Annotated in this window: 311 protein-coding genes, 2 tRNA genes and 1 pseudogene; 116 read left to right on the plus strand and 198 right to left on the minus strand. The window is 46.0% G+C overall.

Features of this window, described 5'->3' with window-relative positions:
- Positions 1–288 precede the first annotated feature (288 nt).
- The 6 genes from Q3W13_RS04350 to tsaD form a co-directional block, all read right to left on the minus strand.
- Positions 289–1,101 (minus strand): AraC family transcriptional regulator, encoded by an 813-nt coding sequence (locus tag Q3W13_RS04350; RefSeq protein WP_302861657.1) that lies wholly within the window; start codon positions 1,099–1,101, stop codon positions 289–291.
- Between the two features lie 40 nt (positions 1,102–1,141).
- A complete protein-coding gene (locus Q3W13_RS04355) occupies positions 1,142–2,113 on the minus strand; it encodes an aldo/keto reductase (protein WP_302861659.1) in 972 nt (323 codons plus the stop codon).
- Between the two features lie 153 nt (positions 2,114–2,266).
- A complete protein-coding gene (locus Q3W13_RS04360; RefSeq protein WP_302861661.1) occupies positions 2,267–3,457 on the minus strand; it encodes a threonine synthase in 1,191 nt (396 codons plus the stop codon).
- 109 nt (positions 3,458–3,566) lie between these two features.
- The gene (locus tag Q3W13_RS04365) at positions 3,567–5,195 is read right to left on the minus strand and encodes a M28 family peptidase (RefSeq protein ID WP_302861662.1); all 1,629 of its coding nucleotides are present in this window, start codon (positions 5,193–5,195) and stop codon (positions 3,567–3,569) included.
- A gap of 200 nt (positions 5,196–5,395) precedes the next feature.
- Positions 5,396–5,566 carry a hypothetical protein gene (locus Q3W13_RS04370; protein WP_302861663.1) on the minus strand — a complete coding sequence of 57 codons (171 nt, stop codon included), beginning with the start codon at positions 5,564–5,566 and terminating at the stop codon, positions 5,396–5,398.
- Between the two features lie 92 nt (positions 5,567–5,658).
- On the minus strand, positions 5,659–6,660 hold the full coding sequence (gene tsaD, locus Q3W13_RS04375; RefSeq protein ID WP_302861664.1) for a tRNA (adenosine(37)-N6)-threonylcarbamoyltransferase complex transferase subunit TsaD: 1,002 nt from the start codon (positions 6,658–6,660) through the stop codon (positions 5,659–5,661).
- 262 nt (positions 6,661–6,922) lie between these two features.
- Between tsaD and Q3W13_RS04380 the strand changes: the two genes are divergently transcribed.
- Positions 6,923–11,344: a translocation/assembly module TamB domain-containing protein gene (locus tag Q3W13_RS04380; protein WP_302861665.1), complete on the plus strand. Its 4,422-nt coding sequence runs from the start codon at positions 6,923–6,925 to the stop codon at positions 11,342–11,344.
- Here Q3W13_RS04380 and Q3W13_RS04385 read toward each other — a convergent pair.
- The 3 genes from Q3W13_RS04385 to Q3W13_RS04395 all read right to left on the minus strand — a co-directional run bounded on the left by Q3W13_RS04385 (position 11,341) and on the right by Q3W13_RS04395 (position 14,713).
- Positions 11,341–12,543 carry a bifunctional 3,4-dihydroxy-2-butanone-4-phosphate synthase/GTP cyclohydrolase II gene (locus Q3W13_RS04385; RefSeq protein WP_302861667.1) on the minus strand — a complete coding sequence of 401 codons (1,203 nt, stop codon included), beginning with the start codon at positions 12,541–12,543 and terminating at the stop codon, positions 11,341–11,343. The two genes, Q3W13_RS04380 and Q3W13_RS04385, sit on opposite strands and share 4 nt — an antisense overlap.
- Before the next feature lie 233 nt (positions 12,544–12,776).
- Positions 12,777–14,216 (minus strand): LptF/LptG family permease, encoded by a 1,440-nt coding sequence (locus tag Q3W13_RS04390; RefSeq protein WP_302861668.1) that lies wholly within the window; start codon positions 14,214–14,216, stop codon positions 12,777–12,779.
- Between the two features lie 116 nt (positions 14,217–14,332).
- Positions 14,333–14,713, minus strand: a complete 381-nt coding sequence (locus Q3W13_RS04395; protein WP_302861670.1) for an START-like domain-containing protein — start codon at positions 14,711–14,713, stop codon at positions 14,333–14,335.
- Between the two features lie 163 nt (positions 14,714–14,876).
- On the opposite strand from Q3W13_RS04395, the gene Q3W13_RS04400 reads away from it, so the two are divergent.
- Positions 14,877–14,950: transfer RNA gene (locus Q3W13_RS04400), tRNA-Met, on the plus strand.
- Here Q3W13_RS04400 and Q3W13_RS25195 read toward each other — a convergent pair.
- The 18 genes from Q3W13_RS25195 to Q3W13_RS04490 form a co-directional block, all read right to left on the minus strand.
- Positions 14,910–16,532 carry a recombinase family protein gene (locus Q3W13_RS25195; protein ID WP_368077621.1) on the minus strand — a complete coding sequence of 541 codons (1,623 nt, stop codon included), beginning with the start codon at positions 16,530–16,532 and terminating at the stop codon, positions 14,910–14,912. The genes Q3W13_RS04400 and Q3W13_RS25195 overlap by 41 nt on opposite strands.
- 56 nt (positions 16,533–16,588) lie before the next feature.
- On the minus strand, positions 16,589–16,771 hold the full coding sequence (locus Q3W13_RS04410; protein WP_302861673.1) for a hypothetical protein: 183 nt from the start codon (positions 16,769–16,771) through the stop codon (positions 16,589–16,591).
- Between the two features lie 15 nt (positions 16,772–16,786).
- A complete protein-coding gene (locus Q3W13_RS04415; RefSeq protein WP_302861674.1) occupies positions 16,787–17,077 on the minus strand; it encodes a hypothetical protein in 291 nt (96 codons plus the stop codon).
- A gap of 7 nt (positions 17,078–17,084) precedes the next feature.
- A complete protein-coding gene (locus tag Q3W13_RS04420; RefSeq protein ID WP_302861675.1) occupies positions 17,085–18,815 on the minus strand; it encodes a hypothetical protein in 1,731 nt (576 codons plus the stop codon).
- Positions 18,816–18,818: 3 nt separating this feature from the next.
- Positions 18,819–19,949 carry a conjugative transposon protein TraM gene (locus Q3W13_RS04425; RefSeq protein ID WP_302861676.1) on the minus strand — a complete coding sequence of 377 codons (1,131 nt, stop codon included), beginning with the start codon at positions 19,947–19,949 and terminating at the stop codon, positions 18,819–18,821.
- Between the two features lie 11 nt (positions 19,950–19,960).
- Complete coding sequence (gene traK, locus Q3W13_RS04430; RefSeq protein WP_302862085.1) at positions 19,961–20,578, minus strand: conjugative transposon protein TraK; 618 nt, start codon at positions 20,576–20,578, stop codon at positions 19,961–19,963.
- A 51-nt stretch (positions 20,579–20,629) separates the two neighbouring features.
- Positions 20,630–21,772 carry a conjugative transposon protein TraJ gene (gene traJ, locus Q3W13_RS04435; RefSeq protein WP_302861677.1) on the minus strand — a complete coding sequence of 381 codons (1,143 nt, stop codon included), beginning with the start codon at positions 21,770–21,772 and terminating at the stop codon, positions 20,630–20,632.
- A 10-nt stretch (positions 21,773–21,782) separates the two neighbouring features.
- The gene (locus tag Q3W13_RS04440) at positions 21,783–22,427 is read right to left on the minus strand and encodes a TerB family tellurite resistance protein (RefSeq protein ID WP_302861678.1); all 645 of its coding nucleotides are present in this window, start codon (positions 22,425–22,427) and stop codon (positions 21,783–21,785) included.
- Positions 22,427–23,071: a hypothetical protein gene (locus tag Q3W13_RS04445; protein ID WP_302861679.1), complete on the minus strand. Its 645-nt coding sequence runs from the start codon at positions 23,069–23,071 to the stop codon at positions 22,427–22,429. The genes Q3W13_RS04440 and Q3W13_RS04445 overlap by 1 nt, the downstream gene beginning before the upstream one ends.
- Before the next feature lie 165 nt (positions 23,072–23,236).
- The gene (locus Q3W13_RS04450) at positions 23,237–23,920 is read right to left on the minus strand and encodes a conjugal transfer protein TraI (protein WP_302861680.1); all 684 of its coding nucleotides are present in this window, start codon (positions 23,918–23,920) and stop codon (positions 23,237–23,239) included.
- An 8-nt stretch (positions 23,921–23,928) separates the two neighbouring features.
- Positions 23,929–26,376 carry a TraG family conjugative transposon ATPase gene (locus Q3W13_RS04455; protein WP_302861682.1) on the minus strand — a complete coding sequence of 816 codons (2,448 nt, stop codon included), beginning with the start codon at positions 26,374–26,376 and terminating at the stop codon, positions 23,929–23,931.
- 74 nt (positions 26,377–26,450) lie between these two features.
- A complete protein-coding gene (locus Q3W13_RS04460; RefSeq protein WP_302861684.1) occupies positions 26,451–27,254 on the minus strand; it encodes a hypothetical protein in 804 nt (267 codons plus the stop codon).
- Positions 27,251–27,583 (minus strand): DUF4133 domain-containing protein, encoded by a 333-nt coding sequence (locus Q3W13_RS04465; RefSeq protein WP_302861686.1) that lies wholly within the window; start codon positions 27,581–27,583, stop codon positions 27,251–27,253. Before Q3W13_RS04465 ends, Q3W13_RS04460 begins: the two co-directional genes overlap by 4 nt.
- A complete protein-coding gene (locus Q3W13_RS04470) occupies positions 27,580–33,186 on the minus strand; it encodes a helicase-related protein (protein ID WP_302861689.1) in 5,607 nt (1,868 codons plus the stop codon). The genes Q3W13_RS04465 and Q3W13_RS04470 overlap by 4 nt, the downstream gene beginning before the upstream one ends.
- A gap of 29 nt (positions 33,187–33,215) precedes the next feature.
- Positions 33,216–33,647: a DUF1896 family protein gene (locus Q3W13_RS04475; RefSeq protein ID WP_302861691.1), complete on the minus strand. Its 432-nt coding sequence runs from the start codon at positions 33,645–33,647 to the stop codon at positions 33,216–33,218.
- Between the two features lie 132 nt (positions 33,648–33,779).
- Positions 33,780–34,109, minus strand: a complete 330-nt coding sequence (locus Q3W13_RS04480) for a DUF4134 domain-containing protein (RefSeq protein ID WP_302861692.1) — start codon at positions 34,107–34,109, stop codon at positions 33,780–33,782.
- 211 nt (positions 34,110–34,320) lie between these two features.
- Entirely contained in the window at positions 34,321–34,761 is a 441-nt protein-coding gene (locus tag Q3W13_RS04485; RefSeq protein ID WP_302861694.1) for a hypothetical protein, read from the minus strand.
- Between the two features lie 557 nt (positions 34,762–35,318).
- Entirely contained in the window at positions 35,319–35,471 is a 153-nt protein-coding gene (locus tag Q3W13_RS04490) for a hypothetical protein (protein WP_302861695.1), read from the minus strand.
- Positions 35,472–35,546: 75 nt separating this feature from the next.
- Between Q3W13_RS04490 and Q3W13_RS04495 the strand changes: the two genes are divergently transcribed.
- Complete coding sequence (locus tag Q3W13_RS04495) at positions 35,547–36,206, plus strand: hypothetical protein (protein ID WP_302861696.1); 660 nt, start codon at positions 35,547–35,549, stop codon at positions 36,204–36,206.
- 7 nt (positions 36,207–36,213) lie between these two features.
- Here Q3W13_RS04495 and Q3W13_RS04500 read toward each other — a convergent pair whose 3' ends face one another.
- Together Q3W13_RS04500 and Q3W13_RS04505 are read right to left on the minus strand one after the other, a co-directional pair.
- The gene (locus tag Q3W13_RS04500) at positions 36,214–36,465 is read right to left on the minus strand and encodes a helix-turn-helix domain-containing protein (RefSeq protein WP_302861697.1); all 252 of its coding nucleotides are present in this window, start codon (positions 36,463–36,465) and stop codon (positions 36,214–36,216) included.
- A gap of 266 nt (positions 36,466–36,731) precedes the next feature.
- Positions 36,732–37,838, minus strand: coding sequence for a hypothetical protein (locus tag Q3W13_RS04505; RefSeq protein ID WP_302861698.1), 1,107 nt, complete (start codon positions 37,836–37,838; stop codon positions 36,732–36,734).
- Positions 37,839–38,063: 225 nt separating this feature from the next.
- On the opposite strand from Q3W13_RS04505, the gene Q3W13_RS04510 reads away from it, so the two are divergent.
- Together Q3W13_RS04510 and Q3W13_RS04515 are read left to right on the plus strand one after the other, a co-directional pair.
- Positions 38,064–39,113, plus strand: coding sequence for a sensor histidine kinase (locus tag Q3W13_RS04510; RefSeq protein ID WP_302861700.1), 1,050 nt, complete (start codon positions 38,064–38,066; stop codon positions 39,111–39,113).
- Complete coding sequence (locus Q3W13_RS04515; protein WP_302861701.1) at positions 39,104–39,829, plus strand: LytTR family DNA-binding domain-containing protein; 726 nt, start codon at positions 39,104–39,106, stop codon at positions 39,827–39,829. The genes Q3W13_RS04510 and Q3W13_RS04515 overlap by 10 nt, the downstream gene beginning before the upstream one ends.
- On the opposite strand, the gene Q3W13_RS04520 is transcribed toward Q3W13_RS04515, so the two are convergent.
- On the minus strand, positions 39,788–42,733 hold the full coding sequence (locus tag Q3W13_RS04520) for a lantibiotic dehydratase (protein ID WP_302861702.1): 2,946 nt from the start codon (positions 42,731–42,733) through the stop codon (positions 39,788–39,790). The two genes, Q3W13_RS04515 and Q3W13_RS04520, sit on opposite strands and share 42 nt — an antisense overlap.
- Before the next feature lie 81 nt (positions 42,734–42,814).
- On the opposite strand from Q3W13_RS04520, the gene Q3W13_RS04525 reads away from it, so the two are divergent.
- Together Q3W13_RS04525 and Q3W13_RS04530 are read left to right on the plus strand one after the other, a co-directional pair.
- A complete protein-coding gene (locus tag Q3W13_RS04525; RefSeq protein WP_302861704.1) occupies positions 42,815–43,252 on the plus strand; it encodes a MauE/DoxX family redox-associated membrane protein in 438 nt (145 codons plus the stop codon).
- Positions 43,253–43,277: 25 nt separating this feature from the next.
- Complete coding sequence (locus Q3W13_RS04530) at positions 43,278–43,571, plus strand: hypothetical protein (RefSeq protein ID WP_302861706.1); 294 nt, start codon at positions 43,278–43,280, stop codon at positions 43,569–43,571.
- A 42-nt stretch (positions 43,572–43,613) separates the two neighbouring features.
- Here the strand turns inward: Q3W13_RS04530 and Q3W13_RS04535 are convergent, their stop codons facing one another.
- The 5 genes from Q3W13_RS04535 to Q3W13_RS04555 all read right to left on the minus strand — a co-directional run bounded on the left by Q3W13_RS04535 (position 43,614) and on the right by Q3W13_RS04555 (position 50,022).
- Positions 43,614–44,969, minus strand: a complete 1,356-nt coding sequence (locus Q3W13_RS04535) for a RagB/SusD family nutrient uptake outer membrane protein (protein WP_302861708.1) — start codon at positions 44,967–44,969, stop codon at positions 43,614–43,616.
- Positions 44,970–44,978: 9 nt separating this feature from the next.
- Positions 44,979–48,113 (minus strand): SusC/RagA family TonB-linked outer membrane protein, encoded by a 3,135-nt coding sequence (locus Q3W13_RS04540; protein ID WP_302861709.1) that lies wholly within the window; start codon positions 48,111–48,113, stop codon positions 44,979–44,981.
- Positions 48,114–48,132: 19 nt separating this feature from the next.
- Complete coding sequence (locus Q3W13_RS04545) at positions 48,133–49,434, minus strand: TlpA disulfide reductase family protein (protein WP_302861710.1); 1,302 nt, start codon at positions 49,432–49,434, stop codon at positions 48,133–48,135.
- Positions 49,435–49,480: 46 nt separating this feature from the next.
- Positions 49,481–49,765 carry a hypothetical protein gene (locus Q3W13_RS04550; protein WP_302861712.1) on the minus strand — a complete coding sequence of 95 codons (285 nt, stop codon included), beginning with the start codon at positions 49,763–49,765 and terminating at the stop codon, positions 49,481–49,483.
- A 119-nt stretch (positions 49,766–49,884) separates the two neighbouring features.
- A complete protein-coding gene (locus Q3W13_RS04555; RefSeq protein WP_302861714.1) occupies positions 49,885–50,022 on the minus strand; it encodes a hypothetical protein in 138 nt (45 codons plus the stop codon).
- Between the two features lie 389 nt (positions 50,023–50,411).
- Here Q3W13_RS04555 and Q3W13_RS04560 point away from each other — a divergent pair, with 389 nt between their 5' ends.
- Positions 50,412–50,810, plus strand: a complete 399-nt coding sequence (locus Q3W13_RS04560; RefSeq protein WP_302861716.1) for a helix-turn-helix domain-containing protein — start codon at positions 50,412–50,414, stop codon at positions 50,808–50,810.
- A 1,746-nt stretch (positions 50,811–52,556) separates the two neighbouring features.
- Here the strand turns inward: Q3W13_RS04560 and Q3W13_RS04565 are convergent.
- Positions 52,557–54,104: an ABC transporter permease gene (locus Q3W13_RS04565; protein WP_302861717.1), complete on the minus strand. Its 1,548-nt coding sequence runs from the start codon at positions 54,102–54,104 to the stop codon at positions 52,557–52,559.
- A gap of 405 nt (positions 54,105–54,509) precedes the next feature.
- Here Q3W13_RS04565 and Q3W13_RS04570 point away from each other — a divergent pair, with 405 nt between their 5' ends.
- From Q3W13_RS04570 to Q3W13_RS04580, 4 genes are all read left to right on the plus strand, one after another.
- A complete protein-coding gene (locus tag Q3W13_RS04570; RefSeq protein WP_302862087.1) occupies positions 54,510–54,794 on the plus strand; it encodes an RteC domain-containing protein in 285 nt (94 codons plus the stop codon).
- A 43-nt stretch (positions 54,795–54,837) separates the two neighbouring features.
- The gene (locus Q3W13_RS25200) at positions 54,838–55,107 is read left to right on the plus strand and encodes an RteC domain-containing protein (protein ID WP_368077622.1); all 270 of its coding nucleotides are present in this window, start codon (positions 54,838–54,840) and stop codon (positions 55,105–55,107) included.
- A gap of 202 nt (positions 55,108–55,309) precedes the next feature.
- Entirely contained in the window at positions 55,310–59,758 is a 4,449-nt protein-coding gene (locus tag Q3W13_RS04575) for a glycosyl hydrolase family 18 protein (protein ID WP_302861719.1), read from the plus strand.
- Positions 59,755–60,444: a hypothetical protein gene (locus Q3W13_RS04580; protein ID WP_302861720.1), complete on the plus strand. Its 690-nt coding sequence runs from the start codon at positions 59,755–59,757 to the stop codon at positions 60,442–60,444. The genes Q3W13_RS04575 and Q3W13_RS04580 overlap by 4 nt, the downstream gene beginning before the upstream one ends.
- 684 nt (positions 60,445–61,128) lie before the next feature.
- Here the strand turns inward: Q3W13_RS04580 and Q3W13_RS04585 are convergent.
- From Q3W13_RS04585 to Q3W13_RS04595, 3 genes are all read right to left on the minus strand, one after another.
- Positions 61,129–63,639, minus strand: a complete 2,511-nt coding sequence (locus Q3W13_RS04585; protein ID WP_302861722.1) for a DEAD/DEAH box helicase — start codon at positions 63,637–63,639, stop codon at positions 61,129–61,131.
- Positions 63,639–64,508 (minus strand): DUF1837 domain-containing protein, encoded by an 870-nt coding sequence (locus Q3W13_RS04590; protein WP_302861725.1) that lies wholly within the window; start codon positions 64,506–64,508, stop codon positions 63,639–63,641. Before Q3W13_RS04590 ends, Q3W13_RS04585 begins: the two co-directional genes overlap by 1 nt.
- 663 nt (positions 64,509–65,171) lie before the next feature.
- Complete coding sequence (locus Q3W13_RS04595) at positions 65,172–65,633, minus strand: hypothetical protein (RefSeq protein WP_302861727.1); 462 nt, start codon at positions 65,631–65,633, stop codon at positions 65,172–65,174.
- A gap of 797 nt (positions 65,634–66,430) precedes the next feature.
- On the opposite strand from Q3W13_RS04595, the gene Q3W13_RS04600 reads away from it, so the two are divergent.
- Entirely contained in the window at positions 66,431–66,616 is a 186-nt protein-coding gene (locus Q3W13_RS04600; RefSeq protein ID WP_302861728.1) for a hypothetical protein, read from the plus strand.
- Positions 66,617–66,902: 286 nt separating this feature from the next.
- On the opposite strand, the gene Q3W13_RS04605 is transcribed toward Q3W13_RS04600, so the two are convergent.
- The 9 genes from Q3W13_RS04605 to Q3W13_RS04645 form a co-directional block, all read right to left on the minus strand.
- Positions 66,903–67,217, minus strand: a complete 315-nt coding sequence (locus Q3W13_RS04605; RefSeq protein WP_302861730.1) for a hypothetical protein — start codon at positions 67,215–67,217, stop codon at positions 66,903–66,905.
- Between the two features lie 54 nt (positions 67,218–67,271).
- Positions 67,272–67,487, minus strand: a complete 216-nt coding sequence (locus tag Q3W13_RS04610; RefSeq protein ID WP_302861731.1) for a hypothetical protein — start codon at positions 67,485–67,487, stop codon at positions 67,272–67,274.
- A gap of 76 nt (positions 67,488–67,563) precedes the next feature.
- Positions 67,564–68,535, minus strand: a complete 972-nt coding sequence (locus tag Q3W13_RS04615) for a hypothetical protein (RefSeq protein WP_302861732.1) — start codon at positions 68,533–68,535, stop codon at positions 67,564–67,566.
- The gene (locus tag Q3W13_RS04620; RefSeq protein ID WP_302861734.1) at positions 68,499–69,008 is read right to left on the minus strand and encodes a hypothetical protein; all 510 of its coding nucleotides are present in this window, start codon (positions 69,006–69,008) and stop codon (positions 68,499–68,501) included. The genes Q3W13_RS04615 and Q3W13_RS04620 overlap by 37 nt, the downstream gene beginning before the upstream one ends.
- The gene (locus Q3W13_RS04625) at positions 69,005–70,603 is read right to left on the minus strand and encodes a hypothetical protein (protein WP_302861736.1); all 1,599 of its coding nucleotides are present in this window, start codon (positions 70,601–70,603) and stop codon (positions 69,005–69,007) included. The genes Q3W13_RS04620 and Q3W13_RS04625 overlap by 4 nt, the downstream gene beginning before the upstream one ends.
- Entirely contained in the window at positions 70,600–71,556 is a 957-nt protein-coding gene (locus Q3W13_RS04630; RefSeq protein ID WP_302861739.1) for a DUF4407 domain-containing protein, read from the minus strand. The genes Q3W13_RS04625 and Q3W13_RS04630 overlap by 4 nt, the downstream gene beginning before the upstream one ends.
- 1 nt (position 71,557) lies before the next feature.
- Positions 71,558–72,844, minus strand: a complete 1,287-nt coding sequence (locus Q3W13_RS04635; protein WP_302861741.1) for a DUF4407 domain-containing protein — start codon at positions 72,842–72,844, stop codon at positions 71,558–71,560.
- Between the two features lie 9 nt (positions 72,845–72,853).
- Positions 72,854–73,387, minus strand: a complete 534-nt coding sequence (locus tag Q3W13_RS04640; RefSeq protein ID WP_302861743.1) for a hypothetical protein — start codon at positions 73,385–73,387, stop codon at positions 72,854–72,856.
- A gap of 1 nt (position 73,388) precedes the next feature.
- Positions 73,389–73,700 carry a DUF6232 family protein gene (locus tag Q3W13_RS04645; protein WP_302861745.1) on the minus strand — a complete coding sequence of 104 codons (312 nt, stop codon included), beginning with the start codon at positions 73,698–73,700 and terminating at the stop codon, positions 73,389–73,391.
- A gap of 152 nt (positions 73,701–73,852) precedes the next feature.
- Between Q3W13_RS04645 and Q3W13_RS04650 the strand changes: the two genes are divergently transcribed.
- The gene (locus Q3W13_RS04650; protein ID WP_302861747.1) at positions 73,853–74,659 is read left to right on the plus strand and encodes a hypothetical protein; all 807 of its coding nucleotides are present in this window, start codon (positions 73,853–73,855) and stop codon (positions 74,657–74,659) included.
- A 4-nt stretch (positions 74,660–74,663) separates the two neighbouring features.
- Here Q3W13_RS04650 and Q3W13_RS04655 read toward each other — a convergent pair whose 3' ends face one another.
- The 6 genes from Q3W13_RS04655 to Q3W13_RS04680 all read right to left on the minus strand — a co-directional run bounded on the left by Q3W13_RS04655 (position 74,664) and on the right by Q3W13_RS04680 (position 79,217).
- A complete protein-coding gene (locus tag Q3W13_RS04655; RefSeq protein WP_302861748.1) occupies positions 74,664–75,689 on the minus strand; it encodes a ComEC/Rec2 family competence protein in 1,026 nt (341 codons plus the stop codon).
- A 224-nt stretch (positions 75,690–75,913) separates the two neighbouring features.
- The gene (locus Q3W13_RS04660) at positions 75,914–76,153 is read right to left on the minus strand and encodes a hypothetical protein (RefSeq protein ID WP_302861750.1); all 240 of its coding nucleotides are present in this window, start codon (positions 76,151–76,153) and stop codon (positions 75,914–75,916) included.
- Positions 76,154–76,395: 242 nt separating this feature from the next.
- Entirely contained in the window at positions 76,396–76,605 is a 210-nt protein-coding gene (locus tag Q3W13_RS04665) for a hypothetical protein (protein ID WP_302861751.1), read from the minus strand.
- A gap of 74 nt (positions 76,606–76,679) precedes the next feature.
- Positions 76,680–77,348 carry a response regulator gene (locus Q3W13_RS04670; protein WP_302861752.1) on the minus strand — a complete coding sequence of 223 codons (669 nt, stop codon included), beginning with the start codon at positions 77,346–77,348 and terminating at the stop codon, positions 76,680–76,682.
- Entirely contained in the window at positions 77,338–78,993 is a 1,656-nt protein-coding gene (locus Q3W13_RS04675; RefSeq protein WP_302861753.1) for a tetratricopeptide repeat-containing sensor histidine kinase, read from the minus strand. Before Q3W13_RS04675 ends, Q3W13_RS04670 begins: the two co-directional genes overlap by 11 nt.
- 65 nt (positions 78,994–79,058) lie before the next feature.
- On the minus strand, positions 79,059–79,217 hold the full coding sequence (locus Q3W13_RS04680) for a hypothetical protein (RefSeq protein WP_302861754.1): 159 nt from the start codon (positions 79,215–79,217) through the stop codon (positions 79,059–79,061).
- A 333-nt stretch (positions 79,218–79,550) separates the two neighbouring features.
- On the opposite strand from Q3W13_RS04680, the gene Q3W13_RS04685 reads away from it, so the two are divergent.
- The 4 genes from Q3W13_RS04685 to Q3W13_RS04700 all read left to right on the plus strand — a co-directional run bounded on the left by Q3W13_RS04685 (position 79,551) and on the right by Q3W13_RS04700 (position 82,566).
- On the plus strand, positions 79,551–80,408 hold the full coding sequence (locus Q3W13_RS04685; RefSeq protein ID WP_302861755.1) for a hypothetical protein: 858 nt from the start codon (positions 79,551–79,553) through the stop codon (positions 80,406–80,408).
- 190 nt (positions 80,409–80,598) lie between these two features.
- Entirely contained in the window at positions 80,599–80,979 is a 381-nt protein-coding gene (locus Q3W13_RS04690; RefSeq protein WP_302861757.1) for an HNH endonuclease, read from the plus strand.
- A gap of 4 nt (positions 80,980–80,983) precedes the next feature.
- On the plus strand, positions 80,984–81,556 hold the full coding sequence (locus Q3W13_RS04695) for a hypothetical protein (protein ID WP_302861759.1): 573 nt from the start codon (positions 80,984–80,986) through the stop codon (positions 81,554–81,556).
- Positions 81,557–81,558: 2 nt separating this feature from the next.
- Complete coding sequence (locus Q3W13_RS04700) at positions 81,559–82,566, plus strand: DUF4407 domain-containing protein (RefSeq protein WP_302861760.1); 1,008 nt, start codon at positions 81,559–81,561, stop codon at positions 82,564–82,566.
- A 111-nt stretch (positions 82,567–82,677) separates the two neighbouring features.
- On the opposite strand, the gene Q3W13_RS04705 is transcribed toward Q3W13_RS04700, so the two are convergent.
- Positions 82,678–82,965, minus strand: a complete 288-nt coding sequence (locus Q3W13_RS04705; RefSeq protein ID WP_302861762.1) for a hypothetical protein — start codon at positions 82,963–82,965, stop codon at positions 82,678–82,680.
- Positions 82,966–83,047: 82 nt separating this feature from the next.
- On the opposite strand from Q3W13_RS04705, the gene Q3W13_RS04710 reads away from it, so the two are divergent.
- The 3 genes from Q3W13_RS04710 (at position 83,048) to Q3W13_RS04720 (ending at position 85,557) form a co-directional block, all read left to right on the plus strand.
- Positions 83,048–84,436 (plus strand): Fic family protein, encoded by a 1,389-nt coding sequence (locus Q3W13_RS04710; protein WP_302861764.1) that lies wholly within the window; start codon positions 83,048–83,050, stop codon positions 84,434–84,436.
- Positions 84,437–84,817: a hypothetical protein gene (locus Q3W13_RS04715; protein WP_302861765.1), complete on the plus strand. Its 381-nt coding sequence runs from the start codon at positions 84,437–84,439 to the stop codon at positions 84,815–84,817. It begins immediately after the preceding gene.
- 101 nt (positions 84,818–84,918) lie between these two features.
- Positions 84,919–85,557, plus strand: coding sequence for a hypothetical protein (locus Q3W13_RS04720; protein WP_302861767.1), 639 nt, complete (start codon positions 84,919–84,921; stop codon positions 85,555–85,557).
- A gap of 77 nt (positions 85,558–85,634) precedes the next feature.
- On the opposite strand, the gene Q3W13_RS04725 is transcribed toward Q3W13_RS04720, so the two are convergent.
- Together Q3W13_RS04725 and Q3W13_RS04730 are read right to left on the minus strand one after the other, a co-directional pair.
- Positions 85,635–86,360, minus strand: coding sequence for a LytTR family DNA-binding domain-containing protein (locus Q3W13_RS04725; RefSeq protein WP_302861770.1), 726 nt, complete (start codon positions 86,358–86,360; stop codon positions 85,635–85,637).
- Positions 86,342–87,400 carry a sensor histidine kinase gene (locus Q3W13_RS04730; protein WP_302861771.1) on the minus strand — a complete coding sequence of 353 codons (1,059 nt, stop codon included), beginning with the start codon at positions 87,398–87,400 and terminating at the stop codon, positions 86,342–86,344. The genes Q3W13_RS04725 and Q3W13_RS04730 overlap by 19 nt, the downstream gene beginning before the upstream one ends.
- Positions 87,401–87,569: 169 nt before the next feature.
- On the opposite strand from Q3W13_RS04730, the gene Q3W13_RS04735 reads away from it, so the two are divergent.
- Positions 87,570–89,225 carry a hypothetical protein gene (locus tag Q3W13_RS04735; protein WP_302861772.1) on the plus strand — a complete coding sequence of 552 codons (1,656 nt, stop codon included), beginning with the start codon at positions 87,570–87,572 and terminating at the stop codon, positions 89,223–89,225.
- 199 nt (positions 89,226–89,424) lie between these two features.
- On the opposite strand, the gene Q3W13_RS04740 is transcribed toward Q3W13_RS04735, so the two are convergent.
- The 8 genes from Q3W13_RS04740 to Q3W13_RS04775 all read right to left on the minus strand — a co-directional run bounded on the left by Q3W13_RS04740 (position 89,425) and on the right by Q3W13_RS04775 (position 94,651).
- Positions 89,425–89,958 (minus strand): TlpA disulfide reductase family protein, encoded by a 534-nt coding sequence (locus tag Q3W13_RS04740; protein ID WP_302861773.1) that lies wholly within the window; start codon positions 89,956–89,958, stop codon positions 89,425–89,427.
- Between the two features lie 31 nt (positions 89,959–89,989).
- Positions 89,990–90,448: a hypothetical protein gene (locus tag Q3W13_RS04745; protein WP_302861775.1), complete on the minus strand. Its 459-nt coding sequence runs from the start codon at positions 90,446–90,448 to the stop codon at positions 89,990–89,992.
- A gap of 10 nt (positions 90,449–90,458) precedes the next feature.
- Positions 90,459–91,592, minus strand: coding sequence for a DUF4221 family protein (locus Q3W13_RS04750; RefSeq protein ID WP_302861776.1), 1,134 nt, complete (start codon positions 91,590–91,592; stop codon positions 90,459–90,461).
- 277 nt (positions 91,593–91,869) lie between these two features.
- Positions 91,870–92,067 carry a hypothetical protein gene (locus Q3W13_RS04755; RefSeq protein WP_302861777.1) on the minus strand — a complete coding sequence of 66 codons (198 nt, stop codon included), beginning with the start codon at positions 92,065–92,067 and terminating at the stop codon, positions 91,870–91,872.
- A 180-nt stretch (positions 92,068–92,247) separates the two neighbouring features.
- Entirely contained in the window at positions 92,248–92,631 is a 384-nt protein-coding gene (locus Q3W13_RS04760) for a LytTR family DNA-binding domain-containing protein (protein WP_302861778.1), read from the minus strand.
- A 39-nt stretch (positions 92,632–92,670) separates the two neighbouring features.
- Positions 92,671–93,141, minus strand: a complete 471-nt coding sequence (locus Q3W13_RS04765) for a DUF1573 domain-containing protein (protein WP_302861779.1) — start codon at positions 93,139–93,141, stop codon at positions 92,671–92,673.
- A gap of 50 nt (positions 93,142–93,191) precedes the next feature.
- The gene (locus tag Q3W13_RS04770) at positions 93,192–93,974 is read right to left on the minus strand and encodes a GLPGLI family protein (protein ID WP_302861780.1); all 783 of its coding nucleotides are present in this window, start codon (positions 93,972–93,974) and stop codon (positions 93,192–93,194) included.
- Positions 93,975–93,982: 8 nt separating this feature from the next.
- A complete protein-coding gene (locus Q3W13_RS04775; protein WP_302861781.1) occupies positions 93,983–94,651 on the minus strand; it encodes an outer membrane beta-barrel protein in 669 nt (222 codons plus the stop codon).
- 215 nt (positions 94,652–94,866) lie between these two features.
- On the opposite strand from Q3W13_RS04775, the gene Q3W13_RS04780 reads away from it, so the two are divergent.
- On the plus strand, positions 94,867–95,778 hold the full coding sequence (locus Q3W13_RS04780) for an IS982 family transposase (protein ID WP_302861782.1): 912 nt from the start codon (positions 94,867–94,869) through the stop codon (positions 95,776–95,778).
- Here Q3W13_RS04780 and Q3W13_RS04785 read toward each other — a convergent pair.
- The 3 genes from Q3W13_RS04785 to Q3W13_RS04795 all read right to left on the minus strand — a co-directional run bounded on the left by Q3W13_RS04785 (position 95,775) and on the right by Q3W13_RS04795 (position 97,302).
- Positions 95,775–95,990 (minus strand): hypothetical protein, encoded by a 216-nt coding sequence (locus Q3W13_RS04785; RefSeq protein WP_302861783.1) that lies wholly within the window; start codon positions 95,988–95,990, stop codon positions 95,775–95,777. The two genes, Q3W13_RS04780 and Q3W13_RS04785, sit on opposite strands and share 4 nt — an antisense overlap.
- A gap of 482 nt (positions 95,991–96,472) precedes the next feature.
- A complete protein-coding gene (locus Q3W13_RS04790; protein WP_302861784.1) occupies positions 96,473–96,850 on the minus strand; it encodes an ACT domain-containing protein in 378 nt (125 codons plus the stop codon).
- Between the two features lie 71 nt (positions 96,851–96,921).
- Positions 96,922–97,302 (minus strand): RidA family protein, encoded by a 381-nt coding sequence (locus Q3W13_RS04795; protein ID WP_302861785.1) that lies wholly within the window; start codon positions 97,300–97,302, stop codon positions 96,922–96,924.
- 359 nt (positions 97,303–97,661) lie between these two features.
- Here Q3W13_RS04795 and Q3W13_RS04800 point away from each other — a divergent pair, with 359 nt between their 5' ends.
- Complete coding sequence (locus Q3W13_RS04800; RefSeq protein ID WP_302861786.1) at positions 97,662–97,856, plus strand: hypothetical protein; 195 nt, start codon at positions 97,662–97,664, stop codon at positions 97,854–97,856.
- Between the two features lie 156 nt (positions 97,857–98,012).
- On the opposite strand, the gene Q3W13_RS04805 is transcribed toward Q3W13_RS04800, so the two are convergent.
- Positions 98,013–98,522: a hypothetical protein gene (locus Q3W13_RS04805; RefSeq protein WP_302861787.1), complete on the minus strand. Its 510-nt coding sequence runs from the start codon at positions 98,520–98,522 to the stop codon at positions 98,013–98,015.
- Between the two features lie 38 nt (positions 98,523–98,560).
- Between Q3W13_RS04805 and Q3W13_RS04810 the strand changes: the two genes are divergently transcribed.
- From Q3W13_RS04810 to Q3W13_RS04820, 3 genes are all read left to right on the plus strand, one after another.
- On the plus strand, positions 98,561–98,743 hold the full coding sequence (locus tag Q3W13_RS04810; RefSeq protein ID WP_302861788.1) for a hypothetical protein: 183 nt from the start codon (positions 98,561–98,563) through the stop codon (positions 98,741–98,743).
- Between the two features lie 157 nt (positions 98,744–98,900).
- Positions 98,901–99,047: a hypothetical protein gene (locus Q3W13_RS04815; protein ID WP_302861789.1), complete on the plus strand. Its 147-nt coding sequence runs from the start codon at positions 98,901–98,903 to the stop codon at positions 99,045–99,047.
- A gap of 287 nt (positions 99,048–99,334) precedes the next feature.
- Positions 99,335–100,915: an IS630 family transposase gene (locus tag Q3W13_RS04820; RefSeq protein WP_302861790.1), complete on the plus strand. Its 1,581-nt coding sequence runs from the start codon at positions 99,335–99,337 to the stop codon at positions 100,913–100,915.
- A gap of 623 nt (positions 100,916–101,538) precedes the next feature.
- Here the strand turns inward: Q3W13_RS04820 and Q3W13_RS04825 are convergent.
- Both Q3W13_RS04825 and Q3W13_RS04830 read right to left on the minus strand, forming a co-directional pair.
- Positions 101,539–102,171 carry a M949_RS01915 family surface polysaccharide biosynthesis protein gene (locus Q3W13_RS04825; protein ID WP_302861791.1) on the minus strand — a complete coding sequence of 211 codons (633 nt, stop codon included), beginning with the start codon at positions 102,169–102,171 and terminating at the stop codon, positions 101,539–101,541.
- Positions 102,172–102,851: 680 nt separating this feature from the next.
- Positions 102,852–103,259 (minus strand): hypothetical protein, encoded by a 408-nt coding sequence (locus tag Q3W13_RS04830; protein ID WP_302861792.1) that lies wholly within the window; start codon positions 103,257–103,259, stop codon positions 102,852–102,854.
- A 64-nt stretch (positions 103,260–103,323) separates the two neighbouring features.
- On the opposite strand from Q3W13_RS04830, the gene Q3W13_RS04835 reads away from it, so the two are divergent.
- On the plus strand, positions 103,324–103,539 hold the full coding sequence (locus Q3W13_RS04835) for a hypothetical protein (protein WP_302861793.1): 216 nt from the start codon (positions 103,324–103,326) through the stop codon (positions 103,537–103,539).
- 170 nt (positions 103,540–103,709) lie between these two features.
- Here the strand turns inward: Q3W13_RS04835 and Q3W13_RS04840 are convergent, their stop codons facing one another.
- Together Q3W13_RS04840 and Q3W13_RS04845 are read right to left on the minus strand one after the other, a co-directional pair.
- Complete coding sequence (locus Q3W13_RS04840) at positions 103,710–103,898, minus strand: hypothetical protein (RefSeq protein WP_302861794.1); 189 nt, start codon at positions 103,896–103,898, stop codon at positions 103,710–103,712.
- Positions 103,899–104,020: 122 nt separating this feature from the next.
- Positions 104,021–104,377: a two-component system response regulator gene (locus tag Q3W13_RS04845; RefSeq protein WP_302861795.1), complete on the minus strand. Its 357-nt coding sequence runs from the start codon at positions 104,375–104,377 to the stop codon at positions 104,021–104,023.
- Between the two features lie 278 nt (positions 104,378–104,655).
- Between Q3W13_RS04845 and Q3W13_RS04850 the strand changes: the two genes are divergently transcribed.
- Both Q3W13_RS04850 and Q3W13_RS04855 read left to right on the plus strand, forming a co-directional pair.
- Positions 104,656–104,940 carry a hypothetical protein gene (locus Q3W13_RS04850; RefSeq protein ID WP_302861796.1) on the plus strand — a complete coding sequence of 95 codons (285 nt, stop codon included), beginning with the start codon at positions 104,656–104,658 and terminating at the stop codon, positions 104,938–104,940.
- 52 nt (positions 104,941–104,992) lie between these two features.
- Positions 104,993–105,253 carry a hypothetical protein gene (locus tag Q3W13_RS04855; protein ID WP_302861797.1) on the plus strand — a complete coding sequence of 87 codons (261 nt, stop codon included), beginning with the start codon at positions 104,993–104,995 and terminating at the stop codon, positions 105,251–105,253.
- 38 nt (positions 105,254–105,291) lie between these two features.
- On the opposite strand, the gene Q3W13_RS04860 is transcribed toward Q3W13_RS04855, so the two are convergent.
- Positions 105,292–105,489: a hypothetical protein gene (locus Q3W13_RS04860; protein WP_302861798.1), complete on the minus strand. Its 198-nt coding sequence runs from the start codon at positions 105,487–105,489 to the stop codon at positions 105,292–105,294.
- A gap of 38 nt (positions 105,490–105,527) precedes the next feature.
- On the opposite strand from Q3W13_RS04860, the gene Q3W13_RS04865 reads away from it, so the two are divergent.
- Positions 105,528–105,689, plus strand: a complete 162-nt coding sequence (locus tag Q3W13_RS04865; protein ID WP_302861799.1) for a hypothetical protein — start codon at positions 105,528–105,530, stop codon at positions 105,687–105,689.
- Between the two features lie 58 nt (positions 105,690–105,747).
- On the opposite strand, the gene Q3W13_RS04870 is transcribed toward Q3W13_RS04865, so the two are convergent.
- Positions 105,748–106,404: an FAD-binding oxidoreductase gene (locus Q3W13_RS04870; protein ID WP_302861800.1), complete on the minus strand. Its 657-nt coding sequence runs from the start codon at positions 106,402–106,404 to the stop codon at positions 105,748–105,750.
- Positions 106,405–106,653: 249 nt separating this feature from the next.
- Here Q3W13_RS04870 and Q3W13_RS04875 point away from each other — a divergent pair, with 249 nt between their 5' ends.
- Positions 106,654–107,241, plus strand: a complete 588-nt coding sequence (locus Q3W13_RS04875; RefSeq protein WP_302861801.1) for a DUF4142 domain-containing protein — start codon at positions 106,654–106,656, stop codon at positions 107,239–107,241.
- Positions 107,242–107,291: 50 nt separating this feature from the next.
- On the plus strand, positions 107,292–107,663 hold the full coding sequence (locus Q3W13_RS04880) for a hypothetical protein (protein ID WP_302861802.1): 372 nt from the start codon (positions 107,292–107,294) through the stop codon (positions 107,661–107,663).
- Here the strand turns inward: Q3W13_RS04880 and Q3W13_RS04885 are convergent.
- On the minus strand, positions 107,637–109,580 hold the full coding sequence (locus Q3W13_RS04885; protein WP_302861803.1) for a sigma 54-interacting transcriptional regulator: 1,944 nt from the start codon (positions 109,578–109,580) through the stop codon (positions 107,637–107,639). The two genes, Q3W13_RS04880 and Q3W13_RS04885, sit on opposite strands and share 27 nt — an antisense overlap.
- A gap of 5 nt (positions 109,581–109,585) precedes the next feature.
- Positions 109,586–111,850, minus strand: coding sequence for a sensor histidine kinase (locus tag Q3W13_RS04890; protein WP_302861804.1), 2,265 nt, complete (start codon positions 111,848–111,850; stop codon positions 109,586–109,588).
- A gap of 497 nt (positions 111,851–112,347) precedes the next feature.
- On the opposite strand from Q3W13_RS04890, the pseudogene Q3W13_RS04895 reads away from it, so the two are divergent.
- Positions 112,348–112,782, plus strand: a pseudogene (locus Q3W13_RS04895) (DUF1810 family protein); the annotation flags it as partial.
- Here Q3W13_RS04895 and Q3W13_RS04900 read toward each other — a convergent pair.
- Positions 112,722–113,162: a PepSY-like domain-containing protein gene (locus Q3W13_RS04900; RefSeq protein WP_302861805.1), complete on the minus strand. Its 441-nt coding sequence runs from the start codon at positions 113,160–113,162 to the stop codon at positions 112,722–112,724. The pseudogene Q3W13_RS04895 and the gene Q3W13_RS04900 sit on opposite strands and share 61 nt — an antisense overlap.
- 120 nt (positions 113,163–113,282) lie before the next feature.
- On the opposite strand from Q3W13_RS04900, the gene Q3W13_RS04905 reads away from it, so the two are divergent.
- Both Q3W13_RS04905 and Q3W13_RS04910 read left to right on the plus strand, forming a co-directional pair.
- Complete coding sequence (locus Q3W13_RS04905) at positions 113,283–113,960, plus strand: response regulator transcription factor (RefSeq protein ID WP_302861806.1); 678 nt, start codon at positions 113,283–113,285, stop codon at positions 113,958–113,960.
- Between the two features lie 5 nt (positions 113,961–113,965).
- Positions 113,966–115,204, plus strand: a complete 1,239-nt coding sequence (locus Q3W13_RS04910) for a HAMP domain-containing sensor histidine kinase (protein WP_302861807.1) — start codon at positions 113,966–113,968, stop codon at positions 115,202–115,204.
- A 71-nt stretch (positions 115,205–115,275) separates the two neighbouring features.
- Here Q3W13_RS04910 and Q3W13_RS04915 read toward each other — a convergent pair whose 3' ends face one another.
- From Q3W13_RS04915 to Q3W13_RS04960, 10 genes are all read right to left on the minus strand, one after another.
- A complete protein-coding gene (locus Q3W13_RS04915; RefSeq protein WP_302861808.1) occupies positions 115,276–121,263 on the minus strand; it encodes a hypothetical protein in 5,988 nt (1,995 codons plus the stop codon).
- A gap of 137 nt (positions 121,264–121,400) precedes the next feature.
- Positions 121,401–121,895 carry a hypothetical protein gene (locus tag Q3W13_RS04920; protein WP_302861809.1) on the minus strand — a complete coding sequence of 165 codons (495 nt, stop codon included), beginning with the start codon at positions 121,893–121,895 and terminating at the stop codon, positions 121,401–121,403.
- Between the two features lie 11 nt (positions 121,896–121,906).
- Entirely contained in the window at positions 121,907–124,264 is a 2,358-nt protein-coding gene (locus Q3W13_RS04925) for a hypothetical protein (RefSeq protein WP_302861810.1), read from the minus strand.
- Positions 124,204–124,764, minus strand: coding sequence for a hypothetical protein (locus Q3W13_RS04930; protein ID WP_302861812.1), 561 nt, complete (start codon positions 124,762–124,764; stop codon positions 124,204–124,206). Before Q3W13_RS04930 ends, Q3W13_RS04925 begins: the two co-directional genes overlap by 61 nt.
- A 2-nt stretch (positions 124,765–124,766) precedes the next feature.
- Positions 124,767–126,932 (minus strand): hypothetical protein, encoded by a 2,166-nt coding sequence (locus Q3W13_RS04935; protein ID WP_302861813.1) that lies wholly within the window; start codon positions 126,930–126,932, stop codon positions 124,767–124,769.
- A 5-nt stretch (positions 126,933–126,937) separates the two neighbouring features.
- Positions 126,938–127,654, minus strand: a complete 717-nt coding sequence (locus Q3W13_RS04940; protein WP_302861814.1) for a hypothetical protein — start codon at positions 127,652–127,654, stop codon at positions 126,938–126,940.
- Positions 127,655–127,678: 24 nt separating this feature from the next.
- On the minus strand, positions 127,679–128,644 hold the full coding sequence (locus Q3W13_RS04945; protein ID WP_302861816.1) for a hypothetical protein: 966 nt from the start codon (positions 128,642–128,644) through the stop codon (positions 127,679–127,681).
- A gap of 27 nt (positions 128,645–128,671) precedes the next feature.
- Positions 128,672–131,404 carry a hypothetical protein gene (locus tag Q3W13_RS04950; RefSeq protein WP_302861818.1) on the minus strand — a complete coding sequence of 911 codons (2,733 nt, stop codon included), beginning with the start codon at positions 131,402–131,404 and terminating at the stop codon, positions 128,672–128,674.
- Positions 131,350–132,258 (minus strand): hypothetical protein, encoded by a 909-nt coding sequence (locus tag Q3W13_RS04955; RefSeq protein ID WP_302861819.1) that lies wholly within the window; start codon positions 132,256–132,258, stop codon positions 131,350–131,352. Before Q3W13_RS04955 ends, Q3W13_RS04950 begins: the two co-directional genes overlap by 55 nt.
- Before the next feature lie 15 nt (positions 132,259–132,273).
- Complete coding sequence (locus Q3W13_RS04960; protein ID WP_302861820.1) at positions 132,274–132,879, minus strand: Crp/Fnr family transcriptional regulator; 606 nt, start codon at positions 132,877–132,879, stop codon at positions 132,274–132,276.
- Positions 132,880–133,475: 596 nt separating this feature from the next.
- Here Q3W13_RS04960 and Q3W13_RS04965 point away from each other — a divergent pair.
- Positions 133,476–133,655 carry a hypothetical protein gene (locus tag Q3W13_RS04965; RefSeq protein WP_302861821.1) on the plus strand — a complete coding sequence of 60 codons (180 nt, stop codon included), beginning with the start codon at positions 133,476–133,478 and terminating at the stop codon, positions 133,653–133,655.
- Positions 133,656–133,840: 185 nt separating this feature from the next.
- On the opposite strand, the gene Q3W13_RS04970 is transcribed toward Q3W13_RS04965, so the two are convergent.
- Positions 133,841–134,263: a hypothetical protein gene (locus Q3W13_RS04970; protein ID WP_302861822.1), complete on the minus strand. Its 423-nt coding sequence runs from the start codon at positions 134,261–134,263 to the stop codon at positions 133,841–133,843.
- A 122-nt stretch (positions 134,264–134,385) separates the two neighbouring features.
- Between Q3W13_RS04970 and Q3W13_RS04975 the strand changes: the two genes are divergently transcribed.
- Both Q3W13_RS04975 and Q3W13_RS04980 read left to right on the plus strand, forming a co-directional pair.
- Positions 134,386–134,964: a UPF0758 domain-containing protein gene (locus Q3W13_RS04975; RefSeq protein ID WP_302861823.1), complete on the plus strand. Its 579-nt coding sequence runs from the start codon at positions 134,386–134,388 to the stop codon at positions 134,962–134,964.
- A 168-nt stretch (positions 134,965–135,132) separates the two neighbouring features.
- Entirely contained in the window at positions 135,133–135,711 is a 579-nt protein-coding gene (locus tag Q3W13_RS04980; protein ID WP_302861824.1) for a hypothetical protein, read from the plus strand.
- A gap of 88 nt (positions 135,712–135,799) precedes the next feature.
- On the opposite strand, the gene Q3W13_RS04985 is transcribed toward Q3W13_RS04980, so the two are convergent.
- From Q3W13_RS04985 to Q3W13_RS05000, 4 genes are all read right to left on the minus strand, one after another.
- A complete protein-coding gene (locus tag Q3W13_RS04985) occupies positions 135,800–136,441 on the minus strand; it encodes a hypothetical protein (protein ID WP_302861826.1) in 642 nt (213 codons plus the stop codon).
- Positions 136,442–136,542: 101 nt separating this feature from the next.
- Positions 136,543–136,872, minus strand: a complete 330-nt coding sequence (locus Q3W13_RS04990) for a hypothetical protein (protein ID WP_302861827.1) — start codon at positions 136,870–136,872, stop codon at positions 136,543–136,545.
- A gap of 169 nt (positions 136,873–137,041) precedes the next feature.
- A complete protein-coding gene (locus Q3W13_RS04995; RefSeq protein WP_302861829.1) occupies positions 137,042–138,793 on the minus strand; it encodes a DUF4209 domain-containing protein in 1,752 nt (583 codons plus the stop codon).
- A gap of 104 nt (positions 138,794–138,897) precedes the next feature.
- The gene (locus tag Q3W13_RS05000) at positions 138,898–139,179 is read right to left on the minus strand and encodes a hypothetical protein (protein WP_302861831.1); all 282 of its coding nucleotides are present in this window, start codon (positions 139,177–139,179) and stop codon (positions 138,898–138,900) included.
- Between the two features lie 139 nt (positions 139,180–139,318).
- Between Q3W13_RS05000 and Q3W13_RS05005 the strand changes: the two genes are divergently transcribed.
- The 5 genes from Q3W13_RS05005 to Q3W13_RS05025 all read left to right on the plus strand — a co-directional run bounded on the left by Q3W13_RS05005 (position 139,319) and on the right by Q3W13_RS05025 (position 144,528).
- The gene (locus Q3W13_RS05005; RefSeq protein WP_302861832.1) at positions 139,319–140,254 is read left to right on the plus strand and encodes a toprim domain-containing protein; all 936 of its coding nucleotides are present in this window, start codon (positions 139,319–139,321) and stop codon (positions 140,252–140,254) included.
- Positions 140,255–140,442: 188 nt separating this feature from the next.
- Positions 140,443–140,832 carry a plasmid mobilization relaxosome protein MobC gene (locus Q3W13_RS05010; protein WP_302861834.1) on the plus strand — a complete coding sequence of 130 codons (390 nt, stop codon included), beginning with the start codon at positions 140,443–140,445 and terminating at the stop codon, positions 140,830–140,832.
- The gene (locus Q3W13_RS05015) at positions 140,820–142,109 is read left to right on the plus strand and encodes a relaxase/mobilization nuclease domain-containing protein (protein ID WP_302861835.1); all 1,290 of its coding nucleotides are present in this window, start codon (positions 140,820–140,822) and stop codon (positions 142,107–142,109) included. Before Q3W13_RS05010 ends, Q3W13_RS05015 begins: the two co-directional genes overlap by 13 nt.
- Positions 142,110–142,181: 72 nt before the next feature.
- Positions 142,182–144,161 (plus strand): conjugal transfer protein MobC, encoded by a 1,980-nt coding sequence (gene mobC, locus Q3W13_RS05020; protein WP_302861837.1) that lies wholly within the window; start codon positions 142,182–142,184, stop codon positions 144,159–144,161.
- A gap of 214 nt (positions 144,162–144,375) precedes the next feature.
- Complete coding sequence (locus Q3W13_RS05025) at positions 144,376–144,528, plus strand: hypothetical protein (protein WP_302861839.1); 153 nt, start codon at positions 144,376–144,378, stop codon at positions 144,526–144,528.
- 70 nt (positions 144,529–144,598) lie between these two features.
- Here the strand turns inward: Q3W13_RS05025 and Q3W13_RS05030 are convergent, their stop codons facing one another.
- From Q3W13_RS05030 to Q3W13_RS05055, 6 genes are all read right to left on the minus strand, one after another.
- On the minus strand, positions 144,599–145,390 hold the full coding sequence (locus Q3W13_RS05030) for a HEPN domain-containing protein (protein ID WP_302861841.1): 792 nt from the start codon (positions 145,388–145,390) through the stop codon (positions 144,599–144,601).
- A gap of 404 nt (positions 145,391–145,794) precedes the next feature.
- Positions 145,795–146,079, minus strand: coding sequence for a hypothetical protein (locus Q3W13_RS05035; RefSeq protein ID WP_302861843.1), 285 nt, complete (start codon positions 146,077–146,079; stop codon positions 145,795–145,797).
- Between the two features lie 76 nt (positions 146,080–146,155).
- Positions 146,156–147,109 (minus strand): L-threonylcarbamoyladenylate synthase, encoded by a 954-nt coding sequence (locus tag Q3W13_RS05040; protein WP_302861845.1) that lies wholly within the window; start codon positions 147,107–147,109, stop codon positions 146,156–146,158.
- 20 nt (positions 147,110–147,129) lie between these two features.
- Positions 147,130–147,984: a DUF6671 family protein gene (locus Q3W13_RS05045; protein WP_302861846.1), complete on the minus strand. Its 855-nt coding sequence runs from the start codon at positions 147,982–147,984 to the stop codon at positions 147,130–147,132.
- A gap of 54 nt (positions 147,985–148,038) precedes the next feature.
- Positions 148,039–150,282 (minus strand): DUF2309 domain-containing protein, encoded by a 2,244-nt coding sequence (locus Q3W13_RS05050; RefSeq protein WP_302861847.1) that lies wholly within the window; start codon positions 150,280–150,282, stop codon positions 148,039–148,041.
- A 19-nt stretch (positions 150,283–150,301) separates the two neighbouring features.
- Positions 150,302–151,645 carry a proton-conducting transporter membrane subunit gene (locus tag Q3W13_RS05055; RefSeq protein WP_302861848.1) on the minus strand — a complete coding sequence of 448 codons (1,344 nt, stop codon included), beginning with the start codon at positions 151,643–151,645 and terminating at the stop codon, positions 150,302–150,304.
- Between the two features lie 92 nt (positions 151,646–151,737).
- Between Q3W13_RS05055 and Q3W13_RS05060 the strand changes: the two genes are divergently transcribed.
- Positions 151,738–152,589, plus strand: coding sequence for a LysR family transcriptional regulator (locus Q3W13_RS05060; RefSeq protein ID WP_302861849.1), 852 nt, complete (start codon positions 151,738–151,740; stop codon positions 152,587–152,589).
- 196 nt (positions 152,590–152,785) lie between these two features.
- Here Q3W13_RS05060 and Q3W13_RS05065 read toward each other — a convergent pair whose 3' ends face one another.
- Both Q3W13_RS05065 and Q3W13_RS05070 read right to left on the minus strand, forming a co-directional pair.
- The gene (locus Q3W13_RS05065; RefSeq protein ID WP_302861850.1) at positions 152,786–153,844 is read right to left on the minus strand and encodes an AI-2E family transporter; all 1,059 of its coding nucleotides are present in this window, start codon (positions 153,842–153,844) and stop codon (positions 152,786–152,788) included.
- Complete coding sequence (locus Q3W13_RS05070) at positions 153,825–156,605, minus strand: cation-translocating P-type ATPase (protein ID WP_302861851.1); 2,781 nt, start codon at positions 156,603–156,605, stop codon at positions 153,825–153,827. Before Q3W13_RS05070 ends, Q3W13_RS05065 begins: the two co-directional genes overlap by 20 nt.
- 192 nt (positions 156,606–156,797) lie before the next feature.
- Between Q3W13_RS05070 and glgP the strand changes: the two genes are divergently transcribed.
- A complete protein-coding gene (glgP, locus tag Q3W13_RS05075) occupies positions 156,798–158,465 on the plus strand; it encodes an alpha-glucan family phosphorylase (protein WP_302861852.1) in 1,668 nt (555 codons plus the stop codon).
- Positions 158,466–158,469: 4 nt separating this feature from the next.
- Here the strand turns inward: glgP and Q3W13_RS05080 are convergent, their stop codons facing one another.
- Positions 158,470–158,841 (minus strand): nuclear transport factor 2 family protein, encoded by a 372-nt coding sequence (locus Q3W13_RS05080; RefSeq protein ID WP_302861853.1) that lies wholly within the window; start codon positions 158,839–158,841, stop codon positions 158,470–158,472.
- A 64-nt stretch (positions 158,842–158,905) separates the two neighbouring features.
- Here Q3W13_RS05080 and Q3W13_RS05085 point away from each other — a divergent pair, with 64 nt between their 5' ends.
- The 8 genes from Q3W13_RS05085 (at position 158,906) to Q3W13_RS05120 (ending at position 167,569) form a co-directional block, all read left to right on the plus strand.
- A complete protein-coding gene (locus Q3W13_RS05085; protein WP_302861854.1) occupies positions 158,906–159,799 on the plus strand; it encodes a glycoside hydrolase family 25 protein in 894 nt (297 codons plus the stop codon).
- Positions 159,800–159,927: 128 nt separating this feature from the next.
- Entirely contained in the window at positions 159,928–162,735 is a 2,808-nt protein-coding gene (locus Q3W13_RS05090; protein ID WP_302861855.1) for an outer membrane beta-barrel family protein, read from the plus strand.
- A 7-nt stretch (positions 162,736–162,742) separates the two neighbouring features.
- Positions 162,743–163,519: a GLPGLI family protein gene (locus Q3W13_RS05095; protein ID WP_302861856.1), complete on the plus strand. Its 777-nt coding sequence runs from the start codon at positions 162,743–162,745 to the stop codon at positions 163,517–163,519.
- A gap of 187 nt (positions 163,520–163,706) precedes the next feature.
- Complete coding sequence (locus Q3W13_RS05100) at positions 163,707–164,369, plus strand: Crp/Fnr family transcriptional regulator (protein WP_302861858.1); 663 nt, start codon at positions 163,707–163,709, stop codon at positions 164,367–164,369.
- Positions 164,370–164,496: 127 nt separating this feature from the next.
- A complete protein-coding gene (locus Q3W13_RS05105; protein WP_302861859.1) occupies positions 164,497–165,213 on the plus strand; it encodes a pirin family protein in 717 nt (238 codons plus the stop codon).
- A gap of 127 nt (positions 165,214–165,340) precedes the next feature.
- Positions 165,341–165,640, plus strand: a complete 300-nt coding sequence (locus Q3W13_RS05110; RefSeq protein ID WP_302861860.1) for a hypothetical protein — start codon at positions 165,341–165,343, stop codon at positions 165,638–165,640.
- A gap of 80 nt (positions 165,641–165,720) precedes the next feature.
- Positions 165,721–166,542 (plus strand): alpha/beta fold hydrolase, encoded by an 822-nt coding sequence (locus Q3W13_RS05115; RefSeq protein WP_302861861.1) that lies wholly within the window; start codon positions 165,721–165,723, stop codon positions 166,540–166,542.
- A 139-nt stretch (positions 166,543–166,681) separates the two neighbouring features.
- Entirely contained in the window at positions 166,682–167,569 is an 888-nt protein-coding gene (locus Q3W13_RS05120) for a dienelactone hydrolase family protein (RefSeq protein WP_302861862.1), read from the plus strand.
- A 27-nt stretch (positions 167,570–167,596) separates the two neighbouring features.
- Here the strand turns inward: Q3W13_RS05120 and Q3W13_RS05125 are convergent, their stop codons facing one another.
- Together Q3W13_RS05125 and cobA are read right to left on the minus strand one after the other, a co-directional pair.
- Entirely contained in the window at positions 167,597–167,944 is a 348-nt protein-coding gene (locus Q3W13_RS05125; RefSeq protein ID WP_302861863.1) for a hypothetical protein, read from the minus strand.
- Entirely contained in the window at positions 167,928–168,689 is a 762-nt protein-coding gene (gene cobA / locus Q3W13_RS05130) for a uroporphyrinogen-III C-methyltransferase (protein ID WP_302861865.1), read from the minus strand. The genes Q3W13_RS05125 and cobA overlap by 17 nt, the downstream gene beginning before the upstream one ends.
- 282 nt (positions 168,690–168,971) lie before the next feature.
- Between cobA and nirB the strand changes: the two genes are divergently transcribed.
- Both nirB and nirD read left to right on the plus strand, forming a co-directional pair.
- Positions 168,972–171,461, plus strand: coding sequence for a nitrite reductase large subunit NirB (gene nirB / locus Q3W13_RS05135; protein WP_302861866.1), 2,490 nt, complete (start codon positions 168,972–168,974; stop codon positions 171,459–171,461).
- A gap of 141 nt (positions 171,462–171,602) precedes the next feature.
- Positions 171,603–171,956 (plus strand): nitrite reductase small subunit NirD, encoded by a 354-nt coding sequence (gene nirD / locus Q3W13_RS05140; RefSeq protein ID WP_302861868.1) that lies wholly within the window; start codon positions 171,603–171,605, stop codon positions 171,954–171,956.
- 10 nt (positions 171,957–171,966) lie between these two features.
- On the opposite strand, the gene Q3W13_RS05145 is transcribed toward nirD, so the two are convergent.
- Positions 171,967–172,653 (minus strand): Crp/Fnr family transcriptional regulator, encoded by a 687-nt coding sequence (locus tag Q3W13_RS05145; RefSeq protein ID WP_302861869.1) that lies wholly within the window; start codon positions 172,651–172,653, stop codon positions 171,967–171,969.
- Between the two features lie 506 nt (positions 172,654–173,159).
- Here Q3W13_RS05145 and Q3W13_RS05150 point away from each other — a divergent pair.
- From Q3W13_RS05150 to Q3W13_RS05210, 13 genes are all read left to right on the plus strand, one after another.
- Positions 173,160–174,482, plus strand: a complete 1,323-nt coding sequence (locus Q3W13_RS05150) for a hypothetical protein (RefSeq protein WP_302861871.1) — start codon at positions 173,160–173,162, stop codon at positions 174,480–174,482.
- Positions 174,483–174,488: 6 nt separating this feature from the next.
- Positions 174,489–175,784 carry an MFS transporter gene (locus Q3W13_RS05155; protein ID WP_302861873.1) on the plus strand — a complete coding sequence of 432 codons (1,296 nt, stop codon included), beginning with the start codon at positions 174,489–174,491 and terminating at the stop codon, positions 175,782–175,784.
- Positions 175,785–175,791: 7 nt separating this feature from the next.
- Positions 175,792–179,310 (plus strand): nitrate reductase, encoded by a 3,519-nt coding sequence (locus Q3W13_RS05160; protein WP_302861875.1) that lies wholly within the window; start codon positions 175,792–175,794, stop codon positions 179,308–179,310.
- A gap of 4 nt (positions 179,311–179,314) precedes the next feature.
- Complete coding sequence (locus tag Q3W13_RS05165; RefSeq protein WP_302861876.1) at positions 179,315–180,748, plus strand: rubredoxin; 1,434 nt, start codon at positions 179,315–179,317, stop codon at positions 180,746–180,748.
- 93 nt (positions 180,749–180,841) lie between these two features.
- Positions 180,842–181,279 (plus strand): Rrf2 family transcriptional regulator, encoded by a 438-nt coding sequence (locus tag Q3W13_RS05170; RefSeq protein WP_302861878.1) that lies wholly within the window; start codon positions 180,842–180,844, stop codon positions 181,277–181,279.
- Between the two features lie 48 nt (positions 181,280–181,327).
- On the plus strand, positions 181,328–181,708 hold the full coding sequence (locus Q3W13_RS05175) for a group III truncated hemoglobin (protein WP_302861879.1): 381 nt from the start codon (positions 181,328–181,330) through the stop codon (positions 181,706–181,708).
- Between the two features lies 1 nt (position 181,709).
- Positions 181,710–182,171: a hypothetical protein gene (locus Q3W13_RS05180; protein ID WP_302861880.1), complete on the plus strand. Its 462-nt coding sequence runs from the start codon at positions 181,710–181,712 to the stop codon at positions 182,169–182,171.
- 29 nt (positions 182,172–182,200) lie between these two features.
- Positions 182,201–182,509, plus strand: coding sequence for a hypothetical protein (locus Q3W13_RS05185; RefSeq protein ID WP_302861882.1), 309 nt, complete (start codon positions 182,201–182,203; stop codon positions 182,507–182,509).
- 31 nt (positions 182,510–182,540) lie between these two features.
- Positions 182,541–182,891, plus strand: a complete 351-nt coding sequence (locus Q3W13_RS05190; protein WP_302861883.1) for a hypothetical protein — start codon at positions 182,541–182,543, stop codon at positions 182,889–182,891.
- Between the two features lie 189 nt (positions 182,892–183,080).
- Positions 183,081–185,057, plus strand: coding sequence for a PAS domain S-box protein (locus Q3W13_RS05195; RefSeq protein WP_302861884.1), 1,977 nt, complete (start codon positions 183,081–183,083; stop codon positions 185,055–185,057).
- A gap of 740 nt (positions 185,058–185,797) precedes the next feature.
- Positions 185,798–185,929, plus strand: coding sequence for a hypothetical protein (locus Q3W13_RS05200; protein ID WP_302861885.1), 132 nt, complete (start codon positions 185,798–185,800; stop codon positions 185,927–185,929).
- 6 nt (positions 185,930–185,935) lie between these two features.
- Entirely contained in the window at positions 185,936–186,454 is a 519-nt protein-coding gene (locus Q3W13_RS05205) for a response regulator transcription factor (protein WP_302861887.1), read from the plus strand.
- Positions 186,455–186,506: 52 nt separating this feature from the next.
- Positions 186,507–186,716, plus strand: coding sequence for a hypothetical protein (locus tag Q3W13_RS05210; RefSeq protein WP_302861888.1), 210 nt, complete (start codon positions 186,507–186,509; stop codon positions 186,714–186,716).
- Between the two features lie 84 nt (positions 186,717–186,800).
- Here the strand turns inward: Q3W13_RS05210 and Q3W13_RS05215 are convergent, their stop codons facing one another.
- The gene (locus Q3W13_RS05215) at positions 186,801–187,523 is read right to left on the minus strand and encodes an SDR family NAD(P)-dependent oxidoreductase (RefSeq protein ID WP_302861889.1); all 723 of its coding nucleotides are present in this window, start codon (positions 187,521–187,523) and stop codon (positions 186,801–186,803) included.
- A gap of 427 nt (positions 187,524–187,950) precedes the next feature.
- On the opposite strand from Q3W13_RS05215, the gene Q3W13_RS05220 reads away from it, so the two are divergent.
- Entirely contained in the window at positions 187,951–189,306 is a 1,356-nt protein-coding gene (locus tag Q3W13_RS05220; protein ID WP_302861890.1) for a sensor histidine kinase KdpD, read from the plus strand.
- Positions 189,307–189,408: 102 nt separating this feature from the next.
- Here Q3W13_RS05220 and Q3W13_RS05225 read toward each other — a convergent pair whose 3' ends face one another.
- Complete coding sequence (locus tag Q3W13_RS05225) at positions 189,409–189,750, minus strand: hypothetical protein (RefSeq protein WP_302861891.1); 342 nt, start codon at positions 189,748–189,750, stop codon at positions 189,409–189,411.
- 175 nt (positions 189,751–189,925) lie between these two features.
- Here Q3W13_RS05225 and Q3W13_RS05230 point away from each other — a divergent pair, with 175 nt between their 5' ends.
- The 3 genes from Q3W13_RS05230 to Q3W13_RS05240 all read left to right on the plus strand — a co-directional run bounded on the left by Q3W13_RS05230 (position 189,926) and on the right by Q3W13_RS05240 (position 193,514).
- Positions 189,926–190,837, plus strand: a complete 912-nt coding sequence (locus Q3W13_RS05230) for a DMT family transporter (RefSeq protein ID WP_302861892.1) — start codon at positions 189,926–189,928, stop codon at positions 190,835–190,837.
- A gap of 66 nt (positions 190,838–190,903) precedes the next feature.
- On the plus strand, positions 190,904–192,220 hold the full coding sequence (locus tag Q3W13_RS05235; protein ID WP_302861894.1) for a paraquat-inducible protein A: 1,317 nt from the start codon (positions 190,904–190,906) through the stop codon (positions 192,218–192,220).
- Entirely contained in the window at positions 192,207–193,514 is a 1,308-nt protein-coding gene (locus tag Q3W13_RS05240; RefSeq protein WP_302861895.1) for a paraquat-inducible protein A, read from the plus strand. The genes Q3W13_RS05235 and Q3W13_RS05240 overlap by 14 nt, the downstream gene beginning before the upstream one ends.
- A 34-nt stretch (positions 193,515–193,548) precedes the next feature.
- On the opposite strand, the gene Q3W13_RS05245 is transcribed toward Q3W13_RS05240, so the two are convergent.
- The 7 genes from Q3W13_RS05245 to Q3W13_RS05275 form a co-directional block, all read right to left on the minus strand.
- The gene (locus Q3W13_RS05245) at positions 193,549–194,121 is read right to left on the minus strand and encodes a PAS domain-containing protein (protein WP_302861897.1); all 573 of its coding nucleotides are present in this window, start codon (positions 194,119–194,121) and stop codon (positions 193,549–193,551) included.
- Positions 194,122–194,412: 291 nt separating this feature from the next.
- Positions 194,413–197,514, minus strand: coding sequence for a glycoside hydrolase family 2 TIM barrel-domain containing protein (locus Q3W13_RS05250; RefSeq protein ID WP_302861898.1), 3,102 nt, complete (start codon positions 197,512–197,514; stop codon positions 194,413–194,415).
- A 136-nt stretch (positions 197,515–197,650) separates the two neighbouring features.
- Positions 197,651–198,985, minus strand: coding sequence for a vanadium-dependent haloperoxidase (locus Q3W13_RS05255; protein ID WP_302861900.1), 1,335 nt, complete (start codon positions 198,983–198,985; stop codon positions 197,651–197,653).
- A gap of 4 nt (positions 198,986–198,989) precedes the next feature.
- Positions 198,990–202,322 carry a VCBS repeat-containing protein gene (locus Q3W13_RS05260; RefSeq protein ID WP_302861902.1) on the minus strand — a complete coding sequence of 1,111 codons (3,333 nt, stop codon included), beginning with the start codon at positions 202,320–202,322 and terminating at the stop codon, positions 198,990–198,992.
- A gap of 98 nt (positions 202,323–202,420) precedes the next feature.
- Positions 202,421–204,265 carry a RagB/SusD family nutrient uptake outer membrane protein gene (locus Q3W13_RS05265; protein ID WP_302861905.1) on the minus strand — a complete coding sequence of 615 codons (1,845 nt, stop codon included), beginning with the start codon at positions 204,263–204,265 and terminating at the stop codon, positions 202,421–202,423.
- Between the two features lie 10 nt (positions 204,266–204,275).
- On the minus strand, positions 204,276–207,560 hold the full coding sequence (locus Q3W13_RS05270) for a TonB-dependent receptor (RefSeq protein ID WP_302861907.1): 3,285 nt from the start codon (positions 207,558–207,560) through the stop codon (positions 204,276–204,278).
- Between the two features lie 412 nt (positions 207,561–207,972).
- Complete coding sequence (locus tag Q3W13_RS05275) at positions 207,973–212,127, minus strand: hybrid sensor histidine kinase/response regulator transcription factor (RefSeq protein WP_302861909.1); 4,155 nt, start codon at positions 212,125–212,127, stop codon at positions 207,973–207,975.
- Between the two features lie 632 nt (positions 212,128–212,759).
- On the opposite strand from Q3W13_RS05275, the gene Q3W13_RS05280 reads away from it, so the two are divergent.
- Complete coding sequence (locus Q3W13_RS05280) at positions 212,760–213,521, plus strand: DUF4382 domain-containing protein (protein WP_302861910.1); 762 nt, start codon at positions 212,760–212,762, stop codon at positions 213,519–213,521.
- Positions 213,522–213,653: 132 nt separating this feature from the next.
- On the opposite strand, the gene Q3W13_RS05285 is transcribed toward Q3W13_RS05280, so the two are convergent.
- From Q3W13_RS05285 to Q3W13_RS05305, 5 genes are all read right to left on the minus strand, one after another.
- A complete protein-coding gene (locus tag Q3W13_RS05285; RefSeq protein WP_302861911.1) occupies positions 213,654–214,523 on the minus strand; it encodes a pirin family protein in 870 nt (289 codons plus the stop codon).
- 166 nt (positions 214,524–214,689) lie between these two features.
- Positions 214,690–215,661, minus strand: coding sequence for a YeiH family protein (locus Q3W13_RS05290; protein ID WP_302861913.1), 972 nt, complete (start codon positions 215,659–215,661; stop codon positions 214,690–214,692).
- Positions 215,662–215,751: 90 nt separating this feature from the next.
- The gene (locus Q3W13_RS05295) at positions 215,752–216,735 is read right to left on the minus strand and encodes a hypothetical protein (RefSeq protein WP_302861914.1); all 984 of its coding nucleotides are present in this window, start codon (positions 216,733–216,735) and stop codon (positions 215,752–215,754) included.
- A gap of 184 nt (positions 216,736–216,919) precedes the next feature.
- Entirely contained in the window at positions 216,920–218,083 is a 1,164-nt protein-coding gene (locus Q3W13_RS05300) for a PLP-dependent aspartate aminotransferase family protein (RefSeq protein ID WP_302861915.1), read from the minus strand.
- A 119-nt stretch (positions 218,084–218,202) separates the two neighbouring features.
- A complete protein-coding gene (locus Q3W13_RS05305; RefSeq protein ID WP_302861916.1) occupies positions 218,203–219,546 on the minus strand; it encodes an APC family permease in 1,344 nt (447 codons plus the stop codon).
- 102 nt (positions 219,547–219,648) lie between these two features.
- Between Q3W13_RS05305 and Q3W13_RS05310 the strand changes: the two genes are divergently transcribed.
- Positions 219,649–220,326 carry a hypothetical protein gene (locus Q3W13_RS05310; protein WP_302861918.1) on the plus strand — a complete coding sequence of 226 codons (678 nt, stop codon included), beginning with the start codon at positions 219,649–219,651 and terminating at the stop codon, positions 220,324–220,326.
- A 191-nt stretch (positions 220,327–220,517) separates the two neighbouring features.
- Positions 220,518–222,410 (plus strand): DNA topoisomerase IV subunit B, encoded by a 1,893-nt coding sequence (locus Q3W13_RS05315; protein ID WP_302861920.1) that lies wholly within the window; start codon positions 220,518–220,520, stop codon positions 222,408–222,410.
- 51 nt (positions 222,411–222,461) lie between these two features.
- On the opposite strand, the gene Q3W13_RS05320 is transcribed toward Q3W13_RS05315, so the two are convergent.
- From Q3W13_RS05320 to Q3W13_RS05330, 3 genes are all read right to left on the minus strand, one after another.
- Positions 222,462–222,629 (minus strand): hypothetical protein, encoded by a 168-nt coding sequence (locus Q3W13_RS05320; RefSeq protein ID WP_302861922.1) that lies wholly within the window; start codon positions 222,627–222,629, stop codon positions 222,462–222,464.
- A 93-nt stretch (positions 222,630–222,722) separates the two neighbouring features.
- On the minus strand, positions 222,723–223,022 hold the full coding sequence (locus Q3W13_RS05325) for a HigA family addiction module antitoxin (RefSeq protein ID WP_302861923.1): 300 nt from the start codon (positions 223,020–223,022) through the stop codon (positions 222,723–222,725).
- Positions 223,023–223,026: 4 nt separating this feature from the next.
- Positions 223,027–223,311, minus strand: a complete 285-nt coding sequence (locus Q3W13_RS05330) for a type II toxin-antitoxin system RelE/ParE family toxin (RefSeq protein ID WP_302861924.1) — start codon at positions 223,309–223,311, stop codon at positions 223,027–223,029.
- Between the two features lie 124 nt (positions 223,312–223,435).
- Between Q3W13_RS05330 and Q3W13_RS05335 the strand changes: the two genes are divergently transcribed.
- Both Q3W13_RS05335 and Q3W13_RS05340 read left to right on the plus strand, forming a co-directional pair.
- Entirely contained in the window at positions 223,436–223,933 is a 498-nt protein-coding gene (locus tag Q3W13_RS05335; RefSeq protein ID WP_302861926.1) for a cytidine deaminase, read from the plus strand.
- Between the two features lie 64 nt (positions 223,934–223,997).
- Positions 223,998–224,657 (plus strand): GDSL-type esterase/lipase family protein, encoded by a 660-nt coding sequence (locus Q3W13_RS05340; protein WP_302861928.1) that lies wholly within the window; start codon positions 223,998–224,000, stop codon positions 224,655–224,657.
- A gap of 135 nt (positions 224,658–224,792) precedes the next feature.
- Here Q3W13_RS05340 and Q3W13_RS05345 read toward each other — a convergent pair whose 3' ends face one another.
- The 3 genes from Q3W13_RS05345 to Q3W13_RS05355 form a co-directional block, all read right to left on the minus strand.
- The gene (locus tag Q3W13_RS05345; RefSeq protein WP_302861929.1) at positions 224,793–227,231 is read right to left on the minus strand and encodes a bifunctional YncE family protein/alkaline phosphatase family protein; all 2,439 of its coding nucleotides are present in this window, start codon (positions 227,229–227,231) and stop codon (positions 224,793–224,795) included.
- Positions 227,232–227,394: 163 nt separating this feature from the next.
- Positions 227,395–228,411, minus strand: a complete 1,017-nt coding sequence (locus tag Q3W13_RS05350; RefSeq protein WP_302861931.1) for a YafY family protein — start codon at positions 228,409–228,411, stop codon at positions 227,395–227,397.
- A gap of 56 nt (positions 228,412–228,467) precedes the next feature.
- Positions 228,468–228,965 carry a hypothetical protein gene (locus Q3W13_RS05355; RefSeq protein WP_302861933.1) on the minus strand — a complete coding sequence of 166 codons (498 nt, stop codon included), beginning with the start codon at positions 228,963–228,965 and terminating at the stop codon, positions 228,468–228,470.
- 371 nt (positions 228,966–229,336) lie between these two features.
- Between Q3W13_RS05355 and Q3W13_RS05360 the strand changes: the two genes are divergently transcribed.
- A complete protein-coding gene (locus tag Q3W13_RS05360) occupies positions 229,337–230,791 on the plus strand; it encodes an RtcB family protein (RefSeq protein WP_302861935.1) in 1,455 nt (484 codons plus the stop codon).
- Between the two features lie 105 nt (positions 230,792–230,896).
- Complete coding sequence (locus tag Q3W13_RS05365; RefSeq protein WP_302861936.1) at positions 230,897–233,359, plus strand: hypothetical protein; 2,463 nt, start codon at positions 230,897–230,899, stop codon at positions 233,357–233,359.
- 104 nt (positions 233,360–233,463) lie between these two features.
- Here the strand turns inward: Q3W13_RS05365 and Q3W13_RS05370 are convergent, their stop codons facing one another.
- Positions 233,464–233,922, minus strand: a complete 459-nt coding sequence (locus tag Q3W13_RS05370; protein ID WP_302861938.1) for a hypothetical protein — start codon at positions 233,920–233,922, stop codon at positions 233,464–233,466.
- Position 233,923: 1 nt separating this feature from the next.
- Here Q3W13_RS05370 and Q3W13_RS05375 point away from each other — a divergent pair, with 1 nt between their 5' ends.
- On the plus strand, positions 233,924–234,166 hold the full coding sequence (locus Q3W13_RS05375; RefSeq protein ID WP_302861939.1) for a hypothetical protein: 243 nt from the start codon (positions 233,924–233,926) through the stop codon (positions 234,164–234,166).
- Between the two features lie 327 nt (positions 234,167–234,493).
- Positions 234,494–235,324 carry a hypothetical protein gene (locus Q3W13_RS05380; protein WP_302861940.1) on the plus strand — a complete coding sequence of 277 codons (831 nt, stop codon included), beginning with the start codon at positions 234,494–234,496 and terminating at the stop codon, positions 235,322–235,324.
- Between the two features lie 257 nt (positions 235,325–235,581).
- Here Q3W13_RS05380 and Q3W13_RS05385 read toward each other — a convergent pair whose 3' ends face one another.
- From Q3W13_RS05385 to Q3W13_RS05395, 3 genes are all read right to left on the minus strand, one after another.
- Positions 235,582–235,956 carry a VOC family protein gene (locus Q3W13_RS05385; protein WP_302861942.1) on the minus strand — a complete coding sequence of 125 codons (375 nt, stop codon included), beginning with the start codon at positions 235,954–235,956 and terminating at the stop codon, positions 235,582–235,584.
- A 41-nt stretch (positions 235,957–235,997) separates the two neighbouring features.
- Positions 235,998–236,696, minus strand: a complete 699-nt coding sequence (locus tag Q3W13_RS05390; protein WP_302861943.1) for a head GIN domain-containing protein — start codon at positions 236,694–236,696, stop codon at positions 235,998–236,000.
- Positions 236,697–237,063: 367 nt separating this feature from the next.
- Complete coding sequence (locus tag Q3W13_RS05395) at positions 237,064–238,761, minus strand: patatin-like phospholipase family protein (protein ID WP_302861944.1); 1,698 nt, start codon at positions 238,759–238,761, stop codon at positions 237,064–237,066.
- A 277-nt stretch (positions 238,762–239,038) separates the two neighbouring features.
- Here Q3W13_RS05395 and Q3W13_RS05400 point away from each other — a divergent pair, with 277 nt between their 5' ends.
- Entirely contained in the window at positions 239,039–239,863 is an 825-nt protein-coding gene (locus Q3W13_RS05400; RefSeq protein WP_302861945.1) for a LuxR C-terminal-related transcriptional regulator, read from the plus strand.
- Positions 239,864–239,936: 73 nt separating this feature from the next.
- Positions 239,937–240,437 carry a cupin domain-containing protein gene (locus tag Q3W13_RS05405; protein WP_302861946.1) on the plus strand — a complete coding sequence of 167 codons (501 nt, stop codon included), beginning with the start codon at positions 239,937–239,939 and terminating at the stop codon, positions 240,435–240,437.
- A 47-nt stretch (positions 240,438–240,484) separates the two neighbouring features.
- Here Q3W13_RS05405 and Q3W13_RS05410 read toward each other — a convergent pair whose 3' ends face one another.
- Positions 240,485–242,059: a phage tail sheath C-terminal domain-containing protein gene (locus Q3W13_RS05410; RefSeq protein ID WP_302861947.1), complete on the minus strand. Its 1,575-nt coding sequence runs from the start codon at positions 242,057–242,059 to the stop codon at positions 240,485–240,487.
- Between the two features lie 551 nt (positions 242,060–242,610).
- Here Q3W13_RS05410 and Q3W13_RS05415 point away from each other — a divergent pair.
- A tRNA-Cys gene (locus tag Q3W13_RS05415) sits at positions 242,611–242,682 on the plus strand.
- A 134-nt stretch (positions 242,683–242,816) separates the two neighbouring features.
- Here the strand turns inward: Q3W13_RS05415 and Q3W13_RS05420 are convergent.
- From Q3W13_RS05420 to Q3W13_RS05435, 4 genes are all read right to left on the minus strand, one after another.
- The gene (locus tag Q3W13_RS05420) at positions 242,817–243,494 is read right to left on the minus strand and encodes a peptidoglycan-binding protein (RefSeq protein WP_302861948.1); all 678 of its coding nucleotides are present in this window, start codon (positions 243,492–243,494) and stop codon (positions 242,817–242,819) included.
- Between the two features lie 41 nt (positions 243,495–243,535).
- Positions 243,536–244,288, minus strand: coding sequence for a hypothetical protein (locus tag Q3W13_RS05425; RefSeq protein ID WP_302861950.1), 753 nt, complete (start codon positions 244,286–244,288; stop codon positions 243,536–243,538).
- A 223-nt stretch (positions 244,289–244,511) separates the two neighbouring features.
- Positions 244,512–244,937 carry an SRPBCC domain-containing protein gene (locus Q3W13_RS05430; protein WP_302861951.1) on the minus strand — a complete coding sequence of 142 codons (426 nt, stop codon included), beginning with the start codon at positions 244,935–244,937 and terminating at the stop codon, positions 244,512–244,514.
- A gap of 213 nt (positions 244,938–245,150) precedes the next feature.
- The gene (locus tag Q3W13_RS05435) at positions 245,151–245,753 is read right to left on the minus strand and encodes a DUF1684 domain-containing protein (protein WP_302861952.1); all 603 of its coding nucleotides are present in this window, start codon (positions 245,751–245,753) and stop codon (positions 245,151–245,153) included.
- Positions 245,754–245,852: 99 nt separating this feature from the next.
- Between Q3W13_RS05435 and Q3W13_RS05440 the strand changes: the two genes are divergently transcribed.
- Genes Q3W13_RS05440 through Q3W13_RS05455 form a run of 4 tightly spaced genes read left to right on the plus strand, consistent with a single transcriptional unit; the run spans position 245,853 to position 248,552 of the window.
- Positions 245,853–246,314, plus strand: a complete 462-nt coding sequence (locus Q3W13_RS05440) for a GNAT family N-acetyltransferase (protein WP_302861953.1) — start codon at positions 245,853–245,855, stop codon at positions 246,312–246,314.
- 43 nt (positions 246,315–246,357) lie between these two features.
- Complete coding sequence (locus Q3W13_RS05445; protein ID WP_302861954.1) at positions 246,358–246,822, plus strand: hypothetical protein; 465 nt, start codon at positions 246,358–246,360, stop codon at positions 246,820–246,822.
- A gap of 25 nt (positions 246,823–246,847) precedes the next feature.
- Positions 246,848–247,645 carry an NIPSNAP family protein gene (locus Q3W13_RS05450; RefSeq protein WP_302861955.1) on the plus strand — a complete coding sequence of 266 codons (798 nt, stop codon included), beginning with the start codon at positions 246,848–246,850 and terminating at the stop codon, positions 247,643–247,645.
- A 16-nt stretch (positions 247,646–247,661) separates the two neighbouring features.
- Positions 247,662–248,552, plus strand: coding sequence for a DNA-3-methyladenine glycosylase (locus Q3W13_RS05455; RefSeq protein ID WP_302861956.1), 891 nt, complete (start codon positions 247,662–247,664; stop codon positions 248,550–248,552).
- A gap of 3 nt (positions 248,553–248,555) precedes the next feature.
- Here Q3W13_RS05455 and Q3W13_RS05460 read toward each other — a convergent pair whose 3' ends face one another.
- From Q3W13_RS05460 to Q3W13_RS05480, 5 genes are all read right to left on the minus strand, one after another.
- Complete coding sequence (locus Q3W13_RS05460) at positions 248,556–249,221, minus strand: Type 1 glutamine amidotransferase-like domain-containing protein (RefSeq protein ID WP_302861958.1); 666 nt, start codon at positions 249,219–249,221, stop codon at positions 248,556–248,558.
- Between the two features lie 134 nt (positions 249,222–249,355).
- Entirely contained in the window at positions 249,356–249,820 is a 465-nt protein-coding gene (locus tag Q3W13_RS05465; protein ID WP_302861959.1) for a GNAT family N-acetyltransferase, read from the minus strand.
- Between the two features lie 526 nt (positions 249,821–250,346).
- Positions 250,347–252,839: a M1 family metallopeptidase gene (locus Q3W13_RS05470; protein WP_302861961.1), complete on the minus strand. Its 2,493-nt coding sequence runs from the start codon at positions 252,837–252,839 to the stop codon at positions 250,347–250,349.
- Between the two features lie 350 nt (positions 252,840–253,189).
- Entirely contained in the window at positions 253,190–253,885 is a 696-nt protein-coding gene (locus Q3W13_RS05475; RefSeq protein ID WP_302861963.1) for a response regulator transcription factor, read from the minus strand.
- Positions 253,882–255,336, minus strand: coding sequence for a sensor histidine kinase KdpD (locus tag Q3W13_RS05480; protein ID WP_302861965.1), 1,455 nt, complete (start codon positions 255,334–255,336; stop codon positions 253,882–253,884). The genes Q3W13_RS05475 and Q3W13_RS05480 overlap by 4 nt, the downstream gene beginning before the upstream one ends.
- 121 nt (positions 255,337–255,457) lie before the next feature.
- Here Q3W13_RS05480 and Q3W13_RS05485 point away from each other — a divergent pair, with 121 nt between their 5' ends.
- From Q3W13_RS05485 to Q3W13_RS05510, 6 genes are all read left to right on the plus strand, one after another.
- Positions 255,458–257,023, plus strand: coding sequence for a M20/M25/M40 family metallo-hydrolase (locus Q3W13_RS05485; protein WP_302861966.1), 1,566 nt, complete (start codon positions 255,458–255,460; stop codon positions 257,021–257,023).
- A gap of 220 nt (positions 257,024–257,243) precedes the next feature.
- Complete coding sequence (locus tag Q3W13_RS05490; RefSeq protein ID WP_302861968.1) at positions 257,244–258,101, plus strand: FAD:protein FMN transferase; 858 nt, start codon at positions 257,244–257,246, stop codon at positions 258,099–258,101.
- A 93-nt stretch (positions 258,102–258,194) separates the two neighbouring features.
- Positions 258,195–258,416: a DUF4266 domain-containing protein gene (locus tag Q3W13_RS05495; RefSeq protein WP_302861969.1), complete on the plus strand. Its 222-nt coding sequence runs from the start codon at positions 258,195–258,197 to the stop codon at positions 258,414–258,416.
- A gap of 17 nt (positions 258,417–258,433) precedes the next feature.
- The gene (locus tag Q3W13_RS05500) at positions 258,434–259,708 is read left to right on the plus strand and encodes a DUF3570 domain-containing protein (RefSeq protein WP_302861970.1); all 1,275 of its coding nucleotides are present in this window, start codon (positions 258,434–258,436) and stop codon (positions 259,706–259,708) included.
- Between the two features lie 7 nt (positions 259,709–259,715).
- Positions 259,716–260,147, plus strand: a complete 432-nt coding sequence (locus tag Q3W13_RS05505; RefSeq protein ID WP_302861971.1) for a thioredoxin family protein — start codon at positions 259,716–259,718, stop codon at positions 260,145–260,147.
- 176 nt (positions 260,148–260,323) lie between these two features.
- Positions 260,324–260,839: a RebB family R body protein gene (locus tag Q3W13_RS05510; protein WP_302861972.1), complete on the plus strand. Its 516-nt coding sequence runs from the start codon at positions 260,324–260,326 to the stop codon at positions 260,837–260,839.
- A 59-nt stretch (positions 260,840–260,898) separates the two neighbouring features.
- Here Q3W13_RS05510 and Q3W13_RS05515 read toward each other — a convergent pair whose 3' ends face one another.
- The gene (locus Q3W13_RS05515; RefSeq protein WP_302861973.1) at positions 260,899–261,381 is read right to left on the minus strand and encodes a DinB family protein; all 483 of its coding nucleotides are present in this window, start codon (positions 261,379–261,381) and stop codon (positions 260,899–260,901) included.
- Positions 261,382–261,595: 214 nt separating this feature from the next.
- On the opposite strand from Q3W13_RS05515, the gene Q3W13_RS05520 reads away from it, so the two are divergent.
- Both Q3W13_RS05520 and Q3W13_RS05525 read left to right on the plus strand, forming a co-directional pair.
- Positions 261,596–263,059, plus strand: a complete 1,464-nt coding sequence (locus Q3W13_RS05520; RefSeq protein ID WP_302861974.1) for an alpha/beta hydrolase-fold protein — start codon at positions 261,596–261,598, stop codon at positions 263,057–263,059.
- A 140-nt stretch (positions 263,060–263,199) separates the two neighbouring features.
- The gene (locus tag Q3W13_RS05525; protein ID WP_302861975.1) at positions 263,200–263,346 is read left to right on the plus strand and encodes a lmo0937 family membrane protein; all 147 of its coding nucleotides are present in this window, start codon (positions 263,200–263,202) and stop codon (positions 263,344–263,346) included.
- A 153-nt stretch (positions 263,347–263,499) separates the two neighbouring features.
- Here the strand turns inward: Q3W13_RS05525 and Q3W13_RS05530 are convergent, their stop codons facing one another.
- The gene (locus tag Q3W13_RS05530) at positions 263,500–264,213 is read right to left on the minus strand and encodes a DUF4184 family protein (protein ID WP_302861976.1); all 714 of its coding nucleotides are present in this window, start codon (positions 264,211–264,213) and stop codon (positions 263,500–263,502) included.
- A gap of 136 nt (positions 264,214–264,349) precedes the next feature.
- Here Q3W13_RS05530 and Q3W13_RS05535 point away from each other — a divergent pair, with 136 nt between their 5' ends.
- From Q3W13_RS05535 to Q3W13_RS05545, 3 genes are all read left to right on the plus strand, one after another.
- Entirely contained in the window at positions 264,350–265,075 is a 726-nt protein-coding gene (locus tag Q3W13_RS05535) for an HpcH/HpaI aldolase/citrate lyase family protein (protein ID WP_302861977.1), read from the plus strand.
- Between the two features lie 272 nt (positions 265,076–265,347).
- Positions 265,348–266,178, plus strand: a complete 831-nt coding sequence (locus Q3W13_RS05540; RefSeq protein ID WP_302861978.1) for a S9 family peptidase — start codon at positions 265,348–265,350, stop codon at positions 266,176–266,178.
- Positions 266,179–266,297: 119 nt separating this feature from the next.
- Entirely contained in the window at positions 266,298–267,290 is a 993-nt protein-coding gene (locus Q3W13_RS05545; protein ID WP_302861979.1) for an MBL fold metallo-hydrolase, read from the plus strand.
- Between the two features lie 118 nt (positions 267,291–267,408).
- Here the strand turns inward: Q3W13_RS05545 and ilvA are convergent, their stop codons facing one another.
- From ilvA to ilvD, 12 genes are all read right to left on the minus strand, one after another.
- Entirely contained in the window at positions 267,409–268,650 is a 1,242-nt protein-coding gene (gene ilvA / locus Q3W13_RS05550; protein ID WP_302861980.1) for a threonine ammonia-lyase IlvA, read from the minus strand.
- A gap of 96 nt (positions 268,651–268,746) precedes the next feature.
- The gene (locus Q3W13_RS05555) at positions 268,747–270,264 is read right to left on the minus strand and encodes an alpha-isopropylmalate synthase regulatory domain-containing protein (protein ID WP_302861981.1); all 1,518 of its coding nucleotides are present in this window, start codon (positions 270,262–270,264) and stop codon (positions 268,747–268,749) included.
- Positions 270,265–270,342: 78 nt separating this feature from the next.
- Positions 270,343–270,939: a 3-isopropylmalate dehydratase small subunit gene (leuD, locus tag Q3W13_RS05560; protein ID WP_302861982.1), complete on the minus strand. Its 597-nt coding sequence runs from the start codon at positions 270,937–270,939 to the stop codon at positions 270,343–270,345.
- 110 nt (positions 270,940–271,049) lie between these two features.
- Positions 271,050–272,456: a 3-isopropylmalate dehydratase large subunit gene (leuC, locus tag Q3W13_RS05565; RefSeq protein WP_302861983.1), complete on the minus strand. Its 1,407-nt coding sequence runs from the start codon at positions 272,454–272,456 to the stop codon at positions 271,050–271,052.
- A gap of 133 nt (positions 272,457–272,589) precedes the next feature.
- Positions 272,590–273,759, minus strand: a complete 1,170-nt coding sequence (locus Q3W13_RS05570) for a 2-isopropylmalate synthase (RefSeq protein WP_302861984.1) — start codon at positions 273,757–273,759, stop codon at positions 272,590–272,592.
- Between the two features lie 77 nt (positions 273,760–273,836).
- Positions 273,837–274,901 (minus strand): 3-isopropylmalate dehydrogenase, encoded by a 1,065-nt coding sequence (gene leuB, locus Q3W13_RS05575; RefSeq protein ID WP_302861985.1) that lies wholly within the window; start codon positions 274,899–274,901, stop codon positions 273,837–273,839.
- A gap of 76 nt (positions 274,902–274,977) precedes the next feature.
- Positions 274,978–275,388, minus strand: a complete 411-nt coding sequence (locus tag Q3W13_RS05580) for a GxxExxY protein (protein ID WP_302861986.1) — start codon at positions 275,386–275,388, stop codon at positions 274,978–274,980.
- Positions 275,389–275,438: 50 nt separating this feature from the next.
- Complete coding sequence (gene ilvC, locus Q3W13_RS05585) at positions 275,439–276,497, minus strand: ketol-acid reductoisomerase (RefSeq protein ID WP_302861989.1); 1,059 nt, start codon at positions 276,495–276,497, stop codon at positions 275,439–275,441.
- 185 nt (positions 276,498–276,682) lie between these two features.
- Entirely contained in the window at positions 276,683–277,261 is a 579-nt protein-coding gene (locus Q3W13_RS05590; RefSeq protein ID WP_302861991.1) for an O-methyltransferase, read from the minus strand.
- A 156-nt stretch (positions 277,262–277,417) separates the two neighbouring features.
- The gene (ilvN, locus tag Q3W13_RS05595; protein WP_302861993.1) at positions 277,418–278,020 is read right to left on the minus strand and encodes an acetolactate synthase small subunit; all 603 of its coding nucleotides are present in this window, start codon (positions 278,018–278,020) and stop codon (positions 277,418–277,420) included.
- A 38-nt stretch (positions 278,021–278,058) separates the two neighbouring features.
- Positions 278,059–279,795 (minus strand): biosynthetic-type acetolactate synthase large subunit, encoded by a 1,737-nt coding sequence (gene ilvB / locus Q3W13_RS05600; protein WP_302861995.1) that lies wholly within the window; start codon positions 279,793–279,795, stop codon positions 278,059–278,061.
- A gap of 226 nt (positions 279,796–280,021) precedes the next feature.
- The gene (gene ilvD, locus Q3W13_RS05605) at positions 280,022–281,725 is read right to left on the minus strand and encodes a dihydroxy-acid dehydratase (RefSeq protein ID WP_302861997.1); all 1,704 of its coding nucleotides are present in this window, start codon (positions 281,723–281,725) and stop codon (positions 280,022–280,024) included.
- Positions 281,726–282,430: 705 nt separating this feature from the next.
- Here ilvD and Q3W13_RS05610 point away from each other — a divergent pair.
- The 3 genes from Q3W13_RS05610 (at position 282,431) to Q3W13_RS05620 (ending at position 284,220) form a co-directional block, all read left to right on the plus strand.
- The gene (locus Q3W13_RS05610; RefSeq protein WP_302861999.1) at positions 282,431–282,832 is read left to right on the plus strand and encodes a DUF6010 family protein; all 402 of its coding nucleotides are present in this window, start codon (positions 282,431–282,433) and stop codon (positions 282,830–282,832) included.
- Between the two features lie 9 nt (positions 282,833–282,841).
- Entirely contained in the window at positions 282,842–283,399 is a 558-nt protein-coding gene (locus Q3W13_RS05615; RefSeq protein WP_302862000.1) for an AraC family transcriptional regulator, read from the plus strand.
- 83 nt (positions 283,400–283,482) lie between these two features.
- Complete coding sequence (locus Q3W13_RS05620; RefSeq protein ID WP_302862001.1) at positions 283,483–284,220, plus strand: heavy-metal-associated domain-containing protein; 738 nt, start codon at positions 283,483–283,485, stop codon at positions 284,218–284,220.
- A 613-nt stretch (positions 284,221–284,833) separates the two neighbouring features.
- Here the strand turns inward: Q3W13_RS05620 and Q3W13_RS05625 are convergent.
- From Q3W13_RS05625 to Q3W13_RS05690, 14 genes are all read right to left on the minus strand, one after another.
- A complete protein-coding gene (locus Q3W13_RS05625) occupies positions 284,834–286,051 on the minus strand; it encodes an efflux RND transporter periplasmic adaptor subunit (protein WP_302862002.1) in 1,218 nt (405 codons plus the stop codon).
- Positions 286,041–287,306, minus strand: coding sequence for an HlyD family efflux transporter periplasmic adaptor subunit (locus tag Q3W13_RS05630; protein ID WP_302862003.1), 1,266 nt, complete (start codon positions 287,304–287,306; stop codon positions 286,041–286,043). The genes Q3W13_RS05625 and Q3W13_RS05630 overlap by 11 nt, the downstream gene beginning before the upstream one ends.
- A complete protein-coding gene (locus tag Q3W13_RS05635) occupies positions 287,281–288,507 on the minus strand; it encodes a TolC family protein (RefSeq protein WP_302862004.1) in 1,227 nt (408 codons plus the stop codon). The genes Q3W13_RS05630 and Q3W13_RS05635 overlap by 26 nt, the downstream gene beginning before the upstream one ends.
- Positions 288,507–290,399 carry an efflux RND transporter permease subunit gene (locus Q3W13_RS05640; RefSeq protein ID WP_302862005.1) on the minus strand — a complete coding sequence of 631 codons (1,893 nt, stop codon included), beginning with the start codon at positions 290,397–290,399 and terminating at the stop codon, positions 288,507–288,509. The genes Q3W13_RS05635 and Q3W13_RS05640 overlap by 1 nt, the downstream gene beginning before the upstream one ends.
- Positions 290,396–291,670 carry an efflux RND transporter permease subunit gene (locus Q3W13_RS05645; RefSeq protein ID WP_302862006.1) on the minus strand — a complete coding sequence of 425 codons (1,275 nt, stop codon included), beginning with the start codon at positions 291,668–291,670 and terminating at the stop codon, positions 290,396–290,398. Before Q3W13_RS05645 ends, Q3W13_RS05640 begins: the two co-directional genes overlap by 4 nt.
- A gap of 55 nt (positions 291,671–291,725) precedes the next feature.
- Entirely contained in the window at positions 291,726–291,956 is a 231-nt protein-coding gene (locus tag Q3W13_RS05650; protein WP_302862008.1) for a heavy metal-binding domain-containing protein, read from the minus strand.
- A gap of 127 nt (positions 291,957–292,083) precedes the next feature.
- Complete coding sequence (locus Q3W13_RS05655; RefSeq protein WP_302862010.1) at positions 292,084–292,470, minus strand: hypothetical protein; 387 nt, start codon at positions 292,468–292,470, stop codon at positions 292,084–292,086.
- 337 nt (positions 292,471–292,807) lie between these two features.
- A complete protein-coding gene (locus Q3W13_RS05660; protein ID WP_302862011.1) occupies positions 292,808–293,143 on the minus strand; it encodes a hypothetical protein in 336 nt (111 codons plus the stop codon).
- 135 nt (positions 293,144–293,278) lie between these two features.
- Complete coding sequence (locus Q3W13_RS05665) at positions 293,279–295,333, minus strand: heavy metal translocating P-type ATPase (RefSeq protein WP_302862013.1); 2,055 nt, start codon at positions 295,331–295,333, stop codon at positions 293,279–293,281.
- A gap of 11 nt (positions 295,334–295,344) precedes the next feature.
- A complete protein-coding gene (locus Q3W13_RS05670) occupies positions 295,345–295,905 on the minus strand; it encodes an AraC family transcriptional regulator (RefSeq protein ID WP_302862014.1) in 561 nt (186 codons plus the stop codon).
- 23 nt (positions 295,906–295,928) lie between these two features.
- Complete coding sequence (locus tag Q3W13_RS05675) at positions 295,929–296,144, minus strand: heavy-metal-associated domain-containing protein (RefSeq protein ID WP_302862015.1); 216 nt, start codon at positions 296,142–296,144, stop codon at positions 295,929–295,931.
- 22 nt (positions 296,145–296,166) lie between these two features.
- On the minus strand, positions 296,167–298,401 hold the full coding sequence (locus Q3W13_RS05680; protein ID WP_302862016.1) for a cation-translocating P-type ATPase: 2,235 nt from the start codon (positions 298,399–298,401) through the stop codon (positions 296,167–296,169).
- A 195-nt stretch (positions 298,402–298,596) separates the two neighbouring features.
- Complete coding sequence (locus Q3W13_RS05685; protein WP_302862018.1) at positions 298,597–298,803, minus strand: hypothetical protein; 207 nt, start codon at positions 298,801–298,803, stop codon at positions 298,597–298,599.
- Positions 298,804–299,184: 381 nt separating this feature from the next.
- Positions 299,185–300,282: an acyltransferase gene (locus Q3W13_RS05690; protein WP_302862020.1), complete on the minus strand. Its 1,098-nt coding sequence runs from the start codon at positions 300,280–300,282 to the stop codon at positions 299,185–299,187.
- An 827-nt stretch (positions 300,283–301,109) separates the two neighbouring features.
- Here Q3W13_RS05690 and Q3W13_RS05695 point away from each other — a divergent pair.
- Genes Q3W13_RS05695 through Q3W13_RS05705 form a run of 3 tightly spaced genes read left to right on the plus strand, consistent with a single transcriptional unit; the run spans position 301,110 to position 302,294 of the window.
- Entirely contained in the window at positions 301,110–301,472 is a 363-nt protein-coding gene (locus Q3W13_RS05695) for a metalloregulator ArsR/SmtB family transcription factor (RefSeq protein WP_302862021.1), read from the plus strand.
- Positions 301,469–302,077 carry a mercuric transport protein MerTP gene (gene merTP / locus Q3W13_RS05700; RefSeq protein WP_302862023.1) on the plus strand — a complete coding sequence of 203 codons (609 nt, stop codon included), beginning with the start codon at positions 301,469–301,471 and terminating at the stop codon, positions 302,075–302,077. The genes Q3W13_RS05695 and merTP overlap by 4 nt, the downstream gene beginning before the upstream one ends.
- 1 nt (position 302,078) lies before the next feature.
- Positions 302,079–302,294 (plus strand): GDCCVxC domain-containing (seleno)protein, encoded by a 216-nt coding sequence (locus tag Q3W13_RS05705; protein ID WP_302862025.1) that lies wholly within the window; start codon positions 302,079–302,081, stop codon positions 302,292–302,294.
- 67 nt (positions 302,295–302,361) lie between these two features.
- On the opposite strand, the gene Q3W13_RS05710 is transcribed toward Q3W13_RS05705, so the two are convergent.
- The 7 genes from Q3W13_RS05710 to Q3W13_RS05740 all read right to left on the minus strand — a co-directional run bounded on the left by Q3W13_RS05710 (position 302,362) and on the right by Q3W13_RS05740 (position 311,214).
- Positions 302,362–302,529 carry a hypothetical protein gene (locus tag Q3W13_RS05710; RefSeq protein ID WP_302862027.1) on the minus strand — a complete coding sequence of 56 codons (168 nt, stop codon included), beginning with the start codon at positions 302,527–302,529 and terminating at the stop codon, positions 302,362–302,364.
- Position 302,530: 1 nt separating this feature from the next.
- A complete protein-coding gene (locus Q3W13_RS05715; protein ID WP_302862028.1) occupies positions 302,531–303,055 on the minus strand; it encodes an RNA polymerase sigma factor in 525 nt (174 codons plus the stop codon).
- A 37-nt stretch (positions 303,056–303,092) separates the two neighbouring features.
- Positions 303,093–305,063, minus strand: a complete 1,971-nt coding sequence (locus tag Q3W13_RS05720) for a heavy metal translocating P-type ATPase (RefSeq protein ID WP_302862029.1) — start codon at positions 305,061–305,063, stop codon at positions 303,093–303,095.
- Between the two features lie 14 nt (positions 305,064–305,077).
- Positions 305,078–305,254 carry a hypothetical protein gene (locus tag Q3W13_RS05725; protein WP_302862030.1) on the minus strand — a complete coding sequence of 59 codons (177 nt, stop codon included), beginning with the start codon at positions 305,252–305,254 and terminating at the stop codon, positions 305,078–305,080.
- A 3-nt stretch (positions 305,255–305,257) separates the two neighbouring features.
- Positions 305,258–306,448, minus strand: a complete 1,191-nt coding sequence (locus tag Q3W13_RS05730) for an efflux RND transporter periplasmic adaptor subunit (protein WP_302862031.1) — start codon at positions 306,446–306,448, stop codon at positions 305,258–305,260.
- Position 306,449: 1 nt separating this feature from the next.
- Positions 306,450–310,826 carry a CusA/CzcA family heavy metal efflux RND transporter gene (locus Q3W13_RS05735; RefSeq protein WP_302862033.1) on the minus strand — a complete coding sequence of 1,459 codons (4,377 nt, stop codon included), beginning with the start codon at positions 310,824–310,826 and terminating at the stop codon, positions 306,450–306,452.
- A gap of 73 nt (positions 310,827–310,899) precedes the next feature.
- Positions 310,900–311,214, minus strand: coding sequence for a DUF6660 family protein (locus Q3W13_RS05740; protein WP_302862035.1), 315 nt, complete (start codon positions 311,212–311,214; stop codon positions 310,900–310,902).
- A 356-nt stretch (positions 311,215–311,570) separates the two neighbouring features.
- Here Q3W13_RS05740 and Q3W13_RS05745 point away from each other — a divergent pair, with 356 nt between their 5' ends.
- Positions 311,571–312,383, plus strand: a complete 813-nt coding sequence (locus tag Q3W13_RS05745) for a competence protein CoiA (protein ID WP_302862037.1) — start codon at positions 311,571–311,573, stop codon at positions 312,381–312,383.
- Positions 312,384–312,508: 125 nt separating this feature from the next.
- Here the strand turns inward: Q3W13_RS05745 and Q3W13_RS05750 are convergent, their stop codons facing one another.
- Both Q3W13_RS05750 and Q3W13_RS05755 read right to left on the minus strand, forming a co-directional pair.
- Positions 312,509–312,961, minus strand: coding sequence for a hypothetical protein (locus Q3W13_RS05750; protein WP_302862038.1), 453 nt, complete (start codon positions 312,959–312,961; stop codon positions 312,509–312,511).
- 163 nt (positions 312,962–313,124) lie between these two features.
- Positions 313,125–315,338, minus strand: coding sequence for an AAA family ATPase (locus Q3W13_RS05755; protein ID WP_302862039.1), 2,214 nt, complete (start codon positions 315,336–315,338; stop codon positions 313,125–313,127).
- Positions 315,339–315,457: 119 nt separating this feature from the next.
- Between Q3W13_RS05755 and Q3W13_RS05760 the strand changes: the two genes are divergently transcribed.
- From Q3W13_RS05760 to Q3W13_RS05795, 8 genes are read left to right on the plus strand one after another with little or no spacing between them, the layout of a single operon-like run.
- Positions 315,458–316,054: an RNA polymerase sigma factor gene (locus tag Q3W13_RS05760; protein WP_302862041.1), complete on the plus strand. Its 597-nt coding sequence runs from the start codon at positions 315,458–315,460 to the stop codon at positions 316,052–316,054.
- Between the two features lie 4 nt (positions 316,055–316,058).
- On the plus strand, positions 316,059–316,652 hold the full coding sequence (locus tag Q3W13_RS05765) for a hypothetical protein (RefSeq protein WP_302862042.1): 594 nt from the start codon (positions 316,059–316,061) through the stop codon (positions 316,650–316,652).
- Between the two features lies 1 nt (position 316,653).
- Positions 316,654–317,667, plus strand: a complete 1,014-nt coding sequence (locus tag Q3W13_RS05770; RefSeq protein WP_302862043.1) for a PD-(D/E)XK nuclease family protein — start codon at positions 316,654–316,656, stop codon at positions 317,665–317,667.
- Positions 317,615–320,005 (plus strand): hypothetical protein, encoded by a 2,391-nt coding sequence (locus tag Q3W13_RS05775; protein ID WP_302862046.1) that lies wholly within the window; start codon positions 317,615–317,617, stop codon positions 320,003–320,005. Before Q3W13_RS05770 ends, Q3W13_RS05775 begins: the two co-directional genes overlap by 53 nt.
- A gap of 11 nt (positions 320,006–320,016) precedes the next feature.
- Positions 320,017–320,448, plus strand: coding sequence for a hypothetical protein (locus tag Q3W13_RS05780; protein WP_302862047.1), 432 nt, complete (start codon positions 320,017–320,019; stop codon positions 320,446–320,448).
- Positions 320,445–321,578 (plus strand): hypothetical protein, encoded by a 1,134-nt coding sequence (locus Q3W13_RS05785; RefSeq protein ID WP_302862048.1) that lies wholly within the window; start codon positions 320,445–320,447, stop codon positions 321,576–321,578. Before Q3W13_RS05780 ends, Q3W13_RS05785 begins: the two co-directional genes overlap by 4 nt.
- Positions 321,579–321,601: 23 nt before the next feature.
- Positions 321,602–321,853, plus strand: a complete 252-nt coding sequence (locus Q3W13_RS05790; protein WP_302862049.1) for a hypothetical protein — start codon at positions 321,602–321,604, stop codon at positions 321,851–321,853.
- Position 321,854: 1 nt separating this feature from the next.
- The gene (locus Q3W13_RS05795; protein WP_302862050.1) at positions 321,855–322,145 is read left to right on the plus strand and encodes a hypothetical protein; all 291 of its coding nucleotides are present in this window, start codon (positions 321,855–321,857) and stop codon (positions 322,143–322,145) included.
- 197 nt (positions 322,146–322,342) lie between these two features.
- On the opposite strand, the gene Q3W13_RS05800 is transcribed toward Q3W13_RS05795, so the two are convergent.
- From Q3W13_RS05800 to Q3W13_RS05815, 4 genes are all read right to left on the minus strand, one after another.
- The gene (locus tag Q3W13_RS05800) at positions 322,343–322,492 is read right to left on the minus strand and encodes a hypothetical protein (RefSeq protein WP_302862051.1); all 150 of its coding nucleotides are present in this window, start codon (positions 322,490–322,492) and stop codon (positions 322,343–322,345) included.
- 10 nt (positions 322,493–322,502) lie between these two features.
- Positions 322,503–322,880 (minus strand): hypothetical protein, encoded by a 378-nt coding sequence (locus Q3W13_RS05805; RefSeq protein WP_302862052.1) that lies wholly within the window; start codon positions 322,878–322,880, stop codon positions 322,503–322,505.
- A 46-nt stretch (positions 322,881–322,926) separates the two neighbouring features.
- The gene (locus Q3W13_RS05810; RefSeq protein ID WP_302862053.1) at positions 322,927–323,934 is read right to left on the minus strand and encodes a DUF932 domain-containing protein; all 1,008 of its coding nucleotides are present in this window, start codon (positions 323,932–323,934) and stop codon (positions 322,927–322,929) included.
- 78 nt (positions 323,935–324,012) lie between these two features.
- Positions 324,013–324,621, minus strand: a complete 609-nt coding sequence (locus Q3W13_RS05815; protein ID WP_302862054.1) for a hypothetical protein — start codon at positions 324,619–324,621, stop codon at positions 324,013–324,015.
- Between the two features lie 551 nt (positions 324,622–325,172).
- Between Q3W13_RS05815 and Q3W13_RS05820 the strand changes: the two genes are divergently transcribed.
- On the plus strand, positions 325,173–326,018 hold the full coding sequence (locus Q3W13_RS05820; protein ID WP_302862055.1) for a hypothetical protein: 846 nt from the start codon (positions 325,173–325,175) through the stop codon (positions 326,016–326,018).
- A gap of 78 nt (positions 326,019–326,096) precedes the next feature.
- On the opposite strand, the gene Q3W13_RS05825 is transcribed toward Q3W13_RS05820, so the two are convergent.
- The 18 genes from Q3W13_RS05825 to Q3W13_RS05910 form a co-directional block, all read right to left on the minus strand.
- Positions 326,097–326,276, minus strand: a complete 180-nt coding sequence (locus tag Q3W13_RS05825) for a histone H1 (protein WP_302862057.1) — start codon at positions 326,274–326,276, stop codon at positions 326,097–326,099.
- Between the two features lie 63 nt (positions 326,277–326,339).
- Complete coding sequence (locus tag Q3W13_RS05830; protein ID WP_302862058.1) at positions 326,340–327,626, minus strand: hypothetical protein; 1,287 nt, start codon at positions 327,624–327,626, stop codon at positions 326,340–326,342.
- Between the two features lies 1 nt (position 327,627).
- On the minus strand, positions 327,628–328,707 hold the full coding sequence (gene traM, locus Q3W13_RS05835; protein ID WP_302862060.1) for a conjugative transposon protein TraM: 1,080 nt from the start codon (positions 328,705–328,707) through the stop codon (positions 327,628–327,630).
- A 43-nt stretch (positions 328,708–328,750) separates the two neighbouring features.
- Positions 328,751–328,984 (minus strand): hypothetical protein, encoded by a 234-nt coding sequence (locus Q3W13_RS05840; protein WP_302862061.1) that lies wholly within the window; start codon positions 328,982–328,984, stop codon positions 328,751–328,753.
- Complete coding sequence (gene traK, locus Q3W13_RS05845) at positions 328,981–329,598, minus strand: conjugative transposon protein TraK (RefSeq protein ID WP_302862063.1); 618 nt, start codon at positions 329,596–329,598, stop codon at positions 328,981–328,983. The genes Q3W13_RS05840 and traK (Q3W13_RS05845) overlap by 4 nt, the downstream gene beginning before the upstream one ends.
- Before the next feature lie 11 nt (positions 329,599–329,609).
- Positions 329,610–330,848, minus strand: a complete 1,239-nt coding sequence (gene traJ / locus Q3W13_RS05850) for a conjugative transposon protein TraJ (RefSeq protein ID WP_302862064.1) — start codon at positions 330,846–330,848, stop codon at positions 329,610–329,612.
- Positions 330,838–331,491 (minus strand): TerB family tellurite resistance protein, encoded by a 654-nt coding sequence (locus Q3W13_RS05855; RefSeq protein WP_302862066.1) that lies wholly within the window; start codon positions 331,489–331,491, stop codon positions 330,838–330,840. The genes traJ (Q3W13_RS05850) and Q3W13_RS05855 overlap by 11 nt, the downstream gene beginning before the upstream one ends.
- The gene (locus Q3W13_RS05860) at positions 331,478–332,122 is read right to left on the minus strand and encodes a hypothetical protein (RefSeq protein WP_302862069.1); all 645 of its coding nucleotides are present in this window, start codon (positions 332,120–332,122) and stop codon (positions 331,478–331,480) included. Before Q3W13_RS05860 ends, Q3W13_RS05855 begins: the two co-directional genes overlap by 14 nt.
- Positions 332,109–332,753 carry a conjugal transfer protein TraI gene (locus Q3W13_RS05865; RefSeq protein ID WP_302862071.1) on the minus strand — a complete coding sequence of 215 codons (645 nt, stop codon included), beginning with the start codon at positions 332,751–332,753 and terminating at the stop codon, positions 332,109–332,111. Before Q3W13_RS05865 ends, Q3W13_RS05860 begins: the two co-directional genes overlap by 14 nt.
- Before the next feature lie 107 nt (positions 332,754–332,860).
- Positions 332,861–333,238 (minus strand): hypothetical protein, encoded by a 378-nt coding sequence (locus Q3W13_RS05870; protein ID WP_302862073.1) that lies wholly within the window; start codon positions 333,236–333,238, stop codon positions 332,861–332,863.
- A 3-nt stretch (positions 333,239–333,241) separates the two neighbouring features.
- Positions 333,242–335,713 (minus strand): TraG family conjugative transposon ATPase, encoded by a 2,472-nt coding sequence (locus tag Q3W13_RS05875; RefSeq protein WP_302862074.1) that lies wholly within the window; start codon positions 335,711–335,713, stop codon positions 333,242–333,244.
- A complete protein-coding gene (locus Q3W13_RS05880; protein ID WP_302862075.1) occupies positions 335,700–336,035 on the minus strand; it encodes a DUF4133 domain-containing protein in 336 nt (111 codons plus the stop codon). The genes Q3W13_RS05875 and Q3W13_RS05880 overlap by 14 nt, the downstream gene beginning before the upstream one ends.
- An 11-nt stretch (positions 336,036–336,046) precedes the next feature.
- Positions 336,047–336,379, minus strand: coding sequence for a DUF4134 domain-containing protein (locus tag Q3W13_RS05885; RefSeq protein WP_302862076.1), 333 nt, complete (start codon positions 336,377–336,379; stop codon positions 336,047–336,049).
- A gap of 59 nt (positions 336,380–336,438) precedes the next feature.
- Complete coding sequence (locus tag Q3W13_RS05890) at positions 336,439–336,966, minus strand: hypothetical protein (protein ID WP_302862078.1); 528 nt, start codon at positions 336,964–336,966, stop codon at positions 336,439–336,441.
- Positions 336,967–337,077: 111 nt separating this feature from the next.
- Positions 337,078–337,980 (minus strand): RteC domain-containing protein, encoded by a 903-nt coding sequence (locus tag Q3W13_RS05895; protein WP_302862080.1) that lies wholly within the window; start codon positions 337,978–337,980, stop codon positions 337,078–337,080.
- Positions 337,981–338,204: 224 nt separating this feature from the next.
- A complete protein-coding gene (locus Q3W13_RS05900) occupies positions 338,205–339,128 on the minus strand; it encodes a response regulator transcription factor (RefSeq protein WP_302862081.1) in 924 nt (307 codons plus the stop codon).
- Between the two features lie 8 nt (positions 339,129–339,136).
- Positions 339,137–339,715: a GNAT family N-acetyltransferase gene (locus Q3W13_RS05905; RefSeq protein ID WP_302862082.1), complete on the minus strand. Its 579-nt coding sequence runs from the start codon at positions 339,713–339,715 to the stop codon at positions 339,137–339,139.
- Positions 339,716–339,757: 42 nt separating this feature from the next.
- Positions 339,758–340,930 (minus strand): hypothetical protein, encoded by a 1,173-nt coding sequence (locus Q3W13_RS05910; RefSeq protein ID WP_302862083.1) that lies wholly within the window; start codon positions 340,928–340,930, stop codon positions 339,758–339,760.
- Positions 340,931–341,625: the final 695 nt, after the last annotated feature.

Raw genomic sequence — 341,625 nt, forward strand, 5'->3', positions numbered from 1 at the left:
CTTATTATTTTGTTTGCCCCATTTAATAACATCCGTGCTCTTGCAGGTTAAACACGCCTTTTTTTGACGATTTCATATAACAAAAAAAGCAAATTGAAAACGTTTTCAATTTGCTTGATGTATCTTTCTGTAATACAGATTCTTACAAAGGTTTTACCAACTATTTTTGGCAATTATATCTTTTTCCGGTCCATTGAGTTAGACCGACGCCTTTAGAGTGAGCGCTATCGTAATAGGTGTTTCTTCAAAAGATCCAGCATAGACATTAGAAGCAGATAATAGTATTCTTCAGGCCGCCCTCTCTGTTGGTGTCCTGCCATATCTTTTCTTAAAAGCATGCGAGAAATGAGAAAGGCTCTCAAACCCCAGGTCAAGATAGATAGCAGAAGGTTTTTTGTTTTTGTTTTCTATCAGGTGACGAGCTTCAGCAAGCCTTCTTTCCTGTAGCCAATGCCGTGGCGGAACGCCAAATATTTTCTGGAAATCGCGTTTAAACCCCGCAAGGCTTCTCCCGGTAAGCTGTGCAAACTTTTCGACAGTAACATTGAAATGAAAATTACTGAGCATAAATTTTTCGAGGTCGATTTTATAGGGTTCCGAAAAATCGAACAGAAAACTACTGAGCCCGGGCATAGCATGCAATAGCAATTTCACACCTTCCTTCACTTTTAAAACCGCCATGTCTGTTGTTATCGTTTCCGCCGGATTACGGACATAAGGAATCACCGACTGAAAATAACCCAGCAGGAAATCGTTTGCAGGTATCAAAATATTAGGCGGACCAGCATACTTCTGCTGTATGTGTATTTGTTCCTCAAGCGCAATTTTCCTGAGTAAGTCTTCCTGTAGCGTAATCACAAGCGTTTCATAATTTTCATTAGCCAACGGAGCTTTAGTTATTTGCCCGAGCTGGTTTTTGCGGATCAATAACATTTCACCTTTTCTCATCGAAATCTTTTGTTCTGATGTCTCTAGGGTAAATTGTCCGGAAACCAGTAAAACCAGCATGTTGTGCTGTAAAAAGCTCACCTTTTCCTTTCGTGCTGCAGATAGATAAGCGTAAAACAGTACTCCCGGGATGATATCGTTTGGATTAGTCACTTTGCAAAGATAAAAAGGAGGGGCTCTATATAATATCCCCCTACCGTTGTAAATAAGTGCTGCCCAATATCGCGCTGGGTGCAAAACTGGTATTAAGTGTGTTCATTTCTTCAATGGTAAATTCAATGTTCATAGCAGCTATATTTTCCGGCAAACGGGAACGGCGGCTCATGCTTACCAATGGCATGACATGTTTGCCCTGTGCATTAACCCAGGCGATTGCCAGCTGTGTTGGACTATAGCCTTTATCTTTTGCCATTTGCTTTAATACCTCCACCTTTTCCAGGTTTTTCACCAAGTTGTCTCCCTGGAAGCGTGTGAAATGACTGTGATAGCTATCAGAAGCAAGCGGGGCTTTCATATCACCGGTCAACAATCCTTCTGCTGTATTGGCAAAAGCCACTATGCCTATGCCCAATTCTTTTGCCACAGGAAGCAGTTCACCTTCTATTTGCCGGTCCGCAAGTGAATAACCAATCTCTAATGCTGACACCGGGTATATGCTATGGGCTTTGCGGAGTTGCTCCGCGGTAATTTCAGAAACTCCGAGATAACGCACCTTACCTTCCTGTATCAGGTCGGCAACGGTTCCGATAATGTCTTCAATAGGAACGCTGTTGTCCATCCTGCAAGGTTGGTATAGGTCGATAGTGTCGATACCTAAACGAACCAAAGAATAATTGATGAAGTTTTTGATGGCTATCGGCCGAAGATCCAGTCCAAGCCACTGCCCGTTGTGGAAAATTGCGCCGAACTTTACGCTGATAAAGGCGTCGTCGCGGCGGTCTTTCACGGCTTTGCCTACAAGCAACTCGTTATGGCCAGCCCCATAAAAATCGCCCGTATTTAAAAAGTTGATGTCGTTATCCAGCGCTGCCTGTATAGTTGCTATACTTTCTTTCTCGTCATTTATGGGACCTCCCCAAACTGAAGACATGCGCATGCAGCCCAGCCCAAGTTTAGATACGAGCGGTCCATTTGTGCCAAGGGATATTTTTTTTATCGTTGTCATAGTTTTTTATGATGATTAACGATACAAAGTTCGGGATGTTTGCTCGTAGCCGCTTGTCCGTACAGCTCAAATTACTTGCCTGAGTGGCTCGTTTTTTCAATTGAACGTCATCAGATAAAAATCCCGTTCAAAATCTCCCGGCATTAAAATTGGTCAGCCGACCTCTATATTTTCCAGGTACTTATACCCGCTGCCAGTGTTTATCATCAGCACATTTTCGCCGTCCTTTATCCACTGAGCATCTTTTAACTTTTTAAAGGCCTGCCAAAGGGCCGCGCCTTCAGGGGCTATCAGCATACCCTCGTGCCGCGCAATTTCTTTTAGGGCAGCGCTCATTTCTAAATCGCTTATAGCTAAAGCTGTGCCGTTGCTTTCGCGCAGCACTCTAAGTATTTGTTTGTCGGCATAGGGTTTAGGCACGCGCAGGCCGTTGGCTATTGTAAAGCCCCCATCGGTAAATTCAGAAATCTGCAAACCGGCGTTAAAAGCACTTACTATTCCGTTACAACTTTCTGACTGAACGGCGACCATCCGCGGACGCTTGCTGCCAATCCATCCCAGTTGTTGCATTTCGTCAAAGGCTTTCCAAATGCCGATTAGGCCGGTCCCGCCGCCTGTTGGATAGAGTATTACGTCCGGCAATTCCCAGTTAAATTGTTCAGCAATCTCATAGCCCATAGTTTTCTTGCCTTCCAGACGATATGGCTCTTTTAAAGTGGATATCTGGAACCAACCGTTCAGCGCAGACAGTTCGTTTACCAGTTTGCCGCAATCGTTTATGTTGCCTGCAACCTCCACCAGCTCAGCGCCGTAAAGCCTGCATTCGTCTTTAAAAACACCTGGCGTTTGCTGCGGCATGTATACCACGGCTTTTATACCAGCGCGGGCAGCATAGGCTGCCAACGCACCGCCGGCGTTACCCGCCGTAGGCGTTGCGATGGTATCAATACCTAACTCCTTCGCTTTGGACACCGCGGCGCTTATGCCCCTGGCTTTGAACGAGCCGGTAGGGTTGCCCGACTCATCCTTCCAGAAAACATTATTAGCAACCGTAAATTGTTTGAGGTTTGCTATAGGGATAACAGGGGTCATGCCTTCACCCAGCGTAACAATATTTTTTTCATTAACAACCGGCAGGAACTCCTTATACCGCCACATATTGGCCTGGCGATTTGCCAGCAATGGCTTACTAAAGCCGTCTGTAAAATCATAAACCGCAAATAGCGTGGATGCGCACTTTTTACAAACTGTATTTAGAGCAGCAGCATCGTGGATGTTGCCGCATTCGGGGCAGGTTAAATTTTTTAGTAACGAGCCGGTTTCCGTTTGAATATAGTTAACCATTTTCTATAGAAAGCCAAGAGTCAAGACTTAGAGACCTACGACACAAAAAGCCGCAAGGTTGCGCGGCTGTTTTATTTGTTTAGTCTCCTGATTCCTGTTCCCAATGATATTATTTAGTAGCGAATATATCGCCAGAATTCCAGGTTGGCCGTGCAGTATCGTTGGCTACCAGGTATCCTATCAAAAAATTAAGCTCGGCGTATATTTTACCCGCTGTGAAATTAAAGATACCATTAATATCGTCCTGTGGTTTGTGATAATACTTAGCACGCCATTTGGCAACGTAATCATTCAGATTATTTTTCCCATCGGCAGTTTTTGCACCATATTTAATGTGAAGGGCCGGTATTCCATTAACCACAAAGCTATACTGGTCGCTGCGTACAAAGCGCACCTGCCTGGGTTCAGGGTCTGGCTCAACACCAAGCCCCAGGTATCCCGCCGCCTGGTCAACCTGTTTGGCCAGCGATGAGTGTTCGGCACCTAAGGCAGTTACCGAAAGAAGCGGGGCAATAATGGTCGGCATATCAGTATTTACATCGGCCACTATGTCTTTAACAGGAACGGTGGGATGTGCCGCAAAGTAGCCTGAGCCGAGGTCGCCCAGTTCCTCGCCAGTAAGCAACACAGTTAAAATCGAACGTTTCGGTCTTTCTTTAATGTTGTGATAGACGCCGGCGATAGCCAGTACGCTTGCTACACCCGATGCATTGTCGTGTGCACCGTTATAAATCGAATCACCTTCAACCGGACGGCCGATACCTAAATGGTCCAGATGGGCGCTATGCACGACATATTCGTTTTTTAGCTTAGGGTCGCTTCCTTCAATTTTGCCGGCAACATTGTAGCTGATAATGTCTTTGTAGACGGAGGTAAAATTAATTTTAATAGTGCCGTTCAGCGGGAATGAGGACGGCTGCCCGCCTTTCATTTGCGCTACCGCGCCAGAAATTGTATTACCGGCGCCGTTAACCAGGCCATTAAACACGGCATAGCTTAATAGCCCTAATACTTTAACCTGATCTGAGTAAAATGTACGGGAGATAACAACTGAACCATCCTTGCCGATTACGCTGTACTGGCCACCGCGCGTATTGCCCAGGCGTGAAGTAGAATCCGAAGGACAAATCATTACGCCAATAGCGCCGTGGTCAGCCGCCGCCTTTAGTATAGTAGTCGGGTTCATGGTATGCGCCATTACCGATGACGAGAACTTATCTGGGGCACCCCGTACTACCAGCACAACTTTTCCCTTAACATCTAGTCCGGCGTAATCATCGTAGCCAAGCGACGGTTCGCTTGCGCCATACCCGGCAAAGGCTATTGGCGCCTCAAGAGAAACCTCAGGCTTTGAAGGGTTTGGCAGAAGGTTAAAATCCGTGCCCTGTTTCAGCTCAACAGTACTGTTAGTAGTTAGTGCAGCAGTCGCAGTACCGGTTGTGGCTTTCCTCAGTTTCACTTCCTGCAGCCAGGCGCCGTTTTCGCCGGCAGGTTTTACACCCAGGCTTTTCAGGCGACCGGTCACATAGTCAATGGCCATTTGGAAGCCTTCGGTGCCCGGACCACGTCCTTTCAACTTATCGTCGGCCAGATAGGCGATATCAGCTTTAATTTGTGCGGTATCGATTTTATTAAAGGCACGTTGAATTTCGGAACTCACTTTTATTTGCTGGGCAATACTTGTATTTACCAGGCAAATCAGCAAAGCCGCCGGCAGCATTTTACAAACTCTTATCATGGTTATAATTTAGATTTACGGTGAAAATACAATAAGGACCTGGATTTAGCAGATTTGAGACCGACACATCCTGTTTCGAATCCCGAAAAAATATCCTCTATGATCTATCAACCTTAATGCCTGTGAAGGTATCAACTAAGTATGTCAGCTGCAAATAGGTATTTGAATTGTTACCGGGAATAAAGTTTGGCCTTTTCCTTTTATTGCCCCTGCGTTTTCCAGTACATGTAAACAATAGCCACCACCACCAGTATTGCTAAAACCCACAGGCCCACAGCACCCCGGCGCTTATCCTGCCGCATCAGCCATATTAAAAACGCAACAAACGGCGCTACAAAAATTACCCAGAATATGATTGATAATATGTTCATGTGTTTGGTCGATAGTCGATGGTCCATAGTCCATTGACAGTTTGTCGTAATTGTTGCAAATCCATGGACTATGGTCCATGTTCTACGGCTTTCTAAAATGGCATACGCGCCAGTGGCGCTACGTCCTGGCCGGTGAATTCGCCTTTTAAATATTTATGATAGCCGGCAATTGCAATCATCGCGGCGTTATCTGTACAATATTGCATGGCCGGTATAAAGCACCGCCAGCCTTTCTTTTCGCCTAAAGCCAACAACCCTTGCCGCAAGCCGGTATTTGCAGATACGCCGCCTGCCAGGGCAATATCTTTAATGCCATATGCATCTGCAGCCTTCTCCAATTTATGCAACAGGATAGTTGCGATACGCTTTTCTACAGAAGCACAGATATCATTGATGTTTTGCTGAATGAAATCCGGATTGATGGCTACATTATCTCTTATAAAATAAAGAATAGACGTTTTAAGACCGCTGAAGCTAAAGTCGAATCCGGGTATCTGCGGTTCGGGAAACTTGTAGGCATCTGCATTGCCCTGGCGTGCATACTTGTCGATCAACGGGCCGCCGGGATAAGGCAGACCAAGTATCTTGCTGGTTTTGTCCATGGCTTCGCCGGCTGCATCATCAAGTGTCTGGCCGATCACCTCCATATCAAAATAATCTTTCACCAATACAATTTGTGTATGGCCTCCCGACACCGTTAAGCATAAAAACGGGAATGCGGGCTTATTATCGCCGATAAAATGTGCAAGCACATGGGCTTGCATGTGGTTTACTTCGATAAGCGGAATATTTTTGGCCAGCGCAAAAGACTTTGCAAATGATACGCCAACCAGCAGCGAGCCTAAAAGACCAGGTCCGCGTGTAAAAGCTACAGCATCCACATCATTTTTGCTTACTTTTGCGTTAAATAACGCTTGTTGCACGGCAGGAACAATATTCTGCTGGTGAACCCTCGAGGCGAGTTCGGGTACAACGCCGCCGTAAGCTTCATGAATGGTTTGATTGGCAATTATGTTGCTCAATATCGCTCCATCAACGCAAACGGATGCAGAGGTTTCATCACAGGAGGATTCGATTGCAAGTATTACAGGCACAATTTTTTAATTAAAGGATCTGGCGGATCAGTGATTTATTAAATACATGATATTTAATACAATTAACGTTAAACTAATTTGCATTGATACTGTTAAACCAAACGGTTGTACATTTTATCAATCACTAATTCGCTAACTCACTAAATCACTAATTTTTTAAAGCTGCAAAGTTATTAAAAAAGCACTCAAAATAGCGTTAAGTGTCGTACTGATTATCCTGCTGATTTTCAGCATTCTTTTGCTGGTGCTTCAATATAAACCTGTGCAAACCTGGGCCGCAAAAAAGGCTGCTGCTTATTTTTCTAAAAAATTAAAGACGGAGGTTGGCATTAAAAGCCTTTATATTCAACCCTTCTCGTCAGTAGTGCTTGAGGGGTTATATGTGCTGGATAAACAAAAAGACACATTGCTAAGCACGCCCAAGCTCGAGGTGGACCTTAATAATTTCTCGCTTTTTAGCAGCATAAAAAATAAGATTATCGATTTCAAGGTAATCCAGATTGATAATGGCTCTGCGTATCTTAAAAAGCAGAAGGACAGCGTATCAAACCTCCAATTCATTATCGACGCTTTTAGCGGACCAAAAGATACCGTTAAAAGCAAGCCATGGCATGTAGAGTTTGAAAAGGTAGCGTTGAATAATTTCCATTTCAGGTTTAAGAACATGCTGGTGGATACGGTCATAAAAGGCATTAATTTCGACGACCTCGACGTAAAGAACCTGAGCCTGGTGGTTAAGGATATGGACCTTACAAATCATTTGTTTAAAGGAAATGTAACCAATCTTACCCTAAAAGAAAAAAGCGGGTTTTATCTGAAAAAATTTAATGCCGATGCCACAATTGATACCAACCAGATTCTGGCTCAAAACCTTTTGGTAATTACCAACCGGTCATTGCTCAAAAACTATTTCAGGATGAAATTTAAATCCTTTGATGACTTAAGCGAACATATTAATGACCAGGTTTATATGGATGGAGACTTTAAACAGTCGCGTATAAATTCCGCCGATATAGCTTATTTTACCGATGGACTGGAATATGTTAATTTTAACCTTGGTCTCGATGGCCGCGTCAGGGGGTATATAAATAACCTTAAAGCCAAAAACCTGACGATAACGGGGGCTAAAGCTACCTACATTAGGGGAGACTTCAGTTTGAAGGGACTTCCTGACTGGGATAACACCTTTCTTGAGTTAAATTTTGACCAGATAGCCACCAACAAAGCTGACCTGGATTATCTGTACAGTAATTTTGTGGGGAAACGTTACGCTAAAGTTCCCGATATCATCAACAAATTTGGTAACGTTAATTTTTCGGGCCGTTTTACAGGTTTGCAGAACGACTTTGTGGCTTATGGCACTTTTAAAACCAGGCTCGGCCGGTTTGATACGGATGTTAACCTGAAGATAAATAAGGCTGGGGTGCCCTCGTATAGTGGCAAGCTGGACACTTATGCTTTTGACTTAGGCGATTTACTTGACGAGAACGACCTTGGCCGCATCACCATGAATGCCAATGTAAACGGCAGCGGCGATGAGCTGAAGAACTTAAATGAAAATGTAAATGCCAGGGTAAGCGAACTGGCTTTTAAAGGTTATAACTATCATAATCTCACCTTCAATGGCGATTTTGCAAAAAAAATAGCCAGTGGTAAAATAACTGTAAGTGATAAAAAAATTCATCTTGAAGGTAATGGTAGCGTTAATCTGAACCCGGCCCTGCCGGTTTACAGCTTTAATGGTTCCATAGCGAATGCAAACCTGCACGATTTGAAGCTGCTTAAAGATACCATCACTTTTACTACTCAAATTAACGCTAACTTTTCAGGCAATAATTTGAGTAACCTCACGGGAGAAGCAGCGCTGCAGAAAATAAGGATTGTTGACCCGCGGAATAACTATGTGCTTGATTCGCTTAGCGTGTCCGCGACAGGGACGGGTAATCAAAGAGCTATTAACCTGAAATCGGACTTTGCCGACGGCTATATAAAGGGCAGTTATGATTTGGCCACTCTGCCATCATATTTTAAAACTATCCTAAAAAAATACATCCCTTCATTAAAAACGGAGATTGTGCCGCCTAAACCACAGGATTTTTCATTTAACCTGTCGATAAAAAATATCGACCCGCTGATTGCCATATTTGTTCCTGACTTAAAAATTCCTGACCAGGGCACCTTCATTGGCGAGTTTAATTCTGAAAAGAAAACGGCCACGCTTGAATCGTACATAAAAACCATTCAATATGGAAAGACTGTTTTTCATGATTTTATTATTGACGAAAGTACAACGGATAATTTTTTAGGCCTGAACGTTTCTTTAAGCAAGATCAATATTACCGACAGTTTGTTTATAAAAAATATTACTGTTACTAATTTCTTAAAGAACGACAGTTTAAACTTTAACTTAAAGCTTTCGGATAAAGATGCCGTAAACCAGCTGGATTTGTACGGCCTGGTGAATTTTGGCCGCGATACCACGGCAAAGCTGCACATACTACCCTCGGACGTGATACTGGAACACCAGAACTGGAAAATACTGGAAAAAGTAAGGGTGAAATTTTTGGATGGAAAAACCGCGGTGGAAGGTTTTGAGCTTTCAAACGGTCAGCAAAAGGTACGCATTGACGGTTTTATATCTGACAACCCGGCAGACAAGCTGAAAGTAACGTTTGACAAATTCAGCATGGCTACTCTAAACCAGCTTACCAAGCCGGCAGGCATTCAGATGAAGGGGGCGCTCAATGGCAATGTTAATCTATCCTCAATTTTGAAGACACCGGGTATAGATGCCAAGCTGGCTATCGACTCCATGGTCATGAATAAAACATTGGTGGGCGATGTAAAGATTTCGTCGACATTGGGTAATGACCGTAAGCAGGCCGATGTAAATATCAACATTAAAAACCGCGGGCTGGAAACTATGAATCTTGCCGGTACTTACCAAATCGGTCATGACACAGAAGACCAGTTGGATTTTGATGTAAATATGAATAAAACAGAGGCCATTATTTTCGAGCCATTTATAAAAAACCTGGTGTCTGACGTAAAGGGAACGATATCAAGTAATATGAAACTTACGGGGCCGGTCTCAAAACCTAAGTTAAATGGTACTATGGCGCTGAATAACCTCGGTGTAACAGTAAACTATTTAAAAACGCCTTACACGGTTTCGGATACGGTTGATGTAGTTAACAGCGTAGTGAAAATCAACAGCATGACCCTCAGGGACAGCAAAAAGGGAATAGGTAAGGTTACTGGCACCGTTGACATAAATGACCTATCAAACCCCGATATTGAGGTTGATGTGGAAGCGAGAAACCTGATGGCCCTGAACACAAATTTTAAAGATAATCACCTTTATTATGGTACCGCTTACGGAACGGGCGACTTTAGCTTTAAAGGGCCGGTTGATAACATGAAAATCGACATTAAAGCAAAAACGGAGGCCGGCACAGTATTTAACATCCCGCTGAATACATCAATCACTGTGAGCGACTACGACTTTATAAGATTTGTTAGCCATAGTGACACGGCAAAGGCAAAACCCAAACAGTTGGCATTTAATGGTGTTACCCTGAATTTTGACTTAACCGTAGATGAAAAAACTACTGTAAAGATAACAACTGATTATGGCGTACTGGAGGGGAGTGGACAGGCGAGAAACCTCAAGCTAAATATAAACAGCCTTGGAGACTTTGAAATGTTCGGCGACTTTTTGATTACCTCCGGAAAATTTGAATTTACAGCGAAAAACTTCATCAGCAAAAACTTTACTGTGAATCAGGGCGGAACTATCCGTTGGACAGGCAACCCATCTAATGCCAATATTAACCTGAATGCCATATACGAGGTGCGCACCGATATACAGCCGCTTTACCAGGCGGCGGGTTCACAATCGCCCAAGGGCCGCTCGTACGAACTTGTGCAAGCTGAGCTGATTTTAACAAAAACGCTGTTACAGCCGGCTATTGATTTTGATTTTAATTTTCCGCTCGACCCATCGATCAAAGAGGATTTGAGCACTTATCTTTCTGATAACAATAACCGCAGCCAGCAGGCTTTGAGTATTATTGTGCGCCGAAACTTTAGCAATGGAACCAACAATAACTTAACCGACCAGGTATTAGGGACCGCAGGTGAAGCGGTAAGCGAATTTGCATTTAATAAACTGAATAGTTTTATTTCGCAATCGAATATCAAGAACCTGGACTTAAACATTCGTTCATTCAACGACCTTGGCGTGTCATACCGGTTTAAAAACAGGCTGATCCTTACCGGCAGTTTATTTAACTCTACTTCGGGCAGCAGCGATTTATTTAATAATAATACCAGCCTGTTCAATTCCAGCTTCAGCCAGCTTACCAAAGATTTTGAGGCCCAATATCTGATACGAAAAGACGGTAACCTATACGGTAAATACTCATACAGGGTGCTTAACAGTACTACGCTGAATACACTTGGCGGTAATTTAACTGAACAATATGTAAACGGTATCGGTTTAGTTTACCAGCGGGATTTTGATACTTTTGGCGAGTTTATCAGGAATATTTTCAGATCAGGCAGACGCACGCAGGCCCCGGTTAGCCCTGCACCAATACCTTCATCAACTCCGGTACCGGCGAAGCCCGCCAATCCCACTCCTATAGTCGCACCGCCGCCAAAATCAGACGACGAAGATTAATGATCAAGCATGATGGTATGTTCCATCTTGTCGCGCTTGGTTTTAAGGTAATTTTCGTTATGCGGATTAGGCGCTATTTCTATCGGTACATTTTCCACCACTTCCAGCCCGTATCCTATCAAGCCAGCGCGCTTCTTGGGATTGTTGGTCATCAGGCGCATTTTTGATATGCCGAGACTGCGCAATATCTGTGCGCCCACGCCGTAATCGCGCTGATCCATTTTAAAGCCGAGCTCAATGTTTGCTTCAACAGTATCCATGCCATTCTCCTGCAAGTGATAGGCCTTAAGTTTATTGATAAGCCCGATACCGCGTCCTTCCTGGTTCATATAAATTATAACGCCTTTACCCTCCTTATTGATCATTTCCATGGCTTTATGGAGTTGCGGTCCGCAATCACAGCGACAGGACCCGAAGATATCACCGGTAACACATGAGCTGTGTACACGAACCAAAACAGGCTCTCCTGGTTCCCAGCTACCTTTTACCAGGGCCAGGTGGTGCTCGCCGGTATCAACCTGCGTATAGGCGATCATATCGAAATCTCCCCACTCGGTCGGCATTTTTACTGATACATCCTTATGCACCAGGGTTTCTGTTGCCAGCCGGTAAGCAATCAAGTCTTTGATAGAGACGATTTTAAGACCGAACTCCTTTGCGATAGCCAGAAGTTCAGGAAGCCGGGCCATTTCGCCATCTTCCCTCATTATCTCGCAAATGACCCCGGCAGGTTCAAAGCCTGCTAAAACTGCCAGATCGATAGCCGCTTCGGTATGCCCGGTGCGGCGTAGAACGCCGCCATCCTTCGCGATCAAAGGAAAAATATGCCCGGGCCGCCCTAAATCTTCAGGCCTGGTGGCTGGATCGATAAGGGCAAGCACAGTTTTCGAACGGTCAGACGCAGAAATACCTGTAGTACATCCTGCCAGCAAATCAACCGAAACAGTAAAATTGGTCTCATGCGAAGTGGTGTTGTGGCTCACCATCGGCTCAAGCTCCAGTTCCTTTGCGCGCTTTTTGGTAATAGGAGCGCACACCAGGCCACGGCCGTGGCGTATCATAAAATTCACTGTCTCGGGGCTTGCATTGCGTGCAGCAGTTAAAAAGTCCCCTTCATTTTCGCGGTCTTCATCGTCAACCACAATAATTGTCTTACCGTCTTTTATAGCTTCTATCGCTTCGTCTATTGTGTTTAGCATTTATCCAGATATTAGGGCAGCCCTGTTGGTTAATGGCCGCATCGTCGGTTTGTAAAAACTATCAGCAAATTTAAGTCATTAGTAAATCACTCAAGTCGCCGGTTTGTAAATTAGTTGTGGTTGTAAATATCTAAAAAGTAAAGTGTTGATTATATTTTACTACTACAAATGCGGCCGCGGATTGGTTGCCTGTCAGATCCGGCAATTAAGCTGTTTGCAATCATTACAATTTTTTAGGCGGCCGCTTTTCTCCTCTTAAATAGCTTATTGAAAAAGCGTTTATACAATTCCATATCAAATAATACCGAATCGGTAGCAGCCTTGTAAGATAAGAATAGTCCAACGGGTGTTATCACAGCAATGGCTATCCAGGAGCCAATAATTGGTGACAGGTCGCCATCTTTAACAGCTTTTTCGCCTATGGTTGAGATGATATAATAGATAAGGAAGAATATAACGGATACTACCACCGGCAAGCCCAATCCGCCTTTGCGGATGATGGCCCCAAGCGGAGCGCCTATTAGAAACAAGGCGAGGCAACCTGCCGAAAGCACGAATTTTTTATGGAACTCCAACCGCGCACGACGCACATTCTTGCTAAGCTCGCTGGTGCGGTCTGCGCGGTTTTTCAGCAGGTCTTGTATGGAACGGGCTTCGCTGCTGGCATTTGCAGTAGCGGCCAGCTGTTCATATAGCTTCAGATCAGCAAAAGCCTTGTCTTTCTTGACTGCGTCTCTGTATTTTCTTGCTGTATCGGGGTTTATATTTATCGAGTAATATTTGATATAGGCCGTTATCAGCTTGTAATTTACCCGCAGGGTACTGTCTACCTGCCGGCGGTTTTGCTTTTCATTATCCTTAAGCTGGCTTAGGTTCATCATCTGCAGCGCACCCCTGAATTCGTTCTCATCCGTACGGTGTTTGTTAAACGCAAAGCTTGATATGTCAAACTTTTGTTCCGTTTCCTTAAAACGATAGCGTATAAGCCTTTGGCGGTAATCAAAGTTGTTACGCCCCTTGTCTTCTGAATACCGCACCCCGTCCTTTAGCTTTAAAACCAGGAACATGCCGTTGGGCGTGCGATACATTTTACCCTCTTTTGCAATAAGTACATCCGTGTTGTTTTGTGCGGCGTTTTTTGAGTAAATCATTACGCCATGAAGTGTTTGACCGTCCGGATCTTTCTTGTTCACCCTAACTACATAGCCGGGGAAGCTATTACTGAATACCCCTTCAGGTAAAAAATTCGCAGACTTTTGCTGACGTGCATCATACAGCAGCGAGTAATACTTAAGGTTGGCTATCGGCAGCATGTAATCCGAAAAAATAAAAGCAGATATACTTAAAATACCTATCACTACAAACATGGGGTATAAGGCCCTGCGCAACGATATACCTGCTGATTTTATCGCTACCAATTCGTAATTTTCGCCAAGGCTGCCGTAGGTCATAATAGATGAAAGCAACACTGATAACGGCAGCGCCATTTGTACATTGGTGGCCGAAGCATACATCATCAGTTCAAGGATAATATACCACTCAAAGCCTTTACCTATCAAGTCATCTACATACTTAAACAGGAACAGCATCAGCAGTACAAACATCACGATGAGGAACGTGACGAGGAATGGCCGTATAAAGGATTTAAGTATTAAAAGATGTATTTTCTTCATTAATTGCCCTGTGGACTAAACAGCCGCCGCCGGTAATACAAAGTCATGCGTGCTTAAACTGATGTTAAAAACGGCGCATTATACTTTAAGGTACAAAGGTAGGGATATTTATTTTTTCAGGCCCCTAAAGTGCTGATAAGATACTTTATCTGGTTGTCCCAAATAAGCTTACGTTCATTTACGGCATCATCAGTGGCAAAATCGGTAATGCCCAGGGCGACATCGCTGGTAAGCTCGTCCTGCATAATTTCCATTTCGAAATAATACTGGGGATCGTCATCCATCCAGCGGAACCTTACGAGTTTATTTTCTTTTGCGAGCAGCAATTTGGCCTTTTGCTCTTCATCGTCCCAGGTAAACGTATAAACCTGGTCTTTTACATTCACGTCATCAGCAAACCATTGCGACAGTCCGTTAGGTTCATTTAGGAAGCTGTATAGTATCCGCGGAGATGATTTTATTTCATACTCTATATTAAATTTCTTCTTTTCAGGCATGCTCGGGTTGTAATTGAATACCAATAAGCTGTAAATGTTAACATTTTTTCTAAAGAAAACGAATTTCTGCTATATTTGCAAACCTTTTTCGGATGGGAGACGGGTTTGGTTTAATTTAGAAAGATTAAAGCGAAAATCAAAGCATCCGAAAAGATGTAAACCCGGCGGGGTAGCTCAGATGGTTAGAGCGTAGGATTCATAACCCTAAGGTCGGCAGTTCGATCCTGCTCCCCGCTACTAAACCGGCGAAAGCGGCAAAATCCAGATTCAATTCTGGTATGCCGCTTTTTTTATTGCTTATAATTTGCTGTAAATAAGCAAGATACAAAAACAAAAAATTTATTCGGCTGGTTCGACATCCATCAGTTTTCTTGCAATAACTTATGCCGCTTGGGAATAGCAAAAACTGAATCCGCTGTTTAGTATAATAATTGCCATTACGCCATTTAAACGCCATTTTTGACACCAAACCAAGGGCAATACTGATAGCTTGAGACAGGTTCGACACCCTCCCCGCAGACTGTAATAGAACCGCCTCGATTTCCCTTTTTTCTGCATAGTATTTAGCTGCATATTTGTTGTATAAATCAGCGTTCATTTCTTCTTCCACATAACGTTCCTCCAGCCGTTCAATTTTTTTATTCAGATCGAACAGTTGACTTTCCAAAACGCCCAGGTCGTCCTGATGGCTGTCATTCATCTCGTTAAATTTAGCTGTCATCTGAGCCCTGATCAGGTCTGTCGATTCTTTCGGCGCATCTTCCGGCAAACCAAAATATTCAAGAATGCCATAAAATCTTTGATTAAGGGCGATAGCATTTTTATTTACACAGCAACCCACTGTACTACATTTATAATAATGGATATCTTTCTTTTTCACGATATACCCTCTCAGCAATTTGCCGCATTGCTCACAGCGAATAAAACATTTTAAGGGAATGGCCGGATTTTCTTCAACTAGCTTATAGCCATGCGCATTTTGGTCAAGCAGACCGTTTACTTGAAGGAAAATATCTTTGGATACCAACTTTTCGTGATTCCCTTCCACAACTCTACCTTCCAACATATTATGAGCCATCAGGCCACAGTAGAATGGATTTCTGAAAAGTTCCGATATCCGCTGGTGATTCAGCTTAAGGCCTTTTTCGGCCAGGCGCTGGCGAATTGCCTCGTTATTCAGCAATTCTTCTGCTTTCCACGTAAAGGCCTGGCGCAACAATTTGCCTTTCTGGTTGATCACCAATTTACGCTTACCATTCATGTTCACACTATCGTAACCCAGCGGCGGACTGGTCGGCCAGTCGCCGCGCAATAACATTTCCTTGATACCAGCCATACATTTTTCCTTGCGTAACTGATTGTCAAATTCGCCGAAAAGAAATAACATTTTCTGCTGCATCTGCCCAGAAGAACTCGAGGTATCAATCGGCTGAGTAACCGAAACGATCTCTATACCGAGTTTACGCAGTTGGCCGCTTAACCATATAGAATTGTCATTACGTGAAAAACGTTCAAGGCTATAAACGATGATATAAGAAACCCTGGCTTTAGATTTTTTCACAAAGGCCAGCATAGAGGCGAATTCCCTCCGTTCATCAGTTTGTGCACTTTCAAACGTACCACCGAAATTAGCCAGTACTGTATAACCGTGCCGTTCGGTATAGATGGTGCACGCTTTTCTTTGCGTATCTAAGCTGAGGTTTTTGTCCGCCTGTTCTTTGGTGCTTACCCGGGTGTAAATCACGCAGTTGGTGCCCTTTTTTGCTTGAGCCAACCGTGAGCCCTTGGCGAATGTGTTGAAGATTGAGTTTTCGACCATAACACAATATTTATGCGATTTTCTGAGTATACAAAATACGCATTTTTGGGGTCAAATCAAAGCTTTTTTTGCTTTTCCTGCCGGTAAATATAATAAGCGATCTGGCTTATTTCTTTTAATGTGTTGATCACTTCGATGGCTTGTTCGTCGGTGAAATGGGCAAACCAGGGGCAAGACCGCACCTCTTCTATGGTAAGATCATGCTTTCTTTTTGGGTTTAAATCTATAACCTGGCTCATGAAGTTCTGGAGAAGCTATTCAGCTAAATAGAGTAACTGTACTTTACTGCGTTGATTTCGTTTAAAGGAAGGCTCATAATTGATGTAGCCGAAGTCGTGCAGATCGCGGATACATTTATGGTAAGTATTGGCAGAAATCTTCGCCATCCCCGTAACCTCGTAGCTAAAGGCCTGAAAGGGGTTAACAAAATGATGTTCCTGCCAATACTGTACCAGGGTAGCATATAAGCCAATATGGGAAATACAAATCCGGCCATCACTTTTAATGGCTTCAAAGAATCCCGATAATGGCCTAAACTGCTCCACGGTATGTTTAGGCTACTTTCAAACCGCGTTTTTTACCCTGTTTTGCCTCGCTGTTCTGTTCGGCAGCCGTGCTCTGATGCTGTTCTTCTTTCTTATCCTGCTTCAGCTCTTTATTTTCTTCCTGCTTGACATCTTCAGTTTTATTCAGCGTTTGCTTTTCGACCTGTTTCACGATCAGGCTTTGACCATTGTTATCATAAAAATCAAAACGCTGCATACGAGGATTCGCCGCGACGCTGCCTTTAATTTCCTGGCCATCTTTTAGGATGGTCGCGTTAACCTTGTTGCCCTTTTCCAGGGACGCCAACATCCGTTTATGGTCATAGGGTTCTGCCAGTTCTTTGATGGGGTATTTCACCAGTTCCTTTTCGTGGTTCCAGAACATGGTCTTCGGCAGGAAATTACCGTATTTATCGCTTTCTTTAAAGTTCAGCCCTTTCCAACCCAGATAGGTCTCGCCAGTGGGTACCATCCTGGTCTCACCGTTCACTTCCCTGGGTTCAACCTTCGGCTGTTCCCGGTAAGCAAAACGGCCATCCATCATATTATAGCGTTCCTGTAAGGTATAATTGTATTGCTGTCCGACAAAGAAAGTTTGGGTCAGGTCTTCCTTACCCGGTTGTTTCAGCGTAACATCAAAGCGGTTAAAAAAGGTCATATCCTTTTGATCGCCTTTGGAAAAATGCAATACGGAACTGGTTTCATCCTGCCCGAATTTCCGGGTATGCGGCAACGTGAATTCCGCCAGGTTTTGTTCCATTTTCTCGCGTAAAGGTTTGCCGATCTCTTCGCCAAAGCCTAAGTAAAGCAACTGGTTCTTTACATAATCAAAACTACTTTCATTCATGGTGTTTGAATTTTTAAAGGTTAAATAATCATGGTTAAAATGCACCGGGTAAAAAGCGTGCTGGCTATCTGCCAGCGTCGTTTGCTCCAGCTTATCATTGTAGAGCTGCAGTTTGCCATCGCTCATCCCGGCAAAGAAATACCGGCGGATGGTCGCCGGCTCGAAAAGGGAGTGCAGCTCATAGTAATCATGGCCATGGTTGTAATCATGATGTGCCGTCACCAGGGTTAAGCCGGAATGCGGCAAGGCATATCCTTCAATATCCAGTTCCAGCCGTTGATCGTGATACCGGCCGATGATCAGGTAATCTATGCCCTTGTCTGACAGTTCATTGAAAAGCACCGCGCTATCCATAAAAATGCGGGCATCTCTTAAGCTGCCGAAGGTTTCCAGCGCCCGGAGGCTATGCCCTGTTTCATAGATCTGACCGCCGCTGTGCTGGTGGCCAATGACGTGATAATCAGCGATCTCTTTCAGCGGATCAATGCTGCGCTGCCAGAGCACCGGGTAAACCAAATTACTGGCAAGCGTTTTTTCGAGGTCATCAAAAGAATGGCCTGCAGGCAGATAGAGGTTCTGTTCAGCCATTTGCCTGGCGATATTCGCTGCATCATCCCAAATGGTCTTCAGTTCCGTTAAGCCCAGCCTGGCCGTTAAAGTCCTGGCCTGCATAAAGACATAATGATCCCAATTGAAGAGCTGATCGGCGAAGATGTCCGGCCCGTTGGCCTCATCGCAGAATTTTTCGGCTTCAGTTGCGGAGGCAAAAAAATGCAGGTCAAAAGCATGCAGCTCTTTACCGTCCTGGTCATCAAAAGCCACCCAGGGTTTCCGTTCTTTTTCCGCCGCTTTAAACGCTGCGGTCAATTGCTCCTGTTCGTTCGCTGTCATCTGTCAGATATTAGCGGTTGTTCTTCCTTCCTGGTTATCCCGCAGCAGCAGCAGATGCCCGTCTTTGAGTTTTGCTTTGACCCGCTTGATCTTTTTACCGAAAAGCCCTTTCGCGGTATTAATGCCAGCGGTGGTGAGTTGCGCCGTCATCGATGGATCGAAGCTCATAACATCCATATTCTGTACACCGCTGTTGGCGCCATCCCGGAGGGCGTCGCCGGTAATTGCTTCGGGCACGCTGATACCCTCCAGCCCGTCGGTCTGATCAAAGACCGTCAGGTCAACCGGGTAAAAGTTATAGCCGACGTGGATGCTTTTGATGTTCAGGGTATAGCGCTGGCTGGCCAAGTTTCCGCTGCCGTAGATCAGTTGCCCCTTGCTGAACAGTGTCCCGCCTATGGTTACCGTGTCCAGCAGCTTCATCCGGATCACCGTTCCCTGGACGATCTTTTGCGTGCCTTCAATCACTGCCGGGATGGCCCGGAATTTTTTGACTGGGATCGGATTCGCCGTTTGCTCCCCTGCCGCCTTAACCCGTTCCGGGTGCTGGATATCCAGGATCTTTTCTAAAAGCCCGTTCATCTGGCTGAGCTGGGGATCTTCCGGGGGTACGACATTCTTTAAAGGACTTTCCGTACTGGCGGCCGGCGATGTTACAGCTGGTTTAGGTTCAGCTGGCGATTTATTGATCGCCGATTGTAATTGTGCCAGTTTCTGGTACACTTTATCGACGTTCTCTGCTGAAGCGCCGTTCGTCTGGGCGGGCTGATAAAAATGGCTGCTACCTGCATTATTACCTTTGGCGGTCAGGGGAAAATGCAAAGCGGCGGTATCAGCACCGGCGTGGCTCTGGTAATAAGGATCACTTTTCATCTGCTGGCGCAGCTTATCGGAATCGAGCGCGGCCTGGTCATAATAACTCATCTTGTTCAGTGACCGGTTATCCTTCAGTTTGGCATCGGGTAAACGGGTATTTAAACCTTGCTGACCTGTAGTTCGCGCAAGCGCCGGGTTTCCTTTACCGCCGCCCAATGCCCAGAAAAATAGCGTCAGGAATGGCAGGATGATGGCCGGGAGCGCCAGGAGCATTTTGCGCTGGCGCTGCATTTTTGGTGTTAGTGTTTGCTGTTTCATAATTTGTTTGATTAATGATTGATGACTTTGATATCCCTGTTCTCCAGGGTTTCCCAACGTTGGATCAGGAAGCCGTGCGGGTTATTATCACTCCGGGAAACATTCCTGAGTTCCCCCTGGGTGACCAGGCTGCGGGTAACGGTACTGGTCGTCCGGATGATGCTTTGGGTGGCATAACACCTGAAGGCATAGGGATAATTACGGAGGTCGACCGATACGCTGTCAACTTTGATCTGCTGGCTGATGTTGCCCGCGATCACATTGGCATAATAACCGTTCTCGCTCAGGTTATCGTATTCCCTTTTGGCGGATTCGTCGGCCAGGTAAAGTGCTTTGGTGAGGTTGGCCCGGATGACCTTGTCATCGGGGTCAAGCGTGAAGAACAGTTCATGGAAAGTTTTCACATGGTCACGGGCTTCTACGGCGACATTGTCCTTCCGGTCGGCTTCCAGAGCCTCCAGCACTTTACCGTTATAGAGGATATAGATCCTGCTTTGAACGGCAGCGATCAGCGTTTTGCACTGGTACACCGTATAGCAACTGATGACTGCGGCAGCGATGACTACCGCGATGGTGAAACTGCGCACATGCTGGAAGGCGGTCTCGATATTTTTCATTTTTTTAAACATGGTTTTTCTACTTTTCACTCATCATTTTCACGAACCATTTATCCCAAGTGATCAGGTTTTGCCGGAGCCGGAGAGCTTGTCGCGGGCGGCTAGCTGGCCGTTATTGGCGTTGCCGGGGTTATTCTGCGGGGGTTGCGGCGGAGGCGGCGACTGGCTAAAAAAGCCCTGCATGATACTGCCGCTGACATAAGACACGGCCATCGAGGCCAGCGCACTGGTGCGGCTGAACAGCGCATGGCCGCCGACATTCATGATGTAATTGGCGATGCCGGGCACGGTAAAATAGCCAACGATACCGATGACCAGGAAGATCAGATAGGCCGTATTTTCATTCCCGAACCCGTTACCGCCAAGTGTACCATTTTGCTGCGCCAGGAGCATGTTCTCCTGTATCCTGGCGATAATCGCCCCGAAGATATTCGCCACCGGCAGCCACATGAACACGTTGACATAGCGGGCGATCCATTGCTTGATCGTGTGCTGGAAGCCGTCAAAAACACCCAGCCCGAAACACAGCGGCCCGAGGATCGCCAGGACAATGAGCTTAAAAGTCCGGATGGTGTCGATACAAAGTGCGGCCGCTTCGAACAAGACATTGAGCATTTCGGCAATGGCTTTTTTGACCATATTCTTCCAGCCCCAGCCGGAGAACTGATCAGACAGGTTAGTGGCCGGGGCGGCACCAGCTGTGTTGCCGGTGTCGTCCGGGTGACTGTACTGGTACCATTTATCCGGGTCATTATTGAGGCCGGAACTACCCGGCTGTGTGTTGATTTGCGCCTGCTGGTTGGCCAGCATCGTTTCAATAGCCTGGTTAGTATTGGTGACCATGCCGTGCGTCGCATCTACGACCGGCTGCAATACGCCGTTCATCAGCGTCAGCACCGACGGGAAAACAAGAATGCAAAAGCCGATCGCAAAGGGCCGCAACAGGGGGTATATATCCACCGGCTCTGCAGCCGCCAGGTGTTTCCATACCCTGGCGCCGATATACCACAAGGTGGCGAAACCGGCCACGGCGCGGGCAACACCGATGAGACCCGCACACAAGGGCATCATCTGGCTATAGAGGTCATTGAGCATCCCCTGCAAGCTGTGCAGGTCGCTGGCGACCCCCTGCGCATAGGTCAGCGCAGGCGCAAAAAGGAAGCATAACGCTGCGATAACCCTCAAGGTTATTTTTTTTCTTTTCATCGTTTTACGGTTAGTTGATGCCATATAAAGATTTCAGGGTTTGCTGGTCACCCGCCTCCCTTGCCCGCTGTACGGCCAGGCGGTAGGTGTGGTCGTTAAAGCCGCGCAGGAAACTGAGCTGCCCGTGGCCACCGGTATAGATACGGTCAATCGCGGCCAGCCGCTCGGCATCGCTCATCCGGAGCCGGCCGTCGGTGAGGATTATGGTGAGGTCGTTGATGTTTTTCAGGCTGGCCGAAATGAGGTTATTGTAAACATCCATTATATAGACGATCTCGTCCGGGCTGAAACGCCCGTTAACCCGGAACATCGCCCAGGCGGAGCGGTATTCACTGAGTATGGTCGCCTGGTCATTGATGATATCCGCCACGCGCGGATATTGCCGAACGGCCGGACTCACGATCATTAAACCATCAAGGAAAGCTTCGTGCAGCGAAAAGTTGCCTTTCGATACGTCCTGAACCGCACGGTAGCCTTTGCTCACAATCTCGTAACCCTGGTACATTTGCGATAAAATCCTTTTCAGGCCGCTCAGCTTCCGGTAATCCAGTGTCAACTGCTCAATGCAGTCGGCGATAGACTGCGCTTTACCTGCTTTCGGGACCGCAAGGCCCAGGGCCAGCGCGATCAGGAGGATAGAAATGGTCTTTTTCATTACTGAATACCGTAAAGTTTTTTGAGCTGATCGTTCTGCTGGCGGGCGTGCTGGCGGTCGGTCGCCAGCTTGCGGCATTTGGCGGTAAATGAGGCGGCAAAGGCTTGCTTGTCCTGCATGGCTGCGTAAAGGTGGTCCAGCCGTTCCAGCCGTTGGTGGTCGGTCAATTGCAGCTTCCCGGGTGTCAGTACCTGTAAGAGTTCATCCATATCCGCCTGGCATTTTTTATCGAGGCTTTGGTAGACATTTTGGATATAGCCGATCTCGTCACCGGATAGCACTTTTTGTTGCTGCTGCCGGCTTAATTCAGCCGCGAACAACCTGTTGATCTGCCAGCACAGGTCGCTAATCGCTTTTCCTTTGGGGTTATTCGCAATTACCGGGTTAACCTGCTGTAAGGAGTTGAAATAAGCGGTATGCAAACCAAAGGTGCCGCCCTTCATCGCATTAGCGGTATTGAGGCCGTTATTCACAATACCATAACCGCTTTTGATGGCATGCAGGTAGGTTTCATAACCCGCGATCTGAGTCAGCATGATCTTCACTTTGGAAGCTTGCTGGTTAAAAAAACCGCCCGTGCCCTGCGCCCGGCTTTGACCGGGCAGGAGGCTGGTGAGAGAGAATATTAAAAGGTACTTTTTCATATTGTGTTGATTCTATTGTTGTTCATTTTTTAAGTCTTAGCCGCTGAGGGGAAAACAAAGCGTTAAATCCAGTCTGCGGTTCTCCCCGCTGTGTCTTGTCCCGTGCTTTTGCTTTTTTCTATCACCAGTCGCTTGTTCCGGCGGGAAAAAAAATCAGCCCCCGGTTCAGGGCAGCCCGTACAACTGTCTGATCTGCTGCCGGTCATTGTCATCCCTGGCGCGTTCAAGGCTAAGCGTTTCGTTCTGGCTGTTGTATTGCCGGAGGTGGTCGAGATTGGTCTGCATCCCGGCGGAAGCGTGGTGCACAAGCAGCATTCTTTCGGCATCATCCATCTGCGTGCTGAACGAACTGACGGCCAGCAGCGCCTCGTTAAGGTTGCGCAGGCTTTCCTGTAAGATGCCGCTGTAGATATTTTCCATGGATTGGAGCTCGGATGCCGAAAAATGCCGGTCCTGGTGGAAGAGGCGGCTGGCCGACTGGTATTCCGCCAACAATTGTTTTTGCCGGCTGATGATGGTCTTGATCTCATCATAACCGGAGATAATGGTTTTGACCGTCGCCAGTTCCTCGTAATAATCGGCGTAAAGTTTGCGTTCCTTACCGAGCCAGCTGTTGATATCGTTGAGGCTGGACAGGTGCAGGCTGTTTTCGAGGCTTTGCTCGGCATTTTGCAGGGCAATGGTCTGGTTCTGTAATTGCTGTACTTTCAGGTCAATGGCGATGATCACTTTTTTAATGATCCCGGAGACGATGCTGACTACGGGGATCTGGGCCCGGACGGTGTTTCCGGTGAGGAAAAAAAACAGGCAGGCGAGCACGCAGACCGGGGGTTTGATTTTTCTTTTCATGAGCGTTTCTATTTTAGTGTACTTTGTTTTTCTTTGACCAGCATTTCGATGCCCTTTTCGAGGCTGCCGTATTGTTCGGCCAGCTGCCGGACTTTGACCCGTTCCTTGCCTTCGGTGGTATAGGCATAATATTCTTCGGGGCAGAGTTCATTTTTAAAAACCTTCAGGAGCTGCCCGCCGATATCGATGAAGATCTCGCGGTTGTCCTTGTTGACCGACAACAGGATGGTTTTGCCTTTTTCATTCATACCGAGCACGTCCTGCAATTTTTCGATCTTGCCCTGGAACTTGCGCATATCCATCAGGATCTTGATGTCCGCGTTATTGATAATCGCATCTTTGATAATGGGTGAAGAGATCAGGTCCTCCAGTTCCTGGGTGATCACGATGGGTATCCCATTAAATTTCCGGATGGTCTTGAAGGCATATTTCAGGAATTCGGCCATGCCGGATTTGGCGATAGCCTTCCAGGCTTCGTCGATGGTCAGCACTTTACGCACCCCCTGCAGCTTGCGCATCTTGGAGATAAACAGCTCCATAATAATGAGTGTTACCACCGGGAACAGGATCGGGTGATCTTTGATATTATCCAGCTCGATGACAATGAAGGGCTGGTCGAGCAAATTGAGGTTTTCGGTGGCGTTAAGCAGGTAATCAAACTCCCCGCCCCGGTAAAACGGCCCCAGCACATACAGGAAATTATCCAGGTTGAAGTCCCGGTCTTTCACGCGCTGGTCTTTCAGGATCTCCCCGTAATGATTTTGCAGGTACTCGTAAAAGGTATTGAAACAGGGGAATATCGCCGTGTCTTTCGCCAACTGCCGGTAATAGCCTTGCAAGGCATTGGACAGTGCCACGTATTCGCTGCGGTAATAGGCTTCATCCTCTTGTTTCCAGAGGGCGACGAGTAAGGCCTTGAGGCTTTCTTTTTTCTCCGTGTCCAGGCTTTCCCCGGCTTTGATATAAAAGGGGTTAAAACGGATGGGATTCTCCTCCGTATAAGTAAAGTAATAGCCTTTAACCAGTTCGCACAAACCGAGGTAACTGCCGCCGATATCCACGGTCACACAATGCGCACCCTGGTCATACAGCGAGCGCAGGATATGGTTGACCGTCATCGATTTACCACCGCCTGAAGTACCACAGACCAGCACGCCCATATTGGAAGAGATACCCTGGGTACGCGGCCCGTCAAACAGGTCGATAAACACCGGGGTCCCGGAACGGTCACAAAAACGGATGCCTTCCTCCGGTTTGGCGCTTTTGTAATTGCTTTCCAGGTTCAAAAAGCAGCAGGCCTGTTCGGCGAAGGTGTCAAAGGTATCATTGACGGGAAAGTCCGCCGCATTACCTGGGATGCCCGCCCACCAGATCTGCGCGGCACCGGCTGTTTCGGGTTTGGCGGCTGCATCCATACCGGCCAGCGCCGAAGCGACCTGGTTTTTGATGTCCTTGAGTTCTTCGGTATCGTCCGACCAGGCCATGACATTGAAATGCGCCTTGACCGGCAGGCGGCCCTGGCTGATCGCCTCGTTCAGGAAATCATTGGTTGCCGCCAGCGAGATCGCATTTTCGCGGGAATAAGCTGACAAAGATTGCAGGCGCAGCCTTTTCTTTTCGAGCTGTTTGAGCGTGGCCTGCGCGTCGCCGACCAGGATATACTGGTTATAGATATGGTTGCAGGGTAAGAGCAGGCCCAGGTTAGCCGCAAAGCTGACCGGGAACTTGGTCTTATCCGTCGAATAGGCATCATAGGTCATGCGCGAACCGCAGAGGCCGGGCAGGTTTTCGGCGTCGCCAAGCGTATAGATAACCGCTTTACGTTCGCCGATCTGGACGCCCTCCTCGAAACGGATATCCCGGTAAAGCAGTTGCTCTTCCCTTTCCGACAAGTAGCAGTAACGTTCGATCAACCCGCTTTTGCTGACCTGGCTTTGCAGGCCGCCGGCATTTACCCTTTGCAATTTGATCAGGCGGCTGTCTTCCAGCAGGCGTTGGAACTGCCCGGCCAGGTCCAGGAAATTCCGCAAGGACTGGGGCTTCAGCGTATCCTGCGGCGCGAGGTTCGGCCGCAGCAGGTTGGAGAGCAGCGAGCTGGAAGGTTTTCGCCCGGCAGGCTTCTTGGTCAGCAGGATATAACAGTCATGCTGGCGGTAAGGCCTGCCGCTGAAATAACGGTCGGCGGCCTGCTTTAAAAAACCTGGCGCGGTCTTCCCGTTTTCCGGCCGGTACTGTTTTTCCATAAACCAGTCCTGTTTATGCAGCACGGTATCTTTGGGCAATACCCGGATGGCTTTCACCCAGGCCTGGTGCAGGGTTTCGTAATCCTCATCTGACAAGGTGAATATCTCCGGCAGGCTCGCTTTAAAGACCACCGTTACATCGCCCTGCTTGGACAGGATACAATCGTCTTCGATGCCCATGATGGGCAGTATATTTTTCAGTTCTTTTTCCATCTCACAAATCCTTCTCCTATCGTTGCGCGGTGAGGAAAAAATCAAAAGCTGCTTTTCCCCTCATCAGTAAAAAATTAAAATTTCGGTCGTATACGCGGCTTGATGCGCCGGGCGATTTCCTGGTGTTCCTGCAGCAATTGTTCCCGGTTGCGCCGGATCAGGGCAGGGATATGGGTCTCGCTCAATGGAATGACCTCCGCTTTCAAATCTTTTTGGATCGGGAACCTTCTTAGCAGTTCCCGCTCGTCCATGCCATATTGCCTCGCAGTTTCCACCGGGTCGAGGCCGATCTCGTTCGGGATGCGGATTTTGATCACGCCCTCGGGGAACTCGGTCAGTTTGGCGTCGATCGCTACGACCTGTTTCATGACCGGGTGGTAAAATGCTTCGTAATTCCAGCCGTCATTGGTCAGCTCAAAGCTTTTCAGGCTGAGCACAGGAAAGAAATATTGCTGGTGCCTCAGTTCGTGTAAGCGCAGGTCGACGATAAACGCTTCACCGGCGATATCGATGTGGGGTAAAATTCCCTGGCGGCGCAGGTATAAAGCGTCCTGGTCAACAATGACATCGAAGTCGGTCTTGCCTTTGAACTCGCTTTGCGGAACGCCATATTTTTCGGCCATGCCGGCAGGGTCAAGTTCTATTAATGGTGGGATATGAAAGGACAGCCAGGTTAAGGGATCCAATACCGCCGGCGTACAGGTTTTTTCCACGATATCGTAATTCAACAGGTAATGGCTGCCCATATCTTTCATGTCGTTCACAAAAGATATTTCATGGTCCGGCCTTTGGGCATCGCGGAGCACTTGCTTGTCGATATCGACAATAAAATCGGTATCATGTATCGTATAAATTGGCGGTTGACTTAGCTTATTCATGGTTTACTCCTTTCACTGAGTTGCTGGAAATTCCTGCGGGTATAAGATTTAAGGACCTTGGGCGACCGCTTTTTCGCCATGGCCTTCATCAGCCCATGTTCCCCGTACTCATGGCTGAGCGCGAATATTTTGATGGTGCCGCCTGCAGCCGCGCTGCCGGTCAGCGCCAGGCAGATCCAGGTGCTTACGCCGAGGATATACAGCGCAGCGAACAGGATCAGCAGCCCGATGACCAGGCCGCCGAAATACCAGATATACTGTGCGCGTAATCCCCGGAACTCGATGCTTTTGTTAATGCCTTTGTTGAGGTTATAAATGCTGTTGTTCATACGCTTAATCCTTTCGCTCTTTTAAATGTTGGCTTGATCTCCTGCTGAGGAGAAAAAGCAGTTTCACCGGAATTAGCCACCAGGCGCCCATGCGGTTGATGACCGGGTTCCTGCAGGCTGACCACGCTCGCATCAATCCCCACAGTTGTGTTTTTTTCCTCACCAGCTACCTGGCTAATCGCCGGCTGCTCACCATCCGGCTGTTGCTGCGCCTGCTGTTTTTCCTGTATTTTCTGTGCAATCTCCCGTTCAAGCCGGCCGAGTTCGGACTTCATCTGCTGGAGCTCCGCCTCTTTTTCAAAAGGCTTGTCCAGTATTCCCCGGAGCTGGGGTATCTGCCCGTCCATTTCCCGGCTTTCCTTCCGATATTTTTCTGCCAGGCCGTCCACCTTGTCAATCGCATTCAGGAAATAGCGGGCAGCGAGCTTCGGGTTATCAGTATTCGGCGCGCCGGAGCTGAAGGTATAGCGGATGCTGCCGTCCGGCCTTTCCGCATACAGGCTGTTGTATTCGTTATTGAACAGCCTGCCGTCAAGGCTGCCCAGTTCCTTCTCATGGCGGATATAGAGTTTGAAGCCATAGAGTTCGCCCAGCTCTTTGGGGTTCTCCGCATCGCTTTTGGGTTTCCAGGCGCGGTAGAGCCTGATCAGGTAATTGCCGACCGCCTTTGCGTCAGCACTGGGCATCTCCTTCAACCGGATGGGGTTGGATTTGCTGCCGTCCTTCTCCATTTTGAGCTGGCTATGGTATAACTGTTGGTCAGCGGCCAAGGCCCGCAGCGTTCCCGCATTATCCGCCTTTTCCTTTTCAATGTTCTCCAGTTGGTAGCGCACCCGCACGATCTCCCTGAAATGGGCCGTTTTCAGGCTTTCGGTGACTGCGATCTTTTTCTCCAGCTTGGTTTTTTCCAGCAGTGTGGTATCCCCCGAAAGGATGGCGATGTATTCCGAAAAGTTCATGCCGCTCTTTTCATCGATGGAACCCTCGTCGATGGTGCGCACGTTCAGCTCGCAATTCTTCATCTGCGCAATAAAGGTTTGCTTGTTTTTGAGCAGGTTGAACTTGTAGTTGTCCAGCGATTGCTCTACGGCATAGATGAAATTCTGCACCTTGTTGCCGTAACCGGATTTGGCCAGCTTATTGCCCTGGCGTGCACCACGCCCGTTGCGCTGTTCCAGCTCGCTGGGTTTCCAGGGAATATCGAGGTGGTGCATGGCGATCACCCTTTCCTGCACATTAAGGCCGGTACCTGCTTTTTCGGTACTGCCGATCAGGATGCGGATCTCGCCCCGGTTCATCTTTTTAAACAGTTCCGGCTTTTGCTTATCCGTCCAGTCATGGATATAGGTGACCTGGTTAGCCGGGATGTCCATATCCCGCACCAGCTTTTCTTTCAGCGCATCATAGATATTAAAACTGTCAGGTTTGGGCGTACCTATATCGCAAAAGACGATCTGGGTACCGCGTTGCGCCTGGCTCTCCCGGTAGAGTCCGGCCAGTTTGCGTGCGCAGACATTGACTTTAAAGTCCGGGTGGTCATCATATTTGTAAGGGTCAATCAACCGCATATCCGCCGCCATCTTTTTGGCATAATTGGTCGCGATCAGCATCCGGCCTTTATCTTCGTCCCCGGTCAGGGGTGCCCGTCCGATCAGCGTGGCGTCGCCGGTTTTGGCGAATTGCATCAGGCGTTTGATAAATTCCGACTGTTCGGGGGTAGGCGGAATATTGACCAGCTGTTCATCCAGCGCGGGCTTGTCCAGCGCGATATGCCGGGCGGTCTTGTAATCGGTGATCTCGTTGTAGAACAAGGCCAGCTCGGGCACCTTGATAAAGTGGCGGAAGCGTTCCTTGGCAATGATCTCGTTGGTGACCGAAAACTCAAAGTCGGTGGTTTTCTTGGCGAATACCGCCGCCCAGCCGTCGAAGTTTTCAATGCATTGCCGCGCCATCTCCTTTGGCCGGAGGTACTTAAAGATGAGGTACATCTCCGTCAGGCTGTTGGAAATGGGCGTACCGCTCAGAAAGGTAACACAGAGATCGCTGTCGAATTTCTCCTGGAGCGTGCGCACCGCGAACAGCATATTCAATGCCTTCTGGCTGCCTTGGGTATTGCCCAGCCCGGCGACCCTATCATGCCGGGTGGTAAAAGTCAGGTTCTTAAACTTATGGGATTCGTCTACGAACAGGTGGTCCACCTCCATTTCCCTGAAGTCAATGCCCTTGTCCTTTTTGCCGGCGATCTCCTGCTGCAGGGTTTTGAGCTTAACGGTCAGGTTCTTTTTGCGGAGTTCCAGCCCCTTGAGCATCCGGCGGGAAATATCCCCGCCCTCCGTTTGCAGGGTATCCAGGTCGCGCTCGGTGTTGTTGAGTTCGGTTTGAAATATCCGCTGCTGGATTTCGGCCGATTGCGGGATCTTGCCGAACTGGTCATGCGTCAGAATGATACAGTCCCAATTGTTGTTTTTAATCTCGTGAAAAAGCCGGAGCCGTTTGTCGGGGGTAAAATCGTTTTCACCGGGTGACAGTATCCGCGCTGCTGGGTAAGCTTTGCGATAAGTTTCCGCAATCTGGTTGACATTGGCTTTGAGCGCCAGGATCATGGGTTTATGAACGATGCCGAGTCGCTTCATCTCCTGCGCAGCTACGATCATGGTCAGCGTTTTGCCCAGGCCGACCTCATGGTCAATCAGCGCGCCCCGGTTCTGCATGATGCGCCAGGCCGCATTTTTCTGCGAGCTGTACAGGTCTCCGATGCCCAATGCCTGCCTGTCCAGACCGGGAAATTGCAGGTGGCTGCCGTCGTATTCGCGCAGGCGGTAACAATTGAACGTATCGTTGTACAGTTTTTCAATAGCCTTCTTTTCTGCTACCGGCAGATCGGATAACCATGCGGTAAAGCCGTTGCGGATCTGCTCAATCTTCTGGTGCGCCAGCTGGATGGCCTCGTTGTCCGGGTAGCGTTTGGTCTGCCCGCCGCCCAGGCTGACTTCGTAGCTGAAATACGGGCTGGTATTTTCCAGCGCATGCTCCAGCAAGGTATAACCATAAGTCCGGCGGCTGCTTTCTTTGGGCGTGATCGCAAATTCCCGGCTGATCTTTAAATTGCTGCCTTTGGTCGCCACCTTAAAACTGTCGCTGCCATGCAGGTAGGCAATAGTCACCGGCAGTTCAAAAAAGTCCGTCGCAAAGCGTTCATAATAAGCCAGGGGGAACCAGCGTTCACCGAGGTTAAAATCCAGCAACTCAAAGGGGATGGGTTCCGGCTGCACCCGGCTGATCTCCTGCAGGCTATGTTGCAGTTGCGCATCGTCCGGGCTTTGAGCTGCTATACGCTGCGCGGTTTCCAGTTTTTGCACTACGTTGCCCGACAGGTATTGATCGACGGTTTCCCATTGCCGGTTCTGCGGGTTCAGGCAGATATGGCTGTGCAGACTGATCATGGTTTCCTCAGCAGACAACCCCGTAGCCGCACCGATAAAGCCCAGGTCGACTGCACCTTTTTCATTCAGGCATCGGGCAAGGGCAGACACGGGGTCGTCCGTTTTAAATTTCTCCCGGTTACTGAAGACAGGGCCGCTCAGGATATCCGCCCGCTTGAAGTCGTTACCGTTTTTGACCTCAATGGAGGCCAATAATTTAAAACCTTCCTTTTCATCGGCCAGGATTAACCGGCGGTTGGCCGGGCGGTTGAGTTCGCCGTATTGGCTGGTGAATTTGTCATAGGCCTCATTCAGTTCACGACGGAACGAAGGATATTCGCTTTGCGCCGTCGCTTCGGTTTCAGATAGCGCCAGGTAGGTATCCCGCACGCGGGTATAACGCTCATAAAACAGCGCATCCCTCTGGTCTGCCAGCGGCTGGAAAACGGCCTGCGTCCGGGTTTCATTGATCCGGTGGATCGTACCTATTTGACCGTTCAGGCTGACCAGGCTGCCTTCCTGGTGGAAGGCGTTGAGCGCCCGGTAATAAATTTCGGCGTTTTGCCCGAAGTTAAAATGCGCCTTCAGGCTCTGGTCGCCCTCAAAATAGAAATCATGGTTAAATGCCTGCAGTTCGGGCACCAGCCGGGGCAGTTCCTGGCTGAGCAGGTTGCCATTGATCCAGCCATTGGGGACAGACACGTCTTCAACATTGACATACAGCTGGTACAGGTAATATTTCTGGATGGCATGCCTGGCGGTGACCAGCACCACGATTTCATGGTCCGGACGGTCCTTCGTGCGGATGGTGCCGATCAGCCTGGCGGTGTTTTTTAAGACCGTTTGTTCGTCACCGGCACTGATATAATCCATGGCCCGGTTACCGTTTTCAGCGGGGGCAGTATCGAACAAGCCTAATTGGACACTGACCTGGTTAGCGGATTTTTCCGGCATGGGCAGGTAGTTCAGGTTAGGTTTTTGCCCGACTTTTTCTTCCTCACCGGGAAATTGCTGCGCTTTATAAAAGGCCTGCTTGTCGAATAAAGATTGCAGGCCATCACTGATATGCTCCCGTATTTTATCCCCGATGGCATTGATATCGCCCTGCTGCCAGTAGACTTCATGGGCCAGGCCGTATTGGTTCTTACCTGCTTTAACGGTATCGGCGGCAATCAAGCGCTCCCGTTCGGTCACAATAAACTCATTGACATGATATCGGCCACATTCATTGACCTGCTGCATCGTTTCCAGCAGCATCGCTTCATCCGGGCTCAGGCCGGTTTTACCGCTGTTTTTTTGCACGAGGAGCAAATGGCTCGGCGCTTCCGTATTCCCGGTATCCTTCATCAGGTTATCGGGCATCACAGTGACGCTGATAAAATCGGCATGCAGGAACAGGTACTCGCGGGCAGCGCGGTTGGAGGGGCTGTTCAGGAAAGCATCCGAGGTAATATAGGCCATCAGACCGCCCTCGGCCAGTTTGTCCAGCCCTTTGGCGAAAAAATAATTATGGATCTTGCCGCTGATGTCCTTATCCGGGAAAGCCGGGTCGAATACCTGGAAATTACCAAAGGGAATATTGCTGACGATCAGGTCGTGGCGGCCGTTTTCGGTGGTTGCGGTTTCCTCCAGCCCTTTGATCTGCACGTCGACCGGCACGGGTAAGGTAGCGGCCAGCGCCTGCAAAACCATCCCGGTCACCAGGTCTTTTTCCACAGCGGTAACTCGTTCGGTCTCCGGAAAAGTTTTGACCAGTTCGGTGATAAAGACCCCTGCGCCGCTGCTGGGTTCGTAAGGGCGTTTGGGGCTGATGCCCTGTTCCTTTAAAACTGCGTATAGGGTTTGGGGTACGACCTGAGGTGTATAATAGGCCGTAAGGATACTGTCGCGGATGGACTGGACGGCGGTTTTATACTCCGCTTCGTTCAGCCCGTTTTTCAAAACCTCATGCAGCTCCATCATGGAGGGGTACAATTTCAGGTCGCTTTGCGATGCGTTCCGGTCGATCCAGCTTTGCTTATCCCCAGCCGGGAATAAGACCGCTTTCAGCCCGCCGAAACCGGCATAGGCCTGCAAAGCCGCCTGGTCTTCCGGGGGTGCGGTTTGCCCGTTCCGGTGAGCCAGCGCAATTTTGATCGCTGCGATATTGTCCCTTAAATGTTGGATCTGGTTATAAGCCATGGTTCCGCACTTATCGTTTTCGCTTTTGGTTATCGTTCCAGGTATTCCTCCACCATGCCCATGATGGCGTATTTCAGTTGGCGGCTGTCTTCGCTTTCCTCGCCGAATCCGAAGATTTCGAAAATGGGCTCGCAGGCGCCGATCAGGTTGATGACCTCGTAGGCGAGGATGCCGCTTTTATGCCAGCGGCGGTAAGCCGTGTCGAATTCCGTTTCCAGCAGGTCGCGCATAAAATTGAAGCGCGAGGGCCGCAGGTCGCGGGTCAGTTCTTCCAGGCACAGGGCCTCGATGACATAGGCCGGGCGATTTTCTGATTCCAGTCCTTCCCAGAGTTCTTTGACAGAGCCTGCCTTGGTTTCCAGGTAGGGTGTCAGGCGGTGGTCTTCCTGCAGCGCAATGAGCAGGTCGAGGTGGTGGTCCAGCAGGTAGCTGTACAGTTTGCTGATGAGTAGTTCTTTCATGATATTTTTGTCCATGAGGTTTTCAATTGGGGCTGGTGAGGGAAAAAAGCATGGCTGCAGTCATTGTTTATGCGGCCGGAAGCGTTGTTGTGTTTCCTCACCGGCGTTCTGATTTTACCTTCAGGGGCGGGGCTACAGGCCGAAAAAGGATTTGATAATGGTGGCGACCACGACCAGAAAGATGCAGGAGCCGAACCAGGCGGCGGCGACTTTGGAGGTATCCTGGTCGCCGGAGTTCCATTTCTGGTAGACCTTGACGGCCCCGATCAGGCCGACGAGGGCGCCAATGGCATACATCAGGTTGGTACCGCTTTCAAAATAGCCGCGTACCTGGGTGTTGGCCTGCTGGATACCGGCGTTGCCGTCCTGGGCAAGGGCATAAAAGCCGGTGATGGCTAATAAGGCGCAGAGCGCACTTGCTTTGAGGGGTATTCCCTTGAATCTTCTCTTCCACGTTTTCATCTTCACTTATCTTTTTAAATTTATGGGTATGGTTTTTCCATCTCCGCTCCGCCCGCACAGGCGGAGGGAAAGGAAAATTGCTGCCGCCGTTTCCCCTTTTTCGGTTAACCGGATGGCGCTGCGCGCCGGGACGTTCGGTCAGTAAATTTTTTGTTTTCCGTTGCCGGCCCCCGGTATTGACCGGGGAGCCGGGACGGAAGGGGCACGCCTGCTACACGCTCCACCACTGGTCCACCTCCTCTTCGGTAAGCAGGGCGGTGCCGGTTTTTTCACATTCGTTCACAATCAGTTCGTTGATGGCCGGCCGCTCTGCTGAGGCGGCCAGTGCAGGATGTTCCTGTAATATTTTCTTCAGCTGGGGGATGAGTACTGCCGGTGCAAAGGGTTTTTCGGAGGCGATGGCGATGCAGGCTTTCAGCCGCCCGGTGAGGTGATCGGTATCGCTTGGGATTTCCTGCTGTTGCCGGTTTTCGCTATTCACCGCGGCGGCGCTGGCCGGGCAGTCGGCTTCTGATTCCTGGTATCGCAGTGCGGCGGGCAGTTCGTTGGCTGCGTTTTCCCGGCCGTTCAGCCGGTTGAGCAGGCTGCGCAGTTCATCGCTGTAAAAGCTGGCGCCAATCCATAGGTAATAAGCTATGTTGAGAACGGTCACGCCGGTGAAGTAAGCGGCCCAGCTCATGTGTTGCAGTAAGTGGTTCATGTCTTTTTGCTTTGTTTGTTTCAATAATCGGCAGTGTTATGCTGCCTTTTTGTTGATACAAAGCAAGCGTAAAAGGCTGTGCGCATAAACTTCAACTTTGGATTGCACCCTGGCTGCAGCCACTGAAGCCTGTTGAAAACCAGCTTTTTAAAGTAAAATAAAACAGCCGGGTGTAAGCTTTAAAAGCCCATACCTGCCTCGGGAATTTAAAAAAGGGCACAACAGTAGAACAGCGGGCAGAACCAGGCCGGAACCATCTGGCCACAAGTCAGAGAACCGGGAGGCTTAGCTTGCGAATCGCTACCTGGGGCGGACAAGGGATGGCTCTGACGGTTAACGGCCTATCCCGCAACCGCGATTGATCCGGACAAAATAATAGGGATATCAGGTCATAGACTACTTTCGCGAAGGCAAAACTGGCTTAGTTTTATAGAGAGGAAAGTGATGACCGATTAGCTGCAGTACCACATTTTTGATTTGAATCAATTTTTTATAACCGAAAAATATTATTAAACTTTCAACCGGCCTGTTTTCAAAAGCAAAGAAAGGGATGTTCCAGGTGCTTCATTTGAACTTTCCGGCAAGGGATCACCATCGTAAACGCCGGTTGAATAGCCGCACAGTTGCTCACATCCTGTAAAATTGATTTCGGCTTGATGCATGGTATACAATTTTTGACTGAAATCATGCCCGTTTCCTAACCCGGGCTCTTATTTCGCATTATTAATTTACCGCGTATGGAAAACCGATATCCTTTCAAAAGGCTTGATGAACTGGTGGAATTCAAACTGGACCCGCTCTCAAAAACATTTAACGCTCCGGCGGAGGAAGAGCAGGAGGCCATGCGGGCGTCGATTTCGGCTTCCCTGGAGGAAATTTTTACAGCCCTGAATGCACAGGTTTTTTTGCTGTTTTCAAGTAACGCAGCTGTACCGGTCATACAGGCCTTTAAGAATGCAGTTGCGTGGCTGCATTTACGGGTGGAACAAAACCTGGTAATGACCACGGACCTTGCCTCGCAGGAGATGAATAGGTTTTTACTGGAAGGGCTGGAAGAACTGCAGGTTCGCATAGATAAACGGCATGACGCGCTGGCCGGGCAGCCGGATAATTTGAAACGGATGGCTGCTGACAGTGCCGTGAATTACAAAGTCCTGCTAAAGATGAGTGTTGACCAGTTTGCGATCATATTGAAGGCGGCGGATGATGCGCGGATACTGGCTTCGCGCTCCCTGAGCATGGTCTTTCGCAGCGTGATTCCGCATATCTCAACAACGAAAACGGAACACGTTTCCTGGAAGAGCGCGCGGAGCAGCACGTATAAAATGGAGGAAAATGACAAGTCTGCTGCTATAGCGGTGTTAAAGCAACTGATTGACCGGATACAGTCTTACTAGCTGGTTTTCAGGAGTGAACACCTGTTTTGAACTCGGTTAGCAGTTCAGAAACATCAATTTCCAACGCCTCGCATGCCCTGAGCAGCGAGGTGAACCGCAGGTCCTGCCCGTTCTCGTACCTTCCCCATTGCGCGCGGGGAATATTCTTTTCATTCGCAAATGTTTCGGAGTTCGAAAAGCCCAGTTCAATCCGGCGCTGCCGGATGAGGCTGCCCAGCTTGGAGAGATTATCCTGTTTGTTTAATTTCCCGGCCGACATGCCGTAAAATAACTCAAAAGATAAGATTATTTAAACTACTCATAAGTTCCTACTTATAAGTAGATTTTTATCTATATTTGAGTAATTTTATGTGATGTCCGGATTACCATTACTCACGAAACCAATTGAAGAGACAGGGTTGAGCCTGGCTTTTTGCGAAAAAACCAGGAGCATGGGTTTCCATAATTTGGCGGAGATTTTGGAATTAAGGCCAAAGCAGCTGACAGAAATACCGGGATTCAGCTATAACTGGCTTGGAGACCTTGTCACCTTCCTGGAGGAAAAAGGATGCCTGCACTTATTACAGCAATAAGCGAAAAAAAATTTTTGTCGATGAAGGCGATCATTTGCTGCAAATGACCGCGGACGTGGGCGGCGGTCACCTGGTCGGCGGTATAGCAGTTTTTACTCAGGCTGCGGGGGGACATACAGGCTTGATTTTTACTGGAAAAGGTCCGGGATATCTGATCGACCAAACCGGTCAGCGTTATTTTACTGAATATACCGCCTTCGAAAAGCAGACGCGCAAAAAGGGCAATTTGCGGGACCGGAAGTTCAAGTCCTATTTTTTCCAGTAATGAATGGTTGGGTTTTACAACTGCGTTCCCGGTACAGGCAGTCAGCTCTTCGTCTATCCAGGACCTGAACATTTGACCTGTGGACGGCCATTCAGGGTCGTAAACCAGTAATATATTTGCGTCAAAAGAAAACCGCGATCTTTCCGCGCGGAGCAGGCTGCTTTTATCGGTATTGTTTAGGCCGCATAGTTTTTGGCGAACGGTCTCCTGATATGCTTTAAGCAGCCGGATATTATTAAAGTTCAGCGATACCAATTCGGTTATCAGCCATTCTTCAGTATATTCAGGAAGTCCGGCCGGCCATTGTGTTGCAGTCAGCTCTTCGAGGAAGCGCGCATAGTACTGAAGCGCGGCTAAAGTCGAGAAACGCGGCAATAGTTTTTGATCGAATAAACTTAAATAATTTTCGATGCTTTTTCTCAGCGAATTATTCTTTATACGACTATTCAGGCGTTGAATTAAGGTTTCTTTTCGGCAGGCCAGGCTTTTTACGGTATTGGTAAGATAGGCATGAGGCAGTATAACGTTGGTGTCAAGGTAAGGAAGTGTAAACTGTACTAAATATCCGGTCAGCTGTAAGATATCAGCTTGACTAAACAGCGTCGAATTAAGCGGCGTATCGGGCAGTTGCGCGATACGCCGCAATTGGAATGTAAAGTACCGTTTTAGCTTTACGTCTGGCGAGCCGGAAAGCAACATGCGCTCCCATTCGGCTAAAAGCCATCCGGTGTCGAAAGTCCCGCAGGAATCCGTCTCAACGGTAAAGGTAATCCCGGTCAATGCATTCTTCCGCATAGCAAACTCTCTACCGCTTCATTACGTGTGTAGTACTGATGGTAAATGACGATAGTGGTTCAGTCGGGCAAGTCTCAGTCGGAAACATGGCTGCGTTAGGGAGTTGCTGGCTTGCAAAGCGATAACGATCACTGTAAGCTGATTTCAAAATTCTCATGTTTTTTTTCATAATGGTTAATTTTTGTTTAATTTAAAGTTCCTGGAAAAGTCCGCCAATTTTATTACATGAACGCCCTGATTACCTATGTCACCGACAAAGCAATGAAATTAACAACGTCTTTATCAGCAGGGAAAGGAGTCACTATCATTACCCATGCCTGCTGCTGGGCGTTATATATTACCTACGAGATGATTAGCCTGATAGGTATGCACCAGGTATTGGCTCCGGCTTATGTATATGTTGCTTACTATATGGTTAACATTGGGTTTTTCTACGGTACGGCAGCTACTCTTTACGCGATTTTCACGGTTAAGCGCTGGAGTATTGCCGGCGGCTTTATTCGTTATGCGGGTCTGTCCGTCATTTATTTGTTGATAAAATTGATCATTTCCGCCTTTATCGAAAATCACCTGAGCGTGCTGCTGCGATTCACCGATAATTTGCAGTTCGTCTTCCCCTGGCTGTTCCGGAGCTGGTACTTCGCCTTGCTTGGCGGCTTCTATTGGGCCACAAATCACTTTGCAGTTTATCGGTTAAAGCTGGCAAGCCTGGAAGCCGCCTACCTGCGGCAGCGAATCAGCCCTCATCTTTTATTCAATTCATTGAATTTCATTTACAGCGGTGTGCAGGAATGCTCCGAAGATGCAGCAAACGCGGTGCTGCTGCTGTCAGACCTGATGCGTTCCAGCTTAGCCGGACCTGGAAGTGACGGCAAAATTGCGCTTGGGCAGGAGCTTACCCAGGTAAACCGGCTCATTCAGCTCAACCGGCTCCGTTTTGCGGGGAGAACGCTGGTGGATAGCAGCGTTGGGGAAGGCAAAGATAAATTTCGAATTGCCCCATTGATATTGGTTACGCTTACTGAAAATATGTTTAAACATGGTGACCTCTCCGGGAAGGGCCAGCCAGCGCACCTCGCGATTTCGGTTTCGGACGACGGCCAACTGCTGTGGCGAAGCAGCAACCGGAAAATACGCGAAAAGGAATCGCCGGGAACAGGCCTTGGCCTCGGGTACGTACGCGACCGGCTGGAACAATTTTACCGCGGAAAATATACGCTCGAAATTGAAGCTACTGAAATTGATTACCAAGTGAAAATGACTATATGGCTCTAAATATCACCTGTTATATCGCTGACGACGAATCGCATGCAATAAAAACACTGGAGCGCTATGCTGAGAAAACAGCCGACCTGGAATTGGCAGGCACCGCGACGGACGCAGCAGTTGCCCTGGAAGCAATTATGCGGCTTCGTCCGGCGGTTGCTTTCCTGGACATCGGCATGCCGGGAATCGACGGGCTCCAGCTTGCGGGTCTTCTCGGCGGCCCCACGAAGATAGTATTTGTGACCGGCCGCCGCGAGTTCGGTCCGGAGGCTTTTGCCCTGTCGGCCCTCGATTATTTGCTGAAACCAGTTAGCTATGAGCGTTTCCTGCAATGTGTAGCACGATTGAGAACACCGGCGGAACAGCCGGGAACAGCATCCTCATTTTTCTTTGTAAAGACCGGCGCGAAGGGAAGGCTTGAGAAGATCTGCATTCCGGAAATTATCTATATCAGCGCCGCGCTGAATTATGTGGAAATACATTTCAAAGAACGAACCGTGCTCACCTATCTCAGCTTCAGTGACCTCCTGGAAAAACTTCCTGCGGATCAGTTTCTCCGGATCCACAAGTCCTATATCGTCAACCTGGAATCGGTCAGCGTATTGGAGTATGGGCAGTTGGTCTTGTATAGCGGGATAACATTACCCATCGGGCGGGTTTTTCGCGATACATTACAGAAAACGCTAAGCGCCTCCTTCCTTTTCAGCAAACGCGAGTCGCCATGAACTGCCTATGCCCCTTGCATGCAGGGAAGATAAGTACAGGTAAAGACAATGCCAGACGATCATTTCCTGCTTCCGCGGCTCAAACCTGAATGTCCGGTTAAGGTTCATATGCACCAGGTCTGCCGTTAACTGCCCGCTGGTTGTCTCCCCGGCAAAGGTCACCGAAACAAGTGCAGCTTTTAGGTCCTTAAGCGGGCCGGAAAGGTAAACCGGAACTTTAACTTTCGGTTCCAACAGGTCCGCTATTGCCTTCCTGGCCCCCCTGAAGTTTTGGTCAAGTGCGATTTTAAGCTTTTTCTCCCCGCCGGCTTCCCGGAAAAGATTTTCAGACACGGAAAGGGCCAGAGCCAGAACCTGCTGGTCACCGGGGAGGAGCTTGTCGAGGATCAGGGCAGTGACATAGATGCCAAACTGGAATTCGGTCCATTCCTTTTTTCCCCGGCGATCCGAAGAGATGAGCGCAAGCACCAGCAGGCTGCTGCGGTAAAATACTGCTTCCGCTGCAACAATGAACCCGCCATAGCGCTCCAGCTCGCGCTCATAGGTTGCAACCACATACTTTTGTACAAAGGCACCTGCAGTGACTTCTGTCATTTCCCGGAAGCTGGTCAGCAGCCGCCCGTTGTCGCCGGGGTTAATCAAAAGCCGCAGCCGGAGATGGTGCCCTTCCTCGTTGTACCGGATAAAAAACCATTGGGTAATGATTTTTTGGTTTTCGCGGATGAATGGTCCTATCAAAACCGCCAGAACTTCATTGGCGGTTTCCTCCGTGCAGTAGATCTTCAGGAAGAGCCATTCGCTGCCCGGCGGGAAAGTACGTCGCGTCCGCTTACGGTGCACAGTACCATTGCCTTCCGGTTTACGGTAAATTGTCCCTTCTTTATACAGGAACGCGATGCTTTGACCGGCGAGCGGCCGGTTACCGGTTTTGATGGTTTTAGCGGGCTGAATATATTCCTCGAGGATTAATTCTTTTTTACCCTGGACGAAGCGAAGAAAGAAATCTGCCTCAGCCGGGTTATCCAGGTCAAAAACCAGCTGCTGATCGTGGCTGCCGCAGATAACAACCTGGGGCAGTTGTTGCCGCACACGGATGATGGACAGGGCTTCCGCAAATGCAGGGGCGCCAGGCGCGGGTAAGCCGGCCGCATCTATCACCCATCGGGCAGGCGACACAACAGTTTCACCGATTTGTATGCGCGGGTAGTAATCCAGCCCCGGGAAGAAACGGCCCGGGTCCAGCGACAAATCACTGCAGAGCCCCTGGTGCTGCAGGTCGCAAAGGAACCGAAAAACAGCAAGCTGGTTACGCTGGTAGTTGAATGCCGAAGCAAGGCGGGGTACAATCCTTTTTCCGAGACGAGGGCATTCGAGGATAACTTCACCTTGCCGGCAGGAGATCAGCAGTTCGGCCGGGGTAATCACGTTTTGATCCGCGCCGCTATTAAAGGTATTGACCGCCAGCTCATACGGATAAACCGGCCTTCGCCGGCTGATGTTATCGGTATGCGGGTCGGAAAGCTGGCTGATGTCAGCGAAAATAATTTCCGGGTTTTGTTCCGCCTCCAGCCGGGCAATGTCCCGGGAGAGCTGAGCGGCTTCGCCGTTAAAAACCGAAAACCGGGCAATGAGGGCGGCAGGGGTAGCGCCGCCTGCGTATTCAATGTGCAGGCGGCCCGATGTCTTCCTGAAAATTACCGGGAGCACTGGCGGCAGCGGTTTTGCCGGCAATGGTAAATCAGCCAGCATATCCGCACTGATCACCACGGGTATACCCCGTCCTTTGGCCGTAGCCTCACCTGTCAGGCGGAAGAGCAGTTGATGGGTGGCCGTCCATTCCTGGCGCGCTTCCGCCTGGTTTACGGCCAAACCCATCCGGTCGATGATTTCCGGCAAACCTGCCCCGCGCGCGAGGTTATCATAATTAACGCCGCAGTCCGGGTCGAGCGCCAGAAGGAGCGGTACCTGCTGTTCCCCGAAGCGCGCCGAGAAAGCGCGGGCAAACCGGTCCAATACGGTTTCGGTCCGGGCTGAGGTCAGCCGGGCCAGCCCTTCGATAGCCGCCAGGAGTGCGGCACCTTCAAGCAGGGGCAATGTACCACTGGCCCAAGGCCGCCCGGTAACGGCGTACCAGGTCACCGAAGGGCCGGCTGCTTTATCCAAATCAGCCGGAAGATCCGGTGACATAGGACAGGCAATAAGCGGCGTTTCGTCCGAAATCAAACGTGACCGTGACCCTGAAAAGAGGACCTGTGCACTGATAAGCTCCCGGGTAAAGGCCTCCGCCTCCTTAAGTTCAGCACCCGTCAGCCCGGAGACAAAAGCTGACACCTCAGTTATTCCGGCGTTTTTCCCGGATAGCCAGCTGATCACACGGTTGAGCAGCCTGGACCCGGGCATGGCCCCGATGCTGAACAGCAGGCGCCCCCCGGAATCTACCGAGCGGATGTACCGCCATTCCCTGCCTGCTTTGTACAGTGTAGGGTTGGTGCAGATCGCAGAGGCGCCGCTGCTTAAAGCTGGCGCTTCAGGGTCGCCAAAAGGCTGAAGCTGCGGCAATAAGCCCAGCCGCAGTTCGTTGTCCCCCGCCAAACGCAGGTCGTCCCGATGGCCCCAGCACACAACGGAAAAAGCGGCGAACAAGCCGAAAGGCGTTGGTCGGAAACACATGCGGTTATAATATTTCAGCAGGGTAAACTGCTGTTTTTGCGTTAAATCCTTGTATGAAAACCCGCGCTTTTCCAGTTCGGCATAAAAAGACCTGCTTGCCAGCCAGATGGCGTTCCGGAACAGGGGGGTACCCAGCAATTCCGGCAGCCGCTCCGGGTCATAGCGCAGGAAGCTATAGACCGGCGTACGTAAAAACGCCTGTTCGTACAATCGATAGCCCGTGTTATTTTTCATGGTTCATAGGGGGTATATACCCTTTTACTACTGTTTTGCCTTTATCCAGGCCTGTTACTTTGTCTCATCAATTGCCACACGATGAGAACATTTTTAAAATCTTTACCGTCCGCAGCATTGGTGCTGCTGTATGCATATGCCGCCGGCAGTAAGCTGGCGGATGTTGCCGCTTTTCGGCGGGAACTGCACCGGCAGCCTTTTCCGCCGGGAGTGGCCGACGTGTTGTTGTACCTGTTGCCGGCGGCTGAGCTTGCCGTTGCAGCGTTGCTGCTTTTTGGCCGCACACTGCGGACCGGGCTGCAGGCTTCCCTGGTGCTGCTGGTGCTGTTCACCGGCTACATCCTGCTGGCGATGCTGGGCTACTGGGAACAGGTTCCCTGTTCCTGCGGCGGGATCATCAGCCACCTGACCTGGGGGCAGCATTTGGCGTTCAACTGCTTTTGCATGGCTGTCAACCTGATGGCCCTTCACATTTATGCTAAAGGGGAAGCCGGTAACCCTCGACCCGATCCGGCATAATGTTTTATCTTTTATTTTTTTCATTATGAAACGTGTTCAAAAAAGCGTGTCCATGGTTGCTTTGGCGCTTGGATTAACCGCAGCACTGGGTTTTAATGCCCATGCGAAAAAATCGTTCACCACTTACTGGTTCGACACCACCGCTGCGGGCGTACCGACCAGCTATGATCCCGACGGCGCCCAGTGCGCGCAGGCCTCCGGCGACTACTGCTCGAAGGAGTACAACGCCAGCCAGCTGAACTTCAGCGGCGGCATCCCGGTCAGCGTAAAGGCCGGGCAGGAGAACCTGCAGATCCTTGCCGAGCGCAAAGGCAACTAATTGTCAATCCAAGGCCCGCCGCTCCCCGGCGGGCCTTTTTTATTACCTCGGGTTTTGCGGGATCCCGCTCAGCTGGATCACGATGTCCGGTATGGGCAAGACATACCGCGGGTCGTTCGGCGGCAGCGTGTACAGCTGTCCGTTCAGCTGTCTTTGGAGCGTCACTTCCCTCCCCGGCTCCTCGTTGAACCGCCGTAGATCCGACCAGCGGAGCCCGCGCAGCAGCAATTCTTTTCTTCTTTCCGCCAGCACCAGTTCCAGCACCTCCGCCGCTGTGGCTGCGGCCGGCGGACTGTACGTGCCGGTACGGTACCGCTTGTCCAGCAGGGTCTGCAGGTCGGCCATGGCCGCATCCTTTTGGCCCATGCGGGCCGAGGCTTCCGCGCGGATGAGGTAGAGTTCATCTGTCGCGACCCCGTTGAAGAGGTCGTCGGTGCCGGTATAGCTCCCTTTAAAAGTCTGGCCCGGCGCGGCGGGCGTAAAGAACAGGACCTTGCGCAGGTCATCCGGCTGGTATAGGGCATACAGGCTGGTGTCGATGCGCAGGCGGGAGGTGTTATTGGTCAAAGACGTGTAATAGATCCGGCTGTGGAAGATCACTTCGTCATTGTATTTCCGGAAAGGATGGAGTTTGGCGGTGCTGGCGGTATTGTAGTCCAGCAGGGTGCTGTATAGTTTCAAAGCCTGGTCAGCATACTGGAAGGCATGCGGGTAGTCGGCCATGGACAGGTACACCCGGGCGAGCAGGCCGTTACCCGCTGCCAGGCTGGGCCGGGTTTTGATGCTGACGGTCTGCGGCAGGTAGCCCAGGCTTTCCTGCAGGTCGGCGGTGACCTGGCCGTAGGTGGCTTTCACAGATGCCCGGGTGCTCTTTTGGGTGATATCGGAGGAGGTGCGGACCGGCATGCCCAGATCGGTTGCGGCCGTTGAAGCATGATAGGGCTTGCAGAACAGCTGCGCGGCGGCATACAGGCCATAGGCCCGGAAAAACAGGGCGCTGCCTTTTTCGGCGGCATACCGCGGATCGGCCCGCTGTGTGGCGCTCATTTTGGCAAGGCCTTCGAGGACGACGTTGCTGTAGAAGACCTGCTGGTAGCAATAGTTCCAGTCGATCACGTCGGGGCTGCCTTCATAGAGGTCCTTGTTCCAGGTATAGGCATTGCGGAACATGGGGGTGGTGACCGAGGCAAAGGCTGCATCGGTCACGTAATAATCGTCTGAGGACACCTCGCCCAGCGCCGGGAGGTTGAGGTTCATGGTGTTGGCATTGTCGAGCAGGGCCTGCAGGTCCTGGAAGGTTTGCGGGACCACGAGGGTCTGGTCAGGCTTTTTGTCCAGGAAAGTTTTGGTGCAACTTGTTAGCAGGCCTAGTAATAAGATATAAAGTAACTTTTTCATAATCGTGAATTAAAAGTGAGCCCTTACGCCAAGGGAATAAGTGTGAACGGGCCGGATAGTGGAAGTCCCGTAAACGTAATCGGGGTCCAGGCTGTCTTTGTTCGCGCGCCAGAGCAGGCCCAGGTTGCTGGCATACGCATAAAACGTGATCTTGCCCAAGGTCCAGGAGAAGCGTACATCCTGCAGGCGGATGTTATCGCCTTTGTCCACCAGTATACTAGACCCCAGGTAGGCCGCGTCGCGGCTACCGACGCCGGTGAGAGACAGGGAGGGTACGCTGGTCTGCTGTTCGTCGCCGGGTTTTTGCCAGCGCTTATCAAAGTCGCGGTGCCCGCTCCAATTATTGATCAGGTCGCTATAGGAAATGGAGCTGCGGTGGAAATAGTAGCCGAACTTATAGGTGATATTGGCGCTCAGGCTGAACTGCTTCCAGGTGACGGTATTCATCACCGAGCCGAACACCGGCGGCAGCGCAGGGCCGTTATAAACCAGATCCTTCACCGTCGCATTGGCGGCGATGGCGGCGTAGTCTTTGCTGGGCGCGCCGTTCAAATAGACCACCGGGTCGCCGGTGGCCGGGTCCAGGCCGGCCCATTTATAGCTGTAGATGCCCAGCACCGGTTTCCCCGCCAGCGGCGGGGAATTGGGTGAGAGGTAAGCGCTGACCGGGCTGGTATACTGGTATTTGGTGACCTTATCGGTTACATAGCTGAATAGGAAGCGGGTTTGCCAGCCGATGGCTCCTTTTATGTTGACGGTATTTAATTCAATGTCCAGGCCATGGCCCGCAATGGATGAGCTGTTGAGGCTGTAGCTGTACCGGTCGCTGACAAAAAACCCGGTGGTCGGGTCGAGCGCGACGCTGCCGATCTGGTCGGTGCCTTTTTTGGTGAAATAATCGAGGCTGCCGCTCAGCCGGTTGTTCTTTGTTTCAAAATCCAGACCGATGTTGAGCGTTTTCACTTTTTCCCAGTGCAGGTCGGGGTTGGGCGGGGTCAGGATGATCGCAGCCGGCTGGTTGGTGTACGGGTCGGTGGCATAAACGGCGGTGGTGAACGCGGTGACGGTCTTGTTGACATTGCCGGTCACGCCGTAGCTCGCCCGCAGCTTCAGGTAGGGCAGCCAGTCCATGTGGTAGAAGCTTTCTTTGCTGGCTTCCCAGGCACCGCCAAAGGAATATAACGGCACGCCCTTCTGGTTGGCGTTCACGCCGAACAGGTTCGATTCGTCCTTCCGGGCGCTGGCCGATAAAAAATACCGCCCCGCATAATTATAGTTCGCGTTCAGGTAGGCTGACACGTACCGGTCGGTCTGGTCGCTGAGATTGGCGACATAGGGGATGGTCAGCGAATTGCCGCTCGGGTTAATGGTATAATAGTTCGTATAGTCGACGGGCTGGCTGACCAGGATATCCGGGTCATAACCGTAAAGCCGGGACGTCATACTGCGCGTATGCGTATCGCGCACCTCCGCCCCGGCCAGCACGTTCAGCTGGTGCCGCTCCCCGAAGACATGGCCGTAGTTCAGCTGGAAGCGGCCCGAGCGCGCATCCAGCGCCCCGTGCTGGCTGTCGAGGATGCCCGCATCCGGCACGATATACTGGTTGCCCGGCTGGGTAAATTCGTTGATGAGGTTGCGGGTGTAATACGTATCCCTGCTGTACAAAAAGCTGCCGTTCCGGTCCGCATGCTGGTACTGGTACAAGGCCTCGGCGCTTAGGTCCCGGAAGACATCATACTTCAGGTTGAACTTCAGCCGCACATCATTGCTGCCGGACACATTGTCCGCCAGTCCCAGTTCCGCCACAGGCCGGTACTGCCAGTCCAGGAAACCGTTGCCCTGCGCGGCCCCTGAAAACGACAAAGGGTAATCTTTGGCCACCGCGCCCGCCAGCTGCGCATAGGGGTACAGCGTCTTCCCGCCGCCGCTGTTAATGCCGCTATAGCCGGGATTATCATTCACCCCATGCGTGGAACTGTACGACAGGTCTGCCCCGGCCATTAAATTCTTCAGCAGCCTGAAATTGCTGACCGCATGCAGCGTATAGCGGTTATCCGAATTGCCAACAAGATTTGACCGGTTGTCATCAAAACCGCCGGAAACCAAATAGTTGTAGCGCTCCCCGCCACCATCCAGGCTCAAACTGTATTGCTGGCTCAGACTTTTCCGGTAAAAGTATTTGCCAAAATCGTTGCGGACATCGATTTTGCTTAACGCAGCTAATTTCGTTTGCAGGTCCGCATCGCTGAGCTGCCCGTCCCGGTTTTGGATCATCAGCTCCACCGCCGGGCTCAGCACCGGCTTCGCCGGGTCGTTCTCCGCCGCCGAATAAAAGCCCGCTTGGAACAATTGCTGCTCTACCCCGATAAAATCCGCCGAAGGCAAAAACGCCGGGTTGTAGAACAGGTCCGGCTTCCCGCCCGCCGTCCAGCTGGCATTGAACGAAAGATGCGCCGGACGGTTGTATTTCCCGTGTTTGGTCGTCACCACAATGACCCCATTGCCGGCCCTTGCCCCCCAGATGGCCGAAGCCGCGGCATCCTTCAAAACGGTGATGTTCTCTACATCGTTCGGGTTCAGGTCATGCAGGTCCCCTTCAAAAGGAAAATTATCGACCACCACCAAAGGGGAATTGTCCGACAAGATCGTGCTCCGGCCCCGGACGCTCAGCTGCTGATGCCCCGGAGCGCGGTTATCGAATGCGAGCGACGGGGTGATGCCGTCCAGCCGGGCGGTGAGGTCGGTTGCAGGGTTCCTTTCGATCAATTCTTTGCTGACGGCGCCGTAAGCGCCGGTAGCCTGCTTCCGGCTGACCTGCTGGTAGCCGGAGGAAACCGTAACTTCCTTCAGCTGGCTTTCATCAGGGCTTAAAATAATGGCGGTCAGGGTCACGGTATCGGTGATATCGACGAGGCGGGGCACATAACCGGTAAAGGTGATTTCCAGCATGCCCTGTTTGCGGGGAACGTCGAGGTTAAACAGGCCGCGGGTATCGGTATGCGTACCTGCATTGGTGCCGGCGAGTTTAACGGTGGCGCCGGGCAGCGGCCGGTGGTCTTCGGTAAGCACGCGGCCGCGAACGGTGATTTGCGCAGTGGCGCAAAAGCCGCAGGTAATTAATAAAAACAGCAGTAAAATTCTCATATCAAATGGTTGCTTAGGTTTATTGGATGGTTTGGGCTGGACGGATAACGAGGATATCAACAGGTCTTTTTTTGACGTTCAGGTCAAGCCCGGATCTGCGCAGTTCTTTTTGCAGGGCGGCGAGATCGCTGAGATCGCACCTGAGCTGCAGGTCAATGGGTTTTTCGTATCCCGTTTCGTTTATATAGGGTGTGAGTAATTTCCGGAAGCGCTGTGCGATGTCCATATCGAGGCTGCTGATGCCGAGATTGCGGAGGGTCAGTCCTTTGGCGGTTTCGGAAAAAAGGGGTTCGCCGCCTTTGCTTTCGATAGCCGCTGTGCCGGGTATGCGGGAAAGGACGAGGCAGTCCTGTTCGCGTTTTTCCAGGGCTGCGCGGATATGGTAGCGGGCGCCGAAATAGCGGTTGAGGTCGGTGGCCATGACCTCGCTGATGTCGCCGGTGAAGCCGGGGGGCAGGGTGAGCTGGTAGCTGTAGCCGTATTGTTTGATCCACTCGTGGAAGCCGGGGCCGCCGCCCTGGTCGATGATGCGCTTCAGGGAATCGGGCAGTTCGACGGAACAGCGGTTGGCGAGGTCGAACATGGGGTCTTTCCTGATGAAGGCCTGCTGGTACAGGGCGAGCGGGGAATGGTTGAGGGCGACGGCAATGATCTTTTCGGGGGTCCTTTGGAATCCTTCGGGGGAGCTGACGCCGGGCAGGTACGGGGTAATGACGGACTGGAAGACGACCTCGCCTTTGCCGTTGCCGTTGGCGAGCAGGGGCTGGAGGGGGTCGAGGCTGAGATCGTCTTTGCGCTGGGCGATGCTGTCGGTGTGGCCGTCAAGGGCTTTTTGGATGGCCGCTGCGCTGACGTCTTCGCCGTAGGTCATGGCGATGACGGCGCCGTTCCTGATCCATACTTCAAAGGGTATGGAATTATGGGGAAAAAGTGCGCTGAGCAGGTAATCGTCGGTGATGGAAGGCAGGCGGAGGGCGTTCTTTTTAAAGAAGGCCTGGACGGTTTTGCTTTTTTCGCGGGTGACGAGCAGGAACTGGATTTTGCCCGCAAACTGGTTTTGCAGGGTGTCGTATTTGGGGAGGAGGTGCAGGCAGGGGGTGCAGTAGGTGCCCCAAAAATCGAGGATGAGGAGCTGGTCGTTAAACTGCGACATCCGGATCTGGTCAGCAGGCTTTCCTCCTGCTTCATAATTAAGGAGGCCGGATATTTGCATATCGGGCATTTTATCGCCGGTTTTAAGGGCTTTATAGGTGTTTCCTGGTTGTGCGTATGCCTGGAAGAAAAGGCATAGGAAGGCCAGGAGGCTTGTTTTGAGCTTCATTTGGTGGTGGTTCGGTAAAATATTCAGTTAGCTTGTCCGGGCCTGTTTAGCCGCTGTCATTCGTCTGGCTCTTTCCGCAGGCGGGGCATCTGCAATTGTCCTCGCGCAGCTCGTGGATGGCGCGGGTGAATGCGATGACCTGGTCGAAGAGGCTGGCGATGTCGGTTAGGAGGGGTCTTGTCCCGGGGTTTTCCTTTTCTTTGGTTTGGGCACAAAGGATAAATATGTCCATGAGTGCTGTCTCGATGGCTTCGGGGGTGTATTCTGCAAAGAATACGCGGATCACCTGGTCTGGTGTCCGGGTGCCGAAGTCTTTTATATCGATGATCATAGCGTCCATGGTTGTATTTAGGGTTAGGTTTGTGCCTTGGTGGAAAAGGAAACAAACGGCAACCCCGGTGATGGTTTTAACTATTTAACTGATCGGAGGGGTTGCCGTTTAGGTAGTATTTATACGGGTGATTTGATGATGTTCTTGAAGAGGTTTTTAAGGGCGGGGATGAAGGTTCTCAGGTAGAGCAGGCATAATGATGCGGTTCCGGTAAGAGGAAATAATGCCGTGTTGCTGTGGTTATGGTTTGTGCTCATTATTGTTGCATTTAATAACGAGCCTTTTAGAAATGGACCAGCTTTTGTAAAATACAATAGGGCCGGTAACCCGCTCAGTCAATGCCTCTTGGCTCTGGTAAGCCGCCATTCCTTACGGAATGACTCCAACATTGAACATAAGCGAGCACCGACCCTATATGCATAGGGACCGATACTCTACTTACACTCGCTGGAAAATTTACCAGATTTAGAGGCGAGGCTCGTAAGCGGTCCATTAAATTAAGAACCGCAAATATAACTTTTAAATTTGGAGCAATTTATACTAAACTTAGCCCCATCATATTATGCTAAAATCGTTTAAAAATTATGATTCGCCATATTAAATGGGTAGTTTTACATATATAATTCTTTTAACAAATTCAACTAAAATGCAAGCAAACAGGGATATAGAATTTAATGTATTGGAAAATAATGCAATTGGTAGAAATTTGGCTCGATTTAGAAAATTTAAGGAAAAAAAAGCTTTAGAAGTAGCAGATTACATCGGAATTGGGGAAGCTGCCTATACCAAATATGAAAGAGGTGAAAGTAAAATCACTGTTGAGCTAATCCAAAAAGTATCGGAATATTTAAATATTGACCCATTGCAATTATTAACGACAAATGAAGGTCATGTGGTCGAAAATGTGAGCAATTCACCCTTTGCAATTAATGGAACTGTACAAACGACAAACGACGCCCAAAATCAAGCTATACTGACATTGATTGATAGTGTCGTAGAGATGAATAAAAGAATATTGGAACTTTTAGAAAGAAGTAGGAAATAACAAGATGGTTGCCTGCTTGGTGCATTAAGAATAAGAAAGCCCTGGCTTATTGCCGGGGCTTCATTCTATTATTTTATACAAATATCCTAATTTAATAGGAAAAGTTTGGTCTGAGTGATATAAGTTCGCCAATTGATTAATGAATACCTCAAAGAGCTGAGGCTTCATTACCCGATAATGTTCAGTTATCCTTTGTTAACGGTAGAGAATGTTTAGTTTGACAATTCAAGATATTCAGTCATCTTTTTAATAATTAAATCAGTTGGCCTGTTTAACACTTTGATTCGAGTCGAGTTTGGGAAACTGCAAATTCGTCCCCAGAATGGACATAATTCTAACTATTGGATGGATAAACTTAAAAACATTTTCGCAATCAAAATTGAGAGCTTGAAGGTTCGAGTCTTGTTGGGCTAGCCCGAAAGGACTAATCTCGAACCGCCTGATAGATTCAATGCGCGTTTTATCAGGCATTTAGCAAAATTAAATTGGTTTGAGAATTGGATAAGTCCGGCTCGGTTTGTTCGGGTACTAAATACTTGCGCCGAAATAAATCAGATTATAATATAAGTTTATACTTATCGATTAGAAATTCGTTAACTTCTTGTGGAGATTCCGCTCAAACTGACCACCTGATTCCGATTTAAAGTGACCAGGGTATTCCGGACCAAAGTGACCACCTGATTCCGGAGCAAAGTGACCACCCCCTTTTTTTGTTTTATGCTTTAGATTCCGGCTGTCCTGTTTAAATGCCAAGTACCGTTTCCGGAGGAACGAGTTGACCGGAAGCCTCATTAGGTATGCGAAGTCGCTCTGGAATGCCTCTATTAAAGCGATAACGGCCATCACCAGCAGGACATACCAGGTAGCTTACCCAAAGTGTTAAGCTTCAAAAAAAATAAAGATGTTATAGCTGGAGGAGCACCAGGCTAAATGGAAATCGGTAAATAATTATCTTTGTTTATGCTGCTAAAGCATGAGTTGCGTTTCTTTGCCAGCAAACAGATGGTCAGTTTTGCCACGGAATAGGGTGTAACATATCTCCGAAACGCCCACGAATCATTAAGTAAGGCAAAAATCAAGATTGAAATTTTAATTTTTGCCTTTATTTTAAATATTTGCTCTAATGCAAATCCCATATTTGTGTTGTCGGACTCTAAGAACTCATAAACACTCAGTTTAAATTAAAACAACTGGAATAATTTAACTAGGCTGCCTTGTATTTAACTTGTGGTATCGGACGATTATTAAAATTTGTACCTGCAATAGTATTCGTTATTTTTTTAATAATTTTCAGGAAGCAAGCCATGTTTTGGTCAGACCAAAACGCTGGTCGGAACACACTCTCGAACTTTGAATAACCACTTCGTTAACAGATAATCTAATTGCATTGCTAAAGTGTAACAATCAAAAATAGATAACTATTTATTATCGGTATTAATAACGTCGTTTCTGTTTTGGATAACAAAACAGACCGGTGAATTTATGCCCTGAGCCAAAAATGTGTTAAGAACTAAGATCCACCTGGCTGCCCATGGAAATAAAGCGTCCCGGATCTCACCCGGAACGCCTGGATCAACTAAATTTCGCTATCGTGCCGGAAAGCAAAGCCTGCGCACGCCGCATCCAGGCCTGGCCGGCGCCTTTATAATGATTGACCAGGGTGCTGCCGTCAACTTTGCAAAAGTTGCGGCAGCCTGCCAGTCCGGGGTATCCCGTCCGGCCGGCAGCAATCAGAATTTAATACGATTATTGATCAAAATAGTACGCGTCATTCCTAGCGTAGGCTTTTAACCGGATCGTCAATGCCGCTTTGAGGCTATGATAACTTGCAGTCAGCAAAGTGATTATGACCGTGCCTGCTCCCGTCAGCGCAAATACCCACCAGGACAGACCGGTACGGTAAGTATATGGCTGCAGCCATTGGTGCATGAGATACCAGGAAACCGGTACGGCGATCAGCAGGGCGATACTCACCAGCAGGACAAACTCTTTAGATAACAGGCCCCAGATCCCCGCTACCGAGGCGCCCAGTACCTTCCGGACACCGATCTCTTTGATACGCTGTTCGGCCACAAAGGATGCGACGCCGAATAAGCCGAAGCAGGAGATGAAGATCGCGAGCCCTGCGAATAGGAAAGCCAGTTTCCCGGTGCGTTCTTCTGCCAGGAATTTTTGCGCGTACTCGCTGTCCGCAAATTTGTAATTAAAAGGTGCTTCCGGCGCGAATTTCTTGAACACCGTTTCGATGCCTGCGAGCGACCGGGAAACTGGCATGCCGGCTTTCAGTTTAAAAATGATCACATTGAAGGATCGTTCCCGGTCATCCATCAAAAAGACGACGGGGGTAACCGGCTCGAAAGGCGAATTCATCACTATGTCTTTCACTACCCCCAGTACCTTCCAGTCTTTACCATGCCATTTGATGGTTTCGCCTACCGGCTGCTTCAGCCCCATTTGCCTGATGGCGGCCTCGTTAAACAGGAAACCTGCCGAATCAGTCAGCAATTCTTTTGAGAAATTCCGGCCCTCCTTCATCTTCCAGCCGACCACACTGCCGAAATCCGGATCGATCAGCACGGTGCCGAACACCTCCAGGCGGTTGGGATCTTTGCCTCGCCAGCTCAGGTTGTCTGCGGACGACCATGTTCCGGTGGTTGGGTTGACCGAGGCGGTGACGCCGGATACCTCGCCTGTGTTCAGCAGTTCCTGGCTAAAAGCGCAGTACGCCCTGATCCCGTTATAAGGGATCATGACCAGGTTGTCCCGGTCATAGCCGACCGGCCTGTCCCTGGCGAATTCGATTTGTTTAAAAACCACGATGGTTCCGGTAATGATGGTGACGGAAACGGCAAATTGGATGACCACCAGCACCTTGCGTGGCAGAGACGCCGACGGCCACGCCTTAAAAGTGCCTTTCAGTACCCTGACCGCGTTAAAGGATGACAGGTAGATGGCCGGGTAACTGCCTGCCACCAGTCCGGTGAGGAAGCAAAAGCAAATGCAGGCCAGCCAGAACAGCGGGTCATTCCAGATCAGGTGCAGCTGCTTGCCGGAAATATCATTAAACAGGGGCAGGCTAAGCCAGGCCAAAAGCACGGCGAGCACAAAGGATAACGCAACGATTAAAAAAGATTCGCTCAGGAACTGCAAGACGAGCTGTGCGCGCAGGGAGCCGATAGCCTTACGGATGCCGACCTCTTTGGCGCGCTTTTCGCTCCGGGCGGTGCTGAGATTCATAATATTGATACAGGCCAGCAACAGCACGAACAGGCCGCGCAGGTTCTTATTGGGCAAAACCCGCTGAAAACCGAATCGCTTTCCGCCGGAGAAGTTTGCCCCAATTTGGCAATCCGGCCGGCCAGCGCATCTTTGACAGATGTTACAGCATTATGTACATCTGCTAAATGCGCGAGACTGGTTTCTTTCATTTGGTTTTAAATTAAAAAGGTTAGCTCATTTTTTTAACCATCGTCGTCCTTTCTCAGGAAAAAGCTACCGTGCTCTTGCTGCAAATTATTAAAAAAGTGGAAACAGCTTCGTTAAACTGAGTTGCTGGTCTTCAAAAAACAGGCAATCGATATAAAAGCCTGATCGACCTGTCCGATGCGGTAAAGTCGGGCTGCCGTCAAAATTATTGCTATCATCGGCATAATACGTTTCCAGCAAACCCCAGGGATTGGGATCCGGGAATACCTGGAACTGGGCTCCGCCAAATTTAAACTACTTCCCAAATTCAGCTTCCTTTATCAATACTTTCAGTTGGATTCAACCGACATGGATGCTGTCTTCTTTGTACGCGGCGCACATCCGAAAGACGTATTAGTGCCGGATGTGCCTGATCTTGACCCGGAGTTTTCGACGGCGTGTGACCACGCCTGGGCCAGGTTTATGGCTAATGACCGATTGCAGGAGTGGATACTGGCGGAAATGCGTGGATTGGAAGGCGGTGGTTTGCTGAAGTATTGCTGCCGGGTTAGAAGGTGAGGCCGGAAACCTTGTTTCGGCTGGCAATGGATTTGACAATGTTCTGCGCTGGACAGGCGATACGATTAACCTGGCTGAATTGGCTTATGGTATCTGGCTGACCGGGCAAATCAATAATGGACAGATTTCGGTTACAGAGATTTTAGAATGCCTGGAGCGGGTGTTTCGCGTTCGGCTCGGTAAACCGCACCGGCGATGGCAGAGTATAGCGGCAAGGAAGCCATTGGGGTATGCGAAGTATATGGATGAGAGAAGGTGGCGATTGAGAGGAGGGTGGAGGATGAGTTGGGGAGGTAATATACAATTTCACTAGCGATATTACCCATGGTAAAAACGCTGTAAAACCAATAGGAATGTGAATTTTTATACTATGTTAAAAATATTATGGCGCAAACTTGCATGATTTAAATATTATTTTTAACATTGCATAACTCCCTAAAAACCAAAGCCTTGTCGATAATCTAATAACTTAATATTTAGCTATAGATCGCCGAAAGGTCTTTAATCGATTTGATATGAAGACATTTATCGCTATTCTATTTGTTCTATTCACTGCGACCGTTTCAAACGCTCAAATTGTCGGTGGCTATTTCCCTTCTTACAGGGCTGATAGTGTTGATAGAATTCAATATAACAAGCTAACCGACATTTGGTATGCCATATTTTTTAGTCAAAAACCAGGTCAAATTTGGGTTGATCATTCAGGCAATATAAAAACTGTTAGTGATGTCGCCTTTAAAAAGCTGCTTGGTCATTGCAAAGCCAACAATGTACGGTTACACCTTACTATTGTCGATAATCCACCTAAGGATTCAATTAATCGCTTTCCGGCAGTTGCCCATGATGACACCAAACGGAGTAGTTTTGTCCGACAATGTGTGAATTTTTGTATCGATAATGGTTTAGCTGGTGTAGATATCGATTGGGAAACGCCTACACCTGGGCAGAAAGATGATTTTGAGAAACTATTGAGCGATCTACGCAACCAATTGGATAATCGAGGAGCAAGTATAGGACGAAGTTTTAAGTTAAGTATCGCTGCAAATGATTACCATTCGAATACCGGTATCAAGCCGACTGCTCTCCCGTATCTTGATTATTTACACGTAATGGCTTATGACGGGGGTGGGGGAAGTGCACATTCGCCATTTCAATTAGCTCAAACCGAAATGACAGATTGGGCGAATGCAGGATGTCCTTACAGCAAAATGATTTTAGGTTTACCGTTTTACGGAAAGAATGATGCTGGTTTAACTCAAAGATACGGGGACCTCAATCCGGGTGTTGGCACGCCAAGCACCTTCGAGGGATATTACGTCGCAGGGTATTTTTATAATGGGAAAACGCTAATTGGAGAAAAAGTCGATTATGAGGTCGGAAAAGGCGCTGCGGGAGTTTTTTCATGGGAATTAAGTCAAGATCGCCTGGGTAACGATCCATATTCGTTGTTAGGCGCTATGTACAACGCGATGAACTCAAAAAGCACCTGCGTTGACGGCAATGAACCTAATAATGATACGCGCAGCGCCACAAATTTTTTATCTAACCCCCTAAATCAAAATAATGTCACTGAAAGCGTAGACGGGATTATCCCCGACCCGAACGATCAGGACTGGTATAAGATACCGGTTGACGGAAAGGGTACCCTAACGTTGTCGCTGACCAACTTTCCGGCCGACTATGACTTGGAACTATATCCTTACAGCGGCTTATCCGGAGGAACGATAGGAAAATCTTATAATACTGGCACTGCCAGCGAATTATTGACATATTCCTACGATTCCCCTCAATCAACGATGCTTTATGCAAAAGTATATCCGAAAAATCCCTCTCAATACAACGCCTGCGGAAAGTATCATTTAACATTAAATTGGACCTCGAGTACAGGTACGACCTGTGCTACTCCACAGCCGCCTACGGCCGCCTTCGGATCCGATATTTGCGGCGCGCCGACATTAGCTTCGTCAAATTTATTCCTTTCATTCTCGTCGGGTGGCGGAAGCAGTTTTAGAGCCCAGATTAGTAAATATCCTTATGGGGCATCAAATATTGTTTACACTTCTCCTTGTCAGCCCACTACATCACCGTTTACGCCAACGGGTTTAACCGCTGGCATGTTGTACCGTTGGAATATGTATGCTTACGGCGCCACGGATTGTACCTCTTGCCAAAGTAATGTTTCCAACACAAAATACTTCGGTATCGCGCCGTTAATCAGTTCAGCTACTACACAATTACAAGCTGGCAGCAGCATAACACTGACCACCCAAGCCCAATCGCCTGGGTCTGGAGCAAGCATCAATTATCGTTGGCTTAAAGATGGCGCACCGTTTCAGCAAGGTGCAAACCTGACATCGGTCACGGTAAACACGCCGGGCAATTATACATTGATCATTGATTATTCCGGCTTCGCAGATTGCAGCGGAACCACCTCCACCGGAAGCAGTAACAGCATTAACATCACCGCTGGAAGTTCTTGCAGTCAATCGGTGGCACCCACCTCGGTATCTCAAACGACGTCGAATGGCACCACCACATTAACAGCTGTAGGAGGCTCATTAGGCAATAATGCCGCCTGGAAATGGTACTCCGGTAATTGCGGCGGCACCTACCTCGGCGCAGGCACGGTATTGACTGTTAATCCTGCGGTTACAACTGACTATTTCGTGCGCGCTGAAAATGACTGCAATATTACTGATTGCGCCAAAACTACGGTCACTGTCGGAGCATGCACACCTTCAACAGCGCCCACGGACATTACACAATCTACTACGAACACGGTGGACGGCCCGGCTATTCTGTTAACGGTTAACGGCAGCACACTCGGTACAAATGCGACCTGGAGATGGTATGTTGATGGCTGCGGCAAAAATCTGATAGCCTCCGGTCACGTCAACAATATCTATGTTACCCCTACAGCGCGCACGACCTATTATGTTCGCGCAGAAGGCGATTGCAATATTACAGATTGCGCAAGCATAACAGTCGATCCAGTGGGTGGCTGTGTACCATCTGTTGGAGCAACTTCCATATCACAACAAACGACAGATACGCCAAATGGGCCGCAAACCTTACTGACCTTGAATGATGGCTCACTCGGCACCAATGCAACATGGCGTTGGTATACAGAAAGCTGCGGCGGAACGATCTTCGCTTCCGGCCACGCCAATAGCATCATCGTAACGCCAAATTCAACGACTACTTACTATGTCCGGGCTGAGGGCGATTGCAATACCACAGGATGTGCTTCGATAACCGTGAATAATTGCACGATGTCTACTTTGCCAACCTCGTTGGTGCTATCTTCGAATAACATCTTGCCTGGCGCCCAGGTACAAATTACCGAAGTCGGAGGCTTTTTAGGTTCAGGAGCTTCCTGGTTATTAACTCGTGATGCCTGTGACGGACCGACCGCATCGTCGGGAAGGGGAAGCGTGTTTACGTTAAACCCCACAAAAACTACAACCTACTATTTACGAGGAGTCGGAATATGTGGCCTTACCGATTGTATGAGTGTCACTGTAAACGTTGTAGAACCTCCTACAATTACTTCTGTAACCCCACTCACTGGCGGCAAAGGCGCTACAATCACAATTTATGGAAGCCAATTTATAGATGTCAGCGATGTGACCATTGGAGGGACACAGGTACAAAGCTTCACTGTTGTTGACCCTAACACCATCATGGCGGTCGTTGGTGCCGGCGCAAGCGGCGATGTCGCCGTGACCACTCCAGGCGGGACTGTAAACTACGCAGGTTTTACTTTTCTCCCTGCACCGGCCATTACAGCTGTCTCTCCGTTAAGTGGAAAAGATGGCACAGTCGTTAAAATTACCGGTACAAATTTTCAGAATATGCAAAGCGTCACATTTGGCGGTAAAGCGGCTGGTAGTTACACACTTGTAAGTTCTGAAGAAATCGATGCTACGGTCTCGGGAGGTTCGTCAGGCGATATTCTCGTCAAAACTGACGGGGGCCAGGCAAGCTTTTCAGGTTTTGTTTACTATCCTAAACCACAAATCACAGCGGCCGATCCCCTGGTCGTTATGAAAGATGGGATTGTTACTATAACTGGAAAGAATTTAAGCGGAACCTCAGCTGTTTCTTTTGGAGGAACACCGGCTGCTAGTTTCACAGTGAATTCGGCTACATCCGTAAGCGCGACCGTTGGCGATGGGACGAGTGGAAACATTTTTTTAACGACGAAAGGAGGGACGGCCACCTTCTCCGGTTTTAGCTTTGTATTTAGTTTACCGGCAGATAATTTCAACCTTTCGGTCCAATCCGTCAGCTGCAGCGGAAACAGCGATGGTGCGATCAATGTCGAGGCTAAAACAGCGATGAAATATTCAGCTGCACTCTCCGGACCTAACGGCTCCAATAATATCCCATTCGTTCAAACCTTGTCCATCAATAACCTGCCTGCAGGTGATTACCACCTATGTATAACCATTAGTGGTCAAAGCAATTACCAGCAATGCTACGATCTGACTGTCGGTCAGCCGCAACCGCTTTCCGTGTTGGCTTCGGCCAATCCGAATACAAGGGTTGTAAACCTTGATCTTTCCGGTGGAGGAACTTATTATATACAGTTGAATGGAAACATGACGGCGACAACCAATTCCCGCGTTTCACTTCGATTAGCAAGCGGTAATAATGAAGTTGTAGTCACGACCGACAAACCATGCCAGGGCGCATTCAAGAAAACATTTCAGATCAACCCAGACATTACCCCGTACCCAGTACCGTTTCAAGATGTTTTGCACCTGAATCTCGGCGGACGGCAGCCCAAGAAAGTTTCGATAAAGATTACCGAATTGATGGGAAAGGATGTTTTAAAACAAGATTTTCGGCAACCGTCTAATGTGATCCAATTGGATGTCAAAACGCTCGCCAATGGATTTTATATTCTTCAGGCCGACCTTGACGGTAAAGAATTCACCTACAAAATCGAGAAAAGATGAAAAATATAATCTTTGGAATTATGCTAATTCTTTGTTTAGCCGCGTGCTCAAAACACAATAATCCTACGCCACCAGCCGCGCCGGGAAAGGCCACCCTGCTTTTTCCGGCAACTGATGCAGTATGCACTATTGGCACAGTCAAATCAGCCACAGTAAGTGAAATCCAATTACAGTGGAGCGGGGACGCAAATACCAACAGTTACGAAGTGCACATAAAAAATCTATACACCCACGCAGATTCAGTAGCGCAAGCTAACAATTCACCGCTTAATGTACTGTTAAAAAGATCGACTCCCTATTCATGGTATGTTATTTCCAAATCATCGAAATCGTCATCTACGGCACAAAGCGATACCTGGAAATTCTACACTTCCGGCCCAGGCGCAATAGTGTACGCACCCTTTCCGGCTGAGTTGATTGCGCCGAAGTTTGGCGCGACCGTATCTGCAACATCGGTTATGTTACAATGGAAAGGGAGTGATGTACAGGCAGATGCCTCATTAATGTACGATGTTTATTTCGGCACTGACAAAACTCCCACTCAAATTATCATGGCAAACACTTCAGCTACCAGTTCCTTTAGTGTAACCGTCACTGCCGGACAGACTTATTACTGGAAAGTAGTTACGAAGGATTCTTTTAAAAATAGTTCGGAAAGTGGGGTTTATCAGTTTAGTGTGAAATAGGTAATTACTCCTAAAAATTTTATTAATAATTCTTTACTGTAAATATTTGAAAGTCAACTTTAGGTCTCCCAATGCTCCAATCTTGATAACACTCAATTAAGCGCATTGTCGCCCTATTTTATGGCATAGTCTTATTCAACTGAAAAATCAGATAATGAATTTTGGTCAGCCCCTTATCTTACCTGCTTTTACAAGGGTTATAAAACAATTCCAACCAGTTCGTCATAACTCAACACAAATTTCTGATTCAAGCAATCCTCTGAAGCGGTAACGTATATCCGCCACCAAACGAACTAAAGAAGCTCAATTACATCAGACTACATCCTTCAGCCGCCAAGTAAGTTCCAATGCTTCCTGCCATCCTGAGTTGATGAATAAATCGGGGATCACCCATTATGAAAATAGTATGCCTATACATCCGAGTCAGCACGGACGAACAAATAAGAAAAGGTTACTCTTCGCTAGAACAAGAAGACAGATTCTTACAATACGTCATTACGACGGCATAGAAGTAAAGACATATCTAGAAAAGATCATTCAGCGGAGATATTCAACAAGAACCGCCCTTCATAAACCTGCTGCAAATACAAATTCGCCTGTGCTATCTTTTCTAACCCTTCAACCGGCGTCGCCTGGCGATCGCGTACAGCTAACTGACTTTCTTTTGAAGATCCATAACTGATTTCAAAGTAACTGTAATTGTACCTGGTCGAAATAAGAAAGCTGCCCCTTAATGTTCTCCAGCTTGCGCTTTAGCGCTGGAATATCGTCCGGATCACCCAGGTTATATTTCTCATCGATCGTAATAGCCGTCTCGCGCGGAATGTTCAAGTCGATCAGCCGCCGGATCATCGGCTGATACGCTCCTTGCTCAATAAATCGGAGGAACATCTGGCCTGGCGCGCGCATATCATATAGCGGCTTCAGCAGCATAGGCAAACCGAACGAAATCGTATTTTGAAGCAGAATGATCGTCCGCTCGATCTTATCATTCGTATCGTAATATTCGGCACCCAGGATTCGTTTCAGGGATTGTCCTTTGAGCCAGCTTTCCGCATTGATGCAGGCACTCAGCAACGGATCACCGCTCTCGGTTTCCTGTATGCCGAACAAGCGATTATAATAGACCGGGAAATGTTGCTTGAGTTCCAACAAAATGTTTTTCAGCTTGAAGGCGATCTGCAGTTCGGCTGCGCTGGTTGGAATCAGCCAGTTCTTCGACAATTGCCAAAGACGGTTCTGGTCCACCGGGTCCCAGTACCTGTTAGCTAGGCAAACCTCCCGGCTGACCTCCAATTTATTCAGTACTTCCTGCTCTGCCTGGATCTGTTCCGGCGAGAGTTCGATACCCACCTCTTTCAGCCTTAGCCCCGCATACGAACCATACTTCAGGATAGATTGGCGAACATAGGTTAGCAGGTAACTATAATCGCTATTCGCCGGTGTTTGCCCCGTGCCCTTCGTCAGGGCATCCATGATATTTTGCTTGTTACCTTCGAAAGCTTCCTTATAACCCACAGTGATATTCTTTTCTGTGTTCTCGAAAAGAGAAGTTTGCCGGTCATCCACATCCTGAAAACTATCCTCGTCCATAACATAGGTGCGCCCGATAAAGTCTTTCAGCAGACGCCCCGCCCGGCCTCGAAGGTTGGCCGTCTCATAACTGGTCAGCTTCGGTTGGTTACCATTTACCTTTGTAAGCGACAGGTTTGGGTTGCGGATAATGATATTCTTCACCGGCAGGTTCACGCCTTGTAGCAAGGTCGTCGTGCAGACGATGTTCCGGATATGCTGCCTGCGGATACCGTCCTCCACAGCGTTGCGCACATGATGCGGCAATTTGCCGTTATGATAGGCGATCCCACCCAGAACCGTATGGCTCAACGCAAAATCCTCGTGCACGGTATCGCTCAAATAGTCTGATAATTCCCTTAGATAAGGGTTGTTCCCGCTTTCGGCAGATGAGCGCAACTCCTTGGCCATCTTGCGTGAGGCCGGGGCCGTAGGCGAGAAAATGATATTACTTTCCTGGGCGTCGAAACAAGACATGAAAGCATTGAAGAAGCCCATATATTTTTCTGTGTAGCGCGATTGTCCGTAACCTTCCAGCATCTGCTGGTTCTCGATCTTCAGGCTCAAAGGTTCGCTGTTCAGGTCACAATATAATTTAAATCTGTGCTCCCTGTTACTTACTTTTTTCAGCGCGTAAGTCAAGTTCACTACCGGCGAGTTTCTGGTCGAGGCCCCGTATCCATCGATGCCGAAAATATCTTTTCCCAACCGGGCAATATTGGTCACCCTGGGGCCCGAGATGATCACTTTATCGATCGCCAGCGCGTTCCTAACCTCCGTCATCAGGTCGAACAGAATCTTTGCCCGCTGGTCATCCGCGTCCGCTACTCGCTCCACATTCTGGATCTCATCCACGACCAGCAGCCGCAGGTGACCAAACGGTTTATCCGCCTGGCTGAACGCCGCGATCGCCTTTTCCTGCGTCAATACATAGATCGTTTCAGCGGTAAAACGCTGCGGGTTATAATTCGTCTCAACTGTCATCCCCAGCTGGAATAGCGCCAGTTGCTGCTTGATATCCGTCGCCACTTGTGCCACCAAACTCAAAGTCGGCACGATATAGAACATTGTCCCTTTCTTTTCCAGCAGCAGCGACATCATCTTGATCAGGATAATATAGGATTTGCCTGCGGAGGTTGGTGCAGAGATACCCACCATGACCCTTTCCGAGATCGCGTCCCAAACCTCTTTCTGGAAACTGGTTATCAGGAACCTGCGCCCAGCGATTCGGATCTCGTAATTCAGCTGCCCCAGCGAGATCGCGAACTGGTTCAGTAAACTACAGTTCCCCTCAAAAGCCCTGGCCTCACTATAACCCGCGTCCAGCATCGTCGCCGTCGGCGCGAAACCCCGCCGGGTCAGGAACAAGATCAGGTAATGCTGCAAACCCGACCATTGCGGTTTGGCATAGGTCCACAATAACGCCGAGATCACTACTAAGTAACGGTCGGTATCATCCGTCTTCGCCAGCGAGAGCTCATCCAGCACCGCGATCGCCTCAACGATAAAATCCCGGTTCAACTCATAAGTATACGCCGGGATGAATTTGAACTTCAGAGCATTTGAGCGCAGATCGATCTTCAGCAACTCGTTCAATACCGCTTTGGATTGCTTCATCTCCATTATTTCCCGATTAAGCGTTGAAAAGATTTGAGCAATTCTGCCATTTCCCATAGAGGGAAAAAGATATAATTGAAACGTGGCAGCAATTCCGGGGCAATGCCATCAAACAAGTTTTTGTCGATCTTACCCGTCCGGTCCGTTACGATCTTCATGATCGACGCCTTTTTTTCTGTTTCATTTGCGCCAATTACTTTATCCGTTTCGTTATATAAAATGATCGAAACAAGGTGTACCTCTACCGGGCTCAGTTTTCCCTGCTTATAGGCTTTGGCGACCGGCACCAGTTCCTCGTCCAGGAAATCATCATAGATATACAGTTTCAGTTCCGTCCTGTGGTTTTTATAGTTGTCGCGGATACTGCACAGCGCCTCCTCAAAAGCTTTATTGAATTTGTAAGAGCTAGAGTATGCTTTCGCCTCCCCAATATAGATCAAATGCGTACCACCCTCAAAGTTATAATGGATCGCATCCGCACCGAAGCGTTCCATATTGGCCGAACTCGTGATCGGCATCTTGCGCAGTAAAGGCACCGCGTCAAAGAAAACCTGCAAAAGGTTGAACAGGATCAGCTCTCCGAACTGTCCCTGTAGGAAAACCTCTTCTGTGACTGAATTTTTAAACTTTTGAAAAGTCACCGTCCGTAGCGCAGATTGTGCATTGCGGTCGCTACGCCCTTCCTCGGCGACCATCATATCCACGATCTTTGCCGCCTTTTGGTTACTGTATATCCATTCAGGTATCGTATTCACAAGTTCCTCACAAAACTCATCCCGATACTCCTGCAAGTCCACATAATTTATACACGAAGCCACATGTTCTTTTTTCGGCACCACATCGAATTCCTGGCGCACCCAGTAAACATGGTTCATTAACGAGTTGGTATAGGACCGAAGCGATCTTAATTTTTCTGCAGAGAGTTCCAAAATGTAAATAAGGCAAGTTTATAATTTTAACAACCGACAGCCGGAGCGTGGAAAATAATAAGTTAAACGAATATACAAAGGAGATTTGGTATTGCCTATAAACCATGCAGAACAGACAAAATAACGATCTCGGCATATGTTATAAGCAAAAATATCCATTTATACCCCCTGTAAGTCGATACCTACGGCAATAGAATAACCGTCTGCATATCTTTGCCTTGAAAAAATTACATCATCCAATAGTATTCACCTGACCGTTTACTTACCCCGTTTTTATACAAAAAAGATTCGCGCGCTACAAAGGGCCCGCATCTTAGATTTATTTATATGATTCGATTAACTGGTAAACATCCAACAGGTCTCGTTATAGGCCAAACGGCGTTTCAGGTGTATTAATGATTTGTTAGCGGTTGACCGAAGGCGAAGTAATACACTGCAATGTAACATACACAACTGCCAACAAATGATAACAATTTATTATTAACTCAGACTCGATAGTCGACTTAGACAAAGCCTTAACACGAATAACAAAGTTGATAAGCGAAGGCATCATCTATGATTTGAGAATTACTACCATTTTCTTGAGGCCTGCCAATAATAAACCTATTATTAATGCCGTCCCCGCCCGCCTCCTACATGTTTTACCCCACCGGATGAACCCCTTTTTACATAGGTCTTTTTTCCATTCTTATTGATATAGTACCTACCTCCGCGGGGCCCGGTCTGTATCGTGGCATCATATCCTGCATCACCCGTACCGCCTGCCTCAAGCTGCGAATAAACTGCTGTATACTGCTTCGGGTCAGCACCGGGAACCAAGCTTACATTGGCGTAATTCAGCCAGAAGCAATCCGGGTAATAATGGTGCCTCGCCTGCACGAACCCGTTCTTCGGTTTTCCTTTCAGCAGCAGAACCGTTCCCGCGGGAACATTGTATGCTAGTTGTGTCGCATCATAATCAGCGAACAAATCAGTGGGCTGCACCGAAGCGGCAACATAGTACTTGCTACAGGAGGAAGTGCCCATCCAGATCAGCAGCGCAAAGGCAGTGAATTGAATTATCTTTTTCATGAGCTTAATTTTAAAAGTCGTTAAAGACTTGCCGGTAATAAAATTAGCGCGTTTGGAATAGCCGTCTATACGGTTTTCCGTAAGCAGGCTAAGTTTTACCTGTGTTAAATCCCGTTAGCGCTAAGATGTACGCTGTTCAACTGCGGTGGGAGCTCGCGGTGGCTTATGCATTTGCAATAATATGCGCCAGTCTAACGGACGATATGGTTTATAGAATTCAGCAAAGCCAATGGCTTCAAACCGGAAATATTGGATCGGACGCAAAAGTTTAAGCAGACAAAGCAGCGTCTGCTAAATTTTTGAGGCATGAATAAGGCTTGCTATTTCGTATGACACTGGAAAGCCGCCAGCAGCGTCATGCTCGCCCCAGCATTGTCCGTCCGGTACACCTGCAAGCTACTGCGCTCGGCAAGGTGAGCCGTTGGTACCTTGATCAGGTAGCCGGATTTCTGAGTCGGCTGGGCGTTACCGTAGCTATAGCTAATACCACTATGGTGGCTGAACAGGCTGTCGACGGAGCACAACCGATCGCTGAGCGGCGGCCGGCAGTTCTCCTATAATAACCTGCTTTCCAGAGACGAGGATATCAAAATAGTAGTCTTATATTTCTATACGGCCATTATTTATCATGTCGCCCGGGTAATGAAAGTGAAAGGCATCGAGCTGCCCAAGCACGTGATCTTCAGCGGAACAGGTTCTAAGGTCCTGAGTATTATTACCCCCGACTGGCAGATGTTGACCCATCTTTCCATCGCAATTTTTGAACGGTCTATGGAGAAAAATTCGATATCGACGGGATGACCCTGGCCACCGAAAAAGATAAACCCAAAGAGGTCACCTGCAATGGCGGGCTGATGTCAGAGGAACAGGACCTCGTCATGGACATTCGCGCCATCAAATATACCCTGACCTGCATGGAAGATCAGGGCGTAGATAAGCTTACCTATAACGAACTGAGCGATGCGGTATTTACGAAATCCTGATAAAAACATCAGCTAAATGAAAATCTAATTACTGACCTGAAGACGCGATATTTCTACCAACAAGAAAGATTCAGCATCTATCCTTCTCAATTTTTCTGATAACGCAAAAGACTTAACCGCATCAATTGCGTACAACTTGGACCAATAGCTGGAAAAAGCGAACGGGAAGTGTAGACGACCGTTTCGTATTCCCCACCGGCGCAACCACCCGGCGAAAAATTGATTTGATGTTTTGAAGCCGGACAGCAATCTAAACAAAACCGCTGCCCTCAAAAAGCCGGCAGGCTTAACAGGGATCCGCCCGCCAGTGGGCGGGCTGCCTCCTGTCCTGTAAATGCCGTTGCCGTGCCACATGCACCGGACGGTATCCCTGCCTGCAGGCATATGCCTTTGCGGCGGATTGGGTAGGAAAATTGGGCCCGGCCTGGGAGCCGGTTACGATAACAACGTAGTGTGATGTAGGCGCATGCTCGCTTGCAGCATGCGGCCTGTGCTCGACAAAAGCTACTGGCATAAGAAATAGAATTTGGTGAATAGATATGTTAAACTTATTGATATCGTAGTTACCGCCGCGCGGGTTACAGGCGGTTGTATTTTTCATCCTATAATGCCTTTTAAATAAAGTCTGGCTTTTGTACCAGCTTCAGTTTTTCCATCAATTGCAGGAACAGGCAGACCGTTCCACGTAAGTTTTATTACCGCTGGAGTTGATATAATAACAACCGCCTTCAGACCCTTTGTAAAGCTGTTGTCCGCTTTTATAAGTGCCGCAGGAAGTATCGGTTTTGGTTACCGTTGGCTGGTTTTCAGTTTTTGAGCAGCCAAGCTGGCAACAGGAAACGAGCAGCAATCCTAGGAATAATTTTTTCATGACCGTGATGATTTGCTTCAAAGCTACCGTACCGGGAATGCAAATTTTTACGGAAAACCGTAGGCAGGTTACCTGCTCATCCTTTGTTGGCAACAGTGATCAGCACCAGGTTCGTGATGACGTACAGTGATAGGACTATTGCTGCGCTTCTTCTGTCGAAGCGTTCTGCTTTCGGGTTGTTCCCGTTTTCGGCGATTCTCAGGGAGCAGACGGACAGGATGAGCGTGGCAAGTATGAAAAGGAAGGTGAGGTCGTGGATCTTATCGACAAAGGAGAAAGATATGGTAGCTGGAATGTTGCTGTCCATGACGTATTTGTTGCCGACGGCGGCGAAAAGACCGCCAATGCTGAGCCCGAAGCGCTGGTCGCGTATGGGCGGTACGAAAAATACGAGGTAAGCGACTGCGAAAGAGATGTACAGGCCGATGAGTAATTTAAAGAAAAGGCCCCAGCAGTCGCGGGCGATGTTGACTTGGTAGGTGATGCGGGAATAGCTGCTTTTTCCGTGAAGCTGCCTTTCACCAAAATCGCTGTTATAGGGGGCAACCGTTTCGGTTGCGGAGTAGCCGAGGATATGCCAGCCGGGCAGGTGCATATCTTCATGGATTTTAAAATTGCCGGGGGCTGCTTTCAGGATCATTTTGCTGGTGTCGAGGCCGGCTTCCAGCTCGATCAGCAGGGTTTGGCGGTCGAAGGGGTAGTTTTTAAGCTGCCAGTCATGGATCAGCGTGAGTTTCCCGGTTTCACTGGCCAGCCGCATGCTATGGTCTGCAGCGGCATAGTAGGGATCGGTGAATTCGGCCTGCCTGGCGTTGACGACTTCGGCATTTTTAAGCGGGTCGAAACCCTTGTTTTTATAATCGAACCATAACCAGCAGCTGGCGGTATAGGCATAATCTTCGGGTTTGAGGTCGTAAAGGTTTTTGAGATAAAGGCCGGAATAGCAGGTATCCCGTTGCCGGGGTTTCGCCATGAACGGCACCAGTATCAACACCAAAATCACCAATCTTTTCATCTGATAGTGGGAATTGACGGCATGGGTATCCATCCTTGTACTAAAACAATAACGGGGAGGATGAAGGCGAGGGCGAAAGCGACCGTTATAACTCCATAAAGTATTCCATACGTAACGTTGTTTTCCTGGAACTCCACGGCGGTTGATTTCCCCTTGAAAATTGTTTTGGCGACCATTTTGGCCAGTGTTGCGGCCAGTAAATAGGCCGCGCCGGCTGTACAGGCACAAATGAGCAGCAGGCCCCAGAGCGGGCCGGCCGAAAGACTGATGTGGCCGGCCGACGAAATGAGGTTGAGGTAGTCCTTCAGTGGAAAGAGCGTAGCGGTGGTGAGCGTGGCGGCCGAGATGAGCTGCCCGCTGAGTGCTGCGCTGTGGGCGTTGGTTAAGGCCCCTGTCGGAAAATAATTGCGTTTCCAGCCGCTGATGGTGAGCCGGATCAGCAGGTAAAGTAAAATGACGCAAAAGGTCAGTAAAATAAGGGCGCTCAATAAATTGTCGGTTCTCATAATTTTGAAGCATTAATTAAGGTGAAGTCCCAGTAATCCATATGATCCACCTGCGGGCTGAGCTGGCCGGGCGCAAAGCCTTTGGCCGTCGTTTCCCAGAGCACATACCGCTCGGTTCCCAGGCGCTTTGCCGAACCCGGCAAAGGGAGTTTCAGCCCGAGCAGTGAATGCCGGAAGGTCATGCTGCTGAGTATGGCTGCGGGGTAATGGTAATGGTCGAAAAGGGTAAACAGGAAGAGGGTCCGCGTGTCGCAATCGCCCTGGAAATTGGCCATAAATTCGACCGGTGATTGTACGCCGTACGGCACCTGGCCCAGGCAGCTGTAATTGCCCGCGGACGGCATCCCGGCGTAGTCGTTCGCCTCCTGGCTGCCGCATTCCCCGGCAGTAACCGTACAATAAGGTATGTCCTGCACGAAGCTGACCAGCATGTTGGCGAATGCCAGGGTGTCCGGTTTCCGGGCTTTTTTCAGGCTGTCAAATAAGGTATAAACGCCGTTGAGCCGTGAGGTATCGGCGGTTGCGAGGGAACGGTAGATCGCTGCAAACGAGGTTAAACCCTGCAGGTTTTTATGATCATTTTTGGCCATTTGGTAAGCGGAAGCCAAAACGCGTACGTCGCCCTCATAGGCATTGCCGTTCATGTCTTCCCAGGCGCGGTGGTGGATGATCCAGGCGTCAGGCTTATGGGTATGCCTGACCGGAGCGGTGGTGGTGTAATTCCGTTTGTTTTCCGCATGAGGGATTAGATGGCCGGCGTTACTTTTGGTGAAGTTATTGAACAGGCCAATACCAAAACAAGCCAGGAAGAAAAGCAGGGTCAGCCCGTAAAACCCGGAGAAGACAGCGCCTGCAAATACGGAACGCCTGATTTTTCTGAACAGGAAGGAAAAGAAGACAAAACCGAGGATGAAAAGCCCGGCCCGGGAAAAGCTGATGAGGAAAAATATGGCCAGCCCGCAGCAGAACAGGCCGGACAAAAATTGTAATACAGAAATGAATGATAACGGCTGGGCGACGGCATACCATTCGCCCCACCGGAATTTACCGGTTGAATGCTGGTAATAATCCCTTCGGTAACGGGCCCCGTCCCGGTAAATAAATTCATGGGTGGCCGTGCGGGTCCATTCCTGTTGGTTGCTGACCGGGATATCCGGGATGGCGTCAGGCTTTTCATGAGCTACTTTTCTGTCTTCCGTCCGCAGCCTGGTTATATAACCGTAAAGAGTGCCGGAAATGGTTCCGAGGTTTTCGCTGCCTTCACGGACAATTTTTGATAAGGTAATATCGCTGAGCTTCGGCTCATGGATGTGCAACCGGAACCAGGCATCGGCAGTGGGGTCGTAACAGTTCACGGGTTGGGCAAAGCTGCCATCGAAATCATGCAGATCTGCGGCTCCGGGAAACTCGCCCTGGTCCTCCTTGCGAACCGCGTCTAAAGTGATTTCTGCTTGGTAAATGTGCATCCGGAAATATTCCACATGGTGACTGGAAGCAGTCTCGCTTCGTTCCGCGTGGTACTTGCCCCGGAACCGGCCTTTGATATAGGTGCGGTCTGCAACCGTGATGGTTTCGGATGTCCAGTAAGTACTCATAAATACCGTTCAAAAAATTGTTCCTGCGTGCCGAACACCCGGGCATCGGTGATGAGTTGCGTATTATAAGGCGGATCCGTATGGCGTTCATGGTACCGGATATCCAGCTGGTACTTTTCGAGGAAGATCTGGCGGTAGGTCTCCTTAAATTCCAGGTAGTCTGATTCCACGATATCGCGGTAAACAGCGGTTTTCCGGATCAGGTAAGGGTTAGCCGTGTTGATCTTCCATTTGAGGTAAACGGGGGATAAAAAGAGGACGACCATCCCGGTCGTCACCAGCCACGAAAGGGCGAATACCCCGCCGGAGGTTAACAGCTGGATCCGCTGGATGAAATAGTCGGCCCGCCCGATGACGAATCCGATGCGCTGCAATGCTTCGTCGCGGTCATGCAAGGCAGCCGTAAGCTGCGCTTGTAAAAGCTGGATTTGCTGTTGGTCATAAGAGAGGCGCTGCTTTTTGCTGATGTCGTGCTCCAGCTGGATAACGTGCCTTTGAAACTGCAGCCCGATTTGTTTTTCGGCCTTCCGGATTTCCGCAGCCTTGAGTTGTTCTACCCGGCCGGACAGGGTACCTTCAAATAGCCAGGCTTCCAGCGGCTTGGAGATAAAGACAGCAAAAAAGACAATAAAACCGATCCGCAGGCTGATGGACAGGTGTTTGATCACCCCTTCGTATTTGTTCTTCAGGACGGGTTTAGCCAGGGTACCCAGCAGGACCTCGTAAATATTATTGACCATCCAGGCAAAAATGAGCGACACGGGTATTGCCATCCAGATATTGTCGAACAGCATAGCAAAAGAATAGCAGCAGGATATAAAGCTGAGCGCAGCCACTGCGCGTCCGATCAGGCCGATGAGGGCGAAACGGTTTTGTATGCCGGGATGCCCGCATTCAGCAAGTATCCAGGGGTCTTCGCCGCTGGCTTTCCAAAGGGTCAGTTGGAGCGACATATCAGCTGGCTGCTGTTTGAGTGGTATCTCCGTCCATTACAGTGGAAACATAAGCGTCGAGATTGTTATCGATCTCCTCTTTTTGGCGGTCTTTCCATCGCTGGATAATATATTCATTGAGCTCTTTCTGCGCCTCGATGACGCGGGCCTTCATGCTGGTCATTCGTTCCACCTCGTGGTGGATGACCAGGTCGCGTTCAAGGCCTTCCTTATCGGTGTAGTAGTCGTGCTGTATCTCGATACCGTTTTGTGCCTTAACGAGGTCTTTGATGTTTTCCTCCAAATAATCATACGGCCCTTTGATCAGCATCAGCTTAAAGAAGATCGGCGTCAGCTCGATGGCCATGAAAAGCAGGGTGATGAAAATAGAAATACCGGGCGCCAGCTCATGGGCGATCTTAATGCGCTCCAGCAAACCGTCGAGGCCGGCGGACACCGACTTGTTCTTTTTGAGCGCAGTTTCCAGTTCTGCGTTCATCGCCGCACGCCTTTTTTCGATATCCTCGATTTTGGTTTTGTTCATGGCTACGAACTGGTTCTTTTCCGCTTCTACCCTGTCGCGCTCGGCTTTGTAGGAAAGCGCCATCGGCCCCTCGCCCTGCCCGCGGCCGCCCTGGCCCTTCGACGTTTCGATGTTCCAGAGCGAATCTTTGGTGGCGATGACTTTCATGTAGCCCTCGATGCGGGTTTCAATAGCGCTGTTTTCCCGGTCGAGGTCTTTGATGCGGTCCTCAAAATTTTTGCGCGTTTTAATCTCGTAGTTTTTTTGCGCCTCGAGCTGTGTCTGGTATAGTTTGGCGTCGATCTCGCTTTTAAACATCCTGATCTCAACAGGCTTGGAAATAGTCAGGGCGATAATGGCGCCCATGATGATGCGGGGCAGGGCGCTTTTTAGTTCCTGCCTGGTGATGGCTTCGGTACCATCGCCTTTGCCGGTACTGGTGACGATGAAACGATCGATATTAAAAATGATCGCGCCCCAGATCAGGCCAAATACGGCAGCAAGGATGGCGGTCGGGATATCAGTCGGATCATAATGCCCGGAATGGATAATGGTTTTGATATCATCTATGGCATCGCCTTTCGGCGCGAAAATGGTATAAAATGCATAGCCGCCGGCCAATGCCGCCATGACGCCTGTAGCCAGGACGATACCGCCCATACAGGTATATTTAACCTGGTCGGAATACGTGCTTTTCTGAAGAATATACTTATCCGCTCCGGATATCTTCCAGAACTGCTGCATCAGCCAGGTCGGCTTCGGGTTTTCGTAATATTCGGTGCGCATAATCTATTTTTAATTATTTTCAGATTGATAAGAATTAGTAATGATATCCTGCTCCAGGCTTTCGCGGGAGGCAACGAGGAACGGATTGTCAAGCGTTACCGGCAAAGGCATCAGGATCGGAGCCGGCGTAACGGGCAACATCGCATTCGGACGAACACTTAAGGACTTGTGCACTTTCGGACGTGTTTCAGCTGCCGCAGCCAATCCGAATTGTACAGCTTCTTTGAACTGCACATCATTCACTTTCACGGCCAGCGATTGCCGGGCATTACCGTAAATTCCCCGTGCAATAATTTCAACCCGGAAAACATCACTGACTGGCAATTCAGCCATCGCGCTGGGTTTATAACTCTTATAAGACTTTCCGTTCAGCACCAGCTTGACGGCATATGCGTTCCTGGCCTTCCAGGCTACCCTGCAGGTCGCCCCCTGAAAAAGCAGCAACTGGTCAGTATAAAAGTCAACGATCTCCGCAGGCCGGAAGGTAAACAGGTTCATCAGCCTGTATAACACCGTTTGTATGATCGGCAAAAGTTTCGTCATGTTACCCGCGGTGGATGATCGCTTCATTCAGGGCGTTTACGATCTTCTGTATATAGGTTTTGTCTTTTGAGATAATACTGTTGGATTCACCGGAATTGGTGCTGATCCGTACGGCAAATTCATTTTTAATCGCAAATAGAATGATGATGCCGAGCGCGGTGAAAATCAGACCGGCAACTCCTGCGCAGTCGGAAAAAAGTAATAGAAAGCCATGTACAACTATGATAATGGGCAGTTTGATGAATTTTGCCCGGGATACAGTGACATTTCCGTCCCGGTAAAACACAACCTCATTTTGAACAGGTGCTTCCATGATAAGTTATTGGTGAATGGTAACTATCTCAAAAGTAGCCTTAGCATGGAAACGAATTTTACGGGAAACCGTAAAGAGCAGGGATATTTTAACTATTCTTCTTATTATTGTTCATCTATCCTTCTATACATATTCGATAAACCAACCTTGTTATGAATAAAACAATTCACTTTATCTTAGCGCTTCTTGTATGCTCAGTTTGCTCGGCGCAGCAATATCAGAGTTTGTTAGATCAATCATTTATTGTCCATTCAGCGGGCAATATATTTGTCAATAGCAATAGCAACAGCCGGAATATCATTCAGCTCGATTTACCCGAAAAAACCAGTGCATTAGTTTACCGGATCACAACCGGCGCGGCTGCAACTTCCTCTCCACCTGAAAAACTTTTCCAATTGTTAAAAAATGTATTGCCCGGACAGTTGTCGATGGAAGCTTCACTTGCCCAATTTGTTATAAGTAACACCGACGGCAAATCAATCGACCATTTTATTTTCAGCAATGTATTCGATGCGAATGCCTTCCTGGGAAAACAGGATCATTCCTGGACTTTTTGTAAACAAAACAGTGGTATTATGAGCATATGCCAGGCCACTCAAAGTTGTATCAGCCCAACGATCTATTTTGGCTTCAGGAATAACAACCTGGCTACCCCTGTTAGTGTCCATTTGGAAGTGGTTGCAGTTATCGACACTTCAAAGCAAGCAAATAGTGTGTACAGCTACAATATTGCCAATGGAACCGCACAATCCGTAAAATATCTGATCAGCAACGACCGGGTAAATTGGGAGGAACTGAGCCTTCAACCGGGTTATGCGCATACGCTCAAACGTAACCAGTCCAAAATTCTTATCCGGCTGGTTACCGGCATTTCCACTGTTGTTACTTATGAAATTCATCCTGAAGACCGCTATAAAATCGTTTGGAACGCTGGCCGGTGGGACCTTAACAAATACTAGTGCACTACTTATCTAAATAAAACACCTTATAGCTGTGATCGCTTTCTAGCAGGATATCAATATTATCATCGTTGTAACCGTCCCTTGTGCCCGGCACGCGGAGATAATCCCATTCCGTCCCGCCTTCATCATCTCCCCTGTCGGTGCGAAATATGCTGCTGGCGGATACGTATTGCAGGTACCGTTTTGCGGTTAGGGTTTCCGGGTGGTGAAATTTGTGGCCCGCGGAGAAAACGACGGCCTTGGGCCTGACAAGGTTGACGAAGGCGGCGGAGCTGGCGTTCTTTGCGCCGTGATGAGGTGCGATGATTACCGTGCAGGGTAAATATTGCCGTGCTTTTTCAACCATGAATTTTTCAGTGGCGATCAGTGCATCTTCCGGATCATCGCGGTGCCGGCCGACGGCATCCCCGCAAAACAGAACGGAATTGCCGGCAAAATCCAGGCGCATGACAATGCTGACGGCATTGAGCTTTTCCGCTTTGTCGGTGAGCCCCCACTCCGGGAGGGGTTTCCCGAAACCGCAGAGAAAAGTAATGGTGGTTGAGCCGATAGTAAAATGATTACCTGGCGTGATCACACTGTCCCGCTGGTTAAGGTTGACGTTTTCAGTTGACCTTATCTCGTCAAGGGCAGCAATAATTCGCTGATAAGCCGCTGTAGGTTGCTCCGCATCTATCATCGAACGCTCGTAGCCTCCCCACAACAGCTTTTTTACTTTAAAGTCCCTGATTACCTGGCCGGCCGCCACAATATGATCGGCATCCGTATGGCTCAGTACCATCAGCTCAATTTCGCTGCCTGCAGGGATGAAGCTTTTTATTTGTTCTACCGTCCGGTTGCCATTGGTGTTATAGTCCCCGCCTGCATCATATATGATGTATTTGTTCCCCGGCATTTTGATCAGGTTACACAAACCGGCACCGACGTCCAGCACCCTGACTTCAACAGTTTCGTCAGGATGGGGCTGTTGTTGCTGCGCGTTCGCGCTGCCTGCAAACAGTAAAAAAAAGCCAATCAGGTATTTCATGCAAATAAGGTTTAGGTCTAAGATAAGGAGTGCAAATGTAATTTTCAATAGTTCACATTACGTGTACCGCCAGTAATAATAAGCTAAATGATAACGTTTGAATACCTTTCCGGCAGGCAGGAGATTGGGGCCGGTCTCGCAAGCGTCACTGCCTTGCGCAGTCGACGGGGTGGTCAGCTGCCTGGTTTTTTACTGCTGCCTGCAGCCTGATGATGGTTATAAAATCACTTTGCCTGGTGATCGGCGTATACGGTCATTCGCCAGCGAATGATTCCCTGTGCGGCCGTGTGCTGGTGGTGGCTATGCGGCGGGAACTGCCGGCGCTCTTCTGCCACAATCTCCCGTCCGCAGCCCATGCAGCGGTAGATTCCGGAATGAGGAACATTACCGCCGGGCCTGTGGTCGGTATTGAAGGCACTATTATGGCCTTGTTTTAAATATTGAGCGTCATGATAGATAGCCATTTGCTTATACTTTTTGGATCAATGATGTTTGCTGTTGAAGGGGCCCTTGCTAACGTTTTTTTTCACGGATTTGTGAATGTGCAGCTTCAAATCGGGGTGTTTGCGCTGGTATGGTTTTGGGCCGGGCTTGATGGCTTGGATTGTTTCCATGATCATGAATTATTTTACGTTTAGAATTCAAATATCGCGGTTCATAGCCCGCGTATTTTACGGTTTTCCGTAATGAAGCAATTAAAAAAGGATTACTTCTCAAATCCGCAAAGCGTCCGTCCTTCTTTCTGTGCATCCGCCAGTTTCATTTTTACTACCTTATGCGAACAATGGCTCAAGCCGCGGCAGTCAGACCGTAAATGGTATTTCTTTCCTTTGGAGCCTTTGCAAATGTAAACGGTGTCGGCGGCATGGTGCGCAACCGTAAAGGACAGGACCGCAAATAATAACAGTGTTTTCATATCATCAGGATGAAAGATTTTAGTCGAAAATAGAAAGCTGATGGCTGCTTTTTTTACGGAAAACCGTAACCCGGTCAAATCATGCCCAGGTCTTTGCAGAAACCGATCAGCTGCTGGTTCTTGCTGAAATTCATCGCCTCTCTCATCAACTTCAGGCGCTTCTCCACACTGCTTAAACCAAAAGGAGGCATCCCGTTCAGTTCCAGCCAGTCCGCGATTTCCCGCTGCGAAAACCCTTCATTCAGCAAACGGATGATCTCCTTATCACGGTCCGTAAAATCATGCTGGTTACCCTTCGCGGCGAGCGACCGGTAATCGCGGGGATAGTAGCGGCGGTTTCCGGAGAGTTGTTCCAGTGCATTTTTGAGCTCTCCCGCATCTCCCCGCGCTTTGCGCACGAAGCCGTCTATACCCGATTCCTCGTACAACCGGCGAATCACTGCAATTTTACTTTCCGTTGAAAACACCAGCACCTTGAGTTCCGGCTGTACCCGTTTGGCTTGCCGGATGAGTTCTATACCGTCCGGGCTTTGTTTGGCCGTGCCTTCGTCCTCAAAATACAGGTCAGTAACCAGCAAATCAAAGGGTTCTTTTTCCAAAAGCGCTTTCTTCAACAGCAAAATGGCATGGCTGGTATGGTACCTGTGCACCGGGAGCGGCATGCCAAGGCCCTCCAGGGTTATTCGCAGCGACAAGTTGGCCATGTCCTGGTCTTCCACGATTAGAATACGGTTAAACTGCATATCGGTCTGAAATCGGTAATTGAATCAATACCCGGAGTCCTTTGGTCTCCGCCGCGTCAAAATTAACGGTACCATTTAATGCTTGAATACGGGAAACCGTATTTTGCATGCCCTTTCCGGGAGTCCCCTTCCCGCCCAGCCCGATGCCATCATCCCGGTATTCCAGCATCAGGCGCCCGTCTTCCATTGAAAAGCCCACATGCGCCTGCGTCGCCTGGCTGTGCTTGCTCATATTCACCATCAGCTCCTGCAAAACCAGTAACAGTTGTTCCCTTACGGGCAAATCTACCGCCTGCCACAACTCCGTATAATTGCCTTCCACCGCAAGCCGCAGCGCTGGATTTTTAAAAGCATTCAGCATCGAGCCGATCCTTTCCGCGAAATCAGCCACTGATTCCGCTTCATCGTGGGCAACGTTCCTGGATATGTTATACATGTTTTCCAGCCGGTCCAGCAAAATCGTACGATCGAGCTCCGGTAAGTGTTCCACCTCGCTCATGATCCGGTAAATCCCGTTGGCGACCTTATCATGTACCTTTTGAGACAATTTTAATCTATTTTCCTGTATCTCCCGTTCGGCCTGGAGCTGTAACCGTTGCTTTCGTTTTCGGTACCACCATATGGTCCAGATGACCGCCACCCCGGAGAGGATCAATCCGGCTATCAGCTGGTATCGTCGTTCCGTATTTTTCTTTTGCAGCTGCAGGTTCTCTGTCTTTGCCTTTTCGACGTTATACCGGATCACCGCGAATTGGCTTTTTGCCGCGCTACGGGCAGTTTGCAGGCTGTCCTCCAGGCGCTGGTATTGCTGGAAATATTTTTTTGAACCGGCGGGAACCAGCATGATAAGCTTTCGCAAAGCGGCTAACTGATCGTCCGGACTGTGCAGCTTACTGGCCGCTGCGAACATTTTCCGGGCGTAAAACAAAGCCGAATCCGGTTTATTTTCCAGGTAAAAATCCGTCAAATGGGCGTAGCTTGAATTTTCACCCCAGGTATCTTTTTCGTGCAACCGGATGGCAAGCGACTTCAACAGTTCAGGCGCGGCATTATAATGCCGGTTTTGCAGCCACTTCGTGGCAGCCAGGTTGGTCAGTGTCCGCGCATAATCCGCGCCTTTGGTACCGGTTATCCGGAGCACCGAATCATAACTGGCCAGGGCCTTATGATAAGCTTTAAGCTTTTGATAGGAATTACCCTGGTTATTAAAAAAATAAGCGCGTAACTGGGGACTGTCGGCATATTGAAGCGCCAGTGCATAAAAGCGGAGGGCCTGAATGTTATCATCCGTATTATAAAAGGTCATGCCCAGTTGATTGTAGTCTTCTGCCAGGTGCCCGCGGTTCTTAGGATCATGTTCATCCAGTGATTTTAAGGCCTGGATCAGGCTTTCCTGCGCGCCAAAATTATCGCCCGCATCAGACTGGATCAGGGCCATGTTTTGATAAGCCATGGCCACCTGTTCCTTATCCGTTGAATAGGTTGCCGACCGGTTGAAATAATAAAACGCAGAATCTTTGCTGGTATTCAGTAAGGCATAGGCTTTTTTATAATCGGCCCATTGGCCGGCCGTATGGACAGGCGCCTGATGACACGCCGCCAGCAGTACCAGCCCGACGGTCCATATGTGTGATAATTTTCTCAAGGTACCACTAAAGTACAATTTATAATAAAAAAATAAGGCAAGCGCGAACTTGCCTTATCATAAAATTAACTTCCGGGCGGCGGAGGTGGCGGAGGCGGGTGACCGTTGTCGCCGCCTGTGCCGCTATCTGCCGTTGCGGTGATGGTATGACCGGCGTTACCACCGGAATGATGCTGCGCAGGACAGGCAAAGGCCAGCCATAGCGCCAAAAAAATATGGAACATTTTTGAAAAAATTTAAAAGGTTAATAAATCCTGCAGGCCCGCCGCGGGACTGTCCCGGGTATCGCTGCAAACCGCGTAAGAGGCGCCTCTTACATTTTTTGGGAAGTGCCGGGCGTCGGTCGCGGAAGCTTTCACCGCTTCCCAAGCCGGATGATTACCTCCGCTTCCTTTGCCCTTTAGCAACCGTTCGAATCGATTGCCGGAACAAATATGAAGTGATATAACCGGCTTACAATCAACCGATTCCAGTATTTCCATTATTTCCGGCGCGATTCCGGAAATGCGGATGGAATTCCAAAAAATGTTTTAGATTTATCCCTGAAAAATTTGAAAATGTCTGAGTCTGAGTATAAAGAATTGGTCCTGGCGGAGTATGACAGGCAACTGAAAGAAGAGCTATTGCCCTCCAATTTATTAGTGCCAAAACCAGCTAGTATCAAGGATGAGGTCGTGATGATTTGTGGGCAAGGCTCATTAACTACCGGTGACGAAAACATCTTGCGTTCTTTCGTCGGACCGAAAGAGGATATTGGTGCTTATTACAATGCATTTCAGAACGGCTCAGCTGATATCTTTAGACAAGTGATAACATTATTAGGCCGCCGGTCAGTTAATACCAATATTAAATACATCAATTTACTGGCTTTACTGATAGATTTTCAACCCCGCCCTTATCATCCTAACCTGCAAATTAAAAGCACAACCGGTCCTAGCATTAACCCTGCGCGGACTGGAATCATATCTGGTGAACCTCCCGTGGGCCCTGGCACTGTAAACCCCGGAGGGGAAATAACAAAAGGAAACAGTTATAAATTTTTATGGATTTTTATGGCCGTCATCGTTGCAGGGATGAGCTGGTACCTGGTCGCTAGAAAGACCGTAAGACAATGTACCGGTAAAGAAGGCTGTATGATCTGGAACAATGACCATTATGAATGCATCGAATGCAATGACAAGTCAACCGATGCGCCGCACTATCCGATCCAGCACGAAATTATCGATCATTTTAAACGCATCACCCGTCCGGACACGCTGACCTATCATTCCGTACGCAAAGTATGGTACAGCAATTATAAAGGCAGAGTGGTGTTTTATACCGACAGCGGCCCCAACCCGCTGGACACCAACCTGAGGGTGTTGCCAATGACCACCCATATCCTGGAAAAATACGTGCTCCATATCAAAAATTGATCTTTACGGTTTTCCGTAAAAATGACTGCACAGAGGCCGGTATTTTTGAGCCATTAAAACTTAAAGTTATGGCTTCAAAACATCAAGTACCTTGCCTGAAAACGAAAACAGACGGGTACTGTCCTGATAATTTATTTACACTGCCTGAGTGCCCCTGAACTGAATTCAAACCTAAACCTTATCACTTTTTATGCAAATTAACCGTTATGACACCACAGGAAACACCGGCAAAAAGCTGATCGGCCGCTACCGGCGTGACGATGAGCAATTCGGGGAAAAGGCTTTAGATGAAGCGGAACTAGTGCCACCCCACGGCTCCTATGGCCATCTATTGTTCGACCCCCGGTGGCAGTCAAAGCGCAGCGGGATCATGGCACGTGATCAAAGCTGCTGTGTTATTTGCAAAGGCGTTGACGAGCTCCAGGTACATCACCGGCAGTACCATTATGTCAGGGAAGCCAAAGGGTTTAAAGTACCCTGGGATTACCCGGACCACTTGCTGATCACCTTATGCAAAAGCTGCCACCAGCGCGGGCACAGTAAATTTAAAGTACCGATAGTAATCATTTGAAAATATGTTTGGTTTTACAAAACGCACCGGGAATAACGGCATACCACTGCCGCCCCTGAACGGGCATAATCCGGGTACTGCCCAGGCCTTGCCCGAAGTCGAAGAACGGGTTTTTATCGAGTCAGCGCCCCCCTCTGCACCGCCTGAGGCGACAGCCGTCCCAACGGAACATCATATCGGGATTCTCTACGCTTTCCTGGACCGGAACCACGAGGTAAAAGGATACGATGACGCGCTGCTGAATCCGGATATCAGTAACCTGAACCAAAACCTGGATTCGCTTAAAAGCGAACTGATCCGCACACTCAAAAAGGTAAAAACGTATTACGAGGATTTTATCCAGGAAACGGAATTCCACATCATCAGCCGTTCCCGGAGCGGCATGGTGGATATGGTCGAAGAGCTGGAGATGAAAAAAAAGATAGCGCAGGGGCACATCGCCAAAGTAAAAGCCATCGAAGATGACACCGCGCAGGATGAAGGGGATTGTAAAGGCATCCTGATCAGTTATACCCGTGGTTTCAAAAACGGCCTGGCGGCAATTTCCCATCACCATATTTTATCGAGGAGGTTTTAACGATGAAAGACAGGTGGATCAAATTCGGCTGTTTCCTGACGGGTTACAAATATGAGGTCCTGCAAGGCTGTAGTGAAATTGCGCATCGCGCCGTTAAGCGCTATACGGCCGCACTCTTGATCATTTGTATCTTATGGGCGTTTATTGGCTATTCCTTTGTCAGCAAATACCTCGCGGCAGAATGGTATTACAGTATTCTTGGCGGAGTTTTATTCGTGCTGATCATTTTGCAGGTAGAACGGCAGATTATTCTTTCTGATTCGCAAAGTAAATGGAAATACGGCGTGCGCGCTTTTATTGCCCTGGTAATGGCCGTCATCGGATCGATCATTATCGACCAGATCATTTTCCGGGAGGATATCAAACACAAAGAATTATTCGAGCTGAACGCGCAGGTGGATTCTTTATTGCCAGCGAGAGAAAGGGAACTGAAAGCCCAAGTAGCTGAGACGGACCTTAGCATTAATAGAAAAGAGACTGAACGCAAAGCACTGGTCGATGAGCTGACGAAAAGTCCAACAATCAATGTGATGAGTAAAAAAAGTGATGATATTGCGGTGCCTACCATTACGACTGACACCAATAAAACCACCACGACAAAAACAAATCTCGTTAGAAAAACGGCGGTAACCATTAGTTCCATACCTAACCCGAAATTGTCAATGCTGGCACCAATTGATGAGCAAATTAAAGAAATGCGGGCCATTAAAGTGGATCAGGAAAATCGAATATTAAAACTGAGAGACGAAGTGACGCAAGAGGCAAAGGCGAACAGCGGTTTCCTGTATGAATTGAAATTGATGTACAAAATTCTGCGGGATTCCGGCCCTGCGCTTTTTGTTTGGGCGTTGTGGGCCCTGCTGTTGCTGGGCATCGAGATTTTTATCATGGTCAACAAAATGACCCATGGAGACACCGATTACGACGCAACCATACAGCATCACATGGAATTACAGAAACGCAGGCTGAAACTAATGGCCATGCAAATGCCGGAGGTTCAAAATAGTTAACATTTATCGAACAGCAGATGGCTTGGTCATATCGCAAATCTTTCGGTTCCGGTCCCTTCCGTATCAATTTTTCCAAGTTCACACCGTCCGGTTCTATCTCAAAATCTACGATCATGATGCAAGATGAATAATACGGCGCAATACCTGCCTTTCCAACCCGGAATCGAACAGATCGCCGCTGGTGATCTCCCATTCGGTTTCCATCAACTCCACCTCGGCGGCAAAGCCTCCATTGGTAAAGACGAGGAAGCGGCCCTTATCGGGCATCAATTGGATATATTTGCGCTCATGATCGGTCATAAGTAAAGGACAGCCTGGTGTCCGGGTCATTGCCGCGCAGGAATACCGGCTGGTGATCTTACCATAATGCGCGGCGGCGCGATTTAAATATCGCGCCATTTTTAACCATTTTTGGCGCAATAACTCTATATTGCGCCACTTTTTTCGTATATTTGGCGTGATAATAAAGTATTGCGCCATTATGAAAAAGGAAGCAAAACCTAAAGCAGCGGAAATTTTAGCTATACTGGCCAGGTTTCCAGAGGGAGCGGGTATTGAAGACATCGGTTTAAACAGCCCAGGTACGCCGCGCAGAACGCTGCAAAGGTGGCTGGAAAAACTGGTAATGGAGGGCATCATTGATGTTTCCGGGAAAGCGCGTGCAACCATTTACAAATTAACTGTCGCAGCGGCTAAACCAGAGGCCGCTGCAGCCGCAGACCAAGCACTAATACCGATTTCCCTGCCTGGTGAATATGTACGTAGCCGGGTTATTGCACCTATACAGGGCCGCAAGCTCGTCGGTTATAACCGCACGTTTCTGGAATCTTACCGGCCCAATGTTGACAGCTACCTGACCAAAGATGAAATGGCAAAACTGGCAGCAATTGGTGGTCCCCGATTGGAGCAACCTGCCGGAACCTATGCGAAACAGATACTTAATCGCTTACTCATTGACCTATCCTGGAACTCTAGTCGTCTGGAAGGCAATACCTATAGTTTACTGGATACAGAGCGGCTGATCGGGCAAGGCGAAGAAGCAGATGCCAAAACGGCCAAAGAAGCACAGATGATTTTGAATCACAAGGATGCTATTGAGTTCATTGTAGAATCGGCTGAAGAAATTGGTTATAACCGTTACACGATTACCAACCTTCATGCGATGCTGGCGAATAACTTGCTGGCTGACCCGCAAGCGCCGGGACGGCTTCGTTCAATGGCAGTAGGCATTACCGGCTCCGCGTTTACACCGCTGGCAATACCGCAATTGGTCAGTGAGTTATTTGAACTGATTTTAGCAAAGGCGGCTGAGATCGCAAATCCGTTTGAGCAATCATTTTTTATAATGGTGCACTTACCTTACCTGCAACCATTCGATGATGTAAACAAACCTGTTTCGCGTATATCGGCAAACATTCCTTTTATTAAGCGGAATCTATCGCCTTTGTCTTTTACTGACGTTCCGGAAGATTTGTACAGCCAAGGCATGTTGGGTGTTTACGAACTCAATGACATCAGCTTGTTAAAAGACGTCTTTTTATGGGCTTATGAACGTTCGGCCTCACGTTATGCAGTCGTTCGTCAATCGCTTGGTGAACCGGATACCTTCAAATTAAAGTATCGTACCCCAATGCGTGAATTAATCACGGGCATTATTGTACAGTCTCTAAATTCGAAAGACGCCAGTATCGTCATTAAAAGAAACGCGCAACGGTTGCCCGATGCAGATCAGGAAAAATTTATTGAGGCAGTAGAAACCGAATTGCTTTCCTTGCATGAAGGCAACTTTGCCAGGTACCGGGTGAGCCCTCAAGCGTTTACGCGGTGGAAAAGCGGCTGGAAAAAATTATACAAACCTCTTAAGTCGTAAATGACTGCCAACCTTAAAACAGGCAATTTTAAGGTTGGCTTACCGAGCCCATTAAACGACAGACTTCATTTTTTTCTCTCAAAAGCATGGCAGAACCGCGTAAAAGACAGGGACTGGTTTGATCTGGAATGGTACATCAGAAAAGGTGTACCGCCTGATCTTGATCACTTCCGGCTCCGCGCAAAGGATACCGGTGACTGGACCGGGGAGACGAGATCCAAAGAACAGGTACTGAAGCTGCTTAGGGACAAAATAAACGGAGTGAATTTCCGCAGTGTAAAAGATGATGTTGTCCGGTTTATTGCTGACGACAGCGCGTTAGAAATCTGGGGACCTCAATATTTCCTGGACCTCGCCGAAAAATTAAAATTCAGCAGCTGATTGAAACACGGCAACAGGGTTCAAAGCAAAAACCATCCTGATGATTGCAGATTTATTTGCTAATAATTTTAGCATTCAAAGTCTTTTGCTTATCTTTGTTTATGGCTGCGACGAATCAAACCTTACTGGTACTGACTGCTTATGCAGGACTGGCCGGCGCCTTGCTCACCCAGCTGCTGACCGGCTTGTTTACGTATTACAGCGACCAGCGGAAGGCGAAGCTGGAACGGGGAAATTTGTACCGGTCGAAGCAGGCGGAAGTAGCCGAGCAGTTCTATTTCATGACCGGAGAGACGATGGGGGTGCTGCGCAAGAGCGTGGAGTACTGGAAGGATAAGAACAGGCAGCGGAGCGAAGCGGGCGTGGCATTTTTTAACCGGGAGATGAAGCAGCTGGATGCCTACCTGGAAAAGCTGCAGGCAGAGAACTGGAAGCAGAACCTGGTCAGCTTGTATTTCGACGTGAACTTATCCTATGACCGGGTGATCGCCGCCAATATGCGCTCGCACACCCTATACCTCGATTTGCTGGATACAGCGGAGCAGATCACGAAAGCCGGAGGCGAAGAGAAAGAACGGCTGCTGGGCAGGTATCATTTGGGCCTGTTTGATTTATGCGCCCAGTATGACGATATTTATAACCTGCTGGCAAAGGATATGGCCAGCGTAAAGGCCGCCCTGCTCAAGAGCTACAACCTGTCCGGACGATCACGCGGGACAAAAGGTAGCTGCGCTAATTGAATATTTTCGGGATGGAGAACCGATCGGAGAAAACCCGTAAACTTACGTTTTGAAATGTGGTTTTGGTATTTGATGGGTCAATGACCAATAATTTTATAAAATGCGTCGCGGTAAATATCCCCGACCGGGATCAACTGGCCGCCAATCTGGATGCGGCTTCGCTCTACGGAAGATATGTGCCGCAGGGAAACGATGTAAGATTTATGTACCCGCATAAATTCTTTCGGTGGCAACTGGTTTTCTAGCTTTTTCATGGTCTGCAGGCTCAGGATGCGCCCTGCGGTGGTATGCAGCGTGATATAGTTCTGCAAGCTTTCAATAAATAAAATATCCCGCAGATTGACCTTTTTTATCCGGTGCTCAGTTTTGATGAACAGGTATTCGCTTTGATTATAATGATCAGAAAACATTTCATTCTCTGCTGATAAGCGGTTCTTACTGTCATGGCCCAGGACCTGCAAAGCCTTCGCCGCAGCCCGGTAAAAGCGGTCGAAAGCGATGGGTTTCAGCAGGTAGTCAATCACATCATGTTCAAATCCCTCCAGCGCGTATTCCGGATAAGCAGTGGTAAGTATCACTTTACATTGTTCCCCGGCTATTCTCATAAACTGCAGTCCGTTCAGCTGAGGCATCTGGATATCTAAAAATACCAGGCTGATCTGCCGGTCCCGAACCATAGATAAGCCCTGGATGGGGTCAGTGGCCGTGCCGGTCAATTCCAGAAAGGGCACCTTCCGGGTGTAGTCAGCCAAAATGTCTATGGCCAGCGGCTTGTCATCGATAATTAAACAACGGATACGCATACGCCTGTTCGCAAAACCAAATTAACCCTATAAAATTCATCCCCGTCATTAATTTCCAGCCGGTGTCTGCCGGGGTAGACCAGGCCGAGACGGCGCTTTACATTGTTCAGCCCGATGCCGCCGGTATGATCCTTTTGGTAGTTGTTCCTTTTATTGCAGACAGAAAAACTGATGCTTTCGCCGGCAGCCGTTAAAGCTATCGTAACCGGGTGCTCCGGTTCATTTAAAATTCCGTGTTTAAAAGCATTTTCAACAAAAGGGATAAACAGCAGGGAGGCCACCTGCTGGTCGCCTGCATCACCTTCCATTTCAAAATGGATATAGGCTTTACCCTTGGCGCTGATGCGCTGCAGCTCGATCGCATTTTCCAAATACTGTATCTCCTGCCGTAAAGGCATCAGGTCCGCATTACCCTCGCGGAGCATATACCGAAGGAGTTCTGAAAGTTTAAGTAAAGCTTCAGGCGCACGTTCGGCTTTCTGGTAGGTAAGCGAATAAATATCATTGATGGTATTGAATAAAAAATGGGGGTTGATCTGCGACCGCAGAAAGGCCAGTTCGGCGGTTGATTTTTCCTTTTGCAGTTCCTCCTTCAATTGCTTGTCTTTGTACCAGTTTTCAGCAAAAAAGTACAATTGGCCGTAGATGAAATACTTGGGGAAATAATAAAAAAAGATATTTTCAATATAATCTTTCACCGGCCAGGGATGGCCGCCATAATTATCAAACCCTAAAACCGGTAAAAAGAAGTGATATTCAAGCAGGTAACGTAAACTCACAATACCGGTTAAGGTGAACAGGGAATAAATGATACCGCGCAAATATTGCCGGTAAACAAAAAACTGCGGCGCCACAAACCAATAGCTGCTATAGAAACAGCTGAAGGGGATGCTTTGGTAACAGCATTGTATTCCTAAGTTTTTGAGAAAAGCAGGCAGGTCCTGTGGCGCACGGCTGTCTGTATAGCTCAGCCCTACCTCACTGAGAAACAAAACGCTCCAGGCGATAAGATGGATGTAAATGATCTGCTTGCGCTTCATCTGCTAAATATAAAACGTGTTCAAGGTTAATCAGCATAAAAATACATGAACGGGCAATTTTTATTGATGAAACCTGACAACAGTATATCAATACTAATCAGCCGTTCGTCAATCGCATTCTTTGTGGCAGCGTTGTGCTATGATTTTTGCCTGGGAAAGCAAACTCACCATGAAAAAGCTGATTATCCTGTTACTTTTTATGCCGCAGTATCTCATCGCGCAAAATTATATAGCCAAAGGCGATTCCTGTTTTAAAGCAAAAGATTATGTCTGCGCAGGCACCAATTATGATCGCTACCTCAAGACGGACGATTCCAATGGTATCGCTTATCTGTCGGCCTTGTCATGGAGTTTGGCCAGCGATAAGGCCAAAGCACTGGAAGCTATCCGCACCTACGTTAAGTTTAATTATTCGAATGGTGTTTTTGTGTTCAGCAAACGTTTGTTAAAGGACAAAAATTTTGATTTCCTGGAAAGCGACCCGCAATGGAAAACGATCATAGCCGGGGTACAGGCCAAAGAGCAGGAGATCATGCAAAAGCAGCAAAAAAAGGTGGATTCAGTTTTGGCGATCCAGCACCGGCTCGAGCGGGATGCGATGCTGACGAAGCTCAATTTCAATCATGACAATGCGGAAGCGGCTTATCAAAAAATAAAGCATTATAATGGCTACCCTGCTATCAGGGAAAAATATCTTTCCCTGCAATTTCAAATGACAGACAGTACGCATACGGCGTTTTTGGTCGTGATGCCCCCGGACTACAACCCCAAAAAATCCTATGCCGTATTATTTTTCTTACATGGGGCAGTAAGTTCTAATACGGGTTACCTGGATATGGCGGAACCCGGCTGGGATACCGGCGGCTGGAACCGCTTTTATACCAAATATGCCGGCGAGGTGATCATGGTTTATCCGCATGGCAATAAGGACTACAACTGGATGTACCCGGATGATGGCTTCTTTATGGTCCCGGCAATGTTGAAACAGGTCAAACAGATTATCCATATCGATGATGACCGGGTGTTTATCACCGGGCATTCCAACGGCGCGACCGGTTCATTTTCCTACTTAATGAAACAGCCATCACCCTTTGCCGGCTTTTATGGATTCAATACCCGGCCGGGAGTGGAGACGGGTGGTACTTATATCCGCAATATCCTTAACCGCTCGTACTTTAATGTATCTACCGACCAGGATTACTATTACCCGCCCGGCGCCAACGACTCATTAGCTGTACTCATGAAAAAAATAGGCGCCGATTATCAGGATCACCGTTATCATGGTTTTCCGCATTGGTTCCCCAAGTTTGATGCGTCGGAACCAGCCCATAAGCTGTTGTTTGAGGACCTGGCCAACAGGAAACGTGACCCTTTTCATTCAACCATCTACTGGGAGTGCGACGATGTAAAATATGGCCGTTGCGATTGGCTACAAATAACTGCACTCGATACCACCGTCAAACGGGCAGCCTGGCAAAAAAATATTAATTTCGAAATAAAGAAATGGATTGTATTAGGGAAAAAAGACTCCTCCATAACCCGTGACACACTGCTCCATGGTTTTACATACCGAAAGAGTTCCGGAGCTATAAAAGCTGCTTATAAAAACAATATTTTTACAGTACTTACTTCGGATATTAAATCGTTTTCTATATTGCTGTCGCCTGAAATGGTTGATCTCCGCAAACCAGTGACCGTCATGGTAAATGGCAGGATTTACTGTAAGCAAAAGGTAAGCTACAACAAGGAATTTTTGCTGACAGGTTTTCGGAATACCGCCGACCGCTCAGCGTTATGGGTTAATCATATCGAGGTACTGCTGTGATTGCTGGTTGAGTAAATTAGGCAGCAGCAGACCTTTCTCCCATTGTGAGATTGGTCCACTGTCCTAGACGCCCATCAATTTTGCAAGGGATTTCTGCGTAAAACCATGCGTTTACGATGAAGACGTAATCTTATTCGGAATCGGTCTATGTCCTGGTTTCATTCTCAAACGATAATAACGCGCAGCCAGTGAAGTCGCCTCACATACACTTTTGAACAACCTCGCTTATATCTTTATAGCCATCTTTGCTATAACCCACCTGGGAATACCTAATCATTCCGTTTCTATCTATCACGTAGTTGGTTGGATATTCATCAGCCAGGTAGTCCTTTACAAAGTTGGGACTTGGAGCATACCAAACTTTAAAAACCATGGTATGGTTGGCTAAGAACCTTTTTATGTCTTGTTGTTTATCAAGGGGCGCTATTGCAATATATTCAATATTTTTTCCTTTATACTTATTTTTAAAATACTTAAACGCATTAATTTCCCTGATACAAGGGCCACAAGTTGTAGTCCACACGCTCAGCACTACGACTTTTCCTTTAAGCTCCGAAATGTTTATAGGCATTTCTTGCATAGTACGAGCAGAAAATATCGGGGCCGGTTTGCCACATAAATTTTTTACTGTAGCGTGCTTTTCAAGGAATTTTCTCGCCATCGAAGTATCCTGCCCATAGGCGAGCGAAGCGAATAGAACGAAAAGCATGATTGCGGTTACCGGCTTTTTCATGGCGAATGGTATTTCACGTAAACTTAGGAAATTAATTGCTAACCAACAACTTGTCGATATTCGACGCATCTATGCTTTTTGTATCCATAACCTTTTTGTTTTTTACATAAAACACCTTGGGGAATACGTCTACTAAGCCGTTTTTATAGCCAACCAGTTCATTATCAATTACGATGCAGTTGTCTGGCACAATCTTAAGGGAGTATTGGCTAGAGACCTTGGCCACGGTATTTTTATGGGCGGATTCAATGACGAATAATAACCGGTTGTTGTGTTGTTCTTTTTTGATGAACGTGAGGCACTCGTCAATACAGGATTCGCACCCCGCGTCGATATTCACGAAATATATTTTTTCCACTGCATCGGTAAACCGCTTTTCCTGTTTGAGGGTTTTTACCGTTTGGTCGATTTTTGCTGTCGCGGCCTTGTCGTACTTTTCAGCACAAGAACTCCATACAAGGACAAAAAGAATAAGAAGAGTGGTTTTCATATCAGGATAATTAGATTTTAACAAGTTTGTATAAAGCCATTGAAACCCTGTCCTCCGCATCGTCAACATTGACGTACAAACCCTCCTCGGTTACAAGACAGGCTAAAAACGAGACAGTATCAGGAACTTCAATTTCGCCTATTTTTTTAAAGTCCTTATTGAGGATGACGATGGACTTTTGCTTCCACCATTTTTTCTCAGAGTATGCTTTATCAGTTATTGGCTTAAGGGCGAACCGGTAGTACACATCCCTAAAATTGTCATAATAAATAGGGCCGTAAGATGGGCTTTGCAAAAAGAATCTGTTGTACCCATCAAAATCATCTCTGACTTTCTGCATTGGCTTAACCTCCCCAAGGAACTTGCTGCCCGCGTAATGAGCTGCTAGCGTGTCAGCACCGGTCACATAGATGTTATTATCTGCCGGAAAGCTGAAGACAATCTTTTTTGTCGCCGGGTTGTAGGCATGATAAATGTACATATAATTCACGCCAAAAACGCCGTCGCGGTAGGCGTCAGGATATCTGTATTCGTACGTTTTCGCTCCCGTTTTTGTGTTGTATTTTAATAATATTTCTTTATCCTCAAAACTGCTTTCCTTAGTTGCGACTTTGTCTGGAACACTGTTTAGTAACAACTCATCACCCTGTTGAATCAACGGTGCATAACAATAGATTTGAGGCAAGCCGCTGATGCCATCTGGTGGATTGTTTTGAAAATTCACCTTCGATATTATATGCGAATTATGATCTATTATGTTTAGTACATACCTGCTAAGTACGTAAATTGAGTCAAGCGATTTTATAAAATAACTGTTGACTATGGCACCAACTGCGTTCGCGCCTTTGGTGTGTATGTCAATCTTGAATTTAAATTTCGCCGTTTTAAAGTCATAGAAATAAATCGAGTTGAATTGCTTGTTAAGAAACGTGAAATACGTTACAGAGTCCGTTTTAAAAAGCTGGGTATTGCCGATATTTGGGTTCGTTAGCGAATCCAACAAGAATGATACTTTCTTTGCTGGTGCTAAGGTAAATTGGGATTCAAATTTATACGATTTGTTATCAACGGAAACATGCCGACTGTGCTGTTTGCAAGCGCCGAAAATAAATAAAGAGAGGAATAGAAAAACGGTTTGTTTCATTTTTGTAAAATAATGAGTGGCTGCATTTTCAGCAACCACTCAATTTGGATTAATTAGAGAGACAATCGGCTTTTGCACCGCAAGCTGCAGCATCCCCGCCGCAATCTACCGTGGTGTGTCCAGGTGACGTGGTTTGGACAACACAATAGTGTGACAGTACCACCAACGACCTCGCTTTGACTTTCATGTAACACGTTACCGAGACTGCAAGCACAACCCCGAACAGTAATAATTTCTTTTTCATAATTTTAAACTTGATATATAAATAAATTTTTAATTATGATTTTATGCAATCGCCAACCACTTTACACACAGTGCCGTCGCCGATACAATCGATGGTGCCTTTAGTTGGCGTTGAGGCCACCAGTACACAGCCATGAGTGTCTGGCGGAATTTCATTCGCTTTCGCTTGTTTGAAAGCAACGGCTGCAAACCCCAACAGGAATAAGACAGCCCAGATTTTGTTTCTTTTCATTCTGATTTTAATTTAATTGTTTATGATTAATGTTAATAAATCCGAAATGGGTAAAAAGTAGTACATGTTCGCCTTTCCATTGACAAGGTGGTAGGTTTCTATCAGCAAGTTACCTTTTTCGAGTGTCTATTTTTAACCTTTACAATGTAGTTCCGGTATTTTAGGCTTGGCATTTGGAATCTATAGTGATTTATCGAGAATTATAGAGTCGGCGCCATTTTCAGATAAAAGTTTGCGGCCATCGTTACGCGCAATTATCAAGGTAAGCAATTCTTTTACCTGGACGGTAAAAGGAAGCAGCTCGGTATTAGACATCATAATAAACCTTTTCTTCTTATCGATCAGCTTTATAAAGTTAATGTTGATAAGGTAGGACTGACTGATCCTTACGAAGTCATTTGAATTCAGTTCCTCATAGAATCTTTTTAGCGAGGTGCATTGAATAAAATGATCTCCATTGACCAGATAGATTTGTGTGTAGTTATTATCGGATTTACAGTAGATGATTTCTATTGGGTTGAGAAAAAAAATCTTATCTAAGGAATTTATCAAAACTCGCGTCATGGCCTTGCAATATTGGGGTTGTATGAACTAATTCAATCCTTAAATGACGGTTTTGTTCCTTTTGTAAATTTTTATTACAGACCCTTGGAACAGCAGCGTTTTTTTGGCGGTCGTTGCATTTGATTCAATGGTGATAATTTTGTCGGTGTATCCGAGGTTTCCATGTGACTTGAATAAAACGGCGATGGAATCGGTTCGCCCGGGCAAAATAGGCTTGCTCGGCCATTTTGGGATAGTGCAGCCGCACGTTGAGGAAGCGTTATATATTATTAGAGGGGTTTTGCCCGAATTTTTAAACTTGAAGTAGTACAGTACTTGGGAACCGTCCGGTATCGTTCCGAAATCGTATTTCTCACGTTCAAATGAAATCTCAGCCGAGGATCCGGGAAATATTTGCCGCAGCGAGAAACTTGAATCGGCGCGGGGGTAGAGCGTCAGGTAGCCGATAAACAATATTCCAAGGCCAATGGCGGATAAAATGATAGTGTTTGATAACTTTTTTGTGTTCATATCGAATGTGATTAGTTGTGTTCAGGTATTTGGTGCGTCCTTTTGGCCTGTTACATCGAAAAGGCCTTAAGGTAAATGGGAAAATAACTATTGGAGGTTTGCAGTATTGATGCGAGGATCCTTTTTAAATCGTTCCTGCTTATCAGTGCACCGGTGGCGGGCGGTGCCAATTCAGAGGGCTGGAGGGCCGGAGCACGAGTCACCTTTGTCGCAACCCAACTTACGTTTTCATGCGGTAGTGTTACCTGGAGGATTAGACCGGGAGCGCCATTGAATGATTCTGGTCCAGACGCGATGGGGATTCGTTCAGCATAAAATGCAACCACATATATTGAATCGAGAATAATGGCATTGATTCTCCGACAATTATACCCGGCAATCATCCTCGTCTCGTCAGTTAGCTTCCATTTGATTTTTTTACTGGTATCAGACAACAAAAACACCTTTTCGAAGATGGTCTTCTGGGTAATGCTTTTTTTAGATTTGACGTCAGTGAAAACAACGTTTGGTTGTCCAGCAATTACATTAAGCGCGTAAAAAGGGTCTGCGATATTCTCGCCTGCCCTGGCAGGGGTGAACAAGGACTGGTTTTTATCAAAAAATAACGTGCTTTTTGATCTCCTGAACTGCGACTGGGTGCTTTTATACCGCTCCAATGAACTTTGCATGACAACGTCACTGTTGCTGTTCGCCACCGCCCTTCCCAAGACAGCGTACATGTTGACCGTCTTTTCATATTCAACCCGCCCCGTGAAAACAAAGGTCGTGTCTTGCGCGAACAGAACTGCGAAATTAACAGAAAGGAAAAATGTGATTGCTATTATTTTATTCATACCTAGTATTAGTTTTGACCGCTTGCGCCCCCCTCATGTGTGAAATTCCAAATGACGGCCAACTTAATGTACCGCCGAATGGTACTTTCTTGTGTCTGCTGAATTACGTTGTAGTTCGCCACCCTGTTGAACCCAGTGTTCTGATTTAGTAGATCGTTTCCCGAGAGCGCCAGTTGGAGATTCTCTTTTTTGAAGAATTTCCTTGCAAGAGTTGCGTTTAATAGCACTTGGTGGAACGACCGATCAAAGATTTGCGTTTTTGCCAGATAGGTGTATTGCGCATCGGAGCTAAACTGAATTTTTCCGGGGAAATAAATTGTGAGACCACCATCTGCATTGAAACTTTTGCCATTGTTATTTGCAGATTGAAGCGATGATTGGCTGACAACATACCCTGGGCCAGCATTCAGATAAATATCAAATTTGTCTTCTACACTTTTGGATATTGTGCCTTGTACAATGTAACTAGACGATTTGGTTCGATTAACGACGTCGTTTGAGAAGCTGTAATAGAGGTTCCCGTACGCATATAAGTTAAAACCCGCGTTCATGCCCAACTTTTGCACCTTTCTCCGTACGTTGATACTTAGACGGTAGTCAGTTGGTTTTTCTCCGTCAAAGTTTGATGACTGGTACGCCGCTTGACCGGTCAAATGATCGTATCGCACGTTGGTCACGATGGCGTTTGAAGTTATGCCATAGCGCCCGCTGATATAAATTGACTGCTGTGTAGCAACTTTATATGAATTGTAACTAAAACTAATACTATTAACGTGAGTTCGGGATAAGAGAGGATTATAAAAACAGTTTTTGTTAAATATTAACTATTTGAATATCAATAAGTAAGCATATTTTGTTATATTTAAGTGTCGAATTCAAACGATAACATTGTATGCTTACTCCCTCTAAAATTATTGAAATTTTCGTCAAAGTCGATGACTTTTGTAAAGAATTTGAGGACGAGATACTCAAACATCAACTTGAGGCGACTAATCACAAGGTCAGGAACCGTAAAGCATCGCTGTCCGACAGTGAATTGATTACCATACTAATCGCTTTTCACAGCGGACATTTTACCAATTTGAAGCACTTTTATCTATGTTGTATTTGTGCTCATTACCAGGATTATTTTCCCGGCCTGGTATCTTATAATCGCTTTGTTGAACTGGAGCAAAGAGTAGCCGTACCCATGATGCTTTTCCTTAAAACCAATTGTCTTGGACAGTCGCGGGGTATCAACTTCATCGATTCAACACATATCAAAGCTTGTCATAACAGGCGCATCCATAACCATAAAGTATTTGCCTCGGTGGCCGAAAGAGGCCAGTGTTCTATCGGCTGGTTTTATGGATTCAAACTACACCTGATCATCAATGATAAAGGTGAAATACTATCTTTTTACCTTACAAAGGGCAATGTTGATGACAGAAATATTAAGGTAATGATCTCCATGACCCAGGATATCTTCGGTAAATTATTCGGCGATAAGGGCTACATATCAAAAGCTTTGGCTGACTTGCTTTGGGGCAATGGCATACAGATGATAACCAAACCCCGCAAAAACATGAAAGACTTTAATATCTCACAGGCTGACAAAATAATGCTTAGAAAAAGGGCCATCATCGAATGTGTCAACGATGAACTAAAGAATATCTGCAAACTTCAGCACACACGGCACAGATCGGTCAATAACTTTTTGATGAATACCATGGGCGTACTTTGCGCTTACCACTTCTTTCCTAAAAAGCCCTCTCTTAATATTATATTTGATGAGCAGGACAACCAGCTTTTGTTAGTTGCTTAACCCGAACTCACGTTAAAATAGCCACCGGATGATGCGCGGGTATACGAGACGATAATCGAGTCCTTTGCATTTAACACAACAATGGAAGCATCTTTCAGATTTTTGTATGTCGTAGTATCGACTACCTGACCTTTAATTCCAGGGGATGATTGGGCGTGTGATTGATAAAAGTATAAAACAACGAGTGTAAGGCATAGGAATACGGACTTCATGATACGGTTTAAATACAGGGTAAAGATATTAATCGCCCGTTATAATGCAAATTTTTTTCGCGTCTAATTAAATTTTTTTTCGTCCGTATTAAATAATAACGCCTGCGCGCGAACTTGGCTAAGACCGCATAGTGCGACTGCAAATTAGTACAAACCGAAAAATTCACCAAAGATACTCGGCTTCCGCATGCCTGCGCATTCGCCCCGGAAGGAGCTGCTGCGTAAACCCGCACTGCGTTTGCGCACGGGCCATTTATTCCGTTCCTCCTTGCGGGTCGTGTCCTCGCCTCGTTTAGCGCTTTCTTTTTTCTCTTTTTGTTTTTTTGAATCAGTATTAAATGGAGGGGAAAAAACAGGGTAACGATGCGTAGAAATACGCTTGATACAAACGGGTGAAAATTGCGATATTAGGGAATACTAAACAGTATTCACATGAAGACCTCAACCATGCACTTGCTCAACTATCGGCACTTTGAAAACCTTCAACTGTCCGCTACAGTCTTCTGCCTTTTTACAAACAAGTGATCGTGGTAAAATGCCGCAACTGCATTGCAGGCAATCCCCTGACCGGCCAAAGCCTTCGAAAACGCAGCAGTCAATCCAACGGCCTCCAACGAAGAATGAACCGTTAGTGTGATCCAGGATGCCACAAACTCATAGTTCAATTTCCGTTCGTCTGCGGTCTCACGGCTGACGACCATTGTGAAACCCTCTTGTTCTTTAAAAACCAGGACGATGTCCTGCAGGTATATCCCGGTCAATTCATCCGCCGTGCAAAAAACAAAATCACCGTCATTCAGCTTTGGCTTCATCGTCTTTAAAAGTTTAATTAAATCTGTTTCGGCTTTCACGGGTTTCATTTTTTTAAGAAGCTCATATTGGGGATCCAGGCAAATAGTCCTTATAGTTGTTTCGCTGCAGATTCCCGGTGTCATGGCTTTACCGCGATAACCGAAATCTCGATGGCTGCATTCCTGGGCAGCGCCGCAACCTGAACGGTTTCCCGCGCCGGAAACTTGCCGGTGAAATAGTTGCTGTAGACTTCGTTCACCTCGGCAAACACCTGCAAATCCGTGAGGAAAAGGCTGACTTTGACAACATGGCTGAAATCCAGTCCTGCCTCGGTCAATATAGCCCTGATGTATTCCATAACTTGCCGGGTTTGCGCCCTTATCCCCCCGGGCACCAATTGGCCATCAGCTGCGTCTATGGGGATCTGCCCGGCGACGAAAACTAAGTTTCCTGAGGCTACCGCCTGGCTGTAAGGGCCATAGGGTTCCGGCGCATTGTTAGAAAGAATGATTTGTTTCATATGATTCGCTGATCAATTTTTGTCCTTCAACGGCGGGATCTTATTCCCTGGCTGGCCATCTCATGAACGCATTACGTGCGTTAGTCGCATTCGGGGATTTTAACTTACATTTTTGAAGAAATATTTTCATGATTGCAGGGAATACCGGTATCCGGACCGGCCAAAATGTCCCAAACCAATACCGCTCAGCGGCTGTAAGCCGCGGCAATTGCAATAAGAGGACTTAACCAACTAAAAATCAGGCGCAGATGCATTTGACAAATTTAAATTTCATTATATTCAGACACTTAATCTTATCGCAATGAAAATAATATCTCCGCCTTTCTTTCTGCATGCTATTTTAGCATTCCAATCACTTAATGCATCCGGACTTTCACCAAACCGGTGCAAGCGGGATATTCAGTTGCTGGGCGGACGGAAGCTTTAAATCAACCGATACTTCGACCATATTTGTCCGAGGGGCATTTAATAGGCAGGCCAGGAACGCCAGCCTGAATGATGTCCAGGTACAGCTGGGCGGGTCGTTCAGTATTTTTGGCGCAAATTCCAAATAGAAACGGCCGCACTTATCTGAATTTTCTTAACCGCCGCCATAAAGTTTTTATTAAAATTGGGCGCCGTAACCGGCATTTCCGGGAGTATCTGCGCCGTGTCGGCATTATAATCCGGGGGGAGCCCGTGGCCCGTCAGCCTGGGTCTGCGATAGCTGGCTATCCGATCAGTTTTAAGGCGATGCCTTGGAGCCCGGTATATATTTCCAGGTAATACTGGATGGTTTTGAATTTAAACTCTTCCCAATAAGGCTCCATCGGATTCAATGCACTGTTTTTGGCAAACATCTTGTCCAACACAAACCCGTGCGCATCAGCCTGCTTTTCAACGACTAGCCGTATATCGTCTTCATGAACTATTCCCGGAAACCTTGACAGAAACATCAGCTGAACAGAAATTTTATCACTGACCTGAAGACGCGGTATCTCTACGATGAAAGAAGATTCACCCTCCATTATCCTTAATTTTTCAGATAATGCAAAAGACTCAACCACATCAACTTTCAAATCGACCATGTTGAAGAATTCCGGTTCCTCCCTCCCGGCGACCGGTTTTGTGCAGAAAAACTTTTGGGCTTGACCGTCATAGTAGTATCTTGCCCCGCCATTGCCCGGGGCGGTCATGGCATAACAAAGCCAGTGTAAATTGAATAGCTGTAATGAATTCATGCACTGCGAAAATAAAAAAGTAAAGCACAAAGCCGGTTATGAGAAATTTTAAAGCAGAAGCCGGACATCGCTTTCATATGCAGCTTAATCCGGAAGGAAATTTTTACATCACGAATAAGGACCATTGCCCTGCGATATATCATAAAGCAGAGGAGCTTTTGGATAAGGCGATCAAAATTTACGGGCGGGAAGCGGAGGTTCTTCCAGGCGCAGAAGGCTAAAGATATTTCCAGGAAATAATTGACAAGCTTATCCTTTAACATATGGGTGATTTAAATAAAGTTGTGGCGGCCAGGATCAAGGAGAAACGGCTGGAACTTCGGTCCACTGGCCGGAAACCTGCTGCGCCGCCTCCTAAAATTTGGGTTAAACAACCTGTTGAGTACTGATTACTCGCTGCGCAGGCTTTTTACCGGGGTCACTAAAGCAATTTTAATGATCTGGAAGCTGACGGTCACCAAGGCGATCAAAATGATCATGCCGGCGGCGAGCGCAAATACCTACCAGGACAACGGCGCACGGTAGGCAAAACCTTGCTGGAAGCCATTAGTCGCAGGCCAGGCCAGCGGCATGGCGATAGCAATCGCTATAACGATCAGTAAGAAAAATTCGCGTGACAGTAGAACAAATAAGGCGTTTACGCCCGCGCCAAGCCCTAAAAGAAAAACAGCCTAATTTTGTTTGAGAACCTTACGCCAGTTAAGTTACGCACAAGTGATCGCGTTGCCGATGACGCGCATTAGCCATCAGGGGGCCACAATATTTCCTGGACCTCATCGAAAAATTAAAATTCAGCAGCTGATTGATCATATTTGCGGGTCGGGAGCATATTATCTGTATCTTTCTGCATGAATAAGATCCCGGTATCAAAGATCAGCCGTATCAGCGAGGAGTTCCTGGCGGGAACGCTGAAAACGGCCAAACTGGCCGCTGAACTTCATATTACCCGCCGCACTGTCGCAAGGCGGGTTGCAAAACTTAAGCGGCTCGCAGCTGCGTTTCCTGATAAACTTCAGGACCTTAGCTTTAACCCGCCGCGGCAGCCAAGGGAGAAAACGCAGCTTTACCGCGATTTGATCGGCATCTTACCCGTCCTGGTTGACCGGGCGGCAACGCCCTGTTTGTATGCCGAAAGCCTTTGGGCGGAGTACCGGAAAATTTACCCGCAGGGGTATGGCAAGTTCTGGTTTGAACACCATTACAGGGCATGGCGTGCATCCAATCAGGTATGCCGCTTCTATAACCAGCGGGTCCGCGTGATCAGCCCGGAAGACGATGCCATTTTGCAAAAATGGCGCAGTGCCGGCTCCCGCGAACAATGGAAGAAAGCTACGGTCATTTTGGGTTCTTTCGCCGGGCGTACGCTGGCAGAATTAATGGGGCAAGTGGAGAAAACCCGCCCGACGTTACTGGAATGGATCGAAAACTACAAGAACGGCGGCTTACGCAAGCTGGACCTGCAGCCTTACACCACCTGCCCGGCATTGCTCGAAGGCGTGCGCCTGAAACAGGAGAACCTGACCAGGTTGCTCCACCAGGCCCCAAAGCTGCACGGTTTTAACCGTACATCCTGGCGGGTGGAAGACCTCGTTACCGCTTATCAAGCGGTATATAACCTGCCCATCAGCCGCAGCTGCGTGCTCGAGAACCTGCATAAAATGGGACTCGGCTACTATAAGTCACGCGAATTGCTGACCAGCCCCGACCCGGATTTCCGCGAAAAGCTCGGGCATATCAAACACATCCTGCGGAACCTCGGCGAGCATGAGCGGTTTTTTTCTGTTGACGAATACGGGCCATTTGCCATCAAGCTCAAAACAGGCCGCTCTTTTACCCGCGAAAGGCAAACCGTGCCGCAGGTCCAGAAAAGCAAGGGCTGCGTGGTCCTAATCGCCGCGCTCGAGCTTTCGCGGAACCAGGTCTCGCATTTCTACAGCTATAAGAAGAATACCGACCAGATGATCCGGCTGCTGGACCTGTTGCTGGAAGAGTACCGCGATACGGAAAAGCTGTACCTCTCCTGGGACTGCGCCAGCTTCCATGCCGCAAAGAAACTCTATGCCCGGCGCGACGAGATCAACAGTGAAGCTTACCGGCTGCAGCACCGGACGCCGCTTGTCGAATTTGCGCCATTACCCGTATCTGCGCAATTCTTAAATGTTATCGAATCTGTTTTCAGCGGCCTCGCCAGGGCGGTGATCCACAACAGTAATTATGGCTCTGCCGAAGAATGCCGCGCAGCGATCGACCGGCATTTTATGGAGCGTAACCGGCACTTTCGGGAACATCCGCGCCGCGCCGGTAATAAAATCTGGGGGCAGGAGCTCGTCGCCCCTGAATTTCATGAAGGCCGCCATACCAAGAGCCTCAGCGCCATGCGCGGCGCACGGTAAATCTTATCACTGACCTGGAGACGCGGTATTTCTGTCAGGAAGGAAGATTCAGCGTCCATCTTTTTCAATTTTTCAGATAACGCATAGACGCCACCGCATCAACTTTCAAATCGACCATGTTAAAGAATTCCGGCTCCCCCTCCCACCTGCCGGTTTTGTATAGAAAAACATTTGGGTTTGACCGTCATAGTAGTATCTTTCCCCGCCATGAATTCATATACTGCGAAAATAGAAAACTAAAGCACAAAGCCGGTTAGGAGAAATTTTAAAGCAGAAGCCGGAGATCGCTTTCATATGCAGCTTAATCCCGAAGGAAATTTTTACATCACGAATAACGACCATTGCCCTGCGATTTATCACAAGGCAGAAGTGCTGTTGGATAAGGCGATCAAAATCTGCGGGCGGGACGGGGAAGTACCTGTGGGTGTCATTTGAGCGACGGATTAGCTAAAAGGAATGATAATGGTCGTTTATCCTTAATTGAATGAGAAGCCATCTTCATTTACCGGCAGCTTTTGCGCACTATATTTTGCTACTAAAGAAAAAAAATTTGCCGGCGAAATTTTTGTTTTATTAGAGCAGTAGTTTGCGTAGAAGCAGCAAGCACCGCGTTCGTTTTCAAATCAATATGCACCTGCTTCCTCGCGGTTTTTCATCCAAAGCTGGTTGGCATAGTCCCGGAAGGATTGCGGGGCAGCTTTAAAGTTTTCATCGGCTGTATAATCGCCGCCGATGTAGGGTGATGTTTTTGGATGTTTGAGTTTGAGATGAGTGGTGCCGCGAATGGCATATTTTTTCACGCCTTCGCGCATGATCACTTTCATGGGATTAGGCGACAAGGCATCCTGACACGAAGTCCGGTAAACGAACCAAACTTCGTCAATGCCATTATGGTCGAGATCGGTAATTGTTAATGAGCCTGGACGCAATTTCGAGTCCGCATCCGGGCCGCATGGACCGGCTTCATCGTTAAGCTGCCACTCCAGCGTAGTGGTTATGGCCGTTTGCAGGTAGCTGAATACATGTAACTGCGATGTGTATACGCTTTCGTTATCGTCAGCAGGGGTGGTAATAAATGCCTTGGTGACGATCACCGTATGGGTACCTTCTTTATCAGCATATTTTACCGCATCGCTAAAGTCGCCTTTGTATATCATCGATGCGGGGATGGCGTTTTTTTTCAGGTGCGTTACTTGCTGGGCGCTGATTATCGCCGGCGATATCAGCACCAGCGTAAGTATATGTAAATATCTCACGGTAAAGGGTTTTTATGATTCAGTTCGGATAAAGATAAGAGATTATTAAATAGCGGCTTAACTTATCTAAAAGTTTTACATTTCCGTCAAAACTTAAGTTTTCAGTATATACAGTTTAGATAAGTGTCCCCCCAAAAAAAAATAAGATCCTTCACACGCTGTCCAAAAAGAAAACTGCCTGCGAAATACTTGAAATAAAGATTAAAAGGCAAGCCTTTGTAAAAGAACCAAAGCGACCTCAACCCCGGTACTCACTGTCTTGGAATTTTGACCGGATGCATCGGACGCGAAATTATCGTACGGTTATGTAAAAAAAACCTGCAATTAACTGATTTACGGTTTTTTAACGGGCCGGTCAAAATTAACCAACCAATCGCATTTTTCTGGTGCTCTGCCAGATGGCTATAAAAAATTGTATATCACTCTATTCAGTGCTTTGACATCCTGGTCGTAAAAAGACTTGGAGAAGCATACTTTAGCTATAATTTAAGCCGGAATTTAAAGTTGGCTTTTTTACGTTTACGAAATACACAGAAAACAGTTCATCAATTTAAATTTAGCAGGTTACCAGCAGCCATAGACCGATAAGAAAATTAAGCGAAGTAAAATCTGATCCTGCAACACAAAGTCCTGCGCTTTAAACAAGTCATCTATAAGCTTTATATCATTTAGAATGGCAGCTATCTCATCCGCACATATATGGTCATATAACCATCATTGATGGTCAAATCCCAGGTGTAAAGCGTATCATTCCTAACGGTGAACGCGGAAGAGTTGTTTTCTGTTATCTTCAGCAAATCAACCGTTTGGTTACCAATACGGTAATTTCGCTGTACAGCATACCTGCCATTGGATACCAGCTTATCGGCGCGATAAAATTTGAAGGAGCTGTCCGCCCCGAATATTTCGGTTTGTGTAAAGCCCTCGCTTTTTGGCGTAAGCGCAGCGCCGCTGATTCCGCCCTGCGACTTTACCCATTTCCATTTCCCGGTAATGTCCTTAGCGGGCACAGTTTGTTTTTCTTTGCTGCAGGAACTGCCGGAAACAACAGCGATGACAGCTGCGATAATTAATGTTAAAGGTTTCATAAGATTGGTTGGTTTAACGGTTACGTAAAATTTTGACGAATCGCTACAGGGATAATCGCGTAAGGTGAAAGCGGCTGGCCAAAAAGGCCGCCGCGAGCAGGAGGATGAAATAGCTGGTTACTTTAAGCCAGGCGGCGCGGAAAAAGTGGTCAGCATCCGGTCAGGTGATCTGAAAGATTACGCGGGTAAAAATTTGAGCGTAGAGGGCGTTGTATGGATCAAAAGACCTTGGCAGCATAGCTGGTCAACGTTGGTGCGGCCTATCCTGATCAACCCTTAACCGTTGTTTTAAAAGGAAAAGCGACGGCGCTTGCATCTAAAGTGGATAGCAAATCCTTAACAATAACCGGCAAAGTCGTATGGTACAAAGGCAAACCAGATTGTCGTTACACTCCCCGGTCAAGTGGCGACCATTCATTAACCGGTATAGTTATTATGAGAAAATTTAAACTAGAAGCCGAGGGTGCTGATTTTGGCAATCAGGTCGCTGAGCATGAGGTAGCACTCCCTGGTTGACAGCTGCAGGTCCTCGAAGTGGACGTACCTGTGCGCGTGGATGGTCATTTCGCTTGCCATTATGGTTGGTGTTAGGGTGTTCCCTAAAGTTCGCAAACGGATTCCAGACATCCAAGTCCTCATCCCCATAAATTACCATTCCAAAAAAACAAAAAGGGAAAAAGAAAGCCCGGCACGGGGCGGGGGGGGGGCCGCGGGAGCCGAGAATCTTCGGTGCATTTTTCCTTGCGGTTAGGATCCCCCGGCTATGGGAGAAGTCCCGCCACCCGCGATAGCAGCGCAGCGACGTCGAAGGGCTTCGAGGCGTACCCGTCGGCGCGGCATGCCAGCGCGATCCGATCGAGGTCGACCTCCGTGGAGACCAGCAGCAGCGGACAGCCGCGGGTCAGGGGGCTCGCCTTCAGGCCCGCGCAGGAGACCGGACCCGTCCTTGGCTGGGAGAACGGCTCCAGCAGGATGAGGTCAGGGGCGGCCAGTGCGACTTGCTCGAGGGATTGAAGGCGCGGCATGCCGAGTACCCGGTAGCCTTCGAGGCGGAGGATGTCGGACATCACGGCCAGGTTGTCGCTGTCACTGTCGATTACGACGATCTTTCTTTGCATGCTGATGTCGGTGTGGCATCGGGAATGGCACGGCCCCCACCATTATATAAGCGACAGCCCGGCGAATTGTTTCAGGCGGATGGGGCGGGACGCCCGGCAAAACAGGGCCCCCTCGCACTCGCCGCCCGGGGACCCCAACCTAAACCTTATCACAATTAGCGGGACGGTGCCCGCGCGTAGTGGGACAAATATAGGCGTTTCATCGGTAAACGGCACCCTAAAAAAAATGGGGGGCTTTGCATTTCAAACTAAATTAGTAATTTAGACACCGTACCCCCATGACGAACGAAGACAGGCTCATATGGCTCGAGATCGACGCGCTGGAGCGCACGAGCAGGCTGCTGGACGCGCTGGTGGCGCGGTTCCTCGCATCCCGGACGCTCCGCCCCGAGGAGGTGATGGCGCTCCTGCTGTACCAGGAGCGGATCGTCGGCGAGATAGCCGCGTGCAGGGCGCAGCTCGGTTCCGAGGCGCGGCCCGGCCGTCCGGACCCCGCCGGCGCCGACTCCGCGATCGACGAGCTGCTGGCCGGACTCGGCGTCGCACGGCGGCAGGCCCCCTGAGCGGAGGACCCCCGCCGACTGAAGCTTACGCAACCCCGACATACCACGGACCATGAGACGAGAAGAGAGAGAGCTGATGCGCGAGATCGACGCGCTGGAGCGCATCCACAGGAGGCTGGAGGCGCTGCTCGGATGCGTCCTGGCCTCGGCCCCGTACGACCCGGACCGCGCGGTGGCGATAGCGAGGTACCAGTCGCTCATCCTGGACAAGCTCGCAAGCTGCGGCAGGGGTGTTAAGGGCGCAACCGGCGGCTTCGCGGCGTTCGAGTCGTCCCTCGGGGAGCTGCTGTCGTCCCTCGGCATTGGCGGTTAGCCGCCGCCTCCTTCCAAACCATTTCGCCGCCGCCGCGTTTACCCTGCATGAAAGGAGTCGAGCACGGGCCGCCGCAGCGGCTGAGGGCGGTGCGGTTCGCGCTGCTTAACCTGCAGTGCCCGGTGCATATGCGCTCGCCCTACGTGGAGGTTGCAGGAGGCAGGCTGACCTACGCCTGCTGCTGCCCTGAGTTCCTGGCGCTGTGCCGCAGCCTCATCCACAGCTGAGCCGCCCATCCTCGCGAGCTGCCAAACGCCAACGAAGCGCAACGCAGTTGGCTGCGAGCGGAGCGAGGGCATGTGGCGCGTGGCGCGCCAACGCATCGGACGCGCCACGCGCCGCAGGGAACGAAGCGCTTCGCGATAGCGGCGAGCCCTGCAAGAAAAGCGGTTGGCCGGTAGGCGGGGCGTTGGAAAGGGCAGGGCAGCTTTTATGAAAAAAGCCCTTTTTATCTTCAAAGCACATGAAGTTTCCAGCCCGCGGAGCGGTTAAAGTTATTCCTCGATCACAATTTTTTCTTTCGAAATTGTCAAGAATTGCAGCGTTTCGATAGTGGCTGCCACAAATTGACCGGGGCCACAAATATAGTAATATGGAAATTCCTCGCTGACGAATTGTTGAAGCAGTGACCTGTCGATATATTTCGGAGTTGCAGGCTTTTGCGGTTCAGAAAAAACGTTGATATACCTAAGCCCTAAAATGGTGGTTAGCTCGTTAGGTATAATAACGTCGTACTCGGTTCGGTTGGCGAACAGCAGTGAGCTTTTCAGCGGACGTTGATTTCGAATGAATTGCCTGAAAATTGGAATAAAAGGTGTAATTCCTGTCCCGGCTGCTATAAACAAACCTGGTCCCCTATAATTGATCGAACCGAACGGTTCATGCAAGATCAGCTTATCACCGGGAAGTAACTTAGCAAGCCGTTCGGTAAATCCGTGGTGAGTCGTGTATATTTTTATAATAAATTCCAGGTAATCATCTGTTTCGATACTGGTGATGGTAAATGGCCTGCGCTCGTCTGTCACGCCGTCATCGTCAATTGATAACTCTACAGCCTGGCCCGGCTGATGTTTAAAGCCGGCGGGTTTTTCTAATGTAAGCCGTTTTACATTAGGAGTAATGTATTCGGCTGCAATGATTTTTGTGTTCATAGTTACGTTTATAACTACATACCCAATTAAGGGCCAATCTCCTAGTAGCCTGTTTCCCAGTGAATTAAAAATCGGAAATAAAAACCTGATGCGATATTTCGCAAAAATTACTGCGCCTGATGCGTTATTTAGCAAACATCGCCTATTGCGACATTGTAAGTAATTGGTATTCAGTTATTTATTTCTTCGGCAAAAAAATTGGCATAAGTGATTCAATCAACAAAATTAAAAACGTTAAAATTTTGAATCATGAACTTAGAACAAAATCAACGCAGGAGGGAATTTCTTAAAAATGCGGCCATTGGAAGCGCTGCCATCGCTGCAAGCGTGATGGTACCCAGCCCATTGACGGCATTAGGCGGCGGGGGCGCGGCAAAAACAAAACCGGCTGCTGAGTCGCTAACCGAACTGGATTTCAGAAACGGGGTGATGCCCCGTGCGCAGCTCTCCAAAATGGCAAGCCAGCTGGCGGTTGATAAGGCCACGCAAAAAAATGCAAGGGAATTTGCTGGTTTCGAATTGGAAGAAGCAACAGCCGTTGTCAAAGTCCTGGAGGCTGTCGGTACAACAGCGCCGCCCATGAGTGCGGATGGCAAGGCCTTTATTGAAAAATTGAAAAACGCCTCGGGCAATGAATTTGACAGGCTTTACATGCAAGCCGAATTAAGCAACCACGAATTTTTGCGGGATTTGGCTAAGGACTACCTGGGCCACTCCGCCGGCAGAACTTCTGCTGCTGAGAAGGAGACCACGCATTTAGCCACGATCGCTCTATTCGCATTTGACGAGCACGTGGCCCTATGCAAAAGAATTTATGGCGAAGTAACCGCTCAATAATCACCGCGCGGGCCTCCGCATACCGGAGGCCCGTTTAATACCTTCCGATCATGAAAACCACTGATTACCAAAAGGAATTATTGGATACCATTATTGATCTGCAGGAACGAGGTTTCGATCATGATTTTGTCTTGGATCATGAATATATCCGCTGCCTGCAAAACGATGAGCTGATTGCTCCGGATGACTTCGAAATAGTAGAAAGCCATCATTGCCAGGATAAAATAAAGCATAACGGAAATTGCATATTATATGCCATCGAGTTAAAAAATCACCCCGTCAAAGGCTTATTGATGAGCAATTATAAGTCGTTCTCCAATGGAATCTCATTACATCTATGGCACAAGTTTTATAAGGAATTACAAAAGAAATATAACCAGGTGCAGCCGCGATTTTCAGGCCGTCCACTTCTTTATACCTAACTTTTTGATCTTGGAATGCAATGTTGACGGCGGCACTTCCAATATTTCTGCCGCGCCGCCAGGGCCGCTTACCCTGCCGTTGCATTTTCGCAATACTGCCAGGATATGATCCCTTGAGTTTTCTTCTATCGACTTAAATACATTTTCTTCAGCCGCTACCTGGTTCTGCGGCTTTTGATTAAGCATGGGCATCAGTACTTCCTTTATTTCGGAGCCGGATGCCAGCAATACGCTTCTTTCAATCAGGTGCTCCAGCTCGCGGACATTCCCCGGCCAATGATAACTCTTGAGTTGCGCCAAAACCTGTGGAGAAAGCTGGTTAACATTTTTCCCCGATTTACGGGAATAAACTGCCATAAAATGATTCGCCAGGTCACCTATATCTTCACCGCGTTCGCGCAGCGCCGGGATCAATATGGGGAACACATACAACCGGTAGTACAGATCGAGGCGAAAACGCCCTTCCTCCACCTCCTTTTGCAGATTACGGTTAGTAGCCGCTATGATCCTGACATTGATCTTTATCGGCGCTCTTCCTCCTATACGTTCTATTTCCTGCTCCTGCAGTACCCTCAACAGCTTCACCTGTAATTCGGCAGGCATCTCGCCGATTTCGTCCAGGAAGATGGTTCCTTTATCGGCCAGCTCAAACTTGCCGATCCTTTTTTCCGTCGCACCGGTGAACGATCCTTTCTCGTGCCCGAACAATTCCGATTCAATCAATGTGGGAGGAAGGGATGCGCAATTGACAGTTACGAGCGGATTGTCGCGACGAGGAGATAAACGATGGATGCTTTTGGCTATCGCTTCTTTGCCGGTTCCGCTTTCTCCCAATATCAGGACGGAGGTATTGAGCGGCGCTACAATAGCGATGTTGTCAAACACCGAAAGCATTTGATGGCTTTTCCCGATGATACCCTCAAATGCAGCTGGCTTATTCTTTCCCCGGTTTTCCCGGAGAGCTTTAGGAATCGCCTCGGTGACGACATTAAGGCCCTCGTTGCCTAATATAGCTTCAAATGCTGCTAGTAAAGGGCGCTGTAAACGATTCAGCAGGTCCACGTGGTCCATTGTATAAGTCTCTGCTTTTCGGCTATAGAAGGAAAACTGCGCTATTTCGCCGTTGGACAACAGCAGGGGAAAGCAAAAGCATGACTTTAACCGGAACGTATCGGCGATCAGCCGTTTTATTGGGTATTTCTGCCGGGTCTTTTCAAGGTGGTCGAGATCGAGCAATTCGGCTTTGGCGCTGATGGTGGTGGCTGTCTGCATTTTTTTAAAATCAGCAGGAGTCACCTTGCTTATGGTTAACAATTCTTTGGTACCGATTGATTGGTATTCATCAAAGCCCACCCTTAGAAAAGTGATACCGTCCATTTCGAACTCGCCGTTATTTTGGGCCACCATGCTGATAAAATCAAAAGGAACATAGGGCTGCAATTGCGTGGCTACAGACAACAGTTTTTGACGCCACTCGCCCGGTTCTTTAACTATTTTTTTGAATACTTCCTCAAGCGCCTTTTCCTGCCGCAATTTTGACTCAAGGCTGTTGAAATGACGGTAAAAAGCGACATCAAGGGCAATCAGTAACTCTTTTTCCCTGAAGGGTTTAACCAGAAACCCATAAGGCTGGGTTGACTTGGCTTTCTCAAGTATACTTTCCTGAAAATTTGCCGACAGGTAAACAAATGCAATATTCTTAGTGGTCAACGTCTTTGCCAGGTCGATGCCATTTAAAGGACCCTTAAGAAAGATATCCAGCAGCACCATGTCCGGGTTTTCTGCTTCAATAATCTCCAATGCCTCTTTAACTGAAGCTGCTATGCCGCACACCCGGTAACCCGCTTTGGTCAGGATAAGTTTGAGGTCAAGTGCGACAAGTGATTCGTCTTCTACAATAAGTATTTTTTGAGCCATAACGACTATTGATTATAAAAGCTTTCTTTCGGTATGCCGCTAAAGGCCTGTTCCACTTCGAATTCGATCGTGATTGCGACACCCATTTTATTTTTTATCTGAAAACTGCCATTCAGCTGTTTGCTTAGCGCCTTCATCATTTCCATCCCCAGCGAAGTTGATTCAGCCAGATCAAAATCCGGCGGTAGCCCCTTGCCGTTATCGGTGATAGTTAGCATCGCACTGTCCTCTCCTACCATTTGGAGGGCAATAATGATTTCGCCGCCTTCTTCGCCAAAGGCATATTTGATGGCATTGGTTATAGCTTCGTTCAAGATCAGGCCGAGTGGCACAGCTTGTGCAAGGTCTATTTTTACTTCTTCTATCAGTTGCTCAAAACGAATGCCCCGTGCGCCGGTATCCAGGCAATCGCGCAGGTAACCCACCATATCCGATACATAGGAAGGCAAATCAATAGCAGCAACATTGCTGCTGCTGTATAACTTTTGATGTATCAGAGAAATAGCCTGAACACGGCTTTGGCTATCGCGAATTGCAGCCAGGGCCGCATTGTTTTCGAGATAGGCGGATTGAGTGCTGAGCAAACTCATCACAATCTGCAGGTTGTTTTTCACGCGGTGATGTACCTCCTTTAAAAGCCAGTCCTTTTCGGTCACCAAATTTTGAAGAACAACATTTTGCAAATTGATTTCAGTTTGCTTGGCTTGCAGAGCAAGATTGCTTCGCTTTTTATTTCGGTAACCGTTAAAAGCGAGCCCTGCAATAATTAACAGCATCACAATGCCGGCAATGGTAATGTTGCGCTGCATATTTGCTTGTTTCAAAGCCGCTTTTTGGCTTTTATCATTATTCTGCAGGTTCCGGATCGATTCATCCCTCTGAAATGTCTCATATTGCACATTAAGCTCGTTTAGCTGTTTGCTTTTAGCACTGCTAAATAACGAATCCCTGATATTTTTAAAGTTTTCAAAATGCCTTATGGCCTGGATATAATTGCCCAGGGCCGAGTCAAGCTTAAACTGCAGAAATTCGGCCTGGCTCAACCGCTCCGGCGTGATAGTTTTTTTGGGCAGCAGCCATAACTTTTTAATGTAAATATTGGCTTTGGCATATTGCCCGGTGGCTATATAAAAATTTCCTATGGTAAAGTAAGTATGAAAGTAAAAACTTTCATCGTCCATTTTATTGTGCTCATTTTCGTAAAGTGCCGCAAACTTCAGGTAATACGTTTCGGCTTCGGCATGTTGCTTTAAAGCAGCATAACAATCACCGAATGCATTATTGATCACTTCCTGGTTTGACACCGAAACCGGCGGGACCTCTTTAACAGCTTTGTTTAAATATGCGAGTGCCTCCTTAGCTTTTCCGGCCTCCACCATGCTGCGAATGTAAGTCCGCATGTCCAGGTAATAATAAAACACGTCGTTTTTTCTTTTATCGGCGGCTAATGCTTTGGCATAATAATACGCGCATTTAAGATGCAGCCCCAGCTTATCGTAGGTATTAGCAAGATTACTGTAAAAATAAGCTGCATTTGAAGTGTCCTGTGTTGCCTCCATGGATTTGACCATCTTTATATTATAGTCCAGTTCCTTGTTCAGATCACCTTCTTTTTCGCTTACCACCGCTAAAAGGTCATAAGTATAATGGAGGTTTTTGACGCCGATAGCCTTGTAGCGGTCCAGTACCTGCAGCAATTCATTTTCGGCCTGGTAAATTTTGCCCTGCTGCATGTGGGTATCGGCAATGTCTTTAAAAACATCCACCCCTTTTTCATATTGATGGAGCTGGTTGTAAAGGTTGCGTGCTTTTTCAAAGCATTCAACACGATATTGCAAACTATCCTTCTTATTGTATTTAATTGACCGGCCAAGCTCGCACCACAACTCAGCTTCCTTTTCCTTGCTTATACTGTCGCCAAAACCGGTAAGCAGTTGCGTGAGGCAGGCTTTAGCGTGCGTATAATTATGTGCTTTCTCATCACACCTAATGAATTGCAGCAGGCTTTGCACCTGCCATTGCTTTGACTGGAGACTTTTACTTAACCGGAGGGATTGACTGGCGAAATCATAGGCGCTATCAAGGTATTTGGTATTGCCACCCGGGTGATATTGCTTAAGGTAATATTTGCTCAGCTGGGAAAGCAATCTTACCCGGTTGGTATCGGGTTTCGCGGTTTTTAATTGCAAAAACAATTCCCCCGGCGCCTGCCCGTTGGCACCTAAAACAGAAAGCACAAAAATGCAAAAGATGAGCAGCCATCTTGCCATAACGGTTATGCAATTAGTGTTGTGGGGACTTAAAGTTAAGAATTTTCTGATGAATGTTGATTAAGTGTTCCGTCACAATAGTTTAAAGTAGTTGGGGTTGTAAAATTAATGCCAAAAAATCAAATAATTGATTGCCAGTGTTTTGAAGCCCGGCCCCAAAAGTCGGCCGCGACATTTCGCATGTTTTCCGGCTAATTACGAAATAGAACAACTTTAAGCCCGGCCGTGCTCTTCATTGGCGAAACCGCAGGATAGAAACTGGTTTCGATTTGATCGCTTATTAATTCATCCGCGTAAAAAAAATCTCCATAATTGCATGTAGGTGAAATTAGTTAAAAAGCCCTGTCGACATCGAATAACCAATTTATGAACCATCATCAAATAGACTTTTTAAGACCCGACGGGAAGCGCCCCTTGACAAGCCATATTCAAATCTGCGTTGTCAAATCTGTTAACCATTAAGAAAACAGGGGTAATATAGACCGGAACGACTTAAAGAAGCGCAGGCGCGCCATTATGCTGCCGCGCTGGCGGAAATCCAAAGCGGGCGCAAGCGCAGCCACTGGATGTGGTATGTCTTCCCGCAGCCCGCAGGATTGGGCATGACCGAAACGTCGCGGTACTACGCGATCCGGGACATCGGTGAAGCAACGGAGTACCTGCTGGACCAGGAGCTTGGACTGCATTTAACGCACATTTATAAAGCACTTTTGCGACTGGAAACCAACGATGCGCATGCCGTATTGGGCAGCCCCGGCGACCTGAAGCTCCCGCTCTTCGGGCAGTACATAGGCGATTTAGCCGAGCATTATAAAAAATCCCCGGCTTTTCTTTGCAATCCCGGGGATTTCACGCTTAGTGCGGGTAAAAACTATTCTTCTTCCTTCTTTAGGAAATTGCCGTTTTCATCAAAGAGCATGTCCTTACCTTGAATCTCTGCTTCATATCTTGTCTTTCCCTGCGCATCGGTTACTTTGCCTGCCTCACTGATCCTGGCTTTTTTAAAATGCGACTTTACATAAGCTGCGACCCCTGCCGGCAGGCTTGATGTGGGTATGGCATGTACTTCTTCAATGAACTGGCCGGCCGGCGTAAACTGAACCGACATATCCTCACCGGACTTACCGCCCCAGTTCGCTTCGAAATTTCCTTTTTCCTTTTCCCAGGTCACTTTGGCTGCCTGCGGATATTTTTTTGACAGGCTGCTTAATACGGCCTCCGGCACCTCACTTTTTTTAACCCTTTGAGCCAATACTGAGGTAGTGGCCAGCATCCCGCCAGCCAGCACCGACAATAAAATGATTCTTTTCATATCGTTTTTTTTAACAATATTACCGCTGAAGTCTGTCAAGACTCTGCCAAAACTTTGTTGTCTTTTAGTTATCATCGATTGACAGTTTTTCGACAGATTGAAGCGTTATATTCGTTCGTCATGAAAATACTGATAATAGAAGATGAGCCCGGGCTGCGCGAGGGCATGAGGGACTATTTAACCGATGCTGGTAATATTTGCGAAACTGCTTCAGGCTTTTATGAAGCGATCCAAAAGATACAATTGTACCGTTATGACTGTATCATTCTTGATATTATGCTGCCCGGAGGCAGCGGCCTGCAGGTATTAGAAATGCTAAAACATGATAAGTTGCCGGACGGTGTACTGATCGTTTCTGCCAAGAACGCCTTACCTGACCGGCTGTCCGGACTGAAACTGGGCGCCGACGACTATTTAACCAAGCCCTTCCATCTGTCAGAGCTTTTAGCGCGCGTTGAGGCGATTGTCCGCCGCAGAGCATTTGATGGCAGCCCATTTCTTGAATTCAATGAAATCAGGATAGATCTCGATGGAAAGCAGGTTTCAGTAAAAGGCAAAGCGGTTCGTTTAAGCCGCCGAGACTATATGTTGTTATTATACCTGATAGCCAATAAAAGCAAGATCGTTTCTAAGAATGCGATCGCCGAACATCTGTGGGGTGACGACATCGACATGGCCGATCGCTATGATTTTATCTATACCCACATCAAAAACCTCAGAAGAAAATTGATGGATGCCGGGTGCAAAGACTATATTCAATCAGCCTATGGCATGGGTTACAAATTTTCCGACAAATGAAACTCATGAGCAAGTATAACCGGATAGGGCTATGGTTCGCCGTTGCAGCAATGGTCATTACCGGACTCGTCTATTATTTCACCATCTCTTATATCCTTAATGGCCAGGTTGACCAGGATTTAGTTACTGAAGAAAAGGAAGTACTCGATTATGTGAAATCAAACGGACGCCTGCCGGCTGTCCTTGACCTGGAAAACCTCAAGATCAGCTTTGAGCCATCCGTTGCTCCGGTTAAAAGAGCGTTCCGCGATGCGGCTTTCTTTGATAAACGCGAGAATGAAACAGAATCCGGTCGGCAGTTAACGTCTTCGGTTGTTGTTCAGGGAAAGCTTTATCGCTTTTCCATTATCGAATCCAAGGCCGAAACCGACGACCTGGCGTGGTTGATCTTCGAAGTTACGCTAATGATCATTGCTGTTTTACTAACCGGCCTGTTCGTTTTAAACAGATTGGTCGTACGCCAGCTTTGGCAGCCTTTTTATGCCATTTTGAGCGAAATTACACGTTTTAACCTTACAGACCAAAACAACATCAGTAAAATAAACACGCGCATCGACGAATTCAGACTGATGAACGACGAGATTACGTCGATGTCCAGCCGGGTGATCCGGGATTACCAGGATCTGAAAAATTTTACTGAAAATGCTGCGCATGAGCTCATGACACCGCTTTCGCTGGTAAATTTCAAAATGGACAACCTGGTACAAGAAGGATTGGTTTCTGATCGTCAAGGCGTACTGGTGGAAGAAATCTATCAGACATTGGCGAAGATGAAAAAGCTCAATAAGTCTATGCTCATGCTTGCGCGCATTGAAAACCGGCTATTTGACGAAAGGGAAAGCATCGATCTTGCCAATGCCATGTGTGACGCCTTAAAACAGTTCGAAGAACTTTTCCGGAAACGCGGGATAAACGTTTCCACGGCTATCGGGAGCGCTGAAATCGTAATAAATGCTGATGTATTACCGGTGCTGCTTAATAACCTTCTGTCCAATGCCGCCAGCCATAATTGCCAGAACGGTAAAATCCTCATCACAGTGTCACAAGGCTATATGTCGATTGCCAACACCGGGACTAACAAGCCTCTTGACGCGGGTGCTGTTTTCCAACGTTTTTATAAGGCTGCCGGTTCAGAAGGCACTGGTCTGGGGCTCACGCTTATAAAAGAGATATGTGATACTTTTGGTATCATACTGCGATATGACTTCCATCAGGGGCTGCATATATTTGAATTAACATTTTAAATACAATGCCGCGCGAAAACCTTGAGGTTGGACCTTGTTTTATTTGATGTGCCGGACCGAACCGACCCCCGTCATCCTACCATTGTGTCACCGGAAACGATCAGCCGTATGGCGGTAGTTTCCAGTGGTTCGGGCGCCGCGAGCTTTAAGCCGCCGTAGACCAGCCGTTCGTAGGGCACAGCATACTTCATCACGGCATCCGGGTCGTCGGTCAGGTCATCGTTGATGAGGGTTTTAAGCGTATCTTCGATATAAGCGTCGTCAAACGCGGTAGGCTGCGTGTGCAGCACATACTTTTCGGCGCCCGGCGTGGTATCCAGTACATAGCTGCCTGCCTGCTCCTGGAAGGTAGCGTAGCGTGAGGTAATGAAACCAAACCTGTGTACCTCCACGCTGTCGGGGTCTCCGCCGCTAAGCTGGTAAACTGCGTTGAACTGTGCCGTATACAGGGTCGCCGGCACGAGGTCCGGGAACTGGTAGGAGCCCTGCGTTAGCTTTTTAACCAGGCCGTTGGTCATGGGGTTACAGCCGCCGTGCGATGCTGCCTGGTTAAACAGGTAGATCAGCTGCTGGTCGCGGGGAAGCGAGCTATAGTTGGTTCCGTCAATGGGAATTTCCTGTACGGGCTCCCATACCAGTTGCTGCGTTAGCGGCGTTCCTGCCGGGTCGAGCAGTTGCAGCTCCAGTTTACTGCTAATGGCCGGCAGGCCTTCGTAGCCGGCCCAGTCGTTATACATCGCGTTGATATACGGCTGGTCGAAATAGAGCTTTACCTGCGGGTTGTGGTAAAATACGGGCTTGCTCAGTTCATACCGCCCCTGCGCGTCGGGGAATGACCGGTCATAGTTGATATAGTTTTTCAGGTTAGCCAGTTTGAAGGCGTCCTGCTGGTCGTTGGCTGCCAGTTCCTGGTAGGCTTTGCTGTACTGGTGATAATGACCCAGCGGACCTTTGGTCCTGAAGCCGAAAATATGTGTCTTTACCTGTTCATTTGAGGTATTATTCACCCTGTCGAACGTTTTTACGCGTACGGCAAAGGTGGTATCGGGCCGCCAGACGGGTTGTATGGTCTTATTGATGGTGTCATCCAGCACTGCTGCTTCATTGATGAAACCGGTGTTGGTAATTGGGTTATCCGCCTGCCGGGCCTGCATGGTTTCCGTAGTGTAGGTTATTTGGTTCAGGTAGGTGAACGGATTGCCTTCCGGTGTTTCGGTGACGTCTAATTCGGACGGGATATCCACGCTGGTTTTCAGCACGCGGCCGATGTAGATTTCCAGCTTGCCGGTTTCTCGGTTGACGGATACCAGTACCCTTTTGTATTGCTTTTCCGCTACCGTGCTGCCGGCGCAGTCAATGGTATATCTTTCGCTGGCGGCAACGGCGGCAACGGCAGCACCCTTATAACAGGTAAACAGAATGGTAAATTCAGGTATGGCATCAATGGCAGCATATCTTGTAAAAGCGTGCGCGGGGGTTGCCTGCACCAGGTGAATGGCATAGCCCTTTTGGGTACCCGTTTCGCTGCTGCCGGTAACTTTATACAACAACGTACCGATACCGGCGGCGAAAGGGTTGAATGCAGCCGTAACCTCTGCCGTAAAACTGCCGTTTTCGATGTTGATGGCTGCAGCGTTTGGAATGATCAGGCCGTCTTCATTCGCGGTAAGGCGGTAGATGCTGCTGAGGCCGAGTTGCGGGGAATCGGTCTGATAAAAGCCGTCTTCGATACCCGGGCTGCCGGTGATGATGCCGTTTAAGTTCCCGGTGCTGGCTGCCGGGGAATTCATCGGCCACTGGCCGACCAACCCGGCCTGGCCGTTGTGTTCCAGCGTCAGCACTTCCTGGGCGGTGAAGCTCCTGTCATAGAGGGCTGCAAAAAGCAGTGCCCGATCCATCTCCAGCTCGCCATTGAGGCCGGCAGGAATATTGGCGGCGGGGAGCTGCAGGTGGCCGCCAAGTACGAGGTTGCCGGTATAACCGGAAACGATGGCTGCGGCCATGGTGAGCTTTACTTTACTGATGGGCTGGTTAGCATCATCATAAGTGATGACACCATTTTGTTGTGTGGCAGCTAAAGCTGATGTGCTGAGAACGGTATCGGTAAAAATTGCCTGGCCGAAATCGCCGGGTTGGTATACCGGCTCGATAAAGTCGGCCGTCACGTTATTGGCGTTGTCGCCGAATTCCAGCTTTACGTTTGCTACCGGCTCCGGGAAAACGATGGTAACGGTTCCGTCGCCGCCATCCAGGAACAGGCTGTTAGCGGTAAAGCTGGCTTCCTGCTTTATGCTGGCAGCAAGCCCGCTAAAGGTAAGGTTCAGTGCCTGGGCGGGCACCGGAACATCATCGGGGTAAGCGGTGTCCGCCGGTACATCTTTCCAGTTAACAACGCTGGTCTTGAAGACCTCGTCGAAACAGAACAAATCGCCCGCCCTGAAGCCCAGGGCGTCCAGGTCCAGCTGGTCGGTAAGGGTGCCGTTGCTGAAGCTGAACATATTTTGCGAGAGCAGGCGGATCTTGTTGTATTTATCCTTATCCGCGAATTGCCAGTAGCCGGGCTTGAGCTGGCTGAGGTCGATGGTGTTATCGCCGGTATTGGAATTGACGATGGCGGTTACGGCCTCATAAACGTTGTACGCTACCCAGGCTGAGCCGGCGTCATCCCAGGCGTACACACCAAGTTCCTTCAGCTCATACTGGTGTTTCACCTGGGCCTTCACACCTTTTACCGGCGGGACAAGTTCTTTATACCCCGCCGGCAGCTGGCTGGAGGAGCCGCCGACCTGGGCATTGCCCGGCATAACGGGTTTCAGCAGCTCGATATCTACAAAGGTGTCCAGCGGGATAATTACATTTAAAACGTCGGTTTCATTAGTAAAATCGTATTTCCAGGCGGGATCACCGGGCGGCGGTATAGTGGCCAGGTCTTCCGAGGTGACGTAATTAACCGGGAAGCTTTCGTTCGACAGGATGTTGACGCCGGCTGCTGGCAGGTACCCGGCTTCCGGGTCGGGCAACGACAGTATGGGTACCTGCGTAAGGTCCTGATCGTTGTTGAAATGCCAGCTGACGTCGAGCGTAAACTTGATATCCGGGATCGGCCAGGGCAGGTTGAGCTTTACTTTTAAGCTGCCGGTGATGTTGAACGGATGCGGCGCTTCCATGGCCAGCGCGATGGCGATGCTCAGGCCGAATTTGAATTTCCACACCTTCAGGTAGGCATAGCCGCTTACCTGTATAAAGCCGCCGATCTGTACGGGCTGGAAGCTGATAAAGCCGCCCATATCCAGCGCAGCGCCGAAGCCGACCTGCACGGGCCCGAACTTGCGGTGGAAATCATAGGCGATGCCCGCGCCGGCCTTGATGCCCTGCGTGGAGATCATGAGATAGAAATGGCCCTTGAAGATGGTCAGGAGGCTGGCCTGTACCATGGCGGTCGCCGGGGTGTCTTTACCGATGTTGAGGTACCAGCCGGATGCGTTATTGAAGAAGAACGCCATTTCGAGCTGGGCCTTTAACGAAACGATCCAGCCTTTGTCCTGTGGATGGTTCCTGTCGTTGGGAAGGTTGAAGTCGACACCCAGGTCGCCCATGACGGATTGGTCGCTGATGACGATGAGGGCGCTGAACGGCGGGTCCCGGTCGTCATCCAGGCCGAGCCTTTTGCTGATGATAGCGGCCTGGCCCTGTATCAGGAATACATCCGGCAGGCCGAGCATCAAAAATACCTTGCTGGAAAATATATAACCGGTGTCGAATTTGGTGGCGATCGATGCGCCGATGCCTAAGGAGAAGCCCTGTTTTTGGTCGTCGAATTTGTCGATCTCGACCCCTTCACGGTGGGTTATCGCACTTGGGGCTTTATAATAATCCCACCAGGTGGCGTCTTCGGTTAAACCGGCAGCAGTTTTGGATGGACTGTAGTGCTGGCCTATCAGCCCCCTGAAGCCATAGATCCCGAGCCCGGTTGGCCCTAACGGGATGGCCGTCGGCAGCTCGAGGTCCATATCAACGATAAAGGAAGGGACGTCGGGCTTCAGGCGCATGGCGGCGCTGCCGGCAATGCGGAGCTTTGGCAGGGAAACAGAGATCCTGCCTACGTATTCCGTTTCGGTAACTTTGCCCTCCCCGTCCGGGTTTTTCATGGACAGGAAACCGTGCAGGATAAAATTAGGGTGGTGGGCTGCTATCGAGAGGTCTATCTCGATACCGTCAATGCTCAGGAATTGGTCAAATGGCTTGCCGGGGCCATTGTCATTGGTGAAATAGTATTTCAGGCCATTGCCGCCGACGCCTATGCCGGCGTTACCGGCGTTGAGCATGCCGTCGAAGCCGATATAATTGTAATTGCGTTCGATGCCATTGTGCATGCGTTTGTACGGCGCGAGGGTGAGTTCGGATACTTCAAGGCTCACCGGGCCGATATTTAACCTAAAGGCTTTCGGTACGGTTAGTTTTCCGCCTTCGAACTCGATATGTCCGTCATCCCAGATGATGAGCTTATTGATGATGATGTCTTTTGGCAGCACCTGGCCGAGGACAGGGATGTCGGCTATAAAATCCAGCTTGCCGGCGACGCTAAGGTAAAAATGGCCGCCTTTTTCGCCGAGTTCGAGCTTGCTGATGGCAACAGTGAACACGTTCGGGAAGGTGAAGGCGGGCTGCTCTCCGAGGAAGGTGCCGGTAATGGAGAAATCACCGTTATCCATGATGTGTCCGTCTATCCGGATGACGGAGGGCTGGTTGTCTTCGCCGGTAAAGCCGGAGGGCAGGGTGATCTTGCCGCTGATAGCGGAATCAACGATGGCGTTCTGGCGGAAGGTGATGGAAAACTGATCAAGTTCTGCTTCGAAGTTGCCGAAATTGCGGTAAAGCAGGCCGTTGTCCTCGAGGGTTATTTTGCCGGATACGCCGCCGGTGCCGACGAACAAATTATCGGCGCTGATGGTAGCACTGGGTTTATTGGGCGCATCTGTACCAAACTTGGTGAAGCTGACGCTGGTATGCTGTACGTATATGCCGATAAAATCGACGGGGTAACCGGCGGCGGTGGCTTCCGGGATATTAGTGGTACTGCTCAGATCCAGCTTTGCATTCTGAAGGCTGACTACGATGCCGGTATTGCCTATTTCTGCATACTCAGGGATAAGCGAGCCGCTTAGGGCCAGGTCTGAGCCAATGCCGGCTTCGGTATCTACATAGAAGGTTCCGCTGCCGAATTGAAAAATGGATTTTACATTAGGGATTGGGGTGCCGTCCTGGGTTACGGGTTTTAATACAGAGGTTGGAAATTCAAGGCCGGCGGAAAGAGTGAGGGTGGCTTTGATTTTGGGTTTGATGAGATCTTTAATGTAGTCTTCTATCCCTCCAGGAACAATATGATTATAAAATTCTTCAAGTTTTTTTTTGGCATTTTCGAGACCGTTATCGAATATATAGATAGCATATAGTACTTCCGAAATGCTCTTTGGGATATTAGGATTAGTGCTGATTAATGTGGCAATCAAACTAACGGTTGGGGTTTGATCCTCAGGCAGGCTTAAATTTGCATTGGGATATAAAATATTTATATCGTCAACTAGCTGCTGATAAATGGTGGTGTTGGTATCAACTGGGCTAACAAAAAAATTAAGGATATGAGCTATTACTTGTTCATCGGTTACTTTGAAAATATTGAGGCCTAATTGAAAAAGACTCTCCGGATCAAGTGAAACATTAGAAAGATTAAAAGAACGCAGAAAAGAAAAAATGGCCCATTGGTATTGCAATGTTACCGGGAAAGAGGAAATATTAGTATCGCCGTTATCGTCTGAGTTCAACACCATACGCAGGCCAAAGGGTAAATCGAGGCCTATGCTTTGAGTAACAATATCAATTTTATAAAACGAGCTGTCCGAACGCTGTCCTTTTGAATATTGAAAGTTTTTATAATGAATACTACCGAGTACGCTATCCAGGCCATTTTTCGCAAAATCCAAAAAATCGGGCAAATCATCTGCCGTTATCAGGTCTGATAATTGCGGGTAATATCTTGGGGTTATGGACGTGGTTGACATTGTTATTTGCTTTTACGATTTAAATCTTTCATTCTTTTTCAATTACCCTGGGTTTGGCTTATCTATATTTTCAGTCATAACCAATTTATCAAGAGTACGACGCTAATTAGCCATCGTACCCTCAACCTAATCTGGTGCTATATTTCCTCTTGCTGGGAAATATTAGGGAATCCAACAAAATAAACGCTGTAGTTGTCTGAAGTCCATGTGCCATTTAATACCTTGATAATTATATCAATTGTTGCAATTAAACTTTGCGTTTTGATCGGAAAGTTCCAGGGGACTCTAAAGTAATCGTCTGTTTTTCTACTTTCAAAAGCTTCAAGCATCGCTAAGCTCAATTCAGCTCCTTTTGAGGCGATTAATGTCTTTGTTTGATTCAATATATCTAGCATAATAACTTTATCGGCATTATTGGTAATTGTTCTATCGAACGGGATGCCCACCATGCCAATGTTTTCACCAAGCCTGTTAGAATCACATATACGGTAAATTTTCTTCAAATTTTCAGAAAAAGTATCTACCCCAAGATCTTCAAAAGTTTGGCATATGTAGTCACTCAAAACCTCAACGAATGCCTGATGGATCCAAAATCCATGGGAATTAAATTTAATGTATGTTATATTATCCATTTGATTTTTGCTTAATTAATAATTATCAAATTATTGGAATTTACATATTCTTTATATTCATAAGTTGGGCTATTAATTTTATTCATTATTGTCGTTCTCATTCCAGGGTCAAAATCATCAAAATGCTTGAGATCCATAACTACTATATCTAATGGTGGGCGAGGCGGCAGCGGCGTCCTTATTTTGTTAAAATGGACATCAATAGCATCTAGAAATTGGTCGATAAACTGTTGTGGATCTTTTGTCCACGACTTCTGAAAAGCTGTCAAAGGTGCTCCTAAAGGATCATAACTTTTACTCTTTAATAACCCGCTTGTTGCGATTGCGTCTCCTGCTTCTTCTGATCCGTTGGGTCTTGATTTTGCTTTGAATTTAATATCAATTTCTACTATAGTCTCCACTTCATGCGGGTTGTATAAAACTGGCTTCCCTCCTGGCTTAGTTCTTCTCACATCTATCCATATTCCCGTATCCAAATACCGTTGAGCTCGTGTAACCACATAATTTTTATACCAACTGGTAAAAGAAGTTAATTTGTCTGCGTTCACAGCATCTTTTTCAACATCCGAGAGTTGGCTCCAATATTCCACGTACTCGGGGCTGTCTTTAAGCTTAAGCAATAGATCATCTGAGATATTTGCAAAGTCATTCAAAAATCTTACAATATCCTCGTCATTCAACGCTAAAATTGCCTTTCTTAACTCTTTATTATCAGAAAATTTCAATACTTTAACCGCTGTCGCGTCATCAGAAAAAACCCTGATCGCGTCGATGTTGTCGCTAGACACGCCTCGTTGAGTTAATAAACTCCTTAGTTCAGCTGGTAAACCATCATACGCTTCTGTTACTTGTTTCGCCGCAAAAGTTACCTTCCCTTTAATTATAGGATGGAAACATACTGAGCCTAAAAGTACCGCACCCAAGAATGTATCTAAATATGAAGTTAACTCCTTTAGACCTGGGTCTGTAGTAGTAGTGTTAAGATAATTAGATATTGCTAAAGCATTACCTGCACTGAACTGAACAGCTTCATTAATCCCCCTCACTTCCCGCCACGTCAGCAATGCCTTTGATGCTTCCAGATCTTCTAATGCATTAAATTTTGATATTTGTTTTAGATAGGTTAAATATTCCAAATCGGCTACTTCACCTATACCGGTAAAATTCAAGGCGACGTTGATTGCTAATTCAATGAGCGCATCAGCATCTTTAACATCTTTATAGTCGATGGCGAAATACAGGAAAAACAAAGGGAAGCAATTTGTATTAGGCATCGAAATGTCCAGGTCTGGTTGGAAACCTGTTATAGATATCGGCTGGTATAAGTCGTAGGTACCGTATAAGTCGTTGGCGGGTGCGCTAACGGGCAGGCCTTCGAAAGTGAAGCTGGTAGTTGTCTTTTCGTAAGCAATTATTTTGTTCCGTTCTATGCTGAAATTAAAAGATTGTGTAAAGGAAATCACATCATACCTATTTTCAGATACAAAAAGTACTGTTGCGTTTTCCCCGTTATAGTGCGCGGCGCCCAAATCCGTCATATAATAAGATTCTGGGAATACGTTATCTTGATTAGCGGGCAAGGTATATGTTGGCGACGGGTAGTAAGGATTATAAATTGAGGTTTGCCATATTCTGAGTAAAAAGTTCATAAAGTTTCTGCGATTATCGGCATTCCCAAATATGCCGCCAACAATTCTCCCCACTTTATTATCACCAATGATATTACCTACCTGATTATCTCCCAGAAAATTATAAATTACCTCAAAAAGCGTTTCGTCTTTGCTTATGCCATAAATGCCAATGGTATTTAAGTTTTTTAAAAAAGCATCACACTGGGTCTCAACTATAGTAACGGATTCAACTATCTTTAAAATTAATTTTGCGGTGATATTGGATATCCATTCGGCATCAGATTCAGATAATGGAGTACCAGCTCCTACGAGTGTAGCGAAGTTGTTTGCCACATTAACTAAAGCAAATGCTTTGCTTTCTTTGATGGCTTGCACGATGATGTATATTTTGTCATCGACTGAAAATACAGACAATCCGCTTGCGGATAGGCAATTAGCAAGCCAAAATAGCTTTGTCGGTTCAGATGCAGCTGCAATAAGCACCTGATTAGCATAGGCGAGATTATAGAAACTTGTAAGGTTTATATAGTAGTCGATGAGATCTTGTAATGACGGCTTAATAAATATATTACCAGTTCTCCATTCCAGGTTCTGAACGGCAATATAGGCGCCTAAACTGCTCGACTGATAAAACAAAGGAAAAACGTCTTTATTTATTCGTTCAATTTGTAAAGAAATTAACGATATATAATACGCGCCGGAATCTTTATCCTCTGTAAAATCTGAACTAGTAACCAATGCGATGTTTTAGCATAAAAATCATCGGATACAGCCGACAATGTAATTTTTTCCTGGACAACTGTATATCCTGGCTGAAGTATAATATCGAAATGTGTATCATCCAAAACCTTTGCGTTTGGATCAAAGTCCCAACTGTATTTATCTACCGTACAAAAATCAGTATAAGGTGATTTAACTCTGAAAAATTGAACCCTGACTGTATCTTTTAATTTAGCAGAAGTAATTGTATCAAGATTGAGCTTAGCGGCCGGCAAATCGTTTATAGAAACCCCATCGTTCACTAAATATTTCAGGAACTGTGATTCGTTATAATACCCGGCGCTGGCATTTTTTGAGTTTGCATCTCGATTGTTGAATTTATCTTTATAAACATGTACATATCTTATTTGGTTGAATGTAAAATTTGCAACAAAACCTGTCTTGCTGTTAAAAGTGACGCCTGTCAGATTTGTTGTCTGCCTTACCTTTCCGTCAATAAATATTGCTGCATCTGCCATAATTATAATGAAATTTCTAGGTCTAAATACAAAGATTTGATAGGCTCATACTCGACATAGTCTACATATCCCTTAGTGAAGTAACACTTTCTATCTATGGAATAAACCATAATCGGTACATCACTGGCTACCAATTTTAATTCCCCCGAAATTGTTTCTCCCAGCAACGCGGCTTGATATTTTTTATAAACAACATTTTCAGTTGAAATGAGATTAATAGCATCTGTAAACATGTCAATGATAAAGAGCCTGGCATTAGTCAAACTGTTCAAGTTAATCAACTCATTTAATAAATCGTTTTCCGCTTTAGTTAGGCCTAAAATAATTCTATTGGGCACAGAATTGTCTGTTGTTTTTAACAATAAGCCGTTTATCAACAGTGTGTAATCTGTAAACGGAAGCAAATCGAAATAAAAAGGGTCAGGCAATTGATAGCTTTCAATATTCGTAACACCCCCTGAAACTGATGAAGAAGATTTCGTATCCGCAGCAACCGTTCCGGAAATAGAAGTAACGTTATTCAAAATATCAACAGATTCAGTAATATAAGTTACCCGGTTTAATGTTGGGGTAATTAAATCACCAGTATTTACCACATCGTTAACAATAATAGTTTGTGTAGCAGAAATCCCATATTGGATATCATTATAAAAATGATTAACTAGGTTTAATTTTTGCATGGAAAACGTGAAGTATTGCGTCTCTGGGGTGGCCTTTAATAGCGCTGTAGCGTTTGATTCACCAAATACATCATCAAAAAAATTAGGCTGCGACACAATATCTACTATATTACCCTCATTATCCTTTCTTTGTCCCGTTACAAAGTCATAAACAGCGCCCTGATATAATAGGATATTAAAATTAGCAACATTCAATTTAGCACCGTTATCCCCTGTAGAAGCGTTAGAAATATTTACAATTTTAGTAAGTGTGCTCGGTGTGCCATCTTCAGCATCGGGCAATTTCAAATCATCCGGCCCGCAAAAGTTATTCCCCTGCGCATTATCTATTTGCGCGGTATAACCATATAAAACAGTATTCGGATTGTTATCTGTCACAAACTGCAAGAACAAGTTATTCCTGGGTTCATCAGTGTCCTGCGGGTTTTCGTTGATCAATAGCGGCCAGCCGTTTGTTCCGTAAGCTATGGCTGTTAACGATCCATCGTCAGTACCTATCTTCAGGCTATTTGTGGTGGTGTCATCAATATTGTAATTGCCATAAAAATTGTAAGAGCGGGTACGGTCGCTTTGTATGTAAATGTAAAGCCTGTTCTTGGTAGAGAACTTTTGAACGATGTCGGTATATATCGCTTCGTTCGTTTTTTTCGCATCAGTTGTTTCGCCTTTTACAACAACAACTCCGTTGTCACGGTAATGGAAACCGTAATAAGCCGCCGCGTCCAGGAACTGGAAGATCTGCTCCTTTATCACTTTCTTTTTATAGTCGTCGGTTTCGGCGGCTATGTCTATGGTAGCCTCAGCCTTGCGGGCGTAAGCCAGGTCAAAAACAAATTCGTCATTCGGGGTTGGGAGGCTGTAGTCGCCGTAGTTTAACACAATGTCAAAGCCGCTGCCTGCGCCGGCAAAGCTACCCAGGGACGCACCGGCTGCTATCACCGGCAACTCGAATGCGGTTTCGGGGGTCTCCGTGGCATCATCGCCGGTGCCGGTATATTCGGTTTGCTTAAAAAATAAGCTGCTGATGGGTAATGTGTCGGGCTGGTTGGCTTCGTCAAACCCTATAAATTTCGCAGAGAAGTCGGGTTTATCCTCACCGATATGTGTGTAGTAGGCGGCAAAGCTTTCATTTATCTTATTGATAAAATCAGATGTTTCGGAGCTCGCCGCTATTACATTGTCGCCGTCAAAAAAATCAGTCTTATCAAGGCCCCGGTAAATAAAATATTTAATATTCAACCCCAGTATGGGCTGTTTATAGGGCCTTAAAATCAGGTTCACCTTGCTATTATCGTCTGCCTGCGGCTGCACCAAAACTACACTTGTGCAAACCGCGTAGGCGTTGGTACCGTCGGCCACGTCGAATAGCGTAGTTATCCTGTATTCGTCGGCCGATACCGGCCCAAAAGCCTGCGCTGCGCTCTGCGTTATGGCCGAGGGGTCGGTAAAGAAATAAGAATTCGGTGCAAAAGATGAACTATCCGGCATGGTATTTATAATTTTGCGTCTGCTTTTTTTATGAGTTTCGGTATCCGTTTCTGAAGGTCTTCCATCAGTTCAGCCAACGCACTTTCGCACATGGGCAATATTTTCTCCGGTTTCATAATGGGCAGGTTGCCGACTACTACACCGGTTGTTTTGGAAGTTGCGCTTTCATTGATATTGAATACCTTCTGGTCATCGCGGTTCAGCAGGACGATATGGGTATAAGCCCTCATCTTGGTGGTGCCGTTGCCGTTGATGGCAAATCCTTTCTCCATTTTAAAGCTGAGGTAGACGAACATGATCCCGTCATACTGTTTGAACAGGGCGAGGAGGTTTTTTTCGTTTTTGGTGCCCCAATTGTAATCGATGACCTTATAGCCCGGCGTGGCGGCATACCTGACCTCTTTATTGGCATAGGGCTCATCTTCGATCGCCAGGGCCTGGTAAGCGGGATTGCCGGTCACTTCGGTTTCAGGCACGAGCGCAAAAGGGAAATTTTTGGCATAGTTATCAAAAAATTCCTGGTGGAAATGGCTGAGCGGCGGCTCCATATTAAAGTTCGGGTCCTGCTCCAGTTTGAGCAGGTCGGCGGCCGTCTCGAGGCCGAATGCGCTGAGGTCAACTTTTTTATCGACGTAAAACGTTACTACGGCGACTTTTTTTTGCTGGGCAAACGCACCGGTCATAATGAGTAAAAGCAGGCAGGAAAAGAGATATTTATTCATGTTCAGTTGGGTTGATTTTTAGTATTAGTCAGAATGCGTGCTTACGACCATTTCATACACGGCTCCAGATTCCATAGTCGTATCGTATGTTAATATAGCTCCGGCGTTTGCTGCATGGGTTTGGTTGGTCAGCTCGGCGCCGTTTTTAGTGACGGTAAGATTGAACGTCGGGTTCGTCGTCCCTACCGAATCCTGTCCGACGGTAGCGATAAAGGTTACCGGCTCGTCCTTGGTAACGTTTACGGTTCCCGAGCCGCTGAATACCACGTCCGCCAGTACCTGCTCCCCGCTCTTGATCTGCAGGTTAGCATCCACAAAGGGGTCCAGCTGCTCCGCCAGGGTATAGTTCAGCGAGGGGTCGGAGTAGCTGGCGGCAAACAGTTCATAATGATCGGTACTCGCCGGGGTATCGCGGAAGATGATGGATGAACCGGGGTTTTCACTTAGTGCGACCGCCGGCTTAGTGCCTTCAAATACCACCTCGCCATTCTTGGTGACCTGCAGATACATGACGGCGCCTGGCAGGACCGATGTGTACACGGCATACACCTCTACACTGAACTTATCCAGGGTATTCAGGCTCAATGTGCCGCTGTCGGCCCAATAAAGGTCCTTAATAATGGCCCCTGTAACCTGGTCTTTGATCTGCATGTTTACGTCTACAAAAGGCACTGCCTGTTCGGCCAGGGTGTAGTCAACGCCTATGGCTACAAAACAGGTGGTGAAGTCGAGGCTCTGTAGGCCGCTCCAGCCCTCATCGGTTAATATCCTTGCCGCAACGGTGTGATTGCCGCAGGCTACTTCCCCTGTCAGTTCCGGCAGGTTCTGGTCTATAACGAGATTTTCATCCAGGTACCATTCAAAAGCTTTTACGGTATCCCGGTCAGACTGGCTGTTGAATGCCAGCTGGAAGGAGACCTGCTGGTCGTCAAAAGAGGTATCGCCGGTGAGCGAGAAGGGTGTGGTAGTTAAGCAGCTGGTGTTGGCCATAATTATTATCGAATTTTTTACACTATATCACATCGATGAAAGAAAACCTGCCTGTAAAACCGGCTGGCTGGAAAAAGCCCAGCCTGCACCCGGTGCGGCAACGTCCTGGTTGTTCACGCTGTTTAAACCCGCCAGCCAGTAATTGCCGGGCGTAGCTATGCTGTGCTGTATGTTCAGGTAATCGCTGGTAAAAGGTGCGCCGCTCAGGTTGATTAAATGAAAGGCGCCGGTTGCCGGTGATGAGCTGGTAAGCGTAATCAGGTTACCGGCTTCCCCTGTAACATTCCAATTGTTATTCACTGCCAGGGTATTGCCATTATTTACGGTAAGGGTATGTGCAGCTGTGCCGGTATCGCTGAAGCTGTTGCAGTTCAGGTCGCCGGCGATGACGATTGAGCCGCTGGCGGCGCCCCTGTTAAATGCAATGGTATTATATAAAATGGCGCCGCCGCCGGTGTTCATGGTTACTGCTGCAGAATCATTACTGGTAAATTCCAGGGAGGAGGTGCCGGTAACCAGGGTGAGGTTGGTTATGGCGGACAAATTCCACACGGCCCCGCCGGATCCGTTAAGTGTCCACGTACCCGAACCCATATCAATGGTGCGGGGGTTGCTGTTGTTGCTCGCGAAGAAACCAGCCGCTACGTTAAAATTGTTGGCAAGAAAGGTGCCGGTGGTAACCGTCAGCGTTGTGGGCACGTTACCCGATAGATCCAGGTTGTTCTGAAGGGTAAAGGTGCCGGCGCCGCTGATATTTAACGACTGGTTGACCTTAACCCCGTTGGTATTAATGCTGACGGCCGAGGATGCTGTTAAAGTTATCGTTCCGCCGGTACTGCTCCAGGCCGAACCCATTCCCAAAGTGAAGCTTCCCTGCAATATTAAACTGGACGACGATTTACTATATGTCCCTGTGAAGCCAGCGGTCGAAAAGTTACCGTTCGCCGCAAACGAACCTGCTTGTGAAAAAATATCGGATCCGGCGGCGATGTGAACATTATTGTAAATTAATGTTGAACCACCCCAGTTAACGGTCCTTGAACCGGCCGGGCCTGCATAGATGAATTTCAAGGTTGAGCCAGCGGCATTAAAAGTCAGATTGGTCAGGGTGCCGCCTATGGTCCAAACCGCTGTACCATTGCCGGTAATGGTCCATAGGCCGCTGCCCATGTTTATGGACCTTACGTTACTGTTGCTGCTGCTGAATATCGGGCAGGAACCATTATAACTATTCGCGTTAAATGTACCCTGGGTCACCGTCAGCGCTGCCGCTATCGTGCCTGTGAGGTCGAGGTTATTTTGCAAAGTGAAGGATCCGGCGCCGTTGATCGTTAAAGCCATGTTAACATTTACGCCGTTTGTGTCAATATTTACAGCAGCGGTTGAAATCAATGTGATGGCGCCGGCAGTGGTGCTCCATGCGGAGCCGCTTCCTAAGGTAAAGTGGCCTCCTATGGTTAGGCTGTTTGAGGCTTTGGTGAATATTCCTGTAAATCCATCGGTGCTGAAATTGCCGTTTGCGGTCAGCGTGCTGTTCAAGCTAAACGTATCCGATCCGGCGGTAATGGAAATATTGTTGTAGGCAATGGTGGTAGAGCCTGTTGTGAATCCCCTTGTCCCGGCAGCACCTGCATAGGTAAACTGCAGGGTGCTGCCGTTCGCGCTAAACGTCAGGTTGGTTATGGTGCTGAAACTCCAGATGATTGTATTATTGCCGGTTATCGTCCAGGTGCCGTTACCCATGCTCAAAGCCCTCACGCCGGTTCCGCTGCCGTTAAAAGAAAAAACCGTTATATTAAAATTATTAGCGTTAAAGGTTCCGGAGGTCAGCGTCAGCGTGGCATTGACGGAGCCCGTCAGGTTAAGGTCTGACATTAAGGTTACCGTTCCGGTCGCCGCTATGGCTACCGACTGGTTAACATTTACGCCATTGGTATTGAGCACGGCCGTTCCGGTGGTACTTAAAGTGATGGTGCCGCTGGCGGAGCTCCAGGTTGAGCCGGCGCCGAGGATGAAATCACCACTCGCGTTTAGGGTAGCAGTGGTTTTGCTGTAGGTGCCTGTAAAACCTGTTGTGTTAAAATTGTGGCAAAATAACGACGCGATGACGATGGTGTCTGCACCGCCAGTGATATAAAAATCATAATAAACGAGCGTAGATCCGGTTCCGATCGTCCGGGTTCCGGATGAACCGGAATACGTAAACTGTAATTTAGAAGTATTACAATTAAAGGTCAGGTTGGTTGATGTGTTTAATGTCCATACCGTGGTGGCATTGCCGGTAATTGTCCATGTTCCGCTGCCCATGTTTATCGTTCTTACATTAGCGTTCGACGAGTTGAAAAGCGGAACCGTCAGATTAAAGTTATTGGCGTTGAAGGTGCCTTGCAGGATATTAAACAGCGTAGCGATACTGCCGGAGCAGTCCAGGTTGTTCTGTAAGGTAAACGAGCCCGTGCCGTTGATGGCGATGGCCTGGTTGACGCTGACCCCATTGGTATTGATGTTTGCCGTACCTGACGATGTTAATGTTATCGTACCGGAGGTAGATGACCATGTTGAGCCGGTTCCTAGAATAAAATCGCCGCCGATCGTTAAGCTGCTCGTTGTTTTACTGTAAGTGCCGGTAAATCCGGCGGTAGAGAAATTGCCGTTAACGGTAAAAATGCCGGATTGACTGACTCTGTCTGAGCCGGCGCTGATCGCTACGTGATGATATACGATTGTGCTGGCCCCTGTCGAAATGATCCTTGTCCACAAGCGGTGCACCTGGCGCCGGCGTCGGGAATGTTGCCGAAGCAGTCCATGAGGCTTTTGGGGTTGACGCCGGGGCCGTTTTCGCCGGGGAGGTTGGAGACGGGAGGGGCGGTTGAACTTGTTGCGCCTCCGCCGCTTTCATTGCCGAGGTAATCGCCGGTGCCGCCGTCGAAGTCTCCCTGCCCGTCATCGATGGTGGTGTCAGTGCAAACTTGCTCTGAATAGATAACGAGCTCCCCTTCGGCATTGATATAATTGGAATCGTGCCATTCGCAGGCGGTGATGGTCTGCATGTTATCGGTATGCAGGGTGTTGTTTTGGGTTTGATTTTTTTGCGGTTTGATTTCGCCGGCTAGTTTACCGCCGGAAAATATTTTGCCGCCGAGCAGGTGATAGTTGGTATCGTAGATAAACAGCCTGCCGGTAAAATCTGCGGTTGTGGCTTTTTGTTTAAGCTGCAGGTAAAGGCCGTCGGGTATGATTTCAAGTATGCGGGCGGTGACGGCGTGGTTGCCGGTTTTAAAAAAGGCGATTTTCCGGTACCCGGTGAGGTACTTGCCGATTGTTGGGCTCCCGCCGGTGGCTGCCAGCCAGTAGTTGCCTGCCGCGTTGGTATTGGAAGTGACCTTATCCCATGCTACGGTAAGTTTTCTGAGGGAGAAAGTTTGGCTGGCGCTGTTTTGATTTTTTCCGGCTGAGGGGGCGGGCTGGTTATTGAACCAGTTCCTGGCTGCGGCGAGCGACAAGGTCGTGGTATCTGTCGCCTGGCGGGCGGGTTGTGTTACAGGTGTGTCTTTCTTGCAGCCCTGCAGGATGATGAACAATGTGAGGCAGCTGTAAATGATCTTTCTTTTCATTCGGCGTTATATTGGTTACCGGGCGGTTATTTTCTGGGCGCGTATCCGGCTGAGGGTTTCTTGGTTGATGTTTAAATAGGAGGCGATGTCTTTCAGCGAGGCTTTCTGTAAGATATCGGGATGGGCTGCAACTAAGTTGGCGTAGCGTTCTGCGGGGTTGCGGGTGCGCAGCAGCACGGCCCGTTCTTCCGACATGAGGTAATATTTTTCGGTGAGGAGGCGCCCGTGGTAATTGAACTCGGGGAAATCTTTGTAAACGGTCTGCACGAGTTCCCAGGTAAGTGACAGCAGGATGCTGTCTTCGAGCAGCTCGATGTTTTCAGCAGCGGGCTGCTGGCGGTAAAAGCCGTACACGCTGAGCATGAGGTCGCCTTCGCCCATGAACCAGAGGGTGTGCTGGCGTCCGTCCCGGTCGGTAAAAAAGGAGCGGGCGAAGCCTTTGCTGATAAAATAGATTTTACGGGCGATGTTTCCTTCAGTGAGCAGGATTGTTTTTTTGGGGTGGCTCTCGGGGCGGAGATAGGTGCGTACCCTTTGCAGGAAGGCGTAGGATAGGGGTGCGATAAAATTGAACACTCTGAAAAGGCCTTCGAATGCCTGGGTTTCTTCTGTTTCAGTCATATAATTTTGATTTAGTTCGAAATTTTATGGGCTGCAGCGTGGAGTTTTTATTTTATTTATGGTTAATTTTTAATTATTGGTTAAATGCAAGTTTCTGAAAAAATATTTAAATATTCCAATAAAGATTTGGAATTATTAGCTAACTACTTGACTTACAATTGTTTTTTTAATCGATTCAACAGGTAGCTTTAGCTTTTTTATGAGGGGGTATCATTTAAGTTGATAGGGCGGGACGGATTTATGGCCCTATTATGCCTGTTTGATACGGGGTTGTGGTGGGAGGCGATCGCTGGTTTCGACGGTATGTTGAAGGATCGCAAAGTGTCCGGCTACCAGTTTATGGTTGAGGCAGGCCGTGCGGCTGAGTTAAATGACTTCACGCATTTTGGGGGAAGGGTGAGATCTTTTTTAGTGTGAGTGCGTTAGACTGGTTTTTGCGAAGCTAACGTTGGGTGGCGTTTTCTGTTTTCTCAATAAAAGTTTGCAGGGAAACCACTATAGCGGATTTGATGTTTTGGGGATCGCCCTGGAATTTGAGGATCATCCGCCGTTCATTGTCGGTCAGGTAGATCTGTTTGCTGTTTCCGGCATTGGACTTGTTAAAGGAAAACCAGAAAAAGAAAACCAAAATCCTAACGCTGACCGACCTGAATGAAAACCAACTGGAGTTGTCAGAGGAAAACCTGGACTGGCTGCTGGATAATAGTCAATATGCAAGCACCCTGGATGAAATTATTGCAGCCTGTATCATAAGCGTAAAGGCTGTTCCGCTATAAACGGCCATTTGCCTAAGCTGTAACGATTTGAGGGCTTAACTTTTTTGATTGATTTACATGCCGGCCAGCAGGTTCACCTCCAGTCCACGCGCTGGCGCGCACGTCCTTGCGGTTCACCCGCTTTGCCGGCGGACGCAACAGCCCGCGGGGCGGGCAGTTGCCTTGTTTATTTTGCTAGATCAGGATTAGCAAAAAATCTCATCAGGGCGTTTCAGGATATAAACGCGCCCGCTTTCTTTAATATGGTAGCCATAGTCAAAACAGAATTTGAAAATGCCGGTGCCCTCCAGGGTGTACTCGCTGGTGAAATACTTGAGGTTAAAGCCGTGGCCCTGCAGGTCGCGAAGGAAATAGGGTTCTTCTTTATAGTAGTCATGCAGCATTAAAATCTCCCTGTTTTTGACGAGTATTTGGTAGACCTGCTGAAAGGCGGGGTTTTCGCTGCTGGTTTTGTCTGGCTTTTCACGGCCTGGCTCTTTGCGCCGGCGGTTATTGTAGGCAGTCCGGCAGATATCGTTACAGAACTTTCGGTCTTCACGGCCGGGACCGAGCGGGTCGCCGCATTCCAAACAGGTTTTAATAGGTTTCTCTGAATTGATCTCGTTCATGATCCGGTATTTCGGCCAAGGGTTAGTTGGGATTGAAACGGTTATAATCGTTTATACAACAGCCAAAAATTAAAATTGATTGCGGTTAGGCGGAGCTTTGTCTGGCATTTAATCATTAAATTATGGAAGCAGTCAAGACAAATTACCCGAACCTGGCTTCGGAAAGTTTCGGGCACGGGAAAAAGCATTATTTTATTGATGTCAAAAAAGCAAAGAACGATACGCATATCTTACTGATCACTTCGAGTGAGCAATATGTTGAGGGTCAGTTTCAACGGAATACGGTGCAGTTGTGGGAAGAAGACCTGGCATTTTTCGTAGAAGCGCTGTCCATGATCCTGGGACAGCTCGCTTATGGGGAACTGTCACCGCCGGAGGTGAGGATGGAACTGGTAAAAGACCCGAAAGGCATGAAAGCGATTGCGGAATATGACCGGCCCCGTGAAAAGCTGCATGCATTAGGCGCGGGTACGCTGAGCAATGCGGAGTTGCTGGCGATCCTGTTGTGTACGGGTTCGTCGGAGCTGTCCGTACTGGACCTTTGTCAGCGGATCATGAAATCGGTTAAGGATTCACCGGCGCGGCTGTTGAACCGGACGGCGGATGACTTTTGCCGGTTTCCGGGGATTGGTGTAGCGAAAGCGGCTACCTTGCTGGCGGCGCTGGAGTTGGGTCGGCGCACGTTTGCCGCGGCGCAATAGTGTTTCCGGTCTTTGGGTCTGCTGCCTTTCCCATCAAAAATTAAGTTTTTAGCACAAAGGTAGCGCGCTATACAGGTGCCTGTCAAGGGTATATAAACCCCGCGCTGCGGGGCCCTTGACAGGCACCTGCCGCGCGCTGTAAGGTAATAAAAACTTAATTTTTTGCTTATGGAAAAGTTTGCATTAACCCTCCAGTCCAAAAATGAAATCATCAGCTACCAGGCGGACAACCACCTGACGCGCTATGAACTGGAGCTACTGGCGGAGATCAGTGCGGTTATCGAGAATAAGGATGCGGAAGCATTAGCTTGGTTCGCGGGTTTCGGGGATAGCTTCAGGCAGATATTAATGAACGTCCGTGAACATCGTGAGGCTTTGGAATTCGGGTTTACGGAAATTGCTTTTAACCAATATGGGTGGTTCGCTGCACCGAAGTTCATGGACTTTGAAGAAATCAAGCTGGAACAAAGCAGTATCCGTATCGGCCACGGGCCTAACGGGGTTTGGGCTTACTCGTTAAGCTGTAATTATGGTACTGCCGGGAGCAGCGGGCCGCTGTGCGTTTTTTGCACAAAATATCCTAACCGGGAAGCGGCTTTATCGGCTGCTTTGGGTGAAATGAAAGTTAAAATGTCGCAGTATATCGGTAATTCCGATACGACGAATTACAAACAGGATGTGCTGCAAAAAACATTAAAAGCGATAGCAAGCTGTGAAGTCAGTATGGTGCAGCTGACTTTATTTTAATCGTTGTTTATTCAACAAACGGGTAGCTAATGCGCAGACGGTATAGTTTATACGCATCCGTGCTATTTATTTTTTCAGCAGGTCCTTTTTAAAGAAAATCTTCCATGATATGAAATTTCAACTGCTTGCCTGCCGTTTTTGGCTCTAAATATTTCTTCATGTCCTCAAAAATAGCTTTGGTATCGGCGAGTTCGGTATCGGTATAGATCATCACGAATACACCATGCTTTTTAAAAAAATCGCGGTGTTTGCGCATTTCTTTTTCAAAGTTATCTTTGGCCATTTCATTGATCTCCTTATTGGTCAAGCTGGCTGTTTTGGCCAGATGTCCGTGGCTTGACCAGGGGGAAAGTTCAAAGCCAACTTTATTTAGGTTATCTGATTGAATAATGGTGAAATCGAGTCTGTACTTATGCTTTTTCAATAACCCATCATACCGAAATTCAGGAATAAGCAATGGCACGCTTTCCGGGTCCTCATGTCCTTTTACATAGTCGATATAATGTTGTGCAAGTGCCTTTTCATAAACCGAACCGGAATTCCGCACAATGACGTTCTTAAAGAATTTCAGGTAATCGTCCACTGATGAAAAAGTCATGATCTCAAATTCGTCAGGCACTACTAGCCCTGTTTTTAAGACATGCCCTATGGTCCAGTATTTCTTGTCGAAATGCCTGATCTCACTTTTATCATTTTCCCATTTATCGTTCGGAAACCGTGGGGTGATCAATAACCCATAAGATGCATTTTCCTGCCCGATCCAGATTTCGCTATCCTCAATTGCCGGGCGAAGTTTTGATAAGGCTTCATAATTTCTGAGATAGGTCCGCTCTAAAAAACAAGCAGGTATTCTTTAAAAACTTTATGCTTTTGTAAGAGTTTGAAGGTTTCGCATTCGGGACTGTCGGGATAGTCCCTCATTTCCAATACCCGTTTTTCATATCCCTGCAACCAGGAGCTGATAAAATGGTCTGCGGAGATGATCACCTCATTTTTGATGTCGATATAATCCGCGAATTTTCCGCCGATCTTACCATGCAGGGAATGGACAGAATCGATACCGGTATTCTTCAGCACTTCTGCTTCCATCGCCTGAAGCCTGGCTGTTAATTCATCTATGATTTTATTTCTTGCTGTTTTCTCCGGGTCTCTTTTAGCCATAACAAGTTTGGTTTAGGAAGCTATATTTAATAAGATAATATCATCGGTTATCATGGAATAATATCAAATCTAAACATGCTTTCCGGATACTCAAAACTATTTTAATGCGTACTGGGTATTTTAAGGATCGCGAATGCAAAGCCATCCAGTTGTCCCTAAGTTTTGTGCTTTACTTTTGTATTTCGCGAGTCTTCATGGCCTGCCGGACGATATCGTTATACTTGGCGAGCCGGACGTAAGCCACTAACAGGATGTTGGATAGGGCGACGGTATAATTATGGTCATGATAAAAAGCATGTGCCACATTATTCCGGATATTATAGCCACAAGCAGTGAACGTATAAAGCCAAAAATCAAGGTCGTCCTTTTTAAATTTGGTTTGTAATTCGGGGCTTTGCAAAAGCTCGTTAACATCTTTATTGACAGTTTGATCTTCTCTTACTTTAATCGTGGTTAAACCCGCCATGCCGCAGAGATCCCGCAGCAGGCCCTCAAACTTCATGGCGAGCTGATCAAATGCCATCTGTTCTTCCGGTGTCAGCAGTTTTGCTTTGTCTGTAATGTTAACCTTTAACAGGATCTCCAATGCAGGGCGCAGGCTGGTCATCCACCGGTAGGTAAATTGGGTATCACTTAAAGCCGTTTTTGCCAGTTCATTCTGGAACCAGGTATGGCTAAAATAATCAAGGCCTTCGGCCACAAAATCCCGGTTTGCTTTTTTCATTTTATTTACCAGCTCTTTGATTAAAAAAGGGATGAACAATTCTATCCGGAACTGCACATCCATAAAAATATCCCGGCGCTTCTTTTCAAAATCAGATAATATCTGGGTGTTGCCGTTGATATCAAATGCGGAAACACGTACACTGTTTAAAAAGGCGGCGTCTTTATTGGGCTTAAATTTTGAAATATCAGGAAGCAACCGCTGGTCAATAGCCAGTGCAATAAATACCGAGCGCGGTTGGCTGGCCAGCATATAATCTGCGATATTGGCAATGGCGTCATCGGTTTTGCTGGTGTCTGTCCGCACAGTAACATAGTCCAATTTGATGTCCTTTTTATGTGCCTGCAATAGTCTTAAAGTTTCATTGGCTTTTTCGTAGTTCTTCGCCTTTTTATAATACTCGCTGGCTTTTAAATAACAGTCCGCCCTGATTAACCCGGTATCGTCCGGGCGCTTATCCGCGAGCTTCAACTGGTTTTCCGCCATGAGCGTATAGATGGGCTGTTGGTCTGCCTGTTCTTTTTTGGCTAAGGCGAGACAGGTTTCCAGGAAATCTTCAGCTTCAAACCCACAATTCAGTTGGTGCACATAGCTTAATGCCTTTTCCGTAAAGCCCGACAACTGCGCCGGTTTGAAAAGTTTGGACCTGGTAAATAACTTTAAAAAACACTCGTAATAAAAAGCCTTTTGATTTGCTTTCGCATACCAACTTGCCAATTGATCCCGGCATTCTTCAACCTGGTATTTTATGGTAAATGATAAGTAGGCGTAAGCCTCCACCATGTCCATAAAATCAATGTTGTTTCTGGTTTTGGCGGGTAACAGGGTCAAATATTCCGAAGCTAAATCATGATAAGCGGGTATGGCCAAAAGCGCATACCGGTTATCTCGGGTTTTGATAAACAGGATATGGGCGTACCTGGCTATAAGAAATTTATCCTTTTCTACAGAAAGCCGGTCTTTGATATACGCGATTTCCTGTGCGGTCAACTGGCTAATGTCCGTCTGTTTAAAATCCCCGGCAGCAAATACGGGTTCCAGATTGCCGTCGTCCAGCCGGAGTTCGAAGCATTTGATCTCGGTGGTTAAATGGGACTGCGTAACTTGATCCTGATCCTGGAGCATACACCTTAGGTTGCCGGCCGCGTAATCCGGCTCTGCTAATTGGGCATAAATTAATTCCAGGTAATTATCCATTTGAAACCGAAGGTACGATGTTACCAGCTAATAAATATTTGAAAATATGCGGTCAGTAAACTATCGGGCCGTAAGACCTTTGAAGGTATTACGGCCCGATCTCATCACTTACCATGCAGGGCTTTGAGCTTTTCACTGAGTTCAATCAGGCCGGCTTTTTTTAGGCACTCGTCGTTAAAGTCCTTCAGCTCTTTCACTGTTTCCTCCGGCAGTAATTTTAACAGCTCTGCGGTTTCGCCTTCTTTGGCATTCAGGCCATTGCCTACCACGCTGTGTAGCAATAGTACGGCCTTGCGGTTGATTTTGACATCAATTTTCACACCCTCATTCATGCCTGGTATGGAGAGTACAGTCTCATACACTTTGGCTACTTCGCTTGTTGTCATACGCTTGAATTTTTTATGGTTAATAATGGCGGTAAAATTAGTTTTTGGGCCTGAAACGATCCTCACCAAAATTTGGGGAGGATAGGTGAATGTGGTTTAGGCTTTCTACTTTCGGGTTCTGAATGTGAATTGGATGGTGATGGAGCGATTTGGAAATGATTTGTTTTCCCTGGCCGGGATCAGGGAAACGGATATGGTGGGCTACCTGGCCAAACTGGGTTTTAAACCTGAGGCGATCAAGAAGAAGGGGACGGATTATTGGTACTTATCGCCTTTGCGGAATGAAAGTACGGCAAGTTTTCACGTGGATACAGTGTCGAATTCCTGGTATGATTTCGGGCTGATGGCGGGCGGGAACATGGTGGACTTTTGCTTGCGTTTTTATGGCTGTTCGATCCCGGAACTATTGGTCAAATTCAATGCGGATTTTTCAGTTGTAACTTTACCGGTTTTTGATGCCGGACTGCATGAAGGACGTGTCAGCGAGGAAAGTAAATTGGTGGTTACAGATGTGCGGCCGCTATATGCATACCCGCTTAAAAATTATCTGCATGAGCGGTCGATCCCGGTGGCTGTGGCGGAGGTTTTTTGTTCGGAAGTGACCTACCAAATTAACGGCAATTCGTATTACGGGATCGGCTTTAAAAACGATGCGGGTGGTTATGAGATCCGTAACAAAAACTATAAGCAAAGCAGTTCGCCCAAAGACATTACGACGTTTTATTTTGGCGCTGATTCGGTGAATGTTTTCGAGGGCTTTATGGACTTCCTGTCTTATCAAACTTTGCACCCGTATATGGAGCCTGGTACCTGTGATTTCGTGGTGTTGAACGGTGCGGGGCTGTTTGACCGCGCGCTGCCTTTTTTGGAACGGCATGAGCGGGTCGGGCTTTGGCTGGACTTGGATGTGACCGGTAAGGCTTATACGCAATATGCGCTGTCGATGGGCCTGAAGTACCGGGATGAGAGCGGTTGGTATAGCCGGCACAAGGATTTGAATGAATGGCTGATGCAGAAGGGTGAGGTTCAACAGCCGAGGCTGAAGCCTGGTTTGCGGTTGCCAGTGGGAAGTTGAGGTAATAGGTTGCCTTGTTGTTTTTTCCCTCCTCAGCCGGGGTTTAGATTGCCTGTTTGGCAATCGGCCAGATGTACAGTTGTTTAACAACAACTGGAATCTGGCCGCCCCCTCCGAAGTCGGGGGCGGTTGGGAAAGACCATATTGTTGGTGATTTTAATTTGTTTTGAGCGTGTTAGGGAGGTGTGATGGAGGAAAAGAAAACTGGTCGGGTACGGATCATTGGCCTGCGGTTGACGGGGGATGAATATGGGGCTTTGGAAAAAGCCTGGAAGAAAAGTACGGTGGGTAAGTTGAGTGAATATGTGCGGCGGGTGCTGTTTGGCAAGTCGGTGACGGTCTATACGCGGAACCAATCGCTGGATGAATTGATTGCAGAATTGGTGTTATTGCGGAAAGAACTGAATGCCATTGGGGTGAATTTTAACCAGGCGGTTCACCGGTTGCACACGCTGGATTACCTGCCGCAGATGCAGGCCTGGCTGCAGGTTTTTGAGCGGGATAAAAACGTGTTTTTTGCCAAGGTTTCGGAGATCCAATCAAGGGTCGATTCGATCAGTGAACAATGGTTGCAGTGATCCATGCTTCAAGCAGTTTGAGGAACTGTTTAAACTACAATGAGCAAAAGCTAAAGACGGGAGATGCGCGGCTGTTGGAGGCAGGCTATTACCCGATGGATGGGGCTCAAATGACCTTTCACCAGAAGCTGGCGCGGCTGGAAAAATTGACGTCTTTGAACCAGCGGACGCGGGTAAACAGTGTGCATATTTCCTTGAATTTTGATCCTTCGGAAAAACTTTCTGATGAGTTATTGCGGGAGATCGCAGCGGTCTATCTGGAGAAGATCGGGTTTGCTGGCCAGCCTTATTTATTGTACCAGCATTTGGATGCGGGGCATCCGCATATCCACCTGGTGACCACGAATATCAAGCCAGATGGCAAGGCGATCAATTTGAATAACCTGGGGAAGAACCAATCGTCGGCAGCGCGAAGGGAAATTGAAATCGCGTATGGTTTGGTGCGGGCGGAGGATAGCCAGCAGCGGGAAATGTTCACGCTGAAACCGGTGAATGTGGAGCGGGCTTTGTATGGGCGGGTAGAAACGAAACGGGCAATCGGCGGGCTGCTGAATTCGGTGCTGAAGAATTACAAGTTCACGTCACTAAATGAGTTGAACGCGGTGCTGCAACTGTATAATGTTACGGCTGACGCGGGCAGCGAAGGTTCGCGGATTCGGGAGCATGAAGGCTTGGTTTACCGGGTGCTGGACGAGCAGGGTAACAAGGTGGGTGTGCCGATCCGGGCGAGTGATTTTTTTAGCAAGCCGACTTTGAAAAATATCAGGGAAAAGTTCGGGCCGAATGAGACGGCGCGGGTTGCGCATAAGGGGCGGTTGCGGAATGCGATTGATTTGGCTCTGCTGCGTGGCGGCATGGACATGGAGGGTTTTAAAAATGCTTTGAAAAAGGAGGGTATCGATGTGGTGCTGCGGCAGAACGCGGACGGGGTGATCTATGGGATCACTTATATAGATCATGTGAAAAAGATGGTGTTCAATGGCAGTGACTTGGGCAAGGCTTACAGTGCCAAAGCCATCCTGGAACGCTGCGGACAAGGCGGGGCAAGCGAGGAAAAAAACAAACCGGGCGAGGCGGAAAAGGTTGGACGGCGCAGGGTGGGAGAAGACGGTTGGCGTAGCGTAAACTCCAATCAAAATTTTGCGGGTGAGGGGAAAAATATAACGGGGCCGGGGGTACTGGAAACTTTGCTGGAACCGGGTTATCAGCCGGAGGTAATGGACTGGCAGCTGAAGCGGAAAAAGAAGAAGAAAAAGCAACGGGTGCGGATAGATTGAATGTCGTGTAATTGATTATTTGTGTTGTTGATAAAAAAGTCCTCCCGACCGGGGAGGATTTAGGAGGGGCTTATGCAGACGGGGGAAAACGATCAGGCGATGCGCAAGATCCTGGACATGACCAGGCTGATCAGTATCGTGGTGTTGGGGTTACATTTTTATAAGGAATGTTACGGGGCGTTCGTGGAATGGCATTTGACAGCGGCGTTGTCGACCCGTTTACTGGGGAATATTTGCCGGACGGGTTTGTTCAGTAATTTTTATAAAGCCAAACTGATCGCGCTGGGGTTCCTGGTGATTGCGCTGATCGGGGTCAAGGGGAAGAAGGATGAAAAGCAAAACTACAAGACGGCGCTGTTATACCTTTTTGTGGGTCTGTTTTTTTTCCTCGCCAGTTACTTCATTTTACTGGTGAGGGAAAATGTAACAGTGTTGGCGTCGCTGTATATGGGGGTGACGGGTTTGGGTTTTTTATTGTTCATGTCGGGCGGCACGATGCTGTCCAGGATCATCCGGGATAGGTTGTCCAATGATATTTTCAACCGCGACCAGGAGACTTTTCCGCAGGAGGAACGGCTGATCGAAAATGAGTATTCGGTGAACCTGCCGGCGCGTTATGTGCTCAAGGGTAAGGTTCGCAATTCTTATATCAATTATATCAATATGTTCCGGGCGCTCCTTGTATTGGGATCGCCGGGTTCGGGCAAGAGTTATTTTATTATCCGGCATGTGATCACGCAGCATATCCGCAAGGGTTTTGCGATGTTCGTTTATGACTTCAAAATGCCGGACCTGGCGGTCATTGCCTACAATACCTGGCTAAAGTATAAGGGGAATTACAAAATTGTGCCGAAGTTCTTTTCAATCAATTTTGATGACCTGGCGCGGAGTAACCGCTGCAACCCGCTGGAGCCTTCGGCGATGCTCGACCTGACGGATGCGGTGGAATCGGCGCGAACGATCTTATTGGGTTTGAATAGGGAGTGGATCAAACGGCAGGGGGATTTCTTTGTGGAATCGCCGATCAATTTCCTGACGGCAATCATCTGGTATTTGCGGCGCTATAACGACGGGGAATTCTGTACGCTGCCGCATGTGATCGAGCTGATGCAGGTGGACTACGATAAGCTGTTTACGATCCTGCGCACGCAGCAGGAGATCGATGTGCTGATCAACCCTTTTGTGAGCGCCTTTATGCGCGATGCGGTGGAGCAATTGGAGGGACAGATCGCTTCAGCAAAGATCACGATGGCACGGATTGCCTCGCCGCAATTGTATTATGTGTTGTCAGGTAACGAGTTTATGCTGGACATCAACAACCCAAAGGAGCCGAAGATCGTCTGTATGGGCAATAATCCGCAGAAGATCCAGATCTACGGGGCTGTACTATCCCTGTTCACCAACCGGCTGCTAAAGATCATCAACCAGAAGAATAGGCTGAAATGCAGCCTGGTCTTTGACGAATTCCCAACGCTAACGACGGACATCATTCCGACAATTTCAACTGGCAGATCGAATTTAATTTCCACTTGTTTGGGTATCCAGGACGCAAGCCAGCTGCGCAAGGATTATGGCAAGGAACAGGCGGATGTGATCATGAATATCACGGGCAATATGGCGGTCGGCCAGGTATCGGGGGACACCGCTAAATACGTGTCGGAAAAGATCGGGCGGATCATGCAGGAGCGGGAAAGTTTATCTATTAACCGGAGCGATACCTCGATCAGCCGGTCCAAACAATTAGAGGCGGCGGTACCGGCCTCGCGGATCTCGGCGTTGAGTTCCGGGGAGTTTGTCGGCATGGTAGCGGATAACCCGGATGAGAAGATTGAACTGAAGGCATTTCATTGCGAGATCATCAATGACCATGAGGGACTGAAAAATGAAATTGCGGGCTATGTGGAATTGCCGGTGGTGAGGAGGATTCACAGCGCCATTGTACAGCGGAATTATTTACAGATCAAACAGGATATCCAGGAGCTGATACAACTCGAAATGGAGCGGTTACTGAGCGACCCGGCGTTGTCGCATCTGATCATTAAGAAAAACTAAATCTTATTATAACCATTAAATCCGAGCAAAGTGATTCGCTATGCGCAATAATTGTCGTATATTTAAGTACAATTATTAAGCGCGGGAACACATACCCAACGATATGACAGCATTTGAATTAGAGTTACAGGAACGAAAAATAAGGGAGTCTTATCACCGCCTGCGCAGGTAAAAATTTGAAAGAAATTTACCCTTTCTCATTTTTTCTGAAGACTTGCCGGAAGGGCAATCTTACCTGGAATACGCCGATGGCCATATCGAAATCCAGGAAATGGAAGATGATGACCTAACATTCAAATCGACAATAGTCCGCGTACTCGGCAAGGCCGAAGCGGATCTGGTGACGAAAAAAAACTTACTATCCTAATCAACTTATTCCCATATAGAAATCATCTGAACCAAGTATGGCGTTATGGCATGTTGTTAGCTTAATCGGATCAGATTCCATCAGGTAATCCTTGATGAAATCTTATATTTTGAAACGCTTGCGCAAGTCGCTCCATCAACGATTTCAGATGGTTGAAATTAATGAATACCTCTTCCATAGTGGGGTTACCCCCATATCTTAACGTTGTACCATAAGGATCAAAATCATGAAAGGTTATAACAATATTGCCAAGCCATTCCGGTAGACTGGCATTGAATTCCTTTTTAAGGTAATCTTTGAGCTTTTCAAGAAGCGTTAATAGATTGTGCGTTTGTAGATGGCTGCCTAGGACGGCTTTTATATACAATTCCACCGCGTGCCGGTAATTGAATATGGCAGCTGGGTATAGATTCAGGCGCTCCTCATTTTCAAGTGATGCCTCGATTAGGCGGTCGCCGGCAAGCTTATAGGATTTGGCCAGAAAGAAAGTATCAGCAAACTCGGATAAACCTACAAACAAGATCCCGTGCTTCCAACTTTCATCAATGTCTTCCGGCGGTTCTATCACAAACGGGGTGTTTAACAAAATGAATTCATCAATTAAGAAATCATCATGGTGGCTATTTGAATTTAAGCCGTATTTGATATTTTCAAAATCCGGTTCATCTTCCCAATATTGCAGGATATACCCAAATATGCGGATGTCCTCTAAATTAAATTCTCGCGGCGTGCCTTTTGTGGGATTTGCATTTTTGCTTAAATATTCTGAAAAATAATAACACCATTTTTTAACAATGTCTTTGTCGACTTTGAAAAGCCGGGCGGCGTCGGCAAGAGAATATTTCAGGTTGTATTTAAGCATCAGCCAATATAAGCTTAAATTTTTCGAATGACTATCGTATAGCTTATTGAATATAGCGTAGTCCGATTATCCGAAGGTTATCTATATAGTCAGCCACTATCTGATGGTTCTCCCTGTTAATACCTAACTTATCATCCTTTAATTTGAATTAAATTAGCATTTTTTCTTCAAGGAAATTTTTCGCGTCTATAATTGCTTGCACATCAGCGTGCAGGTTCGACCTGGCGCGTGTTCCTACTACCAAAGTACCAGGCAGTTGCGATTTAGCAACTGCCTGTTTTGTTAAACGAGGTTTTTAAGCACGAAATCACAGACGATTAAGCCGGTCCCGCCACCGGACCCGGCAACCGGATTATCAAGTTATCCAAAATCGGGGAGCGTCCGGTACTTACATCAGTTTTAAATTACAGTTCAGGATTGTTCAGGGGCTTGATCTTTATGTCCGCAAGTATTTCAAATTCTTTCTCCTGATCGTAATTCCTGAGGAATTTTAACACCTGTTCCAGCGTTTCCTCTAACCCTTGAATACGTTTTTCCGCCTGTACATCAGGTTTGCCGAATCGCTCCAGGTGACTCAAGTTTTTGATATTATGGAACCGCAATTTATCCATAAAAAGAGTTGATAAGAGCTCATTTGTTTCCGACCCAGTAAATGTGCCGTCTATTAGCGTAAATTCATTTTTAAGCATTGTCTTTGTTTTTAATTTATTGGGATTAAACTATACTCAGTACAACATTCTTTGATCGCAAAATAATTTTTCGTCTTTAGGCTTTTGCGCGGCTCAACCGATCATTAATTGATATGCCAATACCTGTGTCAGGAAATTTCCGCACAATTATTATGTCGTAATCCCTGCTGTCCATGGCATGCATAGCTCCATACAGATTGGCGCCAGCCGTTTTGAAGTCATCGTGTCTGCATAACAATAGTTGATGTTCGTTTGCTAAAAGATTTGAATAAACATTATAAGTAATGACACCAATTTTCTGATGGCTGTATTTTTGAATATCCTGCTCCAGGTCATCACTTACAATGAGCTTAGTTTTCGGGCTATAGTGTTTAGCGTGCATGCCCGGGGCAAGTACTTTTTCTGATGTGGCAAGCTTGATCTTTCCTATTTTATCTTCTATTTCTTCGATTGGGATTGCGCCTTTCCGGTATAAGGTCGGCACACCTTTGGGGAAGCCTATAATGGTTGATTCAAGTCCAAATTTGCATGACCCGCCATCCAATATATAGGGTATCTTACCGTTGAGCATTTGTAAAACGTGCATGGCGCTTGTGGGGCTTATATAGGTATAAGGATTTGCGCTTGGTGCGGCCAACGGAAGGCCGGCTTCGGCCATTAAAGCCAGAGTAAGATTATGGTCGGGCAGTCGTACCGCCACATCGGGAAGACCGGCCGTTACCATATCAGGAACGATATTCTTTTTAGGCAGCAGTAAAGTTAGCGGCCCCGGCGTAAAAGCATTAAGCAGTATTTTAGCTTCCGCAGGTACCGATCTAACAATCTCATTTAAAATATCTGCATTATGGACGTGTACGATCAGCGGGTTATTGGCCGGCCGCTGTTTAACCCCGAATATTTGTTTAACGGCTGCTTCTGAAAATACATTTCCAGCCAGTCCATAAACCGTTTCTGTGGGTATCGCTACCAATTTGTTCGCGCGCAGTAGTTCTGCCGCGATATGTATATCGTTTCCAATTTCTGTTATCATGTGAGACATTATCTTGTTAATTATGGGTTACACCATTCACAGAATTGAGGGTCTTCAAAAGACTTCTTATTCGGGTAATAACTGTCCTGGTGATAGTTGCATTTTTTGCAGATATAAACATATTTCAGTGTGCTTTCTGTAGGAAGTTTACATGAGATGCATGGTAAGCCCGGCACAATATTGCCAACATCGAAACCAGGGGTTTTACAATGCGGGCACTTTGAATTCATAAGGACTGCGAGCTTTTCAGCAGTTTGCGCAATCACCGACATCCTGGTCGGATTATTCATTGCACGCATATCAGTTTCTATGAAAAGACTTCCATAATCAGCGAGAAACAATTTTGAGATCAACTGCAACTCGTCCCAGTTTTTAATATTCTTGACGAGATGTGAATAATCATTATTGCTCTTTTTTAAAATAACTTTATGACCCGGAAATCCTGCCGCCTCTGCAAAAGTCTTCACCTCATCAAGCGACGCTACTTGTTTTGCCGAAAAATTCGTATTTGTAGAAACTTCTCTTACCGCTAACTCCAAATCATTTTCATAGTCAGTTAATAATAATATTTCATCGTCCGCAGGAACAAAATATAGGGAAGGATGAGGTCCGAAAGAGCCCTCGCTTGCGATGACCAGGCTTGCGTTAAATGCCGACGCGGCCGCTTTTGATTTTTTTCTTGCGGCGTCAAGGGGGCTGCCTACCCTTTCTATTTCACCGGTGAATGTGCCGAACATATCAGAATTGAAACCTTCAGGCACAATTACATTCGCCTGAAACTTTTCTCTAAGCACGGGTGCGATCGCTTCCTCTTTTTTATGACTGGTAGCGATCAGGAAATTACGCCGAAAAAAAATACTATCCGAAAATTTCATATCGTTGTTTATATGCCTGCTGGATTAAAATACCTGTGGTTTTGATTTGGTTGATTATAAAGCTGTTTGATTGATTTTAACCCAATTTAAATCAGAATTGAGGCGGTAGTTTTGCTGGTCGTTCGGGTCATAACAAATCATGTGTAGCCAGGCGTTAGCAAAAAGTTTTTGCAGGCTTTCATGTTGTGCAACTATTCTTTCAATTCTTACCCTGGGTGAATAAACAATTACAGATAGCCTCATTGGTGTATGGTAAGGCACATCATCAGACCTAAAGACGGATTGTAATGGCAAGCCAGTCATCAGGTCGCTGGCATTCCCCTGCATAATCCCTATTTTGCCTGTAATATTTTTAGTCACCTTGCTTCCTGCACCAAAGGCCACATTATCCAGCGTGGAAAATAAATACTGGGCATTGATCCATTGACCTACCACCACAGGTGCTGTCAGGATGGAAGTCAGGGATGTTCCATCGGGATCTTTTTCCCACTCGTACGAGTGCAGGAATGACCTGCCCTTGAGGTTGATATTTTCGGTAAGCCATCTTGGCCCGACAATGAAACTGGCATTCCCGGCAAGTCCCCACTCCGGACGGACTTCTGCCCAGTCTTTCGCACGTACAGTGACGGCTTTTTGTGCCCGCTTGGCATTAGTATAGCTACCCATTTGAGAACTTCTACGCAAGATATTTTCATTTTTAGCAAGCCTGAGCGCCTCTTTAAGATTATTTAAACTTTCACCGAAGCAGGCTGGAAGTTGTTCCGCATAAATCTCAACTTCATCTGTTGTAGTATTATGTTCGGCCGCAACAAAGAGCGTATCGTTTGAAATTTCAATGCCCTGTTCCCGGAGTTCGATTCGCACCTCTTTAGTATTCAGTATCGTTGCGAGGGCTCGTGCATTAAGCCCGCCATGGCGTCCTCCGCAAGCCCCGCAGTCAAGCGCAGTCGCAAATGCGTTGTTTTCCGTTGAACTGCCGTGGCCGCAAAAAACAACGAGTGGCGCGAAATTTTCTGTAAGACCCATCATTTTCAATACCCCAGCACTAAAGGCTACCTGCTGCCTGGTTGGTATAGCGTCAATGTTCGGTATGATGGAATAATCAGGTGCAACCGCTTTTTTCAGTTTAGACTGTATTAAATCCGATGCAGCGGGCGCCATGCTTCGTAGTGCCATCCATAATCCACTCGCCGCGCCAATGGTCTCCACCAGGCTGAATGGCGTAGTAAAGGTGTACTTAAGAGATTGATAAAGCTTTTTCACTCCTTGCAGCCGGCTGTTGCCTTGCCTACACAACTGGTCATCGCAATTTGGAATTCCAGTTATGTTATATGCAGGCTTTAACAGAACTGGACAGGATGAATAAGAGTCCCCGGTTACCGGGTTACTGATTGAAACCGGTAAACCAAAAAAACCGGCGAAACCAAGAGTTTCATAATTACCCTGGGCCTCTATTGCCCGCCTGAAAGGTTCCGAGCGGACGTCGATGCAAAAGACAAGCTGTGCATCGGCTTTTTTCTTTTTTTGATTCGGCCGGATTTCACAAATTTGTTTTAGCAGAGCCTGTTGATACGCTTTCTCGGCGCTGACGATAGTGTTGTATGTATTGTGCTGATCAGCCTCAATCAATGCCTTATTATGCCAGTTGATTAACTCTTTAGCCTCCGGCCAGATCAGCCAGGTTAACGCTAATCTGAAAGCCAGATATTCTGATTGTATTACAAGTTGCTGTTGCGTAGTGTCAGGTCCATTTGCCCAGCCTGCCCTATATTGAATGTATGATGCCCAGCCCGGAAGCGTCGTGAGCATAAGTGTAAGAAAGAGTTCCCGATGATGCTCTTCAATTTCAAGAAGCAACAGCGCTTCAGCAATAAGTGCTTCTGGTTCTTCCGGGCATTGTTCCAGCCATTTTATTTTATGTTCATTATTTTTATGGACCTGCTTATCGAAACGGAACAATGATAAAGCACTGTTTAGTAAACCTGAATCTCTAAGGGGCATGCCGATGGTAGACTGTCCCTCATCAAAAAACGCCTGCAGCCATTTGATGGTTAGCCGGTTTACTTCCTGCATTTTAAGCGGCATTTCCCGCTTTTGAAAATAAACGTTTGCTTGTGTAAGCGCTTCTTTAAATGTCAGCTCTTCAAAGCCTGAAACCGGGTTTACAGCGATCAGATTTTTGAGCGGCCAGAAAGGAGCAATCCTTGACCAACTCTTTTCGATTGCCCGGTTAACTGGTGCTGGATTATCCGCCAATGATATCTCCATCGGTTCATCAATTAATTCTTCTTTTAGCATTGCTTTTGTATTAAATTGTTCAGAACTGGTATTCATTACGGTTCGCTGTTATGGTTTTGGGATGTGGTTGGCTGGCATTCAGCATTTGAACATACTGGAAAAGTAGCCATCCGGGATACGAACGTCTTCCCCTTAAGCGCAGGAAGAGCATAGATAGCCAGGAAATTAATAGTAACACCGCTGCAATAAAGTGCAGGATATTAAGTGGTTGCGGTACCAAAATTTTAAGGGGCTCCAGCATAAGTTCGATTATGCGTACGTTTAAACCGTAAAAGGCGCCTGCGAATACGCTCGCAGCCACTGCAAGTAAAAGCTTTGCCTTCGCATGGCCACGAATGACAGGCAGTACAAACTGCGTCCCGGCGATCATCGAAAGAAATGTCAGGAATAACGTTGTGTCTGCAACAAGTAAGTGTTTCCCGCTGGCAACTGAAAACATGTAAGCGGCTAATACACCACAAACCAGAGCCATTGAAAAATCTTTAAATGAGGGCGGATAATCAAGATCTAAGCGTTTCTCTTTGGCCGCTGATCCGGATGCCAAAAACAAATAAGCTTTAAACAATCCATGCCAGCACAGATGCGCAACTGCGGCAGGAAATAATCCGAGTCCGCATTGAGCGATCATGAATCCCATTTGTCCCATGGTAGAACAGGCTAGCATTCGTTTTACATCACTTTGCATTAGCTTCCACAGCGTTCCCAGTAGTGCAGTTGCTATTCCAGCAATAAATATCACATTGAGAATAAGCGGCTCATTAGCCAGCATCGGTGCAAAACGTACAAATAAAAAACCGCCCCCGTTAACAAGTCCGGCATGCATAATCGCTGACACAGGTGTCGGCGAGTTTAAGGAACTGGTGAGCCAGCGATGGAAAGGCCATATCGCCGACTGCGACATAGCTGCCAGTAATATCAGTACTCCACACGCAACGCTCCATTTAAAACCAATGGGCTTTATAAGAATAGCTTGTATAGAGGTTTCTCCGGTAATGCGATATAATATGATAAGCGCAGCGGCCAGGAAAGCAAATCCCAGAGCAAAATTTTTTAATGCCAGAATGGAAGATTGCTTTGCCGCTTTCCATTCGCCCTTGTGCAGCATCAGCCTGGCTAATAAAATATTGCTTATTGTCCACGAAGCCAATAACAAGAAAATATTGTCTGCGCATACCATCAGGAACACCGCTATTACCAGGGCGGCCAAATTCAAAAAGAACCCTTTTTGCCTTCTGTCACCTTTTAAGTATCGAACAGAGAATGACCCAACGGATAGGGTGACAAACGTGACCAGCCCAATGAGGATTAGGCTAAGTTTGTCTGCGTGAAAAGCTTTGGTAAAATCTGTGGTTTTTTCAATCATTTCTTTTTATCTTTTTCTTGCGGCAAACTTATAGTATGTTTGCTTATAAGAAAAACGACTAATTTTAATATATAAAATAAGAATTTCTAATAATGTCTTTTGATGCGTTAACTCTTGAATGTTTTATAGCCGTTGCAGAAACAGGTAGTTTTACACGTGCCGCTCATAAGGTGCACCGGACTCAATCGGCTGTAAGCCAGCAAATAACAAAGCTTGAAACTCAGATTGGGAAACCTTTGTTCTTAAGAACGAGGCATCTTTCACTTACTTCAGACGGAGAAATATTACTGACCTACGCGAAAAAGATTGTCCAACTGAACCGTGATGCGGTGGATCGCTTTAAGCACCCGGAATTACAGGGCGAGGTTAGGTTTGGCTTGCCTGAGGATTTCGCCAGTGTTTTTCTATCTGATGTATTAACGGAATTTGCTTCACTTCATCCGCGCATCATGCTCAATGTTGAGTGCGATCTCACACTTAATCTTTTTGCCCGTTTTAAGAAAAAGGAATTTGATCTTGTTCTGGTAAAAATGAACAGACCCGAGGATTTTCCTAATGGTATGGACGTATGGTCTGAAACCTTGGAATGGATCGGAAATAAAAACCTGGGTGAATTTGACGAAGAGCAGCCAATACCGCTGGTATTATCTCCTCAACCCTGTGTTTACCGGGCAAGGGCAATTCATTCCCTTGAGAAGATGAATCGCCGCTGGCGTATCGTTTTTTCCAGCCATAGTTATGCAGGAACCATTGCCGCGGTAAAGGCGGGTATGGGTCTCACCGTCCTTCCACGTAATATGGTACCTGATGATCTGCAGGTCATCAGGACAAATAAACATCTTCCCAACCTCGACGATACGCACATATCGCTACTTAAGCACCATGACCGGAATATGGCCGTAAACTCTTTTGAGAAGTTTGTATTGGACAAATTGAAGCCCTGACAGATTTTTGCTTTTGCCCCTAGGCTGAATATGCATTAGAAATTTTGAACAGGAAATAATATCATTGAAAGGCTAATTATGACAATCAGATTTTAAAGGATAGCCGGAAATTAAGCCAGATCATAACCATAAAGCCTCGGTCCGTTTGTTTTACCTTTTCATGGACTGATTTGAATAATTTATCCGGCTCCCGGGCTTATTTAAGCGGACTTTCTGCCGGTCTTTCCGCTCCGAGAATTACGCCCCATTGCCGGTATTTTTCAGAATGGTCGAAAATTACCTTCAAAATAGACAAAACTGGCATAGCCAGGAACATCCCCGAAATACCAGCAATAGCTCCTCCGGCAACAATACCTGCGATGGAAACCAGTGCGTTTATTTTGACCTGCCCGCCGACAATACGTGGCATAAGAATGTTGTTATCAAGAAATTGAACCACAGTAATTGTACCCAGCACGATAAAAATGTCAGCCGCGCTTTCAGAGGCTGCCAGGGTGATAATAACGCCAAGTAAATTGCCGATAAGCGCGCCCAGGTACGGGATTAAATTCAGCAAAGCAAAAAGAAGACCGATCAACAGTGCATTTTTGATGCCAAATAGTGCTAATCCGCCTCCAAGCAATATTGTAATATAAACGATTTGTATAGCCAGGCCCACCAGATAATTTTTAACCATCTTTTCAATTTGGCGGATGGTGAGGCCGGTCTTGTTTTGTTCGGCCGGTTTAAACCACATTAAAATAAACCTAAGAAATATATTTCTATAGAACATGACAAGATAAGTGTAAACAGGCAGTAAGCCAAAGAAGATGACCGCATCTGTTAACGAGCCGAGCGCACCTTTTATGAGTACTTGCAGACTACTGAAAAACTTGCCGCTTTGTTCGCTGATTAGCTTAAGCTGGTCGCGGGGTTTGAATCCAAATGCGTTGCTGATCCACATGCTTAAATGGTCAAGATGTACAGCTATATTATGTCCAATCTGCGACAAGTCGCTCAACAGCACAGCTACACGGTCTGAAAATAACCATATCACAGCTATGGCAATAAGCGTGAGGAAGAAGATAGGAAGAAAAATTGCCAATACTTCGGGCACATGGTGTTTTTTGAAGAATCTGAAAGCGGGCATAAGCAGCAGAGCGAAAAAGAAAGCCATGAGGATAGGCATAATCACCAGCGCCCCCCGCGATATAATTATAACGATCAGGCATAGGCCCAGCAGCTCAACAGATCTTTTAACGGTAATCGGTAGCATGTACATGTTTACTAAATTTAGCAGCAATTAATTGAATAAACTGGCTAGCTACCAATGGAATAGCGCCCCCAATCGCTGCGATCAGCCAGCATATTTTCGGCAACTGCACGAGGCGCAGAACATGATGCAATCCTGGAGTAATATAAGCGGCGCCAGTGATAACCAGGCAAATCAGTATTGCAAACCAGACGAATTTATTGCACGTGATCTCATTAACGATCCAATGTGCATCTCGGTCGCGCATATTAAAAACGTAGACGAGTTGGGCGATCGTCAAAGTAAAAAATGCAACACTATTAAGCACAGGTTCACTAAAGCCGAGCGACCTGCATAAAGCAGTGGCGGCCACTATTGCCGCAGTCATTACCACTACGTCCCTTATAATTCCTATCCATTTTTCACGGTGCAGAATCATCTTTGCGGGGTTTCGTGGCGGCCGCCGCATCAGACTTAAATCTCCGGCGCCTAATCCCAGCGCCAGTGCCGGAAAAACGTCGGTTACGACATTTAAAAAAAGGATTTGCATCGGCCACAGGGAAGCTCCCGGAATAAACACTCCCAAAACCGTAATGGTCAGCACTTCGGTAAGGTTACAGGATACCAGGTAAACAACGAACTTTTGGATATTACGGAATATCGCCCTGCCGCGCGCTATTGCCTCCACGATAGATTTAAATGAATCATCTTTCAGTACGATGTCCGCTGTTTCCCGGGCTACTTGTGTGCCACGGAGCCCCATAGCGATGCCAATGTCTGCCTTTCTTAGTGCTGGTGCATCATTGATACCATCTCCTGTCATAGCAACTATATGCCCCGCCTGCTGGTAAACCGCAGCAATGTCGAACTTTTGTTGAGGTGTGGTGCGTGCAAAAACCACGCCCGCCAGTACCCTTTTTTTCCATTCGTTTGTCATTGCCTTAGCAGCCGGTAATAACTTTCCGCTCACTGCTTCGGCAGAGTCGTCGGCCAAGCCAACCCTGCGGGCAATATTCAACGCCGTTCGCGGATGATCGCCCGTAATCATTACAACTTTTATACCGGCCTGGTGGCAGTGGCCAATGGCATCCCTTACATCGCTGCGGGCCGGGTCAAGCAGGCCAACCAGGCCAGTAAAAATCAATTGCTTGTGGAAATGATCGTGGTCCTTTATTGCCTCCAATTTCCAGGCAAAGCCGAGAACCCGCAATCCCTCCTCAGCCATCTCCTCAGCCTGCTGAAGTATGTGGGTTCGGTCTGCCGGGGTTAATTTCCTAATTTCGTGGCCCAATTGGAGCCGGTCGCATATCTCCAGCAGTCTTTCGGCGGCCCCTTTTGCCGCCGTAAAATAGCCCTCGGTGCACTGGTGCAACGAGATCATCATCATGGCCTCCGAACTGAAGGGAATCTCTGTCAGGCGCGGATACCGCTCAAGTGTTTGCCTGATATTCAGCCCTGCACGGCTGCCAAGCGTAAGCAAAGCAGCTTCTACAGGGTCGGCCGCAGCCGGCGAGCGACCAGGCGCATTATTGCACAAAACCCCTGTCAATATCAATTTTTCAAGGTTCGGCGCGCTTTTCTTTAGAGCCGGTAGCTTCTGATCGTCTAACAGGGTAAATTTCTCCTGCGGAAATGTAAGTTTTTCAATTTCGATTTTATTTTCTGTAAGAGTGCCGGTTTTATCCGTTAGTATTACGTCGGTACTGCCAAGGGTTTCTACCGCAGGTAAATTTTTCACTATTGCGTTCCGGCGAGCCATAGCCAACATGCCTGATGAAAGCGCGATAGTGGTGACAACCGGCAGGCCTTCCGGAATTGAAGCAACGAGCAACGCAATAGCGGTTTCCAAAATAAGAAGCAAGCTTTTGGCTTGCAATGCGCTCGTTATGGTAAATAATAGTGTGAGCGCCAGCGTGCCGAAAATCAGTTGGTGGGTAAGGCCGTCCAGTTTCCGGCTTAGCGGTGTAAGGGTATCTTCGGGCATATCCGCCATTGCAGCAATTTCTCCCAACGCCGTATGCCGTGCAATACCGGTAATGATAGCCTTGCCATTGCCGTGAGTCACCGACGTACCTTTATATACCATGTTATGCCGGTCGGCTAACATGATATCTTTCTCAACGGTATCAATACTCTTATCGACAGGTATGGATTCTCCTGTCAGCATGGATTCATCACAACGGAGTTGCTGCGCTCCCGTCAGGCGCCCGTCGGCTGGCACAACATCACCGGCTTCGAGTAACAGCAGATCGCCCGGTACAAGTTTTGTAGCATCAATCTCCAGCAAAAAACCTTCCCTTAACACTTTGGCAGTAATCATGTCCAGCTTTTTTAGCGCTTGCATTGCCGTTCTGGCTCGCCACTCCATTAAAAAGCCAATGCCGGCATTAACCATTATTACCACAAGGATGGAGATGGCTTCCGGTATGTCATGAAAGTAAAATGATATGACAGCGCCCGCAAACAGCAGGTAAACTACTATGCTTTGAAATTGCTTCATCAATACTGCCAAAATACCTGGAGGCTTTTTGCGCTCGTAAACGTTCGGGCCTAATTTCAACGCGCGCTTTTCAGCTTCCTTAACGGCAAGGCCGTTTTTAAGGTCCGTGTGCAGCATGTCTGCCAGTGCGCGTGGCTCCAGTGTGTGTGCTTGCGGTATTAAATAGTTGATATGCATGCCCCGGGGTGAGTCTGTCAAAATTAGTTTCCGGTGGTCTGTTATAAATTGACCGCCGTCATGCTTTTTTGTGAGGGCTGTCAATGATTGGTCGCTGGTGGTGATCAAGATGACTTACGCTGTTATGTTCCGGTGTCTTTCTCAATACCATTACCGGTACAAACAGGGGTATTACTTCATTTTAAACAATCTGCCGCAGCTGCCTGTACGGCAATCGTCATTGCGGCGCCTGACGAGGATCACAATTTATATGACGCACAAGTCCGAACTTTACAATGAATTGTCAAAAAAACCGATTTTATGGAATTCCCTTTTACAATGCCTTATCCCATAGATGATAAGTACAGTACCCAGGTGGCTTATTTCTGCATGGAATACGCCGTCCACCAGGCATTAAAAATATACGCGGGAGGCCTTGGTTACCTGGCAGGATCATTTATGCGAAGCGCCTACGAGATGCGGCAGCATATAATTGGTATAGGTATCCTCTGGAAATATGGTTATTACGACCAGGAGCGCAAGCCCGACCAAACAATGGACGTTCGTTTTTATGAAAAGAAATATCATTTTTTAGCAGAAACAAACATCAGGTTCACCATACAAATAGCGGGACACGATGTTTGGGTAACTGCCTTTTATTTACCGCCGGAAAACTTCAAAACAGCGCCCCTGTTTTTGTTATCGACCGACCTGCCGGAAAATGATTATCTCTCTCAAACCATATCGCATAAGCTTTATGACTGCAATCCGGAGACGCAGGCTGCTGCCGCGATATTGCTTGGCGAAGGGGGGGCGAAACTATTAGATAAATTGGGCTTTCAGCCGGATATTTATCACTTAAATGAGTCTCACGCATTGCCGTTGGTTTTTCACTTGTATAACAAATACCAATCGGTAGCTGATGTAAGACGGAGGCTGGTATATACTAACCACACACCAGAGCCGGCCGGTAATCTGAAATCAGATATCTATTTTTTGTACAGAATGGGTTATGCCGGTAACCTTTCATTAGATAAATTTAAAGAATTGATAGGCAGCCGGAACGACCTGCTCGATCACACACTTACTGCTCTGCGATTTGCAGGCAAAGCCAATGCGGTTTCTAAAATGCACCTTGGCACACTAAAGGAAATGTGGAAAGATTTTGACGGCATTTGTGAAATTATTGCGATCACTAATGCACAAAATTATGTTTATTGGGCAAACCCACAGCTATATAGTGCACTTAACGCAAGTGATGATGGAGCTTTAATCCAGATTAAAAAAGCCTGTAAGCGGATGTTGTTTGAAGAAGTTGCCGACCAGTGCGGAAAGTTGATGGATCCGGATATATTAACCATTGTATTTGCAAAACGCTTCGCCGGGTATAAACGGGCCGAGCTTTTGCTTCATGATACCGCTTTTTTAAAGCATTTGCTGACAGATGAAAAAAGACCTATACAGCTTATATGGGCAGGAAAACCCTATCCCACTGATTACACAGCCATTGCAAGCTTTGACAGTATAGTCAATCTATGTAAAACTTTTCGTAATTGTGCCATTCTTACCGGCTATGAATTAAACTTGTCGCGTTTGCTTAAACAGGGAGCGGATGTTTGGCTGAACACGCCCAGGCTGACGCACGAAGCGTCAGGGACAAGCGGAATGTCGGCAGCTATGAATGGTTGCGTTAATGTATCGATCCCGGATGGGTGGTTCCCGGAATTTGCACGCGACGGCTTTAACAGTTTCATTATTCCGGACACTGAAGTTATCGAACACAAATTTCAGCAGGACGAAACGGACGCTCACAATTTATACAACTTACTATCGCAAACTGTTATACCCATGTATTATGATCGCCCGCAGGAATGGTTATCAATTATAAAACACAGCATGGCCGATGTTATCCCGCAATTTGACAGCAACAGGATGGCAGACGAATATTACACTGCATTGTATGCAAAAGGCGGGATGAAGGTAATTTAATTCTTCATGCTTCAAGCCAGTTACTTTTCTCTTCAAACAATGCCCTGGGATCAAAAACCACCCTTATCGAATTTATCTTCCCGTCTTTAAGATGATACCATCCGCTGCAAAGTATGGTAGCTTTCCCCATATCGATATCATAAAACACCGCTACGTCATCCTCATCGACCCAAATCTTTTTGATGTCGTATTTAAATTTCATTTTTTCCATATCGCCGATGTAGGTGTCGCCGCCATCGCGGGTACCCATTACGCCAGCAAAGCTGACATCGTCGCTCAAATACCGCCTGGCATTTTTAAAATCTTCGTTGTTCAAAGCTTTCAAAAAGGCGGTTACTGTTGTTACTGATTCGATGGTTATTTCGGGTATTTGCATGATGTAATATTTTGGTATAAAATATAAACTGCTCAAAAATTAAAAGGTTCTGTATTTTTGCTTTGTGACAACTCCCCGAAAAAAGGGCTTACCGCCAAAAAAGTCTTTCAGTGCCAAGAGTCCTTCGAAGGCGCGCAAGCGGCAATCGAAAAATAAAAAAGCAAACTCTTTTTCATCCGTCTGGAAAATTGCCCTTGCTGCTCTGTTGCTCGTTGTGCTCTCGCCGTTTTATTACGGGTATGTAGTGAAATTTTTCAGTTCTACGTGGCGCTGGGTGTGCGATATAGGAACAGACCGGCATTACCGTAATTATAAAAGCTTTAATATAAAAATACCGGACAATTACAGCATCCATGGTATTGATGTTTCTTACTACCAGGGCCGCATTGACTGGCGTCGTGTAAAGAATATGCGGGAGCGCGATGTGCAAATCAGCTTTGCCTTTATAAAGGCAACCGAAGGTTTATTGGTTACGGATCCTTACTTTCAGCGCAACTGGCGGGAGGCGCCAAAGGCTGGGATTGTTTGCGGCGCCTATCATTATTTTCGCCCCAAGGCTAACGGGAAGTGGCAGGCAACGTTCTTTCTGCAAAACGTAAAAACTGAAAAAGGGGATTTACCAATGGCAGTTGATGTGGAGGAACTGGATGGCGTGGCCCCCGCTAAAATGCGTACCGAACTGAAGGCCTACCTAAAACATATTGAAACAAAAACCGGCATCAGGCCGATAATCTACTCCGGCCTCAAATTTTACCAGGATAACCTGCAGGGCTATTTCGAGGATTATTATTTATGGATTGCCAATTATTATCAGCCCAAACTGAACATTGCCGCCACGGCAAAACTAAAATTCTGGCAGCACAGCGATAAGGCTAAAGTGAACGGCACCTACCACGCGACAGACTTCGATGCCTTTAACGGCGATAGTCTAGCTTTCAGGAGGTTACTGGTTAAATAATTTAATCGGCTGGGTTTAAGACAATTGCAATTAAATTGCATTACCTGCGCAATAATAAGTGTTAATTTATGTTAATATTTTCGAACACTAAAATTATAGTTATATTTTAGTGCGGGAAAACCTTATATATGAAATTCACAATTGTACTATTAACCGCCTGTCTGTTATTGTCTTTTTCTGCCTCTGCACAAACCCCCTATACTGTTAAAGGCTCAGTGATCGACACTACCACCAACACTAAACTGGTAAATTCAACGGTAAGCGTGCTTAACGCAAAGGACTCCACCCTTGTGCGCTTTACACGTGTAAATTCTGCCGGGGCATTTTCGTTAGATAACCTAAAAAAAGGAAAATTCATCCTGCTGGTTACTTACCCGGAGTTTGCCGACTATGTGGAAACTTTCACGCTCGATTCAGTTAACACTAAACACAATTTCGGCAAGATCAGCATGCTGCTAAAAGCCAAGCTTTTGGCGGATGTTGTAATTAAAGGCACCCGCGCCGCTATTAAAATAAAGGGCGACACAACGGAGTTCGACCCGCGCGCATTCAAGATACAGCCTAACGCAACCGTGGAGGATTTGCTAAAGCAACTTCCTGGAATACAGGTAGATAAAGACGGTAAAATTACCGCCCAGGGACAAACCGTACCGAAAGTACTGGTTGACGGGGAGGAATTTTTTGGCGATGACCCTACGCTGGTAACTAAAAACCTCCGCGCCGATATGGTGGATAAGGTTCAGCTTTATGACAAAAAGAGCGACCAGGCTACATTTACCGGTATTGATGATGGCGAAAAAACCAAGACCATTAACGTGCAGCTGAAGGCCGACAAAAAGAATGGTTATTTTGGTAAGGCAGAGGGCGGCGTCGGCACCGACGGCTATTACGCCACGTCCCTGATGTTTAACCGCTTCAAGGGCAAAACTAAATTTTCTGCCTATGGCATAATGGGCAATAACGGCAAGGTTGGCCTTGGCTGGGAAGACTCTCAAAAATATGGCAACGGTACAGGGAATGTGGAGTTTGGCGACGATGGTGGCGTAATGTTTTTCTTTAACGGCGGCAGCGACGACGGCCTTGATTCATTTAGCGGGCAATATAACGGACAAGGCATTCCGCTTGCGCGTACCGCAGGAGTACATTACGATACCAAATTCAACAAGGATAACCAGGCACTGAACCTGAACTATAAAATTGGATCATTAACTGTGGACGGCACAGAAAACACCCTGAGTCAAAATAACACGCCCGAAGGCCCGATAAACAGTAACTCAGACAGGAATTATCATAATTACATTTTCCGCCAGAAATTGGACGGTATGTACACAATTAAGTTTGATACCACCCAGAATCTTAAAGTAACTTTTGATGCGACCCTAAAACATGGCCAAACCCTAAGTAACTACGATTATCAAAGCCAACGTGCAGACGGCAGCATGATCAGTACTAACACCCGGGACGTGATTAACAATACCAGTGGCAAGATATTCGACATGAGCGCCTTTTATACTAAGAAGTTTAAGAAAAAAGGCCGCACATTCTCTCTGAGTCTTACCGAGAATGTAAACCAGGCGGATGCACATGGCTTTTTGAAGTACAACCAGAATTTTTTCAATGTTGCCGGCGTTAACGATAGCACAGCAGTTACCGATCAGTTTAAAAGCAGTAAAACCAACAGTGCGGTGCTAACCACCAATGCTACCTACACCGAACCGCTGGCCAAAGACTTTTCGCTGATTGTTAATTATGCCTTTAAAACCAGCCATGGCACATCAGACCAGCGGTCATTCGATCAGTCTGTACCTGGCGATTACAATGTCCAGGTTGATTCACTGAGCAATGACTATCGACTAAATGAAATTTCAAACCAGGTGGGCGCCAATTTCAACATAAAATCAAAAAAGACTTCCCTCAATTTCGGGACACGCGTATCCAGCGTAAATTTCGATCAGCTTAACCAGTTCACCAATGTGCCGTTTAAACGTACCTTTATTAACTGGGCACCTCAGGCATTTTTCCAATATAGGATAGGTAAACAGGAGTCAATTTATGCTTATTATAACGGCAATACCACTCAACCCAGTATTAACCAGATTCAGCCGGTAGCTAATAACAGCAATCCTAACAATATTGTGGTGGGTAATCCAGACCTGCGACCATCATTCGGAAATCGGTTCAACCTGTCTTACAATTCTTATAAAGTAATCAGCGGGCAATCTATTGGTATATATGGCAGCTATTCGTTCACCAGTAATCCCATTATCAGCAATGTTAAAACCGATGTGGAGACTGATAAGTCCGTTAGCCAATATGTAAACCTGACCAACAAAACACCTTTCAACTTTAATTTCAGCGGTTATTATGATAAAAAAATAAGCGGAATTGATCTTAATGCCGGCATTCGTTTATCAGGCAATGGAAGTACTTCGTATAGTATATCAAACGATGTGCTGAACAAAACTAAGTACAACACTTATTCCGCTCAGCTGAATTTCTCCAAGTACAAGGAGAAGAAGTATGACTTTTATGCTTCTTTCGGCCCGAGCTATACATTCAGTAATTCGTCATTGCTTACAAATGTTAATAACAACGGCAGGGGCTTCAGGGCCGACGGTAACGTAAACTTTTACCTTCCGGGCAAATTCCAGATAGGCTCGGACGTTGAATATCAATACACAGCAAAAACACAAACTTTTAACCAGGACTTAAAAAAGACCCTGCTGAATGCTAGTCTGGTAAAAACCTTTTTTAAGAACGACGACCTTAAACTAGCTTTAACGGCTAACGACCTGCTGAATCAGAATGTTGGGTTCAGTCGTACGGTTCAGGGTAACTATATACAGCAGGATAGCTACACCACTATTAAAAGATATTTTATGTTTACCGTTACCTGGAATTTTAACAGCATGAACGCCCTGAGCGCAAAGAAATAAAATGAAGATGAAAATTTTAGCAATAATCCTATCGGGCTCGTTACTGCTTTGCTTAACGCCTGCTTTTGCCCAAAACGCCCATTTTACTAATTCGGGTGTAATAGAGTACGAGAAATCGGTAAACATGTTTGCCCTGCTGAAAAAACAGGTAGAGCAATACAAAGACGACAGTTTTCTTGAACAGGCCTATGATTCATACCGTAAGAGCCAGCCGCAGTTTAAAAAACTGAAAAGCACACTTAGTTTTAGTGACGGCAGAACTGAGTTTGTTCCAGCGGAAGCAGAGGAAAGCCGGATGTTTTTCAGTAACAATGCCATGGTGAACCAAAATAACACCATTTTTACCGACTGTAATTCCGGTACGTTTGTCAGCCAGAAATCGGTTTTTGAAGAAACCTTTTTGGTAAAAGATAGCACCCGAAAAATCAACTGGAAAATAACCGACGAGACCCGCGAGATTGCCGGTTTTATGTGCCGACGCGCCAACGCCCTTATTCTCGATTCTATTTACGTGGTTGCATTTTATACTGAAAGAATCCCGACGCCGGGTGGGCCCGAGTCGTTCACAGGCCTGCCTGGCATGATATTGGGAGTAGCACTTCCGCACGAAAATATTACCTGGTTTGCCACCAAAGTGACTGAAAAGGTTGTGGACGAAAAAGCATTGACGCCGCCCAAGAAAGGTAAGCCTACCGACAATAAGGGCCTTCGCAAAACGCTCGATAATGCCATGAAGGATTGGGGCAACTGGGGCCAAACCTACTGGAAAGCATTTTTGATATGACGGTTTGAATTTTGGTTTGAAGCAAAAGTAGCTTCAAATTTCATATCTTCACCTGCGGAACCGGAAACCTTGCTGGCGAGGGACGTTAGCTGTCAAATTCATGCAGACAAAGTTATTGTGTTGGCGGACAGCGAAGCGGAAAGAAATATGTAAGTTAGAGCGGGCAAAGCGCTAACTATGCTGGAAAATGAACAAGAAACGCTTAGAAATAAAAGCGCTTGCATTTTTAGTATACGGTTACGTCATGTTATATCAAACTTCGTCTATGTTCGACCTGCTGCTGACTAATATCGCTAAATATATTCACCTTACGGAAGAAGAGAAAGTAACGTTTGTTGCGTGCCTCAAGCCCATTCAAATAAAACGCAAACAATTTGTGCTGAATGAAGGCGAAATATGCCGCAACTCTGTTTTCGTGAATAACGGCTGCCTGCGCGGATTTACTGTCGACAAAAATGGCATTGAACATGTTTTGAGTTTTGCGCCCCCAGGCTGGTGGATTGCCGATATGTACAGCCTGATTTCGCAAAAGCCCGGCATATTAAATATTGAAGCACTGGAAGATACTGAAGCTCTCATTCTGTCAAAAGCGGGGCAGGAAAAGCTATACCACGAAATACCCAAGTTTGAGCGTTTCTTTCGCATCCTCACCGAAAACTCGCTGGTAGCCAACCAGCAACGCATTATTGATAATATGAGCCTGACTGCAGAAGAGCGGTACAGCATTTTCTGCAAGCGTTACCCAACGCTTATTGATCATCTTCCGCAAAAACAGATCGCATCTTACATTGGTGTTACACCAGAATTCTTTAGCAGGATGCGTGCTGAAATGGTTCGAAAAAAAAAGTAATAAAGCATTCCGGTTTTCACATTTTATTCTCAGTTGTCATTCGGCTGCATTTCTTAATCTACATCATGTTTTCCATCAAAGCCAGGCCGTAAATTTGTTCTGTCAATCAAAAAGAGGAACAATTAAAATGGCGAACACCGTATTACATAAAGCCGAAACCCGCGGGCATGCAAGCCACGGCTGGCTTAACAGCTACCACTCATTCAGCTTTGCAAGCTATTATAACCCCGAGCGGATGCACTTTGGCGCATTGCGCGTTTTAAACGACGACACCGTTGCCCCCGGCATGGGCTTTGGTAAGCACCCGCACGATAACATGGAAATTATCTCGATCCCGCTCGAAGGCGACCTGGAGCACAAAGACAGCATGGACAATGTTGCCGTAATAAAAAATGGCGATATACAAGCTATGAGTGCTGGTACAGGCATATTCCACAGCGAATACAACAAAAACCGTGAGCAGACTGTAAAATTTCTGCAGATATGGGTTTATCCCAATAAAAAGAACGTCGAACCCCGTTATGACCAGATTACCTTAAACCTGGAAGACAGGCACAACAAATTGCAGCAAATACTTTCTCCAAATCCAGGCGATGAGGGTGTATGGATTCACCAGAATGCATGGTTTCATCTCGGCAAATTCGACAAGGGCTTGAGTACAGAATATACCGTTAAAGGTAAAGGCAACGGCGTTTACGTGTTCGTACTTACCGGGGATGTAACGGTTAATAACCAACTGCTGAACACCCGCGATGGTTATGGTATCTGGGATACTGATAAATTCACTATCACCGCCGAAACCGATGCGGAGTTTTTGCTGATGGAAGTGCCGATGGAGTTTTAATTTGGTGAAAGGATAAAGGCGAAGGGCGAAAGGAGTGCGAAGCGGTGTTGAGTGCGGAATAATTTGACTTTTACATCCACCTCCTTTAATGCTTCCGCTTTTTACTTTTCGCCTTTCAGCTAAAAATATGAAGACACAAATTTTGGCCATTGGCAGGCACCCTGAAATACTTCAGACGGTGGTACGGCTTGTAAATACCAATCCCGAATGGGAATGCAAGGGGGTTAGTACCGATGATGAGGCGGTGCTTGCATTCAGTATCCAAAGCTATAACATGGTGTTGTTGGGCGGCGGTATTGAAGAAGAAAGCGAAGAACGATTATGTGCGGCATTCAGGGCAATTAATCCGGACATTATCATTGTACAGCATTACGGCGGCGGTAGTGGTTTGCTTACAGCCGAAATTTACGAGGCGTTGGCCCGGTGAAAGGTGCTGTGGCCGACATATGCTTCGGAACATCAAACAGGCGTCAAGTTTAATATTATTCACACTAAAATCAAACGAAAATGAGCACAATTAAAGTAAAAGACGGAACTGAAATTTATTACAAAGATTGGGGAACCGGTCAACCGATCGTTTTTCATCACGGCTGGCCTTTATCCGGCGACGATTGGGATGGACAAATGATGTTTTTCCTGCAGCAGGGATACCGGGTGATAGCTCATGACCGCCGCGGACACGGCAGGTCCAGCCAGACAGCGGTTGGCAATGATATGGACACTTATGCTGCTGATGTGGCTGAGCTTGTTGAGGCGCTCGACTTAAAAGAGGCAATACATATCGGACACTCAACGGGAGGCGGAGAAGTTATTCGCTATGTTGCAAAACATGGAAAAGGGCGTGTGGCCAAAGCTGTGCTGATAAGCGCCGTTACACCGTTAATGCTACAAACCGAGAGTAATCCCGATGGCATCCCGATGTCGGTTTTTGATGAAATACGCGAGGGTACCGCTACCAACAGGCAGCAATATTTCCAGGATTTTACGCTTCCGTTTTACGGTTATAACCGCGAAGGAGCGAATATAAAGCAGGGAGTTAGAGACAACTGGTGGCGCCAGGGAATGATGGGAGGAATAAAGGCGCATTACGACTGTATCAAAGCCTTTTCGGAAACCGATTTTACAGAAGACCTCAAAAACGTAGATGTACCTGTGTTGGTGATGCATGGCGAGGATGACCAGATAGTTCCGTTTGCGCTTACTGCCTTAAAGGCCGTGAAGCTCCTTAAAAACGGGTCACTTGTATCATACCCCGGTTTTCCGCATGGTATGCCTACTACTGAAGCTGCCACCATTAATAAAGATCTATTGGCGTTTATTAAAGCTTAAACCCAAAGTTTGAACTTATACAGCCTTGAATCAAAGATTTAAGGCTGTATAATTACTTGTTCCTCGTTTAGATGTCTTTGAAGCTTTTTTTGGTGAACACTTGCATTTTAAGCCTTAAATTTGAATAAAACTATCTAATATGAGCGGAATCAGGAAAGAAGACATCAAACAGGAAGTGTTTGACCTTTATGACGACTATGCGCACAGCCGGGTAAACCGCCGTCAGTTTGTAGAGAAGCTATCATTGTATGCCGTAGGGGGACTGACTGTACCGGCGTTGATGAGCTTTTTAATGCCGGATTATAAAAGTAATATTGAGGTTAACCCGGACGATCCTCAGCTAAAATCTGAATATATTTATTACGACTCTCGGAAAGGTGGTGGCAAAATAAAAGCGCTACTGTCAAAACCGGCAAATGCGAAAGGGAAATTAGGCGGTATTGTAGTGGTTCATGAAAATCGCGGGCTTAACCCTTACATAGAAGATGTGGCCAGGCGGGCGGCTCTTGCAGGTTTTATCACTATCGCGCCGGATGCACTTACTCCGCTTGGCGGCTATCCTGGTAATGATGACGCCGGGCGCGAGATGCAGGCCAAGCGCGATAAGGGCGAAATGGAACAGGATTTTATCGACGCGTTTAATTACCTAAAAAATGATAAAGACTGCAACGGCAAGGTTGGGGTGGTAGGCTTTTGCTACGGCGGTGGTATTGCCAATATGATGGCGGTGCGAGTTCCGGACCTGGCGGCAGCTGTTCCGTTTTATGGCGCCCAGCCTGCTGCCGATGAGGTTCCTAAAATTAAAGCGCCCCTGTTACTCCACTACGCGGCGCTTGATAGCCGTATCACCGGCGGCTGGCCGGCATACGAGGCCGCCCTAAAGGCTAATAACAAGCAATACCAGGCATTTATATACGAAAATGCTAATCACGGGTTTCATAATAACACTACGCCCCGTTATGATAAAGCAGCGGCAGAACTGGCCTGGAAGCGTACCATCGATTTTTTTAGAGAATACCTGAAGTAGAAGCGGCGCTTTATGTATCAGTAGTAATTAGCACACCAAACCGGGATTTGGATAGTTATCGCTTTGGTCTTCGGCAACATTGTCGATGCATTGAAAATCCTTTTCAACCAGCAGGTAAAGCGGGCCTTTTTGCCCGAAGCCAACCTTGTCTGTTTCTATCCACTCATCTACCCAATTGGAGGGCATAAATATGGTGATCTTGTTATTTGTGAATTCGGCCCATAGGGATGGCGCGTTACCTTTTTGCAAAGCATAAGTCAATTGCGATGGTCCAAAATCCACTATCTCTTCTATATAGCCATCCTGCCCAAACCTGGCTATGTCCGGCATCGATAACCTGTATCTTACCGAATTTCCTTTAATGCGCACTTTCATAAGCTTCCATATTTACAATATCTTTCAACTCAACTACATTCCCGATAATAATAATGGCGGGATAAGTTAAACCATTATCAGCAGCTATTGCCGGCAGATTTTTAACCAGCCCCGATGCTGACTTTTGATGTTTAAGCGATGCATGCTGTATAATGGCCGCCGCAGTTTCTCCCCTGCCTTCACGTATATAGGTCTCAGCAATCGAAGCGAGTTGTTTCATGCCCATATAAATTACTACAGTGGCGTTGCTCTGCATGGCCAACCGCAAATCGGCCGATAAGGATCCATCTTTTTTAGTGCCGGTCAGCATCCAAATGCCTTCGCTGATAGAGCGGTGTGTAAGCGGGATATCTTCCAGCCCGCAAGCCTGCATGCTGGTAATGCCTGGAATAAAATGGGTTTTAATGCCCAGCTGCCGTGCAAAAATGATCTCCTCAAACCCCCTGCCGAAAATAAACGGGTCGCCTCCCTTAAGTCGTACCACCTTGCCCTTGTTAAAGCAGAAATGCTTTATCATATCAAGAATTTCTTCCTGCGGGGTATATTTTCCATAAGGCTGTTTGCCTACATATATTTTATCGGCAGTTCCGGGGGCTATATCGAGTAATTCTTTATTCGCCAGGTTATCATATAGTACAACATTCGCTTGTTGCAATACTTTATATCCTTTAATCGTAAGCAAATCAGGATCGCCTGGACCTGCACCTAATACGAATAATTCGGGAATCGTTTCTTTTCCATTCATTTTATCGTTATTAAATCAAAAAAATGTCAACATTATTTATAAATAGAAATTTTTTGCCAAAATTATCTAACAATTATGATTTAAATCATAAAATTATCGCAAAAAATGAGTAATATTTTATGTTTTTATTATAGAAATTATAAAAATAAACTATTTAGATTAAATATCATTGACATTTTTTGATTAAAGCCAAAAAAATACCGAACATTGTTATACTAAATGCAGGCTGGTCGCAAATTTGAATGCGTTTAGTTAATAATTGCTTTAACAATTAAAAAAAATATGTCGAAACCGACCATTATAGTAGTTGGCAACGGTATGGTTGGCTACAAATTTTGTGAAAAACTTGTGGCCAGGTCGTCTGATTACGAAATTATAGTATTTGGCGAAGAGCCCCGCCGCGCGTATGACAGGGTTCACCTGAGTGAATACTTCGCAGGTAAATCAGCAGAAGGCCTTTCGCTTTCGACAGGTGCCTGGTATTCTGATAATCGCATCAAGCTCTATCTTGATGATCCAATACAGGAAATCAACAGGACGGCAAAAACAATTCATTCGTTAAAAGGACTAAGCCTAAAATATGACTACCTGGTACTGGCGACCGGCTCGTCGGCTTTTGTGCCAGACTTGCCCGGCGTTGAAAAGGAGGGTGTGTTTGTGTACCGAACCCTGGAAGATCTTGACTTGATAAGGGCCTACGCAGTTAATGCAAAGAGGGGCGCCGTGATGGGCGGCGGCCTTCTTGGCCTGGAGGCAGCCAAGGCGCTGATAGATCTCGGTATCGGCGAAACTCACGTAGTTGAATTTGCCCCGCGGTTAATGCCCCGCCAAATTGATTCTGCCGGCAGTTTGATGCTGCAATCCAAACTTAAACAATTAGGGCTGAATGTTCACCTGAATAAAACCACTACCCATATAGCGGGTGAACACAAAATAGAGGCCTTAAAATTTAATGATGATACCGACCTGCCGGTTGATATGCTTATAATAAGCGCCGGTATCCGCCCGCGCGACGAATTGGCCAAATTAGCGGGCCTGCAGACAGGCACGCGCGGCGGCATTATTGTTAATGAAAAAATGCAGACCAGCGATGCGTCGATTTTTGCTATTGGCGAGTGTGCGCTGTATGAAAATGTGATTTACGGCCTGGTTGCCCCGGGTTACGAAATGGCTGATGTTGTTGTATCGCAATTGATGGGTACAGAAAAATCATTCCATGGATTTGATATGAGCACCAAGCTTAAGCTGATAGGTATTGATGTTGCCAGCTTTGGCGATGCATTTATAACCGAACCAGATTGCCGGACGATTATTTTTGAGGATACCCATAAAGGCGTTTATAAGCGGATTAATATCAGCAATGATGGCAAATACCTGCTCGGCGGAATCCTGATTGGAGAAGCCGAAGCATATAACATGTTGCTGCAGACTGTCAATAATAAATTGGTGTTGCCGCCCAATCCGGGCGACCTGGTGCTTGGTCCGCGGGTTGAAAGCGGAAGCGAGGGGGTGGGTGTATTGAGTCTTCCGGACGATGCGTTGATCTGCTCGTGCGAAGCGGTAACTAAGCTGGCTATCTGTAGTGCGGTTGAGGATGGTTGCGATACCATTGATGGTATAAAAAAATGCACCAGGGCGGGCACTGGCTGCGGCGGCTGCCTTCCACTGGTGAAGGATCTGATTGCCGGAACCATGAAGGCTAATGGCCGGTATATTAAAAATGTGATATGCGAACATTTTGACTACTCCAGGCAGGAGCTTTATGATTTGGTTAAAATAAATCAGCTAAAAAGTTACGACCTGGTGCTTGATCATTTCGGCAAAGGCGACGGCTGCGAGGTTTGTAAACCGGCGGTAGCCAGTATTCTTTCGAGCTTGTGGAATGATGTGATTGTGAAGCAGGATACCATACAGGATAGTAATGACCGTTTCCTGGCCAACATCCAGAAAGGCGGCACTTACTCAGTAGTTCCGCGTGTGCCGGGTGGCGAAATTACTGCGGATAAATTAATCGTATTGGGGCAGATTGCTAAGAAGTATGGGCTTTATTCCAAAATAACCGGCGGGCAGCGCATAGACTTATTTGGCGCGCACTTAAACGACCTGCCGCTGATATGGGAAGAGCTGGTAGATGCAGGTTTTGAAAGCGGTCACGCGTATGGTAAGGCACTCCGAACAGTGAAAAGTTGTGTAGGCAGTACGTGGTGCCGTTTCGGTTTGCATGACAGCGTTTCGTTTGCCATTGAAATTGAGGAACGGTATAAAGGTATCCGCGCTCCGCATAAAATAAAAGGCGGCGTAAGTGGCTGTATTCGCGAATGTGCCGAAGCGCAATCTAAAGACTTTGGTGTTATCGCCACTGAAAAAGGCTGGAATCTTTATGTATGCGGCAACGGTGGCTCAAAGCCTCAACACGCGCAATTGCTGGCTGGTGATATCAGCAAAGAAACATTGGTTAGATACCTCGACCGTTTCCTGATGTTTTACATCAAGACCGCCGACCCCCTGGCCCGCACCGCTACATGGCTGAATAAAATGGACGGCGGCCTAAGTTACCTTAAGAACGTAGTTGTAAATGATAGCCTTGGCATTGGCGCGCAGCTGGAAGAGGAAATGCAATCGTTGGTGAACAGCTACCATTGCGAGTGGACTGAGGTGGTTAATAGCCCGGAGTTGCGAAAGCGTTTTGCACATTTTATTAACGCGCCGCAGGAAAAAGATCCGACGGTGAAATTTGAGCCGATGCGCGAACAACTGAAGGCAAAGTGGTAGAGGGGGTTCAATGGTAGATAGCCCCTTGCTTGTGTTGCTGCCAATGTTTTGCTCCTAACGGAGCTGGTGGACATTTGGACGCTGGATAAACGACACCGATTGGTTGATATTTCGGATTTAGATTTTAATATTTTTTAGCATATGGAAACATTAGTTGATTTAAAATGGATAATGGCTTGCTATAGCGATGACATTCCTGAGAACGGTGGGGCCTGTATTAAGCATGGCGATGAGCAAATCGCCATTTATAACTTTTCGCGTCGCGGCGAATGGTTTGCAACCCAAAACCTATGTCCGCATAAGCAGCAGATGGTTTTGTCGCGCGGCATGATAGGCAGTACCGGCCATGCTTGCGAGCCAAAGGTAGCCTGTCCGTTTCATAAGAAAACATTTTCGCTGCTGACCGGCGAATGCCTGAGCGGGGAAGATTTCCGGATAAAAACCTACCCCGTTAAAGTTCACGATGGGAGGGTTTATATAGGTGTGGCTGCTTAATTAGCGGCTGTTACCGACCGGCTAGTTTTGCAAGTTTACGCAGATTGGTTATGGCGATACTTTTGCCCGATACTGCGATCAGTTTCTCTTTTACCAGCTCATTGATCATGCGGAAGACGGTTTCGTAGGTCGCCCCGGCGAATGATGCAAGGTCCTGCCGGCTGAGGTTGGTATTAATGAATCCGGCTTCAGTTTCGCCGAATAGCTCTTTTAGATGAAGAAGTGCGTCAGCAACTCTGCTTTTTACGGGCATATGAACCAGGTTGCGCATCCTTTTTTCAGACTCGTAAAGCTCTTGTGCGAAAAAGTGCAATAACTCACTCGCAAACCCACTGTTGGTTTTAAGTGTAGCTTCGAACAATTTATTATCAATAAAACAAACGGTACTTGGCTCGAGCGCTGCGGCAGATATGGGATAAACGAAATTATTGCCTAATCCCCGGTGGCCGAGCATCGCGCCACCCTTTGCAAAACGTATAATTAAATCCTTGTCTTCATTCCATTTCTTGTACACCTTCATGCTGCCGGCGTAAACGAAGTACACACCGGTAACAGGTTCACCTTCTTTAAAAAGGACTTCTCCTTTTTTAAGCTTGAGGTTCTTTCTTCCGGAAAATATTGCCGGACGCCATTCTTCCAGGCAATTTTGGCACATAAAACAGCTGTCGGCCTCACAAATCGAAATATTTTTCCTCATTTTTTTTGGATTTGTGTAAATAATACACTTTGAACGACATGTAATTGATTCAAGATGCGAATTTGTGATTGTAAATAACTAATATTTCCTAAGATTTTAATTTTTTTTTACATCATTTTGAATTATTTCATTTTCAATGTAAAAAAACGACGTTTATTAATTGTGATGCTACTTAATATCAATTTTTTATTGAAAAAAGTCCTTAAAATAAAATGTAAAACTCGTATTTAAAGTTAGTTGTGTCTCAAAATAAATTTAAATTTTCGTAAAAAATAACTTAAATATAATATATATCATAAAAATTGGTCGTTTTAGGATTTTTTATTGCGAAAAAACATTAATAAAGGTATATTTACATTAATGTCATCGAAATAAATATCAAAGAATAAAAATTTAACGCTTATGGTTGAAATATAAATAGAAAATAAAAAAAATCCCCGCCCGGAGGTCGCACTCCAGGCAGGGCTAACAGTTTTTCTTGCTTTAACATAAAAAAACTACATCAAATGTACAAAAATGTATTAAATCAATGCATTGTTGTGCTTATTGTCTTGTTTGGGTCGTCTTTTTCGGCATTATCTCAAACACTAAGCACAACCACGCCGGGAATAGCGTCTGGCGGCAAGCAATCGGATCATCCTCCGACGGAAAACGCTGCCGCTTCCAAACCACAAGAAGCAGATACCACATGGAAGCCCGTTCGGCGCCCCTGGGGATATGCCTTTGGCGACTTTTACTATAATGCACACGCTGATGCGGCCAACCGCGGCGCTGAAACGAATTACAACGGTGTGCCCAAATACCGCAATGCCTTCCAGTTTCGCCGTATTTATTTAGGGTACGATTACGACATCAACAAAAAATTTTCAGTAGAACTATTGCTGGCCTCTGAGCCATCGGCAAATACCAATCCATCAGCGGGTACCGCCATTTCGGGAGGAGATAATCTTGCCGATAACAAAATGTCGTTTTATATCAAACTGATCAACCTGCGCTGGAAAAATATATGGAACGGTACGGACCTTATTGTCGGAAACCAATGGACGCCGGGCTGGCCTTTGCTTACGGAGAAGATATGGGGTTATCGTTTCATAGAGAAAACGGTAGCTGATGTTCACCGGAATAACCCATGGGACTTTGGCGCCGGCTTGCAGGGTACATTCGATCCAGGCACTAAGAACTTTGGCTACGACGTGTTGATCGGGAACAATACGTCGTCCAGCCTTTTATCCGCGGCGAATGCCAATACCGGATTTTATAAGGCATTTTACGGGGACGTGTACGCTAAATTTTTCGATCAAAAACTGGTTATAGACCTGTACGCCGACTATATGAAAACCGCACCGGCCACGGCCACTGTTGGTGGGCAAGCCCGGAATACGGTGAAAGGGTTTATTGCTTACACTACACCTAAACTTACATTCGGAGTGGAGGCATACACGCAAAAAATAGCCAATGCCGTAACCAATAAGGCTACAAAACTGGCTGAAGATGCAACCATAAATGCCATATCAGTTTATGCTCATGGGGCCATTTATAAAGATAAGTTAAGGTTCTTCGTGCGGTACGATAGCTACAACCCCGACAAGGATTTTATTGCAGCGGATACTTATAACATAAATACTAACCTGCCGGCTTACAGCCCCTTTACCAAAGAACAATCATTGTCGGGCGGTTTAGACTTTATACCGGCCAAAGCCATACACTTTTCGCCTAACGTGTGGTACATCAGCTATCACGACCAGAGAAATTCAATCGTAAGCGGCTACCTGCCTAATGACCATGTTTTGGTTTACCGGCTTACCTTCTTTTACACTTTTGGTAAATAACATGCTATGAAAAATCAACTCACCAAACTCAATATATTTTCGCTGAAGGGCGTACAGATGCGCACTTTTCATATCACCTGGTTTATGTTTTTTGTGTGCTTCTTTGGTTGGTTCGGCCTCGCGCCGCTTATGCCGACGATTCGCGCAGAGCTTCATTTAACCAAGGCGCAGGTAGGTAATATTATCATCGCTTCAGTAGCTTCCACAATTATTGCCCGCCTGGTTATAGGCAAGCTATGTGACATTTGGGGGCCAAGAAAAACCGCGGTGCGATTGCTGCTGGTTGGCTCCTTACCGGTTTTTTTGGTAGGGCTGGCGCATGATTACACTACCTTTTTGTTATTCCGGCTGGCTATCGGGGTTATCGGGGCATCGTTTGTAATTACCCAGTTCCATACCTCTATGATGTTTGCCCCCAATATTAAGGGCACAGCTAACGCGGTGACGGGCGGCTGGGGCAACCTGGGCGGGGGCGTAACCAATATGGTGATGCCGCTGATTTTTGCAGCTATAGTGGGCTTTGGTTATACCAGCGCCGAAGCCTGGAGATTCGCCATGATTGTACCGGGCGTATTGATGCTGACGATTGCCTTTTTGTATTTTAAATATACGAAAGATACGCCCGAAGGTAATTACGACGAGATTGGTTTTATCAAACCCAAATCAGCCAAGACTAATTGGGCGGTATTGGCCGACTGGCGAATCTGGGCCCTTACTTTGGCTTATGCCATGTGCTTCGGTATGGAAATTACTTTTGATAATGTTGCATCCCTGCACTTTGTCGATTCGTTTCACCTGTCGCAGAGCAGCGCCGGGTTCTGGGCAGGCGTATTCGGTTTCATGAATATTTTCGCCCGGGCTTTGGGTGGCATAGTATCAGATAAGGCGGGTAGTAAATTCGGCATGCGTGGCAAGGGACTATTGCTCGCCGGAGTTCTGCTGCTGGAAGGCTGCGGCCTGTTGATGTTTGCACATGCAGCCTCATTTGCATCTGCAATTGCTTTTATGCTGTTGTTCGCGCTCTTCCTTAAAATGTCAAACGGGGCTACTTATGGCATCGTTCCATTTGTCGATACAAAAAATGTGGGCCTGGTGGCAGGTGTTGTAGGTGCAGGCGGCAACCTGGGGGGCATGCTGTTTGGCTTCCTGTTTAAATCATCATCCATTACTTACATACAAGCGTTCACTTACATCGGTTATGCGGTTATTATGGTATCGCTCATCATACTTGTTACCCGTTTCCGTAAAGATACCGCTGTACAGGAAGAAACCCGGCCTGCTATAGCCGGGAGCATAGCATAATTATATAATGTCTGTAAATAAAAATGCCAACAACAAGCTAACTTCCACCTGCTGCTACTGCGGGGTTGGCTGCGGCGTTGTTATTAGCAGGGAGAAAAATGGCGCCATTTCGCTGGAAGGTAACAAGGACTACCCAGTGAATAAAGGAATGCTTTGCAGTAAGGGGATGAACCTGCATTATACGGTTAACGACCGCAGCGACCGCCTTTTGCACCCGCAAATGCGATACAACCGGAGCATGCCGCTGGAAAGGGTAAGCTGGGATGTCGCGCTGGATAGAGCCGCTGCCGTTTTCAAAACTTTTATCAATAAATACGGCCCCAATTCCGTGGCCTTTTACGCTTCTGGCCAATGCCTTACCGAGGAATACTATGTTATTAATAAGCTGATGAAGGGCTTTATCGGAAGCAATAATATCGACACTAATTCGCGCCTCTGTATGAGCAGTGCGGTGTCTGCCTATAAAATGGCTTTGGGCGAAGATAGTGTTCCGCTTTGCTATGACGACATTGAGCTGGCCGATTGCTTTTACGTGACAGGTGCTAACCCGGCCTGGTGCCATCCTATTTTATGGCGGCGGGTTGAAGCACACAAAGCCGCTAACCCAGATATAAAAATTATCATAGTTGACCCGCGTGCGACCGACAGCTGTTCAATAGCCGATTTGCATTTACAGATTAATCCGGGAACAGACATTACTTTGAATCACGCTATCGGGAGGATATTGATTGAAAACGGCGATATTGACGGCGATTTTATCCGTAGCCATACTTCGGGTTTTGAGGCGTACAGTGCATTGGTTTTTGAGCGCACGGTATGCGATGCCGCAAAAATATGCGGTCTTAATGAAGAAGATATCCGGCTTGCCGCTGCTTACGTCGGCGAAGCAAAAGGGTTTATATCGATGTGGACGATGGGCCTCAATCAAAGCGCTATCGGCGTAAATAAAAATTTAAGCCTGATTAATCTTAACCTGGTAACAGGGCACATAGGCAAGCCTGGCTCGGGGCCATTGTCACTTACGGGGCAGCCGAATGCCATGGGAGGCCGCGAAGTAGGCGGACTGGCAAATCTGCTGCCCGCTCACCGTGATTTGAATAACCCGCAACACCGCGAGGAGGTGCAAAAGTTCTGGGGCGGCGCTGCTATCAACCCTGCTCCCGGCCTTACTGCGACTGAAATGTTTAAAGCGCTGGATGACGGACGGTTAAAAGCTATCTGGATATTGTGCACCAACCCAATTACCAGTTTGCCGAATGCCAGGCTGGTTGAGCAAGCGTTAAAAAAGGCAAAGTTTGTGGTAGTGCAGGAAATCAGCAGCAAGCCTGAAACACTGGCTTTTGCCGATGTGATACTCCCGGCAGCGGCCTGGGCAGAGAAGGATGGTACGATGACAAATTCCGAAAGACGCATCAGCTACCTGAACAAAATAATAGAACCGCCGGGTGAAGCCCTGCCAGATGCTGAGATTATCTGCCGTTTTGCGCAAAAGATGGGCTATGAAGGCTTCGATTTCGAGAATGCTGCGGCGATATATGCAGAACATGCACGACTGACATCGAAAACCAATATTGACATCAGCGCCCTTAGCCACGAGACTATAAAAGAGCTAGGCTCGGTGCAATGGCCTTATAAAAAGAAAGGCAGGGCAGCCGGTACGCCCCGTTTATTTACCGAGAAGACATTTTACACTTATTCGCAAAAGGCGATAATCCATGCGGTCCCGGATACCCTAACCAGCGAAAAGACAAATCTTGACTATCCTTTTGTCCTCACTACCGGTCGCATACGTGATCAGTGGCATACCATGAGTAAAACAGGCAAGGTTAATAAATTGAACCAGCATTTGAAGGAGGCTTTCGTAGAAATAAACCCCGGAGATGCAGAAGGGTTAGAGCTCAATGATGGTGACATTACGGTTATCAACTCACCCAGGGGAGAAGTGCGTGTGAAGGCAAAGATTACACCGGGTATAAAAAAGGGCGTTATTTTTTTGCCGATGCACTGGGGCAAGATATTAGGTAATGATCTTAACCGCGCCAACAACGTTACCCACGATCTCGTCGACCCGATATCGAAGGAACCTGATTTTAAATATTGCGCGGTTAATGTTCGAAAATATAAAAAGCCTCTTCAGCGGATTATTATAGTAGGAGCGGGGGCCGGGGCGTTTGGCTTTGTAAAGTCGTACCGCGAGCTGAACCCGGATGATGAAATTGTTATTTTCAGCAAGGAGGATTTCCCATTTTATAATCGTGTGATGCTACCAGATTATATCAGCGGTGAATTGCGCTGGGAGCAGCTGGTAAAAATGAACGACACTGAAGAGCCTGCTTACAATATCCGTTTGCTGCGGGGTGTAAGCGTTGAAGAGGTTGATCGCACCAACAAGCAGGTTAGTGATTCGCGTGGCCGTAAACATGCATATGATGTCCTGGTGTTAGCTACCGGCAGCCGCCCCTCTCTGCCGAAAAATGCTCCGGCGCTTGGGGGTATATTTACCATGCGCAGCCGGGTTGATGCCGACAATTTTAAAAAGCACATACCGGCGGGTGGCCATGTGGTAATCGTAGGCGGTGGCTTGCTTGGCTTAGAGATGGCGGCAGCCCTTCGGGAGATGGGTGTACGGGTGACGATTATTCACCGGACGTCAAGGTTCCTGAACAAACAACTTGATGCGTTGGGCAGCCAGCTATTGAGTGAAGAAATGGCTGACCAGGGCTGTGATATTTTTTTTAACGACGAGGTGCAGCTTTACTATGGGCGCTCTAAACTAACCGGCATCGGTTTACGCAGCGGACACAAAATTGATTGCGATGCAATGATTATAGCTATCGGCACCTCGCCTGATATTGGCCTTGCCAAAAATAGCGGGCTGGATTGTAAGCGCGGTGTTATTGTTAACGAACGTATGCAAACCAGCGACCCTGATATTTATGCTATCGGCGAAATTGCCGAGCATGAAGGCAATCTTTACGGCTTCACCGCAGCAGCCGAACAACAGGCCGAAATAGTAGCGAAATATCTGAATGGAGATATTGCCAGCTATTATAAAGGTACAACGCCAATGAATATCATTAAAATACATGGGTTCGATCTGTGTAGCGTCGGTATACCTGAATGCCCTGCGGACGGTAACTACGAAGAAATTATTTTTATAGATAAAGCCCGTCGTTATTATAAAAAATGTATGGTTCAAGAGGACAGGCTGGTAGGGGCAATTCTGGTTGGCGACAAAAGCGAATTCCTGGAGTTCAGACACTTGATAGCTAATAAAATTGAGCTGAGCGAAAAGCGCCTGCAGTTGCTGCGCAGTGGTAACAAAGCCGAGCCGGTGCTTGGGAAATTGGTTTGCAGCTGCAATAACATAGGGAGCGAGAATATCAACAAAAAAATTGCGGAAGGCTGTGATAATATGAAGGACCTCTGCGCGTCTACCGGGGCCGGAACAGGTTGCGGCTCCTGTCGGCCGGAAGTGAAGCGATTACTGGAGGGGGCGTTAAACGTCCTGGTTCCGCAGAAATAAAAATATGGAGCATATCATCAAGATAAATCTTACAGGGGGCTACGTTTCTGCCGGCGATTTGTATGAAATACTGCTGATTGCCGAAAGCGCAGGTGCGAAGCATATCCGATTTGGTAACCGCCAGCAGTTGTATATCAATATTAGTGCTAAAGAAATTGAAGGCCTGGAGATGGAAATCCTGCGGATGGGAATAAGTTATGAGTTGGATGCCGATACGTATCCCAATATCATAAGCTCGTATGTGTGCGACACTATTTTTAGCAATGAAGGCTGGTTGAAAGAGGGCGTTTACCGCGATGTCTTCGACTTGTTTAATTATCAGCCAAAGCTTAAAATAAACCTGGTTGACCAGCAGCAAACTTTTGTTCCTTTTTTTAGCGGCAATCTCAACTTTATCTCGTCGGAAGTAAGCAATTACTGGCATTTTTATATCCGTTTTCCCAAAAGTAACCAGTTTTATACCTGGCCTTCGCTGGTTTATTCAGACGATATTGCATTACTGGCAAAAGCGTCGGAAGATGTGATTTTCAGCCATAAAGAACTGTTTTTTGATGTTCCGAAAATTAATGAACTGTTTTTTTATAAAATGGTCAGTTCCAGAATACCCACTTCGCTTACCCAACGCAGTGAACCTCTTAAACTGCCGGATTTTTACTTACCCTATTATGAAGGCTTTAATAAATACGGCAATAATAAATACTGGCTGGGAATTTACCGGCGCAATGAATTGTTTCCACTTGATTTTTTGAAAGATGCCTGTGCTTTATGTATAAAGACCAGGATTGGCCAAATTTACACCACCCCCTGGAAATCAATCATTATAAAAGAGATCGAGCAAAACAACCGTATAGAATGGGGGAAGATATTGGATAAATTCCGTCTTAATGTACGTCATGCAGCCAATGAGCTTAACTGGCAGATAGAAGATCTATGCGAAGAAGGCCTGAATTTAAAACACAGACTTGTACGTGAATTTGAGGACGCAGACATGCGCACTTACAGGCTAAGTTTCGCCATTAAAACACAAGCCCAGACCGGGCTGCTTGGTTCAGTGGTGATTAGGAAACAGTCGGCTGGCAGTTTTGCTATCCAGCATACACGCGATTTCAATCCTAACACCAAAGACTTTGCTCAATATAAAGAGAACGTGGAAGAGGGCTGCCTAGCAAATCATCTTGCAGAGCTTTGCAGACATTACTACTCGATGACTGTTAAAGATACAGAAAGCGCCATTGTACCCAAACCGGCTTCTGAAGCTGGTAATAATGGAAATCATCATCCGGTGTACCAATGTAAAAATTGCCTTAGCATTTATGACGATCGATATGGCGACACAATGAACGGAATTTCGAAAGGCGTTGCCTTTGAAACTATAGAGGGTTACGTATGTCCCGTGTGTGAATCGCCGAAAGAAGACTTTCTAATTAAACTTGCATAAATCAGATTGTTCCATGAAAGCAAGGTGAATAAGTTCAAATAAAAGATAAAAAAGTCTTTTAATTTCATTAAATCATCTTATATTTGTTGCGCAATGGGAGTGTTTTCAAAAACATGCGAATATGCTATAAGGGCTGTTTTTTTTATTGCCCACAAAACTGCTTCTGGCGGCCGGGTGGGAATCAAAGAAGTGGCGGCTGGTATTGATTCGCCCGAGCCGTTTTTAGCAAAAATACTGCAGGACTTGAGTCGCAAGGGTATAGTCCAATCGGCGAAGGGCCCAAACGGCGGGTTTTATCTTGACGCAGATGCGCTCAAACGTCCGCTAACTGATATCGTGGAAGCCGTTGATGGCAATGCACTTTTCACAGGCTGTGCGCTGGGACTAAAACAGTGTTCAGAAGTAAAGCCATGCCCGCTGCATGGCCAGTTTAAAATTATTCGCGGCGAAATACACGAACTGCTAGAAACAACAAAAATTGGAAAGTTTAACCAGGAACTGATTTTGGGCATCAATGCATTAAAGAAATAAAAAAATTTGTTATTATAAAAGATAAAAAGGTCTTAATATATCAATAAAATGAAAGATATAGCTACTATAGAAGACATTAAAGTTTTTGTAAACGAGTTTTATGCGAAGGTGCAGGAAGACGACTTGATAGGGCCGGTATTTTTGCAGGTTATTGGCGACTGGCAACCGCATCTCGAAAAGATGTACGCCTTTTGGAATGCGGTATTATTTGGCGTTGCCGGGTTTAAGGGCAATCCCTTTGCAAAACATGCACCGCTAAAAATCGGACAGCACCACTTTGACCGTTGGCTGATTCTTTTTGGCCGAACTATCGATACACATTTTGAGGGCCCTGTTGCTGATGATACCAAAAACAGGGCAGGTCTTATGGCCGAAATGTTTTTACACAAGCTGCGCTACATGGCCGACGCAAAAAGAGTTATAGTTTAACATGGAAAATAAAAGCAACATTCAGCTCACCAGGAGCATTCTTACAATTTTTTGGCTTGGCTTTTTTATGGCGATCAGCTTCATGGAGGCGCCGCTGAAATTTACGGCGCCGCACCTCAGTATGGCCGAAGGACTGCAAATAGGCAAATTGGTTTTTGGAATGCTCAATGTCTGCGAGTGGGGATTTCTGGCAGTCATTGCGATTACCTGCCTTATTCAGAAGCCGCAAAAGGCGGAGGGCCGGCTGATTGTTGTTGCAGCGTTGATCATGACGCTTGAGACCTTTTGGCTGCTGCCTGCATTAGGCAAAGATGCCGATAAAATTATAAACGGCCAGATTGTGACCGGGCACAGCCTGCACTGGGGCTACGTTGCCTTTGAGCTGATTAAAGTACCGGTGCTTTTATTAACCGGCATCACAGGTATGCGTTCGCTTTTAAATCAGCGCCGACTAGCCATCTAAACAGTGTAATCAGCTAAAAAAGCAAAACAATGACCATATACGAAGTTTTAGCGCAACTGGAAGAAGCCAATGCGCCGGTAATAAAAACACTGCACACGCATGCGGCAGGCGAAACACTGGCATTAGGGTTTAAAAGCGGAATGACATTGAAAGGACACCGCGCAACCGTGCCTGCCAGGCTGCTGGTAATTGATGGTTCGGTTAACTACCGGCAGGAAGGGGTATCCTTAACGCTCGCTAAATATGCTGACCTGGATATTCCAGTGGATGTCCCGCATTCCGTGCAAGCGCTTGAAGACAGCCTTTGCCTCCTTCTGGTTGCGAAATCGGGATTTTAACCATATCCATAATAATCAAACAAATAATATCATGAATACTATTGAATTAAACCCAACCGCCGAACTGGCCGATAAAGAGGTTATTGCCGCAAGCAAAACTTCACTTTACAACCGCTTCAATAAATTCGCTGAAAGCCAGGCCAAAAACCGGGCCGGTTGGTTTATGGCCTCTTTACTTTGGCAGGGGGTATTGTGTCTGCCTGTTCCGGCTTTCCTGTTGTATTATTACAATGCGCCGATCTGGGTATTATTTATCACAGTGCTATTGTTCTTCATCAACCTGGTAGCAGGCATGGCGGGCACAAAAACCACTACGGTGCTTGGTTTACTGATAGCCGGCACGCTGGTAAACCTGACCATGGTGGTGGCATTCGTAATTTGAGATTTGCTTTTATTTTTAAGGTCCTCAGCCCTCAATTAAGTATGTTGGAGGCTAAGGACTTTTTGTTTACAGTCTTTCAAATCGGGCATTCAGCAGCAATAAATAATGAGCATCACCAACAAACATTCTTAATGGTTGTTGATATTGATACGAAAGTCTTACTTTTATGGCGCACTCCATTTACTTTTAATGACCAGATTTGATCGAAACCTCCGGCTTGGATACGGTTTTTCTATAACGATACTTTTGGTGATAAGCCTGGTGTCATTCATTACACTGCAGCTTTTGTTGAGCAGCAATCGTGCTGTGGCACACAGCGACCAGGTAATTGAGAAGCTGGAGAAGGTGCTTTCGGTTATGAAAGATGCCGAAACCGGGCAGCGGGGTTTCCTGCTCACGGGCCGGAGTGAGTACCTGGAGCCCTATAACGGCGCTTACCATGAAGCCTTGTTGCTCAGCAGCGAACTCGGCCGCCTCACCGCTGGCAATAACCGCCAGCAGGCACATATAAACCTGATAAGGAAAGTTCTTGACCAGCGGTTAAATATCCTGCAGCGTATGGTTGAAGAAAAGCAACAGGGCAGGCTAATTGCAGCCGAAGACCTTGATGCCGGCAAAGCCGCTATGGATGAACTGCGGAAAGCAATAGCACGTGCTGAAGCAGACGAAAGATTGCTGATGAATGAAGGCAATGTTACTTTTAGCCGGTACACAGCACTGGTGCCCGGTTTTATTATCCTGGCAGCATTGGTAGCTGTTGGTATCGGCCTGTACTCGTACCGAAGCATAAGCGCTGATTTTCGGGAAAAAGAACGCCTGCGGGCTGAGATTGAAACGAGGGAGCAGGAAGCCGTAGCGCTAAACGAGGAACTTAAATCGGCTAACGAAGAAATTACCGCCGCTAACGAGGAGCTTACCTCTGTTAATGCAGAATTGCTTGAGGCGCGCGAAGAGCTTGCTGCGTCGAATGAGTTGCTGGAGCGGCGCGTGGAAGAGCGTACCCTGGCCCTGAAGGAAAGTGAAGAGCAAACGCAGGCGCTGAACGAGGAACTGATGGCGACAAACGAGGAATTGGCCAAGAACCATCGTCGCCTGCGCGAACTGGTAGACGAACTGCGCCTGGCTGATGAGCGCAGCGCTAAACTGGTTGCTATTGTAGAATCGTCTGACGATGCTATTATCGGCAAGAACCTTGACGGTACAGTAACGAGCTGGAACCGCGGCGCCCAGCAGATATTTGGTTATACCGAGGCCGAAATAATAGGCAGGTCCATATTAACGCTTATACCGGAAGACCTGCAACACGAGGAACCCGTTATTCTTCAGCAGTTGCGCAACGGCCAAAAGATAGACCATTATGAAACCATACGGCGTACAGCGGATGGCAAACTGATTTACGTTTCACTTACCATATCGCCTATCCGGGACAAGGAAGGCAATGTTGTTGGCGTATCAAAGATTGCCCGCGATATTACCGACCAAAAACGGAATGAAGAACGCAAAAACGATTTTATCGGTATGGCAAGCCACGAGTTAAAGACACCATTAACTTCACTTACTGCGCTGGTTCAGGTGCTGCAGAAGAAACTGAAAGACAGCCCAGACCCTTTTATACCGCAGGCGCTTAACAAAGTTAGACTGCAAACCAAAAAGATGAGCAGCCTGATTAACGGCTTTCTCAATATCTCACGACTGGAATCGGGTAAGCTGGAAATCATTAAGCAATCGTTCGATCTGCGCGAACTTATTAATGAAGAACTGGATGAAATACGGCTTACGGTAAACAGCCACACCTTTACTTTCGAGCCGGCAACCCAGGTTATTATTGAAGCTGACCGAGAAAAAATCGGCTCGGTGGTGTCTAACTTGTTATCAAACGCTGTTAAATATTCACCGCGTGGCAAATTGGTAAACGTGAGTTGCACATTGCTAAACGCGGAGGTGCAGGTAAGCGTGACCGACGAAGGCATGGGCATCCGCCCGCAAGACCTGTCCCGAATCTTTGACCGCTATTACCGCTCGGAAAGTGAGCACACCCGCAACATATCCGGTTTTGGAGTAGGCCTGTATCTCAGTGCAGAAATCGTTCGCCGTCACAATGGCCGTATCTGGGTAGAAAGCGAAAAAGGCAAAGGCTCGACATTCTACTTTAAGCTCCCGGCGTAAATTTTATACTGTCGCGCAGAACGTTTGCGACCTTAGCAGACCGTAAACTTAAGGCTCCTTTAAGATCTGCAGATATGCTGCCTGGCCTTACGCCCGGTTCGGAACTGGTAATAACCGTTAGCTTACCGTACCATTAGAGGCGGTGCCGCAAGTCGGCCGGCTTGTATGTCAATTGTCCCAGATAAAGCACGTAGTTTCACTCATCCGGGAATACTACCCGGTTCAATCGTGCAAAACGCCCAGATGCTACCGTTTTCAAAACTGTAATCATGCTTAATCTGCCTGCTGGTTATATTACTTACAGCCTGCAGTAGGTGCATGAGTTGAAACCATTAACATGCCTGGCATGAAATGCCAGGGACAAGAGCAGGGGGGCATGATGGTACGGCTTTAGCATTTTGCTTTAATGGCCTTACTTGCGGTTTGCAGTCTTCATTGTAAACAACTGCGCGTTAATTTTTTATTCATTTTAAATCGTTTTTGTTATGCTTTTACCATTTGCTTTTATTGCTATCGCTGTTTTTCTGGTGCTGGCTATTATTCTGATTGTACGGAAAACCAAAGGGAAAGATGAACGGCGCAAGGGCGTATAGAACGCCTCTTGATATTTTATGAAAAATTAATTAGCACGCGGGATGGCGATGTTGCCTAATGTATTTAACGCAATTAAATAGCGTATTTACCACTATAAACAATCTTTAGTGTTAAATCGTTTAATTTCAAGTTAATGCTATGAAAATATGACCAGGCTATTGCTGATTGAAGACCACGGAATTGTGCGGGATGCCCTGCGCCAGCTTCTGCAAAAGGACAGTGGAGAATATATTGTTGATGTAGCCGCATCGGGTACAGAGGCTTTAAATATGCTCTGAGAAGGGTTGCGTCCTGATGTACTGCTTATTGATCTTCATTTGGGAGATATGTCGGGAATTGAGCTGACTGAGCAAGCAAAGGCCATTTATCCGGATGCCAAAATGGTGCTCCTTACTTATGAGGCTGATGAAAGTTTTGTGTCGGCGGCGTTCCGGTCCGGAGCAAGCGGGTACATTCTTAAGGAAGCTGATTCCGAGGAGCTGTTGTTTGGTTTACGTAAAGTTGTACAGGGCCGCCGGTTTATTTGCACCGGCATTACGGAAAGGCTTTGCACCCGTCTTTCCCGCGATAGCCGGGCCGTTAAACGGCCAATAAGCATCGGGCTTTCTTCGCGGGAGGCCGAAATATTGGAACTGATTGCCGATGGTTATACTAACCTTCAAATTGCGGGAATGTTATTCACCAGCAGGCGCACAGTAGAAGGTCATCGTCTTTCGTTGCTAAACAAGACAGGGACGCGAAACAGCCCCGAACTCATTAAGTTTGCTATGTTAAATGGCCTGTTGAATGTTGCGGCCGGATAATAATTGCATCGTTCATTTAGAGTAATCAGATGACACTATAAAACCGTATACAATGAAAACTAAATTTTGTACGCTGAGCCTGGCACTGTTGTTAGCCGCAGGTCTGAGCGCCTGTAAAAGCCATAATAATAATAGCAGCAGCGATTCAGCCGCGACCCGGAATGATACCGCCAGTGGCATGCATGTAACACCGGATGCCAGCCGGAGCGATACATTAAATAAAGATACCACTCATACAGATACCGCTAAAAGGCCCGGATAACGTACTCCGGCTAAAGGCTAACTATATCATACCCCAGCCGTTCGCCTGCACAAACATTTGCCTTAGTTGCAGACTGGCAAAATTTTACCACGCTGCCTCGCCGTCCTCCTTTAAAAACTTTCCGGTAATGCCGGAAACCGGCTGCAGGGCGATATCAACTATAGCCGCAGCGCCCTGCTCAATGGTTTTAGCACCCTGAAATTGGTTAAGGCTGGTAGCTGTATATCCGGGAGTTACACTGTTAACCGTTATACCGGTATCATAAAGTTCGTTCGCCAGCATTACGGTAAAGGCATTAAGCGCTGTCTTTGAGGCGCCGTAGGCATTGTACTTATCTCTGTTCAGGTTTCGTCCGGCCTGTGTGCGCAGGGTTATAGAGCCAACCTCGCTGGAAACGTTAATGATGGCAGCGTTAGCCGCTTTTTTCAGCAATGGCAAGAGCTCCTGCGTAGTTTGCACGGCGCCAAAAAAATTGGTGTCGAATATCCGGCGCAGATTTTCTACGTCTCCGGTGGCAAAGTCTTGGGGCAGGTCTCCGGCAATGCCCGCGTTGTTTATCAGAATGTCCAGGGCGCTGATTTTTGCTTCCATGTGGTGTCTTGCCTGGCGGACGGAGTTGATATCAGCCACATCAATTACCAGCGTCTCCACATTGGTAATGCCGTAGCTGTTTAGTTTTTTAACTGCTTCAAGCCCGGCTCCTTCATTCCTGCTGCCCAGGTATACAAAATGGCTATTTTGGGCCAGCTGCTTAGCTACTTCGAAGCCAATTCCCTTGTTAGCGCCGGTTATCAATACTGTTTTCATAATAGAATATTTAATTAGACGCAAATAAATCCAACGAAGTTCAATTCTGCAATACACGATCCATGAACATTTACAAGATTTTAGCATTTATTCCTTTGCATCACATACTTTGCTTAACCCGCTGCAATAAAATAATCGGTTAAGTAATAACCTAATAGCGCTCAATTTCGTATAAGGAAATGTTATGTTAAATATTAATTAACGGCAGATTTAGTTGCATAATAACCGGACGGGTGGTTTAACATTAAGCGCTTGCTGATTATTAGACTTATTTCGGTTCTGAATAACCAATAACGATAACGACGGTAAACAATGCCTGGCAGCGCTTGAAGCCTTCACAGGTAAACTGGCCAAACTGGTAGAAATATCTATCAAAACATCGGTCACTTTGAACCGGGTAAGAGTTTAGATTAAGAAAGCTGAAGAAATGGATAAAAAACCAAAATCGGTTTTTCCGGGCGCTAAAAATCTCATAGAAAATTTAACCGGTAACACGGAAGAGTTTTCGATGGAGGCGCGCATTTTTCATGCTGCGTGCCTGGTCTCAATGGCGGCAACACTTTGTAATATCCCCTGGAATTATTTTATCGGCGTGCCATCACTGTCTTTTCTGATGACCATACTGCTGCTGGTTACTGCCTTTATTTATTATTATTCGCGCTATCGCAGGAAGCTGAACATGAGTTTTTTCCTGTATTGCCTGGCCAGTAATGTCTTTATAGCCCTCAACTATCAGCAGAACTCGGGCATTAACGGCCCAGGGCTGCTTATCTTCCTGCTGTCGTTGTTTCTGGTTATCGCTATAGCCCCGAAAATACAATTCTGGTTTTGGCTGCCCGCCAACATGATATTGGTGGGGATATTGCTAACACTGGAATATAAATATCCTTATGCCGTAACCAATACTTATAAACGCCTGGCTGACCGGTATATTGATTTCGGCTATTCTTACCTGGTTATAGGTATTTTAATTGCCTCGGTTACCCTGTACATTCGCGACAGCTACAACCGCCAGCGATTGGCGCTTATAAAAAAAGCCGAAGAACTTGAAAGTACTAATGCCACGAAAAATAAACTATTTTCAATCGTGGCGCACGACCTTCGGTCGCCGTTGGTCTCTATACAAAATTACCTTGAGCTGCTTACAGAGTACAATTTGTCTGAAGAGGAGAAGCGGGGGGTTGAGCTTGACCTTTTAGAAAAAACGAAACACACCGGCCAAATGCTGTCGAACCTCTTATCATGGACGATGAAACAGATGGAAGGCGTTTCCGTAAAACTGGAAGAACTTAACCTGGCCGCAACTTTACGGCCTGTGCTTTTGCTACAGCAGCCCATTGCCCTGGAAAAGTGTATTACTTTAAAGAATGAGATTAACCACGAGGCACGTGTAGTAGCCGATGCAAATATGCTGCAACTGGTGCTCCGTAACCTCTTGAGCAACGCTATTAAATTCACTCCATCCGGTGGTGAGATTGTCGTCGGAACAGAATTTCAGGGCCGGCATTGGCTCATTTTTGTACGCGATTCGGGCGTTGGAATTCCCATGGAATACCAGGACCGTATTTTCTCCCTGAAAATGCAATCTACATTCGGCACCAAGAACGAAAAAGGCGCTGGCCTGGGGCTCATCCTTTGCAAAGAGTTCACCGAATTGCAGGGAGGAACCATTTGGTTTGAAAGCGCGACAGACCGGGGCACTACTTTTTATATCCGTCTTAAAGGCTGCGGTTCTTATAACGAAGATTCAGCAGCAAGTGCGGTGCTAATGCAAAAAAGTTAGCTGTCCGGGTAAATTTCGCAAAGCGATTCGCCTCGCTTGCAGCTTGTTGATCTATTAAAAAGTCCGCAATTATCCGCCAAGGGTCACAGCTTAGGATTTTACTCAATCCAGACCCGGCGCCAACAAGTCCGGGTTAACTTCACCATTGTTAGCGCTGGTAATCTTGCGCAGGTTATAAACCGGACTACCGTCTTTTTCTGCCGCTGCAATTAAGCCATGCTCATACAATTGCCCTAATAACTGGCGAATGGCAGCTATCATCGGTTTGTGTTCCGCGGCCGGCTCAAGTTTCTCTAAGTGCCGGATAACTTCTTCGGCAGTTGCTTCGCCAAGGTCGGCCAGCGCAAAAACTACTTTATCTTTAAATGTTGTTGCTTCTTTATAGGCGGCTGGTACAGGCAACGGCTTGTACGCTTCGCGAAATTCTTCGTCAGTAAGGCTCATATCTACATAATCACAAAAGCATATCTTTTGTTTGACGCCGGCAAAGGGACGCCGTAGAACTACCCCGGGTGCATGGTTTCATAATATTCTAAACTTCGGCCGTGTAACTGCGTTGTATTAAGTGAAGATATGTTATAAAGCACGCGCGATTATAATAATTAAACTGCGGCCATAAGTGAGCAAAAATCAGAAAAACACATCGGTTACAACTTACCTGATGCTTGCGGGCGGAATGGCATTGTTCGGCAGTGCCACGCCGCTCAGCAAGTTGGTCACCAAAGCTTTTCCGGTCTTTATTGCTGGCGGTGTGCGTGTATTGCTGGCGTTCCTGGTGCTGCTGCCATTCTTAAAGCTGTCAAATATTAAAAATTACAAAGGCCGCGATCATTGGCTGCTTTTGGGTATTGCAATATTAGGCGTACTGGGCTTTACGGCATTTATGCTGTACGGCATGAAACTGGTGAGCGGTGTTACCGGTAGTATTGTGATGAGCACCACCCCGGCGATAACGGCTATACTTTCCATTATTTTCTTCAAAGATACCGTTACCTGGAAGAAAATACTTGCGCTTGTCCTGGCTATTGCCGGAGTGCTGCTGCTGCAATTAAAAGGCGGAAAGCAAGGCGGAAACAGCAGCCCATTGTTGGGCGTTGTTTTAATATTTGCGGCGGTTTGCTGCGAGGCGGCCTACACGTTGATGGGTAAGGCGCTCACCAGGAATTATCCGCCTGAAGAAATTTCAGGCCTGTCGGCCCTCATCGGCGTGGTATGCTTTATACCATTATGTATCTGGCAATGGCCGCAGCTGCATTTTGAAAATATAGACGTAGTAAACTGGTTGTCGCTTGCAGCTTACGGGCTCATTACCATGGGGCTTGGGTCTGTGTTGTGGTATAAAGGCATTACACGGGCTGAAGGAACCGTCGCCGCTTCGTTTATGGGCGTTATGCCGGTAAGCGCATTATTGCTTTCATATGTACTGCTTCACGAGGAGTTTAAATGGATACACCTGGGCGGCTTTGCACTGGTGTTTTGCGGGGTACTGCTTATGATAAGTGTGCACCGGCAAATGGCCAAAAAAATGTAACCGATAAAATTCCGGTCATTGTCGCTGCTAAACCTTTCTGGTCAAACAGCGTTATGTTCTCAAATTATGCAGCACGCCTTAAAGAAACAATCGCATTTACTTCCCACCCTGCTCCTGATAGCCGGGCTTGGTATATTGCTATGTGCTGAGGCTTTTTTCGGCTTTAGGCTGCATACGCTTTCCAAGCAGCAGGAGCAGCTTAAGCGGGATTATGCCAATGTAAACAGCATTAACCTGGGCCTTTTTTCTGCCGAACAGTGGCGCGACGACATTTCCGGGATTATTAACCACCAGGTGCGGCATTTTACCCTTACCCCTGTTCAAAAAAGACAATTACAGAAAGAGGTGGAGCAAATTATGCTCGCGCTGATCAATAAGGCGGAAGCCATGGTAAATAAAAAACCGAAAAGCCTTGGCGGTAAGCTTAAAAAGCTTGCTGTTAAAACCTTTGTTAATACGGATAAAATAAAAGCAAAGGTACCAGCCTTAGCCAAACAGGTGATAGCTAAAGTGGATAACCCTGCCAGTAAGGCCCGGCTAAGCAAGCTTGCCATGCGAAAATTCACTGATGTAGCGCATAGCGGCTATTTCGACAGCACCGCCACGGCCCGCGACTCATTGCTCAAAAAAATGTATCCGCGCTACCATGTTTCTAATCAGCAGGCGCTAAATAAAACGCTCAATAACAAATTGCAACAAATGCGCACAACAATGTACAGCTACTGCTTTGCTATGCTGGCCTGTATTTTAGTTGTGCTGACATTGTGGTGGCTGCTGCGTAAAAAAGTACAGCTGCATACAACGTTGTTTATTATGTCGCTGCTGTTTGCTTTTATTTTGCTGGCGGTAGGGCTTACGGCTTCGATGATTGAGGTGGACGCCCGAATCAGCACACTCGACTTTACGCTGCTGGGCGAACACGTGGTCTTCCGCGACCAGGTATTATTTTTTCAGAGCAAAAGCATCCTTGAAGTTGTAGAAGTGCTTGTATCACATGCCCAAGCCGATTCTATCCTGGTAGGTGTCCTTATTTTAGTATTCAGCATTTTGTTTCCTATCACAAAGCTTACTGCCACCGGCATTCACCTGCTGAGCAAACGGAAAATGGCAGAAAACCGTTTCATCAAATATTTCGCGTTCCAGTCGGGCAAATGGAGTATGGCCGATGTTATCGTAATCGCCATCCTGATGACTTATATCGGACTGAACGGACTGATTGACGGCACACTGGCGGCGCTGCATATACAAACTACCCCGCTCACTATCATCGCCACCAATAATACCGCCCTGCAACCAGGCTACATTATTTTTATCAGCTTCGTGCTATACGGCCTGATACTATCAACCATATTAAAATTCATTACGCCCTATGACGCCCACTGATCGGAAAAAAAACTTGCGGGCCAACCTCGCGCTGCTGCTTGGACTGGGCGTACTGCTCGCCGTGGAAGCATGGTGCGGTTACAGGCTTTATCATTTTGCCAAACAGCAGCAGCGGCTTAAACAGGACTATAGCGTAGTAAATAGTATCACTTTCGGGATATTTTCGGTGGATTCGTGGCGTGATAAGATATCAGGCGTGCTGGATAGCCAGGTTAATGCCTTTCATGTTACTAAAAAGCAAAAAAAAGAACTGCAGGCCCAGGTTGAAAAACAACTGCACCAATTGGTTGCTAAAACAGCTGATGAAATTAATAAACCACAGAAAAGCCTGGGCGGCAAACTTAAAAAACTGGCTTTTAACGCTGTGGTAGATGTCGATACGCTGCAGGCGCTGGTGCCATCTTTCGCCCATACCATTGTTTTAAGGTTAACCAATCCTGCAAGTACCAACAGGCTAAAAGGCATTGTAACCGGTAAACTGGACCAGTTGGAGCAGCAGACTTATGACAGCACCGCCGAAGCATATCATACACTCATCGTTCACCTGTATAAAAAATACCACGTTGCTGACGCATACAGGCTTAATCAAACTCTTGTACAACAAGTAAAGGCGGTACACCGCATATCTTATCAATACGCTTATGCAATGTTTGCATGTGTATTGCTGGCGTTAGGGCTTTGGTGGCTGCTGCGTAAACAAGTGCACCTGCAAACCATGCTTTTTGTTATATCATTATTGCCGGCCCTTGTACTGCTCCTTGTCGGCATTAGCGCGCCCATTATCGAGGTTGATGCACGTATCGGTACCATGCATTTTCAGATACTTGGTCAGGAGGTAGGTTTTCAGAACCAGGTGCTGTTTTTTCAGAGTAAAAGCCTCACCGGGATTGTCAGTACGCTTATAGCCCAAACGAAACCGGATGCTGTGCTCGTGGGCATCCTTGTAATGCTGTTCGTTATCATTCTGCCTGTACTTATGCTTGTTGCTACCGGCTTGCATGTTTCATGCGGCAATAAGATCTCGGATAACAAAATCATTAAATACCTTGCTCTTGAGTCGGGCAAATGGAACATGGCAGATGTGATGGTAGTTGGCATAATGATGACTTATATCGGTCTTAACGGCATACTGAAAAGCCAGCTTTCAGGGCTGAACATGCACGGCGGGGGCCTTACACTTGTAACCACTAACAACAGCTACCTGCAGCCCGGGTACCTGGTTTTTGTGGGTTACGTGATTTACGAAACCTTATTAAGAAAGATATTAAAGCATGTTACAGCACTAAGATGCTAAAACTATGCAAAAGCTTCGCTTTTTGTTGTATTACTTATTTCTTTTCAATGTAATTGGTAATCTTTTCCAGGCGGTCGATGGCTTTTACAGCTGTCTCAAGGCTTTTGTTGAAAAATGCGGGGTCAATCATTAATCCCTTCCGCTGGAGAATTTGCAGGGTTGATTTAACGATAGTTAACGGGGTGCGCAGCTCGTGGTAAAAAATTTCGGAAACCTGTCCGGCATCAGCCGTAACATCCCGCTGAATACCGATGAGATGCGTGATGGTACCCGAAGCTGAAAAAACCGGAGAGACGGCTAATTCATTAAGAAAAGGAGATCCGTCTTTACGGTAATTCCGGAGCCGGACGGTACATTCGCGGCCATTTGCAATTGCGGCGGCCAATTTCACCAGTTCAGGCTGTCTGCGGTCATCGCGTTGTAAAAACCGGCAGTTTTTTCCAATAATATCGTTCCTGTCATATCCTGTTAAACGCTCAAACGCACTGTTGCAATAAATAATAGGATCGTCAGGTAAAGTGTGATCAACGATAACAAAGCTGGTCTGCGTCGTCTCCACAGCATTAGCCAACAGAGATATATCTAAAGTAGAAGATTGACTTAGCATAGTTTCGGCTTGAAATTTAATTGACTACACAAAAGCCTGCTTATTTGTTTGATTTTTCGGCAATTGCCTTAAATCTGGCGCCGTTCAATCCGCGCGTGCTTCTAAAAGAAGGTAAAAGCTAACAGGCCGTACCGTACATCAGGCAATATCGGCTAAATACTTTAAAGAACAGCATCTTTTCAAAACTTTTACATTGCCAGTGCAATATTAAGGCAAATATCGCTTTTTAACGTAAATACAAGGGCGCTTCCCCGTTTAACAAAGAAGCGCCCTGGGCAGATATAATTGGGATTACCTGATATTAAGGATGTAGCTGAACTTCTGCGATACCGACATTGGCGTACAATTCATTTGAGGTCTTGGTCCGCAAGAGTTTGAACCAACGCCAAGGGTGCGTGCATCAATACATAAAACAGTTGCCTGGCTTTTCGGCAGGTCGATGCGGTATTCAACATTCTGCATTTCTTCGTCAGTATACGGCAATGCCGAAACTTGCAGCAGGGCTGTGTCTTTCTTAACCATGAGCGATGAGCCGGATGCCGACGTAAGCCGCGCCCAGCGCACATCTTCGTGGTTGCCGGCTTCCATTGGTTTTTCGTACGGGGTTAATTGCTGTGCAACGGTGCTTTTGTATAAGCCAACATCAAAGCCGCGTTTGCGGTCGATATAGTTTTCCATGGGGCCCCGGCCAAAATAGTCAAACTGGTCATAACTTCTGTTGAGTATCAGCCTTACCCCGACTCTCGCCAGCGGAATGGCTTCGTTGCTGAATGACAGGTCGTTATCCGCCTCAATAGTTCCGTCCCCATTTATTTCATACTTCACTTTGTGCGTTACGGTAAAACCATTTCGGCCTTTGCCCGTCAGTTCCGCGCTGATTTCTATATTGCTATCATCCTTTTGTTTATAGGAAACCTTTTCCGCGGTCCAGGTTAATCTTTTAAGCCCGAATTTATTCCATGAATCATCGGCCCACATATCATCGTTACGGTGCGGTGCGCGCCACAGGTGCAGCATAGGGCCGCCCTGGTTGGCGAGCATGTCGTTACCATGGCTTTTAATTTCGGTAAAAGTACCCTTAGTTTTGCTAAACACCAGGCTAAAGTCTTTTCCGGTTACAAATATGTTTTTGTCATCAAAGGATGCCCTAACAGGTGTAGTGCTTTTGGTCGGCGCAATAATCGTATTTTCAACCGGGATGGCCAGTTGTTGTGAAGCAATTTCATATCCCTTTTTAGCCCAAATCTCATCTTTGGTAGTATTGAAAGCAACTCTCAGGAAATACTCTGCACCCGGCTTCGGTATAAAGTGGTAAGGGATAGTTATCTGCTCCGAATTTCCGGCTTCAATATGCCCGAGCGGAAGGTTACCCTTGCTGATCTCGACGCCATTTTCGGTCAGGCTCCAGCTTGCAGCAAAATCATCTAAGCTGATGAACTGATAGCGGTTGCGGATATTTACCGTTCCCTTTGCCAAATCAACAGGAGTTATACTGATCCATTGGTAGGCGTGCTTTAATTCCGGGAAATGCGGTTTGGGGGTACGGTCAGAAAACACGACGCCTTTATGAATAAAATAATGGTCGTTTGGAGTTTCACCGAAACCTCCGCCGAAAGCGATGATCGGGTGTTTAGGATCAAACTTATTGTAGATACCCTGATCCTGCCATTCCCAGATACAGCCGCCCAGCAGGTTCGGATATTTGTCAAACAGGTCGTTATAATCTGCCACGGCGCCCATTGAGTTAAACATCGCGTGTGCATATTCGCATAAATAAAACGGTTTGGTTAGTTTGGGGTCGGTAGCGTATTTTTCAACATTTCCCAGGCTGGTGTACATTTCGCTGTCCATGTCGGCGGGGTTCTCATCACCTATGCCAAAACCCTGGTAATGGGTTGGCCGGTCAGGGTCGATATTCTTAATAGTTTTTAATGCCGCCCTGAAATTGGAGCCGCCGCTGCCACATTCATTTCCGAGCGACCAGATAATTACCGAGCTGTGATTTTTGAAATTCTCCACGTTAGCCACGTTACGATCGATGATCGCTGCTTTTATGCGCGGATCTTCGTTAAACTCGTCCCAGGCGCCATGGCATTCCAGGTTGGCCTCCGCCAGTAAGTAAATACCATACTCGTCGCACAATTCATACCATCTTGGGTCGTCTGAATAATGACAGGTTCGCACATGGTTACAATTCGCTTGCTTGATGAGGATGATATCCTTTATCATCTGGTCTTCGGTTATGGCATGACCTACGTCTGGCCAGTTTTCGTGGCGGTTAACGCCCTTTAGCTTCACCGGCACGCCGTTTACCAAAAATTGCCTGCCTTTTATTTCAACCTTGCGGAAACCCGTCCGGGTTGATATGGTTTCAACAACCTGGTTATTATCTTTTATGGAGACAACGGTTGTGTACAATGAAGGTGTCTCGGCTGTCCACTTGCGGGGATGCGAAACGGGGATATTGACTGTCAAGGTCACTTCCTCGCCGGGTTTTAAAGCGGGTATTTTCGCGGTACCTTTTCCGTTGACCAACGGCGTATTGCCGTCATACAAATCAACGGCGAGACTGCGCGCCCTGGTTGTTACTGTACCAAAGTTTTTAACCTTACCAATAACCTGCAGGGTGGCATTATCATACGCGGCATCGAAATTCGTCTTTACAAAGAAATCGCGGATATGCTCCTGCGGCGAGCTCCACAACGTAACGTTGCGGAAAATCCCGCTCAGGCGCCACATATCCTGATCCTCAAGATAGCTGCCCGTAGTAAAGCGGTACACTTCGGCGGCAATCATATTTTTGCCTGGTTTTACGAATTTTGTGATGTCAAATTCGGCGGCGTTGCGGCTGTTTACACTATAGCCAACCTTTTTGCCGTTTATCCACAGAAAAAATCCTGCGTCCACGCCATCAAACGTAACAAATATTCTCCTGCCATTCCAGTTAGCAGGTACTTCAAAGTTGCGCCTGTAGCTGCCCACAGGATTACGTTCCTTGTAGGCAGTAAAGCTAACCGGCGGCGTGGTCATCACGCGTGGGAAATCCTTTTGGAAAATGTAGTTGTAATTACTGTAATAAGGGGTTCCATAGCCTTCTATCTGCCAGTTCGAAGGCACTTTTATATCTGCCCATTTGTCAACATTGTAGGTGGTCTTGTAAAAGTTTACGGGGCGTTGCTGCGGCCAGCCAACCCAGTTAAACTTCCACATACCGTTAAGCGATCTGGCGTAGGTTGATGTATGGCGGTTGGCTTTCAGCGCCTCAGCCAGGTTAGCATAAGGCATTAATGTGGCATGCGCCGGCTGTTTATTGATGCCAATGCATTCCGGGTCTTCAATTTCTTTGGGAATAAATGCCGTGTCGGTTTTGGTCAGCCAGGAGGCCGATTTCATTTGAGCCAGGCTTATTTTACAGCAGAGCACAAGAAATAAGACAAACACGTACTTTGTGAGTTGTTTTTTAAACATGATATAAGGTAGTTTTTATTGATAGTATGCAATGTTACGAAATGAGCGACTGACGGGCTTATCAAGACGGCTTTTTTGCCGTGTTTAGTTTATTTACTACCCAGTCGCCTATTCTTATGCCCTGGGTAACGCCATTGTCTATGGCATCCATAAAGTGTATACCGCCCCAGAACCTGGAAATGGCCGCCTCTTTTGCCGCCTGCATAAACGAGTTAAAATGCCTGGCCGGCACCCCGTAACTTACCTCTACGTTGTCGGTGTATTTAAAGTTGTCGCCAAAGTAATTTGTCAGGATTACTGCTGATGTTGCCGAGACAATGGAGTGCCCGCTGATATATTCCGGGAATGGCGGCGTTTGGAGTAGTGGTTTCCAGTTGATATCGATATATCTGCGAATGGCTGTTTCCGGGCGGATGCGGTTGGTGCGGTACTTATCTTCCCAGCACGCAATAAACGCATCCAGCAGGCCGGCAGCAACTGCAGTATGAACTTCCATAGCTTTGGAGAAGCCAGTTTTAGTTTGCGCGCACGCTATAGCTGTTATACCCATCCAATGAGCTCCCGGCGAGATCTTTTTTAAACCGATCATCATGTGCCCGTTGTCCTGCAAGGCAAAGGGGTTGCAATCCCAAAAGTTTGCTATGTTTTTCTGTTCTGCGGTTAAGTTGTTAGCTCCCGCCTTATAATTCATCAACAGGAATTTAAAAAAGGCTGAACTTTTATTTGTAGAAAAAGGAATAGGCGGCCCGGGCAAAAACTGTGTAGATGAGTTAATAAACAGCGGCCTAACCGTATTGAAGTATGGCTCCACGGCTGCCATATAAGCCGGTGGGGTAGGATCCCAGGTACTGTCGGCACGTGCCGGTGTATACCGCTTGTAATTACTGATGCGGTTGTATTTGTCTTTTTTTGCATAGGCCAGTATCTGTTTGCTGATAGCCTGACCATAATGCAAAGAGCTATCGATTATCTCGCTGCTGAAGCCAATTTTCCGGCACGAGTCTAACAACTCCTGCTCATACTTAATCATTTCGCTACCCGTTGGCTGCATCTTGCCTGCAGTTTCCATCATAGCCACCAACGCACTTAGCTGATAATTATATCCTTTTGCAAAAACAGGTCTTTTAATATCAGGATATTCATTTAAAATACCCTCCATACTCTTTATGCTTTTATCGTTTTCGGCTACTACTTCCTGACCGGCAAGGCAGGTGTAGGCAAAAAAGCGGGCTGCCAGCGGCGGGTTAGTTACATCATGCACCATAATGGCCGTTGATTTGGCGATAACTTTAGCGATATCTGCGCTGGTTAATTCGGGTTGTTTTTTATTGCCGCAACCGTTAAATAAAACGATAACAGTCAGCAGGACAAATACTAAAAATGCCTTGAATTTCATTTACTTAATTTTGTTTGTAAGCTTTCACACCCACCTGGTTAACTCCGAACAACAGGGTATTATTTACTTCGGTTACGCTTCTTACATCGCCCCATAGCTTAAAGCCAGATTTTAACTGGGGGACATATTGAAAATGGCCTTTACCATCACCTTTTAGCAGTATGCCGTAATTTGCATCATATTTTCCAATACGCAGCCTTGCCCGGTTAATATTACCGCATAAAAGCAGGTCCTTATTGCCGTCGTGGTCATAATCTAATGTTGTAATGGTGTACACCGGAGACGACTGCACCTGTAAAGGCAATGCAGCGGCATGCAGCTTACCCTTTGCATCGCTTAAAAAGCAAGTGGTGGAAAGGTTGTTTGCAGACAGGTGTGCGGCGCCTTTTAATTCATCAGCAGTAAATATGTCTGTAAGCGAAGCGTCTGCATAGCTCTTATAATCAGGGAAGCGCGTACGCATGCTGCTCATTTGGTCAAACAGTTCATCGCGGGTAACGTATGGATAGCTTTTACCCTGTATATAGAAGCAAAATACCGGGTCTACGGAGCCATTATCGTCAAAATCTTTGTAATACATTTCGGCCGGTTCTTTGTCCGACGCCTTGCATTGGGTATTAAGCCCCAGGTTGCCGGCTATAATATCTGGGCGTCCATCGTGGTTAAAGTCATCAACCAGTATCTTATTCCAAAAACCGCTTTGTGGTTTATCAAAATAGTTGCCGGTGCTGTTAATCAGCTCATTGCCCTTATTGGTTAATATAGTAACCGGCATCCATTCGCCTACTAAAATAAGGTCCGGCCTTTTGTCGCTGTTGATATCCACCCAGGCCGCATCGGTTACCATACCAATATGTGCCAGTTGAGCATTATATTTAGCGGTTTCATCCCTGAAATTTCCTTTGCCATCGTTTATCAGCAGGTAGCTTTGCGGTACCTCGGGATACCTGCCGGGTATTACGCGTCCTCCAACAAAAAGGTCGGGGTGGCCATCACCGTTAATATCAGCGCTCACCACACAGCTTTTACTGCTCAGCATTTTAGGAAGGCCATTTTTTGCTTTGGCAAAATTTCCTTTGCCATCGTTCAGATAAAGCCTGTCCTGCAAAGACGGATCATCAGGCGCCAGGTCGCCGTAGCCGCCGGAAGCTACATACAGATCGGGTTTGCCGTCGCCGTTAGCATCAAAAAACAGGGCCGCAGCATCATTGCTTTTTTTATCTGCCTCAAATGCGGATTGTGGTTTTAAAACAAATGTTTGGTTAGCCTGCTGCAAGTATAAAGCTCCCGACTTACCATCTTCTCCTCCCACATAAACATCCTCCAAACCATCGCCATTCACATCGCCCTTAACCAGACACGGCCCCGAAAACGACATGGGGTTCACCATCAGCGGCTGCCGTTTAAAATCGTTGATGCTGTTTTTGACTTGTTGATTGTTTACCGGCGATGCAATTTCTGTAAAAATAGATTTCACGGGTTCCGGCTTTTTATATTTTGCGGCAGCATTCTTCTCATTAAGCACTAATTCCTGGTCGGCTTTAACGTCTTTTATAAGCTGCGTGCTGCCATTTTGCCAAACGATGCGTAAAGAATCCAGTTGCTTATCCCCGCCAAGTCCAAAGTGCAATACCGGGGATACACTCGACTGAAAACCACGGCTTGGCATTTGCTCCAGGTATTGCAGTTTACCTTTTACATAAATAGTTACTCTTGCGCCTATACCCTGTGTATTTTTTCCCGCGCCTTCCAGTTTAAGCTGCAGGTAATGGTTATTCAGTTGTTTGCCGGCTTCATTCTGATAAATAAAAGCAGGCTGATTAATGTTATTAACTACCAGATCCAAATCGCCATCATTGTCTAAATCAGCATAGGCCGCACCATTGCTGTTTGATGATTGGCTGATACCCCATGCTGTGCTCGTGTTGGTAAAAGTCAGGTTACCGTTGTTTTTAAACAAATAGCTGTTCACCTGCGATGACGGCATCTGCTGCACCAGGTTGTAAATGTCTTTTCGCATTAAACGTCTGTCTTTCAGATAATCACCCATGTATTTCATGAAATCCATGTTGGTAAAGTCGCGGGTATATCCATTCGTTATAAAAAGGTCTTTCCAGCCGTCGTTGTCATAATCAGCAAATAAAGGGGCCCAGCTCCAGTCAGTATTCGAAATGCCTGATAGCTGGCCTATCTCGCTGAAAGTGCCGTTTCCGTTATTAATCTGCAGCATGTTGCGCATATACTGGTAATAGAACCCAGTACGGAGCGTCAAATCAAATTTTTCATAGTTATCCGGCGCAAACAGCAGTTTTTGCCGGCGATTACCTTCGGGAAGCATATCGAGCGTAAAAATATCAGGCAGGCCGTCATTGTTTATGTCCGAGACATTATTGCCCATTGAGAATTGCGAAGTATGCCCCAGGGAGGTTTGCAGCCTGTTGGTAAAGGTGCCGTCCCCGTTGTTGATGTACAGGTAATCAGGGATGGTGTAGTCATTCGATATATAAATATCCGGCAGACCGTCGCCGTTAATGTCGTCTATAGCAGCTCCCAGACCGTAAGTAAGGTCGGAACTGCTTATACCGGCTTCCCGGGTTATATTTTTAAAAACGCCGTTGTCATTTCTATAAAGCCTTACACCATTAGGCGAATCTGATTTCTTTAAAGCCGCGACCGTATTAACTTCGTCCAATACGGGTAGTTGTATCGGGCTGTGATTCAGCAAAAACATGTCAAGGTCGCCGTCAAGATCATAATCGAAGAACACAGCCTGGGTGCTATACCCGGCGTCTGCCAGCCCGTATTGCCGGGCTTCCTCGGTAAAAGTGGGGGTTCCGTCTTTATCGTTACCCTGGTTAATAAATAGTTGATTTACGCGGTGTTCATCCCTTACATTGCCAGAGTAGCAAACATATATATCCAGTTTTCCGTCGCCATTTACATCAGCCATGGTAACGCCTGTTTTCCATGGGCCCGGCCGGCCGGCTACGCCGGCTGTTGCGGTAACATCATTAAACTGCATATTCCCTTTATTAATATACAGCTTATTGTCAGTCATGTTGCCGGTAAAGTACAGATCCTGCAAGCCATCGCCATTCAAATCGCCAACCGCCACGCCGCCCCCGTTGTAAAAATATTCATACATCAGTACGTTAGTGTTCAGGCCCTCTGTTAAGGTATTGCTAAAATCCACATGGGTTTGCTCCGGCGAAAGCAGGGTAAAAAGCGGTTTGCCATCTTCCTTGCCATCGTTACTGCCGGTTTCAGGGGTGCAACCGGTTATCATTACAATCCCGCCAAATAGCAGTGGGAGAAAAGTTTTGCTGTAAATGTTCACCAAATTTTTAGTTTAAGTAAGGGGTTGAAAGTAAAAGAATGCCGAGTGAAAAACACCGGCATTCTCTATTCTAATATACAGAATTTTATTATTCGTTATTAATAACCGGGGTTCTGAATTAACTTATTGTTTTTATTCATCTCATCCCTGTTAATCGGCGGGAAATAAACTTTGTCGTTCCAGCTGCGGTTTTCCACTCCGGGGTCAAGTTCCTGCACGGTATAGGTATAATTATAATTATCCGTGTTATACCTGTAAACACTTACTGTTTTGCCCGGTTTTAATGTGCCCGTTATTTTAATAATTTTCGCTTTATTACCAAGCGTTTGCGGCGCTATCATCCAGCGTCGGGCATCATAAAAGCGTTGTTCTTCAAACATCATTTCTACGTTGCGCTCATTCCGGTAGCGTTCAACCAGCGCATCGCCTGCATCGGTAATAGCCGGCATACCCGAGCGGAAGCGGATCTTATTCAGCCAGATTTTGGCTTCACCTTCCTGCCCTAAGGCCAGGCACGTTTCTATGTAGTTGAATACAACTTCGGTATAACGGATTTGAGGAGACGGTACTTCCTGACGGGTATTATTATCAACGATAGCCGGGTTAGGGTCCATAAACTTCCTGATGCCGTAACCTGTACGGGTACCATTCCAGTTTTCGAGCGGTGAGTTCCTGGTATCCAAACCGAAATAGGCTACAGGGCTGCTCGAGCTGCCTGTTTGATAGGTACCCATCTGTATTTCATTATATGGGTCTATGCCGGCGCCATCCGGCGTACGCGGTTTCCATGGTGCTCCATCATACAAAATAGACGCATAGAAGCGAGGGTCCCTGTTTTGATAAGGAGCCGCTGCTTCGGCGGGGTTTTTCCAGTCGAATTTGGTGCCATCCATCATCTCGTAGTCGTCAACCATATTTTGGGTAGGCTCGCTTGATGTCCAACCGTGGTATCCGTTCGGACAGTTGTTACGGGCATACCAGGCGCCCCACTCGTCTTTAGCGTTGGCGAAATAACGGGCGAACAAAATTTCAGCCTCACCGCCATTTCTCGACAAATAAGAGTTCTGGTAATTGTTAAATCCATCAGTGGCAGATGCAGGGGCGGATAGATCGAGTTTAAAACCGTATTTGCCTAAATCCATAACGGCTTTTGCAGCATCCTGGGCTTTTTTCCAGCGGGCGGCACGGTCGCCATCAACGTAGCCTAACAGTTCAGGGTGCGCATATTGCGATAAGAGGCTCGATTTAGCTTTTGCGGTTGGCATATCATGCAAATCGCTGGCAGCGTATAATAGTACCCTTGCCTTTAAAGCTAAAGCTGCATCACTTGTTGCCCTGCCTTTAGGCTGATCCTTGCCTTGAAGCAGACCAGCGGCTTTATCAAGATCGCCTACGATAAAATCGACGCAATCCGAATAGCTGCTCCTCGCGATAGTAAAGTCAGTTGCACTGGCTGAATAAGATGATTTTACCAACGGCACGCCGCCATAATAGCGCAGTAGTTGATTGTAATAGTAAGCACGCATAAACAATGCCTCGCCTGTAAGCCTGTCAACCAGCGATTTATCTATCGGTGCTTTCGCCAGCTGCTCTAAAGCAATATTGGCAGACCGGATACGGGCATACATCTCGCCCCACTCATAAGTGTGTGGCACGTTACCAGTTGCAGCCGGGCTTATGTTTCCTTCGTTGATGTTCTCTTTTCCGAAGTTATAAAGCGCGTTATCTGTCTGGCAGTCCAGGTTCTCCTGGTTTAGTTCGCCCTCATACAGGCCGTTGTACAACTCCGTTACAAAGGCTTCGGAGAGGTTGGGGTCGGCCCAGGTGGTGGCGGATGATGCCTGGTTCAATGGCGTTGTATTCAAAAAGTCTTTCTTACACGAAGTAAGCAGCGCTCCCGATACAATCGTTATTATTGAGATATTTCTTATAAATGTTTTCATATCGTTAAAATTAAAATTTAACACTTGCGCCCAAATTGATTACTCTCGACTGTATGTAATAGTGCCCGTCTGAACTGGTTGATTCAGGATCATAAATGTGCTGCTTAGCCAACGTAGCCAGGTTTAGCCCGTTTGCATAAATACGTAAATTGCTGATACCAACTTTTTTACCGATAGTAGATGGAATGGTATATCCCAATTCAACGTTTTTAAGCCTTATATAATTCATATTGAGCAGCCAGTAAGTATTCCCGTTTGAGAAATACTGGTTATTACGGTCAACAGTACGAGGGTAAACTGTGCTTGGGTTATCAACTGTCCAGCGATGATCGTAGCTGTATTGGGTGAAGTTACCGATAGTTCCGGACTCGGTCTGGAAATAAAGTTGTGCACCTGCAGCGCCCTGGAACAAAACTGTTAAATCGAAGTTTTTATACTGAGCGCCGAAGCTTAATCCTCCCTGGAAGGTAGGACTGGTGTTCTTATCGTTTCTAACCTGGTCATCGCCGTTAATTTTACCGTCACCGTTCACATCTTTATATATCATGTCGCCTGGGCGCAAGGTGCTGGCGCCAACACCGCTGTAATCAACTTTGTTGGCATCAATCTGTGCCTGGGTAGCAAATATGCCTTCATAAATGTAATACAAGCCGCTTCCGATAGGGTGGCCGGTTGATTTTTGCCAGTCCGGAGCGCCGGGTACTTCACCCCATTGATCAATCCTGTTTTTAGCATAGCTGCCGGTAAGCCCAACATTGTACCTAAAGTCGCTACCGATGTTATCATGGTATGTTAACTGAAACTCCCATCCTTTATTGGTCACTTTCGCATAGTTTACCGGAGGCAACAGGGCAGCCGGTATACCGGTAGCCGGAACGGTTCCTCTTGAAGGCCATAAGATGTTGGTACGTTTATTTAAAAAGGCTTCCAATACGAAATCTAATTTCCCATTTAATGTTGTACCTTCCAATGCAACGTCGCTGTTATTGGCAACTTCCCATGTAAAGTTCGGATTGGGTGCTATACCTTCAGCAAGTGTTTGCACCGGTACGCCACCAATGATGTAGGAACCAATGTTATATAAGGACAGGAAGGCATATTCATCCAGCGTGCCGGTGGCAGGGTTAACCACATTATCGTTACCCAACTGACCCCATGAGCCGCGAAGCTTTAAGTTTTGAATAAACTTCACGTTGCCTTTAAACCAGTTTTCTTCGGATATTCTCCAGCCGGCAGAAATCCCGGGGAAGAAGCCAAAACGATGCGCTTCTGGGAAGATATATGAACCATCTACCCTCCATAAAAACTCAGCGAGATACTTTTCTTTATAGTTGTATCCAACCCTGCCGAAGTAGCTTAATCGTGCTTTTTCCCAGGCGCCGCCGTAGTTGCCAATTTCGGCATTTCCGCCCGCGTTCAACTGATCAATTGCGGTTGAGTTATAATATTTACGGCTTGCGCCAAAGTAGCTCGCATTTGATTTTTCTTTAGTTACACCGGCAAGCACCACAATGTTATGGCCGCCAAAATTATGGGTATAGCTTGCTATGCCTTCAAGCATGGTGCTTTGTTCGTCGTCAGAACCCTGGCTAAGGTTTGCCTGGGCCGGGCCGCGTGCCACCTTGGTAAGCACCGGGGTTTTTCCATCAGCTTCATAATGTACATTGTCCCAGCTGTATACATACCATGGAGTTTGCCATGCTTTTGTTTGCTGCATATACTTATCAATAGCTACGTTACCTGTAAACTTCAGCCCTTCTACGCCCGGAACCGTGATTTCGATTTTTCCGTTGGTCTGCACATAGTAACGGGTATCTTTATTGTAACCCGTTTGGTTAGTGGTGATCAGCACAGGCTGCTGGCCGTTTTCAATATCCGGTCCCGGCAATCCATTTGGCCAGTAAGCAGGTTTATACGGATAACCACGCATCAGCATCCTGAAAATATCGCCGGCACCGCCACCATTAGGAAAAAAACGGTTTTCCTGGCGGCCTGATACGCCAAACGAGGTGCTTATATATTTATTTACTTTAGCGTCAAGGTTCATGCGGAAGTCATACTGCTTGTAACCGGTAGCTGAATTTTTGTAGTAACCGTCCTGGCTTTCGTATCCGATAGAGGTTAAGTACTTCACGTTTTCTGAACCGCCCGATAACTGAACATTTTGGCGTGACTGGGGTGACCAGGTTTTTAAAGTGGCCTTAAACCAATCGGTGTTAGGGTGGCCCCATGGGTCGGAACCGTCGGCAAATTTTTTGAAATCAGATGGCTGGAAGGTCGCTGTAGTGGTTGCTCCGTTGTCGGGCCTGGTAAAGCTGCCTGTTGATTTAAATGCTGCTGCTGCATCGGCCCAGTATTGCGAAGGCAGGTTGTACAGGTCAATTTCATTCACCATCGTGGCATATTCAGTTGAATTAGCCATTTTAGGAATTACAGTAGGCTGCGACCATCCGTGATTGTAAGTATAAGAGATGTCGGGCTTACCCGTTTTACCATGTTTGGTGGTAACCAGGATAACGCCATTTGCCGCCCTGGAACCATATATAGCTGCAGAGGCGTCTTTCAGAACGGAGATACTTTCAACATCTGCAGGGTTTATACGGTCAATAGTGTTCTGGCCGGCCGGTGAGGGGACACCGTCAATTACCACCAGCGGATCGCTGTTACCCAAAGTGTTCGTGCCCCGTATACGTATTGTAGCGCCGTCGTATCCCGGTTCGCCGCCTGAGTTGGTGGCGGTTACGCCGGCCATACGCCCGGCTATTGAATTAGATAGGTTAGTTGCCGGTGACTTTATCAGCTCGTCGCCCTTAACGGCAACTACTGCACCCGTAAGTGTAGCTTTCTTTTGTACACCATAACCTACTACAACAACCTCGTTGAGGCCTTTCGCGGATGCCTGTAGTTTAATATTAAGCGTGGTTTGGCCGTTTACCGGTACCTCTAACGTGTTGTAACCGATGTATGATACCACTAATACTGCGTTATCAGGGGCGGTAAGCGAGAAATTACCGTTCACATCGGTAAGCGTACCGCTATTGGTATCTTTAATTTTTACCGACACGCCGATCAGGGTTTCACCGGTAGCCTGGTCGGTTACTTTTCCTTTAATATTTATTGGCGCTGCAATGGTTTTATTATAACCGGAAGCGCTTTTGACAAGCGCGGGTAAATTAGCATTGCTACCTGCCGCATTCGCACCATCGGTAAGCAGCAAAAATACCGGCAAGAAACCTGATATTATCTTTGAGCGCTTTAATAAAATGCGTGCTTGTTTAGATAAAAAATGTTGCATAGTTGATTTTTTGAGATAAGAAAATTGATAGATTCTAATTCGCGGCGATTACATGATCGCCATACAATCACTTTCGGAGTTTAAGGGCGCTTTTTTTCTTCCATTTTTCATGTTTTAGGTTAATAATAAATTGGTTTATATTAATTGTACTGGTATTTACTAGCTGGCCGGCCTTATAACCGTATAAATTACATTTATAATTAAACCGCCTATTTTTTTGGCCCGGTTTATTGCCAACCGGGCTGCGGAGTAGTTATAAATTAAAAAATGTAAAAGATACAGGTATTATTGGCAACGCTAATCTGGTGATAAAAGCGAACTAAAAAGGGGGGGTAAATCGTAATTATAGGGGGGGTATTTAATAATATTAGCCAAATAGGCTACTTTTTGAACAAAAAAAACGATTTTGATCTTACTGCTTTGTAACAAAACGTTTACTTACAGGATTGAACTGGCTCCTGTGTTTCCTGATATATTCCGACGGGTTAATGCCGAACAATTTACTAAACTGCTCACGGAAATATTTGGCGTTATTAATACCAACTTTATAAGCGGCCTCGGCTACTGTAAAATCTGAATTCAGCATCAGCTCCGCTGCTTTGCGCAGCCTGATATATCTGATAAATTCATTCGCCGAGCCGCCGGAAATAGCTTTAATTTTTTTGTAGAGGTTAGAATGACTCATTCCTATTTCGTCGGACAAATTTTTGATGCTAAACTGCTCATCCTCCAAATGGCTTTCAACAATGGCGATACACTTTTCCAAAAATTCTTTGTATTCAGAAGGTACTTTCAGCCCGTTTGATTTTAGGGTAATGGCATTATAAAAGAACTGATGCAGATTTTCGCGGCTTTTTATCAGGCCGTTAACCCTCGCTACAAGTACTTCTTTGTCAAAAGGTTTGGTAACATAATCGTCGGCGCCGCATTCTATCCCCTTTAACTTAATCTCGGGCAACGCATTTGCGGTTAATAAAATAAACGGAATGTGATTTAAGGCAGGCTCCTTTTTTACACGGCTGCAAAGGTCAATGCCGCTCAGGCCGTTCATCATTACATCGCTGATAATTAAATCCGGCATCAGCTTACAGATCATGGTATAGCCGTCGTTGGCGTTGTCTGCCTCAAAAACTTCATACTCATCTTTGAATATCTGGGATATATATTGCCGCACCTGGTGATTGTCTTCAATTACAAGCAGCACTTTTTTGGGGCTGACCAATGCATTGTAAGCATCGGCCGGAACGTGGTTTAAACATTCGCTCTCCGCAACCAGTTCTTCATCGTCCATGAGTTCATCCAGGAATACGGATGGTTCGGCGGTATCTTCAAAAATCAAGGTATTACCAAAATGTTTCTTGCCTTTTAAAAGCATAACACTGAAAGTACTGCCGTTGGCCTCCTCGCTTTCATAGCTTATACAGCCCTGGTGACTATCGATAAATGTTTTAACCAGGTAAAGGCCTATGCCAAACCCGCCGCTGTGCGACTGGCTGATGTTTTGGATCTGGAAGAACCTGTCGAAAAGCTTTTCGCCAATTTCTTTGCTTATTCCATAACCCGAATCTTTTACACTTATAGTTACGCTATCGCTGTTTTCGGTAATTATACAGCTTACCTTACCATGATCGGGCGTAAATTTTATAGCATTTGAAATAAGATTGAAAAATACAATCTCCATCTTCTCCCGGTCTGCATAAACTTGTATATTTTCGCTTTCACTGCTAAAGTCAATCTGCAAGTTTTTAGCCTTTGCCTGGTAATCAAAGTATAAGGTTACGTCCCGGCAAAGGTCGACAATATTCAATTTTACAACAGTGAGTTTATCGCCGCCGCTATCCGCTTTCCTGAAGAGCAGTAATTGGTCAGTGAGGCTTAACAGTCGTTTGGCATTCCGGTAAACCACCTTTAACGTGTTTGTATCGGTTGAATTATTTGTCTGTCCGGCCAGCATTTCCTTCAGCGGGTTTATGATTAATGTAAGCGGGGTACGATATTCGTGCGAGATATTGGTGAAAAAAGAAAGCTTTTTCTCGTTCAGCGCTTTTTCCTGTTCGGCAGTGATCTGTGCCAGCTTGATATCGTATCTAAGTTTCGACTGGTTGTTTTTATACCGGAGGTAATAATAAATCAGTGCTATGGCAAATAATACATAAAGCGTCCAGGCGTACCATGTTTTATACCAGGGTGGCAAGATACGGATGTTTATAGACGCGTAATCATCAAACCAAACTCCATCCTGGTTAGATGCCTTTACTTTAAATATGTAAGTACCCGGCTCCAGGTAACGGTAGGTGGCCGACTTTTGCGTTTTTACATAATTCCATCCTTTATCCAGGCCTACCAGCCGGTAAGCAAATTCACTCTTGTCTGAATAGGCATAATTTAATGCCACATATTCCACGGAAAATACAGACTGATCCGGCTTTAAGGTAATTTCTGCGGCCCTGTTGATGGTGGTGCTTAAAATGTGGTCTTTTTCGCCAACTTCTACATCTTTGTTAAATAACTGCAGGCCAGTAATTAATACTTTCGGCTTGAAGGTACTTCGTTTAACCTCGTCCGGAAAGAAAATGTTGTAGCCCTCTGTGCCGCCAAAGCACATAAAATTATCCCTTATGCTGTACATGGATGATCCGGGGCTGAAATGACCTCCCTGCAAACCATTAGATACATCGTAATTTAAAATGCTTCCCGTTTTACTTTCAATTTTCGATAATCCTTTATTTGTACTTACCCATATATTACTTTTACCATCCTGCTGAATAGAATTTATGGTATTATTGGCCAGGCCGTCGCCTTCCATAAACCTTTTAATGATTTTATTGCTCAAATCATATATGATAAGGCCATTGCTCTCGGTGCCTATCAATAATTTATTACCAAAGCACTTGAGTGAATAAATAACCCTGCTTGGTAAAAATTCTGCTAATTGTTTATCGTTAAAGCAGGCTGAAAATTTATTATGCTTTTTATCATAGCACAATAAGCCGCTGCCATAAGTCCCTACATAGATAACCCCTTTGTTATCCTGGCATATTGCGCGGATATTATCGCCGGGTAAAGCCTTGTTAGCAGTTGAATAATTGATAAACTTAGTGCCATTTTTGGGCAGAATACTTATGCCGCCATTGTTTGTCCCCACCCACAGGTTGTCGTCCGAGTCTTCAAAAATGGCTCTCACATCGTTTTTACACAAGCTCGTCGGGTCACCGGCGTTATGCATATAGTTAGTGAACCTGCCATTTTTTTTGCTGTACTTAAATAAGCCGTTTGCGTATGAACCGAACCACAAATCGTTATTGCGCGAACGGTATGCAGACAAAATAGCTACATTCTTTAACGGCGCACCCGGAACATCAGCGAAATAATGCTGGATAACCTCTCCGGTCAGTTTCTTTTTATATATGCCGTCTCCGTCTGTACCAAGCCATAGATATCCTTCGTCATCCATGCACATGCCATAGTACCGCAGATAGCCGGTGCTGTTGGCATCTCTAAGCTTATTTTGAAACTTCTTAAATTTTCCGGGAAGGTTACTTAGTAAATATACACCGTCGCCATAAGTGCCGGCCCACACATTTTTATCTTTATCCAAGTACAGCCTGAATACGGTGCGCTCTGTTACCGTAAAGTTGTCCTCGGTTTTTACAGGCTGGATATTTATATTGCGGAAGCCGGTCGCGGTAGCTTTCTGCAGGTCCAGCCGGTACAGTCCTCCGTCCTGCAGCCCTATCAGCAAATTATGGTCATTATCTTCCAGGAGTGATGAAAAAACATTGCTCCGCATCTGGTAAGTAGGGCCATAAAAGGTCTCTATTTTATTTTCATTCCTTTTATAAACCGCCAGCCCCTTGTTTGTAGCTATCCAAATGTTCGAATACTCATCTTCTGTAATAGCGTTCACCCGTGCGGCAGGCACCTCATTTAGCGGCATCTGGTTATTCAGGCTGTTTTTAACCTGGCCGTTTGCCGTGGCGAAAACAGAAACGGCAGTTTCCGCACCGACCCATAATAGCCCTCTGGAATCCTGGTAGGCATAGGTAGATGAATTAACTGTACCTGGTGAGATATTTTTAAGATTGAAATTTTGAAAGCTGCCGGTTTTTTTATTATACGAAAATACTCCCCTGGTATAAGTTGAAAACCAAACTATGTTTTTTACAGCCGTTATACTGGTTAAATCGTTTACCGCTATGTTTGCCGCCCACTTAAACTTTATATACTTTTCAGTATTCGGATCAAACTGATAAATCCCCTGCCGGGTCGAAAGCCATATCGCACCATCAGCATCCTTGCAGATCATATCTATATAATTGCTGGGCAAGCTGTTTGGGTTGGCAGCATTATGCTTAAAAACCTTGAAATTTATGCCATCAAACCGGTTTAACCCGTCTTCGGTGGCCAGCCAGATAAAGCCATTATCATCCTGCACAATGCCGGTTATGTAGCCATAGGAAAGGCCATCCCTGGAAGAATACTTTACAATCTTTCTGTCGTATGATTGCTGGGCGCATGCAATTGCACCATAAATTATACAAAGTATAATCAGGCAGGCCTTTCTCATAAAATCAGTTAATTGGTGGTAATGCTGCCTTTGGCAACATTGTTACCAAAACTAATAATTAAATTATCTTAACAATCCTGAAACTATAATTTTTTTATGATTGATATTAAATAAGCTGGTTCTATGGCGAATAATATTTAAAAGGACAGATAGCAAGGATGATGTTTTCGACGAGCAATTCGCCCACAGTATTTGCCAGGAGGTTACGCCGGTTATAGCTAGTTATGAAAATTTTAAGTTGTGTTAAATAATCAATTGCTTGACTATTAGGGCCTTGCTAACCGATTAAAATTCAAGATACTGATAGTCAATATGTTGTACACTGTTCGGGGTGTTCGGTAGAAAAACGGAACACTTACAATTCACGGGCAAACCATCTTACTGCGGCCTTTCGCAGCCCTCTGTTCCCGGCAATTTCACCACGCTGAAAAGCAAATGCACCTCTGGAGAATGGGCTCCTGCCGGATATAATTATCTGACTATTCCTTTTGCTCATGTTTTAAGTGAATGACGGATAAGGAACTGTCAGCACACATTGAAATTCGGGCATCTTAGCCTGTACATCCTTAAGCCGGATATAAAACAAAATTCCAAAAGTCTTGTTGTCTACCCAAAAAACAAATTGTAAGATCATGAAGAAACTATTTCTATTTAGCCTCCTAAGCCTTTGTTTTTTTGCCTGTAAAAAGGAAGATAACCATACCGGAAGCACGGCGCATGTTACGGTAAAAATGACAGATGCGCCTGGCGCTTTTGATGCTGTCATTCTAAACATCAAGGCCGTTGTAATAGTGACCGATAAAGGCGAGCAAACACTTGACGTTAACGGCGGCGCGGTAGATATTTTGCGATTCCGGTCAGGCAGGGATACGGTACTTGCCGATAAGGATATACCGGCCGGCACTATTCAGCAAGTCAGACTGGTACTTAACGACAGTGGTAACCGGGTTATCGTTGGGGGTATTTCGTATGATTTGACTACGCCAAGCGGTCAAACCTCGGGCGTCAAGCTTAATGTTCACGAGCAATTGACGGCCGGCATTGCTTACACTATGCGCCTGGACTTTGATGCTGCACAATCTATCGTATTAACAGGGAATGGTAAATATATTCTCAAACCCGTTATCAGGGCGATTGCTACCGCCGCATCAGGTGCGCTTAGCGGCATGGTAAGCCCCGCTGTTTCATCGCCACAGGTTTATGCCATTATGGGAACCGATACTGTAGGCGCAGTTGCTGATGCGACAGGAAAATTTTACTTCCCCGGCCTGTCGGCCGGAACGTACCAGGTGAAATTTGTACCCGTCAGTCCTTATGCCATAAAAACGGTTAATAATGTTTCCGTTTCGACCGGAAACGTAACTGATATGGGCACAGTTAGCATTACGCAATAAGTGGAGCAATTACCAGATCGCATCTTAACCGCGGCTGGAGCGATGGCTGGACCTTTATTAACTAATAATAAGAAGGCTGTAAAAACAAGAACAGCGGCCCGAAAAAGGCGCTGTTCTTGTTTATGAAGATTATTAGTTTAATACACCAAACTTACCCGACTGAAATTCCTGGAATGCAACCTGCAGTTCCTGGTGGGTATTCATCACAAATGGACCGTATTGGGCAATCGGCTCATTAATAGGCTCTCCGCTTAATAACAGCAGAACCGCATTGCTGTCTGTACTGATATTAATTTCCTCCCCTTCGTTCTTAAATAATACAAAGTCGTGCTCGTTTACCGGGGCGCCGTTAACGTTTGCCGATCCTTCAATTACCAGCAATACTGCGTTGTGGGTTGATGGAATATTAGTGCTCGTTTTACCGCCTGCATTTAATTTGATATCAAACATATTAACTGGCGTAAATGTAGTGGCGGGTCCGTTTTCGCCGTTGAAGTTACCCGCGATAACATTTACCATGCCGCCGTTATCAGGAAGTGTTACCTTCCCCATCCGGTCGGCAGTTATTGGTTGATATTTGGCAGGCGTAAGCTTGTGTTTTGCCGGCAGATTGACCCACAGTTGTACCATTTCAAACGGACCACCCCTTTTTGAGAAATTTTCCTCGTGGTATTCTTTGTGCAGTATACCGCCGCCAGCTGTCATCCATTGTACGTCGCCGGGGTTTATTACGCCGCTATTACCGGTACTGTCGTGGTGGGCCACGCTGCCTTTGTAGGCAATGGTTACGGTTTCAAAGCCTTTGTGCGGGTGTACGTCTACCCCGCGTATATGGTCAGACGGGCCGAAATCATACTCGGCGTTAAAATCGAGCATCAAAAATGGACTTACCCGCTTTTGGGTTAATTCGGCGTTAGGGAAATAGGTAAATACCCTGAAGCCGTCGCCAACCATACCCGGACGGGCAGGGCGGCTATATATTTTTTCAATTTGCTTTTGCATTTGGTCTCCTCTTAATAATTACTACAAAGATACCTATGTTCAGGCTGGCTTATCTTGATGTAGGTTAAGAAAGTCCGGAAGGTCCGAAAGCCTGAAAAGACGAAAATGGGTTGATAATTGTAGCGCCGGATTCAAACCCGAATCCTATTATCGGTCTGTATTGGGATTATGCAAGATGCACCACCGCATATAGTGCCGCTAAAGATATTGCCACCCAAAGCAACACCCCTTGCAATAAAGGTTTAAATCCTACTGATGCCAATACTGCGCGTGATAGTCCGGCCCCTATTAAAAACAGTGTAAGTGTTAAGCCGGCCTTCGAAATATTTACGATATGGGGACCAATAATAGCAATTCCCGGCACGTAAGTATTTATTGCCAATGCTACAATGAATAGCGCTATGAAGTAAGGCATGCTGGCCTTTTTCGATTTGTTTTTAAAGATAGCTGCAGCAATGAAGGTTACCGGGATTATCCATAAAGCTCTGGTAAGCTTTACCGTGGTGGCTACAGCTAAAGCATGCGGCCCGTATTTGCTTGCCGCGCCTACTACCGAGCTGGTGTCGTGAATAGCGATAGCGCACCACAGGCCAAATTGCGTTTGCGATAAATTTAAGTATTGCCCAACTAGTGGAAAAATGAACAATGCTAACGAGTTTAACACAAATACGCAGCCCAAAGCAACAGAGATTTGCTTCTCTTCGGCCCTGATAACAGGTGAGATGGCTGCTATGGCGCTACCGCCGCAAATGGCGGTTCCTCCCGAAACGAGAAAAGATGTCTTCTTTTCGATGTTTAACCACCTGCCAAAAAAATAGCCGAGGGTTAGAGTTCCTGCTATTGAAGCTATTGTAAACAGTACACCCTGTTTCCCCGCATTAAGTGCGGTATTTATATTCATGCCAAAGCCCAGGCCAACTACTGACGCCTGGAGCAGCCAATGCGTGGCTTTATGATTTAAATGCAGGTAAGGATGGCCGGTAAGCTGTGCCACCGCCAGTCCCAACAGCAGGGCCGTTGCAGGGCCGGCAAATGGTGTAAGGCAAAATACTGCACAACCTGCAAATACCAATTTCTGCAGGTTGTTGCTAATGTTTAAAAATTGTTTACGGGGCTGATTTAATTGATGGGTTTCCATTTGTCTTAAGTTTCGACAAATGTCTTTCAATACAAGTCCTAATTTTTATCACGAATGGCGATGCCGGATAACCAAATGTTATGGACCGGCCTACTTTTTCGTTCCGGTAACATTCAGAAAGATAATGCTGCTATGCGGGATGCCTAATGTGCTGGCCGGTGTTACATCCAGATAAAGCTTGAGATAACCGTCTGTAATGCCCTTCATAGCTGCGATATAAGCCTCAGCCCCTTCTTTAGACAGATAGTTTAGCGGCACCATGGATTTCCTGAAGGTAATTTTTCCTTTATCATCTAAAAAGGCTGTATATGAATAGTAAAAATCGGTATAGGCATGATGGATAGTAATGTCATAAGTAGGCGACAGGTAATTATCGAACAGCATGTCTCCGTTCACATCACCATCATGCACAACTTCTTTTTTTACTGTGACGAGCGGCGACCTGGCTCTTAATACCGGCGGTGTAGTACCGGCGAAGGCGCTATCTAATATTTTATTGGCTGCAAGTGATTTCGCTTTTATATAATCCGTATCCCTTTTGCTTGGTTTCCAAAAGTTGGCCGTATCGGAATGCAGTACGTTTTTGATATAATCATTGGTGTAAAAAGTCATGTAGGCATGTACTTTCTCATCGTTTATAACACGGCCGTCAACATGCAGCACCATAAATTGTATACTGTCTTTTTTAATATATTTTAATTTAAGCCAGGCCCAGGCTACGTTATAGATCGAGTCATGGTCGAACACAACGGGCGTATTCAAAAATTTCTTTTTCCGGGGGCTGTAAATGTTTACCGAATCATCTGAAGGGAAAGAAATACGCCACTCGGGGATCAGCTGGTAACCAACGGGGCTAAAGGAAAGCCCGTTATCGAAAGTGCGTTTTACCTCGGTATAATGAATGTCCTTTATACTGCTAATCAGTGCCTTAGCTTTCGATACCTCTGCTTTGCGTTTGGTTTCTTCCCTTTCGCGCTCCGAAACGTGTCTGCGGCGGCATGAGATAAAAGCAATTGAACTAAGGAAAAAGAACGACAGTAATAATATAATGTACTTACGGGCAGATATATTCATATAGCGACTGGCAGGGGTAATTTAAAAACGCTAAAATAATAAAAGGGTTTGATGGGCGGAGCCTGGAAAGTCAGCAAAGTCGGCGAAGTCCGAAAGGCGGAGCGCAGATGTAAGATTTTGCTGATGAGCGCAGATGAACATAAAGCCTTAACAGGATTGAATCAATCTTTCAACGTTACAACTTTTAGACAACTTCATCCAGCGCCTGTTCCAAATCCTTAATCAGGTAGCCTGCGTCTTCCAGCCCGGCGTACATCCGTATAAGATTATGGCGGCGGTTAGTTGAGTCGTATTCATTTTTGGCCATACCGGCAATAGCAGGAATAATTAAACTTTCGTGTCCACCCCATGATACGGCCATCAGGATGTGCTGTAGCTTATTGCAAAAATTTTCTATTTTTTGAACGGATGGATTTTTTAGAATGAAGCTAAACATGCTGCCGCAACCCTGCATTTGCCTGACGGCAAGCCCGGATTGTTTAAAATTGGGCATAAAAGGCCATATCACCTGGTCGACAGCCGGATGATCCTGCAGCCAGCGGGTAATCACTTTGGCAGTCTCGAAGCTCCGCTGCATCCTTAAGGGCAGCGTCCTTAAGCCTCGTATCAGCAGCCAGGCCGAATGTGGCGAAAGCGCCGGGCCGATATTAAGAAATTCATTATTAAATATCTTTTTAATAAGCTCGCGGCTGCCGGTAACTACACCCGCAACCACATCTGAATGGCCTCCCAAATATTTAGTAGCAGATTGCGCCACTAAATCTATTCCCAATGCTATCGGCTGCTGGTAGAGCGGGCCACAATAGCTGTTGTCGATCATCGTAAGGATGCCCCTCGGTTTGGCCATATCTGCCACGGCTTTTAAATCCTGAAGTTCATAACTAAATGTATTGGGGCTTTCAAGATAGATCAGCCTGGTATTTGGTTGAATAGCTTTCCGGATCTGTTCCGTATCGCTGCCATCAACATAAGTAGACGATATGCCAAATTTAGGCAGCATGTTATTGAATAATTTTATTGTCCAGCTATAGGGGTTTTCAACAACTACTGCATGGTCCCCTTGTTGCAGGAGCGATAATACAGGCACAGTTATGGCGGCTATCCCGCTGCTAAAAACCAGTGCATCTTCCGCGCCGTCCAGCGCAGCTAATTTTTGCCGCAGGATATTGATGGTAGGATTTTGTCCGCGCGAATAAAGCAAGGCGTCGAATTCCTCTGCCAGCGCCTGCCTGAAATCGCTTACGGTATTAAAGGTAAAATTGCTGGTTTGAATGATCGGCGGAGAAACGGCATTAAAATAGTCGCTGCGTTCTTCGCCAAGTTCGTTAAGTATGTAGGATAAGTCCATGTTATATTATTTACGGTTCGCCCCATTTAATCCAATCTAAAGGAGAGCACTTAAACTGCATCCATCTGACGTATAATCTTCTATGTAGAGGGCAGGTGAGCTAAGCATGCTGTTGATGGTTAAAATTTATGTTTTGATGTGTTTCCGTCTTTTTTAAAGGTACATGCATAGTAAATTATCAAGCCTAATACGTAGGCTCCCAGACATCGCAATGCTGCATACGGATCTTCTTTAAAGCTGATAAAAATATTAAGTGTCACAAATAAATATGATGCTATAAAAACAATTGGCACCAGTGGGAACCATTTTATGGTATAAATGCCTGTGCTGTCGAGTTCTTTGGTTTTTTTTCGTAATAAAAAGATCGTGAAAGCTGCCAGGGACAGGCCGATGGTATCGAAAAACATTACATACTTAAGCAAATCGCCAAATTTAGCTACAAACAACAATATGGCGATAGCTGCTGCAACAAAGAAACTCATGCCGAACTCCTGCACCTGCGTTTTGGGGTTCACCTTCTTAAATATCGGCGGTAGTATACCATCTTCTGCCATGGCATAATACACCCGGGGATTGCTCATTACATTTACGTTGACGAATGCCAGCACTGATAGGAAAATCATGACCGAGGTTATCTTATAGCCCAGGTCGCCAAATATTTCGCCCACCATTTTGGCAGCCAGGGATGGCGTTTGCTGCAGTCCGCCGAGCCCCAGCACATGATAATATGCGTAATTGATAGTGAGGTACAGGAATAGTATTACGGCTATGCCGGCTGCTATAGCTTTAGGTGTATTGGTTTTGGCGTTGATAACGTCGCCGCCGAAATTTATAGTTTGCTGGTAGCCGCCGAATGTAAAAAAGACTGCCACCAGGCTTAAGCCGAATGCAGATATCACGTTGCCTTTATGGGGTATTATACCGGTGTTGATGGGATGCACATCACTTTTAAATACCGTGGTGCAAACCAATACAATCATCCCGATTTTAAAAAGCATAAGGGCGTTTTGCGTGCGTGCGCTCATTTTAATGCCAAGAAAGTTAATGATATATAATATGAGTACCGAGGTAATAGTGATTATTTTGGTTCCCAAATCATTTTGCAGATCAGCAGGCAGCAGGAATGGCCTGATATAGTCGGCGCCGATTAGCGCCACGGCAGCTACCGAAGCCGCATTGCTGATAACCAGCACCCAGTTGACCATAAAGGCAATGGCGGGGTGGTAGCAGTATGAAAAAACCTTGTAAAAGCCGCCCGTTACCGGGTAGCGTGCACCAATTTCGGCATAGGTAAGCGCGCCGCAAAGACTCACCAGTCCGCCAAATATCCAGGCGCCAAAAAATATCCAGACATTGCCTGCCTTAACGGCTACTTCGCTGGGTGTAGCGAATATCCCCATGCCTATCACCAGGCTGATCACAATCATGGTGAGGTCGAAGCGATTTAGCCTGGGTTTAATCATATATTAATGATACGTTAATTGTTTATTTTATAAATTTATATTTTAATTTTGTTATTGGAGCCTTATTAATTGTCACTAAAAAACTATTGTTAGCCCCGGGTAATGCAAATTGTTTCGAAGCAAATTAAGCAAATTTTTGCTGCCGTTATACTCACGGGCAGTATATCGCCGGTTTTTACACAAGTGAAACCCCCGGTTAAAAACAATAAGGCCCATGTTATACCGGTTAAGCATACACCGGCAACCAGGCAGCTGTCGGCATTTATCCGTCTGGCGGCGCAGGCAAATGTAAGCTTTACCTTTCCTAACGGATTTAAGGAAATACCCGCGCCGGACAATGAGTATTTTTCGTACGATTATGCCATGACTATACCCGGTAAGGATTTTGAGATATGGCTGCAGGTAAAGTCGCAAAAGGAAAATTGGGCCAGCTACGAAAAGGCGCGCAACCTGCCCGATGCGCAGCAGCTTGCGAATCCCGATTCGAGCTACATACCGTTAGCCCGCGCCCAATGTGCTGCTTTTGCAGGCGATAATCCATATTCGGGAAGAGTTATTCCTCCGGATATACTGGCGCGTTATAACGCCGATAACGGGAAGTCGTACCTGCTGACGCTGCGCGATATGCAAACCACCAAGCGCTATAAATATGCCTTGCTGATCACGCTGCAAAAAGACCATACCGGTATTATTATGGCCGTTTGCTTTACCAACGATAAAAGCCCCGAATTTTTTAAGAATATGGATAAAGCAAGTAATTGTTTGAAGTTTAAGCCATAAACCGGAACCGGGTTTAGCTGCTTTTGTTACCCGTGCAAATCATCAATCCTGTAAATCTTAGTCTATTGTGGATAAGTTAAAACATTAGGTTGATTAATTTTTAACGCAAACATTATTTTTGCCACACGGACATATTTTGCCACATAACAAACCTGTCCGTTCCTTTTCCCTTAATTTAACAATAAAATTAAATGGCTGAAGCTGTAAATTATAGTGATGATAGCATCCGTTCGCTGGATTGGAAAGAGCATATACGCTTACGCCCGGGTATGTACATCGGCAAGCTTGGCGATGGCTCGGCTTACGACGACGGCGTATATGTGCTGCTAAAAGAGATCGTGGACAACTCGATCGACGAGTTTGTGATGGGCGCAGGCAGAACCATTGATATTACCATGAGCGATCATAAGGTATCCGTGCGCGATTATGGCCGCGGCATCCCGTTGGGCAAGGTTATCGATTGCGTATCGAAAATCAACACAGGTGGTAAGTACGACAGCAAGGCATTCCAAAAATCAGTAGGTTTGAATGGTGTGGGTACAAAAGCAGTTAACGCACTGTCTAACTCGTTTACCGTACAATCATACCGCGACGGACGCACTAAACTGGCCGAATTTGCCAAAGGAGAACTGATTAGGGACGAACCGGAAAAAGATACTACGCAGCGTAATGGCACGGCCATAAATTTCTGGCCCGATGATACCATTTTCAGACATTACCGCTTTATTCCGGAATTTGTAGAGAGCATGATCTGGAACTATGTGTTTCTGAATTCCGGCTTAACCATAAATTTTAACAACCAGAAATATTTTTCGGAGCGCGGCCTTTATGACCTGCTGACAAAAAACTCCGACGCTGAAAATATTCGCTATCCTATTATTCACTTAAAAGGCGAAGATATCGAGATTGCCATGACCCACGGGCAGCAATATGGCGAGGAATATTACTCGTTTGTTAATGGTCAGAATACCACTCAGGGCGGCACGCACCAGGCCGCTTTCCGTGAAGCGGTTGTGAGTACTATCCGTGATTTTTATAAAAAGCCGTTTGAAGCTTCGGATGTGCGGGCATCCATTATAGCTGCCATAGCCATAAAGGTGCAGGAGCCTGTATTTGAATCGCAGACTAAAACCAAGCTCGGATCGCAAAACGTTGGACCGGAAGGGCCGACCGTACGCACATTTATCAATGATTTCGTAAAGCGGGAGTTGGATAACTATCTCCACAAAAACCCTGCTACCGCCGATGCGCTGCTGAAGCGTATTTTACAGTCGGAACGTGAACGCAAGGACATAGCTGGTATCAAGAAGCTCGCCAATGAACGTGCCAAAAAAGCTTCGCTGCATAACCGCAAGCTGCGCGATTGTAAAGTTCACTTTGACGAAAATCACGAGCGGAAGCAGGAAACCACCTTATTTATCACCGAGGGTGACTCGGCCAGCGGTTCAATAACCAAATCGCGGGACGTGATGACACAGGCGGTATTCAGCCTGAAAGGTAAGCCGCTGAACTGTTTCGGCCTGACAAAAAAAGTAGTGTACGAAAATGAGGAATTTAACCTGCTTCAGCATGCGCTGAATATTGAGGATGGGTTGGACGATTTGCGTTACAACAATATCGTTATCGCTACCGACGCCGATGTAGACGGGATGCACATCCGCTTACTGCTCATGACCTTCTTCCTGCAGTTCTTCCCGGACCTGGTGAAAGCCGGTCACGTGTCGATATTGCAGACGCCGCTTTTCCGCGTGCGTAATAAAAAGGAAACAATTTACTGTTATAGCGACGAAGAACGCCGCAATGCCATAGCCAAATTGGGCAATAAGCCGGAAATAACACGATTTAAAGGATTAGGTGAAATATCGCCTGATGAATTTGGTTTATTCATCGGTAAAGACATTCGCCTGGACCCTGTGATATTGAAGGACGCTAACGTAAAAACCCTGCTGGAATATTTTATGGGTAAAAATACGCCCGCACGTCAGCAGCATATCGTGAATAACTTAAGGGTTGAAAAAGATGATGAAAAGGTAAACCCTTTGGTTGCCGGGGATTCGGAAAGCGTGGAGCTGGCGGTTGCCTGACAGAATTTAGGATAGAAGCTTCGACAACTTACTGAGGGTTGCCGAAGTTTTTTATTCAAACAACCCTTTTGAATCGACTTTTGGGCGATGTTCGGTGTATTGCATGATATAATCGGAAGAAGAGTTAGTGCTTTCAACTATTCTTGTTTGACATTCGCCCAGGCTGTCACTTTTTAAGTCGCCAAGCTTAGTCTGGATAGCCGTAAGTACCTCGGTCATTTTGGCCTTTGGCGTAACCGCAAAGAATCGTTTGCTGAAGTATACTCAGAATCATAGTTTTTTGCGCTTAAATGAGCTCGTGGAATTTATCGGTTAAGCTGAATGCTTATAGTCGTAGGGCTTTAAATCAAGCTCCTTAGTTTTCTCCGCTGCCAAATGCAGGTTGTACTTAGTTTGCATATTTGCCCATATATCTGCAGTACCCCCAAATACCCTTGCAATCCGGAACGACATTTCCGGCGTTATATCCGATTTTTCATGAATTATTTTGTTAAGGGTTTGACGTGATACCCCCAGCATTTTAGCGGTTTCTGTTACAGTAAGTTCATTGACGGTAATTATATCTTCCCGCAAAATTTCTCCGGGATGGATGTTTCTCATTTGTCTTTTCATAGCGTTAATGATAATCAGTATAATCAACATCAAAGGCGTTCTGCCCATCAAATTTAAATATGATTCTGTAATTCTTATTTACTTTAACACTCCAATAGTTGTTTAAATCACCGGAAAGCTTATGCAGATTCCAGCTTTGGAAAGCGGCAAAATCATCGGGTACTTTTTGTATGGAATCAATCACTTCCAACATCCTTTCTATTTTTTCGATTTGGTCAGTTGGTAATTTATTGCTTTTCCCTTCTTCCCATAACAATCGTAAACCTTTGTGCTTAAAGTTTAGAATCATGTTGAGTTGTAAACTGTAAAGTTACAGTTGTCTACCGATAGAAGCAAATAATTCCCATAAGATCCTCCAAATCCCAAAATCGTGTGTATATTGTATCCCCCCTGTTTTTCCCGGGGACAGATCGATGACAGAACACGAAATAAAAATAAACTTTAAGTCCTGCAACACCATTAGTGATTTAAGTATCGCAGGCCAGCAACTGTGCGCTGAAGCGGTGAAAGCGCAGGAAGGCTCGCATTCGCCCTATTCAAAATTCAGAGTAGGCGCAGCGCTGCGGCTGCAAAGCGGCAAGATAATTTGCGGCAGTAACCAGGAGAACGTGGCTTATCCTTCCGGCCTGTGTGCTGAACGTGTTGCTTTTTTTAACTGGGGCGCCAACCACAGCGACGACCCGATAGAAGCTATGGCCGTAACTGCCAGCACTGACGAGTTTGAACTTACCCACCCGGTAGCCAGCTGCGGCGCCTGCTTGCAGGTGATGGCCGAATACGAGAAAAAACAAAATAAGCCCATTGAAATTATATTATTTTGCAACAATGGCCCTGTATGGGTAATGAAGGGCGTAGAGAGCTTTTTGCCGTTTTTGTTTTTTGAGAAGGGACTGGTAAAAGCGGAAAGCTAATGGTAAAAGGCATGTGACAAAGCTTATGAAGTTTATCAAACTTTGTAAGTTTGAAATAACCAATATGAGAGCAAAATTAATTTTACTATTCCTGGCATTTTCTATCAGCACAGGCTTGCATGCGCAAACAGGCTTTCCGTTTGATAACGAGATACGCGCCTTTAAACACCAGGACAGCCTGCAATTCCCGCCAAAAGATGGCATTCTTTTCATCGGCAGTTCATCCATCCGGAAATGGGCTGATCTGGAAAGCCGGTTCCCGAATGAGCCTATTATCCGCCGCGGTGTGGGTGGCTGTGAACTTTGGCAGGTGGTTGATTATTATACACCATACATCCTGTTCCCCTATAAGCCGCGCAAGATTTTTATTTACGCCGGCGAGAACGACATCGCCGGAGGTAAAACGGGAAGGTTTGTCTTTGAAGAATTTCGAAAACTATGGAAAATGATTCATCAGAAATTACCCAAAACTACCATCTATTTTATGTCGGTAAAGCCCAGCCCAAGCCGGGCCAAATTCATCGGCGAAGTAAACATTGCCAACAGTCTTATTCGCAAATACCTTAAAAATAAAAAGAACAGCATTTTTGTTGATGTAAGCACTGTTTTGTTTAAGCCGGGCACCACTACGCCTGATAACTCGCTTTTTGAGGCTGATCTGTTGCACCTGAATAAAACCGGTTACGACAGATGGCAGAAGGTACTGGAACCGTTTGTGCAATAACAAGACTTAATCAGAGGGTAGATCCGGGGCATTGTTACCTCCAATTTGAACTCTATTTTTTAGCGAAAGTATTATCACGACAAAAACTGCCAGTGCAGGGCAATATGCTGTACTGACAGTTTGATAAACGCGCTATTAATCGTCATCGTCTTTTTTCTTTTTCTCCAAAATCACAAATGCACTGCGTTTTGGGGCAGGCAGCACGGCATCCTCACCCTTCACGTATTTCCAGATCACTTCATTTAAATCAAGGTCAGGGACGGCGTCCTCTTTGGCGAAATTGAATTTTTCTGACCGGAGGCTGCTTTTATTGTCCGCCACGTTACGCTGTTCCATGTTCACCTGTGCGGGTTTGGCAGCATAAGGGGTAACATCGGGTTTTGCGGTAAAGCATTCGTACAGGGGCAATGCAGCGGCATCGTACTGGCTCATCGGCGGCAGACCGAGGATGAGTTCGATGGTTCGTAAAACCCCGGAGGTGGAGTACATACTGTGCATTACTGCATTGCGCTTTACATAAGGCCCGGCTACATAAACAGGCGAGCGGTGCGCATCGATGTGGTCGGGGCCATTCTGGGCATCGTCTTCCAAAACAAACACCACCGACTCTTTCCAGATCGGGCTTTTTGATAAGTGCTCTATCAGCAAACCAACGCCCTGGTCGTTATCAGCCACAGCTGCGATTGGTGATATGGCCCCTTTTCGTTGTCCGCTGGTATGGTCGTTACTGAGGCGGATAGAATTGAACCGCGGCACCTGGTTAACAGCGAGCAGCGAATCAAAATCATGTTCCCAAACTTTTTCGCGGAAGCGGTCGGTAATATCCAGGTCGAAGCTGGGTGAATGTATGCACGAATGGCCTTTCAGCGATTTAATGTTCACCTTATTGTATTCGGCAAACTCACCGTAGGTGCGGTAGCTTACACCCGCACGTTTGCAATAGTCCCATATAAACCCGTCGCGCGGGTCGCCTATCTCGCGTTCGCCTTCACTGTCATAGTTGCCGCCGCGGCCGCCGTAGCTGGTGGGCCATGTTTTCTCAATAAAATCGGTAGCGTAAGCAGCCGTGCTCCAGTTATGACCATCGGCGCTCACTTCGGCGTCTACATAAAAATTGTCCAGTAACACAAATTCATTGGCTATGCTATGCAGGTTTGGTGTAACCTTATTGCCAAAAATACAAAGCGATGTATCGCCGTTACCTTTCGGCATATCGCCCAGCACCTGGTCATACGTGCGGTTTTCTTTTATAATATAGAAAACATATTTAATTGGCGATTTCTCGCCGCGCTTACGGGGGATGGGGTTTCCTGCTACGCCGGGTGCGGTCTCTGCCAGTTTGTTACTAAAACGTGCATTGGCATATACCTGTTTGGTGTAGCTTTTCAGCTTAACCTCGTCAGGCGCGTCAATAATGGACAGGGTGCCTTTAAATAACCCGCCGATGTATTGTTCTTTACTGTTGGTCGCTCCTTTTTGATATCCGCTGTTGTCGGCCTTTTTAACCGGCTGCGGACCTTCGGGATTAGCCATTGACGTAAAGCCTTTGCCGTTGGATACATATATTTTATGGCCCAGGGTTTTTACGTTGGTTGGGTACCATCCCACCGGAATAAAGCCCAGACTTTTGCTGCTGCCCGGTTTGCTTACATCAAAAACGGCCAGGCAATTGTTATCGGCATTGGCAATATACAGCGTTTTTTCGTTGGGCGATAATGCTAATCCGTTTGTGGTTGAACCGGTAAGCCGGGTTGGATAAAGAGACGTAGACACCACCTCTGCCGTTTTGCGGGTCGCGGTATTGATCACCGAAACTGAATTATCATTGGCGTTCGCTACAAAAAGCCAGGTTCCCTTTTTGTTCAATAAAAGCTCATTGGGATGGCTGCCTGTTTTTATGCTGCCATTCAGCTTTCCGGTATGGGTATCATAACAGCTAACTTCTTCGCCGCCCCAAATGGAAATATACAATGTTTTTTCATCGGGCGAAAGTATGCAGCTGTAAGCTTCGGCAGCAAGCTTTAATTTATTTACTACTTTTTTGCTTGCCGGGTCAATTACATACAGCGAGCTATCCTCTTTGGTTACGGTGTACAGCCGCGTATTGCTCTTGTTAACGGCTATGCCGGTGGTACATATTTTATTTTTTGGCCACGGCGAACCAAGCTTAATGGTATCTGCGGGGCCAATTTTCTTATCCTGTATGGCGTAGGCCAGAATGATATTGTCATTTCCGCCGGATGCATACAGGATTTTTCCATCGTGGCTGAAGGCTAAACCATACCATGATTTTTTTATGATCTTATCATCCAGCAAAGTTTCATTTTTAGGATCTATTAACTGGATGGATTGGGTGCTCTGCCCGTTGTTGGTTACGGCCATCAGGTTACCCGATGCAGATACGGCAATATTCAGCGGTAAATCGCCGAGTTTAAGCGAGCGGCCTGCGGGGCTTAACTTCCAGCCGTTTGGCAATAAAACCTGTCCGGTTTTTTCGATTTTACCCGGTGTTTGGGCCATGCATTGTGCAGCAATAGCCAGGGCGGCTGCGCAGATAGTAAACTTTGTTTTCATATCAACCACAAAAAGATGTTTCCAAAAATAGCGAATGGTTTTGATGGATAGTTGCGATTAACATAAAGATAATGTAACGAAAGCATAGCACAAGCGCCAGAAAATTAACAACCTGGCATAGCCTGCATGAGTTAAGCGTGGCCATTTACGGCGGCCCGCAGGGTTATACGCTTTTATACCTCTCCAGGGATGCTTCCAGCTGCTCCCTTATCCGTTTCACTAAATTTCGTGGCGCCAATACCTTTAATTTTGCGCCAAAGCCCAGCAGTTCCCGTTCCAGTTCGAAATTGAGAATGACCTGTATGCTGAATGTTTTTCCTTCGGAATCTTCGCTCAATAACTTTTGGGTATGGTGAAGCGGTTTGGTAATTACATAGGGTGCGTTTTCTGCATCAATCCAGAAAACCACCTGGCAGTCGCGCTGGTTAGAGGTTTTGGTTACGCCAATTACATCGCTGTAGTAAGTAGCCAAATTGATGCGATCATTCCCGCGGTAATCGTCCTGATGCTCTTCGATGTTTTGTATCCTGTCTAAAGCCAGTGTGAGCAGCGGTGCATTTCGGGCATGCGACCGCCCCAGCACAAACCAGCGGTTGCGGTATTCTTTCAGCAAATAGCCGCTAAAGCAAAACGTGCTGGCCTGGAGCGCTTTAAAACTCTGGTAAGTAACGCAGAGCGAATTTTTAGCGACGATAGCTTTACGGATCATCTCGATCCATTCCAGGCCTTTCAGGTTTTCGTTCTTTTCAAAATCAATAACCGGCGTACTGTGGGTTTTTTGGGTATAGATTTTATCCTCCAGCTTGCTCACCATTTCGTTCAGGTCGCTGAAATGGTTGAAACCTTTAAACTGCTGCAGCAGCCCGGCCACCTCGCCCAGCAGCTGCATGTCGTGGTTGTTGAGGGGGATGTTGTTGATGCTGTAGTTTTTATCGGCGTAAGTATAATATTTTCGGTCAACCACCACAATCGGCGCTTCGTAGCCCAATTTGTTGCTGCGCATCATTTCTATATCGGCCTGAACCGAGCGACGGCTTACCCCGGTCTCTATGCCCTGGTATTCATACAGTGCGTCAGAGCAAGCTTCGATAAGGTCGTCCAGCGTCCATTTACGACGGCGGTTTTGCAGGCAGCTATCGATGGTGCGGTATCGGATCAGGGCATTACGGTTAACAGGCATGGGTTGATTTGAAATTGCGAATTACAATTTTAGATTGATGTTGATGTACTGATAGTTTAAAAGAGTTTAATTACGCCGGATTCAAACAGTAGCCAAACAACAATAAGTATCAGAATTAAAAATACTAAGCCTACTCCGCCCTGCTTCTTTTTGGTATCAATCGACAGCTTGTAAAAATTAGCAATATTATATTTTTTACTGATCTGGTTTAAAATAATAGTGCCGTAATCATACGCTTTGGTTTCATTCATCAAGGTATATTCTTCACTCACCATAAAATAAAAAAACTCCTGTGGCTCAGGATCATTCTTTAAAATTACGTAGGCGTTGCAAGCCGGAATATCGCCATAACGACTGCCGCCGTTAAGCATTTCGAACTGAAATTCGTTGATCTCGTCTACGTGAAAACTCCTTCTTTTCTTTCCTTCGGTATAGCAAATTTCATTTTCATCTAAATCTATCCGCCATTTGATTACACCGTAAGGACGCTCATAAACACATGATATAAATGTTTCTTCAATATTTATTCTGCAGTTGCGGTAACCTAATTCCATGTGTTAATATTATACCTTTCTGCTATAATTATTCTGATCATTCTAAAATTCAACCAATTCAAGTTCAGACTAACTTATTAAATTATTTTAAACTGCGCAAATAGATTGCGCAGTGGGGTTATTACTTTGTATCAATAAATTAAAAGCACACGATTTTCTTCCCTCTTTACGCGCAGCGAAGAGAGGGTCGGCGGGCGAAGCAATGCCGGGGTGAGTCCGGCGGTTGCAGGAGGTGGACTGCAAATCGACGCCAGCCTGCTGTAAAGCATGACGGCGCGGACTCACCCGGTCGACGCTTCGCTGGACCACCCTCTCTTTTGCAGGCAAAAAAGAGGGAAGAAAAATTTAGAATTGAACTTATTAAGACAACTATGGAAAAAGAGAAAATCTCCAACACCGAGCTTAAAACCCTTGGTATTAACGATAACAAAATACTCGAGAACTTTAGCCGCGTAGCTAATGGTTTGCTGAAACACGGCGTGATGGACAAAGCCAATATCCTTGCAAATCTTGAAGCCCTGATTGACGACCCGATGCCCTACGCCTTAAAGAAAGGCGGCAAGTTTAAAAATCTGGCCGAGGATGTAATTGCCATGCGAAAAGAGGGCAAGTTTGTAAAGCAGGAACGAAGCAACTTTAAGCTGAAAGAAGAGATTGCCGACTTCCCGGTATGGGGTTTGGAAAACATTGAGGTTGGGGCGCTTACACAGATGCGTACCGCCGTACAATTACCCATTGCGCTTGCCGGGGCTTTAATGCCCGATGCGCACCAGGGCTACGGCCTGCCTATTGGCGGTGTATTGGCTACCACAGCCAATACCATTATCCCCTTTGCGGTGGGTGTAGATATTGCCTGCCGTATGTGTTTAAGCATTTTTGATTTGCCTGCCGAGGCTATTGATACCGAAACCGATAAGCTGAAAAATATATTGGTGGATAACACCCACTTTGGAATGGGCTGCACGTCCAAATCATACTTTGACAGCTCGTTGTTTGACAGTGAAACCTGGGGCGAAACAAAGCTGATCCGCTCCTTAAAAGATAAGGCTTATGCACAGTTGGGTACCAGCGGTACCGGCAACCACTTCGTGGAATGGGGCGAACTGGAACTTGCCGCAGGTGCTTTGGCCAATATCCCGGCGGGTAAATACCTGGCATTGCTTTCGCACTCCGGTTCACGTGGGTTTGGGGGTAGCGTGGCCGACTATTACAGCCGCATTGCCATGACCAAAACCAAATTGCCTGCTGAAGCCAAACATCTGGCGTGGCTTGATCTGGATAAGGACGAGGGACAGGAATACTGGATTGCCATGAACCTGGCCGGCGAATACGCCAGCGCCAACCACCACGAGATCCATAACAAAATTGCCCGCGCCTTGGGTGTTAAGCCGGTAAGCATGATAGAGAACCACCACAACTTTGCCTGGAAAGAGCAACTGGCCGACGGTACCGAAGTAATGGTGCACCGTAAAGGCGCCACCCCTGCCGGCGAAGGTGTGTTAGGTATTATCCCCGGCAGCATGAGCACACCCGGGTTTTTGGTACGCGGCAAAGGTGATGCGGCGAGTATTAACAGTGCCAGTCACGGTGCGGGCAGGGCCATGAGCCGTAGCGCAGCCTTTAAAACGCTGGACAAAGCCGCCATTGCCGACAACCTGGTTGAAAAGCGCATCACCCTGATGGGCAGCGATGTGGACGAAGCGCCAATGGCTTATAAAGACATCCATACGGTGATGGCTGCACAAGACGACCTGGTAGAAGTACTAGCGAAGTTTGAACCGAGGATTGTAAGGATGGCGGATGCGAGGGAGAAACCGGAGGATTGAAGGAGGCCAAATATTGTTAATCATCATTTAATTAGCTATAGGAAGCTTAAAAATTGCTTTGTAATCTTTTTAATGATATATTGCAAGATATACCTTATTGCCACCATGTCCGAAATTGAATTAATAGAGAACCTTAAAAAAACATATAATGGCTTCGATTTAAACGAGGCAGAAGTGCGCTTTAAAATCATTGATGAGATATTGGAGAAATATCTGAAATGGCCGAAATCTAAAAGTTTCGTTGAAGTTATCACGGATGGAAATAGAGCAGATTATGTATTGTATGGAAACGGCGGTAAGCCTGTTCTTATTATTGAAAGTAAACGAAAGGGAGTTTACTTTCAATTACCTAATCAAGTCAACTTAAAAAACACGTTCCAAAAAGTCACAGTTGAAAAACTACTTACTTCTAAGAGTGTCAAAGATGCAATGTTACAGGTAAAAGAATACTGCGAAGATTTACTTTGTAGTCACGCAGCAATATGTAATGGAAAAACTTGGATAATTTTTAAAGTAATCAGCACAAATCAAAAGCCTTGGAAAAAGCTTTCAGCATATGTTATAAGGGATTTTGACTTTTTCAGTAAAAATTATACCGAAGCAATTAACTTATTAGGCTATACCAGCGTTGTTAAGTTACATTCTTTACAGAAAACCATTGGAATTAATAGTAAAGCACATTTGGAAATTTATTTTCCAAAAGATAATATTACTGCTTACGATACACCTGTAAATAGCAATAAATATGCTGGCTCTTTTTCAATTTTATCTCGAAGGTATCTCGGTGCAATACCAGAATCGGATTCTGATTTTATGACTCACTGCTATGTCGTAAATAAGGGGCATTACGATACTTTGCAAAAAAATGTACAAGGTTTTTTATTCGATTCATTAACACCATATTTTAAAAATCAAGGGTTTAGAGATTTTTCTGATGATAAAAATGGTGGAGCATTTGGATTAAAAATTGCACAGATGGTGCGGCAGCAAAATCTAGACAATGTAATGATTTTATTTGGAGGTAGAGGATCAGGAAAATCAACTTTTTTAAAAAGGTTTTTGTTTCATATCCGACCAAAGGAGCTACAGCAATATTCCATTATCGCATTAGTTGACCTTTTAAATTCATCTCAAACCGAATCAAATCTTACAAACGAAATCTGGGACGACGTTCTAAAGCAGATTGATAAGAACAAAATTTACGAAGGTGAAAGAAGCGATGTATTAAGTCTTTTTTCAAAAGAATTTGATGTTTATTCTAAACAAATACTTTTTGGCTTGCCACAGGATAGCGAAAAGTACCATGAACTAACAAGGGCATTCTTTTTAGAAAAGCTTAATGATAGGAAGTCATTTGCCGAAAAAATAAGCCTTTATTGGAAACAGCAAAACAAAGGATTGATTATATTTTTGGACAACATGGATCAATTAAGCCCTGAGCTTCAAGACGTTTGCTACCTAACAGCTGTCGAGATTGCAAAAAAACTTGGATGCCTTGTAATTATTTCGATGCGAGAAGAACGGTTTTACAATGCAAAATCTAAAGGGGTCTTAGATGCATATCATACACCTGGGTTTCATTTAAGTGCTCCGGTAATACCAGAGGTTATAGTTAAACGAATTGATTACATATTAGAACAGCTAAGATATACTGCAGATGTCGAGCATGAATATGGAATATCATCTGATGCAGCACTGGTGACTTTACAGAATTTTTTCCGAATCTGTTTATATCAGATAAAAAATAAAGAATCTCATTTAAGTTATTTTTTAAGATATGCAACTCATGGAGATGTTCGTCAAGCCCTAGAATTCTTTAAGGGTTTTTTGACATCCGGATATACAAATGTTGATGAGGTTGCCGAAAATACGTGGTGGAGTTTTCAGATACATCAAGTTATTAAACCTATGATGATACCTGATCGGGTATTTTATGATGAAAAATTAAGTCGTATACCTAATATAATGCAATTAAGATCCGATGTGAATAGCTCTCATTTTACCGGATTAAGAATATTAAACCTTTTGCATAACAAATCTACAGCTGAAACAACAAGCGGATTTATTGATGCGAAATATTTTGTTCAAGAATTTGAAGAAAAGTATTCACTTAAAGAAGATTGTGAACATCATCTTAATGTTTTTTTAAATAAAGGATTAATTGAATCAAGTAACAGGTTAGAAGATTACAATGATAAAGTTGATCAAATTAAGATCACGGCGTTTGGGAAATATATCTATGAGTTTTTAGCTTTCGACTTTTCATACATTGATTTAATAAGTATGGACTGTGGTGTGTTTAGCGAAGATCTATTTGCTTATCTAAGTAAGTCTGCAAACGAAGAGTTAAAATTGAGAAATACGCAAAGAATATTCGATCGCATGAAACTCAGAATAGAACGCGCTGAAAAATTCATTTCTTACCTAGAGATTCAAGAATATGAAGAATTGACAGCCCTAGGAATCGGCATACAGGACTTTAGCTTTTCGGCTAAGATTAAATTAGCATTTAATGAAAACAAAGATAGAATTTTAAATGGTGCTAAACGGAACGATAGGACTTCCTAATTGACTATTTAACTTTTATTTCTTTATTAGCACAAGCTGCACCTATATGTTTATTTTTAGAATTCGAAACTCCCTCTCGCTGGCGCACGCGTGCCGCGTGTGGTTTACTCATGCCAATCATAACCGCAAAATCGGCATTGCTTGGCCCGTGGCGTTCTGGCTAATTTACCGCACTTAGCACAGTAGTTAAAAAACACCTCATCCGGATAATCTTTTAATATACGCCCTGCGCAGTTTAATATAAACTGTACATATCCTTCGTCCAGTTGCGCTAATATTTCAGGCTCATCGGTTAACCACTGGTTGCGCAAATATATTTTAGTTCGAAGCTCACCATCCGGCAGTTCACTTAATTTCAATGAATGCCGATGTTGTTTTAATGCTATCTTTTCCGGCTCATTAAGCAACTGCATGTAGTGTGCGATAATATAGTTTGCTTTTTCAGGCGTTAGGGGTTCCATTTTATAAATATCTAAAAAAATAAAAATAATTCCTACTGCGCATATACATTGCGCAGTGCCTCTATTTCTTTGTATCAACATTAAGAAATAAAGGAGGTTCACAATGAAATTCAACCTGTTAAGCAAATTAAAAAACCAGACCGTTAACTACGCGGGTGCCAAAGCGTTTACGCTGTCCCCCGAGATGGAACTGTACACCGCCGTGGTCACCTGGAGCTTAAACGACTCCTTTTATGAAAAGGACGAGGCGCGTTTGGTGAGCTTGGAAAAGTTAATAAAGGCGTGCCACCCTGTTTTTCCCTCATTGGCCGGGATTTGCAATCCCCGACCGAATTACGAAAATTAAATATCCTGTCTAGGGGATTATAAATCCCCGCTATTGTTGTCCAGGATTATAAATCCGGACAAACAGGTGGTGCAATAAATAACAATCGTTTCGCAATTAGAATTAATCGTATAGATCCTATCGTAAGTACAGAATATAGAGAAGTACAATACGATCCAATGTTTAAATACTGGCGTTAAATATCAATTAACTAAAAATACTTAGCCCCTTAACCAATGGTTGACGTAATAACCTACATTAATTTCAATTATCCATTATTTTACACCACATTGTGCAAAGTCCGCTGCGTAGTTTTATATTCAAAAATATTTATAACCTTACCCATTAATGAAAAAGCTGTTTGCATTAATTAGTGTCTTGTTTGTTATTACCATAAATGCAAAAGCGCAAAAAAATGAGCTGGCCAAAATTGCAGATAGCATAAAGGCAGAGGGGGAAATGCTATATCGTTCGGAGTGGGCATCAGGGCACGCTACCGCAATATTCAAGCTCAAGTATCCCACAAAGAAACTCCTGTCTGGCGGTTACCTATCTTATGAAACTAAAAAGGGATTGACCACCATCTTTTTTTCCACAAATGAAGATCCGGTGGTAGTAGCGACAGTTAAGTTCAGGAATGGTCTCGACTTATCAAATTACAGTATAGACACCATAACAAGAAAATTTACAGAAAATGAAAAAGAGTTTTATACTATTCGCGCAGAAGCTGCAAAAGATGTTTTAAATGATCCGCTCTTTCAATTTTATGATCATACCAGTTTAAATCTTATTCCTGTTATAAAAGGTGGTGAAAAAAGAGTTTATGTCATCACTGCGCAAACGTCGCCAAATGAAGTATTATTAGGAAATGATTACCTGATCACTTTCGACAAAGACAATAATATAATCAAAAAAACAAAGCTTCATAATAATCTTATCCCATTGGGAACCGGCGGTGAAGATCCGATAAAAGCATCTTCACACCAACATTTAGGTGAAACAAGTCCTTTTATTACTGCAACTGATGTATGCGCATTTAAAATGTGGAAGGGAAAAACGACTTGGGTAATTAGCTTTGTTTCTTCAATAAGATATGTGTCTGCGTGGCACTTTCAGGATGAATTTTTAGAAATTTTAACCCAGGACGAATTTCAGGAAATTATGAAAAAGAACCAATAATCGGCAATTAAGCGTTTGAATCTGCGGCATGGAGATAATTTAATGCCGATCCACCCCGCCCGTTGGTCGGGATTTGCAATCCCCGACCGACCGAATTTTTGTGAGATGATAATCCACGAAAAATAAATACTTGTGTACGGGGATTACAAAATCCCCGGGCATCGTTGTCCAGGATTATAAATCCGGACAAACAGGTGGGTAACCTGGCTATATATGCCCGCAGTCTCAACTGGCTCACCGGGCCAGCAGTAAAAAATTTAAGCTTTTATCTCCTGTACAAACCGCAAGGTATTGCCATCTGCATCTTTCACATAAAATTCGCGGCGGCCCCAGGTTTGATCGACCGGCCCCTGCTCTACGGGAGAATCTTCTTTGCCGGAAGTATCCAGTCCGCGGCTTTTATATTTGGCGAATAGCGCGTCCACGTCATTAACCCACACATTAACTACCGATCCGAACAGCCGGTCGTTTTCAAGAACGGTGATTTGAAATTCCGCATCGCCATTACCAAGGTCAATTACCGGAGCGTCGGCAGTGCCTGCAGGACCGGTCATTACAAAATCCAGTACTTCCGTGTAGTGCTTTAGCGCCGCGCGCATGTTGCGTACTTTAAATACGGGTACAATTTTCATCGCAAAAGAATCGGCTTGATATTAAAAAATCAGCCCGGGAATTAGTCTTTTTTACTTACCCTCCCCGAACCGGAGTACTGTGTGTCGGCGACGGCAGCGTCTCCTGTATATGCTACGCCACCCGAACCGGAGATAACTGCTGTGATTTTTTTGTTAACCACCATATCAACGCTGCCAGATCCGGAAAGCCTTGCATTTAACGTTTGTACGGTGAACTCTATGGCATTAACATTACCGGAACCGGAAATCTGAACATTAGCCCTGTCTGCGCTGCCATCTACCGTCAGCCCGCCGGAACCGCTTAACTTAATCTGCGCTAATTCTGATTTGACCGACGCCTTTAAGCTGCCCGAGCCGCTAAGCGTCAGTATAGCGAGCGGACCGGTAACCGTGCCTTCCAGCACCATATTCCCCGAGCCGCCGTTGGCGAGGTGATGCAGCTCTTTGGCTGTTATGTAGATGTTTGCACGCGCTATGTCGCCATGGTTTCTCCAGCCGTGTTTCATCTGCACCTTTAATACGCCGTTGTCCACTTTGGTTTCAATATCGTTTAAAATACCGGCGTCTACATCCAACCTAACGCTCTCTGTACCGTCAATCTTAACCTGCACATTAAAAGGTCCGTTACATTCAACGCCGTAGTAATCCGAAACATCCCTGGTAATACCCTGCGCAGCTGCGCTTAAAGCCATTACCATGCAAGTCAGCATTACGGAACAGCCGGTAAATATCTTTCTCATAATTTTTTTTTAACAAGACGCAGAATGCGGCGCCGGCGTTGCAAAGATCAGCGGGGCCTGTGGTGTTTTTTGCCTAAAAAGTTTTAATGTTTATGCACTCACTTACGCTTAGCGGTATTTTGACCGGTACCAGGGGTTTACAACTGTAAACCCCTTTTTTGCAATCATTTGTTTATCAATTAGTTAATTATTGAGCTGTTAAAAAAGTGTAAACCCCTAATCAAACAATTGAATATCAATTAGTTATAAACAGTAAAAACGTTATCTAACTGATAAACAGAATGTTCCATGTTGTTTCGAGGCGTTCCGCGCAAAAACGGAACGCTTTGATGCGTTGTCCTGAAAAAAGTTCATACTTTTTATTGGGCTAATGCATCAGGTGCCAGGTTTTCAGCTCCTTTTTAATGGTGCCTAAAATGGTCCGGGCCATGCTGCCGCGCAACAGCAGCACGCCAATGCGCAACGCAAATTTTACCATCGGCTTAAACTTTTCAATGTTTAAAATTACGGCTTGTACGCGCTTTGCCATAGCTGCCTCGTACTTATCAATAGCCTCCGGGGGCTGCACGGGCCAGTTTTTATCATAAGGCTTGAACAGTTTCGGAAAGGTATAGTCTACATCGTCGTCAACTATCGGGATGATCTGCCAGCCGCCGTCGCCGGGCACTGTCGAGCGGTATTTGTCGCCGGTTATGTCTTTATAGCCCTCCCTGAAAATGGGGTTCGCATTTTTGGCATCGTCCGGTATGGTAAAGTAATCGCGCAGAAATATTTTACAGTTGTGCCTTCCTAAAAAGTAGTCGTGCACGCGGAAGTTTTTATTCAAAAAACCGCTAAAGCCGCCCAGTGCGCCGCAGGCAATGGCCCGCTCGCCGTCGATACTGATGGGGTCGCCGTCGGGCTTTATAAATTTGCGGGCGGGGTCAATTAAAAACTGCCCGGCGCAGCCGTCGGCAAGGGCATCATCTATTTGCCAGGGCCTTGACCGCATCTGGCTTATCATTGCCGAGAGCGTCAGTCCAATAACATTAAGCAGCTTAGCTGATTTATTAATGATCGATGGTTTATTGCTCGGGAAAGGCGCCACCATGATGATGGTGGATTTAAATTTCTTATAGTTCTCGTAGTCGGCAGATTCCTGCTGGCCGCTTACGTCCTTTAATATCTGCCGCACCTTGTCAAACGGCTCATTGTTAATCATCCCGCCATCTATGTTCAGGGTTGTATAAGGGTCCTCGTCTATTTGTATCGCCTTTAATACGTTAGGGGTAAACAGGCCGTCGTTATTTACGGTTTTGGCGGGCCGGGTAACTTCGCGTGCTTTAAGGCCTACCGGGAATGCGCCCGTTGCCATGGCGGATTGCATCGCTTCTTTTGCACTTTCGCCATGCTCTATATTCAGTGGCATCCACCCGGCCGGGGTACGCGCCCCTTTTTTCCAGTTTAGCTGAAAGCAGGCATAATCGTTATGCAACGCCATGTAATAAGGGCGTTTCGGTACTGATGTATTGGCAGAATTAAACAGCACATCGTAATTAAAACCCTGCAGGTTGCTAAGGGTGGTGAACAGTTTCATATCCGGCGAGATGTACTCAGGGCGCGTTTGCCAGTTGATGGCGGCGGATTTTGCGGGCGTGATGGTCCGTTTGGCCACCTCGTCTATAAACATACAGTTAAAGGCAGACTCTACCTCTGCGTCTTTAATATCGCCGGTGTCCAGCATTTTGGCAAACATATCTTCATCCGTAAGGTCCACCCAGGAATGGTACAGCATATTTTCGGGGCGCTCGGCCATCAGGTCTGCACCGGGTTCTTTTACGGGGGTAATGCCTTGTTGCAGCGCAGCCGCGGTGATGATCGAGGTCATCCCGCCTGCCGAGGCGCCGCCGATAACGGGGATTTCAATGCGGTGAGACGGATAACCCCCGGTGCCCCTCTTTTTTTCGTAGGCTTCAAGTGCTTCCAGTAAATAATCCATAACGCCGGCGGTGTATGCTCCAGCCGATACGGCGCCCGCCATACATATGCCAAGGTAGAATTTTGGCTCGTCTTTTTTTGCTGCCATGATACTGATAAGTTAGGATGTAATAATAAGGTATTGATAAACAGATGTTAAGTTAACAGATTCTGGCTTTAATTCAAAATGAGATTTGATGCCGGGTTCAATATAAGCGTAGAAACCCTTAAGCTTTGTGCCTGCCTCACCTGAATTCTCTCCAAAGGAGAGGACTTGAGCTGCAGGGTGAAGCGACCAGGAAGTTTGTGGGAAGAGAACCGTAGTTATACATCTATTTTACTTATATCGAACTCACATTATTTAAAGTTGCACCACCTCAATCGCTTTGTCTAAAACTCTGGCTATTGCTAAACCCATCTGCCTTGCTTATCTTAGCTATATGGCCAGTGAGCATAACGAAACCGATTCGCTGATCACTCTCAGGGTGCTTAACCAAATCGGTGCGTCTATTCTGTCGGAGTTTACGGTTGAGCAAATAATCGATACTGTTTATCAGCATGTAAACCGCCTGATGGATGCTTATTCGTTTGCTATAGGTTTGTACAACCCGGTTTCGCAGCGTTTTGAATATACCGGCACCCGGGAAAATGGCAAAAAGATGCCGGCATTTTCTATTTATGCACATAGTACCGAAAGGTTTTCAGGGTGGGTTTTTGCCAACAAAAAGGAAGTATTTATCAATGATTTTGAAAACGAATACCAGCGCTATCTGCCAGCGCGCATCACTGCATTGCATGGGCTGGAGCCCGCGTCGCTAATGTATGTGCCCTTGATGATAAACCAGGAAATCATCGGCCTGCTGTCGGTACGCACGCCTGTAAAAAACGCTTATACGCAGCATTCGTTAGAGATTCTGAAGACGCTGGCGGTGTTTATCAGTAAGGCTATCGAAAATGCGCGCGCACGGAAAAACGACGAGGTGGCCGCACGGCAAGCGCCCGGTGATTACCACTTAAACCCGCTTTCGGCGCGCGAGCTGGATGTGCTGAATTTATTGTCGAAAGGCGCTGCCAACCGGGCTATCGCCGATAGTCTTTTTATCTCGCCAAGCACGGTAAAAACGCATACACTGAATATTTATCAAAAGCTCGGGGCCGCTAACCGGACCGAAGCCATAATAAAGGCCAGAGATTACGGGTTGATAAACTGAAAAATCCACCATTTGGCTGATTCGCTGCCCGGCCCATGCCGGTACCTTTGTGATCAATAAATTATTAAAAATCATGACCGAACAAATCGTTAACCCAATAGTGCACGTTACCGGCGATCAGTTACTGGAACGCTCCCGCTGGTACGGACCTAATCTTTTTACCTTTTTAACCACTGCGGAAGAAACTCAAGGCGCCTTTAGCTTGATTAAATGCACACTAAGAAAAGGTTTTGCCCCGCCGCCGCATATCCATACAAAAGAAGACGAGAGCTACTTCATCCTTGATGGCGAAGTGCAGTACGAAATCGGCGAACGCGTTATCCATGCAAAACCTGGCGATTATGTACACTCGCCCAGACTGACGGCCCATACATTCAAGTTGCTTACCGATACCGCAACAGTTTTGTTACTGATAACACCAGGCGGTTTCGAAGAGCTGTTTATTCGATTCAGCCGGCCAGCGCAGGCCATGGAACTACCGCCGGTACCGACCGAGCGCCCCGGCAAGGAGTTTTTTGAAAGCATGGACAGGCTGAGCACCCAGCTAGGGGTTACAACGCTGCCCAGCCTGTAGTATAATGAAGCAATTATTTAAGCGGATAAGGCATTTGCTGCGTCCGCTTAACTTACCGGCATTATCTGCTGAAACGTTATCACTATAAACTCTGCCGGGTGTACTACGGCAACCTGTATGGTTACATTCATCAATCCGTTCAGTATTTCGTCGCTGGTCATGGTAGTGCCTAACCCGCAGGCAACCGAAAACGCATCGGAAGGAGAGGCCCCCAGCAAACCACCCTCTTTCCATAACGATGTCAAAAAGCTGCTGATCATAGCTGTAACCGCACTCCATGTGTTTTTGTCATTGGGCTGAAAAACGAAAGCCTCCGCCCCCAGTTTGCACGATTGCTCTATCATGGTAACAGTCCGGCGTGTGGACAAATATCGCCAGTCCTGGCTGTTACCATCCAGTGTCCGCGCCCCCCAGATCAATATACCCAGGCCGTTAAAAAAACGGATGGCATTGATAGATTTACCTGTGACAGCATCAATATTCAAGTCGGCCTGCTGACTATCAGAGAGCCTGATGGGCAGTGATACTGCGCTGACGATGGATGTATTTGCCGGAGCGGTCCAAACGCCGGATTGATTGTCGACAGTTGTCATCACCCCTGCCAGAGCGCCGCTTGGCGGCAGCAGGTTAACATCTGCCAGGATATGCTTCAGAATGGCGGCATATAATGGGCTGGCATTAATTAACGCGCTATTGTATTGGCTTGCTGTGTATGCGCCGGGTGAATTTATAATTTCATTTAAAATGGTCGCCGCGGCTGGGTTAGGGTTGCTCGCAGGATTAAGCAAAGGCATCAGCTGTGCAACATCACCGCCAAAGATATTGGTGTAATCAATTTCGGAATTTTGTGTGATAGTTGTACCCACAAACGGATAATAGGCGCAACCGTAATTGAGACCGTTATTGCCGGTGCCGTTCCTGAAAGTTGCTATATCATTGGTATAGAGAACGGGATCGGGGTTGCGGCCGCCGATAATATCAAATAAACTTATGCAAGTCCCCATGTCCGATGATTGCAGCAACATTTCCTGCATCAAGGTAGAATTATCAGCAATCGATAGGAGGGTTGCTTCAGGACAGATATACATGGTCGGCGCCGGCTCGTTCAAAAGTAGCTTTAAACCACCCAGCAAATCATTCAACTGCACATTCGGATTAACAATCTGTGCGCCGGGATCCATTGGTTTTGATGACGGCGCCCCATAACCGCCTACTGACACGATATAAGCATCACCGCCGCCATTCTGATAAAACAGGCGGACGCTGTTATATAAATAGTAAATGGTGCTGGCATCGGGTAACAGCGCATAATAATTGCCGTTGATCAGTATATAGTCGTTATTAGCAGGCTGCGATTTTTGCTGAACCAGGTAGTACTGAGGGTAATATTGTTTTGCAGGATCGGCAGGGGCTGGTGGATTGGGGGGGCAATATATAGCCTGGAACTCTGCAAATGACGATATTTTTTGAGGTACATTATTATATGGCTTGCCCTCATACGCGGTCTGCGGTGTGTAACCGATAAAGGCCGGCACCGCTGTTGCAACAGGTACTATTGAATTGGGGAAAGCATTTATTTCGTTGATATACACACCGGGGGTAGTAAGATTTGAATGAGGCATAAAATGAGTTGGGTTAAGGTTTTGATAACCAATAAATGTTTGCAGTGAAGTTAGCGAAATATCCGTTATGTATAATTTTAATAAAGCAGTAAATTCTTTAGACAATCAGCGTAACCTGAGATAGATTAGAACTAAAAGGCGTTAATTTGAATAATAATCTATTAAATCTATCTTTTTTATAGATTTAATTTGCAATTATCATTTTTCTCTCTACATTTGCTTTGTAGCTAATCGAAAAAGGAAACAAAAATGAATACCAACCGCATATATACTGCGAGCCAAATGCGAATGCGCCTGCTGGAAAAGGCCATATGCTGTTATTGTTGTTGCTGAACAAGGCGATAATTTCTTCGCTACCACGATATACTAATTTATTCAGGTTTTCAAATTTTTACAGGGCATAGCTATGTCTAGAATTTAGCTATAGGCGCTTGGCTGCGCTTTCAAAAACCTTCATTTTTAAATGATTAATTAGGTTTAATTTTTCTTAGGTTTCTTATTCGGTAAGGCGGGGGTGCCCTCCCCCAACTTCCGGGTAGGTTGAAAAAAGCGGCGGAGTGGCCAAGTGGTTAGGCGGGAGTCTGCAAAACTTTTTACAGCGGTTCGAATCCGTTCTCACGCCTCATTAAAATGTCTTCTCATCGTTTAGGTTTATAATTGGTTAGTAAGTGCCCCTGCCCATCAGGGGCCTTGCTTTTTTGTCGCCATTATACCGCCGGTTAAGTTACCCAGTCGGCAATTACACAATGAAGCAGATTTAAGCGGTATTGCGGGCGCTTAAAAAATTATCATACCACGATTTATCTCCATTTGGCGGATAAACACCATGACGGAGCGCGCTGGAACTTGTGCCCGCCAATTGCAGATGGGGGATTTCAAAATGCAGCCTCATTAAGCCCTCGTTTGCTCCAAGCTCATGCATACGGCTCCACCAGGCGGCCTTTGCGCCGCCACTGTCCCAGCTCCAGTCGCCATTGACCAGCAATACAAAGTCAACTGCCAGGCCGTACTGATGATATGAGTGCCATGGCAGCGCATACGTAACGATGTCGCCAGGCTTGGTGCGCCCCTGCGCATATAGGTCGGCCTGTCGTTCGGGAAACCTGAATGCCTCGTATATTCTGAAAGGTATTCCTTCCGCCTGTAATTGAACAAATACCTTAACAACGGCCACCCGTACAATGGGGTGAAGGTGCAGTATATCGTTATGCCTGTCTATCCTTCCCGTCGCTGCTCTGGGCTTCTCTGTCGCCAGGTAGATTTTTGTCCAGGTGTTACCGCCAACCACTCCGTCCGTTACCAGTTGGTTGTCTGTTTGAAACTTTCTAACGGCTGCATCTGTTGGGCCATCAAAAGTCCCTGTTTCGGTTATATTTAATTTTCGCTGCAGGTAGGATACCAAATTTCCCGAACTGCCAATTTTTAACAATTCCATAGCTCTGTAATTTAATAAAACTGTTTGCCGGCGAAAGCCGGTTAAGAATTACTTGCGGGCGGATTGCCGCCTGACCCAGGCGTGGCGCCGTCGCCCTGCGGTTTAAGGTTCGGCACAGGTGCAACAGGGGCTGGCGGAGGCACCGGTGGAGGGACAGGGGCCGCGTTTACATTCACGGTATCCTCACTGACAGGCGCATTCTTATTTTCGTTGATTTTTAAACCCAGATAAGCGCCTGTACTTATGCCCATCATGGCAAGCAACTGTGTGGTGATGATGGTACTGTCGGGCAATTGCGGATGAGTAGCTACAAACCCGATGTAAATGGCCCCTACTACAATAGTCCAGATAACATTCTGAAGCCGGTGAACACTGACGCCCTTCTCATCAGATATTATATCGATAAAAAAGCCTTTCGAGGGATAATCCTGCTGCGGTATGGCATCACCCTGCGTATCCTTCTGGCTGTTGTCGATGGTTTTAGAAACCAATGTCGTGCCCGCGGCTATGCCGAGCAGCGCCAGGTTGACATCATTTAGGGCAGGGATGGCAAAATTTTGCCTGGTAGAGCATTCCAGAAACACATAAATAAATGAGCTGATAACTATTACTGTCCAGAATGCCAGCTGCGAACGGCCCAGACTAAATGATGGCCTGGCTTTCTTCGCGTTTTTCATGTTTGCGGCCAGCTTGCAAAAGTTCGCATCATTAAATATTTCATTACGGAGCATCGAAGATTCCTTCGACACGATCACAACGATTCCGCCGAGGATAAGTAAAATGAGGTAATACATAGGAAATGTTTTAAGGTTTAATAACAAACATCAAATGATCTGTTAATTAGGGTTTGGTTTACCAAACTTACTGATACAGAATGAATAATGCAATAGATTGCGAAAAAAGCCGGGTGTTTTTTTTAAATAAAGTGGCTGTGAAGCCTTAGCAATGTTGTAAATAAAAATAACCGCGATAATTTAGCGATGGGGCATCAAAACAATAGTACATTCATCGTTAGTTTCAGCTTTTACCCTCTGCATACTTTGCAAACTTGTCAAGCACCGCTTTACAAAACTCCTGTTGCATGTCAAAGGATTGATTGGCATCAGGTTCAAAAGTTTCGGTCAACTTTACAGGTTTGTCATCAGCAAAAGTAATCGTTGATTTCCGGCCATCGTCCAGCGTGTACCGGATGAACTCATAAGGTTTAACCTCGTCATAAGTACCCCGGAAATTAAATTTGAAGCTGCCATCTTTCATTTCCATAACATACAGAAAGCGGCCGCCGGGGCGCAGATCGTTTTCAGCGTGCGAAGTATGCCAGCCGGCATCGGGTGTATTCCACTGTTTAATATCTTCGGGATTATTCCACAGTTCCCAAACCTTTGCTATGGGGGCATTGATCCTGGTTTCGGCGGTAAGGATAACTTTTTTTGTGGCGCTCATATTGTCTGACTATTTATGTACAAACTTAAAGCGACCGCGTAAATTAAAGGATGGGAAGAAATGCCATTATAAGGGTGCATTCAGGCCAATTATCCTGCCAGGTGCATAAATTATCTGTATCGCTAGCATGGTAAAATTTGTCCCGCGGCTATATTACAAATCACTACAGGGTGTTGTCAGTTTATATAAATCTCAAACCGGAAGGATCAATTCTTAATGCTTTTTTGCTCCCGCAAAGTTCTTTTCGCCAGCCTCAACGGCAATCTCCAAATGGTTTTCATCCGGCGGCTTCGGACAACTGTAACCGGCGCTAAACGCACAATACGGATTATAGGCCCGGTTGAAATCAACAACAGCCACATCGCCCTTAATGTCTCCTGTACGCATATCAATATACCGTCCGCCGCCGTAAGTTGTACTGCCATTGGTATCGTCGGTAAAAGGCAGGAAAAGGTAATCGGCATATTGTGGTAATTTTGAAAGCGCGGTACTCTTGTAAAGCGTGAGCTGCACTGGTTTGCCTTTAAGTGTGAATGATAATATAGCGTAGCGTGCATATTGCCTGCCGGTACCGCTAAAAACCGGCATGGTAAACTCCGCCTGATTTTGCAATACTTCAACCTTCGCATTTACCCGGTAGCTGCTGTCGGCATCATAAAAACGCAGCAATTGCAGATCATCTTTTTTTAATGGCGAATTGGCATCGGTTAAAAAGTCGTTCTTGTATTGCTCGCGGAACTTTGCGATTTGTGCGGCATAATCCTGCCCGAAACAATTCAGGCTTACCAGGCAGAAAAGGATAAATAAATATCTCATAGTAATTGTACTTAAAAGGAGGATGCAATATATTCAAATTTTACAGGAGAAAGTGACAATGATCAAACTTCGGGTTCAAGTCCTTCCTATCTTTGCCGTATGAGTATCCCCACCCTAAAGCGAACCTATAGCGGCGAGGCCGATTTCCGTATGCTTATAAAAGAATTAGACAACGACCTGCGTGAGCGCAACGGCAATATTATGGATGTGTACGACGGTCACAATGTAATCGGCCATATTGACACTGTTGTAATTGCATACCTGGGTAGCATTCCCGCCGGCTGCGGCTGCTTCAAAAAGTACAGCGATGATACTGCAGAAATAAAACGCATGTACGTGCGGCCCAATGCCAGGAGGAAAGGCCTCAGTAGAATGATTTTAAACGAGCTGGAAGCCTGGGCAAAATCTCTGGGCTTTGCATATGTTGTTCTGGAAACCGGCAGCAAACAACAGGAGGCGTTGGGCTTGTATAGCCAGGCAGGATACGTGAATATCCCCGCCTATCCGCCCTACATTGATCTGCCCGATAGCGTTTGTTTTAAAAAGAAGTTAACTGCTTAAAATATCACCGCCTTTCAATCGTCCATTATAATACAAGCTTTACATGTATTTATTTTTACTTCCGCTTCATTCCCTCATTCGCTGGTTAGTTTTGCTGAGCCTGGCATTTGCTATTTATCGCGCCTACCGGGGCTGGCTAGGCCATAAGGCGTATACCAGGTTTGATGAACGCGCGCGAGCAATCGCTACTACCGTAGCGCATATACAACTGGTTGCAGGATTATGGCTTTATTTTGTTAGCCCTATTGTAAGCTATTTTCTGCATAATTTTAAAGAAGGCGTGCATGAAAGGGTTATACGTTTTTTCGGGATGGAGCATATTACCATGATGCTGATCGCCATAACTTTAATTACGATAGGCTCTGCAAAGGCTAAACGTAAAACAAACGACGCAGACAAATTTAAGGTCATGGCAATATGGTTCAGTATTGGCTTACTGATTATTTTCTTATCGATACCATGGTCGTTCTCACCCTTTACCAGCAGGCCATTGTTCAGGGCATTTTAAATTTGATATCGTATCTTAGCCGGATATGAAACGACGTTCATTTGTAAAATCATCTCTTATTGGCGGAGCTGCTGCGGCTGCCCTGCCTATCGCAAGCCATGGCATGAATAACGACGCGCTAAACGCCACTGCTGAATATTACGAGCTCCGGGCCTATCATTTAAAAGACGAGACGCAGCAAAAGCTGGTGGAAGATTTTTTCAAAAATGCCGCTATTCCGGCGTTGAACCGTGCAGGCGTAAAACATGTTGGCGTGTTTGCCGAAATGAAGCCTGAGGGGCAGACAAAAGTATTTGCACTGTTGCAGTATAACAGTCCCGTCCATATCGACGCAGTTAATAACGCCCTCGAAAATGACAGGGAATATCAGCGGAAAGGCGCAGCTTATTTAAATGCTCCAGCAACGCAACCCGCCTACGAGCGTATTGAAAGCTCGCTGTTAAAAGCATTCAAAAAGTTTCCATCACTTACCGCTCCCGAAAGGAAAAAACGGATTTTCGAGCTGCGCCAATATCAAAGTGCCAGCGAAGCTGCAGGCAAAAAGAAGATAGAGATGTTTAACGACCGCGGCGAGATCGACATCTTTAAACGACTCGGGTTTAACCCGGTTTTCTGGGGTGAAACTGTGATCGGGCCGCTGCGGCCTAACCTTACTTACATGGTGACTTTTGGTGATATGGAAGAAAAGGCTTCCCGCTGGCAGGATTTTGGCAGCGATACTCAATGGCATGAAATAAGTGCCGTGCCCGAATATGCAGATGCATTGCTGGTAAGTAAGATCACTTCGACCATGTTGATGCCAACCGAATTTTCGCAGATATAAATAGCTCTGCACAGGTTTGACAACAACTATCAACATTTGCCATCCACATCTTTTTAGCTGGGCTGAATCCCTTTGGTACTTAAACAGGGGCTTTGATGATTGTATTTATAAAATATCAGGCAATACTGTCCGCAGGGCATTTGATGTTGAGGGAGAGAAGATACTGACTGAAATTTCCTGCACAGATGGTACACTGATGATCAATTGGCTCACCGGCAAGCCTTCGGATAGGACGGAGGCTTACATCAGTAGTTTTGTTGGTGTTTGGTTCGATCTTGATACAGACCTTACGCCTTTCTATAAACTGCTGGCCGGGCATCCGGCGGTGGCAGATATGACCGCAAGCTATCATGGTCTTCGCCTGGTAGCCATGCCCGATTTATTTGAGACCCTGTCCTGGGCTATAATCGGCCAGCAGATCAACCTTACTTTCGCCTACAAGCTTAAGCGGCGGCTGGTCGAGCAATACGGAAGCACGTTAACATTTGAAGGCCAAACTTATCATATCTTTCCCAAGCCTGGGGCACTCAAAAACGCAAGTGTCGTCGATTTGCGCGAACTGCAATTATCCGGCAGCAAAGCCTCTTACCTGGTTAACATCGCCGAAAGCTTCGCGGATAATCGGTTGAGCCGCGAAATACTGCTGGCATTACCGGACTTTCCGCCGCGTCAAAAATACCTGACTGATATAAAGGGTATTGGGATATGGACAGCAAACTATGTGCTGATGAAAAACCTCGGCGAACGTGCCTGCATACCCTACGGCGATGCCGGATTACTTAATGCCCTTGTAGCCAGAAACATCATAGCTGATAAGCGGGACAAAGCCGGACTTGATGCATTTTTTGAGTTATTTAAGGGATGGGAAGCCTATATGGTGTTTTATTTGTGGCGGAGCCTGGCTTAACAGCTAACGTTCAACCAGCTTCCAGTTTCCTTCAGATACCACTTCCACAACCCCATCATCAATCTTAACGGCCGTCTGGTCATCGATTAAATATGACGGCATTGGTAGCGTTGCAGCCAGTTTTTCGAGCTCGGCCATGGAATTATCCGGAAACGCAGGATAATCCAGGTGCGGATGAATAGCGAAATCAAGCAGACCCAGCGATTTGTCGGTTTCGGCGGGCAAAGCATGATTGCCATAGGTGGTTCCATAGCTTGTCATGATCATACTGCCGGCGCTGAGGCCGACGTAAACCATTTTATTCAACAACGATGGCAGCAATTCTGCCAGGCCGGATTGCTGCATCCAGTAGGTGAGGTACTGGCAATCGCCGCCACCAACCAGCAGTGCGTCGGTTTCTTCCAGCAGGGGTACCCACAGATCCCGCTTGATGCTGGGTAGCGCAGTGAGTTCCAGCAGGCCTAATGATTTCCATCCCATATCGCAAAAGGGGTCGCCTAAGGCGCCGGTAATTACCCTGCGAACTATATCGCCGCCGTTGCGTATGCCATAGATAGCAGTAGGGATGAAAAGGGCCTTTGCTTCACTAACCGGCTTGGCAAGGAGTTCGGTTAATGTATTATGGATAGTTGGATTACTGATGCCTGCGGAAGTGAGGAGGAGTTTCATGAATAATATTTTCGAGTATTTATCGGTTGACGCCTTACGTGATATAAGTAAATATTGGCTTTTTACTTAAAAATAGCAACGTTGCGTTAATTTAAGTGCCCGGGCGACTGAACTTGTATAAGCGAGTAAAAAAATTATCGCCCGCGCTCAAAAATGAATATATGACTTACTTTATCGCCATTTACGCTTTGAAAACCTAGCTTTTCATAAAACTTTGCAGCGGACGGATTGTCCGTAAATAAACGCAGTGAGTTGAAATGCTGTTTGCCCTCGTGCAGGATCATATTTATCAATAAAGTGGCATAACCTTTTCGGCGGTACGCCTCCATGATGTATAAATGCCTGACCCGGCCTACGTTTGGCTCCCGCGTATAAGGATCTTTATTAAGCCCGCATATACCAATCATATCCGACCCCAGGAATAACCCCCACAACTTTTCTCCCCGTCCGGAAAACTTATTTGTTTGATTTTGCCAATCATCAATAGTTCGTTGGATGAATTGATAACCGGCACGCCCGGATTCATCAAGCATTTGATTTATTGCAGAAAAAGACAGTTCTGTAACTTCGGTTAAAATCGGCGCGCTGTTAAAATGCATGCTACAATTTGGTTATGCTGCTTCAATAATATGACAGCATTATCATAGCCAAAAATAAGAGGGGATAGCTTATAACTAGCCAACGAAAACGCTAAAGTTATACAATTCACGGCAAAATTTTGCGGTGCCATTACCCGAAAAACGTTGGCTGCGATATGGATGCGCCCTTGTGCCTGAAGCTGACCATCGGCGAAGTGCCCGCTGAGTTGGCTACGCTACGCCTTCTGATCCTTATCCCGGTAGATTAAGCCGCACCTTGCTGCAGGAAATCGGACAAAAGCCGAAGCTAAAGAAGCCTTTGTATCCTATAGGGGCGGGATGGTAAAAAAAGGCGCCGACACTTTCCGGAGGTTTACGACCCAACTGACGAACTAAAATCGCCATACGGTTTTTTCCCTGTAAACAGCTATTGCCCATGCGTGGAGTTGTACGCCTGTCTATTTTATCAGGAAATACCCGGAAATTGTTCAGGAATAATCGTTCAATAAATCGCCCGTCCGATGCTGGTACGGACGGGCGGTTTATTTTATCCCTTCGGCGTATCTATCTCCTCAATCGCAACCTCCGCTGCTTTCGCGCCGGTAGTATCGTTCAGTTTTTTCCTTGCTTCTTCAATTTGCTGCAATGAGGCAACTAATTTCGGCGCAATGTTGAACCTCTTGAAGTTGATAGCAAATTGTTTGATAGCGGAGATGCCCTGTTGTGCATATGTACTGTTATTCAACCGGCAGATCATTTGCGTCAGTGGCCCTTGCGTAAGGTTATATTTTTGCTGAACAGAAGCTTCATCAAAAGCATCGATAACATAGGGCCACTCCGCGTCTCCGCCACTGCTAGCATAAACGGTAACAATGGCCTGGCCCAATTGCCCTTTGCCGTCAGCCTGCATACTTTTGGCGCTGTTAAAGGCATCCGCAGCCGCTATATTGTTAAGGGCAATAAGCGCAGCTCCTTTTACGGTGTATGACGGGCTGGATAAAGCGGCCTTATAAATATTCGTATAATCGTTAGACTTGGTTTTGCCCAAAACGCTAATGGCAGCAGCTTGCACAGGGTAATTTACATCGTGGCGTGCTAAATCAACGAGAAGAGGCAGGGCAGCTTTGGCAACTTCGACGCTATCCATTTTAAGATCCCGGATTGCTTTTATGCGAAGACCATGGTATTTATCTTTTAAGGCTGATAAAATAATATCCAAGCCCTCCTTTGTTGTTTGCTGACCATTCGCAGCATTAACAGCCTCCAGCCTGTCGAGGTAGAGGGGCGCGTGGTGGTATTGATATGCAAACTCCTGTAAAGTTTTATGGTCGGTTTTTTGGGTGATGAGAATTTTATCGGCATCAACATTCACAAGTTCAGGCTTAGCAGGCAAACTAAAAGTAAGCGTATCTGTTTTTTGTGAGAGCCAAACCTGTTTGCGGGTTACCTGACCGCCAACATAAAGGTCGACAGCGATAGGTGCATGGAATACTTGCCCTTCCTGTTTTTGGCTGATAAACACTTTCTCCTGGCGTTTAACGCCGTCCCATTGGTAGTTAATATCCAGCACCGGGTGACCGGCGCCATAGTACCATTGATTAAAGAACCAGTTCAGGTCCCTGCCTGATATTTCTTCCACGGCTAGCCGCAAGTCGTGTACCTCGGCATTTTTAAAGGCGTGGGTTTTCAGATAAAGCTGCAGGCCTTTAAAAAAGGCCTCATCACCCAGGTAGTTACGCAGCATATTTAAAACCAGGCCTCCCTTATCGTAAATATTCGAGCCGTTCACCCCTTCTTCGTCGCTGTAAACGAATGGGGTAAGGGCTTGCTTGTATGCGGTTTTGTTGTTCAAGTAAGCCTGCAATTCGTCGTAACGTTTCGCATCGCCATCGTCTTTGCCATATTTTTTCTCATTCCAGTATTTCTCGCCAAATACCGCGAACGATTCATTCAGTGTTTCATTGCTCCAGCTCTCGTTGGTTACCAGATCGCCAAACCATTGGTGGAAAAGCTCATGGGCAATGGTTGTTCCGCCGGAACCGTTCGGGTCATCGATCAGGTCCCAGGGCGTTTTCTGCACATAATCGCCATGCAGGGTAGCCGAGCTGTTTTCCATCGCGCCAAGCGGGTAATCGCGCACTACTACCTGTGCATATTTTTCCCAGGCAAAATCAACGCCAAGCGCCCTCGAAAAAAGCTCCATCATCTCGGGCGTTTGTCCGAAAATCTGTTTGGCATAGGGGAAATAAGCAGGCTCCAGGTAATAGTTAACCTCTTTGTTGCGCCATTTATCCTTATAAATTTTAAACTCGCCAACCGCCATCATAAACAAATACGGGCAATGCGGCAGCGACTGTTTCCAGGTATCGGTACGCGTGCCATCGGGGTTGTTTTTTTGGCTGATGAGCAACCCGTTCGAGAGGGTAGTGTATTTTGCGGGTACGGTCATGCTTATCTGCTCGGTTGTTTTCTGATCAGGTTTATCGACGGTTGGGAACCAGCAGGAGGAGCTTTCAGCCTCGCCCTGCGTCCATATTTGGGTCGGCTTGGTTTTTTCCTTTCCTAACGGATTTACAAAGTATAATCCTTTGCCATCGTATTTAAAGCCGGGCTTGCTGTGCACATCGTTCGGCTTGGCTACGTAGTCGATATAAAGCACATAGCGTTCATCCCGTTTATAGGTGCGGTCAAGCCGTACGGCTATGGTTAAACTATCCTGGTAGTCATATTTCAGCGGCACCATCTTCCCGTTTTGCATAACGCTGATGGTTTTAATATCCATCCATTTGGCGTCCAGGCGTACCGAATCTGTTGGGTAAAAATGCGGTTTTAATGTGATCCATTCTTTTCCAATTAAATGCGATCGCTGGTAGTCGAATCGTACGTCGAGTTTGGTGTCTATCAGATCGTTTATCTTTTCGGCAGTTGCGTGGTAGTAGGGAACGTTTGCGGGATGATGATTTAATTGAGCTTTTACGGATTGAAAAGCGGCGCAGGTAAGTGCCAGGCCGCAAATTAGTGTGGCGTGTATTTTCGTCATTAAGTTAGTCAGTTAATCGGTGGCAAAGCTAACAAAATGATGAAAGTTGGGGATATTAATTGAGTAACAATGACTGTATGATACGAGTCTGCATCGGCAAGCCAAAAGCCGAAGCGAATTATAAAAACAATTGGCGGCCGCAGCGGGGTCAAATATTGGCAGAAAAAGATAAATCCACAAGCTCTACCTACGGGCACGCTGATCTTTTTTGCCCTTTTCAACCAATATTGCGCACTTAATGGCCCGTTCAGATACTTTTGCAGGGGCCGGGGCAATGAGCCGCGGCAAACTCCAGGTTGGCCCTTAAAAATTTATTCGGGCCCATCCCGCATTCTTCCCTGCCAATACATTCAACATACCAATTTAAACCCTACCCCTCTCAAATTCATGATCTGCACCCCCGGTTCGTCTTTTAAAATCTTGCGGATATGCGTCATAAACACATCCATACTGCGGGTATTGTAATAGCTTTCTTCGCCCCATATTTTCAGCAGGGCTTCCTGGCGTTCCAGCACATCATTCTTTTTCAGCAGCATTAGTTGCAGCAGGGCACATTCTTTATAAGATAGAGGGTGTTCACCGGCAGATGTTTTTAACCGCTGCTGCACCGTATCCAGGCGGCAATTGGCAAAGGTGTAAACTTTCACGCTTTCAGCAGCATCACTGCTAATAACAGGGGTTTTAAACCGCTGCAGCAATGCTTCCATCCGCACCAGTAACTCATCCATGCTAAAGGGCTTTTTCAGGTAATCGTTACCGCCGGATTTAAAGCCTTCTACAACATCAGCAGTAAGCGCTTTTGCGCTGAGAAATATAATGGGCAGATCGGCCTGCGCCCGGCGAAGCTCTTTAGCAAGCGTGTAGCCGTCTTTTGATGGCAGCATGATATCGAGGATACAGATGTCGGGCCTCATTGAGGCATGGGCATCCATAACATGACCGCCGTCTGCAATTACCTCCACAATATAGCCGCTGCTTTTCAATCCATCGGCTACAATACGGGCTAAAAAAGGTTCGTCCTCTGCATATAAAACTTTTATACTCATGATGCCGCCTTTAAGGTAATTGTAAAACAGGCGCCATTGCCCGGGTCGCTTTTAAGTTTGATGTTTCCCCCATGTTTTTCTACCATCTGTTTTACATAATATAGGCCTATTCCCGAGCCTTTAACATCGTGCCTGTTGCCTTTTACCGGGATTCGAAAATATTTGTCAAATATGTTTTTTTGATAGATTTTGTCTATCCCCGGGCCATTGTCTTTAAAATTAATGGTAACCGTTTCATTATCACAGGTACAATTTATCTGGAGTAATAAACCACTGCCGGTGTATTTAATAGCGTTGTCTGCCAGGTTATAAAAAATATTAGTGAGGTGCACCGGATCGCCCCACACAAAACAGGGCTCGGCCGACGGATGGAATTCTATTTTGCAACTGCTGTCCAATAATTGCAGCTGCATGGAATCCACCGCCTGCTGTAAGCCCGTCTGTACGTCGTATAGTTCAGGTGAGAAGGGAATAGCAGAGATATTGTCTGCGCCGATGTCCAGGGCCTTTTCCACCATCAGGTCTAACCGCTGCAATTCATGCCTGCTTATATCGAGATAGTTTTGCAACCTTTCAGGGTCGCTGGCCAGGTTATATTTTTGAATGGACTCAAGCGCCAGCGATACAGTAGATATCGGGGTCTTTAATTCATGCGTCATGTTGCGGGTAAAGTCGGCCTTGGCATCGGCATACAACCGGACATTTCGCAGCAGACGTAATATAAAGTAAAACGCGGCACCGGTAAGCAACATCATCAACACAGCAGAAACCACGTAATAGCGCATACGGTACCACACTGCGTAATTTATGGCGGGCAGGCATAACTGGTACTTTTGGTGATCCTGCACGCCATATAAGTAGCCCCTGCTTTTATACGCGGGAACCAGGCCCTTCGGCATATTACTTTCCTGCAGGCTGGTCATGTCAAAGTTATAGATATTATAATATACCGGCAGTGTGACATGCATCTCCCGTAATTGTGTTATCACGTCTTGCTTCATCAAAATAAGCGACAGGCTATCGTTTTTACGTAATTGCTCTTCACTCAGCCCTGTATCGGTCGTAACCGGCCGCAGATTATTCTTTCTTTCAGCGGCATCGCGCGCACGGAAGCTCATGAGCACCGCGGTGCTGTCATCATTGCTTTGGATAACGAAACTTGATGCCAGGCCGGTTTCAACCATATTGTCCAGCGAGCGGCGCAATTGTTCCCATTGCGGTGACAAGAAAAGCTGCTTCACCCGCTTAAGGTTCTTTGGTTTTTCAAATAAGGTAACTCCCCGGTACCAACTGGTTTGCGAGGTGGTACTCACCGTGTGCTCAATATCTTCCTTTAGCTGTTTTTTTTGCGCCGCAAAAAGCTGCCATAACCAGGCCGCCTGCAGGCCGCCGCTTACCAGCAGCGAAAGCGCCACTACTGCAGTTGTATATTTAGGACTGAGCCTTTCCATGGTCCGAAGTTCCTCAAAATTTGGCGTTTACCGTTGTATGAAGATACGATTTAACTCTATTTAACTGTATTTAACCCTGGTTTAGAAACTGCCGGGATAGCTTTGTTAAAATTAATTCACCATGAATAGGATACAAAAAAAACTCTGCCTGCTTTTAGCCCTGTCACTGGTAGCAGGCTCCGGTAGTTTCGCGCAGCAGGAACATATCGATGAAGCTGCATTTACCAGGATCAGAAATGCAGAAATGACCAACTCGCACATCGCTGAAATTGCCCATGAACTTACCGATGTTGCCGGACCAAGGCTGCCGGGCTCAGAAGGGTATACCAGGGCAGCAACATGGGCTGTAAAGACAATGAAAGCATGGGGACTGGCCAACGCAGCTTTGGAGCCCTACGGCGAATTTGGCAAGCAGTGGGATTTACAGGATTTCAGCATCTTAATGCGGGCGCCTTATTATTCCCCGCTTCATGCCTACCCCGAGCCATGGTGCGGCAATACCAATGGAACAGTACGGGGCAAAGTCATCCTCCTTTCTTCACAACAGATCAATGATACTACTTATCTTATCAAACACAGCGCAGATTTTAAAGGAAAAATTATATTGGTTGCGGCTAAGCCATTGCCGTCGTTACAGGATTTTACGCCCGCGGCCAGACGTTACACACAGGCTGAATTGGATACTATCGACGAACAGCATCCTGTGTCAAGAGCTGATATAGAAAACGCTATTTCAAGGAGTAAAGTACGCGCGCGGATAGAAACAATTTTGAAAAAGTCCGGGGTGCTTGGCCGTATTGGTTCGGGTGTGTATGACAATGTGAATGGCCGTGTGTTGGTACAGGCAGGTATCGGCTATAAACTTACCGATCCGGAGTGCGTGCCAAAAGTACTTATGGCTTACGAGGACGGGCAGCGTATAAGCCGATTGATTTTATCAGGGCATGAAGTGGAGATTTCATTAAATATCCAGGGCAAATTTTCCACTGCGGATACCAAAGGCTATAACGTGGTTGCAGAAATCCCCGGCACAGACCCGAAGCTAAAATCAGAGCTGGTGATGCTGGGCGGCCACCTGGATTCGTGGCAATCCTCTACCGGCGCTACTGATAATGCCGCAGGATGTATCGTGGTGATGGAAGCCATGCGCCTGCTTGACTCATTAGGCCTGAAACCAAAGCGCACCATCCGGGTAGCCCTATGGGACGGCGAGGAGCAAGGCCTATATGGTTCTTACAACTATGTAAAGAATCATTTCACCAATGCCGGCCTGTCCCCCAATGCCGAACAGAAAAAAGTATCGGCTTATTTTAATATGGATTACGGAACCGGTAAGATACGCGGCATTTACACCCAGGGGAACCAGGCCATCAAACCTGTTTTCGAACAATGGTTCGCCCCCTTCCACGACCTTGGCGCGAATACCGTAACTTTAAAAAACACCGGTTCAACCGACCATATCTCGTTCGACTGGGCTGGTATTCCCGGCTTCCAGTTTATACAGGACCCGCTCGACGAAGACAACACGCACCATACCAATCTTGACGATTACGATCACCTGGCCATTGATGACCTTAAGCAGTCGGCTATTATCATCGCATCGTTTGTTTACCAGGCCGGCATTCGTCCGGACTTGCTGCCAAGAAAGCCATGGGTTAGGGAAACATTTTTATATGATGGATTATAATCTGTAGAATAACAATAGCTTTTCAGGCACCCTGTTGCCGGCATTTCGCCGGGCAGGGTGCACTTTTTTATAATTATATCCGTTAATAAGCAGCAATATGTATCGATAATAGATGGTGATACTTTCATGCATTCTTTAAAATTTCATGTTTACTACAGCATGTTAATTTATTATTGCAATAATAATGCGCTTATTTCTTTAAGATTAAAGGTAGTACGGGGTGAGCAAGGGAAACGATTTGCAGATTTATAAAAAAGCGTGTAAGCTGATGGGGAACCGCTTTGAATTAAGTGCTGTAGCGACGAGCCAACAGCAGGCTGAACATATAGTTGATGCGGGAGTTAAAGAGATACAGCGGATAGAAACCCTGCTCACCACTTTCAACGATTCGAGTGAAACTAACATTATTAATGCCAATGCCGGCATTAAGCCCGTACCAGTTTGCCGCGAAACATTTGACCTGGTTAGCCGGTCCATAAAAATATCAGGACTTACCCAGGGGGCGTTTGATATCACCTATGGGTCTATCGATAAACGGCTCTGGAATTTTGATAAGGAAATGACCGAGCTGCTCGACGAGCAAACTGCAAAAAGAATGGTGCGGCTTATCAACTATAAAAATATTGTGCTTGATGAGGAAAACTGCACAGTTTTTTTAAAGGAAAAAGGCATGCGTATCGGCTTTGGCGGCATCGGCAAGGGTTATGCCGCAGAACGTGCAAAACAGGTTATGCAATTGCACGGCGCAGAAAGCGGGGTGGTAAATGCCTCGGGAGATTTGACAACATGGGGATTGCGGCCGGATGGCAAACAATGGACAATAGCAGTAGCCGACCCGAACAATGCTCACCAGGCATTTTCATACATGGAAATCAGCAACCTGGCCGTGGCAACATCAGGCAACTATGAAAAATTTGTAACTATCGGCGGCAAAAAGTATTCACATACTATCAATCCCCGCACCGGGCTGCCCATCAGCGGCATTAAAAGTGTAACTATCATTACCACCAATGCTGAAATAGCCGATCCATGGCCACACCGGTCACCATTATGGGTGTTAATGCCGGCCTGGACATGATCAATCAAATAAAAAATATCGAAGCCATCATTATTGATGATGACGACAAATTATATACATCAAACAATATAAATATTAAATAACCCCTATTATATGATAAAATTAACGGCAAGTATTGCGGCCTGCTTACTGCTATCCATCAGCCTCACCTCGTGTGTGCATTTAAAGGAGTATCAAAAAAGCCGCTTAAACGATTCCGAAATGGCCCTGGGAAATCGTAAGGTTGAAAAAAATGAATTGAATTTCCAGTCGTACAGGGAGGCTGCCTCCGGTGCTAATGCCGGCAAAACGGGCGGCGGTTGTGGATGTAATTAAAAACGGAACGGAAATCAATGAGAAAAATATATTTGTCCGCCATCGGATTTTCACTGCTCTGCCGTTTAAACACATCGGCACAGGCTACTAAAGACAGCACATCTGTAAACAAAACTCCGGTTACATTATCGGCCCCTGTAAAAACAGATACTTCTGGATATAAGTCACGGAAGCTGCATATTGATGAAATCGACTTTGTAACCAGCTACTATGGTCAGACAGGTAACCACTCGGCAGTAACCGGCGGCATCGGCACCGAGCAGGTGACCGATATTGCCAATGGCTTAACGCTAAATATGGTATGGCAAAATAAAGCCAATATTAAAAATACACTGGAACTGGGGCTGGGTTTCGATTATCATTCGGCTGCATCGCAGGCCTACGTGTCTAAAACAGGCGCATCGTCTCCCACCGGCACAAGGCTGTACCCTTCGTTAGACTGGACTGCCGAAAATACTAAAACGGGTACAAGCTTTGGCGCAGGCGCCTATTATTCAGGCGAATTCAACTACCAGTCGTTAGGCGCCGGTCTGCACTTTTCTCAAAAAACCAGCGACAGGAATGGCGAATTTTCGGCTAAAGTACAAGGCTATTTTGATAAGGTAACGCTGATCTATCCCTCAGAATTTGAACCTGTCACGAGCACCTACCCTAATTTTGGTGAAGGTGATCACGAGGGCCGGCGTAACTACGACAGCAGTCCGAGAACAACTTTATCAGCCTCATTGTCTTATTCGCAGATGATCAATTCGAGGCTGCAGGTAATGCTTTTGGGCGATTTGGTTACCCAGCACGGTTTTTTAAGTCTGCCATTTCACAGGGTATATTTTAACAATGGCAAGGACACGATTGAACGCCTGCCGTCGTCCCGTTTTAAACTTCCGGTAGGCATAAGGCTCAATTATTTCCTGGGCGATAACATCATTATCAGATCTTACTATCGTTATTACAGAGATAATTGGGGAATTAAATCCAACACAGCGGGCATAGAGGTGCCGTATAAGATAACGCCGTTCCTTTCCATATCGCCGTTTTACCGTTTTTATAATCAGTCGGCCGCAAAATATTTTGCCCCTTACGAAACGCATAACGCATCGGAGCAATATTTTACAAGCAACTATGAATATGCAAAATTCAACAGCCAGTTTTTTGGCGTAGGGTTCCGGCTAGCGCCGCCTGCTGGCGTATTTGGCTGGCAAAACTTACACGAACTGGAAATAAGATACGGACATTACACGCAAACAACCGACCTGGTATCAAACGTTATATCATTGAATTTAGGATTTAAATAAGTAGATAATGAAACTTCTTGCAATATTTTTCATGCTGTTTACCGGCGGGGCTACCTGGCTCGGTAATTTTGAAACTGCCAAAACCGAAGCGGTTAAGGAGCATAAGCTTATACTCATTAATTTTTCAGGTTCAGACTGGTGCGGCCCTTGTATCCGCCTTCGCAAGGAAATATTGGAATCGAATGATTTCGAATCGTATGCCGCTGCTCACCTGGTATTGGTGAGAGCTGATTTTCCGAGGCTGAAAAAAAATCAACTGAGTAAAGAACAGGTTAAGCTTAATGAGGCGCTTGCGGATAAATACAATAGCCAGGGAAAATTTCCTTATACTTTGCTGGTTGATGAAAATGGCAAAGTGCTAAAGGAGTGGGATGGCTACCCGGACGAGACCCCGGCACAATTTATAAAACAGGTTGACGACATCGTTTCGAGGAAATAATTTTCTCCAGCGTGTGTCAGAAAGCCGGTAGCTTACCTTTTCGCTGATTTTAGCCGGTTGGGTAAGCTATTTATGAATCTTGCCACAGGATGAGAATATAACCCCGCATCATTGATAATCCGGTATTTACCGGCTATCTTAGTAAAAAAATCAACTTATATCCTAAACGTATCCATATGTCAGATTCAACCAACACCCTTCCGGAACAAATTATTGAAACCAGCAGAGCGTTTACCGAAACACTCGAAATGGAAAACAGAGTTTTCCAGGCACAGCTTAACGGAGCCGTCGCAATGACGGTTGAGGCTTTGAAGGAACTCATCGGGCTTTGTAAGGAGGCTGTCGCTATCGGGCACACTGCCAAAATTGCACAAGGACAGCAAAATCTTGCAAAGACGGCCCGGCAGGCATTATCCGATGTTCAAAATGTAAAAACGCAGTCAGCAAGCGTTGCTTCGGCATCCGCGGCTGATGCATTACCCGCAACAACTATAACTGATGCGGTTTTAGACGAAGCAGTTTTACATGCTGTCGCCTTGTCGTACCAAAACGCAGTTACCGCCCAGCAGCAGGCATACATCACGCAGCAGGCAGCCACCACACAGGTTATTGCAACCATTTTAAGCGTGGCAACAGCTACACTGGGTGTTGCTGTTAAAGAAGCTGAAACAGAAACAAGCCCGGGTCAGTGATTGTTAGCCCCGCGGCTGATCTGTTTAATTCAAGGCCGGGGCTACCGGCTTAGACTTCTTTATTTTACCAGCATCGCCAGTTGGCCACGGTGGTTAGCTACGTGATTAGTACGCGACAGTAATACATTCAGCCTGTTACGGTGCGGTTCTTTTATAAAATCTTCTTCCGAAATATTGGCGTGCCGGGTAAACCAATCCGAAGGGGAAAGGCTATTGAAATGGTTTTGCAGTTTTTCGTTAACGGCGTTCCATTGCTCTCTTAGCTGGCTTACCGGCGGGAGATCTGCAATTGTTTTATCCGGCGCTTCAATGAAAATTGGGGTCAGCTCAGGATAGTTAGCCTCTTCGAGCCGCAGCAAAGGCAGCATCCTATCGTGAACGGCTACTAAATGACCTAACAGGTAAATGCCGCGATTTTTTGACGGTGATACTTCGTCCATCAGGCGCTCATCACTAAGCTTATCAAATGTGCTGTTAGTGGCATTGATCTGCTGCTGCCAGCTGTCGACAGCCATTTTTACAAAGATTTCTTCGTTTGTCATGGATTAATTGGTTGATAAACGAAGGTATATAATCCGGTATGATCAATTATCGCCTTAAAGTAAATAAATGAAAGCACGTTGGAACCATCCGGGAACGTAAAAAGTGGCATGAGGTACTCCGTTCCAAATCAAAATAATCGACAAGTTTTTGAAATGCGCCGGGTTAATTGCCAGGTCGCGACAAAACCATATATTTGATTCATTACCAAGACCCATGAAACAATTTGTCATCGCATTATTTGCAGTATTTTATTTTGCTGCCAACGTATCTGCTCAAAAATTCAGTGTAAGCTTTCCGGATAGTTTATTGAAACAGCCGTTCAGCGGCAATATCCTGCTCTATCTGTCAAAAGAAAACAAAGAGCCCAAAAATGGCACGGTCGGTTTGGATATGTTCCCTTGTTTCCGGGTAAACGTAAAAAACATAAAGCCGGGCGCTGCAGTGATTATCGATGATAATGCGGTCTCCTATCCCCGTCCGCTTTCGGATCTTGAACGCACCAGCTACTATGTACAGGCAGTTTGGGACCGCGATCTGGGCAGCCGGTCGATAGGCCGCGGCGCCGGCAACCTTTACAGCGTAAGCCAAAAGGTTGCCTTTACCAAAGATTTCAATAAGATTTTTAAGCTGGCAGCAACTAAAGTTAATCCGGAGCCTGTTTTTAAAGAAACACAATACGTTAAAGAGCTTAAGGTACCCTCGGCATTACTTACTAATTTCAGCCACCGGCCAATAACTTTAGACGCTGCCGTAGTTTTACCCCGGCAATATTTTACAGAGCCGCAGCGGAAATTCCCGGTTCGTTTCACTGTTTCGGGTTATGGCGGCGATTATCACCGTTACTCTGGCAATAATAACCCGGCTGCGCCAATGGATACTACTGCCGTAATCGTTGTTAATCTTGATGGTAATTGCCGCTTAGGGCATAGCGTTTATGCCAACAGCGATAACAACGGCCCATGGGGCGACGCGCTCACCACTGAATTTATTCCGCAGCTGGAAAGAACTTATCGCTGTAATGGAGCGAGGTTGCTTAACGGACATAGCAGCGGCGGCTGGACGGTGCTATGGCTGCAAACGCATTATCCAAACGTGTTCGACGCCTGCTGGTCAAGCTCACCAGACCCGGTTGATTTTCGCAGTTTTCTGAAGGTTAATTTGTACGAAGGCCAAAATATGTTTTACGGCAAAGACAGTACATTGAACCAGGTCGGCACTGTCGACGGCGTGTTCCCATGGTTCAGTATGCGCGATACTTATGCATTGGAAAATGTAGTTTACCGCGGCGAACAAATGCATTCCATCGATGCCGTTTTCAGTGAAAGGGCGGCGAACGGTGAGCCCATGCGCATAATCGATGTTAAAACCGGGGTTGTTAATCCAGCGGTATTTGATCATTGGAAGAATTATGACATTTCACTATACCTGCGCACCAATTGGGATAAAATTAAAGGTAACCTGGATGGCAAAGTGCGGGTAACCGTGGGCAACCAGGATAATTTTTTACTGAATTATGCGGTAATGTTGTTAGGCGACGAAATGAAAAAACTTAATTCGGCTTTCATTTTTAAATATTATCCCGGCGACCACTTTACCGTTTCAACCCCTGAATACCAAAAGGACGGCGCGCAGTTCCTGGAAACAAAGTACCATGAATGGCTGGAGAAGCGCAAGTAAGGTATAATTATTTAAGACTGCGGTTTGCAATATTTCAGTTTGACAATGAAAGTTCGCAAGCTGCAGCAGCATTTATACCGCTATTTGTTAAAACATCTTTTGCACTTCCCGGTTCACTATTAAACTTAAAGCTTAAACTTATGAGGGGCATTTTATACATCATCGCTGTGATACTGGTTATTGGCTGGGCAATAGGCTTATTTTTTCACGCACTGGGCGGCCTTATCCATATTCTGCTGGTAATAGCCGTTATTGCTTTCTTGCTGGGTATTATTCGCAGGGCCTGACGGCGAAGTGAAACCGTTAATTAATGATCTGCTAAGAAAGCCGTTCCGGTTATTTCGGGGCTTGTTGGTGCAGAAAAACAGAAGCGGCTGGTAACGGCTATTCAAGGCCGCTTTGCATTTATCAATTTTTTGTTATACCGTTTTTCACAGGGATCAGTCTGCCAGAAACGACGCGACTAGTAATCCTATCAGTGCCCCGGTGATAAATGAAACGATAACATCCGCATAGTGATGATAGTTAAGCCCAAAGGCAAAACTTACCGCCAAAACTACTGCGGTAACCAGTAAAATTTGCAGCCAGTACCCGGCAATGCTTTTGGCTTGAGTGAGTTCTCCCTTGGGCAGCGTTAAATAACTAATCCAAATAATCAGGGCGCCTAGTAAGGTACTGCCATATTGTAATATGGTAAATACGTAAAAATGATAGCCATGAATGCCAACTATTCGCATTAACCAGGGGAAGCGATGAATAAATATGCCCTGCGGATGTGTCAGGCCATCCCACACGATGTGCGTGGCGGCGCCAAGTGCTATCGAGATCAATATGGCAAGAAGATAACCCGTCGTATAATGGCTCCGGTAACCCCTGAAAACATATAAGCGGCGGTTTGCAGCGGCAGGCATACGGGCTATAAGTTTATCTTTTACAAAAAACTCGTACATAATTACGAGTACGAAACCGAGCGGAATGTCAAACCAAACCAACCCCTGCCAGGTATGGCTATAAATACTTAAATCGCGCATCCGTATAAAGTATTCAAAATCAGGCGTCATACTGCCAATCGCCAGCCCGGTAAACGATAAATTGCGTTTAAACACCTTCGCAAAAGGCAAAACGGCGGCAGGATGCGAAAATGTAAACGGCATACTCAAAGATAGGCGTGGATGTGCGGATGTGCAAGTGTACGGATAATTGAACGTGATCTTGTTCAGATATTTTTCCTGGAGATTTGATGATTTGAACAAAGGTTTAAAAAATGTGTAGATTAGGTTTAAAACATTTATGAACAACAAAAGAGCTAAAATAGGCACACTCATATCGCTGGACATTCGGCAGGTAACAGGCCTGCTTTTTACGATGGGGCTTGATTTTATGTTTGTCGATCTTGAACATAGCAACATCAGTGATGCCACAATTTTATCCCTGGTAGGGGCAAGGCAAACCAACTGCCAGGTGTTGATACGGATAACAGAAATAAGTGAAACTAGCATCCGTCATGCGCTTGATCTTGGCTGCGATGGTATTATTGCTCCTAGGGTTGAATGTACGGAGGAGGTGGAAATACTAATTGAGTGTGCATACTATCCTCCAAATGGAAAACGCAGTATTGGCCTTGTGCCAGCCAATAATTATGGTTTAAAGTTTAAGGAGTATATCGAAAGCTTTAATCCGCTGCTTTTCCCCCAGATTGAGAGCGCAAAGGGAGTTGAACTGGCTGAACGCATTTTAGTAAATCCGTATGTAGCCGGCACATTTATCGGGCCGTTTGATCTGTCGGTATCTTTAGGCATACCCGGAAAGTTTGATTCGCCATTGTTTATCAATGCGGTTGAAGCAGTTCGGGACCTATGCAAAAAATATGGTAAAATCTTTGGCACATTCACGTCAGACCCACAAGCGGCCGTTGAAGAAATAAAGAAGGGTGCGGATAGGATTGTTGTGGGCAGCGATGCGAATTTATTGCTGCATACCTACTTGCAGATTATTAATAAGCTAAAGTGTGGCTAACGTTAAATCCTGCTCTTGTCTGCCCGGATAATTTGCGCCTTATCAGTAGAAATACACAAAAATTTTGGCAGGGCACACTATAGTAAATATTCGCCCGGATAGCTGTTGGTAGTCTTGTCGCAACTTTAGCTTTTTATATCAAGCTGATGACAATATGAAGCTCATATATTAAAGATAATATTATATTAGTCGGAATTTTACCCGCTGTGAAGTTTCACAAAGCCAGGTATTAAAAGCAATCCTCACCAGCATATTGTCCCTACTTTTTAACCATGATAAAAAAACAAAGCTTCAACATTCCCGGTGCTAAAGGGCGCGGGATGCTGATGGATTTAACCTACCGTACCTCAAATAACAATGCGCCGCTGGTAATTTTTGTACATGGTTTTAAAGGCTTTAAGGATTGGGGAGCGCACAACCTGATGGCTAATTATTTTGCGGAGCGAGGTTTTCGTTTCCTGAAGTTCAATTTCTCGCATAATGGCACAACTGCCGACAACCCCGTTGATTTTGCCGACCTTATCGCATTTGCCGATAATACATTTACCACAGAACTGGAAGATATGAAAGCCGTCATCGATTTTGCCTGCGGAGGTGCAGGCATCCCTGCGGCTAAGAATGTATGCCTTGTCGGCCACAGCCTGGGCGGAGGTATCTGCATTATAAAAGCTGCCGAAGACGAACGCGTTAAAAAGCTTGTTACTATGGCTTCTATATCCGGTTTCCGCAATTTATGGCCGAAGGAAATCGAGAAACAATGGCGGCTTACCGGTATCACTTATATGGAAAATAAGCGCACCGGGCAGCAAATGCCCTTAAAGGTTGGCCTGTTAGACGATCTGGACCGGAACCCCGCCCGGTTGGATATACAAGCGCATGCGGCCAAGATAAAACAACCCTGGCTGATAGTACATGGCAGCGATGATCCGACCGTTCCTGTTGAGCATGCTAAGGAATTACACAAAGCTCAGCCCCATGCAGAATTTTCTATCATAAAACGCGCAGACCATGTATTTGGGGCGACGCATCCCTACGCAGGAAATGAGCTGCCGCCGCATCTGCTTGAATTCTGTGACCAAACGATTTACTTTTTAAAAAAATAAGCCGGTTAAACTTAAAGCCTTTTTGATTGTTAACAGACAGCTGAATGTAACAATTCGGTGCATTAGCTTTTTAGTAACTTGTCCTTGCTATATTAGGGCGCACTATTTTACACCCGTTTATGAGCTTATCCGGAGCGCGTAAGAAAGGGAGAAAATTTTTAAGCCCCGTGCCTACTGATGAAGCCGGGTTTAGTAAATTTATCCCGATTTTTAAGGAATACTACTATAACAAAGCCGAAAATACTCCGAAACAGCAATTAGGGCCGTTTACCACCGATGTTTCGTCATTTCAGGCACCGTCCGAAACCGGCTTAAGGGTGACGCTGATTGGCCACTCGAGCCTGCTGATTGAAATTGATGGTAAACGCATCCTTACCGACCCGGTATGGAGTGACAGGGCATCATTCACGCCGTATTTTGGTCCTAAACGGTTTTATCCGCCGCCATTTAGCCTGGAGGATTTACCACCGCTTGACGCCGTTATTATTTCTCACGACCATTACGACCATCTCGATAAAGAAACCATAAAATTTTTTGCGGGCAGACATATTCCTTTTATAAGTCCGCTGGGTGTATGCCGGCACCTTGAAAATTGGGGGATCGAGCCAAACTTTATAAGTGAATTAGATTGGGGCGACAGCGTGATGATAGGCCATGACATTAACGTCACTGCGACCCCGTCGCGTCATTTCAGCGGCCGGGGTATTGTCGGGCGTAATGAAACACTGTGGGCGTCATTTGTTATAAAAGGTCCGAAGCATAACGTATTTTTCGGGGCAGATTCCGGATGGTTTCCCGGATTCCCGGAGATTGGCGATACCTTTGGCCCCTTTGATTTAACCATGCTCGAAATAGGCGCATACGGCAAATACTGGCCGGATATTCATATGGGCCCCGATAAGGCGTCGAACGCTCATCTTGCACTTAAAGGCAGCTTAATGATGCCAATCCATTGGGGTACGTTTAATCTTGCGCCACACGCATGGTACGAGCCCATTGAACGGCTGCTAACGTATGCTGAACAAAAACATATCGATCTGTTTGTGCCGGAGCCGGGAAAACCTGAAGAAGTGAGGCCCTTTGTTTCGGGGTGGTGGACGAAGTATTTGTAATACACGAGTGTGCAGATTTGCGAGTGGTTTTGATTTGATAATTTGAAAATGAGCTGATATGCAGGCGCCGCGAGCGAATTCTGTTCATCCACGTATTCCCATATCGGAATCGCGCATCTTAAACCAAATATTCAAACAAAGTCCGGTCCCTGTTCAGCTCAATAACCTCAAAACGATTCTCCTGCATTCGCGCCAGTAGCGCCGGATAATCGGCTGCAGATGATAGTTCGATACCTACCAGCGCCGGACCGTTTTCTTTAGATGTCTTCTTGATGAACTCAAACCGGGTGATGTCGTCGCCGGGGCCAAGTACGTTATTTACAAATAATTTTAATGCGCCGGGCCGTTGCGGGAATTTTACGATGAAATAGTGCTTAAGCCCTTCGTATAGCAGCGACTTTTCTTTTATTTCCTGCATGCGTTCAATATCATTGTTGCCCCCGCTTATTACGCAAACCGTCTTTTTACCCCTGATCTTGTCCCTGCATGCGTCAAGTGCTGCAACCGATAAAGCGCCCGCCGGCTCAACGACTATGGCATCTTCGTTGTATAGTTTAAGTATCGTAGTACAAACTTTACCTTCAGGAACTGTCAGCATTTCGTCCAAAACTTGGCGGCATAGCTCATAGGTTAGCTTGCCTACAGTTTTTACAGCAGCGCCATCTACAAAACGATCTATACCGGTCAGACTTACCGGCCCGCCGTGCTCAAAAGCTTTTAACATGCTGGGCGCTCCTTCCGGCTCAACGCCTATCAATAATATTTCCGGCTTCTGTTGTTTTAAGTAGCTGCCGGTACCTGCTGCCAGCCCCCCTCCGCCTATCGGCATAACAATGGCCTCAACGCCCGGTAGGTCTTCCAATATTTCAACGCCAACGGTTCCCTGGCCCTCAATGATGCTATAATTATCAAAAGGCGGGACAAAAGTCATTCGGTTAGCCTGTGTATATTTTAGCGCATCAACAAGGCAATCGTCAAAGGTATCACCTGTTAAAACAATCTCAATATGCCCGTTGCCGAACATTTCAGTTTGCTTTACTTTTTGCTTAGGAGTTATCTCCGGCATGAAGATTACGCCCTTTATACCCAGCTTATTGCAGCTGAATGCCACACCCTGGGCATGGTTGCCGGCGCTGGCGCAAACCACCCCACGGCTCAATTCTTCCGCATTTAACTGGCTGATCATGTTATAAGCCCCGCGTAATTTATAAGAGCGAACAACCTGCAAGTCCTCACGTTTCAGGTACATTTCGCAGTCGTAAACTTTTGATAAACCGGCATGGTATTCCAGCGGAGTATGTTTTACGACAGACTTTAAGCGTTGCGACGCAGCGATGAAATCTAATTTTAAATCGGGCATGATGATTGCGATTTTAGTGGAACTGAACTACTTTAAGCAGATGGCGAATAGTTCCGGTACTGCCTCTTGATTCCTGGCTCTTTATAAGATACTTTGTTAGATAATATTCAGCATCTTCTGCGTAGCCTTAATGGCACACACGGTTTGATCGGAGTCGAGGCCGCGGGTAATGAATTTTTTTTCGCCGGTTTTCCAGGTAATGATGGTTTCGCAAAGTGCATCTGAACTGCTGCCAGGGGCGATACGGACGGCATAGTCTATCAGTTGGGGCAGCGTGCGCTGTTTGCGCTTATAAACCTTTGTCAGCGCCTTCATAAATGCGTCGAACTGACCATCGCCCTGGGCGTTTTCTTCAAATTTCTCGCCATCGATGCTTACCAGTATGGTTGCCGACGGGCGCAGGCCCATAGCGTGCATCAATACGTATGATTCAACTATTACCTTTTCAGCATACAGGTTGCTGTCTAACACATCGGAGATAATGTAAGGGAGGTCCTCTTTGGTTACGGTCTCTTTACGGTCGCCAAGCTCAATAACGCGCTGCGTTACTTTTTTAAGGTCGGCATCATTCAGCTTCAGGCCAAGCTCCTGTAGGTTTTTCTCGATATTGGCCTTTCCCGATGTTTTACCTAAAGCATATTCACGCTTTCGGCCAAAACGCTCGGGCAATAAGTCGTTAAAATAGAGGTTATTCTTGTTATCACCATCGGCATGTATGCCCGCAGTTTGGGTAAACACGTTTTCGCCAACTATGGGCTTGTTAGACGGTATTCGGATGCCGGAGAAAGTCTCCACCAGTTTGCTCACCGAATAAATGGCAGATTCTTTAATGCCGATATGTAAATCGGGCGCAAAATCATTGATCACTGCCACAGCGCTGGCCATGGCTGCATTACCTGCGCGTTCGCCCATGCCGTTTACGGTAAGATGCAGGCCATTTACGCCGGCCTTTACGGCCTCCAGCACATTGGCTGTGCCCAGATCATAATCATTATGGGCATGAAAATCGAAATGAACGCCAGGATATTTGTTAATAAGATCCGTGAGGAACAGGAATGTTTCTACCGGAGTTAACACACCAAGTGTATCCGGTAATAGTATCCTTTTAACCGGTTGTTTGGTAATAAAATCTAAATATTGGTAAACGTATTCGCGCGAGTTGCGCATGCCGTTGCTCCAATCCTCCAGGTATACGTTGGTTGCTATGCCGTGGCTTTGCGCCAATTGGATAACCTTTGTTATTTCTGAAAAGTGCTGCTCCGGTGTTTTTTTTAGCTGATGAGTGAGATGGTTTAGCGAGCCTTTAGTCAGCAGGTTCTGAACCTTTACGCCTGAATTTACCATCCAATCGATAGAAACACCATCATCCACAAACGATAATACCTCAATGCGGTCGGTATAATTATTCTCGTTCGCCCACTCCATAATACCTTTTACGGCGGCAAATTCACCTTCTGAAACGCGGGCCGAAGCAATTTCAACCCGGTCGATATTGAGCTCTTCCAGCAATAGCTGAGCGATGGTCAATTTTTCCGACGCAGAAAACGATACGCCCGACGTTTGTTCGCCGTCGCGTAACGTAGTATCCATTATTTCTATATTCCTTCGTTTCATTACGGTGGTGAGAGAGAGCCGGGAACCCGGAAAGCGCACAGCTTTCCCGATTTCTGACCCTTGTTTCCGGATTCTATTTTAAAGAGGCAATTGCTCAGCGAATTCGCCGATCTCCTTCTTCATGCTCAGCAGATAGTCAATGTCATCAAAGCCATTCATCAGGTTGTCCTTTTTGTAATGGCTGATATCGAACGATTCCTTTTCGCCTGTTGATAACAGTGTAACTGTCTGCTCCGGCAGGTTAACTTCAATTTCTGTATTCGGATTGGCATGAATTGCGGCGAATATCTTTTCAGCAAATTCCGCGCTGACCTGCACGGGCAGCACGCCGATGTTTAAGCAGTTGTTTTTAAAAATATCGGCAAAGAAGCTGGAGATCACACAGCGGAAGCCATAGTCGTAAATTGCCCAGGCAGCATGCTCGCGCGATGAGCCGGAGCCGAAGTTTTTACCGCCAACCAATATTTTGCCGCTGTAAATCGGGTTATTCAGCGCAAAATCTTTTTTGGGCGTATTGTCGGCATTGTAGCGCCAGTCACGAAACAGGTTGTCGCCAAAGCCAACACGCTCGGTAGCTTTCAGAAAGCGCGCCGGTATAATCTGGTCGGTGTCTATATTTTCTATCGGGAGCGGAACCGCGCTGCTCCTGAGTATTGTGAATTTATCGTAAGCCATTGTTTTTTGATTTCACCGGTTTGAGAATGATTTCACCAATTTTTGATTATGGTGATTTCTTTGTCGCGTCGGTACTTTTTTCTAATCTCTGATTAACTAATCACTAACACTTAAACCAATTCTTCAATTAAAGTTCTTGGGTCTGTGATCTTGCCGGTTACTGCGGCTGCAGCGGCTACCAGCGGACTGGCCAGCATGGTGCGTGCGCCGGGACCCTGCCTGCCCTCAAAATTCCTGTTCGAGGTACTTACCGCATATTTACCTGCCGGAACTTTATCATCATTCATGGCTAAACATGCGGAACAGCCCGGCTGACGCAAAGAGAAACCTGCTTCGGTTAAGATATCCAATAAACCTTCGTCTTTTATCTGCTGTTCAACAATGTGCGAGCCGGGAACCAGCCAAACGGTAACGTCCTCGGCTTTACGTTTTCCTTTAACCAACGACGTAAATGCCCTGAAGTCCTCAATGCGGCCATTGGTACAGCTACCCACAAAAACATAGTCAACCTTTTTACCTATCATCGACTCACCTTCATGGAAGCCCATGTAGCCCAGCGATTTCTCGTACGTAGCAACACCGCCCTCAACATGCGAGGCATCGGGTATCTCATTCGAAATGCCTAAGCCCATGCCGGGGTTTGTGCCGTATGTTATCATCGGTTCTATCTTCGAGCCGTCGAAAGTAAATTCTTTATCAAACACGGCATCTGCGTCGGTTTTTAATGTTTGATAGTAAGCCAGCGCTTTGTCCCATGCTTCACCCTTCGGGCTGAATTCACGGCCTTTTACATAATTAATGGTCGTTTCATCAGGAGCAATCATCCCACCGCGTGCACCCATCTCTATACTCAGGTTACAAACGGTCATGCGGCCCTCCATGGTCATATTCTCGAAAACCTCACCTGCGTACTCCACAAAATAGCCGGTAGCGCCCGATGTGGTTAACTGCGATATTATAAACAATGCCACATCCTTTGGTGTAACGCCCTTGCCCAGTTTCCCGGTAACGTTGATGCGCATTTTTTTAGGCTTTGGCTGCATGATACATTGTGTGGCCAAAACCATCTCCACTTCCGAAGTACCGATACCGAACGCAATAGCGCCAAATGCACCATGGGTTGAGGTGTGCGAGTCGCCGCAAACGATAGTCGCGCCCGGTTGGGTAATACCGTATTCCGGGCCTACAACGTGTACAATACCATTTTTTTGATGACCTAAGCCCCAATAGCTGATGCCGTACTCTTTCGAGTTAGCCTCGAGCGCATTCAGCTGGTTGGCCGAAAGCGGGTCGGCCACCGGCAGGTGCTGATTAATGGTTGGCGTATTATGGTCGGCGGTAGCGAATGTACGCTCCGGGTATAAAACTTTTATGCCCCTGCTTTTCAGCCCCAAAAAAGCTACCGGGCTTGTTACCTCGTGGATAAGGTGACGGTCGATGAAGAGCACATCCGGTCCGCCCTCAATTTTGCGGATCACATGCCTGTCCCAAACCTTATCAAACAATGTTTTGCTCATTTTATTTTAGTGTTTATTATTCTCTTTTCTTTCTCGCCTCACTTAAATCCTCTCACAAAGGATAGGACTTGAGCAGCACTACTTTACTAATTCCTTTCATAACCCTCGCCTTTGCAGAGAGCAGGGTGAGGTTTTACGATACAAATTTATCACTATCCACCAGCGATAAAAGATCCGCGTCGGTTATGTTCAGTTTACTGTCGGCCAGGGTTAAAAAGTTTTTATAGGCTTCATCCAGTTCTGCCTTATCCGGCTTAATGCCTAAACGCTCCAAATGGAATTTTAATGCATGCCTTCCGCTGCGGGCCGTTAATACGATGCTCGCGCTTGGGAAACCAACGTCCTCCGGCTTAATGATCTCGTAATTTTCGCGGTTTTTCAGGAAGCCATCCTGGTGAATGCCTGAGCTATGGGCAAAGGCATTGCCGCCTACAATAGCCTTATTGGGCTGTACCGGCATGCGCATCTGGGTGCTAACCATGCGGCTGATCTCGTAAATATTTTTTGTGTTGATATTGGTAAAAAGGTCGATCTGCTGCTGGTGGGTTTTAAGGATCATCACCACTTCTTCTATCGAGGTATTGCCGGCCCGTTCGCCAATACCGTTGATGGTACCTTCAATCTGGCGGGCGCCTGCCTGTAAGCCCGCAATGGAGTTTGCTGTGGCCAGGCCAAGGTCGTTATGGCAGTGTACGGATATAATGGCGTTATCTATATTCTTTACGCTCTCCTTAAGGAATTTTATCTTGTCGCCATACTGGTTCGGCAGGCAGTAACCGTTGGTGTCAGGAATGTTGACGACGGTTGCACCTGCCGCAATGACCGCTTCCACCATCTGCGCCAAATAATGGATATCGGCACGGCCGGCATCCTCGGCATAAAACTCTATATCCTCAACAGATTTTTTGGCATACTTCACCGCTTCAACAGCCCGCTCCAGTATCTCTTCACGGGTGCTGTTGAACTTATGCTTGATGTGCATATCCGACGAGCCTATACCCGTATGGATACGCGGGTGCCTGGCATACTTTAGCGACTCAACCGCTGCATCGATATCGCCCTTATTGGCGCGTGTAAGCGCACAAACCGTGGGATTACGAACCGCCTTTGATATTTCAACCACGCTCTGGAAATCTCCGGGACTGGAAACCGGGAAACCGGCCTCGATAATGTCCACGCCCAGCGCTTCCAGTTCGCGGGCTATTTCAATTTTTTCTGACGTGCTTAACTGGCAGCCAGGTACCTGTTCGCCATCGCGAAGCGTGGTATCAAAAACATAAACGCGTTTCGGATCGTGTAACATAACTATTTTGTTTTTTTATTCTTGGTTTTATTGATTCGAATGATTTCACCGATTTAAGATGATTTCATTCTCACATCCTACAAGTATTCCAGCACTTTCCGGCCCATGGCTGTTGTGCCTAATATCTTGGCTTTATCTGTTTTGGCATCGGCAATATCGCCTGTGCGATAACCTGCTTTTAATGTTTTGTCGATTGCGGCGGTAACTTTTTTCGCTTCTTCCGGTAAACCGAAACCTATCTCCAGCATGAGTGCTACGGAAAGTATCGAAGCCAGCGGGTTAGCTTTATCCTGCCCGGCAATATCATGCGCCGAACCGTGGATAGGCTCAAAAAAGCCCGTGCCATCACCAACAGAAGCGGAGGCCAGCATACCCATTGAGCCGGCTATCTGTGACGCTTCATCTGTAAGGATATCACCAAAAAGGTTAGCGGTAACTACCACGTCGAACTTTTTAGGATTTTTCACCAGTTGCATAGCGGCGTTATCGATAAACATGTGCTCCGTCTCTACATCAGGATATTCTTTAGCAATTTCCTGAACTACTTCGCGCCACAGACGTGAGGTTTCGAGCACGTTGGCTTTATCTACAGAGCAAACGCGTTTTGAACGCAAGCTGGCGGCATCATAAGCCTTGCGGGCAATGCGTTCCACCTCGTAGCGGTTGTAGTTCATCAAATCAGACGCGAAATCCTGTGTGCGTGTCTTCTCGCCGAAATACACGTCGCCGGTCAGTTCACGGAAGAACAGGATGTCGGTACCTCTCAGCACTTCAGGCTTCAGGCTTGATGCATCCAGCAATTCATCAAACAGCATTATCGGGCGCAGGTTGGCGTATAAGCCCAAACCTTTACGTATACCTAACAAACCCTGTTCAGGCCGTACCTTTGCCGAGGGATCGTTGTCATATTTAATATGGCCGATGGCGCCAAATAAAATGGCATCGCTGGCCTTTGCTTTCTCTAAAGTCTCATCAGGCAGCGGACTACCTGTAGCTTCAATAGCCGCGTGACCCATCAGCGCCTCATCGTACGTAAATTCATGACCGAAATCTTTACCGATCTTCTCTAAAACGGCTTTGCCCCAGGTAGTAACCTCAGGGCCGATTCCATCGCCGGGAATAACTAATATCTTTTTTGTCATATTTAGCAGTTTCTTTTTCGTCTGAACTCGAATTTCTAGAATTAATGAATTTTTCGAATTATCGACTTGCTACCGTTTAATTTAAATTCGGCTTATGTTTTTTATTCAACAATCTTTTAAACTGAAGGCTTTTGCTTCCAAAGTTTATCAGCAGGCCAATTTTTATATTATATGCCTCCAGGTAGTTTATAGCTTGCGCCAGATGGACATCTTCTAGCTCAACAATTGCCTTCAGCTCCACCATAACCTCATCTTCAACATAAAAATCAACCCGCCGGGTGCCTATTTGAGTTCCTCTGTAAAATATGGGCATTTCCATTTCTCTTGCAAAACCCAATTCTCCCAGGGCCATTTCAAGTTCTAACGCCCTTTGATAAATAACCTCCTGAAAACCGTTTCCTAAAGTTGAACGAACGCGCATCGCACAACCAATTATTTTACTTGTGGAATCATTAAATTCCTCTGCAGTTCTTTTACGGTTATCCATTCAATTCTAAAAATTCATTAATTCCATGAATTCGAGTTCAGACAATTTTACTATGCTTCAACTACCTGGTTCTCCGGCCGTAAGCTTCTTACGGTTTTACCTGCCTGCCACATTTCACTTTCGCGCAGTTCTTTCAGTTCGGCATCCAGTTTCTCACGGTAATCAGGTTTGCTGTTGCTGTCGATTGATTTTTGCGACTCTTTGCCGGTTGCTACGCTTTCGTATAATTCTTCAAATACCGGCTTGGTAGCATCGCGGAATTTTTTCCACCAATCCAGCGCACCACGTTGTGCGGTGGTTGAGCAGTTGGCATACATCCAGTCCATACCGTTTTCAGCTACCAGCGGCATTAATGATTGGGTCAGCTCCTCAACAGTTTCGTTAAATGCCTCAGATGGCGAGTGGCCATTTTTGCGCAACACTTCGTATTGTGCTGCGAATATACCCTGCACGCATCCCATCAGGGTACCGCGCTCACCGGTTAAGTCGCTATATACTTCTTTTTTAAAGTCAGTTTCGAACAGGTAGCCGCTGCCTACTGCTATACCCAAAGCAATAACGCGGTCGCGGGCTTTACCGGTAGCGTCCTGGAAAATGGCGAAGCTTGAGTTTAAGCCGCGGCCCTGTAAAAACATGCGGCGCAACGATGTACCAGAACCTTTTGGTGCTACCAGGAACACGTCGACATCAGCGGGAGGAATGATACCTGTTTGCTCTTTAAAGGTGATGCCAAAGCCGTGAGAGAAATACAGAGCTTTGCCGGGAGTTAAATGTTTTTTAACAGTTGGCCAAACAGCTATCTGGGCAGCGTCGCTCAGCAAGTAGCAGATGATGGTGCCACGCTCAAGGGCCTCTTCAATTTCAAAAAGTGTTTCGCCGGGTACAAAGCCATCGCTAACAGCTTTATCCCATGTTTTGGTGCCTTTACGCTGGCCAACAATAACGTTGATGCCATTGTCTTTTTGGTTAAGCGCCTGCCCAGGACCCTGAACACCATAGCCGATAACAGCCACAACTTCATTCTTTAATACTTCCTGTGCCTTTGATAAAGGGAATTCATCGCGGGTAACTACGTTTTCTTCAACACCGCCGAAATTTAATTTTGCCATTGTTTTTTTGTTTATGATTGCACCGATTTTTATTGATTTTACCGACGCCTGGTTTGTTTTTTATTTATTTATTGATTTCACAGATTTTGGGTCAGACTTTACGAAGTTTACTTGCGAGTTTGCTATTAAACTTCATAAGTCTCTCCAATATTAAAATTTTTCACTTTTCACCCTTCAGCTTTTACCTACTTTTTCGTTATAATAACTATCCCCGTAGCCCAGCCCATCTTGGTTAAAATGATGTCCTCACGGCTATCTAAATAGCTAATGAGGTCAGTTGCTTTTTCGGCATGGCCGGTGGGCCAGTTCGCCTGGGGCAGCATATCATCTATGATGTAGATGCCGCCTTTTTCAATCATATCCAGCACTTCATCCAGCAACAGGTATTTACCTGGCCAGGTATCGGCAAAAATGAAGCCGTACTTTTGCCCTGCGTTTTGTTTTATCCAGTCAGCGCCGTCAGTACAGATCAGCTTCAACCGCTTGTCAACGCCCAGGTTTTCCTTGGCGATGTTCAGCAGTGTTTCATCGTTATCTATAGATATCAATGTTGATGCTTCATCCATGCCGTCCAGTATCCATGTTGTGGATAAGCCTGTGCCTGTTCCCAATTCCAAAAATTTACCACCAGGCTTGGTTGCCGCAAGTGTTTTTAACAGCGAGCAGGTCAGCACTTCCGAAGGCATGGTAAAACCGCTTGCCTCGGTAGCAACCTTAATGGCGTTGTAAGCCGATGGATATTTTTGTCTGATCTCTTCAAGCATTTTTTTATTGTGATTTCATCGATTTGAGGATGATTTCACCGATTTTTTCCTTTTTGTCATTGCGAGGAACGAAGCAATCTCGTCATATGCTTTTTCGCTATTGCATGGCGATGAGGTTGCCGGGCTCGTTCCTCGCTCGCAATGACAAAAGGTTAACTACATTGTAAACACCTTTTCTCCTTTATTCAAATATTCATTTTCAACCACTTCTTCACCTGGTTCCAGTCGTTCAAATTCGCGTATCTTGGCGTTAAAGCCTTCGCTGTCTTTAATAATGGCTACGCGGGCGCTGCGGACAAATTCTATTAGTCCGTAGGGCTGCAAAATGCTGATCAGGTTATCGGTCTCCTCGCGGTGACCGGTGGTCTCAAATACCGTATAGTCCTTACGCAGTGTAACTACGCGGGCGCCATTTTCACGTAATAAACGCTCCACACTCACGCGTTCGGCAATCACATCTGTCGATACTTTATATAATGCCAGTTCCTGCCATATCACATCTTCGTTGGTATGGTAATACACTTTCAACACTTCTACCTGTTTCTCAATCTGTCGGCAAAGCTTGCGTACCACATCTTCAGATTCGTTTATTACAATATTGAACCTGTGAATGCTCTCGATTTCTGATGGAGAGGTATTAAGGCTGTCAATGTTTATCTTACGCCGTGTAAATATAATGGCAATCCGGTTCAGTAAACCAATCTGGTTTTCGGTATAAACCGTTATGTTATATTCCTGTTTGCCTATTTCTGTTTCCATTTTGTTTTTTGTTTGGGTTGCCCTTGTGTCCCGGGGCGTTATTTCAACCTAATTTCCGCTACGCTGCAGCCCTGAGGCACCATCGGGAATACGTTATTCTCTTTGGTTACTGCAACTTCCAGCAGGAACGAGCCTTTGCTGTCCATCATTTCTTTTAATGACGATTTCAGATCTTTCCGTTCTTTTACAGCTTTACCCGGTATGCCGTAGGCTGCCGCCAGGGCCACAAAATCGGGGCTTTGGATGTCAACGAACGAATATCTGCGCTCGTTGAACAACTCCTGCCATTGGCGAACCATGCCCAAAAAGCTGTTATTCAGAATAATGATTTTTATGTCGATGCCTGTCTGCATAATGGTGCCCAGTTCCTGCAAGGTCATCTGAAAGCCGCCATCACCTATTACGGCAATAACGTCACGATGCTGTGCGCCGAACTTTGCGCCGATGGCCGCGGGTAAGGCAAAACCCATGGTACCCAAACCGCCGCTGGTTACATTGCTGCGGGTTTTGTTGAGCGTAGCATAACGGCAGGCCACCATCTGGTGCTGGCCAACGTCAGTAACAATTACTGCATCGCCTTTGGTTAAAACGTTCAGCTCTTTAATTACCTCGCCCATAGTCATTTCGTCAGTTGCGGGGTTCAGCTCTTTTTCTATTACGGCCTCAACTTCCTGGCGGGTATGCTCTTTAAATTTCTCCAGCCACTCAGGGTAAGATTTTTGTTGAATAAGTTCCGTTAGCATTGGCAGGGTTTCTTTACAGTCGCCCCAAACCGGTACGGTGGCTTTCACGTTTTTGTCGATCTCGGCCGGGTCAATATCCAGGTGGATAACTTTGGCCTGTTTGGCATATTTGTCTAATCTGCCGGTAACACGGTCGTCAAAACGCATCCCGATAGCAATCAATACATCACATTCATTAGTGAGCACATTTGGGCCGTAGTTACCGTGCATGCCCAGCATACCAACGTTCAGGTTGTGGTCGGTCGGGATAGCGCCAGCGCCCAGTATCGTCCAGGCTGAGGGAATGCCGCCTTTTTCAATAAACGCCTTGAACTCCTCCTCGGCACCGCCAAGAATTACGCCCTGGCCCCAAATCACAAACGGCTTTTTAGCTGAATTGATCAGTTCAGCAGCCTGTTGTATGTATTGCGAGCGAACTATCGGTTTTGGCCTGTAGCTGCGGATGTGATCGCATTGCTTATAACCTTTATATTCGAATTTTTGTACCTGTGCATTTTTGGTTATATCAATTAATACCGGTCCCGGCCTCCCGCTTTTAGCAATGTAAAATGCTTTAGCTAAAACCTCAGGTATCTCCCTGGCATCGGTTACCTGGTAATTCCATTTGGTGATTGGCGTAGTGATGTTGATTACGTCCGTCTCCTGGAAAGCATCAGTGCCTAGCAGGTGGGCAAACACTTGCCCGGTGATGCATACAAGCGGTGTGCTGTCTATCTGCGCATCAGCCAAACCGGTCACTAAATTGGTAGCACCAGGACCGCTGGTAGCAAACACTACGCCTACCTTGCCCGAAGTACGCGCATAACCCTGGCCCGCATGAATGCCCCCCTGCTCGTGGCGCACCAGTATGTGGTTTAATTTATCATTATAGTCATAAAGCGCATCATAAATGGGCATAATTGCGCCGCCCGGATATCCAAAAATGGTATCAACGCCCTCATGTATCAAAGCATCCAAAACAGCCTGTGAACCAGTCATTTCTATGATCGCTGTTTGCTTCGGTGCTGTTAATGTTTCCTGTGCAACTTCCATATTTTCTATATTTTTTGTGATTTCATTGATCTAAATGATTTCACTGATTGCATTCTATTTGTTCATTCCTATTTAGCGTTTTGTCTTTGCGAGGAACGAAGCAACCTCGTCAATGTGCTTGTTCGCAATGCAAGGTGACGAGGTTGCCGCGCTCGTTCATCGCTCGCAATGACAAATGGGGTTAGTGCTGCCTTTCAACTTTCGCCTTTTAGCTTTCACCTCCTCCTTATGGCATTTCGTCCGTAACACATCCCTCTGCGGCGGTGCTTACGGTTTTGGCGTATTTGTACAGCAGGCCTTTTTTTACTTTCAGTTCCGGCTGTACCCATTTGACTCGGCGTGCCTCAATTTCTTCGTCGGACACCTTTAGCATCATGGTGTTTTTAACGGCATCCAGCTCAATGATGTCGTCGTCCTGCACCAATGCCAGCGTGCCGCCGTCAAAGGCTTCCGGGGTGATGTGCCCAACCACGAAGCCATGCGTGCCACCGCTGAAACGGCCGTCGGTGATCAAGGCCACTGAACTGCCTAAACCTGCGCCAAATATGGCGGACGTAGGCTTAAGCATCTCCGGCATGCCGGGCGCACCTTTCGGGCCAACATAGCGGATAACCACAACATCGCCGGGGCGAACGCGGCCGCTCAATATACCGTCTATAAGCTCAAACTCACCGTCGAATACGCGGGCTGGGCCCTCAAAGCGCTCACCCTCTTTACCGGTGATCTTCGCTACGGAGCCACCCTCGGCCAGGTTGCCATACAATATCTGTAAGTGGCCGGTAGCCTTTATAGGTTTATCTGCCGGGAAAATTATTTTTTGAGTTTCAAAATCCAGTTCGGGAATACCGGCCAGGTTTTCGGCTAATGTTTTGCCGGTTACCGTTAGGCAATCGCCGTGCAACCAGCCTAGCTTCAACAGGTATTTCATTACCGCCGGGATGCCGCCTACATTGTGCAGGTCTTCCATCATGTATTTACCGCTTGGCTTCATGTCGGCCAGTAAAGGGATGCGATTGCTGATCTCCTGGAAATCGTCCTGTGTTAATTTTACGTCAACGCTTTTTGCAATCGCGATGAGGTGCAGTACGGCATTGGTCGAGCCGCCCATCACCATGATAGTGGTAATAGCGTTCTCGAATGCCTGCCGGGTCATGATATCTTTTGGTTTGATGTCGCGCTCCAGCAACAGCTTTATGTATTTTCCAACTTCACGGCATTCTTTCTGTTTATCTTCGCTCAGGGCTGGGTTTGACGATGAATAAGGCAAGCTCATGCCCAAAGCCTCGATAGCCGCCGCCATGGTGTTGGCAGTATATATACCGCCGCAAGCCCCTGCGCTTGGGCAGGCATTTTTAACCACGCCCATAAAGTCCTCCGGACTAATGGTACCAGCAATTTTCTTACCCAGAGCCTCAAACGCCGAAACAATGTTCAAGTCTTCGCCTTTCCAGTGACCGGGTTTAATGGTGCCACCATAAACCATAATGGACGGGCGGTTTAAACGGCCCATAGCCATCAGCGATCCCGGCATGTTTTTATCGCAGCCAGGAAGGGTTATTAACCCATCATAATATTGTGCGCCGCAAACGGCTTCAATGGAATCCGCGATCACATCGCGGCTTACCAGTGAGTAACGCATACCCTCAGTACCGTTGCTCATGCCATCGCTTACGCCAATGGTGTTGAATATCAGGCCTACCAAATCCTCTTCCCATATACCCTGCTTAACCACTTTTGCCAGGTCGTTAAGGTGCATGTTACAGGTGTTGCCGTCATAACCCATACTGGCCACGCCAACCTGTGCTTTTTTCATGTCCTCGTCGGTGAGGCCAATACCGTAAAGCATGGCCTGTGCGGCCGGTTGGGTTGGATCCTGGGTCAGCGTTTTGCTGTATTTGTTCAGTTCGTTCGGTATGGCAGGTGCACTCATATTTTTGATGTTGCGACGGCGTATAAATGCTAAAAAATCAGGTTATAAATTATCAGCAGGCTAATTGGCCATTTTGATATTTGTAAGGTAGAAAGAGACAAAACGAATAGCAAGCGAATATCTGATTTTTTGAAATAAGTATATTATTTGTCATATATTCAATTATTTAATTTTTTATACTGCAATAATATTGTTTAAAGATATAAAATATTTTATAAAATATACCAAAGTTCAAAATGGTATTCGGTATGATTTTTATGCATGCATAATATGGGGGGTGATTTTCGGCGTGAAATGGGAATTTGCCTGCGTGGAGGTGCAAATTTTTTTTGCGAATTGTTAACGTTTAATTGTGAAGAGGTGGCCACTCGTTTTGGCTTCGGCGGCTACAGCACCCCCGGCAGTTATTGGAATACCGAATTGCAAGGTGGTCAAGGTGCCCCGGTTATAAATCTTACCCATAATTGTATAAGATACCAACCAATATTGAAAGGTAATTTTGCAGTTTAATTAAAGGGCCGGCATCTCAAGTTAGCTTGCAATCTACAAGGAAATTGTGCAGCCTTTAATTGCTTAGTTGTACGATCATCATGAAAAAATTAAAATCATTTTCCAGTACGCGTGTGTCAGATGCTTAATCCAGATAGCCCGGAGCTTTTTAAATACATTAATTAATCTACAGCCATATAAAAAAATCAATAAATCATGATCGCTATCATTACAGGCATTGCCACCGGGCTTTTGGCAATTATAATTATCAACCTGTTCAGGCAAATAAATAAACAATTAATGTACGGCCTTATACTGACCGGCATAGGGTACCTTTACGTTGGTTTTAATTGGACAAACACCAGCTCGTTAATAATATGCGCAATTCAGTCGGTAGTCTTTCTGTTCATCGCTTACTACGGGGTTCAAAAGAGCCTGCTGATTCTTGCTGCCGGCTATTTTTTGCATGGCATCTGGGATCTCCTTTTCGATTTATTCCCTTATTCGGGATTAATGCCGCCCCATTACGACTTTTTCTGCCTGTCGGTAGATTTTACAATGGGTATTTACCTGTTAATGCTTAGTTTTAAAAAAGGAAAAAAAGATTCGTTGCTATAGGTTAGTTATATGACGCTCTACATCAAAAATATGGTTTGTCCCCGTTGTGTGAAGGCTGTTGAACAGATTTTTAACGATATTGGGATAAAACCTATCTATGTTCGCCTCGGCGAAGTATTGACACAAGACCCATTGCAGGCCCAACAGTTGGAATCACTCAAGTCCCGGCTAAAACAGTTAGGCTTTGAACTATTGGATGATAGCCTGAAACAGCAGATCGACAAAATCAAATCTATCATCATCCAGCATATACATTATACAGAAGATGAAAAGTTCGTTTTTTCAGAAGTTCTGGCAGACGAACTGCACAAGGATTATTCCGTACTCAGCAAGTTGTTTTCGGAAACCGAAGGTATCACAATCGAACAATATGTGATACTCCAGCGCATTGAAAAAGTAAAGGAACTATTGGTGTATAATGAAATGAACCTGAATGAAATATCGTATAAGCTAAACTACAGCAGCGTAGCCCATTTGTCCGCCCAGTTCAAGAAAGTGACCGGGCTAACACCAACCCAGTTCAAAGCCCAGGGTATCCACCTGCGTAAATTTTTAAATGAGGTTTAACCATAGTGATATAAATGGTACCCATAATTGTGTAATATAACGGGCCCGGTCGCGTGGTATTTTTGTGTCAAAATAATAATATTATGACACATACCTATTATATCTCAGGCGTGACTTGCGGCGGTTGCCAAAAAAAGGTCGAAAGCCTGCTTTCAAAAGTTGAGGGCGTAGAAAAAATAAATATTGATCTGGCGAAGGGTACCGCTGATATCGGGATGTCCCGTCATATACCAACGGCAGAATTGAAACTTGCCTTAAAAGATTATCAGAAATATCAGCTTTCGCCGGCAATTGAATCTCCGCAGGTGCTTTCAGCAAACAATGACGACGAAAGCAAATCCTGGTTTGCAACTTACAAACCCATTCTCATTATTTTCGCTTATATTCTAATCATTTCCGTCATCGCGGGGTTGGCCGGCGGCGCATTTAACATCCCAACCGCTATGCGAGTCTTTATGGCGGGTTTCTTTCTTATCTTCTCATTTTTCAAAATGCTTGATTTAAACGCCTTTGCCGATAGCTACGCCATGTATGATATTGTTGCCAGGAAAGTCAGGGCCTGGGGATTTATATATGCCTTTACCGAACTGTTTCTTGGCATTGCCTACTCAGCTAACTTATTTCCCGGCGTAATCAATTTTGTCACGGTGGCAGTTATGTCTGTAAGTATCCTTGGTGTATTGCAAAGCGTTTTAAACAAGCGCAAAATGAGGTGCGCATGTCTTGGGGCTGTGTTCAATCTGCCAATGAGCACGGTAACAATTATCGAAGACGCTTTAATGATCGCGATGGGCGTTATCATGCAAATTATGTTGGGCTAAATTGGTCGTCTGTTTCCAGCGCATCATTGACCATCCACAGGTTGAGTTTATGCAACATTGAGACTTCGGGAATTCATGAGGAAAGAGATATCAGGCAGTAAATCTGTATTTATTATCCGAGTACTACTCAAAAGAAAAAGGGCCTTACGATGCATCGTAAGGCCCTTTTTACCAGGTGGAGAATATCGGATTTTGCAAGGCCAAAATTGCTGCACCCAATCTGCGTTTTTGGTGCTCTGAGAGCGGTTTTTGATTTTTCATTTTATGTATTTTAGGGTGTTTTTGGCAGAGTTTTGCCACAGTTTTTTGCCAAATAAATCAGTTAAAATCATGGTTTAAAGTATTAAAAATGCAGTTTTTTAGGCTACATCAAAAATGCCATTTGATAAAAATAGATACTTTTTTACAAGTTTCAGCTAAATTTTTGCTGTTGTTTGCCTATTCTTCACTATCATTTTAGCTTTTTTAATAGTTATTTTTTTAAGAGATTACAATAGATAATGAGTTATTTTAAATAAAATTTGGAAGTGTAAAGGGCGAAGAAAATAATAATCCTGAATTGACAAAGGTGCTGTAAGGTGCAAAAAAGGATGAAAAGAAATAACCTATCTCTTTACATTTTCATCCCAGCCATTGATTTATCACTTCCATTTTTAAATATCGCTTCGCTGTTCAGTAAATAAGCGCCATTGGTTACAACAATATCACCTGGATTCAAGCCGGAAAGGATAGGTACATAATTTGAGTTTCCAATGCCCGGTTTGATCATCTTGGGTGAAAAACTGCCGTCTGAGTTTTTCACCCAAACCATATTTCCATTACCGTCCATCAGAATAGCTGAAGCAGGCACGGCTAAGGATTGGTTATTACCGTTTGTTATCGAAATGTAAGCCAGCATACCTGGCCTTATGAGTCCCTGTGGATTGGGTATACTGATCCTGATTAAGTCCACTTTAGAAGCATCAGACAATTCAGGATTGATAAATGCAACTTTGCCCTTAATAAGTTGGCCACCCAAATCAGGAAATGCGACACTAACGGGGTCGTTTTCCTTGTAGTTGCCTGTTTCGCTGGCATAGATCTGGGCCTGTACCCATAGATTATTCAATGTTTGTGTTTTGAGTATAGACATGCCTTCGGTTACATAGTCCCCTTCATGCACCGTTACCTCGCTAACCGTCCCATTGATTTTACTTAAAACAGTTGTTGTTGCAGACACTTTTCCGCTGGCTGCTAAACTTTTGATCTGTGTGGCTGACAGACCCCACAATTGCAACTTGTTTTCCGCTGCGCTGATCAGTTGTAGGTAATCCACATCGGGGTTATGCAGTATTTTTTGCTGTTGTTTTGCCAATAAGTATTCCTTTTCGGCTTCCTGCAAATCTTCACTGTAAATGGAATAAACGGGCTGGCCCATGGATATTTTTTCGCCAATGGTCCTTATAAATAGTTGTTGTATTCTTCCAGTGATTCTGGCGCTCATTTCCTGCGCTGTATTTTCATCAGCGGTTACAGTCCCGGTCAGCATTTTCTCGCTGCCGATATTTTCTTTGCGGACAGTGTCCGTCTGTATACCGGCTAATTGAAGCTGCGTAGCGGTTAGGGTGATCCTGTCTGCTGCTTTATCAGACGAGCCGGTAAGTTCCACCTTGATTAGTTTCATTCCGCATATCGGGCAATTGCCATCATGTTCCTCATGTACCTGCGGATGCATGGAACAAGTGTAGTAAGCTTTGCTTTGCGTTTTGACTACTATTTGCTGCGGTTTTGGCTTACAGGCTGCAACCCCCAGGGTTAAAAGCAATGCCAATAGTTTTATCTTATTCATCATTTTTCGTTTTAATGAAGCTTTCGCTGTCTGTTAAATATTGGGCGTTTGCTGCCAGGCTATCGGCTGCCTGTAGCCCTTTAGTAATCCATATTTCATTACCCTTTATACCGCCCGTTTTTACCTGTTTAACATAGAATGCAGGTCCACTTTTTAACCAAACGATTTGCGTCTGGCCTAAATCAACCAAGGCTGTTCTTGGTATCCATAAGCGACTGGTTTTTGCGGTCTCTATTTCCGCCTTAACCAGGCTATTTACTTTCAGGGTATGGTCCATATTGTCAATGTAAACCCTAATGCTCGTGGTTTTATCGCCCTCTTGTAGCGTTGGTTCAATAAAGTTAACTTTCCCTTTGATTGTTTTGCCCGGTAGATCCGGCAACGTAATCTTAACTGGTTGGTTTAGTTTCAAGGCAGCGACCGCTGATGGATCGACCTTAATCACCGCCCACAGCTGATGCGGATTGACCACATTAAAAATAGCTTGCCCTTTTTCAACATACATGCCTTCTTTGATCGATAATGGGAGATTATTAGCAAAATCGGATGACGGTTTGGTATCGGCTGTACCGGTCATTTGACTATGTGGCATATCATGTACATGCCCTTCATAAGGGCTGTAAACCGGCAGGCTATAAAATGGCTTCCCGGTTTTAATTACCCGGTTTACCTGCACCGGTGTCATACCCAGCAATAATAATTTTTGCTGCGCTGTATTAATCAAAGTTGTTTCCTGCGGTGAATTTTTTGAAAGAAAAATCAGATCCTGCTGTGCTGTAACCAGTTCCGGGCTGTAAATATCAAATATCCGCTGGCCACGGTGTATTTCCTGGAATGCATATTTGATATACAGTTTTTCGATGCGGCCTGAAAAGCGCGATGCGATATTGTTAAAGGTCCGCGTATCAAAATCAAGATAACCGCTTGCTGAAATAGTGACGGGTAAGACTTTTTGCTCCGGTGTTATCGATGCGACCGATGATACGACAGATGCGTTAACCGGCTTCAAAACAGTATTCAAACTGATACCCGCATCTTTACTCGCCTGGCCTGCTTTTTTTACCAGCGTCATGCCACAAATCGGGCAGGTTCCCGGATGGTCTTCCAGCACTTGCGAATGCATTGGGCAGGTGTATTTCACTGCCGGCTTTACTTCCGATGCGGCTGGTTTCTTTTGCTGGTCCGAGCAGGCAAAAAACAGCATTACACCTGATAGCACTACTACGATCAGGCTAATATTTTTCAATCTCTTTTTCATAAGCTACCTGTAAGGTTAATAATTCCTGTAAGCGGTCAAGGGCCGTCATTCTCGCCATTTGCAGATCTTTAATTCCGTTAAGCACCGATGGCAGATCGCCGGTGTTCTGGTCATAAGCCTGCAAAGCCGTTTTATAGCTATTCTGCAAAGCAGGAATAATGTTTTGCTGATAATTATCAAGCTGCCTTTTCTTACTACCCATGTCGGCTTTAAGGCCCGCTAACTGCCCCGTGGTTTGGTTGAGAATATCCAGTTTCTTTTGCTGCAATTCTTCTGTCTCGTAGCGGATGCCCTTCAAATTGGCCTTGTATTCTTTGGACGACCAGGGCGCAATTGGGATTGTGATGGAAGCCATCAGGATATATTGGTTAGCATAACCCCCATAACTAAACATATGCGCTGCTTGTATGCCAAAATCCGGCTTGCGCTTGCTGTATTCCATTTGTGCGTTCAATTGCTGTAAATCGATATTCCGGTTAATGCCTTTAATGTCGCTACGGCTATTCGCTAATGCTGCCGTGTCGGTAATTGCTACTTCATATTCTTTGAGTGCAATAGTGGTATCGACTGCAAACGGTGCAGTTTTATCCCGGTTCATCAGGGTATTCAGCAGGATATTCCGCTGATTGATCCCATCCCGTAGTTCCTCGCGTGTATTGTCGAGTTCAAATAGCTCAGCTTTGGCTTTATAAATGTTCGGCAGTCTTTCTTTACCGTAAGTAAGCCGGATATTGGCGTCCTTTAACATGTATTCCAGCAAGCTTTGCGTTTGCTGTAATTGCGCAAGCTTTTTTTCCAGTACCACGCGCTGGTAATAATATTGCTTGGCCTGCGCGAATAGCTGGTTTTTCAAATAGTCCTTATCAGCCGAGGTAACTTTGGATTGGCCTTTCAGATAGTCTTCTTTTGCGCGCAGCTTTGCCGGGTTAGTAAACATTTGCTCTCCCTGTATCATGAACGAACCACCGTTAGGACTTAACTGGTAAGGCACCTGGTATTGTCCGGCACTTAGTTTTGGCGCATCGAGGTTTTTGGCACCCTCAGCATAAGCATTCTGCGCCTTAGCTTTCGCGTCATAAGCCTGCAGCGATGGGTTAGCAGCTACTTTTTCCAACACGCTGTCCAAAGGCAAAGTCTGCGCTTTGACAACACCTGCACTGCAAATGAGCATAGCAAGTATGATTTTTATTTTTATTTTCATTATTCCTTTACCTCCAATATGTCCAGCTTACCATGCTTTTTAAGTTCATATTCTTTCACCATTAAAAAGATCAATGGTGTAACTAATAAAATATGTGTTGAAGAAGTTAATACACCGCCGATCATTGGCAGCACAATTGGCCGCATCACATCGCTGCCGGTTCCGGTTGCCCACAGCACGGGTATCAGTCCGAAAAGGGCAACGCAAACGGTCATCAGCTTTGGCCGTAGCCTTTTTACCGCTCCGTTCATCACAAACTCCCGCAGGTCTTCCCTGGTGATCGTCTCTTTTGAATTGCCTTTAAGTTTTACCAACTGCTGCATGGCATCATTCAGGTAGATAACCATCACAATACCGGTTTCTACTGTTATACCAAACAGCGCAATAAATCCGACCGCTACGGCAACCGATAAATGCACGCCAAAGAAATACACCATATAGGCCCCGCCGATCAAGGCAAACGGGATACTGATCAGGCTGAAAAATGCTTCCCTGATAGAATGAAAGGCAAAATACAGACAGGCGAAAATGATAATAAGCACGATAGGCAGGATCAGCTTTAATGTTCTTTCAGCCCGGATAAGGTTTTCGTATTGCCCGCTCCATTCGATATAATAACCTTTCGGCAGCACCTTGACCAGATTATTGAGCTTATCCTGCGCTTCCTTAACCGTGCTACCCAGGTCGCGGTCACGCACGTTGAATAATACTGTGCCGCGCAATAAGGCGTTTTCCGATTGTATCATTGCCGGACCGTCGCTGATCTTGATATCCGCCACAGATGATAATGGAATAGGCCCGTAATTTTCTGTTTGTACCAATGTGCGTTTGATGGCTTCGAGGTTATTGCGGTAATCTTGCGCCAGCCGGGCATTGATGCTGAAGCGCTGCCTGCCTTCCACGGTAGTTGTCAGGTTCATGCCGCCCAACGCACTTTCCACTACCTCATTCACATCATCCACACTCAGGCCGTAACGACCAATGGCCTCTTTATTAACTTGTATGTCCAGATATTTACCGCCAGTGATTGGGTCAACATACAGGTCTTTAACACCATTTACACCTTGCAGTGCTTGTTTCATTTGCGTTGCCAGCACGTTGATCGTATCCAGGTTCTGGCCATATATTTTCAAACCAACGTCCGTGCGGATACCCGTGGAGAGCATATTGATACGGTTAATAATCGGCTGCGTCCAGCCATTCACCACACCGGGGATTTGTAACTTGGCGTTGAGTTCGTTGATGATGTCTTCCTTTTTTACGCCCGGCCGCCACTGATCCTTCGGCTTTAGCAGGATGATCGTTTCCGTCATACTGATTGGTGAATTGTCTGTAGCGGTATTGGCCCGGCCGGCTTTGCCCAGCACATTAGCTACTTCCGGCACACTTTTAATGATCTTATCCTGTACCTGCAAAAGCTGTTTGGCTTGTGCATTGGAAACGTCCGGTTGTGTAACCGGCATGAACAGTATCGTGCCTTCGTCCAACGGTGGCATAAACTCACTGCCTAATGAAAGAAGGAGTGGTATGCTGACGATCAGCGCGACGATATTGATGGCCAAAGTTGTTTTGCGCCATCTGATACACCAATCCAATACTGGCTTGTAAATCCTTTCAAGCCCACGGTTCAACGGGTTATGGTCGTCTGTTCGTAATTTCCCTTTCAGGAAGAATGATATGAGTACAGGCGCCAGCGTAACAGCCAGTATAGCATCGATACCGAGTATAAAGGTTTTCGTCCAGGCCAGCGGGCCGAACAATTTACCCTCTTGTCCGGATAAAAGGAACACCGGCAGAAATGAGGCTACAATAATAACAGTGGAGAAAAACACGCCACGGCCAACCTGTTTGCAGGATTGTTCTATGATCTTAATTCTTTCTATAGTGGTCATGATTTTTCTTTTTGTTGAGCTATGGATAAGTTGCGGTGCGCGTTCTCGACCATCACGATGCCATTATCTACAATCACACCGATAGCTAAGGCGATACCGGTTAAGGACATGATATTGGAGCTGATATCGAATGCATTGAGCAAGATAAAACTTGCTGCTATAGTAATGGGTATCTGGATAATGATGCTCAGAGCGCTTCGCCAGCTGAACAGGAAGAGAATGACAATAATCGACACTACGATCATTTCCTCGATCAGCGTATGTTTTACCGAGCCGATGGCATTCTCGATCAGTTCGCTGCGGTCATAGGCGATATTGAAGCTGATACCAGCGGGTAATCCTTTTTGAATGTCGGCCATTTTGGTTTTTACCGATTTGATCACCTGGTCGGCATTCTCACCATAGCGCATTACCACGATACCTCCAACGGCTTCACCGTCGCCATTACGGTCGAAAATACCCAGCCGTTCATCGCCGCCCATTTGCACCGTTGCAATATCTTTGATAGTCACCGGAATAGTTTTGATCACACCGACCGGGATGCTCTCCACGTCCTGTATTGTTTTGATATAGCCAAGCCCTCGCACGATGTAACCTGTGCCGTTCATTTCAAATTTGCGCCCGCCAACATCGTTGTTATTACTTTTAATGGCTTTGAGCACCTGTGAAAGCGGAATATTATAATAGTTCAGCTTATTGGGGTCGATACTAACCTGGTATTGTTTTTCAAAACCACCGAATGAGGCGACCTCGCTGACGCCGGGAACAGTTTGCAGGCCAAGCTTCACATACCAATCCTGCAAGGCGCGTTGCTCGCCAAGGTTCATCCCTTTGGCATTCAGTGTGTACCATAGGATATGCCCTACGCCTGTGCCATCCGGCCCTAATGTCGGCGTAGTGCCCTGCGGCAACAGGCGCTGTGCATAGTTCAGTCGTTCTAGCACCCGGCTTCGCGCCCAGTAGATATCGGCTTTATCCTCAAATACGATATAGACAAAACTCATCCCGAACATGGATGTAGCGCGGATGGCCTTCACTTTAGGAATGCCTTGCAGGTTACTCACCAGCGGGTAGGTAACTTGGTCTTCCATGATCTGCGGACTGCGGCCCTGCCATTCGGTGAACACGATCACCTGGTTATCCGACAGGTCGGGTATGGCGTCAATCGGGTTTTGATTGACCGAGTAAGCGCCCCAGGCAAATAAGCCCAGCGCGATCAGTAAAACGATGTACCTGTTTTTTAAGGACAGGGTAATAAGTTGATTGATCATCTCAAGGAGTTTAATCAGCCCCGCATGATGCAGGGCTGAAATGAATTACTCATTTTTAACTTTTCTTTTTAGCCGGTTCCTTTTTCACCAGTTCCATGCCGCATTTAGGGCATTTGCCGGGTTTATCGCTCAATACTTCCGGATGCATGCTACAGGTGTATTGTACTTTGGCTGGTTTTACCTTTTTAGTTTTGGTAGTGTCCGAAGTCATCGTGGATGAATTCGCAGCGAAAACACTCGCACCAGAAAACAGAATGGCTATGGCCATTAGGGTTACTTTTTTCATTTGTTTTAAAATTTAAAAATGGATGGATGGCACAGGTAATCCTATGCGTGAACTATAATTAAGATGATGAATTGCAAAGCAAACCAGGGCCTGTTAACGATTAAAGGCCAAGGGGAAGAAGTACAGATCAGATTCTGTAGATACAGTTAAGGATATAAACAGGAGCTTTAGCGTGGTCAGGCGGCGCATGGCTGTTAAAAGCAACATATTCAGGTTTGAAACGATAACCGCTGAAATCCGCTATTATATAAACAGGAATAATGGCGTGAAATACATTGGCGTTCAAACTCAAAGCCTGCGAACCAACATGCTGATCCTTAACTTTGAAGGACAACGTTTTGGTTTTGCAGCACCCCGGCAATCCCGCTGCCATTTTGCAATCCTGCTTTTTGGCAGTGCTAAAAGAAATGCTGGTGGATTCCAATTTACCGCAGCAATAAAAACTACTAACCGAGATACCTAATGCAGAAAGCAGGTAAATCACTGTTAATGATATGAGCGCGATACGTTTCACTGACCGAAAATACTATTTTTTCTTTAAAGAAGGATAACAGAGCCGCCCCCCTTGAAGAGGCGGCTTCCTTATTTACAATTTACATACAGTTTTGCATTCACCTGATGCCTTGCAGGTCTTGCTGCAATAATCCTTGCAGTTTGGCCCGCATCCTTTTGCGCATTTAGAACAGGTTATTTTGCTGTTGCAGCAAGGGGTATTAGCATAAGTAACAGATATAGCAGATAATAGCATCACCATAGTGATGAAAAGAAACTTTTTCATGATTTTGAAATTAAAGATTAATAATTAATGAAATACTACGGTCAAGGATTGACCTGTCAATGGGAGTTAATTATTAAGCTTTCGGAGGGGTCCAGTCATTGTCCTGGTAATCCGACAATTCACCTATGGCGAAAGGATGGGTAGTCTGATCGTTCAGATCAGTTATTGCCGGTGAAAGGGAAATAGATGGAACAATCGTAAATCCACAGGTACCACAAGACAGCATGGCATTGCAAGCACCTTTGGCACAATCGTTACCGGAGGTTTGTTTTTGCTGTTTGCAGCAATCTTTATTCACGCTTGCTTTGCAGCAAGATGCCGAATCCTTACGATGCAAGGTGTTTGCCATCCCCGATACTGAGGATAGAAACAAGATACATAATGTAAGGAAAACAGCGATAGACTTCATTATAATGTTAAACTTGAATTTTTTAAAAATATTGTAATGGACAGCGTTGTGCTTTAAACTATTATATCGCTAAGGTATGGATATACCCTTTGGATCATTTTATATAATTCCGATAAAAATTTATATCCTATTGTACTAAGCCTTTACTTTTAGCAAGCTGGCATTGATCGCGACAACCACCGTGCTGACGGTCATTAATACAGCCCCCGCTGCCGGGCTTAATACAATCCCCTGGTTGTACAGTACACCGGCAGCCAGCGGCAACGCGATGACATTATAACCAGTCGCCCAGGCGAGGTTCTGGACCATTTTACGATAGGTCGCCTTTCCAAACAGGATCAAACTAACAATATCCTTTGGATTACTGTTTACTAAAACAATGCCGGCGGTTTCTGCCGCAATATCACTTCCAGAACCTACCGCAATGCCAATATCCGCCTGGGCCAGTGCCGGGGCATCATTAACGCCATCTCCGGTCATGGCTACAAACTCACTTTTACTTTGTAGTTCTTTGATCTTTTCCAGCTTCTGATGCGGTAAGACTTCAGCCATAAAGCTGTCCATACCTAAAGCCTTACTGACACTTGCGGCCACTTTACTGTTATCGCCGGTCAACAGGATGGATTTGATATTTTCCTGTTGGAGCGTTTTGATCGAGTCTGCCGACTCGGGCCGTATCTCGTCCGATAAGGCAATATAGCCTGCCGGTTCTTTATCAATAATTAAAAACACGACCGTTTCTGTAACATTGGCGGTAAAACCATCGGGCAGCGCGATCTTATTTTCTTTCAAATAGCCCGGACTAACTACCAGTATCTTTTTGCCTGCCACCGTGGCTCCCACACCCTGGCCGGTAATGGCCTTAAAGTTTTCTGCCTTAGGGATAGTGACCTTTAAATCCTTAACTTTTTGCAGGATACCGGTAGCGATGGGATGTTCGGAGTTTTGTTCCAGCGCAGCTGCCAGGCGAATAAGCTCCTTTTCATCCAGGTCCTTATCTAGCGAAACGATCTTAGCTACTTCAAATTTGCCTACTGTAAGGGTGCCTGTTTTATCAAATACGATGGTGGTAATTTTCCGGGAGTTTTCAAACGCCGTCCGGTTCTTGATCAACAATCCGTGCTGTGCAGATAACGAGGTGGATTTAGCCACGACGAGCGGAACGGCGAGCCCTAAGGCATGCGGACAGCAGATCACGATTACGGTCACCATTCTTTCCATCGCAAAAGCCAGGTCTTTCCCATCGGCTGACCAAAAAATAAATGTACCTATTCCCGCAGCCAGCGCGATAATGGTCAGCCACTTTGCTGCCTTATCGGCCAGCAGCTGCGTATTGGATTTGGCATCCTGCGCGTTTTTAACCAGGCTAATGACTTTGGATAAATAAGAATCCTCGCCGCTATGGGTCACTTTTACCTTTATAGAGCCATTGCCATTGACCGAACCCGCAATCACATCCTGCCCTTTGGATTTTTGAACCGGCGTAGATTCCCCGGTAAGCATGGATTCATTGAGGTAACTTGCTCCTTCTTCAATAACGCCGTCAGCCGGGATTTTTTCACCAGGCTTAATTAATATCAAGTCATGCCTTTTTAAACTATCGGTCTTGACCTCGGTTATATTTCCCCCCTTAATCAGATGTGCTTCGGCTGGCATCAACTGTACCAACAACTCTAACTCCCTCGATGCACCGGCGACTGAACGCATTTCGATCCAATGGCCTAAAAGCATAATCAAAATCAATGTGGTTAGTTCCCAGAAGAAATCCATGCCTTTCAAGCCAAATACGGTCGCCGCGCTATAGCAATATGCTACCGTTATCGCAAACCCGATCAGGGTCATCATGCCGGGGGTTTTAGCCTTCATTTCGCTTAACCAGCCGGTTAAGAATGGCCAGCCTCCATAAACGAATACGGCAGAGGCCAAAGCAAAAAGCAGGTAGGACGATCCGGCAAAGCGTATATCCAGGTGCAGCCATTGCTGAATTTGCATCGACAATAACATGACCGGGACAGTCAGTACCAATACCACGAAAAAACGTTTTTTAAAATCAGCAATCATCATCGCATGATGGTCATGCCCTGCCATACCCATAGACGGGCTGGGTCCCTGCTGCATCTTGTCGTGATCCATCGTCCCATGATCTGCATTCGTTTTACCCATGTCCATAGAATGATGATCGTGTTCCATAAATAGAAAAGTTAAATTTTATCGATAGGTTTCCGCTGTTGCTCCGATGACCGGTACTGGCTGGGTGTTAGACCTGTAATACTTTTAAATTGCGCGGACAAATGGGCGCTGCTGCTATAACCCATCTGGTAAGCGATTTCATTCAGGTTCAACTCGCCATAATCCAGCAATTCTTTGATCTTTTCTACCTTCTGCTCAATAATAAAACGCTCAATGGTCATGTCCTGTGACATAGAGAACATACGGCTCAGATAAGTATAATCTTTTCCTAAACGGCTTGCGATCAGCTCAGAATAGGATGTTTTCAACTCCGAAAGATCAGAATGATGCACCAGTTCCACAACGATATTTTTGATCGCTTCGACCGTTTTGTCCGCTTCCTTATTGATCAGCTCAAAGCCTGGCACTTTTAAAGCGGAAGCAATTAGTTGCAATTGTTCTTCATCAGGCTCAGGTGCAATTTCCACATGGCCTAAAGCGATTTGCTTAACCGTAAAGCCCAGGTTTTCCAGCTGCTGACGAATGATCATCAGGCAGCGGTCGCAGACCATATTTTTAATATGCAGTACCATATGCTATTGATTATAATTCAAAGTTACGCGATAGCTATTGCATTATAACCCTTTTGTTTCAGCGCATCAATGACCTGAACGGCTGTTAAATTATTTTCAGCTTTTACCGTTAAGATTTTATCCGGGTTGGCGGTATCCACTTCCCATTGCTGAATATATTTCAGCGCATCTAAAGCAGGTGTTACGGTGGCGATACAGCCGCCGCAATTAATATTGGTTTTGAATTTTAAAGTTTCCATGTTTTTTTAAATTAATAAATCATTACAAATCAAGTTTTGAAAATTTAAGCCTTAAGCTGTTGCTCACTACCGACACGGAGCTTAAGGCCATTGCCGCTCCGGCGATCATTGGGTTGAGTAAAAATCCATTGATGGGATATAAAATACCGGCGGCAATAGGGATACCGATCAGGTTATAAATAAATGCCCAGAACAGATTTTGCCGGATGGCCCGGACAGTCAGCTTCGATAACCTTAATGCTTTAGGCACCTGCTGCAAATCAGAAGACACCAGGGTAACCTTGGCTACATCCATAGCTATATCAGAACCCTTGCCCATTGCAATGCTAACATCTGCCTGAGCCAGCGCCTGGCTGTCGTTGATACCATCCCCGATCATGGCCACGATTTTACCCTTTGTTTGTAAAGACTTTACAAAATCAGCTTTGCCGGATGGCAAAGTATCCGCCTGGAAATGGTCAATACCTGCTTGAGCGGCAATGGCTGCTGCGGTTTGCGCGTTGTCACCGGTCAACATATAGACTTCCATGCCTTGTTTTTTTAGCTGTCGAATAGCTTCGGCAGAGCCTGTTTTAATTTGATCCGCTATGGCGGCTATAGCTAAAACTTGTGTGCTATCAGCAAGGTAAATGACCGTTTTCGCCTGGTCTAAAAAGGAAGTTATCCGATTCTTTAAATCCTGCGGAATTGCGATCCCTTTTTCATCGATCAGTTTGTGGCTTCCGGCTAAATAAGTATCACCGTTAAACGTTGCTTCAACACCTCTCCCAGTAATACTATTAAAGGAAGAGACGTTTCCGGGTTTTACATTAGCTGATTTTAAATAAGCCACAATGGCTTCTGCCAGGGGGTGTTCTGATTGTTGTTCCATCACGGAAAAAATGCCTTGCAGTTGATCCTGGTTGACTTTGGCATCAGCAGACCATACGAGGTCAGTAACCACCGGTTTCCCCTCGGTGATAGTTCCTGTCTTATCCAGCACCACAGCGTTAACCCGGTGGCCCAATTCCAGAGCCTCCGCGTCTTTAATGAGGATGCCATTTTCCGCACCCCTGCCAATGCCAACCATAATAGCGGTCGGCGTGGCCAGGCCCAAAGCACAGGGGCAGGCAATCACCAGAACGGTAACCAGCGCCAGTAAGCCCTGTGTAAAAGCATGCTGTCCGCCAAAAACTATCCAGACGCCCAGACTCAATAAAGCGATGAGTATGACGATGGGTACAAAGATGCCGGCAATCTTATCAACCAGTTTTTGTACAGGCGCTTTCGAGCCCTGTGCATCCTGTACCAGCTGGATGATCTGTGCCAGTAAGGTGCGTCCACCAACCTTTTCAGCGGTAAATCGAAAACTTCCTTTTTGGTTCAAAGTTCCGGCGAAAACTTTTAGTCCTTGTTTTTTCTCAACGGCAATGGGTTCACCGCTGATCATACTTTCATCTACGTAGGAGTTGCCCTCATATATTTCACCATCCACCGGGATCTTTTCTCCAGGCCGAACCAGTAACTTGTCGCCAGTCTGTATATCCGCTATTGCCGTTTCTATTTCCCCTTGCGGAGTGATTAGCATGACTGTTTTAGGTTGCAATCCAATCAGTTTTTTAATCGCCGAAGAAGTGTTGGATTTTGCACGTTCTTCCAGCAGTTTACCTAATAGTATAAAAACCACAATCACAGAAGCGGCTTCAAAGTAAACATGCGGTTGTAATCCTTGTCTCAGCCAGAATTGAGGGTAAAAGGTATTAAAGGCACTAAACAAAAAGGCGATCCCGGTGCTCAGTGCCACCAGGGTATCCATGTTGGCCTTGCCATGTCTGCCTTGTTTAAGAGCACCGGAAAAAAAGCTTTCCCCGGTTATAAACAATACCGGGGCAGTTAGCGCCAGCATAATAAAATTGGCGTAGGGCATATAGCCAAAAACCATTCCTATAAGAACTACCGGGATTGTCAAAGCCATAGCCCAGGTAATATTCCTTTTCAGTTCATGATAATGATTTTGCTGTGCTTCTTCCTGTTTGGCTTTTCCGTTTGCGGTATCAATGATTAGATCATAACCGATGGACTGGACAGCTTGTTGCAGGTTATCCGGTCGAATTACCTCCGGGTGAAAAGCCACCTTTACCAATTGCGAGGCATAATTTATTTCTGCTTTCTCCACACCGTTTTGTGCGCCGAGTATAGATTCGACACTGACTGCACAGGAGGCACAGCTCATACCGGTTACAGGAAAGGTAAGTATCTCTAACTGTTGCGTTGTCATTTGCATTGATTTAACAATACAAATTTACCGATGCTATAAGCGCCGGACTTTACAGGATTCCGTTAATTTTTTACAGGATTTTGAAATCTGGACAATAAATTTAGGGTGAATATAAATGGGTAAAAATCAAACTACTTAAGGGAAAAAATGTTATATTTAAGTATGAAAACTACAGCGGTTTTCCTGGCAGCTTTGTTATTGTTTTTGTCCGCTTTTTCGGGGACAGTAAATATTTCCATGAGGGGAACCTGCTGTTGTAGCAAAACGACGCACCAGGGTGCCTGCGAACATAGTACCAAGGATTGCTGCAATAAAGGAATATGCAGCATGATGTTCTCCTGTAGTGGCTGCGGGTTTTTGGTCGTTCAGCGCGTTTCCATTTTGCCAGTTCTCAGTTATCATAAAGAAATGCTGGCTGCACCAAACGTATTAGGAACCCTATCTGGTTATTCTTATTCGGGCTGGCATCCGCCACAAGTTTTATAGTTGATAAGCATTTGTCTATTATTTATCAATTATTAAAACTTAGAAATCATGAGACGTTTTCTTTTCATCATTATAATGATGTTGTTTTCCATTCCATCCTTTACTTTCACACCGGCAAATACGCCATGTTGCAACAGTAAAATGAGCCATTGTACAAAATGTGCAAAGGGTTGCAGTAAACCGTGCATGGATTATTGCAGCAAAAGCTGCAAAGAGTCAGGCGGGTGTCAAAGCACCTGTAAATAAACCATTCCAGATAAAGAAGCTGCTTTTTAGGCAGCTTCTTTATTATGCTGTTTATTGAAAATGTGTTTTAAAACTGAAAATGTTGGTTTTTCGAAGATATTCAACTTGTTTTTCGGGCTTCCTGAAAGTATATAGCCACCACAAATTGTATTTGAGACAGAAGTTGTAAAAAATAATAGGTAGAAAAATGCCCGAAGACCAGACCAAGATAATTAATGCGGGAGTATAACTCACATGCAGTAAACTTTGAAAAAAAATCCGGGCAAAAGTCATGACAATGATTTGCATGCAATAAATAAATAAGGAATGAAAACCCACGATCCTTATCCATGTAAACAACTTATATTTTTGCAGTAAAAAAGAAAAGCTAACCGAAGTGGCGCAGCCGACAAGCGCCTCACCCAGGAAAAAGAACGGCATTTTCTGTTCAACAAACCGATCGCCGTAAGCACTGGGCCGTAAATTGATTTCGGTAAAAAAATACTGAATGATTACAAATGCCGCCAGCAGCGGAAAAAATATTTTCAGCGATGAAAATCTGCTAATGTTCTTTTCATCCAGCATGACATTTGAGATCAAGTCGCCTAGTGCGAAGAAGAAATAATATTCGAATATATCCGTCAGAAATCCTGCCTGGATGTCATAAATATGAATAAAAGCTGATTCTGCAAATAATGCTAAACCCAGAATTACCTGGAATAGAGCACCCAACCTTAATCTCGACTTGAGGCAAGCATAGATCACCCCAATACAAAACAATGCATTGAGATACCAGAAGTGACCTGTTTCCCGCGGGTTGGCTAACAATTTTAAATACTTCCAAAAACTGACATTTTCGTGAAAAGTAAAATGCGTGTAGCGAGCTGCAATAATTTGAAAAGTAATCTCGATAATTCCCCAAACCAGTAAAGGATAAAGTATATTATTTGTACGATCACCAATATAATTATTGAGCCCCTTTTTATTCAGGCTCCTGCCTACGAGTAGTCCTGAAACGATGAAAAATAGTGGCATTCGGAAGCCATAGAAAAATGTCCCGATATAGTTAAAAATCGTATAATCATGTAGGTTGGTCACATGTCCCTGCAGGGCCGAAAGACAATGTCCATACCCAACCAGCATAATACTGATTCCTTTATCATAGTCCACCCATAACCACCTTTTTTCGTTTAATATATATTTTGAGTTGAAAGGATCCATCTTAATTTGAAATGTTTAGAAATAACTCTAATGACACACCTGAACAATATCTTTTACAAGATTGATTTATAGGAGGGCACAAACCGCGTCAAAAACTGGAAGAGATTCTTGTTAAAACATTTCTTAGAAATTCACCAATTGAAATAAACTCAAATAGTATTTATGGTGATTTCATAAAATGATCTGCTGTTCCAGGCTTAAAAGACATAAACTGTCCTCGACGCTGTGGGAGCGCGTAAGACGCCTGAATCAGATTTGAAGGGAGTGAAAGATTATTGATATTAATTTGCCGGATTTTGCAGGAGGCCCGTGACAATCCGGCCATTGCATTTCGTCATTATCGCAGTTATTTAAAACAACATAGGTATGATGCTGTAGGGTCGGCAACGGTAAATCCACAATAAAGTGGATATAGTGGGCGGGCTTTGTATTTTCTTTGATAACGAAATTGTCATGCTTTTTACAGCAACTGCAGTCGTTACCATTACATTTATTCTTGCAGGGGTCTCCGTTATTATTGTTGGCTAAATGAGTTTTTGAATGACTGAATAAATGCATGCCTGCACAGTGTACAATGCAGACAAACATCCCTGTCGTCAACAGCAGGTAAAAAGAGGTTAATGATAAGACTAAAAATCTTTTCATTGCAATCAAATCTATCAAATAATATTTTATATAACAAGTTTTTTACCTATGCTAGTCGAAGGAATAAAAATTGCATTAACGCTATTTAAGCAATTGCTTAAATACTTATATTTGGACATTAATTTCAAAGGATGAATGCATGCAGCCGGATATTTGCTGATGAAGCACAGATAAATAATTGCAAAGAACTGCTTCAAGTAAAACAACCTGTTTTTACTGACCTTGCACAGCTCTTGTCCCTGACAGGCAACGAAGTTCGGTTAAAGATACTGTTTCTACTACAGCAAGAAGATGAGCTTTGCCCTTGCGATTTGAGTGATATATTAGGGATGACCATTCCCGCCATTTCCCAGCATCTTCGCAAACTTAAAGATGGTGGCATGATTAAGTTTCGTAAAAGCGGTCAGACTATTTTCTACTCGCTCTGCGATACTATCCTTTTGCTCCCTTTATTCAACTTATTACAAACACCTTTAACTACAGAATCTTTATGATGAGTACCAATATCAATAAAGGCTGGATGCCTGGGCTGATTGCCGCTTTCGCAGCTTCTTTATGTTGTATTACGCCGGTAATCGCCTTGTTAGGAGGCATAAGCGGTATCGCTTCGTCTTTTTCGTGGATCGAGCCGGCAAGACCTTACCTGATCGGTTTCACCGTCGTTATCTTCGCGTTTGCCTGGTATCAGCAGTTTAATAAAAAAACGCAAACTAATAATTGTGATTGCGAGGTAAAACCTGCTTCGTTCTGGCAATCGAAAAAGTTCCTGTTGATGGTTACTGCTCTATCTGCTGTACTGATAACTTTTCCTTACTATTCCTCCGCTCTTTATGGCGCTCCAGCGCAGTCATCAGTATCAATAAGCCAGGCAAGCAATATTAAATGGGTCCAGTTTACAGTTAAGGGAATGGGCTGCGCGGACTGCACTAAACATATTGATGGTGTGTTGTCGAATGTTCCCGGTGTTATAAAGACATCAACATCCTTTGAAAAGGCACAGACTACCGTTAGCTATGATCCCAAAAGAACATCAGCTGACAGTCTGAAAAACAAAATTAATCAGATCGGCTACCGGGCGACGATCACACCAATTAAATAAGATGGCTAAAGAAATTCAGTTACAATCGGTAATAACCTGTCCCCAATGTGGTCACCAAAAAGAAGAAACAATGCCAACGGATGCTTGCCAGTATTTTTATGACTGTGAAAACTGTCATCAAAACTTAAAGCCATTGGCAGGCGACTGCTGTGTATTTTGCAGCTACGGAACAGTTAAATGCCCGCCTATTCAACAAGGTTCATCCTGTTGCAGTTGACAATTAAAGTACTTGTAAATAATCAATGAATTTATTGTAGAATATAAAGCCGGTGTAGTGCCCGGCTTTACTTTTTATAGCTTTTATAAATAGAAATTACCATTCCAATAATGGCTATAATGATGACAATGTAAGCGATAACCAGTCCGATTACCCTTACTATCTTCATCCATCTGGGCCGGGCGTAATTTTTAGGCGGCCTGCCCTTCGGCAGGTTTGATTTTTGTCTTACCATTTTAAGTTTGTTGAACGCTGTATGAAAATATTTCAAGCGCTTTACTGAAATCCTTTCTCACGTCGGGGATTGACCTGCGTGTAATCAATGCAATATCCGAATAGCTGAATTGTTCCTGCTGCTTCAGCATAAAAATGATCTTTTGGCTTCCGCTTAGCTTTGATAGAGCCAATTGCATCGCCGGCTGTCCACGTCCGTCGGTAAACCCCCGACTGGCTTCAGGGGAAACATTAGCTTCGCTGTCAGGGTTTTTATCCCAGCGTTTCAGACAGCGATCGGCGACAAGCCGGTATAATAAAACCGGCAGCGAATCGGTTTTTTGCAACTGGGCAAGACTGCGCCAAAACTGAATGAATATCTCTTGTATTTCTTCATCTGCTTCCTCGTGCCCTAAGTTCAGGTTCCGGAGAAAATAATAAACTTTTTGCTGGTACTTTGCTAACAATAACGAAAAAGCCTCACGTCTTGTGGCCGTTTTTAATAAACTGGCTAACAGCTCTTCATCTTCCACTAAATCCTTTTTCATCTTTTTTCTGTTTAATCCATTATTACTTTCAGCTGCATTACTCCACCTTCATTTTTTGTATCCTGACCGCGTTAAGGATTGCCAGAAGTGCAACGCCCACATCGGCTATGACCGCTTCCCATAAATTAGCGAGACCTCCTGCTCCAAGTGCTAAAACAGTGACCTTGACAATCATTGCAATACTGATATTCTGCCAAACGATCCATTTAGTGATCTTCCCAATTCTAATAGCAGCAGTGATTTTCGAGGGCTGATCGTTCTGAATAACAATATCTGCGGTTTCTATGGTCGCATCGCTGCCTAAACCACCCATCGCAATACCGGCATCGGCCAGCGCCACCACTGGCGCATCGTTTACACCATCACCTACAAAGGCTATCCTACTTCCTTCATTTTTAAAGGTCTGCACTTTTTCTACTTTGCCATCTGGCAGTAGATCGCCAAAGGCTTTATCGACGCCTAATAATTTGGCCACTTTGTCGACTACGGCCTGCTTATCACCGGACAACATAATAGTTTGGATATTCAAAGCATGCATTTTGTCAATGGCCTGTTTGGCGTCATCCTTAATTTCATCTGCAATAGTTAAATAACCCGCATAAGTGTCGTTAACGGCGACAATGACCACTGTATCTACCAGCTTATCTATTTCTGATGGGTAGGCGATTTTAAACTTTTGAAGCAGCTTCGTATTTCCTGCTAAAACTGCTTTACCATCAACGGTTCCTTTTAGTCCATGCCCGGAGATCTCCTCTATATTATTCGATTTCAGATTACCTGACGCTTGCCTGGCATAAGCCACCACGGCTTTCGCAATGGGATGCGTAGAACTGCTTTCAATGGCAGCTGCGATCCGAATCAATTCTTTCTCGTCAAAATCCTGAGTGACCACTTTCTGTACCTTGAAAACCCCTTTGGTTAATGTGCCGGTCTTATCCATAATGACGGTATTGATCGTAGTCATCACATCTAGAAAATTCGAGCCCTTGAAAAGGATGCCGTTGCGGGAAGCCAAACCAATACCGCCAAAATAGCCCAGCGGTATAGAAACCACTAAGGCGCAGGGGCAGCTGATTACCAGGAACACCAAAGCCCGGTAAAACCATTGGTGGAAATTATAAGGATCGGTAAAGAAATAAGGCGCAAAACAAACCAGCAAGGCAAGCCCAAAAACAATAGGCGTATAAATTTTGGCAAACCGGCTGATAAAAAGCTGTGTTTGTGATTTCCTGGTGGTAGCATCCTGTACCATTTCCAGTATTTTACTCAATTTGCTATCCTTAAAAAGTGCTTTGACCTGTACTTCAGATACTTTATCGAGATTGATCATCCCCGCCAAGACCGTTTCTCCTTTTCTTTTGGTATCCGGCTGGCTTTCCCCGGTTAAAGCAGCTGTGTTAAAGGCGGCAGTATCCGAATACAATTCACCATCCAGCGCCACTTTTTCACCGGCTTTTACCTGTATGATCTCATTAAGTTTGATTTCTTTCGGGTCAGTTACCGATGTTTTACCGTCCCTTATAACGGTAACTTTATCAGGGCGTATATCCAGTAATGCCTTAATGCTTTTCTTGGCATTGTTAACCGCTGTGTCCTGAAACCATTCGCCAATTGAATAAAATACCATTACAGCCACGCCCTCGCTATAAGAGCCGATACTGAACGCACCCAACGTGGCGACGCTCATTAAAAAGAACTCATTGAAAAAGTCAAAGTGCCTGACTTTACGCCAGGCCATTCCCAATACATTATAACCAGCCAGCAGGAATGCAATGGAAAAAATCAGCAGGTTAACCGGGAAAGGCGGCTGATAGCTAAAGCCATATTCCAATATCAGCATCACCAGCAATACAGCCAAAGCGGTCAATAAAGGCCAATGGCTTTGCCAGCCTTCTTTTTTGCCAGGCTTGTTCAGATCGAGCGTTTCCTCGTCAGCTTTGAGTTCACGGTCTTCATCTTTCATCATATTGACATGAACCGGCTCACTATATTTAATATCTTCTTTCATCTGGTATGTAAATGTTATCCTTCTAAATCCAGGAACCAGGCCTCCGCTTCAGTAATTGCCCTTTTTAATGCGGGAGCAGCTTCAATACCATCCTTAAGGTAGCCGGAAGCTAATTTCAGGGCCTTTTCTTTTACTTCAGGTTTAAGATCTTTCAAGTCATCATCAAAACCCGCGAACTGTTCTTTACTCATAATCTATTCCTCCTCTGCGCTACCGGCAGCCTTAGATTCCAGGTAAAATGCACCTTTGACAGCAATCTGTACATCGGGTGGCAGGGCATCTAAAGGCTTGATCTCTGTATAGCCTAATTCAGATACCCCGGTTGTTACTTCTGTCTTTTTAAATCTCACATTGCCATCTTTGGCGTCAGTCGTCGCTACAAAAATGTATTGTTTGCCTTCTGAGCGGACAATGGCATCATTGGGTACAGCGGCGGTTAGCGTACTGCCTGTACTGATCAGCGCAGTAACATACATACCCGGTATCAAGTTCTTTTGTTCTTTGTTATTAATGACCGCATGAACAATAACCCCTTTGCTTTCATTTTCAAAAGATTTATTCACCCCATTAATGATGCCGGTTATGACCTGGTTATCCTGGTTGGTCAATTGGAAACTTACCTTTTGGCCGACTTTTACTTTCATCAAATCTTTCTCAAAAACAGTGAGGTCGCAATGTATCTTTGAATTATCTACTACTTCCATAATAGAGGTTCCCGGCTGAACAAAAGCACCGATATTAGCGGTGATCGTTCCTACTGTTCCGCTGATGGGTGATATAACCGGAAATTGCGTTACAATATTCCCGCCGGAAATCCTGCCAGGTGAAACACCTAACTGCTTTAACTGGCTTTCGAAAGCCGTTAACCGCGAATGCTCTGCATTATAGTTAGCTTCAGCCGATTGGAATGATTTGCCGGTTCCTGCACCTGCCGCTTTTAATTGGGTTTGACGGTCATATTCTGCCTGTACATAAGCGAAATTATTTTTAGCAGCCAGGTAATCCTGCTGCAGCTTGATCAGGTCCTGGTTTTTGATAGTGGCTAACACCTGACCGTGGTGCACTTGCTGGCCTTCCAGTACATTAATGTCACTGATAATGCCCCCGGATAAGATACTGACATCGGCTTTATTTTGCGGCGGTACGGCTAACTGACCGTTTGCTTTCACTACAGCATCCAAATTTTTTTGCTCAATCGGGCCGGTAACAATCCCCACAGATTGCATTTGTTCCCGGCTCAGTTCCAGGCCTTCGGTCTTTTCTTTTTTAGACGTTGCTGTGCTGTCCTTATCAGTAGTCTTTTCCGAACCGCCGACGCAAGAAGCCAAAAGGGTGCCCGCAATGAATAAGGCGGCAATAAATATCTTAAAGGTTTGGTATTTCATGTTATTCTCCTCGTAAAAATTGTAATTGAATAGCAGACTGATTTAAACGACTGACCGCTTCGATATAGGCCAGTTTGGTTTGTACGGCTGCCGATACGTTCTGAATATATTCGATATAGCCGATCTCGCCCAGGTTAAAGGAAACCTGTGCGATGCGCAATTGCTCGTCTGCCTGTTTTAAACCTCCCGAGGTGTAATAATCGACAGACTGGCGGAATTTACGGTATTGCTGTACTTCCTGTTCATATTGAAGGCGCACCTGACTTTGAGTATTTTGATAATTTGTCTGCGCGATCTGACCGGATAGTTTTTCCGCCTTGACCCTGGAACGGTTGGCCCCGTTAAAGATGGGCAGCGCCACACCAAGCTGTATCCCCGCGATACGGGTGCCGGGCGAATAATTTCGGTCAATGCCAGCCGGATTAAATCCCGAAATGATCAATTGCTGGTTATAACCTAAAGTAAAGTCGGGCATACCTTTTGATTTTTCCACTGCGACACGGGCTTTCGCCACCTCAATATTTTGAAGGTCGGCATTAACCTGCGGGTTACTCGTCGTGTTCAGGGTATCGGCTGGTATCGTCAACAGCAAGGCCAATTTACTTTCTGCTATGGATATTGGCTCAGTTGTATTCAATAATTGCTGTAAGGCCAATTCATTGCTTTTCAAATCGGCTTGTGCCCCGGTCTTTAAAGCCTGCACTTCCTGGTATTTATTTTTGGCACTGAACAGCTCAAGGTTAGACGTTTCCCCGGTCTTTAGCCGTGTTTCCGCACGTTTGACAAAACCGGTATAGATGCTATCCTGGTAATTCAGGATGCGCAGTGCTTCTCGGTTAAGCAGGTAAGCGTAATAAGCGCTACGCACATTACGGGTGATTTCTGCACGGGTGATGTTGCCGGTTCTTTCTGCCAGTAAAGTTTGCTGATTAAGCAGTTTCCGCTGGTTTTTGTATAATCCGGGCCAGGCGATATTCTGCGTGATGCCGACGGCATTATCCATATTGCCGCCGCTGGTCGGGTCCTGTGTCAGCATTACTTCCGTTTTGGGGATATCTGTCCCTGATTTTTGGAGGGCGCGGGATTGCTCAACGGATAGCCCCGCAGAAAGTACCTGAAGATTGTTTCGCAATGCTTTGGCAATAGCACTGTCCAGCGTTAATGGCACGATATTTTGGGCCTGTGACTTGGTGGGCTGCAACAGCAGGCTTCCGCCAACCAAAATAAAAACCAATAGAGCTTTCGGCACTTTAATTTTTACTGTTTCTTTCCGGTTGAACAATAAGTAAAGGCAGGGCAGTACGAAAAGTGTAAGGAATGTTGCAGTAATTAAACCGCCGATCACCACTGTAGCCAATGGCTTTTGAACTTCCGCACCTGCACTGACCGATAACGCCATTGGCAGGAAACCGAGCGAAGCCACCGAAGCGGTCATCAGTACCGGGCGCAGCCTCGTTTTTGTTCCTTCCAGCACCCGGTCATAGATATTATCCATACCCTCTTCCTTCAACTGGTTGAAATAGCCGATCAGCACGATGCCATTCAGTACGGCTACGCCAAACAGGGCAATAAAGCCAACACCGGCTGATATACTGAAAGGCATACCGCGCAATAGCAATGCCGCAACACCGCCCATAGATGCCAGCGGAACCGCTGTAAATATGAGCAGGCTTTCTTTGACAGACCGGAAAGTCACATACAGCAAGATCAGGATGAACAACAAAGCTGCCGGAACCGCGATAGATAATCGCGCTTTGGCCGCCTGCAAGTTCTGAAACTGACCGCCATAGGTCAGGTAATAGCCGGATGGCAGTTTGAATTGCTCATTGAGCTTTGCCTGTATTTCCTTTACTGTCGTTTCCACATCCCGGTCTTTCACATTAAAGCCGACATAGATACGCCGTTTGCCGTCCTCACGGGATACCTGTGCAGGCGCATCTTTGAATCCAATATCTGCTACCTGGCTTAGAGGCACCTTGTTACCCGATGGCAGGGGTATGAGCAGGTTTTCTACCCCGGATATGTTCTCACGCAAATCGCGGTTGAGGCGAACCACCATATCAAACCTTTTCTCGCCTTCAAATACTACTCCAGCCACATTTCCGGCAAATGCGGTTTTCAGGATCATGTTTACATCGCTGATATTTAAACCATATTGCGCCATTTTGTCCCGGTTATAAGCTACCTGTATCTGCGGCAATCCGCTGACCTTTTCTATATAAGGCTCGCTCACTCCTTTAACCGGTGCGATCAGTTTAGCGATCTTGTTCGCCTGCGTTGCCAGTATATCAAGGTCATCGCCGTATATCTTGATTGCGACATCCTGGCGTATACCGGTCATCAATTCGTTAAAGCGCATCTGCATGGGCTGTGTAATCTCTACGTTAATACCGGGAATGATAGCTAAAGCCTCTTCCATCTTTTCGGCCATTTCTTCACGCGTCCTTGCCGTTTTCCATTCCTCTTTGGGTTTCATGGCCAGCATCATGTCACCCTTTTCCATTGGCATAGGGTCTGTGGGTATCTCAGAACTCCCGATACGGGTTACCGCTTGTTTAATCTCCGGGAATTTATCCTTTAATATCTTTTCGGCTTTGCCAAAGGTCTTGACCACCTCGGTTAAAGATGTACCCTGCATCATGGATATTTCTACAGTCAGGTCGCCTTCTTCCAGTGTGGGAATAAATTCACCGCCCATTTTACTGAATGCCCATATTGAAATACCGAATATGATGAATACGATGCTCACTGTAATGATTTTTACTTTGAGCACTGCAATAAGTGCACGGTGATAAGCACGCTGCAGGAACCTTATAATACGATCGGATATATTCGGCTTATGCGAAGTTCGCTTGCTCAAGAGCAAAGCGCTTGCCATCGGCACATAAGTAAGTGACAATATAAATGCCCCTAAGATGGCAAAGGCCACAGTTTGCGCCATTGGCCGGAACATTTTGCCCTCAATACCAACTAAAGATAACAACGGCAGGTACACAACCAGGATAATGATCTGCCCGAATGCAGCAGACTTCATCAATTTACTGGCGCTGCTTTTTACCTCTGTATCCATTTGTCCGGAGGTAAGCTTATCAACGCCTTGTTGTTTATAGCTGCCCGTTGTAATATGGTGTACCACACTTTCCACGATGATCACGGCGCCATCAACGATAAGTCCGAAATCTATCGCACCCAAACTCATCAGGTTACCCGATACGTTAAAGAGCCGCATCATGGAAAAAGCAAACAACATGGCCAGGGGAATGACTGAAGCTACCACCAAACCGGCGCGCAGGTTGCCTAACAACAGAACCAATACGAAAACCACGATCAGCGCACCTTCTAACAGGTTACGCTCGACCGTCCCAATAGCACGGCCAACCAATTCAGTCCGGTCAATGAACGGCTCGATGATAACACCATCGGGAAGGGACTTTTTGATCTGTACCATTCGGTCTTTCACATTTTTGATTACCTGGCTGAAGTTCTCCCCTTTAAGCATCAGGGTCACTCCGGCTACGACCTCACCTTCACCGTTGCGCGTAACAGCGCCGTAACGGGTGGCGCTCCCGAATTGTACAGTGGCAATGTCGCGGATCAGGATAGGGGAACCCTTAATGTTTTTTACCACGATCTTACGGATGTCGTCCAGATTTTGCACCTGCCCCAATCCACGAATAAAATAAACGTTACGTTGCTGCTCGATGTAAGAACCTCCGGTATTTTCATTGTTCTTTTGCAAGGCTTCATAGATCTCGGGAATAGTCAGGCCCAATGAATTTAGCTTATCATTATCCAGGGCAATCTCGTATTGCTTGACATAGCCGCCCCAGCCGCTGACTTCAGCTACACCAACCGTGCCTGCCAATTGGGTGCGCACCAGCCAGTCCTGGATCGTGCGAAGATCAGTGGCGGTATATTTATCTTCATAACCCCTTTTGGTATGGATGACATATTGGTATATTTCACCAAGCCCGGTCGTAATAGGTGCCAGTGTGGGTTCACCTAATCCCGTAGGGATGCTATTTTCGGCTTCCTTCAATTGGGCGTTAACTTGCTGCCTTGCCCAATAAATGTCCACATCATCTTTAAATACGATGGTGATTACGGATATACCCGAACGGGATATGGAGCGTTTTTCAATGACCCCGGCGATATTGGCCATAGATAATTCAATAGGAGCGGTAATAAACTGCTCTACTTCCTGTGCCCCGAGGCTCGGAGCCTGTGTAATGATCTGTACCTGGTTATTCGTAATATCGGGCTGCGCATCAACCGGCAGGTTGTAAGCTGAATAAATGCCCACCAGTATTAAAACCAGTGTCATGATCCCGACAGTTACTTTGTTCCTGATAGAGAACGCGATAATCTTATCAAACATAAATGTAAATATTAATACGAATACAGAAGAGCCTTGCAAAGTTGATTGCAGGCGGAAACATCAAAATTTCGTATTAAGCTATTTGAGGGGGCTGCCAGATATTAACACTCTGCTTTTGGACAGCAGGGGTGAGATATTCCTGGTACGTACGAACAACCGCTTGTGTATCGAAAGTCAGAATGGGGCTTGATGTTAAAAGCCTTGCGGTAGAACAGCAGGAACAAGTGCAAAACGGAGGACAGGTTTCCTGGCCTCTCTCATCATGAGGAGAATGACTTTTCTGAAAAGTAACATGCATTACACTGGCAATCATATCTTCCCTGTCCTGGCATGGTAATATCGCCAAAACGGTAAAATATAGACTGAAGATGATAGCCAGGTATTTCATTCCGTACAAAGATATAAATAGAATTATTCTAAATAACATATCTGGAACGTAATTTATTGTGTGGTGTTGAATTTTGCATTAACTTATTTACTTGTTTAATTTGGTTTCAAGGCAGAGTTTTGCCAGAGTAGGCCATTGATAAATCGCCAAATGATTGAATAACAGCCCAAACAAATATCATCAGCGAGACTGTTGCATTCTCCACGGTGCCCAAATGTAGATTGTCGTATTGATTAAATTAGCGGTAATGCAATTAACCTATAATTTTAATACAAATATCATTCCTATACTGATTGCTCAAAGTATATTTGATTATAATTTTGCGTAATTAAAACATTTTTGTAGAGAAGAAAAGTATGCGCTTTGCACTAATTGATGACCAAAGGGTCGAGGCCAGATCCGGATTAAAAGGATTGTGTCCCGGATGTGCTCAGCCCGTTATCGCTAAATGTGGGACACAAAGAAGCCACCATTGGGCGCATCGCGACGATATGAAATGCGACTTTTGGCGGGAACCAGAAACAGAGTGGCATCGCTCGTGGAAAAATAATTTCCCAACCGAATGGCAGGAGGTCATTTTACCCGATCAGCAAACAGGTGAAAAGCACATCGCCGATATTTGTACCGATTACGGCCTGGTGATCGAGTTTCAACATTCCCACATCCATCCGCAGGAGCGTACCAGCCGTGAAAACTTTTACCGGAACATGGTTTGGGTTGTTGATGGAACACGCCTAAAGAATGATTATAAGCGTTTGCTGAAGGGAAAAGACAATGGTCGTGCATTAAAACCGGGGGTTTTTCTTATCGAATTTCCGGATGAGTGTTTCCCTTTAATGTGGCTTGGGAGTCCGGCTCCAATCATTTTTGATTTTCAGGATTCCGATTCAACAGCCGATCCAACAGACATGAGAAATTATTTGTACTGCTTATTTCCTGTTAGGGTTGGACCATCAGTGGTACTTACGGTATGGGTACGCAATGACTTTATAAATATGACTATCAATGGCGATTGGTTATTGTGGGTCAGCCGAAGTATGGATGAGTTAATACAATACAATAAAGATATCCAGTATCACAACGAAAGACAACGACAAGTTCAAACAAATATAGCTTTCGCGAAATTCACGAGAAGAGCTGCACCATACAGGAGAGGCAGACGTTTCTGACAATTACTGCCAATTCCCATAGAGCTCGATGGCAAGAGCGAACTTATCGGTTCGATATTTCCCAAAAAAAATCACATTCGAAAATTTACAACATCTATAGTTCCTTTGTAGGATTTGGTGCAACATTATGCAAACGGGCTATATACATATAAATACTTGGGCTTTGTTTTACCCGCGATATGTAACTTGATAAAAAGCTTGACTTTTCCTTGGTTTTTTGGGTGCCAATTGAAAGAATGTTCGTCTTTAAAATTCAAAGCTTTTCTTGTTCGTGGTTGAAGAACTGTATGCAAATCCTCTTCCCCGTGAAGATTAATTGCTTGGTTATCATTAAAAAATATGAAACGTTTTTTCCTCCAAACCAACTCCCAATAATCAACTAAAATAGGGATAGCAGAAAGGTTAGTTAAATAAATGCTGTCATGGCCGTGAGGATCACCGGTTATAGCATAGGAAACAGCTATCCCTTTTTTATCCCGTCTATATTCCACAATACGAATCCAAACCAATGTCCCTGAGAATACAAGACTAATTAATGCGAATGCTAAACTATAATAAGGAATATCCGTAGCTGTCATAAAAGGAAACTGGTTAAGTCGGCTAAATAAATATAGGGAAAAGCAAAGCTTTTTTAGCATTAAAATCACGAGGGTTAATTAATTTAAAAAGATTTTGTTGAGCAGTTGGTGCTGTTCCCAACGAGAATCGAACTCCCTCGGTCTAAGATAGTTTAAAGGCGGTTTACAAGCTGTTCAAATAAGCTAAAAAATTGATATACATCCGCAGTTCGAAAAAGGAGTATCTTCCTTTTGTGATAATTCGCAATTGAGAGACATCCTTGACTTCTGAGCCAAGGGACAACAGCGCCTCACATAATTCCGGTGCAAATATTTCTGAAAGCAAGATTTTTCCAACTGCGACCAGTTCGGCGTATTGTTTTTCAACTGCCGTATTAGTGGTTTTCTTTCTTTCGGCTATTTGTTCTAATGATAGTCCTTGTTTAAAGTAAGCAAGCGTTGCTTCTAAACTTTTCGTTAATGTAGCACCGGACGCTTTTTTAGCTGAAGGAAGTTCGGCTACCGGAGAATTCGGGGTGTGGGTATGACTATAATATCGCTCGATACATTGGTCTATCGGGATGGAGGCTTGGAGATCGGTAGCAAGTTCTGTCAAAACGCGAAGATGGGTTTGTTGTTGAGTCAATACTGCTGACAAACCACCCAACGATTTGATGAAGGTTTTTTGGCTTTTATCTTGCAGATGGGTATTTGTTATTCCTGCAATTTCTGCGATAATATCATCTAAAATATGCTGGTTGAAATAGTTCACGGCTAATTGTACCCTGTTTAACAAATGCGCAAAATCCCAAGTCGATTGCCCTGCTAATATTTTAAGCTCTTTACGGAATTTATTTGCCTGGTCGGCCTTTTGCTTAATTTTATTTAACCACCCATCAGCAATGGCAATTTGCTCATATTTGTTAGTAACGGGTGAATGTTGTAGCATCTGGCGGTGACGCTCAAATGCTGTACTTAAATCGAACCAGTTAAATCCTTCGCTGATCAGTTGTAGTATAAATTCCCACCTTCCCTGTTTAAATAGGCTGATCAGGTCCTGGTTACTAAATCCTTTTTCGAACGGGGCCAATGCCGAATGAGGGAATATTTTTTCTGGCCGAATCCTGGTAGTTAGTGTCAATCCGTCTAAACTTTTTAAACGACTGAAGGCGACGTAGACCTGCCCCGGGGTAAAGGCTTCACCGGCATCAATCGTCGCCCCATCGAGCGTCAACCCTTGGCTTTTATGGATCGTGATTGCCCAGGCTAGCTTTAAGGGAAACTGGGCAAACTCGCCTACAGTTTGGCTGCTGATGCCTGATCCTGTGACTATAGGGTTGATCGTCGGCCAGGTTTCCCGGTTTAACGCGATTTGCTGTTCTCCTGCACATTGTACCCAAACGGTATCGGCTTCAAGCTTAGTTATGACTCCGGTTTTTCCGTTGTAATATAGCCGTTCAGGGCGAAGATCGTTTTTAACAAAAATGACGCGCGCGCCGACTTTGAGTTTAAGCGAATGTTCGACTGGCATATCTTTGCTGGATACCTGGCCTTTTATCATGGCGTCATAACGCACTATGGGTGTGTTCAGCGCGTCAAGTTGCTGCTTGTTCATTTCTTCGGCAAGGGCTACATGAGATGTCAGCGTTAATAAGAACTCATCGGTGTCCGCCTTTTGCCGATCATTGAGTCGCTCGTTAAGTAACGCGACATCCTGTTGATTCAAGGTACCAGCCCTGATATTATTCAATATATTTTTGAATATATCGGAGTCCTGGCGATAGATATGTTGAAGCTCGATATAAACAGGCCGCTGTTCTTGCATTACTTTGGCTGAAAAAAAATAAGGTGTGGCATACCACGGACTATAAAATGGCTCGTCCTCATTGGTCAGTACAGGGGGTAATTGATAAAGGTCGCCGATCATCAGCACCTGTACGCCGCCAAAGGGAAGTTCGGGCTGGTTTCGCGCTTTGCGAAGCAACTGGTCAATGACGTCCAGCAGGTCTGCCCTTACCATAGAAATCTCGTCGATGATTAGCAATTCAAGTTGATGCAATAGATCAAGTTTCGCTTTTTCATACCTTCGTTGTGCAATCGTCGCCGGGATCGAATAGATATCTTTTGCTGTTCCTTCATAAGCGCCAGGAATATAAACACCGCCGGGGATCTGGAAAAGGGAATGCAAGGTTACGCCTCCCGCATTGACACCAGCTATACCAGTTGAAGCAGTGATGAGGTAATTCTTACGAATTTGACCAGGAAGATTCTTTAATAATGTTGTTTTTCCCGTTCCGGCTTTTCCCGTTAAAAAAACAGGCAAATTCGTATAATTAAGAAACCTGATCAATTGTTCTTCAGGGGTCTGGGGAAAACTGGTGTCATCTGCTGCCGTCATGGTCTGCTCAAAAATAAATATTATTAGTCAACCGAAAGGCCCCCATTTGCCGCGTCCTTTCATTTATCTTTACTTTTCTTGAAATTGTGTAACCTGTTTGCATATATATAAATAGAGGCATGAAGCAATATACCGAAATATTGGATCTTTTAAAAAGTCAGCAGCAAAATGGACTTGAACAACTGTATGAAAATTACGGTAAGAAATTCTATTCCTATTGCATCAGACAATGGAGCCTGGCCGAGGATGATGCTTGGGAAATCATTTATAAGACATTGGAGACCCTTGTGTTAAAATTGTCAAATTATGATTTCGAGTCACAGGCGCATTTTAATAATTTCCTGTACAAAGTGCTGATCAATTTTATCCGGCAGCATTTCCGTGCACGCCGAAACCAAGAGGATCATGAATTAATGTTGCTTGATTTTCAGGATGATGAGGACTCAGCGGCAATAGTCACCAAGCTGTTGAATGAGCAGGCCTTTAAAGATTACTATGCACTAGAAATCGTGGACAATCCTGCCATCCTTGCTTTAAAAGAAGCGCTGAATAAAATGGACGAACAGGAAAAAGACATCTTACTGCTCAGAGCCCAAAATTATTCTTACGAAGAAATAGCCAAGTTGCTGGCCATAGAAAACAATCAATTAAAGGTAAAGCATCATCGTGCTAAAAAGAAACTTGTACAAACACTAATAGACAACCAAAGTCATTAAAACCATGAAAAAGGAAAATATCGATCCCCTTGACGAAGCACTTCGCCTGCTTGTCCTGGAAAACGCAAGTGAACCGGATTTTAACCGGGCTGCGAAAGAAATGGTATTTATGAACATAACCGAAGACTATCAAATGTCTGCTGTCGGCAAGGAGAGACTTTTAACCGGCTTAAACCAATTACTGGCTGCTCCTTCCTTCGGTGATCTAATAAAAAGCCAAATGGCTAAGATTAATTTGAACACGGGACATTTAAGTGAAGAAACGCAGCTGCCTGAAGCTGTGATCACTGAACTAGCCGCAGATCAGTTTTATATCAATAACGTTCCCATCAAGTTTTTCAGAAAGCTTTTAGACACCTTAAAGATCACTTTTGATGCTGCGGAATCTGCCATTAGGAAGACTTTTGATATGCTGCAAAGCCAGCAAGATGAATTCTCGTCCGGGGCTTTACTGAAACCTGCTTTTCGCAAAAGTCTGATGGTATCTAATGATGATCTGTCTGAAATGATCACCAGTAACAAAGGAAAAGAGCTTTTTGAAAATAAGGAAGCCCTGGATAAATATCTACTACGGTTAAATGAATTAATGACTGATTAATATGAGCACTGTCAACTGGTCAAACTCAGCGGTAAATACCTGGAGCACTTGCAATCGGAAGTATTTCTTCGCCAACATCCTTTCCAGCCATGGCTGGAAAGACCTGTTGAAACGGAAGACTTATGAGCTGAAGAAAATGCAGAACCTGACCATGTGGCGGGGAACGGTCGTAGATAAGTTCCTTGAAAAGTTCCTGGTCCCATTGATCGTCCAGAAAAAGCTATTGAACTTTGAGGAATTGGCGGAGCAGGCAGTTGAATTAGGCAAGGCACAGTTTCTATTTTCACAAAAAAAAATGTACCGGGACAAAAACCTGGTCGTCGGAGATGCGGATAACGAATATTGTATTTTGGATGTACATGAACTGAATGTCCCTTACACGGAATTGCAACTACTTGAATGTTATGAAGATATTCGTTTAGGTATCCGAAATGTTCCTTTGACAAAAATGCCGGACGGCAGCTTGCTGATCGACTTTTTGAAAAATGCCAAGGTGATGACCCCGAATATGCAAAAGCTGCGTGCAAATATTCATGATGCGTCCATTAACCCGCAAATTGACTTAATGCTCTATGATGCGGATTGGCAGCCTGTTGTGATTGATTGGAAATTATCGAATAGTTACGTTTCCGACTATTCGAGGCAATTGCAGATCGCAGGCCTTACGGTCAAAATGGTGCGGGATAAAAACCCTGATAAACCACCATTTACTTATGGAGACATTAGATTGTTCGAAGTCAATCTCTATAAGGGTGAGGTAAAAGAACACCCCTTTGAAGAAGAAGAAATCAATGACCTGATCGATTATATCTATTTGACCAGCCAGGATATTAAACTACTAAATGACGGTAAAAAAGAAGTTAACATAGATGATTTTGATTATACGGAAAGCCCGGCGACGTGCGCCAACTGTACCTTTAAAACACTATGCTATTATATGTTCACCCATAATAATCAATACGATGAGAAGACATACGTTGAATTTATTCAAAATCAGGAATTTAGCAGAGCTTAATTTCTCTTACAAATTAGTATCCTTTGAATTGCCAGCTATCGCCGACAAGGAGGATCTGTTTAATAAGCAGCTCAAACAAATCGCCCTGGCCGTGTCTTCTTTATCAGAAGGACCGTCGGCGGTCATCAAACGTGACGGTCGCTTTTATGTGGCTATCCCGGCAGATAAAACAATGCTGGATGCCAAAGTTGATGTTACCGCATTTTCGGTGAATGTAACTCTGCTGCCCGAGGTCTATCTGATCAATGGTGCCGCCATTCCCGAGGACCAAAAAGATGTAGTTTATAAATTTCTTGAATTTGAGATTAAACGGCAGCTTTTAATGAATTTTCCACTATGGCGCTTGAACAACAGCCATTTTTACAACAAGACACCGGTTGAAGGAAGGGAAGATTCCAATATCCAAATATTTGAAGGGTTTAAATGGAAACTTAAACATCACCGCGACGGGAACATTTACATTGTATTGGATATTTCGACGAAATATGTGGACAGGCATACGCTATCCTATTACATCAATTCGCAAAACGTTCAGCAATTGACAAGGCAGTTCAAAAAACGCAGGGCGGTTTATAGTAATGGTGAAAATTGGTACATGGCTGAAATTGTCGGTTTCGGCCCCGCTATTGCTGATCATGAAGTTACACTGGACAACCAAACTTACAGCGTTTATGATTACATCATGCAAAAAGTCAGAAGCCGTGTGAATCTTAAGCAGTTTGTTAAAAAAAATGATCTGACCTTATTTTATCAATATCCTGGACGGAAAATGGAACCACACAGCGGGGCGACATCGCTGGCCCGAATGCTTTATAATACAAAAGATAAGGATGTAAAATCATTACATCGTCAATCCATCAAAATACCATCAGAGCGGTTCGAAAAAATTACTGATTTGGTGAGAAAATACTTTAGTAATTTAACTTTTCAGGGCAAGGATCTTCGGGTAGCCATGTACGCGGCAACACAGCAAGTGGCTAGCTTTCCAATGCCATCTTTTAAATTTAACGGCAACAAAATACTGGATGTCAATGAGAATCCGGAAACTAAAGAATCCGCATTGCGGAACTTGGGTAGGAACCGGAAGAAGATGATTATGGACAACGGTATCCTTAATCAAAAAGGATTTGATCCCCAATACCTGATCGTACCGGATTATCTTGAAAAAAATCTGGTGCAAGGGTTTCAAACCAATCTGGAATTTATGATCAAAAAACTAGCCCCCAATTTCGGGCAATTCAAGATCATTACTTACAAGGTGAACGATAGTCTTTCAGCGACCTATCAAATTGACAGTATTGCCGAGGAGTTGCACCGTAACCAAGCCAAGAAGGGTTTTGCACTTTTTGTCTTGCCAGACACCTCTTTTAACCAGCGAAAAAAGGCAAGTGATTTTCACGATATATTAAAGACAAAATTTTATCCGGACTTGAAAATACAATGCGCTTCAGCTTATAAAATGTCGTCCTTCTTCAGGGCTTACCCTAAAAAAGACGCCTTGCCCGCAGAAATGGAATACCGGGTTCCTGAAGGTGACAGGCAGAAATTTAGCAATTACCTGCTAAACTTAGTACTGGAATATTTTATTGTAAACCGTAAATGGCCATACGCGCTCGGAACAAATTTGAATTATGATATTTACGTGGGTATCGATGTAAAAGACCGCTTCGCAGGGTTTACCTTTTTTATCCGGAATGGCGAACATCTCTATTTCAAATCATACCAGGTTCCCAAGAAGATGAAGTCGATCCGGGCTGAAAAGATCAAAGAGGATCAACTGAACAAGATTCTTTACGAGAATTTAAAACTAATGATTCCCAATTTTGCACAAAATCCCAATGGGATCGTTATTGTCAGAGATGGTCAGAGTTCTGATGAAGGGAAGGCTTTAGCACAAGTTATCAAGCAACTAAAAGCAGAACAGATTATTAACGAAGAAATCCCTTATGCTGTAGTTGATATGCATAAACAGATCGCAACGCCTGTACGGATGGGATTATTGACCGATGGTTTTCACAAAATAGAAAATCCAGTTGCCGGCACCTATTGGATGAGCGACGACAATGAAGGATACTTATTCAATACAGGCAGCCCGTTTGAAAATCCGGGTACCGTCAAACCACTCAACCTGATCTTTAAAGAGGGGACACTGGACTTTACTAAAATCATGGAGGACATGTTCAGGCAAACGATGCTCGCATTTTCTGCGCCGGACAGGAACAATTCTTTACCAATTTGTATTAAACTAATAGACGTGCTTCTTGAACCTCTATCTGATGTTCATGAAAGTCAGGATGAGGAAGAAGAAGACGAATTTGAAGATATTTTGGATGATTAATCAATAAAGCCATGAGTGACGTAAGTGTAATATCAAACCAATACGATAAATTGGTTCAGACTTCTGACAGGATTATCAATTCCGTGATCACCTTTCAAAAAAGCAACATGCTGGAAGATCAACACAACCGCCAGCTTTATCCGAAACTTAAGGTTTCCGAAGGAGAAGTGACGGAGGCCAAGAAGACCATCAGGGCCTTTCTGAATAATTTGTTGGAATTACTGGATAAAGATTCAAACAATACAGAATTTATCCCTTTGCTTGTTTTGGATGATTACAAAAAAAAGCTCTCGCAGAATCCCTACCTGGAAGAAAATATTAAAAAGATGTTGCTTCAGGAAGATCTAAAACCAGATGACATTGAAACATTGGACAACATTATTGCTGTTATTGAAAATGAGCGAGGAATTCTTTTCCGTAAAATGAGAACTTCGCGGGGATGAATGGTTTTGTAAAAGGCGTTTATTATGATTTCTTAAACAGGATTACCAAACTGATTAAGACCTTGCACGGTCCTGAAATACACCAGGACGTTGATAAAAATTTCCTGCAAAAAACTGCTGAAATGCTTTCTGATTTACATGGCGAGGTCAAAGAAATTATTGACTCTGGGGATCTTGATGTTCCTAAACTTTCCAAATACTATGTAAGTCAGTTCAATACTTTCCATGAAAGGCTGCTCAACATTGAGTTATTCCGCTTTTTAGTCATCATCAATTTTGGTGAGCCAGAGATCTATTTTCGAAAAAAGATAAAAAGGATATACAAGGAAATTAATTGCTTTCAGGTGCCGCCTATCATTACCACCATCAGTAATTCTGAAAATTATTTTTGGGCGCTGCCTAATTACGACATTATTGCTGTACCAAGCGGAGAAGAAAAAAGTTTGCTAAACATGCCTGACTTGTTTCACGAGATTGGCCACCTTATCTACTTTCAGTATGAACTCTTTTTAAAAGGAAAGATCGAACAAACACTAAAAGGCTTTTATGATCAGCAGATCGTTAATGTAGATCTGGAAGACCGGAATCCGGAGCTCAAAGCATTTTACCGAGAAAAATATATCAGATGGATCAACGCATGGATTATGGAATTTTGCTGCGATATGATCGCGACCTACCTGGTAGGGCCAGCCTATGGCTGGAGCAATTTTAAATTAGCTACCGTTGGCCTTAATAAAAACAAAACTTATAAAGATACCCCAAGTCATCCCAGCGATGAAGCCAGAATGAGGGCGATATTAACCATGTTGCAAAAAACGGGATATCTAACTGAAGCCAGCCAGATCAAACGCTCCTGGGATGAGTTTCTTAACGCCGCCAATAAACCAGTACCTTCTAACTATGATGAGATTTTCCCTGACGATGTCATTGGAACTTTAGCTGATAGTATTATCAGTGGATGCGTTGCCATCGATCTAAGAAGCTATGCTGAGCAAATTACAGAACATGCCGAACCCATCTCACATATTCTGAATATGGCCTGGGACAACATTATGGCTAAACCATTCCAATTTGAAGCTTGGGAAAAAAATGTGATTGAGGGTATCAGGACGCGTGTCGAAAATGTCTAACTTTATCCAAACCAATTATTATTATGGCAACCGAGGATCAAATAGTAAATTATATAAAATCTCTCCCCGAACAACAATGGTACAGCCTGGAAGATATCGGAAAAGGGATGAATATTCCTTATAGCGAAATTCAAAGACTTGTTACAGAATCAGAAGCGTTCGTTACTTCCATCGGAGATAAAAATGAAACGGTAATCACTTTAAGGGCCACGTTTAGAAAAAACGAGCCTGTTTATAGAAAGATCATAGGCGCGTTTAAAAACAGAATTGATTAATATGGAACCAATAGTATTAGGTGCGGTTGGGGGCTTGTTAATTCAATTATTAAGCTTAGCTGAATTAGCTAAAGTCGCTAAAAGCAGAAGGCCGGACTTTAAAGATTTTATCTATTGGCTACCATATTTTATTAATCCATTCTTTGGGGCAGTTCTTGCCTATGCTTATTTTGACGGCCAAGACCATGTGAACAAACTATTAGCAATTCATGTTGGTGCTTCTGCACCTCTGATCATTCGAAGCATGATCAGTACTATTCCAACCGGCATCAAAAACCAATCTGATAAATAGCAATTGAATTTATCCTTTTTGATTTTATGTTATAGACCCTTTAGAGGCCGGGGACTTCGACGACTATAAAGGCATTTTTAAAGGATAAACAAATTTTAATTTCATCTGACATCACATTACTAGCACTTTAACAGGAAATTTTTTTCAAAAAAGCCCTGTGTTTATTGATACACAAGGCTATACCTGATAGGTCGGTGTTATAGTTCGACCACAACTCCGTCCTGGCAGTCGGCAGCTTCCGCCTCGGCCTCTTCCCGGCTATCAAAAACCAAATTATTACCGTCCTGATCTGTAACGATGATGGCGTATTCCGGGTCACCATGCGTTTCTATGATAATAAAACTCATGTTGTTTACTTTATGGATTAAATAATAGGTCAATGGCTAAGTTGATTTTCCGGTTCGGGTTTTCTTTCATAGTGGTATAGACACTAAGGCAGTCTATGACGTAAATAGCTAAGTAGCCGTCAAAAAGCTGGTTAGCGAACAGACTGCTGCTTTTATTTAGTTTATTGCCGTACTGTTCAATTTTTCGCTCCGTTTCATTAACGAAGGACAGCCAAAAATCAAACTCAAACAGGCTGCTCTCCCATGTTATACGATGTACATTTTCCCTTTCTTTGAATGACTGGCACATGGTTTTTACAAATTCCAGTAATGCGGGGACTTCGGATGGAAATAACTCGTGCAACAGTCGTGCACGTTGTATATTGTTTAGACTTGTTAGTGGTTTCATTGTGGTAATAATTTAAGGGCAACCCGCTTGGGGTTGCCCTGTGTGATTAATTTAATTGTAAGGCAGTGTTGCCGTGTTTTGCAAACTCGGCGCAAAGGTCAAAGGCGGTTTGGTTGCGCTGTAACCCTGTGCCTGCCATAATGGATTTAAATTTTGCCTCCTCGTTCTTATAATTGCGCACGTTTTGGTAATACCCCGTGATTGAATTATAAAAACCGTACAACGTGCCTTTGGTCGTGGTTTCCTGTTGGGTAGGTGAGCATAACGAGTACTCAAAAATATTGCTGACCACATTTGTAAACTGGCTTGACAATTCATCATCCTTACCCGCTTTCAGCAATTGGTAAGTTTCACGGTTCGGCACCATCGCCAGTTGTATGAGGCGTTTTAACTCCGGGTCGGTTATCCTTACCCTTGCCCAACGGTTAAAAATGGCTTCCAGTTCGGTCGATAGCTGGTTGGTCAGTCCTAACATTTTGTGCGCCGATTTCAGTTTTTCGGCTGCACTGGCGGTATGGCGTATCTTTATTGCGTTATTACAGTTGTTAAGGGCTGCATTGAGCGTATTGCGACATATTATCCTGACAGGAGTAAAGGCAATAGTAATACTGCCCGTACCGTCATGGCTTGAAGTCAAAAACAAGTATTGCTCCACGTAATCCGACTTGCCGACACGGATATGTTCCGGCAGTTTGGCGGTTACATAAACCACAGAACCATACCCGATGCTCCCGGCGGTTTCGTACCTGATATTTCCGTGTTCCTGTACGATGCCGTCAAAAAAACCGAAAGCATCGGTATTCTGCACCACCTCGTAATCGCTCCCGATTTTATCTCCTAAAATGGCTTCAGTATCCGTTCTGAAGGTAAAATAACTATTATCCGAAATGATATTAACCCCGCTTGGCAAGGGGTGTATATTCGGGCGTTTGAGTACCGTAAAATCTAAACCCGCTTCCTGTATAGCTTCTGCGCTGCTGCCACATTTAGTAATCGTCTTGCCTAAAACCTGCCAAACCTTGGGTTGGATGATTTGATTATTTATAGTTTCCATGATGTTTAATTTTTAGTGCATAAATCAAGATTAAAAACGCCCTGTGTGCACCTGCACACAAGGCGTTTCTGTTGTTAATTATTGAGGGATAACTATACTTGCTTCGATCTCCGCCAGTTTATCTACGCACATATTGTTGACCAGTTGCGCTACTGTCCAGATGATGGTCGGGTTTTTGGTTTCAAACTTCCTGCGGTTATCATCTTCAATGGTCAGCACGCAACCGTTATAATAGTTGGTGTCGGTGGTATCGGCTTCGTCCCGCAATTCCACTTCAAATTCATCCAAACTCTTGATGGTTTCCTGCAACTTGTTGCGCTGTTTCGCTTTGCGGTGCATTTCCTCGATGAACTTCAATGTCCCCTCTAAATTCAGCACAACTTTTTTGGGTTCATCTTTAACAGTAGTGCTATGTGCCGGTTCAGCTTTCGGGGCTTCTGCTTTTGGCTCAACTTTGGGCTGTTGAACCTGCGGAGTTGCGGCATCCTGTTTAGGCTGCTCGGCTTTCGGCGCTTCCGTTTTCGGTTGCTCCGTTTTGGCTGCGCCGGTTTCTTCCTTTGGCTTTTCGGCTTCGGGCTTTGTATTTTCCTTATTAACAGGGTTACCCGCTACAAACTGTTCTTTCTTATCGATTTTGACAATGCTGTTATTAACTGCTTTGCTGTTGTCTTTTACATTGGTATTCATGATTTTAATTTTTAAGTGATTAAATAAATGTTGCTTTTGCGACAGGTCGGCGGTCTACATTTGGCAGGTCGGCGGGGCTTTGTTTTTTGGCTCTTTCATACTAAGGTGCTTCGTTTTTTAAGTCAGCTCGCATAGCGCTCGCTGGCTTTTTATTAAGCACCGCACCTGAACAAGCCGGGCATAACGGCAAGGCTTTGCGGAAAAAAATACTACCCCGAGCGCAGCGAGGTGGGTGGAGATTTTTTTCCAGCAAACCCGCAGGGCCTGGCCTTGACGATATGTCCCGGCTTATCAGAAATTTGCTGTATATAAAAGGCCAGCACGCACTTAAAACGGGGAGATTAACGAGCGAAGCTGTAGAAGAAAAGTATGGGCGAGGAACGAGCCTGTACTAAAATGCAGTGAAGCGGCTGAGTGATAACGAAGCGGCTGGAACTGCTGGGTTAAATTATCGTGTAAATGAGGCGTATTACAGACCTGCGATACTCCATAATAAAATATCACAGTCTCATTTTAAGTACCTTTACCGATACCAAAAGAGCATTGATTATATGACTAAGACACAGATAAATCAGTACTATAAAAATCTTGAACATTTAGTGTCAAATGATTTTGAAAAGCACCTATTAAAGGCATGTTTGAATAACTTATTGGATGTGGACAATAAGCTTAGATTTAATAATTTTTCGAGCGGGATACGTGAACTATCAAGGCACATATTGTCAACCCTGGCACCAGATAATGAGGTGTTAAAGTGTGTGTGGTATAAAGATGAAACCAAAATATCAAGACAAGTAACACGAGGACAAAAGATAAAATATGCAATTCAGGGTGGGTTAAATGATAAATATATAATTAAGAGAGGCCTTGATATAGAAACATATAAAAAGTCCGTATTGGATGCTATCAATTTACTGAATAAATACACTCATGTCAACGAAGAATCTTTCGGAATTAGTGATGCAGAAGTATTAAAATTGTCCAATCTGGTGGTCAGCGCGTTCAGCAATTTTATTAATGGAATAAATGACTGCCGGAACTTAATTATCGTTGAATTAGAAGAGGATATAGATAATGTTTTAATTGAGCATACTATAAAGGAAAATATTGACGATATCGATATTTTATCCACCCACCATAATATCGAATACTTACAAATTGACACTATTAAAATTGTCGGTATAACCCACGATATAATAAATGCGAGTGCAGACGGAAATATTCATGTCCATCAGCAATTTGGCTCCGATGGTGACGTTTCAAGAGGAGATGGTGTAGAATGGGATACTTCGTTTCCATTTAATGGAGAAATAGCTATTTCCATAACCTATCCATTATCGAAAGCGGAAATATTAATTAAATCTTTTCATGTAGATACTGATGACTGGTATGAATAAACGGCCTATATCAGATATTATTAAATTAGAAGGGCTGGATATAATCCAGCCCTTCTGCAATCCTGTGTAAACGCTTAGTCAATCAGCTTTATTTTTTAGGTCGGTCACTTCCTTACGGATATCTGATGCGGCAACTTTCAGTTGCTGCATGACACCGCGCAAACGCGTGCCTGCTGCCTTATTGCCTTTTTCATAAAATGCGGCCGCGTCTTTTTCAACAGAAGCTACCAGGTCTTTTAATGCTTGGAATTTTTTCATCGTTTTTAGATTTAAAGGTTATAAATAAATATATTAATGTTTCCTGAATAATAGCGCGTCAATTTAACGGACGCTCATACTTTTGCTTTCTTCCTGTTCCTTTTCTTTGGTTTTGCCCTGGCCTTTACCTTGTGACAGGTCCATCGCCATTGCCGGTTTTTCAAACTGCTCACGCCTTTGCCTGATCCCGGCTTCATTATAGAAGTCCAGCTTGCCGTAACGGGGCACCGCTTCGGTTAATACTTTAACTTCCTTGTTTTCCTTGTCCAGCGCGGTAACCTGTACGCGGTCGCCGTGGCGCATGGCTTCCATAATTCCTTCCTTTTTTGCCGGGTCAGCCATCTCTTTGATGCGGTAATCACTGAGCGTTTTTCCGAGGTCAAAGCCGTAGGTTGGGTGATGGAACTGTTTTAGCTTATAATTGCCGTAATCATCCTTTTTCTGGTCGAAGTCCAGCCTGATCCAGGCTTTATAGGGTTCGCCGAGGCTTGAGAGCATATTGTCCCGGTAGACCGTCCTGCCCTGAACCATGTTGGCCGCCTGTCTTGCCGTAAAGCCATTGCCCTCTTTGAGATAAAAAGTCTGTTTAATAGCGGGGCTGAAATAAGCCGAACGGAAGTCTTTGTTGATATAGTTGACTTTGCCGTCTTCTTTGCTGGCCAGCATTTGTTTGCTTTCGGGGCTCTCTCCCAGGGCCAGTTCGCTGGTGCCTTTTTGCTTTTTGAAAAATTCGATGGCCTCGTTCGGACTGTCGAATGCTTTTACCAGCGGTTTCTCCTTATTCTCTTTGTTCTCGGTCAGTACCATGTAGTGCTGGTTATCTATGGTCGGTGGCACCTTACCTGCGGTAGCATCGAACTTATTGAAATTATAAAAGTCTGATTGTCCTGATTTGCGGAAATGGAGCGTCATGTCTACCAGTCCTTTATCACCGGGGAACTGGTCTTTCAACGTAAAGTACCCCGGCAATTGTCGCATGTTCTTCTCCAGCTCATCGGCTACTTTAGGATTAAAGCCTAAGTCTTTGACCTCTTTTTTAAGGTCTTCCAGATTGTTTAAATTCATTTCGTGTTTGTTTATAGTTAATAGATTTGCCTGTTTAATTTCTTCCAGTAGTTGATCAGTATGCCGGTAGTAAACCGGATATTCCTCGACACCGGGTAAATATCCAAAGCCGGCTTTGGCTTCCCAATGATCCAGCGCTGCGCCAAGCGTATCGAAAAAATCGAGCTGATGCGGCTGTAATGCCATTTCCTGCCGGATTTCAAATACGACATAGGAAAGCCCGACATCCTGCGCATCTTCGAGCAGGCTGATGATCGCTTGTGCGTGCCTTGTTTCCAGGTTCATATCAGTTCTTATTGATTCTCAATAGCACTCTTTCACCCTCATGCAGCTTTACTTTGACCCTTTTCACCTTTTTGCTGAAAAGCGTTTTGGCAGCAGAAATACCTGCGCCCGCCGCTTGAGTCGCCAGTGTCTGATCCATCGGCAGGAACTCCATGCTTTGTACCGCATTAGCTGCGCCACCGCCGGTGGCATCGGCCAGCTCCGCTTCAGGCGCATTGATACCAGGCATCCCGTCTAGTGAAAACACAGTCAGGTCAACCGGTATGATCGCATTGCCAACCCGGATATTTTTAATGTTGAGCAACAGCCGCTGATTGGTGATCGTACAATTACCGAACAGGGTAAAGCCTTTGGGTAGCTTTATTCCCTTCAGATCAACACTGTCGCTTAAGCGCAATTTGACTATACCGCCCTGCAATACTTTCTGATCGCCGTCGATAAGCGCCGGTATGGCTTTAAACAAACTGTCGGGTGCGGCCTTTTCCTGTTGCTTTAATTGCGCCGCCACCAGTTCAGGATGCTGTATCTGGATGATCTTATCCACCATACTTTCCAGCTGCTTCATTTCAGGGTCATCACCGTCGCGGGTGTTCATGCTTTTCATCAGCTTTTCGAGCCGGTCAACATCGGTGGTATTGACAGCAGGTGCCGTTTTTGTTGTGGCTGGCAGTGCAGTAACCAACGGCTCGGGTGCTTTACTGACTTCCTGTTTCAGTTGCTCCAGCTTTTGACTTAGTTTAATCTCACTCGCATCCGGGTTATTAGCCATGGAAGCATTTCCAGAATGGCCAAAGCTGCCGGCCAGGGGGTTAGCCGAACGGCTTTTTTCACTGGCCGAATCCCTTTGAGCCTGGTCATAAAGGCTTAGTTTATCCTGCGGCTGGTCGCTTTTAAATTTCGCTTCCGGCAATTGGGTATTGATGCCTTTGGATATATCGCTCTGTCTGCCATCAGTGCCCTTGCCGCCGCCCAATGCCCAAAAGGCCATTACCAGGAAGGGCAGAATCAGTAAAGGCAGCACGAGCAAAAACTTCTTCCGCTTTTCGCGCTGCTGTTGTTGTTCTGTTGTTTGTTCTTTCATTTGTTTTTAATTTATGCTGCCGTGGCAGCGGTGAATAAATTGCTTAGTTACAGGCCCGGAGGAGCAACCATAGGCTTACCCCGCCGAATACCAGGCAGATCAGCAAAAGCAGGATAAGTTTGGATGCCCTGTTCCAGTATTGCGTTTTCCGGTTGAGATATCCGGCGATCTCTGTTTGCCTGCGGATAATAACAGAAGCGATCCTGCCCGCTGCCTTTTCCTGCCGGGCGCTCAATGGCTTGTGTTTGCTGCGTTTCCAGAATAAGCCCATGATCATTTGCTTTGCGTGGTTAAATCCCTGTTCTCTGTCGTTTCCCATTTTTCGATCAGGAAGCCATGCGGGTTATTATCCGAGCGGGACACATTTCGCAAATAACCCTGCGTGACCAGGCTGCGGCTGAGTGTTGATGTGGAACGCACCAGCTTTTCAGTGGCGAAGCACTTGAAATAAAAAGGATATTGGTTGATATCAACCTGCACGCTGTCCACGCTGATCTGCTGGCTGATATTACCGCTGACGATATTGTTGTAATAACCGGCTTCCTTTAAGTTATCATAGGCCGTCTTTGCTGAGCCGTCGGCCAGGTAAAGTGCCTGCGTGATGCCTGCCTGTATCTGCTTGTCGTCCGGGTCAAGCGTAAAAAAATAATGGTGGAACATTTTCACGTGATCCCTGATCTCGACCGGGATATTATCCTTGCGGTCTGCGGCAAAAGCCTCCAGCGCCTTGCCGTTAGCCAGGATATAAATGTGGTTTTTGTAATTGTCCGAACTTTGATAGCTTTTATAGATTGCAAAGCAGGAAACCGTTATACAGGCAAGTATCAGCAGATAGCTGAACAGCCGGATATGCTTAAAAGCGGTGTCGATATTTTTGAGTTGCTGAAACATAAATTTCGATTTTATGATTTACCGGATAGTTTGTCTTTTTGATAGTTGCTGTTCCCGGCGCTGTGGTAGCCTTCCCAATAATTCCGGGGCGCATTCAGGATATTGCCAGCGCCGCGTGCTGCTCTTGATGCCAACCCCGGTGCTACCGAAGCGGCTGTTGAGCCGGCGCCTGTTGCGGTGTTGGTTGCCACGCTGATACCGCCAGCCGCAATGCTGGTTACCCTTTGCAGCATCCCGTTACCTCCGTGCGCATGAACGATAAAATTGGCGACAGTGGGCACCGAAAAATAACCCACAATGCCAATCAGCAAAAAAATGAGGTACGCCGTATCGGTGCTCGAAAAGAACGTATCGCCCGAACTCTGGATCTGCGAAATATCTAGCTTCAGCATATTTTCCTGTACTTTCCCGATGATGCTGCCGAAGATATTGGCGATGGGCAGCCACAAAAAGATATTGATGTACCGCGCCAGCCATTGGTGCAGGCTGTGCTGGAAACCGTCAAAGACGGACAGACCGAATACCAACGGGCCCAATATCGCCAGCACGATCAGGAAAAACGTCCGGATGGTATTGATACAAAGCGATGCTGCGGCATAAACCACTTCCAGCACTTCGCTCATCCACTGCTTGATACTGTTGCGGAAATTATAGGACTGCTTATCCAGCCAGAATTTCACGTCATTGCCGATGCCGTCAAACACACCCTGGTTATCTCCATTCGGGTCGTCAGGATGCGTGTACTTGTACCATTTGTCCTGGTCGCCGTTACCGTCTGTGCCGACATACATTTGGTAGGCCGATGAGTTTTTCACTGCATCTTCCTTTTGCTTCAGCAGCTTTGCAATAGCGGTATTGCTGTCCTGAACCATATTGGCGGTGGCGCCGACTACCGGCTGCAAAACTCCGTTCATCAAAGCAATGACCGCAGGGAAAAGCAGGATGGCCATTCCTAATGCAAAGGGTCGGAGCAGGGGATAAAATTCGAGCGGCTCGGCGTTGGCGATTTGCCGCCACACCCGCGGAGCGATATAGCTCAAGGACGCAAAGCCCGCTATGCCCCGCGCGGCGTCAATAAGCTTGCTGCAAAGGGGGAGCATCTGGCTGTACACGTTGTCGAGTACCGGCTGCATCCCCTGCAAGTCGCCCGCGAGCCCGTCCGCTTTGGACAGGTGCGGCAGCAGAAGCAGCAGGAGTAAGCCCGCCGCCCCCTTAAAGGGAGCGCTGTTGATGAGCTGTTTAATTTTCATGTCCGTAGAGATTTTGAAGTGTCTTTGTTTCGTTTCTTTGCTTTTGGCGCTGTAGCTGTAATAGGGATGCCTGGTTATTGAAATGCCTTAAAAAAGACAGTTTATCAGACGTGTCGGCATAAATGCGGTCGATCTCATGCAGGCGTTCATCATCCGACATGCGCAGGTTTGAAGCGGTAATCACCGTGATCAGGTCATTCAGATTCCGTAAGGCCTGGCTGGTGATGTTGCTGTACGCGCTGCCCATATAATCCAGTTCCTTTACACTGAAGCTGCCGCCGGACTTAAACCGTTTGTACGCCGATTTATATTCTGAAAGGATACTGCTTTCATCACTGATAATATCCGCAACCCGCTGATACTTCTTGATATTCGGGTTAACCGCCATCAGCCCGTCCAGGAAAACCTCATGCAAACTGAAATTGCCCTGCGCAATGTTTTTTACCGCCCCGTAACCCTGGCTTAAAATGGAGTAACCCTGCCGCATATCGGACAGAATGCTTTTGAATTGCGACAGTTTTTCCACGTCCAGTAATAATTGCTGAATTTCATAGGATTGCGCTTTTGCCTGTTGAGGCAGAAAGCTGAAAGCAGAAAGGCAAAAGCAAATGAGCCCTGCCAGTTTTACCTTAATTGATCTCATAATACCTCCTTAGTGTTTGTATATTTTGCAGTTCCCGGTTACGCTGTGCCAAAAGCATGCGCACCTGGTTGCGGAAATTCAGGGTAAAAGCATATTTGTCTTTTATCCGGGTGCTGACCTGGTGAAGCCTTTTCAGGCGCTCATCGTCCGTCATTTCGGTTTCGCCGGATGTCATCACCAGTTGCAGTTCGGCAATATCGTTACTGCATTCTTCCAGCACTTTACCGGCAACTGAGCCGATATACTTTTGGTCAGCCTCATCCAGGCCGTTAAAACCTTTCAGGTAGTCAAATTCCGCTGGGATAGCCGTAGCATACTGCGCAATCGCTGCCGCTTCCGGATTATCTTTGACCAGCGGGTTGACGGTTTTCAGGGATTTGTAATAGTCCGAATGCAGGCTGAATTCACTGCCGGTGAAGCCGGCGATATTACCCAGGCCTTTGCCGGCAATTTTATACCCTTGCTTTAAATAGCTGCCGTAAACTTCCAGCGCCGCAATTTGCCGCGCGAGGTATTTGATCTGCGTTTTCTTTTGCGACCACCATTCAGCGAATGTTTGCGCCTGCGATACACCTGCGGCCAACAACAGGCCGCAAGTCATCACTAATGCTTTCAGTTTACTGGATTCCATAATACTTTTTTAAAGTGCTGACCTCGTTTTCATCCTTTGCCCTTTGCAGGCTGAGCATGATATTCTGGTTATTAAACTGCTGCAAGTCGCTGTAATTGGTATCGATGCGGCTAGCCGACGTATTGATCATTTCCAGCCGTTTTTCATCGGTCATCTGCGTTTTGAAGGAACTGACGACCAGCAGCAACTCATCGACATTTTTCACGCTTTCTTCCAGTATGCCGGTATACACTTTGCCCATATAGCTGAGCTCATCGGCGCTGAAATGCTTGTCCTGCTGTAACAGCGACCAGGCATGATGATAGGAACTGACCAGCGCAGCCTGCTTTTCCGTCATTTCCCTGATGCGCTCGTAAAGCGCGATAGCGGATTTGATCTCCTGCAATTCCTGGTAGTATTTGCCAAACAGGTCTTTTTGCTGCTGTGTCCAGTCACTGATCTCGCCCAGCTTGGTTTGAGATAGCGTATTTTCCAAAGCCTTTTGAGCATTTTGAAGCCAGATCGTTTTGTTCTGCATCCGCTGTATTTGCAGGTCTATCGCTTTGATCACTTTGGTGATGGCCGCTTTGATGACCTCCGCAATAGCGATCTGCGCATTTGCTCCCTGCGGCAATGCCACAAAGAGTGTCATAGCCGATAATGGCAATATGACCATATACTTTTTCATAAAAAGCCCCCCTTACCCCCCGTAAGGGGAGTGATATTTTAATGGTTAAAAAATTGGTTGATTAATCCTGCCTACAGCTTCACATATTCGCTGCTGCCGTTGAGCAAAGCGTTTTTATCAGGCTGAAAGATCAGCGTATGCCCCGTTTGCATGACCTGCATGAGCTGTTTTTGGGTATCCCAAGTGCCTGTCCAGTGCTTGACGGCGTGCTGCAATGGCTGCAGCTTCCCTTCGCTGATCCGGCGGTAGCCGGTCCTGCGGGTGATAAGGTAAATATTGTCTGTGCTTTTGGCCTCGGTAATGACCAGTGTATCGTTGGCGATACTGAACTCGCTTTGTGCCTGACTGACGTAAGTGCCGGGGATAAAGCTTTGTATATTGCTGCTCTTACTGTTGCAGGCGGCCAGACCCGAAACAATTCCCATTAAGATTAAAATGTACTTTTTCATAGTTTATTTTTTTGAAGTGGAAAGTCTTTGATCTTCAACCATTGCAAGGATACCGGCGGCAATGCTGCCGTATTTTTCGGCATATTCCAGTACCCTGGCTTTTTCGGACGCTTCTGTTGTATAGGCATAATATTCTTCCGGTGATACTTCGGTGCGGTAAACTTTGGATGATTGCCCGCCCAGGCTGATAAAAACCTCCTTGTAGCGGTAACCGGGATCGTTTGCCTTGTTCATGGAAAGGATTAAAGCTTTCTCCTTTTCGGTGAGGCCCAGTAATGCCTGCACATCATCGAATTTGTTCTGGTACTTGCTTTGGTCTAAAAGGATCTTGCAATCACTGTTATTTACGATAGCCTGCTTGATGATCGGGCTGCTTAAAATATCCTCGACCTCCTGCGTTACGACGATGGCCTCGCCAAAAAATTTACGGACGGTTTTAAATAAATATTTAATGTATTCTGCCATGCCGTCTTTGGCGATTGCTTTCCAGGCTTCCTCGATCAAAATAACTTTCCGCACGTTTTTCGGCAGCTTGCGCATCTTGGAAATAAAGACTTCCATAATGATGATCGTTACCACAGGGAACAGGATCTCATGCGATTTGATATTGTCCAGTTCGAACACAATAAAGCGCTCGTTCAGCAGGTCAAGGTTCTCGGTGGCGTTCAGCAGGTAGTCAAACTCCCCGCCTTTATAATAAGGATTAAGGACATATAAAAAGTTCGCGATGTCAAAGTCCTTTTCCTTTACCTTGCCATTTTCCAATACCTGCAAGTATTCTTCCATTAAGAAATCGTAGAAAGAATTGAAACCGGGGAAAATAGCTGGGTGTTTGTTTAAGTACTGGTAATAAAGCGTAATAGCGCTGGAGATAGCTACGTATTCTGAACGGGCAAAATTCTCATTCTCTTTTTTCCATAAGGCCAGGAGCAATGTTTTCAGGCTTTCCTTTTTCTCAATATCCAGCACTTCGCCTTTGGCGATATAAAAAGGATTAAAACGGATCGGGTTGTTTTCTTCATAGGTGAAATAATAGCCATCCACGAGGTCGCAAAGGCCCTTATAGCTGTGGCCTACATCCACCAGTACGATATGTGAACCCTGTTCGAAATAGCTGTTGACCATGTGGTTCGTAAAGAAAGACTTACCGGAACCGCTTGGCCCTAAGATCATTTTGTTGCGGTTGGTGATAAACCCTTTCTTCATAGGTTCATCGGATATATCCGCCCGAACCGGCCTGCCGGACAGCCGGTCACCCAAACGGATACCAAAGCCGCTTTTCGATGTGCGGTAATTACTTTCGAGGTTTAAAAAACAGGTCGCCTGCTCCAGGAAAGTGTCGAAAGTATCATTCATCGGGAAGTCCGCTGCATTGCCAGGTAAGCCCGCCCACCATATTTGAGGCGCGCCGTCCGTTTCCTGTTTGGCCGCTGCATCCATTTGCGCCATGGCCGAACCCACCTTGTTCCTGATCTCCTGTAATTCCTGCCCATCATTTGTCCAGGCCATTACGTTAAAGTGCGCCTTAACCGGCAGTCGCTGCTCACCGATAGCCTCGTTCAGAAAATCCGAAGTGGCATCACGGGCAATGGCGTTTTCTCGGCTGTAAGCGGATAAGGATTGTAACCTAAGCCTTTTCTTCTCCAGGCCTTTGAGTGTTTGCTGCACATCGCCGATAAAGATGTACTGGTTATATATATGGTTGCAGTCCAGCAATAAGCCCAATGGCGAGGCAAAACCAATACTGAATTTAGTCTTGTCTGTGCTGTAACGGTCATAATTGACCCGGCTTCCACAAAGCGCGGGCAAATCCTCCACATCAGCTAAAGGGAACAACTGGCAATAATTGTCACCTATACGCAGCCCGTCTTTAAAGTGAACATCCTTGATTACCGGCCTTTCGTTTTCTCCTTGCAGAAAACAGTACCGCTCGATGATCCCGGCTTTGCTTTTTGTCCCGGCCAGGTCAGCATCGGTCAGCCTGTGCAGACCGGCAAAGCCGCTGTCGGAAAGGATACGTTCAAAAGCCCCCGCTTTTTCCATAAAATCCCGGAATAAAGCTTCACTTATTGCCTGCGCCGGAACCGGTGATTTGCGCATCAGACCGGAATAACCGCTGCTGGCCGCTTTTCGGTTGCCCGGCATCTTGGTCAGCAGGATATGGCAGCTATGATCGAGATACCGCCGTCCCTCAAAATAGTCTTCGCTCGCCGCAGCTAAAAAACTGGTGCCGTTTTCGGGAACCCCTTTATAGCGGGCTTTCATAAACATATCCTGTTTATGAATGAGGCTGTGTTTCGGCAATACCTTGATCGCTTTGATCCAGGCATGATGGAAAGCCTCATATTCCTGTCCGGATAAGGTAAAGATATCCGGCAGGTCCAGTTTGTAGGCGATGGTGATGTCACCCTGGCGGGACAGGATACAGTTGTTCTCCACCTTATAGACGGGTAATATATGCTCAATATTGACCATGAGTGCTTTTGATAAGATGAATAAATAGTTTTCGTGACCGGAATTTTATATATGCAGGAAGGCCTCGTTTAGCGCCCCGCTTTAACAACCCGTATTGGCCGTATTTATGGCTTAGCCGGAAGATGGTAGTGACTAATGCGGTACCTGAACCGCCGATCAAAAAGAGACATAGCCAGGCATTCATACCCGTGATATATAGGATGGCATAAAGGATCAGCAACGCGACCAAACTGCCTGCCAGATACCCGATGTATTGCGCTTTCAGGCCTCGAAATTCTATGGCTTTATTAATGCCTTTGTTGATCTGATATACACTGCTCATTACGGTTATGATTAGAGTCCGAAGAACGATTTGAGCACGGTGGCCACTACAACCAGAAAGATACAGGAGCCAAACCAGGCGGCAGCTACCTTATTGGTATCGGGTTCTCCCGCATTCCATTTATTAAATACTTTTACCGCGCCGATAATACCGACCACTGCCCCAATGGCATACATCAGGTTACAGCCTGCGTCGAAATAACCTTTGACCTGTGTGGTAGCCGAATTGATCCCGGCTGAACCGTCCTGGCCAAAGCAATAATTGATAGTCAACAGAGCCGCAGCAAACATTAAGATTTTTAGCAGGGCCTGTTGTTTTGGGGTATATGGAATATGGTTTTTCATGTTTTTGGGTTACACTGATTTAAAAAATTGATTACGTTGATTTATTATCTTGATTAGGATTAATCCCAAAGCCGGTATAGCTCTTCCTCACTTAATTCAAAAGGTACATTTTCCAATATCCAGGAATTGACCGCATCCAGGTGCCGGCTTACTTTCAATTGTGGATACTTGGACGATACCAGTTTGAACAGGCTTTTAAAGTCTTCGGCAGTCCCGTCTTCCATTCTGATCGTATGGATAACCGATTTGATTTCCTCCAGCACATCCGGTATCAGACCGTATAAAGTCTCATCATCAGGGAAAGGATGGGTTTCCTCATAACGGTCTTCTTCAAAATATCTTGACGGACCAAAAAACAGGTCTGAACTGTTTACCGTACTAACGCCGTATTCTTCGGCTGCCCCGCCTAACAGGTCTTCATCTTCCAAGTCCACGCCCGGTTCGGGCCATAACTTTGCACTTGGTCTACCGGGAAATAAGCCACTTGTTTTGCCCCGGTAAAAGATCAGCCAGAGGATGGCATAATAAAGCAGTAATACAATCGCTGTAAAAAGCAGAAATTGCTGCCAGGTGATTTGATGTAACATAGATCTTGCGATTTAAACCTGACGCCCCATTGCTACAGGTTTTGTAAAAGCAAAGTTGCCCGGACGACAGCCGCATTACCGGCAGTCCCGGAACGGGATGAAAGATTTTAATTAATTGCCTGTTTTTGAGTCTGTTCTCCTGGCACGGCGAAAGCCGTTCGGCTGTAAAGCGTTGCCCTCATCGATATGATTGCGGATCGCATCGCGTACCTGATCGGTGAACCGGGTCTGACTGACCAGCTTACGCGCCTTGATCTCGTCAAAGCGGCGGGTATGACGGCTCAAATCGATATCCAGGCTGGCGCTTAGCCAGTACATGATATCCGCTAAAGAAGCATTTCCGTCATTTAGTTGGCCGGACAGCCACAAACCGTAACCCATTTCAATGGCATTTACCTGTTCACCCGTCCATTTGAGCGGTTCGTTGTTCCTGCCGGGACGGATAAAGGGAGAGCGTTCCGGCTTGCCGATATTCGCCAGTTCATGCGCGATATATTCCTGCAGCATTTCATAAGCTTTGAACTTGGCAAAAAGGTAATCCCCGCTTGTAGAAAACGACCTGTCCAGCTCTGGCACCTCAGGCAGCAACACGCTTTGCACCTCGACATTCCGCACAAAATAGAGTTCGTCCAGTTCATCCGCACCGAGCCGATAGTATTCGTATAAAAAGGGGTGTTCCCGGAACGAACGGACGGCGAAGCGAAGTTCATCGAGATAATAAGCCCGTAGCTGCTCGTTATCGCCACATGGCCTCCCGCTGATCAGGTTATATAGTGCTACCTCGAAGATATAATGACAATAAAACCGTGGCTTAGTGACCTTAAAAAAATGGGACTCCTCTTTCCAGTCCGCAAAGGGATGCTTTGACAGATAGTTAGACAGCAGGTCAAGGTAACCACGGATACAACGCAGAGCCGCGCTCATCCGCTTCAAAGGTTCAGGATTGTTAATCGCAATTTGTCCCAATTCATCTTCCATCAGCACATATTGCTGCTTTGCATACACTTTTAACATAAATAAACGGCTTTTAAATAAGCCCTGTCCAGCCTGTTAACTGGCAACAACTTTTCACTAAGACAGGGAAAATGTAACTGTTTTGTTCATAAGCAATCTTTTATTATTTGGTTAATTATCCGAAATGGTGTGCAAATATGTATGCTAAATGAGAAGCATAAAATGAGCAAATTGCCCTAATTAGGCGTTTAGTGGAAAAACCCTATGAAGGTATAATGGAGGTATTACGCCCGGTTTGCCAGTTTGTAGATCAGTTCAACTTTGTTACTAGCCCCAATCTTTTCATATATATTCTGAATATGATTATTGACTGTCTTTTCCGAAATAAATAATCCTTCAGCGATGTTTTTATAGGAATGCCCCCTGCGCAATAATAGTACGATCTCTACCTGCCGTTTAGTAAGTTGGTATCGCTGGCAGTTAATCTCAAACGTTTCAGAATTGAGCCCCACCATGTTTAATTCCAATAATTCCTTATATTCTAAACGCGCACGTTTTACTGATTTGGTGATGAAAATGATGGTAATTACGGTAAATCCAGTATTAGTAAATAAGACTTCTATCAGTTGGCTTTCTTCGACTAAGCCAAAGAATGTCAATGAAATCCAGGGGATGACCGCACAATAAATAGCTATTTCCTCCAAATATTCATTTTTATTCCTATCTGTTTCGTATTTTTTGCGAATGGCTTTGAACATCACCCAAAGTAATACCAATGCATAAATCAACGGGACTATCATGCCAAACTTAATGTCAACATTCAGCTTGCCGTTGATTGCATAAACAATTACAAAAAATATGAAATATGGTAACATCAGAAACAGGGGAACGCCATATAAAGCATGCCATCGAAGTAACTTCAGCTCAAATGCTTTATAAAAATAAAAGGGGAAAAAAGATGCCATTAAAAACCCGCTTCCATAAGCAATCATTACTTGCGTAGATATAGGTATATCAATTTTAGGATCGGGAAAAAGGCCGCCGGTTATATTATAAAACTGAAACAGGAAAAGTAACAACAGGTACCATAAACGACTTTTATCTTGTGGACGAAACAAATAATAGAAGATTTGGAAAATGAACATGCAAAATTCCAGCACTATAAAAATAAAAGTGACGATATGAATTTGCGTTCCGAATACCAGCATGGTTGTAATTATTTATCTGGTTCGCGCTTTAAAAAGAATAAGGTATAGCCCAATTCTAATTTGTTATAAATTTCAAATCCAAAGTGTTCGTACCAGGGCAGGTTTTTCACTGTTGAAGTTTCCAGGCATATCGGGAGGCTTTTTTTATTCGCATCGGCTATGATTTCTTTTAACAAATTACCTCCAATGCCTCCCTTCTGATATACGGGCTCAACGCCAATAAACCATAGATAGATCATTTTTTCTTTGGATTGAAGTTTTTTGACCTCTGTTTCACGGTTCAGTGTTTTTTGGATACCGCTTAATCCAATTGCCTGAATGATAAGTCTGATATCCAGGCGAATTGATTTTAATGTTGTTCGCTTTTGGTGGGGGAATAAGGTCAACGCACAAGCTTTCCTGTCGTCAGATAACCAAACTTCACCAAAAAGATGGCATACTTCAAAGGAATAATCCATCAGCGAACGGATTCGGTTTAATTTAATGTCATCTTGGCGAACAATAAAATTTACGCTTTGATTTTCCTTAAAAGACTCTGATAATATGCTTACTACTAGTCCTTTATCTTCCTGTGTTGCTCTAATCATAGTAGGGGTGTTTTCGTGAAAGCTACTGTATTTGGTATTAATTCACGTCGGAAAGAACATTTTATTGATTTTGGCAACCATTTTTAATAATAATTCCCTGACCGCATAGCCAGTGAACTGGTCGCTGCTGTAATATAATTTATTCATACTTCCGTAGGAAATATGTTCCTGTTTCTTACTCATGAAATATTTTGAAAAGAACCTGAGTAAACCGGCAATATTTTTCATGGCAAAAACACCTTCTTCATACAACAGTCTTATTAGTAATGCTAGTTGTGCCACCGTAAGTTTCAACTCTATTTTATCAGAAATGTCCGTTTCCATTAAATTCTGCTGATTATTTTTCTCTTTAATATATTCATTGAGCCAATTTTCCAATAAATTATTAACAGGCATAAGTTCAGGGTCATAACTCACTGTCAATATAACAGGCATCGTTTTGAGGAGGAGCAATTCTCTTTTCAACAGGGATAATTGATCATTTTCCCCGAGAATTAAACTTTTCCGGATTAAATTCTCCTGATACCACAAACAAAAGCTATTATGATTAAAATTAAGGTAAAATAAGGCTTCTACAACACTATGGGTCAAATCCCGGCTGTCTTCAAAAGCTATAGTCACACTTAATGTTTCTGTAAATTGAAAAAAATATTCTGCCGACCTGTAGTTCATTACGGCAGATATATCCGTAGCCGAAATACCGTCTAAATAATCGCGAATACAAGCTTTTAATTGCCCATCCAATTCAACATATTGCATAGATGCGCTAAGCTTTTCTGCTGCCTCGGACATTCTTTTCCTAATTGACGGTATTACCGCATCGGGTATTTTGGTCTCCTGGTTTATATAGGAATTGAAGTACTGTATCTGAAAATCCTTAAGATCCAGTAATCGTTCAAGCAGAAATTCAGAAAAGGTATGGATAGGATAATTGCTGTGTGAGGCGGATTGTTTACTATGTTGAATCTGCTGGTAAACCTTGTCGGCTAAATCCAATAAAATTTGTTGTTGAAACCAGATATAACGTTTAATAACCTGGTCCTTCGCATCACTAAACAGCAACTCCGTCCAAACTTTCTTGATCCTTTGACATTCCGCTGTGATAAGTGCTTCTTGTCCATTTTCAGGGTCAATTGAAGCAACATCCTCATTATGTGCTTCGGAGGGAAATGCAATAACAACGTCCTCCAGGCGCCTTAGTTCATCCTTAAGCATGATAGCAAATTAACTTACAGGAATATTTCATTTAACTTACAAGAAATGTGGTTATATTCTTAATTTTAGCGGACTGTGTTTGTGCGAAAAATGTGTTTGGCCACTGACAGTGGTTAATACCGTGATCGTAGTGTTTGTTGGGTCAGTTTCTCCGACGGTGGTTTCTGATTGATTGATCCCTGACAAATGATTATAGCGATATAAGGTATTTGTCTTTTTTTTGAAATTTTTGAATGGTAAATTTTTCATAGCGATAACTTTTTACCCAAATTATCAGCATGAAAAGGCACATGACAACTTTGTTACACGCACGACAGTTTGCTGTAGAAAGATAACCGGTTATGACAATGACATTACAATCCAAAGTGAACTTTTCGAGGTTGAATGTTCGTGTGGTTCTGAAGCATATTTTAGGATGGTGCCTGTTTATTGCGTATGAAATCAGTTTCGTTCATTTTAACGCTGGGTCTTCTTATCCTTTGCAAGATTATATCTGTTATTATAGTTTGAACATCATCCTATTTTACTTTAATGCACATGTGCTCCTTGCCTACGCTATAAAATCTTCCAATTTTTATTTATTAATCCCGGCACTCATGGTGCTGGAATTGGCAGTCTATCTGTAACCCTCCCTTAATTAGGACTGGTGTTTTATAGACTTATTAATTCAAAAATATAATTATTGTTGTTGTAAC

Origin of the sequence: Mucilaginibacter sp. L3T2-6 (assembly GCF_030519355.1) — a bacterium.
GTDB lineage: Bacteria > Bacteroidota > Bacteroidia > Sphingobacteriales > Sphingobacteriaceae > Mucilaginibacter.

Coding starts and splice junctions, on each gene's coding strand:
- Q3W13_RS04625 (WP_302861736.1), bottom strand. CDS start 70,603: ATGAGTACTTACTGGACATCCGAAACCATCACGGTTGCAGACCGCACC.
- Q3W13_RS04720 (WP_302861767.1), top strand. CDS start 84,919: ATGGCTGCGACGAATCAAACCTTACTGGTACTGACTGCTTATGCAGGA.
- Q3W13_RS04555 (WP_302861714.1), bottom strand. CDS start 50,022: ATGAGCACAAACCATAACCACAGCAACACGGCATTATTTCCTCTTACC.
- Q3W13_RS05100 (WP_302861858.1), top strand. CDS start 163,707: ATGAACAAGAAACGCTTAGAAATAAAAGCGCTTGCATTTTTAGTATAC.
- Q3W13_RS05225 (WP_302861891.1), bottom strand. CDS start 189,750: ATGAGCCTTACTGACGAAGAATTTCGCGAAGCGTACAAGCCGTTGCCT.
- Q3W13_RS04740 (WP_302861773.1), bottom strand. CDS start 89,958: ATGAAAAAGCCGGTAACCGCAATCATGCTTTTCGTTCTATTCGCTTCG.
- Q3W13_RS04470 (WP_302861689.1), bottom strand. CDS start 33,186: ATGGCTTATAACCAGATCCAACATTTAAGGGACAATATCGCAGCGATC.
- Q3W13_RS04755 (WP_302861777.1), bottom strand. CDS start 92,067: ATGAAAAGAAACAAAATCTGGGCTGTCTTATTCCTGTTGGGGTTTGCA.
- Q3W13_RS04930 (WP_302861812.1), bottom strand. CDS start 124,764: ATGGCAGATGCAGCAATATTTATTGACGGAAAGGTAAGGCAGACAACA.
- Q3W13_RS04915 (WP_302861808.1), bottom strand. CDS start 121,263: ATGTCAACCACGTCCATAACCCCAAGATATTACCCGCAATTATCAGAC.
- Q3W13_RS05440 (WP_302861953.1), top strand. CDS start 245,853: ATGAGTATCCCCACCCTAAAGCGAACCTATAGCGGCGAGGCCGATTTC.
- leuB (WP_302861985.1), bottom strand. CDS start 274,901: ATGACAAAAAAGATATTAGTTATTCCCGGCGATGGAATCGGCCCTGAG.
- Q3W13_RS04590 (WP_302861725.1), bottom strand. CDS start 64,508: ATGAACCATGTTTACTGGGTGCGCCAGGAATTCGATGTGGTGCCGAAA.
- Q3W13_RS05815 (WP_302862054.1), bottom strand. CDS start 324,621: ATGAATACCAATGTAAAAGACAACAGCAAAGCAGTTAATAACAGCATT.
- Q3W13_RS04525 (WP_302861704.1), top strand. CDS start 42,815: ATGAGAACATTTTTAAAATCTTTACCGTCCGCAGCATTGGTGCTGCTG.
- Q3W13_RS05765 (WP_302862042.1), top strand. CDS start 316,059: ATGAAAAAGGAAAATATCGATCCCCTTGACGAAGCACTTCGCCTGCTT.
- Q3W13_RS05125 (WP_302861863.1), bottom strand. CDS start 167,944: ATGAAAGTGCGCATTAAAGGAAATTCGGTAAGATACAGGTTATCGATG.
- Q3W13_RS05685 (WP_302862018.1), bottom strand. CDS start 298,803: ATGATAACTGAGAACTGGCAAAATGGAAACGCGCTGAACGACCAAAAA.
- Q3W13_RS05675 (WP_302862015.1), bottom strand. CDS start 296,144: ATGGAAACTTTAAAATTCAAAACCAATATTAATTGCGGCGGCTGTATC.
- Q3W13_RS04455 (WP_302861682.1), bottom strand. CDS start 26,376: ATGGAAAAAGAACTGAAAAATATACTGCCCATCATGGGCATCGAAGAC.
- Q3W13_RS05145 (WP_302861869.1), bottom strand. CDS start 172,653: ATGAGGAAAAATATTTCGATTTGTGAGGCCGACAGCTGTTTTATGTGC.
- Q3W13_RS05360 (WP_302861935.1), top strand. CDS start 229,337: ATGGAAAAAGAGAAAATCTCCAACACCGAGCTTAAAACCCTTGGTATT.
- Q3W13_RS05515 (WP_302861973.1), bottom strand. CDS start 261,381: ATGACAAACGAAGAAATCTTTGTAAAAATGGCTGTCGACAGCTGGCAG.
- Q3W13_RS05880 (WP_302862075.1), bottom strand. CDS start 336,035: ATGAGCAGTGTATATCAGATCAACAAAGGCATTAATAAAGCCATAGAA.
- Q3W13_RS04495 (WP_302861696.1), top strand. CDS start 35,547: ATGGAAAACCGATATCCTTTCAAAAGGCTTGATGAACTGGTGGAATTC.
- Q3W13_RS04540 (WP_302861709.1), bottom strand. CDS start 48,113: ATGAGAATTTTACTGCTGTTTTTATTAATTACCTGCGGCTTTTGCGCC.
- Q3W13_RS04645 (WP_302861745.1), bottom strand. CDS start 73,700: ATGGAAGCACCTGTTCAAAATGAGGTTGTGTTTTACCGGGACGGAAAT.
- glgP (WP_302861852.1), top strand. CDS start 156,798: ATGGAATTCCCTTTTACAATGCCTTATCCCATAGATGATAAGTACAGT.
- Q3W13_RS04940 (WP_302861814.1), bottom strand. CDS start 127,654: ATGAATAAATATCTCTTTTCCTGCCTGCTTTTACTCATTATGACCGGT.
- Q3W13_RS05080 (WP_302861853.1), bottom strand. CDS start 158,841: ATGCAAATACCCGAAATAACCATCGAATCAGTAACAACAGTAACCGCC.
- Q3W13_RS05345 (WP_302861929.1), bottom strand. CDS start 227,231: ATGAAAACAAAGTTTACTATCTGCGCAGCCGCCCTGGCTATTGCTGCA.
- Q3W13_RS05830 (WP_302862058.1), bottom strand. CDS start 327,626: ATGAACCTGGAAACAAGGCACGCACAAGCGATCATCAGCCTGCTCGAA.
- Q3W13_RS05110 (WP_302861860.1), top strand. CDS start 165,341: ATGAAGACACAAATTTTGGCCATTGGCAGGCACCCTGAAATACTTCAG.
- Q3W13_RS05745 (WP_302862037.1), top strand. CDS start 311,571: ATGCGCTTTGCACTAATTGATGACCAAAGGGTCGAGGCCAGATCCGGA.
- Q3W13_RS05195 (WP_302861884.1), top strand. CDS start 183,081: ATGACCAGATTTGATCGAAACCTCCGGCTTGGATACGGTTTTTCTATA.
- Q3W13_RS05720 (WP_302862029.1), bottom strand. CDS start 305,063: ATGAAAGAAGATATTAAATATAGTGAGCCGGTTCATGTCAATATGATG.
- traJ (WP_302861677.1), bottom strand. CDS start 21,772: ATGAAAAGAAAAAAAATAACCTTGAGGGTTATCGCAGCGTTATGCTTC.
- Q3W13_RS04465 (WP_302861686.1), bottom strand. CDS start 27,583: ATGAACAACAGCATTTATAACCTCAACAAAGGCATTAACAAAAGCATC.
- Q3W13_RS05410 (WP_302861947.1), bottom strand. CDS start 242,059: ATGCCTCATTCAAATCTTACTACCCCCGGTGTGTATATCAACGAAATA.
- Q3W13_RS05245 (WP_302861897.1), bottom strand. CDS start 194,121: ATGCTAAGTCAATCTTCTACTTTAGATATATCTCTGTTGGCTAATGCT.
- Q3W13_RS05265 (WP_302861905.1), bottom strand. CDS start 204,265: ATGAAAACATTTATAAGAAATATCTCAATAATAACGATTGTATCGGGA.
- Q3W13_RS05290 (WP_302861913.1), bottom strand. CDS start 215,661: ATGGAAACCCATCAATTAAATCAGCCCCGTAAACAATTTTTAAACATT.
- Q3W13_RS05385 (WP_302861942.1), bottom strand. CDS start 235,956: ATGAAAATTGTACCCGTATTTAAAGTACGCAACATGCGCGCGGCGCTA.
- ilvN (WP_302861993.1), bottom strand. CDS start 278,020: ATGGAAACAGAAATAGGCAAACAGGAATATAACATAACGGTTTATACC.
- Q3W13_RS05350 (WP_302861931.1), bottom strand. CDS start 228,411: ATGCCTGTTAACCGTAATGCCCTGATCCGATACCGCACCATCGATAGC.
- Q3W13_RS05665 (WP_302862013.1), bottom strand. CDS start 295,333: ATGGAACACGATCATCATTCTATGGACATGGGTAAAACGAATGCAGAT.
- Q3W13_RS05485 (WP_302861966.1), top strand. CDS start 255,458: ATGAATAGGATACAAAAAAAACTCTGCCTGCTTTTAGCCCTGTCACTG.
- Q3W13_RS05670 (WP_302862014.1), bottom strand. CDS start 295,905: ATGGTACTGCATATTAAAAATATGGTCTGCGACCGCTGCCTGATGATC.
- Q3W13_RS04785 (WP_302861783.1), bottom strand. CDS start 95,990: ATGAAGTCCGTATTCCTATGCCTTACACTCGTTGTTTTATACTTTTAT.
- Q3W13_RS05590 (WP_302861991.1), bottom strand. CDS start 277,261: ATGCTTGAAGAGATCAGACAAAAATATCCATCGGCTTACAACGCCATT.
- Q3W13_RS05570 (WP_302861984.1), bottom strand. CDS start 273,759: ATGTTACACGATCCGAAACGCGTTTATGTTTTTGATACCACGCTTCGC.
- Q3W13_RS05885 (WP_302862076.1), bottom strand. CDS start 336,379: ATGAAAAACCATATTCCATATACCCCAAAACAACAGGCCCTGCTAAAA.
- Q3W13_RS05890 (WP_302862078.1), bottom strand. CDS start 336,966: ATGTTACATCAAATCACCTGGCAGCAATTTCTGCTTTTTACAGCGATT.
- Q3W13_RS04460 (WP_302861684.1), bottom strand. CDS start 27,254: ATGAATAAGCTAAGTCAACCGCCAATTTATACGATACATGATACCGAT.
- Q3W13_RS04920 (WP_302861809.1), bottom strand. CDS start 121,895: ATGGATAATATAACATACATTAAATTTAATTCCCATGGATTTTGGATC.
- Q3W13_RS04665 (WP_302861751.1), bottom strand. CDS start 76,605: ATGAAAACACTGTTATTATTTGCGGTCCTGTCCTTTACGGTTGCGCAC.
- Q3W13_RS04545 (WP_302861710.1), bottom strand. CDS start 49,434: ATGAAGCTCAAAACAAGCCTCCTGGCCTTCCTATGCCTTTTCTTCCAG.
- Q3W13_RS05090 (WP_302861855.1), top strand. CDS start 159,928: ATGAAATTCACAATTGTACTATTAACCGCCTGTCTGTTATTGTCTTTT.
- Q3W13_RS04705 (WP_302861762.1), bottom strand. CDS start 82,965: ATGGCGCGATATTTAAATCGCGCCGCCGCGCATTATGGTAAGATCACC.
- Q3W13_RS05610 (WP_302861999.1), top strand. CDS start 282,431: ATGATCGCTATCATTACAGGCATTGCCACCGGGCTTTTGGCAATTATA.
- Q3W13_RS05150 (WP_302861871.1), top strand. CDS start 173,160: ATGTACAAAAATGTATTAAATCAATGCATTGTTGTGCTTATTGTCTTG.
- Q3W13_RS04355 (WP_302861659.1), bottom strand. CDS start 2,113: ATGACAACGATAAAAAAAATATCCCTTGGCACAAATGGACCGCTCGTA.
- Q3W13_RS25195 (WP_368077621.1), bottom strand. CDS start 16,532: ATGGTCGAAAACTCAATCTTCAACACATTCGCCAAGGGCTCACGGTTG.
- Q3W13_RS05505 (WP_302861971.1), top strand. CDS start 259,716: ATGAAACTTCTTGCAATATTTTTCATGCTGTTTACCGGCGGGGCTACC.
- Q3W13_RS05420 (WP_302861948.1), bottom strand. CDS start 243,494: ATGGAATTGTTAAAAATTGGCAGTTCGGGAAATTTGGTATCCTACCTG.
- Q3W13_RS05580 (WP_302861986.1), bottom strand. CDS start 275,388: ATGGATAACCGTAAAAGAACTGCAGAGGAATTTAATGATTCCACAAGT.
- Q3W13_RS05770 (WP_302862043.1), top strand. CDS start 316,654: ATGAGCACTGTCAACTGGTCAAACTCAGCGGTAAATACCTGGAGCACT.
- Q3W13_RS05375 (WP_302861939.1), top strand. CDS start 233,924: ATGAAATTCAACCTGTTAAGCAAATTAAAAAACCAGACCGTTAACTAC.
- Q3W13_RS05450 (WP_302861955.1), top strand. CDS start 246,848: ATGAAACGACGTTCATTTGTAAAATCATCTCTTATTGGCGGAGCTGCT.
- Q3W13_RS04805 (WP_302861787.1), bottom strand. CDS start 98,522: ATGAATTCATTACAGCTATTCAATTTACACTGGCTTTGTTATGCCATG.
- Q3W13_RS05030 (WP_302861841.1), bottom strand. CDS start 145,390: ATGCTTAAATACAACCTGAAATATTCTCTTGCCGACGCCGCCCGGCTT.
- Q3W13_RS05285 (WP_302861911.1), bottom strand. CDS start 214,523: ATGCAAAAGCAAATTGAAAAAATATATAGCCGCCCTGCCCGTCCGGGT.
- traJ (WP_302862064.1), bottom strand. CDS start 330,848: ATGAAAATTAAACAGCTCATCAACAGCGCTCCCTTTAAGGGGGCGGCG.
- Q3W13_RS05840 (WP_302862061.1), bottom strand. CDS start 328,984: ATGATCATGGGCTTATTCTGGAAACGCAGCAAACACAAGCCATTGAGC.
- Q3W13_RS05250 (WP_302861898.1), bottom strand. CDS start 197,514: ATGAAATCGGCCTCCTGGCTGACCAAAACCGACACGGCATTTATTCCC.
- Q3W13_RS04480 (WP_302861692.1), bottom strand. CDS start 34,109: ATGAAAACGTGGAAGAGAAGATTCAAGGGAATACCCCTCAAAGCAAGT.
- Q3W13_RS04795 (WP_302861785.1), bottom strand. CDS start 97,302: ATGAAACAAATCATTCTTTCTAACAATGCGCCGGAACCCTATGGCCCT.
- Q3W13_RS05545 (WP_302861979.1), top strand. CDS start 266,298: ATGAGCTTATCCGGAGCGCGTAAGAAAGGGAGAAAATTTTTAAGCCCC.
- Q3W13_RS04710 (WP_302861764.1), top strand. CDS start 83,048: ATGAAAAAGGAAGCAAAACCTAAAGCAGCGGAAATTTTAGCTATACTG.
- Q3W13_RS04980 (WP_302861824.1), top strand. CDS start 135,133: ATGGAAAAGTTTGCATTAACCCTCCAGTCCAAAAATGAAATCATCAGC.
- Q3W13_RS05310 (WP_302861918.1), top strand. CDS start 219,649: ATGCAAATTGTTTCGAAGCAAATTAAGCAAATTTTTGCTGCCGTTATA.
- Q3W13_RS04910 (WP_302861807.1), top strand. CDS start 113,966: ATGAGCAAGTATAACCGGATAGGGCTATGGTTCGCCGTTGCAGCAATG.
- Q3W13_RS04730 (WP_302861771.1), bottom strand. CDS start 87,400: ATGAAGCGCAAGCAGATCATTTACATCCATCTTATCGCCTGGAGCGTT.
- Q3W13_RS05860 (WP_302862069.1), bottom strand. CDS start 332,122: ATGGAATCCAGTAAACTGAAAGCATTAGTGATGACTTGCGGCCTGTTG.
- Q3W13_RS05460 (WP_302861958.1), bottom strand. CDS start 249,221: ATGAAACTCCTCCTCACTTCCGCAGGCATCAGTAATCCAACTATCCAT.
- Q3W13_RS05010 (WP_302861834.1), top strand. CDS start 140,443: ATGGAGGAAAAGAAAACTGGTCGGGTACGGATCATTGGCCTGCGGTTG.
- Q3W13_RS04575 (WP_302861719.1), top strand. CDS start 55,310: ATGAAGACATTTATCGCTATTCTATTTGTTCTATTCACTGCGACCGTT.
- Q3W13_RS04800 (WP_302861786.1), top strand. CDS start 97,662: ATGCATCCGGACTTTCACCAAACCGGTGCAAGCGGGATATTCAGTTGC.
- Q3W13_RS04995 (WP_302861829.1), bottom strand. CDS start 138,793: ATGGATAATTACCTGGAATTAATTTATGCCCAATTAGCAGAGCCGGAT.
- Q3W13_RS04660 (WP_302861750.1), bottom strand. CDS start 76,153: ATGGCTATCTATCATGACGCTCAATATTTAAAACAAGGCCATAATAGT.
- Q3W13_RS04580 (WP_302861720.1), top strand. CDS start 59,755: ATGAAAAATATAATCTTTGGAATTATGCTAATTCTTTGTTTAGCCGCG.
- Q3W13_RS05355 (WP_302861933.1), bottom strand. CDS start 228,965: ATGGAATTAGGTTACCGCAACTGCAGAATAAATATTGAAGAAACATTT.
- Q3W13_RS05190 (WP_302861883.1), top strand. CDS start 182,541: ATGAATACTATTGAATTAAACCCAACCGCCGAACTGGCCGATAAAGAG.
- Q3W13_RS04535 (WP_302861708.1), bottom strand. CDS start 44,969: ATGAAAAAGTTACTTTATATCTTATTACTAGGCCTGCTAACAAGTTGC.
- Q3W13_RS04780 (WP_302861782.1), top strand. CDS start 94,867: ATGCTTACTCCCTCTAAAATTATTGAAATTTTCGTCAAAGTCGATGAC.
- Q3W13_RS04670 (WP_302861752.1), bottom strand. CDS start 77,348: ATGCAGTTTAACCGTATTCTAATCGTGGAAGACCAGGACATGGCCAAC.
- Q3W13_RS05280 (WP_302861910.1), top strand. CDS start 212,760: ATGAAGAAACTATTTCTATTTAGCCTCCTAAGCCTTTGTTTTTTTGCC.
- Q3W13_RS04550 (WP_302861712.1), bottom strand. CDS start 49,765: ATGATCATCGATATAAAAGACTTCGGCACCCGGACACCAGACCAGGTG.
- Q3W13_RS04530 (WP_302861706.1), top strand. CDS start 43,278: ATGAAACGTGTTCAAAAAAGCGTGTCCATGGTTGCTTTGGCGCTTGGA.
- Q3W13_RS05330 (WP_302861924.1), bottom strand. CDS start 223,311: ATGATTCTAAACTTTAAGCACAAAGGTTTACGATTGTTATGGGAAGAA.
- Q3W13_RS05300 (WP_302861915.1), bottom strand. CDS start 218,083: ATGGACTTATCCTACATACTTAACGAACTTGGCGAAGAACGCAGCGAC.
- Q3W13_RS04385 (WP_302861667.1), bottom strand. CDS start 12,543: ATGCTAAACACAATAGACGAAGCGATAGAAGCTATAAAAGACGGTAAG.
- Q3W13_RS05390 (WP_302861943.1), bottom strand. CDS start 236,696: ATGAGAAAGATATTTACCGGCTGTTCCGTAATGCTGACTTGCATGGTA.
- Q3W13_RS04410 (WP_302861673.1), bottom strand. CDS start 16,771: ATGAGCCAGGTTATAGATTTAAACCCAAAAAGAAAGCATGATCTTACC.
- Q3W13_RS04735 (WP_302861772.1), top strand. CDS start 87,570: ATGAAAAAGCTGATTATCCTGTTACTTTTTATGCCGCAGTATCTCATC.
- ilvC (WP_302861989.1), bottom strand. CDS start 276,497: ATGGCAAAATTAAATTTCGGCGGTGTTGAAGAAAACGTAGTTACCCGC.
- Q3W13_RS05160 (WP_302861875.1), top strand. CDS start 175,792: ATGTCTGTAAATAAAAATGCCAACAACAAGCTAACTTCCACCTGCTGC.
- traM (WP_302862060.1), bottom strand. CDS start 328,707: ATGAAAGAACAAACAACAGAACAACAACAGCAGCGCGAAAAGCGGAAG.
- Q3W13_RS04560 (WP_302861716.1), top strand. CDS start 50,412: ATGCAAGCAAACAGGGATATAGAATTTAATGTATTGGAAAATAATGCA.
- Q3W13_RS04685 (WP_302861755.1), top strand. CDS start 79,551: ATGTCTGAGTCTGAGTATAAAGAATTGGTCCTGGCGGAGTATGACAGG.
- Q3W13_RS05525 (WP_302861975.1), top strand. CDS start 263,200: ATGAGGGGCATTTTATACATCATCGCTGTGATACTGGTTATTGGCTGG.
- Q3W13_RS05395 (WP_302861944.1), bottom strand. CDS start 238,761: ATGGCAGCAAAAAAAGACGAGCCAAAATTCTACCTTGGCATATGTATG.
- Q3W13_RS05320 (WP_302861922.1), bottom strand. CDS start 222,629: ATGACCGAGGTACTTACGGCTATCCAGACTAAGCTTGGCGACTTAAAA.
- Q3W13_RS04875 (WP_302861801.1), top strand. CDS start 106,654: ATGAACTTAGAACAAAATCAACGCAGGAGGGAATTTCTTAAAAATGCG.
- Q3W13_RS04450 (WP_302861680.1), bottom strand. CDS start 23,920: ATGAAAAGAAAAATCAAACCCCCGGTCTGCGTGCTCGCCTGCCTGTTT.
- Q3W13_RS04420 (WP_302861675.1), bottom strand. CDS start 18,815: ATGACAGCGAACGAACAGGAGCAATTGACCGCAGCGTTTAAAGCGGCG.
- Q3W13_RS05715 (WP_302862028.1), bottom strand. CDS start 303,055: ATGAAAAAGGATTTAGTGGAAGATGAAGAGCTGTTAGCCAGTTTATTA.
- Q3W13_RS04990 (WP_302861827.1), bottom strand. CDS start 136,872: ATGGCTAAAAGAGACCCGGAGAAAACAGCAAGAAATAAAATCATAGAT.
- nirD (WP_302861868.1), top strand. CDS start 171,603: ATGGAAACATTAGTTGATTTAAAATGGATAATGGCTTGCTATAGCGAT.
- Q3W13_RS05865 (WP_302862071.1), bottom strand. CDS start 332,753: ATGACACTCTTTGTGGCATTGCCGCAGGGAGCAAATGCGCAGATCGCT.
- Q3W13_RS04880 (WP_302861802.1), top strand. CDS start 107,292: ATGAAAACCACTGATTACCAAAAGGAATTATTGGATACCATTATTGAT.
- Q3W13_RS05215 (WP_302861889.1), bottom strand. CDS start 187,523: ATGAAAACAGTATTGATAACCGGCGCTAACAAGGGAATTGGCTTCGAA.
- Q3W13_RS04505 (WP_302861698.1), bottom strand. CDS start 37,838: ATGCGGAAGAATGCATTGACCGGGATTACCTTTACCGTTGAGACGGAT.
- Q3W13_RS05065 (WP_302861850.1), bottom strand. CDS start 153,844: ATGCTACCGATTACCGTTAAAAGATCTGTTGAGCTGCTGGGCCTATGC.
- Q3W13_RS04630 (WP_302861739.1), bottom strand. CDS start 71,556: ATGTCGCTCCAACTGACCCTTTGGAAAGCCAGCGGCGAAGACCCCTGG.
- Q3W13_RS05000 (WP_302861831.1), bottom strand. CDS start 139,179: ATGACAACAAGCGAAGTAGCCAAAGTGTATGAGACTGTACTCTCCATA.
- Q3W13_RS04905 (WP_302861806.1), top strand. CDS start 113,283: ATGAAAATACTGATAATAGAAGATGAGCCCGGGCTGCGCGAGGGCATG.
- Q3W13_RS04790 (WP_302861784.1), bottom strand. CDS start 96,850: ATGAAACCCGTGAAAGCCGAAACAGATTTAATTAAACTTTTAAAGACG.
- Q3W13_RS04850 (WP_302861796.1), top strand. CDS start 104,656: ATGACGAACGAAGACAGGCTCATATGGCTCGAGATCGACGCGCTGGAG.
- traK (WP_302862063.1), bottom strand. CDS start 329,598: ATGTTTCAGCAACTCAAAAATATCGACACCGCTTTTAAGCATATCCGG.
- Q3W13_RS05500 (WP_302861970.1), top strand. CDS start 258,434: ATGAGAAAAATATATTTGTCCGCCATCGGATTTTCACTGCTCTGCCGT.
- Q3W13_RS04855 (WP_302861797.1), top strand. CDS start 104,993: ATGAGACGAGAAGAGAGAGAGCTGATGCGCGAGATCGACGCGCTGGAG.
- Q3W13_RS05175 (WP_302861879.1), top strand. CDS start 181,328: ATGAAAGATATAGCTACTATAGAAGACATTAAAGTTTTTGTAAACGAG.
- mobC (WP_302861837.1), top strand. CDS start 142,182: ATGCAGACGGGGGAAAACGATCAGGCGATGCGCAAGATCCTGGACATG.
- cobA (WP_302861865.1), bottom strand. CDS start 168,689: ATGAATGGAAAAGAAACGATTCCCGAATTATTCGTATTAGGTGCAGGT.
- Q3W13_RS05170 (WP_302861878.1), top strand. CDS start 180,842: ATGGGAGTGTTTTCAAAAACATGCGAATATGCTATAAGGGCTGTTTTT.
- Q3W13_RS05445 (WP_302861954.1), top strand. CDS start 246,358: ATGTATTTATTTTTACTTCCGCTTCATTCCCTCATTCGCTGGTTAGTT.
- Q3W13_RS04510 (WP_302861700.1), top strand. CDS start 38,064: ATGAACGCCCTGATTACCTATGTCACCGACAAAGCAATGAAATTAACA.
- Q3W13_RS04365 (WP_302861662.1), bottom strand. CDS start 5,195: ATGATAAGAGTTTGTAAAATGCTGCCGGCGGCTTTGCTGATTTGCCTG.
- Q3W13_RS04725 (WP_302861770.1), bottom strand. CDS start 86,360: ATGCGTATCCGTTGTTTAATTATCGATGACAAGCCGCTGGCCATAGAC.
- Q3W13_RS05305 (WP_302861916.1), bottom strand. CDS start 219,546: ATGATTAAACCCAGGCTAAATCGCTTCGACCTCACCATGATTGTGATC.
- Q3W13_RS05910 (WP_302862083.1), bottom strand. CDS start 340,930: ATGCTTAAGGATGAACTAAGGCGCCTGGAGGACGTTGTTATTGCATTT.
- Q3W13_RS04830 (WP_302861792.1), bottom strand. CDS start 103,259: ATGAAACCTTTAACATTAATTATCGCAGCTGTCATCGCTGTTGTTTCC.
- Q3W13_RS05810 (WP_302862053.1), bottom strand. CDS start 323,934: ATGGAAACTATAAATAATCAAATCATCCAACCCAAGGTTTGGCAGGTT.
- Q3W13_RS04360 (WP_302861661.1), bottom strand. CDS start 3,457: ATGGTTAACTATATTCAAACGGAAACCGGCTCGTTACTAAAAAATTTA.
- Q3W13_RS05760 (WP_302862041.1), top strand. CDS start 315,458: ATGAAGCAATATACCGAAATATTGGATCTTTTAAAAAGTCAGCAGCAA.
- Q3W13_RS05045 (WP_302861846.1), bottom strand. CDS start 147,984: ATGAAATTTTCGGATAGTATTTTTTTTCGGCGTAATTTCCTGATCGCT.
- Q3W13_RS05730 (WP_302862031.1), bottom strand. CDS start 306,448: ATGAAATACCAAACCTTTAAGATATTTATTGCCGCCTTATTCATTGCG.
- Q3W13_RS04870 (WP_302861800.1), bottom strand. CDS start 106,404: ATGAACACAAAAATCATTGCAGCCGAATACATTACTCCTAATGTAAAA.
- Q3W13_RS05185 (WP_302861882.1), top strand. CDS start 182,201: ATGACCATATACGAAGTTTTAGCGCAACTGGAAGAAGCCAATGCGCCG.
- Q3W13_RS04490 (WP_302861695.1), bottom strand. CDS start 35,471: ATGCATCAAGCCGAAATCAATTTTACAGGATGTGAGCAACTGTGCGGC.
- Q3W13_RS05095 (WP_302861856.1), top strand. CDS start 162,743: ATGAAAATTTTAGCAATAATCCTATCGGGCTCGTTACTGCTTTGCTTA.
- Q3W13_RS04975 (WP_302861823.1), top strand. CDS start 134,386: ATGGAAGCAGTCAAGACAAATTACCCGAACCTGGCTTCGGAAAGTTTC.
- Q3W13_RS05630 (WP_302862003.1), bottom strand. CDS start 287,306: ATGAAAAAGAGATTGAAAAATATTAGCCTGATCGTAGTAGTGCTATCA.
- Q3W13_RS05875 (WP_302862074.1), bottom strand. CDS start 335,713: ATGGTCAATATTGAGCATATATTACCCGTCTATAAGGTGGAGAACAAC.
- Q3W13_RS04475 (WP_302861691.1), bottom strand. CDS start 33,647: ATGAAAGAACTACTCATCAGCAAACTGTACAGCTACCTGCTGGACCAC.
- Q3W13_RS04935 (WP_302861813.1), bottom strand. CDS start 126,932: ATGCCGGATAGTTCATCTTTTGCACCGAATTCTTATTTCTTTACCGAC.
- Q3W13_RS04610 (WP_302861731.1), bottom strand. CDS start 67,487: ATGAAAAAATTATTCCTAGGATTGCTGCTCGTTTCCTGTTGCCAGCTT.
- Q3W13_RS05475 (WP_302861963.1), bottom strand. CDS start 253,885: ATGAGTATAAAAGTTTTATATGCAGAGGACGAACCTTTTTTAGCCCGT.
- Q3W13_RS04955 (WP_302861819.1), bottom strand. CDS start 132,258: ATGAAAAGAAAGATCATTTACAGCTGCCTCACATTGTTCATCATCCTG.
- Q3W13_RS05710 (WP_302862027.1), bottom strand. CDS start 302,529: ATGGTAAGACAAAAATCAAACCTGCCGAAGGGCAGGCCGCCTAAAAAT.
- Q3W13_RS05625 (WP_302862002.1), bottom strand. CDS start 286,051: ATGATGAATAAGATAAAACTATTGGCATTGCTTTTAACCCTGGGGGTT.
- Q3W13_RS05520 (WP_302861974.1), top strand. CDS start 261,596: ATGAAACAATTTGTCATCGCATTATTTGCAGTATTTTATTTTGCTGCC.
- Q3W13_RS05105 (WP_302861859.1), top strand. CDS start 164,497: ATGGCGAACACCGTATTACATAAAGCCGAAACCCGCGGGCATGCAAGC.
- Q3W13_RS05540 (WP_302861978.1), top strand. CDS start 265,348: ATGATAAAAAAACAAAGCTTCAACATTCCCGGTGCTAAAGGGCGCGGG.
- Q3W13_RS04765 (WP_302861779.1), bottom strand. CDS start 93,141: ATGAACACAAAAAAGTTATCAAACACTATCATTTTATCCGCCATTGGC.
- Q3W13_RS04890 (WP_302861804.1), bottom strand. CDS start 111,850: ATGGCAAGATGGCTGCTCATCTTTTGCATTTTTGTGCTTTCTGTTTTA.
- Q3W13_RS05035 (WP_302861843.1), bottom strand. CDS start 146,079: ATGCTTAAAAATGAATTTACGCTAATAGACGGCACATTTACTGGGTCG.
- Q3W13_RS04635 (WP_302861741.1), bottom strand. CDS start 72,844: ATGCGCACCGAATATTACGAAAACCCGAAGCCGACCTGGCTGATGCAG.
- Q3W13_RS05705 (WP_302862025.1), top strand. CDS start 302,079: ATGGCTAAAGAAATTCAGTTACAATCGGTAATAACCTGTCCCCAATGT.
- Q3W13_RS05270 (WP_302861907.1), bottom strand. CDS start 207,560: ATGCAACATTTTTTATCTAAACAAGCACGCATTTTATTAAAGCGCTCA.
- Q3W13_RS04390 (WP_302861668.1), bottom strand. CDS start 14,216: ATGAAGAAAATACATCTTTTAATACTTAAATCCTTTATACGGCCATTC.
- Q3W13_RS05905 (WP_302862082.1), bottom strand. CDS start 339,715: ATGATTAGAGCAACACAGGAAGATAAAGGACTAGTAGTAAGCATATTA.
- Q3W13_RS05535 (WP_302861977.1), top strand. CDS start 264,350: ATGAACAACAAAAGAGCTAAAATAGGCACACTCATATCGCTGGACATT.
- Q3W13_RS05235 (WP_302861894.1), top strand. CDS start 190,904: ATGCAGCACGCCTTAAAGAAACAATCGCATTTACTTCCCACCCTGCTC.
- Q3W13_RS04690 (WP_302861757.1), top strand. CDS start 80,599: ATGCAAATTAACCGTTATGACACCACAGGAAACACCGGCAAAAAGCTG.
- Q3W13_RS05430 (WP_302861951.1), bottom strand. CDS start 244,937: ATGAGCGCCACAAAAAAAGTTATCCTTACCGCCGAAACCAGGATCAAT.
- Q3W13_RS05015 (WP_302861835.1), top strand. CDS start 140,820: ATGGTTGCAGTGATCCATGCTTCAAGCAGTTTGAGGAACTGTTTAAAC.
- Q3W13_RS05680 (WP_302862016.1), bottom strand. CDS start 298,401: ATGACAACGCAACAGTTAGAGATACTTACCTTTCCTGTAACCGGTATG.
- Q3W13_RS04700 (WP_302861760.1), top strand. CDS start 81,559: ATGAAAGACAGGTGGATCAAATTCGGCTGTTTCCTGACGGGTTACAAA.
- Q3W13_RS05435 (WP_302861952.1), bottom strand. CDS start 245,753: ATGAGATATTTATTTATCCTTTTCTGCCTGGTAAGCCTGAATTGTTTC.
- Q3W13_RS05255 (WP_302861900.1), bottom strand. CDS start 198,985: ATGAAATTCAAGGCATTTTTAGTATTTGTCCTGCTGACTGTTATCGTT.
- Q3W13_RS04425 (WP_302861676.1), bottom strand. CDS start 19,949: ATGAAACAGCAAACACTAACACCAAAAATGCAGCGCCAGCGCAAAATG.
- Q3W13_RS05165 (WP_302861876.1), top strand. CDS start 179,315: ATGGAGCATATCATCAAGATAAATCTTACAGGGGGCTACGTTTCTGCC.
- leuC (WP_302861983.1), bottom strand. CDS start 272,456: ATGAGCAAAACATTGTTTGATAAGGTTTGGGACAGGCATGTGATCCGC.
- Q3W13_RS04515 (WP_302861701.1), top strand. CDS start 39,104: ATGGCTCTAAATATCACCTGTTATATCGCTGACGACGAATCGCATGCA.
- Q3W13_RS05470 (WP_302861961.1), bottom strand. CDS start 252,839: ATGACGAAAATACACGCCACACTAATTTGCGGCCTGGCACTTACCTGC.
- merTP (WP_302862023.1), top strand. CDS start 301,469: ATGATGAGTACCAATATCAATAAAGGCTGGATGCCTGGGCTGATTGCC.
- Q3W13_RS04810 (WP_302861788.1), top strand. CDS start 98,561: ATGAGAAATTTTAAAGCAGAAGCCGGACATCGCTTTCATATGCAGCTT.
- Q3W13_RS04595 (WP_302861727.1), bottom strand. CDS start 65,633: ATGAAAAAGATAATTCAATTCACTGCCTTTGCGCTGCTGATCTGGATG.
- Q3W13_RS05275 (WP_302861909.1), bottom strand. CDS start 212,127: ATGAGAAAGGCCTGCCTGATTATACTTTGTATAATTTATGGTGCAATT.
- Q3W13_RS05805 (WP_302862052.1), bottom strand. CDS start 322,880: ATGAAACCACTAACAAGTCTAAACAATATACAACGTGCACGACTGTTG.
- Q3W13_RS04970 (WP_302861822.1), bottom strand. CDS start 134,263: ATGAACGAGATCAATTCAGAGAAACCTATTAAAACCTGTTTGGAATGC.
- Q3W13_RS04650 (WP_302861747.1), top strand. CDS start 73,853: ATGAATAAAACAATTCACTTTATCTTAGCGCTTCTTGTATGCTCAGTT.
- Q3W13_RS04615 (WP_302861732.1), bottom strand. CDS start 68,535: ATGGATACCCATGCCGTCAATTCCCACTATCAGATGAAAAGATTGGTG.
- Q3W13_RS05180 (WP_302861880.1), top strand. CDS start 181,710: ATGGAAAATAAAAGCAACATTCAGCTCACCAGGAGCATTCTTACAATT.
- Q3W13_RS05240 (WP_302861895.1), top strand. CDS start 192,207: ATGACGCCCACTGATCGGAAAAAAAACTTGCGGGCCAACCTCGCGCTG.
- Q3W13_RS05425 (WP_302861950.1), bottom strand. CDS start 244,288: ATGTATTACCTCATTTTACTTATCCTCGGCGGAATCGTTGTGATCGTG.
- Q3W13_RS04960 (WP_302861820.1), bottom strand. CDS start 132,879: ATGACTGAAACAGAAGAAACCCAGGCATTCGAAGGCCTTTTCAGAGTG.
- Q3W13_RS05750 (WP_302862038.1), bottom strand. CDS start 312,961: ATGACAGCTACGGATATTCCTTATTATAGTTTAGCATTCGCATTAATT.
- Q3W13_RS04840 (WP_302861794.1), bottom strand. CDS start 103,898: ATGAGGACTTGGATGTCTGGAATCCGTTTGCGAACTTTAGGGAACACC.
- Q3W13_RS05775 (WP_302862046.1), top strand. CDS start 317,615: ATGAGAAGACATACGTTGAATTTATTCAAAATCAGGAATTTAGCAGAG.
- Q3W13_RS04945 (WP_302861816.1), bottom strand. CDS start 128,644: ATGGCCAACACCAGCTGCTTAACTACCACACCCTTCTCGCTCACCGGC.
- Q3W13_RS04605 (WP_302861730.1), bottom strand. CDS start 67,217: ATGAAAAATACAACCGCCTGTAACCCGCGCGGCGGTAACTACGATATC.
- Q3W13_RS04750 (WP_302861776.1), bottom strand. CDS start 91,592: ATGAAACAAACCGTTTTTCTATTCCTCTCTTTATTTATTTTCGGCGCT.
- Q3W13_RS05825 (WP_302862057.1), bottom strand. CDS start 326,276: ATGAAAAAATTCCAAGCATTAAAAGACCTGGTAGCTTCTGTTGAAAAA.
- Q3W13_RS04370 (WP_302861663.1), bottom strand. CDS start 5,566: ATGAACATATTATCAATCATATTCTGGGTAATTTTTGTAGCGCCGTTT.
- Q3W13_RS04640 (WP_302861743.1), bottom strand. CDS start 73,387: ATGACGAAACTTTTGCCGATCATACAAACGGTGTTATACAGGCTGATG.
- Q3W13_RS04600 (WP_302861728.1), top strand. CDS start 66,431: ATGACCCTGGCCACCGAAAAAGATAAACCCAAAGAGGTCACCTGCAAT.
- Q3W13_RS05640 (WP_302862005.1), bottom strand. CDS start 290,399: ATGACCACTATAGAAAGAATTAAGATCATAGAACAATCCTGCAAACAG.
- Q3W13_RS05335 (WP_302861926.1), top strand. CDS start 223,436: ATGACAGAACACGAAATAAAAATAAACTTTAAGTCCTGCAACACCATT.
- Q3W13_RS05820 (WP_302862055.1), top strand. CDS start 325,173: ATGACTAAGACACAGATAAATCAGTACTATAAAAATCTTGAACATTTA.
- leuD (WP_302861982.1), bottom strand. CDS start 270,939: ATGGCTTACGATAAATTCACAATACTCAGGAGCAGCGCGGTTCCGCTC.
- Q3W13_RS04885 (WP_302861803.1), bottom strand. CDS start 109,580: ATGGCTCAAAAAATACTTATTGTAGAAGACGAATCACTTGTCGCACTT.
- Q3W13_RS05650 (WP_302862008.1), bottom strand. CDS start 291,956: ATGAAAAAAGTAACCCTAATGGCCATAGCCATTCTGTTTTCTGGTGCG.
- Q3W13_RS04900 (WP_302861805.1), bottom strand. CDS start 113,162: ATGAAAAGAATCATTTTATTGTCGGTGCTGGCTGGCGGGATGCTGGCC.
- Q3W13_RS05115 (WP_302861861.1), top strand. CDS start 165,721: ATGAGCACAATTAAAGTAAAAGACGGAACTGAAATTTATTACAAAGAT.
- Q3W13_RS05040 (WP_302861845.1), bottom strand. CDS start 147,109: ATGATAACAGAAATTGGAAACGATATACATATCGCGGCAGAACTACTG.
- Q3W13_RS05050 (WP_302861847.1), bottom strand. CDS start 150,282: ATGCTAAAAGAAGAATTAATTGATGAACCGATGGAGATATCATTGGCG.
- Q3W13_RS05495 (WP_302861969.1), top strand. CDS start 258,195: ATGATAAAATTAACGGCAAGTATTGCGGCCTGCTTACTGCTATCCATC.
- Q3W13_RS04680 (WP_302861754.1), bottom strand. CDS start 79,217: ATGTTCCATATTTTTTTGGCGCTATGGCTGGCCTTTGCCTGTCCTGCG.
- Q3W13_RS04745 (WP_302861775.1), bottom strand. CDS start 90,448: ATGAAAACCACTCTTCTTATTCTTTTTGTCCTTGTATGGAGTTCTTGT.
- Q3W13_RS05210 (WP_302861888.1), top strand. CDS start 186,507: ATGAAAACTAAATTTTGTACGCTGAGCCTGGCACTGTTGTTAGCCGCA.
- Q3W13_RS05725 (WP_302862030.1), bottom strand. CDS start 305,254: ATGAGTAAAGAACAGTTCGCGGGTTTTGATGATGACTTGAAAGATCTT.
- Q3W13_RS05635 (WP_302862004.1), bottom strand. CDS start 288,507: ATGAAAATAAAAATAAAAATCATACTTGCTATGCTCATTTGCAGTGCA.
- Q3W13_RS04695 (WP_302861759.1), top strand. CDS start 80,984: ATGTTTGGTTTTACAAAACGCACCGGGAATAACGGCATACCACTGCCG.
- Q3W13_RS05060 (WP_302861849.1), top strand. CDS start 151,738: ATGTCTTTTGATGCGTTAACTCTTGAATGTTTTATAGCCGTTGCAGAA.
- Q3W13_RS05055 (WP_302861848.1), bottom strand. CDS start 151,645: ATGATTGAAAAAACCACAGATTTTACCAAAGCTTTTCACGCAGACAAA.
- nirB (WP_302861866.1), top strand. CDS start 168,972: ATGTCGAAACCGACCATTATAGTAGTTGGCAACGGTATGGTTGGCTAC.
- Q3W13_RS05295 (WP_302861914.1), bottom strand. CDS start 216,735: ATGAATATATCTGCCCGTAAGTACATTATATTATTACTGTCGTTCTTT.
- Q3W13_RS05785 (WP_302862048.1), top strand. CDS start 320,445: ATGAATGGTTTTGTAAAAGGCGTTTATTATGATTTCTTAAACAGGATT.
- Q3W13_RS05780 (WP_302862047.1), top strand. CDS start 320,017: ATGAGTGACGTAAGTGTAATATCAAACCAATACGATAAATTGGTTCAG.
- Q3W13_RS05220 (WP_302861890.1), top strand. CDS start 187,951: ATGGATAAAAAACCAAAATCGGTTTTTCCGGGCGCTAAAAATCTCATA.
- Q3W13_RS05325 (WP_302861923.1), bottom strand. CDS start 223,022: ATGAAAAGACAAATGAGAAACATCCATCCCGGAGAAATTTTGCGGGAA.
- Q3W13_RS05695 (WP_302862021.1), top strand. CDS start 301,110: ATGAATGCATGCAGCCGGATATTTGCTGATGAAGCACAGATAAATAAT.
- Q3W13_RS05005 (WP_302861832.1), top strand. CDS start 139,319: ATGGAGCGATTTGGAAATGATTTGTTTTCCCTGGCCGGGATCAGGGAA.
- ilvD (WP_302861997.1), bottom strand. CDS start 281,725: ATGAGTGCACCTGCCATACCGAACGAACTGAACAAATACAGCAAAACG.
- ilvA (WP_302861980.1), bottom strand. CDS start 268,650: ATGCCCGATTTAAAATTAGATTTCATCGCTGCGTCGCAACGCTTAAAG.
- Q3W13_RS04500 (WP_302861697.1), bottom strand. CDS start 36,465: ATGTCGGCCGGGAAATTAAACAAACAGGATAATCTCTCCAAGCTGGGC.
- Q3W13_RS05155 (WP_302861873.1), top strand. CDS start 174,489: ATGAAAAATCAACTCACCAAACTCAATATATTTTCGCTGAAGGGCGTA.
- Q3W13_RS04620 (WP_302861734.1), bottom strand. CDS start 69,008: ATGAGAACCGACAATTTATTGAGCGCCCTTATTTTACTGACCTTTTGC.
- Q3W13_RS04845 (WP_302861795.1), bottom strand. CDS start 104,377: ATGCAAAGAAAGATCGTCGTAATCGACAGTGACAGCGACAACCTGGCC.
- Q3W13_RS05365 (WP_302861936.1), top strand. CDS start 230,897: ATGTCCGAAATTGAATTAATAGAGAACCTTAAAAAAACATATAATGGC.
- Q3W13_RS05120 (WP_302861862.1), top strand. CDS start 166,682: ATGAGCGGAATCAGGAAAGAAGACATCAAACAGGAAGTGTTTGACCTT.
- Q3W13_RS05555 (WP_302861981.1), bottom strand. CDS start 270,264: ATGAAACGAAGGAATATAGAAATAATGGATACTACGTTACGCGACGGC.
- Q3W13_RS04395 (WP_302861670.1), bottom strand. CDS start 14,713: ATGCCTGAAAAGAAGAAATTTAATATAGAGTATGAAATAAAATCATCT.
- Q3W13_RS05480 (WP_302861965.1), bottom strand. CDS start 255,336: ATGGAAAGGCTCAGTCCTAAATATACAACTGCAGTAGTGGCGCTTTCG.
- Q3W13_RS05315 (WP_302861920.1), top strand. CDS start 220,518: ATGGCTGAAGCTGTAAATTATAGTGATGATAGCATCCGTTCGCTGGAT.
- ilvB (WP_302861995.1), bottom strand. CDS start 279,795: ATGGAAGTTGCACAGGAAACATTAACAGCACCGAAGCAAACAGCGATC.
- Q3W13_RS05800 (WP_302862051.1), bottom strand. CDS start 322,492: ATGAGTTTTATTATCATAGAAACGCATGGTGACCCGGAATACGCCATC.
- Q3W13_RS05380 (WP_302861940.1), top strand. CDS start 234,494: ATGAAAAAGCTGTTTGCATTAATTAGTGTCTTGTTTGTTATTACCATA.
- Q3W13_RS05740 (WP_302862035.1), bottom strand. CDS start 311,214: ATGAAATACCTGGCTATCATCTTCAGTCTATATTTTACCGTTTTGGCG.
- Q3W13_RS05790 (WP_302862049.1), top strand. CDS start 321,602: ATGGCAACCGAGGATCAAATAGTAAATTATATAAAATCTCTCCCCGAA.
- Q3W13_RS05645 (WP_302862006.1), bottom strand. CDS start 291,670: ATGATCAATCAACTTATTACCCTGTCCTTAAAAAACAGGTACATCGTT.
- Q3W13_RS05870 (WP_302862073.1), bottom strand. CDS start 333,238: ATGAAAAAGTACATTTTAATCTTAATGGGAATTGTTTCGGGTCTGGCC.
- Q3W13_RS04715 (WP_302861765.1), top strand. CDS start 84,437: ATGACTGCCAACCTTAAAACAGGCAATTTTAAGGTTGGCTTACCGAGC.
- Q3W13_RS05795 (WP_302862050.1), top strand. CDS start 321,855: ATGGAACCAATAGTATTAGGTGCGGTTGGGGGCTTGTTAATTCAATTA.
- Q3W13_RS04520 (WP_302861702.1), bottom strand. CDS start 42,733: ATGAAAAATAACACGGGCTATCGATTGTACGAACAGGCGTTTTTACGT.
- Q3W13_RS05855 (WP_302862066.1), bottom strand. CDS start 331,491: ATGAGATCAATTAAGGTAAAACTGGCAGGGCTCATTTGCTTTTGCCTT.
- Q3W13_RS04860 (WP_302861798.1), bottom strand. CDS start 105,489: ATGGGCGGCTCAGCTGTGGATGAGGCTGCGGCACAGCGCCAGGAACTC.
- Q3W13_RS04585 (WP_302861722.1), bottom strand. CDS start 63,639: ATGGAGATGAAGCAATCCAAAGCGGTATTGAACGAGTTGCTGAAGATC.
- Q3W13_RS05530 (WP_302861976.1), bottom strand. CDS start 264,213: ATGCCGTTTACATTTTCGCATCCTGCCGCCGTTTTGCCTTTTGCGAAG.
- Q3W13_RS05755 (WP_302862039.1), bottom strand. CDS start 315,338: ATGACGGCAGCAGATGACACCAGTTTTCCCCAGACCCCTGAAGAACAA.
- Q3W13_RS05200 (WP_302861885.1), top strand. CDS start 185,798: ATGACCAGGCTATTGCTGATTGAAGACCACGGAATTGTGCGGGATGCC.
- Q3W13_RS05735 (WP_302862033.1), bottom strand. CDS start 310,826: ATGTTTGATAAGATTATCGCGTTCTCTATCAGGAACAAAGTAACTGTC.
- Q3W13_RS05405 (WP_302861946.1), top strand. CDS start 239,937: ATGACCGAACAAATCGTTAACCCAATAGTGCACGTTACCGGCGATCAG.
- Q3W13_RS05615 (WP_302862000.1), top strand. CDS start 282,842: ATGACGCTCTACATCAAAAATATGGTTTGTCCCCGTTGTGTGAAGGCT.
- Q3W13_RS05620 (WP_302862001.1), top strand. CDS start 283,483: ATGACACATACCTATTATATCTCAGGCGTGACTTGCGGCGGTTGCCAA.
- Q3W13_RS05660 (WP_302862011.1), bottom strand. CDS start 293,143: ATGAAGTCTATCGCTGTTTTCCTTACATTATGTATCTTGTTTCTATCC.
- Q3W13_RS04655 (WP_302861748.1), bottom strand. CDS start 75,689: ATGAAATACCTGATTGGCTTTTTTTTACTGTTTGCAGGCAGCGCGAAC.
- Q3W13_RS05340 (WP_302861928.1), top strand. CDS start 223,998: ATGAGAGCAAAATTAATTTTACTATTCCTGGCATTTTCTATCAGCACA.
- Q3W13_RS04760 (WP_302861778.1), bottom strand. CDS start 92,631: ATGACGCGAGTTTTGATAAATTCCTTAGATAAGATTTTTTTTCTCAAC.
- Q3W13_RS04440 (WP_302861678.1), bottom strand. CDS start 22,427: ATGAAAAAGACCATTTCTATCCTCCTGATCGCGCTGGCCCTGGGCCTT.
- Q3W13_RS05510 (WP_302861972.1), top strand. CDS start 260,324: ATGTCAGATTCAACCAACACCCTTCCGGAACAAATTATTGAAACCAGC.
- Q3W13_RS04445 (WP_302861679.1), bottom strand. CDS start 23,071: ATGAAAAAGTACCTTTTAATATTCTCTCTCACCAGCCTCCTGCCCGGT.
- Q3W13_RS05900 (WP_302862081.1), bottom strand. CDS start 339,128: ATGCTGGTATTCGGAACGCAAATTCATATCGTCACTTTTATTTTTATA.
- Q3W13_RS04770 (WP_302861780.1), bottom strand. CDS start 93,974: ATGAATAAAATAATAGCAATCACATTTTTCCTTTCTGTTAATTTCGCA.
- Q3W13_RS05465 (WP_302861959.1), bottom strand. CDS start 249,820: ATGCATTTTAACAGCGCGCCGATTTTAACCGAAGTTACAGAACTGTCT.
- Q3W13_RS05895 (WP_302862080.1), bottom strand. CDS start 337,980: ATGTTAAAAGTGTATGCAAAGCAGCAATATGTGCTGATGGAAGATGAA.
- traK (WP_302862085.1), bottom strand. CDS start 20,578: ATGTTTAAAAAAATGAAAAATATCGAGACCGCCTTCCAGCATGTGCGC.